Source organism: Dryocola sp. LX212, assembly GCA_041504365.1.
Taxonomy (GTDB): domain Bacteria; phylum Pseudomonadota; class Gammaproteobacteria; order Enterobacterales; family Enterobacteriaceae; genus Dryocola.
The window spans coordinates 1,036,704-1,498,076 of sequence record CP167917.1 but is presented as its reverse complement, the minus strand read 5'-3'; the positions used below and the strand labels follow the sequence as shown (position 1 = coordinate 1,498,076).

The 461,373-nt window shown below is 55.1% G+C and carries 418 protein-coding genes, 10 tRNA genes, 3 other RNA genes, 17 pseudogenes, 1 CRISPR repeat array, 1 riboswitch and 1 other annotated feature (2 of these 451 running past the window's edge); of the genes and pseudogenes, 214 read left to right on the top strand and 234 right to left on the bottom strand.

Annotated features, from left to right (window positions below; genetic code table 11):
* From ACA108_07170 to ACA108_07155, 4 genes are all read right to left on the bottom strand, one after another.
* Positions 1-1,859: the 5' portion of a replication endonuclease gene (locus ACA108_07170; GenBank protein ID XEX97278.1), read on the bottom strand. Its footprint begins 532 nt before the window's first position; 1,859 of the gene's 2,391 nt are visible here — the first part of the coding sequence; it begins with the start codon at positions 1,857-1,859; its stop codon lies off the left edge, out of view.
* Between the two features lie 22 nt (positions 1,860-1,881).
* Entirely contained in the window at positions 1,882-2,109 is a 228-nt protein-coding gene (locus ACA108_07165; GenBank protein ID XEX97277.1) for a TraR/DksA family transcriptional regulator, read from the bottom strand.
* Positions 2,109-2,345, bottom strand: coding sequence for a DUF2732 family protein (locus tag ACA108_07160; protein XEX97276.1), 237 nt, complete (start codon positions 2,343-2,345; stop codon positions 2,109-2,111). Before ACA108_07160 ends, ACA108_07165 begins: the two co-directional genes overlap by 1 nt.
* A gap of 67 nt (positions 2,346-2,412) precedes the next feature.
* Positions 2,413-2,754 (bottom strand): DUF5347 family protein, encoded by a 342-nt coding sequence (locus ACA108_07155; GenBank protein ID XEX97275.1) that lies wholly within the window; start codon positions 2,752-2,754, stop codon positions 2,413-2,415.
* A 258-nt stretch (positions 2,755-3,012) separates the two neighbouring features.
* On the opposite strand from ACA108_07155, the gene ACA108_07150 reads away from it, so the two are divergent.
* On the top strand, positions 3,013-3,471 hold the full coding sequence (locus tag ACA108_07150) for a hypothetical protein (GenBank protein ID XEX97274.1): 459 nt from the start codon (positions 3,013-3,015) through the stop codon (positions 3,469-3,471).
* A 13-nt stretch (positions 3,472-3,484) separates the two neighbouring features.
* Here ACA108_07150 and ACA108_07145 read toward each other — a convergent pair whose 3' ends face one another.
* The 3 genes from ACA108_07145 to ACA108_07135 all read right to left on the bottom strand — a co-directional run bounded on the left by ACA108_07145 (position 3,485) and on the right by ACA108_07135 (position 4,429).
* Entirely contained in the window at positions 3,485-3,649 is a 165-nt protein-coding gene (locus ACA108_07145; protein XEX97273.1) for a phage filamentation protein Fil family protein, read from the bottom strand.
* A 10-nt stretch (positions 3,650-3,659) separates the two neighbouring features.
* Positions 3,660-4,160 carry a phage regulatory CII family protein gene (locus ACA108_07140; GenBank protein XEX97272.1) on the bottom strand — a complete coding sequence of 167 codons (501 nt, stop codon included), beginning with the start codon at positions 4,158-4,160 and terminating at the stop codon, positions 3,660-3,662.
* Between the two features lie 65 nt (positions 4,161-4,225).
* Complete coding sequence (locus ACA108_07135; GenBank protein XEX97271.1) at positions 4,226-4,429, bottom strand: regulator; 204 nt, start codon at positions 4,427-4,429, stop codon at positions 4,226-4,228.
* A 146-nt stretch (positions 4,430-4,575) separates the two neighbouring features.
* Between ACA108_07135 and ACA108_07130 the strand changes: the two genes are divergently transcribed.
* The 5 genes from ACA108_07130 to ACA108_07110 all read left to right on the top strand — a co-directional run bounded on the left by ACA108_07130 (position 4,576) and on the right by ACA108_07110 (position 8,712).
* Positions 4,576-5,136: a phage repressor protein CI gene (locus tag ACA108_07130; GenBank protein ID XEX97270.1), complete on the top strand. Its 561-nt coding sequence runs from the start codon at positions 4,576-4,578 to the stop codon at positions 5,134-5,136.
* 11 nt (positions 5,137-5,147) lie between these two features.
* The gene (locus ACA108_07125; GenBank protein ID XEX97269.1) at positions 5,148-5,636 is read left to right on the top strand and encodes a BRCT domain-containing protein; all 489 of its coding nucleotides are present in this window, start codon (positions 5,148-5,150) and stop codon (positions 5,634-5,636) included.
* Between the two features lies 1 nt (position 5,637).
* A complete protein-coding gene (locus ACA108_07120; GenBank protein ID XEX97268.1) occupies positions 5,638-7,095 on the top strand; it encodes a P-loop NTPase fold protein in 1,458 nt (485 codons plus the stop codon).
* Positions 7,096-7,179: 84 nt separating this feature from the next.
* Positions 7,180-8,220: a tyrosine-type recombinase/integrase gene (locus ACA108_07115; protein XEX97267.1), complete on the top strand. Its 1,041-nt coding sequence runs from the start codon at positions 7,180-7,182 to the stop codon at positions 8,218-8,220.
* Positions 8,221-8,364: 144 nt separating this feature from the next.
* Positions 8,365-8,712 carry a hypothetical protein gene (locus ACA108_07110; protein ID XEX97266.1) on the top strand — a complete coding sequence of 116 codons (348 nt, stop codon included), beginning with the start codon at positions 8,365-8,367 and terminating at the stop codon, positions 8,710-8,712.
* Between the two features lie 567 nt (positions 8,713-9,279).
* Here the strand turns inward: ACA108_07110 and ACA108_07105 are convergent.
* A pseudogene (locus ACA108_07105) lies at positions 9,280-9,423 on the bottom strand (phage baseplate assembly protein V).
* 100 nt (positions 9,424-9,523) lie between these two features.
* Here ACA108_07105 and ACA108_07100 point away from each other — a divergent pair.
* Together ACA108_07100 and ACA108_07095 are read left to right on the top strand one after the other, a co-directional pair.
* A complete protein-coding gene (locus ACA108_07100; protein ID XEX97265.1) occupies positions 9,524-9,868 on the top strand; it encodes a hypothetical protein in 345 nt (114 codons plus the stop codon).
* Positions 9,841-10,317: a DUF6216 family protein gene (locus ACA108_07095; GenBank protein ID XEX98043.1), complete on the top strand. Its 477-nt coding sequence runs from the start codon at positions 9,841-9,843 to the stop codon at positions 10,315-10,317. The genes ACA108_07100 and ACA108_07095 overlap by 28 nt, the downstream gene beginning before the upstream one ends.
* 16 nt (positions 10,318-10,333) lie before the next feature.
* Here the strand turns inward: ACA108_07095 and ACA108_07090 are convergent.
* Together ACA108_07090 and ACA108_07085 are read right to left on the bottom strand one after the other, a co-directional pair.
* Positions 10,334-10,776 (bottom strand): annotated as a pseudogene (locus tag ACA108_07090) (phage virion morphogenesis protein).
* Positions 10,769-10,855 (bottom strand): annotated as a pseudogene (locus ACA108_07085) (phage tail protein). Before ACA108_07085 ends, ACA108_07090 begins: the two co-directional pseudogenes overlap by 8 nt.
* A gap of 244 nt (positions 10,856-11,099) precedes the next feature.
* Here ACA108_07085 and ACA108_07080 point away from each other — a divergent pair.
* A complete protein-coding gene (locus tag ACA108_07080; protein XEX97264.1) occupies positions 11,100-11,492 on the top strand; it encodes a polymorphic toxin type 44 domain-containing protein in 393 nt (130 codons plus the stop codon).
* Entirely contained in the window at positions 11,470-11,913 is a 444-nt protein-coding gene (locus ACA108_07075) for a hypothetical protein (GenBank protein ID XEX97263.1), read from the top strand. The genes ACA108_07080 and ACA108_07075 overlap by 23 nt, the downstream gene beginning before the upstream one ends.
* 71 nt (positions 11,914-11,984) lie before the next feature.
* On the opposite strand, the gene ACA108_07070 is transcribed toward ACA108_07075, so the two are convergent.
* A complete protein-coding gene (locus ACA108_07070; GenBank protein ID XEX97262.1) occupies positions 11,985-13,208 on the bottom strand; it encodes a hypothetical protein in 1,224 nt (407 codons plus the stop codon).
* Positions 13,209-13,363: 155 nt separating this feature from the next.
* A complete protein-coding gene (locus ACA108_07065) occupies positions 13,364-13,903 on the bottom strand; it encodes a TetR/AcrR family transcriptional regulator (protein XEX98042.1) in 540 nt (179 codons plus the stop codon).
* Between the two features lie 126 nt (positions 13,904-14,029).
* Between ACA108_07065 and ACA108_07060 the strand changes: the two genes are divergently transcribed.
* Complete coding sequence (locus ACA108_07060) at positions 14,030-15,244, top strand: MFS transporter (protein XEX97261.1); 1,215 nt, start codon at positions 14,030-14,032, stop codon at positions 15,242-15,244.
* Between the two features lie 19 nt (positions 15,245-15,263).
* Positions 15,264-16,079 carry a Cof-type HAD-IIB family hydrolase gene (locus tag ACA108_07055; GenBank protein XEX97260.1) on the top strand — a complete coding sequence of 272 codons (816 nt, stop codon included), beginning with the start codon at positions 15,264-15,266 and terminating at the stop codon, positions 16,077-16,079.
* 238 nt (positions 16,080-16,317) lie between these two features.
* Here the strand turns inward: ACA108_07055 and ACA108_07050 are convergent, their stop codons facing one another.
* From ACA108_07050 to mntR, 5 genes are all read right to left on the bottom strand, one after another.
* A complete protein-coding gene (locus ACA108_07050) occupies positions 16,318-17,847 on the bottom strand; it encodes an efflux transporter outer membrane subunit (protein ID XEX97259.1) in 1,530 nt (509 codons plus the stop codon).
* Position 17,848: 1 nt separating this feature from the next.
* Positions 17,849-19,429: a DHA2 family efflux MFS transporter permease subunit gene (locus ACA108_07045; protein ID XEX97258.1), complete on the bottom strand. Its 1,581-nt coding sequence runs from the start codon at positions 19,427-19,429 to the stop codon at positions 17,849-17,851.
* Positions 19,426-20,535, bottom strand: coding sequence for an HlyD family secretion protein (locus tag ACA108_07040; GenBank protein XEX97257.1), 1,110 nt, complete (start codon positions 20,533-20,535; stop codon positions 19,426-19,428). The genes ACA108_07045 and ACA108_07040 overlap by 4 nt, the downstream gene beginning before the upstream one ends.
* Before the next feature lie 101 nt (positions 20,536-20,636).
* Positions 20,637-21,749 carry an SLC13 family permease gene (locus tag ACA108_07035; GenBank protein XEX97256.1) on the bottom strand — a complete coding sequence of 371 codons (1,113 nt, stop codon included), beginning with the start codon at positions 21,747-21,749 and terminating at the stop codon, positions 20,637-20,639.
* Entirely contained in the window at positions 21,750-22,220 is a 471-nt protein-coding gene (gene mntR, locus ACA108_07030; GenBank protein XEX97255.1) for a manganese-binding transcriptional regulator MntR, read from the bottom strand.
* A gap of 191 nt (positions 22,221-22,411) precedes the next feature.
* On the opposite strand from mntR, the gene mntS reads away from it, so the two are divergent.
* Together mntS and ACA108_07020 are read left to right on the top strand one after the other, a co-directional pair.
* The gene (gene mntS / locus ACA108_07025; GenBank protein XEX97254.1) at positions 22,412-22,540 is read left to right on the top strand and encodes a manganase accumulation protein MntS; all 129 of its coding nucleotides are present in this window, start codon (positions 22,412-22,414) and stop codon (positions 22,538-22,540) included.
* Positions 22,541-22,862: 322 nt separating this feature from the next.
* Positions 22,863-24,446, top strand: a complete 1,584-nt coding sequence (locus ACA108_07020) for a phosphoethanolamine transferase (GenBank protein XEX97253.1) — start codon at positions 22,863-22,865, stop codon at positions 24,444-24,446.
* A 78-nt stretch (positions 24,447-24,524) separates the two neighbouring features.
* Here the strand turns inward: ACA108_07020 and ompX are convergent, their stop codons facing one another.
* On the bottom strand, positions 24,525-25,025 hold the full coding sequence (gene ompX / locus ACA108_07015) for an outer membrane protein OmpX (GenBank protein ID XEX97252.1): 501 nt from the start codon (positions 25,023-25,025) through the stop codon (positions 24,525-24,527).
* 368 nt (positions 25,026-25,393) lie between these two features.
* Between ompX and rhtA the strand changes: the two genes are divergently transcribed.
* The 6 genes from rhtA to ybiO all read left to right on the top strand — a co-directional run bounded on the left by rhtA (position 25,394) and on the right by ybiO (position 32,111).
* Positions 25,394-26,281: a threonine/homoserine exporter RhtA gene (rhtA, locus tag ACA108_07010; GenBank protein ID XEX97251.1), complete on the top strand. Its 888-nt coding sequence runs from the start codon at positions 25,394-25,396 to the stop codon at positions 26,279-26,281.
* Positions 26,282-26,590: 309 nt separating this feature from the next.
* Positions 26,591-27,094, top strand: coding sequence for a DNA starvation/stationary phase protection protein Dps (dps, locus tag ACA108_07005; GenBank protein XEX97250.1), 504 nt, complete (start codon positions 26,591-26,593; stop codon positions 27,092-27,094).
* 361 nt (positions 27,095-27,455) lie between these two features.
* On the top strand, positions 27,456-28,202 hold the full coding sequence (glnH, locus tag ACA108_07000) for a glutamine ABC transporter substrate-binding protein GlnH (protein ID XEX97249.1): 747 nt from the start codon (positions 27,456-27,458) through the stop codon (positions 28,200-28,202).
* A gap of 81 nt (positions 28,203-28,283) precedes the next feature.
* Positions 28,284-28,943 carry a glutamine ABC transporter permease GlnP gene (gene glnP, locus ACA108_06995; protein XEX97248.1) on the top strand — a complete coding sequence of 220 codons (660 nt, stop codon included), beginning with the start codon at positions 28,284-28,286 and terminating at the stop codon, positions 28,941-28,943.
* Positions 28,940-29,662, top strand: a complete 723-nt coding sequence (glnQ, locus tag ACA108_06990) for a glutamine ABC transporter ATP-binding protein GlnQ (protein ID XEX97247.1) — start codon at positions 28,940-28,942, stop codon at positions 29,660-29,662. Before glnP ends, glnQ begins: the two co-directional genes overlap by 4 nt.
* Positions 29,663-29,849: 187 nt before the next feature.
* Positions 29,850-32,111, top strand: a complete 2,262-nt coding sequence (gene ybiO, locus ACA108_06985; GenBank protein ID XEX97246.1) for a mechanosensitive channel protein — start codon at positions 29,850-29,852, stop codon at positions 32,109-32,111.
* Here the strand turns inward: ybiO and rlmF are convergent, their stop codons facing one another.
* Positions 32,112-33,050: a 23S rRNA (adenine(1618)-N(6))-methyltransferase RlmF gene (gene rlmF / locus ACA108_06980; GenBank protein ID XEX97245.1), complete on the bottom strand. Its 939-nt coding sequence runs from the start codon at positions 33,048-33,050 to the stop codon at positions 32,112-32,114. It abuts the gene before it with no gap.
* Between the two features lie 90 nt (positions 33,051-33,140).
* On the opposite strand from rlmF, the gene ACA108_06975 reads away from it, so the two are divergent.
* From ACA108_06975 to ybiJ, 3 genes are all read left to right on the top strand, one after another.
* Positions 33,141-33,767 carry a flavin reductase family protein gene (locus ACA108_06975; protein XEX97244.1) on the top strand — a complete coding sequence of 209 codons (627 nt, stop codon included), beginning with the start codon at positions 33,141-33,143 and terminating at the stop codon, positions 33,765-33,767.
* 180 nt (positions 33,768-33,947) lie between these two features.
* Entirely contained in the window at positions 33,948-34,208 is a 261-nt protein-coding gene (mcbA, locus tag ACA108_06970) for a DUF1471 family periplasmic protein McbA (protein XEX98041.1), read from the top strand.
* Between the two features lie 399 nt (positions 34,209-34,607).
* Positions 34,608-34,868: a DUF1471 family protein YbiJ gene (gene ybiJ, locus ACA108_06965; protein XEX97243.1), complete on the top strand. Its 261-nt coding sequence runs from the start codon at positions 34,608-34,610 to the stop codon at positions 34,866-34,868.
* A gap of 138 nt (positions 34,869-35,006) precedes the next feature.
* Here the strand turns inward: ybiJ and ybiB are convergent, their stop codons facing one another.
* Together ybiB and dinG are read right to left on the bottom strand one after the other, a co-directional pair.
* Positions 35,007-35,978, bottom strand: coding sequence for a DNA-binding protein YbiB (ybiB, locus tag ACA108_06960; protein ID XEX97242.1), 972 nt, complete (start codon positions 35,976-35,978; stop codon positions 35,007-35,009).
* Positions 35,979-35,993: 15 nt separating this feature from the next.
* Entirely contained in the window at positions 35,994-38,150 is a 2,157-nt protein-coding gene (dinG, locus tag ACA108_06955) for an ATP-dependent DNA helicase DinG (protein ID XEX98040.1), read from the bottom strand.
* 168 nt (positions 38,151-38,318) lie between these two features.
* Here dinG and ACA108_06950 point away from each other — a divergent pair, with 168 nt between their 5' ends.
* The 3 genes from ACA108_06950 (at position 38,319) to ACA108_06940 (ending at position 40,505) form a co-directional block, all read left to right on the top strand.
* A complete protein-coding gene (locus ACA108_06950) occupies positions 38,319-39,443 on the top strand; it encodes a JmjC domain-containing protein (GenBank protein XEX97241.1) in 1,125 nt (374 codons plus the stop codon).
* 127 nt (positions 39,444-39,570) lie between these two features.
* Positions 39,571-40,338: a MerR family transcriptional regulator gene (locus tag ACA108_06945; protein XEX97240.1), complete on the top strand. Its 768-nt coding sequence runs from the start codon at positions 39,571-39,573 to the stop codon at positions 40,336-40,338.
* Between the two features lie 59 nt (positions 40,339-40,397).
* Complete coding sequence (locus tag ACA108_06940; GenBank protein ID XEX97239.1) at positions 40,398-40,505, top strand: hypothetical protein; 108 nt, start codon at positions 40,398-40,400, stop codon at positions 40,503-40,505.
* Here the strand turns inward: ACA108_06940 and ACA108_06935 are convergent.
* The 5 genes from ACA108_06935 to bglX form a co-directional block, all read right to left on the bottom strand.
* Positions 40,486-41,217 (bottom strand): ABC transporter permease, encoded by a 732-nt coding sequence (locus tag ACA108_06935; GenBank protein XEX97238.1) that lies wholly within the window; start codon positions 41,215-41,217, stop codon positions 40,486-40,488. The two genes, ACA108_06940 and ACA108_06935, sit on opposite strands and share 20 nt — an antisense overlap.
* Positions 41,201-42,145, bottom strand: a complete 945-nt coding sequence (locus tag ACA108_06930; protein XEX97237.1) for an ABC transporter ATP-binding protein — start codon at positions 42,143-42,145, stop codon at positions 41,201-41,203. Before ACA108_06930 ends, ACA108_06935 begins: the two co-directional genes overlap by 17 nt.
* Complete coding sequence (locus ACA108_06925; GenBank protein ID XEX97236.1) at positions 42,142-43,299, bottom strand: ABC transporter permease; 1,158 nt, start codon at positions 43,297-43,299, stop codon at positions 42,142-42,144. Before ACA108_06925 ends, ACA108_06930 begins: the two co-directional genes overlap by 4 nt.
* Before the next feature lie 253 nt (positions 43,300-43,552).
* Positions 43,553-44,440 (bottom strand): ABC transporter substrate-binding protein, encoded by an 888-nt coding sequence (locus ACA108_06920; protein XEX98039.1) that lies wholly within the window; start codon positions 44,438-44,440, stop codon positions 43,553-43,555.
* Between the two features lie 198 nt (positions 44,441-44,638).
* Positions 44,639-46,936, bottom strand: coding sequence for a beta-glucosidase BglX (bglX, locus tag ACA108_06915; GenBank protein ID XEX97235.1), 2,298 nt, complete (start codon positions 46,934-46,936; stop codon positions 44,639-44,641).
* 200 nt (positions 46,937-47,136) lie between these two features.
* Between bglX and dld the strand changes: the two genes are divergently transcribed.
* Positions 47,137-48,882 (top strand): D-lactate dehydrogenase, encoded by a 1,746-nt coding sequence (dld, locus tag ACA108_06910; GenBank protein ID XEX97234.1) that lies wholly within the window; start codon positions 47,137-47,139, stop codon positions 48,880-48,882.
* 117 nt (positions 48,883-48,999) lie between these two features.
* Positions 49,000-49,563 (top strand): N-acetyltransferase family protein, encoded by a 564-nt coding sequence (locus ACA108_06905; protein ID XEX97233.1) that lies wholly within the window; start codon positions 49,000-49,002, stop codon positions 49,561-49,563.
* Between the two features lie 115 nt (positions 49,564-49,678).
* Here ACA108_06905 and pbpG read toward each other — a convergent pair whose 3' ends face one another.
* Entirely contained in the window at positions 49,679-50,623 is a 945-nt protein-coding gene (pbpG, locus tag ACA108_06900) for a D-alanyl-D-alanine endopeptidase (protein ID XEX97232.1), read from the bottom strand.
* Positions 50,624-50,772: 149 nt separating this feature from the next.
* On the bottom strand, positions 50,773-51,360 hold the full coding sequence (locus tag ACA108_06895) for a Yip1 family protein (protein ID XEX97231.1): 588 nt from the start codon (positions 51,358-51,360) through the stop codon (positions 50,773-50,775).
* A gap of 167 nt (positions 51,361-51,527) precedes the next feature.
* Here ACA108_06895 and ACA108_06890 point away from each other — a divergent pair, with 167 nt between their 5' ends.
* Positions 51,528-52,097 (top strand): DedA family protein, encoded by a 570-nt coding sequence (locus ACA108_06890; protein XEX97230.1) that lies wholly within the window; start codon positions 51,528-51,530, stop codon positions 52,095-52,097.
* Here the strand turns inward: ACA108_06890 and ACA108_06885 are convergent.
* Both ACA108_06885 and mdtQ read right to left on the bottom strand, forming a co-directional pair.
* Positions 52,094-52,867, bottom strand: a complete 774-nt coding sequence (locus ACA108_06885; protein ID XEX97229.1) for an SDR family oxidoreductase — start codon at positions 52,865-52,867, stop codon at positions 52,094-52,096. The genes ACA108_06890 and ACA108_06885 overlap by 4 nt on opposite strands.
* A gap of 71 nt (positions 52,868-52,938) precedes the next feature.
* On the bottom strand, positions 52,939-54,372 hold the full coding sequence (gene mdtQ / locus ACA108_06880) for a multidrug resistance outer membrane protein MdtQ (GenBank protein XEX97228.1): 1,434 nt from the start codon (positions 54,370-54,372) through the stop codon (positions 52,939-52,941).
* A gap of 305 nt (positions 54,373-54,677) precedes the next feature.
* On the opposite strand from mdtQ, the gene ACA108_06875 reads away from it, so the two are divergent.
* The 3 genes from ACA108_06875 to ACA108_06865 all read left to right on the top strand — a co-directional run bounded on the left by ACA108_06875 (position 54,678) and on the right by ACA108_06865 (position 56,617).
* Positions 54,678-55,415, top strand: coding sequence for a class I SAM-dependent methyltransferase (locus tag ACA108_06875; GenBank protein XEX97227.1), 738 nt, complete (start codon positions 54,678-54,680; stop codon positions 55,413-55,415).
* Between the two features lie 113 nt (positions 55,416-55,528).
* Positions 55,529-55,612: a small membrane protein YohP gene (gene yohP, locus ACA108_06870; GenBank protein ID XEX98038.1), complete on the top strand. Its 84-nt coding sequence runs from the start codon at positions 55,529-55,531 to the stop codon at positions 55,610-55,612.
* A gap of 108 nt (positions 55,613-55,720) precedes the next feature.
* Positions 55,721-56,617, top strand: coding sequence for a LysR family transcriptional regulator (locus ACA108_06865; GenBank protein ID XEX97226.1), 897 nt, complete (start codon positions 55,721-55,723; stop codon positions 56,615-56,617).
* Positions 56,618-56,676: 59 nt separating this feature from the next.
* On the opposite strand, the gene ACA108_06860 is transcribed toward ACA108_06865, so the two are convergent.
* The 6 genes from ACA108_06860 to rhlE form a co-directional block, all read right to left on the bottom strand.
* Positions 56,677-58,071: a glycoside hydrolase family 1 protein gene (locus ACA108_06860; protein XEX97225.1), complete on the bottom strand. Its 1,395-nt coding sequence runs from the start codon at positions 58,069-58,071 to the stop codon at positions 56,677-56,679.
* Between the two features lie 15 nt (positions 58,072-58,086).
* Positions 58,087-59,952, bottom strand: a complete 1,866-nt coding sequence (gene bglF / locus ACA108_06855) for a PTS beta-glucoside transporter subunit IIABC (GenBank protein XEX97224.1) — start codon at positions 59,950-59,952, stop codon at positions 58,087-58,089.
* 132 nt (positions 59,953-60,084) lie between these two features.
* A complete protein-coding gene (gene licT, locus ACA108_06850; GenBank protein ID XEX97223.1) occupies positions 60,085-60,924 on the bottom strand; it encodes a BglG family transcription antiterminator LicT in 840 nt (279 codons plus the stop codon).
* A gap of 157 nt (positions 60,925-61,081) precedes the next feature.
* Complete coding sequence (gene surE, locus ACA108_06845; protein XEX97222.1) at positions 61,082-61,972, bottom strand: 5'/3'-nucleotidase SurE; 891 nt, start codon at positions 61,970-61,972, stop codon at positions 61,082-61,084.
* A gap of 414 nt (positions 61,973-62,386) precedes the next feature.
* Entirely contained in the window at positions 62,387-63,319 is a 933-nt protein-coding gene (gene dusC, locus ACA108_06840; GenBank protein ID XEX97221.1) for a tRNA dihydrouridine(16) synthase DusC, read from the bottom strand.
* Between the two features lie 74 nt (positions 63,320-63,393).
* The gene (rhlE, locus tag ACA108_06835) at positions 63,394-64,764 is read right to left on the bottom strand and encodes an ATP-dependent RNA helicase RhlE (protein XEX97220.1); all 1,371 of its coding nucleotides are present in this window, start codon (positions 64,762-64,764) and stop codon (positions 63,394-63,396) included.
* Between the two features lie 305 nt (positions 64,765-65,069).
* On the opposite strand from rhlE, the gene hlyD reads away from it, so the two are divergent.
* The 4 genes from hlyD to ACA108_06815 are packed head-to-tail and all read left to right on the top strand — an operon-like array spanning position 65,070 to position 70,054.
* Complete coding sequence (gene hlyD, locus ACA108_06830; GenBank protein ID XEX97219.1) at positions 65,070-66,077, top strand: secretion protein HlyD; 1,008 nt, start codon at positions 65,070-65,072, stop codon at positions 66,075-66,077.
* A 4-nt stretch (positions 66,078-66,081) separates the two neighbouring features.
* Positions 66,082-67,812, top strand: coding sequence for an ATP-binding cassette domain-containing protein (locus ACA108_06825; GenBank protein ID XEX98037.1), 1,731 nt, complete (start codon positions 66,082-66,084; stop codon positions 67,810-67,812).
* On the top strand, positions 67,799-68,938 hold the full coding sequence (locus ACA108_06820) for an ABC transporter permease (GenBank protein ID XEX97218.1): 1,140 nt from the start codon (positions 67,799-67,801) through the stop codon (positions 68,936-68,938). Before ACA108_06825 ends, ACA108_06820 begins: the two co-directional genes overlap by 14 nt.
* A gap of 9 nt (positions 68,939-68,947) precedes the next feature.
* Positions 68,948-70,054 carry an ABC transporter permease gene (locus ACA108_06815; protein ID XEX97217.1) on the top strand — a complete coding sequence of 369 codons (1,107 nt, stop codon included), beginning with the start codon at positions 68,948-68,950 and terminating at the stop codon, positions 70,052-70,054.
* Here the strand turns inward: ACA108_06815 and ACA108_06810 are convergent.
* Positions 70,016-70,423, bottom strand: coding sequence for a YbhQ family protein (locus ACA108_06810; protein ID XEX97216.1), 408 nt, complete (start codon positions 70,421-70,423; stop codon positions 70,016-70,018). The two genes, ACA108_06815 and ACA108_06810, sit on opposite strands and share 39 nt — an antisense overlap.
* Positions 70,424-70,557: 134 nt before the next feature.
* Between ACA108_06810 and ACA108_06805 the strand changes: the two genes are divergently transcribed.
* From ACA108_06805 to ACA108_06795, 3 genes are read left to right on the top strand one after another with little or no spacing between them, the layout of a single operon-like run.
* On the top strand, positions 70,558-71,319 hold the full coding sequence (locus tag ACA108_06805) for an endonuclease/exonuclease/phosphatase family protein (GenBank protein XEX97215.1): 762 nt from the start codon (positions 70,558-70,560) through the stop codon (positions 71,317-71,319).
* Positions 71,316-72,560 carry a cardiolipin synthase ClsB gene (gene clsB / locus ACA108_06800; GenBank protein ID XEX97214.1) on the top strand — a complete coding sequence of 415 codons (1,245 nt, stop codon included), beginning with the start codon at positions 71,316-71,318 and terminating at the stop codon, positions 72,558-72,560. The genes ACA108_06805 and clsB overlap by 4 nt, the downstream gene beginning before the upstream one ends.
* Positions 72,560-73,528 (top strand): lysylphosphatidylglycerol synthase domain-containing protein, encoded by a 969-nt coding sequence (locus ACA108_06795; GenBank protein XEX97213.1) that lies wholly within the window; start codon positions 72,560-72,562, stop codon positions 73,526-73,528. The genes clsB and ACA108_06795 overlap by 1 nt, the downstream gene beginning before the upstream one ends.
* A gap of 59 nt (positions 73,529-73,587) precedes the next feature.
* On the opposite strand, the gene ACA108_06790 is transcribed toward ACA108_06795, so the two are convergent.
* The 6 genes from ACA108_06790 to moaA form a co-directional block, all read right to left on the bottom strand.
* Positions 73,588-74,298 (bottom strand): Bax inhibitor-1 family protein, encoded by a 711-nt coding sequence (locus ACA108_06790; protein ID XEX97212.1) that lies wholly within the window; start codon positions 74,296-74,298, stop codon positions 73,588-73,590.
* Between the two features lie 89 nt (positions 74,299-74,387).
* On the bottom strand, positions 74,388-74,843 hold the full coding sequence (gene moaE, locus ACA108_06785; protein XEX97211.1) for a molybdopterin synthase catalytic subunit MoaE: 456 nt from the start codon (positions 74,841-74,843) through the stop codon (positions 74,388-74,390).
* 1 nt (position 74,844) lies between these two features.
* Entirely contained in the window at positions 74,845-75,090 is a 246-nt protein-coding gene (moaD, locus tag ACA108_06780; GenBank protein ID XEX97210.1) for a molybdopterin synthase sulfur carrier subunit, read from the bottom strand.
* A complete protein-coding gene (moaC, locus tag ACA108_06775; GenBank protein ID XEX97209.1) occupies positions 75,083-75,568 on the bottom strand; it encodes a cyclic pyranopterin monophosphate synthase MoaC in 486 nt (161 codons plus the stop codon). Before moaC ends, moaD begins: the two co-directional genes overlap by 8 nt.
* Positions 75,569-75,571: 3 nt before the next feature.
* Entirely contained in the window at positions 75,572-76,084 is a 513-nt protein-coding gene (gene moaB, locus ACA108_06770) for a molybdenum cofactor biosynthesis protein B (GenBank protein XEX97208.1), read from the bottom strand.
* Between the two features lie 24 nt (positions 76,085-76,108).
* Positions 76,109-77,098 carry a GTP 3',8-cyclase MoaA gene (gene moaA, locus ACA108_06765; GenBank protein XEX97207.1) on the bottom strand — a complete coding sequence of 330 codons (990 nt, stop codon included), beginning with the start codon at positions 77,096-77,098 and terminating at the stop codon, positions 76,109-76,111.
* Positions 77,086-77,220, bottom strand: a riboswitch (molybdenum cofactor riboswitch). Its footprint overlaps the gene before it by 13 nt.
* Before the next feature lie 202 nt (positions 77,221-77,422).
* On the opposite strand from moaA, the gene yvcK reads away from it, so the two are divergent.
* A complete protein-coding gene (gene yvcK, locus ACA108_06760; protein XEX97206.1) occupies positions 77,423-78,331 on the top strand; it encodes a uridine diphosphate-N-acetylglucosamine-binding protein YvcK in 909 nt (302 codons plus the stop codon).
* A gap of 76 nt (positions 78,332-78,407) precedes the next feature.
* Here yvcK and uvrB read toward each other — a convergent pair whose 3' ends face one another.
* Positions 78,408-80,423, bottom strand: coding sequence for an excinuclease ABC subunit UvrB (uvrB, locus tag ACA108_06755; protein ID XEX97205.1), 2,016 nt, complete (start codon positions 80,421-80,423; stop codon positions 78,408-78,410).
* An 874-nt stretch (positions 80,424-81,297) separates the two neighbouring features.
* Here uvrB and ACA108_06750 point away from each other — a divergent pair.
* Positions 81,298-82,008, top strand: a complete 711-nt coding sequence (locus tag ACA108_06750) for an ABC transporter ATP-binding protein (protein XEX97204.1) — start codon at positions 81,298-81,300, stop codon at positions 82,006-82,008.
* Positions 82,009-82,014: 6 nt separating this feature from the next.
* Here ACA108_06750 and ACA108_06745 read toward each other — a convergent pair whose 3' ends face one another.
* The 6 genes from ACA108_06745 to bioB form a co-directional block, all read right to left on the bottom strand.
* Positions 82,015-82,536, bottom strand: coding sequence for a helix-turn-helix transcriptional regulator (locus tag ACA108_06745; GenBank protein ID XEX97203.1), 522 nt, complete (start codon positions 82,534-82,536; stop codon positions 82,015-82,017).
* Between the two features lie 16 nt (positions 82,537-82,552).
* On the bottom strand, positions 82,553-82,813 hold the full coding sequence (locus ACA108_06740) for a hypothetical protein (GenBank protein XEX97202.1): 261 nt from the start codon (positions 82,811-82,813) through the stop codon (positions 82,553-82,555).
* Positions 82,814-82,985: 172 nt separating this feature from the next.
* Entirely contained in the window at positions 82,986-83,669 is a 684-nt protein-coding gene (gene bioD / locus ACA108_06735; protein XEX97201.1) for a dethiobiotin synthase, read from the bottom strand.
* The gene (bioC, locus tag ACA108_06730; GenBank protein ID XEX97200.1) at positions 83,662-84,420 is read right to left on the bottom strand and encodes a malonyl-ACP O-methyltransferase BioC; all 759 of its coding nucleotides are present in this window, start codon (positions 84,418-84,420) and stop codon (positions 83,662-83,664) included. The genes bioD and bioC overlap by 8 nt, the downstream gene beginning before the upstream one ends.
* Positions 84,401-85,555 carry an 8-amino-7-oxononanoate synthase gene (gene bioF, locus ACA108_06725; protein ID XEX97199.1) on the bottom strand — a complete coding sequence of 385 codons (1,155 nt, stop codon included), beginning with the start codon at positions 85,553-85,555 and terminating at the stop codon, positions 84,401-84,403. The genes bioC and bioF overlap by 20 nt, the downstream gene beginning before the upstream one ends.
* Positions 85,552-86,592, bottom strand: a complete 1,041-nt coding sequence (bioB, locus tag ACA108_06720; GenBank protein XEX97198.1) for a biotin synthase BioB — start codon at positions 86,590-86,592, stop codon at positions 85,552-85,554. Before bioB ends, bioF begins: the two co-directional genes overlap by 4 nt.
* Positions 86,593-86,681: 89 nt before the next feature.
* Between bioB and bioA the strand changes: the two genes are divergently transcribed.
* From bioA to ACA108_06705, 3 genes are all read left to right on the top strand, one after another.
* Entirely contained in the window at positions 86,682-87,971 is a 1,290-nt protein-coding gene (gene bioA / locus ACA108_06715) for an adenosylmethionine--8-amino-7-oxononanoate transaminase (GenBank protein ID XEX97197.1), read from the top strand.
* A 64-nt stretch (positions 87,972-88,035) separates the two neighbouring features.
* Entirely contained in the window at positions 88,036-88,512 is a 477-nt protein-coding gene (locus tag ACA108_06710) for a kinase inhibitor (protein XEX97196.1), read from the top strand.
* A 112-nt stretch (positions 88,513-88,624) separates the two neighbouring features.
* Complete coding sequence (locus ACA108_06705; protein XEX97195.1) at positions 88,625-89,923, top strand: putative acyl-CoA thioester hydrolase; 1,299 nt, start codon at positions 88,625-88,627, stop codon at positions 89,921-89,923.
* Positions 89,924-89,988: 65 nt separating this feature from the next.
* On the opposite strand, the gene pgl is transcribed toward ACA108_06705, so the two are convergent.
* Positions 89,989-90,987 (bottom strand): 6-phosphogluconolactonase, encoded by a 999-nt coding sequence (gene pgl, locus ACA108_06700; GenBank protein ID XEX97194.1) that lies wholly within the window; start codon positions 90,985-90,987, stop codon positions 89,989-89,991.
* Positions 90,988-91,128: 141 nt separating this feature from the next.
* On the opposite strand from pgl, the gene ACA108_06695 reads away from it, so the two are divergent.
* Positions 91,129-91,947 (top strand): pyridoxal phosphatase, encoded by an 819-nt coding sequence (locus ACA108_06695; GenBank protein XEX97193.1) that lies wholly within the window; start codon positions 91,129-91,131, stop codon positions 91,945-91,947.
* Positions 91,948-92,003: 56 nt separating this feature from the next.
* On the opposite strand, the gene modC is transcribed toward ACA108_06695, so the two are convergent.
* The 4 genes from modC to ACA108_06675 form a co-directional block, all read right to left on the bottom strand.
* Positions 92,004-93,062 carry a molybdenum ABC transporter ATP-binding protein ModC gene (gene modC / locus ACA108_06690; GenBank protein XEX97192.1) on the bottom strand — a complete coding sequence of 353 codons (1,059 nt, stop codon included), beginning with the start codon at positions 93,060-93,062 and terminating at the stop codon, positions 92,004-92,006.
* A complete protein-coding gene (modB, locus tag ACA108_06685) occupies positions 93,062-93,754 on the bottom strand; it encodes a molybdate ABC transporter permease subunit (GenBank protein XEX97191.1) in 693 nt (230 codons plus the stop codon). Before modB ends, modC begins: the two co-directional genes overlap by 1 nt.
* Complete coding sequence (modA, locus tag ACA108_06680; protein ID XEX97190.1) at positions 93,751-94,527, bottom strand: molybdate ABC transporter substrate-binding protein; 777 nt, start codon at positions 94,525-94,527, stop codon at positions 93,751-93,753. The genes modB and modA overlap by 4 nt, the downstream gene beginning before the upstream one ends.
* Positions 94,528-94,821: 294 nt before the next feature.
* Positions 94,822-94,974 (bottom strand): AcrZ family multidrug efflux pump-associated protein, encoded by a 153-nt coding sequence (locus tag ACA108_06675; GenBank protein ID XEX97189.1) that lies wholly within the window; start codon positions 94,972-94,974, stop codon positions 94,822-94,824.
* A 129-nt stretch (positions 94,975-95,103) separates the two neighbouring features.
* Here ACA108_06675 and modE point away from each other — a divergent pair, with 129 nt between their 5' ends.
* The 7 genes from modE to gpmA all read left to right on the top strand — a co-directional run bounded on the left by modE (position 95,104) and on the right by gpmA (position 102,879).
* Positions 95,104-95,895: a molybdenum-dependent transcriptional regulator gene (gene modE, locus ACA108_06670; protein XEX97188.1), complete on the top strand. Its 792-nt coding sequence runs from the start codon at positions 95,104-95,106 to the stop codon at positions 95,893-95,895.
* A gap of 75 nt (positions 95,896-95,970) precedes the next feature.
* Positions 95,971-97,440: a molybdate ABC transporter ATP-binding protein ModF gene (gene modF / locus ACA108_06665; GenBank protein ID XEX97187.1), complete on the top strand. Its 1,470-nt coding sequence runs from the start codon at positions 95,971-95,973 to the stop codon at positions 97,438-97,440.
* A 220-nt stretch (positions 97,441-97,660) separates the two neighbouring features.
* Entirely contained in the window at positions 97,661-98,677 is a 1,017-nt protein-coding gene (galE, locus tag ACA108_06660; GenBank protein ID XEX97186.1) for a UDP-glucose 4-epimerase GalE, read from the top strand.
* A gap of 9 nt (positions 98,678-98,686) precedes the next feature.
* Positions 98,687-99,733 (top strand): galactose-1-phosphate uridylyltransferase, encoded by a 1,047-nt coding sequence (gene galT / locus ACA108_06655; GenBank protein ID XEX97185.1) that lies wholly within the window; start codon positions 98,687-98,689, stop codon positions 99,731-99,733.
* A gap of 2 nt (positions 99,734-99,735) precedes the next feature.
* Positions 99,736-100,884 (top strand): galactokinase, encoded by a 1,149-nt coding sequence (gene galK, locus ACA108_06650; protein ID XEX97184.1) that lies wholly within the window; start codon positions 99,736-99,738, stop codon positions 100,882-100,884.
* The gene (gene galM, locus ACA108_06645) at positions 100,878-101,918 is read left to right on the top strand and encodes a galactose-1-epimerase (protein ID XEX97183.1); all 1,041 of its coding nucleotides are present in this window, start codon (positions 100,878-100,880) and stop codon (positions 101,916-101,918) included. Before galK ends, galM begins: the two co-directional genes overlap by 7 nt.
* Before the next feature lie 208 nt (positions 101,919-102,126).
* Positions 102,127-102,879 carry a 2,3-diphosphoglycerate-dependent phosphoglycerate mutase gene (gene gpmA, locus ACA108_06640; protein ID XEX97182.1) on the top strand — a complete coding sequence of 251 codons (753 nt, stop codon included), beginning with the start codon at positions 102,127-102,129 and terminating at the stop codon, positions 102,877-102,879.
* Between the two features lie 60 nt (positions 102,880-102,939).
* Here the strand turns inward: gpmA and aroG are convergent, their stop codons facing one another.
* On the bottom strand, positions 102,940-103,992 hold the full coding sequence (gene aroG, locus ACA108_06635; protein ID XEX97181.1) for a 3-deoxy-7-phosphoheptulonate synthase AroG: 1,053 nt from the start codon (positions 103,990-103,992) through the stop codon (positions 102,940-102,942).
* Between the two features lie 323 nt (positions 103,993-104,315).
* On the opposite strand from aroG, the gene ACA108_06630 reads away from it, so the two are divergent.
* Together ACA108_06630 and zitB are read left to right on the top strand one after the other, a co-directional pair.
* A complete protein-coding gene (locus tag ACA108_06630; GenBank protein XEX97180.1) occupies positions 104,316-104,684 on the top strand; it encodes a YbgS-like family protein in 369 nt (122 codons plus the stop codon).
* A 282-nt stretch (positions 104,685-104,966) separates the two neighbouring features.
* A complete protein-coding gene (gene zitB / locus ACA108_06625; GenBank protein ID XEX97179.1) occupies positions 104,967-105,896 on the top strand; it encodes a CDF family zinc transporter ZitB in 930 nt (309 codons plus the stop codon).
* On the opposite strand, the gene pnuC is transcribed toward zitB, so the two are convergent.
* The 25 genes from pnuC to sdhC all read right to left on the bottom strand — a co-directional run bounded on the left by pnuC (position 105,897) and on the right by sdhC (position 127,843).
* On the bottom strand, positions 105,897-106,613 hold the full coding sequence (gene pnuC / locus ACA108_06620) for a nicotinamide riboside transporter PnuC (GenBank protein XEX97178.1): 717 nt from the start codon (positions 106,611-106,613) through the stop codon (positions 105,897-105,899). It abuts the gene before it with no gap.
* Between the two features lie 23 nt (positions 106,614-106,636).
* On the bottom strand, positions 106,637-107,698 hold the full coding sequence (nadA, locus tag ACA108_06615) for a quinolinate synthase NadA (protein XEX97177.1): 1,062 nt from the start codon (positions 107,696-107,698) through the stop codon (positions 106,637-106,639).
* A 175-nt stretch (positions 107,699-107,873) separates the two neighbouring features.
* Positions 107,874-107,997: non-coding RNA, RtT sRNA (locus ACA108_06610), on the bottom strand.
* A gap of 14 nt (positions 107,998-108,011) precedes the next feature.
* Positions 108,012-108,087: transfer RNA gene (locus ACA108_06605), tRNA-Lys, on the bottom strand.
* Between the two features lie 35 nt (positions 108,088-108,122).
* Positions 108,123-108,246: non-coding RNA, RtT sRNA (locus ACA108_06600), on the bottom strand.
* 15 nt (positions 108,247-108,261) lie between these two features.
* Positions 108,262-108,337: transfer RNA gene (locus ACA108_06595), tRNA-Lys, on the bottom strand.
* A gap of 163 nt (positions 108,338-108,500) precedes the next feature.
* Positions 108,501-109,292, bottom strand: a complete 792-nt coding sequence (gene cpoB, locus ACA108_06590) for a cell division protein CpoB (protein XEX97176.1) — start codon at positions 109,290-109,292, stop codon at positions 108,501-108,503.
* 9 nt (positions 109,293-109,301) lie between these two features.
* Positions 109,302-109,823 carry a peptidoglycan-associated lipoprotein Pal gene (pal, locus tag ACA108_06585; protein XEX97175.1) on the bottom strand — a complete coding sequence of 174 codons (522 nt, stop codon included), beginning with the start codon at positions 109,821-109,823 and terminating at the stop codon, positions 109,302-109,304.
* A 25-nt stretch (positions 109,824-109,848) separates the two neighbouring features.
* Complete coding sequence (gene tolB / locus ACA108_06580; protein XEX98036.1) at positions 109,849-111,141, bottom strand: Tol-Pal system beta propeller repeat protein TolB; 1,293 nt, start codon at positions 111,139-111,141, stop codon at positions 109,849-109,851.
* Positions 111,142-111,269: 128 nt separating this feature from the next.
* Positions 111,270-112,457: a cell envelope integrity protein TolA gene (gene tolA / locus ACA108_06575; GenBank protein XEX97174.1), complete on the bottom strand. Its 1,188-nt coding sequence runs from the start codon at positions 112,455-112,457 to the stop codon at positions 111,270-111,272.
* A gap of 34 nt (positions 112,458-112,491) precedes the next feature.
* The gene (gene tolR / locus ACA108_06570) at positions 112,492-112,917 is read right to left on the bottom strand and encodes a colicin uptake protein TolR (GenBank protein XEX97173.1); all 426 of its coding nucleotides are present in this window, start codon (positions 112,915-112,917) and stop codon (positions 112,492-112,494) included.
* A 10-nt stretch (positions 112,918-112,927) separates the two neighbouring features.
* A complete protein-coding gene (gene tolQ, locus ACA108_06565) occupies positions 112,928-113,614 on the bottom strand; it encodes a Tol-Pal system protein TolQ (protein ID XEX97172.1) in 687 nt (228 codons plus the stop codon).
* Positions 113,611-114,015, bottom strand: a complete 405-nt coding sequence (gene ybgC, locus ACA108_06560; protein ID XEX97171.1) for a tol-pal system-associated acyl-CoA thioesterase — start codon at positions 114,013-114,015, stop codon at positions 113,611-113,613. Before ybgC ends, tolQ begins: the two co-directional genes overlap by 4 nt.
* Positions 114,016-114,161: 146 nt before the next feature.
* The gene (gene ybgE, locus ACA108_06555; protein ID XEX97170.1) at positions 114,162-114,455 is read right to left on the bottom strand and encodes a cyd operon protein YbgE; all 294 of its coding nucleotides are present in this window, start codon (positions 114,453-114,455) and stop codon (positions 114,162-114,164) included.
* Positions 114,455-114,568, bottom strand: a complete 114-nt coding sequence (cydX, locus tag ACA108_06550; GenBank protein XEX97169.1) for a cytochrome bd-I oxidase subunit CydX — start codon at positions 114,566-114,568, stop codon at positions 114,455-114,457. Before cydX ends, ybgE begins: the two co-directional genes overlap by 1 nt.
* 14 nt (positions 114,569-114,582) lie before the next feature.
* Positions 114,583-115,722, bottom strand: coding sequence for a cytochrome d ubiquinol oxidase subunit II (gene cydB, locus ACA108_06545; protein ID XEX97168.1), 1,140 nt, complete (start codon positions 115,720-115,722; stop codon positions 114,583-114,585).
* Positions 115,723-115,737: 15 nt separating this feature from the next.
* Positions 115,738-117,306: a cytochrome ubiquinol oxidase subunit I gene (gene cydA / locus ACA108_06540; protein XEX97167.1), complete on the bottom strand. Its 1,569-nt coding sequence runs from the start codon at positions 117,304-117,306 to the stop codon at positions 115,738-115,740.
* Between the two features lie 809 nt (positions 117,307-118,115).
* Positions 118,116-118,988 (bottom strand): succinate--CoA ligase subunit alpha, encoded by an 873-nt coding sequence (sucD, locus tag ACA108_06535; protein XEX97166.1) that lies wholly within the window; start codon positions 118,986-118,988, stop codon positions 118,116-118,118.
* The gene (sucC, locus tag ACA108_06530; protein ID XEX97165.1) at positions 118,988-120,154 is read right to left on the bottom strand and encodes an ADP-forming succinate--CoA ligase subunit beta; all 1,167 of its coding nucleotides are present in this window, start codon (positions 120,152-120,154) and stop codon (positions 118,988-118,990) included. The genes sucD and sucC overlap by 1 nt, the downstream gene beginning before the upstream one ends.
* A 113-nt stretch (positions 120,155-120,267) precedes the next feature.
* Entirely contained in the window at positions 120,268-121,494 is a 1,227-nt protein-coding gene (gene odhB / locus ACA108_06525; protein XEX97164.1) for a 2-oxoglutarate dehydrogenase complex dihydrolipoyllysine-residue succinyltransferase, read from the bottom strand.
* A gap of 14 nt (positions 121,495-121,508) precedes the next feature.
* A complete protein-coding gene (gene sucA / locus ACA108_06520) occupies positions 121,509-124,316 on the bottom strand; it encodes a 2-oxoglutarate dehydrogenase E1 component (protein ID XEX97163.1) in 2,808 nt (935 codons plus the stop codon).
* A 283-nt stretch (positions 124,317-124,599) separates the two neighbouring features.
* The gene (locus ACA108_06515) at positions 124,600-125,316 is read right to left on the bottom strand and encodes a succinate dehydrogenase iron-sulfur subunit (protein ID XEX97162.1); all 717 of its coding nucleotides are present in this window, start codon (positions 125,314-125,316) and stop codon (positions 124,600-124,602) included.
* 15 nt (positions 125,317-125,331) lie between these two features.
* Positions 125,332-127,098 (bottom strand): succinate dehydrogenase flavoprotein subunit, encoded by a 1,767-nt coding sequence (gene sdhA / locus ACA108_06510; GenBank protein ID XEX97161.1) that lies wholly within the window; start codon positions 127,096-127,098, stop codon positions 125,332-125,334.
* Entirely contained in the window at positions 127,098-127,445 is a 348-nt protein-coding gene (gene sdhD, locus ACA108_06505; GenBank protein ID XEX97160.1) for a succinate dehydrogenase membrane anchor subunit, read from the bottom strand. Before sdhD ends, sdhA begins: the two co-directional genes overlap by 1 nt.
* Entirely contained in the window at positions 127,439-127,843 is a 405-nt protein-coding gene (gene sdhC / locus ACA108_06500) for a succinate dehydrogenase cytochrome b556 subunit (protein ID XEX97159.1), read from the bottom strand. Before sdhC ends, sdhD begins: the two co-directional genes overlap by 7 nt.
* Positions 127,844-128,485: 642 nt before the next feature.
* Between sdhC and gltA the strand changes: the two genes are divergently transcribed.
* Positions 128,486-129,772 (top strand): citrate synthase, encoded by a 1,287-nt coding sequence (gene gltA / locus ACA108_06495; protein ID XEX97158.1) that lies wholly within the window; start codon positions 128,486-128,488, stop codon positions 129,770-129,772.
* Between the two features lie 47 nt (positions 129,773-129,819).
* On the opposite strand, the gene nei is transcribed toward gltA, so the two are convergent.
* The 7 genes and pseudogenes from nei to ACA108_06460 form a co-directional block, all read right to left on the bottom strand.
* Positions 129,820-130,611 carry an endonuclease VIII gene (nei, locus tag ACA108_06490; GenBank protein XEX97157.1) on the bottom strand — a complete coding sequence of 264 codons (792 nt, stop codon included), beginning with the start codon at positions 130,609-130,611 and terminating at the stop codon, positions 129,820-129,822.
* A 17-nt stretch (positions 130,612-130,628) separates the two neighbouring features.
* Entirely contained in the window at positions 130,629-131,561 is a 933-nt protein-coding gene (gene pxpC, locus ACA108_06485) for a 5-oxoprolinase subunit PxpC (GenBank protein ID XEX97156.1), read from the bottom strand.
* On the bottom strand, positions 131,555-132,211 hold the full coding sequence (pxpB, locus tag ACA108_06480; GenBank protein XEX97155.1) for a 5-oxoprolinase subunit PxpB: 657 nt from the start codon (positions 132,209-132,211) through the stop codon (positions 131,555-131,557). The genes pxpC and pxpB overlap by 7 nt, the downstream gene beginning before the upstream one ends.
* Positions 132,212-132,231: 20 nt before the next feature.
* On the bottom strand, positions 132,232-132,975 hold the full coding sequence (locus ACA108_06475; GenBank protein ID XEX97154.1) for a type 2 GTP cyclohydrolase I: 744 nt from the start codon (positions 132,973-132,975) through the stop codon (positions 132,232-132,234).
* A complete protein-coding gene (gene phrB, locus ACA108_06470; protein ID XEX97153.1) occupies positions 132,965-134,401 on the bottom strand; it encodes a deoxyribodipyrimidine photo-lyase in 1,437 nt (478 codons plus the stop codon). Before phrB ends, ACA108_06475 begins: the two co-directional genes overlap by 11 nt.
* 13 nt (positions 134,402-134,414) lie before the next feature.
* Positions 134,415-134,516 (bottom strand): annotated as a pseudogene (locus ACA108_06465) (DUF1722 domain-containing protein).
* A gap of 279 nt (positions 134,517-134,795) precedes the next feature.
* Complete coding sequence (locus ACA108_06460; protein ID XEX97152.1) at positions 134,796-135,002, bottom strand: YbfA family protein; 207 nt, start codon at positions 135,000-135,002, stop codon at positions 134,796-134,798.
* Positions 135,003-135,312: 310 nt separating this feature from the next.
* On the opposite strand from ACA108_06460, the gene kdpF reads away from it, so the two are divergent.
* Genes kdpF through kdpE form a run of 6 tightly spaced genes read left to right on the top strand, consistent with a single transcriptional unit; the run spans position 135,313 to position 143,112 of the window.
* Positions 135,313-135,402 (top strand): K(+)-transporting ATPase subunit F, encoded by a 90-nt coding sequence (gene kdpF, locus ACA108_06455; protein XEX97151.1) that lies wholly within the window; start codon positions 135,313-135,315, stop codon positions 135,400-135,402.
* Positions 135,402-137,090, top strand: a complete 1,689-nt coding sequence (gene kdpA / locus ACA108_06450; protein XEX97150.1) for a potassium-transporting ATPase subunit KdpA — start codon at positions 135,402-135,404, stop codon at positions 137,088-137,090. Before kdpF ends, kdpA begins: the two co-directional genes overlap by 1 nt.
* A 13-nt stretch (positions 137,091-137,103) precedes the next feature.
* Positions 137,104-139,152 carry a potassium-transporting ATPase subunit KdpB gene (kdpB, locus tag ACA108_06445; GenBank protein ID XEX97149.1) on the top strand — a complete coding sequence of 683 codons (2,049 nt, stop codon included), beginning with the start codon at positions 137,104-137,106 and terminating at the stop codon, positions 139,150-139,152.
* A gap of 12 nt (positions 139,153-139,164) precedes the next feature.
* A complete protein-coding gene (gene kdpC, locus ACA108_06440; protein ID XEX97148.1) occupies positions 139,165-139,740 on the top strand; it encodes a potassium-transporting ATPase subunit KdpC in 576 nt (191 codons plus the stop codon).
* 10 nt (positions 139,741-139,750) lie between these two features.
* Positions 139,751-142,438 (top strand): two-component system sensor histidine kinase KdpD, encoded by a 2,688-nt coding sequence (kdpD, locus tag ACA108_06435; protein XEX97147.1) that lies wholly within the window; start codon positions 139,751-139,753, stop codon positions 142,436-142,438.
* Positions 142,435-143,112 carry a two-component system response regulator KdpE gene (gene kdpE, locus ACA108_06430; protein ID XEX97146.1) on the top strand — a complete coding sequence of 226 codons (678 nt, stop codon included), beginning with the start codon at positions 142,435-142,437 and terminating at the stop codon, positions 143,110-143,112. Before kdpD ends, kdpE begins: the two co-directional genes overlap by 4 nt.
* A 51-nt stretch (positions 143,113-143,163) precedes the next feature.
* Here kdpE and pgm read toward each other — a convergent pair whose 3' ends face one another.
* Positions 143,164-144,807: a phosphoglucomutase (alpha-D-glucose-1,6-bisphosphate-dependent) gene (pgm, locus tag ACA108_06425; GenBank protein XEX97145.1), complete on the bottom strand. Its 1,644-nt coding sequence runs from the start codon at positions 144,805-144,807 to the stop codon at positions 143,164-143,166.
* Between the two features lie 22 nt (positions 144,808-144,829).
* Positions 144,830-145,381, bottom strand: a complete 552-nt coding sequence (gene seqA, locus ACA108_06420) for a replication initiation negative regulator SeqA (GenBank protein ID XEX97144.1) — start codon at positions 145,379-145,381, stop codon at positions 144,830-144,832.
* Between the two features lie 184 nt (positions 145,382-145,565).
* Between seqA and ybfF the strand changes: the two genes are divergently transcribed.
* The 4 genes from ybfF to fur all read left to right on the top strand — a co-directional run bounded on the left by ybfF (position 145,566) and on the right by fur (position 148,212).
* A complete protein-coding gene (ybfF, locus tag ACA108_06415) occupies positions 145,566-146,336 on the top strand; it encodes an esterase (protein ID XEX97143.1) in 771 nt (256 codons plus the stop codon).
* A 131-nt stretch (positions 146,337-146,467) separates the two neighbouring features.
* The gene (gene ybfE / locus ACA108_06410) at positions 146,468-146,749 is read left to right on the top strand and encodes a LexA regulated protein (protein XEX97142.1); all 282 of its coding nucleotides are present in this window, start codon (positions 146,468-146,470) and stop codon (positions 146,747-146,749) included.
* A gap of 179 nt (positions 146,750-146,928) precedes the next feature.
* Positions 146,929-147,459, top strand: coding sequence for a flavodoxin FldA (gene fldA, locus ACA108_06405; protein XEX97141.1), 531 nt, complete (start codon positions 146,929-146,931; stop codon positions 147,457-147,459).
* A gap of 300 nt (positions 147,460-147,759) precedes the next feature.
* Positions 147,760-148,212 carry a ferric iron uptake transcriptional regulator gene (gene fur / locus ACA108_06400; protein XEX97140.1) on the top strand — a complete coding sequence of 151 codons (453 nt, stop codon included), beginning with the start codon at positions 147,760-147,762 and terminating at the stop codon, positions 148,210-148,212.
* 85 nt (positions 148,213-148,297) lie between these two features.
* Here the strand turns inward: fur and chiQ are convergent, their stop codons facing one another.
* From chiQ to nagE, 4 genes are all read right to left on the bottom strand, one after another.
* Positions 148,298-148,624 carry a ChiQ/YbfN family lipoprotein gene (gene chiQ, locus ACA108_06395; GenBank protein XEX97139.1) on the bottom strand — a complete coding sequence of 109 codons (327 nt, stop codon included), beginning with the start codon at positions 148,622-148,624 and terminating at the stop codon, positions 148,298-148,300.
* A 47-nt stretch (positions 148,625-148,671) separates the two neighbouring features.
* On the bottom strand, positions 148,672-150,069 hold the full coding sequence (gene chiP / locus ACA108_06390) for a chitoporin (protein XEX97138.1): 1,398 nt from the start codon (positions 150,067-150,069) through the stop codon (positions 148,672-148,674).
* 459 nt (positions 150,070-150,528) lie between these two features.
* The gene (gene glnS, locus ACA108_06385) at positions 150,529-152,196 is read right to left on the bottom strand and encodes a glutamine--tRNA ligase (protein ID XEX97137.1); all 1,668 of its coding nucleotides are present in this window, start codon (positions 152,194-152,196) and stop codon (positions 150,529-150,531) included.
* Between the two features lie 188 nt (positions 152,197-152,384).
* Positions 152,385-154,403 (bottom strand): N-acetylglucosamine-specific PTS transporter subunit IIBC, encoded by a 2,019-nt coding sequence (gene nagE / locus ACA108_06380; protein XEX97136.1) that lies wholly within the window; start codon positions 154,401-154,403, stop codon positions 152,385-152,387.
* Positions 154,404-154,735: 332 nt separating this feature from the next.
* On the opposite strand from nagE, the gene nagB reads away from it, so the two are divergent.
* The 12 genes from nagB to ACA108_06320 all read left to right on the top strand — a co-directional run bounded on the left by nagB (position 154,736) and on the right by ACA108_06320 (position 161,644).
* On the top strand, positions 154,736-155,536 hold the full coding sequence (gene nagB / locus ACA108_06375; protein XEX97135.1) for a glucosamine-6-phosphate deaminase: 801 nt from the start codon (positions 154,736-154,738) through the stop codon (positions 155,534-155,536).
* 26 nt (positions 155,537-155,562) lie between these two features.
* Positions 155,563-156,711: an N-acetylglucosamine-6-phosphate deacetylase gene (nagA, locus tag ACA108_06370; GenBank protein ID XEX97134.1), complete on the top strand. Its 1,149-nt coding sequence runs from the start codon at positions 155,563-155,565 to the stop codon at positions 156,709-156,711.
* 7 nt (positions 156,712-156,718) lie between these two features.
* Entirely contained in the window at positions 156,719-157,939 is a 1,221-nt protein-coding gene (locus ACA108_06365; GenBank protein ID XEX97133.1) for an N-acetylglucosamine repressor, read from the top strand.
* Positions 157,940-158,001: 62 nt separating this feature from the next.
* Positions 158,002-158,754 (top strand): HAD-IIA family hydrolase, encoded by a 753-nt coding sequence (locus ACA108_06360; protein ID XEX97132.1) that lies wholly within the window; start codon positions 158,002-158,004, stop codon positions 158,752-158,754.
* A 311-nt stretch (positions 158,755-159,065) separates the two neighbouring features.
* Complete coding sequence (asnB, locus tag ACA108_06355; GenBank protein XEX97131.1) at positions 159,066-160,730, top strand: asparagine synthase B; 1,665 nt, start codon at positions 159,066-159,068, stop codon at positions 160,728-160,730.
* A gap of 248 nt (positions 160,731-160,978) precedes the next feature.
* Positions 160,979-161,055 (top strand) — tRNA-Met (locus tag ACA108_06350).
* 13 nt (positions 161,056-161,068) lie between these two features.
* Positions 161,069-161,153: transfer RNA gene (locus ACA108_06345), tRNA-Leu, on the top strand.
* A gap of 18 nt (positions 161,154-161,171) precedes the next feature.
* Positions 161,172-161,246, top strand: a tRNA-Gln gene (locus ACA108_06340).
* A gap of 38 nt (positions 161,247-161,284) precedes the next feature.
* A tRNA-Gln gene (locus ACA108_06335) sits at positions 161,285-161,359 on the top strand.
* 16 nt (positions 161,360-161,375) lie between these two features.
* A tRNA-Met gene (locus ACA108_06330) sits at positions 161,376-161,452 on the top strand.
* Positions 161,453-161,458: 6 nt separating this feature from the next.
* Positions 161,459-161,533: transfer RNA gene (locus tag ACA108_06325), tRNA-Gln, on the top strand.
* 36 nt (positions 161,534-161,569) lie between these two features.
* Positions 161,570-161,644, top strand: a tRNA-Gln gene (locus ACA108_06320).
* A gap of 87 nt (positions 161,645-161,731) precedes the next feature.
* On the opposite strand, the gene ubiF is transcribed toward ACA108_06320, so the two are convergent.
* Positions 161,732-162,907, bottom strand: a complete 1,176-nt coding sequence (gene ubiF, locus ACA108_06315) for a 3-demethoxyubiquinol 3-hydroxylase (GenBank protein ID XEX97130.1) — start codon at positions 162,905-162,907, stop codon at positions 161,732-161,734.
* Positions 162,908-163,042: 135 nt separating this feature from the next.
* Here ubiF and miaB point away from each other — a divergent pair, with 135 nt between their 5' ends.
* The 9 genes from miaB to ACA108_06270 all read left to right on the top strand — a co-directional run bounded on the left by miaB (position 163,043) and on the right by ACA108_06270 (position 172,510).
* Positions 163,043-164,470, top strand: coding sequence for a tRNA (N6-isopentenyl adenosine(37)-C2)-methylthiotransferase MiaB (gene miaB / locus ACA108_06310; protein XEX97129.1), 1,428 nt, complete (start codon positions 163,043-163,045; stop codon positions 164,468-164,470).
* A gap of 225 nt (positions 164,471-164,695) precedes the next feature.
* Positions 164,696-165,757 (top strand): PhoH family protein, encoded by a 1,062-nt coding sequence (locus ACA108_06305; GenBank protein XEX97128.1) that lies wholly within the window; start codon positions 164,696-164,698, stop codon positions 165,755-165,757.
* Positions 165,754-166,221 carry an rRNA maturation RNase YbeY gene (ybeY, locus tag ACA108_06300; GenBank protein ID XEX97127.1) on the top strand — a complete coding sequence of 156 codons (468 nt, stop codon included), beginning with the start codon at positions 165,754-165,756 and terminating at the stop codon, positions 166,219-166,221. The genes ACA108_06305 and ybeY overlap by 4 nt, the downstream gene beginning before the upstream one ends.
* Positions 166,222-166,320: 99 nt before the next feature.
* Entirely contained in the window at positions 166,321-167,199 is an 879-nt protein-coding gene (gene corC / locus ACA108_06295) for a CNNM family magnesium/cobalt transport protein CorC (GenBank protein XEX97126.1), read from the top strand.
* A 7-nt stretch (positions 167,200-167,206) separates the two neighbouring features.
* A complete protein-coding gene (gene lnt, locus ACA108_06290; protein ID XEX97125.1) occupies positions 167,207-168,748 on the top strand; it encodes an apolipoprotein N-acyltransferase in 1,542 nt (513 codons plus the stop codon).
* A gap of 542 nt (positions 168,749-169,290) precedes the next feature.
* A complete protein-coding gene (locus tag ACA108_06285) occupies positions 169,291-170,205 on the top strand; it encodes an amino acid ABC transporter substrate-binding protein (protein XEX97124.1) in 915 nt (304 codons plus the stop codon).
* Positions 170,206-170,369: 164 nt separating this feature from the next.
* Complete coding sequence (locus ACA108_06280) at positions 170,370-171,110, top strand: amino acid ABC transporter permease (GenBank protein ID XEX97123.1); 741 nt, start codon at positions 170,370-170,372, stop codon at positions 171,108-171,110.
* The gene (gltK, locus tag ACA108_06275) at positions 171,111-171,788 is read left to right on the top strand and encodes a glutamate/aspartate ABC transporter permease GltK (protein XEX97122.1); all 678 of its coding nucleotides are present in this window, start codon (positions 171,111-171,113) and stop codon (positions 171,786-171,788) included.
* The gene (locus tag ACA108_06270; protein XEX97121.1) at positions 171,785-172,510 is read left to right on the top strand and encodes an amino acid ABC transporter ATP-binding protein; all 726 of its coding nucleotides are present in this window, start codon (positions 171,785-171,787) and stop codon (positions 172,508-172,510) included. The genes gltK and ACA108_06270 overlap by 4 nt, the downstream gene beginning before the upstream one ends.
* A 42-nt stretch (positions 172,511-172,552) precedes the next feature.
* Here ACA108_06270 and ACA108_06265 read toward each other — a convergent pair whose 3' ends face one another.
* A complete protein-coding gene (locus ACA108_06265) occupies positions 172,553-173,035 on the bottom strand; it encodes a zinc ribbon-containing protein (protein XEX97120.1) in 483 nt (160 codons plus the stop codon).
* Between the two features lie 254 nt (positions 173,036-173,289).
* Between ACA108_06265 and leuS the strand changes: the two genes are divergently transcribed.
* The 15 genes from leuS to lipA all read left to right on the top strand — a co-directional run bounded on the left by leuS (position 173,290) and on the right by lipA (position 189,007).
* Complete coding sequence (gene leuS / locus ACA108_06260; protein XEX97119.1) at positions 173,290-175,872, top strand: leucine--tRNA ligase; 2,583 nt, start codon at positions 173,290-173,292, stop codon at positions 175,870-175,872.
* Between the two features lie 14 nt (positions 175,873-175,886).
* Positions 175,887-176,504, top strand: coding sequence for an LPS assembly lipoprotein LptE (lptE, locus tag ACA108_06255; protein XEX97118.1), 618 nt, complete (start codon positions 175,887-175,889; stop codon positions 176,502-176,504).
* Positions 176,501-177,532, top strand: coding sequence for a DNA polymerase III subunit delta (gene holA, locus ACA108_06250; protein XEX97117.1), 1,032 nt, complete (start codon positions 176,501-176,503; stop codon positions 177,530-177,532). The genes lptE and holA overlap by 4 nt, the downstream gene beginning before the upstream one ends.
* On the top strand, positions 177,525-178,178 hold the full coding sequence (gene nadD / locus ACA108_06245; protein XEX97116.1) for a nicotinate-nucleotide adenylyltransferase: 654 nt from the start codon (positions 177,525-177,527) through the stop codon (positions 178,176-178,178). The genes holA and nadD overlap by 8 nt, the downstream gene beginning before the upstream one ends.
* Before the next feature lie 21 nt (positions 178,179-178,199).
* Positions 178,200-178,826 carry an adenosylcobalamin/alpha-ribazole phosphatase gene (locus ACA108_06240; protein XEX97115.1) on the top strand — a complete coding sequence of 209 codons (627 nt, stop codon included), beginning with the start codon at positions 178,200-178,202 and terminating at the stop codon, positions 178,824-178,826.
* A gap of 246 nt (positions 178,827-179,072) precedes the next feature.
* Positions 179,073-179,390, top strand: coding sequence for a ribosome silencing factor (gene rsfS, locus ACA108_06235; GenBank protein XEX97114.1), 318 nt, complete (start codon positions 179,073-179,075; stop codon positions 179,388-179,390).
* 3 nt (positions 179,391-179,393) lie between these two features.
* On the top strand, positions 179,394-179,864 hold the full coding sequence (gene rlmH / locus ACA108_06230) for a 23S rRNA (pseudouridine(1915)-N(3))-methyltransferase RlmH (GenBank protein XEX97113.1): 471 nt from the start codon (positions 179,394-179,396) through the stop codon (positions 179,862-179,864).
* A 29-nt stretch (positions 179,865-179,893) separates the two neighbouring features.
* A complete protein-coding gene (gene mrdA, locus ACA108_06225; GenBank protein ID XEX97112.1) occupies positions 179,894-181,795 on the top strand; it encodes a peptidoglycan DD-transpeptidase MrdA in 1,902 nt (633 codons plus the stop codon).
* 2 nt (positions 181,796-181,797) lie between these two features.
* Complete coding sequence (gene mrdB / locus ACA108_06220) at positions 181,798-182,910, top strand: peptidoglycan glycosyltransferase MrdB (protein XEX97111.1); 1,113 nt, start codon at positions 181,798-181,800, stop codon at positions 182,908-182,910.
* A gap of 11 nt (positions 182,911-182,921) precedes the next feature.
* The gene (rlpA, locus tag ACA108_06215) at positions 182,922-184,079 is read left to right on the top strand and encodes an endolytic peptidoglycan transglycosylase RlpA (protein ID XEX97110.1); all 1,158 of its coding nucleotides are present in this window, start codon (positions 182,922-182,924) and stop codon (positions 184,077-184,079) included.
* Positions 184,080-184,222: 143 nt separating this feature from the next.
* Positions 184,223-185,434: a D-alanyl-D-alanine carboxypeptidase DacA gene (gene dacA, locus ACA108_06210; protein ID XEX97109.1), complete on the top strand. Its 1,212-nt coding sequence runs from the start codon at positions 184,223-184,225 to the stop codon at positions 185,432-185,434.
* A 109-nt stretch (positions 185,435-185,543) separates the two neighbouring features.
* Positions 185,544-185,807, top strand: a complete 264-nt coding sequence (gene ybeD, locus ACA108_06205; protein XEX97108.1) for a DUF493 family protein YbeD — start codon at positions 185,544-185,546, stop codon at positions 185,805-185,807.
* Positions 185,808-185,891: 84 nt separating this feature from the next.
* Positions 185,892-186,533, top strand: coding sequence for a lipoyl(octanoyl) transferase LipB (gene lipB, locus ACA108_06200; protein XEX97107.1), 642 nt, complete (start codon positions 185,892-185,894; stop codon positions 186,531-186,533).
* A 310-nt stretch (positions 186,534-186,843) separates the two neighbouring features.
* Positions 186,844-187,806, top strand: coding sequence for a YbeF family transcriptional regulator (locus tag ACA108_06195; GenBank protein XEX97106.1), 963 nt, complete (start codon positions 186,844-186,846; stop codon positions 187,804-187,806).
* A gap of 235 nt (positions 187,807-188,041) precedes the next feature.
* Complete coding sequence (gene lipA, locus ACA108_06190) at positions 188,042-189,007, top strand: lipoyl synthase (GenBank protein XEX97105.1); 966 nt, start codon at positions 188,042-188,044, stop codon at positions 189,005-189,007.
* A gap of 96 nt (positions 189,008-189,103) precedes the next feature.
* On the opposite strand, the gene tatE is transcribed toward lipA, so the two are convergent.
* Positions 189,104-189,307 (bottom strand): twin-arginine translocase subunit TatE, encoded by a 204-nt coding sequence (gene tatE / locus ACA108_06185; protein XEX97104.1) that lies wholly within the window; start codon positions 189,305-189,307, stop codon positions 189,104-189,106.
* 128 nt (positions 189,308-189,435) lie between these two features.
* Entirely contained in the window at positions 189,436-190,224 is a 789-nt protein-coding gene (locus ACA108_06180; GenBank protein ID XEX97103.1) for a deaminated glutathione amidase, read from the bottom strand.
* Between the two features lie 105 nt (positions 190,225-190,329).
* Here ACA108_06180 and crcB point away from each other — a divergent pair, with 105 nt between their 5' ends.
* On the top strand, positions 190,330-190,713 hold the full coding sequence (gene crcB / locus ACA108_06175; protein XEX98035.1) for a fluoride efflux transporter CrcB: 384 nt from the start codon (positions 190,330-190,332) through the stop codon (positions 190,711-190,713).
* Positions 190,714-190,945: 232 nt separating this feature from the next.
* On the opposite strand, the gene cspE is transcribed toward crcB, so the two are convergent.
* Entirely contained in the window at positions 190,946-191,155 is a 210-nt protein-coding gene (gene cspE, locus ACA108_06170) for a transcription antiterminator/RNA stability regulator CspE (protein ID XEX97102.1), read from the bottom strand.
* 195 nt (positions 191,156-191,350) lie between these two features.
* Positions 191,351-191,545 (bottom strand): annotated as a pseudogene (gene pagP / locus ACA108_06165) (lipid IV(A) palmitoyltransferase PagP).
* Between the two features lie 357 nt (positions 191,546-191,902).
* Here pagP and dcuC point away from each other — a divergent pair.
* Positions 191,903-193,279, top strand: a complete 1,377-nt coding sequence (gene dcuC / locus ACA108_06160) for an anaerobic C4-dicarboxylate transporter DcuC (GenBank protein ID XEX97101.1) — start codon at positions 191,903-191,905, stop codon at positions 193,277-193,279.
* Between the two features lie 95 nt (positions 193,280-193,374).
* Positions 193,375-194,181 carry a ribonuclease I gene (gene rna / locus ACA108_06155; GenBank protein XEX97100.1) on the top strand — a complete coding sequence of 269 codons (807 nt, stop codon included), beginning with the start codon at positions 193,375-193,377 and terminating at the stop codon, positions 194,179-194,181.
* Between the two features lie 61 nt (positions 194,182-194,242).
* Here the strand turns inward: rna and ACA108_06150 are convergent, their stop codons facing one another.
* The 7 genes from ACA108_06150 to ACA108_06120 form a co-directional block, all read right to left on the bottom strand.
* A complete protein-coding gene (locus ACA108_06150) occupies positions 194,243-195,895 on the bottom strand; it encodes an alpha-glucosidase (GenBank protein ID XEX97099.1) in 1,653 nt (550 codons plus the stop codon).
* Positions 195,896-195,897: 2 nt separating this feature from the next.
* Positions 195,898-197,481, bottom strand: coding sequence for an alpha-glucosidase (locus ACA108_06145; GenBank protein XEX98034.1), 1,584 nt, complete (start codon positions 197,479-197,481; stop codon positions 195,898-195,900).
* Positions 197,482-197,608: 127 nt separating this feature from the next.
* A complete protein-coding gene (locus ACA108_06140) occupies positions 197,609-198,703 on the bottom strand; it encodes an ABC transporter ATP-binding protein (GenBank protein ID XEX97098.1) in 1,095 nt (364 codons plus the stop codon).
* Positions 198,704-198,705: 2 nt separating this feature from the next.
* The gene (locus tag ACA108_06135; protein XEX97097.1) at positions 198,706-199,551 is read right to left on the bottom strand and encodes a carbohydrate ABC transporter permease; all 846 of its coding nucleotides are present in this window, start codon (positions 199,549-199,551) and stop codon (positions 198,706-198,708) included.
* The gene (locus ACA108_06130) at positions 199,551-200,468 is read right to left on the bottom strand and encodes a carbohydrate ABC transporter permease (GenBank protein XEX97096.1); all 918 of its coding nucleotides are present in this window, start codon (positions 200,466-200,468) and stop codon (positions 199,551-199,553) included. Before ACA108_06130 ends, ACA108_06135 begins: the two co-directional genes overlap by 1 nt.
* Positions 200,469-201,734 (bottom strand): ABC transporter substrate-binding protein, encoded by a 1,266-nt coding sequence (locus ACA108_06125; protein XEX97095.1) that lies wholly within the window; start codon positions 201,732-201,734, stop codon positions 200,469-200,471. It abuts the gene before it with no gap.
* Between the two features lie 282 nt (positions 201,735-202,016).
* Complete coding sequence (locus tag ACA108_06120; protein XEX97094.1) at positions 202,017-202,283, bottom strand: hypothetical protein; 267 nt, start codon at positions 202,281-202,283, stop codon at positions 202,017-202,019.
* 139 nt (positions 202,284-202,422) lie between these two features.
* Here ACA108_06120 and ACA108_06115 point away from each other — a divergent pair, with 139 nt between their 5' ends.
* From ACA108_06115 to rnk, 3 genes are all read left to right on the top strand, one after another.
* Positions 202,423-203,307: a LysR family transcriptional regulator gene (locus tag ACA108_06115; protein ID XEX97093.1), complete on the top strand. Its 885-nt coding sequence runs from the start codon at positions 202,423-202,425 to the stop codon at positions 203,305-203,307.
* 360 nt (positions 203,308-203,667) lie between these two features.
* Positions 203,668-205,044: a GntP family permease gene (locus ACA108_06110; GenBank protein ID XEX97092.1), complete on the top strand. Its 1,377-nt coding sequence runs from the start codon at positions 203,668-203,670 to the stop codon at positions 205,042-205,044.
* A gap of 154 nt (positions 205,045-205,198) precedes the next feature.
* Positions 205,199-205,609, top strand: coding sequence for a nucleoside diphosphate kinase regulator (gene rnk / locus ACA108_06105; protein XEX97091.1), 411 nt, complete (start codon positions 205,199-205,201; stop codon positions 205,607-205,609).
* 372 nt (positions 205,610-205,981) lie between these two features.
* On the opposite strand, the pseudogene ACA108_06100 reads toward rnk, so the two are convergent.
* The 5 genes and pseudogenes from ACA108_06100 to folD all read right to left on the bottom strand — a co-directional run bounded on the left by ACA108_06100 (position 205,982) and on the right by folD (position 208,990).
* Positions 205,982-206,232 (bottom strand): annotated as a pseudogene (locus ACA108_06100) (substrate-binding domain-containing protein).
* A gap of 249 nt (positions 206,233-206,481) precedes the next feature.
* Complete coding sequence (gene msrB / locus ACA108_06095; protein ID XEX97090.1) at positions 206,482-206,928, bottom strand: peptide-methionine (R)-S-oxide reductase MsrB; 447 nt, start codon at positions 206,926-206,928, stop codon at positions 206,482-206,484.
* A 31-nt stretch (positions 206,929-206,959) separates the two neighbouring features.
* Positions 206,960-207,598, bottom strand: a complete 639-nt coding sequence (locus tag ACA108_06090) for a cytochrome P460 family protein (protein XEX97089.1) — start codon at positions 207,596-207,598, stop codon at positions 206,960-206,962.
* Between the two features lie 311 nt (positions 207,599-207,909).
* Positions 207,910-208,122 carry a ribosome-associated protein YbcJ gene (gene ybcJ, locus ACA108_06085; GenBank protein XEX97088.1) on the bottom strand — a complete coding sequence of 71 codons (213 nt, stop codon included), beginning with the start codon at positions 208,120-208,122 and terminating at the stop codon, positions 207,910-207,912.
* Between the two features lies 1 nt (position 208,123).
* Entirely contained in the window at positions 208,124-208,990 is an 867-nt protein-coding gene (gene folD / locus ACA108_06080; GenBank protein XEX97087.1) for a bifunctional methylenetetrahydrofolate dehydrogenase/methenyltetrahydrofolate cyclohydrolase FolD, read from the bottom strand.
* 199 nt (positions 208,991-209,189) lie between these two features.
* On the opposite strand from folD, the gene ACA108_06075 reads away from it, so the two are divergent.
* The 3 genes from ACA108_06075 to ACA108_06065 all read left to right on the top strand — a co-directional run bounded on the left by ACA108_06075 (position 209,190) and on the right by ACA108_06065 (position 211,424).
* Positions 209,190-209,266 (top strand) — tRNA-Arg (locus ACA108_06075).
* 418 nt (positions 209,267-209,684) lie between these two features.
* Complete coding sequence (locus ACA108_06070; protein ID XEX97086.1) at positions 209,685-210,185, top strand: AAA family ATPase; 501 nt, start codon at positions 209,685-209,687, stop codon at positions 210,183-210,185.
* 103 nt (positions 210,186-210,288) lie between these two features.
* Positions 210,289-211,424, top strand: a protein-coding gene (locus tag ACA108_06065; protein XEX97085.1) for an IS3 family transposase whose coding sequence is annotated in 2 segments (ribosomal slippage) — positions 210,289-210,535 and positions 210,535-211,424 — 1,137 coding nt in all. Because the reading frame shifts where the segments join, the coding sequence is not laid out codon by codon here.
* 631 nt (positions 211,425-212,055) lie between these two features.
* Here the strand turns inward: ACA108_06065 and ACA108_06060 are convergent.
* The 4 genes and pseudogenes from ACA108_06060 to ACA108_06045 form a co-directional block, all read right to left on the bottom strand.
* Positions 212,056-212,145 (bottom strand): annotated as a pseudogene (locus ACA108_06060) (hypothetical protein).
* Positions 212,146-213,345: 1,200 nt separating this feature from the next.
* Positions 213,346-213,525, bottom strand: coding sequence for a hypothetical protein (locus tag ACA108_06055; protein ID XEX97084.1), 180 nt, complete (start codon positions 213,523-213,525; stop codon positions 213,346-213,348).
* A gap of 275 nt (positions 213,526-213,800) precedes the next feature.
* Positions 213,801-214,300: pseudogene (locus ACA108_06050) on the bottom strand (ATP-dependent helicase).
* 1,869 nt (positions 214,301-216,169) lie between these two features.
* Entirely contained in the window at positions 216,170-216,517 is a 348-nt protein-coding gene (locus ACA108_06045) for a DUF1294 domain-containing protein (GenBank protein ID XEX97083.1), read from the bottom strand.
* 273 nt (positions 216,518-216,790) lie between these two features.
* Between ACA108_06045 and ACA108_06040 the strand changes: the two genes are divergently transcribed.
* The gene (locus ACA108_06040; protein ID XEX97082.1) at positions 216,791-217,585 is read left to right on the top strand and encodes a hypothetical protein; all 795 of its coding nucleotides are present in this window, start codon (positions 216,791-216,793) and stop codon (positions 217,583-217,585) included.
* Between the two features lie 139 nt (positions 217,586-217,724).
* Positions 217,725-217,910, top strand: a complete 186-nt coding sequence (locus ACA108_06035; GenBank protein XEX97081.1) for a helix-turn-helix domain-containing protein — start codon at positions 217,725-217,727, stop codon at positions 217,908-217,910.
* On the opposite strand, the gene ACA108_06030 is transcribed toward ACA108_06035, so the two are convergent.
* The 3 genes from ACA108_06030 to ACA108_06020 are packed head-to-tail and all read right to left on the bottom strand — an operon-like array spanning position 217,825 to position 219,769.
* Positions 217,825-218,937, bottom strand: a complete 1,113-nt coding sequence (locus tag ACA108_06030) for an EAL domain-containing protein (protein ID XEX97080.1) — start codon at positions 218,935-218,937, stop codon at positions 217,825-217,827. The two genes, ACA108_06035 and ACA108_06030, sit on opposite strands and share 86 nt — an antisense overlap.
* Positions 218,938-218,988: 51 nt before the next feature.
* Positions 218,989-219,159, bottom strand: coding sequence for a hypothetical protein (locus ACA108_06025; GenBank protein XEX97079.1), 171 nt, complete (start codon positions 219,157-219,159; stop codon positions 218,989-218,991).
* Positions 219,160-219,208: 49 nt separating this feature from the next.
* Positions 219,209-219,769: a diguanylate cyclase domain-containing protein gene (locus ACA108_06020; GenBank protein XEX97078.1), complete on the bottom strand. Its 561-nt coding sequence runs from the start codon at positions 219,767-219,769 to the stop codon at positions 219,209-219,211.
* 152 nt (positions 219,770-219,921) lie between these two features.
* On the opposite strand from ACA108_06020, the gene ACA108_06015 reads away from it, so the two are divergent.
* The 3 genes from ACA108_06015 to ACA108_06005 all read left to right on the top strand — a co-directional run bounded on the left by ACA108_06015 (position 219,922) and on the right by ACA108_06005 (position 222,407).
* Entirely contained in the window at positions 219,922-221,226 is a 1,305-nt protein-coding gene (locus ACA108_06015; protein ID XEX98033.1) for a serine hydrolase domain-containing protein, read from the top strand.
* 174 nt (positions 221,227-221,400) lie between these two features.
* Entirely contained in the window at positions 221,401-221,679 is a 279-nt protein-coding gene (gene yahO, locus ACA108_06010) for a DUF1471 family periplasmic protein YahO (GenBank protein XEX97077.1), read from the top strand.
* A gap of 443 nt (positions 221,680-222,122) precedes the next feature.
* On the top strand, positions 222,123-222,407 hold the full coding sequence (locus ACA108_06005; protein XEX97076.1) for a hypothetical protein: 285 nt from the start codon (positions 222,123-222,125) through the stop codon (positions 222,405-222,407).
* Positions 222,408-222,455: 48 nt separating this feature from the next.
* On the opposite strand, the gene ACA108_06000 is transcribed toward ACA108_06005, so the two are convergent.
* Entirely contained in the window at positions 222,456-223,022 is a 567-nt protein-coding gene (locus tag ACA108_06000; GenBank protein ID XEX97075.1) for a beta-galactosidase trimerization domain-containing protein, read from the bottom strand.
* A 479-nt stretch (positions 223,023-223,501) separates the two neighbouring features.
* On the opposite strand from ACA108_06000, the gene ACA108_05995 reads away from it, so the two are divergent.
* Both ACA108_05995 and ACA108_05990 read left to right on the top strand, forming a co-directional pair.
* The gene (locus ACA108_05995; protein ID XEX97074.1) at positions 223,502-223,951 is read left to right on the top strand and encodes a hypothetical protein; all 450 of its coding nucleotides are present in this window, start codon (positions 223,502-223,504) and stop codon (positions 223,949-223,951) included.
* A gap of 5 nt (positions 223,952-223,956) precedes the next feature.
* On the top strand, positions 223,957-224,841 hold the full coding sequence (locus tag ACA108_05990; protein ID XEX97073.1) for a colicin-like pore-forming protein: 885 nt from the start codon (positions 223,957-223,959) through the stop codon (positions 224,839-224,841).
* Between the two features lie 61 nt (positions 224,842-224,902).
* On the opposite strand, the pseudogene cui reads toward ACA108_05990, so the two are convergent.
* The 9 genes and pseudogenes from cui to ACA108_05945 all read right to left on the bottom strand — a co-directional run bounded on the left by cui (position 224,903) and on the right by ACA108_05945 (position 234,469).
* A pseudogene (gene cui, locus ACA108_05985) lies at positions 224,903-225,358 on the bottom strand (colicin immunity protein Cui).
* Positions 225,359-225,526: 168 nt separating this feature from the next.
* Positions 225,527-225,682 (bottom strand): annotated as a pseudogene (locus ACA108_05980) (IS256 family transposase).
* A 315-nt stretch (positions 225,683-225,997) separates the two neighbouring features.
* Positions 225,998-227,386: an amidohydrolase family protein gene (locus tag ACA108_05975; protein XEX97072.1), complete on the bottom strand. Its 1,389-nt coding sequence runs from the start codon at positions 227,384-227,386 to the stop codon at positions 225,998-226,000.
* A gap of 15 nt (positions 227,387-227,401) precedes the next feature.
* On the bottom strand, positions 227,402-228,349 hold the full coding sequence (locus tag ACA108_05970; protein ID XEX97071.1) for a carbamate kinase family protein: 948 nt from the start codon (positions 228,347-228,349) through the stop codon (positions 227,402-227,404).
* Positions 228,350-228,448: 99 nt separating this feature from the next.
* Complete coding sequence (locus ACA108_05965; protein ID XEX97070.1) at positions 228,449-229,987, bottom strand: xanthine permease; 1,539 nt, start codon at positions 229,985-229,987, stop codon at positions 228,449-228,451.
* A gap of 9 nt (positions 229,988-229,996) precedes the next feature.
* Positions 229,997-231,409 carry a DUF1116 domain-containing protein gene (locus ACA108_05960; GenBank protein ID XEX97069.1) on the bottom strand — a complete coding sequence of 471 codons (1,413 nt, stop codon included), beginning with the start codon at positions 231,407-231,409 and terminating at the stop codon, positions 229,997-229,999.
* On the bottom strand, positions 231,406-232,956 hold the full coding sequence (gene fdrA / locus ACA108_05955) for an acyl-CoA synthetase FdrA (GenBank protein ID XEX97068.1): 1,551 nt from the start codon (positions 232,954-232,956) through the stop codon (positions 231,406-231,408). The genes ACA108_05960 and fdrA overlap by 4 nt, the downstream gene beginning before the upstream one ends.
* On the bottom strand, positions 232,934-233,728 hold the full coding sequence (locus ACA108_05950) for a DUF2877 domain-containing protein (protein ID XEX97067.1): 795 nt from the start codon (positions 233,726-233,728) through the stop codon (positions 232,934-232,936). Before ACA108_05950 ends, fdrA begins: the two co-directional genes overlap by 23 nt.
* Before the next feature lie 135 nt (positions 233,729-233,863).
* A complete protein-coding gene (locus tag ACA108_05945) occupies positions 233,864-234,469 on the bottom strand; it encodes an ankyrin repeat domain-containing protein (GenBank protein ID XEX97066.1) in 606 nt (201 codons plus the stop codon).
* Between the two features lie 404 nt (positions 234,470-234,873).
* Between ACA108_05945 and ACA108_05940 the strand changes: the two genes are divergently transcribed.
* Positions 234,874-235,803: a LysR substrate-binding domain-containing protein gene (locus ACA108_05940; GenBank protein XEX97065.1), complete on the top strand. Its 930-nt coding sequence runs from the start codon at positions 234,874-234,876 to the stop codon at positions 235,801-235,803.
* 63 nt (positions 235,804-235,866) lie between these two features.
* Here ACA108_05940 and ACA108_05935 read toward each other — a convergent pair whose 3' ends face one another.
* The gene (locus tag ACA108_05935) at positions 235,867-245,511 is read right to left on the bottom strand and encodes an autotransporter outer membrane beta-barrel domain-containing protein (GenBank protein ID XEX97064.1); all 9,645 of its coding nucleotides are present in this window, start codon (positions 245,509-245,511) and stop codon (positions 235,867-235,869) included.
* Between the two features lie 312 nt (positions 245,512-245,823).
* Between ACA108_05935 and ACA108_05930 the strand changes: the two genes are divergently transcribed.
* From ACA108_05930 to ACA108_05905, 6 genes are all read left to right on the top strand, one after another.
* Entirely contained in the window at positions 245,824-246,075 is a 252-nt protein-coding gene (locus ACA108_05930) for a DUF1158 domain-containing protein (GenBank protein ID XEX97063.1), read from the top strand.
* A gap of 149 nt (positions 246,076-246,224) precedes the next feature.
* Positions 246,225-247,343, top strand: a complete 1,119-nt coding sequence (locus ACA108_05925; protein XEX97062.1) for a YbdK family carboxylate-amine ligase — start codon at positions 246,225-246,227, stop codon at positions 247,341-247,343.
* 209 nt (positions 247,344-247,552) lie between these two features.
* Positions 247,553-250,600 carry a formate dehydrogenase-N subunit alpha gene (gene fdnG / locus ACA108_05920; protein XEX97061.1) on the top strand — a complete coding sequence of 1,016 codons (3,048 nt, stop codon included), beginning with the start codon at positions 247,553-247,555 and terminating at the stop codon, positions 250,598-250,600.
* Positions 250,601-250,611: 11 nt separating this feature from the next.
* On the top strand, positions 250,612-251,496 hold the full coding sequence (gene fdxH, locus ACA108_05915; GenBank protein XEX97060.1) for a formate dehydrogenase subunit beta: 885 nt from the start codon (positions 250,612-250,614) through the stop codon (positions 251,494-251,496).
* Positions 251,489-252,145 (top strand): formate dehydrogenase-N subunit gamma, encoded by a 657-nt coding sequence (gene fdnI, locus ACA108_05910; protein XEX98032.1) that lies wholly within the window; start codon positions 251,489-251,491, stop codon positions 252,143-252,145. Before fdxH ends, fdnI begins: the two co-directional genes overlap by 8 nt.
* 242 nt (positions 252,146-252,387) lie before the next feature.
* On the top strand, positions 252,388-253,377 hold the full coding sequence (locus ACA108_05905) for an aldo/keto reductase (protein ID XEX97059.1): 990 nt from the start codon (positions 252,388-252,390) through the stop codon (positions 253,375-253,377).
* 77 nt (positions 253,378-253,454) lie between these two features.
* On the opposite strand, the gene cas6f is transcribed toward ACA108_05905, so the two are convergent.
* From cas6f to cas1f, 6 genes are read right to left on the bottom strand one after another with little or no spacing between them, the layout of a single operon-like run.
* Positions 253,455-254,009, bottom strand: a complete 555-nt coding sequence (cas6f, locus tag ACA108_05900) for a type I-F CRISPR-associated endoribonuclease Cas6/Csy4 (protein XEX97058.1) — start codon at positions 254,007-254,009, stop codon at positions 253,455-253,457.
* Positions 254,010-254,019: 10 nt separating this feature from the next.
* On the bottom strand, positions 254,020-255,018 hold the full coding sequence (gene csy3 / locus ACA108_05895; GenBank protein ID XEX97057.1) for a type I-F CRISPR-associated protein Csy3: 999 nt from the start codon (positions 255,016-255,018) through the stop codon (positions 254,020-254,022).
* Positions 255,019-255,029: 11 nt separating this feature from the next.
* Positions 255,030-255,962 (bottom strand): type I-F CRISPR-associated protein Csy2, encoded by a 933-nt coding sequence (gene csy2 / locus ACA108_05890; GenBank protein ID XEX97056.1) that lies wholly within the window; start codon positions 255,960-255,962, stop codon positions 255,030-255,032.
* Positions 255,955-257,277, bottom strand: coding sequence for a type I-F CRISPR-associated protein Csy1 (csy1, locus tag ACA108_05885; GenBank protein XEX97055.1), 1,323 nt, complete (start codon positions 257,275-257,277; stop codon positions 255,955-255,957). Before csy1 ends, csy2 begins: the two co-directional genes overlap by 8 nt.
* Positions 257,278-257,296: 19 nt before the next feature.
* The gene (gene cas3f / locus ACA108_05880; protein XEX97054.1) at positions 257,297-260,533 is read right to left on the bottom strand and encodes a type I-F CRISPR-associated helicase Cas3f; all 3,237 of its coding nucleotides are present in this window, start codon (positions 260,531-260,533) and stop codon (positions 257,297-257,299) included.
* Positions 260,530-261,501 carry a type I-F CRISPR-associated endonuclease Cas1f gene (cas1f, locus tag ACA108_05875; protein XEX97053.1) on the bottom strand — a complete coding sequence of 324 codons (972 nt, stop codon included), beginning with the start codon at positions 261,499-261,501 and terminating at the stop codon, positions 260,530-260,532. Before cas1f ends, cas3f begins: the two co-directional genes overlap by 4 nt.
* 588 nt (positions 261,502-262,089) lie before the next feature.
* Here cas1f and ACA108_05870 point away from each other — a divergent pair.
* Positions 262,090-262,308 (top strand): type II toxin-antitoxin system RelE/ParE family toxin, encoded by a 219-nt coding sequence (locus ACA108_05870; protein XEX97052.1) that lies wholly within the window; start codon positions 262,090-262,092, stop codon positions 262,306-262,308.
* Positions 262,309-262,423: 115 nt separating this feature from the next.
* Positions 262,424-262,798, top strand: a complete 375-nt coding sequence (locus tag ACA108_05865) for a helix-turn-helix domain-containing protein (protein XEX97051.1) — start codon at positions 262,424-262,426, stop codon at positions 262,796-262,798.
* A 79-nt stretch (positions 262,799-262,877) separates the two neighbouring features.
* Positions 262,878-265,776: a CRISPR direct-repeat array (repeat unit 28 nt; unit sequence TTTCTAAGCTGCCTGTACGGCAGTGAAC).
* A 619-nt stretch (positions 265,777-266,395) separates the two neighbouring features.
* Here the strand turns inward: ACA108_05865 and ACA108_05860 are convergent.
* Complete coding sequence (locus tag ACA108_05860) at positions 266,396-267,289, bottom strand: LysR family transcriptional regulator (GenBank protein ID XEX97050.1); 894 nt, start codon at positions 267,287-267,289, stop codon at positions 266,396-266,398.
* 229 nt (positions 267,290-267,518) lie between these two features.
* On the opposite strand from ACA108_05860, the gene ACA108_05855 reads away from it, so the two are divergent.
* The 6 genes and pseudogenes from ACA108_05855 (at position 267,519) to lldD (ending at position 273,384) form a co-directional block, all read left to right on the top strand.
* Positions 267,519-267,926, top strand: coding sequence for a cupin domain-containing protein (locus tag ACA108_05855; GenBank protein XEX97049.1), 408 nt, complete (start codon positions 267,519-267,521; stop codon positions 267,924-267,926).
* Positions 267,927-268,169: 243 nt separating this feature from the next.
* Positions 268,170-268,514: a DUF2946 domain-containing protein gene (locus ACA108_05850; GenBank protein ID XEX98031.1), complete on the top strand. Its 345-nt coding sequence runs from the start codon at positions 268,170-268,172 to the stop codon at positions 268,512-268,514.
* Positions 268,484-269,506 (top strand): annotated as a pseudogene (locus tag ACA108_05845) (PepSY-associated TM helix domain-containing protein). The gene ACA108_05850 and the pseudogene ACA108_05845 overlap by 31 nt, the downstream one beginning before the upstream one ends.
* Before the next feature lie 256 nt (positions 269,507-269,762).
* The gene (gene lldP / locus ACA108_05840; protein XEX97048.1) at positions 269,763-271,421 is read left to right on the top strand and encodes an L-lactate permease; all 1,659 of its coding nucleotides are present in this window, start codon (positions 269,763-269,765) and stop codon (positions 271,419-271,421) included.
* The gene (gene lldR, locus ACA108_05835; protein XEX97047.1) at positions 271,418-272,203 is read left to right on the top strand and encodes a transcriptional regulator LldR; all 786 of its coding nucleotides are present in this window, start codon (positions 271,418-271,420) and stop codon (positions 272,201-272,203) included. Before lldP ends, lldR begins: the two co-directional genes overlap by 4 nt.
* A complete protein-coding gene (gene lldD / locus ACA108_05830; GenBank protein ID XEX97046.1) occupies positions 272,200-273,384 on the top strand; it encodes an FMN-dependent L-lactate dehydrogenase LldD in 1,185 nt (394 codons plus the stop codon). Before lldR ends, lldD begins: the two co-directional genes overlap by 4 nt.
* Positions 273,385-273,516: 132 nt before the next feature.
* On the opposite strand, the gene ACA108_05825 is transcribed toward lldD, so the two are convergent.
* The 6 genes from ACA108_05825 to cstA form a co-directional block, all read right to left on the bottom strand.
* Complete coding sequence (locus tag ACA108_05825) at positions 273,517-273,945, bottom strand: OsmC family protein (protein XEX97045.1); 429 nt, start codon at positions 273,943-273,945, stop codon at positions 273,517-273,519.
* A gap of 105 nt (positions 273,946-274,050) precedes the next feature.
* Positions 274,051-274,332: an acetolactate synthase small subunit gene (ilvN, locus tag ACA108_05820; protein ID XEX97044.1), complete on the bottom strand. Its 282-nt coding sequence runs from the start codon at positions 274,330-274,332 to the stop codon at positions 274,051-274,053.
* Between the two features lie 3 nt (positions 274,333-274,335).
* Complete coding sequence (gene ilvB / locus ACA108_05815) at positions 274,336-276,021, bottom strand: acetolactate synthase large subunit (protein XEX97043.1); 1,686 nt, start codon at positions 276,019-276,021, stop codon at positions 274,336-274,338.
* A gap of 111 nt (positions 276,022-276,132) precedes the next feature.
* Complete coding sequence (ivbL, locus tag ACA108_05810; GenBank protein XEX98030.1) at positions 276,133-276,234, bottom strand: ilvB operon leader peptide IvbL; 102 nt, start codon at positions 276,232-276,234, stop codon at positions 276,133-276,135.
* A gap of 156 nt (positions 276,235-276,390) precedes the next feature.
* Positions 276,391-276,588, bottom strand: a complete 198-nt coding sequence (locus ACA108_05805) for a YbdD/YjiX family protein (GenBank protein XEX97042.1) — start codon at positions 276,586-276,588, stop codon at positions 276,391-276,393.
* Positions 276,589-276,676: 88 nt separating this feature from the next.
* Positions 276,677-278,782, bottom strand: a complete 2,106-nt coding sequence (gene cstA / locus ACA108_05800; protein ID XEX97041.1) for a pyruvate/proton symporter CstA — start codon at positions 278,780-278,782, stop codon at positions 276,677-276,679.
* A gap of 406 nt (positions 278,783-279,188) precedes the next feature.
* Between cstA and ACA108_05795 the strand changes: the two genes are divergently transcribed.
* From ACA108_05795 to ACA108_05785, 3 genes are all read left to right on the top strand, one after another.
* Positions 279,189-280,322, top strand: a complete 1,134-nt coding sequence (locus ACA108_05795; protein ID XEX97040.1) for a DUF6883 domain-containing protein — start codon at positions 279,189-279,191, stop codon at positions 280,320-280,322.
* A gap of 10 nt (positions 280,323-280,332) precedes the next feature.
* On the top strand, positions 280,333-280,539 hold the full coding sequence (locus ACA108_05790; protein XEX97039.1) for a DUF4926 domain-containing protein: 207 nt from the start codon (positions 280,333-280,335) through the stop codon (positions 280,537-280,539).
* 120 nt (positions 280,540-280,659) lie between these two features.
* Complete coding sequence (locus ACA108_05785; GenBank protein XEX98029.1) at positions 280,660-280,935, top strand: hypothetical protein; 276 nt, start codon at positions 280,660-280,662, stop codon at positions 280,933-280,935.
* 157 nt (positions 280,936-281,092) lie between these two features.
* Here the strand turns inward: ACA108_05785 and ACA108_05780 are convergent, their stop codons facing one another.
* From ACA108_05780 to entC, 5 genes are read right to left on the bottom strand one after another with little or no spacing between them, the layout of a single operon-like run.
* Complete coding sequence (locus tag ACA108_05780; protein XEX97038.1) at positions 281,093-281,509, bottom strand: hotdog fold thioesterase; 417 nt, start codon at positions 281,507-281,509, stop codon at positions 281,093-281,095.
* A gap of 1 nt (position 281,510) precedes the next feature.
* On the bottom strand, positions 281,511-282,257 hold the full coding sequence (gene dhbA / locus ACA108_05775) for a 2,3-dihydro-2,3-dihydroxybenzoate dehydrogenase (protein ID XEX98028.1): 747 nt from the start codon (positions 282,255-282,257) through the stop codon (positions 281,511-281,513).
* 2 nt (positions 282,258-282,259) lie between these two features.
* Complete coding sequence (locus ACA108_05770) at positions 282,260-283,120, bottom strand: isochorismatase family protein (protein XEX97037.1); 861 nt, start codon at positions 283,118-283,120, stop codon at positions 282,260-282,262.
* A 14-nt stretch (positions 283,121-283,134) separates the two neighbouring features.
* Positions 283,135-284,751, bottom strand: coding sequence for a (2,3-dihydroxybenzoyl)adenylate synthase (locus tag ACA108_05765; GenBank protein XEX97036.1), 1,617 nt, complete (start codon positions 284,749-284,751; stop codon positions 283,135-283,137).
* Positions 284,752-285,933, bottom strand: coding sequence for an isochorismate synthase EntC (gene entC, locus ACA108_05760; protein ID XEX97035.1), 1,182 nt, complete (start codon positions 285,931-285,933; stop codon positions 284,752-284,754). It abuts the gene before it with no gap.
* Between the two features lie 224 nt (positions 285,934-286,157).
* Here entC and fepB point away from each other — a divergent pair, with 224 nt between their 5' ends.
* Positions 286,158-287,102 (top strand): Fe2+-enterobactin ABC transporter substrate-binding protein, encoded by a 945-nt coding sequence (gene fepB / locus ACA108_05755; protein ID XEX97034.1) that lies wholly within the window; start codon positions 286,158-286,160, stop codon positions 287,100-287,102.
* A gap of 125 nt (positions 287,103-287,227) precedes the next feature.
* Here the strand turns inward: fepB and entS are convergent, their stop codons facing one another.
* On the bottom strand, positions 287,228-288,469 hold the full coding sequence (gene entS / locus ACA108_05750; protein XEX97033.1) for an enterobactin transporter EntS: 1,242 nt from the start codon (positions 288,467-288,469) through the stop codon (positions 287,228-287,230).
* A gap of 273 nt (positions 288,470-288,742) precedes the next feature.
* Between entS and fepD the strand changes: the two genes are divergently transcribed.
* From fepD to fepC, 3 genes are read left to right on the top strand one after another with little or no spacing between them, the layout of a single operon-like run.
* On the top strand, positions 288,743-289,750 hold the full coding sequence (gene fepD, locus ACA108_05745) for a Fe(3+)-siderophore ABC transporter permease (GenBank protein XEX97032.1): 1,008 nt from the start codon (positions 288,743-288,745) through the stop codon (positions 289,748-289,750).
* Positions 289,751-289,776: 26 nt separating this feature from the next.
* A complete protein-coding gene (gene fepG / locus ACA108_05740) occupies positions 289,777-290,739 on the top strand; it encodes an iron-enterobactin ABC transporter permease (GenBank protein XEX98027.1) in 963 nt (320 codons plus the stop codon).
* 5 nt (positions 290,740-290,744) lie between these two features.
* The gene (gene fepC, locus ACA108_05735; GenBank protein XEX98026.1) at positions 290,745-291,536 is read left to right on the top strand and encodes an iron-enterobactin ABC transporter ATP-binding protein; all 792 of its coding nucleotides are present in this window, start codon (positions 290,745-290,747) and stop codon (positions 291,534-291,536) included.
* A gap of 37 nt (positions 291,537-291,573) precedes the next feature.
* Here fepC and ACA108_05730 read toward each other — a convergent pair whose 3' ends face one another.
* Entirely contained in the window at positions 291,574-291,939 is a 366-nt protein-coding gene (locus ACA108_05730; protein ID XEX97031.1) for a hypothetical protein, read from the bottom strand.
* A 450-nt stretch (positions 291,940-292,389) separates the two neighbouring features.
* On the opposite strand from ACA108_05730, the gene ACA108_05725 reads away from it, so the two are divergent.
* Both ACA108_05725 and ACA108_05720 read left to right on the top strand, forming a co-directional pair.
* On the top strand, positions 292,390-292,602 hold the full coding sequence (locus ACA108_05725; GenBank protein XEX97030.1) for a hypothetical protein: 213 nt from the start codon (positions 292,390-292,392) through the stop codon (positions 292,600-292,602).
* A 102-nt stretch (positions 292,603-292,704) separates the two neighbouring features.
* Positions 292,705-294,345 (top strand): YadA-like family protein, encoded by a 1,641-nt coding sequence (locus tag ACA108_05720; GenBank protein XEX97029.1) that lies wholly within the window; start codon positions 292,705-292,707, stop codon positions 294,343-294,345.
* Positions 294,346-294,460: 115 nt separating this feature from the next.
* Here the strand turns inward: ACA108_05720 and ACA108_05715 are convergent, their stop codons facing one another.
* The 4 genes from ACA108_05715 to fes form a co-directional block, all read right to left on the bottom strand.
* Entirely contained in the window at positions 294,461-294,826 is a 366-nt protein-coding gene (locus ACA108_05715) for a DUF1870 family protein (GenBank protein XEX97028.1), read from the bottom strand.
* 276 nt (positions 294,827-295,102) lie between these two features.
* Complete coding sequence (locus ACA108_05710) at positions 295,103-299,011, bottom strand: enterobactin synthase subunit F (protein XEX98025.1); 3,909 nt, start codon at positions 299,009-299,011, stop codon at positions 295,103-295,105.
* Between the two features lie 11 nt (positions 299,012-299,022).
* The gene (locus ACA108_05705; protein XEX97027.1) at positions 299,023-299,241 is read right to left on the bottom strand and encodes an MbtH family protein; all 219 of its coding nucleotides are present in this window, start codon (positions 299,239-299,241) and stop codon (positions 299,023-299,025) included.
* Positions 299,242-299,256: 15 nt separating this feature from the next.
* A complete protein-coding gene (fes, locus tag ACA108_05700; GenBank protein ID XEX98024.1) occupies positions 299,257-300,471 on the bottom strand; it encodes an enterochelin esterase in 1,215 nt (404 codons plus the stop codon).
* 277 nt (positions 300,472-300,748) lie between these two features.
* Between fes and ACA108_05695 the strand changes: the two genes are divergently transcribed.
* The 5 genes from ACA108_05695 to ACA108_05675 all read left to right on the top strand — a co-directional run bounded on the left by ACA108_05695 (position 300,749) and on the right by ACA108_05675 (position 307,147).
* Entirely contained in the window at positions 300,749-303,007 is a 2,259-nt protein-coding gene (locus ACA108_05695; GenBank protein XEX97026.1) for a TonB-dependent siderophore receptor, read from the top strand.
* A 70-nt stretch (positions 303,008-303,077) separates the two neighbouring features.
* Positions 303,078-303,752 carry a 4'-phosphopantetheinyl transferase gene (locus ACA108_05690; protein XEX97025.1) on the top strand — a complete coding sequence of 225 codons (675 nt, stop codon included), beginning with the start codon at positions 303,078-303,080 and terminating at the stop codon, positions 303,750-303,752.
* A gap of 105 nt (positions 303,753-303,857) precedes the next feature.
* Positions 303,858-305,201 (top strand): NADP-specific glutamate dehydrogenase, encoded by a 1,344-nt coding sequence (gene gdhA, locus ACA108_05685; GenBank protein ID XEX97024.1) that lies wholly within the window; start codon positions 303,858-303,860, stop codon positions 305,199-305,201.
* 287 nt (positions 305,202-305,488) lie between these two features.
* The gene (locus ACA108_05680) at positions 305,489-305,851 is read left to right on the top strand and encodes a DUF4156 domain-containing protein (protein ID XEX97023.1); all 363 of its coding nucleotides are present in this window, start codon (positions 305,489-305,491) and stop codon (positions 305,849-305,851) included.
* Positions 305,852-305,986: 135 nt separating this feature from the next.
* On the top strand, positions 305,987-307,147 hold the full coding sequence (locus tag ACA108_05675; protein XEX97022.1) for a pyridoxal phosphate-dependent aminotransferase: 1,161 nt from the start codon (positions 305,987-305,989) through the stop codon (positions 307,145-307,147).
* Positions 307,148-307,227: 80 nt separating this feature from the next.
* On the opposite strand, the gene opgB is transcribed toward ACA108_05675, so the two are convergent.
* Complete coding sequence (opgB, locus tag ACA108_05670; protein XEX97021.1) at positions 307,228-309,516, bottom strand: phosphatidylglycerol--membrane-oligosaccharide glycerophosphotransferase; 2,289 nt, start codon at positions 309,514-309,516, stop codon at positions 307,228-307,230.
* A 422-nt stretch (positions 309,517-309,938) separates the two neighbouring features.
* On the opposite strand from opgB, the gene ahpC reads away from it, so the two are divergent.
* Together ahpC and ahpF are read left to right on the top strand one after the other, a co-directional pair.
* Positions 309,939-310,502, top strand: a complete 564-nt coding sequence (ahpC, locus tag ACA108_05665) for an alkyl hydroperoxide reductase subunit C (protein XEX97020.1) — start codon at positions 309,939-309,941, stop codon at positions 310,500-310,502.
* Positions 310,503-310,615: 113 nt separating this feature from the next.
* On the top strand, positions 310,616-312,181 hold the full coding sequence (gene ahpF, locus ACA108_05660) for an alkyl hydroperoxide reductase subunit F (GenBank protein ID XEX97019.1): 1,566 nt from the start codon (positions 310,616-310,618) through the stop codon (positions 312,179-312,181).
* Positions 312,182-312,323: 142 nt separating this feature from the next.
* Here ahpF and cysS read toward each other — a convergent pair whose 3' ends face one another.
* Positions 312,324-313,712, bottom strand: coding sequence for a cysteine--tRNA ligase (cysS, locus tag ACA108_05655; GenBank protein XEX97018.1), 1,389 nt, complete (start codon positions 313,710-313,712; stop codon positions 312,324-312,326).
* Between the two features lie 177 nt (positions 313,713-313,889).
* On the opposite strand from cysS, the gene ppiB reads away from it, so the two are divergent.
* The 5 genes from ppiB (at position 313,890) to mnmH (ending at position 318,044) form a co-directional block, all read left to right on the top strand.
* On the top strand, positions 313,890-314,384 hold the full coding sequence (ppiB, locus tag ACA108_05650) for a peptidylprolyl isomerase B (protein XEX97017.1): 495 nt from the start codon (positions 313,890-313,892) through the stop codon (positions 314,382-314,384).
* Between the two features lie 10 nt (positions 314,385-314,394).
* A complete protein-coding gene (gene lpxH, locus ACA108_05645) occupies positions 314,395-315,114 on the top strand; it encodes a UDP-2,3-diacylglucosamine diphosphatase (protein ID XEX97016.1) in 720 nt (239 codons plus the stop codon).
* Between the two features lie 140 nt (positions 315,115-315,254).
* Entirely contained in the window at positions 315,255-315,764 is a 510-nt protein-coding gene (purE, locus tag ACA108_05640) for a 5-(carboxyamino)imidazole ribonucleotide mutase (GenBank protein XEX97015.1), read from the top strand.
* A complete protein-coding gene (gene purK, locus ACA108_05635) occupies positions 315,761-316,831 on the top strand; it encodes a 5-(carboxyamino)imidazole ribonucleotide synthase (protein ID XEX97014.1) in 1,071 nt (356 codons plus the stop codon). The genes purE and purK overlap by 4 nt, the downstream gene beginning before the upstream one ends.
* Before the next feature lie 115 nt (positions 316,832-316,946).
* Positions 316,947-318,044 (top strand): tRNA 2-selenouridine(34) synthase MnmH, encoded by a 1,098-nt coding sequence (mnmH, locus tag ACA108_05630; protein ID XEX97013.1) that lies wholly within the window; start codon positions 316,947-316,949, stop codon positions 318,042-318,044.
* A gap of 78 nt (positions 318,045-318,122) precedes the next feature.
* Here the strand turns inward: mnmH and ACA108_05625 are convergent, their stop codons facing one another.
* A complete protein-coding gene (locus ACA108_05625; GenBank protein ID XEX97012.1) occupies positions 318,123-319,022 on the bottom strand; it encodes a LysR family transcriptional regulator in 900 nt (299 codons plus the stop codon).
* 140 nt (positions 319,023-319,162) lie between these two features.
* Here ACA108_05625 and ACA108_05620 point away from each other — a divergent pair, with 140 nt between their 5' ends.
* The 4 genes from ACA108_05620 (at position 319,163) to ACA108_05605 (ending at position 321,934) form a co-directional block, all read left to right on the top strand.
* On the top strand, positions 319,163-319,738 hold the full coding sequence (locus ACA108_05620; protein ID XEX97011.1) for an NAD(P)H-dependent oxidoreductase: 576 nt from the start codon (positions 319,163-319,165) through the stop codon (positions 319,736-319,738).
* Between the two features lie 13 nt (positions 319,739-319,751).
* Entirely contained in the window at positions 319,752-320,030 is a 279-nt protein-coding gene (locus tag ACA108_05615) for a YciI family protein (protein ID XEX97010.1), read from the top strand.
* A 42-nt stretch (positions 320,031-320,072) separates the two neighbouring features.
* Complete coding sequence (locus ACA108_05610) at positions 320,073-321,101, top strand: aldo/keto reductase (protein XEX97009.1); 1,029 nt, start codon at positions 320,073-320,075, stop codon at positions 321,099-321,101.
* A 104-nt stretch (positions 321,102-321,205) separates the two neighbouring features.
* Positions 321,206-321,934 (top strand): putative quinol monooxygenase, encoded by a 729-nt coding sequence (locus ACA108_05605; GenBank protein ID XEX97008.1) that lies wholly within the window; start codon positions 321,206-321,208, stop codon positions 321,932-321,934.
* 281 nt (positions 321,935-322,215) lie between these two features.
* Here the strand turns inward: ACA108_05605 and ACA108_05600 are convergent.
* From ACA108_05600 to ybbA, 3 genes and pseudogenes are all read right to left on the bottom strand, one after another.
* Positions 322,216-322,359: pseudogene (locus ACA108_05600) on the bottom strand (porin).
* 12 nt (positions 322,360-322,371) lie between these two features.
* Positions 322,372-324,786, bottom strand: a complete 2,415-nt coding sequence (gene ybbP / locus ACA108_05595) for a putative ABC transporter permease subunit YbbP (protein XEX97007.1) — start codon at positions 324,784-324,786, stop codon at positions 322,372-322,374.
* Positions 324,783-325,469, bottom strand: a complete 687-nt coding sequence (ybbA, locus tag ACA108_05590; protein XEX97006.1) for a putative ABC transporter ATP-binding protein YbbA — start codon at positions 325,467-325,469, stop codon at positions 324,783-324,785. The genes ybbP and ybbA overlap by 4 nt, the downstream gene beginning before the upstream one ends.
* Here ybbA and tesA point away from each other — a divergent pair.
* From tesA to ACA108_05565, 5 genes are all read left to right on the top strand, one after another.
* Positions 325,437-326,066 (top strand): multifunctional acyl-CoA thioesterase I/protease I/lysophospholipase L1, encoded by a 630-nt coding sequence (gene tesA, locus ACA108_05585; protein ID XEX97005.1) that lies wholly within the window; start codon positions 325,437-325,439, stop codon positions 326,064-326,066. The genes ybbA and tesA overlap by 33 nt on opposite strands.
* A gap of 28 nt (positions 326,067-326,094) precedes the next feature.
* Positions 326,095-326,865 (top strand): SDR family oxidoreductase, encoded by a 771-nt coding sequence (locus ACA108_05580; protein ID XEX97004.1) that lies wholly within the window; start codon positions 326,095-326,097, stop codon positions 326,863-326,865.
* Positions 326,866-326,922: 57 nt separating this feature from the next.
* Entirely contained in the window at positions 326,923-327,777 is an 855-nt protein-coding gene (locus ACA108_05575; protein XEX97003.1) for a co-chaperone YbbN, read from the top strand.
* Between the two features lie 301 nt (positions 327,778-328,078).
* Positions 328,079-328,993: an SPFH domain-containing protein gene (locus tag ACA108_05570; protein XEX97002.1), complete on the top strand. Its 915-nt coding sequence runs from the start codon at positions 328,079-328,081 to the stop codon at positions 328,991-328,993.
* The gene (locus tag ACA108_05565; GenBank protein XEX97001.1) at positions 328,990-329,436 is read left to right on the top strand and encodes an NfeD family protein; all 447 of its coding nucleotides are present in this window, start codon (positions 328,990-328,992) and stop codon (positions 329,434-329,436) included. Before ACA108_05570 ends, ACA108_05565 begins: the two co-directional genes overlap by 4 nt.
* On the opposite strand, the gene cueR is transcribed toward ACA108_05565, so the two are convergent.
* A complete protein-coding gene (cueR, locus tag ACA108_05560; protein XEX97000.1) occupies positions 329,433-329,843 on the bottom strand; it encodes a Cu(I)-responsive transcriptional regulator in 411 nt (136 codons plus the stop codon). The genes ACA108_05565 and cueR overlap by 4 nt on opposite strands.
* Before the next feature lie 71 nt (positions 329,844-329,914).
* On the opposite strand from cueR, the gene copA reads away from it, so the two are divergent.
* From copA to ybaK, 3 genes are all read left to right on the top strand, one after another.
* On the top strand, positions 329,915-332,419 hold the full coding sequence (copA, locus tag ACA108_05555; GenBank protein ID XEX98023.1) for a copper-exporting P-type ATPase CopA: 2,505 nt from the start codon (positions 329,915-329,917) through the stop codon (positions 332,417-332,419).
* A gap of 100 nt (positions 332,420-332,519) precedes the next feature.
* On the top strand, positions 332,520-333,320 hold the full coding sequence (locus tag ACA108_05550) for a TraB/GumN family protein (GenBank protein ID XEX96999.1): 801 nt from the start codon (positions 332,520-332,522) through the stop codon (positions 333,318-333,320).
* Positions 333,321-333,529: 209 nt separating this feature from the next.
* Positions 333,530-334,009, top strand: a complete 480-nt coding sequence (gene ybaK / locus ACA108_05545) for a Cys-tRNA(Pro)/Cys-tRNA(Cys) deacylase YbaK (GenBank protein XEX96998.1) — start codon at positions 333,530-333,532, stop codon at positions 334,007-334,009.
* Between the two features lie 24 nt (positions 334,010-334,033).
* Here ybaK and ushA read toward each other — a convergent pair whose 3' ends face one another.
* Positions 334,034-335,686, bottom strand: a complete 1,653-nt coding sequence (ushA, locus tag ACA108_05540; protein XEX96997.1) for a bifunctional UDP-sugar hydrolase/5'-nucleotidase UshA — start codon at positions 335,684-335,686, stop codon at positions 334,034-334,036.
* A gap of 181 nt (positions 335,687-335,867) precedes the next feature.
* Between ushA and ACA108_05535 the strand changes: the two genes are divergently transcribed.
* Together ACA108_05535 and ybaL are read left to right on the top strand one after the other, a co-directional pair.
* Entirely contained in the window at positions 335,868-337,076 is a 1,209-nt protein-coding gene (locus ACA108_05535) for an MFS transporter (GenBank protein ID XEX96996.1), read from the top strand.
* Positions 337,077-337,311: 235 nt separating this feature from the next.
* A complete protein-coding gene (ybaL, locus tag ACA108_05530; GenBank protein XEX96995.1) occupies positions 337,312-339,006 on the top strand; it encodes a YbaL family putative K(+) efflux transporter in 1,695 nt (564 codons plus the stop codon).
* Between the two features lie 168 nt (positions 339,007-339,174).
* Here the strand turns inward: ybaL and ACA108_05525 are convergent, their stop codons facing one another.
* The 7 genes from ACA108_05525 to ACA108_05495 all read right to left on the bottom strand — a co-directional run bounded on the left by ACA108_05525 (position 339,175) and on the right by ACA108_05495 (position 346,792).
* Complete coding sequence (locus tag ACA108_05525) at positions 339,175-340,479, bottom strand: inosine/guanosine kinase (protein XEX96994.1); 1,305 nt, start codon at positions 340,477-340,479, stop codon at positions 339,175-339,177.
* Positions 340,480-340,544: 65 nt separating this feature from the next.
* Positions 340,545-341,507 (bottom strand): ferrochelatase, encoded by a 963-nt coding sequence (gene hemH / locus ACA108_05520; protein ID XEX96993.1) that lies wholly within the window; start codon positions 341,505-341,507, stop codon positions 340,545-340,547.
* Positions 341,508-341,641: 134 nt separating this feature from the next.
* Complete coding sequence (adk, locus tag ACA108_05515; protein XEX96992.1) at positions 341,642-342,286, bottom strand: adenylate kinase; 645 nt, start codon at positions 342,284-342,286, stop codon at positions 341,642-341,644.
* A 207-nt stretch (positions 342,287-342,493) separates the two neighbouring features.
* Positions 342,494-344,368 (bottom strand): molecular chaperone HtpG, encoded by a 1,875-nt coding sequence (gene htpG, locus ACA108_05510; protein XEX96991.1) that lies wholly within the window; start codon positions 344,366-344,368, stop codon positions 342,494-342,496.
* A gap of 110 nt (positions 344,369-344,478) precedes the next feature.
* Complete coding sequence (gene recR, locus ACA108_05505) at positions 344,479-345,084, bottom strand: recombination mediator RecR (GenBank protein XEX96990.1); 606 nt, start codon at positions 345,082-345,084, stop codon at positions 344,479-344,481.
* Between the two features lie 107 nt (positions 345,085-345,191).
* Positions 345,192-345,869, bottom strand: coding sequence for a hydrolase (locus tag ACA108_05500; protein XEX96989.1), 678 nt, complete (start codon positions 345,867-345,869; stop codon positions 345,192-345,194).
* Positions 345,870-345,922: 53 nt separating this feature from the next.
* Positions 345,923-346,792, bottom strand: coding sequence for a pirin family protein (locus ACA108_05495; protein ID XEX96988.1), 870 nt, complete (start codon positions 346,790-346,792; stop codon positions 345,923-345,925).
* Positions 346,793-346,900: 108 nt separating this feature from the next.
* Between ACA108_05495 and ACA108_05490 the strand changes: the two genes are divergently transcribed.
* Positions 346,901-347,806: a LysR family transcriptional regulator gene (locus ACA108_05490; protein ID XEX96987.1), complete on the top strand. Its 906-nt coding sequence runs from the start codon at positions 346,901-346,903 to the stop codon at positions 347,804-347,806.
* Positions 347,807-347,893: 87 nt separating this feature from the next.
* Here the strand turns inward: ACA108_05490 and ACA108_05485 are convergent, their stop codons facing one another.
* The 4 genes from ACA108_05485 to ACA108_05470 form a co-directional block, all read right to left on the bottom strand.
* Positions 347,894-348,226, bottom strand: coding sequence for a YbaB/EbfC family nucleoid-associated protein (locus ACA108_05485; GenBank protein ID XEX96986.1), 333 nt, complete (start codon positions 348,224-348,226; stop codon positions 347,894-347,896).
* 88 nt (positions 348,227-348,314) lie between these two features.
* Positions 348,315-350,237 carry a DNA polymerase III subunit gamma/tau gene (gene dnaX / locus ACA108_05480; protein ID XEX96985.1) on the bottom strand — a complete coding sequence of 641 codons (1,923 nt, stop codon included), beginning with the start codon at positions 350,235-350,237 and terminating at the stop codon, positions 348,315-348,317.
* Positions 348,918-348,982 (bottom strand) — a sequence feature (DnaX frameshifting element). It overlaps the preceding gene by 65 nt.
* A gap of 149 nt (positions 350,238-350,386) precedes the next feature.
* The gene (gene apt, locus ACA108_05475) at positions 350,387-350,938 is read right to left on the bottom strand and encodes an adenine phosphoribosyltransferase (GenBank protein XEX96984.1); all 552 of its coding nucleotides are present in this window, start codon (positions 350,936-350,938) and stop codon (positions 350,387-350,389) included.
* A 149-nt stretch (positions 350,939-351,087) separates the two neighbouring features.
* Positions 351,088-351,465: a DUF454 family protein gene (locus tag ACA108_05470; protein XEX96983.1), complete on the bottom strand. Its 378-nt coding sequence runs from the start codon at positions 351,463-351,465 to the stop codon at positions 351,088-351,090.
* Between the two features lie 56 nt (positions 351,466-351,521).
* On the opposite strand from ACA108_05470, the gene priC reads away from it, so the two are divergent.
* Both priC and rsmS read left to right on the top strand, forming a co-directional pair.
* The gene (priC, locus tag ACA108_05465) at positions 351,522-352,061 is read left to right on the top strand and encodes a primosomal replication protein PriC (GenBank protein ID XEX96982.1); all 540 of its coding nucleotides are present in this window, start codon (positions 351,522-351,524) and stop codon (positions 352,059-352,061) included.
* A 43-nt stretch (positions 352,062-352,104) separates the two neighbouring features.
* A complete protein-coding gene (gene rsmS, locus ACA108_05460) occupies positions 352,105-352,263 on the top strand; it encodes a pleiotropic regulatory protein RsmS (GenBank protein XEX96981.1) in 159 nt (52 codons plus the stop codon).
* A gap of 8 nt (positions 352,264-352,271) precedes the next feature.
* On the opposite strand, the pseudogene ACA108_05455 reads toward rsmS, so the two are convergent.
* Together ACA108_05455 and acrR are read right to left on the bottom strand one after the other, a co-directional pair.
* Positions 352,272-354,936: pseudogene (locus tag ACA108_05455) on the bottom strand (mechanosensitive ion channel domain-containing protein).
* 118 nt (positions 354,937-355,054) lie between these two features.
* Positions 355,055-355,705 (bottom strand): multidrug efflux transporter transcriptional repressor AcrR, encoded by a 651-nt coding sequence (gene acrR, locus ACA108_05450; protein XEX96980.1) that lies wholly within the window; start codon positions 355,703-355,705, stop codon positions 355,055-355,057.
* Between the two features lie 143 nt (positions 355,706-355,848).
* Here acrR and acrA point away from each other — a divergent pair, with 143 nt between their 5' ends.
* The 6 genes from acrA to ACA108_05420 all read left to right on the top strand — a co-directional run bounded on the left by acrA (position 355,849) and on the right by ACA108_05420 (position 362,779).
* On the top strand, positions 355,849-357,048 hold the full coding sequence (acrA, locus tag ACA108_05445; GenBank protein XEX96979.1) for a multidrug efflux RND transporter periplasmic adaptor subunit AcrA: 1,200 nt from the start codon (positions 355,849-355,851) through the stop codon (positions 357,046-357,048).
* 22 nt (positions 357,049-357,070) lie between these two features.
* A complete protein-coding gene (acrB, locus tag ACA108_05440) occupies positions 357,071-360,220 on the top strand; it encodes a multidrug efflux RND transporter permease subunit AcrB (protein ID XEX96978.1) in 3,150 nt (1,049 codons plus the stop codon).
* A gap of 539 nt (positions 360,221-360,759) precedes the next feature.
* On the top strand, positions 360,760-361,134 hold the full coding sequence (gene tomB / locus ACA108_05435) for an Hha toxicity modulator TomB (GenBank protein XEX96977.1): 375 nt from the start codon (positions 360,760-360,762) through the stop codon (positions 361,132-361,134).
* 28 nt (positions 361,135-361,162) lie between these two features.
* Complete coding sequence (locus ACA108_05430; protein ID XEX96976.1) at positions 361,163-361,381, top strand: HHA domain-containing protein; 219 nt, start codon at positions 361,163-361,165, stop codon at positions 361,379-361,381.
* A 259-nt stretch (positions 361,382-361,640) separates the two neighbouring features.
* Positions 361,641-362,192 carry a maltose O-acetyltransferase gene (maa, locus tag ACA108_05425; protein XEX96975.1) on the top strand — a complete coding sequence of 184 codons (552 nt, stop codon included), beginning with the start codon at positions 361,641-361,643 and terminating at the stop codon, positions 362,190-362,192.
* 128 nt (positions 362,193-362,320) lie between these two features.
* Positions 362,321-362,779, top strand: coding sequence for a YlaC family protein (locus ACA108_05420; GenBank protein XEX96974.1), 459 nt, complete (start codon positions 362,321-362,323; stop codon positions 362,777-362,779).
* 82 nt (positions 362,780-362,861) lie between these two features.
* On the opposite strand, the gene ykgO is transcribed toward ACA108_05420, so the two are convergent.
* From ykgO to ACA108_05405, 3 genes and pseudogenes are all read right to left on the bottom strand, one after another.
* Positions 362,862-363,002, bottom strand: a complete 141-nt coding sequence (gene ykgO / locus ACA108_05415) for a type B 50S ribosomal protein L36 (GenBank protein XEX96973.1) — start codon at positions 363,000-363,002, stop codon at positions 362,862-362,864.
* 3 nt (positions 363,003-363,005) lie between these two features.
* Positions 363,006-363,263 carry a type B 50S ribosomal protein L31 gene (locus ACA108_05410; protein XEX96972.1) on the bottom strand — a complete coding sequence of 86 codons (258 nt, stop codon included), beginning with the start codon at positions 363,261-363,263 and terminating at the stop codon, positions 363,006-363,008.
* Between the two features lie 111 nt (positions 363,264-363,374).
* A pseudogene (locus ACA108_05405) lies at positions 363,375-364,295 on the bottom strand (methyl-accepting chemotaxis protein).
* An 18-nt stretch (positions 364,296-364,313) separates the two neighbouring features.
* On the opposite strand from ACA108_05405, the pseudogene ACA108_05400 reads away from it, so the two are divergent.
* Together ACA108_05400 and ACA108_05395 are read left to right on the top strand one after the other, a co-directional pair.
* A pseudogene (locus ACA108_05400) lies at positions 364,314-364,879 on the top strand (2OG-Fe(II) oxygenase family protein).
* 122 nt (positions 364,880-365,001) lie between these two features.
* Positions 365,002-365,606, top strand: a pseudogene (locus ACA108_05395) (methionine ABC transporter permease).
* Between the two features lie 44 nt (positions 365,607-365,650).
* Here the strand turns inward: ACA108_05395 and ACA108_05390 are convergent.
* Positions 365,651-365,791: pseudogene (locus ACA108_05390) on the bottom strand (GntR family transcriptional regulator).
* 133 nt (positions 365,792-365,924) lie between these two features.
* On the opposite strand from ACA108_05390, the gene ACA108_05385 reads away from it, so the two are divergent.
* The gene (locus tag ACA108_05385) at positions 365,925-367,484 is read left to right on the top strand and encodes an EAL domain-containing protein (protein XEX96971.1); all 1,560 of its coding nucleotides are present in this window, start codon (positions 365,925-365,927) and stop codon (positions 367,482-367,484) included.
* A gap of 6 nt (positions 367,485-367,490) precedes the next feature.
* On the opposite strand, the gene norR is transcribed toward ACA108_05385, so the two are convergent.
* On the bottom strand, positions 367,491-369,008 hold the full coding sequence (gene norR, locus ACA108_05380) for a nitric oxide reductase transcriptional regulator NorR (GenBank protein ID XEX96970.1): 1,518 nt from the start codon (positions 369,006-369,008) through the stop codon (positions 367,491-367,493).
* 226 nt (positions 369,009-369,234) lie between these two features.
* Here norR and norV point away from each other — a divergent pair, with 226 nt between their 5' ends.
* Entirely contained in the window at positions 369,235-370,674 is a 1,440-nt protein-coding gene (gene norV, locus ACA108_05375) for an anaerobic nitric oxide reductase flavorubredoxin (GenBank protein XEX96969.1), read from the top strand.
* Positions 370,671-371,804 carry an NADH:flavorubredoxin reductase NorW gene (gene norW, locus ACA108_05370; GenBank protein ID XEX96968.1) on the top strand — a complete coding sequence of 378 codons (1,134 nt, stop codon included), beginning with the start codon at positions 370,671-370,673 and terminating at the stop codon, positions 371,802-371,804. Before norV ends, norW begins: the two co-directional genes overlap by 4 nt.
* 769 nt (positions 371,805-372,573) lie before the next feature.
* Here norW and ACA108_05365 read toward each other — a convergent pair.
* The gene (locus ACA108_05365; protein XEX96967.1) at positions 372,574-372,927 is read right to left on the bottom strand and encodes a DUF1428 domain-containing protein; all 354 of its coding nucleotides are present in this window, start codon (positions 372,925-372,927) and stop codon (positions 372,574-372,576) included.
* A gap of 241 nt (positions 372,928-373,168) precedes the next feature.
* On the opposite strand from ACA108_05365, the gene ACA108_05360 reads away from it, so the two are divergent.
* Positions 373,169-373,810: a helix-turn-helix transcriptional regulator gene (locus ACA108_05360; protein XEX96966.1), complete on the top strand. Its 642-nt coding sequence runs from the start codon at positions 373,169-373,171 to the stop codon at positions 373,808-373,810.
* A gap of 24 nt (positions 373,811-373,834) precedes the next feature.
* Here ACA108_05360 and ACA108_05355 read toward each other — a convergent pair whose 3' ends face one another.
* Both ACA108_05355 and ACA108_05350 read right to left on the bottom strand, forming a co-directional pair.
* Complete coding sequence (locus tag ACA108_05355; protein XEX96965.1) at positions 373,835-374,659, bottom strand: GNAT family N-acetyltransferase; 825 nt, start codon at positions 374,657-374,659, stop codon at positions 373,835-373,837.
* Between the two features lie 89 nt (positions 374,660-374,748).
* Positions 374,749-375,363, bottom strand: a complete 615-nt coding sequence (locus ACA108_05350) for a YitT family protein (protein ID XEX98022.1) — start codon at positions 375,361-375,363, stop codon at positions 374,749-374,751.
* Between the two features lie 89 nt (positions 375,364-375,452).
* Between ACA108_05350 and ACA108_05345 the strand changes: the two genes are divergently transcribed.
* The gene (locus ACA108_05345) at positions 375,453-376,883 is read left to right on the top strand and encodes a PLP-dependent aminotransferase family protein (protein XEX96964.1); all 1,431 of its coding nucleotides are present in this window, start codon (positions 375,453-375,455) and stop codon (positions 376,881-376,883) included.
* 149 nt (positions 376,884-377,032) lie between these two features.
* Here the strand turns inward: ACA108_05345 and ACA108_05340 are convergent, their stop codons facing one another.
* Positions 377,033-377,746, bottom strand: coding sequence for a helix-turn-helix domain-containing protein (locus ACA108_05340; protein XEX96963.1), 714 nt, complete (start codon positions 377,744-377,746; stop codon positions 377,033-377,035).
* Between the two features lie 245 nt (positions 377,747-377,991).
* An RNA gene (gene ffs, locus ACA108_05335) (signal recognition particle sRNA small type) lies at positions 377,992-378,088 on the bottom strand.
* Positions 378,089-378,259: 171 nt separating this feature from the next.
* Between ffs and ACA108_05330 the strand changes: the two genes are divergently transcribed.
* Positions 378,260-378,571 (top strand): MGMT family protein, encoded by a 312-nt coding sequence (locus tag ACA108_05330; protein ID XEX96962.1) that lies wholly within the window; start codon positions 378,260-378,262, stop codon positions 378,569-378,571.
* Positions 378,572-378,600: 29 nt separating this feature from the next.
* Here the strand turns inward: ACA108_05330 and ACA108_05325 are convergent, their stop codons facing one another.
* Positions 378,601-379,176: a YbaY family lipoprotein gene (locus ACA108_05325; GenBank protein ID XEX96961.1), complete on the bottom strand. Its 576-nt coding sequence runs from the start codon at positions 379,174-379,176 to the stop codon at positions 378,601-378,603.
* 216 nt (positions 379,177-379,392) lie between these two features.
* On the opposite strand from ACA108_05325, the gene tesB reads away from it, so the two are divergent.
* Positions 379,393-380,253 carry an acyl-CoA thioesterase II gene (gene tesB, locus ACA108_05320; protein XEX96960.1) on the top strand — a complete coding sequence of 287 codons (861 nt, stop codon included), beginning with the start codon at positions 379,393-379,395 and terminating at the stop codon, positions 380,251-380,253.
* A gap of 89 nt (positions 380,254-380,342) precedes the next feature.
* Here the strand turns inward: tesB and amtB are convergent, their stop codons facing one another.
* From amtB to ACA108_05295, 5 genes are all read right to left on the bottom strand, one after another.
* On the bottom strand, positions 380,343-381,629 hold the full coding sequence (amtB, locus tag ACA108_05315; GenBank protein ID XEX96959.1) for an ammonium transporter AmtB: 1,287 nt from the start codon (positions 381,627-381,629) through the stop codon (positions 380,343-380,345).
* Positions 381,630-381,660: 31 nt separating this feature from the next.
* Positions 381,661-381,999, bottom strand: coding sequence for a P-II family nitrogen regulator (glnK, locus tag ACA108_05310; protein XEX96958.1), 339 nt, complete (start codon positions 381,997-381,999; stop codon positions 381,661-381,663).
* 256 nt (positions 382,000-382,255) lie between these two features.
* The gene (locus tag ACA108_05305) at positions 382,256-384,034 is read right to left on the bottom strand and encodes a SmdB family multidrug efflux ABC transporter permease/ATP-binding protein (protein XEX96957.1); all 1,779 of its coding nucleotides are present in this window, start codon (positions 384,032-384,034) and stop codon (positions 382,256-382,258) included.
* Positions 384,027-385,802 carry a SmdA family multidrug ABC transporter permease/ATP-binding protein gene (locus ACA108_05300; GenBank protein ID XEX96956.1) on the bottom strand — a complete coding sequence of 592 codons (1,776 nt, stop codon included), beginning with the start codon at positions 385,800-385,802 and terminating at the stop codon, positions 384,027-384,029. Before ACA108_05300 ends, ACA108_05305 begins: the two co-directional genes overlap by 8 nt.
* Positions 385,803-385,857: 55 nt before the next feature.
* Complete coding sequence (locus tag ACA108_05295) at positions 385,858-386,322, bottom strand: Lrp/AsnC family transcriptional regulator (protein ID XEX96955.1); 465 nt, start codon at positions 386,320-386,322, stop codon at positions 385,858-385,860.
* A 115-nt stretch (positions 386,323-386,437) separates the two neighbouring features.
* Between ACA108_05295 and ACA108_05290 the strand changes: the two genes are divergently transcribed.
* Entirely contained in the window at positions 386,438-387,484 is a 1,047-nt protein-coding gene (locus ACA108_05290) for a PLP-dependent cysteine synthase family protein (protein ID XEX96954.1), read from the top strand.
* A 41-nt stretch (positions 387,485-387,525) separates the two neighbouring features.
* Here the strand turns inward: ACA108_05290 and cof are convergent, their stop codons facing one another.
* Positions 387,526-388,347 carry an HMP-PP phosphatase gene (gene cof, locus ACA108_05285; protein ID XEX96953.1) on the bottom strand — a complete coding sequence of 274 codons (822 nt, stop codon included), beginning with the start codon at positions 388,345-388,347 and terminating at the stop codon, positions 387,526-387,528.
* A 101-nt stretch (positions 388,348-388,448) separates the two neighbouring features.
* On the opposite strand from cof, the gene ACA108_05280 reads away from it, so the two are divergent.
* Together ACA108_05280 and queC are read left to right on the top strand one after the other, a co-directional pair.
* Positions 388,449-390,152, top strand: a complete 1,704-nt coding sequence (locus ACA108_05280) for an SgrR family transcriptional regulator (GenBank protein XEX96952.1) — start codon at positions 388,449-388,451, stop codon at positions 390,150-390,152.
* A gap of 87 nt (positions 390,153-390,239) precedes the next feature.
* Positions 390,240-390,935, top strand: coding sequence for a 7-cyano-7-deazaguanine synthase QueC (gene queC, locus ACA108_05275; protein XEX96951.1), 696 nt, complete (start codon positions 390,240-390,242; stop codon positions 390,933-390,935).
* Positions 390,936-390,970: 35 nt separating this feature from the next.
* Here queC and ACA108_05270 read toward each other — a convergent pair whose 3' ends face one another.
* The 9 genes from ACA108_05270 to bolA all read right to left on the bottom strand — a co-directional run bounded on the left by ACA108_05270 (position 390,971) and on the right by bolA (position 401,463).
* Entirely contained in the window at positions 390,971-391,369 is a 399-nt protein-coding gene (locus ACA108_05270) for a YbgC/FadM family acyl-CoA thioesterase (protein ID XEX96950.1), read from the bottom strand.
* Positions 391,370-391,488: 119 nt separating this feature from the next.
* Positions 391,489-391,869, bottom strand: a complete 381-nt coding sequence (locus ACA108_05265) for a ComEA family DNA-binding protein (protein ID XEX96949.1) — start codon at positions 391,867-391,869, stop codon at positions 391,489-391,491.
* Between the two features lie 148 nt (positions 391,870-392,017).
* Positions 392,018-393,892 carry a peptidylprolyl isomerase gene (gene ppiD, locus ACA108_05260; GenBank protein ID XEX96948.1) on the bottom strand — a complete coding sequence of 625 codons (1,875 nt, stop codon included), beginning with the start codon at positions 393,890-393,892 and terminating at the stop codon, positions 392,018-392,020.
* A 227-nt stretch (positions 393,893-394,119) separates the two neighbouring features.
* Complete coding sequence (gene hupB / locus ACA108_05255; protein ID XEX96947.1) at positions 394,120-394,392, bottom strand: nucleoid-associated protein HU-beta; 273 nt, start codon at positions 394,390-394,392, stop codon at positions 394,120-394,122.
* 210 nt (positions 394,393-394,602) lie between these two features.
* A complete protein-coding gene (lon, locus tag ACA108_05250) occupies positions 394,603-396,957 on the bottom strand; it encodes an endopeptidase La (protein XEX96946.1) in 2,355 nt (784 codons plus the stop codon).
* Between the two features lie 185 nt (positions 396,958-397,142).
* Positions 397,143-398,417 carry an ATP-dependent protease ATP-binding subunit ClpX gene (clpX, locus tag ACA108_05245; protein XEX96945.1) on the bottom strand — a complete coding sequence of 425 codons (1,275 nt, stop codon included), beginning with the start codon at positions 398,415-398,417 and terminating at the stop codon, positions 397,143-397,145.
* 131 nt (positions 398,418-398,548) lie between these two features.
* On the bottom strand, positions 398,549-399,172 hold the full coding sequence (clpP, locus tag ACA108_05240; GenBank protein XEX96944.1) for an ATP-dependent Clp endopeptidase proteolytic subunit ClpP: 624 nt from the start codon (positions 399,170-399,172) through the stop codon (positions 398,549-398,551).
* 315 nt (positions 399,173-399,487) lie between these two features.
* Positions 399,488-400,786 carry a trigger factor gene (gene tig, locus ACA108_05235; GenBank protein ID XEX96943.1) on the bottom strand — a complete coding sequence of 433 codons (1,299 nt, stop codon included), beginning with the start codon at positions 400,784-400,786 and terminating at the stop codon, positions 399,488-399,490.
* 359 nt (positions 400,787-401,145) lie between these two features.
* On the bottom strand, positions 401,146-401,463 hold the full coding sequence (gene bolA, locus ACA108_05230) for a transcriptional regulator BolA (GenBank protein XEX96942.1): 318 nt from the start codon (positions 401,461-401,463) through the stop codon (positions 401,146-401,148).
* A gap of 303 nt (positions 401,464-401,766) precedes the next feature.
* Here bolA and ACA108_05225 point away from each other — a divergent pair, with 303 nt between their 5' ends.
* The 8 genes from ACA108_05225 (at position 401,767) to ACA108_05190 (ending at position 410,821) form a co-directional block, all read left to right on the top strand.
* Complete coding sequence (locus ACA108_05225) at positions 401,767-402,345, top strand: lipoprotein (protein ID XEX96941.1); 579 nt, start codon at positions 401,767-401,769, stop codon at positions 402,343-402,345.
* 48 nt (positions 402,346-402,393) lie between these two features.
* The gene (gene ampG / locus ACA108_05220; protein ID XEX96940.1) at positions 402,394-403,869 is read left to right on the top strand and encodes a muropeptide MFS transporter AmpG; all 1,476 of its coding nucleotides are present in this window, start codon (positions 402,394-402,396) and stop codon (positions 403,867-403,869) included.
* 488 nt (positions 403,870-404,357) lie between these two features.
* Entirely contained in the window at positions 404,358-405,305 is a 948-nt protein-coding gene (cyoA, locus tag ACA108_05215; GenBank protein ID XEX96939.1) for a cytochrome o ubiquinol oxidase subunit II, read from the top strand.
* A 16-nt stretch (positions 405,306-405,321) separates the two neighbouring features.
* A complete protein-coding gene (gene cyoB, locus ACA108_05210) occupies positions 405,322-407,313 on the top strand; it encodes a cytochrome o ubiquinol oxidase subunit I (protein XEX96938.1) in 1,992 nt (663 codons plus the stop codon).
* Positions 407,303-407,917 (top strand): cytochrome o ubiquinol oxidase subunit III, encoded by a 615-nt coding sequence (locus ACA108_05205; GenBank protein ID XEX96937.1) that lies wholly within the window; start codon positions 407,303-407,305, stop codon positions 407,915-407,917. The genes cyoB and ACA108_05205 overlap by 11 nt, the downstream gene beginning before the upstream one ends.
* Complete coding sequence (locus ACA108_05200; GenBank protein ID XEX96936.1) at positions 407,917-408,246, top strand: cytochrome o ubiquinol oxidase subunit IV; 330 nt, start codon at positions 407,917-407,919, stop codon at positions 408,244-408,246. The genes ACA108_05205 and ACA108_05200 overlap by 1 nt, the downstream gene beginning before the upstream one ends.
* 11 nt (positions 408,247-408,257) lie before the next feature.
* Positions 408,258-409,145 carry a heme o synthase gene (gene cyoE / locus ACA108_05195; protein ID XEX96935.1) on the top strand — a complete coding sequence of 296 codons (888 nt, stop codon included), beginning with the start codon at positions 408,258-408,260 and terminating at the stop codon, positions 409,143-409,145.
* 311 nt (positions 409,146-409,456) lie between these two features.
* Positions 409,457-410,821, top strand: coding sequence for an MFS transporter (locus tag ACA108_05190; protein ID XEX96934.1), 1,365 nt, complete (start codon positions 409,457-409,459; stop codon positions 410,819-410,821).
* A 16-nt stretch (positions 410,822-410,837) separates the two neighbouring features.
* Here ACA108_05190 and ACA108_05185 read toward each other — a convergent pair whose 3' ends face one another.
* Positions 410,838-411,329: a YajQ family cyclic di-GMP-binding protein gene (locus tag ACA108_05185; protein XEX96933.1), complete on the bottom strand. Its 492-nt coding sequence runs from the start codon at positions 411,327-411,329 to the stop codon at positions 410,838-410,840.
* 137 nt (positions 411,330-411,466) lie between these two features.
* On the opposite strand from ACA108_05185, the gene panE reads away from it, so the two are divergent.
* Both panE and yajL read left to right on the top strand, forming a co-directional pair.
* Positions 411,467-412,381 (top strand): 2-dehydropantoate 2-reductase, encoded by a 915-nt coding sequence (gene panE, locus ACA108_05180; GenBank protein ID XEX96932.1) that lies wholly within the window; start codon positions 411,467-411,469, stop codon positions 412,379-412,381.
* A complete protein-coding gene (yajL, locus tag ACA108_05175) occupies positions 412,341-412,934 on the top strand; it encodes a protein deglycase YajL (GenBank protein ID XEX96931.1) in 594 nt (197 codons plus the stop codon). The genes panE and yajL overlap by 41 nt, the downstream gene beginning before the upstream one ends.
* A gap of 87 nt (positions 412,935-413,021) precedes the next feature.
* Here yajL and thiI read toward each other — a convergent pair whose 3' ends face one another.
* On the bottom strand, positions 413,022-414,470 hold the full coding sequence (gene thiI, locus ACA108_05170; GenBank protein XEX96930.1) for a tRNA uracil 4-sulfurtransferase ThiI: 1,449 nt from the start codon (positions 414,468-414,470) through the stop codon (positions 413,022-413,024).
* A gap of 190 nt (positions 414,471-414,660) precedes the next feature.
* On the opposite strand from thiI, the gene xseB reads away from it, so the two are divergent.
* From xseB to ACA108_05150, 4 genes are all read left to right on the top strand, one after another.
* Positions 414,661-414,903: an exodeoxyribonuclease VII small subunit gene (xseB, locus tag ACA108_05165; protein ID XEX96929.1), complete on the top strand. Its 243-nt coding sequence runs from the start codon at positions 414,661-414,663 to the stop codon at positions 414,901-414,903.
* Positions 414,904-415,803 (top strand): (2E,6E)-farnesyl diphosphate synthase, encoded by a 900-nt coding sequence (gene ispA / locus ACA108_05160; GenBank protein XEX96928.1) that lies wholly within the window; start codon positions 414,904-414,906, stop codon positions 415,801-415,803.
* A 13-nt stretch (positions 415,804-415,816) separates the two neighbouring features.
* Positions 415,817-417,679, top strand: coding sequence for a 1-deoxy-D-xylulose-5-phosphate synthase (dxs, locus tag ACA108_05155; GenBank protein ID XEX96927.1), 1,863 nt, complete (start codon positions 415,817-415,819; stop codon positions 417,677-417,679).
* Between the two features lie 63 nt (positions 417,680-417,742).
* Positions 417,743-418,726 carry an aldo/keto reductase gene (locus tag ACA108_05150; protein ID XEX96926.1) on the top strand — a complete coding sequence of 328 codons (984 nt, stop codon included), beginning with the start codon at positions 417,743-417,745 and terminating at the stop codon, positions 418,724-418,726.
* 68 nt (positions 418,727-418,794) lie between these two features.
* Here the strand turns inward: ACA108_05150 and pgpA are convergent, their stop codons facing one another.
* The 6 genes from pgpA to nrdR form a co-directional block, all read right to left on the bottom strand.
* Complete coding sequence (gene pgpA, locus ACA108_05145; GenBank protein XEX96925.1) at positions 418,795-419,301, bottom strand: phosphatidylglycerophosphatase A; 507 nt, start codon at positions 419,299-419,301, stop codon at positions 418,795-418,797.
* On the bottom strand, positions 419,288-420,265 hold the full coding sequence (gene thiL, locus ACA108_05140; GenBank protein XEX96924.1) for a thiamine-phosphate kinase: 978 nt from the start codon (positions 420,263-420,265) through the stop codon (positions 419,288-419,290). The genes pgpA and thiL overlap by 14 nt, the downstream gene beginning before the upstream one ends.
* 50 nt (positions 420,266-420,315) lie before the next feature.
* Complete coding sequence (gene nusB, locus ACA108_05135; GenBank protein ID XEX96923.1) at positions 420,316-420,735, bottom strand: transcription antitermination factor NusB; 420 nt, start codon at positions 420,733-420,735, stop codon at positions 420,316-420,318.
* 20 nt (positions 420,736-420,755) lie between these two features.
* Positions 420,756-421,226 (bottom strand): 6,7-dimethyl-8-ribityllumazine synthase, encoded by a 471-nt coding sequence (ribE, locus tag ACA108_05130; protein XEX96922.1) that lies wholly within the window; start codon positions 421,224-421,226, stop codon positions 420,756-420,758.
* 83 nt (positions 421,227-421,309) lie between these two features.
* Entirely contained in the window at positions 421,310-422,419 is a 1,110-nt protein-coding gene (ribD, locus tag ACA108_05125; GenBank protein XEX96921.1) for a bifunctional diaminohydroxyphosphoribosylaminopyrimidine deaminase/5-amino-6-(5-phosphoribosylamino)uracil reductase RibD, read from the bottom strand.
* Positions 422,420-422,424: 5 nt separating this feature from the next.
* Positions 422,425-422,874 (bottom strand): transcriptional regulator NrdR, encoded by a 450-nt coding sequence (gene nrdR, locus ACA108_05120; GenBank protein XEX96920.1) that lies wholly within the window; start codon positions 422,872-422,874, stop codon positions 422,425-422,427.
* A gap of 151 nt (positions 422,875-423,025) precedes the next feature.
* Here nrdR and ACA108_05115 point away from each other — a divergent pair, with 151 nt between their 5' ends.
* On the top strand, positions 423,026-423,562 hold the full coding sequence (locus ACA108_05115; protein XEX96919.1) for a DUF3251 domain-containing protein: 537 nt from the start codon (positions 423,026-423,028) through the stop codon (positions 423,560-423,562).
* Between the two features lie 400 nt (positions 423,563-423,962).
* Positions 423,963-424,856, top strand: coding sequence for a nucleoside-specific channel-forming protein Tsx (locus ACA108_05110; protein XEX96918.1), 894 nt, complete (start codon positions 423,963-423,965; stop codon positions 424,854-424,856).
* A gap of 243 nt (positions 424,857-425,099) precedes the next feature.
* Here the strand turns inward: ACA108_05110 and secF are convergent, their stop codons facing one another.
* The 5 genes from secF to queA form a co-directional block, all read right to left on the bottom strand.
* On the bottom strand, positions 425,100-426,071 hold the full coding sequence (gene secF, locus ACA108_05105; protein XEX96917.1) for a protein translocase subunit SecF: 972 nt from the start codon (positions 426,069-426,071) through the stop codon (positions 425,100-425,102).
* A 10-nt stretch (positions 426,072-426,081) separates the two neighbouring features.
* The gene (gene secD, locus ACA108_05100; GenBank protein XEX96916.1) at positions 426,082-427,929 is read right to left on the bottom strand and encodes a protein translocase subunit SecD; all 1,848 of its coding nucleotides are present in this window, start codon (positions 427,927-427,929) and stop codon (positions 426,082-426,084) included.
* A gap of 26 nt (positions 427,930-427,955) precedes the next feature.
* The gene (gene yajC / locus ACA108_05095) at positions 427,956-428,288 is read right to left on the bottom strand and encodes a preprotein translocase subunit YajC (GenBank protein XEX96915.1); all 333 of its coding nucleotides are present in this window, start codon (positions 428,286-428,288) and stop codon (positions 427,956-427,958) included.
* Between the two features lie 22 nt (positions 428,289-428,310).
* Positions 428,311-429,438 carry a tRNA guanosine(34) transglycosylase Tgt gene (tgt, locus tag ACA108_05090; GenBank protein ID XEX96914.1) on the bottom strand — a complete coding sequence of 376 codons (1,128 nt, stop codon included), beginning with the start codon at positions 429,436-429,438 and terminating at the stop codon, positions 428,311-428,313.
* A gap of 81 nt (positions 429,439-429,519) precedes the next feature.
* Complete coding sequence (queA, locus tag ACA108_05085) at positions 429,520-430,590, bottom strand: tRNA preQ1(34) S-adenosylmethionine ribosyltransferase-isomerase QueA (GenBank protein XEX96913.1); 1,071 nt, start codon at positions 430,588-430,590, stop codon at positions 429,520-429,522.
* A 104-nt stretch (positions 430,591-430,694) separates the two neighbouring features.
* Between queA and acpH the strand changes: the two genes are divergently transcribed.
* Positions 430,695-431,276, top strand: a complete 582-nt coding sequence (gene acpH, locus ACA108_05080; protein ID XEX96912.1) for an ACP phosphodiesterase — start codon at positions 430,695-430,697, stop codon at positions 431,274-431,276.
* Between the two features lie 201 nt (positions 431,277-431,477).
* Positions 431,478-432,080 (top strand): peroxiredoxin C, encoded by a 603-nt coding sequence (locus ACA108_05075; GenBank protein ID XEX96911.1) that lies wholly within the window; start codon positions 431,478-431,480, stop codon positions 432,078-432,080.
* A 47-nt stretch (positions 432,081-432,127) separates the two neighbouring features.
* Here the strand turns inward: ACA108_05075 and ACA108_05070 are convergent, their stop codons facing one another.
* From ACA108_05070 to phoB, 6 genes are all read right to left on the bottom strand, one after another.
* A complete protein-coding gene (locus ACA108_05070; GenBank protein ID XEX96910.1) occupies positions 432,128-433,630 on the bottom strand; it encodes a TrkH family potassium uptake protein in 1,503 nt (500 codons plus the stop codon).
* A 224-nt stretch (positions 433,631-433,854) separates the two neighbouring features.
* On the bottom strand, positions 433,855-435,672 hold the full coding sequence (gene malZ, locus ACA108_05065) for a maltodextrin glucosidase (GenBank protein XEX96909.1): 1,818 nt from the start codon (positions 435,670-435,672) through the stop codon (positions 433,855-433,857).
* Positions 435,673-435,830: 158 nt separating this feature from the next.
* A complete protein-coding gene (gene proY / locus ACA108_05060) occupies positions 435,831-437,204 on the bottom strand; it encodes a proline-specific permease ProY (GenBank protein XEX96908.1) in 1,374 nt (457 codons plus the stop codon).
* A 70-nt stretch (positions 437,205-437,274) separates the two neighbouring features.
* Complete coding sequence (brnQ, locus tag ACA108_05055) at positions 437,275-438,597, bottom strand: branched-chain amino acid transporter carrier protein BrnQ (protein XEX96907.1); 1,323 nt, start codon at positions 438,595-438,597, stop codon at positions 437,275-437,277.
* 498 nt (positions 438,598-439,095) lie between these two features.
* The gene (gene phoR, locus ACA108_05050) at positions 439,096-440,385 is read right to left on the bottom strand and encodes a phosphate regulon sensor histidine kinase PhoR (GenBank protein XEX96906.1); all 1,290 of its coding nucleotides are present in this window, start codon (positions 440,383-440,385) and stop codon (positions 439,096-439,098) included.
* A 21-nt stretch (positions 440,386-440,406) separates the two neighbouring features.
* A complete protein-coding gene (gene phoB, locus ACA108_05045) occupies positions 440,407-441,096 on the bottom strand; it encodes a phosphate response regulator transcription factor PhoB (protein XEX96905.1) in 690 nt (229 codons plus the stop codon).
* A gap of 193 nt (positions 441,097-441,289) precedes the next feature.
* Between phoB and ACA108_05040 the strand changes: the two genes are divergently transcribed.
* The 3 genes from ACA108_05040 (at position 441,290) to sbcC (ending at position 446,371) form a co-directional block, all read left to right on the top strand.
* Positions 441,290-441,922, top strand: a complete 633-nt coding sequence (locus tag ACA108_05040) for a hypothetical protein (protein ID XEX96904.1) — start codon at positions 441,290-441,292, stop codon at positions 441,920-441,922.
* A 79-nt stretch (positions 441,923-442,001) separates the two neighbouring features.
* Positions 442,002-443,219: an exonuclease subunit SbcD gene (gene sbcD, locus ACA108_05035; protein XEX96903.1), complete on the top strand. Its 1,218-nt coding sequence runs from the start codon at positions 442,002-442,004 to the stop codon at positions 443,217-443,219.
* A complete protein-coding gene (gene sbcC / locus ACA108_05030; protein XEX96902.1) occupies positions 443,216-446,371 on the top strand; it encodes an exonuclease subunit SbcC in 3,156 nt (1,051 codons plus the stop codon). Before sbcD ends, sbcC begins: the two co-directional genes overlap by 4 nt.
* Before the next feature lie 107 nt (positions 446,372-446,478).
* Here sbcC and mak read toward each other — a convergent pair whose 3' ends face one another.
* On the bottom strand, positions 446,479-447,390 hold the full coding sequence (gene mak, locus ACA108_05025; GenBank protein ID XEX96901.1) for a fructokinase: 912 nt from the start codon (positions 447,388-447,390) through the stop codon (positions 446,479-446,481).
* Positions 447,391-447,516: 126 nt separating this feature from the next.
* Between mak and rdgC the strand changes: the two genes are divergently transcribed.
* A complete protein-coding gene (gene rdgC, locus ACA108_05020; protein XEX96900.1) occupies positions 447,517-448,428 on the top strand; it encodes a recombination-associated protein RdgC in 912 nt (303 codons plus the stop codon).
* Between the two features lie 43 nt (positions 448,429-448,471).
* On the opposite strand, the gene ppnP is transcribed toward rdgC, so the two are convergent.
* The 4 genes from ppnP to aroL all read right to left on the bottom strand — a co-directional run bounded on the left by ppnP (position 448,472) and on the right by aroL (position 450,560).
* Positions 448,472-448,765: a pyrimidine/purine nucleoside phosphorylase gene (ppnP, locus tag ACA108_05015; GenBank protein ID XEX96899.1), complete on the bottom strand. Its 294-nt coding sequence runs from the start codon at positions 448,763-448,765 to the stop codon at positions 448,472-448,474.
* 80 nt (positions 448,766-448,845) lie between these two features.
* Positions 448,846-449,523, bottom strand: a complete 678-nt coding sequence (locus ACA108_05010; GenBank protein ID XEX96898.1) for an AroM family protein — start codon at positions 449,521-449,523, stop codon at positions 448,846-448,848.
* Between the two features lie 279 nt (positions 449,524-449,802).
* A complete protein-coding gene (locus tag ACA108_05005) occupies positions 449,803-449,994 on the bottom strand; it encodes a YaiA family protein (protein ID XEX96897.1) in 192 nt (63 codons plus the stop codon).
* Positions 449,995-450,008: 14 nt separating this feature from the next.
* On the bottom strand, positions 450,009-450,560 hold the full coding sequence (gene aroL, locus ACA108_05000; GenBank protein ID XEX96896.1) for a shikimate kinase AroL: 552 nt from the start codon (positions 450,558-450,560) through the stop codon (positions 450,009-450,011).
* 351 nt (positions 450,561-450,911) lie between these two features.
* On the opposite strand from aroL, the gene ACA108_04995 reads away from it, so the two are divergent.
* Positions 450,912-451,628 (top strand): DUF2076 domain-containing protein, encoded by a 717-nt coding sequence (locus ACA108_04995; protein ID XEX96895.1) that lies wholly within the window; start codon positions 450,912-450,914, stop codon positions 451,626-451,628.
* Here ACA108_04995 and ACA108_04990 read toward each other — a convergent pair.
* The 3 genes from ACA108_04990 to ACA108_04980 are packed head-to-tail and all read right to left on the bottom strand — an operon-like array spanning position 451,625 to position 453,066.
* On the bottom strand, positions 451,625-452,086 hold the full coding sequence (locus ACA108_04990; protein ID XEX96894.1) for a YaiI/YqxD family protein: 462 nt from the start codon (positions 452,084-452,086) through the stop codon (positions 451,625-451,627). The two genes, ACA108_04995 and ACA108_04990, sit on opposite strands and share 4 nt — an antisense overlap.
* Complete coding sequence (locus tag ACA108_04985; protein ID XEX96893.1) at positions 452,086-452,541, bottom strand: DUF421 domain-containing protein; 456 nt, start codon at positions 452,539-452,541, stop codon at positions 452,086-452,088. The genes ACA108_04990 and ACA108_04985 overlap by 1 nt, the downstream gene beginning before the upstream one ends.
* A gap of 9 nt (positions 452,542-452,550) precedes the next feature.
* Positions 452,551-453,066 (bottom strand): hypothetical protein, encoded by a 516-nt coding sequence (locus ACA108_04980; protein XEX96892.1) that lies wholly within the window; start codon positions 453,064-453,066, stop codon positions 452,551-452,553.
* A gap of 104 nt (positions 453,067-453,170) precedes the next feature.
* Between ACA108_04980 and proC the strand changes: the two genes are divergently transcribed.
* On the top strand, positions 453,171-453,980 hold the full coding sequence (gene proC, locus ACA108_04975) for a pyrroline-5-carboxylate reductase (GenBank protein XEX96891.1): 810 nt from the start codon (positions 453,171-453,173) through the stop codon (positions 453,978-453,980).
* Between the two features lie 248 nt (positions 453,981-454,228).
* Positions 454,229-455,215, top strand: coding sequence for an IS110 family transposase (locus tag ACA108_04970; protein XEX96890.1), 987 nt, complete (start codon positions 454,229-454,231; stop codon positions 455,213-455,215).
* Positions 455,216-455,257: 42 nt separating this feature from the next.
* Here ACA108_04970 and adrA read toward each other — a convergent pair whose 3' ends face one another.
* From adrA to ACA108_04940, 6 genes are all read right to left on the bottom strand, one after another.
* Positions 455,258-456,376 carry a diguanylate cyclase AdrA gene (gene adrA, locus ACA108_04965; GenBank protein ID XEX98021.1) on the bottom strand — a complete coding sequence of 373 codons (1,119 nt, stop codon included), beginning with the start codon at positions 456,374-456,376 and terminating at the stop codon, positions 455,258-455,260.
* A 99-nt stretch (positions 456,377-456,475) separates the two neighbouring features.
* The gene (locus tag ACA108_04960) at positions 456,476-456,784 is read right to left on the bottom strand and encodes a PsiF family protein (protein XEX96889.1); all 309 of its coding nucleotides are present in this window, start codon (positions 456,782-456,784) and stop codon (positions 456,476-456,478) included.
* A 98-nt stretch (positions 456,785-456,882) separates the two neighbouring features.
* Positions 456,883-458,298 (bottom strand): alkaline phosphatase, encoded by a 1,416-nt coding sequence (gene phoA, locus ACA108_04955; protein XEX96888.1) that lies wholly within the window; start codon positions 458,296-458,298, stop codon positions 456,883-456,885.
* 91 nt (positions 458,299-458,389) lie between these two features.
* Complete coding sequence (gene iraP, locus ACA108_04950; protein ID XEX96887.1) at positions 458,390-458,650, bottom strand: anti-adapter protein IraP; 261 nt, start codon at positions 458,648-458,650, stop codon at positions 458,390-458,392.
* 200 nt (positions 458,651-458,850) lie between these two features.
* Entirely contained in the window at positions 458,851-460,077 is a 1,227-nt protein-coding gene (locus ACA108_04945) for a multidrug efflux MFS transporter (protein XEX96886.1), read from the bottom strand.
* A 68-nt stretch (positions 460,078-460,145) separates the two neighbouring features.
* Positions 460,146-460,850 (bottom strand): extensin family protein, encoded by a 705-nt coding sequence (locus ACA108_04940; GenBank protein ID XEX96885.1) that lies wholly within the window; start codon positions 460,848-460,850, stop codon positions 460,146-460,148.
* A 134-nt stretch (positions 460,851-460,984) separates the two neighbouring features.
* Here ACA108_04940 and ddlA point away from each other — a divergent pair, with 134 nt between their 5' ends.
* Positions 460,985-461,373: the 5' portion of a D-alanine--D-alanine ligase gene (ddlA, locus tag ACA108_04935; protein XEX96884.1), read on the top strand. It continues 712 nt past the right edge of the window; only the first 389 of its 1,101 coding nucleotides appear in the window; it begins with the start codon at positions 460,985-460,987; the stop codon falls past the right edge of the window.

Here is a 461,373-nt window from a genome sequence, read left to right as displayed (position 1 = left end):
TATGCCGTCCTGATAAGGTGGTATTTGCGGGGAACCAGCACGCCGCCCTGCTTTGTGATGTAGGTTGCGAAGCAGCCCGCATCGGCAGCAGCCAGTACGGCATCCAGACGCGCATCAGCCAGCACCGGCGCGCCAGCCTTTTTTTCGTTCTGCAGTCTTGCAGCTTGTCCTGCCAGTAAACGCAGCTCGCGGTAAGCCTGACGCCCCGGAATTCCGAAGAAGCGGAACTGTTGAACACGATGCAGGGACGCCCAGGCACTGACGTATTCGGCGCTATCGCGCAGGGTTCTGCCCGTTTCCTTGCTGACTTCTTTTGCAAGGCCGCGCCCGTCGATGTTCTTACTGATGTATTTGGCGATGTAGCTGGTTGGGGTGCCTTTGCGCGGGTTAATAAGCTCCGACTTGAAGCGCGGCCCCGTGTTGCTGCCCAGCTCCTCGCGGTCCTCACGAATGGCAAACTTACGCAGCAGCGCGGTGATGGATCGGCGCTCCTTTTTGCGCATGAAGCACAGCAGGTGCCAGTGTACGGTGCCGTCATGGTGCGGCTCTGCAACGCGGACGCCATACCAGCGCAGACCGGCCTTGTGCATTGCCTTGCGGAACGCGGCGAACGTATCAACCAGATAATCACTGCTCTGCCTGATCGTTTCACTGGCCCACTTTGGATTGGGCCTGCCGTTGCTGAGGGTTGCATGAAAGCGTGACGGGCAGGTGATGGTATAGAACACGGCGCAGTCTCCGCGCATTTCCGCGATAAGCTCCAGTCCCTTAACGCAGGCCATCATTTCATTGCGACGGTGCGCCGGATTACTGCTGCTGGCATTCACCACATCTTCCATATCCAGCGTGTCCCCGGCCTCATTGACCAGCTCATGCGAGCGGAAAAACTCAAGCGATTTTCGGCGCTGCTCGCGCTTGTGGATCACGGCTTCATAACTGACATACGGGGACGCTTTTTTGTTAACCAAACAGACGGCGCGCAGCTGCTCTTCCCGCCATTCACAACGCATCTGCCACAGCTTGCGATACCACCAGTCCGCGCAAAGCATGCGCGCCAGCGAACCCGGAATAAGGTCATAAGGTACGGGCTTGCGGCGGCGCTTCTTGCGGCGAAGCTGCTCGAAAGCGGGCGGGATGACGTCTAAGCGCATGGCTTCCGCTGCAACCCGTTCCCATGACTGGCGGATCTCTTCCGGCTTTACGTCATCCGTCACAAACAGCTCACCGCATGCAGCTTCAAGGCACATGCTCATATGAGCCGCAACCAGCGTGGACAACTGTTTAACCTGATTCTGATTCATTTCAGGCATAACCAGCAGACCATCCAGCCCGTCATGGCTTGCCATGAAACGAAATGAAGCTGACACCTGGCTGTCGCGCACGCGCTCAAGCCGTTCAAGGCAAGGCCTGATCGTTTCGCGCAGATAGCGGGAATAGGCTTTAGGCCTGCCCAGGCCCTTGAAGTATTTAATACGCTCCAGCAGAGGCTTGCTGATATGTGAAGGCTGGGCGCTGACGTCAGCCACAATAACCAGATCGGGATTAAACCGCTGCTGCTCGCGGGCCATTTTGGCGCGGCTAATCAGCCGGTCCTGCTCCATTTCACGCTGGACGGGATCGCGGGATTCATTAAAGAAATAGCGTTCCCAGACCTCATCACTCAGCGCCTCGCAGCGCAGCTGCTCCTGCTCGTTATCCGCAGCGTAGAGAGTGATCAGGTTTGAAAGCGCGGACACCGGCGCAACTTCCGCCGGGTCCAGATAGGGGTTAACCGCCTTTTTAGGCTTATTCCAGGAAAGGGCCGCGGCGGCCTCCTTTGAGCCGCCGGGTTTACTCTTTGCCGTTGCTAATGGCTTCACTGAAAGCCTCCACCCCAGGCAATCACAGTGCACCTCCGCTGTAGTGTTTCCCTTTTAGCTCTGCGATTTCCTGACAGGTGACGCAACACTGCACGCCCGGAATAGCCTGGCGGCGAGCACTCGGTATAGGTGTATCGCAATCAATGCAAAGCACACGGGAAACGCCCGGCGTTCTGTTGCGGGCGGTGTGGATATGGCGCTGGCGTTCTTCTTCAACACGCTGCTGTACGAGATCCATGGAGTCTGCCATTAGTGCCAGTCCCCTCTTGATTCGGCTTCGCAGCGCTCGGCTTCACGCCGCAGCAGTTCCGCCGCTTCTGTCCCACTCATACCTTTCTGCAAGATATGGATTGCCAGGGTCTCCATACGGATTGAGACGGCTAAAGCGCGGTCCTTCCGTTCATCCATGCGCGCCTCAGTCAGCAGCAAATTGATGCCCGCATCGTCTGGACCTGTTTTTAATTCTCGAGTCTGGATATTTCGCATAATCATTTCTCCTGAATTTGGGCAAAGGAATGCCCGGCGGGTTTACGCCATTAATTTCTGTTGTGGGTTAATTCGGCATGGTTAGCCGTTTTGGAAATAAGCTCACGACTGCGCGAAAGTGGTTCATTGCTTTAATCAATTCCCGCTTTTCGTCAGTAGTCAGATCATTAATATGGATGCCATGACGGTCTGCCGGAATCTTTGCCATAAAGAATATGGCCGCCAACGCGCGCTCATTCTGAATCTTGTTAACGTCGCGCGGATCACGCATTTCCTCAATAAACCGTTCAAGCTCTTGCTCAAAATTCAAGCCAAACACTTTCTCTCTTAACGTCGCAATATGGTTAAGCCCGTCCAGGCGTTTACACAGACTTAGTGGGACCCTTGCCGCATCACCTTCTATCGCCATCACTTAACCTCACTGGTAACCGAAAGGGAGAACGAGTAATTCCCCGGCTAACTCATTGAACAAATGCCCATTTAAAAATGTGCCGGGAATTTTTCAACACGCCCGGCGCGTGCCTTAGTGGTAGAATATTTGCGCGAACAATCATCTACCCCTCAAAGGAGAAACCTGATGTCAGACTCTGACAACTTCCACGTATTGCCTCGCCCTGCCCCTGCACCTCAACCAGCACCGGGGCAGGATAAAAAATAGGATCCCGGCATGACTAAACAAAGCTCCGAATACTTCCAGCTGTATTACTGCTATTACCTTGAAGTAATGACGGCAACGCTTCACGGCAGAGCTGACAAATTGATGACAGCTATCCAGCTTATTAGCGGTACTGCTGTGTTCGCTAACACCGGTCTGGAATGGTTGTTTGCTTTGCCTGTCGTCGTTATCGCGACAATTCAACTTGTGTGGCAACCAGCCATTATTTCCGAGCGTGCTAGCGTACAAAGCCGCCAGTACGGGGAGTTGCTTTACGCAGGGGATGAACTGACCCCGGAACTGATTGCTCAAAAGTTGAAAACGCTGCATCACTCTGATTCCGCACCTTTCGGTTCTTTGTTAAATCCAGCCTACAAAAGAACTGCTATTGCATGTGGACGCCCTGATGACACCAAACTCAGTTTCCAGGAGAAACTCTTCGCCTGGTTCGCGGGCTGCTTGCCACGTTAATCATTGTGGAGCCTTAGCTGGCTCCTCTACTTTTACCGCGAGTCGCTTGCTGCCTCGGGGCAATCTTTATAAATGGATGCCACTTTTCCCCGTCTGGTAATGCAATCCAGCCATGCCCGAAACTAGGTAGCTGCGGAGGTGGCGACTGTCGTTTTAAAAAGCGTACAAATGCCTGCATGATTACCCCCTTAAACAATCCCACTAACACCAGAAACAATATCCACAGCCGCCGCCATCACTGGCGTATTCTGTAACCTTGCTTCAATGGTCAGCATGATGAGTGAGAGATTACGGATTGCGTGATTGGCTCGTTCGCGGATGACATTCTTACGGTATTGCGTCATCGGTTCCGGTGAGATTGCTTCATGAGCAATCGAGCCAATTGCCGCCGTTGCGTTTAACGTGCAGACAGGCATATTGCTGGCCTTAGCTTCGTTATGCGGTACGGAAGGAAGGCAGTTTATCTGTGCCAACATTCCATCGAGCAGCGTCGCGTCCTCGGTGTAATCTGTGATCGCCAAAAGCTCATCAACCGTTAGCCGATGTGGTTGCTCTGGGTTTAGCTTGTTGCGCAGCACTTGCGGACGGCTGCCAATAGCTGCAGCTATATCCTCAATATTGTGCTTTAGCGCGAAGGCACGGCATGCAATGTCAAAATGACCGAGTTTGGAAACCTGGAAATCAAACATAGTTCTCATCTCCGAACTTATCGCAAAATCGAACCTCAAGATCGGCTGCGATAGGCAAACAATACTCACACTGACAGTGCGTCAACCGTCAACGCCGCGATGTTAATCATCACCTTTTCGCGTTTTTTATCTTTACGCAGACGATGACGTGGAAGACGACCATCAGCCAACATGTCATTAATCGTATCGACTGGGAGGCCCGTAAGTTCGCTATATCGCTCAATAGTGACGTGTGGTGTATTCAGAGTGATTGAAATGTTAGGAGTCATGGTGCAACATTCCTTCTTTAGTGTGGCTTGTGGCGAGCCGCTGTTATGTGTGTTTAGTTGTGAAGTCTCCAAAAGAACACTTCGAGGTCAACTTTAAGATCGCTTTTGGAATCTGTCAATGCATTTTGGATTGTTAGGGAGTTCTTGTGGATTTCAATAGCGGTGGTAAGAAAGTTATTGAACGGCTTGTGGAGGCATATGGGTACAGCACCCGCCAGGCTCTATGCGACCATTTAGGTGTGTCAAAAAGCACAATGGCTACCCGCTATATGCGCGATATTTTTCCTGCAGATTGGGTATTGCGATGTGCAATGGAAACTGGGGTATCTCTGGAGTGGCTATCTTTTGGCAAGGGGCTAAAACAAGACGTAACTAACGCAGAAACCCTTTCACTACCTAAAAAGAGACTTATTGACGGAAACTTGGAAGATGCTGGTTTCTATGTATTTGATAAGACATTTTTGCCCGCCAACCTAACAAAGCCTTTTGTTGTCTCGGAAGGTGAATCAGAGTTCATTTGCGATATGGAATTTGAAGATGTACGCGATGGAAAATGGGTGGTGAACATAGATGGAGAAGTTCTTATGAGGACTTTGACACGTCTTCCTGGTAGCCGACTCCACATTGACGGCGGCAATCGTGCATTTGAATGTGCAATAACCGATATAGAGATCATTGCGAAGGTATTAATTAGCTGCATCAAATAAAAGGAAATTATATGTCTGGAAAAATTTTTGTTTATGTCGATTCAAAAAAGAATGTGAGCATTCAACACATCCACGATATTGCAGAGAATGACATCTACATTCAAGGAATAAGCTTACTACCTCAAGATGAGGGGAAATTTAAAAGTTTTAGAAAAGATCGAGTTGTAACTGAGTTGAACTCTTTCCCTCCAGACCCTCCTAAGGCAATATCGACCGTAAACCCACATAATTATTCATCCAAAAGAATTAAAAGCGAAATTTTCGATATATGCTTTACTGGATTTAAAAAAGAAATACGCACTGAACTTGAAACTCTCGCTACCAATAACGACATGGTGGTGCGTAAGTCAGTTGCCAATAACTTGCAAGTATTATGCTGTGGTGAAAATGCTGGCCCAACCAAAATAAAAACAGCTAGAAACAATAACACCATTATTGTTAATGAAGAAGCTTTTATTAATTTGTTATTAACTGGTGAAATTGAAGATCAGGAAATTTAAAATGAAAATTGATGACATTGAATGGAACTGGAGTGAAGCCAATGAATTTCTTGGAGAATATCTTCCCGCAGATACTTTAGACAGAAAAAAATATGCAAAATTTCTGTATGAGATCTGTGCTGCCCGGGGAGAAAACTCCAATTTAGTTGTAAATATTAATGCCGAATGGGGGGCGGGAAAAACATATTTTACCAAGCGCCTTGCCCAATCAATATCAAATGCTCATCCAACCGTATACATTGATGCATGGAAAGAGGATTTCTCTGACGATCCTTTGTTAACAGTATTTAGTTCAATTAAAGAACAACTCACTGGCCAATCAGATAAATTCACTACTTTACTTAACAAGACTATTGAAAATATTGGTCCCCTGCTAAAAACTGCTACACCACTTTTACTCGAAGGTATTATAAAAAAAATCAGCGGCATAGAAAACATATCTAGCTTAACAAAAGATCTCTCTACTAAGCTTTTGGAACTCCATACTGAAAAAGCCACAAAGATAACAACAATTAAAAAAGGAATTAGCACTTGGGTTCGCTATATAAAACAAAAAGATGGAACGGATAAAAGCCTCCCTTTGTTCATTGTGATTGACGAGTTAGATAGATGTAGACCTGATTTTGCAATTAGCCTGTTGGAAATAACAAAACATATTTTTAACATTCCTGGAGTAGTGTTTATTATTGCAACGGACACAGAGCAATTACAACATTCTATAAAAGTTGTTTATGGCAGTAATTTTTCAGCAAGTCACTACCTTAGTAGATTTTTCGATAGACGATTCTTATTACCTACACCCAGCATGAGAGAATTTTTAAAAACTATAACAGCAGATAGTATCATTGATGATTTTGATAATTTACGAAAAAAAATCTCCCCATCGCCTCCTGATATTACATCTTTCATCGACAACTGCGCATCAATATTTGAGTCAATGAAAGTAAACTTACGTGATTCAATAAAATTATATGAAAGATTGCTTGATTTAATCTTAACATCCCCTAAAAATTTCGATTCGAATTTTTTACTGATTCTCTCTATAATAAATTCTCAATATAACGATAAATATTCTTTTATCAAAGCAGATAAATTCGATAAACAACAAATTATTGATTTTGATTCAAATATCTCACTAACTTTCGATCTTTCTAGGCTTGCTACCGGTGTGCATGTATTAATGCATAATGGAATGAGGCATCAAAATTCGTTTAAGAATAAAACCATTACTATTCATTTATATCAATATATTGAAAAGGCAAGAATAAACATCGAAATTGCATTGCCAGTTACAGATGCCGGAGGTTACATGGAAGACTGGTCTGATGGAGGTTTGGAACGAAACGATTCGTTGGACACAATGTTAAAAATAGGCTGGGCTAAAAACAAAACATATGATAAGTCATTATTATTGCCACAGTACTTTGAGCTGATCGAACTTAGCACAACTTTCGAGTAGGTATGTTTAAAAAGCTTATTTTAAACATTGACCACTGTTTATATATACAGTTAAATTTAGCCCTCAGACATGAGGGCTTTTATTATGGCAGTACGAAAACTTGATACCGGGAAATGGATTTGTGAATGCTACCCTGCCGGGCGCGGTGGGCGCCGTGTGCGTAAACAGTTTGCTACCAAAGGCGAAGCGTTGGCTTTTGAGCGGCACACTATGGAAGAGGCCACCAACAAGCCCTGGCTGGGTGAAGTCGCAGATCGCCGCAGACTAAGCGAGGTGGTCACGCTTTGGTATAACCTGCACGGCAAATCCCTTACTGCCGGGGAACGTGTTTATAACAAGCTAAAATTAGTTGTCGCTGCCCTGCAAGATCCCCTGGCTGCCGACTTCACCGCTAAGCAGTTCGCTCACTACCGCGACAAACGTCTTTCCGGCGAGATTTATTTTAACGAGAAATGGAAGAATGGCGCGGACCCGGTAACTATCAACCTTGAGCAAAGCTATCTTAGCAGCGTGTTCAGTGAGCTTTCACGGCTGGGAGAATGGACGCAGCCGAACCCATTAGAAACCATGCGCAAGTTCACCACCGCCGAGAAAGAAATGGCCTGGCTGACGCATGAGCAAATCACAGAACTGCTGGCTGCCTGTAACCGGCTTGGAGAAGATTTAACACTAATAGTGAAGGTTTGCCTCAGTACCGGCGCACGCTGGCGTGAGGCTGAAAATCTGGGGCGCTCACAGATATCAAAACACAAAATTACCTTTGTGCGGACGAAGGGGAAGAAGAACCGCAGCATTCCGATCAGCAAAGGGCTTTATGAAGAACTGACAGCCCGCAAGACTGATAAGCTTTTCAAGGAATGCTACTTCCAGTTTATGGGCGCCATAGACTCCACGTCTATCAAACTTCCTCGCGGTCAGCTCACCCACGTTCTGCGCCACACCTTCGCGGCTCATTTCATGATGTCAGGCGGCAACATTCTGGCTCTGCAGCGCATACTCGGCCACCACGATATCAAGATGACGATGCGCTATGCGCACCTTGCACCGGAACACCTTGATACCGCCCTCCACTACAATCCATTAGCAACAATGCCCGCTCCGACTAATATGTGCCTTGTTGGTTAGGGTAACAAATGTGCGGTTAGTGGGTTTTGCAATTGGCTTAGCCGTCTCCAAAATCTTAGGCAGCTTTGAGCGAAAAGCAGACAGAGGCCGTTGAGTGTTGTATAACGATTTCATTTGAGCTGATAGTGTGATGAGAAAGGGAAAATGGGCACAGAAAATAGAAATAATTTCTCCTCCAAGACTAAAAATCAAAGGACAAATAACATGACACCAGAGTTACTAAATACAATAGGGCTGACTTCTAATATTTTTGGTGTAATTCTAATTTTCTTCTTTGGGCTGCCTCAGCCATCACATGATGAAGGTGTGTCTTTAGGGTTGGAGGACGGTACGCCTTTGGGAGATGGAACAACGGTCGGGGAGAGGAATGTTAAAATCCGTAAGCGAAAAGCTCGTTATAAATTTTTCGCCTACGTTGCGCTCAGTTTAATGCTTTTTGGTTTCGTACTTCAATTTTTAGCTTTGCATATTGATCTAATTCCATTTCATTAACCCTCGGGACTCTTAGCAATGTCCGCTTCTGGCACATAGCGGCTGTTCTACCCTCTTCACACATGCGTCGAAATCCCTGGGGATTGCCCAAATTTCATGGAGCACAGTAGCAAGCATCACTGTGCTCTCAGACTTAGAAGGGGTAGAAGCAGGAAGCTATAGTAGATCGGGCAGAAGAGAAAAAGCCTGACGCATCAAGTAAGGCCCATCTGAAATACAGTGGCGACAAAATGGCGGCAGAGGTTGGTAATCCCCCTATTTCCTCCCCACTCACCGCCAAGTTAAGTGATTGATAAACAAGTAACTCATTGTTTTTACTAACCAGTTTATATAAATGGGTTTTTTGTTGCTTGCAATTTATAACCTCTCATATCAGTAAGTTACCCTACACCTAGACCAACATTTCCGTATAGAGATCTACCCGCCCTTTTACCCGTTGCTAAGTGAAGGAAGACATGCCCCACTGCGGGCATTTGTAATGCTTTTTGCTGCACGCTATGCATTGCTATAGTTGGCATAGAATGGGAAACAGAGCCAGTTTCTGGGACAGGTCAATTAGCATGGACACAGTGTCAGCCAGTTAATCCAGTTGATTTCCAGATCGCCCGTTTTCACCCGGCACAGCCAGTTCTCCCGGTCCACTTCGGTCACGGTGCCGGTGCGGATCAGATTGGTGATAAGGCGCATGATTTCTGCGAGTTGTGTATTCATGGTGTCAGATTGCCCGTAATTTCCTATTTAAAGAACGGGGCTTCATTGTCTGGTCTTTGATACATATACTCACTGGTAGTTAACAAAGAGGGATACCCAGATGGAATTTGATAAAATAAACGCTTTCTTAGCCACCGCGATTGGAGGCCTAATATTTAAGTGGCTAGCGGGTGGAGTGTCTACATTTTGGTCATGGTTAAATAAATCCTATCCTGAAGAAGATTTTTTAGTGTCCGAAATTGGCATTGCGAACCCCTTAATCAGGCTTAGTTTTTGTAAGCACAAAATAAGCACAAAACCAAACACCAAACACCAAACACCAAACACCAAACACCAAACACCAAACACCAAACACCAAACACCAAACACCAAACACCAAACACCAAACACCAAACACCAAACACCAAACATAATAAAATATTCCTTTCAATATTCGGTTCTATAGTTATCGCACTATCTATCTTAGGATTTTATCAATTCACGAACATAGTTATTCAAGGACCAATACAATGGATTGATTTCAAATACAAAGAAACCAACGATTCATTTTGGATAAGACAGGATGAGGCAAGAAACAAGCCAAACACTCCAGAATGGAGTATATCTCCTGATACTTGCACAAACAAAAATGCATTAGATAAAATCACATCAATAAAGCCAAAAACCATAGAGTTCATTTGCGGTTACATGCTAGATCCGAAAGGGCGAGATGAACTAGGAAAAGCGGCTAATAAAAACTCACTCGGCCTAATGGTCGTAATCCCCATAGCTTATTTATCATTACTATTTTTCTTCATGCTAGGCATGGCCATGTTCATTGACTTATATATAAATAAAAAAATCACCGTGTTTAATAAATCAGAACCAGAGAGAAGTTATCAATACCTAACATGAACCAGGGCCTAACCAGTCAACGTATTAAAATATCGCGCGTCATTGTCTCCACTTCATCGTTAACACCCAACAGCCGCCGCTCTGCATAACGCACCTGCGGCCCCCTGCAGCTTACATGATCACGTAAGCCGTAATGATGCACCCTAGCAATATGCTGAATCTTTCCATCAAACTGCACGCTGGCAGAGTCTGCGCTGGCGGCAGCTTTCATGTACTATGCGGTGCGCTGCTTAAAAAACATTTGCCATTTAATACGCCCTTTCTTACTTCGAGCCATTATTTTTCGCGCCTCGTAAGCCGTCCCATCAGAATTGCACTTCAATCTGATATTATTCTGCTGGATGCAGGGCAACTGTTGAGCTAAAACCCTCATCATTCGCTTGCGGGCTTGCAGGCTGGCGGCTTAAGGTTTGCCAGTAATGCCGCCAGCCATTCATCAACCTTCTGCAGCTCAAACATGCTTCACCGTCCACATTTCTTCCGGTTCGTATGGCTCCATTACGGCCTCAACGCTGGATACACTTCTGTCAGTGCTGACCTCTTCAAGATTATTCTTGCCTGCAATTTGTATAACTTCACATCAGGAAGTTGCCACCCCGCTTCGTGCATCAACTACGGCGTAGTCGCTCTGCACTCCAATTACTAATAAAGCTAAACAATCTTTTCTGACGGATAAAAAACAGGTAGTTTAGTAACCGCATTAAGAGGCATTAATATCAAGCATATCCTGTAGTTATGTTGTCTTTTCTTTCATTATTATCGTGAATACAAGGATGATATTTATGGCAGTGATCCCACAATTACCCAGGTCAGGAATTCAGGAAGTAGAAAAAAACATGCGCGAAGCGCGTCGTAGAGGGATGCCCGCAAATATGGCTCTCCCACAGACCTACTATTGGTTTTATCAAAAAGTCAGAAATAACGGAGAATGGGACTACAAGCAAAAGGAACGAGGTCTGGCTAATTTTGGCAATTTTAACTATGGTGCGGCAGGTTATGCGGCGGGCATACCCGAGGGGACGCTTTATGCGGGGGCGGGATTTGCGCAAAATCGCGCGGGCACTTCTCACCCATCATGGGGCGCTTGGTACGGTAAATTCCCCTATGGGGACGATCCGCGTGACCAGTTCTGGATTAAACAGGGAATAGATTATGCCAGGCAACACGGTTATTAAATGGGGACACAGGATACTGACGGCACTTCTTTTGCTGTTGGTGCTGGGTTATGTGGGCTTTCAGATCTTTTTCAACGGACCACCCGATGACGGACTGGTAACAAGTCAAAAGGTGAATGAAAGCACCTGGCTTTATGTCACGAAGTATAACGGCGGCGGGGCGACGGTCTCCGACGTTTACCGGTATTACCTTGACGGCAGGCTTGCTGCGAACCCGCTGAAACACCTCGGCGAAAGCACTCCTTTTCTGGTGAGCGATGCAGGTAATGCTAAAGTCTCCGGGTATGGCAACCGCATTAACGTTACCGTGACGGGTCGGATTTATTCCTTTACCAATAGCATTGTGTTTTATTCCGATGGCGCAGCCTTCATGCCAGTCATCAGTATTATCGCTAACGGTGTGCCACAGGTCGCCCACTAATTTTCGTTACAGGCTCTGAATGGCACCGCACGAACGGTGCCTTTCATTTTATTTACCCTTTGACGGCCAGATTAGCTGAGCTCTCTGCTCAGCGGCTTTTTCCTGTTCCATTTAACTATCCAGCCCCCAAACCCTACCAGAATCAGCCCTCCGCCTGAAAAGAGATATAACACCAAAGCAGGATCGTATCTGTCCGCGGCCAGGCCCGCTAACACCGGCAAAATCAGCGTGATAATAAGCTGGATGCGCCAGGATTTTGCCATTGCCATGCCCGTCTGCGCGGTGGGGAATGTTCGCATGATGGTTAGCGTTGCCAGCACGTAGACGATGTTAGTAAAGATATGGGCCAGGATTATCAGCAGCATGGCCAGCCACTGTTTATCGGTAAGCGCCACCAGCATATAGCAGCTGATGAAGAGTGCGAGGAAGAGGAATGGCAGGCTGAATTTGCCGCTCTGCCGCTCAAGCTGCGCTTCGGTAAGCAGGAGCGGGCCAATGAGCTGGCCCAGGCTGCGGGCCAGCAGCAGCATCAATCCGGCACTGGTTGTTTCACCCCCAAACTGCGGGGCCAGCGCGGGCAATAGCGCCATTGCCGGTGCGCCTACCAGCGCCAGAGCGGGCAGCATCAATAAGCTACGTTTGCACTGCAGCGGTAGCGTCCGCCAGCGGATCCTCCCGGTGGAAGCCTCCACCCTATGCTTCGCCACTCCCCGAAATACCCGATGTGCAGCAATAAGCAGCCCGATGGATAAAACAAAACTTATTGCATCCAAAGCAAGAAGGCCTGACGGCGGCACATGCCCGTAAAGCACGGTGCCAATCCCTATGCCCAGTATGACGTTCGCGGCAAAAATTAGCGTTTCCAGGCCGGAAGCCGCTGGCAGATCGCCGTGCCTCAGGCCGTTTTTAAGGATCTGGCTGAGTACTGGAACCATCATGCCCCCCGCGAAGGCTGACACGGCCTGGCTGGTCAGCAGCAGGAGCCGACTATCGCTGGAAAGCGACCCTAACGGAAACGCCAGACCGGCAAGGCCGATGCCCTCACTCAGCACCAGAATTGCCATCAGCGGCATTCTGATCAGGAGTTTTTCCGCAAGCAGGCTGCCCGGGATACCCGGAGCAAGAGCAACAATATAGGCAAGCGTCAGCGCGGAGGGCCTCGCCTCTGAGCCGAGGAGCTTGCCAAACACAATGACATACGTGAGACCGTTACCGACGGATGAAAGCAGCAGCGCACCGCCAAGTAACGCGAACCAGCGATACCGGCGCAGGCAGCGCAGTAAAAGATAGAACATGGGGTATCCCTTATTAACAAGCACAGGTTGATGCCGACAAAAAGTCGGGTTGGTTATGTGTTTATCGATAAGAGAAAAACTACATTGGCAGGCTGCTCGTCAGATAAAGTGCTACAAACTGTAGCTAACAAATCCAGAAATTTCACCTGCCAGATTTAGCGGACTATTTTCGCCACCATGCGGGTGAGATCTTCCCGGCTCAGCGGCTGGCGATCGGTGACGTAATGCAGGGTCATGCCTTCAATAAAGGCGTCCAGCGTGCGGGCGGTAATGGGATCAAAGAAGGTTTCCAGCGCCTGCTGGCTGCGGCTCATCCAGTCCTGCATGATGATTTTTAGCGCCGGGGTGCGGTTGGCGTAGGCGTACAGCTGATACATCACCTGTAAATTCCAGGACGTGGCGATCTTCTCGCCGCAAATCATATCAACCACGGCCTCGCAGGCTTCATCGGCATTGCGTGCCTGCTCCAGTCGGCTGCGATAGCTGTTGGACATTTCCACCGCGAACCGGGTGAACGCTTCGCTGAGCAGCGATTCGATACCGTCGAAATAGTAGGTCATCGACCCCAGCGAAACGCCCGCCGCTTCGGCGATTTTACGGTGGGTAATATGGCTGACGCCGTGCTCAACGAGCATATCCAGCGTAGCCTGCAATATACGCACGCGGCGATCGGGGTCGTTACGACGTGGGGAGATGGTCATGCTTCGCCCGGGCATTAGCCGTTTAAAAGAGAATGCAAAGAGTCTACCCCTGAATGTGTACATATGTACACATCCCTGATAGGGTGATTCTCATTGTTCTTCATCGCTACGGTCCTCTCCATGCCTGCCGCAAAATCATCAAGAAAAGCTCTGCTACACCGTACATGGGCACTGTTCGCCTTCTTCTTTCTCCCCGGCCTGGTCATGGCCTCCTGGGCAACCCGCACGCCAGCCATCCGCGATACGCTCAGCGTCTCCACGGCGGGCATGGGCATCGTGCTGTTCGGCCTGTCCGTCGGCTCGATGAGCGGCATTCTCTGCTCCGGCTGGCTGGTTAAGCGCTTCGGCACCCATAGCATCATTCGCAGCGGCATGACGCTGATGGTCACCGGCATGCTGATCATGAGCATGGCGCTGTACTTATCGTCCCCTGTCTTTTTTGCTCTTGGACTTGCCGTGCTCGGCATGGGGCTGGGCTCCGCTGAAGTGGCGATGAACGTCGAAGGCGCTATAGTCGAAGGATTGATGAAAAAGACCGTGCTGCCGATGATGCACGGTTTCTACAGCCTGGGAACGCTGGCGGGCGCGGGCGTCGGCATGGGCCTGACCGCGATTGAGTTTGGTGCTTACGGGCATCTTGGCCTGATTGGGCTGCTGGTGATCGTGCCGATTGCCATTGCCATTCGGGCGATACCTCACGGCGTGGGTAAGGATAATGCGGACGATGCCGCAAATCCTCACGAGCCGCACCCGCCGTTTTATAAAGATATTCAGCTGTTATTGATTGGCACCATCGTGCTGGCGATGGCCTTTGCCGAAGGCTCCGCCAACGACTGGCTACCGCTGCTGATGGTCGACGGGCACGGCTTCAGCCCGACCTCCGGCTCGCTGATTTACGTAGGCTTCACGCTGGGCATGACCGTGGGGCGCTTCACCGGCGGCTGGTTTATCGACCGCTACAGCCGAGTCACCGTCGTGCGCGCGTGCGCCCTGATGGGTATTCTGGGCATCGGGATGATTATCTTTGTCGACAGCCCGTTCATGGCTGGCGTCTCCGTCATTTTATGGGGGCTTGGCACGTCGCTGGGCTTCCCGCTGACCATTTCTGCCGCGGGCGATACCGGACCGGATCCGGCGACGCGCGTCAGCGTGGTTGCCGCTTCGGGCTACGTCGCGTTTCTCGTCGGGCCGCCGCTGCTTGGCTTCCTGGGCGAACACTACGGCCTGCGGCTTGCCATGCTGGTCGTGCTGGCGCTGATGGTTGTTGCCGCGCTGATAGCCAAAGCCGTCGCGAAACGCTCACAAAGCTCGCGGCTCGTTGGCGAAACCGAATAACCAGTTCAAGGAGTATTTAATGGGTATCAAACTGATTGCCGTAGACATGGACGGCACTTTTCTCGACGACAGCAAAAACTACAACCGGGCGCGCTTCGCAAAACAGTACGAGCAGATGAAGGCGCAGGGCATTCGCTTCGTTGTCGCCAGCGGCAACCAGTATTTTCAGCTGAAGTCCTTCTTCCCGGATATCGACCGCGAAATCTCATTCGTGGCGGATAACGGCGGCTGGGTGGTGAGCGAAGATAAAGATATCTTCAACGCGGAGCTGTCCCGCCAGGAGTACAACACGGTTATCGATCATCTGCTGAGCCTGCCCCACGTCGATATCATCACCTGCGGCAAGCGCAACGGCTACACGCTAAAAAGCTACAGCGAAAACTTTAAGCAGATGGCGGCCATGTACTATCACCGCCTTGAGCTGGTGGAACATTTCGACCACCCGGACGACGTGATTTTCAAAATCGCCCTGAATCTGCCGGACGACATGGTTGAGGATCTGCTGGATTCGCTGGCGGTGGTGCTGAACGGTGTGATGGTGCCGGTCTCCAGCGGCCATGGATCCGTGGATTTAATTATTCCGGGCGTTCATAAAGCCAACGGGCTGCGGATTTTGCAGGAAAAATGGGGCATCGAAGACAGCGAAGTGGTGACCTTCGGCGATGGCGGCAACGACGCTGAAATGCTGCGCCAGGCGGGTTACAGTTTCGCGATGGAGAACGCCCCGGAAAAGATCAAAAAGATTGCACGCTTCCAGGCCGGGCACAACAACCGGGAAGGCGTGCTGGACGTTATTGATAAGGTGCTCAACGGGGAAGATCCTTTTAAGGCGTGACCTGCAATCTTCGATTGACCTTCACCCTACCCCTCGTCCTCGCCGCAGAACGTTCTGTTGCCAAGGCAAAGTTCTGAGACACACAGGCCGGTGTTACCTGGTATTTTATAACGCATCGTGATGACCTCGTGTTCAGGGTTTCAGAAGGTTTTTCTTAAACAGCCTGTCAGTTATACGCGCAGTTATCAGGCAATTAATGGGGGATTTCTACTCATTTTCTTCCTGATTCTGTAATCCGTTAACCGCGCGGTGCATCGCCAAAAACGTCGTAGTCCGGCAGGTTAACCTGCTGATACGGCTCCCACCCGCCGCCTAGCGCCTTATACAGCGCGACCAAATCAATGCTGCTCTGAACCCGGGCCTGCGCCCGCTGCTGTTCAGCCTGCGCAAGCTGCCGCTGGGCATCCAGCACATCGATAAAGGTCGCAATACCCTGGCGGTAGCTGTCGGTGGCGAGATTAAAAGCGGTTTGTAATGACTCCGTCGTCTGCGCAAGCCCGGCTTCACGCAGCTGGTCCGTGCGGTAGCTCACCAGCGCGTTTTCAACGTCCTGCAATGCGGTCAGCACGGTCTGGCGATACTGCAATACCGAAGCCCCCTGCTGCGCCCGGGCGACTTTTACGCTCGACACCAGCCTGCCCCCCTGGAAGATGGGGATCGAAACCTGCGGGCCGATGCTGTAAAAGTGGCTCGCCCAGTCGAGAAGATACCCCGACTCATCGTTACGCAGGCCGAGCTGGCCGGTCAGCGAAAGGCTCGGGAACAGCTGTGCGACGGACACGCCAATTTGCGCCGTGGCGGCATGAAGATTAGCTTCGGCTTCTCGCACGTCCGGGCGGCGGCGAGCAAGATTTGACGGAATGCCTACGGAGACAATATCCGGCAGCTTCGGCAGCGCTTGTTTGCTCGCCAGCTCGCCGTCCAGCGCGCCCGGTGGTTTACCCAGCAGCACGGCCAGGCCGTTCATTGCCTGGCGCTCCTGCGCCATATACTGCGGCAGCTGGGCCTGGAGGCTGCCGAGCTGGGCGCGGGCATTCTCTACATCCATTTGCGGTGCCAACCCGCTTTTCTGGCGGCTCTCCGTCAGCTCCAGCGTTTGCTGAGCGGTGTCGATTTGCGTTTGCAGGGTTTGCATCACGCTCTGCGCCCCGCGCAGCTGCAGCCAGGCGCGGGCCACCTCTGCCTCCAGGGAAACCAGCGCGTCGTTACGCTGTTCAATGGCCGCATCCTGTTGGGCCTTCGCCGCCTCAACCTGACGGCGCACCTTGCCCCACAGATCCAGCTCCCAGCTGGCGTCGAAGCTGCCCTGATAAAGCGTGATTGGCTTGGTCAGCGGGTCGAGCGCGCCGCCGAGCGACGGGTCAACTTCGTTTAGCTGGTCATATACGCCGTGGGATTTAAGCTCGCCATCCAGCCCAAGCTGCTGGCGAGTTGCGCTGGCGCTGCCGTTGACGCTCGGGTAGAACGCCCCGCCCGCCTGAGTTATCTGCTCGCGTGCCCCGGCGATGCGCAGCACGGTCTGTTGCAGCGTCAGGTTCCCGGCGATTGCCCGCTCGATAAGGCTGTCGAGCTGCGGCGAGTTAAAGCTTCGCCACCAGCGCGGATCCGTTGCCGTGGCTTGCGCTCGCGAAGTGACGCCCGGCTGATTCTGGTTTGCCGTATCGTTGAAGCCTGCCGGCATCTGGGGTTTTGCCGGCTGATAATCTGGCCCAACGGCGCAGCCCGCCACCAGCAGCGCAAGCGATGACAACCACATTCTCCCGTTCATTTTAGTGTGCTCCTGCAGCGCCTTCGCTCTTCACCGGCGAAAGCAATAAACAAAATGGAATCAGAACCAGGGCGAGGACGCTCAGCATCGTAAAGACGTCGATGTAGGCCAGGAAACGGGACTGTTCGATCATCGTTTTGTACATGTTGCCCGTGGCGATGCTCAGCGGATCGCCAACCTGCGTCGTAAAGTTGCGGATGGCTTCTGCGCCGCTGCGTATCGCCTGCTGGAACTGTTCGTCAAACTGGTTCATATGCGTGCTGAGATGGGCGCTGTGCGCCTGGGAGCGCTCGGTTATCGCCGCCGTTGACAGCGAAATCCCAATAGAGCCCGCCACGTTGCGGAACATGGTAAACAGCGCCGCCGAATCGGCGTTGAGCCTTCGCGGAATGGTAATAAACGCGATGGTGGTGAGCGGCACAAACAGGAAGCCCAGCCCGAACGACTGCGCGCTGCGGAACAGCACCAGCGTCTCAAAATCGATATTCGGCGTGAGGTTCCTCGTCCAGAAGAACGAAGCCGCAAGGCAGGTGAAGCCAAAGGCGATAATCCACCTCGTCTGTACCAGCGGCATGAGTTTTATCACCAGCGGGATGGTCAGCACGATCAGGATGGCGCCGGGGGAGAGCACCAGCCCGGACCAGGTGGCGGTGTAGCCCAGGTCCTGCTGGGCGAGCTGTGGGATCACCACCGAGCTGCCGTAAAGAATCAGCGCCATTCCGGCCATCAGCAGGCTGGACACGGCGAAATTTTTATCTTTCATGCAGCGCAGATCCACCACCGGTTTTTTGGCGTACAGCAGCCAGAAAATCGCCCCGATGATGCCGATGAGCGTTAGCACTGCAAAGGTACGAATAAAGTTGGAGTAGAACCAGTCGTCGTCCTCACCCCGGTCAAGCATGACCTGAAGGCAGCCGAGGCCAAGGGCGATGAGGCCGATGCCCGTCCAGTCCACGGAAAGCTTTTCTTCTGACTTACGCTCCCACGGCGGGTCTTCCAGCAGCTGATAAATCGCCAGCACGGTGACAATCCCCACCGGAATATTGATAAAGAACACCCAACGCCAGGAGTAGTTATCGGTGATCCAGCCGCCCAGCGTCGGGCCGAGCACGGGCGCGACGATGATCGCAATCGACGACAGGCCGAACGCCTTGCCGCGATCTTCCGGCTTAAAGTAGTCCAGCAGCACCGACTGCTGCGTGGGCTGCAGCCCGCCGCCGAAAAAGCCCTGCATGATGCGGAACAGAATAATCTCCCACAGCTCGGTGGCGATGCCGCACAGGAACGAGCAGATGGTAAACATCACGATGCAGATTAAGAAGAACTGCTTGCGTCCGAACAGGCGGCTCAGGAACGCCGAGATAGGCAGAACGATACCGTTGGCAACCAGATAGGAAGTGAGCACCCACGTCGATTCGTCGTAGCTCGCGGAGAGCGAACCGGCAACGTGCGGCAGCGCGACGTTGACGATGGTTGTGTCGAGGATCTCCATAAACACCGCGAGTGTGACGACGATTGCCACGGCCCACGGGTTGCTGGCGGGCTTCCAGTTCTCGTGATGTTCAGCGGCCTGGTCGCTCATTCTACCGTCACCTTCGGCTCCACGGAGAGGCCCAACGGCAGCGGGTGATTCGCATCCAGCCCTTTATCAATCACGATCTTAACCGGCACGCGCTGGACGATTTTCACGAAGTTGCCGGTGGCGTTTTCCGCCGGGAAGGCCGAGAAGCGCGAGCCGCTGCCCTGCTGGATACTGTCGATGTGCCCTTCCAGCTCCATATCCGGGTAAGCATCCACGCCGAGCGTGACTTTGTTGCCGGGGCGCATGCGTTCGAGCTGCGATTCTTTAAAGTTGGCCGTCACCCAGATGTCCGGGGAAACAACGGAGAAAAGCGCCGTACCGGCCTGCACCAGCGTGCCAAGCTGCACGTTACGCAAGGTGACAAAACCATCAAACGGCGCGCGCACTTCGGTGTAAGAGAGGTTCAGCTCCGCCGTCTCAAGCTGGGCTTTGGCCTGATCGACCTGGCGGGCGCGGGCCTCCACGTTCGTCTCCTGCTGGCGAATCTGGAGCTTGACCTGATTTGCCACTTCCAGCTGCGCGCGGGCGTTGGCAGCCCCGGCTTCGGCGGAGCGCAGTTGGGCGTTAGACGTGTCGATGTTTTGCTGCGAAGTGGCTCGCGGATCGACGCCGCGCTGACGTTTATAGTCCGCACGAGCGTTGGCTAAGTCCGCTTCGGCTTTAGCAACCTGGGCCAGCGCCTGGTCACGCTGGGCGGGATACTGCACTTTCGCAAGATCAAGCTGCGCCTGCGCCTGATGGAGCTGGGAAACGGCAAGGCCAACCTGGGCCAGGGCCCGATCGCGCTGCGCCTTTGCATCGCGCGGGTCGATAACCACCAGCAAATCGCCTTTATGGACGCGCTGGTTATCGCTGATGTGCAGTTCCGTCACGTAGCCCGCCACCTTCGGCGCGATGGTGACGGCGTTACCCTCGGTAAAGGCATCGTCGGTGGTTTCTTCATTGCGGGTCATGAACCACCACACGGCGGCGACAATCACCATGATCACCACGACGATCCCAAGGATTATCAGCGGCTTCTTACCGGGCTTCTTGCGCTCCTGATTCTGCTCTTTATTACTCTGCCGTTCTTCGCCGCTCTCCGGCGTGTTGTTTTGCTCTGTCATAAGTCCAGTTTCGCGCTGTGCGTCACAAAAAAATTTACCGTTTAGTAAACTTAGGACCTTGCTATACATTTGCCAGGAAAAACTGACAATTGATACTTTTCTTAACGGAGCAGCAGCGCCAGGGCGTAGCCGACAAGCGCCGCCCACAGCAGCATAGGCAGGGAATAATAGTGGAAACGAACCCAGATGCGGCGGTCGTTCGCCATGCGCAGGGCGATAAGATTAGCCAGCGAGCCAGGCAGCAGCCCAAAGCCGCCGATATTCACCGCAAACGCGAGCAGCAGCGAGGCGGGCACGTAATTCAGCAAAAGGATGGTGGCAGGCACGTTGCTGATGACCTGCGAAAGGCCAACGCCCAGCGCGAACAATCCCCCCTGGGAGAGCTGGCTCACGCCCTGCAGCGCATGCTCCAGCACCGGCAGCCGGGTTATCAGATGCACGTCTATGAACATCAACACGAACACCAGCAGCAGGCTCCAGTCGATCATCAGCAAAATACGTCGCGCCAGAATCGCAAAGCCCAGGGCAACCAGGCCCAGGCCCCACAGCTCCTGCTTCAGCTCAAGAGAGACGATAAATACCAAATAAAGCGCCACGCTTGCCCACACCAGCCGCGGCTGCCAGTCATGGATTTTATTGTGACCGTGGTACTGCAGCGTTTTTCGTGGGAAGCAGAACCAGCACAGCACCAGCAGGCTTGCCAGCATGGCTAGCGCCAGCGGCGCCATTTGCCAGGTGAAGGCCGCGAAGGAGAGCCCCGAGCGCCCCCACAGCAAAATGTTTTGCGGGTTGCCAATCGGCGTCATCAGCGACCCGGCGTTCACCGCCAGCGCCTCAAAGATGATGAGCCGCGTCACCGGTATCGAACAGAGTTTTTTCAGCGTGATGGTCAGCGGAACGATAATAAACAGCGCGACGTCGTTGGTGAGAAAGGTCGACAGCAGCGCCGCCGCTGCCACCATAAACATCGCCAACTGGCGTTCGCTTGCAAAGCGTTTAACCATGCGGCGGCCCAGCACGTCGAAATAGCCGCTCAGCTCCACGCCTTTGGTCAGCATCATTAATCCGGCAAGCGTAATAATGGTGTGCCAGTCTATGGCGCCAGGCCACTCACGGGGTCGAAAAGGTACGGCCAGACAAAGCGCCGCCCCGACGATAAGAAGAAGATGCAGAAAGCGATCGCGTAGAAAGGGGCGGAGCAGCGCCGTCAGCATTTATGACAGCATCCCGCGCTGTTCGCTGAACAAACGGAACGCTTCCAGCGTCTCTTCACTGACGTGGTGCTCTACCCCCTCCGCGTCAATGCGGGCGGTTTCCGGGCTGATGCCTAAGGCGAGGAAAAAGTTTTCAACAATCTGATGACGCTCACGGCTGAACTGCGCCAGCTTTTCCCCTTCGGGGGTCAGGAATACGCCGCGCCAGGGGATCTGCTCAATCAGGCCCAGCGTTGCCAGCCGTTTGAGCATCTTTGCTACCGTAGGCTGGGAGACGCCGAGGCGCGCGGCCATGTCCACCTGGCGCACCTCGCCCACTTCACGAATCAAATCGGAGATAAGCTCTATATAGTCATCAATCAACTCGCGACGGTGCGCTTCCCGCACCTGACGAAAACCTTCAACATGCTCTTCAACGTTAAGTAATTGCGTCACTTTTTCGCTGTTTTTTTTATCGGCCTGACGGCTCATGGAGCTTCCTCATAACAGTGGCGCTGTGCCGTTCTGCGACGGCGAGAGCGCCCATTGTAAACCACCCTCGTGCATCCACAAAAAATTAACGAAATAGCAATGGCTATACAATATAGCCTGTGCTATATCTGGTTGTAATGCAATCAGCTCTACAGGGAACCGGAGCCGCAGAATTAACGAGGAGGACCGCCATGAAAGAATTTAAGAGGTGCATGAACGTGTTTACACATTCCCCCTTCCAGGTACGCCTGATGTTGTTAAATATGTTATGCGATTGGGTCAATGGGAAACCGCAGCAGGGCGAACAGACGAAGCCGTAGGCAGCCGCCCTGCCTTTTCCGCAGCCAGACGTTTAGGCTATGCCTGCGCCATCTTTTTGTAACAACATTTTTCCATCATTCCCGCTGATGCGCTGCTCATCCGTTATAAACCCACACTATCTGTCAGAATTGCAGCCATGCTCGCAAAATGCGGCTTTCTTATCGGTTGATCTTCAATTCGTTGCGCTCTATCTTCTTGCAGCCCTGCACAGGAAGCGGCTCGCCAGTGCGCTCCAGCCCTCCTTCACTTAGTCTGTCAGGCCGGTTTTTTTCACCCTTCTCGCCAGGGTTATCGCATGGCGTTTTGTAGATCTCGGTAAACATGAATTTAACGGCTAAAGATACCCTGACGGCACGCGGCATTGCCCTCAATCCGTGGACGGGGTTTTACTTCCTGCAATCACTTCTGATTAACTTTGCCTTAGGCTACGAATTCAGCTTGCTTTACGCGGTGGCTTTCAGCTGTGTATTGCTCATTCTTTGGCGAAGCGCCCCACGCGTACAGAAAACATTGATAGGAATTTGTAGCCTTGTCGCAGCCATGTATTTCCCCTTCGGCCAGGCCTACGGCGCACCAAACTTTAATACCCTGCTGGCCCTGCACTCCACTAATTTCGAAGAGTCCACGGAGATCATGACCATCTTCCCGTGGTACAACTACATCGTCTCGGTGTTTATCTTCGCGCTTGGTGCGATCGCCGTTCGCCGCAAAGCCACGCCGAAGCGGGGATGGAATCATTTTGACAGCTGCTGCCTGGCAGTCAGCGTGGTCTGTTTCTTCGTCGCACCGGCGCAAAATCTGGCCTACGGCGGCGTGTTTAAATTTAAGGATACCGGCTACCCGGTGTTTCGCTTCGTGAAAGACGTGGTGGTCAACAATCAGGAAGTGCTTGATGAGCAGGCCCGCATGCAGGCGTTTGCGAAGATGAAGGACACCTGGAACGTGCTGGCGGTAAAGCCGAAATATCACACTTATGTCGTGGTGATCGGCGAAAGCGCGCGGCGCGACGCGCTTGGCGCTTTTGGCGGCCACTGGAACAACACGCCTTTTGCCAGCTCGGTAAACGGTAATCTGTTTATGGATTACGTGGCGGCGAGCGGCTCCACGCAAAAATCCCTTGGGCTGACGCTCAACCGCGTTATCGACGGCAAGCCGCAGTATCAGGATAATTTTGTGACGCTCGCCAACCGCGCGGGCTTCCAGACCTGGTGGTTCTCCAACCAGGGGCAGATAGGCGAATACGATACCGCCATCGCCAGCATCGCGAAGCGGGCCGATGAGGTGCATTTCTTAAAGAACGGGGATTTTGAAGCGGATAAGAATACCCGTGATGACGCGCTGCTGAAGATGACAGCGCAGGTGTTTGCCACCCACCGCACTACGCCACAGCTGATCGTTCTACACCTGATGGGCTCGCATCCACAGGCTTGCGACCGCACCCAGGGAAAATATACCGAGTTCGTGCAGTCGAAAGAGACGTCCTGCTACATCTTCAGCATGACCCAGACGGACGATCTATTAAAGCAGCTTTACGGTCAGCTGCGGAATACCGGCGAAACTTTCTCGATGGTCTATTTCTCTGACCATGGCCTTGCCTTTAAAGAGCGCGGCACCAAAGTGCAGTATCTTGCCCATGACGACGAGTTTCAGCAGAATTTCCAGGTGCCGTTTATGGTGCTCTCAAGCGACGATAAAAAGCATCGCCTGATTAAAGCGCGCCGCTCCGCCAACGATTTCCTGAACTTTTTCGCCGACTGGACGGGGATCAAAACCAAAGAGCTGGCGTCGAAATATAAATTTATTTCGGAGCAGAAGGCAGGCACCACCTGGGTGACCAACTTCAAACTGAAGAAGGTGGACTATACTCATCTGCAGACGGATATTTTTGAAACGAAATCCCGTTAGCTCGCGGGATGGGTGAACAGCAGACATAAAAAAATCCGCCTGAAGAGGCGGATTTTTATTTCACCCGAGGACGGGGAATTAGAAGCGGTAACCCACGCCTGCGATCCAGGTGCCTACATCAACATTACGGATGCGGCTCTGCTCGTAGGAAACGTCCAGAGCAACGTTTTCGATTGGGTTAAACTGCATACCTGCGCCGTAGGAGAAGCCGTAGTCGCTGGTGTTAGTATCGGTAGCGCCAGTAGTCTGGAATTTACCGTAGCCTACACCGACAACACCGTAGATGCTTGCCCAGTCGTTCAGACGGTAAGCAGGACCTGCGGTGATACCGTAGTATTGGCCTTTATTATAAACGCCATCTTCGGTGCGGTTTTTAGCGGTGTAGGTAAAGGAACCGATGTAACCCAGTGGGGTGTCGTTTTCGTAACGGTATTTCAGGTTGAAACCGTTAGCTTTATTCATAAAGCCCTGCATATCGCTCTGGGCATAACCACCGGTAACGGTGCTAGTTGCAGATGCGGTACCTACGGAAACGGCCAGAACACAAGCCAGTGCTGAAAGACATGCAATTTTTTTCATAATATCCACCTCAAATGTGCTTCAAGTAAGTCCTAAGATTTAAATATAACAAAATTAATTCAGAAACTCTTCGACATTTGTGTTGTCTAACGATTTTTTTCATGTAACACAACATTTCCACTACATGCTATGTCGCTAAAATCTCGACGATTTATCATAAAAAACGCGCAAATATTAACGGTTTTAACAAAACGTTCATTCAGATAATTCCGGATCTTTTATGACACTTACTTACAAAACCGGGTCAGATGTTACCTCAGGCGATGCAGAATAATCTCAATGAAAGCTCAACCGCCCTAACTTATTCCATTACACTAGGGAACTTTTCATAAGTTGACCAACCCCGACATTAACTGACAGGACGCAGGATGCCGTTATCTTCCCGTAAATTGCCCGTATGGCTGCCCATCGTAATACTGCTTATCGCCATGACCTCGATTCAAAGTGGTGCATCCCTTGCGAAATCTCTTTTCCCGCTGGTCGGCGCGCCGGGCGTGACCGCAATCCGTCTGGCGTTAGGCACGCTGATTCTGGTGGCGGTATTTAAACCCTGGCGTTTGCGCTTTAAGGCCGAGCAGCGCTTCCCTTTGCTGATGTACGGCTTATCGCTCGGCGCGATGAACTATCTCTTTTATCTTTCTATCCAGACGATACCGCTGGGCATTGCGGTAGCGCTCGAGTTCACCGGCCCGCTGGCGGTGGCGCTTTTTGCTTCCCGCCGGGCCGTGGATTTTGTCTGGGTAGTGCTTGCGGTGCTGGGGCTGTGGTTTCTGCTGCCGCTGGGCCAGGGCATGTCCCACGTCGATTTAACCGGGGCCGCATGCGCTCTGGGCGCCGGTGCCTGCTGGGCGGTTTATATTTTGTTTGGACAAAAGGCCGGGGTCGACCACGGACCGGCAACGGTCGCCATGGGGTCGCTGATTGCCGCTATCGTATTTGTGCCGATTGGTGCCTTTGAGGCTGGTAGCGCGCTGTGGCACTGGTCGCTGCTGCCGCTGGGCCTGGCAGTAGCGATTTTGTCCACCGCTCTGCCCTACTCGCTGGAGATGATTGCCCTGACGCGCATCCCGACGCGAACATTCGGCACGCTGATGAGCATGGAGCCAGGCCTTGCGGCCCTGTCGGGCATGTTGTTTCTTGGTGAGCACCTTACGCTGGTTCAGTGGATAGCGCTGCTTTCGATCATCGCGGCATCCGTGGGCTCCACCATGACACTCAAGCGCGAAACGCAAATTACCAGTATCGATGTGAATTGATGTGCATCAATTTATTTCCCGTGGAACAATTCTCGCACGGGAAATAAAAATTGCGATCAAATGCTTATATTACTGATTATTTCCTGAACCAAATAAGAACTGTTTCTCTTTAACTTCCCAGCCTTGTTACGCTTTCCGATATATCTCAATTTTTCTTTGCAACTCTCTGATATCAAAAGAATGTCATATTACCAGTCAGCCTTCGCTATCGGTTTAATAGGTACTGCCCATTCCGGCAGGATTAAAAAGCGGTGCTATACTTATTCCCGGTAACAAATCAGGAAACACACATCAAGAGGATGAAAGATTATGAGTACCGCTAAACTGGTAAAAACCAAATCTACAAACCTGCTGTATACCCGTAACGATGTTGCAGACAGTGAGAAAAAAGCCACCATCGAGCTGCTGAATCGTCAGGTAATCCAGTTTATTGATCTGTCACTGATTACCAAACAGGCCCACTGGAATATGCGCGGTGCTAACTTTATTGGTGTTCACGAAATGCTTGACGGCTTCCGCACGGCGCTCACCGACCACCTGGATACCATGGCTGAGCGCGCTGTACAGCTTGGGGGCGTGGCGCTGGGGACCACTCAGGTCATCAACAGCAAAACCCCGCTGAAGAGCTACCCGCTGGATATTCATACCGTTCAGGATCACCTGAAAGAGCTGGCGGATCGCTATGGCATCGTAGCAAATGACGTGCGTAAAGCGATAAACGAAGCAAAAGATGAAGACACGGCGGATATCCTGACGGCGGCATCCCGCGACCTGGACAAGTTCCTGTGGTTCATCGAATCCAATATTGATTAATCCATAGTCAATACTTATGTTTCCTTCCCCGCCAGGGGAGGGAAACCGCACCAAAATAGTGCGCAAAATTGCCTGCCCACCCTGCAAAAGTTCCATAACTGTAATGATTACATCACACAATCGTTAATGATTGGTTGTTTCGACGCCATAATTCGCGCTAATAATACCCTCCGACCTGTAAGCCCGCTTTTTGCACCATAATGAGGCACCGTAAGGGTGCATTATGACTGACTTGCAACTGATGTTGCGCAATGTTACAAATCCTCATCCTTGCAAAACAATATGTTGTAAATCTGGCACGATTCTTCCATGTTGCGCTGGCATGCAGGGGATAGCCCCATGGATTAACAAAGGAAATGCTATGAAGTCGATTTTGAAAGTTTCACTGGCTGCACTCACCCTGGCTTTGGCGGTCACTTCCCACGCCGCTGAGAAGAAACTGGTCGTTGCGACCGATACCGCATTCGTTCCTTTTGAATTTAAGCAGGGCGATAAATACGTCGGCTTCGACGTTGACTTATGGGCCGCCATTGCGAAAGAGCTGAAGCTGGACTACACCCTGAAGCCAATGGATTTCAGCGGTATCATCCCGGCGCTGCAAACCAAAAACATTGACCTGGCGCTGGCGGGGATCACCATTACCCCTGAGCGTCAGAAAGCGATCGACTTCTCCGACGGCTACTACAAAAGCGGCCTGCTGGTGATGGTGAAAGCGAACAACGACAGCATTAAAAGCGTGAAAGACCTCGACGGCAAAGTCGTTGCGGTTAAGGGCGGTACCGGGTCTGTTGATTACGCGAAAGCGAACATTAAAACCAAAGACCTGCGCCAGTTCCCGAATATCGACAACGCCTATATGGAACTGGGGACTAACCGTGCCGACGCTGTGCTGCACGATACGCCAAACATTCTTTATTTCATCAAAACCGCCGGTAACGGTCAGTTTAAAGCGGTAGGTGACTCTCTGGAAGCTCAGCAGTATGGCATCGCGTTCCCAAAAGGCAGCGACGATCTGCGCAGCAAAGTTAACGGCGCGCTAAAAACCCTGAAAGAGAACGGCACCTATAACGAAATCTATAAAAAATGGTTCGGCACCGAACCAAAATAATAAGATTCAGCAAGCTTAAGTAAGACCTGAGGGGCGGCATTCGCCCCTCTATTTTTGAACCACGGTATACAGGAACACATTATGCAGTTTGACTGGAGCGCCATCTGGCCAGCAATTCCGCTGTTATTTGAAGGCGCCAAAATGACCCTATGGATTTCGGTCCTTGGTCTTTGCGGCGGTCTGGTGATTGGTCTGGTAGCGGGTTTTGCCCGTTCTTACGGCGGCTGGATCGCCAACCACATCGCCCTCGTTTTTATTGAAGTGATCCGCGGTACGCCAATCGTCGTGCAGGTCATGTTTATTTACTTCGCGCTGCCGATGGCCTTTAACGATCTGCGTATCGACCCGTTCAGCGCGGCCGTCGTCACCATTATGATCAACTCCGGCGCCTACATCGCGGAGATCACCCGCGGTGCGGTGCTGTCGATTCATAAAGGCTTCCAGGAAGCCGGCCTGGCGCTGGGCCTGTCCAAACGCGAAACTATTCGCCACGTGATTATGCCGTTGGCGCTGCGCCGCATGCTGCCGCCACTGGGCAACCAGTGGATCATCAGCATCAAAGATACCTCGCTGTTCATCGTTATCGGCGTCGCCGAGCTGACCCGTCAGGGCCAGGAGATTATCGCCGGTAACTTCCGCGCGCTGGAGATCTGGAGCGCCGTTGCGGTCTTCTATCTGATTATTACTTTGGTGCTGAGCTTTGTTCTGCGTCGCCTTGAAAGAAGGATGAAAATCCTGTGATTGAATTTAAAAACGTCTCCAAGCACTTCGGTAAAACCCAGGTGCTGCACAATATCGACCTGAATATTAAACAGGGTGAAGTGGTGGTGATCATCGGGCCTTCCGGCTCCGGGAAATCCACCCTGCTGCGCTGCATCAACAAGCTGGAAGATATCACCAGCGGCGATCTGATTGTTGATGGCCTGAAGGTTAACGATCCAAAGGTAGACGAACGTCTGATTCGTCAGGAAGCGGGCATGGTGTTCCAGCAGTTCTATCTCTTCCCGCATCTTACCGCGCTGGAAAACGTGGCCTTTGGCCCGATCCGCGTCCGCGGCATGAAAAAAGAAGACGCCGACAAGCTGGCAAAAGAGCTGCTGGCAAAAGTGGGTCTGGCAGAACGTGCGCACCATTATCCTTCCGAACTTTCCGGTGGCCAGCAGCAGCGCGTGGCGATTGCCCGTGCGCTGGCGGTGAAGCCTAAAATGATGCTGTTCGATGAGCCAACCTCGGCGCTGGATCCGGAACTTCGCCATGAAGTGCTGAAGGTTATGCAGGATCTGGCCGAAGAAGGCATGACGATGGTTATCGTGACGCACGAGGTGGGCTTCGCTGCGAAGGTCGCTTCCCGCCTGATCTTTATTGATAAAGGTCGCGTGGCGGAAGACGGCAACCCGCAGGAGCTTATCGACAACCCGCCAAGCCAGCGCCTGCAGGAATTTTTACAGCACGTCTCGTAAAATCATTAAATACCCAGGGCGGGCAAGCGGATGAATGCGCCCCCGCCGCTTTTACAGTGGTGGATGACGCTCTCGCTTATCCACCCTACTTTCAGCCTCACCCCAGATTAATCCCCATTTCTAACCCGTTGATATCCGCCGACTATACTTACTCCTTTGTCTGACTTTCTCAGCCTGGAGGAGTGCCGTGCCGTGGATACTTTTGCTGCTATGCAGCCTGTTTAGCTTTCAGGCCACGGCGGTTACGCTGCCCGCCGCCGCCGTTGCCGCCAGTGCTACCCAAAACAGCAGCACCGCTCCTCCCGCAGAACCCGACGTTGAAGAAAAAAAGAAAGCCTATTCGGCTCTGGCGGACGTGCTGGATAACGACAAATCGCGCACCGAGCTGATTGAGCAGCTGCGCAAAGTTGCCGCCACGCCGCCGCCGGAGCCAGTTCCGGCCATTGCGCCACCGGAGCAGCTCAGCGAAGACAAAACGGTGCTGGAGAACGTCACCGACGTCAGCCGCCACTACGGTGGCGAGCTGGCCGACCGCTTTGCCCAACTGCACCGCAATATCACCAACGCGCCGCACAAGGCATTTAACCAGCAGACTTTTATTAACGCCCTGACCCATTTTGCGATGCTCGTTGCCGCCGTTTTCGCCTTCTACCTGTTGATTCGACTGTGCATGACGCCGGTCTGGCGGCGCATGGGGAAATGGGGCCGCAGGAAGAATCGCGACCGCTCAAGCTGGTTCCACCTGCCGCTGATGATCGTCGCGGCCTTTGTTATTGATATGCTGCTTCTGGCGCTTACGCTTTTCGTCGGGCAGATCTTCAGCGATATGATGAATGCGGGCAGCCGCACCATTGCCCGCCAGCAGGGATTATTTCTCAACGCCTTTGCGCTGATTGAATTCTTTAAGGCTATTCTGCGGCTGATTTTCTGCCCGCGCATACCGGATCTGCGCCCCTTCCCCATCAGCGACCAGAGCGCAAACTACTGGAGCGTTCGTCTGTCGGGCTTAAGCAGCCTGATAGGCTACGGGATCCTGGTCGCGGTGCCTATAATTTCCAACCAGATCAACGTGCAGATTGGGGCGATGGCCAACGTTGCCATCATGCTGTGTATCACCCTGTGGGCGCTGTATTTAATCTTTCGCAACAAACGTCACATCCAGCAAAGCCTGATTCACCTGGCGGACCGCTCAATGGCTTTTTTCAGCCTGTTCATCCGGGCCTTTGCGCTGGTGTGGCACTGGCTGGCGAGCGCCTACTTCGTGGTGCTGTTTTTCTTCTCGCTGTTCGACCCGGGCAACAGCCTGAAGTGGATGATGGGAGCCTCGCTGCGCAGCCTGGCAATCATCGGCATCGCGGCGTTTCTCTCCGGCATGCTGTCGCGCTGGATTGCCAAAACCATCACGCTGTCGCCTCAGGTTCAGCGCAGCTACCCCGAGCTGCAAAAACGCATTAACAGCTGGATATCCGCTTCACTGAAACTGGCGCGTATTCTCACCGTCTGTGTGGCGGTGATGCTGCTGCTCAACGCCTGGAGCCTGTTTGACATGTGGGCATGGCTGACCAACGGCGCCGGAGAGAAAACCGTCGATATACTGATCCGCATCGTGCTGATCCTGTTCTTCTCGGCGGTTGGCTGGACGCTGCTGGCAAGCCTGATAGAAAACCGCCTGGCGTCGGATATTCATGGCCGCCCGATGCCCAGCGCGCGTACCCGCACGCTACTGACCCTGTTTCGTAACGCCCTCGCCGTTGTGATAAGCACCATCACAATCATGATCCTGCTTTCTGAAATCGGCGTGAACATTGCGCCGCTGCTGGCGGGGGCCGGTGCCCTGGGGCTGGCAGTGAGCTTCGGGTCGCAAACGCTGGTGAAGGATATTATTACCGGGGTATTCATCCAGTTTGAAAACGGCATGAATACGGGCGACCTGGTCACCATAGGGCCGATCACGGGTACCGTTGAGCGCATGTCGATACGTTCGGTGGGCGTGCGCCAGGATACCGGGGCCTATCACATTATTCCGTGGTCATCGATCACCACCTTCGCCAACTTCGTGCGCGGCATAGGTTCGTTTGTGGCGAACTATGATGTGGACAGGCAGGAGGACGTGGACAAGGCGAACCGCATTCTGAAAGAGGCGGTAGCCGAGCTGATGGAACAGCAGGATATCCGCATGCTGGTCATCGGTGAGCCTTCGTTTGCGGGCATCGTCGGGCTGACCAACCAGGCATTTACGGTACGCGTGTCGTTCACCACCCAGCCGCTGAAGCAGTGGACGGTGCGCTTTGCGCTGGACGGGATGGTGAAAAAGCACTTCGACTCAGCGGGCATCCGTCCGCCGGTGCAGACCGTGCAGGTGATGCAGCCGGGCCCGGACGCCGCTCAGGCGCTCCAGGCCTCCGAGGCAGCAGCCGGAACGCTGCCGCCAGCAAACCCTACGGTATAGCTATTTAAAGCGCGTGGCGGCCCAGCGTGCGCGTTGGGCATCGTTCATAAAGGACCAGGCGATGAAACGGCTCTGCTTCTGACCCTGGGCCATCTCTTTCTTCACCACTTTCTCCACGCCAGCCTCCTGCATGACGCGGTACAGCGCAGGCAGGTTTTCGCCGCGGGAAACCAGCGAAGTGAACCACATCACCTGCTTCGCAAACGCTTTGCTCTCGTTGATCATCTGGCTAACGAACGCCACTTCTCCGCCTTCGCACCACAGCTCATGTTCGTGGCCGCCAAAGTTCAGCGCGCCCTTCTCGTCCTGGCCCAGATTACGACGTTTACGCTCGCTGCCGCTGCGGGCGGCGGCCTCTGAATCATGGAACGGCGGGTTGCACAGCGTGGCGTCGAAGGTTTCATTTTTATGGATGATGCCCGGGAAAATCGCATCCTTCATTTTCTGGCGGCGCAGACGGATCATGCGCGTTAAGCCCGGGTTCGCATCTATAATCATCGTTGCGCTGCGCAGCGCGTCGGCATCGATTTCGGAACCGGTAAAGCGCCAGCCATATTCATGCTGGCCGATGAGCGGATATATGCAGTTTGCTCCGACGCCCACGTCCAGAATCGTGGCCTGCGTTGGCACATTGCCGCCGTTGCCTTCGGCCAATAAATCCGCCAGATGGTGAATGTAGTCCGCGCGCCCCGGCACCGGCGGGCAGAGAAAACCATCCGGAATATCCCAGCCCTGGACGCCATAAAAATGCGCCAACAGCGCCTGGTTCAGAGCTTTTACCGCCAGCGGATCGGCGAAATCAACCGTTGGCTCACCGTGCGGGCCAGTTTTCACGAATGCCGTTAACGCCGGGCTGCTCTGCTGCAGGGCAGCAAAATCATAGCGTTCACGGTGGCGGTTACGCGGGTGCAGGCCCGGTTTGGTGGCAGGGGTTTTCATCGCGGCTTCTCCTTGTGTGGGCGCGTAAGATACTCTGTGCGGACCACGGGGTAAATACGCCGCGCCGTTTTCATCAACGAAAGAGGTTATATGTCCGCGAAAAGATATTACTACGAGCCTGCAAACGGGCATGGTCTGCCGCACGATCCGCTGAATGCGATTGTCGGCCCACGGCCAATTGGCTGGATCGCCTCCTGCAACGATCAGGGCCAGCGCAACCTTGCCCCCTACAGTTTCTTTAACTGTTTTAACTACCGCCCGCCAATAATCGGTTTTGCCAGCAGCGGCTGGAAAGACAGCGTGCAGAACATCCACGATACCAAAGAGTTCGTCTGGAACCTCACCACCCGTGAGTTGGCAGAACAAATGAATGAAACTTCCGCAATGCTGCCTCGCGGTGAGGATGAGTTTGCACGGGCGGGCTTAACGCCGGTGCCGGGCCGTAAAGTAAAGGCGAGCCTGGTGGCGGAAAGCCCGGTCAACTTCGAATGCCGCCTTACCCAGTGCATTCAGCTGACCTCCGCCGACGGCGTGGAGATCGATACCTGGCTGGTGCTAGGGGAAGTGGTGGCCGTTCATATTGAAGAAACGTTGCTCGTTGACGGCATATATCAGACCGCACTGGCGAAGCCGGTCCTGCGGGCCGGAGGTCCCTCTACCTATTACACCATCGAAGAATCTCACCGTTTCGACCTTATCCGCCCGGATGCACGATAACCTAAACAAAATCAGCCACCTGTATGTGGCTGATTTGTCAGCTTTTCGTCAGCTTTTGTTGTTCAAAAAACACGCACAACTCAATCAATTTTTTGCGTTCTTTTATTATCACAGACCGCCTACACTTTGAGTGTTGATGAAATTTTAACCAACCCTCCCTAAACTCATGAGGATGTGATGATGAAAAAGCTGCTGTATTTTTCTGCTGTAGTCACCCTTGCAGCACTACCCTATGCCAGCATGGCTGCCCAGGAATTGATGAGTGACCAGACCGGCCAGCTGCGTGAAGCGGGCACCGTATCTGCCAACAATGCCCGCAACCTGGATGACCTGGAAGACAAACTGGCCGCCAAAGCTAAAGAGCAGGGCGCAACGGGCTATGTGATTAACTCCGCCGGCGGCGATAACCATATGTACGGCACCGCCACCATTTATAAATAACCGCGAACAATAGCCAATGCTGACTATCAACCCCTGACGGTTTCCAGTTCTGGAAACCGTTTTTGCTTTGCCTGCTCCACTTCAAAGCATGATTGACTCTTTTGCTCCTTCCCTTTTCTGAAGGCTAAACCTCAGTGCAAGCGATTGCCCACCCGCCCTGCCAGCGATGCAAAAAAGATTAGCAAAAGGTGCTGTAAACGAGGCGGAGACAGGGTGATAGTATCCATGCTGATAATTCGCATGCTAACAATCAACATTTTCAATGGCTTAGCTGGTGTTCAATTTATTTGAACAACGCCATCAATTCTCTTCGATTTTATCTGCTGCCCAAAAGTGTGACCATAATCACATCGACGGAACAACGTCATCTTAAACAGAATAACCTGCGAGAAATTAACTATGAAAACCATCAAATATGCTGTAGCCGCTATCGCCCTTTCTACTCTCTCTTTCGGTGCTTTTGCCGCACAATCCGTCAGCGCAAGCGAAGCTCAGAACCTGAATAAAGTCGGCGTGGTTTCTGCCCAGGGCGCAACCACGCTGGACGGTCTGGAAGCGCAGCTGGCTTCTAAAGCAGAACAGGCGGGTGCAAAAGCGTACTCCATCACTTCTGCTAACACTAACGGCAAAATGAGCGGTACCGCTGTTATCTACAACTAATCTGTAGACAAAGCTTTTCGTTTGACCCTGTGAGATGTATTGCCACAACCCTCATTGAAGCGCTGCTTCGACACTGATTTACCCTTGATATACCCTTGCTGCCTGCGGACTCTACCGCAGGCTTTTTTTTGCCTGCCGTCAGGCCGGGAACGCTTGTTCTACCCGCGCCATCCCCTCTTCGTACGTCAGGGCATCGCCCGTTGCCACAAGACAACAGGCCATCTGAATTTTTAACGCCCCGGGAACAGGCTCAACGCCCGCCGCGCAGCGTTCTATCCATCGTGCGGTAACGTCAGGATCTTTAGAATCTGGCAGAACGACATTTTCAACTACCTCTGCCTGCCGCTCCACGACCACCCGCGTTCCCTTATCGTCAATCAGCGTGATTTGCGGGCAGCGCTGCGGATTGGCATAAACCTCTCCCTCCGTGCCGTGCATCAGCAGACCGCGTCCGCCGATATCGCCGAAGAATTTCGCCACTTTGGTCACATATTCCGGGTGGGACACACTCGCCAGACGCAGCGCGGCTGATTCTTCAAACGGCGTGGCAAGCTTGGCAAGCGTATGCGCGCTGTTTCGCACGCCCATACGCCAGCGCATCGCCAGCTGATCTTCCATCGGCGGGCAGAGCGCGCTAATTGGTATATAAAGCGGACGGTGGGCTTCCAGTTTCGCCTGGGCCTGGCCCGCATGGAGGGTTGGCTCAATGCCGATCAGCTTGAAAATCGTTTCGGTGAGGATGCGGGTGGGATCGTGGCTGACGCCATGCACCACCACCGGGTAGCCCAGCCGGTTGAGCAATATCGCCAGCAGCGGCGTCAGGTTCGCCTGCTTTCGCGCGCCGTTGTAGGAGGGGATCACGATCGGCATCGGCTTGTTCACCGGCGGGCTTAGCGTGAGAAGATGCTGCTTCATCGCCTCGTAGAAACCGAGCATCTCCGCCTCGCCTTCGCCTTTAATGCGCAGGGCAATCAGCACCCCGCCCAGCTCCAGCTCCGGCACCTCGCCTTTCAGCATATGGCTGTACAGCCCGCGTGCCGTGTCGAAATCCAGATCCCTGGCGTGATTCTTACCGCGCCCTACCTCTTTGATTATTTTGCGATAGTCCATCTCTGCTCCCCTGAATTATTTTCTCACCCGCTTTCGCCGCACGGTTTTCTTCGGCTCTGACGCGAGCGCTTTTGCCGCCGGTGCTGGCGGCTGGCTTATCGGAAACACCGGCAGCGCGCCCAGCAGCCGCTGACCATAGTTTTTCGTCAGCAGGCGGCGATCGTAAATCACCACTTCACCATAGCAGGCGTGGCTGCGAATTAAACGCCCGACCTGCTGGATCAGGTTAAATGATGCGGCAGGCAGGCTCTGTACTTCAAACGGATAGCGCTTCAGGCTTTTCAGCCATTCGCCTTCGGTCACCACCACCGGGCTGTCCACCGGCGGGAAGGCAATTTTATGAATATGCACCTGGCTTAGCAGGTCGCCTTTTAAATCTAACCCTTCCGCGAAAGATTGCAGCCCGACCAGCACGCTGGTGCCGCCGTCCTCAACCCGTTTTCGGTGCAGTTCGACCAGCTTATAACGAGGCTGGTCACCCTGAACCAGCAGGGTCAAACGCAGATCCGTTACGTGAGAGAGGAACAGCTGCATGGCGCGGTTGCTGGCAAAGAGCACCAGCATCCCTTTATGTTCGCCTTTTGCCAGCTCGGCACGGAAAAACGCCGCCATTTCAGCAAGATGTTGCGGTTCGTTTTCCATAGTAGGTTCAACGCTCAGCTGGGGAATGATGATTTTCCCCTGCTCAACGTGGTTAAACGGCGAGTCCAGGGCAATAAACCTGTCCCCCGCTTTTTCGCGCAGGCCGCTCATCTCCTGCAGGCGTTCAAACTTATTCAGCGAGCGCAGCGTAGCGGAGGTAATAATCACGTGTGGCACGTTGCGCCAGACAAGCTTTTCAAGCTGATCGCTGACGCGGATCCCTACGCAGTGGAAGTAGAGGTGCGGCTGGCCTTCGCGGACGTCCTGGGTTACCCATTTGGAGACCGGCGCGCCTGAGGCCTGCTCCATGGCCGACAGCCGCCACAGTTTGCTCTGGGATTCGAAATAGCCCAGCGCGCGGTTCATCTGCAGTAAAGCACGATGCACGCGCACCACGTCATGGGTACCGGTCTTTTCGCTTAAATCATTAACCAGCGCTTCCGCCAGACCGCGCAGCCCTTCGGTCAATTTTGCCAGACGCTGGCAGATAACCATGATCTCTTCGGGCAAAACGCCCATCTCAAAGCGGTGTTCGCTCTCGTACTCACCCGGCATCCACAGCTTTACAATGCTGCAAAACGAGCTGAGCAGTTCGTGAACTTCGTCGCAGTGGTTGGTGAGGCGTTCCGGCGAGGTGAGCGGCGGCGGGCTTTTCGGGCGGAGCTGCGCCATGATCCCTTCAACCAGTTTCCCGAACAGGTCGAGCTGAAGGCGGCTGTAGCCAGGGGTAATTTCCGCGCTCATCTCCAGCGCATCGCGCGCCACGTCTGGCAGGTGATGGCCTTCGTCGAGCACCAGCAGCAGGTTTTTGGCTTCTGGCAGCACCGCATCGCTTTCCATGGCCGCCATCACCAGCGCGTGGTTGGCGACGACCACCTCCGCATCGTCGATTTCGCGGCGCGCCACGAAGAACGGACACTCTTTATACCAGTGGCAGTTACGCCCCAGGCAGCTGGCTTTATCGGTGCTCATGCGCCGCCAGAGATCGTCGTCTATCGCCTGGGCATTGTGGTCGCGGATGCCGTCCCACTTATAGCCGTCCAGTTCAACCTTAAGCTTTGCGCAGCGCTGCTGCTCGTCTTTGCTGGCCGGGGCCATTTCGTCATCCAGAAATGCAAGCAGATCCCCCTGCGCGAGGTTATCCGTTGCCAATGCGGCAAGGTTGCGGGGACAGACGTAGCGCCCGCGACCGAAGGCGGCGGTAAATTTCAGATCGGGGATAATTTTGCGCAGCAGCGGCAGGTCTTTGCTGTAGATTTGATCCTGAAGCGCGACGTTGGCGGTGCTGACCACCAGCGTTTTTTGTTCGCCCCGGGCGATAGCGATGCCGGGGATCAGATAGGAGAGGGTTTTCCCCACGCCGGTGGGGGCCTCGATCGCCAGGTGCCGCCCTTCGTCCCCCGCCAGGGTTTTTGCCACTTCGGCAATCATCTGCCGTTGCGGCGCGCGGGGAATAAAGTCCGGTATCTGCTGCTGGAGCGCCTTATACCAGGCGGCGATTTGCGCTTTTTGCGCCGGGGAAAGGGCCATGACTCTCACTTCTACTGTATAAACAGCCACTATTCTCCCACTTTTCGCCCCCGGACGGCATTCTTTTTTGTTTTTAAGTCATCCCCTCCACCTTGACCAATGACAAGGCGGCCACGCCCCGCCGCTCTTTATAATTACCCCCGTTTGTCCTCCCACTGGTGCGAAAATATGGCTTATCAACTGACCTTTGACTGGCAAGAATTCATGGAAAAATACTGGCAGAAGCAGCCGGTGGTCCTGAAAAATGCTATCCCGAATTTTATCGACCCGATTACGCCGGACGAACTGGCAGGGCTTGCGATGGAGCCAGAAGTGGACAGTCGCCTGGTCAGCCATACCGCAGACGGTCAGTGGCACGCCAGCAACGGTCCGTTCGAGGATTTTGACGGCCTGGGTGAAACCGGCTGGTCCCTGCTGGCGCAGGCCGTGAACCACTGGCATGAACCTTCCGCCGAGCTGGTTCGCCCGTTTCGCGTGCTGCCGGACTGGCGTCTCGACGATCTGATGATCTCGTTTTCCGTGCCGGGCGGCGGCGTTGGCCCGCACATCGATCAGTACGATGTCTTTATCATTCAGGGCATGGGCAGCCGCCGCTGGCGCGTAGGGGACAAGCTGCCGATGCGTCAGTTCTGCCCGCATCCTGCCCTGCTGCACGTCGATCCGTTTACGCCAATCATCGATGAGGATCTCGAGCCTGGCGATATTCTCTATATCCCACCGGGTTTCCCACACGATGGCTTCACGCACGAAACCGCTCTCAACTATTCAGTTGGTTTCCGTGGGCCGAACGGCCGCGATCTGGTGAGCAGCTTTGCGGACTACGCGCTGGAAAACGATCTGGGCGGCGAGCACTACAGCGACCCGGATCTGACCCTGCGCGAGCATCCCGGTAAGGTTGAAGAGTACGAGCTGGATCGCTTGCGCGGTATGATGATCGAGATGCTCAACCAGCCGGAAGACTTCCGACAGTGGTTTGGGGGCTTTGCCACAACGCCGCGTCACGAGCTGGACATTGCCCCGGCAGAGCCTGCCTATGAGCAAAGTGAAATTCTGGATGCCCTGATGCAGGGAGATTCCCTGACACGCCTGAGCGGCCTGCGCGTGCTCAACGTCGGCGAGCGTTTCTTCGTGAACAGCGAACCGCTGAATACAAAAAATGCCAAAGCCGCGGATGTTCTGTGCCGCTACACCACGTTAGGGAAAAGTGAGCTGGGCAAGGCGTTGCAGGACGAAGAGTTTATTGAGGTGCTGACCGGGCTGGTGAACCAGGGCTACTGGTACTTCGAAGATTAATTCCTCTTTCACCTTCACCTTCTTCTGGGGGAGAAGGGAACTGCAAAATAAATCAGTAAAATTTCCCAGAGTCGACCGCACTGTCTACAGTTATACGGGGACCTCCCGGGCTGGCTTTGGGGACAATATGGCGCTTTATACCATTGGTGAAGTGGCCGCGCTTTGCGATATCAATCCCGTGACGTTACGCGCCTGGCAAAGGCGCTACGGACTTCTGAAACCACAGCGCACCGACGGTGGGCATCGGCTGTTCGACGAAGCCGACATCGACCGCATTCGTGAGATCAAACGCTGGATAGAAAACGGCGTCCAGGTCAGCAAGGTTAAAGCGCTGCTCTGCGGCGAAGAGCTGGATCTGGAAACCGGCTGGCGAGAGCGCCAGGAGACGCTGCTGCACTATTTGCAGTGCGGGAACCCTAACCGGCTGCGGGCCTGGATGGCCGACGTCGGACGTGACTACCCCGCCGAAACCCTCGTCATGCAGCTTTATACCCCGCTTCGCCGCCGCCTGCAGTGCCAGCAGGTCACCCTCAGCACGCTCCTGAGCCTGCTCGATGGCGCGCTGATTAACTATATTGCGCTTTGCCTGGCCTCCGCCCGCAAACACAGCGGGAAAGATGCGCTGCTGATCGGCTGGAATATACAGGACACGACACGCCTGTGGATGGCGGCATGGATGGCGATTCAGCAGGGCTGGCGCGTTGACGTGCTGGCGCAGCCGCTGACAAGCGTGCGGCCGGAACTCTTTCCCCAGCAGACTATTCTGGTGTGGTGCGGCGACTCGCCCAGCCATCAGCAACTCGCGCAGCTGGAACAGTGGCGCTGCGAAGGGCTGCCTGTTTTCCCGCTAAACGGCAGCGGCCGTGACCCCACCCGCATCATTCAGGACATTTAAAGGTTCATTAACAAGCCGGCTTCGACTTATAATCCCTTCCGTAACATAGGGAGCGAAAAATGAAATTGTCTAAAATTGCCCTCGTCAGCGGCATGCTGATCATGGCCATCGGCGGAATTGGCGGCGTTATGCTGATGGGCTACATCGTTATTTTGCATAACGGGTAATGTAGCCCTGCAGGCGTTCAAAGAGGCGGTCGGTAACGATCGCCGTCAGCGCCACCAGGATGGCCCCCTGAATCACGTAAGCGGTGTTAAAGCCGCTAAGTCCGATGATAATCGGCGAGCCGAGGGTGTTGGCCCCCACCGTTGAGGCAATGGTTGCCGTACCGATATTAATAATGACCGAAGTACGAATCCCCGCCAGAATTACCGGCGCGGCCAGCGGTAACTCAACCTTACGCAACACCTGCCAGCGGCTCATGCCCGCGCCAAAAGCAACTTCCCGCGTGGTTTCCGGTACCGCACCAATTCCCGCAAGCGTACCCTGCACAATAGGCAACAGGCCGTAAAGCACCAGCGCAATAATCGCGGGCTGCTGTCCAAACCCCATCACCGGCACGGCAATCGCCAGCACCGCTACCGGCGGAAACGTCTGCCCGGCAGCGGTAATTGTCTCTACCAGCGAGCGAAACTCCAGGCCCCACGGGCGCGTCACCGCAATCCCCAGCCCCATGCCAATCACAATCGCCACCACGCTGGAAATGCCTACCAGTATCAGGTGCGCCAGCGCCAGCGCGCTGAAGCTCTCCTGCTGATACATCGGCCTCGCCAGCTCGGGAAACAGCCAGCTGAACAGCCCGGCAGTATGCGGCATCGCATAAAGCAGCCCGATGAACAGGGCGATCAGCCACAGCAACGGATCACGAACCAGACGCATGGTCACCTCGCACCAGATCGCTGAAATGGAGCACCCCGCAGTGCGCGCCCCCTGCATCGACTACCGGCAGCCGCTCACACTGCCTGTCCACAAATAAAGACAGCGCTTCGCGCAGGCTCAGCTCCGCCGGAATCGCCTCGCCGACCATATGTTCGTCGGCCCGCACGCTGTTTGCCACCTGGCGCAGCGACAGCAGGCGTAAGCCAAGCTCGCTGCGGCCGAAGAAGTCGCGGGCGAAATCATTCACCGGGTTAGTCAGCAGCTCTATCGGCGCGCCCTGCTGCACCACCTGGCCCGCGTCCATCAGCACTATTTTATCCGCCAGGCGCAGCGCCTCTTCAATGTCATGGGTCACCAGCACGATGGTGCGCCCGAGCAGATTATGGATGCGGATAATCTCCTGCTGGAGCGCCGCACGCGTCACCGGATCCAGCGCGCCAAAGGGCTCATCCATCAGCAGCACTTCCGGGTCGGCGGCCAGCGCCCTCGCCACACCAACTCTCTGCTGCTGCCCACCGGAAAGCTGATGCGGATAGCGATCCCGGAACTGGCAGGCCTCCAGCTCCAGCAGCTCCAGCAGCTCGTCAACGCGGGCGTTGATTTTCGCCTTCGGCCATTTCAGAAGCTGCGGCACGGTGGCGATGTTCTGCGCCACCGTCCAGTGGGGAAACAGGCCGATAGACTGAATCGCATAGCCCATACGGCGACGCAACGCTTGAGTATCAAAATTGCGGATCTCTTCCCCGGCAAAGCGAATGCATCCCTCGTCGTGCTCCACCAGCCGGTTTATCATCTTCAGCGTGGTGGATTTACCTGAGCCGGAGGTGCCAATCAGCACCGTGAACTGCCCTTCCTGGATGTTCAGCGACAGATCTTTAACCGCCGCTTCCCCCTGGAAGTATTTACTGACATGGTCAAATTCGATCATGGCTGTCTTGCCTCCAGCAATGAAATTAAAAGTTTAAACAGCGCGTCCAGCAGCACAGCGAGCGCTATCACCGGAATGACGCCGAGCAGCACAAGATCCAGCGCACTGCTGAGCAGCCCCTGGAAGATGATCGCCCCGAAGCCGCCCGCGCCTATCAGCGCCGCGATAACCGCCATGCCGATGGTCTGCACGCACACGACTCGCAGGCTGCGCAGCAAAACCGGCATCGCCAGCGGCACTTCCGCACGCCAGAAGATTTGTCGCCTGGACATGCCCATGCCTTCGGCGCTCTCAATGACGTTACGCGGAACATGATGCAGCCCCGCCACCACGCCGCGCACCAGCGGCAGCAGCGCGTATAGCACCAGCGCGATCAGCGCAGGCGTTACGCCAATGCCGCTTACGCCGATAGCCGCAAGCCAGGGAAAGCTTTTTACCAACCCGGCAAGCGGCGCAATCAGCAGGCCGAAAAGCGCCACCGATGGCACAGTCTGGATAACGTTCAGCACCGAGAAGACGGACGGCTGCCATTCAGGGCGCTGATAGCACAGCACGCCCAGCGGGACGCCAATCAGCAGCGCGGGAACCAGCGTCCCCAGAAGCAGGGCAAGGTGGCGGGTCAGCGCATCATCAAAAACGTCCTGCCTGTTGGCATACTCTTTTAACAAGGAGAGATCGGCAAAGTAGCCGCTCAGCAGCAGGGCAACGGGGACAATCCAGATTTGCAGATTCAGCAGCAGCCGCCAGAACACTTTCGGCGTGAGCCGGTTAATGGCATCCGCGCAGAGCAACAGGCAGAGGGCCAGCGACAGCCACAGGCCACTGCCCGGCGACGTTCGTGCCAGGCTACTCCCCTCTTCCGCAAAGTGCGTCGCGGTTTTGCCCATGACTAAAAGCGCGCCGATGAACATCGCTTCGCCAACGAGTAGCGTCAGTACGAGCGGGAGTTTGCGCGTGGGCAGCAAAGTGAGTGTAGCCAGAATAATCGTGGGGATCAGCAGCAGGAGAAATGCATGCCCGGGAAGCTGGCGCAGGGCCATAGGCTCCCCTGAAACCAAACGGTTTGCAGCATAGTTGATAAAGGGTAAAGCAGCGCCCGCCGCCACCAGCAAAATCACCAGCAGCAGGAGGACGCGATTATGGATTTTCGGCAAACTTACATCCTGTTAGTTTTGTCGGACGAGGCCATGCTTATCCGATCTGGATTTTTGTCGGATGACGCTGCGCTTATCCGACCTACGTATTGGCTGACGACGCTGTGTTTATCCGACCGTTTTTTGTCGGATGACGCTGCGCTTATCCGACCTACGTATGGCTGACGGCGCTGGGTTTATCCGACCTACGTATTGGATATGTGTTGTAGGGTGGATAAGCGTATGCGTCATCCACCGCTATTTCGTCGATGGCCTACTTCACAAAACCTTTTTGCTTCAGATAGTCCGCCGCCACTTTTTTCGCATCCAGCCCTTCTACGGCAATGCTGGCGTTCAGCTGCTGGAGGGTTTTCTCATCAAGCGATGCAAAGACAGGCTTCAGCCACTCGTCAAGCTGCGGGTAGGCTTTCAGCACCGCTTCACGCACCACCGGCGCAGGCGCGTAAATCGGCTGTACGCCTTTCGGATCGCTTAAGGTTTGCAGGCCAAGTGCCGCCACCGGACCGTCTGTGCCGTAGGCCATTGCTGCGTTCACACCGGAGGTTTTCTGCGCGGCAGCCTTGATGGTCACGGCTGTGTCGCCACCGGCCAGCGACAGCAGCTGATTCTGGTCCAGGTTAAAGCCATAGGCTTTTTCAAACGCAGGAAGCGCATCCGGCCGTTCGATAAACTCCGCCGAGGCCGCAAGCTTAAATTCGCCGCCTTTTTTCAGCCAGGCGCTTAGATCGTCCAGAGAAGTGAGTTTGTTCTTCTCGGCCAAATCTTTACGCACCGCAATCGTCCAGGTGTTGTTAGCTGGCGCAGGCGTAAGCCAGACGAGATGATTTTTCTCGGCGTCGAGCTGCTTAACCTTTTCGTAGCCCTTGTGCGCATTCTTCCACACCGGATCGTTGTCAGCTTTAAAGAAGAACGCCCCGTTGCCGGTGTATTCCGGGTAGATATCCAGCTCGCCCGAGGTTATCGCCCCGCGCACCACCGGCGTGGTGCCCAGCTGAACTTTGTTGACGGTTTTCACACCGTGGCTTTCAAGCACCTGCAGAATGATGTTACCCAGCAGGGAACCTTCGGTATCGATTTTAGAGCCGACCTTTACCGGCTCGGCCGCCTGAGCGCCCGCTGCCAGCATCAGTAATCCCGCCATGCCAAAACGCGCTTTTAAATTCATGGTGATTCCTCGTTGTTGTTCTTTACTTGAAAATCAGGGAGTCACAACAAGAATAGCCGAGATTGAACCGGCCGGGGAAAGCATAAAGGGTAATAAATTATGGATGATGCTATTTCGGATTATGCTAGTTGGCCCTCCCCCCGGGCGGGGGAAAAGGCCAGCAGAGTGACGGAATTACTGCAGTTCAAACTCGCCGCGCTTCACGCGGACGGAGTCCAGCCCAACGAAGACGTTGAACTTACCGGGTTCAGCATCGTACTTCATCTGCGCATTCCAGAACTTCAGCCCCTCGATATCAACAGGGAAGCTGACCGTCTGGGTTTCGCCAGGCTTGAGGGTAACTTTCTTAAAGCCCTTAAGCTCCTTAACCGGACGGCTCATGGAGGCGGTGACATCCTGCAGGTACATCTGTACTACCGTTGCGCCCTCGCGGTCGCCGGTGTTTTGTACCGTTACGCTCGCTTCGACTTTGCCGTCGCGCGTCATGGTCGGCGCGGACATTTTCACGTCGGACACGCTGAACGTGGTGTAGCTCAGGCCGTAACCAAACGGATAGAGCGGGCCGTTCGCTTCGTCGAAGTAGCGGGAGGTGTACTTGTTCGGCTTTTCAGGATTATACGGACGCCCGGTGTTCAGGTGGCTGTAATAGGTCGGGATCTGGCCCACGGAACGCGGGAAGGACATCGGCAGTTTGCCCGACGGGTTGTAGTCGCCAAAAAGCACGTCGGCGATGGCGTTGCCGCCCTCGGTGCCGCTATACCAGGCTTCAAGCATCGCGTCCGCCTGCTGATCTTCTTTCACCAGCGCCAGCGGACGGCCGTTCATCACTACCAGCACCAGCGGTTTTCCGGTCGTCTTCAGCGCGGCAATTAACTCACGCTGGCTTTGCGGCAGCACCAGATCGGTACGGCTTGACGCTTCGTGCGCCATGCCCTGTGCTTCACCCACAACCGCAACAACCACGTCAGCATTTTTGGCAGTCGCAACCGCCTCATCGATCATCTCTTTCGGAGTACGCGGGTCGACCCTGACGGCTTTCTCGTATTCGTTGAGGAAGTCGACGATGCCTTTATCATCGGTGACGTTCGCGCCCTGTACATGGACAACTTTCGCTTTGTCGACCACCGCGCTCTGGATGCCCTGCAGCACGGTAACGGTTTGATCCGCTACGCCCGCCGCCGACCAGCTGCCCATCATGTCACGCTTGCTGTCCGCCAGCGGGCCCACCACCGCAATGGTGCCGGACTTTTTCAGCGGCAGGGTTTGTTGACGGTTTTTTAGCAGCACCAGGCTTTCGCGGGCCACTTCGCGCGCTTCTTTGCGGTGCAGGCGGTTTTCGGCATTGGTGTCCGCCGGGTCAGATTCTTTCGGCCCTAAGTGGCTGTATGGGTCATTAAACAGGCCCATATCGTACTTCACGTTCAGCACGTGGCGCGCGGCATCGTCCAGCTCGGCCTGGGGTACTGCGCCGCTCTTCACCAGCTCCGGCAGATATTTGCTGTAATACTCGTCGCTCATGCTCATGTTGATGCCAGAATTGAGCGCCACGCGCACCGCGTCTTTTGGGTCACTGGCCACGCCGTGTTTGATCAGCTCTTTGATGGCGCCGTGATCGGAGATGGTAATGCCTTTGAATTTCCATTCGTCGCGCAGCAGGTCTTTCAACAGCCAACTGTTGGAGGTGGCCGGCGTACCGTTGATGGAGTTTAGCGCCACCATTACGCCACCGCTGCCCGCGTCGAGCGCGGCTTTGTACGGCGGCATATAGTCGTTGAACAGGCGCTGCGGGCTCATGTCGACGGTGTTGTACTCTTTGCCGCCTTCCACGGCGCCGTATGCCGCGAAGTGCTTGACGCTGGTCATGACGGAGTAGCGGTCGGCCGGGCTTTTGCCCTGCATGGCTTCAACCATGGCGCGTCCCATGATGGAGGTCAGGTAAGTATCCTCCCCAAAGCCTTCAGAAACGCGTCCCCAGCGCGGATCGCGGGACACGTCCACCATCGGTGCCCAGGTCATATTCAGTCCGTCGTCCGCTGCCTCATAGGCAGAGATGCGTCCGACGGTTTTCACCGCGTCCAGGTTAAACGAAGAGGCCAGCCCCAGGCTGATAGGGAAAACGGTACGCTGACCGTGCAGCACGTCATAGGCGAAAAATAAGGGAATTTTCAGACGGCTGAGTGACATCACCTGATCCTGCATAGTGCGGATGTCGTGGCGGGTAACGGTGTTGAAAATGGCCCCTACCTGCCCGTCTTTGATCATCTCACGAATGGCTTCTTTCGGGTTATCCGGCCCGACGCTTATCAGACGCAGCTGACCAATTTTCTCGTCGTTGGTCATTTTTGTCAGTAGATCGGTAACGAAGGCGTCGCGTGCCTCCGGCGTCAGGGGATGCGGGCCGAACATCTCGTCGGCCAGCGCGGGCTGCAGCGCAAGGCTGACCGCAATACCTACAGAACAGAGCCATTTCATGGGCGTCACTCTCATACTCAGGCCGCCCGGCGGGGGCAGCGCTTGATAATAAAGCCAGCAGTGTGCCACAAGGTTACCTCGGTAAGAAGATCTGCAAAGATGTTAAATGCTGATTTTTCGAACATTTCAGAGTAATACATGGCGTTTTGCGAGCTATGCTAGAAAGCAAGAATTTTTGTGCCATCACAAGGAGTGGGACCATGTCCGTAACTGCACATTCAACAACGAAAAATTTTATCAATGAACTGAATCGCCTGGTGGGTAACACCCATGTGCTGACCGACGCTGCCAAAACAGCACGCTACCGTAAAGGCTTTCGCTCCGGGCAGGGCGAGGCGCTGGCCGTGGTTTTCCCCGGCTCGCTGCTTGAGCTGTGGCGGGTGTTAAGCCTCTGCGTGAGCGCAGACAAAATCATCCTTATGCAGGCGGCGAATACCGGCCTGACGGAAGGCTCAACGCCAAACGGCAGCGACTACGATCGCGAAATCGTGATTATCAGCACCCTGCGCCTGGACAAACTCCAGCTGCTGGATGGCGGTAAGCAGGTGCTGGCCTTCCCTGGCAGCACGCTTTATCAGCTTGAAAAAGCCCTTAAGCCGCTGGGCCGTGAGCCGCACTCGGTAATTGGCTCCTCGTGCATTGGCGCCTCGGTAATTGGTGGGATCTGCAACAACTCCGGCGGTTCGCTGGTGCAGCGCGGCCCGGCCTATACCGAAATGGCCCTGTACGCCCGCATCGACGAGCAGGGTAAACTGACGCTGGTTAACCACCTGGGTATCGATCTGGGCGTCACGCCGGAGCAAATTCTCGGCAAGCTTGACGATGAACGCATTAAGCCAGAGGAGATCCTCCACGATAACCGCCAGGCCTCAGACCATGACTATGCGCAGCGGGTTCGTGACGTGGAGGCGGATACCCCGTCGCGCTTTAATGCCGACCCGAGCCGTTTGTTTGAAGCCTCCGGTTGCGCCGGGAAGCTGGCCGTGTTCGCGGTGCGCCTCGATACCTTCGTCGCTGAAAAGCAAAATCAGGTGTTTTACATTGGCACCAACCAACCTGAAGTGCTGACCGAAATTCGCCGCCATATGCTGGCGAATTTCAAAAATCTGCCCGTGGCAGGCGAGTATATGCACCGGGATATTTACGATATCGCTGAAGCTTACGGCAAAGATACTTTCATGATGATCGACAAGCTTGGCACCGACAAAATGCCGTTCTTCTTCACCATGAAGGGCCGTACGGACGCCATGCTCGAGAAAGTACCGTTCATCAAGCCGCACTTCACCGACCGCCTCCTACAGTGTTGTAGCGCCCTGTTCCCCCGCCATTTACCGGCGCGCATGAAAGAGTGGCGCGATAAGTACGAACATCACCTGCTGCTGAAAATGTCAGGCGAAGGCATAGAGGAGGCGCGGGCCTGGCTGGAAAGCTATTTTCAGCAGGCGGCAGGGGCGTATTTCTCCTGCACCCCGGAAGAAGGGGCAAAAGCCTTCCTTCATCGCTTTGCCGCCGCTGGGGCAGCCATACGCTATCAGGCTGTTCACAGCGAGGAGGTTGAGGATATCCTGGCGCTGGATATCGCCCTGCGGCGTAATGATCAGGAGTGGTTTGAACGACTGCCGCCGGAAATCAGCAGCCAGGTCAGCCACAGCCTCTACTACGGACACTTTATGTGCCACGTCTTCCATCAGGACTATATCGTGAAGAAAGGCGTGGATGTCCACGCGCTGAAAGAGCAAATGCTTGAATTGCTGCGCGTTCGTGGCGCTCAATATCCTGCAGAGCATAACGTCGGCCATTTGTATGAGGCCCCAGAGACGTTAAAACAATTTTATAAGGCGAACGACCCGACAAACAGCATGAATCCGGGCATTGGCAAAACCACCAAGCACAAGTGGTGGGATGAGAGCGCTTGCAGCCATACAAATACGCATGCCCCCCATTAAGATCCCCTGTCAACTGCCGATTTTAGGACTGTTTTTCGGCTATTTTTCGTACTAGATTAGCGGGATCCCGGGCGGAGAATATATGGTCCGCCCGCCTCCCAGCGCAGAGGTGCGAAAATGTCAGTGGTTGAAACGTTACCGTTCGCGAAGCTGAACGTTCGGGAAGCTACCCTCGACGATATTCCTGCTATCACCGCCATTTATGAATGGCATGTCCTGCACGGCCGCGGTTCATTTGAAGAAACGCCCCCTTCTGTTCAGCAGATGGGGGAGCGTTTACGCCTTGTTCAAGAACAAGGCCTGCCGTGGCTGGTGGCCCGCTACGGGGAAATTGTCGTCGGCTACAGCTACGTCACGGTTTATCGCCCTCGCCCGGCTTACCGTTTTACCCTCGAAGATTCCGTGTATATCGACGCCAGCATGACCGGGCGTGGTATCGGCAGGGAGCTGCTGGGCGCGCTGATTGAGCGTTGCGAGCAAGGCCCGTGGCGGCAGATGATTGCGGTAATTGGCGACGGCGAGAACAACACGGGCTCGTGTCGGCTTCACAAACAGTTCGGATTCGAAAGCGTGGGCAGCCTGAGAAGCGTGGGGTTCAAGCTGGGCGGCTGGCGCGACACGCTGATTATGCAGCGCCCGCTTAATGACGGCGACTGGAGCGTGCCTAAATCATTGCTTTAAATGGATAGCTGAGATTTGATGTCGGATGGGAGATGTCGGATGACGCTAGCGCTTATCCGACCTACAGCAACCACGGTGTTGTAGGGTGGAAAAACGAAGCGTCTTCCGCAAAAAGTCAGTCTGCCTGCGAACCATTCACCACGGAATTACTCGCCATCTGCGCCGCTTTTTGCTTTTTATATGCCAAAGCCGATCCCGGGACCGGGGTTATCTTGCCCGTTTCCAGGAAGGATCGCAGACGGTTAGCATCTGCGAAATGGGTGTACTTGCCGAACGCATCCAGTACCACCAGCGAAACTGGACGATTGTTAATCACGGTGCGCATGACCAGGCAGTGGCCGGCGTTGTTGGTGAAGCCCGTTTTGGTCAGCTGAATATTCCAGTTGTTACGATACACCAGGTGGTTAGTGTTGCGGAACGGCAGCGTGTACGGTGGGTTACTGAAGGTTGCCATATCTTCCTTCGTGGTACTGAGCTGGCCCAGCAGCGGATACTGCTTCGTGGCGATCAGCATTTTACTGAGGTCACGCGCCGTCGAGACGTTATCAATCGACAGCCCTGTTGGCTCCACGTAGCGGGTATGGGTCATGCCAAGAGATTTGGCCTTCGCGTTCATTGCGCGGATAAACGCATCGTAACCGCCAGGGTAGTGGTGCGCGAGGCTTGCCGCCGCCCTGTTCTCCGAGGACATCAGCGCCAGCAGCATCATGTCTTTGCGGCTGATTTTACTGTTCAGGCGCACCCGAGAATATACCCCTTTCATTTCCGGCGTGTGGCTGATATCCACGCTGAGCAGTTCATCCATTGGCAAATGCGCGTCCAGCACCACCATCACCGTCATAAGCTTGGTGATGGAGGCGATCGGCCGCACGAGATCGGGATGGCTGGAATACAAAACTTTATTGCTCTGCAGATCGACAATCATTGCGCTGCCGGAAGCAATTTCTTGCCCGGCGCTGGACGCCTGACTCACGGTTTTGCTCGCCTGGGCAAGCGGTGCCAGCGGCACGGTTATCATCAGCACAAGGCTGAACAACGATAGACGGATTTTAGTCGGCATGATGGCGCTTCTGTGATTATTCATTTATGTGATGTTGCCGCTGCACGGGTTCATGAGCTGAATGAAACGAACGGGGCGCCAGCATAATACTCTGGCGCCCCGGAAAACCGCTACTGGAGAATCGTAATCATGGAGATAACCTTGCAGACTCAGAACAGTCTGTAGCCGTATCCCCACAGGATAACCGCCAGCGCGAGCAGAACTTCCAGCACCAGCACGCCGATGGCAAGCGTCGACCCGGAGAAGCTCATCCCTTCATCTTTGTTGATGTTCAGGAAGTCAGGCACGCCAACATAGAGCAGATAACCAGTGTAGATCAGTGCCGCAGCGCCCACCAGCACGCACAGCCAGACCAACGGATAGAGCGCAACGACGCCGCTCAGAAATAGCGGAGTGGCAACGTAGCCCGCAAAGACCATACAGCGTGCAAGTGAGGGCCGCCTCGGGTAATTCCTCGCCATCCACCAGATGACGCGCCCCATGACGGCCACCCCCGCCAGCATCAGCGCATAGAACAGCACGCCGAGCCCGAAGCCGGTAAATAATGAGAGCTGAACGAAAGTGCCATCGCCAAAATTCCAGCCGATTTGCGTGGTGCCGATAAAGGCGCAAATCACCGGGATGGCCGCCAAAATCAAAACGTGGTGGGTGTAATGATGCGAGACGGTTTCGTTCTCGCGCTTAATTTCCTGCATTTCACGATTGGGATGGGAAAGCAGTCCCCAGACATGGTTCATAAGGCCTCCTGTCATGTAAATCCGCGGTGTGAGCAGTGACTTAATTATAAGCTACAGCGGCAGATAGTTTTTTAATCAACTAAAAATATCTGCCCCGTTGAGGCGCGCACCAGACTCAGGCATGTATGCTTAAAGGGTGTTTATAAAAAGGAAACCGACTGAGTCTGATGGATATCAACAGTTTAATTGAGCATTACGGTTATGCCGCGCTGTTACTGGGCAGCATGGCTGAAGGAGAAACAATTACGTTACTCGGCGGAGTGGCTGCCCATCAGGGGCTGCTGAAATTTCCGCTGGTGGTGGTGTCCGTCGCCCTTGGCGGCATGATTGGCGATCAGCTGCTCTATCTGCTGGGACGGCGCTACGGGGACAGAATTCTTTCCCGCTTTAAAAAGCATCAGAAGAAAATCACCAGGGCCCAAAAACTCATCAACCGCCACCCTTACCTGTTTGTCATCGGCACGCGTTTTATGTATGGCTTTCGCATCATTGGCCCGATACTTATTGGCGCCAGCCGCCTGCCGCCGAAAATCTTTCTGCCGCTGAACATTGTCGGCGCATTGATTTGGGCGCTCCTGTTCACCTCGCTGGGCTATGTGGGCGGCGAGGTGATTGCTCCGTGGCTGCATAAGTTAAACGAGCATGCAAAACACTGGATCTGGTTAGTGGCCGTGGTTGCTCTTGTATGGCTTGCCCGCTACTGGTTTAAGCGCCGCGAAAGCAAAGAGGATGATTAGCCTTTCGGTTTGAAATGAGGGTTAGCGATCATAAAGCCCCCGTCAACGATAAACGACTGTCCGGTGGTGTAGCTGGCGTGCTCCGAGCACAGCCAGGCCACCAGGCTCGCAATCTCTTCCGTCTCGCCAAAGCGCCCCAGCGGGACGGACGGCAGCGCGGCACCCTTGCCCTCACCTTCTTTCATATCATTCATCGGCGTGGCGATAGCGCCGGGCGCCACGGCGTTCACCAGAATATTGTGATGCACCAGCTCCATCGCCATCGATTTTGTCAGCCCGCCCAGCGCGTGCTTGGCGGCGGTATAGGCGCAGGCATCTGGCAGAGGAGAATGCTCATGGACGGAAGTGATATTGACGATTCGCCCGCCGCTTCCCTGGCTGACCATGGCCCTTGCGGCTTTCTGCGAGCATAAAAAAGCCCCGTCCACGTCAACGGTAAACAGCTTTCGCCATTCATCAAGGGTCACATCAAGAAAGGGATTTTTGCTCATCGCCCCCGCATTGTTGACCAGCGCGTCGATGCGCCCGAACCGGCCAATCAGCTCGTCGATGCCTTTTGCTCCATCGGGAAGATTGCTGAGATCCAGCTGGACCGTTTCGGCCCGTCGCCCCACCTCCCGCACTGCACGGGCGGTTTCCAGCGCACCCTGCTCGTCAGAATGCCAGGTAATGCCAACGTCGTAACCTTGTTCCGCCAGCATCAGCGCGCATTTTTTGCCGATGCCAGAGTCCGCTGCCGTCACAATGACGACTTTATTCGCTGCGCTCATCACCACCTCCCGTTACCTTTATTCACGAAAAGTAAGTATAGAAGGTGATGAATGTTTCGCCGTTACCGTACTCAGGCCTTGTAGCCACCGCCCAGCGCGCTGATCAGCTGCACGTCGGCATTAAGCCACTGGCCGTGAAGCCGTAGGGCTTTCGCCTGCTCTGACAGGTCCGGCAGCGTCGCGGCGCTGAGGCGAGCGCCAGAAATCAGCCCGGCGTTGTAGCGGGCACTGGCGAGCGTTTTGAGCTTTTGCGTGCCTTTCAGTATGGCCTGTTGATGCTGATTTTCTGCGGCCAGCGCCGTCATCTGGCTGGCTGCTTTCTCAACGTCATCTACCGCGCCGACCACCGCTTTGTTGTAGCTGGCAATCGACAGGTTGCTCTGGGCGCGCACGATATCCAGATTTGAATTCAGACGACCACTGTCGAAGATAGGTAGCGTCAGGCCACCCACCACGCCCATCTGCTGGGCCGATCCACGGAACAGATCGCTCAGATGCAGGGCATCGTTTTGCAGGAAGGCGGTCAGATTCACGTCCGGGTAGAACGCCGCTTTGGCCGCATCGACGCTGCTCAGTGAGGATTCGATATACCAGTGTGCTTCCTGCAAATCAGGACGGCGGGCCAGCAGCTCGTAGCCCAGCGAGTCAGGCAGCTGGGCTTTTACTTCCGGCAGCGGTTTACGCTGGATTTTCGGCACCGGCTGGTCACCTACAATCGCCTTGAGCTGGGCAGTGACAATGTTCATGCGTCCGCTCAGGTCATCCAGCTGCTGCTGGGTTTTGACGAAATCAATGTGGGGTTCCACGCCTTCCACCGACGAGTTGATCCCCTGTTGATAAAGCTGGGTATCCACGTTAACAATGTTCTGCTCGGCCTTCAGGGTTTGCTGGAGCACATCCTGCAGCGCGAGAAGCGTTTGCATATCCCAGTAAAGGCGCACAACGCTCGACGAAATAACCTGCTGCGCCTGTGCCAGCTCGGCCTGTTTGGCTTTCACCGCGCCAATTCTGGATTCCACTTCCGCACGATCTTTACCCCACAGGTCAAGATCCCAGCCTGCCGTCACCCCGAATGTACCGTTAGTGTAGTAGGGACCTGTGGTGCCCGAAGCTGGATCGGTATAGGCAAACGGCCCCATTAATCCTTCCGCCGACAGTTTCTGGCGTTCAACATCGGCAGAGAAATCCATGCGCGGCCCACCGTTGGATTCGGCCATCTGCGCCTGGGCCTGCGCAAGCTTGATGCGCTGCTGCACAACGGCCAAATCCGGGGAGCCGTTCAATGCCTGGCTGACCAGCTGGTCAAGCTGCGGATCGTGATAGTTTCGCCACCAGCCCGACCCCGGCCAGCCGTGAACCAGGGCAGGCGGCAAACCTGTCTCGACCTGTCGGGCAGGAACTTTTTGCGCCAGTTCAGCATCGTCTTTATGCATTAAAGCGCAGCCAGAAAGAGCAAACGACAGCGCTACGCCGAGCGCCGCCAGTGGGAAACGTGAGGAAGTCATAGTCAGCCAGAAATAAGAATGGAGAGACACAGGTTACGCATATCGACACGTTAATTTTTAGGAAACCGTGGCAATCCACTCCTGAAAATGAAGGGAAACGCATGGAAATTATTTAGATATAAATTAGAGAGTTACAAATAATAAACCTGAGAAATAACATGATCAATGTGATAACAAATCAAAGCTAATATTTAACTTAATTTCATCCTCGCATTACACGACGTTACAAACCCGCCGGCTTTCCACTCTCCCCACACTCCTCTAAACTGGCAGGGCCAAATAAGGCCATGCAAACAGGAGTGGCAATGACACAGAACATCTACGACAACCCGGCGTTTTTTGAAGGTTACGCTACGCTTGATCGCTCGGTAAAGGGGCTGGACGGCGCGCCGGAATGGGCAGCCATGCAAACCCTATTGCCTGAGTTAGCCGGTAAAAAAGTGGTGGATTTGGGCTGCGGCTACGGCTGGTTTTGCCGCTATGCCCGCGACCAGGGCGCCGCAGAAGTGCTGGGGCTGGACGTCTCGGTCAAAATGATGGAGAAAGCACGGGAGATGACCTCAGGCGAAGGGATTACCTACCGCCGCGAAGATCTGGAACAGCTACGGCTGCCCTGTAAAAGCGTCGATCTGGTTTACAGCTCGCTGGCTCTTCACTATCTGGAAAATATCCCGGCGCTGTTCAGCACGGTATTTGAGGCGCTGACGCCAGGCGGCAGGCTGGTCTTTTCCGCCGAACACCCCATTTACACCGCTGCGCTGCGTCAGGGCTGGCTGGCGGACCAGACCGGGCAAAAATCCTGGCCGGTGAACCATTACCAGCAGGAGGGCGTGCGCATCAGCAACTGGTTTGCCGACGGCGTGAAGAAGCAGCATCGCAAACTTGCCACCTGGATTAACGCGCTTATCGCCAGCGGCTTCGCCATCGAAAAGCTGGACGAATGGGGTCCAGACGCCGATCAAATCGCCGCCAATCATGCGCTGGATGAAGAAAAAGAGCGCCCGATGATTTTCCTGCTTGCCGCCCGTAAGCCTGCCGTCTGATTACCAGCCCAACTTTTTTTCAACTTTTTCCATTCACGGGGAGGCAACTCCCCCCGCTTCGCGCATCCTTGCCTATACTCAATAAACACAAGCCGTTAGATAAGGGAGCACCAATGAAAATTCTGCTATGGGCCATTCTCATCATCTTTATTATTGGCTTACTGGTCGTCACCGGCGTATTCAAAATGATTTTCTAATGTTTGAAAGGGGGTGCCGAAAGCTGGCACCCAACCCCCAGTCACACATCCTGACCTTGTCCCCTCTCTCTTCAGGCAGTATTATCACTCCAATTGATTGGAGAAATAATGACTATCAAAGAGAATGATTTTCGCAAAATCGACCTCAATCTGCTGATTGCATTTGCGGTGCTGTTTCGCGAACAAAGCGTTTCGCTGGCGGCAGATAAGCTGCATCTGGGACAACCGGCGGTGAGCGGCTCCCTGGCCCGCCTGCGCGAAATGTTCGACGACCCGCTGTTTATCCGCAGCGGCCATCGCATGCAGCCCACCGCCCGCGCCACAGAATTACATACCGAACTGATGCCGCTGCTTGAACAGCTGCAAAGCGCCCTGTTCCAGCAGGCTGAGTTTACTCCTGCCAGCGCGACGGTGACCATCACCCTCGGCATGACCGACTGGGTGGAGATGTGGCTGATGCCGCGCCTCGTGCCAGCCCTGCGTTCAGCCGCACCGGGCGTACAACTGAACGTGGTAGCAAGCGACCCGTTCACCGACGCGCAGCGTCTGGAAGGCGGCGATCTGGATATGGCGATAAGCGTAGCCAACCAGTCTGCCCGCTGGATGGAGCGCGAGATCCTCACGCAGATGGAGTTTGTTACGCTGTGGCATCCTTCGCAGCTATCTCTGGCCTGCCCCCTGAAGATCCAAACCTGGACTGAACAGGAACATATCGCCACCGACAGCCACATCGATACGCTACTGGCGAAGCAGGGCCAGAAAAGAGAGGTTTGCTATACCACGCCGCATTTCGCCGCCCTGCCGGGCCTGATGATGCAGATGCCCGCGCTGGCAACCGTGCCGCAGGGGTTAAGCGAGAGCTGGCAGCAAACCTGGGGGCTGAAATCCAGCCCGCTACCGCTGCCGGTCGCCCCGTTAGAAGTGGCATTGTTATGGCATCAGCGCCACAACAGCGACGCCGCGCTGATGTGGGTTCGGGGGTTTATTAAGCGGCTGGTTTACTAGCCGCATCCAGTAAACGTAGCGCTATCCAACAAAATGCGGATGGTGTGGGCTAATCAGATTTACGGCTTCAGGCTTGCACCACGAGTAGCGATCACCTCTTTATACCAGTGGAAACTACTCTTACGGCTTCGCGCCAGCGTACCGTTACCCTGGTCGTCACGGTCGACATAGATAAAGCCATAGCGTTTGGACAGCTCGGCCTTAGAAGCACTCACCAGATCGATGGGACCCCAACTGGTATAGCCAAGCACATTCACGCCGTCCTCAATCGCTTCTCCTACCTGCACCAGATGATCGTTTAGATAGCGGATACGGTAATCATCCTGCACTCTACCGTCTGCCTCCGGCTTATCTTTCGCGCCGAGCCCGTTCTCAACGATAAACAGCGGTTTTTGATAGCGATCCCATAGCTCGTTAAGCAGGATGCGCAGACCAACAGGGTCAATTTGCCAGCCCCATTCGGAACTGGCCAGATGAGGGTTTGGCACCATACTGAGAATATTGCCGCGCGCCTTCTCGTTAACATCTTTATCTGCGGTCACACAGCCGGTCATATAGTAGCTGAACGAAATAAAATCGACGGTGGTCTGCAACGCTTTACGATCGGCATTCGTGATATCCAGTCTTATGTCATTATCACGGAAATAACGCAGCATGTAGCCCGGATATTCACCGCGACACTGTACGTCGCCAAAAAACAGCCAGCTGTGATTTTCCCGCAACGTTTCCAGCATATCCTCAGGTTTACAGGTCAGCGGATACATCAGGCCGCCCAGCAGCATATTGCCGATTCGCGCATCCGGTATTATCTCGTGACAAGCTTTCACCACCAGCGCACTGGCGACCAGCTGATGATGAATCGCCTGATATATTTCCTTTTTCCCCGGCTTCCCTTCCAGGCCAACGCCGGTGAGCGGCGCATGCAGCGACATATTAATTTCATTGAAGGTCAGCCACAGTTTCACTTTGCTTTTGAAACGCGTAAACACCGAACAAGCATAGCGCTCGAAGAAAGTGATAGTTTCACGACTGCCCCAGCCGCCATATTTCTTTACCAACCCCAGCGGCATTTCATAATGGGACAGCGTCACCATTGGCGCGATATTGTGCTTTGCCAGTTCATCAAACAGGCGGTCGTAATAGGCCAGGCCCTCTTCGTTTGGCGTGGTCTCGTCACCCTGAGGAAAGATACGGGTCCAGGCAATGGAGAGGCGCAGGCAGCTAAAACCCATTTCAGCAAACAACGAAATATCCTGGGGATAGCGATGATAAAAGTCGATGGCGATATCCTTGATGCAATTATCTCCAGGCCTGCGGTCAACGACCTCGCCAAAAATACCCTTTGGCTGGATGTCGGATGTTGAGATGCCTTTTCCCCCCTCAAGCCATGCACCTTCAACCTGATTTGCGGCAATCGCTCCGCCCCACAGAAACGTCTCAGGAAATGCTTTCATGTCGTTCTCCTTTATTTAGCGGCGCACCGTAAGAAACGGCAGGCCTGACTCAATGGTGTGGTTATCCGTGGTGCGTTCTACCGCCACGAAGTCATCGCTATTGCTGACGATAACTGCCGTGGTCAGGTCGTATCCCGCGTCCAGAATCGCCTGGCGATCGAAATTGAGTAGCGCATCGCCCGGCTGAATGCTGTCGCCCGGTTTTACATGGGCCGTGAAGTATTTGCCCTCCAGCTTCACCGTATCGATGCCCACATGGATAAGCACTTCGATACCGCTGTCGCTTAACAGTCCGATAGCATGGTTCGTTTGAAACAACGAGGCCACCTCACCTGAAAAGGGGGCGGTGACCCGATCGCTAAGGGGTATAATGGCGGCTCCTTTGCCCAACAGACCGCTGGCAAAAGTGGCATCAGGCACCTGTTCCATCTCCAGTACGGTTCCGCTCATTGGGGCGAGTATTTCGTCCTTGCCCGCGCTTACCTGCAGATTCGCGTTGACATGCGGTGATCCGTCTGTTGGTAGCCCCCATGCCCACGTTAATGCGCATGACAGCACAAGCGCCAGTGCAGCGCCGAGAGCAGCCCCCCACACGCTGACATCTAAACCGACAGGGGGAATCATTTGCGCCAGGCTGAAAATACTGGCCAGTCCGAAGGAAAATACACGGGTCTGGCAGTAGCCGATGACCATGCCGCCTAGTGCGCCCGCAATACATCCAAAAATGAAAGGGCGACGATTGGGCAACGTCACGCCATATACCGCAGGTTCGGTAATACCAAAGATCCCCGCTGTAAATGCCGAACCAGCCAGCACCTTGAGTTTTTTATCACGCGTTCGCAGCAGTACGCCCAAGGTTGCTCCGACCTGCCCCATTACGGCGGCCAGCAAAAGAGGCAGCATCGTGTCGTAACCCAGAACGCTCAGGTTATTGATCATCAACGGCACCAGCCCCCAGTGCAGGCCAAAGATGACGCATATTTGCCACACTGCGCCCATAAATCCACCCGCAAGCCACGGCGCAAGCGCATAGACAGCCTGGTAACCATGCGCCAACATCTGGCTAAGCCAGGTCGCCGTCGGGCCGATAAGGAGAAAAGTGAGCGGGACCACTACGGCGAGACATATAAGTGGGGTAAAGAAATTTCTCACCGCCGAGTGCAGAATTTTATTGCACTGTTTTTCCAGCCAGCAGCTTACCCATGCCGCTAAAATGATTGGAATAACCGATGAACTGTAGTTAATGAAGGTGACAGGAATCCCCAAAAAATGTTCGGTCAGCGCGCCCGGCTGGCCGCTGGTTTCGAACGCCTGCATCACAATTGGATGCGTCAGCGCGCCACCAATCGACATGGTAATGAATGGGTTACCGGCAAATTTTTTACCCGCCGTATAGCCGAGTACCAGCGGAAAGAAGTAGAACAACGCGTCGCTTGAGGCAAACCAGAGTTTGTATGTTCCGCTCTCCGGAGCCAGCCAACCGCAAATGACGACAAGCGCCAGCATTCCCTTCAGAATACCCGAGGCGGCCATTACACCAAGAAACGGCGTAAAAATCGCCGAAACGATGTCTATCAGGCGGTTAAAGATATTTACTCTTTCACCGGGCAGGATTTGTGAAACCGTTTCATCATTGATGCCGGCTTCAGCACATACTGCGTTATAAACTTCATGTACATGGTTGCCAATGACGACCTGAAACTGTCCACCGCTCTCCACTACCATAATAATTCCGGGATGGCTCTTTAGCGCCTTTGCATCGGCAAGCGTACGATCCTTTAGTTTAAAACGCAGTCGGGTGGCACAATGCACCAGGCTCGCGATATTCCCGCGCCCGCCAACGTGGGCCAGAATAACCTTCGCAATTTCTTGATACGTCATAATTCATTCCTTTCACTTATCGCTTATAGCGATATACGGCTGAGTAAAAGCAAAAAACCTGAGGTTGTCCTCCCCCTCAGGAGAAGCCAACGTTCAGGTTTTGCCTGCCGAAGCAGTAACAATCCGTTTTGATTATGCCTGGCGGCTTTCTTTGCGTACTCGCTCGATATGAATAGCGAGAAACATTATTTCTTCTGTCGTCAGCTCGCGCTGATATTCAGCGGCTAAATATCGGTTAATCTTTTCTGCACAGCGCCAGGCGTGCTGATAATTATCTTTCACCGCCGCGTGCAGCGTCGTATCATCATCAGCCACTGCGTTTCGGCTCAGCATCCGCTGGGTAAAAAACTTCAAATGAGTGACAAACCGCTGATAGCTGAGGCTCTCTTCGTCATATTCAAGCGTCAGCTGGTACTTAACGATATGAAGAATTTCCTGCATCATGCGCGTGACATGTATGACTTCGGGCATTTCACTATTAAGCTGGGCGGTGACAAGATGAAGCGCGATAAAGCCAGCTTCGTCCTCCGCAAGCCGAACGCCAAGGCGCTTTTCAAGAATCTCCAGCGCCGCCTGTCCCAGTAAAAATTCTTTCGGATAAAGACGCTTTATATCCCACAGCAACACATTGCGAATAACCATGCCCTTTTTTTGCCGCTCAATGGCAAAATGGCAATGGTCGGTTAAAGTGATGTACAGGCTCTCTTGTAGCGATCCTAAGCGCTCGCGCGATAGGGCAATAATACGATCGCAGGCTGCTAAAACCTCCAATGGAATCTGGCTGAGCAGCTCGCTTAAGCGCGACACCAATACATCACTTTGCAAGGCAAAAACCTTCTCAACCTTATCTTTGTCCAGTATATCGCCAATATGTTTCTGAAAACCCAGCCCGCGCCCCATAACAACCTGTTCGCGCTGATGTTCGTCAAGAATTACCACCACGTTATTGTTTATAATCCTGGCGATCTTCATGGCCACCTCTGAAAACAAAAAAACCCGATCTCCGACTCACGCCAGAAATCAGGTTTTGCCTGCTAAATGCAGTAACAATCCAACTAAACGAACCTATCACATAGCTTTAAAGGCTCAAGCGGCAAAGGTGAAAATCGTGATAAAGATCGTCCACGAGCTACTTTCTCGCTGACTCAGCGCCAAAAAGCTGGCGATAACGTTCTTCGAACTGCGGGGCGTTCCATTCGCCGTCAAATATCGTCCAGGTGATATACCCCCTGTTAAGCCAGCCGGTATCGGTGTCCGTATCCACCGGTCTTAGAACTTTCTCGCTCATCATTTGCTGCGCTTTGCCGTCCGACAGAATTTTGTAAGTATGCTGCGGTACAGGGTTGCGTTCATTTTCGACGAACCTGGTGCCCTGGATATCGCCTTTTGCCAGCGCAGGATAGTTGATGCTAAGCCCTGATCCACGCGGTAATACCGGCTCCCCCGGGCGCCTGTTTTTCACCAGGGTATCTACAAGGTCCGTCACGTAGTCCACCGAGTCAGGCCAGTATTTACGGGTCGATGGCCAACCAGCCATCATCTCTTTTTCGCTGAGGATATAGCCAATGCTGGCGGCAATTGCCGGATATCCATACCGTACCGCTCGCGCCGCCGCGCCAATGGTGCCGGAGTTTAGCTGCGCCACGCCGGTATTGGGGCCATCGTTTACACCAGAAATAACAAGGTCTACAGGCTGGTCCTTCAGAATGCCAAGCAGGCCGAAATCAACGGCATCCGCAGGCGTACCCGGGAAGCAGTAGCGTTTATCCGCGACCTTTCTGACATCAAAAATCTTATTCGGCTTAAACGTTATCGCTGAACCGATACCGCTTTGGTTGGTTGACGGCGCAACCATCCAGACGTCGTAGCCTTTGGCGTTTAGCTTATCTTGTAAAGATGTCGTGCCTACGGATTCACAGCCATCATCATTAACCAGTAGAATACGCATTGGGCGCTCGGTCGCCTGAGCGCCTCCCGTGATTAACAGTGCGATGAGTGCTGTACTAAAGCGTTTTTTCATTGATGTGCCTCCCTGTTATTAATACCTTCCAAAAAAATCACATTGGCTAGTTAGTTTTACCGTGGAATCATACTGTCAGCCCGATTGAAATCATTATTTTTGAAGTTTGGGTACGTTTCATTAATCATACTTATTTTTAGCTTTTCCAGCCGCAGAAATAAAAAAAACCTAAGTCTCTAAACGTCACATTGACGCGAGAGATGTAGGTTTTGCCTGTAAACACAGTAACAATCCTAATTTTTACTTCCAGGGAACATTAGCATCTTACTCTTTTAGTATCCAGCAGCGGGCGGCTTGAGACTTTTAAAAACGTGAGCAATTTAACATTTGGCAGTACTATTCCTGCCATGCATCATTAATAAAACCACTCACCGATAGCGTTACGCAGCTGGTTATTATTATCTGTTGTCGTAATTATATTGCACATATCGCCCGTGCTATATCAGAGGAATTTTTATACGTGCGGATTTCGGCAAATAAGTCCGTCGCTTCCGCGTACTCTTTACGTAAATAACCCAGCCACTGCTTGATGCGCGCAACGTGATACAGCCCGGTATCGCCCTGCTTCTCCAGCCTGCTGTATTTTTGCAGCAGCTTAATGACTTCCGGCCAGGGCATTCGCGGCTCATTGTACTTAATTACACGGCTGAGGTTTGGCACGTTCAGCGCGCCGCGGCCAATCATAACTGAATCACAGCCCGTTGCCGCCAGACAATCCTGCGCGCTTTGCCAGTCCCAGATTTCGCCGTTGGCGATGACCGGAATCGACAGGCGCTGGCGAATTTCGCCGATTGCCGCCCAGTTGATCAGCTCCGCTTTGTAGCCGTCTTCTTTCGTCCGTCCGTGAACCACCAGCTCGGTGGCCCCCGCCTGCTCTACCGCATCGGCAATTTCAAACTGGCGCGCGCCGCTGTCCCAGCCAAGTCGAATTTTCACCGTGACCGGCAGTTCAGCAGGTACGGCTTCACGCATGGCTTTTGCACCACGATAAATCAGCTCAGGGTCTTTTAAAAGCGTCGCGCCACCGCCGCTGCCGTTGACCAGCTTCGACGGGCATCCACAGTTGAGATCTACCCCCCAGGAGCCCAGTTCCACGGCGCGGGCGGCGTTTTCCGCCAGCCACTGAGGATACTGGCCAAGCAGCTGGACGCGCACCAGCGTGCCGGACGGCGTACGGCTGTTGTGCAGCAGTTCAGGGCAGAGCCTATGGAAGGATTTTACCGGCAAAAGCTGGTCGACGACGCGCAGAAACTCGGTGATGCACAGGTCGTAATCATTCACCTCGGTTAAGAGTTCACGGACCAGCGAGTCGAGAACCCCTTCCATCGGCGCGAGCAGTACACGCATGATATTTTCCGATAAAAAAAGAGGCGCTATGTTAGCGCCTCTTAATGAGTTGGCAAAGCCGAACCAAAAACTTATTAGTTAGAGGCCGACGGCTTGCGCGGTGGACGACGACGGCCGTTCGCACCGGCAGGTTTCGCCGCGCCGTCGCCCTGAGGACGGGACTGGCGACGCGGTGCGCCGCTGCGGTCGGACGGTGCGCTGCTGCTACCGTTGCCAGCGCGACGTTGGCCCTGGCCCTGACCACCGCGTCCGCCACCGCCACGCTGCTGCTGGCGGCCGTTGACGATAGGTTCGGCTGGAATGGACGGGTCCACTTCATAGCCAGGAATTGCCATGCGCGGCACTTCACGCTTCAGCACGCGTTCGATATCGCGTAGCAGTTTGTGTTCATCGACACAAACCAGAGACAGCGCCTGTCCCGTTGCCGCAGCGCGACCGGTACGGCCGATACGGTGGACGTAATCTTCCGGCACGTTCGGCAGCTCGTAGTTCACCACGTGCGGCAGTTCTTCGATATCCAGGCCGCGAGCGGCGATATCGGTCGCCACCAGCACGCGAATGCCGCCACTTTTGAAGTCGGCCAGCGCGCGGGTACGGGCGCCCTGACTTTTGTTACCGTGGATAGCAGCGGCAGTAATGCCGTCTTTACCCAGCTGTTCCGCCAGGTGGTTCGCTCCGTGCTTGGTGCGGGTGAAGACCAGCACCTGCTGCCAGTTGCCTTCGCCAATCATCTGCGACAGCAGCTCTCTTTTGCGTTTTTTATCCACAAAGTGAACGTACTGGGTCACCTGCTCTGAAGCGGTGTTGCGGCGTGCCACGGACACTTCTTCCGGGTTATGCAGCAATTTTTCTGCCAGGCCTTTAATTTCATCAGAGAACGTTGCGGAGAACAGCAGGTTCTGACGACGGGCAGGCAGTTTTGCCAGCACGCGGCGGATATCGTGGATGAAGCCCATGTCCAGCATGCGGTCAGCTTCGTCCAGCACCAGGATTTCGACCTGGTCGAGCTTCACGGCGTTCTGGTGCTCCAGATCCAGCAGGCGGCCAGGTGTAGCCACCAGCACGTCCACGCCGCTGCGCAGCTTCATCATCTGAGGGTTGATGCTCACGCCGCCGAAAACCACCAGCGAGCGGATATCTAAATATTTGCTGTAATCACGGACGTTTTCACCAATCTGCGCTGCCAGCTCGCGGGTGGGGGTCAGGATCAGGGCGCGCACGGGACGGCGGCCTTTGGCATGCGGCTGGTTGTCCACCAGACGCTGCAGCAGCGGCAGGGTAAAGCCTGCGGTTTTGCCGGTGCCGGTCTGGGCACTGGCCATCAGGTCACGGCCTGCTAAGACTACCGGGATCGCCTGGCGCTGGATTGGGGTAGGCTCACGATAGCCCTGCTCTTCCACCGCACGCAGAATATCGGCATTCAGGCCGAGAGAATCAAAAGACATAGGTACTCCAGAATCGCCCTGACCGCGCTTCGCGGTGTAGTTTCCAGGGGTTCATATGACGCCAGTCTCCTGGCGAGTAGAGGGGCACAAACCACGGTGCCGTAAGGGGCGCAGTGTAGCAGCTTTTGTGATACTCCGCACAAATTCTCTTAAATATGCCCGGCCAGTGAGTCAATCCCCGCCCGCGGGGCGCTCGCTCAGGCTTATCCTCTGCGTCATGCCCATGCATGAGTGAAGGTTAAGCGTATACTGTTCTATTCACGGAATAAATATTACCCGCTGACCCGTCATGAGGATGAGCAAGGATGAAAGGTAAAAAGCCCGCCGTTGTTGTGATTGTAATTATTGCGCTGCTGGCCGCCTGCGTGAGTGGCTGGATGTGGTACCGAAGCCAGCAGGACAGACCGCTGACGCTGTACGGTAACGTTGATATCCGCACCGTCAATATGAGCTTCCGCGTCGGCGGACGTCTGGCGGCGCTCAACGTCGATGAGGGCGACACTATTAAGGCCGGCGAGCCGCTGGGCGTGCTGGATCAGGGCCCGTATGACAACGCGCTGCTGCAAGCACAGGCCAATGTAGCAGCTGCCCAGGCGAAGTACGATCTGGTGATCGCGGGCTACCGCGATGAAGAGATAGCCCAGGCCGCCGCCCAGGTTAACCAGGCGCAGGCCGCCTTTGACTACGCCCAGAACTTCTATCAGCGCCAGCAGGGGCTGTGGGCCACCCGGGTTATTTCCGCAAACGATCTCGAAAACGCCCGTTCTTCGAGCGAGCAGGCAAAAGCCACCCTCAAGGCCGCAAAAGATAAGCTCAGCCAGTACCGCACCGGTAATCGACCGCAGGAAATTGCCCAGGCGCAGGCCAGCCTGCAGCAGGCCAAGGCGCAGCTTGCCCAGGCCCAGCTTGATTTGCAGGACACCACCCTCATCGCCCCTTCCAACGGCACCCTGCTCACCCGCGCCGTGGAGCCGGGCAGCATGCTGAACGCAGGCAGTACGGTACTCACTCTTTCCCTCACTCGCCCCGTCTGGGTTCGCGCCTACGTCAACGAAGCCAGCCTGAATCAGGCGAAGCCCGGCACCGACGTGCAGATTTATAGCGATGGGCAGCCCGATAAGCCTTACCGGGGCAAAATCGGCTTCGTCTCCCCTACCGCTGAGTTCACCCCGAAAACCGTCGAAACGCCCGACCTGCGCACCGATCTGGTCTACCGCCTGCGCATCATCGTCACGGATGCCGACGATTCGCTGCGCCAGGGCATGCCGGTGACCGTGAGCTTCGAAGGCGGGCAGCAGCATGAGCAGCAATGACGGGATGGTCCGCCTTCAGCAGCTGATGAAAAGCTTTCCCGGTATGGATAAGCCCGCCGTCGCGAGTCTGGACTGCGACATTCACGCCGGGGAGGTCACCGGGCTGGTTGGCCCGGACGGCGCGGGGAAAACCACGCTGATGCGCATGCTAGCCGGGCTGCTGAAGCCCACTGAGGGCAGCGCTCAGGTTATCGGTCTCGATCCCATTAAAGACGATCGCGCTCTGCACGCCGTGCTGGGCTATATGCCGCAGAAGTTTGGGCTGTATGAAGATCTGACGGTAATGGAAAACTTAAACCTCTATGCCGACCTGCGCGGCGTGACGGGAGAAAATCGCGAAGCAACCTTCAAAAGGCTGCTGGAATTTACCTCCCTCGGGCCGTTTACCGCACGCCTGGCCGGTAAGCTTTCCGGCGGCATGAAGCAGAAGCTTGGCCTGGCCTGTACGCTGGTCGGTCAGCCAAAAGTGCTGCTGCTCGATGAGCCGGGCGTGGGCGTTGACCCCATCTCCCGCCGTGAGCTGTGGCAGATGGTGCACGAGCTGGCTGGCGAAGGCATGCTGATCCTGTGGAGCACGTCCTATCTCGACGAAGCCGAGCAGTGCCGGGATGTGCTGCTGATGAACGAGGGTGAGCTGCTGTATCACGGCGCGCCGAAAGCGTTGACGCAGAAAATGGCCGGACGGTCACTGTTGGTCAGCCACGGCGCAGAAAACAACCGCAGGCTTCTGCAGCGGGCGCTCAAGCTACCGCAGGTGAGCGATGGCGTGATTCAGGGCCGCTCGGTGCGGCTTATCCTCGCTAAAGACGCAACCGTGGACGAACTAGCCAGGGCGCTCAATCTGCCCCCAGAGCATATTGCCCAGACGGAACCGCGCTTTGAAGATGCGTTTATCGATCTGCTGGGCGGCGCGGGCGAACAGGAGTCGCCGCTCGGTGAAATCCTGCATACCGTGGAAGGCAGCCACGACGAAACGGTCATAGAAGCAAAACAGCTGACCAAAAAGTTCGGTGATTTCGCGGCTACCGACCATGTTGACTTTACCGTGCAGCGCGGTGAAATTTTCGGCCTGCTCGGGCCAAACGGCGCGGGCAAGTCCACCACGTTTAAAATGATGTGCGGGCTGCTGGTGCCGACGTCGGGCAAGGCGCTGGTGCTGAATATGGATCTGAAAACCAGCTCCGGCAAGGCGCGCCAGCACCTGGGCTATATGGCGCAGAAATTTTCCCTGTACGGCAACCTGACGGTGGCGCAAAACCTGCGCTTTTTCTCGGGCGTTTACGGTCTGCGCGGTAAGGCGCAGGAGGAAAAGATCGGGCGCATGAGCGAGGCGTTTAACCTCCAGCCGATTTTTAACAGCCAGACGGACGCCCTGCCGCTCGGCTTCAAGCAGCGCCTGGCGCTGGCCTGCTCGCTGATGCACGAGCCGGACATTCTGTTTCTGGACGAGCCAACCTCGGGCGTTGACCCCCTCACCCGCCGCGAATTCTGGCTGCACATCAACAGCATGGTGGAAAAAGGCGTCACGGTGATGGTCACCACGCACTTTATGGACGAGGCGGAATACTGCGACCGCATCGGGCTGGTGTACCGCGGCAAGCTTATCGCCAGCGGTACGCCGGACGATCTCAAGCAGCAGGCCGCGAACGACGAGCAGGCCGATCCAACCATGGAGCAGGCATTTATTACGCTTATCCACCGCTGGGATGAGGAGCATGACGATGAGCGAGCATAGCCAGTTTGTCTCGTGGCGGCGCGTCCGCGCCCTGTGCGTGAAGGAAACCCGTCAGATTGTGCGCGACCCGAGCAGCTGGCTGATTGCGGTGGTCATCCCCCTGCTGCTGCTGTTTATCTTTGGCTACGGGATAAACCTCGATTCCAGCCGCCTGCACGTCGGCGTGCTGATTGAGCAGCAGAGCGAGGAGGCGCTGGACTTCACCCATACCATCAGCGCCTCGCCTTACATTCAGCCCACCATCAGCGATAACCGCCAGCAGCTGATCCAGCTGATGCAGGCCGGCAAGATCCGCGGCCTGGTGGTCATCCCCACCGACTTCGCTCAGAACATGGCCCGGGCCGGGGCGACGGCGCCGATCCAGGTGATCACCGATGGCAGCGAGCCGAACACCGCCAACTTTGTGCAGGGCTACATGGAGGGGATCTGGCAGATCTGGCAGCAGCAGCGGGCGGAAGACAGGGGCGAAGCGTTCCAGCCGCTGATCGACGTCCAGCTGCGCTACTGGTTTAACCCCGCCGCCATCAGCCAGCACTTTATTATTCCAGGCGCGATAACCATCATCATGACGGTGATTGGCGCGATCCTGACGTCGCTAGTTGTGGCCCGCGAATGGGAGCGAGGCACCATGGAGGCGCTGCTTTCAACGCAGGTGACGCGCACCGAACTTCTGCTGTGCAAGCTGCTGCCCTACTACGTGCTGGGTATGCTGGCGATGCTGCTGTGTATGCTGGTGTCCGTATTTATCCTCGGCGTACCGTATCACGGATCGCTACTGCTACTTTTTCTTATCACCAGCCTGTTTCTGCTCAGCACGCTGGGCATGGGTTTGCTTATCTCCACCATTACGCGCAACCAGTTTAACGCCGCACAGGTGGCGCTGAACGCCGCGTTTTTGCCGTCGATCATGCTGTCCGGATTTATTTTCCAGATAGACAGCATGCCCGCGATTATCCGCGCCGTGACCTACGTTATCCCCGCGCGCTATTTCGTCAGCACGCTGCAAAGCCTGTTTCTGGCGGGCAACATTGCTACCGTGCTGGTGGTGAACGTGCTGTTTTTGATCGCTTCGGCGGTGATGTTTATTGGCCTGACGGCGCTGAAAACGAAGCGCCGCCTGGATTAAGGAAAAGCCATGTTTCATCGGTTATGGACATTGATTCGTAAAGAGCTGCAGTCGCTGCTGCGCGAGCCGCAGACTCGCGCCATTCTGATCCTGCCGGTAGTGCTGCAGGTGGTGTTGTTCCCGTTCGCCGCCACGCTTGAAGTCACGAACGCGACGATTGCGATTTACAACGAGGATAACGGCAGCCACTCCGTAGAGCTGACCCAGCGTTTTGCCCGCGCCAAAGCGTTTAACCACGTGCTGCTGCTGAAAAGCCCGCAGGATATCCAGCCGACCATAGATAACCAGAAGGCGCTGCTTTTGATCCGCTTCCCGGCGGACTTTTCGCGCAATCTGGCAGGCCAGCAGCCCGCGAAGCTGCAGATTATCCTCGACGGGCGTAACTCCAACAGCGCCCAGATTGCGGCCAACTATCTCCAGCAGATCGTCAAAAACTACCAGCTGGAGCTGATGAGCGGCCAGCCAAAGCCGAACAACAGCGAGCTGGTGGTGCGCAACTGGTATAACCCAAATCTGGACTATAAGTGGTTCGTGGTGCCGTCGCTGATTGCGATGATCACCACGATTGGCGTGATGATCGTGACTTCGCTGTCTGTCGCCCGCGAGCGCGAACAGGGCACGCTCGACCAGCTGCTGGTTTCACCGCTCGCCACCTGGCAGATCTTCGTTGGCAAAGCGGTACCTGCGCAGATTGTTGCCATTGCCCAGGCGACCATCGTGTTGGGCGTGGGGATCTGGGGCTATCAAATACCCTTTTCCGGCTCGCTGCTGCTGTTCTATTTCACGATGCTGATTTACGGACTGTCGCTGGTGGGGTTTGGCCTGCTCATCTCGTCGCTGTGCGCCACGCAGCAGCAGGCGTTCATCGGCGTGTTCGTGTTTATGATGCCCGCGATCCTGCTTTCGGGCTACGTCTCGCCGGTGGAGAACATGCCGGTCTGGCTGCAAAACCTGACGTGGGTAAATCCCATCCGGCATTTCACCGACATAACCAAGCAGATTTATTTGAAGGATGCGAGCTTAGATATTGTCTGGGGGAGCGTCTGGCCGCTGCTGGTGATAGCGGCCACCACGGGTTCAGCGGCGTACTGGATGTTTCGTCGCAAAATCGCCTGATTTGTCTTTGGCGAGCAGCGAGTAGATGGCGGGTCCGGCTATCATCGCCAGGCCAGCTGCCAGCAATAGCCATTTGTTCTCTACCACGCGGGAGAGCAGCCACAGGGCGATCATCGCCGTACCGAAGTACCAGGTGGTGGTCAGCTCTTCCAGAAAATCGCCGATGTCGCGCAGCTTGCCGCTATGGAAACGCTGGAAGGTGAACATCAGGATAACCGTTGCCAGATACAGGCCGCACAGGCCGATGCCGACCGGGATCAGGGTTTTGGTTTTCCAGCCAATCAGCACCACGCATACAACCATCAAATGCAGCATAATCTGCCAACAAGTCAGGCCGGTTGCCACCTGTATCCGCTGTTGCCACTTCATGTATTCACTCCTGGCGTATATTTTCCTGTCTTTGAGAGTACGCAAGTGTACGGAAAATTCCGCATCCCGCCCTCTTTTTGTGACAAAGACTACACTTTATTTTCATCAGGATAACGAATAAGACCGGGAGCGGCATGGCACATCATACTCCGCGCTTTTCTTTTAAAGTGCTCACGATAAATACACACAAAGGCTTTACCACCTTCAACCGGCGCTTTATTTTGCCGGAGCTGCGAGATGCGATACGCACGGTATCTGCGGATATTGTCTGTCTTCAGGAGGTGATGGGGGCGCATGAGGCCCATTCGGTGCGCTTTGAACACTGGCCGGAGACCAGCCATTATGAGTTTCTGGCGGATACCGTCTGGGAAGATTTTGCCTACGGGCGGAATGCTGTTTATCCCGAAGGCCACCATGGCAACGCGATCCTCTCCCGCTTCCCTATCATTCATTACGATAACCGGGATATCTCCGTTGAGGGCCACGAGAAGCGCGGCATGCTTCACTGCCAGATGACCGTGCCGGACAGCAACCTGCGTGTGCACGTTATCTGCGTGCACCTTGGCCTGCGCGAGGAGCACCGCCAGGCGCAGCTCACCATGCTCTGTAAGCTGGTCAATGAGCTGCCAGAAGGCGAACCGGTTGTGGTGGCCGGAGACTTTAACGACTGGCGTCAGAAAGCGAGCCATATGCTGAAAAAAGAAGCCAGCCTGGACGAGGTGTTTACCCGCGCCTGGGGCCGACCCGTGCGTACCTTCCCGGCTGGTTTCCCGCTGCTTCGCCTTGACCGTATTTACGTAAGGCATGCCTCTGTCAGCGCGCCCGCCGCGCTTAATTTACGTCAGTGGCGACACCTGTCAGACCATGCCCCCCTCGCCGTGGAGATCCATGTATGAAAAATAACTGGCGTGACGGCAACCGCATTGAGCTGCTGGAGAATGGCGATGCTTTTTTCCCGGCGGTCTTCGAGGCCATCCGACAAGCAAACAGCAAAGTGATCCTGGAAACGTTTATCTGGTTTGAAGACGACGTGGGTAAGCAGCTCCATGAGGTGATTCTGGACGCTGCGCGTCGCGGCGTGAGCGTGGAAGTGCTGCTGGACGGCTACGGCTCGCCCGATCTGAGCGACAGTTTCGTCAGCGAGTTAACCACCGCGGGCGTGATGTTTCGCTATTACGATCCCCGCCCGCTGATTTTTGGCATGCGCACCAATCTGTTCCGCCGCATGCACCGCAAAATCGTTGTGGTGGACGGTGAACTGGCGTTTGTCGGCGGGATCAACTATTCCGCTGAACATATGATTGATTACGGGCCGGAAGCCAAACAGGATTACGCCGTAAAGGTGGAAGGCCCTGTGGTGCAGGATATTTACCAGTATGTGATTTCAAACCTGCCGGGCGAGGAAAATCCTCGCCGCTGGTGGGGGCGTCGCCATAACAGCGCCCATGAAAACCTGACGCCAGGTGAGGCGCAGGCGCTGTTTGTCTGGCGTGATAACAACGAGCATCGGGACGATATCGAACGTTACTATCTGAAGATGCTCAGCAACGCGAAGCAGGAAGTGATTATTGCCAACGCCTATTTCTTCCCGGGTTACCGTCTGCTTCATGCGATGCGCAATGCCTCACGCCGTGGCGTAAAAGTGAAGCTGGTCGTTCAGGGCGAACCGGATATGCCGATCGTGAAAGTAGGCGCCCGCCTGCTTTATAACTATCTGGTGAAGTCCAACGTTGAAATTTACGAGTACACGCGTCGTCCGCTGCATGGCAAGGTGGCCATTATGGACGATCACTGGGCAACAGTGGGATCCAGCAATCTTGATCCCCTTAGCCTGTCGCTGAACCTGGAAGCGAATCTGATTATCTACGATAAAGCGTTCAACGCGGAGCTGCGTGAAAACCTCAACGGGCTGATCGCCAACGACAGCAAACGGGTGGATGAAACTATGGTGCCCAAACGCACCTGGTGGAACCTGGGGAAAAGCGTGCTGGCGTTCCACTTCCTGCGCCACTTCCCGGCGATGGTTGGGTGGCTGCCCGCGCATACTCCGCGTCTTTCACTAGTAAAGCCTCCGGTGCAGCCCGAGATCGAGACACAGGATCGGGTGGAGACGGATAATCAGGGGGTGAAATTCTGATGTCTCACTCGCACCCAAAATGGCGAAAAGCAAAAAAGATCCTCACGTGGCTGTTTTTTATCGCCGTGATTGTGCTGCTCGTGGTGTACGCCACCAAAGTGGACTGGGAGGAAGTATGGAAGGTCATCCGCAACTATAACCGCATGGTGCTGGCAAGCGCGGTCGGGCTGGTGATCCTCAGCTACCTGATTTACGGCTGTTACGATCTGCTCGCGCGCGCCTACTGCGGGCATAAGCTGGCGAAACGGCAGGTCATGCTGGTGTCGTTTATCTGCTACGCCTTCAACCTGACGCTGAGCACCTGGGTGGGCGGCATCGGTATGCGCTACCGGCTCTATTCCCGCCTGGGCCTGCCGAGCGCCACCATTACGCGAATATTCTCGCTGAGTATTTCAACTAACTGGCTTGGCTATATCGTGCTGGCAGGCTTCATTTTCACCGTCGGCGTGGTGCAGCTTCCGGACCACTGGTATATCGACGAAGGAACGCTGCGTATTCTGGGTGTCATCCTGCTGGCGTTTATCGCGGTCTATCTATGGTTCTGCGCATTTGCTAAGCATCGTCACGCGACAATCAAGGGCCAGCGACTCGTCCTGCCGTCCTTCAAATTTGCCCTCGCACAGCTGGTTATCTCCAGCGCCAACTGGATGGTGATGGGGGCGATTATCTGGCTGCTGCTGGGTCAGGAGGTGAACTACTTCTTCGTACTGGGCGTGCTGCTGGTGAGCAGTATCGCGGGCGTTATCGTGCATATCCCGGCGGGTATCGGCGTACTGGAAGCGGTATTTATTGCGCTGCTGGCGGGTGAACACGTGAGCCACGGCACGATTATCGCCGCGCTGCTGGCCTACCGCCTGCTCTATTTCATCGCCCCGCTGCTGCTGGCGATTGTCTGCTATTTAGGGCTGGAGAGCCGGGCGAAAAAGCTGCGGGCGAAGAACGAAAGGAAGCTCGGAGAGAATAGCTAGCGGTGAATGACGCTAATGCTTATCCGCCCTACAGCTCCGTAGAGCGGATAAACCTGCGATCAGCGACGGTTGCCGAAAATACGCAGCAGCATCAGGAACAGGTTGATGAAGTCCAGATACAGCGTCAGCGCGCCAAGAATGGAATACTTGCGCATATTCTGCGTGTCGCGCACGTCAATCTGCTCGCCGATGTTTTTCAGCTTCTGCGTGTCGTACGCCGTCAGGCCCACAAACACAATCACACCGATGTAGGTCACCGCCCACATCAGCGCCGTGCTTTTCAGCCAGATGTTTACCAGCGACGCCAGCACGATACCGATCAGCGCCATAAACAGCATATTGCCGAAGCCGCTCAGGTCACGCTTGGTGGTATAGCCGTAAAGGCTCATGGCGCCAAACATGCCGCCCGCCACCACGAAGGTGCTGGCAATGGACGAATAGGTGTAGACGATAAAGATGCTGGAGAGCGTCAGGCCCGTCAGCGCGGAATAGAGCATGAACAGCGTGGTCGCCATACCGGCGCTCAGCTTATGCACCATACCGGACAGCACGAACACCAGGCCCAGCTGGACAATAATCAAACCAAAGAAGGTGATTTTGCTGGAGAAGACGAATTCCATCACCGCCGGGGTGTTGGCGGCATACCAGGCAACAAACGCTGTAAGCAGCAGCCCGCAGGTCATCCAGCCATAGACCTGCGCCATATAAGCCTGCAAGCCAGTTCGCGCTTGCTGAACAATAGTGTCATTGGAGCGGGGGAATCGATCCATGATGCTTCCTCAAGTGAATTACGTTGACCTAATTTCAGGCTTAAAAGCCTACCCTATATAAGATTAACACAACTGCACGTGGGTGCATGTTACCAGCGTTTCGCCGCCTGCTTGTCCGTGTCCCGGGCTTCTACCCAACGATCCCCTTCCGGCGTGGCTTCCCGCTTCCAAAACGGCGCGCGAGTTTTCAGGTAATCCATCATAAATTGGGCAGCTTCAAACGCCGAGCTGCGGTGCGCGCCGGTTACGCCAACAAAAACAATTTCCTCGCCGGGCCATAATTCCCCGATACGGTGGATAACCGAAACGCGCTGTAGCGGCCAGCGCCCGCGCGCCTCTTCCACGATTTCTGCCAGCGCTTTTTCCGTCATGCCTGGATAGTGCTCCAGGGTTAACGCTTTCACGCTGTCGCCCAGATTGTGGTTGCGCACTTTGCCTGTGAAGGTGACAACCGCGCCGTCTTCGTCGCACTGCGACAGCCACTGGTACTCATCGCCAACGCTGAAATTTTCATGGCCGACGCGGATACGGGTGTTTTCGTTCATCTCAGCCTCCGGTGACCGGTGGGAAGAAGGCCACTTCGTCGCCGTCTTTAAGCGCATGGTCAAAGCTCACCAACGTCTGGTTTACCGCTGCCAGCAGCTTGCCGGATTCCAGCGCCAGCGCCCAGCGGTCGTTTTTGGCTGCCAGATGATCACGCAGCTGTTCAACGTCGGCAAAAGCTGATTCAACCTGAAGATTGTCGCAGTCCACCAGCTCGCGAACCTGGGCAAAGAACAAAACGTTAATCATGATCTGCCGCCTTGAAGTCGCCGGATTTGCCGCCGCTTTTGGTCAGCAGACGAACCGGGCCGATGACCATATCTTTCTGCACGGCCTTGCACATGTCGTAGATGGTTAACGCGGCTACGGAGGCTGCGGTTAGCGCTTCCATCTCAACGCCTGTTTTTCCCGTCAGGCGGCAAACGGCTTCGATGCGCACACGGTTGTGCTCAGTTTCGGCTTCCAGGTTAACTTCCACTTTGCTCAGCAGCAGTGGATGGCACAGCGGGATCAGCTCCCACGTACGCTTAGCGGCCTGAATACCGGCGATACGGGCGGTGGCAAAGACGTCACCTTTGTGGTGGCTACCGTCGACAATCATTGCAAGCGTAGCGGCCTGCATGGTGACAAAGGCTTCGGCGCGGGCTTCGCGCACGGTCTCGTTTTTAGTGGAAACGTCCACCATGTGCGCTTCGCCAGCGGCGTTAATATGGGTCAGTTGCGACATAATCTATTTCTTGATGTGGGGATGGAAGTTGCAGGGACGCTGGGTGGCATCCAGCTGCTGAAGAATAATGTTTTCCCAAGCGGTGCGGCAGGCTTTCGTTGAGCCCGGCATGGCGAATATCAGCGTACGGTTGGCCATACCCGCTACGGCACGGGACTGCAACGTGGAGGTGCCGATCTCTTCGTAGGAAAGCATGCGAAACAGCTCGCCAAAACCTTCGATCTCACGGTCAAAAAGCGGTAAAAGCGCTTCAGGCACCTGGTCGCCATCGGTAAATCCTGTACCGCCGGTGATCAGTACAACCTGCACGTTTTCACTGGCTATCCACTGGGATACCTGAGCGCGGATCGCATAACGGTTCTCTTTCACAATGGCTTTGTCGACCACCTCGTGCCCCGCTTCGGTCGCGGACTCACGCAGATAATGCCCTGAGGTGTCATCCTCTTCGGTACGGCGGCCGGAGACCGTCAAAATGGCAATACGCGCCGGGATAAACGCTTCGCTTACCTGACTCATACTTATTCTCCTTAATTTTTGACGCTATCCACCAATATAGGACAGGTTTTGTGTGATGCCGGTATGACCGTCATGCAGGAAATGGGTTTGCTTTTTCTGAACCAGCGCCGACGAGATACGCGCTTCGAGCGCCTCGCCCTGCGCATCGTCCGCTAACAGGTCACGCAAGGAGATGCCCCCCTCGCCGAACAGGCAGAGGTGCAGGTTGCCGACGGAAGAGACGCGCAGACGGTTGCAGGTGGCACAGAAGTCTTTTTCATAGGGCATGATCAGGCCAATTTCGCCTTCATAGTCTGGATGGCAGAAGACCTGCGCCGGGCCGTCGCTGCGCCCGCTGAGCTGGCGTACCCAGCCACGCTGCAGCAGCTGGTCGCGAATAGTGGTGCCGGAGATATGATATTTACGGAACAGCTCGCCGCCGTCGCCCGTCTCCATCAGCTCGATAAAACGCAGCTGGATGGGACGCGGTTTGATCCACGCAAGGAAGGTGTCCAGATCATGGCTGTTCACGCCGCGCATCAGCACCGTGTTCACTTTGACCTTTTTGAATCCGGCGGCAAAAGTGGCGTCGATGCCATCCATCACCTGGCGGAATTTGTCCTGCCCGGTGATGGCGTGAAACTGGCGGGCGTCGAGGCTGTCGACGCTGACGTTCACGGCTGTTAACCCCGCGTCGCGCCACTGCTGCACGTCACGAGCCAGGCGATAGCCATTGGTGGTTACCGCCAGCTGACGAATAGCCGCGTTTTCACGCACCGCAGCAATAATTTCGGGGAAATCTCGACGTAAAGAGGGTTCGCCCCCGGTCAGACGCACTTTTTCCGTCCCCAGCGCGGCAAAGGCGCGGGTAACGCGGCGAATCTCATCGACATTCAGGAAGCTTTTGTTCGCCACGCCGTGCGGCTTGTAGCCGTCGGGCAGGCAGTAGTTGCAACGGAAGTTGCAGACGTCCGTAATGGACAGACGCAGATAGAAGAACTTGCGCGCAAACGCATCAGTCAGTTGTGGGGACATAAACACCTTTCCAAATACGGGAGATGCAGGCATTTCTTTCTGCACCCTGGTGACCGGGAGGGCCACGGCCAAAGCACCGTATCTTGCGAGTTAGGTCCAGAGGCTTAGTGTGTGTTTAACGATAGTAGCGCGTCGGTGACAGGTTCGCCATAGCAGCTTTCGTTATATAAATTAATGCATAACGAACTAATCGTTTAATTTAGCCACAGAGTACGTGAAAAGCTAACTTTTACCTTGATATACATCATTAACCTCTGGGCCTGCATCGTCTTTTTAACGCTTTTACGCTACCTTAAGCCGGAGAGTTAGACATAAGGAATAGCTATGCGCAGTCGCACATTTGCGGATCTTGATCGGGTGGTTGCACTCGGCGGGGGACACGGCCTTGGCCGGGTAATGTCCTCCCTATCTTCCATGGGTTCGCGCCTGACGGGTATCGTCACCACCACCGATAACGGCGGCTCCACGGGGCGCATCCGACGCTCCGAAGGGGGAATTGCCTGGGGCGATATGCGTAACTGTTTAAATCAGTTAATTACCGAGCCCAGCGTCGCATCGGCGATGTTTGAATATCGTTTTGGCGGTAACGGCGAGCTTTCGGGCCATAACCTCGGAAATCTGATGTTAAAGGCGCTGGATCACCTGAGCGTGAGGCCTCTAGAAGCCATCAATCTCATTCGCAACCTGCTTAAAGTGGATGCATTGTTGATTCCGATGTCCGAACAGCCGGTTGATTTGATGGCCACCGACGCGGACGGGCATTTTGTCTATGGTGAGGTGAATATCGACAACCTGGCTTCTCCCCCTCAGGAGCTGATGCTTTATCCAACAGCCCATGCGACGCGCGAAGCTGTGGAAGCCATTGCCGAAGCGGATCTGATTCTGATTGGCCCAGGGAGTTTTTACACCAGCCTGATGCCGCTGCTGCTGCTGGAGGATATGGACCAGGCGCTGCGCCGGACGCCTGCCCCGGTGGTATATATCGGTAACCTCGGGCGCGAGCTGAGCGTGGCGGCGGCCAGCCTGGGCCTGAAAGAGAAGCTGGAGATTATGGAGCAGCGGATCGGCAAACGGATTATTGACGCTGTGGTTGTTGGCCCGCACGTGGATGTGTCAGACGTGCAGGACCGCGTTGTCATTCAGGAGCCGCTGGAGGCCAGCGATATCCCCTATCGTCATGATCGGCTGCTGCTGCGCCAGGCGCTGGAGAAGGCGATTCAGCAGCTGGGATAATTTTTGGGACGCTGGCGCTTATCCTCCCAGGCTTTTATAGTCGTGGCCGGGTAAGCGTAGCGCCACCCACACCGTCTCAGGATGCAGCGATGAACAGATCCCGCAGCTGGTGCAGCTGATCGCGAAGCTGTGCCGCCTCTTCAAACTCCAGGTTCTGGGCATGCTCCAGCATTTTCGCTTCCAGCTGATGGATTTTCTGCTGCAGCGCTTTCGGCGTGAGGATGATTTCATCGTCTTCAATCACGCTGCGCGCTTTGCTCTTCATGCGGCCTTTGGTTTTCGCCATCCCTTCGCCAAGCTGCAGGATATCCACCACCTTCTTGTTCAGGCCCTGCGGCGTGATGCCATTTTCTTCGTTATAGCGCTGCTGCTTCTCGCGACGACGTTCCGTTTCGCCAATCGCCTTCGCCATGGACGGGGTAATTTTATCACCGTAGAGAATGGCTTTACCGTTAACGTTACGCGCCGCACGACCGATGGTCTGGATTAGCGATCGCTCCGAACGCAGGAAGCCCTCTTTATCCGCGTCCAGAATCGCCACCAGCGAAACTTCTGGCATATCCAGCCCCTCACGCAGCAGGTTGATGCCGACGAGCACGTCGAACTCCCCAAGGCGCAAATCGCGGATAATTTCCATGCGCTCTACCGTGTCGATATCTGAGTGCAGATAGCGCACCTTCTCGCCGTGCTCTTCCAGATACTCGGTGAGGTCTTCCGCCATGCGTTTGGTGAGCGTGGTCACCAGCACGCGCTCGTTAATTTCAACGCGTTTACGGATCTCCGAGAGCAGATCGTCCACCTGAGTCGCCACCGGACGCACTTCAATGATCGGATCCAGCAGCCCGGTTGGGCGAACAACCTGATCGACGATTTCATCGCCGGATTTCTCCAGCTCGTAGTTGCCGGGCGTTGCGGACACGTAGATCGTCTGCGGCGCCAGCGCCTCAAACTCTTCAAACTTGAGCGGACGGTTATCCAACGCCGACGGCAGGCGGAAGCCGTACTCCACAAGCGTCTCTTTACGCGCCCGGTCGCCGCGATACATACCGCCAATCTGCGGGATGGTAACGTGCGATTCGTCTACTACCAGCAGACCGTCGGCTGGCAGATAGTCAAACAGCGTTGGCGGCGCTTCCCCTGGCCCACGCCCGGAGAGGAAGCGCGAGTAGTTTTCCACGCCCGAGCAGTAGCCCAGCTCGTTCATCATCTCTAAGTCAAACTGCGTACGCTGGGTTAAACGCTGCTCTTCCAGTAGTTTATTGTTGGCCAGCAGCACCTTACGCCTGTCCGCCAGCTCGACCTTGATCTCTTCCATGGCCTGCAGAATGCGTTCACGCGGCGTGACGTAGTGGGTTTTCGGGTAGACCGTGAAACGCTGAATAGCCTGATCGACCTGGCCCGTAAGTGGGTCAAACAGCGAAAGGCGTTCGACCTCTTCATCGAACAGTTCCACGCGCAGTGCCAGATCGTCAGATTCCGCCGGGAAGATATCGATTACCTCACCGCGCACGCGGAAAGTGCCGCGCTGGAATGCCTGGTCGTTGCGGGCATACTGCAGCTCCGTGAGACGGCGCAGAATCGAACGCTGATCGATGATCATTCCTTTGGTGAGGTGCAGCATCATCTTCAGATAGAGATCCGGATCGCCCAGACCGTAGATCGCCGAAACAGACGCCACCACGATAACATCGCGGCGTTCCAGCAGCGCTTTGGTCGCCGACAGGCGCATCTGCTCGATGTGTTCGTTAACGGAGGAGTCTTTTTCAATGAAGGTGTCGGAGCTGGGGACGTAGGCTTCCGGCTGATAGTAGTCATAGTAGGAGACGAAAAACTCGACCGCATTGTCCGGGAAGAACTCTTTCATCTCGCCATAAAGCTGTGCCGCGAGGGTTTTGTTAGGTGCCAGCACCATGGTGGGGCGTTGCAAATCCGCAATCACGTTTGCCACGGTGAAGGTTTTCCCTGAGCCGGTTACCCCCAGCAGCGTCTGGTGGGCAAGGCCATCTTCCAGCCCCTCTTCCAGACGACGAATGGCCTCAGGCTGATCGCCTGAAGGTTTGAATGCGGAATTTAATTTGAACGCTTTACTCATGCGGGGCTACCTGGTGAAGAACTCGCGGGCCGGAGGATAATTTTACTCGCCCCGGAAAATTTTGCCAGTAAAAAATACTGGATGAAAAACCAGTTACGCATCGACATAAGTCGATTAGCGGCGCAAATAACGGCGCAGTTTGCGCGCAATTTCTACAATGGCGGAATTTATCACTGTCAGCAGACGTTTATCCCCAGATTTTTTTGGTATTTAACATTTGTCAAGCTGCGTCATGACGGCGGGGGCGGGATATTTGACACTTTTCTTACATGGATTGCTTTTATCTAACAGATTGATTTAAAAGGATTAAATGTAAAAGACCGGTTTCGCGCCAATTTGCGCGCAGGCCGCGCCCGCTCTCGTTCACCGTTAGTTTTCTAACTCTAATGCACAAGGTTATCCACAGGAATAGTGGATAACTGCATCCAGGCCTTTTGGGTAGCCGCTCGCAAAAAACCTCACAAACTGTGTTTTCTGACTTAAAAAAAATTTTCCCGATTTTTTTTACCGTTTAACGCCAGGTTTTTGACCGTTGGCACGGTATGAGATCGCTCACAAATTCGGGATATATCACCGCCGTTTCGCATTGTTCTTCTGCACCAAAATCGATGACCCATCAGCACTGCTAAAGTGCAGCGAAACGGCCAGGTGTTAGTCTGCGCACGCACGCTCACCCGAATTTATGAGGCTTTTCTCAAACTTGCTCCGTTCCTGGCTTACCTGCAGAAGATGGCAAGGGAATTGCACAGCTTAGCGACTGAACCTAACCCCTCCTTCGGGGGAGATGCTGGAAGCCAGGGTTTGATGAGTTCAGAGCAGGTCAGAAGCGCTAAGCGGCTTAATGAAGTTTAACCCTGTGTTGAGGAGCTGACGCATGTTGAGTTTACGCGCCGTTAACCAATTCTATGGCGAGAACCACATTCTGTGGAATTTTGACCTGGAACTGAGCAAAGGAGAATGCACCTGCGTGCTGGGTGCGCCGGGCATGGGTAAGACCACGCTGGTAAATTGCATTACCGGCTACCTGCCGGTCGAAAGCGGCAGCATTTTCTGGAATGAGGCGGGCCAGCCGCCCCAGAATCTGCTGACCAGGCCCGTTGAGGACCGTGCCGCGCTGGGGATGAGCTATGTGGCACAGGAACGGCGAATTTTTTCGCAGCTGAGCGTTGAGGAGAACCTGCAAATTGCCCTGCTGGCGGGCAACGAGCACGCCCGCGCCATCCCCGATATGGTTTACCAGCTCTTTCCCGAGCTGTATTCCCTGCGCCACATCAGAGGGGGGGAGCTGCAAAACGATCTGCAGCAGCGCCTCGCCCTGGCAAGAGCGCTGGTTACGGAACCAAAGCTGCTGATTATGGATGAACCGACGCTGGGAAGCGGACAGCGTTTCATCCAGGAGCTGGGCGGTATTATCCGCCGCCTGAACCGTGACTTTGGCTTGACGATACTGCTTGTCGAGCAGCGGTTATCGTTCATCCGCCGCGTCGCCGACCGGTTTTGCCTGCTGCACCGTGGCCGCAACGTGGCGCAGGGCAAAGTTGAGCTGCTTGACGATAAGCTTGTCGCCAGCTGGATGGTGCCGTAGCCCCGGCTAGTGTAGTTTACCCAGCTGGTTTTGCAGCGCGACATCTAACGCGGCGAGCTCACGCTGAAGATTGCACTGCCGGGTCACGGCTGACAGCTCAAGCAAGGGCAAAGGCACCTGCGTGACTTTGTTTTCGCGCAGCCAGCGCAGGACGCTTTCCAGATGCCACAGCGCGGTCTTTCCGTCATGCACCGGGGCCGGAAACGCCGCCCGGTTGACCATGACCTTGCGCATGTACTGCCGGGAATAGCCCAGCAGCTCGGCGACGTCCGTTAACCCCACCAGATCTGGCGTGACCTCAACAAGCGCTGCGCCACGGACAGTACGTTTGACGTCCTCGATAGCGGATACCACGGCCGCCGTTGCCGTTGGGGCTTCGCGGATAAAATCCAGTGCAATGCGCCCGGTGACGCCGATGCCAATCAGCGCGTCGTCACAGCCGTTTGCTCCCAGAGCTTCCAACCAGACGGCGGGATCCTGCTGGCCTTCGGGCAGCGTAAAAATCAGCGTAAAACTGAATTCTGACATCTCTCTCTCCTTGTCATTAATGCTTAATCGCCTCAGCCGCAGTCTGGCTGCACTTGTCGACCACCCGTCTGATCAACCGGGCATGATTTCCCGCGTTTCGCGGCGTGCTCCAGATGCAGCTGATACAAAACTCCCCGCAGCGACAGGTTTTATCATTCCAGGGGAAGAACATTTTCCCCCAGCAGTGTGAGCCGCCCGGCAGTATCCGCCAGCCCTGGCTTTCCGCGTAGGTTAATGCTGCTTCGATATCCTTTTGCGGATGTATGCGACGCGCCATAAAATTTCCTTATAAATATCCCACACCAGTTGTCATATGACAACCTCGATGCACAGATAATTTATACGTTATTGTTCACGTCGGGAAGCGTGTTTTTTGAGCTGGGAAGATTTCTGGAACAGCGCCCGAATTTATTTTCGGGCATTGCAAAGGGAATGCTCAGAATTGCGAATCAGCTCGCAAGCGGGGTTAAATCAAGGTAGTGACCGAGGGGGCAATTTTCATCCAGCGCAGGCAGGTAAGGAATCTCTCCCAGCAGCGGCGCAGGCAGCACGCGTATCAGGGTTGCCATATATTCCGCGTGGCGCTTGCCTGCTGGCTGCACGTCGTTGGCAATCCAGCCTGCCAGCGGCAGACCCGCGCTTTGCACGGCCCGCGCCGTTAACATGGCATGGTTAATACAGCCGAGCTTAACGCCAACAACCAGAATGACGGGAAGCTGCTCTTCGATAGCCCAGTCAGCAAATGTGGTGCTTTCAGAAAGAGGCGTAAACCAACCTCCTGCCCCTTCGACCTGCACCCAATCAGCTACCCGGCACAGTTCGTTCAGACCAGCAGATAGCGCAGAAAATTTAATTGGCCTGCCCTCCTCCGCGCTGATGATATGCGGAGAAGTCGGCTCCAGAAATGCCAGAGGGTTAACCTGTTCATAGCGAAGAACCTGATTGCTGTTGCGCTGCAGGGACAGCGCGTCGCCGTTACGGATCCCCTGCGGCGTCATTTCGCTGCCTGAGGCCACCGGCTTATAGCCCGCCGTCCTATAGCCAGCCATTCCCGCTGCCTGCAATAAGGCGCAGCTGGCCACCGTTTTACCAACTTCGGTATCCGTGCCGGTCACAAACCATTTTTTAATCACGTTCAATTACTCCAGAAACCAGCCGCCAGGTTAACGGAAACTCGCCGTTTTGCTTCGGCCAGGCAAGGCTCAGGCGCTGTAGCTGCTGACGGGTCATCAGCGCGTTTTTACGCCCGTCGTGAAGATGCGTAGCGCCTATGCCTTTCAGCGTACGCATGGCGCTCATCACATCTGGAAAAGACTGGGTTATTTCTTCTAAATGGACTGTTGCTCGCCAGCCTGCGCAGGCAGTTTCGATTTCGCTTTGCGATAAAAAAGCGTTGGCGTGCGGACGGTCGTCCACCGCCTGCCATGCGGCATGCAGTTCGGGCAGCGAGCCTTCTGCTACCGTGGTAAAAGCAACTCGTCCCCCGGGGCGGGTCACCCGGTAAAGCTCGCTCAGCCCCCTGCGTAGGTCACTGCACCACTGCACGGCCAGGTTGCTCCAGGCAAGATCCACCTGCTCGTCAGCCAGCGGCAGCGACTCAATGTCGCCCTCAAGATAGACCTGCGCGGCCTGATTTTCACGGGCCTGAGTGAGCATAGTTGCGGAGAGATCCAGCGCCGTCACGCTGCTGCCCTGCGCCTGCCAGTAACGACTGAACCAGCCGGTGCCACAGCCTGCATCCAGTACTTTTGCGGCCGTTACGCCAGCCAGACGTCTGATAAGATAGTTACCGCTAAGGCGCTGGAGTTCGGCAAAGTTATCGTAGTTGGCGGCGGCGCGCCCGAACGCCTTTGCAACGGCGAGTTTATCCACGGGTTTCGTCATAAAGCGCCTCCAGTAACGTTTCGATATCACGGCTTGTATGGCTGGCAGTGAGCGTAACGCGCAGGCGCGCGCTGCCATTCGGTACTGTCGGTGGCCGAATAGCAGTCAGCCAGAAACCCCGCTCGCGCATTCCCGCTGCAAGCTCCAGCGTGCGGGCATTTTCCCCAACTATCAGCGGCTGAATGGCGGTCTGGGAATCTATCAGCGTGAGCGGCAGCCGCGCCGCCCCTTCCCGAAATTGCGCGATGTTTTCCCGCAGACGTGAACGCTGTTCATCCCCATTGCGAATGACGGCTAACGCTGCTGAAAGCGCCGTGGCCTGGGGAGGCGGCATAGCGGTGCTGTAGATGAGATGGCGGGCAAATTGCAGCAGATAATCAGCGACATCGTCATTGCACAAGACCGCCGCCCCGCTCATGCCAAAGGCCTTGCCGAACGTGATGACCAGCAGGTCAGGCTTGATCTGCCGGTGGTGACAGCTCCCCCGCCCTTCATCACCCAACACGCCGATTCCGTGCGCGTCATCCACCATCAGCCAGCCGCCAACGCTATGCGTAGTTGAAGCGATAGCTTCCAGCGGAGCCTGGTCGCCGTCCATGCTGAAAACACCCTCGGTGACCACCAGCTTTTGGCCTTCACAAGGCAGGGTGAGAAGCTGAGAGAGAGACTGAACGTCGTTATGGGCAAACCGGCGCAGCTGCGCCGGGCTGAGCATCGCCGCTTCCAGCAGCGAGGCGTGGCTGAGCCTGTCCGCAAGGATTCGGTCCTGCTTTTGCACCAGCGCGGTGATAACGGCCTGGTTTGCGGCAAAGCCAGAGATAAACAGCAGCGCGCGAGAAAAGCCAAGCCAGTCGGCAAGCTCCTGCTCAAGCTGGTAATGCGGAGTGCTGTAACCCGTTACGTGCCCGGAGCCGCCGCTGCCTACCCCGTATTTCTCCGCGCCCGTTTGCCAGGCGCGGATAATTTCCGGATGCTGGCTGAGGCCCAGATAATCATTGCTGGAAAAGTTGAGATGCCGCATCCCATTCGCGACTAAAAAGCGTCCGATTCCACGCTCGTTAACCTGTCTGGTGCGGAAACTGTCGCTGGCCCGCCGGTCGGCAAGCGCCTGCTCAACTCTGACCTGCCAGCTCATATCGCCGCCGCGTTGTAATACTTGTCGGTGTCGGCGTTGAGCAGCTGAGCGGCCAGCTGCTGCTGCTGTTCGTTATCCCCTGCTTCCGTGGTCGTCTGCTGCGGATTCAGTCCCAGCTTGCGGAACAGCTGAACGTCTTTGTCCTCTTCCGGATTAGGCGTGGTGAGCAGCTTGCAGCCGTAGAAGATGGAATTTGCGCCCGCCATAAAGCACATCGCCTGAGTCTGCTCGCTCATCTGCTCGCGCCCTGCCGAAAGGCGCACAAAGGAAGCTGGCATCATGATGCGCGCAATCGCAATGGTACGAATAAAATCAAAGGCATCCACGTCGTCGTTATCCGCAAGCGGCGTGCCCTTCACTTTCACCAGCATGTTGATCGGCACGCTTTCCGGCGGCGTAGGCAGGTTCGCCAGCTGGAGCAGCAGACCCGCCCGGTCTTTGACCGTTTCACCCAGGCCGACAATCCCGCCGGAGCACACTTTGATACCCGCATCGCGTACTTTACCCAGCGTATCCAGACGCTCCTGGTAGGTGCGCGTGGTAATGATGTTGCCGTAAAATTCCGGCGAGGTGTCCAGGTTATGGTTGTAGTAATCCAGCCCTGCCGCCGCCAGCCGCTGCGCCTGGGCATCGGTTAACGTGCCCAGCGTCATGCAGGTTTCCATCCCCATTTCACGGACGCCCTGCACCATCTGCTCCAGATAGGGCATGTCCCGATCGTTCGGGTTCTTCCATGCCGCGCCCATACAAAAGCGGGTGGAGCCAGCGTTGCGGGCTTTGCGAGCGGCGTCCAGAACCTGTTCAACCTCCATCAGGCGCTCCGACTCCAGCCCGGTTTTATAGCGCGCGCTCTGCGGGCAATATTTGCAGTCTTCCGGGCAGGCGCCGGTTTTAATCGACAGTAGCGTGCTGACCTGCACGTGCCGGGGATCGAAGTGCTGACGGTGGATTTGCTGCGCTTCGAAAAGCAGATCCAGCAAAGGTTTTTCAAATAAAGCAGTGACCTGCGACATTGACCAGCGAGCGTGGTGAGCCATGGGGCGTCTCCAAAAGGGGTGTTGTTAGCCGTTGATTGACGTTATACTTGTAAACCTAAATGTTTTTAAAATGGTTTACAAGTCACCCTATGACGCCTGCTGATTTAACATTCGACCAACAACATATCTGGCATCCCTACACGTCCATGACGCGCCCGCTACCGGTCTACCCGGTAGTTTCAGCTGCTGGCTGTGAGCTGCAGCTTGCAGATGGCAGGCAGCTGGTGGACGGTATGTCATCGTGGTGGGCTGCGATTCACGGCTATAACCATCCGCGCCTGAACCAGGCGATGAAAACGCAGATTGACCAGATGTCCCACGTCATGTTTGGCGGCATCACCCATCCCCCTGCGGTGGCGCTGTGCCAGAAGCTTGTCGCCATAACGCCGGAGCCGCTTGAATGCGTATTCCTGGCCGACTCGGGTTCGGTGGCCGTTGAGGTGGCGATGAAAATGGCGCTGCAGTACTGGCATGCCAAAGGCGAACCTCGTCAACGTTTTCTGACCTTCCGCCACGGCTACCACGGCGATACCTTCGGCGCAATGTCCGTCTGCGATCCGGATAACTCCATGCACCGCCTCTGGCAGGGATATTTACCCGAGCACCTGTTCGCCCCGGCTCCGCAGTGCGGCTTTGAAGATGACTGGGATGAGATGGATATCGTGCCGTTTGCGCGCCTGATGGCCGCCCACCGTCAGGAAATCGCCGCCGTGATCCTTGAACCTATCGTGCAGGGGGCTGGCGGCATGCGTTTCTATCATCCGGAATGGCTGCGTCGCATCCGCAAAATGTGTGACCGTGAGGGCATCCTGCTGATTGCCGATGAAATCGCAACCGGCTTTGGCCGCACCGGCAAACTTTTCGCCTGCGATCATGCTGGTATTTCGCCGGATATTATGTGCCTGGGCAAAGCGCTGACGGGCGGTACAATGACGCTGTCGGCTACTCTCGCAACCCGCGAAGTTGCGGAAACCATCAGTGACGGCGAGGCGGGCTGTTTCATGCACGGCCCGACTTTTATGGGCAATCCGTTGGCGTGCGCTGTCGCTGCGGAAAGTCTCGCCCTGTTAGACGAGAGCTGCTGGCAGGACCATGTCCAGGTCATCGAGGAGCAGTTAAATTCCGGGTTAAAACCTTTGCAGGAGTGCGGGCTGGTTGCAGATGTTCGCGTGTTGGGAGCCATTGGCGTTGTGGAGATGCATCATCCTGTGGATATGGCCGCACTCCAGGCGTTCTTCGTCGAACAGGGCGTGTGGATCCGCCCGTTCGGCAAGCTGATTTATCTGATGCCGCCTTACGTTATCGCGTCTGAACAGCTTGCTAAGCTCATAGCGGCGGTGTCCGCTGCCGTGAAAAACCCGGATTTTTTCAGACGCTAACCGCCTGCATCCCCCGCCCGGATACACTACACTTGGTGGATCTTTAACTTGCAAGGAGCGGTTTATGAAACTGATCAGTCAGGACATCAAAGAGGGCGAAAAACTCCCTGCCCGCCATGTGTTCAACGGCATGGGCTACGAGGGGGATAATATTTCCCCCCATCTGGCTTGGGATGATGTACCAGCGGGAACCAAAAGCTTTGTGGTTACCTGCTATGACCCGGATGCGCCTACCGGCTCAGGCTGGTGGCACTGGGTAGTTGCGAACCTGCCTGCCGATACTCGCGTGCTGCCACAGGGGTCAGGTTCGGATCTTGTCGAGTTACCGGAGCCCGCCGTTCAGACCCGTACCGACTTTGGCAAAGCGGGTTACGGCGGCGCCGCGCCGCCAAAAGGCGAGACCCACCGCTATATTTTCACCGTTCACGCTCTGGAGGTTGAAAAGCTTGAGGTGGATGAAAATGCATCAGGCGCAATGGTGGGCTTTAACGTCCATTTCCACGCGTTAGCCAGCGCCTCCATCACCGCCATGTTCAGCTAACCCCGTCTTTATGAGGCCGATTGTATAAATCGGCTTCCCGTATCGCTCAACTTAGTATAAAAATGCAGGCCTTTGGCATCCCCTTTTTACCCTTTCACAGCAAGGAGCAACCTTGAACACACTATCGGTTACTCGTCGGGCCGCCGCGCTCGCATTTGCCGTTGCATTGAGCGCCTGTAGCTCAACGCCACCGGAAGACCGTCCGTCCACCCAGGAAGCTCCGGGCACCCAGTCCCGTCCGATCCTGTCCGCGGATGAAGCGCAGAACTTTGTACCGGCACGCTATTTCTCTTCGATGAATAAAGACGAAGCGCCGTGGGCACCTTCTTCTATCCGTCTTCCTCAGCAGCCTGATTTCGTGGTCGGCGCTGCGGGCGGCGAGGGCGTGACCCATACCTCAATTCAGGCAGCGGTTGACGCGGCGATTGCGAAACACAGCAGCTCGCGTCAGTACATCGCCATTCAGCCGGGCGAGTATGCGGGTACCGTTTATATCCCGGCTTCTTCCGGTAGCGTGACGCTGTATGGCACCACCGACGACGCTGCAGACGTAAAAATCGTCCAGCCTCTGGATTCTGAAATTGATGTTGCAACCTGGCGCCGCACCGTGAACCCTTCGGGCAAATATATGCCGGGTAAACCAGCCTGGTATATGTTTGATAACTGCCTGAGCCGCCGTGCCGCGACCGTTGGCGTGATGTGTTCCGCCGTCGTCTGGTCCCAGAACAGCGGTTTGCAACTGCAGAACCTGACCATCGCAAACACCCTGGGCGATAGCGTTGACGCAACAAACCATCAGGCCGTTGCGCTGCGTACGGACGGCGACAAAGTTCAGCTGAACAATGTGCACCTGCTGGGCCGCCAGAATACCTTCTTCGTGACCAACAGCGACGTGCAGAACCGCATGTTAGCGAACCGCCAGACCCGCACTCAGGTCACTAACAGCTACATCGAAGGCGATGTGGATGTGGTTGCCGGTCGCGGCGCCGTGGTGTTCGATAACACTGAATTCCGCCTGGTCGATACCCGCACGAAAGAAGGCTCCGTTTTTGCCCCGGCTACCCTGCCGAACATGTTCTACGGCTTCCTTGCTATCAATAGCCGCTTTACCGCTGCTGGCGATAACACCGCACAGCTGGGTCGCGCCTGGGATCTGGAAGCGTCTGAAAACGGCTATACCGCCGGGCAGACTTCTAACGGCCAGGTTGTCATCCGTGACAGCGCGCTCAACGAAGGCTTCAACTCGGCTAAGCCGTGGGGCGATGCGCTGGGATCGAAGCGTCCGTTTGCTGGCAACGTTGGTACCAAAGGCGAGAAAGGCGAGATGCAGCGCGATCTGAATGATACTGCTGCTAACCGCCTGTGGGAGTACAACAACCGCGGCGCGGGCAGCAAGGTTGTCAGTGAATAATTTCACCGCTTCCTGAAAAATAAAAACCTCGCAGACGCGAGGTTTTTTTATACTCTTTCCCGCGGTTAGTGGGCGTTAACCACAACCCACATCGGGCCCTGGCCAACCGCATAGCGCCCCTTCTCTTCCAGCAGCCCCTGCACGCCTTTAATCTCGTACACCGCGATATGGTGGGATTTCTGGCCTGCGGCAATCAGGTATTTCCCACTGTGATCGACGTTGAAGCCGCGCGGCTGGGTTTCCGTCGGCTGGTAGCCTTCGATAGCCAGTACGCTGCCGTCCTCGGAAACGCTGAATACGGTGATGACGCTGGCGGTACGGTCACAGGTATAGAGGTGACGCCCGTCCGGGGTAATATGGATATCGGCCGCCCAGCGTGTGTCCGCAAAGTCCGGCGGCATGATGTCCAGCGTCTGCACGCATTCGATTTTGCCGTTAGGATCTTTCAGTTCCCACACGTCTACCGAGCTGTTCAGCTCATTCACGCAGTACGCATATTGCTGGTTAGGATGGAACGCCATATGGCGCGGTCCGGCCCCTTCAACGGTAGTCACTTCTGCCGGGGTTTGCGCCCTCAGCGCGCCGTCGTCAGACAGCGTAAACAGGCAGATACGATCCTGTTTCAGCGCGGGCACCCATAGCGTGCGGTTGTCCGGCGAGATGTTCGCCGAGTGGCAGCCTTCCAGCCCTTCAGCCTGATACACGACATTACCCGGCAGGCCATCCTCACCCAGCGGGGTCACGCTGACGCTGCCTGCGTTGTAAGAAGCGCTGAACAGGAATTTACCCTGACGATCGGTTGAGATGTGCGTTGGGCTACCCGGCAGCGCTGAGGCACCAGCTTCGCTCAGGCGGCCATCGTCCGGCGCGATACGATAGGCAATCACCCGGAAGTCAGGGCGTACGCCAACATACAGGAAGCGCTTATCGGGGCTGATTACCATCGGCTGGACCTGGCCTGGGGCATCCACCACCTGAACAAGCGTCAGCTCGCCCTGTGAATTCAAAGACCAGACATGGATTTGCTGGCTTTCGGGGCTGGCGGTATAGACTGTTTGTTTCATGAAATCTCGTTCCTCCCAACGTCTTGAGTAATAGTCACAAGGGTAGTCCGTTTTGCCGCTCTGGGTCACAATTTTGCACAATGCGCCAGGCGGTGTACCATCGGCTTAGACCTTACGGCTTGAATTTGACTGGAATAACAAATGACTTATCGAGTAATCGCCCTGGATCTGGACGGCACCCTCCTGACGCCGCAAAAAACCATTCTGCCGGAGTCGCTGGCGGCGCTCGAGCGCGCCCGCGAATCGGGCTACAAAGTGGTCATCGTGACCGGTCGCCATCACGTTGCCATCCATCCTTTTTATCAGGCACTGGCTTTAGATACACCTGCAATTTGCTGTAATGGCACCTATTTGTATGATTATCATGCAAAAAAGGTGCTGACTGCCGATCCGTTGCAGCCAGCGCAGGCGACGCAGCTCATTGATTTACTCGATGCGCATGACGTTCACGGGCTGATGTACGTCGATAACGCGATGCTCTATCAGCGCCCGACGGGCCACGTTACTCGTACCGAAAACTGGGCCCGGTCTCTGCCGGAAGCCCAGCGCCCGGTGTTCCGCCATGTGAATTCCCTGCGTGAAGCCGCACATGAAGTGGACGCCATCTGGAAATTTGCGCTGACCGATGAAGCTATTCCGAAGCTGCAAAATTTCGCCCGCTCGGTCGAAGAGCAGCTGGGATTAGCGTGTGAATGGTCGTGGCACGATCAGGTCGACGTGGCGCAGCGCGGGAACAGCAAAGGCAAACGCCTGGCGCAGTGGGTGGAGTCCGAAGGGCTGTCTATGGAGCAGGTCATCGCGTTTGGCGATAACTTTAACGATTTGAGCATGCTCGAGGCCGCAGGTCTGGGCGTCGCGATGGGCAACGCCGACGAGGCCATTAAGGCCCGCGCTGACCTGGTAATTGGTACAAACCTTGAAGCGGGCATCGCCGGGACGATTTATAAGCATTTAATTTAGCTGCAATAAACGGTGGATGACGCTGCACTTATCCACCCAGCTAATGCCCGAATCTGTCAGGTCGTTATCGACACGCTTTTGACCTGTGCGTAGAGCCACTGTCCGGGTTTAATGGCCAGCTCATCCCGCGCCCAGGGACTGATGCGCGCCCACAGCGTTCTGCCACCCACTTCAAGCTGCACCTCAACCTGCCCTTCATCGTCGTAACACTGCGCGACCTTCGCGCGCAGCACGTTACGGATGCTGCTGTTAACCGGGGGCTGAAGGATCAGCGAAACGTCTGATGCCTGAATGCGGATACGCAGCGGGGCCTGCAGCGGCTTATCCAGCCTGTTGACCCAGAGGTGCTGATCGCCCAGCGCCAGCGCGGTCATCGCGTAGTGCGGGTGATGCTCAAGCACCGTTACCTTCAGCACGCTACTTTGCTGTTCTTTTGGCAGCCAGGGGTGCATCACGCTGCTGCCCCACACCTCTTCCAGATTGCCGAAGGCTTTCACCTCGCCGCCGTCCAGCACCAGCACCTTGTCCGCCAGATGGAGGATCTCTTCCAGCGAGTGGCTGACATAAAGCATCGGAATATTTATTTCCCGGGCAAGCCGCTGCAGGTACGGCAGCAGTTCGCGCTTGCGGGGGATGTCCAGCGAGGCCAGCGGTTCGTCCAGCAGCAGCAGCTCCGGCGAGGTCAACAGCGCCCGCCCGATAGCCACGCGCTGCTTCTCGCCCCCGGACAGGCTCCACGGGAGGCGGTCTAACAACTCTTCAATGCCGAGCAGCGCCACCAGCTTATCGAACTGGTCTGACGCGCTTTTCACCATGCCATATTTCAGATTGCCGCGAACTTTGTAGTGCGGGAACAGGCGCGCATCCTGGAAAACATAGCCAATGCGGCGCTTTTCAGGGGCGAGAAAACGTTTATTCTCCGCGTCGCTAAGCACCCGGTCGTTGAGCACAATCTTTCCCTGCTCCGGCCGCGTCAGTCCGCTTATCGCGTTGATCAACGACGTTTTTCCCGCGCCCGATACCCCGAACACAGCCGTAATGCCCTGCCCCGGCAGCGTTTCGTTGATTGCCAGCCGGTGGTCGCCCAGCGTCTGCACAAAATTAAGCTCCAGCATTACTCAGTCCCTATCCGTTTGCGACTCTGGCGCGCCAGCCATTCGGCCACCAGCAGGGAAACCATTGCCAGCACAATGGAGATAACGCACAGCCTTGCGGCCGCACTCTCGCCGCCCGGCGTCTGAATCAGGGTGTACATCGCCGAAGGAAGGGTGCGCGTTTCCCCCGGAATGTTGGAAACGAAGGTAATAGTGGCACCGAACTCGCCCAGCGAGCGGGCAAAGGCCAACACCGTCCCGGCGATAATGCCCGGTAAGGTGAGCGGCAGGGTAATTGTGCAGAATACGCGCCAGCGCCCGGCCCCCAGCGTACGGGCGGCCTGTTCTAGTTTGATATCCACCCCTTCCAGCGCCAGGCGGATCGCCCGCACCATCAGCGGAAAGGACATCACGGCGGCGGCCAGCACGGCCCCCCGCCAGCTGAACGCGAAGATAATGCCAAACACGTCGTAAATCCATGCCCCAAGAAAGCCGCGGCGACCCATGGCAACCAGCAGCAGATAGCCCACCACGACGGGGGGCAGCACAAGGGGAAGATGAATAATACTGTCGAGCAGGGCCTTGCCCGGGAAGCGACATCGCACCAGCACCCAGGCAAAGAAGATCCCAAAAGGAAGGCTAAACAGCACCGCCAGGGTGGAGACTTTCAGGCTCAGCAGCAGCGCCTGCCATTCGGGATCGGTCAATATCATTGTTTAGTCGTGAATCCGTAACGTTGGAAGATTGCAGCCGCTTCCGGTCCTTTCAGGTAGCCATAGAACGCGGTAACGGTTGGGTTATCGTGGCCTTTAACAATGGCGATAGGGTATTCCACTTTCTTATGGGAGTCTTCCGGGAAGGTTCCTGTGACCTTCACGCCTTTGCTGGCAACGGCATCCGAGCCGTAGACAATACCCAGCGGCGCCTCATCGCGCTCCACCAGCGCCAGCGCGCCGCGCACGTCTTCAGCAGGAGCGAGTTTCGTTGATAGCGTATCCCAGGCCCCCAGTTTTTGCAGCGCTTCTTTAGCGTAAATCCCGGCAGGAACGTGGTCAGGATCGCCCACCGCCAGTCTCCCCCCCTTCAGCAGTGCGGCCCAGTCAGTTTTGGCGTTGATGTCTACATCGCCCACCTTGCTGTCTTTCGGTGCGACAACAACCAGGCTATTGCCAAGCAGCGTTTCACGGCTGTCGGTTTTAATGGCGTCTTTGCTGACCGCGTAGTCCATCCATTTCTGATCGGCAGAGATAAAAAGATCCGCAGGCGCGCCCGCTTCTATCTGGCGCGCAAGGGTGGAAGAAGAGGCGAAGGAAGAGGCCACCTTAACATTCTTGCCTTTCTGATACTGGGTGGCAATATCCTGCATCGCGTTTGTCAGCGATGCGGCGGCGAAAACGGTAATTTTGCTGTTATCAGCAGCTGCCTGACCGGCAAGACTGACGCTCAATGCTGCGCCCAAAGCGAGACGTACCCACTGCTTAGCCATGTTATTACTCCACTGAGTTTCGTTATGTAGTCATTAATATAACGATACTGAACAGGAATATACAGAACTTATCGGCAGAAAAAGAAAGGGCTTTAATAAGAAACGCCCGCGAATGCGGGCGTCTCAGACGAATGAAATACTCTTAACGGTAACGAAGCGATTAGATCGCATCAGGAAAATAACAAGGAAAATCTATTTATCGATTTTCGGCTGATAAACACAAAAAAGGAAAAACCACGCTTTTTCCTTTTTTGTCAGCAATAAAAAACGCCCGCGAATGCGGGCGTCTGGAAATCAAGGGTGTTGCTTTGGCTGCTGGTCGCGGTGACCAGCTTTCGAGAAGACGTTGAAGACTTCACCCAATCCGTAGATTAGACCGAGGATCACTGCCATCACAACAGGCACCATGACCACGGCAAATAGCAGACTTTTCAATAACTCTAACATAATTGCCTCAAGTGAAAAGTGAGAGGGTCTATTCTACCGACCCTGCAGAAAAACGCATCCTCCTTTTGTGCCATTTGCCCGCGGCGGCGCAATAGAGGAAAATGGCGTTTTTCTTTTACCGGAGAGGTTATGCAGGCTGAAATTTTACTCACGCTGAAGCTCCAGCAGCGGCTGTTCGCCGATCCTCGTCGCATCGCGCTGCTGAAACAGATTCAGCATACCGGCTCCATCAGCCAGGGGGCAAAGCTTGCGGGCATCAGCTATAAAAGCGCCTGGGATGCCATCAACGAAATGAACCAGCTCACCGAAGAGACGCTGGTAGAGCGCGCCACCGGCGGCAAAGGCGGCGGCGGTGCCGTCGTCACCCGCTACGGTGAGCGTCTCATTCAGCTTTATGAACTGCTCGCGCAAATCCAGCAGAAAGCTTTCGACGTGCTGCGCGATGACGCCCTGCCGCTGGACAGCCTGCTGGCGGCGATCTCCCGTTTCTCCCTGCAAACCAGCGCCCGCAACCAGCTTTTTGGCACCGTGCTGCACCGCGACAGCGAACAGGTTCAGCAGCATATCGACATCCTGCTTGCCGATGGCACAACACAGCTGAAAGCCGCCGTTACACGACAGAGCGCCGAGCGTCTGAGCCTTAGCGAGGGCAAAGAGGTGCTGGTGCTGATCAAAGCGCCGTGGGTGGAAATCACTACTGATGAAAAGCGTGCAGGCCATGCGGATAACCGCCTGCCGGGCAAAGTACAAAGTATTCAGCAAGGGGCAGAACAGAGCGAAGTGCTGGTTCATCTTCCGGACGGCCAAACGCTTTGCGCTACGGTGCCCAATAGCGTCGTGGAGCATCAGCATCTGGCGGAAGGCTCTGAGGTCATAGCATTTTTTAATGCCGACCGGGTTATTATCGCCACGCTGTGCTAAATCCGTCGGGCGAATTGACAAGCGCGCGGACATTCCGTAATTCTGGGGTCATCACTGCAAAAAATGGGATGACACATGTCTGCGTTGCAAATCTCGCAAGGTACTTTTCGCCTAAGCGACACTAAAACTCTACTTCTCAACGACCTGATTATTCGCTCCGGTGAAAGCTGGGCCTTTGTCGGCGCAAACGGCAGCGGTAAATCAGCCCTGGCCCGTGCACTGGCGGGAACCTTGCCGCAGCTTTTGGGCGAGCGCACCTGCGGCTTCCCCCGCATCGCCCATCTCTCTTTTGAACAGCTTCAGAAGCTGGTCAGCGACGAGTGGCAGCGCAACAACACCGATATGCTCAGCCCGGACGAAGACGACACCGGACGCACGACCGCCGAAATCATCCAGGAAGAGGTGAAAGATGCCGAACGTTGTGAAAAGCTGGCCGCGCTGTTCGGGATAACTCACCTGCTCTCCCGCCGCTTCAAATACCTTTCAACCGGTGAAACGCGCAAAACCCTGCTGTGTCAGGCGCTGATGCCAAAGCCGGAGTTACTGATTCTGGACGAGCCTTTTGACGGGCTGGACGTAAAGTCCCGCGAGCAGCTGGCCGCATTGCTGGGCGAGCTAAGCGGTCACGGCTACACGCTGGTGCTGGTGCTAAACCGCTTTGATGAAATCCCTGGTTTTGTGCAGCATGCGGGCGTGCTGGCCGACTGCACGCTTATCGAGACGGGGGAAAAGGAAAAGCTGCTGGAACAGGCGTTAATCGCCCAGCTTGCGCACAGCGAAAAGCTGGCTGGCGTGGCGCTTCCGGAAGCAGACGATCCCAGCGCGCGGCACACCCTGCCGGAAGGCGAGCCGCGGATTATTCTGCGCGATGGCGTAGTGACCTATAATGACAGGCCAATCCTGCATAAACTTTCGTGGACCGTTAACCCCGGCGAGCACTGGCAAATAGTCGGGCCGAACGGGGCGGGTAAATCTACGCTGCTGAGCCTTGTAACGGGGGACCATCCGCAGGGTTACAGCAACGATTTAACGCTTTTTGGCCGCCGCCGCGGCAGCGGTGAAACAATATGGGATATTAAAAAGCACATCGGCTACGTCAGCAGCAGCCTGCACCTTGAATATCGTGTCAGCACGTCAGTGCGTAACGTGATTCTTTCCGGCTTCTTTGATTCTATCGGTATTTATCAGCCCGTGTCGGACCGCCAGCAGAAACTCACCCGCGAGTGGCTGAATATGCTGGGCATGGACAACGCTATCGCCGACGCGCCTTTCCAAAGCCTCTCCTGGGGACAGCAACGCCTGGCGCTTATCGCCCGAGCGCTGGTCAAACACCCGACCGTGCTGATTCTGGATGAGCCGTTGCAGGGGCTCGATCCGCTTAACCGCCAGCTTGTTCGCCGTTTTGTCGACATCCTGATCGACGAAGGCGAAACCCAATTGCTGTTTGTTTCTCACCATGCCGAAGACGCGCCTGAATGCATCACCAGGCGGTTAAGTTTTGTGGCGGAAGGTGAAAACTATCGCTATGAGTTCGAGGACTTATAAATCTTCCTTCTGAGCAGGCGGCCTTCACGGCCTGCCTGCATGACTTTCAGACTCCCCTCATCGCTACATCGCCGCCGGTTTGTTTTATACTACTTCTGCCGATCAGATTCCCCTGAGAAACTGGCAGTGTAAACGATTCCACTAATTTATCCCGTGTCACACTTTTTGCTTCTCTGTTATGCTAAGGTTAATACATACCATAGCCGTAATGGAGCGAAAAATGAGAGTTCTGGTAACAGGTGGTAGCGGTTACATTGGCAGTCATACCTGCGTACAGCTGCTGCAAAACGGCCACGACGTCGTCATTCTGGATAATCTGTGTAACAGCAAGCGCAGCGTGCTGCCGGTCATTGAGCGCCTCGGTGGGAAAAAGCCGCTGTTTATCGACGGTGATATCCGCGACGAAGGCCTGCTGGCGGAAATTTTTCATGACCATCGCATTGACGCCGTTATTCATTTCGCCGGCCTTAAGGCGGTGGGTGAATCGGTAAACAAGCCGCTGGAATACTACGATAACAACGTTACCGGCACGCTGCGCCTGATTTCCGCCATGCGGGCGGCCAACGTCACCAACTTCATTTTCAGCTCCTCAGCTACCGTCTATGGCGACCAGCCGCAAATCCCTTACGCTGAAAGCTTCCCGACCGGCACGCCTGCCAGCCCGTATGGCCGCAGCAAGCTGATGGTGGAACAGATTCTGGCGGACCTGCAAAAGGCCCAGCCGAACTGGAGCGTGGCGCTACTCCGCTACTTCAACCCGGTTGGCGCGCATCCATCGGGTGACATGGGTGAAGATCCGCAGGGCATTCCAAATAACCTGATGCCTTATATCGCCCAGGTTGCCGTTGGACGTCGTGACTCGCTGGCGGTGTTTGGCAACGACTATCCGACAGAAGATGGCACAGGCGTACGCGATTACATTCACGTCATGGATCTGGCCGACGGCCACGTTGCCGCGATGCAGACGCTGCAGGGCAAACCGGGCGTGCATATTTACAATCTGGGCGCAGGTATCGGCAGCAGCGTGCTGGACGTTATTAACGCATTCAGCAAAGCCTGCGGTAAGCCTGTGAATTATCACTTCGCCCCTCGTCGCGATGGCGACCTGCCCGCATATTGGGCCGATGCCAATAAGGCCGCAAAAGAACTTAACTGGCGTGTCAGCCGTACCCTGCAAGAAATGGCAGATGATACCTGGCGCTGGCAGTCCCGCCACCCACAAGGCTATCCGGACTAAGGAAATCTGATGGAGCAGTTTAACCCGGTGGATCATCCACATCGTCGCTATAACCCTTTAACGGGTCAATGGATTCTGGTTTCTCCGCATCGCGCCAAACGTCCATGGCAGGGCGCGCAGGAGACGCCCTCTCAGGAGGTGCTTCCGGTACACGATCCGGACTGTTTCCTGTGCCCGGGTAATACCCGCGTCACCGGCGACAAAAACCCGCAGTACACCGGCACTTTCGTCTTTACCAACGATTTTGCTGCGCTGATGACCGACACGCCGGATGCACCGGCTAGCGCCGACCCGCTGATGCGCTGTGAAAGCGCTCGCGGAACCAGCCGGGTTATCTGCTTCTCTCCTGACCACAGCAAGACGCTGCCGCAGCTTTCGCTGCCTGCGCTCGAAGAAGTGGTTAAAACCTGGCAGGAACAGACGGCGGACCTCGGTAAAACCTACCCGTGGGTTCAGGTGTTCGAGAACAAAGGCGCAGCGATGGGCTGTTCGAATCCCCATCCACACGGTCAGATCTGGGCTAACAGCTTCCTGCCAAACGAAGTGGCTCGTGAAGATGTTCTTCAGCGCGACTATTTTGCGGAACAGAAATCGCCGATGCTGGTGGATTACGTTCAGCGCGAGATGAAAGACGGCAGCCGCACCGTAGTGGAAACCGAGCACTGGCTTGCCGTGGTGCCCTACTGGGCAGCCTGGCCGTTTGAAACGCTGCTGCTGCCGAAGGCCCACGTTCTGCGCATAACCGACTTGAGCGCCGGGCAAAGTGGCGACCTGGCGCTGGCGCTGAAAAAGCTGACCAGCCGCTATGACAACCTTTTCCAGACTTCCTTCCCGTATTCAATGGGCTGGCACGGCGCGCCGTTCAACGGCGAGGAAAATGCTCACTGGCAGCTGCACGCCCATTTCTATCCGCCGCTGCTGCGCAGCGCGACGGTGCGTAAATTTATGGTCGGCTACGAAATGCTTGCCGAGACCCAGCGCGATCTAACCGCAGAGCAAGCCGCAGAACGCTTGCGTGCCGTGTCCGACGTTCACTTTCGCCAGTCAGGAGAATAAACATGAGTCTGAAAGATAAAACCCAGCAGATCTTCGCCGATACTTTTGGCTACCCTGCCCCATTGTCCATTCAGGCTCCGGGTCGCGTGAACCTCATTGGCGAACATACCGACTACAATGATGGCTTCGTGCTGCCCTGTGCTATCGATTACCAGACCGTGATCAGCTGCGGCAAGCGTGACGACCGCATAGTGCGCGTCATCGCCGCCGACTACGATAACCAGATTGATGAGTTCTCCCTCGATAAGCCCATTCTCAGCCATGACACCCAGCAGTGGTCCAACTATGTGCGTGGCGTCGTTAAACACTTGCAGAAGCGCGACAAAAATTTTGGCGGGGCGGACCTGGTGATCAGCGGCAACGTGCCGCAGGGCGCGGGCCTTAGCTCATCAGCCTCTCTGGAAGTGGCCGTCGGTAAGGTGTTCCAGCAGCTTTATCATCTGTCGCTGGACGGCGCGCAGCTGGCGCTTAACGGCCAGGAAGCAGAGAACCAGTTTGTTGGCTGCAACTGCGGCATCATGGACCAGCTGATCTCCGCGCTGGGCAAGAAAGATCACGCTCTGCTGATTGACTGCCGTTCGCTTGGGACTAAAGCCGTTTCTATGCCGAAAGGCGTGGCGGTAGTGATCATCAACAGCAACTTCAAACGTACGCTGGTGGGCAGCGAGTACAACACTCGTCGCCAGCAGTGTGAGACCGGCGCCCGCTTCTTTTCTCAGAAAGCGCTGCGTGACGTTGAACTGGCTAAATTCAATGAGGTTGCTCACGAACTTGATCCGGTGGTCGCGAAACGTGTGCGCCACGTGCTGACTGAAAACATCCGCACCGTGGAAGCCGCTGACGCGCTGGCTAAAGGCGATCTGCTGCGTATGGGTCAGCTGATGGCGGACTCCCACGCGTCAATGCGTGATGACTTCGAGATCACCGTTCCGCAGATCGATACGCTGGTGGAGATCGTGAAAGAGACGATTGGCGACAAAGGCGGCGTGCGCATGACCGGCGGCGGTTTTGGCGGCTGCATCGTGGCGCTTATTCCTGAAGACCTGGTACCAGCGGTTCAAAAGGCCGTGGCAGAGCAGTACGAAGCGAAAACCGGGATCAAAGAGACCTTTTACGTCTGCAAAGCATCGGAGGGAGCAGGACAATGCTAAAAGAAACACCTCAGCTCGCGCCGGACGGGCTGCCGTTCCGTATCTCCACCCTGCGCAACAGCTCGGGGATGGTGGTGACCATGATGGACTGGGGCGCAACGCTGCTTTCATGTCGCGTCCCGATGAAAGACGGCACCGTACGCGAAACGCTGCTCGGCTGTGAAACGCCGGAAGACTATCTCAATCAGACTGCCTATCTTGGCGCAACGGTGGGCCGCTATGCGAACCGCATAGCCAACAGCAGGCTGAAGCACGACGGGAAAACAATCGCCCTTACCCCAAACCAGGGTGAGCATCAGCTGCACGGCGGGCCGGATGGCTTTGACACGCGCCGCTGGCGCATTGTTCGCCAGAACGAGCAGGAAGTTCTGTATACGCTGGACTCACAAGATGGCGACCAGGGCTTCCCGGGTGAGTTTCGCGCCACGGCCCGTTATTCACTGACGGAAGATAACCGAATCGCCATTGAGTTCCGCGCTAAGGTTGATAAGCCGTGCCCGGTGAACCTCACCAATCATGCTTACTTCAACCTCGATGGTTCGCAAAACGATGTTCGTCAGCATCGCCTTCAGCTGTTTGCCGACAGCTATCTGCCGGTGGATGAGAACGGCATTCCGCAGGCCGGCCTGAAGAGCGTGGATGGCAACAGCTTTGATTTCCGTACTCCGAAAACCATCGCGGATGATTTCCTGGCCGACAACGATCAGGCGCTGGTTAAGGGTTACGATCATGCCTTCCTGCTGCGGGCAAAAGGTGATGTCAACCAGCCTGCTGCCCACGTCTGGTCGAGCGATAATCAGCTTCAGATGACCGTCTATACCTCCGCTCCGGCGTTGCAGTTTTATAGCGGGAATTACCTGGATGGCACCCCGGCTCGCGAGCAGGGTAACTACAGGGCTTACCAGGGCCTGGCGCTGGAAAGCGAATTTTTGCCGGACAGCCCAAATCACGCCGAATGGCCGCAGCCGGACTGCTGGCTACAGCCGGGTGATGAATACCTCAGCGTAACTGAATATCAGTTTATTCCTGCCTGATCCCCTCGCCCTCTCTCCAGAGAGGGCTTTTTCAGCGTCGACTGCTGAATATCTCGTCAAAAAAACATAAAAAATAACGACCGCATCACATCTGCCTTACACTTAACGTTCTTTTTCGCTATGTTAAACGTTTAGATTGCCGCTGGTCATCTGTCGGCAATATAATGATAATCGTTATCATTAATCGCAGGCTATTAAGGAGTTAACTATGGCTGTTACTAAGCTGGTACTGGTTCGCCACGGCGAAAGCCAGTGGAACAACGAAAACCGCTTTACAGGTTGGTATGACGTTGATCTGTCTGAGAAAGGTAAAACTGAAGCGAAAGCGGCGGGCAAGCTGCTTAAAGACGAAGGCTACTCCTTCGATTTTGCTTATACCTCCGTGCTGAAACGTGCCATCCACACGCTGTGGAACGTCCTTGACGAACTGGACCAGGCCTGGCTGCCGGTTGAGAAATCCTGGAAGCTAAACGAGCGTCACTACGGCGCGCTGCAGGGTCTGAACAAAGCCGAAACCGCTGAAAAATACGGTGACGAGCAGGTTAAACAATGGCGTCGTGGCTTTGCCGTGACCCCACCAGAGCTGACCCGTGACGACGAGCGTTTCCCGGGCCATGACCCGCGTTATGCAAACCTGACCGATAAAGAGCTGCCTACTACCGAAAGCCTGGCGCTGACTATCGATCGCGTTATCCCTTACTGGAACGAAACCATTCTGCCACGCATGAAGAGCGGCGAACGCGTCATCGTTGCCGCGCACGGTAACTCCCTGCGCGCGCTGGTTAAATTCCTGGATAACCTGAGCGAAGAAGAAATTCTTGAGTTGAATATCCCAACCGGCGTGCCGTTGGTGTATGAATTCGACGAAAACTTCAAGCCGCTGAAACGCTACTATCTTGGCAACGCTGACGAAATCGCAGCAAAAGCCGCGGCCGTGGCGAACCAGGGTAAAGCGAAGTAATTCGCCAGATGTAAAAAAGGCGTGGAGCAATCCACGCCTTTTTTATTGCCGCTGACCTTCTTAACCGCGACGGGCTTTTACCGCCGCAGCCAGTTGACGCAGAATAACTTCCGTATCTTCCCAGCCGATGCAGGCATCGGTAACGCTTTTGCCGTAGACCAGCGGCTCGCCGCTCTCCAGGCTCTGATTCCCTTCCACCAGATGGCTCTCAATCATCACGCCGGTAATGGCCTTATCGCCACCGGAAATCTGCTGGCAAACGTCCTCGCCCACTTCCATCTGCTTTTTAAACTGCTTGCTGCTGTTGGCGTGGCTGAAATCAATCATCACCTGAGCTGGCAGACCCGCTTTGGTTAAATCTTGCTTCACCTGAGCAACGTGTGCCGCGCTGTAGTTTGGCTCTTTGCCACCGCGCAGAATGATATGGCAATCGCCGTTACCGCTGGTGTTAACAATAGCGGAATGGCCCCATTTGGTAACGGACAGGAAACAGTGCGGCGCGCCCGCGGCGTTAATGGCGTCGATAGCGACCTTCATAGTACCGTCGGTGCCGTTTTTAAAACCGACCGGGCAGGACAGACCTGACGCCAGCTCACGATGAACCTGCGATTCAGTGGTACGTGCGCCGATTGCCCCCCAGCTCATCAAATCCGCAAGGTACTGCGGCGTGATCATATCCAGGAATTCTCCCGCCGCCGGCAGGCCAGAGTCGTTAATATCCAGCAGCAGCTTACGGGCAATGCGCAGTCCTTCGTTAATCTGGTAGCTGCTGTCCATGTGCGGATCGTTAATCAGCCCTTTCCAGCCCACGGTCGTGCGCGGCTTTTCGAAGTAGACGCGCATCACTACTTCCAGTTCACCCTTAAGCTCGTCACGCAGCGTCAGCAGCCGTGCGCCATACTCTTTTGCCGCATTAATGTCGTGAATCGAGCAAGGTCCAATCACTACCAGCAGGCGATCGTCGTTGCCCTTAAGGATTTTATGGATTGCGCTGCGCGCGTGGGAGACGGTCTGAGCTGCTTTTTCTGTAGCCGGGAATTTTTCTAACAGCGCTACGGGTGGCAGGAGCTCGTTGATTTCTTTGATTCGTAAGTCATCGTTCTGATAATTCATGATAATTCCGCGGGATTAGACAATTTATTTGATTAGCAATGCCTTCAATCTATCTCGTTGGGCCGGAAGTGTAAACGGGCTTTTACACTTCTGGCGGATTATTCCTGGAATCGTTGTTTTAAGCGGCAAAACATGGCTAAAAGCGAGATCGAGGCTACAATTTTTAATGTTAACGCTGAAAATAGTCAGTTTCTCAAAATTGTATTCTGATCACACATTCGTTACCGATATTAATTTCTGTCTTAACGGATAAAATCAGCATATTTTTTGCACTGTTGGAAGAAGTTATCCAGCACTATAACGACCAGAACAGGAGCACAAAGATGAATAAATTAGCTACTCTTTTCTTTACAGCAACTCTCTCTGTCGCAAGCGGTGCAGCTCTGGCTGCTGACTCTGGGTCTGCGAGTAACAACAACGGCCAGGCTAACTCAAGCGCTGAGGCCGGTCAGGTTGCCCCGGACGCGCATCAGAATGTCGCCCCAAAAGGGGTGGATGGTAATGACGTGAATAATTCCGGCACCATGCTGCACCCCGATAACAGCGGCGCGACGACCGGCGACAATATGTCGAAAGAGGACATCCATAAAAACACCATGTGTAAAGACGGTCGTTGTCCGGATATGAACAAAAAAGTTGAAACCGGCAGCGGGAACAACGTAGACACCAAAACTGACGGTACTACCCAGTAACCTGTATCGGTACTGTAATCAACAGGAGAGCTGAGGCTCTCCTTAGTTTGCTCACAAAGAAGGAAAAAGGGTGATATTTCCTTCTTTGTGTTAAGCAGGCGAAAATCAATGAATTGATTTTCTTGTCATTTATTCGGTGAAATCTTTGCGAAATTCATTCGCTTTAAGGTTGTCATCAATCTGAGGAGAGCTGAGGCTCTCCTTTTTTATAAGATTATATTCAAGAGGTTGAATAAGAAAGGGTTATAATTACCGCATTGCTAACTTTGCTTGCGGGAAGACATGGCTCACTCTCATTCACATACTCCTCAGGATTCTAACGTCAGACGCCTTTTCTGGGCATTCGTGATTACCGCGCTTTTTATGGTCGCGGAAGTTATTGGTGGGTTAGTTTCCGGCTCCCTGGCGCTGCTGGCCGACGCCGGGCATATGCTCACTGATGCCGCCGCTTTGCTGGTGGCCCTTGTCGCCGTTCAGTTTGCTCAGCGCCCGCCTAATGCGCGCCACACTTTTGGCTGGCTCCGCCTGACTACGCTCGCTGCCTTTGTGAACGCCATTGCGCTTGTGGTGATTACTGTCTTAATAGTCTGGGAGGCGATACAGCGCTTCTATCAGCCCCAGCCGGTCGCGGGCGGCATGATGCTAATCGTGGCGTTTGCCGGGCTTGCGGCAAATATTGCCTCTTTCTGGATCCTGCATCGGGGAAGTGAAGAGAAAAACCTGAACGTTCGCGCTGCCGCACTGCATGTGATGGGGGATTTACTGGGTTCCGTAGGGGCGATAATCGCCGCCCTGGTGATTCTATGGACCGGCTGGACGCCCATCGATCCGATTCTTTCCGTACTGGTTTCCTGCCTGGTCTTACGCAGCGCCTGGCGCCTGTTGAAAGAGAGCGTGAACGAACTGCTTGAAGGCGCACCGGTAGCTATCGATATTGAAGCCCTGAAGAGAAAACTTTCGCGGAGTATTCCAGAAGTTCGCAACGTCCACCATGTTCACGTCTGGCTAGTGGGTGAAAAACCGCTGATGACGCTGCACGTCCAGGTGATCCCACCGCACGACCATGACGGGCTTCTGGGTCGCATACACCATTTCCTGGCTCATGAATACCAGATTGAACATGCCACGGTGCAGATGGAATATCAGCCCTGCGAAGGGCCGAACTGCGATTTAAATGAGCACGGCCACAGCGGCCATGCTCATCATCACTGATCAGGAAAGCGCGCGGGAACCTCTTTCTCGTGCGCTTTTGATCCACATCCTGCTGCCATTCAGAGCGATAAACGTCAGCAGCAAGTACTCCAGCGACATGGCGTAAACGCCCTGCCTTGCAAAGATCACCACGCTTATTACGTTAATCACCACCCAAAGGATCCAGTTCTCAACGTATTTCCGCGTCATCAGAATCATCGCAACGATGGACAGTACCATCATGCACGAATCCCAAAACGGGAAAGCATCCGGCTGCAGAACTGGCATTGTGACGCTCATGCCAAGCCCATTCATGGCGTTAACGGCGATACGGGTCAGGAACGCGAAAACAGGATCGATGAATACCGTCATCAGGCCAATCGCACCCACGCATACCGCAAGCCATGCGATAGCCTTCGGCAAAGGGAGCCAGCGTATGCGCAGGGCCGTTTCGTTATCGTTGGTCTGCCTTGACCATGCGTACCAGCCATAAATATTCGCCGCAAAGAAGAACAGCTGCAGAAGCAGGCTGGCATAGAGCTGTATCTGGAAGAAGATAATGGCAAACAGCGTGACGTTGACCAGGCCAAACGCGTAGTTGCTGATTTTCTCGAGGCTGGCCAGCCAGATGCACAACAGCCCTGCCAGCGTGCCAATCGCCTCAATCCATGATAAATCGTAACCACCGGCCCCGATCGGGATGTGGACCAGAATGTTCTGCGTGCTAAAAAAATCCATATTCTCCCCTGAGCGTAATGTCCTTACGCATTGCCTTTAATCGAACGTCTTATTTCCGCAGCAAAGTCGAGCATCCGGTTAAGCGGCACCAGAGCCCCCTCACGCAACGCGGCGTCCACATGAATCTCGTGAGCCGCTCCGCCTTGCTCCAGCCCCTCAGCGATGGCTTTAAGGCCGTTCATTGCCATCCAGGGACAATGAGCACAGGTGCGGCACGTTGCGCCTTCGCCCGCCGTCGGCGCTTCCAGTAACTCTTTATCCGGGCACGCCTGCTGCATTTTATAGAAAATCCCACGGTCGGTCGCCACTATCAGCTGCCGGTTAGGCAAAGTCTGCGCCGCCGCAATCAGCTGGCTGGTGGACCCCACCGCGTCCGCCATATCGACTATCGCCTGGGGGGATTCCGGATGCACCAGCACGGCAGCATCAGGATGGAGTGCCTTCATGCGCGCCAGCGCCTGTGTTTTAAACTCGTCATGTACGATGCACGCGCCCTGCCAGCACAGGACATCAGCACCGGTCTGTTTTTGCACGTAGTTGCCAAGATGGCGATCCGGCGCCCAGATAATTTTTTCGCCAAGGCTGTCCAGGTGTTCAATCAGCTCAACGGCAATGCTTGAGGTTACCACCCAGTCTGCACGGGCTTTAACCGCAGCCGAAGTATTAGCATAGACCACCACGGTACGGTCAGGGTGCTGGTCGCAGAAGGCGCTGAACTCGTCAATTGGGCAGCCAAGATCGAGCGAGCACTCGGCGTTAAGCGTCGGCATCAGTATGGTTTTTTCCGGGCTGAGTATTTTCGCGGTCTCACCCATAAAGCGTACGCCTGCAACCAAAAGCGTCGTGGCGGGGTGATTTGCCCCGAAGCACGCCATCTCCAGCGAATCGGATATACAGCCGCCTGTTTCTTCGGCAAGAGACTGGATTTCAGGATCCGTGTAGTAATGAGCAACCATCACCGCATTGCGCTCTTTAAGCAGACGCTTGATTTTTTCGCGATAGTACTGCTTTTCGTCGACGCTAAGTGGCTTCGGCTTTGGAGGGAAGGGATATATCGCTGCTTGTGGATCGAACATCACGCTCATCAGGCAATCTCGTTTTACAGGCTTAACAAAATCAGCGCATTTATGCCATCAACAGGCTACACGAAGCGCAGATTGTTTTATATGCTAAACAAGATAGCCAATTATGGATGATTTGTCGTGGGGAATTTAGAGAAGAAAACAACAAAGGCGCCATTGAGGCGCCTTTGTCTAAATTTGGTAGGTCGTGCAGGATGACTTGGCTCTGGCCTCACCCTTCGGGTCGTTGCTACGCAACGCTCTATCGCTTCGCGACATTCATACCTGCTGCAGGTTCAAACCCTTCACGCTTCACATATGCATTTCATCTAAAGGATGGTGGGGCGTGCAGGATTCGAACCTGCGACCAATTGATTAAAAGTCAACTGCTCTACCAACTGAGCTAACGCCCCCGCTATGCGGTTACTGCTTACTACAACATCGAAAATGGTGGGTCGTGCAGGATGACTCGGCTTTGGCCTCACCCTTCGGGTCGTTGCTATGCAACGCTGTGTCGCTTCGCTCCACTCGAACCTGCTGCTGGTTCAAACCCTTCACGATTCACTAATCGTATTTCAATTTGAAAATGGTGGGTCGTGCAGGATTCGAACCTGCGACCAATTGATTAAAAGTCAACTGCTCTACCAACTGAGCTAACGACCCATTTTCGTGTCATTTCCGGTTTGTTTCTTATCCCCCGGCAACGGCGGCATATATTACTGATTTAAGATTTTGACGCAACAACAATTTTGAACAATTTTCTCAACTGCTTAGTAATCGCGCGGCAAGACCAGAAAAACAACGAAATCTGGCCAGGCCGCAAGCATTACATCGCATCCAGACGCTTTTGCGCCTGCTTTGCCCCATCGGTATTTGGGAACTGTTTGATCACCTGCTGGTACACGGCTTTTGCTTTCGCGGTGTCGCCTTTGTCCTGCATGATCAGACCGACCTTGTACATTGCGTCCGGAGCTTTAGGAGATTTCGGATAATTTTTTACCACAAAGGCAAAATAATAGGCCGCATCATCCTTTTTCCCTTTGTTGTAGTTCAACTGACCCAGCCAGTAATTCGCATTAGGCTGGTAAGTTGAATCCGGATACTTTTTCACAAAGTTCTGGAAAGCAACCATAGCTTCATCCTGGCGAGATTTATCCTGCACCAGGGCGATAGCCGCATTGTAGTCGCTGTTTGCGTCTCCACCCTGCACAGGAGCAGCAGCAGGGGCGCCAGTGGACGCACTCGCATCGGGCGTTGCCGGAGCAGCACCTTGTTCGCCGCCGCTAGCCTGACCCGCTGCGGTACCGCCGTTGCTGAGGCCCTCTATCTGCAGCAGAATCTGCTTCTGTCGCTCAACAACCTGATTAAGCTGATACTGGTTTTCCTGAATCTGACCGCGCAGGGAATCAATATCACGTTGATTATCGGAGAGCTGTTGCTGGAGTTGGGTTAAAAGCTGACTGTGAGCGTTAGAAATACGCTCGAGTTGAGTGACACGGTCTTCGACCGAGCCTGAGCCGACACTACTGATTGGCGCCTGAGCAAAAGCGGCCCAGGGGGCCGCTATGCCAACCAGTAACGACAGACTCAACAAGTGATGTCTGAAGTTACTGCTCATGCAATTCTCTTAGTAAACCAGTACGGCACGACGGTTTTTGGCATACGCCGAATCGTCATGGCCCAGTACTGCAGGTTTTTCTTTACCGTAAGAAACGATGGAGATCTGATCTGCAGAAACGCCTTTACCCTGCAGATACATCTTAACGGCAGTAGCACGACGCTCGCCCAGGGAGATGTTGTATTCCGGGGTACCACGTTCGTCCGCATGACCTTCTACGGTCACTTTGTAAGATGGGTTGCTACGCAGGAAGTTAGCGTGTGCATCCAGCATTGCAGCGAATTCAGAGCTCACATCGTACTTGTCCAGACCGAAGTAAACGATGTTGTTCTGCTGCAGCTGTTGCATTTGCAGACGTGCCTGCTCTTCGGAAGACATGTTACCGCCTTGACCGTTAGCGTCCATACCAGTGCCGGCACCCAGCATGCCCTCACCGCTCTCGTTGCTCGCGTTCTTGTTAGAAGAACATGCCGCGACAGCCATAACAGGCAGAGCAATCATCAGCCCTTTCAGCACTTTGTTCAGTTGCATTTCTTTGATCCTTTAGATTTTATTATCACAGATACGGCGACCAGGCAGGTGATTTCACCTGACCATCAGTTGCCGGAAGACGCGCTTTGAAACGCCCATCTGTTGAGACCAGATTCAGCACGGATCCCATCCCCTGAGAAGAGCTGTAGATTACCATAGTGCCGTTAGGTGCCAGACTTGGCGTTTCATCCAGCAACGTTGACGATAAAGTTTGTACGCCACCCGCTACCAGATCCTGTTTGGCAATGTGCTGCTGCCCGCTTGCGGAGCTCACCATTACCATAAACTTCCCGTCGGTACTTACATCAGCATTCTGGTTCTGGCCACCTTCCCAGGACAGACGCTGCGGGGCACCGCCGTTGATATTAATTTTGTAAATCTGCGGACGTCCAGCCTGATCGGAGGTATAGGCCAGGTTCTGGCTATCCGGGAACCAGCTTGGTTCAGTGTTGTTGCTGCGTCCGTCGGTAACCTGACGAATCTGGCCGGAGCCAATATCCATCACGTACAAGTTCAGACTACCGGTCTTGGACAGCGCAAAGGCCAGTTTAGTCCCGTCTGGAGAGAACGACGGCGCACCGTTGTGGCGAGGGAACGAAGCCACCTGGCGCACGGCGCCGTTTGCCAGCGTCTGAATGACCAACGCCGAACGACCGCTTTCAAACGTTACGTAAGCCAGCTTGCTGCCGTCTGGAGACCAGGACGGAGACATCAGCGGCTGCGGAGAACGGTGAACCACAAACTGGTTGTAGCCATCGTAATCAGAAACACGCAGTTCGTAAGGGAACTGACCGCCGTTAGTCTGCACTACGTAAGCGATACGAGTACGGAATGCGCCTTTGATACCCGTCAGTTTTTCAAATACTTCATCACTGGCGGTGTGACCGGCGTAGCGCAGCCACTGCTTATTAACCTTGTAGGAGTTCTGAGCCAGCACCGTGCCCGGCGCGCCAGACGTATCAACCAGCTGGTAAGCCACGGTATAACTACCGTCACCGTTTGGCGTAACCTGGCCGACAACGACGGCATCAATCCCCAGAGCGGTCCAGGCGGCCGGCTGCACTTCCTGAGCGGAACCAGGCTGCTGCGGGAGACGGGAGCGATCCAGCGGATTGAACTTGCCGCTGTTGCGTAAGTCAGCGGCAACAATGCCGCCAACGTCTTCAGGCGCCGCACCAGGGCCTGCCCATTTAAAGGGTGCAACACCAATAGGTCGTGCTGAGTCCACACCTTGTGTGATTTCAATACGAACTTCTGCGTGCAGCACGGCTGCCCACAGCATCAAAAAACTTAATGCTACTCGAAATGCCTGCTTCATCATATCTCCCTTATCCGGACCCAAAGCCCACGATAATTTAGCAGAATTTTAACAAACTCAAATACACAAAACTATCAAAACCCTTTTATATAGCACTTCATCATTTCTGTCCGCTTCCGGGAAGGCTATTAAGGTTTGAAGTCAATCGGCGCGTTTTTGAATACTTCATACACGTCCTGGCTCGGTGGCTTCGGTATCTTTGCCAGCCGCGCGGCTGCTATAGCCGCCTGACAAAGCGCCGGGTCCCCCCCCTCTGATTTGATATCCAGCAGTAAGCCATCAGGAGCCAGTTTGATGCGTAATGAACAGATCTTACCGGCAAACGAAGGATCATTATAAAACTTACTTTCGATCGCTGCCTTTATCTGACCTGCATAACCACTGATCTCGGCACCAGATGCGCCATTATTCTTAGTATTCCCTTTTCCGGCAGCGGCTGCGGCATTACCTTTCGCCCCACCCCCCGTTTTCGGTGCATTCTTACCTGAGCTGAGGTCACCAAAAAGATCGTCTACGCCTTCAGTCGCTGCTTTATCGGCAGCAGCTTTCTCTGCAGCAGCCTTTTTCTTCGCATCCGCAGCCGCTTTTTTATCTGCGGCAGCTTTTGCCGCGGCAGCCTTTTCGGCAGCTGCTTTTTCTGAAGCTGCTTTTTCTGAAGCTGCTTTTTCAGCAGCGGCCTCTTTTTTCGCGGCTTCAGCAGCCGCTTTCTTCTCAGCATCCTGCTGGGCCTTTTTGGCCGCAGCGGCTGCTTCGGCGGCGGCTACTTTTTTCTCTGCGGCAGCGGCTTTCTTTGCAGCTTCCTCCGCAGCTTTTTTCTGCGCATCTGCGGCAGCTTTTGCCTGAGCATCAGCCTGGGCTTTAGCCTCTGCTTTGGCTTTTGCCGCTGCGGCTTCCGCTTGCTTCTGCTGTTCCTGAGCTTCTTTTGCTGCTTCCTGAGCCTGTTTCTGCTGGTCGGCCTGCTGTTTCGCTTGTTCCTGCGCTTCGAGGCGTTCTTTCTCCAGGGCTTTCAGACGCTGCTGCTCAGCGGCCTGTTTCTCCTGCAGCTCTTCAGCCTGCTGCTGCGCCTGCTTTTCACGCTGCTCTGCCGCACGTTTACTGCTCGCCTGCTGCTGCTGCTGGCGATTGTATTGCTGCACTACGGCGCCAGGGTCGACCATGACAGCGTCAATAGCCGAACCACCACCGCCACCAGCACTGGCGTCAATGTGTTCGTCAAACGAGCTCCATATCAGGATCGCAATCAGGATGATATGCAGAATCACTGAGACGATTATTGCGCGTTTAAGCTTATCGTTTTCTGCGGTTGCCTTTGACACTCTCGGTTCCCAAATATAGCTATCGCGAGGTAGATCAGATTGGCTGCGTCATCAGGCCGACGGATTTCACGCCCGCGCTATGCAGCAGGTTCAATGCTTTGATGATCTCTTCATAAGGAACATCTTTTGCACCACCGATCAAAAAGACCGTTTTTGGATTCGCCTGCAGGCGACGCTGGGCTTCAGCAACAACCTGTTCGGACGGCAACTGATCCATACGATCTTTTTCAACCACCACGCTGTATTGCCCTACCCCGGACACTTCAATAATGACCGGCGGCTCATCGTTACTGCTTACCGTTTGCGAGTCGGTCGCATCAGGCAGGTCCACCTCTACGCTCTGGGTGATGATGGGTGCCGTTGCCATGAAGATCAGCAGCAGCACCAGCAGCACGTCCAGCAAAGGTACGATGTTGATTTCTGACTTTAATTCACGACGACCACGTACACGTCTGGCCATGACTTACCCCTTACTGCTTATCGCTGCTGGTAAAAGCCTGACGGTGCAGGATAGCCGTGAACTCTTCCATGAAGTTGTCGTAATTCAATTCCAGTTTGTTCACACGCTGGTTCAGGCGGTTATAGGCCATAACAGCTGGAATGGCGGCAAACAGACCAATCGCGGTGGCGATCAGTGCTTCTGCAATGCCAGGTGCAACCATCTGCAACGTCGCCTGTTTCACCGCACCCAGTGCGATAAAGGCGTGCATGATCCCCCAGACCGTACCAAACAGGCCGATGTAAGGACTGATGGAGCCTACGGTGCCAAGGAATGGAATATGTGTTTCGAGCGTTTCGAGTTCACGGCTCATTGAAATACGCATTGCTCGCGCGGCCCCGTCTACCACCGCTTCCGGGGCATGGGTATTCGCACGATGCAGGCGGGCAAACTCTTTAAATCCGGAATAAAAAATCTGCTCGGAGCCGGCAAGGTTGTCGCGGCGCCCCTGGCTTTCCTGATACAGGCGGGACAATTCGATGCCCGACCAGAACTTATCTTCAAACGCTTCCGCTTCGCGGGTGGCGGTATTGAGGATGCGCGTACGCTGAATGATGATTGCCCATGATGCAATGGAAAAACCAATCAAAATCAACATGATAAATTTGACCAGAAGGCTAGCCTTCAGGAACAAATCAAGGATATTCATGTCAGTCACTGCTTGAACTCCGCGACAATAGACTTGGGAAGCGCACGAGGCTTCATTGAGAGAAGGTCAACACAGACGACCAGGACCTCAGCTTTATTGAGTACCCGACCTTCGGCATTGACTATTCGCTGCGTAAACACCAAAGAGGTGCCGCGCATCGATGTAATTTCACTGTGGATTTCGAGTAAATCGTCAAGTCGGGCAGGCGCAAGATAATCAACGGTCATCCTGCGAACGACAAAGGCGATGCGCTCCGCCAGCAAATCCTGCTGGTGAAAGTGGTGCTGGCGCAGCATCTCAGTGCGAGCTCTTTCATAAAAAGCAACATAGCTGGCGTGGTAAACCACACCGCCGGCATCTGTATCTTCGTAGTAGACACGAACCGGCCATCGAAACGGCGTTGTACTCACTTTACATCCCGGTAGTGCTTTAAACGTTGCTACTATACGCAAGAGGATGGGGGTTGGGAATGGGTTGTCTTAAACGATAGGTAAATATTTATAGGCTTGTTAAAGCCTATAAATATTGGGTAAATAAACTTGTCTTAGCGCGGGCTTCAGGCGAAGAAGAAGAGGAGTCCTGCCAGCAGCGTCAACTGGGCAATGAGCGGGCAAAAAAGCCCCTGCCAGAGGGTCTTACGGGGTCGAAAGCCTACGCCATGAATCACGCCTGCACAGACGCCCCACATCAACAAAAAACCATGCCAGATTGCCAGCTCACTGGTCTTCGCCGCAAAGCGAGAGGGGTCCCAGAAGATGCAGCCCGCAAGCGCCAGGGCCATGATCAAGGAAAGAGCCCTTAAAGGGCTCTTATCCATTATCGCGTAAAGCTTTGCGATAATTGCTTCCATCAGTGTTCTTCTTTACCGGCTTTTGCCGCTTCCACATGTTCAAGCGCGAGGGCGGTAATGATGCCAAAAGCACAGGCCAGAAGCGTCCCCAGAATCCATGCAAAGTACCACATAATCAGCTCCTTACTTAGTACAGAGAGTGGGTGTTGCTTTCGATATGCTCTTTAGTGATTCGACCGAACATCTTCCAGTAACACCAGGTGGTGTAGATAAGAATGATCGGAACAAATACCGCAGCGGCATAAACCATCACGTTCAGCGTCAGCTGGCTTGATGTTGCATCCCACATGGTGAGGCTAGCGTTCATCATCGTGCTGGAAGGCATCACGAACGGGAACATCGCAATACCGGCAGTCAGGATAACGCAGGCCACGGTCAGTGAAGAGAACACGAACGCCATGGCACCTTTCTCAAGACGCGACATCAGAATCGTAAGCAGAGGCAGAACCACACCCAATGCAGGGATGAGCCACAGAATCGGCATGTTATTGAAGTTCACCATCCAGGCACCAGCCTGACGGGCAACCTCTTTAGTCAGCGGATTCGATGCGGCGTGATGGTTCAGCTCGGAGGTCACCACGTAACCATCAATGCCGTACATCACCCAGACACCAGCAAGTGCGAAGCAGACCATCATGACCAGCGCGGCGATTTGCGCTGCAGTGCGTGAACGCAGGTGAAGTTCACCCACCGTACGCATCTGCAGATAAGTCGCACCCTGAGTCAGGATCATGGTCACGCTCACGATACCGGCCAGCAGACCAAACGGATTCAGCAGCTGGAAGAAGTTGCCGGTGTAGTACAGGCGAAGATACTCATCCAAATGGAACGGCACGCCCTGCAGCAGGTTACCGAACGCCACGCCGATGACCAGCGGCGGCACGAAGCTGCCGATGAAGATGCCCCAGTCCCACATGCCACGCCAGCGCACGTCTTCGATCTTCGAACGGTAGTCAAAACCAACCGGGCGGAAGAACAAAGAAGCCAGTACCAGAATCATTGCTATGTAGAAACCGGAGAACGCCGCAGCGTAAACCATTGGCCAGGCGGCAAACAGTGCGCCAGCTCCGGTGATGAGCCAGACCTGATTACCGTCCCAGTGCGGGGCAATAGAGTTAACCATAATGCGGCGTTCGACATCGGTGCGGCCGATGATGCGTGACAGCATCCCGACGCCCATGTCGAAGCCATCGGTCACTGCAAAACCGATCAGCAGTACGCCAATCAGCAGCCACCAGACAAAACGTAATACTTCATAATCGAACATTTGACGACTCCTGTCTTAGCGTGCCGGCTGAGAAGCCACGGTAGACTGTTCATAGTGATAGCGACCTGTTTTCAGGCTGCTCGGCCCAAGGCGAGCAAACTTGAACATCAGGAACAGTTCGGCCACCAGGAACAGCGTATACAAACCGCAAATCAGCAACATTGAGAAAATGAGATCGCCCGCCGTCAGCGACGAGTTCGCCACCGCGGTCGGCAGCACTTCACCAATCGCCCACGGCTGACGACCATATTCAGCAACGAACCAGCCGGTTTCAACCGCAATCCATGGCAGTGGTAAGCCATACAGCGCGGCGCGGAGCAGCCATTTCTTCTCGCCAATACGGTTACGACACACCGTCCAGAAGGAGACGCCAATGATCAACAGCATCAGGATGCCGCATGCCACCATGATACGGAACGCGAAGTACAGCGGCGCAACGCGTGGGATTGAGTCTTTGGTGGCTTGCTGAATCTGCTCTTCCGTCGCGTCGGTGACGTTCGGGGTATAGCGTTTCAGCAGCAGGCCATAGCCAAGATCTTTCTTAATTGCGTTGAAATCGTCACGAACGGACTGGTCAGCAGAGCCGGAACGCAGTTGTTCAAGCAGGCTGTATGCCTTCATACCATTACGAATACGTTCTTCATGCTGAACCAGAAGGTCTTTCAGACCGGTCACCGGCTTATCAACAGAACGTGTCGCGATGATACCCAGCGCGTAAGGGATCTGGATGGACAGGTGGTTTTCCTGCTTATCCTGATCGGGAATGCCGAACAGCGTAAAGGATGCAGGAGCGGGTTGGGTTTCCCACTCTGCTTCAATGGCAGCCAGTTTGGTTTTCTGCACGTCACCCATTTCGTAACCGGACTCGTCGCCCAGAACGATAACGGAAAGCACAGCCGCCATACCGAAGCTTGCAGCGATGGCGAAGGAGCGTTTTGCAAACGCGGTGTCGCGACCCTTGAGCAGGTAGTAAGAGCTGATGCCGAGGATAAACATTGCACCAGTACAGTAACCAGCCGCCACGGTGTGAACAAATTTCACCTGGGCTACCGGGTTAAGCACCAGTTCGGAGAAGCTGACCATCTCCATGCGCATGGTTTCGAAGTTGAAGTCGGAAGCAATGGGGTTTTGCATCCAGCCATTCGCTACCAGAATCCACAGTGCGGAAAGGTTGGAACCTAATGCCACCAGCCAGGTCACCGCCATGTGCTGAACTTTACCCAGGCGATCCCAACCGAAGAAGAAGAGGCCGACAAAAGTGGATTCAAGCATGAACGCCATCAGGCCTTCTATAGCCAGAGGCGCACCAAAAATGTCACCCACGTAATGTGAATAGTAAGACCAGTTCGTCCCGAACTGGAACTCCATGGTTAAACCAGTAGCAACACCCAGCGCAAAGTTGATACCAAACAACTTGCCCCAGAACTTGGTCATATCTTTATAAATTTGCTTACCCGACAGGACGTAAACCGTTTCCATGATGGCCAGCAGGAACGCCATACCCAGCGTCAGTGGCACAAACAGGAAGTGGTACATCGCGGTCAAGGCAAACTGTAAGCGCGACAGCTCGACAATATCAAACATCTTGACTCCTTGCTCTTCGCATGAAGACTCCGACCGTGGTTCGCCGCCAGGCTCCCCACAACGCATGCCCTAATACAAAAACATTCGCTTCCAGACGACGCTTTGCCCTCACATTTCATTCAAATGTGACGACAAAAGGTGAAAGGTTACAAATACGTTAATAAAAACCTAAAATAATCCGCAAATATATTACCCTGCAATGCCCTTACGATAAATAGGTATTTGCTAAGGGTTTTTTACGTTTCTCGACAGTGATCAATTTATAGCGAAAATGTCGTGATTCCGCTACTTTGATCCGCGACAATTTACCCCTTTTGTAGCCATAGATGCCAGCCTTAGATATTGATCTGGCGCAATTTAATTTCACTTTGTTAATTGCGTTTATTTTAAGAAAGATTGGTAAACACATTGTTAATAATGTGTTTTTAAACATGCGCTAAAGTTAAGCGTATCCGGCCTTGTATAATTAAAAACGCTTCGCTTCAACTATGGTTTACATTCCGCTTTTCGCCACAAACTTATTCACTCCTGTTAATCGCCTCACGCAATGAACGGCCCCTTCCGCTTACCCTGCCCATTAATTCACAAACAATTCACTTTATAGGTCAAACATATTAACAAAGCATTATTTTTTATGCGGTTAAGCCTTGGCGATATTTATTCTCCTCGCGTAAAAACGGTACCGTTTCGGCACCATCATGAGGTTAAACAGAGATGAGCGGCTGTGTTTGCTCCGACTCTGCTGTTAGCCATAAAAAAGGCCACCCAAAGGGTGGCCAACCATGTCGAACATTTATTATTAGTTAGCTTTACTGTGGCAAAATCGCTTTCAACGCATCGCCGATGTCAGCAAGGCTGCGAACAGTTTTCACGCCAGCAGCTTCCAGAGCGGCGAACTTCTCATCCGCTGTACCTTTACCGCCCGCGATAATGGCGCCCGCATGGCCCATACGCTTGCCTTTCGGCGCGGTAACACCCGCAATGTAGCCAACAACAGGCTTCGTTACATGCTCTTTGATATAAGCTGCCGCTTCTTCTTCCGCACTGCCGCCTATTTCACCGATCATCACGATAGCTTCAGTTTTCGGATCTTCCTCGAACATTTTCAGGATATCGATGAAGTTAGCCCCTGGGATCGGGTCACCGCCGATGCCCACGCAGGTGGACTGGCCCAGACCGATATCTGTGGTCTGTTTAACCGCTTCATAAGTCAGCGTACCGGAGCGGGAAACGATGCCCACTTTGCCCGGCAGGTGAATGTGGCCCGGCATGATGCCGATTTTGCATTCACCAGGGGTGATAACGCCCGGGCAGTTTGGCCCGATCATGCGTACGCCAGCTTCATCCAGCTTCACCTTCACGGTCAGCATATCTAGTGTAGGGATGCCTTCGGTAATCGTGATAACCAGCTTAATACCTGCGTCGATAGCTTCCAGAATGGAGTCTTTGCAGAACGGAGCCGGGACGTAAATTACAGAGGCAGTAGCACCCGTAGCGTCTACGGCTTCACGCACGGTGTTAAAGACTGGCAAACCCAAATGTTCGGTGCCGCCTTTGCCCGGCGTTACACCGCCAACCATCTGCGTACCGTAGGCAATTGCCTGCTCGGAGTGGAAGGTCCCCTGGCTGCCGGTGAAGCCCTGGCAAATTACCTTGGTGTTTTTATCGATCAAAATGGACATTATTTCCCCTCCACGGCAGCAACTACCTGCTGTGCTGCATCGGTCAGACTTTTCGCTGCAATGATATTCAGGCCGCTGTCAGCCAGTTTCTTCGCGCCCAGTTCGGCGTTGTTACCTTCCAGACGAACAACGACCGGAACGTTTACGCCCACTTCGGCAACCGCACCGATGATGCCGTCTGCGATCAGGTCGCAGCGCACGATGCCGCCGAAGATGTTAACCAGAACGGCTTTCACCTTGTCGTCTGACAGAATGATTTTGAATGCTTCGGTCACGCGCTCTTTGGTTGCGCCACCACCAACGTCAAGGAAGTTAGCCGGTTCGCCGCCGTGCAGTTTAACGATGTCCATGGTGCCCATTGCCAGGCCCGCACCGTTAACCATGCAGCCGATGTTGCCATCAAGCGCAACGTAGTTCAGCTCCCACTGTGCAGCCTGAGACTCACGAGCATCTTCCTGGCTTGGGTCACGCATTTCGCGCAGCTCTGGCTGGCGGAACAGTGCGTTGCCATCTGCGCCCAGCTTGCCGTCGAGGCAGATCAGATCGCCCTGCTTAGTGATAACCAGCGGGTTAATTTCGATAAGCGCAAGATCACGGTCCAGGAAGATAGTGGCCAGGCCCATGAAGATTTTAGTGAACTGCTGAACCTGCTTACCTTCCAGACCCAGTTTGAAAGCCAGTTCTCGTCCCTGGTACGGCATTGGGCCAGCCAGCGGATCAAGAGCAACTTTATGAATCAGGTGCGGAGTTTCTTCCGCGACTTTCTCGATTTCCACGCCGCCTTCGGTAGAAGCCATGAAGACTACGCGACGGGAACTGCGGTCGACTACCGCGCCCAGATACAGTTCTTTATCAATGTCGGTCGCCGCTTCAACCAGGATCTGGTGTACCGGCTGGCCGTTAGCGTCTGTCTGGTAGGTCACCAGACGTTTACCCAGCCAGTGCTCAGCAAAAGCACGAATGTCTTCTTTGCTGTTGACCACTTTCACGCCGCCCGCTTTACCACGGCCACCGGCATGAACCTGACATTTTACCACCCACGGACCTGCGCCAATTTTAGAGGCAGCTTCTTCGGCTTCACGCGGTGTGGTGCAGGCGTAACCGACTGGTGCCGGTAAACCATACCGAGCAAACAATTGTTTCGCCTGATATTCGTGTAAGTTCATGAGTTCTATCCATCCTTCAGGGTAATCGTTATCTTCAAACCTGTAGACCGGTGCGCTTTAATGCCGGATGGCGCTACGCTTATCCGGCCTACAGGGCAGGTGATGCTTTACAACTACACGTCCAGCAGCAGACGAGTTGGGTCTTCCAGCAGCTCTTTAATTGCAACCAGATAGCCCACGGACTCACGCCCGTCGATCAAACGGTGATCGTAGGAGAGCGCCAGGTACATCATCGGCAGGATCTCTACTTTGCCGTCGACCGCCATTGGGCGATCTTTGATGGCGTGCATCCCGAGGATCGCGCTCTGCGGTGGGTTGATGATCGGGGTAGACATCAGAGATCCGAATACGCCACCGTTGGTAATTGTGAAGTTACCGCCGGTCAGATCTTCCACAGTCAGCTTACCGTCACGGCCTTTTACGGCCAGTTCTTTAATGCGCTTTTCGATATCGGCCATGCCGAGGGTATCAACGTCGCGCAGTACTGGCGTAACCAGACCACGTGGAGTAGATACCGCGATGCTGACATCAAAATAATTGTGGTAAACCACATCATCGCCATCGATGGAAGCATTCACTTCCGGGTAGCGTTTCAGGGCCTCAACAACCGCTTTAATGTAGAAGGACATGAAGCCCAGACGCACGCCGTGACGCTTCTCGAAGGACTCACCGTACTGCTTGCGCAGCGCCATGATTGGCTGCATGTTCACTTCGTTGAAGGTAGTGAGCATGGCGGTGGAATTTTTCGCTTCCAGCAGGCGTTCAGCAACGCGCTTGCGCAGACGAGTCATCGGCACGCGTTTTTCGCTGCGGCCAGCCAACGGTGCAACCGGTGCTTTAGTTTCTGTCGCTGCTTTGGCCGGAGCTGGCTGTGCCGCTTTCGCCTGGGTCAGATGTTTATCCACATCTTCACGGGTGATACGACCGCCTACGCCGCTGCCTTTAATAGCGCTGGCGTCCAGAGAGTGCTCCGCAATCAGGCGGCGAATCGCCGGACTGAGCGCGTCATTGTTTTGTTCTTCCAGAGAGGCCTGCTGGCGCTGCGCCGGGGTCGACTCTTTAGCGTCCGCTTTCGCAGAGGTCTCTTTCCCGGCGCTGTTGCCTTCGCGCAGGCGGCCCAGAATCTGGCGAGAAGTCACGGTGGTGCCTTCATCTTCCAGTACCGCATCCAGAATACCATCTGCCGACGCCGGTACTTCCAGTACCACTTTGTCAGTTTCGATTTCTACCAGCACTTCGTCACGGGTAACGGCATCACCCGGTTTTTTATGCCAGGTTGCAACGGTCGCATCGGCAACGGACTCAGGCAGGTCAGGAACAAGAATATCTACGCTACTCATTTTTTATCCTTTAATTAATCGACGTTCAGCGCGTCATTAACCAGATCTTGCTGCTGTTTCTGGTGAACGGACATATACCCTACCGCCGGAGAGGCGGAGGCCGGACGACCTGCATAACGCAGGGCAGATCCGAATGGAATCACTTCGCGGAAGTGGTGTTGGCTGCAGTACCATGCGCCCTGGTTAAGCGGCTCTTCCTGGCACCAGACAAAATCATGCACGTGAGCGAACGGTTTCAACGCTTCCTGCACCGCCTGGTGCGGGAACGGATAGAGCTGCTCGATGCGCACAATCGCGACATCTTTCTGATCTTTCTTACGGCGCTGCTCAAGCAGGTCGTAGTAAACCTTACCGGAACACAGAACCACGCGCTTCACGCCTGCCGGATCCAGCTCGTCAACTTCACCAATTGCCGGCAGGAAGGTGCCGTTAGCCAGCTCATCCAGCGTGGAGACCGCCAGCGGGTGGCGCAGCAGAGATTTAGGCGACATGACAACCAGCGGACGACGCATACCGCGCAGCGCCTGGCGACGCAGCATGTGGTAAACCTGTGCCGGCGTAGAAGGTACGCAAACCTGCATGTTCTGCTCGGCGCACAGCTGAAGATAACGCTCCAGACGTGCCGAGGAGTGTTCTGGCCCCTGCCCTTCGTAACCGTGCGGCAGCAGCATGACCAGGCCACACATACGGCCCCACTTCTGCTCGCCGGAACTGATGAACTGGTCGATGACAACCTGTGCACCGTTGGCGAAGTCGCCGAACTGCGCTTCCCAGATGGTCAGGGTGCGGGGTTCAGCGGTGGCATAACCGTATTCGAAGGCCAGCACCGCTTCTTCAGACAGCACGGAGTCCCAGACTTTGAACTCGCCCTGGCTGTTGTGAACGTGCTGCAGCGGCGTGTAGGTCGAACCATTAGTCTGGTTGTGAATCACAGCGTGACGGTGGAAGAACGTGCCGCGACCAGCATCTTCGCCGGACAGACGGACGGAGACGCCTTCGTCAACCAGCGTGGCATACGCCAGGTTCTCCGCCGCACCCCAGTCAAATTTCTTATCGCCGTTCGCCATATCCTGGCGGTCGCTGTAAATTTTCGCGACGCGGGACTGCAGTTCTACGGTTTCAGGCGCGGAGCTGATACGTTTCGCCAGCTCCTGCAGGCGCTTCATCTCAACCTTGTTGGGGTAGCTTTCATCCCAGTCGTGGTTAAGGTACGGCGACCAGGTGAACGAATGCATGTTCATCGGACGGTATTCTTTCACCACGCATTCACCGGCATCCAGCGCGTCACGGTAGAGGTTCACCATTTCGGTGGCATCTTCCAGCGTGGCCAGCTTTTCCTGCTCCAGACGGTCAGCGTAGATTTTACGCGGCGTCGGGTGCTTCTTGATTTTCTGGTACATCACCGGCTGGGTTGCGCTTGGCTCATCGGCTTCGTTATGACCATGGCGACGGTAGCAAACCAGGTCGATAAATACGTCGCGTTTGAAGGTATTACGGAAGTCCAGTGCCAGACGGGTCACAAACGCGACCGCTTCCGGATCATCAGCATTAACGTGGAAGATCGGCGCCATCACCATCTTACCGATATCGGTACAGTATGGTGTGGAACGAGCGTCCAGCGGGTTAGACGTGGTAAAGCCAATCTGGTTGTTGATAACGATGCGAACGGTACCGCCCACTTCGTATCCACGCGCCTTGGACATGTTCAGCGTTTCCTGAACGACGCCCTGACCCGCAACCGCTGCATCACCATGGATGGTGATAGGCAGAACCTGATTGATACCTGGCTTTTCCAGACGATCCAGGCGCGCGCGCACTGAACCAATAACCACCGGGCTGACGATTTCCAGGTGCGACGGGTTAAACGCCAGCGCCAGGTGAACCAGTCCGCCTTCGGTTTCGACATCCGATGAGAAGCCCATGTGGTACTTCACGTCGCCGGTGCCGAGATGCTCTTTATGTTTGCCCGCGAACTCGTCGAACAGATCCTGCGGTTTTTTGCCCAGCACGTTGATCAGCACGTTCAGACGGCCACGGTGTGCCATCCCCAGAACAACTTCGCGCGTACCGCTCTTGCCCGCATGGCGAATCATTTCTTTGAGCATGGGCACCAGCGCATCGCCGCCTTCCAGCGAGAAGCGCTTCGCACCCGGGAATTTCGCACCGAGATAGCGCTCCAGGCCTTCCGCTGCGGTCAGCTCGCTCAGGAAACGTTTTTTCTCTTCCACGCTGAAGGTGGAATGACCGACAACCGATTCGATACGCTGCTGGATCCAGCGTTTTTCCTCGGTGCTGGTGATGTGCATATATTCCGCACCGATAGAGCCGCCGTAGGTTTGCTTCAGGGCAGCGATCAGATCCGCAAGTTTCATCGTCTCTTTGCCGCTGGCAAAAGAACCGACGTTGAAGGTTTCCTGCAGGTCTGCTTCCGTCAAGTTGTGGAACGCAGGGTCAAGATCGGGAACCGCATCCTGCTTCCAGAGGCCAAGCGGATCGAGATTTGCCGCCTGATGCCCACGGAAACGCCAGGCGTTAATCAGCTGCAGGACTTTAACCTGCTTAACGTCGGTGTCAGGGTCGGTAATTGCGGTGGAGTAACGTGAGGCATCCTTCGCCAGACGACGAAAATAATCACGTGTTTTGGAATGGAATTGATCCGGTCTGGCTCCGGTTCCAGGTAACTGCTGGAACATTGAGCGCCAGTGCGCATCAACAGAGTCAGGATCGGTTAAGAAGTCTTCATAGAGCTGCTCTATCCAGGACTGGTTCGCACCCGCCAGGTAAGAGGAATCCAGCCAGGCTTTCATTTCGCCGTTCTGCATCGTGATCCCTTAAGCATTTATCTGCTTATTCGCCGTGGATAACTATAGCGTACACGTTTGGTACACATTCCAGGGTTCACATTCAGCGGGCCAGTGCCGTGGAAATTTGGCCCGCGAAGGAACCTTTAAAAACTGTCGCTGTACGAGGTTACGTAGGGCAGTTTTTAAAGATTTCCTGCATGGCTCCCTTCCCGGGAGCCGAATGGTGAATGGCTCATCGTTTACCCACCCTACCTGTTTCGTAGGGCGGATAAGCCCGCGCCATCCGCCAACGTTTTTCTGACTAAGCGCTTCTTTGCAGCAGCATCGACTTAATGTGACCGATGGCTTTCGTCGGGTTCAGCCCCTTAGGGCATACACTGACGCAGTTCATGATGCTATGGCAGCGGAATACGCTGAAAGCGTCGCTCATGCCGTCCAGACGATTTGCCGTTTCGGTATCGCGGCTGTCAATCAGGAAGCGGTATGCCGCCAGCAGACCTGCAGGTCCGATAAACTTATCCGGGTTCCACCAGAACGACGGGCAGGACGTTGAGCAGCAGGCGCAAAGAATGCACTCGTACAGACCATCCAGTTTTTCACGCTGCTCCGGCGACTGTAAATGCTCGCGGGCCGGTGGATTTTGCCCATTATTCAACAGGTAAGGCTTAATCTTCTCATATTGGGCATAGAATTGCCCCATGTCTACCACCAGATCGCGCACGACGGGTAAACCCGGCAGCGGACGGATCACAATCTTCTGCTTGCCGTTGCCCAGTGCGGAGATGGGGGTAATACAGGCCAGGCCGTTTTTACCGTTCATGTTCACGCCGTCCGAGCCACAAACTCCTTCACGGCACGAGCGGCGAAACGCAAGCGTAGGATCTTTTTCTTTCAGCTGAATGAGCGCATCGAGCAACATCATGTCGCGCCCTTCTTCCCCTTCCAGCGTGTACTCCTGCATGCGCGGAGCATCATCAACGTCCGGGTTGTAGCGATAAATAGAGAATTCGAGTTTCATCACTTTGCTCCGCTATTAGTAAGTACGCACTTTTGGTGGGAATGCCGGACGCAGTTTCGGCTGCATGTTCACCTCACGGCGGGTCATGCTTTCCGACTCTGGCAGGTACAGGCTGTGGCACAGCCAGTTTGCATCGTCACGGTCCGGGTAGTCGAAGCGGCTATGGGCGCCCCGGCTTTCAGTGCGGAAGTTAGCGGAGACGGCGGTGGCAAAGGCGGTTTCCATCAGGTTATCCAGCTCCAGGCATTCGACGCGCTGGGTGTTGAATTCGCTGGAGGTATCGTCCAGACGGGCGTTTTTCAGGCGCTCGCGGATCTGCTTCAGCTGCTCAAGCCCTTTGGCCATTGCGTCACCTTCACGGAAGACCGAGAAGTTGTGCTGCATGCATTCCTGCAGGGCTTTACGAATTTGTACCGGATCTTCACCGTCACGGTTGCCGTTCCAGCGGTTCAGACGTTCCAGCGCGGCGTCGATTTGCTCGGTCGTTGCATCGCGCAGTTCGCCCTGCTCGGCAATGCATTCCAGCAAATGGAGACCTGCAGCACGGCCAAAGACTACCAGGTCCAGCAGCGAGTTACCGCCAAGGCGGTTCGCACCGTGTACCGATACGCAGGCGATTTCCCCCACTGCAAACAGACCAGGGATGACAACGTCTTCACCCTGTTCGTTGACGGTCAGCGCCTGTCCGGTCACTTTGGTTGGAATACCGCCCATCATATAGTGGCAGGTAGGGATAACCGGGATTGGCTCTTTGATTGGGTCGACGTGTGCGAAGGTGCGGGACAGTTCCAGGATACCCGGCAGGCGAGATTCCAGCACTTCCTTACCAAGGTGATCCAGCTTAAGTTTTGCGTGTGGCCCCCATGGACCTTCGCAGCCACGGCCTTCACGGATTTCGATCATGATGGAACGCGCCACCACGTCACGACCCGCCAGGTCTTTGGCGTTCGGCGCATAACGCTCCATGAAGCGTTCACCGTGTTTGTTCAGCAGATAGCCACCTTCACCGCGGCAGCCTTCGGTAACCAGAACACCCGCCCCGGCGATACCGGTTGGGTGGAACTGCCACATCTCCATGTCCTGCACGGGCACGCCTGCACGCAGGGCCATGCCGACACCGTCGCCGGTATTAATGTGGGCGTTGGTAGTGGACTGATAAATACGGCCTGCACCGCCGGTTGCCAGCACGGTAGCTTTGGCTTTGAAGTAGACAACTTCCCCGGTTTCAATGCATAGCGCAGTACAGCCGACGACTGCGCCATCATCATTCTTAACCAGATCCAGCGCGTACCACTCGGAGAATATAGTGGTTTTATTTTTCAGGTTCTGCTGATAAAGCGTGTGCAGCAGAGCGTGACCGGTACGGTCCGCGGCTGCTGCTGTACGTGCCGCCTGTTCGCCGCCGAAATTTTTCGACTGGCCGCCAAACGGACGCTGATAAATTGTGCCATCGTCAAGACGGGAAAACGGCAGACCCATATGTTCCAGTTCCAGAATCGCTTCCGGGCCGGTTTTACACATATATTCAATGGCGTCCTGGTCACCGATGTAATCGGAGCCTTTAACCGTGTCGTACATATGCCATTCCCAGTTGTCTTCATGGGTGTTACCCAGCGCTACGGTGATACCGCCCTGCGCAGACACGGTATGGGAACGGGTCGGGAATACTTTGGACAGTAAGGCACAGGTCTGGCCTGACTGAGAAATTTGCAGCGCGGCACGCATACCTGCACCACCCGCACCGATAACAACTGCATCGAACTCTCTAACTGGTAAATTCATTACACACCCCACACCACAACAAATCCATAAATGACGTACACCAGCAGCGCGACAACAATCAACAGTTGCAGTCCAAGACGCATCGCTACCGGTTTAACGTAGTCGGTCAGTACCTGCCACATGCCAATCCAGGCATGGATCAAAATAGAGAACAGCGTCAGCAGGGTGAAGACTTTGGTGAAGGCGGAGGCGAAGAAACCACGCCAGACCTCGTAGGTTAACTCGCCGGTGAAGGCGAAGAACCCGATCATATAGATGATGTACAGGGTGATAACGATGGCGGTGGCACGAACCAGCAAAAAGTCATGCACGCCATTGCGACCTAATGCAGAGGCATTGCTTACCATACGAGGACTCCTGCGAGAATTGAAAGCACGACAGTTATTACAAAGGAAATCATTGCGGATCGTTTGCCCGCTAAGAAGGTTTCTTCCAGATAGCCCACGTCCATCAGCATGTGGCGAATACCGCCGACAACGTGATAGGCGAGAGCGGTCAGAATGCCCCACATAATGAATTTAACGAAGAAGCCGCTCATCATAGATGACGCAACGAGGAAGCCTTCCGGGGAGGAGAGTGACAGACCGAGTAACCAAAGCAGGATGCCGACAGCCACAAAAGTGATCACGCCGGATGCACGATGGAGGATGGAAGCGATTGCAGTCACGGGAAATCGGATCGTTGAGAGATCCAGATTTACAGGTCTTTGTTTTTTCGAATTTTTTATCATGAATAGCGCCCACATGCTGTTCTTATTGTTTCCTTCCTCCGGGTCTGCAAGCGGGGTCAGACAGCGCGAACTTTCTATAACTGTGCGTCATGCAAAAACAGCTACGTCCAGATGCCAAAATGCTGGCTACAACGCTGGGTGGCGCCCGGTGGCAGGGTATTCCGGAGACCTGGCGGCAGTATAGGCTCTTCACAAAATCATTACAATTAACCTACATATTGTTTGAAGGGTTTTGCTCGGAACAGTGACATGCATCACGATAACAACATTGTTTTAAAATTTAATTATCTGATTTGACAAAAGTTAAACATTCTTGTTACAAACAAAGCCGGAAAAGCCGTATAATTCGCAAAAGTTATAGGGTCAGCCTTACACTTGTGAATAAGTTATGTAACAGTGTGTCGGTATTGACCCAAGTATTCAGGACAGTTAATAGTGGTAAACAGGTTTGACTGATACGGACTGCTAACATCCTGATTTGTTGTTTTTCGCCTGCGTGGCTAAGTTACCTGCAAGCGCCCATCGCTCTGTACCCTGGTAGTACTCCTCTAAAGCAGAGCTGCGAGCCAACTAAAAAAACGGGTAACGACCACAGTAAGTTTGAATGCAAATCAGGCCCCCGGCAGTCTTATAAAATAGGCGCTAAGGAGACCGTAAATGGCTGACAAAAAAGCAACCCTCACCAGCACCGGTGAAGATGCTATCGAACTGGATGTGCTACAGGGCACGCTCGGTCAGGATGTAATTGATATCCGTAGTCTTGGTTCTAAAGGTGTGTTTACTTTTGACCCAGGTTTTACCTCCACCGCATCATGTGAATCTAAAATCACCTTTATCGACGGTGATGAAGGCATCCTGCTCCATCGTGGTTTCCCGATCGACCAGCTGGCAACCCACTCCAACTATCTTGAAGTCTGCTACATCCTGCTGAACGGCGAAAAGCCGACCCAGGAACAATACGAAGAGTTCAAAACCACCGTTACCCGTCACACCATGATCCACGAACAAATTACCCGTTTGTTCCACGGCTTCCGTCGCGACTCCCACCCGATGGCGGTAATGTGTGGCGTGACCGGCGCGCTGGCGGCGTTCTACCATGACTCAATGGACGTGAATAACCCGCGCCACCGCGAGATTGCCGCGTTCCGCCTGCTGTCCAAAATGCCGACCATGGCAGCGATGTGCTACAAGTACTCTATCGGTCAGCCGTTTGTTTACCCGCGTAACGACCTCTCCTACGCCGGCAACTTCCTGAATATGATGTTCTCCACGCCGTGCGAAGAGTACGTGGTTAACCCAATTCTGGAACGCGCAATGGACCGTATTCTGATCCTGCACGCCGACCACGAGCAAAACGCCTCCACCTCTACCGTGCGTACCGCAGGCTCAAGCGGCGCTAACCCGTTCGCCTGTATCGCCGCCGGTATCGCCTCCCTGTGGGGACCTGCGCACGGTGGCGCTAACGAAGCCGCGCTGAAAATGCTTGAAGAGATCAGCAGCGTTGAGCACATTCCGGAATTCATCCGCCGCGCGAAAGACAAGAACGACTCTTTCCGCCTGATGGGCTTTGGTCACCGTGTCTACAAAAACTACGACCCGCGTGCCACCGTAATGCGTGAAACCTGCCATGAAGTGCTGAAAGAGCTGAATCTGAAAGATAACAGCCTGCTGGAAGTGGCGATGGAGCTTGAGCACATTGCGTTGAACGACCCGTACTTCATCGAGAAGAAACTCTATCCGAACGTGGACTTCTACTCCGGCATCATCCTGAAAGCGATGGGCATTCCGTCTTCTATGTTTACCGTTATCTTCGCCATGGCACGTACCGTTGGCTGGATTGCACACTGGAACGAAATGCACGACGACGGGATCAAAATTGCCCGTCCTCGCCAGCTTTATACCGGCTACGACAAGCGTGATTTCAAATCTGATTTGAAAAACTAACGTCTCGCAGATAAGGAAAACGCGCTCAAGGGCGCGTTTTTTTATGGCTATTTCTGACAGTGCGGACACCAGTAAAAAGGCCGGGACGAAAGCATAGTTCTGTCTATCACCCCGCCGCAACGCTCGCACAATTCCCCGGCCCGATGAAAAACCTTAAAGCTGAAAATTGAGCCATGATGCTTGTTTACATCCACATTGCCCCGCGTGTTGTACGAGAGACGCGGTATATCCAGCAGCGCTTTGGCCAGCCTTTCCAGCTGCTCCGGGGTTAAATCCTGTGCCCGATGGCTCGCACTCAGCCCGGCATGCCAGAGTATTTCCACGCGCAGGTAGTTTCCCAGCCCCGCAAGAAATGCCTGATCGAGCAGCAGGCCGCTGAACTGCCGCCTGCGAAATCTCGTCGACAGCAGCCGTTTTTTAACTTCCTCCATCGTCAGCGTCAGATCCAGCACGTCCGGCCCCACGCGCAGTAAAAACGGGTGCTTTGCCAGTTCATCATCATCCAGCATAAGGATTTCAGACGCGCTGTAGAGCAAAATCGCCTTGTCCGCCGTCTGCAATTTAACGCGCAGAACACGAGTGGTTTTCGGAGTTTCATCCGCGCTGACGACGCGCCATACACCATATAACTGGTTATGGCTATAAAGCGTTTTACCATTTGAAAAGCGTGTTAGCAGCGCTTTGCCTCGCGTGTCGATACGCTCGATTTTTTCGCCAATCAGCTGGTGCTCGAACGCTTTTAACGTGGGAAAAGCAAACCAGACGTCGGTAAGAGGTTTATTGAGGACGGCGGCCTCAAGCGCATCCGCCGCACGTCTTATTTCCGGGCCTTCCGGCATGCCGTCTCCTTGATGAGTTAATCGCCGTCGTTAAGCCGCCAAGCCAGCTGCTCGAGATAGAGCAGCTCGTCGCGCCGCGCCTTCAGCGCCTCTTCAATCGTGCACTGCACAAAATGGATAGGTTCGCCCAGGCGGATTTGCGCCAGGTGGAACATATCGGCCTCGATAACGCAGGCAATGCGCGGGTAGCCGCCGGTGGTCTGGGCATCGTTGAGTAACACGATTGGCTGGCCGTTGTGAGGGACTTGCACCACGCCCGGCAAAAGCCCGTGGGATAACAGCTCCCGGTCGGTGTTTCGCTCCAGCCTCTGCCCCATGAAGCGGTAACCCATGCGGTTACTCTGCGGGCTTAGCTGCCAGGGAAGGCGCCAGAAACTGTCCTGCGCCGTCTGGCTGAACTCATGGTATTCCGGCCCAGGGAGCGCACGTATGCGGTTGCCCCACTGCAGCTGTTTAATCCCGCGAGCCTCGCGAAAATGGCGCTTTGAAGGATGAGCGGGAATAACATCGCCATCCTTCAGCAAACGCCCCTCAAATCCCCCCACCTGCGCTTTCAAATCCGTGCTTGCCGAGCCCATCAGCAAAGGTACATTCAGCCCGCCCGCTACCGCCAGATAGCTGCGCATACCACGCTCCGGGGATTTCAGATGCAGCTGCTGCCCGGCTTTTACCGGCAGACGCCAGCCGGTCCATACGGCTTTGCCATCCAGCTCGGCGTGGCAGCCCGCGCCGGTTAACGCAAACCAGCCGTCTTCGGTGAATTCCACCGCAAACTGCCCGAGGGTGATTTCCAGCGCGGCGCTGCCCGGTTCGTTGCCAACCAGTAAATTAGCAATACGCAGCGCGGGGCCATCCAGCGCACCGCAGCGGCTGACGCCGAGCTGGCGATAGCCAAAACGCCCGCTGTCCTGCACGGTGGTGTGCATCCCGGCACGAATAATTTTTAGCACACGCCCTCCTTCTGGGGAACAAAACGCACGGTATCGCCCGGCGCTAACAGCGTTGGTGGTTCAGTTGTCGGGTTAAATAATTTCACTGACGTCTGGCCGATAATCTGCCAGCCGCCTGGCGTTGCCAGCGGATAAATCCCCGTCTGACCGCCGCCGATGCCGACCGAGCCGGCAGGCACCAGCAGACGAGGCTCGGCGCGACGTGGGGTATACAACGCTGGCGCAAGCCCGCCAAGATAGGCAAAGCCAGGCTGGAATCCAAGAAAATAGACGATGTATTCCGCGCTGGCGTGCTGCTCGACCACCTGACTAATCGTCAGGTCGTTATGCTCCGCAACCACGCTAAGATCCGGCCCAAAATCCCCGCCATATATTACCGGGATGTCGACCCGGCGCGATTCCGGGATTATCGCTTCACTCTCTTCCCACCAGCGCTGGATCCGTTCTATGCCGTCGATGGCAAGGCTTTGCGGATCGCGCAGGATCACCGTGATGTTATTCATCCCTGGGATAACTTCCCGTATCGCATCCGACTCTTCGAGCCTGCGGGTCAACCCCCAGATGCGCTGCTGACTTTCAAGGGAAACCGGCGGCTCCAGCTCCAGAACAACCGCACTTTCACCTAATAAATAACACCGAGCTCTTTGCACTTATCCTCCTGAATACCGTCTTATGCCGGGTTCGGAATATCAATAAAGGTGACGTCCAGATCCGTTTCGCTGTTTAACCAGTCGCTCAGCGCCTGAATGCCGCCGCGTTCAGTGGCGTGATGGCCCGCCGCAAAGAAATGCAGGCCCTGCTCACGTGCGGAATGGATGGTTTGCTCGGAAACCTCGCCGGTAATAAAAGCATCCACGCCGAAACGAGCGGCGCTGTCTATGAAGCTTTGTCCGCCACCGGTGCACCAGGCTACGCGGCGAATGTGTTCCGGACCGGTATCGCCACACCACAACGGCGTGCGGCCAAGACGAAGCTCTATCCAGGAAGCCAGCTCAACACCCGTCAGCGAAGAGGGAAACTCACCCCACGGCACAAGCGGCTCAATTTCACCTTTGGTTTCAATGCCCAAAAGTGAACCCAGCTGCGCGTTATTCCCCAGCTGCGGATGGGCGTCCAGCGGCAAATGCCAGCCATACAGATTGATGTCATTAGCAAGCAGCGTTTTCAGACGATTGCGCTTCATGCCGCGAATCACCGGGGATTCCCCCTTCCAGAAATAGCCATGATGCACAACCACCGCATCCGCACTCTGACGGACGGCCTCATCTAACAACGCCTGGCTTGCCGTTACGCCGGTCACAATTTTGCGGATCTCTTCGCGCCCCTCAACCTGCAGGCCGTTTGGCGCATAGTCGCTGAAGGCCGCGCTGTTAAGCTTTTCGTTAATCAGGCGTTCAAGTTCGCTATTTTTCATCTTGTTTATCTTCCGGTTTTCGGGCCGCCTCATAGGCGGCAAGGGTCGCGATTCGTGCCTGCTTATGGTCAACAATCGGACGCGGATAGTCCAGCGTATGTTGCTGTTTATCCGCGAAAACCCATGGGGTATGGATAAACTTATCCGGGACCTTCGCAAGCTCCGGCAGCCAACGGCGAATGAATTCGCCTGTGGCATCGAAGCGTTCCCCCTGGGTTGTTGGGTTGAAAATGCGAAAATACGGTGCTGCATCGGTGCCCGTCGAGGCGGCCCACTGCCAGCCGCCGTTGTTGGCGGCGAGATCGCCATCAATCAGCTGCGACATGAAATAGCGCTCGCCTTCCCGCCAGTCGACAAGCAGATCCTTAACCAGGAAGCTGGCGACAACCATACGCAGGCGGTTATGCATCCAGCCCGTAGTATTCAGCTGACGCATTGCTGCATCCACTATCGGGAAGCCTGTTTTTCCCTGCTGCCAGTCGGTCAGCCTCTGCCTGTCCTGAGCCCAGCGCACGCCATCCGCCCATGGGATAAACGGCTGAAAGCGGCAGAGCTTCGGCCAGGCTACCAGCAGGTGCCGGTAGAACTCACGCCAGATAAGTTCGTTGAGCCACGTAGCCCCTGCCCCACCATCAAGCGCCTGGGGGTGCTCTTTCAGCAGGCGATGCAGGCACTGCCGAGGAGAAATAATGCCAGCTGCAAGATAGGGCGACAATCTGCTGGTGCCCTCTACTGCGGGAAAATCACGCTTTTCAGGATACTCTGCGACCGGGGTCTGGCTAAATTTTCGTAGCTGGGAAATGGCCGCTTTTTCTCCTGTCGGGAATAAAGCAGCGTCGACTGTTTCGCGTGGGTAATTAAAAGGCGTGAGATTTGAAACCGACAATGGTTCACCGCGCGATTGCGGCGCGGTAACACATTCAGGAAGTCCTTCGTGGAGCCGACGGATAAATGCCTTACTGAACGGCGTGAACACTTTGTACATTTCATGATTGCCGGTGGTCACGCTGCCCGGCGCCAGAAGCACGCTGTCGTCAAAACCCTGGCAGATAACTTCACGCCCGAGAATTTTTTCAACCGAAGCATCGCGCTCCCGCTCGTTTAGCTCGTACTGATAGTTGTAAAACAGCGCGTCGACGCTCACATCGTCGCAAAACTGTTTAACGCAGTCGATGGAGGCGGCGAAATCATCCACTTCCTTAACATGCAGGGCTATGCCCCGCTCAGCCAGCGAACGCTGAAGTGCAGCAAGATGAAGCCAGATAAATTCAGCCTGCCGCGGGGACATGCCGTGCTGTCGCCACTGCTGCGGCGTGGCGACAAACAAACCAATCACTCTTGCATCAGGATCGCGACATGCCGCCGCCAGCGCAAGGTTATCCGTAATACGTAAATCATTGCGAAACCAGACCAGATGGGTGGTCATACAACTCCCTGAATTAATTGCCGTAGCGCAGATGCAGTGCTTCCGGATACGGTTCAAAATAGCGTTGTTCCGCCAGATAGTTATCAGGATATTCTGGCAGAGAATGTTTTAACAGCTTGCGCAGGTGCCCTCACCTTCAATCAGTAAGTGTAGCAAGTCGCCATAACAAAAAAGGCTACCCCGAAAGGTAGCCTTCTGGCGGCAACAAAGGCGGAAACAATAGTGACCCTTCGTCACGAAACTTTAAAAAGCAGTTATTTGACAGCCCACTCAAAGAGTATGAAAATCACTCTGCTTGACAGCGCCTGCGTAATGCAGCAAAGGTCGCGAGGACCGCGAATCCAACCGACATAAAAAAACCGCCTTCACGGCGGTTTTTTTATGTCTTCAGCACTCAGTAGAAATCGCCAGAGGCGGCTTCGGCCTGGGCCATCCATACCGGCTTATCGCTGGTTTTAGACCAGACGCGGTGCAGATAGCTGTAAAAACGCGCGCGATCTTTCCAGAACAGCATGACCGGCAGGGCCAGTACGCCGACCACAACCGCGAAGGTGCGACGCAGGATGACCTGATGCGCAGGATATTCTTTATATAAAGACATAGGCTTCTCCCTTTATTTTGTGACCGACAGCTTAAGTCGGGAATTCAGAACTTGTTATCTGGCTAAAATAGTATCGCATTGCCTGAAAGTTTACTACTCATCCGACCACTAAATTTGCATCGTTTAGCTGAAATTTACATTTAGCCCGTAATTTAGTTACGCAATAGTTAAATAAATACTAATCATTAGTTAAATTATGGTCTTTGCCATTTTTATACTTTTTTTACACCCTGCCCCGTGACTTTTACGACATCTTTGCACCCGAATTCTTACTCTGCCTGCACATCGTTAACACCTCTGGAGGTGGATTGTGAGTGCAGGACTGATTGCTGGCGTGGTGCTGGTGTTTGTACTGTTGGGCTACCTGATTTACGCCCTGATTAATGCGGAGGCGTTCTGATGGCCGCCTCGGGATTTTTACTGATCGCCAGTTATTTACTGATCCTTTTTATTCTGGCCAAACCGCTGGGGACGCTGCTGGCGCGCCTGATCGAAGGGGGGCCAATACCCTTTGCCGGGCGGATAGAACCCCTCCTGTGGGGAGCGCTGGGCAAAAGCAATACCGAAGAGATGGGCTGGAAACGCTACTTGCTGGCTATTCTCGCGTTCAATGCCTTCGGGGCCGTGCTCCTGTTCGCTATTCTTCTGATGCAGGGGCATTTACCGCTTAACCCTCAGCGGCTGCCGGGCCTCTCCTGGCACCTGGCGCTGAACACCGCCGTGAGCTTTGTCTCTAATACCAACTGGCAATCCTACAGCGGTGAAACGACGCTGAGCTACTTCAGCCAGATGGTCGGGCTGACGGTACAGAACTTCCTGTCTGCCGCCACCGGCATCGCGGTGGTTTTTGCCCTGATCCGAGCTTTTGCCCGCCATTCAATGACAACGCTGGGTAACGCCTGGGTCGACTTAACACGCATCACTCTTTATGTCCTGCTGCCGATCTCGTTACTCATTGCTCTGTTCTTCATCAGCCAGGGGACGCTGCAAAATCTGTCGGCCTGGCTGCCCTTTACCACCGTTGAAGGCGTGCACCAGGTTCTGCCAATGGGGCCGGTCGCCTCTCAGGAAGCGATCAAAATGCTCGGCACCAACGGCGGCGGCTTCTTTAACGCCAACTCCTCCCACCCGTTTGAAAACCCGACCGCGCTGACCAACTTTGTGCAGATGCTGGCGATCTTCCTGATCCCGACCGCCCTGTGCTTCGCGTTTGGTGAGGCCGTGGGGGATAAGCGCCAGGGTCGCGCTATTTTGTGGGCGATGGGGATCATCTTTGTTATCTGCGTTGCCGTCGTGATGTGGGCGGAAACCAGCGGCAATCCGCACTTCACCGCGCTGGGCGCAAACAGCAACTTCAATATGGAAGGCAAAGAGAGCCGCTTCGGCGTTCTGGTCAGCAGCCTGTTCTCGGTGATTACTACCGCCGCTTCCTGCGGAGCGGTCAACGCCATGCATGACTCCTTCACCGCACTCGGCGGCATGATCCCCATGTGGCTGATGCAGATTGGCGAAGTGGTGTTCGGCGGCGTGGGTTCTGGCCTGTACGGCATGTTGCTGTTCGTTCTGCTGACGGTCTTTATTGCCGGTTTGATGATTGGGCGCACGCCTGAGTATCTCGGTAAAAAAATCGACGTTGCGGAGATGAAAATGACCGCGCTGGCCATTCTGGTCACCCCTGCCCTGGTGCTGCTCGGCACGGCCTTAGCGATGATGACCGATGCGGGACGTGCGGGCATGCTGAATCCCGGCATTCACGGCTTCAGCGAAGTGCTTTATGCCGTCTCGTCCGCCGCCAACAACAACGGCAGCGCCTTTGCAGGCCTGAGCGCAAACACCCCGTTCTGGAACGTATTGCTGGCCGTCTGCATGTGGTTTGGGCGTTTTGCGGTGATCGTTCCGGTGATGGCTATTGCCGGCACGCTGGTGACGAAAAAAGCCCAGTCCGCAGGCGTCGGCACGCTGCCCACGCACGGCCCGCTGTTTATCGGTTTACTGATTGGCACCGTGCTGCTGGTTGGCGCGCTGACCTTTATTCCCGCCCTCGCCTTAGGCCCGGTCGCGGAACACCTTTCTTTAGTGCATTTGTGATTAAGAGGCTTCCATGAGTCGCAAGCAACAGGCGCTGTTTGAACCTGCGCTTATTCGTCAGGCGCTGATTGATTCTTTCAAAAAGCTCTCCCCGGCCACCCAGTGGCGCAATCCAGTGATGTTTATCGTCTGGATTGGCAGCGTTATCACCACCGCGCTGGCCATCGCAATGTATGCGGGTTCACTGCCGGGCAATGCACTTTTTACCGCAGCTATCAGCCTTTGGCTGTGGTTTACCGTGCTGTTCGCAAACTTTGCCGAAGCGCTGGCCGAGGGGCGCAGTAAAGCCCAGGCCAACAGCCTGAAGGGGGTCAAAAAAGAGAGCTGGGCACGTAAACTTCGTGCGCCTAAGCATGACGCCCAGATGGACCGCGTTCCGGCCGCCGACCTGCGCAAAGGCGATATCGTGCTGGTCGAAGCGGGCGATATTATCCCCTGCGACGGCGAAGTGCTGGAAGGCGGCGCGTCGGTGGATGAAAGCGCGATTACCGGCGAGTCCGCTCCCGTGATTCGTGAATCCGGCGGTGACTTCGCCTCGGTCACGGGCGGTACGCGCATTCTGTCTGACTGGCTGGTTATTCAGTGCAGCGTTAACCCGGGCGAAACCTTCCTCGACCGCATGATTGCGATGGTAGAAAGCGCCCAGCGCCGGAAAACGCCAAACGAAATCGCACTGACGATTCTGCTGGTCGCGCTGACTATCGTCTTCCTGCTGGCAACCGCAACGCTTTATCCTTTCTCGCAGTACGGCGGGACGGCGGTGAGCGCCACCGTGCTGGTAGCGCTGCTGGTTTGCCTGATCCCAACAACCATCGGCGGCCTGCTTTCCGCCATTGGCGTGGCGGGGATGAGCCGCATGCTCGGCGCGAATGTTATCGCCACCAGCGGACGCGCCGTGGAAGCAGCAGGCGATGTGGACGTTCTGCTGCTGGACAAAACGGGGACGATTACGCTGGGCAACCGACAGGCGACTGATTTCCTCCCCTCCCCTGGCGTGGAGGAACAGGCGCTGGCCGATGTGGCACAGCTCTCCTCTCTGGCCGATGAAACGCCGGAAGGCCGCAGCATCGTAATTCTGGCGAAGCAGCGCTTTAACCTGCGCGAGCGCGACGTACAGAACCTTCACGCGGCGTTCGTCCCCTTTACGGCGCAAACCCGGATGAGCGGCATCAATATTCAGGATCGAATGATCCGTAAGGGTTCGGTTGACGCGATCCGCCGCCATGTCGAGGCCAATGGCGGCCACTTCCCGCCGCTGGTTGATAAGCTGGTGGAAGACGTAGCCCGCGTGGGCGGGACACCGCTTGTTGTCGCTGAAGGTGCGAACGTAATGGGCGTTATAGCCCTGAAAGATATCGTTAAAGGCGGTATTAAAGAACGTTTTGCACAGCTGCGTCAGATGGGGATCAAAACGGTGATGATCACCGGTGACAACCGGCTGACCGCCGCCGCCATTGCAGCCGAAGCGGGCGTGGATGACTTTCTGGCAGAAGCGACGCCGGAAGCCAAGCTGGCGCTGATCCGTCAGTACCAGGGCGAAGGCCGCCTGGTGGCAATGACCGGCGACGGCACCAACGATGCGCCAGCGCTGGCGCAGGCTGACGTGGCGGTTGCAATGAACTCCGGAACCCAGGCCGCAAAAGAGGCGGGCAACATGGTGGATCTGGACTCCAACCCCACCAAGCTTATTGAGGTCGTGCACATCGGCAAACAGATGCTGATGACACGAGGCTCGCTCACCACTTTTAGCATCGCCAACGACGTGGCGAAGTACTTTGCCATTATCCCGGCGGCGTTTGCGGCGACCTATCCGCAGCTCAACGCGCTGAACATCATGCACCTGCACTCTCCGGCCTCCGCCATTTTGAGTGCGGTGATTTTCAACGCCCTGATCATTATCTGCCTCATCCCGCTGGCCCTGAAAGGTATCGGCTACAAGCCGCTGAGCGCCGCCGCCATGCTGCGCCGCAATCTGCTGATCTACGGCCTGGGGGGGTTAGTTGTGCCCTTCATCGGCATCAAAGTTATCGACCTGCTGCTCACCGCCTGCGGTCTGGTTTAAGAGGAAAAACAAATGGCTATCTTTCGCCCCGCTATACTGTTATTGCTTTTATTGACGCTCATCACCGGCGGACTGTATCCCCTTCTGACCACGCTGCTGGGCCAGTGGTGGTTCCCGGCGCAGGCAAACGGCTCGCTGATTATCGACACGGGCGTGGTCCGCGGTTCAGGCCTGATTGGGCAGAACTTTACCGGGGATAAATATTTTCAGGGCCGTCCTTCTGCCACCGCAGAAAGCCCTTATAATCCAATGGCCTCCGGCGGCAGCAACCTGGCGGGCAGTAATCTCGAGCTGGATAAGCAGATCGCCGGACGCGTCGCTGCGTTACGCGCCGCCAATCCGCAGGCTAATCCAGCGGTGCCGGTAGAGCTGGTAACGTCATCCGCCAGCGGTCTGGACGGCCAGCTCTCTCCGCAGGCTGCGGCATGGCAAATCCAGCGCGTGGCGAAAGCCCGAAATCTTCCGGCTGAGCAGGTCACAAGGCTGGTTGAAGAAAATACCACCGCCCCGCTGGTCAGTTTTATCGGCCAGCCGGTGGTGGGGGTGCTACAGCTAAACCTGGCGCTGGACGCTCTCCAGGCACCATAAAGGAAAAGTCATGACTGAGGAGCCGTTGCGCCCCGACCCGGACAAACTACTGGAGCAGGCAAGCCGCCACCCGCGCGGCAAGCTGAAAGTGTTTTTCGGCGCCTGTGCGGGCGTCGGAAAAACCTACGCCATGCTTCAGGAGGCGCAGCGCCTGCGCGGACAGGGTCTGGATATCTTGATTGGCGTGGTGGAAACCCATGGCCGTAAAGAGACCGCTGCGCTGTTAACCGGGCTGAGCATTTTACCCGCGAAACGCATTCGCCACCGCGACCGCGTGGTACAGGAATTCGATCTTGATGCCGCCCTCGCCCGTAATCCAGCCCTTATCCTGATGGACGAGCTGGCGCACAGCAACGCGCCGGGCTCCCGCCACCCGAAGCGCTGGCAGGACGTTGAGGAGTTGCTGGATGCGGGTATCGACGTCTTTACCACCGTTAACGTGCAGCATCTTGAAAGCCTCAACGATATCGTCGGCGGCGTTACCGGTATTCAGGTCCGTGAAACGGTGCCCGATCCGATTTTTGATTCTGCCGATGAAATCGTGCTGGTCGACCTGCCCCCGGACGACCTGCGCCAGCGCCTGAACGAAGGCAAGGTGTATATCGCCGGACAGGCTGAACGCGCCATCGAACATTTCTTCCGCAAAGGGAATCTGATTGCCCTGCGAGAACTTGCTCTGCGCCGCACGGCTGACCGCGTAGACGATCAGATGCGCGCCTGGCGGGATAATCAAGGCGAGGAAAAAGTCTGGCACACCAGGGACGCAATTTTGCTATGTATCGGCCATAGCTCCGGCAATGAAAAGCTGGTGCGAACGGCAGCGCGTCTGGCGGCGAAGCTGGGTAGCGTATGGCACGCCGTCTATGTGGAAACGCCGCAGCTTCACCAGCTACCGGAGCATCAACGCCGGGCGATTCTCAGCGCATTACGTCTGGCTCAGGAGCTGGGGGCTGAAACCGCCACGCTGGCCGATCCGTCAGAAGAGAAAGCCGTGCTGCGCTACGCCCGCGAGCATAACCTGGGAAAAATAGTGATTGGCCGCCGGGCCAATCGCCGGGGATGGGGCCGTAAATCCTTTGCCGATAAGCTCGCGAACCGCGCCCCGGATCTCGATCTGGTGATTGTTGCTCTGGATGAAAAACCCGCAGCAGTTTCTCCGCGCGCGCCTGATACACGCAGCATGTCCGAAAAATGGCGTGTCCAGCTTCGCGGCTGTGCGCTCGCGGTTCTGCTCTGCACAGTAATAACCTTTATAGCAAACCAGTGGCTTGTAGCCTTCGATGCGGCAAACCTTGTGATGATTTACCTGCTGGGCGTTGTGGTTGTGGCCCTGTTTTACGGGCGCTGGCCCTCGGTGCTGGCTACAGTGATTAACGTCGTCAGCTTTGATCTGTTCTTTATTAACCCACGCGGTACGCTCGCTGTCTCCGATGTGCAGTACGTTCTGACGTTCGCCGTCATGCTCAGCGTCGGGCTGATCATCGGCAATCTGACCGCAGGGGTTCGCTACCAGGCGCGCATCGCCCGCTACCGCGAGCAGCGCACCCGCCACCTGTACGAAATGTCCAAAGCCCTGGCGACGGAAAGAACGCCGCAGGCCGTAGCCGCCACCAGCGAGCTCTTTATCAATAACAGCTTCCACGCCCGCAGCCAGCTGCTGCTGCCGGACGGCCAGGGCATGCTGCATCTCGTCAGCCCGCAGGGGGAGCCTGCCAACTGGGACGAGGCCATCGCCCGCTGGAGCTTTGATAAAGGCCTGCCGGCCGGAGCCGGGACGGATACGCTGCCCGGCGTGCCTTATCAAATCCTGCCGTTGCGCACGCCGGAAAAAACGCTGGGGCTGCTGGTGGTTGAGCCAAACAACCTCCGCCAGCTGATGATCCCGGAACAGCAGCGCCTGCTGGAAACCTTCACGCTGCTGGTGGCGACCGCGCTGGAGCGGCTACAGCTTACCGCAAGCGAAGAGCAGGCCCGCTTATCCAGCGAACGCGAACAGCTGCGCAACTCGCTTCTGGCGGCGCTTTCCCACGACCTGCGTACCCCGCTCACCGTGCTGTTTGGGCAGGCCGAAATTTTAACGCTCGATCTGGCATCGGAAGGTTCAAAGCATGCGCCCCAGGCCAATGAGATCCGCCAGCACGTCCTGAACACGACCCGGCTGGTTAATAACCTGCTGGATATGGCCCGCATCCAGTCCGGCGGCTTCAGCCTGCGCAAAGAGTGGCTGACGCTGGAGGAAGTTGTCGGCAGCGCGCTGAAGATGCTTGAGCCGGGTTTGGGAGGACAGCAAATCAGGCTGTCGTTGCCGGATCCGCTGATGCTGATCCACGTAGACGGACCGCTGTTCGAGCGCGTACTGATTAATCTGCTGGAGAATGCGGTGAAGTATGCCGGTCATAAAGCCAACATTGGCATCCGCGTGCGGGAAATCAGGGGCCGGCTGGATCTGGAAGTCTGGGACAACGGCCCAGGTATTCCGGCTGGTCAGGAGCAGTCTATCTTTGCTAAATTCGCCCGGGGTACTAAAGAATCGGCGATCCCCGGCGTAGGGCTGGGGCTGGCTATCTGCCAGGCGATTGTCGAGGTCCACGGCGGTGAAATCTACGCCGTAAACCGCCCTGAAGGCGGAGCCAGTTTCCACGTGCTGCTCCCTCTTCCTCCGCCACCCGAGCTGGAAGAATTTAACGAGGCGCTGTGATAACCGTACTGATTGTTGAAGATGAAAAAGAGATCCGCCGCTTTCTGCGCACCGCGCTGGAGGGCGAGTCGCTACGGGTGTACGACGCAGAGACGCTACAGCGCGGGCTAATGGAAGCCGCGACCCGCAAGCCCGACCTGGTGATCCTCGACCTTGGGCTGCCGGACGGCGACGGCATTGACTTTATCCGCGATTTTCGTCAGTGGAGCCAGACGCCGGTCATCGTGCTTTCTGCCCGCAGCGACGAGGCGGATAAAATTGCCGCCCTGGACGCAGGCGCCGATGATTTCCTGAGTAAACCTTTCGGTATCGGCGAGCTTCAGGCTCGCCTGCGCGTGGCGCTGCGTCGTCATGCAAGCCTCGCCCAGCCCGATCCGGTTTATCAGTTTTCGACCATTACCGTGGACCTGGCCTCCCGGCGCATTACCCGTGGCGACCAGGAGATTCACCTCACTCCTATCGAATTTCGTTTACTGGCGGTGCTGCTGAATAATCACGGCAAAGTGCTGACCCAGCGCCAGCTGCTTAACCAGGTATGGGGGCCGAACGCGGTTGAGCACAGCCACTACCTGCGTATCTATATGGGCCACCTGCGTCAGAAGCTGGAAAACGATCCCGCTCGCCCTGCCCATCTGTTAACCGAAACGGGCATCGGCTACCGCTTCATGCTTTGACGGCAATGAAAAAGGCGCCCTAAGGCGCCTTTTTCATTGGATGGCAGAGACTTACTTCGCGTTCTTCAGCACTTCGCTGACGATCTCTACCGCTTCCTTCTCAATTTGCTGACGATGCTCAGCGCCTAAGAAGCTTTCGCAATAGATTTTATACGCGTCTTCCGTGCCGGACGGACGTGCCGCAAACCAGCCGTTTTTGGTCATCACCTTCAGACCGCCGATGGACGCGCCATTACCCGGCGCTGCCGTTAAGCGCGCGGTGATCGGGTCACCTGCCAGCGTGTCGGCGCTGACCATTTCCGGGGAAAGCTTAGACAACGCCGCTTTCTGTGCGGAGGTGGCAGAAGCCTGTAGACGGTTGTAGCTCGGTGCGCCAAAGCGCTCGGCCAGCTCGTCGTAGTGCTGTTGCGGGTTCTTGCCGGTTACCGCGGTGATTTCTGCGGCCAACAGGCACATAATGATGCCGTCTTTGTCGGTGGACCACGGCGTGCCGTCGAAGCGCAGGAAAGAGGCCCCGGCACTCTCTTCACCGCCGAAGCCAAAGCTGCCGTCATACAGGCCGTCAACGAACCATTTGAAGCCAACCGGCACTTCCACCAGCTTGCGGCCCAGGTCTTCCACCACGCGATCAATCATTGCAGAAGAGACCAGCGTCTTGCCTACTGCCACATCTTTGCCCCACTGCGGGCGATGCTGGAAAAGATAGTTAATGGCAACGGCCAGGTAATGGTTCGGGTTCATCAGGCCCGCCGGGGTCACGATGCCGTGGCGGTCGTAATCCGGGTCGTTGGCAAACGCCAGGTCGAACTTGTCACGCAGGGCCAGCAGGCCCGCCATGGCACACTCGGAGGAGCAGTCCATGCGGATTGCGCCGTCTTTGTCCAGGTGCATGAAGCGGAACGTCTGATCGACATGATCGTTAACAATGGTCAGGTTCAGATTGTAGTGCTTCGCGATACGCTGCCAGTATTCGATACCGGAGCCGCCTAGCGGATCCACGCCAAGCGTCAGCCCCGACTTTTGGATGGCGGCCATATCGATAATGTCCACCAGCCCTTCGATAAAAGGCTGGACCAGATCCAGCTCTTTCAAGCGACCACTTGCCCAAGCCTGGTCCAGAGAGATGCGCTTAACGCCCTTAAGCCCTTCGCCCAGCAGCGCGTTGGCACGCTCTTCAATCACTTTAGTGACGTTTGTATCAGCCGGGCCGCCATTTGGCGGGTTGTACTTGATGCCGCCATCTTCCGGTGGGTTATGGGAAGGAGTAATGACGATACCGTCCGCCTGAACGCCACCCTTTTTATTGTGTACAAGGATAGCGTTAGAGACCGCAGGAGTCGGCGTGTAGCCGTTTGCTTCCTGGACGATAACATCCACACCGTTGGCCGCCAGCACTTCCAGCACGGAGATAAACGCAGGCTCGGACAGGGCATGTGTGTCTTTGCCGACATAACACGGCCCGGTGATGCCATTTTTAGCACGGTCTTCGGCAATCGCCTGGGCAATCGCCAGAATGTGAGGTTCGTTAAAGCTATGACGCGCCGCACTGCCACGGTGGCCGGAGGTTCCGAACTTCACCGCATGTTCGCTATTTCCCACTTCTGGCTTCAGCACATAATACTGGGCCGTCAGCTGGGCTACGTTAATCAAATCGCTCTGTTGCGCAGGTTGACCCGCACGGTTGTGGTTAGCCATTGGCCCTTCCTTTTGAAACAGGTTAAATAGTGCCGCAAACCTTCTCAATCAGCTCCGCAGGGAACTGCATTGACTGCATGATGTGTTCGATCATGCTGCATTTACGGCCTGTATTAGTATTGGTTATCACCCAGTATGGCGTACCCGGCACGTGTTTTGGCTTAGTCTGGTTGCCGTTGGCCAGCAGCGTTTGCTCGTTGCCGGCAAAGTAGATACGGGTACGTCCATGCAGAGACTCGGTGGCTTCGCCAAAGGTTTTTGCGTCCAGCTGATAAAGCGTAGAAAGCACCATCATGAAACGGTTAACGGCTTTCTTTTGCTCCGCGTACTCATCTGAGAGTAGCAACTCACGGACCGCACGCACGCGATCGCGGGCGCGGTTTACAGGTTTCTCTTCGGTGACAGGAGCGGCGGCAGGCGCTGCATTCACGGTAGAGGGAGTTGTCGCTGCGGAAGTCTGACCGGCGGTAAATTTCAGCATACGCCGTAAAATGTCGGACGCGCTCTCGCCTATGTGTTGCGTGTGGCTGGCAATATAGCGATATAGCTCGTCATCAACTTCAATTGTTTTCATCTTCATCCAGTGCGATATCTTTTCTGAATACAAGTCGTTGGGATTATAGGGGCAAATCCCAACAGCGGGTAGCGCCAAACAGGTGTCGCCATATAAAGCCAGATTAAACTGAATGTTTGCGGCACTGCGGCAGGAATAGCTTCATGATACCCTAACCCTACGAATCAAAAAAAAGAACTTTGCCATGAAATTAAACGCTCGCCTGCAAACTGCGCAACAATCGACTAGCAATTCCCCTGTCGTCCTTATCCACGGCCTGTTTGGCAGCCTTGATAATCTTGGCGTGCTGGCCCGGGATCTCGGCCAGGATCGCACGCTGCTGCAACTGGATCTGCGCAATCACGGTTTGTCAGGGCGCAGCGATGAGATGAGCTACCTTGCAATGGCGCAGGATGTTTTGGAAACGCTGGACGAATACGGCATTGAAAAAGCGATCGTCATCGGCCATTCGATGGGCGGCAAAGTCGCGATGACGCTGACCTCCATAGCCCCGGAACGTATCGATAAACTGGTGCTGATAGATATTGCGCCCGTCGATTATCACGTCCGCCGCCACGACGAAATTTTTGCGGCCATCAATACCGTTAGCGAAGCCGGAATCAAAACTCGTACTCAGGCCGCGGCCTTGATGCGCGAACATATAAAGGAAGAAGGCGTGATTCAGTTCCTGCTGAAGTCCTTTGCCGACGGCGTCTGGAAGTTCAACGTCCCGGTACTCTGGAATCAGTACGAGCAGATTGTTGGCTGGCAGACCCTACCTGCCTGTGATCTGCCTGCGCTCTTTATTCGCGGCGGCGACTCTCCATACGTGGATGAATCCCATCGGGAGGCGCTGCTTTCCCAGTTCCCTAAAGCGCGGGCACACGTGGTTGCTGGTGCAGGTCATTGGGTGCACGCTGAGAAACCTGAGGCCGTTTTACGCGCCATTCACCGTTTTATCGACGAAACTGTTTAAAAACAGACCGACTGGCCGCAACTTGCGGCGAACGCGTTGGCGCGCCGTGGCTGCTGATGTATGATGGCGCGCTTAAATGCGCCGGAGCATTCTGCTCGCAGCATCCTGAATTTCCTGTCAGTACTCTAATCATGGCAAAAGAACAAACGGACCGTACTACCTTAGATCTGTTCGCGGACGAACGTCGCCCGGGGCGACCAAAGACCAATCCGCTAACGCGAGATGAGCAGCTGCGCATCAACAAGCGCAACCAGCTCAAGCGCGACAAAGTACGCGGCCTGAAACGAGTAGAGCTAAAACTCAACCACGGTGCGGTGGATGCGTTGAACCAGCTTGCCGATGCGCGCAACATCAGCCGCAGCGAGCTGATCGAAGAGATGCTGCTGGCCCAGCTTAAGCAGCACCTCAGCTAAAACCTGCCGTCCAGCCGTACCATCAAGCAAAAAATGAACGCTTATTGCGCGGCATGTTGCAGACTGTGCACAGCGAAGGGTTAGCAGTTTCCGCACCGTCGCGTGTTCTGCTATCATTGCCGTATCTGTGGGCAATAAGCCACCACCATATCATTAAGTTTCAAGAGGTTATTTAACTCATGGCAATCGTAGGCATTTTTTTCGGCAGCGACACCGGTAACACCGAAAATATCGCGAAGATGATCCAAAAACAGCTCGGTAAAGACGTTGCTGAGGTGCGTGACATTGCGAAAAGCAGCAAAGAAGATTTAGAAGGCTTTGATATCCTGCTGTTTGGCATCCCGACCTGGTACTACGGCGAAGCGCAGTGCGACTGGGACGACTTCTTTCCGACGCTGGAAGAGGTAGATTTCAACGACAAGCTGGTTGCACTGTTTGGCTGCGGCGATCAGGAAGACTACGCTGAATACTTCTGTGATGCGCTGGGCACCATCCGCGACATTATCGAGCCTAACGGTGCAACCATCGTGGGTCACTGGCCAACCGCTGGCTACCATTTTGAAGCGTCTAAAGGTCTGGCGGACGACGATCACTTCGTTGGCCTTGCTATTGATGAAGACCGCCAGCCGGAGCTGACAGCAGAACGTGTGCAGAAATGGACCAAGCAGATCGCTGACGAACTGCACCTGGCTGACATCATCAACGCCTGATGAACAGAGGCGCAGGTCCCCCGCCTGCGCCTGATTGATAGTTATTACCAATGAAAATAATTGCTACAATTTTGTAACTTTTCCTGGTATCCCTGTACAATATCCCTCGGGTTACATTTGCTAAAACATCTGCAAATAGCGATTCGGCCACGATTTTTTAGCTGTGTTATGCTTCATACTTACAGTTTCTATTTAGACGTGGTGGTTATATGCATCCTGCGTAAGGGTGTATAATGAGACGCATTAATCTTAACGCTCAACTAGTCCGAGCAAAACGTTAAGCAACAGGACAAATTCCGCATGACTGACAACAATACCGCATTAAAGAAGGCCGGCCTGAAAGTCACGCTTCCTCGTTTGAAAATTCTGGAAGTGTTACAGGGACCGGTAAACCACCATGTCAGTGCGGAAGACTTATACAAACGTCTGATTGATATGGGTGAAGAGATTGGTCTGGCCACGGTGTACCGCGTGCTGAACCAGTTTGATGACGCAGGTATCGTTACCCGTCATAACTTCGAAGGTGGCAAGTCAGTGTTCGAACTGACCCAGCAGCACCATCACGATCATTTGATTTGCCTGGACTGCGGCAAAGTTATCGAATTCAGCGATGACTCTATCGAAGCCCGCCAGCGTGAAATCGCCGCTCGTCACGGCATCCGTCTGACCAACCACAGCCTCTACCTGTATGGCCACTGCGCCGAAGGTGACTGTCGCACTGACGAAACTTATCACGAGTCCCGCGACCAGTAATCTGTTCTGACTGGCTCCCCTCGGGGAAACCCAGAGACAAAAAACCGGTGAGAAAACTCACCGGTTTTTTTTTGCCCCAACAACGCTATTTATTGTTGCTGCGGATCTCCTGCCAGATTTTGTCGCACTTCGCTTTCACTGCCTGGTCATTGCCAGTGTGAGCTGCCTGAATACAGTCCTGATAATCCAGGGTCCGCACAGTCTCTTTCTTCGCGAAGTCCTGATGCTCTTTCTCCTGGCCCAGCACGTTCAGCACGCTCTGACAGGCCTGAATCTTATCCGGGCTCCCTTCTGCGCTATTTATACAGGCGCTGTAAGCCTGCTTCAGCTTTGAATCTTCCGGCGCGGTATTTGGCTGCGCGCAGGCCATTAGTCCCAGAACGATCGCGGACAGCATAATTATTTTTTTCATCGTCGATATCCTTAAGAAAGCCGGACGCTCGCACGCCCGGAATCACATCAGAAGATAGTGAAAGGTGCGATAACAATGAATTTCACGTCACGCTCATCCTGGAAGATGTTGCCGTAACCACCGCCCCAGCTCGGGATATCAGAATGGTTGTCATACTGGGTGAAGTGCAGCTTGAACAGCGTTCCCTTCGCACGCCCGTCCTGTACGGTATACAGGGCATCCAGGCTGTATGAAGACTCTTTCAGACGGCGGTCGGCGTCGTAATGGCCGTCCGTGGTTGGCGTTGAGCTTGGTTTTGCATCCCAGGCATAAACATAAGAAGCGCCGACGGCCCAGCCCGCCAGGTTCCAGTTGCTCAGGTCATACATCGCCCCTGCGAACACCGCTTTTTCGCCGTTGGCGTTGAAGTCTGAGCGGTTATCCCACCACACATCAAGACGGCCGTTGGACGAGGCATAGGTTGGCGTCATGCGCTGCAGGAAGTAGCCCTGCTGACCGTCCGCCTTGACCATGGTGCCTTCCAGACGCAGGTCCACCTGGCCAACCTTGTACCCGAAGGTCAGCGCCTGCATCCATGCAGTACCGTCGTAAATATCGTTCACGCCACCGTTAGAAACTTTGTCACGAGTACCGTAGAACTGGTAGCTGGTGGTCAACGGGCTGCCTGCAACGTCAAACTTGTAGCTGGCTTTCGTAAAATACTGATCGATGTACCCTTCCGCCTGGCCAAATGCAGCTTCGAGTACCAGATCGTTTTTGAAATCATACCTGGCCCCGAGAGAATGCAGGTATTCAACTTTGGTGTTCTTGTCATTCTGATAGAAGTGGTCCATTTCCAGATGCCATGGGGATTTATATTCGTTCGTCCACATGTAGGAGAAGCTCAGCGCACCGGCATCCGCATAGTCAAAGTTTGCGCCCGCCTCAGCCCCCTGATACGTACCCGGCATAAAGCTCCAGTGCGGCGCTAACAGAGTCTGACCGGTCGGCTGAATGTAGCCGGCGCGCGCCCAGACCGGGCCATATTTAAACTTGGCGGCGGCTTTATAAAGGCTGATCCCGCTTTTATCACCGGAATAGTCTTCATCGTAAGCATGGTTTGAAGAAGAGAACGCAATTTCGTTCGGGTGGCCGCTGTCGCCGTTTTCGGCCATTTCAATGGCGGTAAAGGCTGCAATATCCAGACCAAACATATCTGCTGCATAGCCGGACTGGAAATCCAGGTTGGCGTTCCAGGTGGAGTGTGAAAGGTTAGTTTTGTATTTATTGTCGGTAACATCTTTACGGTCACGCTCACGCTGCCAGTAATAGATACCGCCGGTCAGCGTTGAATCATCAATAAAACCCTCCGCTGCCGCCTGCGGAACGACAACGATACTTGAAAGTGCTGTCACACCGGCGATAGCAAGCGCCAGCGCACTACGTTTGCCACTAAACGTACGCATGTTGAAATCCTCTTTGACGTATAAATATTCACCCGGTGGGAAAGCACCTGACGGCGAAAAAAATTAAAATGCCTTGCGGCTAAAAAAGCGGTTATGAAAATTAACCGCGTTACTGCTACGCATTAGACTATTTTTCGCGACGCGAATTATCAACGACTTTGTAAGAGGTAATTGCGATATTATGACGAAGAGCACACATTTTGTGTGAATATGTAACAAATTACACCAATGCCGTTTTACGCCTGATAATTATGCTTTTAGGGTATTTTTGACTTAATGAGAGCGCTCTCACCCATTTGAATGAGAATAATTACAGTAAGAGGTCAAGGAGGGATTATTAATAATTGATATTCGATCGCCAATTAATTCGCAGCGCGAAAAGTGTTTATTTTTATCTTCCTAATCTATAAGCAAAAAAAACGCCGCAAAATGCGGCGCGTTTAAAAGGTGCGGTACGGCTTAATCGCCGATTTTTGCCCAGGTATCACGCAGACCAACGGTTCGGTTGAAGACCAGTTTGGTAGCGGTTGCATAGCGGCTGTCGAGGCAGAAATACCCCTCTCGTTCAAACTGGTACGCTTTGCCCGTTTCTGCATTTTGCAGGCTTGGCTCGACGAAACCTTGTTTGATAACCAGCGATTCCGGGTTGATGGTGGCGAGGAAATCTTCCGCGGTGCCGGGGTTTGCCACACTGAACAAACGATCGTAGAGGCGGATTTCAACCGGCAGGGCGTGCGCGGCGCTAACCCAGTGAATCACGCCTTTCACCTTACGACCATCCGCAGGATCTTTGCTGAGGGTTTCAGGGTCATAGGTGCAATGCAGCGTGGTGATATTGCCTTCCGCGTCTTTCTCTACGCGCTCAGCTTTGATCACGTACGCGTTACGCAGACGCACTTCTTTGCCCATAACCAGACGCTTGTATTGCTTGTTCGCTTCTTCGCGGAAATCAGCGCGATCGATATAAATCTCACCGCTGAACGGCACTTGACGGCTGCCCATTTCCGGCTTATTCGGATGGTTTGGCATCGTCACCGTCTCTTCTCCACCCTGCGGGTAGTTTTCGATGATCACTTTCACCGGATCCAGCACGGCCATCGCTCGCGGCGCGTTCTCGTTCAGATCGTCACGAATGCAGGATTCCAGTGCGGCCATCTCCACCGTGTTGTCCTGTTTGGTCACGCCAATGCGCTTGCAGAACTCACGAATGGAACCCGCGGTGTAGCCACGGCGACGCAGACCTGAAATGGTCGGCATACGTGGGTCATCCCAGCCTTCAACGATATTTTCGGTCACCAGCAGGTTCAGCTTGCGCTTGGACATGATGGCGTATTCGAGATTCAGGCGGGAAAATTCATATTGCCGCGGATGGGCCGGGATAGTGATGTTGTCTAATACCCAGTCGTACAGGCGACGGTTATCCTGGAACTCCAGCGTACACAGCGAGTGGGTGATCCCTTCCAGCGCATCGGAAATGCAGTGGGTGAAGTCGTACATCGGATAGATGCACCACTTGCTGCCGGTCTGGTGGTGGTCAGCAAACTTGATGCGGTAAATCACCGGATCGCGCATTACGATAAACGGTGATGCCATATCGATTTTCGCGCGCAGGCAGGCGGTGCCTTCGGCAAAATCGCCGTTACGCATTTTTTCAAACAGCGCGAGGTTTTCCTCAACGGTGCGGTCGCGGTACGGGCTGTTTTTACCCGGTGCGGTCAACGATCCGCGGTATTCGCGAATTTGCTCAGGCGTCAGCTCATCGACATACGCCAGGCCTTTGTTGATCAGCTCAACGGCATAATTAAACAGCTGATCGAAGTAGTCTGAGGAGTAACGCACGTTGCCAGACCAGTGGAAGCCCAGCCACTCAACGTCGCGCTTAATAGACTCAACGTATTCGATGTCTTCTTTAACCGGGTTAGTGTCATCGAAACGCAGATTGCATTGCCCCTGGTAATCTTGTGCGATACCAAAGTTCAGGCAGATAGATTTCGCGTGGCCGATGTGCAGATAGCCATTCGGCTCCGGCGGAAAACGAGTGCAGATACGGTCGTGCTTACCATTAGCCAGATCTTCATCGATAATCTGGCGAATAAAGTTAGTTGGGCGGGCTTCAGCCTCACTCATCGCGGATTCCTCAAGACAATACTTTCGTTAACGGTACATGATCTTATAAGCAGGCGTTTGAAACAACCCTTAGTTGAATAAATTGGGGCGCAGGAGAAGGAAAGCAAAGGGAGGCTATTTGAAGGCTGAAAAAAGCGGCTGGAGAAATCCCCCCAGCCGCTTAAGGCACAATGCTAACTCAGGAGCAACTATTTGCCTTTAATTTCGTAGAGAGGCGTCTGGCCAGCAACGACGGAACCCTGCGCCTGAATAACCAGACCGCTGAAGTCATCGATGTTGCTGCAAACAACCGGGCTTATCATGGAGCGCGCATTAGCGTTCAGGAAATCAAGATCCATTTCCAGAACCGGCTGACCGGCAACCACTTCAGCACCTTCCTCCACCAGGCGAGTAAAGCCCTGACCGTTCAGCGCGACGGTATCAATGCCCATGTGGACAACGATTTCCGCGCCTTTTTCGGTTTCCAGACAGAACGCATGGTTAGTGTTAAAGATTTTAACGATGGTCCCGGCAGCAGGAGCAACGACCATTTTGTCCGTTGGTTTCACCGCAACGCCATCGCCGACCGCTTTGCTGGCAAAGGCTTCATCAGGAACCTGCTCCAGCGCCACAACGTCCCCGGTCACCGGGGAAAACAGCGCCGCTATGGTTACTGCGTTAGGCACTGCCTGAGGTTTAACAGCCGCAGCAGCCACCGGAGCGGTACTGACTTCTGCTGCTGGCACGTCACCGGTCGTTTTCATTGCGTTGGCAATTTTCTCAGCAACAAAGCCAACAATTATCTGCACGCTGGTTTTATTCAGACGAATCACGCCGCTTGCCCCCAGACGTTTCGCCAGCGCTTCGTTAACCAGCGAGGAGTCTTTCACATTCAGGCGCAGACGAGTAATGCAAGCATCAATACCGGTCAGGTTAGCTGAGCCACCAACCGCCGCGATGTACTGACGAGCCAGAGCAGAAGTATCCTGATTTGCACTCTCGCTCACATTCACGTCCTGCCCATCAGTTTCGTCACCCGAAACATTCAGTTCACGACCCGGTGTTAACAGGTTGAACTTAGTGATAGTGAAACGGAACACCACGTAGTAAATCACGAAGAACACGATGCCTTGCGGGATAAGCATCCACCAGTGCGTCGCCAGCGGGTTACGGGAAGCAAGCACCATATCCACCAGACCCGCGCTGAAACCAAACCCAGCGATCCAATGCATACTTGCCGCGATAAATACCGAGATACCGGTCAGCACCGCGTGGATCAAGTACAGCACAGGTGCCACGAACATAAAGGAGAATTCCAACGGTTCGGTGATACCAGTGAAGAAGGCAGCAAACGCACCTGCCATCATAATACCCATCACTTTCGCTTTATTTTCAGGACGCGCACACTGGTAAATCGCCAGCGCTGCACCCGGCAAGCCAAACATCATGATAGGGAAGAAGCCCGCCTGATAGCGGCCGGTGATCCCAACGATACCGGTACCTTCGGCGATAGATTTTGCCCCGCCCAGGAACTTAGGAATATCGTTAATACCTGCTACGTCAAACCAGAACACGGAGTTCAGAGCATGGTGCAGACCAACTGGAATAAGTAAACGGTTAAACAACGCGTAAACGCCCGCGCCGATAGAGCCCATTTTCTGAATATGCTCACCAAAGTTCACCAGACCGCTAAACACGATAGGCCAGATAAACATCATGATGAAAGCAACAGCGATCATCACGAAAGAAGTGAGGATTGGCACCAGACGACGTCCGCTGAAGAAGGACAGCGCTCTTGGCAGCTCAACGCCGCTAAAGCGGTTGTACAGCTCCGCGGAGATAATCCCGACCATGATGCCCACGAACTGGTTTTCAATTTTCGTGAACGCCAAAGGCACATCCGCCAGTGGGATATGTTTAATCATCGACACAGCGGCCGGTGAACACAACGTAGTTAAGACCAGGAAACCGACGAATCCGGTCAGTGCAGCAGCACCATCTTTATCTTTAGACATACCGTAAGCCACACCAATGGCAAACAGCACACCCATATGATCGATAATTGCGGCACCAGATTTAATGAACAACGCAGCCAGCGCGCTATCCCCACCCCAGCTAACTGGGTCAATCCAGTAACCAACACCCATTAATATGGCTGCGGCGGGTAGCGTAGCTACCGGTACCATCAGCGCACGACCAACCTTTTGCATGTAACCAAGAATACTCACGTTAATTCCCCCTATGAGACCCCGTTTAGGCTCGTTCAAAGTAGTTTTATTATTGTTTAACGACCTTGAAGGCATGGCGAAGATTCACCAATCTTTAGAGTGTGAAAAAAATTAATTCGTATCGCAAATTAAACACACGTTTTTTGTGACTTTAGTCACCAAATATCGCTAAAACCCTCCCCTCAGACTGGCTATCCCGCAAAACTTATTTTATCATCCAAAAAATCGAAGTGGATTGAACCCTCAGGCATCGCAAACAAACTGGGTTACCCTTAGAGGGAGTGATTCATTCCGCCAAACCCATTTTCAATTAACTCTTTTTGAGGTGAACAATGAGACTGATTCCCCTGGCTACCCCAGCAGAAGTAGGCAAATGGGCAGCACGCCATATCGTGAACCGTATTAATGCTTTTAAACCAACTGCTGATCGTCCTTTCGTACTGGGTCTGCCTACCGGCAGTACGCCAATGGAAGCTTATAAAGCACTTGTTGAGATGCATAAAGCGGGCCAGATTAGTTTCCAGAACGTTGTGACATTCAATATGGATGAATATGTTGGCCTGCCGAAAGAGCATCCGGAAAGCTATCACACTTTCATGCACAAAAACTTCTTTGACCACGTTGATATCCCGGCAGAAAATATTAACCTGCTGAATGGCAATGCGGACGATGTTGACGCAGAATGCCGCCGCTACGAAGAAAAAATTCGCTCTTATGGCAAAATTCACCTCTTTATGGGTGGCGTGGGTAACGACGGGCACATCGCGTTCAACGAACCAGCTTCTTCTCTGGCTTCCCGTACCCGTATCAAAACGCTGACTCACGACACCCGTGTAGCAAACTCCCGTTTCTTCGACGGCGACGTGAATCAAGTGCCAAAATACGCGCTGACCGTGGGCGTTGGCACCCTGCTGGATGCCGAAGAGGTGATGATTCTGGTTCTGGGCCATGTAAAAGCACAGGCTCTGCAGGCGGCCGTTGAAGGCAACGTCAACCACATGTGGACTATCAGCTGCCTGCAGCTGCATCCGAAAGCCATCATGGTCTGCGACGAACCGTCCACCATGGAGCTGAAAGTGAAGACGCTCAAGTATTTTAACGAGCTCGAAGCAGAAAATATTAAAGGTCTTTAAGCACTACTTTTTAACCGGGGGTAATTATGTTTGCACTAACCCACGGTCGGATTTATACCGGCCATGAAATTCTGGATGACCACGCGATTATTATCGCTGACGGCCTGATTGAGCGCCTTTGTCCGCTCGCCGAACTCCCTGCGGGCGTCGAAACTCGCGACATGGGCGGAGCAGTCATCGCCCCCGGTTTTATTGATGTGCAGCTTAACGGCTGCGGCGGCGTACAGTTTAACGACACCGTCGAAGCAGTAACCGTAGAAACGCTGGAAATTATGCAGAAGGCGAACGAACGTTCGGGCTGCACCAGCTATCTGCCGACGCTCATCACCGCCAGCGACGAGCTGATGATGCAGGGCGTGAAAGTGATGCGCGAGTACCTGGCTAAGTATGACAACCAGGCGCTTGGTCTTCACCTGGAAGGCCCATGGCTGAACATGGTGAAAAAGGGAACGCACAATCCAGGCTTCGTACGTAAACCAGACGCAAAATTAGTGGATTTCCTCTGCGCTAACGCGGATGTCATCACCAAAGTGACGCTGGCACCGGAAATGGTTGAGCCAGAAGTGATCAAAAAGCTGGTCACTGCCGGAATCATTGTTTCCGCCGGTCACTCCAATGCCACCGCCAAAGAAGCCAAAATTGGTTTCCGTGCGGGCATCACCTTCGCCACTCACCTGTTCAACGCGATGCCTTATATCACAGGCCGTGAACCAGGGCTTGCAGGGGCAATCTTCGATGAACCCGACGTTTACTGCGGCATCATTGCCGATGGCCTGCACGTAGACTATGCCAATATCCGCACCGCCAAACGCGTGAAGGGCGACAAGCTCTGCCTGGTCACCGATGCGACGGCTCCGGCAGGCGCTAATATTGAACAGTTCATTTTTGCTGGCAAAACAATATACTACCGGGAAGGTTTGTGTGTTGATGAGAATGGCACACTGAGCGGCTCCGCCCTGACGATGATCGAAGGGGTTCGCAACCTGGTTGAGCATGCCAATATTGCGCTGGATGAAGTCCTGCGCATGGCGACGCTCTACCCTGCCCGTGCGATGGGCGTGGAAAAGCAGTTGGGCACCATTGAGGCTGGCAAAGTCGCCAACCTGACGGCCTTCAACCGCGATTATAAAATCATCAAGACTTTCGTTAATGGTAACGAGGTCGTAACTGAGTAAATAAGGCATGACGACTGGCGGACAGGCTCAAATAGGTAACGTCGATCTGGTAAAACAGCTGAACGGTGCGGCGGTCTACCGCCTGATTGACCAACAGGGTCCCATTTCGCGCATTCAAATCGCCGAACAGAGCCAGCTTGCTCCCGCCAGCGTCACCAAAATTACCCGCCAGCTTATTGAGCGTGGCCTGATCAAAGAAGTCGATCAGCAGGCCTCCACCGGTGGCCGCCGCGCTATCTCCATTATTACCGAAACCCGCAATTTTCAGGCTATCGGCGTGCGCCTTGGCCGTCATGACGCCACCATCACGCTGTTCGACCTCAGCGCCAAACCCCTTGCAGAAGAGCACTATCCCCTGCCGGAGCGCACCCAGGAAACACTGGAACACGCGCTGCTCAATGCCATTGCCGGGTTTATCGAACAGTCGCAGCGTAAAATTCGTGAGTTGATTGCTATCTCGGTGATCCTGCCAGGCCTTGTAGAGCCGGATACCGGCGTTATTCGCTATATGCCGCATATTCAGGTTAACAATTGGGCGCTGGTCGAAAGCCTTGAAAAACGCTTCAGGCTCACCTGTTTTGTTGGTCACGATATCCGCAGCCTGGCCCTTGCCGAGCACTATTTCGGTGCAACTCAAGACTGCGAAGACTCCATTTTAGTGCGCGTACACCGGGGGACCGGGGCGGGCATTCTCTCCAACGGTAGAATTTTTATCGGCCGTAACGGCAACGTCGGCGAGATAGGCCATATTCAGGTCGATCCTCTAGGTGAACGCTGCCACTGCGGTAACTTCGGCTGCCTTGAAACCATCGCTGCCAATGCCGCCATTGAAGGCCGCGTTCGCCATCTGCTGGAAAACGGCTACAACAGCCGCCTGACCCTTGAAGAATGCGACATCGTAGCGATTTGCAAAGCTGCCAACAAAGGTGATTCGCTGGCCTGTGAAGTCGTCGAACACGTTGGCCGCCATCTCGGTAAAGCCATCTCTATTGCAATTAACCTCTTCAATCCCCAGAAAGTTGTGATCGCCGGGGAGATTATCGAAGCCGAAAAAGTCCTGCTACCGGCCATTGAAGGCTGCATCAATACCCAGGTGCTTAAGGCATTTCGTAAAAACCTCCCCGTTGTACGTTCACAGCTTGATGACCGCTCCGCCATCGGCGCGTTTGCGCTGGTGAAACGCTCCATGCTCAACGGTATGCTGCTGCAGCGCCTGCTGGAAAGTTAACGGGATTCGTCGGTGAATTACGCTATAGTTACGCCTTCTTTAAATATGGGCCAGAGTAGTCAATGACCATCCAGAATGTAATTTGTGATATCGACGGTGTGCTGATGCACGACAACGTCGCCGTGCCGGGTGCCAATGCGTTTCTGGCTGGCATCCTTGAGAAAGGTTTACCGCTGGTTCTGCTGACCAACTACCCTTCACAAACGGGTCAGGATCTGGCAAACCGCTTTGCCTCGGCGGGCGTCGACGTGCCGGACAGCGTGTTTTATACCTCCGCTATGGCAACCGCAGATTTCCTGCGTCGTCAGGAAGGCAAAAAGGCCTACGTTGTTGGTGAAGGCGCGTTAATCCACGAGTTATATAAAGCCGGATTCACCATCACCGACATCAACCCTGATTTCGTCATTGTGGGGGAGACCCGCTCCTTTAACTGGGAGATGATGCATAAGGCCGCCTACTTCGTAGCAAATGGCGCGCGCTTCATTGCGACTAATCCTGATACGCACGGTCGCGGCTTTTACCCGGCCTGTGGCGCGCTTTGCGCAGGCATCGAAAAAATATCCGGCCGCAAGCCTTTTTACGTCGGCAAGCCAAGTCCGTGGATCATCCGCGCGGCGCTTAATAAAATGCAGGCGCATTCCGAGCAGACAGTTATCGTTGGCGATAACCTGCGCACCGACATCCTGGCTGGTTTCCAGGCCGGGCTTGAGACTATCCTGGTACTGTCCGGCGTCTCTACGCTGAACGATATCGACGCTATGCCGTTCCGCCCCTCTTATATTTACCCGTCGGTTGCGGAAATCGACATTATCTAATCTGCCAGCGCCCGGCACCGCCGGGCGTTTGTTATCGCTTCTGTATATATCCTTTCCAACATCCAGCCCTCTTCAATAAAAAGCGAATATAATTGTTGATTCGTTAATTATCCTCCCAAATACCCACTCTTTTTTTAGCAATCAACAACGACCATTGCAGTATTTAGTATTGATAAGCTAAATGGCTTGCTTTCCCGCGGCTGATTGAGCAAATTCGATGTATGCAACGCAACAGCGCCGTTAAAAACGACTACACGGTAGCTGCGACAACACGAATAAGCCGCACAGGCAGGCATGACGGAGAAAGTACTATGTGTTCTATTTTTGGTGTTCTGGATATTAAAACCGACGCGGTCGAACTGCGTAAAAAAGCGCTGGAGCTGTCCCGTCTGATGCGCCACCGTGGCCCGGACTGGTCAGGCGTCTATGCCAGCGACAAAGCGATCCTCTCCCACGAACGCCTTTCCATTGTCGATGTGAATGCCGGTGCCCAGCCGCTCTATAACAAAGAGAAAACCCACGCGCTCGCGGTGAACGGTGAAATCTACAACCATCAGGCCCTGCGTGCCGAATATGGCGATCGCTACGCATTCCAGACTGGCTCTGACTGCGAAGTCATCCTTGCGCTATATCAGGAAAAGGGCCCTGAATTCCTGGACGACCTACAGGGCATGTTCGCCTTCGTGCTGTACGACAGCGAAAAAGACGCGTACCTGATTGGCCGTGACCATATTGGCATCATCCCTCTTTATATGGGTCATGATGAACACGGCAATATGTATGTTGCCTCTGAAATGAAAGCGCTGGTTCCGGTATGCCGCACCATTAAAGAGTTCCCGGCGGGCAGCTACCTGTGGAGCCAGGACGGCGAGATCCGCAGCTACTACCAGCGCGACTGGTTCAGCTACGACGCGGTGAAAGACAACGTCACCGACAAGAACGAACTGCGCCAGGCGCTGGAAGATGCGGTTAAGAGCCACCTGATGTCCGACGTGCCGTATGGCGTGCTGCTGTCCGGCGGCCTGGATTCCTCAGTGATTTCGGCAATTACCAAGAAATTTGCCGCACGTCGCGTAGAGGATGAAGAGCGTAGCGAAGCCTGGTGGCCGCAGCTGCACTCGTTCGCGGTTGGCCTGGTCGGCTCACCTGACCTGAAAGCTGCACAGGAAGTGGCAAACCACCTGGGCACTGTCCACCACGAAATCCACTTCACCGTACAGGAAGGGCTGGATGCGATTCGTGACGTCATCTACCACATTGAAACCTACGATGTGACTACCATCCGCGCCTCTACGCCGATGTACCTGATGTCCCGTAAGATCAAAGCGATGGGCATCAAAATGGTGCTGTCCGGTGAAGGTTCAGACGAAGTGTTCGGCGGCTACCTCTACTTCCACAAAGCGCCAAACGACAAAGAGCTGCATGAAGAGACCGTGCGTAAACTGCAGGCTCTGCACATGTTCGACTGTGCCCGCGCCAACAAAGCAATGTCCGCATGGGGCGTGGAAGCACGCGTGCCATTCCTGGACAAAAAGTTTCTCGACGTGGCGATGCGCATCAACCCTAAAGACAAGATGTGCGGCAACGGCAAAATGGAAAAACACGTCCTGCGCGAATGCTTTGAATCCTATTTGCCGGCAAGCGTTGCATGGCGCCAGAAAGAGCAGTTTTCTGACGGCGTAGGCTACAGCTGGATCGACACCTTAAAAGAGGTGGCGGCAGGCCAGGTCACAGACCAGCAGCTGGCAACGGCCGCTTACCGCTTCCCATACAACACGCCGGGTTCGAAAGAAGGCTATTTGTACCGTGAAATCTTCGAAGAGCTTTTCCCGCTGCCGAGCGCGGCCGAGTGCGTCCCCGGTGGCCCATCAGTAGCCTGTTCATCCGCTAAAGCGATTGAATGGGACGAAGCGTTCAAAACCATGAACGATCCATCAGGACGCGCGGTAGGCGTTCACCAGTCAGCCTACAAATAGACGAACCTGACTCAAAAACGGGCCTGCGGGCCCGTTGTCATTTCTGCAGAATAACGTTTAGTTTCATCCTGCCTTTTGTCGGTTAAATCTTCGCAATAACCGATTGTTGCTGATATTTCCAGCAAGCTGTTCGCAAGCTGGTCAAACAGACAATTTCAGCCACTTTTCGGGAAAAAATTTGTTGACGCTGTACGGTCAACTACGCATAATGCGCCCCGCAACGCCGATAAGGTGACGCATAAAAAGAAGGCTACTTAGCTCAGCTGGTTAGAGCACATCACTCATAATGATGGGGTCACAGGTTCAAATCCCGTAGTAGCCACCATTCTTTTTACGCCGCGGGAGTGGCGAAATTGGTAGACGCACCAGATTTAGGTTCTGGCGCCGCAAGGTGTGCGAGTTCAAGTCTCGCCTCCCGCACCATTTTAAGCGTTGCACGGATGGGGTATCGCCAAGCGGTAAGGCACCGGTTTTTGATACCGGCATTCCCTGGTTCGAATCCAGGTACCCCAGCCAATTTTTTCTTCGATATATTGTGCTTAGCGCAAGGTTATTGGGGTATCGCCAAGCGGTAAGGCACCGGTTTTTGATACCGGCATTCCCTGGTTCGAATCCAGGTACCCCAGCCATCGAAGAACGCAGTACGGCTACGTAGCTCAGCTGGTTAGAGCACATCACTCATAATGATGGGGTCACAGGTTCGAATCCCGTCGTAGCCACCATATTATTGGGGTATCGCCAAGCGGTAAGGCTCTGGTTTCTGATACCAGCATTCCGAGGTTCGAATCCTCGTACCCCAGCCAAAAAAAAAGACGTTTGCTTTTGTGAACGCACCCCGTTGGGGTATCGCCAAGCGGTAAGGCTCTGGTTTCTGATACCAGCATTCCGAGGTTCGAATCCTCGTACCCCAGCCAACATTCAAAAAGCTCGCTTATGCGGGCTTTTTGCTTTCCTGCGTCAGGCTAAAAGCAGGCGGTTTCCCGCCCAACTCTCATCGCCGGTTATAAACCTAACGCATACCTCAGCGCCTTGCGCTTCAGCACGCCGCCGCGCTCGGCCGCCATCAGCCCCAGATTACGGATCACCCGCAGGGGGCCCAGGTTATTGCTGAAACCTGCGTAGAACAGATCCATCCCGCTCTGCATCAGGAAATTATCCGCCTGGCGGCGCGTCTGGTAACGTTTCAGTATTGCGGCATCAGCCCAGCCTTCGCCGTAGCAGCGCGCGTTAATCATGACCTCAAGCAACGCATCCACATCACGATAGCCCAGGTTAACTCCCTGCCCTGCCAGCGGATGAATGGTATGCGCCGCATCGCCAATAAGCGCCAGCCCCTGCTGGGTGTATTTCAAAGCGTGGCGACGGGTTAGCGGGAAAGCCCCGCTTGCCACAGGCATTACCGTACCCAGGCGCTGCGGGAAAGTGGCCGCTATCGCTTTTTGCAGCTGCGGCATCGTCATTGCCTTTAGCTGACGAATTCGCGCCGGGGAGTCGTACCAGACCAGAGACGCCCAGTTATCGAACAGAGGCAGGAAAGCGTGCGGGCCCGTCGGCGTGAAGTGCTGCCAGGTGCTGTAACCTGGCGCTTCCTCGCACTTAACGGTTATTAGCATGCAGGACTGGCGATAGTCCCAGGCATGGATGCCAATGCCAGCCCACTGGCGGACCTGTGAGTTTGCCCCGTCGGCGCCAATGACCATCGGCACGGTCAGCGTTTCACCGTCTGCAAAGTCCAGCGTCCAGCGCCCCTCTTTACTCGCCATATGCGTTAGCTGCGCCGGGCAAAGCAGCTTGACGTTGGCATTCGCCTCCAGCGCCTTCCACAGCGCTATTTGCAGGACGTTGTTCTCAACCATGTAACCCAGCTCGGGCAAGCCCAGCTCCTGCGCATCAAACGCAACGTGGGCGGTTTCCCACTCCCAGGTTTCTAACTTGCGGTACGGATGGCTGCGCATGGCGCGAATCACATCCCAGACACCGAGCGACTTCAGCAAAGCGACGGAGGCGCTGCTGATGGCAGAAATACGCACATCCGGCTGGCTGCCTGGGTCAAACTCCGTCGGTGGCTGGTGCTCAACAACTGCCACCTGAAAACCGTTTTGCGCAAGCCCCAGCGCGGCGGCAGCGCCGACCATGCCCCCACCCACTACTGCGACGTCGATTGGTTGAATTGCCATAGTGAACATTTCCTTAATTTGTCTAAGCTAATTCTACCGGATTTTCGCCCATGTTTCGTAGGCTGGTCACATCCCCGTCAAAGCATTACAATACGCGGCCTCGAATACGGGCTAATACTGAGCAATGGCAAGTCGATGACAAAAAAACTCCATATCAAAACTTGGGGCTGTCAGATGAACGAATACGATTCATCGAAGATGGCCGATCTGCTGAACAGCACGCATGGCTATACGCTCACGGATAATCCGAAAGAAGCAGACGTACTGCTGCTTAACACCTGCTCTATCCGTGAAAAAGCGCAGGAAAAAGTCTTCCATCTGCTGGGCCGCTGGAAGCTTCTGAAGCGTAAAAATCCCGATTTGATTATCGGCGTCGGCGGCTGCGTGGCTTCCCAGGAAGGAAAGCTCATCCGTCAACGCGCCCATTATGTGGATATCGTCTTTGGCCCGCAGACCCTGCATCGCCTGCCGGAGATGATCAATAAAGTCAGCGGCAACCGTAGCCCGATAGTCGACGTCAGCTTCCCGGAAATCGAAAAATTTGACCGTCTGCCGGAACCAAAAGCGGAAGGCCCGACGGCGTTCGTTTCTATTATGGAAGGCTGCAATAAATATTGTACTTACTGCGTGGTGCCGTATACCCGTGGGGAAGAAGTCAGCCGTCCATGCGATGATATCCTGTTTGAATGTGCCCAGCTTGCGGCCCAGGGCGTGCGCGAAATTCACCTGCTCGGCCAGAACGTGAATGCCTGGCGTGGAGCCTCGTACGACGGTGGGATCTGCACCTTCGCCGAACTGCTGCGCCTGGTTGCCGCCATTGACGGCGTTGACCGTATTCGTTTCACCACCAGCCACCCTATCGAGTTCACCGACGATATTATCGACGTTTATCGCGACACGCCGGAGCTGGTGAGCTTCCTGCACCTGCCGATTCAGTGTGGCTCTGACCGTGTGCTGAACCTGATGGGCCGAAGCCATACCGCGCTGGAGTACAAAGCGATTATTCGCAAGCTGCGCGCGGCACGCCCTGATATTCAGATCAGCTCCGACTTTATCGTTGGCTTCCCCGGCGAAACCCAGCAGGACTTCGAGCAGACAATGAAGGTCATTGCCGACGTGAACTTTGATGTCAGCTACAGCTTTATTTTCTCTGCCCGCCCTGGCACCCCGGCGGCTGACATGGTCGATGACGTGCCGGAAGAAGAGAAAAAGCAGCGTCTGTATATTCTGCAGGACCGCATCAACCAGCAGGCAATGGAGTGGAGCCGTAAGATGGTCGGCACCGTTCAGCGCGTCCTGGTAGAAGGCACGTCGCGCAGAAGCATTATGGAGCTGACAGGACGTTCCGAAAATAATCGTGGGGTAAACTTTGAAGGTACCCCGGAGATGATCGGTAAATTTGTCGACGTCGAAATCACTGAAGTGGCCACTAACAACTCCCTGCGCGGCAAAGTCGTGCGCACCGAGGATGAAATGGGGCTGCGCGTTATCGAAGCGCCTGCGTCAGTGATTGCCCGCACACGCAAAGAGAACGAGATCGGCGTCGGTCTCTATCAGCCGTAATCCCGCACCGTTTTGCTCGTCGGTTCGCTAACGTGGTGAACCGATGAGCAATTTCATCGTTTGCACTTGCATTCTGAAGCCGCCACCCAAATATCCACACCGAGGCTTGCGCCAATATCACTCGCCGTAAATAATCAGTTTATGGCCTGACGATAGCAGGCACGGCATAACCGTTTACCACTCCTGTTTTATGACAACCGGCCCTGAGTGACCCAGAGGATAAGTTTGAATATCGAAACACGTGAAATTACGCTGGAACCGGCAGACAATGCCCGTTTGCTGAGCCTGTGCGGCCCGTTTGATGACAACATCAAGCAGCTCGAACGTCGGCTGGGTATCGAAATCAACCGTCGTGACAATCAATTCAAGCTCACCGGGCGCGCCATACTGGTGAACGCCGCCGCAGACATCCTGCGCAACCTGTATGTGGACACCGCCCCGATGCGCGGTGAAACCCAGGACATTGATCCGGAACAAATCCATCTTGCCATCAAAGAGATCCGCGTGCTGGAGCAGTCTGTAGAACACGTTCCTGAGTACGGCAAGGCGGTGAATATCAAAACCAAACGCGGCGTTATCAAGCCGCGCACGCCAAACCAGGCCCAGTACATCGCCAACGTACTCGACCATGACATTACTTTCGGCGTGGGTCCAGCAGGTACGGGTAAAACCTATCTGGCCGTTGCCGCCGCGGTAGACGCGCTGGAGCGCCAGGACGTCAGACGCATTCTGCTCACCCGTCCGGCGGTAGAGGCGGGTGAAAAACTCGGCTTCCTGCCGGGCGATTTAAGCCAGAAGGTCGATCCTTATCTGCGCCCGCTGTACGACGCCCTGTTCGAAATGCTCGGCTTTGAGCGCGTCGAAAAGCTGATGGAGCGCAATGTCATTGAAGTTGCACCGCTGGCCTATATGCGCGGCCGTACGCTCAACGACGCCTTCATCATTCTGGACGAAAGCCAGAACACCACCATCGAACAGATGAAGATGTTCCTGACCCGTATCGGCTTTAACTCGAAGGCGGTTATCACCGGCGACGTGACGCAGATTGACCTGCCGCGCAACATGAAGTCCGGCCTGCGCCATGCCATTGAGGTGCTGTCCGAAGTCGATGAAATCAGCTTTAACTTCCTCAACAGCGAAGACGTTGTGCGCCACCCCGTCGTTGCCCGCATCGTTAACGCCTATGAAGCATGGGAAAGCGCCGAACAGATCCGTAAGGATGAGCTGGCCGCAGAGCGCAAGCGTGAAGCGATGGCCATTAACCACGCCGCTCAGGAGAGCAAATGAGTCAGGTCATTCTGGATTTACAACTTGCCTGTGAACAGACCGCAGGCCTGCCGACAGAAGCGCAGTTTCAGGCCTGGCTTGATGCGGTGATCCCGCAGTTTCAGGAAGAATCAGAAGTTACGATTCGCCTGGTGGACGATGCAGAGAGCCACGAGCTGAATCTGACCTACCGCGGTAAAGATAAATCCACCAACGTGCTCTCTTTCCCGTTCGAAGCGCCGCCAGGCATTGAGCTTCCGCTGCTCGGAGACCTGATCATCTGCCGTCAGGTCGTTGAAAAAGAAGCCAAAGAGCAGGAAAAGCCGCTGGAGGCGCACTGGGCGCATATGGTCATTCACGGCAGCCTGCATCTGCTAGGTTATGACCATATAGAGGACGAAGAGGCCGAAGAGATGGAATCTCTTGAAACAGAGATAATGCTTGCTCTTGGCTACCTCGATCCGTACATTGCCGAGAAAGAATAACCGCTAACGTCATGATGACGGCAGCGTAAAAGGTGCAGGTAGCGCAATATCAGGCTGCCTGTTATCTATCCATAACCGAGGGGCCACAAACCTAACGCCATGAGCGACGACAACTCACAAAACAGTGACACGCCTGCCAGTAAAAAGGGATTTTTCTCCCTTATTCTCAACCAGCTATTTCACGGTGAGCCAAAAAACCGTGACGATCTGCTGACGCTGATCCGCGATTCTGAGCAAAACGATCTTATCGATCAGGACACCCGCGACATGCTCGAAGGGGTCATGGATATCGCCGACCAGCGCGTCCGCGACATCATGATCCCACGTTCGCAAATGGTGACGCTCAAACATAACCAGACGCTGGACGAGTGCCTCGATGTGATCATCGAATCGGCCCACTCCCGCTTCCCGGTGATCAGCGAAGACAAAGATCATATTGAAGGGATTCTGATGGCCAAGGATCTGCTGCCGTTTATGCGCAGCGATACCGAGCCGTTTAGCATGGAAAAAGTATTACGTCAGGCGGTTGTAGTCCCTGAAAGTAAGCGTGTTGACCGCATGCTGAAAGAGTTCCGTCAGCAGCGCTACCATATGGCGATTGTGATTGACGAGTTCGGCGGCGTCTCGGGTCTGGTGACCATCGAAGATATCCTCGAGCTTATCGTCGGTGAAATCGAAGATGAGTACGACGACGAAGAAGACAGCGATTTCCGCCAGCTAAGCCGCCATACCTGGACGGTGCGCGCCCTGGCCTCTATCGAAGATTTTAACGATACCTTCGACACCCATTTTAATGATGACGAAGTGGATACGATTGGTGGCCTGGTAATGCAGGCGTTTGGTCATCTGCCGGCGCGCGGCGAAACCATCGACATAGATGGTTACCAGTTCAAGGTCGCGATGGCCGACAGCCGCCGTATTATTCAGGTTCACGTCAGAATGCCGGACGATTCGCCGCAACCGAAACTGGAAGATTAATTTAAAGATGGCTATCGCTTTACAACTTCAACGCCAGCGCATTCGCCTGCTGCTGGCGCTGCTTTTTGGTGCCTGCGGGACGCTGGCCTTTTCGCCCTATGATTTCTGGCCTGCGGCCATTGTTTCGCTGGCTGGTCTGCAAGGATTAACGCTTAACCGCCGCGCCATACAAAGCGCATGGATAGGTTTCTTCTGGGGGCTGGGGCTGTTTGGCAGCGGGATCAACTGGGTTTACGTCAGCATCGCGCAGTTTGGCGGTATGCCAGGCTTCGTTAACGTCTTCCTCGTCGTGCTGCTGGCCGCCTACCTTTCCCTTTATACCGGACTGTTTGGCGGTCTCCTCAGCAAGCTGTGGCCAAAAACAACCTGGTGGCGCGTGGCGATTGCGGCCCCTATGCTCTGGCAGGCGACAGAGTTCCTGCGCGGCTGGGTGCTGACCGGCTTCCCGTGGCTGCAGTTCGGCTACAGCCAGATTGACGGCCCGCTGAAAGGCGTGGCGCCCATTTTCGGCGTTGAGGCCATCACCTTCCTGCTGATGATCATCAGCGGCCTGCTTGTTTATGCCCTGCATGAGCGCAAATGGCGTCCGGCCATTATTGCCGCCGCCCTGCTGCTGCTGCCGTGGCCGCTGCGCAGTATCCAGTGGTTCCAGCCGGTAAAAGATCGTACCGTGGACGTAGCCATGGTGCAGGGGGATATCCCTCAGTCCCTGAAATGGGATGAGAACCAGCTGCTGAACACGTTAAAAATCTATCTGGACAAAACCCAGCCGCAGATGGGAAAAGCCCAGCTGATCATCTGGCCGGAATCCGCCATACCCGATCTCGAAATCAACCAGCAGCAGTTCCTGACCACGATGGATGATTTGCTGCGCTCAAAGCACAGCTCGCTTATCACCGGTATCGTGGACGCACGCCTGAACAAGCAGAACCGCTACGACACCTACAACACCATTATCACGCTGGGTGAAGGTAATAAATACGGCTACGGCAGCACCGACCGCTATAACAAGAACCACCTGGTTCCGTTCGGCGAGTTTGTCCCGCTGGAGTCTATTCTGCGCCCGCTGGCCCCGTTCTTCGATCTGCCCATGTCATCCTTCAGCCGCGGGCCTTATCTCCAGCCTCAGCTTCAGGCTAACGGCATCAAGCTGACGCCTGCCATCTGCTACGAAATCATTCTGGGTGAACAGGTGCGCGATAACTTCCGCCCGGACACCGATTTCCTGCTGACCATTTCTAACGATGCCTGGTTCGGTAAATCAATCGGCCCGTGGCAGCACTTCCAGATGGCGCGCATGCGCTCCCTGGAGCTGGGACGTCCGCTACTGCGCAGCACCAACAACGGCGTGACGGCGGTGATTAACGCCAGCGGCGACGTTGACGCGATGATCCCACAGTTTAAGCGTGAAGTGCTGGAAGCGAAGGTCACGCCAACGACGGGGCTGACGCCTTACGCCCGGTTTGGCAACTGGCCGCTGTGGATCCTCACGCTGGTCTTCGCCTTCAGTGCCTTGTTCGTCAGCCTGCGCTGTCGCAAAAAGAATTAACCATTCCCCCCTCCAGCCAGAAGGCCAGCTAACCCGCTGGCCTTTAGATTGCTGACAAAGAGGGAAAAAGCGTGGTTTTTCCTTCTTTGTAGTAAGCAGGCGAAAATCAAGCAACTGATTTTCCTTATTATTTATTCGGTGAGATCTTTTCGAATTCCATTCGTTTTAGGTTTGTCATCAGTCTGAAGGCCAGCTAACCCGCTGGCCTTTTTCATTTCTGGCACATCAATTGCTAAGTTAAAACAACGACTAGCCTGATTAAAACGCCATAGCGCGGCGTGACGGTTAACCGTCCCGTACGGCTGCACCATCGGAAGACATCGTCAGCACCAGCATGGTGCAACGACGGATTTTTGCCTCTAAACGGTGCGGCGCGCCTCGCAAAAATAAACATTTACATAGCAAATTCTTTACATTCAGCTAGGTTAAATGTTAACAAAAGGCGACATTTCGCCCGTTTTTATTCGGCTTGATACAAAAACAATACACAACACACATCGGGTATCGGTGCCGTTTCCGGCACTCATATTAAGGAGTTGGAAATGCAATTGAGAAAACTAGCACCGGCTTTGCTGGTCATGGGGATTAGCGCCGGTCTTGTACATGCTGAAGACGCTAAACCTGCCTCGGGCGCGCAGAGCACGCTGGACAAAATTAAAGCTAACGGCGTGATTGTTGTCGGCCACCGCGAGTCTTCCGTTCCGTTCTCTTATTACGACAATCAGCAAAAGGTTGTCGGCTACTCACAGGACTACTCAAACGCCATTGTTGAAGCCGTGAAAAAGCAGCTCAACAAGCCAGACTTAAAGGTTAAGCTGATCCCCATCACCTCACAAAACCGTATCCCGCTGCTGCAAAACGGCACCTTCGATTTTGAGTGTGGCTCAACCACCAATAACCTCGAACGCCAGAAGCAGGCTGCCTTCTCCGACACCATCTTCGTAGTAGGGACTCGCTTACTGGTGAAGAAAGGCGGCGCGATTAAAGACTTCGCTGACCTGAAAGGGAAAGCGGTGGTCGTGACCTCCGGGACCACCTCTGAAGTGCTGCTGCATAAGCTGAACGAAGAGAAGAAAATGGACATGCGCATCATCAGCGCCAAAGACCACGGCGACTCCTTCCGGACGCTGGAGAGCGGCCGCGCGGTGGCGTTTATGATGGATGATGCCCTGCTGGCGGGCGAGCGCGCTAAAGCGAAGAAACAGGATAACTGGGACATCGTTGGTACGCCGCAGTCTCACGAAGCCTACGGCTGTATGCTGCGTAAAGACGATCCGGAATTCAAAAAGCTGGTGGATGCAACCATCGCCAAAGCCCAGACCTCAGGCGAAGCGGCCAAATGGTTTGATAAATGGTTTATGAATCCGATCCCGCCAAAAAACATCAACATGAACTTCGCCCTGTCTGACGACATGAAAGCGCTGTTCAAAGAGCCGAACGACAAAGCACTGAACTAATTAGAACTAAGGGGCCGGGATAACCCGCCCTCCCGATTGACGAACTGAAGCCCGGACAGACTAAGCGCCGGATGGCCGTTCCCCATCCGGCGTGAAAAATAAGCTTCTCATCAATCTTCGAGGGTAGCGCTGCTTGCTACCCTCAATTTTTCTCGGAGTACGTTATGTCTATAAACTGGAACTGGGGAATCTTTCTACAGCCCGCCCCGTTCGGCAACACCACCTATCTGGGCTGGATCTGGAATGGTTTCCAGGTCACCGTCGCCCTTTCCGTCACCGCCTGGATCATCGCCTTCTTCGTCGGCTCGCTGTTTGGCATTCTTCGCACCGTTCCTAACCGCTGGCTTTCCGGCATCGGTACGCTGTACGTCGAACTCTTCCGCAACGTGCCGCTTATCGTGCAGTTCTTTACCTGGTATTTAGTGATGCCGGAGCTGCTGCCCGAAAACCTCGGCATGTGGTTTAAATCCGAACTCGATCCCAACGTGCAGTTCTTCTTGTCATCAATGATATGCCTTGGGCTGTTCACCGCCGCCCGCGTCTGCGAGCAGGTGCGCGCAGCCATTCAGTCTCTGCCGCGCGGTCAGAAAAATGCCGCACTGGCAATGGGGTTGACGCTCCCGCAGGCTTACCGCTACGTTCTGCTGCCTAACGCCTACCGGGTGATCGTGCCGCCAATGACCTCCGAGATGATGAACCTGGTGAAAAACTCCGCCATCGCCTCGACCATCGGACTGGTGGATATGGCCGCGCAGGCGGGCAAACTACTGGATTACTCCGCGCACGCCTATGAATCCTTCACCGCGATAACCCTCGCCTACGTCCTGATCAACGCCGTCATTATGCTGATCATGTACGTGGTTGAGCGTAAGGTTCGCCTGCCTGGCAATATGGGAGGCAAATAAATGTACGAATTTGACTGGACTTCAATACTTCCCGCCATGCCGTACCTGATGCAGGGCCTGGTCATTACCCTGAAAATCACCGTTACGGCGGTGGTATTCGGCATCATCTGGGGAACCCTACTTGCCGTTATGCGTCTGTCCCCCTTCAAGCCTGTCGCCTGGTTTGCAAGCGCTTACGTTAACGTCTTCCGCTCCGTGCCCCTGGTCATGGTGCTGCTGTGGTTCTATCTCGTGGTGCCGGGCTTCCTGCAAAAAGTGCTGGGCCTGTCGCCGCAAACTGATATTCGCTTAATTTCCGCCATGGTCGCCTTTTCGATGTTCGAAGCCGCCTACTATTCGGAAATTATTCGCGCCGGTATTCAGAGCGTTTCACGCGGGCAGTCAAACGCCGCCCTGGCGCTGGGGATGACCCACTGGCAGTCCATGAAGCTCATTATTTTGCCCCAGGCCTTCCGGGCCATGGTGCCCCTGCTGTTAACTCAGGGCATCGTGCTGTTCCAGGATACCTCGCTGGTTTACGTATTAAGCCTCGCCGACTTCTTCCGCACCGCTTCGACCATTGGCGAACGTGACGGAACCCAGGTCGAAATGATCCTGTTTGCCGGTCTGGTCTATTTTGTTATCAGTCTTAGCGCCTCGCTGTTGGTCAGCTACTTGAAGAAAAGGACAGTGTCATGATTTCCCTGAAAAATGTTTCTAAATGGTATGGTCACTTTCAGGTGCTAACCGACTGCTCAACTGAAGTAAAAAAGGGGGAAGTGGTAGTAGTGTGCGGGCCTTCAGGCTCCGGCAAATCCACGCTGATTAAAACAGTTAACGGCCTGGAGCCGGTACAGAAAGGCGAAATTGTCGTCAATGGCACCAGGGTGAACAGCAAAAAGACTAATCTTGCCGAGCTGCGCTCGCATGTGGGCATGGTGTTCCAGCACTTTGAGCTGTTCCCGCACCTGTCGATCATCGAAAACCTGACGCTGGCGCAGGTTAAAGTCCTCAGGCGCAACAAAGAGGAGTCGCGTAAAAAAGGGCTTAAACTCCTCGAACGCGTAGGCCTCACCGCCCACGCAGATAAATACCCAGCCCAGCTATCGGGCGGCCAGCAGCAGCGCGTGGCTATCGCACGTGCGCTCTGCATGGATCCGGTTGCCATGCTCTTCGATGAACCGACTTCGGCACTGGATCCGGAAATGATTAACGAAGTTCTGGACGTCATGGTCGAGCTTGCTCATGAAGGGATGACCATGATGGTAGTGACGCACGAAATGGGCTTCGCCCGCAAAGTGGCCAACCGCGTGATCTTTATGGATGAAGGGAAAATCGTTGAGGATTCTAATAAAGAAGACTTCTTTAATAATCCTCAGTCTGAACGCGCGAAAGACTTCCTCGCCAAAATACTGCACTAACCTCTAAAAACTGAGAGCCTTCCACAAGGAAGGCTCGTTTTATCAGGGTTCAAACGGCCGACGGTGAAACTGGTTATGCCCACACTTCGGGCAGACCGGCAGAATATCCGGCGTATAGACCGCCAGGTGGAAACGACAGTTTTCGCAGACTAAATTGCCGAGACCCACTACCTCGCCGCTGTGGTAGACGCCATGATGGTTAAGATCCTGGAAAACTTCCCGCCATTCGAGCTGCGTTTTATCTGTGATATCAGCCAGCTCCTGCCACAGACTCTCCTTTATCACCCGCATAAACACGCTATCGGTGAATTCATCCTGGCTTTCACTGTAGCTGCGGGCAAACTCTTCGAGATCGCGACGCACCGCGCGCGTGACCTCGTCGACTTCGGTGCGGGTCAGCTCCCCGGTTTCGTTCATGCGTTGACGCGCGCTGGCGACCAGCTCGTCGATATCGCGCTCTCCGTTGCGTAACCGTTCGGTGAGCGAAGCCACCAGTTCACGGTAATATTGCGCCACCTTATTCATCGTCTGCCTGCCTCCTTGAAGAGAATCCTGCATTCTTAGGTCATGTAACCTACTCTAATAGTAGACCTTAATCGGGCATCGCTTTGTTAGATTGCCCACAGGCAAGGTAAAAAACTGCAAAGGAGAAATGGGCGACCGGGGTGTCGAAAGGCTGTTTTGCCGCTGTCATATCAGCTATGCTATGCGGATCTGAAACCTAACACGTTACAGGCTACAACTTGTAGCTGTCTTTCATTACAGGACCACTGGCTGCCATGCAAGAGCAATACCGCCCGGAAGAGATAGAATCCACCGTCCAGCAACACTGGCAAGAGAAGCGTACCTTTGAGGTCACTGAAGACGAAGGTAAAGAGAAGTACTACTGCCTGTCCATGCTTCCCTATCCTTCTGGCCGACTACATATGGGCCACGTCCGCAACTACACCATCGGCGACGTCATCGCACGTTACCAGCGCATGCTGGGCAAAAACGTCATGCAGCCTATCGGCTGGGATGCATTCGGCCTGCCTGCTGAAGGTGCGGCGGTAAAAAACAATACTGCCCCTGCGCCGTGGACGTACGACAACATTAACTACATGAAGAACCAGCTGAAAACGCTGGGCTTTGGCTATGACTGGAGCCGCGAGCTGGCGACCTGTACCCCGGAATACTACCGTTGGGAACAGCAATTCTTCACCCAACTGTACAACAAAGGGCTGGTTTATAAGAAGACCTCCGCCGTTAACTGGTGCCCGAACGATCAGACCGTGCTGGCCAACGAGCAGGTTATCGACGGCTGCTGCTGGCGCTGCGACACCAAAGTTGAGCGCAAAGAGATCCCACAGTGGTTCATCAAAATCACCGCCTACGCAGACGAACTGCTTAACGACCTGGACACGCTGGACCAGTGGCCGGAGCAGGTTAAGACCATGCAGCGTAACTGGATTGGCCGTTCTGAAGGCGTGGAAATCACCTTCGACGTTGAGAACAGCGCGGAAAAACTGACTGTCTATACCACCCGTCCGGACACCTTTATGGGTGTGACCTATCTGGCGGTCGCCGCGGGCCACCCGCTGGCGCAGCAGGCTGCGGTTAATAACCCTGCGCTTGCCGAATTTATCGACGAATGCCGTAATACCAAAGTTGCCGAAGCAGAAATGGCAACTATGGAGAAAAAAGGCGTCGCCACCGGCATTAACGCAATTCACCCGCTGACCGGCGAAGCCGTTCCTGTCTGGGTTGCGAACTTCGTGCTGATGGAATATGGCACGGGCGCCGTAATGGCCGTTCCGGGCCACGACCAGCGCGACTGGGAGTTTGCCACTAAATACAGCCTGCAGATCAAGCCGGTTATTCTGAATGCCGATGGCAGCGAGCCGGATCTTTCCGCCTCTGCAATGACCGAAAAAGGCACCCTGTTTAACTCTGGCGAATTCGACGGTCTGGACTTCGAGAATGGCTTTAACGCCATCGCGGACAAACTGGCCGCTAAAGGCGTAGGCGTTCGTAAAGTTAACTACCGTCTGCGCGACTGGGGTGTATCTCGCCAGCGCTACTGGGGCGCGCCGATTCCAATGGTGACCCTGGAAGACGGCACCGTTATGCCAACCCCGGAAGACCAGCTGCCGGTTATTCTACCTGAAGACGTTGTGATGGACGGCATCACCAGCCCGATTAAGGCCGATCCTGATTGGGCAAAAACCACCGTTGACGGCAAGCCTGCGCTGCGCGAAACCGACACCTTCGACACCTTTATGGAGTCCTCCTGGTACTACGCGCGCTACACCAGCCCGCAGTACGATAAAGGTATGCTCGATTCCAAAGCAGCAAACTACTGGCTGCCGGTTGATATTTATATCGGCGGTATCGAACACGCCATCATGCACCTGCTCTACTTCCGCTTCTTCCACAAGCTGATGCGTGATGCAGGCATGGTGACCTCTAACGAACCGGCGAAACAGCTGCTTTGTCAGGGTATGGTGCTGGCAGATGCATTCTACTACACCGGCGTGAACGGCGAGCGCAACTGGGTTTCCCCGACCGACGCCATTGTTGAGCGCGACGAGAAAGGCCGCATCATCAAAGCCTCTGACGCACAGGGCAACGAACTGGTCTATGCTGGCATGAGCAAAATGTCGAAGTCGAAGAACAACGGCATCGACCCGCAGGTGATGGTTGAGCGCTACGGCGCGGATACCGTTCGTCTGTTTATGATGTTTGCAGCACCTGCGGACATGACGCTGGAATGGCAGGAATCCGGCGTGGAAGGGGCGAACCGCTTCCTGAAACGCGTCTGGAAACTGGCCTACGAACATACCAGCCGTGGCGCTACGCCAGCGCTGGATGTTGCCGTATTAAATGAAGATCAAAAAGCCCTGCGCCGCGACGTTCATAAAACTATCGCTAAAGTCACCGATGATATCGGTCGTCGTCAGACCTTTAACACGGCCATCGCCGCGATTATGGAACTGATGAACAAGCTGGCGAGAGCGCCGCAGGAAAGCGAGCAGGATCGTGCATTATTGGGCGAAGCGCTGCTGGCCGTGGTGCGTATGCTTTATCCGTTTACCCCGCACGTCTGCTTCGACATGTGGCAGTCACTGGGCGGCGAAGGCGAAATCGACAACGCGCCGTGGCCGCAGGCTGACGAAAAGGCGATGGTGGAAGACTCTCTGCTGGTGGTGGTTCAGGTTAACGGTAAAGTCCGTGGCAAAATCACCGTCCCGGCGGACGCCACAGAAGCACAGGTTCGTGAACGTGCAGGCCAGGAACATCTGGTCGCGAAATATCTTGAAGGCGTCACCGTGCGTAAAGTGATTTACGTTCCGGGTAAGCTGCTCAACCTGGTAGTGGGCTAAGCGCAGGAGGAACCGTGCGACATCCCTTTGTGACCTTGTTAGTTACTGTGGCGGTGCTGGTCACCGCCGGGTGTGGTTTTCATCTGCGTGGCCACACGCAGGTACCCAGTGAAATGAAAACTTTGATCCTGAACTCCAGCGACCCTAACGGGCCGCTAACGCGTGAAATTCGCTCTCAGCTGCGTCTGAACGGCGTAACTATTGTGGAAGACACAGGGACTGGCGTACGCAAAGATATTCCATCCCTGCGTATCATAAGTAGTACCAACCACCAGGATACCGCCTCGATCTTCCAGGATGGCCGTACCGCGGAGTATCAAATGGTGATGACGGTCAACGCCCAGGTGCTGATCCCGAACCACGATATCTACCCAATCAGCACGAAAGTGTACAAATCGTTCTTTGATAACCCGCTGACGGCGCTGGCAAAAGATGCCGAGCAGGATCTGCTTATCAAAGAGATGTACGCCACATCGGCCCAGCAGCTGATACGCAAACTGATGGCGGTCCACACGGCTGACGTTGCCCAAACCAAAGAGGCTGAAGACGCCTCTGTTAAAAAGGCACCGGCTGCGGATGCGACCTCTGGCCGCGTCACCACAACGTTGCCATCAACAACCAGTAGCCAATGATCCGTTTATACCCGGAACAACTCCGCTCGCAGCTCAGTGAAGGGCTGCGCGCGGCGTATCTGCTGCTCGGTAACGATCCGCTGCTGCTGCAGGAAAGCCAGGATGCGGTCCGTCAGACGGCAATTTCCCACGGCTTCGAAGAGCACCACTCGGTACAAATAGATGCCGCTACGGACTGGCAGGCGGTTTTCGCCATTTGCCAGGCGCTGAGTCTTTTTGCCACCCGGCAAACGCTTGCGCTCCAGCTTCCTGAAAACGGCCCAAATGCGGCAATCAACAGCCAGCTGGAAACGCTGGCTGGCCTGCTGCATGACGACCTGCTGCTAATCGTGCGCGGTAACAAGCTCACCAAAGCGCAGGAAAACGCCTCATGGTACACCAGCCTTGCGGACAAAAGCGTCGTGGTGACCTGCCAGACGCCGGATCATGCACAGCTGCCACGCTGGGTTGCGCAGCGGGCTAAGCAGCTTAATCTGTCGCTTGATGATGCGGCTAACCAGCTGCTTTGTTACTGCTACGAGGGGAATTTGCTGGCGCTGGCTCAGGCGCTGGAACGGCTGTCGCTTATCTGGCCGGACGGCAAGCTGACGCTGCCCCGAGTCGAGCAGGCGGTAAGCGATGCGGCCCATTTCACCCCGTTCCACTGGGTGGATGCCATTCTGGGCGGCAAGAGCAAGCGCGCGATACACATTCTCCAGCAGCTTCGCCTCGAGGCAAGCGAGCCGGTTATTTTGCTGCGCACCATCCAGCGCGAGCTGATGCAGCTGGTCAATCTCAAGCGCCGGTCGGCGATCACGCCACTGCGTACGCTGTTCGATCAGCAGCGGGTCTGGCAAAACCGCCGCGCGCTGGTAACCGAAGCGCTGAACAGGCTTTCTGAAGAGCAGCTCTACCAGGCTGTACGCCTGCTAAGCCAGATTGAACTGACGTTAAAACAGGATTACGGCCAGTCGGTCTGGGCGGATCTGGAAGGGCTTTCGCTGCTGCTTTGCCATAAAGCGCTGCCGGAAATTTTTATCGATGGCTGAACTTCGCCTACCGCTGTGCGCCATTTACGGTGGCACCTTCGACCCTATCCACTATGGGCATCTGAAACCCGTTGAGGCGCTGGCAAAACAGGTCGCGCTTCATCAGGTGACGATTATGCCGAACAACGTTCCTCCGCATCGCCCACAGCCCAAAGCAAGCAGCCAGCAGCGTAAAGAAATGGTGAAACTTGCCGTTGCCGGCCTGCCTTTATTCAACCTGGACGATCGCGAGCTTCAGTGTTCAACACCCTCTTACACCGTTAAAACGCTTGAACAGGTTCGCACCGAACAGGGCGATCGGCAGCCGCTGGCGTTTATTATTGGTCAGGACTCGCTGCTTAGCCTGCACCGCTGGCACCGCTGGGAAGCGCTGCTTGATTTATGCCACCTGCTGGTATGCCAGCGTCCGGGGTATCCGATCGCGATGGATAATGCTGAGCAGCAATACTGGCTGGACAGCCACATCACCACCTGTCCGGAAGCGCTGCACAGCGCGCCCGCCGGAAAGATTTTCCTGGCACAAACTCCGCTGTTCGACATCTCCGCCACGTCGATTCGGCAGCGGCTGGCGCAAGGTTTATCATGCGATGATCTCGTCCCCCTTTCCGTCCTCGAGTACATTAACCAGCACCATCTCTACCGCTAATTGCAGCTTGCCGGAGGCAACATGACATTATGGCTGGTTCGTCACGGACAAACGCACGCCAATCTGGCTGGCCTCTATAGTGGCATATCGGAAACCGAACTCACGGCTCTGGGCGTAAGCCAGGCCCAGGCCGTCGGAAAAATGCTCCGGGCCGTTTCCTTCGATAAAATTCTCTGCAGCGAGCTTGGCCGCGCACAGCACACCACAAAGCTGATAATGCAGCAGCTCACTACACCAGCGGCAGTCGACCCTCGTCTGAATGAGATGAACTTTGGCGATTGGGAAATGCGCCATCATAGTGAACTCCAGCTTGCCGATGCAGAAAACTACGCTGCCTGGTGCGCAGACTGGCAGAACGTGATTCCCGGCAACGGAGAAGGTTTTCAGGCTTTTGCAAAAAGAGTGTCGGGATTTTGTGAGGAGATAAAGTCACAGGCCAGCAACGAAAATATCCTGATAGTCAGCCATCAGGGCGTGCTGAGCCTGATGCTGGCGACGCTGCTTAATATGCCCGCCGCATCGCTGTGGCACTTTTTCATTGAGCAGGGTGCATGGAGCACCGTCGATATTCATGAAGGCTTCGCCACGCTGAAAACCCTCAACAATCGTGCAGAATGCCCGGCGTTGACTAAACCCCGCATGAGTTAAAGTTGTCAGCCATTGACTCTTCTCCTCAGGCTGTTATGCTCCGCTGCCATAATTTCCTGCCCGAATGCATGACTTACCAAAAATAGTTTTACAAAAATGGCGATGCAAAGCAGGCCACTCGGTGGGATGATAGCCCACCTTGAGCGCCCCATGACCGTTTTTGGAAACTAACGCCACACCTGACAGGTATACTGGCTTTAGCTACGGGCGACATCGAACACTTTAATTCTCCCAGGGGGAACACACTTGCAGGGTAAAGCACTCCAGGATTTCATCGTCGACAAGATCGACGACCTCAAAGGCCAGGACATCATCAAAATTGACGTTCAGGGCAAATCAAGCATCACCGACTGCATGATCGTCTGCACCGGTACCTCTAACCGCCACGTGATGTCCATTGCTGAACACGTTGTGGAAGCCTCCCGTAAAGAAGGCATTGATGCGCTGAGCGTAAAAGGCATCACCGCAACTGACTGGATCGTCGTCGATTTGGGCGAAGTGATCGTTCACGTCATGCAGGAAGAGAGCCGCCAGCTGTACGAACTGGAAAAACTCTGGGGTTAATGCGTGAAGCTTCAACTGGTGGCAGTCGGAACCAAAATGCCGGACTGGGTACAAACCGGTTTTACCGAGTACCTGCGTCGTTTTCCAAAAGATATGCCTTTTGAACTCGTTGAGATCCCGGCAGGAAAACGCAGCAAAAACGCCGATATCAAACGCATTCTTGATAAAGAGGGTGAAATGATGCTGGCCGCTGCGGGTAAAGGCAACCGCATCGTCACACTGGATATCCCCGGTCAGCCGTGGGATACCTCGCTTCTCGCCACGCAGCTTGAACGCTGGAAGCAAGACGGTCGTGATGTCAGTTTGTTGATTGGTGGGCCAGAGGGCCTCGCTCCCGCGTGTAAAGCCGCAGCGGAACAGAGCTGGTCGCTTTCTACGTTAACGCTTCCCCATCCGCTGGTGCGGGTGCTGGTCGCCGAGAGCCTCTATCGCGCATGGAGCATCACGACCAATCACCCCTATCACCGTGAGTAAACAACGACCTTGGTAGAACAGACCTGCGGATGAAACTACAGAACTCCTTTCGCGACTATACGGCAGAGTCTGCGCTCTTTGTGCGCCGGGCGCTGGTCGCTTTTGTCGGCATTTTATTGCTAACCGGCGTCCTTATCGCCAACCTTTATAATCTGCAAATCGTCCGTTTTACCGACTACCAGACGCGTTCGAACGAAAACCGCATTAAGCTGGTCCCGATAGCCCCAAGCCGGGGGATCATCTATGACCGCAACGGCACGCCCCTTGCGCTCAACCGCACCATTTACCAGATTGAAATGATGCCGGAGAAAGTCGACAACGTGCAGGCCACGCTTGAGGCCCTGCGTCCAGTAGTTGACCTTACCGATGAAGACATCGCCAACTTCAAAAAAGAGCGCGCCCGGTCGCACCGCTTCACCTCGATCCCCGTTAAAACTAACCTGACGGAAGTACAGGTGGCGCGCTTTGCCGTTAACCAGTACCGTTTTGCGGGCGTCGAAGTTAAAGGCTACAAACGCCGCTATTATCCTTATGGTTCCGCCCTGACCCACGTCATCGGCTACGTATCAAAAATTAACGATAAAGACGTAGAGCGCCTGGATAAAGACGGCAAAACCGCCAACTATGCCGCCACGCACGACATCGGCAAGCTGGGCATCGAGCGCTATTACGAAGAGGAGCTGCACGGACAGACCGGTTATGAAGAGGTTGAAGTTAACAACCGGGGCCGCGTTATCCGCCAGTTGAAAGAGGTGTCACCCCAGGCAGGGCACGATATCACCCTGACTATCGATCTTAAGCTACAGAATTACATCGAAACGCTTCTTGCGGGCAGCCGTGCTGCCGTGGTGGTGACAGATCCCCGTACGGGCGGGATTATGGCGCTGGTGTCGATGCCGAGCTACAACCCTAACCTGTTTGTAGATGGCATCTCCTCAAAAGATTATTCCGGTCTGCTGAACGACCCCAATACGCCGCTCATCAACCGTGCGACCCAGGGCATCTACCCACCGGCATCCACGGTTAAGCCATATATGGCCGTGTCGGCCCTGAGCGCGGGCGTCATCAACCGCAACACCTCTCTGTTTGACCCGGGCTGGTGGCAGTTGCCAGGCTCCGAAAAACGCTACCGCGACTGGAAACGCTGGGGCCACGGTCGCCTTAACGTCACCAAAGCGCTGGAAGAGTCAGCGGATACCTTCTTCTATCAGGTCGCCTACGACATGGGCATCGACCGCATCGGCGAGTGGATGAGCAAGTTCGGTTACGGCCACTACACGGGCATCGACCTCTCCGAAGAGCGCTCGGGCAACATGCCAACCCGCGACTGGAAGCTTAAACGCTTCAAAAAACCGTGGTATCAGGGCGACACCATCCCGGTGGGCATCGGTCAGGGTTACTGGACGGCCACGCCAATTCAGATGAGCAAGGCGATGATGATCCTGATTAACGACGGTATCGTTCGCGTCCCTCACCTGCTGATGAGCACCACGGAAAATGGCAAGCAGGTACCATGGAAGCAGCCGATAGAAGCGCCTGTGGGCGACATCCACTCCGGCTTCTGGGAAATAGCGAAGGACGGAATGTACGGCGTTGCCAACCGCCCGAACGGTACCGCACATAAGTATTTCGCCAGCGCACCTTACAAAGCCGCGGCTAAGTCAGGTACTGCGCAGGTCTACGGCCTTAAGGCCAACGAAACCTATAACGCACATAGAATTGCCGAGCGCCTGCGCGACCACAAGCTAATGACCGCATTTGCCCCTTATGATAAACCGCAGTACGCCGTGACCATCATCCTGGAAAACGGCGGTGTCGGACCGGGAGTGGGTACAATAATGCGTCAAATCCTCGACCACCTGATGTTAGGGGATAACAATACGGAGTTGCCGGCTGAGGCGCCCGCGGCACCTGGCACTGAGGATCAATAACCATGACTGATAATCCAAATAAAAGGTCGATTTGGGACAAAATCCACATCGACCCAATTTTCCTGGTTACCGTGCTCGCCCTGCTGGTGTTCAGCGCGCTGGTTGTCTGGAGTGCCAGCGGTCAGGACATGGGGATGATGGAACGTAAAATCGGTCAGATCCTGATGGGTCTGGTGGTTATGGTCATCATGGCGCAAATCCCGCCTCGCGTGTACGAAGGCTGGGCTCCCTATCTGTATATTATTTGTATCATTCTGCTTATCGCGGTGGATGCCTTTGGCGCCATCTCGAAGGGGGCACAGCGCTGGCTCGATCTCGGTATCGTGCGTTTCCAGCCTTCAGAAATTGCCAAAATTGCCGTACCGCTGATGGTGGCACGCTTTATTAACCGCGACGTCTGCCCGCCAACGCTTAAGAATACCGGTATCGCGCTGGTGCTGATCTTCATGCCAACTTTGCTGGTTGCCGCTCAGCCTGACCTGGGCACATCCATCCTGGTGGCCGCATCCGGCCTGTTTGTCCTCTTCCTGTCGGGCATGAGCTGGCGCCTGATTGGCGTTGCGGTGCTGCTGGTTGCCGCCTTCATCCCGATCCTGTGGTTCTTCCTGATGCATGACTATCAGCGGGCCCGCGTGATGATGCTGCTTGACCCGGAAACCGATCCTCTGGGCGCGGGTTACCACATTATTCAGTCTAAGATTGCGATAGGCTCAGGGGGGCTGCGCGGTAAAGGCTGGCTACACGGAACCCAGTCGCAGCTTGAGTTTCTTCCTGAACGCCATACCGACTTTATCTTTGCGGTACTCGCCGAAGAGCTGGGGCTGGTCGGCGTACTGGTGCTGCTGGCGCTTTATCTGCTGCTCATCATGCGCGGGTTATATATTGCCGCCCGGGCGCAGACGACATTTGGCCGGGTTATGGCCGGCGGCCTGATGCTAATTTTATTCGTATATGTATTTGTAAATATTGGCATGGTTAGTGGTATCTTACCGGTGGTCGGCGTGCCGCTGCCGCTGGTCAGCTACGGGGGCTCAGCCCTGATCGTTCTGATGGCCGGGTTTGGTATCGTGATGTCGATCCACACCCACAGGAAGATGTTGTCGAAAAGCGTGTAACGAGGTGCACAATGGTTAAGTACTGGCCAGGGATTTTTGTAGCAGCCGCCATTCTGGCTGGCTGTTCGTCAAGCGATGACGAGCAACAGCAGGTGCCCCAGCAGCCGCAGCCGGCAGTCTGTAACGGCCCAAGCGTTGAGATTAGCGGTGCCGAGCCGCGCTATGAAGTGCCAAATCCTTCTGTAAATCAGGATTATGAAAATAACGGTGAAAGCTACAAGATCGTGCAAAACCCGGCAAATTTCAGCCAGACCGGTCTTGCCGCTATCTATGACGCAGAGCCGGGCAGCAATCTGACCGCCTCAGGTGAACCCTTTGACGCGATGGCGATAACTGCCGCGCATCCGACGCTGCCTGTCCCGAGCTATGCCCGCATCACGAACCTCGCTAACGGCCGCATGATTGTCGTACGCATTAACGACCGTGGTCCTTACGGCAACGATCGCGTGATTTCACTTTCCCGCGCTTCGGCTGACCGTCTGAATACGTCGAACAATACGAAAGTCCGTATCGACCCAATTATCGTCGCGCAGGACGGCACACTGTCGGGTCCCGGTACGGCCTGTACTACCATCGCTAAACAGACCTACGCCCTGCCCGCTCGCCCCGACTTAAACACCGGCATGGGTAGCGTTTCCTCAGCCCCTGCCGATGCTCCTCAGGGCGACGTTCGGGCTATCAGCAACTCGACGCTGCAGCCAGCGGATGCCACCGGCACACCGGACAGCGGCAGCGGACTGATTGGGGCGGCAACGCCACTGGCTGCTGGCGTCGTGGAAACCAACGAACCTGAAGCGACGCCAGCCGCGGCGGCGGCCACACAGGCTACCACGCAGACCGCGGCTCCCGTAGCAGCAGGTACACAGGCGGCACCCGTTACTGCGCCAGGCTCAGTGCAAGGCAGCACGCAGCCAGCCGCTCCCGCAGTAGCAGCCACTGGCCGCTATGTCGTGCAGGTTGGCGCGGTCAGTGATAAAGCTCGGGCAACGCAGTGGCAGCAAAAATTAAGCCAGCAGTTTGGCGTTCCCGGCGCGGTTTCCAGCAATGGTGCCGTGTACCGTGTACAGCTGGGGCCGTTTGGCAGCCGTAGCGAGGCAGCCGCCCTGCAACAGCGCCTGATGAGCGAAGCCCAGCAGCAGTCATTTATTACAAACGCACCTGCTATGTAAGCTAAGTTAACCGGCATCCTCCACGCGTAAGTTTGTGTAAACACTATTAACAAATCATGCGCAAAGACAGATGCCAGTAAAAAACGCTTTTGCTATAGTTAGGCACTTTTTTTATTTCCATCACGGATGTCGTTGTTCTTATCATGAATACAGCCCTATCTGTACGTTTTGTTAAGCGCCTGGCGCTCTCCACGGCCTTCGCCCTTACGGCTCTGGCTTCCGCTCATGCTGACGACCTGAATATTAAAACGATGATCCCAGGCGTCCCGCAGATTGATGCGGAAGCGTACATCCTGATCGACTACAATTCAGGAAAAGTGCTGGCAGAATCCAACGCCGACGCGCGCCGCGATCCGGCAAGCCTCACCAAAATGATGACCAGCTACGTCATCGGCCAGGCAATGAAAGCCGGCAAGTTTGATGAAAACGCCGTAGTCACCGTCGGCAACGACGCGTGGGCAACCGGCAACCCGGTCTTTAAAGGCTCATCCCTGATGTTTCTTAAGCCCGGCATGCAGGTCCCTGTTTCGCAGTTGATTCGCGGGATTAACCTACAATCCGGTAACGACGCCTGCGTGGCAATGGCCGATTTTGTGGCCGGTAGCCAGGACGCATTTGTTGGCCTGATGAACAGCTACGTCTCTGCGCTGGGCCTGAAAAATACCCACTTCCAGACCGTCCACGGTCTCGACGCTGACGGACAGTACAGCTCTGCGCGCGATATGGCGCTGATTGGCCAGGCGCTGATCCGCGACGTGCCAAACGAATACAAGATTTATCAGGAAAAAGAGTTCACCTTTAACAATATCCGCCAGGTGAACCGTAACGGTCTGCTGTGGGATAAAAGCCTGAACGTTGACGGTATCAAAACCGGCCACACGGATGCCGCAGGCTATAACCTTGTCGCCTCCGCAACCGAAGGCCAGATGCGTCTTATCTCTGCGGTCATGGGCGGTCACACCTACAAGGGTCGTGAAACGGAAAGCAAAAAACTGCTGACCTGGGGCTTCCGCTTCTTCGAAACGGTTTCCCCGCTGAAGGCAGGTAAAGAGTTCGCTTCTGAGCCGGCCTGGTTTGGTGATAACGACCACGCGTCGCTGGGTGTAGACAAAGATGTCTATCTGACCATTCCACGTGGTCGTATGAAAGACCTGAAAGCCAGCTACGTGCTGAACACCCCTGAGCTGCATGCCCCGCTGCAGAAAAATCAGGTTGTTGGTACCATTAACTTCCAGCTGGATGGCAAAACCATCGAACAGCGTCCGTTAGTGGTGCTTCAGGAGATGCCGGAAGGGAATTTCTTTAGCCGAATCATCGACTACATCAAACTGATGTTCCATCACTGGTTCGGTTAATAATTGAACACTTGAAAGTGTGAAGAACGTCCCCATATACTGTTCATCACTGTAACTCCCGCACACCGTTGCGGGAGTTTATTTTTAATGCCGTCACGCTGGAGCTACCATGAAAACCAACCTTAAAGAGCTGCTCGAATTTCCGACTCCGTTTACTTACAAAGTGATGGGTCTCGCGAAGCCGGAGCTGGTTGATCTGGTCGTTGAGGTGGTGCAGCGCCACGCCCCTGGTGACTACACGCCGCAGGTCAAACCAAGCAGCAAAGGGAACTACCACTCGGTTTCCATCACCATCACTGCGACCCATATTGAACAGGTTGAAACGCTGTACGAAGAGCTGGGCAATATCGAAATCGTCCGTATGGTGCTGTAACGCCGTTACCCGGCCCCGGCCGGGTAAATTTTTTACGCTGTGATATACTTCCCCTCTCTTTTACCTTCAGCCGGAGACAGTACTTTGTCTCAAGATACCATTCTGATTCGCCAGCTTGGCCGACAACCTTACGAGCCCGTCTCTCAGGCCATGCATGACTTTACCGATACCCGCGACGAAACCACTGCCGATGAAATCTGGCTTGTCGAGCACGACCCGGTTTTCACCCAGGGCCAGGCGGGAAAGGCCGAACATGTTCTGGTGCCGGGCGATATTCCGGTGATTCAAAGCGATCGCGGCGGTCAGGTGACATACCACGGGCCCGGCCAGCAGGTGGTGTACGTATTGCTGAATCTGCGCCGCAGGAAGCTTGGCGTACGCGAGCTGGTGACCGTTCTTGAGCAAACGGTAGTGAATACCCTGGCAGAGGTGGATATCGACGCTTATCCCCGTGCCGATGCGCCCGGAGTCTATGTAGACGGTCGAAAAATCTGCTCGCTGGGGCTGCGCATCCGTAAAGGCTGCTCATTCCACGGCCTGGCGCTGAATGTGGATATGGATCTCAGCCCATTTTTGCGCATCAATCCCTGTGGCTATGCCGGGCTTGAGATGACGCAGGTGAAAACGCTGCGCGAAGAGATTTCACTTAAGGATATTCAGCCGCTGCTTATTAAACAGTTAATGACACTGTTGAAAAATCCTCCTTTTGATTATATTAATATTTAATCACTCCCCCGTGAATATGGGGAGTTTCATGACAAAATAAGCCCTTCCTCAGATCTTCCCACTATCACTTTAGGAATTTGCGCATTCCATTTTGACCGCTAAATAATTATCATCCACTGCTTAATTATTTGTTTAGCAACACTACCACAAAGCGATTACACCTGTTCAAGGCCCCCAGTCGTTTAATGGACCCCTCTCATTTCGACATTATCATCCTTCAAAGAGGAAGAGTTGCTATACTTGCAGCAAGGCATTAAGAACTTCAAACATGAGAAAGCATTCTTCTGGCGAATAAATCTGGAGACTGAACATGGGCCCCCCCCCAACATCAGAGCATAAAGTCATGGATCGAGACGAGAATAATAATCATCCAATTTTTAAGACATTACGAAATGTAGATCTCAATTTACTGACAATATTCGAAGCCGTTTATATACATAAAGGCATTGTCAACGCGGCAAAAGTGCTGAACTTAACACCGTCTGCGATCAGTCAGTCTATCCAGAAGCTTCGGCTTATTTTTCCTGATCCTCTCTTTATTCGGAAAGGGCAAGGCGTTGCCCCTACTGCCTATGCAGCACATCTGCACGAATATATTAGTCAGGGACTGGAATCCATTCTCAGCGCGCTGGATATTAGTAATTCTTTTGGCAAACAGCGTACGATAACTATTGCTACTCAGCCCACAGTGGGCGCTTTACTGATTCCGAAAATATATTCTGTTATTCAGCGCGTGAATTCTAAACTGCTCATACGCAATATTCCTGTGATCGAGGGCGAAACACAGCTCGCACAGTTTCAGACGGATATGCTGATTGATGTTAACCATCACACCGGACGCAGCATCGCCACGCAGAAGCTCTTTGAAGACAGAATCATCGCGGTCTGTCGTAATGATCATCCCGTGCTGCAGTCTTACCAGACGCTGGAAGAGATGCGCGATGCAGGCCACACCTTCCTGATCCTGCAAGATGACCTGCTGCGCGATATCCGTCAGATTGTCAGCGATTACTTCCCGCAGCGGCAAATTACCTTTGGCAGCTATAATTTCGTGACCGTGGCTTCACTACTGGGCTCAAGCGATCTGATCGGCTTTATGCCGTTCAGTCTGTTTGAGATGTTCAGGGAGACCTTCGGGCTACGCGAAATTCAGAGCGCTATCTTTACGACAACCAGCATCGATTACAACCTACACTTCAATAAGCTCAGCATGCGCGATACGGTGCTTCAGGAAGTGATCGATGCGGTGCGAAACGAGTTTCAGTCCAGCTAGACAGCAGCCCCTTGCAGAACCTGCAAGGGGCTGCCAGGTTCGTTGTTAACCTTCATGGCACAGAAAACAACAACTCATTTACAATTCTTTCCCCGTTTCATGCACGGCATGGCTGATTTCGCCCCGGGAGTGGTGCTATACTCGTGTGCGAAAATTCAAAAATAGTTGATAAATATAACACTAACTTGAATTCAGTCAGCCTGACTTCGTTATCCGCAACTGGAACACGCACGATATGAGTAAACCCATCGTAATGGAACGCGGCGTTAAGTACCGCGACGCCGACAAAATGGCTCTGATCCCGGTTAAAAACGTGGTCACCGAGCGCCAGGAGCTGTTAAGAAAGCCAGAATGGATGAAAATCAAACTCCCTTCTGACTCTACCCGCATTCAGGGTATCAAAGCCGCCATGCGTAAAAATGGTCTGCACTCCGTCTGCGAAGAGGCTTCCTGCCCTAACCTTGCAGAATGCTTCAACCACGGAACCGCGACCTTTATGATCCTGGGTGCAATTTGTACCCGCCGCTGCCCGTTCTGTGACGTGGCCCATGGGCGCCCTGTTTCACCGGATGCTAACGAGCCGGTCAAGCTGGCGCAGACGATTGCCGATATGGCGCTGCGTTATGTTGTTATCACCTCCGTAGACCGTGATGACCTTCGTGACGGCGGTGCGCAACACTTCGCAGACTGCATTTCGGCTATTCGTGAAAAGAACCCAACGATTAAAATTGAAACGCTGGTACCGGACTTCCGTGGTCGTATGGATCGCGCCTTAGAAATCCTCACCGCCACGCCGCCGGACGTATTTAACCACAACCTGGAAAACGTGCCGCGTATCTATCGCAAAGTGCGCCCGGGTGCGGACTATAACTGGTCGCTGAAGCTGCTTGAGCGCTTCAAAGAAGCCCATCCGGATATTCCGACCAAATCAGGTCTGATGGTCGGGCTGGGTGAAACCAACGAAGAGATCGTCGACGTGATGCGCGACCTGCGCCGCCACGGCGTGACCATGCTGACGCTGGGCCAGTACCTGCAGCCAAGCCGCCATCACCTGCCGGTGCAGCGCTACGTCAGCCCGGATGAGTTCGAAGAGATGAAAGCGGAAGCGCTGGCGATGGGCTTTACCCACGCGGCCTGCGGCCCGTTCGTTCGCTCTTCCTATCATGCTGACCTGCAGGCAAAAGGTATGGAAGTGAAGTAATCACGTTACAAATGGTTACACATGGCCGTTGAGACAAAAAAAACCGGCCATTGTGTGCCGGTTTTTTTATTCCCTCGACAAAATATCGTCGCGGAATCAGTCTTTATGCGAAATGCGCTCCGCAGGAACTTCAGTGCCGGTGGCAGGCTTCGCAGGGGTTTCGTCGTCATTCATGGCCTTTTTAAAGCCCTTGATTGCCGTACCCAGATCGCCGCCCAGTGAGCGCAACTTCTTGGTGCCAAATAACAATACAATCAGTGCGCCGATTACCAGCAGCTTAGTAATGCTAATCTCTCCCATACCTACCTTCTTAAGTCAATTTGCCGCGGGGACGGCGAAAAAATAATCTGAGCTAATTAACGAACAAAAGCATGCGCAACACAATAGCAATCTGTAACAAGGTGAATCAAGCGCTGTTTAAAAAAACATCAGACCAGCACGGGATTTGTGAAGCGACGATTTTTGAGCACGGGCAACATCGCGCGAACGTCCGCGACGCGCTGACTGTCAAGCTCCGCAAAAAACAGGGCGGGTGCCTCCGCAGCGCCGGCAATCGTCACCCCCAGCGGGTCAATAATCCTGCTCTGACCAATATTCCTGTTGCCGCATTCGCCGGATGCTACCACATAACAGGTGGTATCAAGCGCGCGCGCGATCAATAACGTGGTCCAATGTAACTCTTTATGCGCGCCCCGTAGCCAGGCGGCGGGAAGAACAAGCACCTCAGCACCCGCAAGGGCAAGACTCAACGCCATTTCAGGAAAACGCAGATCGTAGCAGGTGAGCAGGCCGACCTGCATGCCCGCAACCTCAATCAGCGAGGGTATCTGCGCGCCCGCATCCACCAGCCGCGACTCCTGCATGCTAAACGCGTCATACAGATGGATTTTTTGATAGCTGACAATCACTTCACCGCCGCGCACAGCAAATAATGTATTTGCTGCTCTGCCCTCAGTAGTCCGCACATGAAGCGTCAGAACTGTCGTCAGCGCATTCTTTTTGGCCTCGGCAAGCAGCTGGCTGAGAAATGCGCCGTCCGCCGCCTGGGCTGATTTGACCGACAGGTCAGGATCGTTATCGTCACGAGCCAGCAGCGATTCGGGCAGCACCAGCATATCTGCTCCCGCCGACGCAGCCTGCGCCATCAGCGCCACGCACGTTTTCGCGTTTGCCTGCCAGTCCTTGCCAACTGCAAATTGCCCTACCGCAACTTTCATATCCGCTTCCCAAAAGGTGATGATTAATTTCAGTATATAGGGTGTAAAACAGATTGGGTGAGCGCTAAACTCCCGGACTCTGAGAAAAAAAGAGTGAGAAGAACCGTGCTACAGATCTTCCTGGCTGTGTTTATTGGCGGTGGAACCGGCAGCGTGCTGCGCTGGTTTCTAAGTATGAAACTCAATCCGGTGCACGGAGCTCTGCCCCTGGGTACGCTGACGGCGAACCTGATCGGCGCTTTTATCATTGGCCTGGGCCTGGCAACCTTCAGCCGCCTTACCCATCTTGATCCCGTCTGGAAACTACTTATCACGACGGGCTTCTGCGGCGGGCTGACCACCTTTTCGACTTTTTCTGCGGAGGTCGTTTACCTGCTTCAGGATGGACGCCTGGCCTGGGCGGGCCTCAACGTGCTGGTGAACATGCTGGGCTCATTTATGATGACCGCGATCGCATTCTGGTTAGTTTCCCTGGCGGCCAACCACTAAACGTTGCCGGGTTAATGTTCGCTTAATCTTTGTCTGCCACTATCCGTAGCATCTTACTGGAGGATATGGGCATGGCGATAAAAGAACGGGTTATGGGTGGGAGTGCATTATTGTTAAGCGCGCTCGTGGTGCTGTGTTTTCTGAAGGCATATCTCTTCGTTTAGGCAACTGGCTAACCGGCAGACGAAAAAAAACCCGCCTCAGCGGGTTTTTATATTCTGCCAGTAGCGCCTTAGACAGGCATTACGTTTGCAGCAGAAGGGCCTTTGGCACCGTTAGTGATTTCAAACTCAACGCGCTGGCCTTCAGCCAGGGTTTTGAAACCGTTGCTCTGGATTGCAGAGAAGTGTACGAACACGTCTTTGCTGCCATCTTCCGGAGTAATGAAACCAAAGCCTTTGGACTCATTAAACCACTTAACGTTACCTTTAATCTTAGACATCAAAATTACCTTTACATGAAAAATAGACACAAATGCTGTGTCGGGCATCAGTACAACAATTGCGGTGCATTTTGTCCAGTCCGGAAATGCGAAAAAGTGACAAAAGTCGCGAATTTTTCCTTCCACCAGACGTCGCTGCTTACCTATAACGGGGCAGGCAAAATCTCTGGCTACGCCACCTCATTTTCAACATATTTAAAACTGACAACGCAGCCAGGCGAAGTAGACATTCCCGTTGTTAAAGGTACCCGGAATATAGGTCATCTGGGAGGTAGCCGGACCGTAGCCTACCGACGCCAGCGGCAGTAAAACCAGCACAGGAATATACTTCCAGTTATCGCACGCGGTGTAACCAAACCCAGGATGGAAATTGTCGTCGGCAAGCGGCCTGCCGCCTTACGCTGGGCGATAGCAGTATCAATATGACCCCTTACCTTTACCTTTACCTTTACCTGAACAAATCAGCAACATAAACCCAATCTTGTCGCTACTTTTATCGCCAAAAAGTAATAATTCCAGCTTGTAATAAATAACTACTATCAATCATTAAATGTCATAATTGCCGGGTCGCCTGCAAAAATATCACCTCTGATCGGGAGAGTCAGTGAAAGTTGACCCCCATCAGGTAAACGTCCTTTTCACTCAGGCACATTGCCACCGCTTTGCCGAAGGCTGCAAAGGTCACTATTGTTTATTTTTCAGGCATGCGGTTGCGTTCAGGCACGGCTTAGCGCAACGGGGGATATTATGCTTACTTTTCTGGAACTACTTATTGGGGTTGTCGTGATCGTTGGTGTAGCCCGCTACATCATCAAAGGCTACTCCGCGACCGGCGTGCTATTCGTCGGTGGCCTGCTGTTACTGATCGTCAGCGCCTTAATGGGCCACAAGGTGTTACCGGCCAGCGCCGAAAGTACCGGCTATACCGCGACGGACATCGTCGAATACGTAAAAATCCTGCTGATGAGCCGCGGCGGCGACCTCGGTATGATGATCATGATGCTCTGTGGCTTCGCCGCTTACATGACGCATATTGGCGCCAACGACATGGTGGTTAAGCTTGCCTCCAGGCCGCTAAAATTCATCAACTCACCGTATATGTTGATGATTGCCGCCTATTTTGTGGCCTGCCTGATGTCACTTGCGGTCTCCTCCGCAACCGGCCTCGGCGTGCTGCTGATGGCAACGCTGTTCCCGGTCATGGTGAACGTGGGTATCAGCCGCGGTGCGGCGGCGGCCATCTGCGCCTCCCCGGCGGCCATTATCCTTTCGCCAACATCCGGCGACGTAGTGCTGGCAGCGAAAGCGGCAGAAATGTCGCTGGTCGATTTTGCCTTTAAAACCACGGTGCCGATTTCCGTGGCGGCGATTATCGCGATGGCCATTGCGCACTTCTTCTGGCAGCGCTACCTGGATAAAAAAGAGCACATCAGCCACGAGATGCTCAACGTCAGCGAAATCCAGACCACCGCGCCCTCTTTCTACGCGATTCTGCCGTTTACTCCGATTATCGGCGTGCTGATTTTCGACGGCAAATGGGGCCCGCAACTGCACATTATCGCCATTCTGGTTGTCTGCATCCTGCTGGCAGCTGTCATTGAGTTCTGCCGCAGCTTCAGCGCCCAGCACGTCTTCTCCGGGCTTGAAGTCTGCTACCGCGGCATGGCGGACGCCTTTGCCAATGTGGTGATGCTGCTGGTTGCCGCGGGCGTGTTTGCCCAGGGCCTCAGCACCATCGGCTTTATCCAAAGCCTGATTACCCTCGCCACCTCCTTCGGTTCGGCAAGCATCATTCTGATGCTGGTCCTTGTCGTGCTGACCATGCTGGCGGCCATGACGACCGGCTCCGGGAACGCACCTTTTTACGCCTTCGTCGAGATGATCCCGAAACTGGCCCACTCTTCCGGCATTAACCCGGCGTACCTCGCTATTCCAATGCTCCAGGCATCCAACCTTGGCCGCACCATCTCTCCGGTGTCCGGCGTAGTGGTTGCCGTGGCGGGCATGGCGAAAGTATCGCCGTTTGAAGTAGTCAAGCGCACCTCCGTGCCGATTGGGGTTGGCCTGCTGGTGGTGATTATCGCTACTGAAATCCTGGTGCCTTCCGCAGCCCTGGTGCCCTAAATTAAATATGTACAACAAGCGCCTCTCTGAGGCGTTTTTTTATGCTTAAATAGCACACTTATTGGAAATTTTTGCCCAACGGAACGAGAACCTGCATGAAACCAACGTGGCGTAACGCCCTGCTTCTGACCACTACGCTCACCACCAGCCTGCTCGCTCAGGCAGACCCGTTACAGCCAACCCAGTACGGTGATTTTGACACCTATGTGCTGGCGCTATCCTGGCAGACAGGTTTTTGCCAGAATATGCACGAACGCCACAGTAACGAGCCCGATGAGTGTAAAGTTCAGCATGAACAGGCGGACAAGCGAGCATTTCTGACAGTTCACGGTTTGTGGGCCGGGCTGCCGAAATCCGTAGCGTCCCGAGGTGTGGATGCAAAACGCTGGATGCGCTACGGCTGCGCTACTCGCCCTGTCCCGAACATGGCGGAAGTGCGCGGCTCCCGAAAATGCAGCGCGCCGGAAACCGGCATGTCCGTTGAAATAGCCTCTAAGCTGTCCGCCGTCATGCCCGGCGCGGGCGGTAAGTCCTGTTTGGAACGTTATGAATATGCCAAACACGGTGCCTGCTTTGGCTTCGACCCGAACGCCTATTTTGGCACCATGGTGCGTCTGAATACCGAGTTCAAAGACAGCAAATTTGGGGAGTTTTTGGCGCAGAACTACGGCAAAGTGGTGAGCCGCAAAGCCTTTAATAAAGCGCTGGAGAACAGCTGGGGCAGCGATGCGGTAAAAGCCGTGAAGCTCACCTGTAACGGTAACCCGACTTACCTGACGGAGATGCAAATTTCGCTCGGGGCAAAAACCATTAACGACCCGCTGGGCAGCCGCTCTTTCAGCACACAAAAAAATCCGGGCAGCTGTGCGAAGCAGTTCCGCCTGGATGCCATGGGTTATTAACGGCGCAAATTATTTATTAGCGGATGGCGCTAATGCGCATCCGCCTGACCAAATCCAGCCTTCAGCCGCCGTACTTATAAACCCTTGCCTCCCAGGGGTGCAGCCGGTAAGCCTCGTCTGACTGAGGATAATTTCCCAGCAGGCAGCGCGCCTCGTTTAGCGGCAGCTCTTCTTCCGGCCAGCGCGCCGACTTCGACGACATGTTGCACAAAACCAGGAACTGCTCGCCCGCCAGCACGCGGCGATAAGCATAGATTTGCGAATGTTCCGCCAGCGCCAGTTCGTAGCGTCCGTAAATCAGCGCCCGCTCCTGCCTGCGCAGCTGGATCAGCGCCCGGTAGAAATTGAGCACCGAGTCGGGATCCTGCTGCTGGCTGGCTACGTTGATCATTTCGTAGTTAGGATTCACCGGGAACCACGGCTCGCCGTCGCTGAAGCCTGCGTTCGGCCAGCTGCTCCACTGCATTGGCGTGCGGGAGTTATCGCGCCCGGTGTTGGTCAGGAAGGCGATAATCTCTTCTTCGCTTCGCCCCTGCACCGCCAGCTCCCGCCACATATTTTTCGCTGACACGTCATCAAAATCTTCTATTCCGCCGAAGCGGGTGTTGGTCATGCCGATCTCCTGTCCCTGATAGATAAACGGCGTGCCCTGCATCAGGAAGTAAAGTGCGGCAATGCAGGTGGCGCTTTCCCGCCAGTGGTGCTCGGTGTCGCCCCAGCGCGAGGTAATGCGCGTCAGGTCGTGGTTTTCAACGTACAGCGCGTTCCAGCCCTTGCCTTCCAGCGCCTCCTGCCAGGCGGTAAAAATCTTCTTCAGCACGCCCGGCTCCGGGCGCAGCCCCTCATCAGGCTCCCACAGCCGCACATGTTCAAACTGGAAGACCATGCTCAGCCGGTTACGGTGTTCACCCACCCACTCCTCGGCACGATCGGCATACAGGCCGTTCATTTCGCCAACCGTAACAATGTCATAGTGCGAGAGTACGTTGCGGCTCATGTCGTCCACGTAGTCGAGCAGCCCGTCATAATTCAGATGGCTTTGCATCGATGGGGCGTAGCGCAGGCCGTCCGGATTAGGCACGTCGGCAAACTGCGGCTCTTTTTTCAGGTGTGCGATAGCGTCGATTCGGAAACCATCGATGCCCTTATCCAGCCACCAGCGCATCATTTCGTATACCGCGGTGCGCATCTCTTTGTTTTCCCAGTTCAGATCCGGCTGGCGGCGGGTAAAGAGATGCAGGAAATACTGTTCGGTTTTCGGATCGAACTCCCAGGTGGAACCTTTGAAAATCCCCTCCCAGTTATTCGGCTCCATCTCGTTTTTTCCGTCGCGCCAGACGTACCAGTCGCGTTTCGGGTTATCGCGGGACGATCGGGATTCCAGGAACCAGGGATGCTCGTCAGAGGTATGGTTGACCACCAGATCGATAATCAGCCGCATACCCCGGGCGTGAACTTCGTCCAGCAGGCGATCAAAATCGGCCATTGTGCCAAATTCAGCCATGATCTGTTGATAGTCGCTGATATCGTAGCCGTTGTCGTCGTTGGGGGATTTGTACATCGGGCAGATCCAGATCAGATCGATGCCCAGATCCTTCAGGTAGTCGAGTTTTTCGGTAATGCCGTTCAGATCGCCAATGCCGTCGCCGTTGCTGTCTTTAAAGCTGCGCGGGTAAATCTGGTAGGCCACCGCCTCTTTCCACCAGTTCGCCATCGTTACCTCCCAAGTAGTAAAGCAAAGGATTCATAAGGTTGCAGTTCAATACTCACCGCCAGCTGATCCCGCGGCGCGTAGTTGCTGATCAGACATTCGCCGTGCCAGGCCTGCATGGCCTCCGGGATTTCCAGCGTCAGGCGATCGGCGGAGAAGTTATTGATGACCAGCAGGCGTTCGTCGCCCAGCATTCGCAGCCACGCAAACACCTGAGGATGCTCTGACAGCAGCTGCTGGAAATCGCCGTAGACCAGCACCGGATACTGTTTCCTCAGCGCCACCAGCTTCTGGTAATGCCAGAGAATGGAGTCCGGCTCGCTAAGCGCTGCGGCTACGTTAATCTCACGGTAGTTAGGGTTGACGACAATCCACGGTGTACCGGTACTAAACCCCGCGTTCGGGCCGCTGTCCCACTGCATCGGAGTGCGCGCATTGTCGCGCCCGTTAGCGTGAATGCCGAGCATCATTTCCTCATGGCTCATTCCCCCCGCAAGCCGCTCCTGGTAAAGATTCAGGCTTTCTATGTCGCGATATTCTTCGATGGTGGCGAAGCGCACGTTGGTCATGCCGATCTCTTCGCCCTGGTAGATATAGGGCGTGCCCTTCAGGCAGTGCAGCGCGGTGCCGAGCATTTTGGCGGAAGCTTCACGGTATTCTCCTTCGTCGCCAAATTTCGACACCGCCCGGGGGAGATCGTGATTGCTCCAGAACAGCGAGTTCCAGCCTTTATCAGCAAGGGCCGTTTGCCACTTATCGATAACGGCTTTGAAACGGCCCAGCTCAAACGGCCTGCTGCGCCACTTTCCGGCCTCGTCGTCCCAGAAGGATTTGATGTGGTCGAACTGGAAAACCATCGACAGTTCTTCACGGTCTTCAGCGCTGTACAGCAGGGCGTCCTGCGGCGAGGCGCTCCACGCTTCACCAACCGTGACGTAATCGCCTTTCCCGAAGGTGGCACGGTTCATCTGGCGGATCAGCGCGTGCAGGTTTTTGCCGTTCGCCATGATCTGCCTGTCGACCTCTTTGCCGATGAGATCGATAACGTCCATGCGGAACCCGCCGATGCCCTTAGCCAGCCAGCGGTTCATCATCGCGTGAACCTCTTCCTGCACGCGCGGGTTGTCCCAGTTAAGATCCGGCTGCCGCTTAGAAAACTGGTGCAGGTAATATTCGCCGCTGGCTTCGTCCAGCGTCCAGCCGCTGCCACCAAAGTAAGAGTGGAAATCGTTTGGTGGCCCGCCGTCCGCCGCCGGTTTGCGCCAGATGTAAAAGTCTCGATAAGGATTATCCGGGGATTTAAGCGCCTCGAGGAACCAGGGGTGTTCATCAGAAGTGTGGTTGACGACAAGATCCATCAGGAGATGAATATCGCGCCGTTTCGCCTCCCGGATCAGGCTTTCCATCTCCACCATGGTGCCGAATTCTGCGGCAATATCTTCATAGTCAGAGATGTCGTAGCCGTTGTCGTCCATCGGCGAGCGGTAGACCGGCGAAAGCCAGATCAGGTTGATGCCAAGCTGCTGCAGGTAGTCGAGCTTGCTGATAATGCCGGCCAGATCCCCTATGCCGTCTCCGTTGCTGTCCATAAAGCTGCGCGGATAGATCTGGTACACCACCGCGCTGTGCCACCATTTTTTTTCCACTGCGATCTCCTTTTTTGTCGGATGACGCTTCGCTTATCCGACCTGCATTCAGCGAAGTGTCATCCGCCAGTCAGATCCTCACAAACGCGCGCCCGTCGCTGTTAAAAAGATAGCAGCTCTCCGGGGGCAGCCGCAGGCCGATACGCCGGTCGGGCTGGACGGCAAGCCTGGTGGTCTGGCGCATCACCAGAGGTTCGTCACCGTAACCGCTGTTAACGTAGAGCAACGTTTCGTTGCCCATCTGCTCGACGAACAGAATTTCCCCTTCGATATCCGCCTGCGCCAGCTCCGTTAGCTGGATATGTTCCGGACGAATCCCAAGCCTGACTGCCTGCCCCTCCGTCACGCCAGCGCCGTTTATCGGCAGCGTGATTTGCTGGCGATTTTCCAGCAGCACGTCGGTGCGCTGGGCGTTACCCAGGGTTAGCACACCGGGGATAAGGTTCATTTTTGGTGAGCCGATAAACTGCGCCACAAAGATGTTTGCCGGGCGGTCGTACAGCTCCAGAGGCGTGCCCACCTGCTCTATCTGGCCCTGATTGAGTACCACAATCCGGTCGGCCAGCGTCATCGCTTCCACCTGATCGTGAGTCACATACAGGATAGTCGCGTTGATGCGTTTGTGCAGAGCGGCGATCTCCATGCGCATCTGCACGCGCAGAGAAGCGTCGAGGTTAGACAGAGGTTCATCAAACAGAAACAGGCTCGGCTCGCGCACAATTGCCCGGCCAATCGCCACCCGCTGCCGCTGGCCGCCGGAGAGATCTTTCGGGCGGCGATCCAGCAGTTTCTCCAGCTGCAAAATCCTTGCGCTCTCCCGCACCTTCTCGTCGATCTCCTTCACCGGCACTTTCGCCATCTCCAGCGCGAAGGCCATATTCTGATAAACCGTCATGTGCGGATAAAGCGCGTAGGACTGGAATACCATGCCGATGCCGCGCTCCGACGGAGAGTCGTCGTTCACGCAAACCCCGTCGATACGCATTTCGCCGCCGCTTATCTCCTCAAACCCCGCCACCATCCGCAGCAGGGTAGATTTGCCGCAGCCGGACGGGCCAACCACCACCACAAATTCGCCGCTGTTAATCTCAAGATCGAGGGGCTTAATCACCTCGGCTGCGCTGCCATATCGTTTCTGGATTTTATCGAGTACAAGTTGCGCCATGGTTATCCCTTAATTGCCCCGCTGGTCAGCCCGCTGACAATGCGTTTCTGGAAGATCAGGACCAGCACGATAATCGGCAGCGTCACCACCACCGAAGCCGCCATTATGCTGCCCCACGGCAGCTCAAAGGTGGACGCGCCGCTGAACATGCTGATCGCCACCGGTACCGTGCGCTTGTCGCCGGAAATAATAAACGTCAGCGCGAACATAAATTCGTTCCACGCGCCGATAAACGCCAGCAGCCCGGTGGTCACCAGCGCGGGTGCCAGAATCGGCGCAAACACGCGGCGGATAATCGTCCAGGTGTTCGCCCCGTCGACGATCGCCGCCTCCTCCAGCTCCACCGGGATCGACTTCATAAATGTGGTCAGCACCCAGACGGTAAACGGCAGGGAGAACGTGGTGTAGGAAAGGATCAGCGCGCCGAGGGAGTCATACAGCCCCAAAAAGCGCACCAGTTCGAACATACCGCTAAGCACCGCCACCTGCGGGAACATCGAGACGCAGAGAATGGTGAACAGCAGGAACTTACGCCCACGAAACCGCACGCGCGCCAGCGCAAAAGAAGCGGTGACCGACACCAGCAGACAAATGCCCACGGTTATCGTCGCCACCAGCACCGAGTTCAGCAGGCTGCGGGCAATGCCGTTATCCGCCAGCGCCACCACATAGTTACGCCAGTGATAGCCGCTGGGTAAATACGAAGGTAAAAACAGTTCCTGACCCGTGCGCAAGGAAGTGAGAATGGCGTAATAAAACGGGAACACGCAGAACAGCACGGCGAATGTGGCTCCCAGAAAGATAACCAGCTTATGCCCGAACCTGCGCTGCCGACGGGATATTTTCATCACCGCTTCTCCTTTTCGTTTAAACGTGAGACGCGGATAAAGCAGGCGGCAATGCCCGCCACCATCATAAACACCAGCACCGAGGCCGCCGAACCGACGCCCATGTCCTGATAAGAGATGATTTGCTCTCGTGCATAGCCGGATACGGACATCGTGGCTTCGCTGTTGGAGGTGAGCACGAAGATCAGATCGAAGATGCGCATCGCGTCCATCACACGGAAGATAAGTGCGACGATCATCGCGGGCATGATCAGCGGCAGCGTGATGCGTTTAAATCGCTGCCACGGACTGGCGCCATCCACCCGCGCGGCTTCGTAGAGATCTTTAGGTATAAGCTGCAGCGCCGCCAGCAGCATCAGCGCCATAAACGGCGTGGTCTTCCAGACGTCGGCAATCACCACCGCCCACATTGACAAAGATGGCTCGGCAATCCACGCCAGGTGTGCCTGATAACCAAAAATCTTATCCAGCAGATCGTTCACCACCCCGTACTGGTCGTGGAACATCCAGCCCCACATTTTGGCGCTGACGATGGTCGGGATAGCCCACGGCACCAGAATGGCGGTGCGCACCAGCCCCTGGCCGCGAAACTTCTGGTTCATCAGCAGCGCCAGCAGCATGCCGAGCAGCAGTTCCAGCCCGACCGACACCACGGTGAACCACAGCGTGTTGCCCACGGCCTGCCACCAGAGTGGGTCAACCAGCACCCCCGTGCTTTCCCCATCGTGGGTGGCGTAATAGTTTGCCAGCCCCACCATCTCGTACCCGGCAGGGTTGTCGAGCATCGCATTGGTAAAGCTGAAGAAGAAGGTGCGCACCAGCGGCCAGCCCGCCGCCAGTGCAAGGAGTAAAAGCGCGGGCGCCACCAGTATCCATGCGATACGGCGGCGCCGCTGTTGGTAGCCGAGGTGCGCCAATTAACGCCAGTCCTTACCCTTCACGCGCTCAAGACGTTTTTGCAGATCCGCCACGGCCGTTTTGCCGTCACTGCCGCCGTTGAGCACTTTAAAGGTCACGTTGTAAATAGCGTTGGAGACGCGCGGATACTGGCTTTTGGTTACCGTTGCCGGGCGCGGTACCGCATTGGCGAAGATCTCTTTAAACATCGTTAAATGCGGGGCAGTTTCCAGTACAGCCTTATCTTCATACAGGGCAGAACGCGTTGGCGCGAAGCCCAGATATTTAAGCTGCATCTTCTGCGAGTCTGCGTCAGTGAGGATTTTCAGCAGCGCAATCGCCGCGTCTTTGTTTTTGGTATTGGCGTTAACCGACCACTGCCAGCCGCCCAGCGCGTTGGCAGATTTGCCGTCCGGGCCGGCAGGAAGAGGCGCTACGCCAACCTTACCTTTCAGCGGGCTCTCCTCTCCCTGCGAGAGCAGATAAGCATACGGCCAGTTGCGCATAAACAGGGCATCGCCGTTCTGGAACACGGCTCGGGATTCCTCTTCTTTGTAGCCCAGCGCGCCCTTCGGTGTGATTTTACCGATCCAGCCCGCGACCGTATCCAGCGCAGCCGCGGCCTTAGGATTGTTTACGGTCACGTTTCCTTTTTCGTCGATAAAGGTCCCGCCGCCCCAGGAGTCAATCCACTCCAGCGCGTTGCAGGTCAGCCCTTCGTACGATTTTCCCTGGAAGATCATCCCCCAGAAATTTTTATGCCCGGCCTTGCGCTCTTCGGCCTGAATTTTGGTGGCGATGCGCGTCAGCTCATCCCAGGTTTTTGGCGGCTGCTCTTTGTATTTCTCCAGCAGGTCTTTGCGGTAATAGAGCACGCCGGTGTCCAGATAGGCAGGCACCGCTTTCACCTTGTCGTTTACCGTGTCGTTAGCCCACGGGCCGGGGAAGAAGTCCCCTTTCATGTCGCCCACGGCATCGGTCAGGTCGAGCGTTTGCTTATCGAGCAGGCCGACCCAGATGGTGTCAGACTGGAACAGATCCACCGCTTTCTCATCTTTGGCGGCAAACAGCTGCTGCAGGAGCGCAAGCTTTTCATCAGATGCCGCCGGGAACTCGATGAACTCCAGCTTGTTATTGGTTTGCTTTTCAAAACGCTCTTTGACGTAGCCGCAGTATTCCTTACCGCCGGGGAAAATCGGACATTCCATACGCAGGGTATCGGCCAGCGCGGCGTTGGAGACGCCCGCCAGCGCTAAGGTAATCAGACTTAACGTCAGCTTTTTCATTATTTCCTCTTATGTTCAGACCTGACAGGAGGGAGGGCGTAATATATCCGCACCATCAAAGACGGTAGTTAACGATCGGACCCGGCAGCAAATTAGCTGACTACTCTTTGTGCAAAATCTCGAGCTACAGCACGGTATTGGCTTTTTTATTGGTCTTTTAGTGGGGAAAAACTATGCGGCTGGCGCAGGGGCAGCGCCGAGAAAGTATGGTGTGGGGATGTGGGAATGCAAAATATGCGCGGCGTCAGAAAATGATTAATAACGTGCTAGAGCGGCCGGCACTCAGGCGCTCAAATCACAATTTTGCAGCAACTCCTGGATTAGCCTTAACTCGTTCTTATAGACGTAACGCAGGTTAGTCCCACCAAAAACAGGATTGTGCCGATCGAAAAAGGCCAGGCAAGGAAAGGTACACGGCGCTGATTCTGCGACGACAGATTTCAGCTCTTCGTAAGTGAAAAGTGAGGTTGAAAGAGATTTGTGGCTAACCTTAAGATACTCTTTCAGAAACCATTGTTCATAAGCATGCATATCGGTTAGAAGTTTCATAAAATCTCTTTTTAAATGGAAAATCAATGCCAGTATTAAACTGTCATATGATTTGATACTCAATCGAAGTTTTTAAAAGTCGCTTTTTAAATTATTTATGGCATTTGGTTAAGTGACTGATAAGCATGGAGTTGATTATATGAACAATAAATTTGACTACAACCTCATCAAAACGTTGGTGCTTATTTTTGAAACAAAAAGTATGAGTAAAGCCGCATTGGCTTTAGGTGTCTCTGCGCCAACTTTAACCTATTCATTAAACAAGCTTCGCACTTATTACAACGACCCAATTTTTACTAAGTCTACCAGAGGGTTAAAGCCTACGCATGTAGCAAATGAACTCTACCCCGCCTTTAAGAAAATTGATGAAGATATTTCACAGTCAGTCCTGGTTAGTCAGGATACCTCTGCAGGCCTTCACAAGATCGCTATCAGAACCAACACTATGATGGAATGCTTTTTGCTGGACAGGCTAGTTAATAATCACCAGCTTCCGAAAGGCCTCTGTATCGACTTTAATACCCAGACCATGCAGGAGGAGGACCGCATTACCGCGCTGGTATCAAGAGAGGTGGACATCGATATCGGAATGGCAATCAAAACAAATAATTCATTGTTTTCTATAAGAATTACCCAATCGAGGATCGTAGCACTTTGCCGTAAGGATCATCCAAGAATCGACGCGGACCTGAGCTTTGAACAGTGGATGCGCGAAGAACACGCCGCGCTGAAATCTGCCGAGCTCAACAGCTATCTGCCGGAAACGCTTTATTCAAACGCTTATAAAAGAAATATCCGATATCGCTCACAGTCGATGCTAAATATGCTGAACTGCATTGAAAAAACGGATTACATTATGTTCCTGCCTGAAATCCTCCTGAAATATACCCTCCGACTTTTTAACGTTCGTGCCGTAAATATCCCATGGATGGAGAAAGACAATATCGATATACATGCTTATGTCCACAGCAAAGCTAAAAATGACCAGAAGCTGATGCAAATAATTAATCTGGTCAAATTCTGAAAACTACTGCCAGTGCAAAGAAAATCTTTAAGGCGGGGAGCGACATATCAGCCAACTATTAGCGCTTACGTTTACCCACCTGCAAAACATAGCTATGTTCATCGTTGGCCGGATAAGCGCTGCGCCCTCCGGCACATCATCCCTTGCCCCTGGCAGGTTTGTTTATGAACAGCAATTCGCCCGATCCCATTTCGTCTGTTTTATTTCCATAGTTTGAACCCGCTCTCAAAAGGTTAACAAATATGACAGGACAGGTTCCCGACGGCGCAATGTTACCGATATCATGTTACCGGTATCAGCACATCGGTGTACTAAGCTAACCCGCTTGTCACCTGTAAAGTCGGCCCGAGGATAATAATTATGACCGAACTAACAACAAGTTATGGCGCAGGCACGCTGCTGGGGATCGCAGCCTGTGCAGTCCTGCTTCTGCTTATATTAATCATGCGCTATAAAGTGCATGCCTTTTTAGCCTTAACCCTGGTGAGCGTTGCCACCGCGCTTGTGACCGGCGTGCCTTTCGATAAAATCGTTCCGACGATCCTGACCGGCTTTGGCAGCACCCTTGCGGGCGTAGCGCTGCTCGTTGGCCTTGGAGCAATGATTGGCCGTCTGCTGGAGATCTCCGGCGGCGCGAAGGTGCTGGCAGATACGCTAATTGGTACCTTTGGTTCCCACCGTGCGCCTTTTGCGCTGGGCGTGGCATCGCTACTCTTCGGTTTCCCGATCTTTTTCGATGCGGGCCTGGTGGTGATGCTGCCAATCATCTTTAGCGTTGCCAAACAGTTTGGCGGCTCCACGCTGAAGTACGCTTTCCCGGCGGCGGGTGCTTTTGCCGTAATGCACGCCTTGGTGCCACCGCATCCAGGTCCGGTTGCCGCTAGTGAATTATTAGGCGCAAACATTGGCCTGCTGGTGATAACCGGCCTGATCATTGCTATCCCAACCTGGTATCTTGGTGCCTATCTTTACGGGCAGTACGCCGGTAAGAAATTTAACGTGCCGCTGCCCACCTCTTTCCTGGGAAAAATCGAGGCCGATCCTGGTCACCAGCCGCCGGCATTTGGTACGGTACTGAGCATCCTGCTGATGCCGTTAGTGCTGATCTTCCTGGATACCGGCTTGAATACCGCGACTGTGCTGGGCTGGGTAAGCGCCGACAACACCATCGTGCAGTTCCTGCGCATGCTGGGTAAAACCCCTATCGCCCTGCTGATCACCGTGTTCTTTGCATTGATGGTCTTCAGCGGCAAACACAGCCGCGAGCACCTGGAGAAAGTGTGTGACGGTGCGCTTGGCCCAATCTGCGGCATTATTCTGGTGACCGGTGCGGGCGGGATGTTCGGTGGCGTACTGCGCGCCAGCGGCATTGGCGACGCGCTGGCGGGCGTACTGTCCGATACCGGGATGCCGGTTATCGTGGCCGCGTTTGTAATCGCGACCGCGCTGCGTGTGGCGCAGGGTTCCGCCACCGTCGCGCTGACCACCACCGCCGCACTGGTTTCTCCAATGGTGGCGTCCACCACGGGCCTGAGCCAGTTCGACCTGTGCTTTATCGTTATCGCGATTGCCGGCGGAGCGACCGTGCTTTCCCACGTGAACGACTCCGGCTTCTGGCTGGTGGGCCGCTTCCTGGAGATGGATGAGAAGACCACGCTGAAAACCTGGACGGTAATGGAAACGCTGATTGGCACAATCGCCTTCCTCTTTGCCCTCGTGGGCAGTATCATCCTCTAATCGCCTGAGAGACGGGTTTGTGACCTAAGTCGCTTTTAACCCTGAGTTAAGCCCAGTATTATCAGGAAAGACCAGACCCTCATCGTTTACGGTGGGGGTTTTTCTTTGTACGGTTTCCCGCACATGCGTGCATGTTTTTTACACGGAGTAAATTATGTCCAGACCTGCCATCATCATTAACGAACTCGATGCCGAGCGCCTCGACCGCCTGCTGGAGCAGCCACAGTATGCCAACCTGCCGGTTGCGCAGTTGCTGAACGCAGAGCTGGACCGTGCAGAGATGTGCAGCCCGGAAAATATCCCGGCGGATGTGGTGACGATGAACAGCCGCGTGAAGTTCCGTGATCTGTCTTCCGGCGAAGAGCACCTGCGCACACTGGTCTATCCGGCGAACCTGACTGACAGCACAAACCAGCTTTCAGTGATGGCGCCCGTTGGCGCAGCGCTGCTGGGCGTTCGGGTAGGGAACAGCATTGAGTGGACGCTGCCGAACGGGAACCAGACGAGGTTAGAAGTGCTGGATATTGAGTTCCAGCCCGAAGCAGCCGGGGAATATCACCGCTAATCGCAAGCTAATGCACCCAGCCAGTAAGCAAACTGGCTGGTTGAATTATCAGGTAAGAATGACCATACAAAGAAAGAACCCCGCCCCTCATAAGAAACGGTATAGAAGTAAAATTGTCTCTGTAATTCCTCGCCATGAACAAATTAAGAAAAAATAAAACAACAGCCGATACAGTTACGGTATTGCTGCGCAGATAAAATCATACTTATCTATCATTACGGCTTCATAGTTACTCGGCAACACTTGCACGATGCCTGTCGTTCAACGGGACATAACATGGGTGATGCCCTTGCCATATCCCTGGGATTTTTGCTGATCGTGGTGATTCTGATCGCTGCGGTACTGATACTTGAGAAGTTGTGGTAGCGGGCGTTACGCGGAACCCCGCAGCACCAGCTCACCGGAAATAATGATTTTATGTGCGGGCAGGGTCGGCGCCTTTATCTTATCCACGATAGCGTCGCCGCCTGGCGACCCGTTTCGTCGCTTGACGCCGAGACGTAGGTGAACAGCGGCGAGGTCAGATTAATATGCATCATATCCTCGAAGCCCATCTGCGAGACTTCCTGCGTTAAAAACACATCTTTACCCACGGTACGCCCGACCTGATGAATGCCACTCAGGCCGCCGAACACGCCCATTTGCAGCTTATGAATAACGATTGATAAGCCATTGCGCATCACGTTCTGAAATGCCAGGTTTTGCTGCTACATCGCGACGGCGTATACGTTTTTCACAAGCAACTAAAATCAGAGATGTAGCCATACTGTTATCGAAAATTTGAAGTTGCGCATGGATTGACCTGGAATTTGCCGGGGCACCATGTAGTGAAAACGGGTGGACCTTGCCGGCGTGTATCCACCCGATGATTTTTATGCCTTATCAAATAATGAGAGATAGCTTTCGTATCCCTTATCTTCAAGCTCTTCTACAGGAATAAAGCGCAGCGACGCAGAATTGATGCAGTATCTCAGGCCTCCCTCCTCCTTCGGACCATCATTGAAAACATGACCCAGGTGGCTGTCGCCGTGTACCGATCTAACCTCGGTGCGGATCATGCCGTGGCTTGTATCACGAAGTTCGTTAACGTTTTCTTCAACAGGTCTGGTGAATGCTGGCCAGCCGCAGCCAGAGTCATACTTATCCCGAGAGGAAAACAGCGGCTCGCCGGAGACGATATCTACGTATAGGCCTTCTTCGAAAAATTTATCGTACTTACCGGTGTAGGCTCGTTCAGTCCCCCCGTTTTGCGTGATGTGAAATTCTTCTTCGCTGAGCTCCGCGATCGCCTGAGAATTCTTATGATACTTCGCGTTCATCGATTTACCTCATGAGGTTAATTAAGTTCTGCTATTGGTTATTGGGGTTAGATCGCTCAAGCCCAATCTTTTGTGCGGCAAAAACATAATCCTGATCGGCTGCGTGAGCGATGTGGCATGCGGCACAGTCGGCGATCGCTTTAATTTTCGCTGTTTCTGGATACGGGGGCTTTACGTGACCCGTAGTGAAGTAAGCCCAGTTACCGGCCGCTTGCGGAAATCGCTGTTTATCTTTTACCATATAGCCGTATCCAGCGTAATTATTCTGAAAGATAGCCGAACCAAAGGCAGATTTACAAACATGCGTCCCCTTAATGTCACATTTTTTATCTGCCTCTACTTCGGTAAACTCTTTAATAATCTGTGTACCATCAGCCCATTCACCGGTAGCCATATAGTGCGTCCATGCACTCGGTTCGACATAGGTATTACCTACTATCGGAATGATAATTTTGGTACCGTCAAAGATATTTATGCCGTCTTCCTTCACAAAAGTACCGACATGCACCCAGTGGTGAAAATCTACAGGAAGCGTTACCTTTCCATCCTCTGAAAATGTCGCGCGAGAAACTTGAAGACTATCTATATTAGACGTTAGTTCGACTGCATACACGGTAGAAAAGAAACCGCTCAACAGGACAGAAAATGCTATCGACTTTATTGCTCTCATAAAAAAACCTCATTATTTATTTGTAGCATCTGCTTTCTGGGAGGAATTCAATCGTGGACGAAGGTTAATGTCACCACGGATCTGGCTATGGGTATAAAATCATTATGCTAGACCAGACTTTTCATCTCCTTCTTTTAGTAGTATCAATCACTACAACTGAATATACATCAACAAAAAATTAAACATTCAATAACGAAAAGTTTAATTCCCTCATTGGATAAGAAGCACTTTTTGACAATTATTTTATTATAAAAAAGGGCCAGGCTTAGCCTGACCCTCTTTTTTACCCAATTTCCCCAAAAAAGAGAAAACTACGCCTGAACGGTGATGCTCAGGGTTTCGAAGCTGACCGTCTGACCGGCGACGATCTTACAGCGCTTGCGGGTTTCCACTTCGCCGTCTACGGTCACCAGACCTTCGGCAATCACCGCTTTCGCCTGCGCGCCGCTTTCGCACCAGCCTTCCAGCTTCAGCAGATCGCACAGCTCAACGTGGGGGTGTTTTCCTAATGAGAAGGTCGTCATATTACTCTCCATCGACATCATGATATTCCTCGCAGGCCTGCAAGGTATTCTGAATAAGAGTGGCGACGGTCATAGGGCCAACGCCACCCGGAACCGGCGTAATATACGAGGCTTTGACGGCGGCTTCATCATAATTTACGTCGCCGACCACTTTGCCGCTCTCCAGCCGGTTGATACCGACATCCACGACAATCGCCCCTTCCTTGATCCACTCGCCGGGAATAAAGCCCGGTTTGCCCACGGCAACAATTACCAGATCGGCATTCTCGACGTGATGACGCAGATTTTTGGTGAAGCGGTGAGTCACGGTGGTGGTGCAGCCCGCCAGCAGAAGCTCCATGCTCATCGGACGACCCACGATGTTGGATGCGCCAATCACCACGGCGTTCAGCCCGTAAGTATCAATACCGTAACGCTCAAGCAGCGTCACGATACCGCGCGGCGTACAGGGGCGCAGGCGCGGAGAACGCTGGCACAGGCGGCCAACGTTGTAGGGATGGAAGCCATCCACGTCTTTGTCTGGGTCGATGCGTTCCAGCACCTTCACGTTATCGATGCCCGCAGGCAGCGGCAGCTGCACCAGAATGCCGTCGATATCGCTGTCCGCGTTGAGTGTATCAATCAGCTCCAGCAGCTCAGCTTCCGTGGTGCTGTCCGGCAAATCGTAAGAGCGTGAGAGGAAGCCGACCTCTTCGCAGGCCTTGCGCTTGCTGCCAACATAAATCTGCGAAGCAGGGTTCTCGCCAACCAGCACAACGGCCAGTCCCGGAGCGCGTTTTCCCGCTGCAACACGCGCACGCACTTTTTCAGCAACTTCAAGCCGTACCTGCTGCGCAATCGTTTTACCGTCAATAATCTTTGCTGCCATCAGTCGAATAATTCCGCTGTAATCAAAAAGGAGGGGATTGTTTCTATTTTGTCAGAAGCCGCGCGTCCTGTCAGGCAAAGATCTGCCAGAATGGTCAATTGTCGCGCAGGTAGTTGAAAAGCCATTGACTAGAAAGGTGTTGACCGTATAATCCGGGCATTCCGAATAATACGTACAGTCCGGAAAGCACTTCCCCAGTGCGCCCTTAGCTCAGTTGGATAGAGCAACGGCCTTCTAAGCCGTAGGTCACAGGTTCGAGCCCTGTAGGGCGTACCATATAAATCAAAGAGTTACACGAAGACTCGCAGTTACTTACACCAATAATTTTTCCCATGTAACAGCTGATGTAAGTGATTTACATCAACGCTCATCAACACTCCATTTCATTTTTCGATAGTAAGAGTCGCGTTGGCTCAGCCCACCAGAGTGAACCGTGCTCAGTCGGAGTAGATGAGTGAATGGGGGTTTATTTACTACCTTCGGTGTATTAGCTCAGACTTGACATGACAGCTTTCTCGTATTGTGCACAATAAAATCTGACAGTCAGCTATGAGCGAGGAGCGGACACGCCAAGTATTAACACTAGCAGTAGCAGTAATACTCTTCAGTTGTCATATCGCTGCGGCATGAATTCCCACAATTCATGGCCCAGTGTGTTTTAATACTGTTGGATTTCATCGTTCTAGGACAAGTTATGCTAATCATCTTCAGTGGTTTGCCTGGAAGCGGGAAAAGCACTATCGCTCAGGCTTTGACAAAGCAGTTAAATGCTCTTTACTTGCGAATCGACACGATTGAGCAGGCCATACTTAAAGCCGAAGAAGATGGTCGTGAAATGGGGCCTACTGGTTATTTTGTCGCTTACTCACTCGCCAGAGAAAACCTGCTATTAGGAGCAACAGTAATCACTGACTCAGTGAACCCACTGGCGTTAACCCGTGATGCCTATCGAGAAATAGCTTTATCGGCAAGAACCGATTTTTTAGAAATTGAGATCGTATGTTCCGATATGATTGAGCATCGTAAACGAGTGGAAATAAGGGTGTCACAAGTCGAGGGGTTAACCCTGCCAGATTGGAAATATGTTACCGATTTGACTTATGAACCATGGAACAGAGAACACCTCATTTTAGACTCGTACAGTTTATCCAGCGATGAATGTGTATCAAGGATCATCAAACTTCTTTCGCGATGACTTGTGAATCGCCACGGGTTTAACAGACACCTCAGAGTCATTTATGGACTGACCCCGCCCCGGTAGACGATCCTGCCCTATAGTTTGAGCATAGGAGGAGCGTATGGGCACACCACGATTTACACCTGAATTTAAGGAAGAGGCTGTCCGTCAGATAACGGAACGCGGTTATTCCGTCGCCGAAGTATCTGACCGTCTGGGCGTTTCTGCACACAGCCTCTACAAGTGGCTACGGGCGATTAAACCCGATAACAGCGAGCAGCATGCCCGGGATTTACTGGAGGCCAAAAGCGAGATCCTGAAACTACGGGCGCAGCTAAAACGTACCGAAGAGGAACGGGATATTTTGAAAAAGGCCGCGCGGTACTTTGCAAGGGAGCCCGACTGAAGTACCGCTTTATCAATGAGCACCGCACTGTATGGGGTGTGATGACGATGTGTCGGGTACTCAATGTCGCCCGGGCCGGGTTCTATGCGTGGCTGCACAACCCGGTCTCGGCACGTGATAAAGATAACCAGCGCCTGCTGACGCTTATCCGTGACTCATATTCACTGAGCGGAGGCGTATACGGTTACCGGCGGGTTCATGGCGACCTGAACGAAATCGGGGAAACCTGCGGCAAAAACCGGGTGGGTCGTATTATGCAACTGAACCGGATCAAAGCCGTACGCGGCTATAAAGCGCCGCGTCGTATCGCTGGTCGACCTTCAGTGGTTGCCCCGAATCGCGTGCAGCGGCAGTTTACTGTTGTCCGGGCCAATCAGGTCTGGGTCACCGACATCACTTACATCCGCACCTGGCAGGGCTGGTTGTATCTGGCGGTGGTTATCGATCTCTTCGCCCGTAACGTGGTCGGCTGGTCGATGAAACCCACTCTCTCACGCGAACTGGCGCTGGATGCGCTGATGATGGCGGTCTGGCGACGTAAACCCGACGGCGAGGTTATCGTGCACTCAGACCAGGGCAGCCAGTACGGCAGTGACGACTGGCAGCGCTTCTGCCGGGCCAATAACCTGGCTCCGAGCATGAGCCGGCGTGGCAACTGCTGGGATAATGCGGTGGCCGAATCGTTCTTCAGTTCACTGAAAAAAGAGCGCATCAGGAAGAGAATATACAAAACCCGGGATCTGGCCCGGGCGGATATCTTCGATTACATTGAAGTATTCTATAACCGGTCCCGGCGCCACAGTCATCTCGGCGGCGTCAGTCCGGAGGCCTTTGAACAGGCCTCATCGTGAGGACAGAATTTGTCTACTGTCGTGGGGTCAGTCCAATTCCTGTCTCATATAGCTTTTTATTTTCATAGTCCCTTTTCATACCGTGATTATAACCACCGATTACAACCCGTACATTTTGATATGGATAATTACCAAATAAGGTAGTTAAGTGGTAACCACAGCGAATGGCACGCTTTATTATTTGTCTTGAAATAACATGCGTGAAACCATCCATTGCCATACTGGCAGCGCCCACTGTCCGATGGGCGTTTTTTTTGGAATTATGGCCGGGGGGCAGACCAGCTCTCCTGATAAAGACTGGAAGGTTACAGCCTTATGTCTCCCGGCCGCCAATAATGGCAGAATGCAGGAAAGGAACCTGTCAAATTTCCGCTTAAATGGTCTGCGTTCTGTCGCCAGATATGGCAGAGATGGCTTCAGTTGGGTTAACGTCTGGAAGCTGGTCAAAACTCCCCCCCTGCCATTTCCTATGCTGCGTATATCTCTACCACTCCATACTGTCCGGCTACTGCATTCGCATAAATCGCAAGGCCCCATGTGGTGCTGTCATTCGGTGACGCGGTAAACGGATACCACTCCTCCTTCACCAGCACTTCACAATCTATCATCGAGTTATCAGGTGCAGAGTAACGGCAGTTGCGGATATCGTGCTCTCAGCAACACCATATTGTGCGGCTATTTCACGGAGCGAAAGGACACCAGCCCGGTACGCCGCCTTGATGGCCTACCAATCCGGCTTTGACATAATGGTTACTTCTTACTCTCAATAAACATTGTCGAGCGTTATTGCGATGGCGCTCTGGAGTGGTTACTTCAACGGGATCCAGTCCTCAGCAAAGAGATCGCCTTGTGATGGCACCCAACCCGGCTGCATACGGGTGCTGTTTTAGCCAGGCGATAGAAGCGCCAAAACAACCCAGCAGGCTGGGGGCTTTTCGAATATGGTGATTCCTGGCTGCTGCCGGGAAAATCACTGTCACAGCCACATGTAAGCTCCGAAACACTCCCAGTATTCCAATTCGCTGCGGAATCAAAAATCACACCAGGAGCATTTTGTGCTGGATCGATTATGTTTATATTCCCGAGATTTCCATTTGACACGGCTGGAGTGCCAGAAAGTGCGCAAGAACTGTCCCCCGCCCAAACCGAAGAAAAAACACATAGATAACTAAGCATTAATGCAAATAGCATTTTACGTACTTTTATTTATTTATTTTTCCTAAAGTACCTGCCGCATAAACGCTGCGAAACTGCACTTAGGCGGATAGTTTTTCGGAGCCAAATAATCAACTATCGCATCTAATTTTTTCACCTCGACAGTCAAATAAAGAGTGTTTTTTCTTTAGGTTCTCTGTTCATCTCATCAATTGCTCGATTAATTCTATTAATTCTATTAATTCTATTAATTCTATTAATTCTATTAATTCAATGCATACACCCTATCATTTATATCAAATAAAAACCATATTACAGGATAGCAGACTCGAAGGATTGGTTCAAAAGTAGTAATAAAGCCAACCTTCGAGGGCAACACCAAGGCTGACTAATGTTGCATGTGATAACCATGGTGAGCGCGATACCCTGCTTTAGGGTCCACGTGGAAAGCATAGTCACCAGATATATATTTAGGTAAAAGAAAACCCGCTCAGAGGCGGGTTGATTTTCCACATTCCACTGAGCGCTGGAGGCTGTGGCCGTTAAGGGTCGATAGTGCGTATCCACTATTAATCAGCGCGCATGCGCTATCCAGCCGCTCCGGGCAATCCCTTCCTCGCAGGCTGAAAAGCGTTAACTGGAGCAGTCAGCAGGAGTCGAAGCCTTATTACAAGTGTATAAGTTCATGATAGTAGGCATTTTAGGATGACCTTAACTAGTGGTTCTAGTTAAACATGAACTGGTACTCAAGGGAATGTATTTATTTTTATTCAGCATTCTCTACACCGGCTTCATTAACAGATGTTGGCTGCGCATGAACAGAGTCCGGCTGCGCAATTTTTTGAACCAAGGATATCAATTCGTCAAACACCGCTTTCATTTCTGCTGGGTAGGTTAAGGACAACCAAGTTGCTAATAGAGCACCTGCCAAAAAACCCAATTTCATACCTTCTCCCGCCTGTTCTGTCGCACTATCAATACATTGACTTATATAATTTTTTAGAAAATTTTAATCTGGAAATTTTGATGCAACTATTAAACCGGATATTTTCCGGCAAAACCCACATTATGAGGGGGAACCGACCTTACAAGTATTTTTTCACACTTCCCAGTAAAAAAACTTACAACTATCCCTCACTGCCCAAGTAGGCACCTTTTAATAAAATACTATGCCAAAGCAAATCATAGGGGATTATTTTATTTAAAAATGGATTTTTGAAGGGCAAGGGGGCGCGGCCATTCGTCGAAGCGATCCCGGAAGGTGTTTGCACACCAGCCGTCGCTTAAAGGCTTTTACCCTGTGATACGCACTGACGCTGATAGAACTTAATCTGGCTCCACCAGGCCTGCTTCTCTGCCTGCGTCGGTTTTTGTTTCCCTGCGCCAAGCTTTTTGAGTTTGCGCCCTGTGTCGGTATCAATATCTTCTCCGGCCAGCGGCTTATGCCCGCATTTGGGGCAGACATAGAAGCCTGCAGGTTTCATGTAATGGCACCGTGAGCATTCTTGAGGCAGCTTCTCAGCGCGTTTTTCAGTAGTACGGCGTGCAGCATCTTCCATCCCGTCTGATTTTCCCGGTAACTCGCTGTATTCAATAGAATCGGGATAACCAAGACGGTGAACTGTTCCGCTGTAATCGACGATGAGACAGGATGCTTTGCCCGGTGCGGTGCGCAGACCACGCCCCAGCGCCTGCAGCCAGCGAATTTCGCTTTTGGTCGGTCAGATACTAACATCGCGGTGTATTAATCAACGGGGAGCAGGTCACCAGCTGAGCTGGCCGTTAACAATCCGTATATCCTGTTCCATGTTGATTTTTATTTTCACAGTCCCTTTTCATACCATGATTATAATTAACGATTACCATCGGTACATTTTGATATGGATAATTACTAAATATGGCAGTTAAGTGATAACCACAGCGAAAGGCTATGCTTTAGTATTTGTCTTGAAAGTACACTGCGTAAAATCCTCATTTGCCGCACTGGCAACGCCCATTGTCCGATGGGCGTTTTTTTTAGAATTATGGCCGAGGAGCAGCCATCTCTCCTGATAAAGGCTGGAAGGTTACAGCCTTCTGCTTCTTGGCCGCCAGATATGGCGGGGTGTTATCCCCCAGGATTACTTTGCATGGTAATCTGACATCAAAACCTCGCCATTCTTTTCTTTTAACCCCGCGATGCCGTGCGAATTTTAAGCGATGTTAATGTAGTGAACAGCGACTGTACGAAAATGGAGAAGGAAAAGCTAAACCGGCTGATTGAGGTGATCTTTGACGAAGCAGAGTTTTGGCGTGTTGGTGAGTAGCTTACTGATATCAAAATCATATCAAATGAGAGGATTTTTCCGGTCACACAAGGCCACCTGGAAGTTTATAAATAAACAAAACCCCTCTATGGCATTCCATCTGGTTGACAAATAGCATGGTTAAACCTCAATCGATCGGATGTGATACGCGCAATGTTTATCTGGCGATTCTATTATTCACTGTACTCATATTTCTGCTTATCGTCGAATGTCTTAAAGATGTCTGGACGGGCAAGTAGAAGAAAAATCCAATCTGCGACACAGATATTTATTTTACTGTTATCACAGAGAATGAAATTGGACATATTTTGATAATGATTATTACCTTGCAAAACAATCATCTACGCGCTTACCCGTTATAAACAGCTTATGATTAATTGGATTGAGCAAGCACATTACGTTGTTCTACTTCCCTTTACAGACCAGTACCCGCCCTTACCCGTAGGTAGCTTTTTCGAATAATGGCCGGGGGGTGATCAAATTCCTGAATAAGTCGGAAACTAGATCACAAAGCCCTCTGGCCGCCAGATAAGGCAGAGGTGGCTTCAGTTGGGTTAGCCGCCGATATCCGGGGAATAACACATTGCGCACCACGTACCGTGCTGTCGTCGGCGTTGAGCAAACTGATGGGGCCGCAGCAAGTTTTAAGGCGTTGTTAATTAACATTAAATCTAATAATTATTGTCTCATAATTTACTGCTTCACATTTACGCGGGTTCAGATTAGCTCTTGCCAGCAGCTGGCGGCATGCACAACTTATCGCTGTTTAGCTTATACCCCAGTGTATTCTCATGATCCGCCTGAGCATATCTCTTGTAACATGCAGTATTGAACAGCTGCCGTCTGCAAGGAGTTCAAAAACATTCATCGCTTCGGCCTTTCTTACCCGCCACCAGCCCCCCATATAAAACAGCCAGTTCATTCTCTCCCTCCATCTGAAAATGATTTACTTCCCTGGAAATTTTATAACAGCAAGTCCAAATCAAATCCATTGAATAACCGCAAGAAAAGTCCGCAAATGGACTATTCTGATCTGTAATTATCTTTATGTGTAAAGCTTAAAATCAGCTCGACTGTCGGGGTAAATAATTATTATTGCTGGTATACAAGATAATTATTACCACGACTGAAAAGCCCCTTTCAGTCCGCTGACCTGAGGACAGTTTACGGTAGCAATCCCCCCTTCTGGATTCGATTCTGTCGCAGTGTCGGGTGTTCCCAAAGGAGCCGACTTTCTGTCTCCAAAATGCCGACATGGAAAATGCAGAAGGGATAAACCAAGCTTCATCCGGCACATCCTGAAGAGTACCAGTGATACAACGCCACCAGCCCCCCTACGTTCAATAACACGCTGAAATAAAAATAGGTCCTGAACGGCTGCTTTTGCGTTTTATGTCGGAAGATCCGCTGGCCGCAGATAGCGCCGGGCCAGCCTCCTACCAAACCGAAGAGCAGCAGCGTGGCCTCGGGAAATCGTCTTCTTTCTCGTTGAGCCGCACGCTTATCCAGGCGATAAAAAACCAGCGTCATCACGTTGATGGCAAGCAACCATGTCGCAACGGGGTAAGGCGCAGCGATACTGGCCGCCGCCGTTAATAACAAGCTCAAATAGCAAAATCGATTAATATTCATGCATCCTCGCAGTTTCATCCAGAACAACTGCAACTATAATCGACAGGCACCGACCGTTCCGATGGAATTCGCCCAATATAATTTAATCAACGTCCAAAAAGCTGACTTGAATAAAATAAATAATTAATGTAAATCACCTATTAAATATTATTTTTAAACGTTCTTTATTAATTATCTTTAAATTAAAATCATTCTGGCGCCTATAATTCCGGCCTTTCTCAGTTGCCTGGTCTGCTGAGGAAATCCCTACTTCAGAAGACACAAGGTCGCACCATGAAAATCCCTCTGCTCGTCTCCTCCGCTTTCCTGCTTGCCGTGGTATCCACTCAAGCGCTGGCAAAAACGGATAATGTAAACCCTAATCAGGCAAAGCAGGACGACGATCCGACCAAGGTTACCACTAAGGTTGGTATTTCCTGGGCGGATAACTATGAAATGAACGACAGCAATGTCACCCTCTCTGCATCTCTGGCGCTGGATGAAGCGCGCAAGCTGAATTTCCGCGTGAACACCGATGCAAGCGAGTGGCGCGTTGGCGGCTCGTGGCTGTTCCCCATTGGCATCATGAATTTTAATTTCGGTAAAAATGATTACCCGAACGGTGCCTCACAAACCAACTATTCCGTTGGGACGTTCCTGCCGTTAAGCTATTTCGGCATTGAGCCTGCAGGCTTCCAGATATTCCCGATGGCGGGCTATACCTACAATACGGGCGATCATCCGGGCTGTAAGAATGACGGCAAATGCGCGCAGCCTGACTTTAGCGGCGATCTGTCGCCGGAGAATGGTTTTGTTGAAATGGATACATCAGGCAGCAGCGGCTATCTCGGTGCGTTTGTTTTAAAACCCTTTACGCCGAAGCTGCGCATGCTGGCCTTCCTTGCCGGTTCCTACGGCTCTAAAAACGAAGATGGGGATAACTATAAAGGGTATTTTGGCGGCGTTGGCTTAGGGTATTCCTTTACGAAACATCAGTCGGTAAAGGGCTATACGTATGTGATGGATAATAATACTTATCTCGACGAAGCGGATAAGCGGGTGTTATTTACCTACACCTACCAGTTTTAATATTAAACCAGGTCGGATACGCCGAACGCTGATAAACAACGGTGGATAGCGCTTAGGGTACAAACCGGGCACATAGGTAACACTTTAAGACCGGCCACATGGGTAACAGTTATAAACGGTATAGCAGAGGAGACTCACTATGCCCTGGACTGAGACCCAACCCATGCAACGTCTTGATTTCATCCGTGCCTGCCAGACGGGCACGGAACCTTTCTCGGCCCTGTGCCGTCGTTTTGGTATCAGCCGCAAAACCGGCTACACGTGGCTGCAGCGATTTGACCCCGATGACCCGCCTCGCTCTTTTTATCATCCATCAGGCCGTTGACGAAGCCACGGTCGATTTTCAGACAGTCGAAAGGAAGCTGGTGCAGGTAAGAGAGGCTGGAATACCCGGAGCCGAAATCATCGATGGCTACAGAAATGCCCAGACGGCGCAGGTAATTAAGCGTCTCAATGACCCGGTTGCTGTCCTGAAGCAGGACGCTTTCGGTGGTCTCCAGGCAGATATTTTTGTTCATCAACCCGTTTTGCAGCACGCAGTTGAGCAGGTGGTCAGAGAAGTCAGACTGCTGGAACTGCACCGCGGAAACAATGATATGCAGTTTGAAGTCCTCCGGCGCGGCGCGCGCAATAAAAGCCGCAAGCTGGCGGCAGGCTTCTTCAATATTCCAGCGCCCCAGGTCGGTTATCATCCCAGTCCGCTCGGCAAGGCCGATGAATTTATCCGGAGGCACAAAGCCCAGCGAGGGTGAGTGCCAGCGGACCAGACACTCCCCTTCGGTGAAGGTGCGCGGGTTGTCGAGGCTGACAATTGGCTGCATCACCAGATGGAAACCATCGTTGTACAAATCCTCACGTAGCCCCTGGTGCATTTTGATGTTGTTAAGCTCGGTTTCGCGCATCTCCGGGGTGAAGAGCATGCACTCCCCGTTGGCCCCTGACCGCCCCTGCTGCAACGCCAGGCCAGCATTCATCATGCCGTTGGCGATCGTCACTTCGCTCAGCGTCGCTAATACCGCTCCGGCCTGGCCGGTATAGATATAGGTGCGGCCTTCGGCATCCTTGCGTTCACGGCTGTCCGGTGTTCCCAGGAAGAGCGAAGAGAGCTGGTCCCAGTAAGTATCGAGATCCTTGTGTTCGTTACACTCCGGAAAGACGACGATAATTAAGTCTTCTGAATAGCGGCAGAAAATGCTGCCGTCCGGAGAGAGCCGGACGATTTGATCGGCGAAGAACTTAATAAACTTCTGGGAGTGCGTGTGTCCCAGCGTGCTGCGCGTATCCCGGAAGTTGGTCACGCGTATCATCAGCATCAGGTTGCGATTGTGATAAAGCGTCGGCTCATTAAACAAGCTTGCCCGGGTTAACAGCCCCGTGGTGTTATCATATTCAATCCGCTTTTTCTATTCGCCAATTATCCAGAGCGTTTTTTCCGTGGTCTGCATAAACCAGGACTGCATCCCCTGCAGCTGCAAAACAAACACTACGCCAATCAGCACGGCGGCACAAATCGACACACTAAAAATAAGCATGTTGGCGAATGTGATGGGATATCTTTTTTGACTACCTTGCATTAAGGCACCTCCGGAAGACCTGTCGCATCGTCATCCTTCGTCGTGCCCGTCATCCCTTTATAATAAAACCTGTCGTTTTCGCAGCGCCAGTCGGCAAACATTCGCCCGCCATGCAGGACTGCCGCTCGTTTTTGCCGACGATAGGCTGCAGCACGAGATAAAGCTCGTTGCTGGCAATGGCCCCGCTCAGCGATTCATGCATATGAATATTGGCTAATTCCTTCTCCAGCATGTCGTCGCTGTAAAGCCGCGTTGTCGCGTTCCCAACTTTTTCGGCGTGGCGCAGGGCGATCCAGGCGTGCATCAGAATATCCGTGACCGTTTCGGGTTTAATATCCTGAAGCACCATGCCCGTGTTGCCGGTGAACAGGAAGTTACATTTTCCCGAGGTCTGTTCGGTAGTCACCGAAGAGAAAAGAGAATTCATTAGTTCCTGATACTTCAGGTAATCTCTGTCCTGGTTGATGCCCGGGAAAACAATAATAAATTTATCGAGGTTGTCGCGGGCAACAATAATATTGGTAGGCAGAATTTTTTCAGCCTTCAACAAAAACTCATTAATAAACGCATCGGCATACTTATGGCCGAGGGTGTTGATGATGGACTTCATATTAGGTTAGGTCGCCGTTTTCCGATACATCAACTTTAGCTTTTTTGCCGCTTTGAACGAGGGGATTTCCCCCGCTAAGCGACCCTGCGAATCTGCAAAAGCCTTTTACAGTAGGCAAACCATCAACCGTAAAGGATTAAACCGTGCTGAATATGAAAACCAAAATCTGTATTACGGCATTAGCTATGGGCGTCACAATGCAGGCCGCCGCGGCGCGCACCTTCAGCGACTGCACCACGTTGAAACTGGCGACCTGTCCTGCCCCACTCGATAAAAACCTGCCCGACGTGAAAGATATGCTGACCTGGGATCAGCAGCAGCGCGTGATTGGCTTCCGTAACGATTACCGCTCTTACCAAGGGGACGTTTTTAAAGCCGCGACGCCGTCGCCGATCCCCGTCGCGAAGCGCAACCTCTCCGCCGCGAGCTATCAGTATGAAGGTAAAACGTTCAGCCTTGAGGATTACCTCAGGCGCAATAACGTCACCGGCATGATGGTCATCAAAGATGGCAAAATTGCCTGGGATTACTACGGCCACGGCAATACCAGCACAACGCTGTGGACCTCCCGCTCCGTGGGCAAAGCCGTGGTCTCAACGCTGGTAGGCGCTGCGGTAAAAGACGGGAAAATTACCTCGCTGGATGACGAAATAGTGAAGTACAACCCGGATACCAGAGGCACCGCCTGGGAGCACGTCACGATTCGCCAGCTGATGCAGCACACTTCCGGCGTCAACTGGAATGAGGATTACACCAATCCGCAGTCAGATTTTGCGAAGCTGACCCAGTGCGAAGCAGGCGACGACGCCTACAGCTGCGTCAATAAGCTGGTCAACGATCCGCAGCGTCAAACCTGGGCCAAACCGGGCGAAGGCTGGTCGTACTCATCCGGCGGCGCATGGCTGCTGGGCGATACGCTGGAAAAAGCCACCGGCAAGTCCCTGGCGCAAAACCTGCAGGAGAAGATCTGGCAGCCGTACGGCATGGTGCATGACGGCGTCTGGCACAGCTATCAGCTGGGCAAACACAACGTAGGAGCCCACGGCTTCAACGCCACTCTCGAAGATTGGGGCAAGTTTGGTCTGTTCGTGATGAACAACGGCGTGCTGCCGGACGGCACCAAAACGCTGCCGGATAACTGGGTCAAAGACGCCCGCACCTGGAATAAGGCGAAAAATTCGGTCAGCGATGCCCATCCTGAAGGAATTTACGGCTATCAGTGGTGGAATAACAGCGTGGCAGCTAATGCCGGAGACGTGAGTCCGAAGCAGGGTCTGGACAGCCTTAACACCATGTGGGCGCTGGGAATTTTCGGCCAGATTATTGTGGTGAACCCAAAGCAGAAACTGGTCATCGTGCAGTGGTCTGCCTGGCCGAAGGCTGAGCCGTCATTCAGCGCACAGCCGCTGGAGGCGTCGCTGATGTTCAACGCCATCGCTAACACGCTGGCCAAATAACGAGCAACAGTGAAAAATACCAGTTTGCTCATTCGCAAGCTGGTATTTGAGCATTTTATACTTCAACTAAATATATCTTCGCCCGTTAGCTCTGTGGCAATAATCACGTTCCTGTACCATATTGTTTAGGTGGGAAAGATTCTGTTACTTATAACTAAAAACCTGAGGTTCATTATGAAGATAGCAAAAATGATTATTACAGCCCTGGCATTAACCACCGTTTCTTTCGGCGCAATTTCCGCCGAACTGCTGACCAAGGAAGCGCTGAAAGAGCATCCTGAGATGTACACTAAAGTAGGCACCATCGTGACCGACGGTGAAATGGCCCCAAGCGACGCTAAAGAAGAATTAGCGAAAAAAGCAGATGAAAAAGGCGGCGACTTCTTCGTTGTGACCTCTGCCGACACCGATCGTAAAATTCACGCGACCGCTGACGTTTATAAGAAAAAGTAAGACCTCATCCATCCAGATAGCAACGGGCAGCCTGCAAGCTGCCCGTTTTTTTATAGCTATTGCTGTAGATCCTCCCCCTCTGTCGTGCTGATTAAGCGGTGGATGGCGCAGGCTTATCCACTCTACGCTCAATTTTTGTAGGGCGGGTAAGCGCTTAATGACACCCGCCGGAAGTTGATTCAGAGAAAATGATTTCACTCCCCGGCAATTCATTGCAAAAACATTCAAACATCATTATTAGCCTGTAAATCATTTCCATTTCATTAAGCATTAAACGCAGGCCATTAAAATAAAAGCATTTTATCTGGCAAAGATGTCACAAAGTCACGTTCCTTTACCGTTAGAAGGACCTTTGCCGTTTTCATTACGTTAACCTTAATAAGCCACAGCGAGATCAATCCCTTATTGATCCTGAAACTTGTTATGCAATGCAGGTAAACAAAATGAAAACATTAATCATAGTTCTGTTAGCCGGTGCAATTTGCACGCCTTTATTCGCTACCGCAGCCGACGCCTCCGTTCCATGGGCGGACAACAGCGGCGGGACTGAAACGCAGCACATTGCCGCTATGGGTGAAAACCTGAACTATCAGCACCAGGCCATCACCAAAACCCCCGAAGGCGTCTGGGCAGATAACAGCGGATCGATCAAAGCCGACGAACAGTCTTTATTGAGCCACAAACCTGAGGTTGTCGGCACTCCGGGCCTGATGCCTCATCAGGGATAATTCCCGTGTAGTCTGCCCTCTTCCCACGGGGAGAGGGCAGACTACGGGTTATCCTTTCGCTAAAAACACTTCCACTCCAAATGCCGGAAGCGAATACTGATGCCCCTTCAACCCGCCGACGTTCAGCAGCGGTTCAAGAGCACGGTTCTCTTCTGCCAGCTCGAGCGTCATCGCGCTATCGCTATAGTTCCGCATGAAAATAAATGTATTTCCGTCATTCTGTCTTACCGTAGCGACCGCGCCTTTCGGGATCCTCATTGAGGCACAGCCAGCAATTCCATGCTTATCCCCAATCTGTCGGTAGAAATCCTGCTGATAGACGCCAAGCACCAGTGCGGTTTCAGCATGAATCAGATCGCAAAGCTCAAGGCAGGCATATTCACGGCCCGACTGCTCCCAGCCTTCCCCCGTAAGGGCGATTTGATTTGTTTCACCGTCGTACAGGCTGTCGATCTCTTCGGACCAGATACCCAGCACTTCACGCAGTGGGCCGGGAAAGCCGCCGGTGTAACAGAGGTCATCTTCGTTCACGATCCCCGACCAGTAGGTGGCAATAAAGATGCCGCCCGCGGCAACAAACTCGTTCCCTCGTGCGGCAAACTCTTCGTTCACCATGGAAATCAACTGGACGCTTAAAGCGTCAGGATGACCTGAATAGAACCAAGCTGATCAATAAAAGTTTTTTCAATGTAATCATGACATGTTTTTTAGTGCTATGAGATGTCAACTAACTCACCCAGGCCTGGTGGGGGTGAAGCTGCAAAATGCGACATATTACAAAACGAGCGGTTAGTAGTCCTAATCATCAAAATCAAAACATAGTTGCGGCCAGCATGTTGCTGAAGGGGTTTAATGTGAGTAGACCCGACTTCCGCCGCACTGATCCGAAAAGATGCTTAAAGATTCATGGTTTTATCGATTTTGTGAGGTCTGACCGTTGATTTCTAATAAATTGGGGCAACATTTTACATTTTACTGTATATAAACACAGTGCGCACATGTAAGAACGACTATTAACAGTCAGGCCGTACCTCAGGAAGGATCTGAGTTGTGAACCTCAGATTTTAAGGACCAAAGAACACAAGGAGCAATATATGCCTGGATTTAATTATGGTGGTTATGGTGATGGAACTAACTGGAGCTCTGAAAGGGGTAGCGTGCCACCTGGGGGAGGGGCATCCGGAAACTCTGGTAATCGTGGCGGCAGCAGCAACTCGAGTACAGGAAGTAATGCTATGCAGAGACAGATTAATACTATAAAAAAAACGCTGGCAATCCGTCAGAAGCTTGCGGATATGATTCAAGCCGCACGTAAGATTAATCCCTATGCGAAATTGACAATCCAGGACGTGTCGAAAAAAGGGGTTATGTCAATATCAGTAACTGAACTGAATGCGGACCAGGCAAAAGCTATTGGCCTGAGCGGATTGATTATGGGTCTTGATGCTTCGGGTGTGAAACTGGCGATAGGAGATTTTGCAACCGGAGTCTATCGCAGCACTACAGATCCATCTGGCCATCATTCTACCCCCCTGCTCCGGTAGAAATTGTGACTAAAGACAGCACCGATTTATTTACCTATGATCCAAAATCCGGAACATATAGATCAATGAAAAATTTTGCTAATGCAGGCACAATTCAAAGCCTCAAAATCACGGGGCCTTATACATACAGACTGTATCTTGATTTGTTCAACAATAAGGCTATTGATATCACCATAAATAATGGTGACCCCAATAACATTGCGGTGAAATTAAACAACTGGAAGGGGCCCAAAGATAATACCACAGGCGGCATAAAGAAATTAATAAAAGAATTTATTGATTTTAAACAAACAGAAGAAAAGAACTTCTTATCTCAAGCTAGTGATGCTATTATTTCGGTCGGAGGCGAGGTCAGTAAAGTGCTTGGTGATAAATACAAAAACTTGGCAAATGAAATTACTGCTGATATTAAAAATTTCCAGGGAAAGAAAATCAGGGATATTAATTCTGCAATGGTTACCTTAAATAAGGTATTGTCTAATCCGAAAATGAAAACAACTGCCGGTGATAAGACCGCACTGAAGAATGCCTGGGTTCACCTGAATGCTAAGGATATGGCTTACAAGTACGGTTTTCTCGGTAAAGCCTTTTCCTCAGTTGATATCATAATGAAGGTAGAGAAAATCAGACAAAAGTCCCGGGTGGCTATTGATACAGGTGACTGGAATCCTGTATTGCTCGAAGTGGAGTCTTGGGTACTGAGTGGTATAGCCACAGGGCTAGCATTGAGCATTCTTGTATCACTTTCCATGTTCCTCGCCACAACACTTGGCCTGTCTGCAATGGCGGTCACTGTCCTGGGGATAATTGGGATTGCGCTGGCGGTATCGTTTATTGATGACAAACTTGCTGACAAGATTAACAAATGGCTCATTGCTCCCGCTTATTAATTGAAAAGCAGGTGGTTATCCACCTGCTTCTTAAATGTTTTAATCAAAGTAAGCATTGTAATTAAAATAACCCTCTACTCTTTTGAATAAATAATTTAAAAGCAGCCACAACAATAACCAAATAATAAACAGTGGAAATATAGCAGATAGAATATACTGTTGCAAATAAAGTGAAAAGTAAGCGGTCATTTTTTGACATTAATTTGTACAGTTTTCCGGACTCAGTAATTTCTGCCGAATTAAGCAATAACATGTACATTATCGGCAGATACAATATTGAGAACAGCACAAGCCCCTTAATCATCTTAACGATTGTCTGCTCTCCATTTATTTCGATATATTTATAAGAAAATATAAATGATACTCCTCCCCATCACGGAGCTGTTTTACACCAGGCATTCATAACCGTACTAAGCAGTGGGTTATTTGCAGAATGAAGTACGGGCAAACTATTTGTCGCTTCAGACAGGTAATTCAGTAACGGAGAATCCGGGTTGCTTGAGTAAATCACAAACATAATAATTAATGGTATTACGGTTATAATCCATATAACAAACATTATTTTTGCCATGACGCTATTGTTGGGCTTTTTATTGTTTTCAGTAGTTCGCATAGCTTTCTCCTGACTCAAAGGGACTCCTTGCTTTCGAGAGCGTTCATAATTCTATGTCACGTTAAAAGATCATTACAACGTATTCACTTTATCCAAACGGCCTTCAAAATAAATCGCCAGCTGTGACAACGTCAAATTCCAGCTTTGTAATGGCATTGTCCATTTTTCCTGCGCATTCATTAACCCCAGATAAAGTAGCTTCAACTGACTGTATTCATTAAGGAATGCTTGCGTTGGCCACGAAGTGGTTCGGCACCAAGTGCCGAATAAACGAATCGCGAACGACCCTGCATGTTGGGTAAAAACAGGAGTTTACCGCTTCAGCGGCGATTTATTTGCCGGGCGCCGGGGTCGTCAGGGGGATGGCGTAATCCCCATGACACGTTCACCGTTAACAACGGCTACAGAGATACACAGACGTTAAGGTGAACGGAATGGCAACGGAGATATCAGAGTTCACTCTGACTGATTGCCAGAGTGAGTTGTGCCTAAGAGACAGCTTTATGGGAGAGGGAAAAACCACGGCGTCATCCGACATAACAGTTAAACGCCCACGCTTCCCCAGACCATCTCACCCTTATGGAAAGTGGCGGTACGCGGTGAAATGCGCGCGACGGCTTCTGCGGAGCAGGATGCGTCCACCAGCACGAAGCTTGCGTCGTCCTCAGCCTTCGGCCACACCCGCTCGCCGCTGTCGTTAAGCGGCAGGATGTTACCGGTGGCAATCGCCAGCGATCGCGACAACGACAGCTCGCTCGGGCGGACGTAGAGCTGGGCGTAGAGGTTCGCCTTCTCCAGCATGTCCCCCAGACCGTACGGCGACCAGTGGTCGATCACGCTGTCGGTGCCCGTCATCACAAACACGCCTTTCTCCTGAAGCTGCTTTAAGGGCATATGCATCGTGCCGATAGGAACGGTTGAGGCGAGGGTTATCTGCTGGGCCGCCATGCGCGTGCCGATGGCTTCAACTTCCTGCTCGTTCATCATCGCCAGCGCAAAACCGTGGCTGATGGTCAGCTTGCCCTTAAGCTGCGGGGTTTTCTCTACCGTTTCAACCATATACTTCACCGCTGCGATGCCCGCCGGGCTGGTTTCATGCAGGTGGATGTCCATGCCTTTATTGTAATCCAGCGCTATCTGGAACATGGCGTCGAGGGATTTTTCCATCGCGCCGTCAACGTTCGTCGGATCAAGGCCGCCCACGTAGTGCGCTCCGGCCTGCATCGCGTCGCGCATCAGCGCCACGGAGCTGGAGTGCAGCAGACCGTGCTGCGGGAAGGCGACGATTTCACAGCTGAAGCCGGAGTTACGCTGCTCCAGCACCGCCTGTAGGTCTTCCAGATTCTTAAGCCCTGACACTGGCTCCACGTTGCAGTGGCTGCGGGCGATGGTCGAGCCTTTCGACTGAATCAGGTCGATGAGCTTCCCGGCGCGCTCCCGGGTATAGGGCTGCAGCTCCGGCAGCAGCTTTTGCTCCAGGGCAATCATGTCCATGATGGTCGTACCCTGCGGGCGGTTGTGGACGCGCCACGGGCCGCCGTAGAAGGTTTTATCCAGATGGATATGCATATCGCGCATAGCGGGCAGCAGCAGCTTGCTTCCGGCATCGTAATGGGCAAGCGTGGCGTCCGGGTGCTGCCTGTTTGCGAGCAGCGCCGCAATTTTGCCGTCTTTAATTTCCAGCGTTTTCAGCTCGGTTTTGGTTGCCACCACGGTTTCCCCGTCGCGCGCAAAGCCCGCCTCCAGCAGTACGTTGTCCAGATAGTAATGCTTCTCTTTGATGGCGCTCATGGCGTTGGCTGGCTCACAGGCTGCTGATGCAGGTTTAGCAGCATATGCCATCGACCCCGTTGCGCCCAGAATCGCGCAGGCCGCCGCCATCTTGCCGCCGCCGCTTAAAAAGTCACGGCGGCTTTTGTCTGTTATGTTCATTGAGTTCTCCCACTCTTAATTAACAATATGCGTGCCGGTCTCGCCGCGCAGGGCTTCCGGTAATTTTTCTGGCGTGGTGATAATCACGCGCCTGCCGCCGTGGCGCAGGAACGCGAGGCTGGCGGTAATTTTCGGCAGCATGCTGCCCGGCGGGAAGTGGCCTTCGGCGCTGTAGCGCGCCATTTCCGCTACCGTGACCTCATTCAGTTCGCGCTGCTCCGGCTTGCCGAAGTGGACGCATACTTTCTCCACGCCGGTGGTGATAATCAGAATGTCCGCGCTGACTTCGCGGGCCAACAGCGCGGTGGAGAGATCTTTGTCGATAACCGCGTCAACGCTCCGGTAGTCGCCCTGCACGCTGCGGATCACCGGGATGCCGCCGCCGCCCGCGCCGATCACCACAAAGCCCTGTTTGATTAAGGCGCTAATAGCATCGGCTTCGACAATCCGCTGGGGTTCAGGGGAAGCCACAACGCGGCGATAGCCGCGCCCGGAGTCCTCCACAAAATGCCAGTCCGGGTGGACAACTTTTAGCGCTTCGCACTGATCTGCACTGAAAAATGCGCCGATTGGCTTGCTGGGGTTAGCAAAGTTCGGGTCGTTTGCATCCACCTCAACCTGGGTGATCACGGTTACCGCTTTTTTCCCGCCGCTGCGCCCCAGCCGGTTGTTGAGCGCCTGCTGGATGAGATAGCCAATGCCGCCCTGGGTATCCGCCACGCAGTTTGCCAGCGGCGTCAGCGGCAGCCCCTCCCGTTCATGGGCGATTTCCGCTCGCCTGAGATCCAGCCCCACCTGCGGACCGTTGCCGTGGGTCAGCACGATGTCGTAGTCCGAGGCGAGCATCGCCAGCACGGACTCCGCCACCTCACTCACCGCTGCCTGCTGATGCTCTACCGACTGGCTGGCGTTATCCTTGATGATGCTGTTACCGCCGATTGCTACCACCACGAGTTGTTTCATTATTTTATCCTTGTAGGGCAAGGTCGGTGGATGGTGCTAACGCTTATCCACCCTACAAAACCGTAGGGCGGATAAGCACAGCGTCATCCGCCATTTTATTTAAACGGGAGCCACAACCTCATCCGCCGCTTCGCGGCGATCCAGCACGTGCTTAACCACAAACATGCCGCCCATCATCAGGTACGCGGTGACGAACATCAGCGAGCCTGGCGGAGCGAAACCGACCGCCGGGGAATGGATCACGCCGAACAGAGCAAGCAGCGCACCTACTGCGGCAGCGATGGCCCCCCTTAGCGGCTTGTTGATAATCGCGAAGATCGCCACGCAGCCCCACAACATACTCGCCAGCGGCGCGCCGTTGCCCAGATGCACCAGCCCCTGGTAAAACACGCCTTTGGCCGCCAGCGCTTCCGGGCCGATTTTGGCCGCAGAGGTACCCGCCGCCGCCATCACGCTGTTGACCATGGTCAGCGCCCAGTTGGCTATCCACGGGAACAGGCAGATGAAGATCACCGGCACCTCAACTTTTGGCGTTTCCCGCACCACCTGGTTGGCGGTCACTACGCCGATAAACACCAGAATCGGCACGATGGCGGTCATCGGAATAATGGCGAGCATGAACGCCCCCAGCCCGAACAGCGGCACGATAAACATCGTTACCCCGGAGGCGAGCGTGTAGCCAATGCTCGCACCCATCGCCTTCCAGCCCGCGTGGCCGACGTAGACCGTCACCGGGAACGGGTTGCCCATCAGGCAGCCCAGCGTGGAGGCCAGCCCGTTGGTGAGCATCACCTTGCGGGTGTTGTACTCGTCCCCCGCCGCGTGGGCGCTTTCGATATTTTCCAGGTCGAAGATGTAGTTAGCCAGCCCCAGCGGCACCGCCGAAGCCAGGTAAGGCAGCGCGTGCGGCAGCCCCTGCAGGAAGCTGTCGACGTGGATTTTTGGCGGGTTAAAGCCGAACGAAGACATCGATGCTTTGATAGCCTCCGGGCTTTGCAGGCCGGAGATCCACGCCAGCACCGTGCCCGTAACTAGCAGCAACAGGCCGGTCGGGATGCGGGCGAAGATTGGCTTCTTGCCGAACCAGTTAATGAAAATGAGCAGCAGCACGATAAACGACACGGTCGGCGCTTCGAACGCCTGCAGCATCGGGTTCATCGCCAGCAGCAGCAGGCCCAGACCCGACAGGCAGGAGAGCAGCACGGTGCGCGGGATCATCCTGCGGATGGTTTCCCCCAGGAACGAGCCGCCCACCAGAATCATCGCCTCAACGAAGCACCACACCAGGCCAATCTGGATGGCAAATTCGGCGTCGCCGGTCTGCTGATAGACCGGCATCAGCACCAGGAAAGTCACGGTAAAAATGGAGGGAGCGCTTGGCCCGGAAGGCAGCGCGGTCACGTCCGATCGCCCCGTCTCCTTCGCCATTTGCAGCCCAAACCAGGCATAACACACGCTTGCAACTAATACCGCCAGTCCGAAAGCTGGCGCAATACGTCCGTACACTATCTCGGTCGGGATACCCACCACGAAGATGAGCAGCCCCATCATGGTTAGCAGGTTGGTCAGGTTGTTGGTCATCAGCCCGAAGTAGGCCGCCCAGTCACCTCTTTTCCACTCCAGTTTTACGCTTTTCATGGCTGTTCCTTACAGGGAGTAACGTTCGCTGAACGCGAGCAGCGCCTTTTCAAAACACTCGAACGGCGGGTTGACGATCCCGGCACCTATCATGCCGACGCCCGCGTCTTTGTGGGCAATAGCGGTGTTGATAACGGGCAGAATGCCGGTATCCCCCACGCGGGTAATATCAATGGCGGTGGGCACACCCATAAACGACAGCAGCGGAATAGTGACGTTCGGGTTTTCACCGAGCGTGATTTCGCGCATCTGGCGGGAGAAGTCAACCGCTTCATCTACCGTACCGCCCACCAGTGCAACAATCGCCGGGGCGGTTGCCATAGCAAAGCCACCGATGCCGTAGGTTTCAGTGATGGCGCTGTCGCCAATGTCCAGACCGGAGTCCTCGGGCTTATAGCCCGCAAACATCGGGCCGATAACCTGCTGCGCCGGGCCGGTGAACCACTGCCCCGGCAGGCCGCTGACGCGCAGGCCGAACTCCACGCCGTTGCGCGCCATGGTGGTCACCACGGTGCTGTATTCGATGCCGTGGGCGGCGTCCATGGCGGCTTTGCACATCGCCATCCACGTCGGGCCGGAGAAGTAGTCGCTGCTCGCCACGAAGTCGAAGACCTCTTTTTGCTGCGCGACCGGGAAGTTCGTCTGGATTATCCACGGCGTCAGCGCCTGGATCAGCAGCGTGGTTCCCGCGTTGTTGCGGTTGTGGCACTCGTCGCCCATGTGCAGCGCCTGGGCCAGCATAAGACGCAGGTCGATTTCGCCTGCGAGCTTCATGGCATCCCGCAGCATCGGGCCGAGCACGTCGCGCATCCAGTTCAGGCGGTCAATAACGCTCTGGTCGTTGGCCCCCATGCGCAGGATCTTCGCCATCTGCTCGCTCATGTTGGTGTAGGCGCGGTTGCCGTAGGTTTTGTTTTCGACGATGTGCATGAACATCGAGGCGGAGGTCACCCCCGCCATCGACCCCACGCAGTCATGTTCGTGGCAAGGCGAGAAGTTAATTTCCCCGGAAGCAGCGAGCGCGGCGGCATCGTCCAGATTTTTCGCCAGCCCTTCAAAGACCAGCGCGCCCGTCACCGCCCCCTGCATCGCGCCGCACATGTTCTCCCAGCGCACCGGCGGCCCGGCGTGCAGGATGGTGTTGCGGGTCATGCCCGGCACCACGTCGATCGCCTGCTCATAGCCCACCAGCACCGGGTGCGACTGGATAATCCGCTCCAGCGCCAGCTTGTTGGCCGCCTCTACTTTGCGGGCCAGCTCCGGGGCAGCGATACGGTCAAGACACGCAACGACGGCCAGGTTGCCCAGCCCCGGCGGCGTCCAGTCCAGCTGGCTGACGGGGACGTGCTGCTTTTTCAGGTCGTCGCTGAACATCGCGATGCCGACGTTAATCACGTTCAGCGGTTGGGTAAACAGGCTCATTTCGCTTTCTCCTTGCAGACAAATTCTCGCGCCAGCAGGCCGGTGTTGGTACTGCTGCTCGCCCAGATAACGCCCGCGTCCGTCAGCATCTGGCACTGCCCGCGGAGGGACGGCGTGTCCAGCTCTGTGCCGAGCACGTAGCCCAGAATTTCCAGATGGCGGCCTTCACGGGCGGCAATCGCTTTCGCCTCTTTGATGGCGTCGAGCGTTACGCCCACCGGATCCTCGTGCGAGCCGTAGCCCAGCACAAAGTCCATGGCGATAACGCCGACCTGCGGATCCCGCGCTTCCTGCAGCAGGCGCTGGATGCGGTTCGTCGGGTCGATCATCGGGTGCGGCTTACCGTTGGTAAAATCGTCGTCGCCAAAGTCGAGGAAGGTATGCGCCTGGCTGACGTTCAGATCCTTGAGGCGATAAGCCGGATCGGGCTGAATATTGCTGTAGACGTCCGGGTATTTTTCAAGCGCGGCGAACATCGCTTCGTCGCAGAGCGTGCCGCCACAGAATAAGCCGCGAATGTATTTCTGCCCGGGCTTAAGACGCGCGCGCACTTCTTCAATCAGCGGCCAATTGAGGGGATGCAGATCCAGCGACTCTTTTTTAACGCCGGTCAGCAATACGGCTTTGAGCGCCGCCTCTTTGGTCCCCCCTGCAAACTGCAGCCCGTCTTCATCCGCCGGGTTGCCGTCGCGCCCCAGGAAGCAGACTACAACCGGTTTGCGGCATGCCCTGGCGCGCGCCAGCACTTTGCGGGCGACCGCAGGCGCTGGCGGTTTGGAAATCAGCGCAATGACCTCGGTCTGCTCGTCGTCTTCCAGCATCTGAATCGCGTCGAGCATCATAATGCCGCCGATTTTCTCGCTGAGATCGCGCCCGCCGGTGCCAATCAGCTGGGAAATACCGCCGCCGAAATCGTGGATGCGCACGCTCAGCTCCTGGCTGCCCGTACCGGACGCACCGACGATGCCGATGCTGCCGCGACGCACTTCGTTCGCAAAGCAAAGCCCCGCGCCGTTGATGATGGCGGTACCGCAGTCCGGTCCCATCATCAGCAGCCCTTTGCCGTGGGCGAGCTGTTTCAGCGCCAGCTCGTCCTCAAGAGAAACGTTGTCGGAAAACAGCATCACGTTGAGATCGTTGTCCAGCGCCTGGCGGGCTTCGCGGGCGGCAAACGCGCCGTTGACGGAGATAATCGCCAGGTTGCTTTCCGGGATATGCTGGTGCGCACTGGAGAGCGTGGCATAGCGCGCTTCGTGGTGGGAGCCGCCTTTGTCCTTGCGGGTGAACAGCCCCTCGATGGCGGCAAGCGTGGCGTCGTTGGCCTCGTCGCTTGTGCCCCTGATGACGATCAGCAGATCGCCGCTTTTCGCCTGCTCCAGCTCATCGCTGAGCAGGCCGAGGTTTTTCAGTACGCCCTTGTTCATCTCCGTAGCCATCGCCACAAACGCCTGCTCAACGCCGTCGAGCTGGTTGGCTTTGGTGGAGATGGACATCAGCGATACCGAGTCAAAATAAGTATTCTTTTTAATCACAATCCGGTCTGACATCTCTTCCTCCAGAGTTCGCGGTCAAAGCGAGGGCGTCCGCCATGCCGTAAAGCATGTCGCTGCCCGAGCTGGACCCGATTTGTTGAATGTCGTTAATAGCCTGCTGAATAGCGTTGAGCTCGTTGCGGCACAGTTTTGCCACAAGCCGGTAAATGACTTCCCGATAGCGCCCGGCTAGCGCCTCCCGCAGCGTTATCGCGCTCAGCAGCGTGGTTTGCTCTTTTCCGGCTTCCAGCGCGGCGCGAAAAGTCGCGCGATATTTCAGCGCCGGGCTGCCGGTAATAAATAAAATAATGCTCAGGCCGGTAAGATAATCATCACCGGTTGGCGTCAGCCCTGTCCCTAAGCCCATTAAGTTAACTGCGGCATTTTTTATGACAGCCCTGTCGTCCCGTTTTAGCGCGGCTAATAATCTGGCGCGCTGCAGTTGCAGCAGCCGGTTAATTTCCTGATAAAAAAGATTGTCGCCGTGATAATTAAATAACGAGGGGCCATTATTAATACTTTCAAGGATTAACTCAGCAACATTGATCCACTCTTTCTGCTCGCCGGATAACGAAAGCTTTTCAGGCTGCCAGCGCTGGCAGCGGCTGAAATCAATAAACTTGTCGTGCCCGGCCATAATGCCGTATTTGTTAAAGGTCACCCGTTCGCCGGGATGAAAGATATTAGCGCAGTGCTCAAGCGCTATGCGGCAGCTATTTGGCGCGTTGTCGCAGGCGGGGCCGAGCAGCGTATAAAGGGCGTTCCGTTCGGGAATAAACAGATTCACCGCCCGTTCAAACACCTGCTCAACAACGCCCGTCAGCTCCCCCTGTAGGCCCGGACGGGAAACCGCGCCGGCTGCCGTAAGCGCGAGGATGCACTGCCGCTCAGCGTGTGATGCGATAGTGCGCCTCCGGTTTTATCAGGCTCCGGCCTGGATCAGCAGCTCAGCGATTTCGTCGTAGCCCTTCTCGCGGGCCAGCTCCAGCGGCTTCTTGCCATATTTATCGGTCATGTGCGGGTTAGCGCCGTGGTCGAGCAGCAGCTTAACTATCTCCTGCTGTTTCGCGCCGCCGTCGTTAAGCACAATGGCTTCCAGCAGGGGCGTCCAGCCAACGAAATTGGTGTGGTTGACGTTAATCCCCGTGCGGGTGACTAGCTCGCGCACGATTTCAACGTGGCCTTTTTCACTGGCGGGCGTAATGCCCACGCCGCCAAAGCGGGTTAAGCAGTTCAGGTCGGGATTTGCCGGTAACACCAGGCGTAATAAAGTTAAGTCGTTATTCAGGCAGCTAATCAGGAAAGGGTTAAAACAGGTTTCATCCTGCTTATTAATGTCCGCGCCCGCGGAAATCAAATACTCCACGCAGTCATATTTTTTATTCAGGCTGGCGAGAGTAATTGCCGTTCTTTGTTGGCGGTTAGTGGAATTAATATCCGCGCCCTTCGCAAGGCAACTTTTTAGCCCGTCGAGATTACCCTGTTCAGCGGCGTTGAAAAATTCCGTGGTTAATTCGTTATCGGTCATTTATTTGCTCTCCCGGCTTGAAACGATGAACTGAGAATAGCAACAGCGCGTGGGGAATAACATCCGTTTAAAAATCATTCATCGTTAAGGGTGGGATTGTTGATCTATACTCAACAATCCCAGCGTAACGTGCTGTAGCGCAATCTTTTTCCTATGAAAAGTGGCTTTTCGTGGCGCAACAGCGTCTGCTGGTCGTCAGCGCGCATGCCTTGCCGTCAGCGGCCTGATATGGGATCGCAGAAGTGTGATAGCCTTCAAATGAGATGTGAATCCAGTGTTAAATTCTGTTCAAGACCTGGCGGCCTGGCATAAGGCTTTTAAATAGATTCAACAATGCGGTGCCGGATGATCCGGCCTACGTTTCTGACTTTGTTAGTCGGATCATCCGACAAAAGGACATGACGATGAACTCCATCTTTACCGAAGAAAATCTCCAGGCCTTTACCACCGCAGCGCGCCTTTCCAGCTTCAGCAAGGCGGCGGAAGAGCTGGGCGTGACCACCTCCGCCATCAGCTACACCATAAAACGAATCGAAACCTGGCTCGACGTGGTGCTCTTCGTGCGCAACACGCGCAGTATTGAGCTGACGGAATCCGGCTACTACTTCTACCGCAAGGCCACGGACCTGCTGAACGATTTCCACGCCATCAAGCGCGGCATCGACACAATTTCGCAGGGGATTGAGGTGAAGGTGCGCATCTGCATCAATCACTTGCTTTACACGCCGCGCCACACGGCCCGCCTGCTGCAAATCCTTAAAAAGCAGTTTCCAACCTGCCAGATAAGTATCACCACCGAAGTCTATAACGGCGTGTGGGATTCGATTATTAACAACCAGGCTAATATCGCCATCGGCGCGCCGGACACGCTGCTGGACGGCGGCGGCATCGACTACACGGAAATCGGCGCCATCCGCTGGCAGTTCGCCATCGCCCCCGACCACCCGCTGGCGTTTGTGCAGGAACCCATACCTGAAAGCCAGCTGCGCCTGTATCCGAACATTATGGTTGAGGACACGGCGCTGACGCTGAACAAGAAGGTCGGTTGGCTGCTGCACGGCCAGGAGGCGATCCGCGTGCCGGATTTCAACACCAAATGCCAGTGCCAAATCCTCGGCGAAGGGATTGGTTTTCTGCCGGACTATATGGTGCGCGAGGCGCAGGAAAAAGGGCTGCTGGTGACCAGACGAATCAATAACCCGCGCCAGGACTCCCGCATGCTGTTAGCCACCCAGCACGCCGCCACCGGGCAGGTGACGAGGTGGATTAAAAAGCAGTTTGGCGCAGGAGGATTGTTAACGGAGATTTATGCGGATTTGCTGTACCGGGAATGATTCATTTTTGTCGGATGACGCTGCGCTTATCCGACCAGGGATCGCAGCGTCATCCTCCCTTTTCTAGAAGCGGATCTTCATCCCCAGCGATCCGTTAAAATCGTTCTCGATTTTGCTGTTCGAGCCGCCGTTCTGGAAGCTCCTGCCCACCTCGGTATAGGCCTGCACGTCTTTGGTGACCGCCCAGGTTGTCCCCACCGCCACTTCCGTTGTGCTGTACTGCTGGTCCGCCGTGATGGTCGTTGCGCCCGCATTGCTGGCGGTGTTCTCGAAACTCGCCGTATCGCTGCCGTCGGAAAGCTCCTGCCACAGGTTGACCCGCACGTATGGCTTCAGCTTGCCCTGGCTGGTGTCGTAGTCCGCTGAAAGCCTCAGGCCCAGGCGGCCAATAATCGCATCGTCAGCGTCGATAGAGGCACGGGTTTTGGCATCGCCTTTTAAAGTGACGCTGTCAAAATCGCTGTGCTGCCAGATGAGCTGCGCCTGCGGTTCGATGGACCAGTTGCTGTCGCCCAGCGCCCACGGCTTGCCCACTTCGACCGACGCCAGATAGCTGTTGCCGTCCGGGCTGTAAGTGTCGTTCTGCTGCTGATTTTTCAGATCGACGCTGTGGTTGCCGTACTGCAGCACGTTGTCGACGTAGAAGCCATTTTCATGGGTCCAGGTCGCGTAGCCGCCCAGATAAACCGACAGCGTGGAGTTATAGCCCGCCACGCCGTAACCGCCGCTGTTTTCGCCCTTAATGCTGCTGTCGACGTCCAGCACGGTGGTATAAAGCCCGGCGCGCCAGTTCTGGTCGTAGTACAGGTCGAAGCCCATCTGCATCCCGTTGATGCTGGTATCAGACTCGCTGCGGGTCTGGTCGTTAAGCTTTTGATTGCTCGACTGGGCGATATAGCGCGCCCAGAAGCGCGGCTCGTTGTCCTCCGGTACGTTAACATTGTACGGCTCCTCGTCCCCCACGCGCAGATGCAGCGTGCCGAGCACGGCCAGATCGGCCTGACGAAGGGTTGAGGCCACGCTGGTAAAGACCGGCACTTCAGGACGATAGGCCGTGCGCAGGAACCAGTCCTCGCCCTGCCCCTGTGCGTTACCGGCAAACAGGCGATACTCCCACGCGCCCGCTTCCAGATGGTCGGCCCCCAGGGTGAACGCATCTTTGGTGGTCTGCGCGGTGGTGGTCGCGCCGTTGGTGGCCTGCACCACCGCAATACCGTCGCCGTCCGTCTGCTCGCCGAGCTGGCTGACGTCGATATCCAGCAGGGTTCTGCCGCTCGCCGTACCGCCGTTAATCACCAGCCTGTCCGCTACGCCCGGGCTGTGCTGCTGGGCAGCAATTTGCAGCGTGCCATCCAGGCCAACATAATCGCCATTGACGGTCAGCGTCGAACCAACTTCTCTGCCGCGCAGGCTAACCGTGCCCTGGTTGACGAGTGCGCCAACGGTCTGATTCTGTCCGCCGGTATCCAGCAGCGCGCCCCGGCTGACAACGTGAGCAGAGTCCGCGCTGAACTTGTTCGCACCAAGCGCCCGCAGCGTTCCGCTCTCTACCAGCGTCGTGCCGCTGTAGCTGTTATTGCCGCTGAGTATCGTGCTGCCTTTGCCCTGCTGCCAGAGCTGCCCGCTGCCGGTGATATCGCCGTTAAGCAGCAGCGAATTGCTGCGGTTTATCTGCAGCACGCCGTTGTTGAGGATATTCCCCGTCACGCCGCCGGTTTCCCCGCCCGTACCCAATTGAAGGTTACCCTCGCTGATGGTGGTGCTGCGGAGATAAGTACTGTCCTGGGTCAGGGTTAACTTACCCGCGCCGACTTTGGTGAGCGCGCCCAGGCCGCTGACGGCAGAGAGCAGGGAAACGTTATTGCCGTTGGTATCTATCGTGCCGCCGGTAAGCCCAAGGATGACGGCGCGTGCCGTGTCGAAGGCTGCGCCGTAGCGCAGCGTGCCGCCGTTCAGCGCAACATTTGTTCCGGCCTGGCCGAGGCTGGCGTCGCGCGCGACCTGCAGCACCCCGCCGCTGACGGTAGTGCCGCCCGCATAGCTATTTTCGCCGTTCAGTAGCAGCGTACCGAGGTCGGTTTTGTTGATGCCGCCGCTGCCCGCAATCACCGAGTTGATGGTGGTGGTGTACCTCGCGCCCCGCAGGCTACCGTCCCCAACGCGCAGCTTTGTGTCAGCTGTATTGGTGGTGATCGTCCCGTCGTTAATCACGTAGCCGTCGGTAGTGAACTGCGCACCGCTGATGCGCACTTCGCCCAGGCTATTATCCACCGTGACGTTGCCCGCCTCGCCGCCGAAGATGGCAAACGAACCGTCGCTGAACGGGGCGTTGATGCGGCCTGCGGGTTTAACCGCATCCGTCGACCAGTTATCGTTCCCGGCGCTGTTCTGCCACACGCCGTCGCCCCCTTCAATTTCACGGTTGTTTTTCGTCGAACCGTCTGCCGGGCCGTTGCCATCCCAGAAGTTCAGGACCACGCCGGTGCGGTTAATCAGGTTGACCTGGCCCGCCACGGAGGTCTGCACATACAGATCGTCCGCCGCCGGAGGCGCGGTGCCAATGTCCAGAATATTGTTGGTGAGGCTGCCCGTATAGTTGAAGACCCGGTAGACGCCGACGTCAAACGAGCCGCCAGGCGTCTGGGTGATGTTCAGCTTGCCGTCGAGGTTCAGATCGCCGTTGACGTTAATCAGATCGTTGAGCGCCCCACCGGCGGTAAACGCCCGGCCAAACTGGAAATCGAGCTGGGAATTCTGGTTAAGGATCATGGCCCCGGTTGTCAGTTCTCCGACGCTGTTCAGCTCTGCCCCGGCGGCAAGATGGGCGTTATCCGCCACGTTTACCGCCCCGCCAATCACCCCGGCACCGCCAAGCGTGGCTCCGCTGTTCACCGTTACGTTCCCCGTCGCGGCCCGCTGGTTGCCGTTAACCAGCAGCACGCCCTGCTGCACGGAGGTTGCCCCGGTCCAGGTGTTTTCCCCGGTCAGGGTCAGCGTGCCGCTGCCGACTTTACCCAGGCTGCCGCTGCCGCTGATAACACCGCTGATGGTGTCATTCAGGTTCAGGCTGCCTTCGTTGAGCGTTGCCGCGCCCAGCTCGATGTTACCCGCCCCGCTCAGCGAGCCGACGGTCGTCGTGCCGCTGACGCCAGACGCGTTGACCACGCCGCCGGCGTTATTGGCAACGGTTGCGCTTTCAGCCTGTGCGGCATCGGCCATGTTTACCGTACCTGTGTTGGTGATGCGGGCAAGCCCCGCGCTGGCCTCGCCGATCAGGTTCAGGGTGCTGTTTGCCAGAATCGTAAACAGCCCCTGACCGCCGGTTGCGTTATCGGCAACGGTCACCACGCCACCGTTTTGCGCGGTGACCGTGCTGTTTGCCGCGCTCGCGGTGTCGTTAAAGTTCAGCGTGCCGTTATCCAGCGTGAAAGCGTGACTTTCAGCCTGCGCTTCGTTGTTAAAGGCCAGCGTGCCCTGCTGATTTACGGTGACGACGCTGTTGGCTTTGCCCAGCGCACCCGTCGCGTTGGCGTTAACCGTCACCGCCGCGCTGCCATTTTTGCCGGTGATGGTGGTATCGCCCTGGTAAGTATTGGCGCGGTCGAGGTTAAGCACGCTGCTGTCCGTACCGGCAGACGTATCTTTTACCGTCAGCTGTCCCGCGCCGCCGATCAAGCCGGTTGGGGTAAAGGTGTTGCCGTAGAGATCGAACTGCCCGCCCCCTGCTTCGCTCAGGAAGATGGGGCGTGGAGTAGTAAAGTCAGCGCCGATTTGCAGCGTTGAATTGTTGTTGATCAGTATCGAAGTGCCCGCCAGGCCAAGATTCTCATCGGCAGAGACCTGAAGCGTGCCGCCGTAGATTTCCGTGCCGCCGCGCCAGCCGTTGCTGCCGGTCAGAATGAGCCTGCCCGGATCGTACTTGAGGAATTTAAGCACGTCCGTCGAACCGCTGTCCTCGACCAGGTTTACCCCCAGGTTCGCGGTGGTTGTCTCACCCGCCCCGCCCGCCCCCACCCGAACAATGTAATAGGCGCTGGCTGCCGTTTCGCCCTCAGCGGCATAATTGATTGACGGTACCAGACCCAGGGAACGAACCATATTCAGCGGCACCGTGCCGCCCGCGCCGCCGCTCAGGTTGTAGCCATCCACGGTGAACTGCATTCCGGCATTATAAATCGAACCGTCGATGTCGCTCAGCACTACATTGCCGCCGGTGCCAGAGAACACGGCGTACTGGCGCTGCTGCCAGGGCGCGTTACCCTGGCCGCTTTCGGTTGTCCAGTTGTTGGTCGCCTCCAGCGATCCCGCGTACCAGACGCCGTCGCCGCCCTGGATAGTGCCGTCCCCCTCGATGCCGGTTGGCCCCTGACTGTTGCTCACCCGTGAACCATCCCAGTACTGGAGGTTGGTTCCGTCATTGGCAAACCCAACCACGAGGTTAACCTGACCGGGTAGCGCCGTCTGCACGCTGTAGACGGAAGTATTGCCGACCGGCAGGGTGCCGATATCCAGCCCCTGATTGGTCAGCGCTCCGCCATAGTTGAACAGGCGGTAGATCCCAGGCGCAAAAAGACCACCCGGCGTTAGCGAAACGTTGACCACGCCGTCCAGCAGCAGGTTTTGGCCGACGGTCACCAGATCGTTCAGCGCTCCGCCGGGGGTAAAGACCTGGCCCAAATCGAACTGGCTGTTGGTGGTTGAAGAGAGGTTAAGGCTGCCATTCACTGTCAGCCCGCCCGCACCGCCGTCACCGGGCGTCAGGACGGTATCCGCACCGAAGGTGGTGTTACCACCAATGGTGCCCGTTCCGCCAAGCGCTGCGCCAGCTGCCACGGTCGTGTCGCCAGTCGCTGCCTGTTGATTGCCGTTCACCAGCAGCATCCCCTGGTTAACCTGCGTTACGCCGCCATAGCTGTTTATGCCGCCAAGTCGCGTGACGCCCACGCCGTCCTGGTGGAATTCACCGCTGCCGGTGATAGCGCCGTTGAGCGCCACGGCATCAGAGCGGTTGACCGTAAGCACGCCGTTGTCGGTTATCGCGGTTTGCGTCGACAGTCCGCCCGTCGTGCCGCCGTTGCCAAGCTGAAGCGCGGCCCCCGAATCAATCAGCGTGCTGCCGGTATACGTATTGTTACCCAGCAAAGTCGTGCTGCCGCCGGTACGTTCAAGGCCGCCGTTGCCGCTGATAACGCCGCTATAGGTTTGCGACTGCGAACCGTCGAACACCAGCAGGCTGGCCGGATCGCTGGTCACCACGCTGAAATCGTTGATCGAACTTTTGCCGGCATTAACCGCGTTGTTGCCGCTGCGTAATGTGGCCCCGCCATTGACGCTAATGCCCTGAGCACCGCTTAGCGCCAGGTCATTGGTCACGCGAACATCCGCATCCGCACCGTTCAGCGTCAGCTGGCTCCAGCCGCTACCGATATTGGTGCCGATGGAGATATTGTCGCCCCCAAGTGAGCCAACCACCGCGCTGGTGCTGTTAAACGTCAGCGTATTATTGCTGCCGCCCTCGCTAAGCAGATGCAGCGTGCTGTCGGTGTTGACGTTGCCAAGCGTAGCGTTGTCGTTACCGTCCGCGCCGCTAAAGGTGACGCCGCCCGCAAGCGTACCGCTGTTCCAGGTAAAACTGTCGCTGCCGCCGCCGGCGATAATCTCGCCCTGCGTCGACCCACCTGCCAGAGTAATAGCGTCGCTGCCGCTGCCGGACAGGATTGCCGTCGCCCCTGCATCTCCCGCGGACAGCGTGCCCTGGTTGGTTATCGTGTTATTACCCGCACCGCTGGCGTCGACGATCGTTTGCGTCGGGCTGCTGCTGGACAGGGTACCGGTGTTGAGGATAGTGCGGTTTGCCGCCGCGCCGTTAATCTGCACCAGCGCCGAGCCGTTGAGTATACCCGTTGCGGTTACCGAACCGCTGTTGGTAAAGGACGAGGCGTTATTGGCCAGAATGGTACTGTTTACGTTGCTGCTGGTCTGAATGGTGCCGCTGTTGGTGACCGAACTGGCATCGGCTGCGGATATCGCCGCCCCCGCCGTGCCGCCCATGGTGATATTGGCCCCGGAATTCACGCTGCCGTTAGTGCGTGCGAGAATCCCCACGCTGTTAAGCCCGGTACCGTTGATGGTATAGCCCGTTCCGATGGTCAGATCGCCCGTCGTGTTGAGGCCGCCGGGCCGTTCGAAAGCAAAGCCGGAGCCGCTGCCCGCAACGTTAAGGATGTTACCCGACCCCTCCGCGTCAAAGGTGACCGCCGTGCGGATCGCCGGGCCGTCACCCGCATTGATTGTCACGCCGTTGAGCGAAATGTTGCTGCTATCGGCGTTGTTGTTGATGCCCGCGCCGCTGCCGGAAATGTTGATGGTTGTGCCGCTGGCAGTCAGGGAGCTTGCCCCGGCATCCAGACGGATGCCGTCCGCCCCGCCGCTGGCGGTAATGAGGTTATTCGTCCCGCCCAGCGTCAGCGTTGCGCCATTATTAATCAGCTGCACGGCCGCAAGACCGCCGTTGGCCGTCACAGAGCCAAGCTGAGTCACCTGCGCTCCCGCGCCCTGAACTTTTACCCCAACGTTGCCGCTGTTGGCCGCACCGCTCACGACGATGTCCCGGCTGTTGGTGAGCGTGCCCCGATCCTGAATGTAGACACCGATATTATTGGTGCCTGAAACCTCTATCGGCGCATTGTTAACGCCCACCCCGCCGTCATGCAGATACAGGCCGATATTATTATTACCTGCAAGCCTCATGCCGTCGCCGTTAATCGTCACCTGGCCGTCGTGGGAAACATCGTAGCCTTTGATGCCGCTCTGGCTTGCCGTGGTTTCCGTATCGGCAAAGGAGGTCACGGCGGTTGGCAGCGCCTGATCCGCCTGCCCGATATCGCCGTTGATGGAATAGTTGCGCCCGTCCACCACCACGGCGGTGGTGTTGTTCGCACCGAGAATGATGCCACCGTTGTTGATAGTGCCAGAAGCACCGCCGGTGACCTTCACACCGACGCCATTTTCACCGTTCACGCGAATAGTTGCCGGACCGGTATTCAGCGTGGTTGCCACGTCATCTCCGGTGCCAATAGTGCCGTCCGGGCCATCGTCCCGCCCGTTGGCAAAGACGCCCGTAGAGCCCACGCCCGCCACGGTTAGATCAAACGGCAGCGCCGACGCGCCGGTAGTCCCATCGAAGATCGCCCCATGATCGACCACGAAGAGAATCGAGCCGCTCTGCAGGTTGTCGTTTAGCGTCGCGTTGCTCAGGTTTATCTTTGCGTCCTGGCCGTAGGCGTAGTAACCAATCTGATTCGTGTTGTTAAAGGTCAGCGTGGCCGCTGGGGTAACATTGACGGTTGCAGTGCCCCGGGCGTGAACGCCAATGGCCCCCGCCGCAAGCAGGCGAATGGTCGAGGAGATATTAGCTGTTGCCGCCGCGTTTACCCCTTCGGCATACACGGCGTAGTTACGATAGGTAAACGGGTTGCCGTCGCTGTTGCCTGTGTCCCCCGTGCCGCCAACGGTAATCGTCCCGCTCGCCGTAGAGTTCACGCTGGCCGTAGCCTGTTCCGCCAGCACGTTGATGGCCACGTTGTTGTCGCCGAGGACGTTAATCTGCCCGTTGTTGGTCACGTTGCTGGTGTCGATAACCGACAGCCCGTAGTTCGGCGCGGCCGCACCGTTTACCAGGTTCCCCAGAACGTTAATGATGCCGTTATTGGTCACTGCTCCCGCAGCGCCGTCAACCAGCATCCCCACCGCATTGCGCGTGCTCAGCCCGAGAGTAACAGTCCCTTCGTTCGTCACCGCCCCGCTGCTGCTGGTGCTGATCCCTGCTGACTGTACGCTGCTGCCGATCATAGCCGACGGCGTACCGATGAGCGTGCCGGTGATCGGCGTAGTGCCAACGGTAATTCGGCCAGTGCCGGTGTTAATAAATGTCGAAGCCCCGGAGATATCCGCACCGATCCCCGGCGAGCGCCCTTCTGCATTGTACGGATTACCGACAATCGCTATGGAGCCGCTGTTGGTTGCGGTGGTATTAACCTGCGCGCGCATCCCGGCAACGCTCGCAGAGGTGGTGTCCGGAAGCGCGACGTTGATGTAGCCCGTGTTATTCAGCGTGCTGGTGTCGCTGCCCTGCATCGCGCTGGTTCCCTGGTTGTGCTGGGCGACGACAGAACCATTTTTTTCAATCAGCAGACCGGCGTTGAGCGTACCGATATTCGTTGCCGTTGCGTTAGTGGCCTGCATGCCAATGCCCGCAGGGCTGAGTGAGCTGCTGCGCCAAAGGTTGATATTGCCGTTGTTAGTCAGCGTCGCATTGTTGTCGGCACGCATTACCGCACTCGCCCCGTCAACGGCCAGGCTCCCGGTCTCCGTTACATTGCCAGCGGCGCTAAACCCGGTGGCATAAATGATATTCAGATCGCCGGTGGCAAGCGTCGCGTTATTGGTATGCGCCAGGCCGTCTTCCCACACGTGCCAGGAGAGGTTGACCCTGTTTTGTTCTTCTTTCTGAAGAAGGCTGGTGATGATACCGTCGTAGGTGTTCTGCGCCACGGTCACCGAATCAATCGTATTACTGCCAAACTGCACGGGCAGCGTTACCCCACCGCTAAGCCACAGCTGAATCTGGCTGTTGCCGCTGTACGCTCCCTGTCCAAGGAGAAAGTCGTTTACCTTAGCGATATCTGCCTTGGTCAGGACGGGGAAAGTGAGAGAAGGGTTTATCGGGCTAAGCCCTATCCGTTCCCCCACCTTGACGTAATTGGGCAGCGTGATGGTGTCGTTGTACTGTGAACTTACTGCCTGATAGTTTTGCTGGTCGCCAGAGATAACCGGCGCGGGAGCAAAATGGATGTAATTATCAGACTGCCAGTTAACGGTGCTGGTCGGGACGTCCGTTGCGGAGGCACGGGCAAGAATGCTGTTTTTTGCCAGCAGCTCGATACTGTTCGTTGGGGCTAAAATGGGCGTGGCTGAAGCGGTATCCGAGCCGACATTAATGTTCGCCGTACCGCCAACGGATTCAATGCTGGCAATGCTGAAGTTGTTGTAAATCTGGAATGAGTTTGGATCGTAAACCGGCAGCGTCAGGTTGCCGACCTGCGAAGCCCCAGGCGCTGAGAAGGTGGTGGAATCATAGACGCTGACCACGGAGTAGCTGCCCTCAAGCCCCGGAACCTCGACGTTCAGCTCCTGATTTTGCAGCGGCGTAACGGGGTTGGTTGAATAGCTGAACTGGTCGATATTAGCTGAGGTGATTGGCACGCTTGCGCCGCCGGAGCTGGTGGATGTTATGGTAGTTATGCGCCCCTGATCGGCGCCGGTGCTGTCGGAAAGGGCATTGCGTACCAGCACTGGTCTTGCCGCGCCGCTGGAACCCGCAGCAAAAGACGGAATCGGCCCAAGGATATTCAGCGTGGTGCCCGAGGCAAAGTGGTTTGCCGTACCGGTGTCGTTATCAATAGTAAAAGCTGTGCCTGTATTCACGACCGCATCATAGTTTACGCCGGTCGGGAAGAGATAGGAGGGATACACACTCGCCCATTGCACATCGTCAGCATACGCCGAGGCGCTAGCCAGCGTCAGCGCGATAGCCGTTGCGGCTTGCAGCGTACTGCGGGATTTCTTCTTTTGGCTTTTGGTAATTTCAGCCGCTGCAACGTAGCCTTGTTTTGTCTCGCTCCAGACCAGGCGGTAAATTTTATTCATCGTTCGGTTCCATTTTAAGCATGGTTTTCAGGGATCAACAGGAATGCGGCAACATTAAAAATGTTTATCGAAGAAGACTTTCTGTTTCGAAAAATGAATGAAAAACCAGGTTGTTTAGCTTATTGAATTGATGATAAATACACTGTAGTGCACAGTCGGGGGGCTGACAAACGGAGGAACTCTGTGGAGCAATTAATAAATTTTTATTTATTATCACGCCCTGAAACTGGCTTTTTTTGGCAGAAAGGCTACGCGGTTTGCGCTGGCGAAGGATTTCGCAGACAATACGGTTTTTAACGTGAAATTAACAAGATGAAGCATCCCCTTGAAACCCTGATGAGCGCAGGCGGCATCCTGCTGCTGGCCTTTTTCTCCTGCCTGCTGCTGCCCGCCCCGATGCTCACCCTGACGCTCGCGCATCGCCTGATGGCGACCTTCCATCTGCTGGATTTGAACCAGCTCTACACCATTATTTTCTGCATCTGGTTTCTGGCGCTGGGCGCGGTGGAGTATTTCGTGATTCGCTTCGTGTGGAAGCGGTGGTTTTCGGTCGAGCGGGAATAGCGTGGATTTGGTCTTACGTGTTAATCAGCATTCTTACCTTATCTGTTAAATCAATATATTTCCGAACTCTTACAGAGTTCTTCCAGAATGCCCCATCACCCCCGACTATACTTATCCCATTAATCCAACACGTTTAATGGGATAGCCTTATGCCTCTTACCTCTTATGCGCATTCCGATCCTTTCACGCTGGGCATCGAGCTGGAGATGCAGATTGTCAGCCCGCCAACCTTTGACCTTAGCCAGGACTCGTCGCGGCTTATCAAAGAGGTGAAGGATCGGGTCAGCGTCGGGGAGGTGAAGCACGATATCACCGAGAGCATGCTGGAGATTGCCACCGGCGTTTGCAAAGACGTGGAGGAGGCGCATGCCCAGCTCAGAGATTTACGCCACCGGGTAATGCAGGCGGCAGACGCTCACCATCTGGCCATCTGCGGTGGCGGCACGCATCCCTGGCAGAAATGGCAGCGGCAGGAGGTTTGCCAGAACGAACGCTACAACCATAACCTGGAGCTGTTCGGCTACCTGATGAAGCAGGCGACGGTGTTCGGCCAGCACGTTCACGTCGGCTGCGATAATGAAGAGGATGCCATTTACCTGCTGCACGGGCTGTCCAGATTCGTGCCGCATTTTATCGCCCTCTCCGCCTCCTCTCCCTACATTCAGGGCCACGACACCACCTACGCCTCGTCTCGCCTGAATATTTTCTCTGCCTTCCCGGATAACGGCCACGCGCCCTTCGTCAGCAGCTGGCAGGAGTTCCTGTGGATGTATCAAAAGCTGGAAACCAGCAGCATCGTGCAGTCCATTAAAGACCTGCACTGGGATATCCGACCCAGCCCCAAATTTGGCACGGTGGAGGTGCGGGTCATGGACACGCCACTGACCCTCAGCCGGGCGGCGAACATCGCCGGGTTTATTCAGGCCATCGCCCACTGGCTGCTGGCGGAACGCCCGTTCGTGCCGCGCTCAGAGGATTATCTGCTGTACCGCTTTAACCGTTTTCAGGCCTGCCGCTTTGGGCTGGACGGTACGCTGACGGATGTCCGCACCGGGGAACAGCGCACGATTGCTGAAGATCTGCTTTCCCTGCTCGACACCCTTGTCCCCTACGCCGCAGAGCTGAATGGGGCGCAAACGATAGAAGAGATTGCAGGGTATGTCCGCCAGAACGACAGCGACACCGGTCAAATCCGCCAGTTTATCGCCGAAGGCGGTCTCCTGACGGAGCTGGTGCGTAAAAACTGCGCAATCTGGAGCACTGATTAACAACACTGGGGCGGATGGCGCTTTCGCCTGTCCGCCCTACCCAGCCTTTTGATACCCACACGCCCAAAATGGTTACCGGGTCTGGTGCTGAGACACCACTTAAGGAGTATTTCTCTACCCATTCGTTAGTGATTTGATTTTACTCAATATCCCCCCACGCCTGGCTGCTATTTTCACCGTCGTTAATTCGTCATACCAATGAGGTTAAGATGGACGTCAGTCGCAGAAGATTTTTTAAAATCTGCGCCGGCGGAATGGCAGGCACAACGGCCGCGATGTTGGGACTTGTTCCAACTGCGGCACTTGCGGAAGTGCGCAACTACAAGCTGCTGCGCGCAAAAGAGACCCGCAATACCTGTACCTACTGTTCCGTAGGCTGTGGATTGTTGATGTACAGCCTGGGTGATGGCGCGAAGAACGCCAAATCCAGCATTTTTCATATCGAAGGGGACCCGGACCATCCGGTGAGCCGCGGGGCGCTTTGCCCGAAAGGCGCGGGCCTGCTGGACTATGTCCACAGTGAGAACCGCCTGCGCTACCCTGAATACCGCGCACCGGGCTCCGATAAGTGGCAGCGTATCAGCTGGGACGACGCCTTCGCACGCATTGCCCGCCTGATGAAAGAAGACCGCGACGCCAACTTCATCGAGAAGAACGAGCAGAACGTCACGGTGAACCGCTGGCTCTCCACCGGCATGCTGTGCGCCTCGGCCTCCAGCAATGAAAGCGGCATGTTAACGCAGAAGTTTGCCCGCTCGCTGGGCATGTTAGCGGTAGATAACCAGGCGCGCGTCTGACACGGACCAACGGTAGCAAGTCTTGCTCCAACATTTGGTCGCGGTGCGATGACCAACCACTGGGTTGATATCAAAAACGCCAACGTGGTGATGGTAATGGGCGGCAACGCCGCGGAAGCCCACCCGGTCGGCTTCCGCTGGGCGATGGAAGCCAAAAACAACAACGACGCGACGCTTATCGTCGTCGATCCGCGATTTACCCGCACCGCTTCGGTGGCGGATATCTATGCGCCGATCCGCTCCGGCACCGATATAACCTTCCTGTCGGGCGTGATTCTGTACCTGATCGAAAACGGCAAAATCAACGCCGAATACGTCAAAAACTACACCAACGCCGCGCTGCTGGTGCGTGAAGATTTCAGCTTTGATGACGGCCTGTTCAGCGGCTACGACGCCGAAAAACGCCAGTACGACAAAACCAGCTGGAACTACCAGTTCGATGAGAACGGCTTTGCAAAACGCGACGATACGCTGACCGAGCCGCGCTGCGTGTGGAATCTCCTCAAAGAACACGTATCCCGCTACACGCCGGACGTAGTTGAGCATATCTGCGGCACGCCGAAGGAAGATTTCCTCAAGGTATGCGAAGTGCTGGCCTCCACCAGCGCAGCCGACCGCACCACTACTTTCCTTTACGCATTAGGCTGGACGCAGCACTCCGTTGGCTCGCAGAACATCCGCACCATGGCGATGATCCAGCTGCTGCTCGGCAATATGGGCATGGCGGGCGGCGGCGTGAACGCCCTGCGCGGCCACTCCAATATCCAGGGGCTGACGGATTTAGGCCTGCTGTCCACCAGCCTGCCGGGCTATCTGACCCTGCCGAAAGAGCAGCATGACTCCCTCGAGGCTTATCTGGCCGCCAACACGCCAACGGCCACGCAGCCGGGTCAGGTTAACTACTGGGGCAACTACCCGAAATTCTTCGTCAGCCTGATGAAGACCTTCTGGGGCGATGCCGCCTCCGCGGAAAACCAGTGGGGCTACGACTGGCTGCCGAAGTGGGATCAGTCCTACGACGTCCTGAACTATTTCAATATGATGGACAAAGGTGAGGTCAACGGCTACATCTGCCAGGGCTTCAACCCTGTCGCCTCGTTCCCGGATAAAAATAAGGTTGTCGCCAGCCTCAGCAAGCTGAAATATCTGGTAATTATCGATCCGTTGGTGACCGAAACGTCTAACTTCTGGCAGAACCACGGCGAGTCTAACGACGTGGATCCAACGCAGATCCAGACCGAAGTGTTCCGCCTGCCTTCCACCTGTTTTGCGGAAGAAGATGGCTCCATCGTCAACTCCGGGCGCTGGATGCAGTGGCACTGGAAAGGGGCCGACGCGCCGGGTGAAGCCCGCAACGACGGCGAGATCCTGGCCGGTCTGTTCCACAGCCTGCGCACGCTTTACCGTGAACAGGGCGGCGTTGCTCAGGATCCGGTGCTCAACATGACCTGGAACTACAAGCTGCCGGACGGGCCGGAGTCTGAAGAAGTCGCCAAAGAGAGCAACGGCTATGCCCTTGCCGATCTCTTTGACGCCAGCGGCAAGCTGCTGGTGAAAAAAGGCGATCTGCTGGACTCCTTCGCCCAGCTGCGTGATGACGGCACGACCTCCGCTGGCTGCTGGATCTGGACCGGAAGCTGGACGCGCCAGGGTAACCAGATGGCGAACCGCGACAACAGCGATCCGTCCGGCCTCGGCAATACGCTGGGCTGGGCCTGGGCGTGGCCGCTCAACCGCCGCATCATCTACAACCGTGCTTCCGCAGATCCACAGGGTAAAGCGTGGGATGCAAAACGCATGCTTATCGAGTGGAACGGCACGAAGTGGGTCGGCAACGATATCCCGGACTACAACACTGCCGCACCGGGCAGCGGCGTTGGGCCGTTTATCATGCAGCCGGAAGGGGTGGGCCGCCTGTTTGCCCTCGACAAAATGGCCGAAGGACCGTTCCCGGAGCACTATGAGCCGTTTGAGACGCCGCTGGGCACCAACCCGCTGCATCCGAACGTCATCTCTAACCCGGCTGCGCGCCTGTATGAAGCAGATGCAAAACGCATGGGCAAGCGCGAGGAGTTCCCTTACGTGGGCACAACCTACCGCCTGACCGAACATTTCCATACCTGGACCAAGCATGCGCGGCTTAACGCCATCATGCAGCCTGAACAGTTTGTGGAGATAAGCGAGAAGCTGGCTAACGCTAAAGGCATTGCCAACGGCGATAGGGTGAAAGTCAGCAGCAAGCGTGGCTTTATCCGTGCCAAAGCGGTGGTCACCCAGCGCGTGCGCACGTTGAATGCTGGCGGACAGGAAGTGGAAACCGTGGGTATTCCGCTGCACTGGGGCTTTGAGGGCGTGGCGCGCAAGGGCTACCTCGCAAATACCCTGACGCCGTCGGTTGGCGACGCCAACTCGCAGACGCCGGAGTACAAGGCGTTTCTGGTCAACATTGAGAAGGCGTAAGGAGCGAACTCATGTCCATGCAATCTCAGGATATTCTCAAGCGTTCGGCCACTAACGCCATGACGCCACCGCCCCAGGCGCGTGACTACAAGGAAGAAGTCGCCAAGCTGATCGACGTCTCCAGCTGTATCGGCTGTAAGGCATGCCAGGTCGCCTGCTCGGAGTGGAACGATATCCGCGACGAAGTGGGTCACTGCGTCGGGGTGTACGATAACCCCGCGGACCTGAGCGCCAAATCCTGGACGCTGATGCGGTTTAGCGAAACGACGCAGAACGGCAAGCTGGAGTGGCTGATCCGCAAGGACGGCTGCATGCACTGCGCGGATCCGGGCTGCCTGAAGGCCTGCCCGTCCGCCGGGGCGATCATTCAGTACGCCAACGGCATCGTCGATTTTCAGTCGGAACACTGTATTGGCTGCGGCTACTGTATCGCCGGCTGCCCGTTCAATATTCCGCGCCTGAATAAAGACGATAATCGGGTCTACAAATGCACGCTCTGCGTCGATCGCGTCAGCGTCGGCCAGGAGCCTGCCTGCGTGAAAACCTGCCCGACGGGCGCTATCCATTTCGGCAGCAAGAAAGAGATGCTGGAAGTGGCGGACGAGCGCGTCGCAAAGCTGCAAAAACGTGGCTACGAGCACGCTGGCGTCTATAACCCACAGGGCGTGGGCGGCACGCACGTTATGTATGTGCTGCACCATGCGGACGAGCCGGAGCTGTACCACAACCTGCCAAAGGATCCGCAAATTGATACGCCAATCAACCTGTGGAAAGGGTTGCTCAAACCGCTGGCGGCGGCAGGCTTTATTGCGACCTTCGCCGGGCTGATTTTCCACTATGTGGGGATTGGGCCAAACGAAGAGGTGGATGAAGACGAGGTAGAGCATGATGACTAAGAAGAGCAAGATGATTGTCAGGACGAAATTTGTCGACCGGGCCTGTCACTGGACGGTGGTGATCTGTTTCTTCCTCGTGTCGCTCTCCGGCATCGCGCTGTTCTTCCCGACGCTGCAGTGGCTGACGGAAACCTTCGGCACGCCGCAAATGGGCCGTATTCTGCACCCGTTCTTTGGGGTGCTGATTTTCGCAGCGCTGATGTTTATGTTCACCCGCTTCGTGAAGCACAACATTCCTGATAAGCACGATATTCCGTGGGTAAAAGGCATTGTTGAAGTGCTGAAGGGCAACGAGCATAAAGTGGCGAAGGTCGGCAAATATAACGCCGGGCAGAAGATGATGTTCTGGTCAATTATGAGCCTGATCTTCGTGCTGCTGGTGACCGGGGTGATTATCTGGCGCCCTTATTTCGCCGACTTCTTCCCGATGAAAGTCGTGCGCTATAGCCTGCTGATCCACGCCACGGTGGCCATTATTCTGATCCACGCCATCCTGATCCATATGTATATGGCGTTCTGGGTGAAGGGATCGATTAAAGGCATGGTCGTCGGTAAAGTCAGCCGCCGCTGGGCGCAGAAGCACCATCCGCGCTGGTATCGTGAAGTAGAAGCGAAGGAAGCGAAAAAAGAAAGCACCGAAGGGCTTTAAATCCCGGGTGATAATTACGAGAGCCGGTTTCCACCGGCTCTTTTTTTATGGCAGCTGAAGCTGTTTTAGCTCTGCTTTTAAGCCAGAAGACGGATCTCTTTGGGTACAGGTTAATGTCTGGCAGATGCCAGTATTCTCCATTCATGAATCCTTCTCATAAGCTCAAGCGGATTCAACGCATAGTCACCCGGCCCCCCGGCGGCTAAAGTTACCGCCACCCTGAGTACTTTCCGGAGATTACAATGCAACAACGTCAGTTAGGTAAAAGTGGTTTAGAAGTATCCGCACTGGGTCTTGGCTGCATGGGGCTAAGCTTTGGCTACGGTCCTGCGACCGAAAAAAAACAGGCGATTAACCTGATTCACGCAGCGGTAGACCAGGGCGTAACCTTCTTTGATACCGCAGAAGTTTATGGTCCGTTTACCAACGAATCTCTGCTTGGCGAGGCGCTGGCCTCGGTACGTGACAAAGTCGTCATCGCCACTAAGTTTGGTTTTGATCTACCGCAGCCGGACGGTGCACAAATCCTCAACAGCCGCCCGGAGCATATCCGCAAAGCGGTGGAAGGCTCACTCAGGCGCCTGAACATTGAGACTATCGACCTGCTTTACCAGCACCGCGTTGACCCAAACGTGCCGATTGAAGACGTTGCAGGAACGGTTAAACAGCTGATTGCGGAAGGTAAGGTCAAACATTTCGGCCTGTCAGAAGCTGGCGCGCAGACCCTCCGCCGTGCTCATGCGGTTCAGCCTGTTACCGCCCTGCAAAGCGAATATTCATTATGGTGGCGCGAGCCGGAAGCAGAAATCATTCCGACGCTGGAAGAGTTGGGTATCGGCTTCGTGCCTTTCAGCCCGTTAGGTAAAGGCTTCCTGACCGGCGCAATCAACGAAAGCACAACGTTCGACAGCTCGGATTTCCGCAATAAAGTCCCGCGCTTTAGCCCGGAAGCCCGCCGGGCAAACCAGACGCTGGTCGACGTGCTGGGCAATATTGCGAAAGAGAAAGGCAACACCCCGGCCCAAATCGCCCTGGCCTGGCTGCTGGCTCAGAAACCGTGGATCGTGCCTATTCCCGGCACAACCAAACTGCATCGCCTGGAAGAAAACCTGGGCGGCGCAGCGGTGCAGTTAACCGCGACGGAGCTGAAAAACATCGAGGCGGCGCTGGCAAATATTGAAGTTCAGGGTGCTCGTTATCCTGCTGAGCTACAGAGCCGCGTGGGGAAATAAACTTCTGAGAAAGTAGCAGGAAACTCTCCTGCTACTTGACCGGAGATGAGCAACGATAAGCCGTGTTATGAACAAACTTAAAACCAGGGAATCGTCGTACTGGCACTTAGCCCATAGCTGCTGAACAGCCCATGAACCGGCTCCGGCTGCAGTTCGCTGTGCTGGATAAACAGGCGGAAGTGCTGCCCGGTTGACAGACTTTTCATCTGCAAATAGGGCAACCCGGTAACCTGAGCCTGCGTCTGAAGCGCCCGAAGCTCCGCTTCTTCTTCTGTTAGCCAGCCCTTGCGAACTGAACGGCGTAACAGGCGTTCTACGTTGCTTTTCACCTGGACGCGGCTCACCGTGCGCCAGCCAGTTACCGCTGGCACGGGCTTTACCCCCGCAACCTGACAATAATCCTGCAACCCGTTATGCCAGCGCGTGGCGTCCAGTTCGGTCAGTGCCGCTTTTGTTCCATGCAGGCGAACCACCGAACCCGGCGTTTTTCCGGACTCGGGAAAACTGATGCCAATATCCCCCGCCTTGCGCGCCGCCAGCGCCAGATGCAGCTTCGAAAAAATTACGCCCATCAGCATCGGCTCCTTAAATTCCGGATGCGACAATAATCGAATCTCCAGATAGCTCTCCATCCCCAGCTCCCTACTCTGATTTTTCGCCAAAGACGCCGCCGCGAATCAAAACTGCCATCACATAATGCTGCTGTTCCGGTACAGGTTTATCGCCTTTCGTGACCCAGTTATCCAATAGGGTGTAGAAATCCATTTTCTCTTTGGGCTGGCGACAGGCGATGCCACGGCTGGTCACGGAACCGTATGGCTCTACGGCAATCGCACCCAGTGAATCCACCTGAGGGTGCCAGGTATCAATGGTGCGCAGCGCATTGCCAACCTTTTGCGAGTGCAGCGCCGCAACGTCGTTAACCTGATAAAGCACCTTACTTTTGCTGCTATTGCTGTCCAGCACCAGCTCCTGAGAAGGGAAGACCTCCTGTCCTTCGCCAAGACGGACATACGCTTCTACGTTCAGCAGGACAAAGGTGTCGCCCTTCAGCCCGTTTTCGATGACCGCTGCCAGCGCCTTTACTTCCTCCGCCTGCCCGTCGAAATCACGCAGTGGGTAATCATGAGCATTAAATTCCCAGGCTTTCTTATCGTGGGAAACGACCACCCTGATATGTTCAGCCCCGACGCGATTGCGCCACAGGAAGCGCCCGTTTGCCAGATTGGTGGCATAACGCCGTGCCAGCTCGTTAAATCCATATTCCTGAATGTATCCCTCAATAACACCATGCAAAGTGTCCTGATAAAGCTTGTCGTTGCAGACCGATGGCGTAGCCAGATTCCCGAGTACCCGCAGGGTAAACGTCATTTTTAATGTGTCGGCATCCGCAGGCAGCGCCGCAACGTCAACGCGTTGCAGGTTGGCTTTCTGGATCTCAGCATCCAGCTTTGCCGGATCGCTCACCAGCGCGTTCTTCAGACGGTTAGAGATAGTTCCGCGCACCGCTTTTTCCTGGATGCGAACAGGTGCCCACTCAGTTCCATCCCAGTTTCCAGCGAACATGACCGCATCTGAATTCGCCAGCTTGCGTTCAAAAGCGAGTACAGAGGCGGTTTTAATACCAGTCGTTTTAGCCATGATGTGATCCCTCAAAATGTATCGAAATAATCTACTTCTTCGTTTTCGTCTTCAGGCGTAGCCTGTCCACGGCAGTAGTAGCCGGTATCGGTGGTGCGATAACGCCAGAACAATTCGTCAGCCTGTTTAATGCGATGCGCGCCAACCCACTCGCCTACCCCGTAAACAGCTTCAGCAAAGCAGAACGGCGTCTCGCTATCGCGCGTGTTGATGACCTTCCCTGGGGCATAAAGCGGAGAAATACGCTGCCAGCCGATCATCAGCGGCACCAGATAACCCGGCCTTGGCTTTTTCTGCCAGGACCAGTCCACCTGCCCCGTGGAATGTTCACCCTCGGCTGCCGCCGCGAACTTCAGCGCCGCAAAGTCGAGCCAGGCATCCATCATTTCCGTTTGAGGGCTGTGCGCTTTAAGCGACTGATAATGCTCAGCAAGCCAGTCAGAACGATCCAGCAGCGCATAGCCGGGCATCAGGCCAAAGAGATGGGCTTTGAATTTATCGGGGCTACACACCCGAACCTTACGCAAGCGGGTAATGGATCCCCCGGCCAGCTTCTGTGTCTGACAAAGCATTTGCAGATGCGCCTGCAAATCACCAATGCCAATATCGCCGTTGGCGATTTCACCGTGGCACTCCATGACCAGAGAAACGGTCAGGTGCATTCGTCCTTCTTCATTAAACGACGCCGTTTTTCCTTCTCTGGTGAGGGGATTTCGGGTTAACGCAAACTGGTAATCTCGCCCGGAAGAGTAGGCATGAGCCTGATGGCGGTGGCAGATTACTCCGCAGCCTTCCAACCGCAGCCCATGGCTAAGCTGAAGTTTGCGCGACAGGGCGTGCGTATAGCCAAGGAAATGAGTGATTGAGGGAAAGCCCCACGTTAGCCCCGCGACGGCGTTAGCGTTTTCCACCTCCAGCCAGGGTAAGACAATGATATTACGCATGGCGATAGCTCCTGATGGCCTGTTCCATTTCGCGTAAGCGACGGCGGAACAAGGGTTTGCTTTGCCACTCCCGAAGCTCTGCTTTACCAACGTTTAATTCACCGCGTCGGAGATGACCGTTTAGCCACAGCGCAAAGTCTTCCGCTAATGCGGCCTGCCAGTCGTCTTTCTCACGCTCAAGACGAAACGCTTCATCGCTCTGCGCACGCCATGGGTCCAGCCATAATTGCTGCAAAGGTTTAAGCTGGCATTCGTCATCCTGTGTCCAGCAGGACCATTCATGGCGCTGAATTTCAGCCGCCTGGCTAAACAGCACATCGATGATTTCATCAACTAAGCGATCGCAGACGCGACGGATAGTATGGTTATTAGCTTCTTCAGATTTGCTAAGCAGGCTGATAAGGCGGCGGCGGATATCCCGCGTGGCAGATTCGAAGGGGCCCGGCCCAAAAAATGTTTTCCTGGCGTAAGGAGGGTTGTGCTGTGTTTTCCATGTCGGCGGCATCGACGACAGCAACCATGTGCGCCCGCCGCGCGTACTGTTTAAAGCAGAAATATTCTGGGGCTTGGTGCCACCGAAATTCATTGCCGCAGTTTTAGGGAAAATGACCAGCGGCTGCGGATACCATTGGCTTTCTTTACGTGCTTTCCAGGCCGCTTTACTCTCATCGCTAAAGCGCAGGGCCACCAGACGCTGATGCAGCGCATGGGCTAACGATGAGGAAAAAAGTGGATTCAGCAGGTGATAGCCGTCGGCAACGGGAAAATAGACCTGTTTGGCGAGCTTGTGGGAAGCCAGCTCTTTGGATTTGAGCGCTTCTGAAAAACCCGCGATCCAGTCGTTTAGCTGCCGGTCATTTTCGGCAAGCGGCACAAAAGGTTTGCGATCCTGCCGCTGTAAACAGGCCAGCAGAGAATCTCCCTCAACTTCGCTTTGCAGCAGTTTGGCAACGTCCAGGGCAGCCGCATTGCCAACCGCGTCGACGGCGGGTTTGCTAAGCGATGAGGTAGACAGGTAGCCTTCTGATACCGTCGCTTCGCTGAAAAAACTGCTGTTTTTGGCATCGCCATGCGTGAATTTCGCGGCATGCGTCACCAGATTAATTTGCCCGGCGCGACGTGCCGCATCCGTTAGCCAGGCCCGCGTTTCATATCGTTGCTCCAGCACCCGACGTTCCTGAAAAATTTCACTTTGCAGCGTAGCATCTGCGCCCTTAAGACGTTTTTCAGCCTCTTTATCGAATGCATCAAGCTTCGTTTGCCGTCGCCCTGCAATATAACTAACGATAAACTCCGTTAGTGCTTTGTGTGACATCCCTTCTCCTTAACTCTACTTAAAGTTCTCTGAATACTCCCAATAGCGGGTGCCATAGCCAGGATTCAGAGACGTTTTTATCCACCCGTAAATTCATTTCGCCGTACCTTTCACTAACCTGTGCCAGCGTTAACTCGCGCGCCTCTGCCAGAGCCGTCAGTACCGTTGCGTAATCCGTTTCTATCCATGCCTCCACACCTTCGGCCAGCGTCAGTTCCTGACGTTTAAAAATGCCGGGATCTTTCCAGCCTGCGAAACCCTCATCGCGCACCATAAAAGCTGGCTCATCGAACTCTTCCTCCATCCGCAGAAAATACTGGGTTTCCTGCTGTGAACGGCGAAACGGCGTACGCCTTTGCAGTTCGCCGCTCCAGTTAAGCGGCAGCCTCCACCAGTGCGCCGCCACCGGATCTTTGGTACTTTTCCCCAACAGCGCCTCCCACATTCGCCCATGCTCAAGGGCAATAAGGCTGTCGAACTTTGTGATAGCGGATTTTGGCGGCTGGTTGAGGATGCGGGGTATAGCGTTAATAAAGCGGTACTGCTCCTGCGGCAGCAAATCACGAAGATCATGGCTGTTTAAGGTGAACGCTGCGGTTTCAAAGCCCGGCTTACAGTAGGCGGGGTTTTGTTGCTTCAGGGCCCGGACGTTGCGCCCTAAAATGATCAGGTTGTCCTGCTGCGGCGGGCGCTGCCGGTGACGCTGAATACGCCCGGCAAACTGGATGATCGAACGCATTGAACTCGGCTCAACGATGCCCCAGTCCGCGTCCCAGTCCCGCCCCACTTCAATGACCGAGGTGCCCAGCACAACAAAGATATGATGCTGTGCCGCACTTTGCTCAACGGCATGGTGTATTTCCGGCTGCTGCCAGAGCTGGTCCTCGTGATGCCGGGTAAACGCACTATCAAGACGTTTTTCAATATAGGAACGCACCGCCAGAGGGTGCTGGCTGTGGTAAACGCAGTAGTGAATACAATAATCTTGCGGTGACGGCATACGCATTAACGCCTGCGCGGTCATAACCAACGGATCGATGTTTGCCATTCTCACCAGGCCCAGCGAGACGGTTTTGCCGTTTTCATGCTGCTGATGATGAGCAGTATGCAGTTTGATTATTGCGTCATGCAGGGTATCGGCAAGGGCATGGGTGACATCATCCGCCCGCGCGGAGGAAGGATTAATATCGACGAGGTCTGCCCGGCGCAGAACCGTCTTCTTCGCCAGCCGTTTTGCACGGCGCTCGGCAAATTCCGTATGGGCCCTGAGAAATTCAGCAGGTTGACCGTGACATCCGCTAACAGATTCATCTTCGTCGAACCAGGCGCAGCAGACATTCAGCCGCTCTCCCGGTTCGCTGCACGCCTGCTGCCATGCCTGACGTCCAGCGCAGTAAGCCGTAAAAAGCGCCAGCACAAGAGCGGGAGGAAGCGTGGCGGAAGAAAGCAGGACCCTGCCCCCCAACATACCCGCCCAGTTCACCAGACGGCAAAGCGCGTACTGGTCAGCAATATCAAAATCGTCCGGCTCATCCAGCACCAGATCGCTGGTCAGCAGGCGCAGCATGGGGGCGATCTGTTTCCCGCCACGTACGCCTTCGCAGGCCGGCATCAGATGATCAATCGTCGCGACCAGGACTGGTGCATTGATGAGGTTGCTTAATTTGCCATCGCTTTCAAAAAGGTGCCGCAAAGGTCCGTGGTTCGCCACGCCGTCATAATGAACGTACTGGTGCTGTTCAAACAGGCTCTCCGCCGACTTGCTGCTTTCATCATGTCCGTCCTCATACAGCTCGCGGACCGCGGATGAGCCAATCAACACCGCTAGATCGTCTTCCCCCAGCCCAAGCCGGGAGCGCAATGCTTCGCCCGTTTGCAGCGTAAGGGTGCGCAGCCCCAGCGCAACCGTAAAACGGCAGCCCTTCTCCTCCTGTGACAGTGCATACATAATGCGGGCGTTGGCAAACGTTTTACCGCAGCCCGTCGACGCCATATTAATGCCAAAAAAGCCCTGCTTACGGGATTCATCCCGCATGCTTTCTGCCACATCCCATGCCCGGTTCTGCCAGCTAAAACGCCCCTTTTCCGCACGCTGCCGAAACCCTTTATGCCGGGTGATGGCCGGCAAATGGTCCCGCAACGCAGGGAGCATTCGCCCCAGCAGTAACGCATGGTGGCTGACGCCAACGTTGTGTTCGTCCAGCTTCTGCTTCAGCTGCTTTGTCTGACGATCGGTGTTCGCCCAGGCGCGGTAAGCCTCATCCTGCCAGGCCGTCGTTGGGCTCTGGGTCGAGTAATGATGATCGGCAAGCATCAGCGACAGCCTTGCCAGGTGCGCGGTAAAACTATTCTCCAGCGAACCAAACTCCTGCAATGACGTCGCCCGCAATGCCCGCTTTGCTATCTGCTGAGCTTTGCCGCGCCAGGTATGGCTGCGCAAAGGTGTGCCGTGTGGAAATGACCAGACGCTCTGAAAATCCCCGGCCTGCCAGGCGTCGTGCAGATGGTTAAGAGAGTTCCAGTACGCGTTGAGCTGGCGGGTTAACCACTGACTGTCAGGCGAGAGCGATGGGGGATTATCGCCATTATAGTGTGGCAGCCGGTGATGGGAGACAATGAGCCAGGCAACAACCAGTGCCAGCGGCGGCAAAGACTCGAAAGGGCTGCTGCTCCAGGTGGCTGAGTCTTTCTTAATTGCAAGACTGATAGTCTGTTCATCTTCGGCCGTCAGCGTCCCGAGCCGGGCTAACCACTGCGCGTCAGTTTGTGAGCCAACAAATGCCTGAAACCACCGTACCGAAATCCATTCGTGGCGAAAGGGCTGGAAGCGCATCTTACTTTTGCCCTTAAGTCCCGCCTGGAACAGCCCGCCAGCTTTGCCAAAATCGTGAAACAGTCCGGCAATCGCCGCCAGCAGCGCAATACTTTCTGAGCTACGCCAGCTGGATTCATGCTGATTACGCAGGATGTCGCGGGTGGTTCGGTTTGTCGGCACGGACCCCGTAACGCTGAACTTTCTGGCGTTGCCAACAATCCACAGTAAATCCGTTTGGCCGCTTTTTTTAATCCAGTGGCACGCTATTGCCGTATTGCGCCGTGCTGTTTTTCTGAGCAACCTGCGTAGCGTGTCCAGACCTTCCAGCGTGATGGCGGTTTGCCAGGCAGCATCGCCCGTACGTTCTGCAAACTGATCGAGTATCTGGCAGCTTTGCTGCCTGGCTTTTTTACTGCACTGGGAGATGAGTAAAATGTTCATATGCCAGGCCGCCCGAGGCTTTCAGCCGTGGTCTGGAGGGAAGTAATTAATAAATCGAGCGCTTCCGACTGTTGAAAACCAGTAATGCACCGCTGGCGAAAAGCCTGCTCATCTTCCCCCTCCATGGCGGCAATAAACGCCTGTGGCAGCACCAGCGCGTCCTTTATCAGGTCTGCCAGATCAAAGACCAGGCCGCCCCGCCTCGTTTTACCGTGCAGCACCGCAAGTCCCTGCGGGATGCCCGTTACCCATGTGGCGACCGCAGCCAGGCCATAAGCCAGATAATTACCGTGATCTAAAAAACGATTTGCACAGTCCGTTCCGCCACCTCGTTTGGCACGAGTAAAATCGCCATACTGAACGGCATTGCTGGCAAATTTATAAAGCGTTTTGGTTAAGTGCGCTTCCTGAAGCATAAGTTCATTCTGTGAAGCCGCTGAAGAGACGCCTGAGCGAAACCGATGAAGAGTGTCCAGAAGATGCTCTGTATTAATTTGAAATCTTTTCTCGCGCTTCATGCGGCTATTAAGCCAGCTTCCTTCAATTTGTGCGATACGAATAATTTGAAATTGTTTTGCGGCTGCGAGACGTTTTTCTTCATCAAACCAAAAGGAAACCCAATTTTGCAGATACTGGGTTGGGCGATATTCGCTTTGCGGGTTTAGCCAGGAAACGGCAATTTCAGCTTCATTACCAGCATATAAAGGTGTCCCGCCACCACCACAAAAGCCGACCATAACACCCGCCCGGGCAAATTCACGCATTGCGGCCTGGGTGACCGACGTTCCCGTGCCGAGCATGACCACGGTGGTATTCGCGATGGGAATATTCCAGTAAAGCGATTCTTTCCCTTCGTCGGTGACATATTCAACTCGTCCCCCGTTAACCAGCACCCGACAATATTGCAAATAGTAAATATTTGCTCTTTTTGAGTGCAAAATTGTTTTGAGATCGGAAGGTGCAAGCATGATTGAATATTCCTAACAGTCATTACCGCAAGTAAAAATATATTAACCAACGGCTGGTCATTTATGACCAACAAATTAATATCCCTATCAATTAAATTACAATTAAAAAAATGTATTGTTTTAATTCAGGTCAATAAAAACTTTGTTCAGAAACCAGTATCAGCGTTCGGTATGGGAATCGCTGTTTCAGAGCTGCCTGTACGGGAGATGGAAACTACATTGTATGAGATCGTTGAATCGCGGCAGAAATGAAGCGGCGATCTGATCTAATGCTCGCTAAAATTCTATGATGTAGCGCTCAATACATATTCATAGTATTTATATACAGAATGGTTATCGGGTCATCCGCTCAGATCCCCCGGTGCGCTTGTGCTGACCAAACCCATCGTTTGAACTGCAAAGCTCATTATCAATAAACGCATTACACGCTGTGTAAATATTCCTCGGCATGGCCCACCAACTCCCGAAACCGCGCTTGAGGTTCCGGATAACCACATATCACTGATTTGAATTGAATATCACCAAATACCTTGTTGAATCACCAAATATAGTTATAATTATTGCAAGATTCGACGAGAGGGAGGCAAAGTGCCGAAAGTTGAATGGAGTAACAAGGCAAGAAAACAGCTCTCCCGCATAGACAGCCGCTACCGTGAAGTGATTTACGACAAGACTAGCGCGTTAGAAGACTTCCCCGATGTGCAGCTTGACGTAAAGAAGCTACAAGCCAGTAAAGGAAAAGAGTATCGGGTGAGGGTGGGAGTTTATCGGGTGCTATTTACGGTGATAGATGGCAAGCAACCATAATCCAGATTGATGAGATAGCGCGCAGACAGTCAAACACGTACTAAGGGCGGCGGGGAAACCAGCCCGAACCAGTGAGAAAGCCCGACTTTCTCCAATATTTACGAGACCCGAGAGAATGAGAAATATACAATTTTTGACCGATGAAAACGGCACGCGACAATCCGCCGTTATCCCTATCGAGCTGTTTAATAAGTTGGTAGACGCCGCAGGCCTGGACGAATTTTACGAGCCTGTTCCATACGCTCCAGGCGCTAATGATGACGAGACGCTCCCGCATGAGGTTGTTGGTATTCAAATTAAAAAGGGCGTGACTTTACAGGCCGCCTGGCGACTGTATCGCGGTCTATCTCAAGAGGCCGTAGCGGAGGCGCTCGGCATAACTCAAGCGGGCGTAGCAAACATGGAGAAGCGTGCGAAGCCACAACGCGCCACTCTGGACAAGCTCGCAAAACTGTATGATTGTCGCGCTACCCAACTTATTGACGACTGATACAACAAAGCCCACGAAGCGGGCTTTTGTGCAACTACAGGTTAAGCGTGCGTGTCTGTAGCCACCAGCATGCTGAGATTTTCTAAGCTGCCTGTACGGCAGTGAACAAATTCAGTCGGATGTGAACAAGGCGGCAAACTTTCTAAGCTGCCTGTACGGCAGTGAACTACGAGAGTGAAAGCATTGGGCTTAAATCCGATTTCTAAGCTGCCTGTACGGCAGTGAACGCCAGCAAATACTGGCCCCGCGCTGAACGTCTTTTCTAAGCTGCCTGTACGGCAGTGAACGAACTAATGCGGAGGGAGGCGAACTATAGAATTTTCTAAGCTGCCTGTACGGCAGTGAACGTCACATTTACTGGTAGCGATAATTACTGGCTTTTCTAAGCTGCCTGTACGGCAGTGAACTTAGTTCCGGGCTGGGTGTTAGCGCCATCGTGATTTCTAAGCTGCCTGTACGGCAGTGAACGTACATCTGACCGCCAAGATAGTATTTATTACTTTCTAAGCTGCCTGTACGGCAGTGAACGCCCCGTCTGCTGACATGCTGACCCCGCTCTGCCTGTACGGCAGTGAACGCCGTGTACCGCGCCAGCGGTATCTGATTACATTTCTAAGCTGCCTGTACGGCAGTGAACCGGCGTAGCTGCCACCAACGTCCTCGCTTGAATTTCTAAGCTGCCTGTACGGCAGTGAACACGTGGTTAAGGCTACTCTGAACGGCATTGCATTTCTAAGCTGCCTGTACGGCAGTGAACGGGCTCGTCGTTGTGTTGAGGCTGCAGTTTATTTTCTAAGCTGCCTGTACGGCAGTGAACCTGGGCAAGATTTCCATAGCCGATTTACTCGCTTTCTAAGCTGCCTGTACGGCAGTGAACTTGTGACAGCTCACCATTAAATTGCGGGGTGACTTTCTAAGCTGCCTGTACGGCAGTGAACGAAGCGATGACCGATACCTACAACCGTATCGATTTCTAAGCTGCCTGTACGGCAGTGAACGAGGGGCTGGGCGTTGACGGTGTGCCAACACATTTCTAAGCTGCCTGTACGGCAGTGAACAATCAACGGCACTACTGACGCCCAGGCAAACTTTTCTAAGCTGCCTGTACGGCAGTGAACACCGTCAATCATTAACCCCACAGCACCAAGCTTTTCTAAGCTGCCTGTACGGCAGTGAACTACCCTACGGAAAAGAAAAAATAGTTGAATCTTTTCTAAGCTGCCTGTACGGCAGTGAACATGATCATTATTGGCCCACTCTTGCTCATCTCTTTCTAAGCTGCCTGTACGGCAGTGAACATGATCATTATTGGCCCACTCTTGCTCATCTCTTTCTAAGCTGCCTGTACGGCAGTGAACGGAATGATATTGCTCATCGTATTTCCTTTTGGTTTCTAAGCTGCCTGTACGGCAGTGAACACGGGAGCGGGCTTACTGTTTGTACCGTTGTCTTTCTAAGCTGCCTGTACGGCAGTGAACTGGATAAGTTAGTCGATATTCTTCGTCAGGAGTTTCTAAGCTGCCTGTACGGCAGTGAACCTGGATTCCTCCATGTATCCAATTTCACCAATTTTCTAAGCTGCCTGTACGGCAGTGAACCCCGCCTCGATAAACTCCAGCTGCTTGCCGTATTTCTAAGCTGCCTGTACGGCAGTGAACCCGACTATCGCTGCTTATGCGGAGGAGGCTCATTTCTAAGCTGCCTGTACGGCAGTGAACGACAGTACATATAATCAGATGTTAGATAACGATTTCTAAGCTGCCTGTACGGCAGTGAACGGTTCCCGTTTTCAGCGTCCTCATTACCACTTTTTCTAAGCTGCCTGTACGGCAGTGAACCTAACTTTAAATTATCAAAAATAGGGACAATATTTCTAAGCTGCCTGTACGGCAGTGAACGTTATTCGCAGGATGCCTATACAAGACTTGGTTTTCTAAGCTGCCTGTACGGCAGTGAACTCAAAGAACTTCGGGCTAAAGTTACCGTCGATTTTCTAAGCTGCCTGTACGGCAGTGAACTGATAGAAAGAATCGACGTTATCGTCGGATAGTTTCTAAGCTGCCTGTACGGCAGTGAACACAACATGAGCGAAAATCTCAGTAGCCTTCAATTTCTAAGCTGCCTGTACGGCAGTGAACGTTTATTGACTGTAGTGTCTATGATGGTTATCTTTCTAAGCTGCCTGTACGGCAGTGAACTTTTTAAGCTCTATTGGTGAAATTGGATATATTTTCTAAGCTGCCTGTACGGCAGTGAACGCGCGATAACTACTTACACCCAAATCTCTGTCTTTCTAAGCTGCCTGTACGGCAGTGAACTCTAGTAAAGGTCTTATTGATAGTCAGGCTCATTTCTAAGCTGCCTGTACGGCAGTGAACTGGTTGGTAAAGCGGGCTCTGATATTCTCAAATTTCTAAGCTGCCTGTACGGCAGTGAACTGTAGACCACCGCCCCCTGGGCGATGCCCAATTTTCTAAGCTGCCTGTACGGCAGTGAACACGCAACAGCGTGATAACTATTAGATTTAAGCTTTCTAAGCTGCCTGTACGGCAGTGAACCGATGGCTCTGCCGCAAGTTATTTCTACAATTTTTCTAAGCTGCCTGTACGGCAGTGAACATCTTCATAACTCCTTATCATTTGTTTAAACTTTTCTAAGCTGCCTGTACGGCAGTGAACATGTCCGGCGTTTGCGTCTGGGGCGTCTGTGCTTTCTAAGCTGCCTGTACGGCAGTGAACATTTCGGCGTCAGAGTATCGATAAAACTCAGCTTTCTAAGCTGCCTGTACGGCAGTGAACAAGATTCAGTTAATTGAACAAGCTTATAATCTTTTCTAAGCTGCCTGTACGGCAGTGAACTTGGGCAAGATTTCCATCGCAGATTTACTGGCTTTCTAAGCTGCCTGTACGGCAGTGAACGTGAGGTCTCGTCGTCAGCTAAATACCCTATTTTTCTAAGCTGCCTGTACGGCAGTGAACAGGAAAGATAGCGTGATAAGGTGTTGATGAGAAGTCCAAAAGCTGCTTTTTCCTGCCATTCACCCTTTTTTTTCATGAATTAATAAAATCCTTTAAAAACAGGTCACTAAAAAATTACTTAAAAAAAAGGTTTTCAGCAGGGTTATGCAATTTTGAAAAATATTCTGCGAGGCGCTTTCCTGATTTTTTAAACGTGGATTGTCGGTGAATAATCAAAGGTTCTATGACGCTCACGCTCCTGCAAAATCAGGTGCCAGGATTGGCGTCCTGTAACTCAAACCGTGACTCTGGTCCATCTCTTATTTCCAGAAGATCACTGCTTTGCCTGACCACTCATGGCTTAATAGAATAGACGGCCTTGCCTGAGATGAATAATGGTGGCTCGGGCAGAGGAACCCATAAGGGCTCGGCGAATTGCTGACAGGCGTTATGCAGGAAAGCCAGAACCCGACGGAATACCGGGCCGCATGGTAATGTCTGAACATCTTTATAAGTTCGCTGATAAATACCTTTACCCAGCCGCTGTCGGCAACGCGAATTGCACAGCTGTCCTCAATGCCCCAAGGGCCGCTAATTCTTGCAGATAATATTCATTCTCCGCCGGAATATATAAGAATGGCTATCGCTTAAACCTCAGTGCCTCAACAAACAGCGCAAACGCGGTGGTGTGCTGCTTTCGGCTTGGGTAATACAGGTAATAGCCCGGGAACGGTTCGCACCATTCGGTGAGGACCCGGATCAGGCGGCCATCCGCCAGCTCTTCGCTGACGGAATCATCCGGGACATAGGCCAGGCCATATCCCGTTACGGCGGCATCCACGCGCTGGCGCAGGCTGTTAAACGTAAGCTGCCCGTCAACCCGAACTCTCAGTTCACGTCCATCGCGTTCAAACTCCCACGCGTACAGGCCGCCCATGGTCGGCAGGCGCATATTGATACACTTATGGTTTTGCAGATCCTGCGGCGTTTGCGGAATGCCATATTTTTCGAAATAGGCCGGCGCGCCGACGACGGCCATGCTGAAGTCCGGGCCGATACGCACCGCTATCATATCTTTCGCCACCTGCTCACCAAGGCGGATCCCGGCGTCAAACCGCTCGCTGACGATATCCGTCAGCGTGTTATCGACGGTGATCTCCACTTTGATATCGTCATAATCGCTTAAAAAAGACTTGAGGACCGGCCAGAGTACGGAGTCCACTGCATGCTCACCCGCCGTGATACGGATATTCCCCGCCGGACGTTCACGCATTTCGCTCAGGGCGACCAGCTCACTTTCAATCTCGGCAAAACGGGGCCCGAGGCTCTCCACCAGCTTTTCACCGGCTTCGGTTGGCGCGACGCTACGCGTTGTGCGGGTCAACAGACGCAGTTCAAGACGCTCCTCAAGCCCACGTATGGCGTGGCTTAACGCCGACTGCGAGACGCCAAGCTTAGCGGCCGCCTTGGTGAAGCTACGCTCGCGAGCGACAACCAGAAAGGAAATCAGATCGTTGAAGTTCTCTTTTAACATGCGGGTTCTCTGTGGGTTTAGCTGCCAGGATAAGTATACCGCCATTTATGAGTTCAGCTCATAGCTCCTTTCGTTTTTAACGGTCTAATCGCGGCGGCGGAATGTCGGTAAAGTCTTTGTTCATTCAACGCCGGAACTTGTTTCCTATACTTCAGACTTAACGCTCGTCGCTTCTGCCGTTGTGTTGTCCCTGTTAATCCCGGCAGCAAATGCCGAAATGGAGGAAAAAATGGAAGAGAAACTCAAAATTACCCACGCTGGCTCGCAGCCTTCTCAGACCGGCCCGGAAAACTATTTCACAGGTAAAGTTCGCATCGATGCTCCTTTCCACACCACTCCCCCTGCCCGCACCGGTGGGGCTACCGTTACCTTTGAACCCGGCGCACGTACGGCCTGGCACTCTCATCCGCTGGGGCAAACCTTAATTGTGACCCAGGGAAGAGGATGGCTGAAAGAGTGGGGCTGCCCGACCCGCGAAATTAACCAGGGCGACATCGTCTGGATCCCGGAAGGCGTCAAGCACTGGCACGGCGCAACGCCGGACACCGCCATGACCCACATTGCCATCGCCGAATCGCTCGACGGTAGTCCGGTTGAATGGATGGAGCAGGTCACCGACGACCATTACACAAAATAATTACCTGCAGCAGTTCGGCGACCCGCTGCGGCGGGTTGACTGCTGCCGCCCCATTGTCCTCCCCCCTGCGGGCCAGGCACCTGTCGACAAAATCGCTTGTCACCGGCACGCCCGGAAAGTTTTAACAAAAAACCAGCAGCCGGGTACAATCCAGCAACAAATATCTCTGCGCGGGTAGCCCGGTTGCCTTCTCTGTTCTCTTTTTCTCGCTGTAAATGGCTATCGGCCCTCGCCCTGCTGGCGATGCTGATGCTGTTTATCGCCCCGTTGATTTCAAAATCACTGGAGCATCAGCCTGCGGGAACGAAACATCAGGGCATGGAACATCATATGATGATGATGCCGCCTATGGAGATGCCAGCGACGCCCCCTCTGCTTCCCGGCGTGGGCGCATCGCTAATGGATGATATCGCCTGCGGCTACTGTCAGCTTCTGCTACACGTGCCGGTGATTATCTGGCTGTTTATCCCTCTGCTCTGGCAGGCCTCGCGGGTCACCCGAGCGCCACCTCCTCCCGTTATCGCCCCGCTTCTGCCTCAGCATGATGACGCCGAAGCCCTTTCACGCTTGCCGTTACGGGCGATATGACGGTTTACGGCACCAGCGGCGTGCTGCCGCTGCGGACCTGGATCGATCGGTTTCATCGTGGCCTGCTGCTGGGCGATGCGGGCAGGCTTTACAGCGAGCTGGCCGCATCCTGGCTCTGGCTGGCAGCGCTCGGCGGAATAGTGCTCTGGCTAACCTCTCGCCCGAAAAGAAAGGTAAAAGTGCGGGATACCCCGAAGGTTAAAGCCCGGCGCTGGCACATTGCTTTGGGCGCGGCGTTATTGCTCGGTCTGCTATTTTTCTCAGCGACCGGGCTGACCTGGTCCCAGTGGGCGGGCGGCAACATCGACAGGCTGCGTAGCGAGCTGGGCTGGCTGACGCCGCAGGTGAATACCGCGCTTTCAGCTCACGTTGGCATGCAGCACAGCGAGCCCCATGCCGAGCACCACGGCATGATGCACGGCATGGCGGTGCCGATGACAACGGATGAAAGCTGGGATCGCGTGTTGCATGCGGGACGTATGACAGGCCTTACCTCCGACAAACTGGAGATCCGCCCGCCGCGTGCGGCTGATAAAGCCTGGACGGTGACGGAAATAGACAGATCCTGGCCGACTCACGTGGATAGCGTGGCGGTCCACCCGCTGAACTACAGCGTCATCGACACCGTGCATTTTGCTGATTTCCCGCTTGTAGCCAAACTGACCCGCTGGGGCATCGATGCCCATATGGGCGTGCTGTTTGGGCTGCCGAACCAGCTTCTGCTGGCCGCCTTCGGCCTTGGGCTATGCGCCATGATTATGCTGGGCTACCGGATGTGGTGGCTGCGCCGCCCGGTCGCCCCGGCGAATAACCCCGCTCAAACGGTTAGCCAGGCATGGCTCGCGCTGCCCACAGCCTGGCGCATCGCCGTCCTGCTCGTCGCCATACTGCTCGGTTATGCGCTGCCGGTGATGGGCGTTAGCCTGCTGCTGTTTATGGCGGTGGATGTTGGGCGCTGGCGGCGGAAGTCTTTGAGGATGCAAACCGCTTAACCCGAAAACTCATCTGCGTCATCTGCCAGAGCAATCCGGTGGGTGACGCTTCGCTTAGCTCCTGCGCTTGCCAATTGGTCCTACCAATCCCATTCAAAACGTGACCCCTTTGTGGATTACGGCAAAAAACCCAACAACAATATTGCCACTGATTAACATAAAGTTAACCATAAGCCATCAACTACCTTACAAAACCAGATTGGTCCTACCAATCTGGCAAATAATTATAAGCACGTCACGTTCCGGAGATCCCTGCATGCAAGTCTGGCAACAAGTTTACGATCCGGCAGACAATATCTGGCTGTCCAGCCTGGTCGCCGCGCTGCCCATCCTGTTCTTCTTTTTTGCGCTGATTAAACTGCGTATGAAAGGCTACCTGGCGGCAACGTTCACCGTTGGCCTGGCGCTGCTGGTGGCGCTGTTCTTCTACCGGATGCCAGCGGATCGGGCGCTGGCATCGGTGATTTACGGCTTCTTCTACGGCCTGTGGCCGATTGCGTGGATTATTATCGCCGCGGTGTTCGTCTATAAAATCTCGGTGAAAACCGGGCAGTTCGACATCATCCGCTCGTCGATTCTGTCCATAACGCCGGACCAGCGCCTGCAGATGCTGATTGTCGGCTTCTCGTTTGGCGCATTCCTTGAAGGTGCCGCAGGGTTTGGCGCTCCCGTCGCCATCACCGCCGCACTGCTGGTTGGCCTGGGCTTCAACCCTCTCTACGCGGCCGGTTTATGCCTGATTGTGAATACTGCCCCCGTGGCGTTCGGCGCCATGGGCATCCCGATTATCGTCGCGGGTCAGGTCACCGGGCTGGACAGCTTTCAGATCGGCCAGATGGTAGGCCGCCAGCTGCCCTTCCTGACGATTATCGTGCTGTTCTGGATCATGGCGATCATGGACGGCTGGCGCGGAATTAAAGAGACGTGGACTGCGGTGATGGTGGCCGGCGGCTCGTTTGCCGTTGCCCAGTACCTTAGCTCTAACTTCCTCGGCCCCGAGCTTCCGGACATCATTTCCTCGCTGGTGTCGCTGGTGTGCCTGACCGCTTTCCTGCGGGTCTGGAAGCCCGTGCGCATTTTCCGCTTTGGCGACGTCGGCGCGTCGGTGACCGACCAGACGCTGGCCCGCAAAAATTACACTCTGGGCCAGGTGGTACGCGCCTGGATGCCGTTTATCTTCCTGACCGCCACCGTCACTATCTGGAGCGTGCCGCCCTTCAAAGCCCTCTTCGCACCGGGCGGCGCGCTGGCCGACTGGGTGATCAACGTATCGGTTCCGCTGCTTGATAAGCTTGTCGCCAAAATGCCGCCGGTAGTGGCCGAAAGCATGGCCTACGCGGCGGTTTATAAATTTGACTGGTTCTCAGCAACCGGTACGGCGATTCTGGTGGCGGCGCTGATTTCCATTGCCTATCTGCGCATGAAGCCAAAAGCCGCGGTCGAAACCTTTGGCGAGACGCTAAAAGAGCTGGCGCTGCCCATTTACTCGATCGGTATGGTGCTGGCCTTCGCGTTTATCTCCAACTACTCCGGCCTCTCCGCCACGCTTGCTCTGGCGCTGGCCCATACCGGCCATGCCTTTACTTTCTTCTCACCGTTCCTCGGCTGGCTTGGTGTTTTCCTCACCGGCTCGGATACCTCATCAAACGCCCTGTTTGCCGCCCTTCAGGCCACCACAGCCCAGCAAATTGGGGTTTCCGATCTGCTGCTGGTCGCCGCGAACACAACGGGCGGGGTTACCGGCAAGATGATATCTCCGCAGTCCATCGCCATTGCCTGCGCCGCGGTAGGCCTGGTGGGGAAAGAGTCCGACCTGTTCCGCTTTACCGTTAAGCACAGCCTGATATTCACCTGCATGGTTGGGGTAATCACAACGCTGCAGGCCTATGTACTGACCTGGATGATCCCATCATGACGGCGCAGCCTCGCCTGGCGGATCGGCTTGCAGAACGCCTTAAGTCACTGATTAGCGAGCGTAATCTCGAATCGGGCATGAGGTTGCCCGCCGAGCGGCAGCTAGCCGCAGAAATGGGGGTTTCCCGTTCATCCGTGCGGGAGGCCATCCAAAAGCTCATCAGCGAAGGTGTGTTGATCAGCCGAAGGGGCGGCGGCACCTTTGTACGATATGAAGTTCAGGCGTGGTCCGAACAGCGGATCGTACAGCCGCTGAAAACGCTGGTGGAAGACGACCCCAATTACCGCTACGACATTTTAGAAGCGCGCCACTCGATAGAGGCCAGTACCGCGTGGTATGCCGCCATTCGCGCCACGCCAGCCGACAAAGAGAAGCTGATTGCCTGCTTCGACGCGACGGTAGCGTTTAAAGAAAGCGACGATCCGGACCTGGCCGCCCAGGCCGACGTGCGGTTTCATCTCGCCATTGCCGAAGCCTCACACAATATTGTGCTGCTGCAGACCATGCGTGGTTTCTTCGACCTGCTGCAGTCCTCCGTAATGCACAGCCGCCAGCGCATGTATACCGTCCCGGCTATTTTTACCGGGCTGACAGAACAACATAACGAACTGTTACAGGCGATTCTGGCAGGCGATCCCGAGCGCGCACGTCTGGCCGCCAGGACGCACCTGGGTTTCGTGCACCGCACGATTAAAACCCTGCACGAAGACGAAGCCCGGCAGGCTCGCATCACCCGCCTGCCGGATGAAGATACCGACGCTACAAGGGAAAAGAACTCATGATTATTTCAGCCTCATCCGACTACCGCGCCGCAGCGCAGCGCATCCTGCCGCCGTTCCTGTTCCACTACATCGACGGGGGCGCCTATGCCGAACATACCCTTCGTCGCAACGTGGAAGATCTTGCAGAAGTGGCGCTAAAGCAGCGGGTGCTCAAGAACATGTCCGCGCTGAGTCTGGAAACAAAGCTGTTTAACGAAACGCTTTCCATGCCCGTTGCACTCGCCCCGGTTGGGCTGTGCGGCATGTACGCCCGGCGCGGTGAGGTTCAGGCCGCAAAGGCTGCTGCGGCGAAAGGTATTCCCTTTACGCTTTCCACCGTTTCGGTCTGCCCAATAGAAGAAGTGGCCCCCGCAATTGACCGCCCAATGTGGTTCCAGCTTTACGTTCTGAAAGACCGTGGCTTTATGCGCAACGCGCTGGAGCGGGCCAAAGCGGCCGGTTGCTCAACGCTGGTCTTTACCGTCGATATGCCAACGCCCGGCGCGCGTTACCGGGATGCGCACTCGGGCATGAGCGGACAGCATGCGGCGCTGCGCCGCTACTGGCAGGCCGTGACGCATCCGCAGTGGGCGTGGGACGTAGGGGTGAACGGCCGTCCGCACGATCTTGGCAATATCTCCACCTATCTGGGCAAACCCACCGGGCTGGAAGATTATATCGGCTGGCTGGCCAACAACTTTGACCCGTCTATTTCATGGAGCGACCTGGAGTGGATCCGCGAGTTCTGGGACGGCCCGATGATCATCAAGGGCATTCTCGACCCGGAAGACGCTAAAGACGCGGTGCGTTTCGGCGCTGATGGCATCGTGGTATCGAATCACGGTGGCCGCCAGCTGGACGGCGTGCTTTCATCCTGCCGCGCCCTGCCTGCTATTGCCGACGCGGTGAAAGGTGACATTGCTATTCTGGCCGACAGCGGCATCCGCAACGGGCTGGACGTGGTGCGTATGATCGCGCTGGGCGCGGATACGGTGCTGTTGGGCCGCGCTTATCTGTACGCGCTGGCAACCCACGGCCAGGCGGGCGTCGCCAATCTGCTTAACCTGATAGAGAAAGAGATGAAGGTGGCGATGACGTTGACGGGGGCAAAAACCATCGCGGATATTAGCCCCGACCTGCTGGTGCGCGGAGGCCTGAAGGAGATTCTATCCCCGGAGTCATCTATGGCGGTTGGGTTTTAGCGTTGCTGAATACTTATTCCTGGCTCGCCGCAAGGCGGGTTACTGACAACACAAAAAATTTAACCTCTCTTGTTAGCTCAAGCAATCAAGATTAGTTGCCCCCTGAAAACTCAGGAGGCAATGGGGAGAGAGTTAGTTAAGCTTATAATCCAGCGTAATTTCAGCTTTGATCAGCTGGGATACCGGGCAGCCAGCTTTCGCTTTCTGGATGATTTTATCGAATGCCGCGCTGTCCACGCCGGGCACTTTGACGTTGCTGGTCAGGGCGATTTTAGTGATGGCAAATCCGCCGTCCGTTTTATCCAGCGAGACGTCGGCAGTCGTATCAATACTTTCTGCCGTATGACCTTCCTCACCCAGCATCAACGACAGAGCCATTGAGAAACAGGCCGCGTGAGCAGCACCGATCAGCTCTTCCGGATTGGTGCCCGCGGCACCTTCAAAGCGAGTGTTGAAACCATAAGGTTGCTGTTTTAGCGCACCGCTCTCGGTAGAAACCGTACCTTTGCCGCGCTTAATATCACCTTCCCAGTGGGCCTGCCCTTTCTTATGAATGGTCATGCTTTCGCTCCTCTTTGATTAACATAGACATCAAGTATAGGAGCTAAGAACAGGCTTGCCCGGGAACCAGGAACATTCCTTATATTACAGCGAAATAGCGTTGCACTACTGCACCAACGCCGTCAGCTTGTTGAACACCTGCTGGCCGTCAGCATCACGCCTAATCTGCACCACGTCCTCCAGCTTATCCACCTGGCTTATCATCTGCTCAAGGCGCTCGTCGTCGGCCACCTCAAGCCAGATGCGGCTCTGGTCGCCGTCGGGTAGCGGCAGACAGAGAATGCCTTCTACGTTGAAGGCGCGGCGGGCAAACAGGCCGCAAATGTGAGACATCACGCCCGGATGGTTGCGCACCGTAAGTTCCAGAATAACGGTTTGTTGCTGCATGGCTTACTCTCCAATCATCTCAATGTTGGCGGCGCCTGGCGGCACCATCGGGAATACTTTTTCATCGGCGTCGGTGCGCACGTGGATCAGGCACGGCCCAGGGCGAGAGATCGCTTCCTGTAAGGCTGCCCGGGGATCGGCTGCCGCGTTTAAATCGCAGGTCGCCAGGCCAAAGCCCTCGGCAATTTTCAGGAAGTTCGTCTGACCCGGATAGGTGGAGGCATAGACATTCTGCTGATAGAACAGCGTTTGCTGCTGGTGCACCAGCCCCAGCGCCTGGTTGTTCATGAGGATGATCTTCACATCCAGATTATGTTCGGCCGCGGTAGCCATTTCCTGAATATTCATCATGATGCTGCCGTCGCCGGTAAAGCACAGCACTTTGCGGTTGGGTTCGGCTAGCGCAGCCCCTACGGCAGCAGGCAGGCCAAAGCCCATCGTGCCCAGCCCGCCGGAAGTCAGCCACTGGCGCGGCCGGTTCAACGGATAAGCCTGGGCCACCCACATCTGATGCTGACCAACGTCGGTGGTGATAATCGCTTCGTCGTCAACGCAGGCGGCGGCCGCGTTAATCAGGCCGTACGGCATTAACGGATTATTGGCGCCCGGCTGGCTGAACGGGAACTCCTGCTGCAGGCCAGCAACCTGCTGCAGCCATTGTTTACGGGGCTGCGCATCGATTTTTGGCAGCAGTTGCTCCAGCACGTCGCCCACGTCGGCACGAATAGCAATATGGGCCTGTTTGATTTTGCCAAGCTCGGCGCGGTCGATATCCACATGGATGATTTTTGCATTCGGGCAGAACTGCTCTGTTTTACCGATGGCGCGGTCATCGAAGCGAGCGCCCATAACAATCAGTAAATCAGCTTCCTGCAGGAGGTAGTTGGTGCTGCGCGCACCGTGCATGCCCAGCATCCCCAGCGATAACGGATGTTTTGCCGGGATCGTCCCCAGCGCCATCAGCGTCATTGTCGTTGGCAGACTGGCTTTTTCAGCCAGCGCGCGAGCCTGCGCATGAGAATTGATGATACCGCCGCCGAGATACAGCACCGGGCGCTGCGCCTGGTTGATCATCGCCGCGGCATCCATGATTTGCTGAATATCAAAGCTCGGAGACGGAGTCGGTTCGGAAACCACAGGCAAGGCGCTGATATCAATTTCCGCGGTTTGAACGTCTTTCGGAATGTCGATCCACACCGGGCCAGGACGGCCTGACTCGGCAATGCGAAACGCGTCGCAGATGACCTGCGGCAGCTCGTTGATATCGCGAACCAGATAGTTATGTTTGGTAATCGGGATGGAGATGCCGTAGGTGTCGACTTCCTGGAAGGCGTCGGTGCCAATCATGGATTTCGGCACCTGGCCGGTGATACAAACCAGTGGGATGGAGTCAAGTCGCGCATCGGCAATCGCGGTGACCAGGTTGGTTGCGCCGGGGCCGCTACAGGCGATGCATACCGCCGCTTTGCCCTGCGTTCGCGCCATGCCCTGTGCCATGAAACCCGCGCCCTGCTCGTGACGAGCAAGAATATGGCGGATTTTCGTGCTCTGGCTTAAGGCGTGGTAGAGCGGCAGGACGGTGCCGCCGGGAATGCCGCTTACGGTAGTGATACCGTGGTGCTCCAGCATTTGCACAATCAGCTGTGCGCCAGTGATACGACCTTGCGGTGGGTTTTCCGAAATTGCCATGCTCCAGTCCTTCTTTTTATGCCGTTTCGCTTACTGGCCGGGGGACTAAAACAAGAAACCCCGCCCGGTTTGCGCCGGCGGGGTTTTGGAATCGATGCGTTGATTCAGACCCTACGGCGCATTGCCGACGACGACCACCACCACACGCACGACGACCACCGCGGCTGGTAGCGCGGTTAGTAGTAGGCCTGAGTTACGGGTGAATGGAGTCATTTGGGTCCTGAATAGTTGTTGTGTCTGGATAACGTCGAATTTCATACAAACACACTGCTTCGTTTCGCACAACAGGTTTATGCGTGATGGCGAAAAACCGTGCGTGAAATCACATAAGCAAGATTGTCGTTACAATAAATTCGGACTCTCGCTGGATCAGCAGCAGCGAGCGCCGCCTTTGCCGCCGTAGCGCGCGTCCTGACGCTCGCGGAAAAACTCTTCGTAGGTCATCGGCGTCTGCTCCGGGTGGGTCAGGCGCATATGCTGGACGTAGTTGTCGTAGTCCGGCACGCCGACCATCATTTTGGCGGCCTGCCCGAGGTATTTTCCTGCTTTTGCCAGGTTATCGAACATATCTTTCTCCAGAGATCCCTGTGGATGGCGCTAACGCTTATCCACCCTACCTCTTCGCAGGGTGGATACCGCCAATTCTTTCAGATAGTTAGTGTGCGCTCTTAGCCTCGGCCACGATCGTATCCAGATCCTCAGGCATCTTTTCGTACGGGGTTTCGCTGGCGGTCGGCCTGTCTGACTTCAGCGCCCTGAGAGCGGTTTTAATCGAGAACAGGGCGATAACGACGACCACGACCATAAAGAAGATGGTCAGCCCGGCGTCCAGGCGGTTGTTGAAGACAAGCTGAGAAAGCTGCGACTGGGTGTATTGCGGCGGGATATTGCCACTGTCGATCATCGCCTGGAACTTGTTGGCTATCGCCAGGAAGCCCACCTTTGCATCCGGGCTGAACGCTTTCTGCCAGCCCGCCGTCAGAGTACAAATCAGCAGCCAGGCCGTGGGCACCAGCGCCACCCAGGCGTATTTCTGCCGCTTCATTTTGAACAACACCACCGCGCAGAGCATCAGCGCCATCCCCGCCAGCATCTGGTTGGCGATACCAAACAGCGGCCAAAGGGTGTTGATGCCGCCGAGCGGATCGACCACGCCCTGGTGCAGGAAATAGCCCCACGCCAGCACGCACAGCGCCGTCGCCAGTAGGTTCGCCGGTAGCGAATCCGTTCTTTTCAGGCCCGGAGAGATCACCCCCAGCAGATCCTGGAGCATGAAGCGCGCCGCACGGGTGCCAGCATCCACCGCTGTCAGAATAAACAGCGCTTCAAACAGGATGGCAAAGTGGTACCAGAACGAGACGTCCATCAGGCCACCCAACGCGCCGTGAAGGATATAGGCCATGCCTACCGCGAGGGTTGGCGCGCCACCGGCGCGGGAGATAATGCTCTGCTCGCCGACTTCGTTGGCAATGTTAGTCAGGGTATCCGGCGTGATGTGGAAGCCCCAGCCGCTGACGACGCTCGCCGCAGACGCCACAACGTCCGCCGTGCCCGCCGGAGCCAGCACCGCCATCGGGCTGTTCATCGCAAAGTAGACGCCCGGGTCGATAACGCAGGCCGCCACCAGCGCCATAATCGCCACGAACGACTCCATCAGCATGCCGCCGTAGCCGATGAAGCAGGCCTGGTTTTCATTCGCCAGCATCTTCGGCGTGGTGCCGGAGGCAATAAGCGCGTGGAAGCCAGAGACCGCGCCGCAGGCGATGGTGATAAACAGGAACGGGAACAGGTCGCCGGTCCACACCGGGCCGGTGCCGTCGATGAATTTGGTCAGGGAAGGCATTTGCAGCGTCGGCCGCATAATCAGAATCCCGATGGCCAGCCCGATAATAGTGCCGATTTTCAGGAAGGTGGAGAGGTAGTCACGCGGGGCCAGCAGCAGCCACACCGGCAGCACCGCCGCCACGAAGCCGTAGCCCACCAGCATCCACGTCAGCTGCACGCCGGTATAGTCGAAGTACGGCGCCCAGCTCGGGCTTTCGGCCACCCAGCCGCCGGAAATAATCGCGAAGATCAGGCACACCAGGCCGATAACGGAAACTTCACCGATGCGCCCGGGGCGCAAATAGCGAATGTAGACGCCCATAAACAGCGCCAGAGGAATGGTGAACGCGACGGTGTAGGTGCCCCACGGGCTGTGGGTCAGGGCTTTCACCACGATCATCGCCAGCACCGCCAGAATGATCACCATGATCATAAAGCAGGCCACCAGCGCAATCACGCCGGCGGTGTTGCCCATCTCCTCTTTCACCAGCTCGCCCAGCGAACGCCCGTCGCGGCGGGTGGAGACAAACAGCACCATAAAGTCCTGCACCGCACCGGCCAGCACCACGCCCGCCAGCAGCCAGAGCATACCCGGCAGATAGCCCATCTGCGCGGCAAGCACCGGCCCGACCAGCGGCCCAGCCCCGGCAATAGCGGCAAAATGGTGACCGAACAGCACTTTCTTGTCCGTCGGCACGTAGTCCAGCCCGTCGTTATGGCGTACGGCTGGCGTCATGCGGGTCGCATCAACCGTCAGCACGCGTTTAGCGATAAACAGACCGTAATAACGATAGGCAATGAGATAAACGCAGACTGAGGCGACGACAATCCACAATGCGTTGATCTGTTCGCCCCGGTTCAGTGCGATATAGCCGAGCGCGAAGGCCCCGATAATCGCCAGCACTGCCCATATCAGGTGTTTCCCTGGAGTATTCATGTTTGTTTTCCGTTGTCAGCCCAGAAACGTGGTGATGTTACATTTTGTTTCTAGAACAAAGTCCGGAATTTAACAATATTGAAACATGAGAAGGGTGTGGTTTGACCAGGTATTTACACCAGCTTGCTATGGCGATCACTTTCTGAGGATGTTGGATGACGCTGGCGCTTATCCGACCTACAGATGAGGATGTTGGGAAGGATGTGGGTATCGTTGGCGGTGAAGTGAGATTTACAAGGTCTAACGCAACACTCATAAATTCTGAACCCAAACCGAATGGCCTGACACTGTTCGCTCCGCTCCCCGTTTTCTGGTGTACCCTCCACGGGAGCATGCCTGAATAGTTGATTTATCACCCTATCCGCCGGAAAATACATACAATTCACATGGAAAAGGTCAGCACAGGATGTTTACGCTCTACATGAAATGGGAAGCCCAGCGGAAGCTGGCGCCGGATGATATTCAGTTCATCCTCACGCCGCGTGAAGCGCTGGAGATGGCTGGCATATTTTATGAACTGGATTACCTGGAATACGACTACCAGCGTAACCCTCTTCGCCGTAACAGCGTTCCGAAACGGCGGCAAGGTGTTCACCATCGCCTCGCTGCGCAGCCCTACAAACGTAAACACAGGCAGGAATACGACGGACTCTATGACGAAGTAAAATGGAATCTGGAGCACGGTTGGATGATCGGCGTGAACACGCAGGAAAAGTGGGAAAGATTTCGCAATCCGTTCTTCTTCGACGGCGACAATAATCTGGTTTACGGCTGCTTCATGGACACCTACGGCGAGAGCTTCCCGCAGGCAGTGCGTCAAATCTACGAGTACGCTCTCAACGTACACCAGGGCAAAAAACCCGCGCCGGCCGTTAAGCAGCACTATGCCGATGCCCCGGTACAGCACGCTCAGGCGGCAAAAACCATTAACAGCAAGGCAGCCGGACGGCTTCTGGCGGCGGGTGGTATTTATAACGGCAACATAGAGGGATTCCGGCAGACCGCACAGCAGCTCGGCGGCGATGCGCCAGCGGGTTACGATCAGGTCATGGATAACAAGGGATTGCTGATTACCGCCGCATCAGTAGCCGCCGGGCTGACGATGGGACGAGTTAACGTTACTGGAGAACTAGAAGAATTATCGTCATTAAGCAAAATCCCAACGTTTGAATCTCCTGCTTTAAAGGGGTTTACCTCAGAATCAGGAGTATTACTGAATGCCGAACACGCCGTTGTAGATTACAGAAAATTATCTACTTACTCTTTAGATGTTACCCACCCAATCGGAGGGCATAAGGCCAGAGTATTCCAGTCGGCGCTGGGTTATAATCCGACAAATTTAGACGTGTTAGCGGGTAGAGTCCGAGAGGGCATATTAACCGCCCCAGCTAAAGTTTTGGACGCAAACCGGTACGGGCAGCTAATGGCCGTAGACATGCCGATATTAGGCGTTAATGGTGAGACTGTGATAGTGCGCAGCGGTTGGATATATGAACCTGATGCCGTCGTTCCACGCATGACGACGATTTTTGTTAAGTGAGATACAGGCTATGAGAAGAGAAGAGTTTGAAGTGGTTGTATTAGCGGAAGATTTGCCGGATGAAGGGTTAACTAAAGGCATGGTGGGCGCCATAGTATTCATACATGAAAAACCAAATCTGGCTTACATGGTTGAATTTGTTGATAATAAAGGGCGAACTGTTGCGATGCCTTCTCTTTTACCTGAGCAGATAACGGATTATATCCCGCCAGAATAATTGCGGGAGATCCGATTTACCATAACGTCCGTTATGTAGTGCCTGGACCGTGGAAAATACCGGGCGTTAATATACCTGGAAATGGAGGTTTGAAATGAAAAATGAAATAAAAAAACTGTAATCGATATTGCTAACGTACTGTCATCAAACGACGAAGATTCATGGGCAAAAACATTCGAAAAATTAGGTTCTGAACTGGACTTTGATTACGAATCGTCAATTTTTTCACTGAGAAAGCTTTACGGCGGGATGGGATCATTTAACGACATTGTTCTCCATAAAGACGGAATACCGTTAATTAGAGAAAACGACGAATTAGATGAATTGAGACATACACTCTACAAGCAACTCGATCGAGCTATCGACTTACTAAAAACAGGCAAGAATTTACCATAGCATCCGTTAGCAGTATCGCGATAAAGCCCTCACCACAGGGCTTTTTTTGCTTATATGACCCGTCCTGAATAGCGTTGACACGTTCCCGACTTAAATGCGAAGAACGTGATAATGACCGAGTTCAAACGTAAGCGCCAACGCTATCCACCGAAAATACTTACCCCAGAGTCGCCGTGGTTAAACGGCTGGTGCAGCAGCGTTTGCCGCGCGCATCAAAAATGGCAATCTCCCAGACCTGGGACGTTTTGCCCAGATGCAGCGGTTTACAGACGCCCCGAACATTGCCGGAGGCCACCGCTCGGTGATGGCTGGCGCTGATTTCCGTTCCCACCACGCACTGCCCTTCCGCGGTGGTCAAATACCCTGCCATCGACCCCAGCGTTTCCGCCAGCGCTACCGATGCACCGCCGTGCAGCAGGCCAAACGGCTGATGCGTGCGTTCGTCTACGGGCATCTCCGCTTCCAGACACGCTTCGTCGATGCGCGTGAAGGTAATGCCGAGCAGCGCCACCATGGACTTTTCACCCATCGCGTTAAGCTCAGTCAGGCTCAGCTGGCGTTTCCAGATGCTCATATCAGGCTCCCAGCGTCGAGCCGCCGTCAATCACGATATCCTGCATCGTGATATGGCTGGCGTAGTCGGAGGCAAGGAACAGGACCGTGCTGGCAATCTCCTGCGGGCGGGCGATTTTGCCCAGCGGAATGCCCATTTTGAACTGCTCCGCAAAGCCCTTAATGCGCCGCTGCTCCGCGTCCGGCGTTTTCCAAAGCAGGCGCTGCATGTCGGTATCCGTTGAGCCAGGCGAAACAAGGTTACAGCGCACGCCGAAGGGGGCAAGCTCCAGCCCGACTGTCTTCGCCAGGCTTTTCAGCGCGGCCTTCGATGCGCCATAGGCGGACATGCCGGTTCGTGGCGTATGGGCCGCGTCCGAAGCAACGGTGACCACCGCCCCGCTCCGCTGTTCGCGCAACAGGGGCATGACGGCGCGGAACAGATTAAACGCGCCGCCAACGTTGACCGCGAAGGTATCCTTCCAGTCCTGAAGCGACAGCTCATCCGTTGCGCCCATGCGCAAAATCCCCGCCGCGTTGACCAGCACATCCAGCCGGGATTCATCGCTAAGTAAGCGCCGGGTCAGCACGCTAACCTGGTCTGCATCAGCAACGTTAAGGGTTTCAGTGGCGAACGGGTAAACGTCCAGCGGGAAAGCCAGATCGAAACCAACCACCGTCGCCCCGGCCTCGCTGAAGGCCAGCGCCGTATGGTAGCCAATGCCTTTGCCCGCGCCGGTTACCCAGACGCGTTTGCCGCTAAAGTCGATGTTCACGCCTGCGGCTCCCTGGACAGCAGCGCCCACCAGGCGTCGATGCTCGGGTTCTTCGCCAGCATCACGAAGTCGATGTCGCCGTGAATTTTGCGCCAGCTTGCCGCCAGCGCCATCATGCGCACGGAGTCCAGGCCGTAATCAATCAGGTTTTCGTCATCTTCCGGGCTGTCGGACTCGTCGAGCAGCGGCAGGATCAGGGTACGAAGCTGCTCTTTATTTTGCGGGGCAGCTTCCGGCAGCAGATCGCGGGTCATCACCACGCGGCCTGAACGGCCCGCCGTGTATTTCAGCGCCATCATGTGCTCTTCGCGGCTGAAATCCGCCAGCGCGTCGGCCACCATAAACGGCTTGATATCACGCATGAAGGCGTCGGTGGCAGTGGTCATGCAGCCGATATGAGCGTACACGCCGCAGATAATCAGCTGGTTGCGACCGGTCTCTTTCAGGGACTGCTCCAGCGGCGAGCGGATAAACGCGCTGTAGCGCCACTTGGTCAGCACAGTGTCCCGCTCGTCCGGGGCAAGGGCGGCGACGACCTGCTGGCGATCCGGATGCTTGTTCAGGCCCGGCCCCCACATATCGTTGAGCAGCGCGCGGTCTTCATCGCTCTGATTATTCGGCTGCGCGGTGTAATAAACCGGAATGCCATTCTTTTTGCAGTAGGCGCGTAGCGCGGCGATGTTGTCGATTACCTGCTGGATCATCGGACAGCTGTCGCCCCAGAAATCGATAAAGTAGTCCTGCATATCGTGGATCAGCAGCGCGGCGCGGCCAGGCTCGAAGGCCCACTGTACTTTGCTTTCCGGGATCTCCGCTGCGGTCGGTAAGGCGTATGCGTTCAGTTTTGGGATAGCCATAATCTCTCCGTCAATCAGGAAGCCAGCGCCTTTTGGGCAATCAGCTGGCGTAAACGTTTTTTATCCACTTTGCCGACCGGGGTCAGGGGCAAAGCCTCAACAATTTCGATGCGGTCCGGCAGCTTGAAGTCCGCAATGCCGAGTTCCCGCAGGTAGCGGCGGATTTCCACGGCGCGGAACGGGCGGCTGCCGACGATAAACGCGCAGCTTTTCTCGCCCAGCAGACTGTCTTCCATCGACACCAGCGCGGCGTGGATAATGTCTTCATGACGCAGCAGCAGATTTTCAATCTCTTCGGCGGCGATCTTCTCTCCGCCGCGGTTGATCTGATCTTTTTCGCGGCCCTGTACGGTGATGTAGCCATCTTCGGCAATGGCGATCAGATCGCCAGAACAGTAGAAACCGTTGGCATCGAAGGCGCTGGCGTTGTGCTCCGGGCTGCGGTAATAGCCGCGGAAGGTGTACGGTCCGCGCGTCATCAGGCGGCCCACTTCGCCGTGCGGCAGCGGGTTGCCGTTTTCGTCGGCTACCCAGACCTCATCGTCCGGGCACATCGGCTTGCCCTGGGTGGTGAAGATATGTTCGCTGTCGTCGTCCAGACGGGTGTAGTTCACCAGCCCTTCCGCCATGCCAAACACCTGCTGAAGCTGGCAGCCGATTTCCGCAGGAATACGCGCCGCCAGCGCTTCGCTGAGCCGTGCCCCACCCACCTGCAGCAGCTTCAGCGATGCCAGCGCCTGGTTACTGCCCCACTCGCCAATGGCCTGTAGCCACAGGCTGACCGCAGGCGGCACCAGCGCGGTGACGTTGATCTGATGGCGTTCAATGAGCGGGAAGCAAAGCGTGGCGCTCGGATCGTTTGCGAGCACCACGCGCCCACCGCCGTAAAACACACCCAGCGAGCCAGGCGAACTTAGCGCGTAGTTGTGCGCGGCGGGAATGGCGCATAAAAAGCGGGTATCTGCATCGAAACGGCAGATTTCGACGCTGCGACGGATGCTGTAGTAATAATCGTTATGCGTGCGTGGAATCAGCTTCGGCGTACCGGTGCTGCCGCCCGAAAGCTGGAAGAAAGCGACTTCATCGGCGGCGCTTGAGGTGACAACAAAATTATCTTCCGGCTCGCTGATAAACGCCGTCAGGGAACGGTCGCGGTCATTTTCGTTAAGCAGCACCGCCATGCGCAGCGAAGGGTTCTGGCTGCACAATCCCTCAAGGAAATCATCGTGGGCAAACAGGCTATGCTTGCGGTCGGCAATCAGCAGCGCCGGTTCGATTTGCTTTGCGTAGGCCTCAAGCTCGGTTCGCTGATGGCTGAAAAGCGCATTAACTGGCGCAACGCCGATTTTCAGCAGCGCAAACAGCGTGATATACAGCTCCGCCACGTTGCCCAGCTGCACCAGCGCCGTTTCGCCCGTTTGCAGGCCCCGCCTTTGCAGCGCGCAGGCCAGGCGGGTTGCCGCCTGCTCCAGTTCGCGGTAGCTGTAACGACGTTCGCCGTCGATAAGCGCAATCGTGTCATTCTTTGCATGGCGGCTCAGGATGTCGGTCAGCGGCAGATCGGCCCAGTAGCCCTTTTCGCGATAGCGTGCGGCCAGATCCGCTGGCCAGCGGGTAAATTCAATCGCCATTTAATTAAGTCCAAATACGTTGAGCATGGTGGAAAGTTTGACGCCGGTTTCGCGCCATTCCGATTCCGGTGAGGAGGCAGGCACGATGCCCGCACCGGCAAACAGGCGAATTTGTTTCTTCGCCACCCGCGCGCAGCGGATTGTCACTACCCACTCGCCGTTGCCTTCGGCGTCGCACCAGCCAACGATGCCGCCAAACAGCTCGCGGTCGAACGGCTCCAGCTCGGCAATCAGCTTCTGCGCCACGTCGTGCGGGAAGCCGCTCAGGGCGGGAGTTGGGTGCAGCAGGCAGGCCAGCGACAGCGCGTTTTCCCGCTCGTCTTTCACCTGGCCATAAATCGGTGAGGCAAGGTGCCACAGCGTTGGGGTGGTGATCAGCTCCGGCGTTTCCGGCACCGACAAAGAGAGGCTGCGCGGCTGCAGCACGGTTCGCATGGCGTCCGTCACCAGACCGTGCTCGTGGCGGTCTTTGCCGGATTTCATCAGCGTTTCGCCAGTCTCGCGATCCCGCTCGAGGTTTGCGGTGCTGCGGCGTGCGGAACCAGCCAGCGGCAGCGTGCTGAAGTTTTTACCGCTTTTACGCAGCAGCAGCTCCGGGCTTGCACCGATCAGCGAACCGCCGTCCGGCAGGGGAACGTGGAAGTTGAAGCTGGCGGGATTCTGGGCAATCAGCCGTTCTAATAGCGCATCGATATCAACTGGCGCATCGGTTTCAATATCGATCAGGCGGGAAAGCACCACTTTGTCGATATGGGGCTGGCTGGTTGCCTCGGCGGCGTGCGCCACCATCGCCATAAACTTGTCCTGTTCAGGAATAGCTTTACGTGTGGTCACGCCGGGTTGTCCTGCGGGCTGGCTCTGTGCCGCCGACTGCTGCCGCTGGGCGCGGGAGAAGGTCTGCCAGCTCTGTGGAATGAACAGCGCGGAGGGCTGACGTGGGTCAAACGGGATCGCACCCACCGCTATCGGTTTATCGATACCCTGCTCTTTGGCCTTCGCAAAGGCTTCGCGCAGCTGCGTTTGCAGGACACCGTGCAGATCCGCTCCCTCTTCGGCGGGACATTCCAGACGCATAAAACGGCCCTGCGTTTGAAAACTTCGATAAGGAGACATAAAGAAAAAGCTATCCGCACAAGGGGTTAGCTGCTTGTTCTGTGGCTCCTCGGCCAGTAACGTATCCATGCGTCCTCCGTTAGAAAAATGATAAATGTCATTAATAATAATTATCATTTGTATTTCGGGCTGGTAACCTAAAGAGAAACGATCGTACTGTCAACAGTTGCGCCATTACTGAGCATTTTTGTCGGATGCCGCTGCGCTTATCTGACCTACGGTTCTTGACTTGTAGGGTGGATAAGCGCAGCGCCATCCACCGCCAGCCTTTAATTTCAACAGGATGCCCCCGAGTGAAAATCAGATTTACCGCACTGCTTCTTCTGTCCCTCAGCCATTTCGTTCACGCCGCCGACTGGCCGCGCCAGATCGCCGACAGCCGGGGAACGCATACCCTGGAGCAGGCGCCACAGCGCATCGTCTCCACAAGCGTAACGCTAACCGGTTCGCTGCTGGCGATAGATGCGCCCGTGATTGCCAGCGGCGCGACAACCCCAGGCAACCGCGTGGCGGATGACCAGGGCTACATGCGCCAGTGGGGCAAAATAGCGAAGCAGCGCAACGTGCAGCGCCTGTATATCGGCGAACCGAGCGCCGAAGCCGTCGCCGCGCAGATGCCCGACCTGATTCTTATCAGCGCTACCGGGGGCGATTCCGCGGTCGCGCTTTACGACCAGTTTTCTGCCATCGCCCCGACGCTGGTAATCAACTACGACGACAAGAGCTGGCAGCAGGTGCTCACCGACCTGGGCAAAATAACCGGTCACGAAAAGCAGGCCGCCGCGCGCATCGCAAACTTTGATAAACAGCTCAGCGAGGCCAAAACGAAAATTAATCTGCCGCCGCAGCCGGTCAGCGCGCTGGTTTACACCCCAGCCTCACGCTCCGCGAACCTGTGGACGCCGGAATCCGCTCAGGGCAAGCTTCTGGAGCAGCTCGGCTTTACGCTCGCCACGCTGCCCGCGGCGCTGCACACCAGCCAGAGCATGGGCAAGCGCCACGATATCATTCAGCTTGGCGGTGAAAACCTTGCCACGGGGCTGAACGGCGAGAGCCTGTTCCTGTTTGCCGGTAACGAGAAAGACGCCGCCGCTCTGGAAGCTAACCCGCTGCTGTCGCATCTGCCCGCGGTGCAGAACAAACATGTTTACCCGCTTGGCACCGAAACCTTCCGCCTGGATTACTACAGCGCGACCCAGGTGCTGGAGCACATGACCGCGCTATTTTCAAAAAATTAACGGTGGATGACGCTGGCGCTTATCCACCCTACCGGTCCGTAGGTCGGATAAGCGCAGCGTCATCCGACAAAACCATCCCATCCCAACCCGTAGGTCGGATAAGCGCCAGCGTCATCCGACAAAATCTACACCGCTTCCACCGGTGCGGCCTGCTGGTAACGGCGCAGCTGAACAAGCACCAGCGCCAGCACCACGCCAATCAAAGCCAGCACCAGGCCACCGGAGCTGGCTGCCGCAACGGGCGTCATCGCCACCGTCATCCCACCCAGGATCGCCGCACCTATCGCATCGCCCGTTACGTTCTGGGCCGTCCATAGACCGTTAATGCGCCCCAGCATGCCGTCCGGCGTCAGCGTCTGGATCAGGGTGTACTGCAGCAGGGAGCTGATGGCGCTCAGGTAGCCAAACAGGGCCAGACAGGCCAGCCCCAGCCCCCAGACCGGCATCAGGCTGAACACGCCCACGGCGATAAACGACACGATGCCGCTCGCCAGCATGATTGCGCCAGGGCGGGCATGGTGGGCAATCCGCCCGCTGGTCAGCGCACCAATCGCCGCCCCCAGCGGCACGGCGGCATACATCAGGCCAATCTGTCCGGCGCTCATCTGCCAGTGCCCGGCCAGCGCCGGATAGAGCACGCGCACCGCGCTTGCCATCGTCAGCAGCGCCCCGACCAACGCGATACCGCCGATAATCGGATGGCTAATCAGAAAGCGCAGCCCGTTGAGCAGAGACAAAAAAGGATTCTCCCGCGCCTGCGGCGGAGGCGGCAGCTGCGGCAGGCTAAGAAGCGGAATTAGCGTAACAAATGTGCCGATGGAGGCCAGCCCGTAGTTCCACACCACGCCGCCGGAAGCAAGCAGCAGCCCGCCGATCATCGGTGAAATCACCGATCCCAGGCGCACGGTCAACATGGTAATCGCCCCCGCCTGCATCAGGTTTTCACGCCCCACCAGCGCAGGGGTGGCGGCCAGCAGCGCGGTAACGCCAATCGCGCCGAAGAACCCGTCCCACACGCCGAGCAGATAAATTGCCGCAAGCGACGGCTCCGGCAGCGAGGCGTTGAGGGTCAGGCCGATAAAACCTATCCCGCAGGTAGAGCGGGCCAGCAGGATCAGGCGGCGGCGCTCGTGCCTGTCGGCCAGCACGCCCCCCATCATTAAACCAATAAACATCGCGCTGCCGGTCAGCGTCACGGCAAGGCCGACCTGCAGCGAGGAGTGGGTCAGCGTCTGGATTTGTACCGGTACGGCAACGCCGAGCAGGCCTAAAGAAACAATGGAGATAAAGCGGGCGAGGAACACCGCGCGAAACGCCGGGTGGGTCTTCAATAGGCTGAGGTTTAACAACAGAGAATTGCGGTTCATTACATGGCCTTAAAGCGATTTTTTATTTTCGGGGGGGAGGCGGCTCATGCTACCATAAAGAAATAAGAGTGATAATGATAATAACTATCATTAATATTGACGCGCGATCTGTTTTGTCTTAAGACGTGCAGATGTCACTAAATAAAAGATAAGGAAAATCAATTAATTGATTTTCGGCTGCTAACCACGAAGAGGGAAAAACCACGCTTTTACCCTCTTTGTAAGCAATCTCTATCATTTAATTTCACATAAGGTGATTTGCCAGGCGGGCTTATGTCGGTTTCAAGGTTATCAGCGCGGATCTCCGTCCTGCTGATTATCACATTTTTACTGTTGTTGATGGCGACGCTCAGCCTGCTGCTGGGCGCAAAATCGTTGCCGGTTGGGGTTGTGCTGGACGCCCTGGGCGGCCAGTGTCGAAGCGCGGACTGCACGATCGTGCTCGACGCACGCCTCCCCCGCACGCTGGCGGGCATTCTGGCCGGCGGCGCGCTTGGCCTTGCCGGGGCGCTGATGCAAACCCTCACCCGCAACCCCCTTGCCGACCCCGGCCTGCTTGGCGTCAACGCCGGAGCCAGCTTTGCTATCGTGCTGGGCGCGGCGGTCTGGGGCCTGTCGTCTCCCGTTGCCCTGCTCGGGCTGGCATTTTTTGGCGCGCTCTCTGCCGCGCTGGTAGTCGCGTTTACCGGCAGCGCCGGCGGCGGGCAGCTCAGCCCGGTTCGCCTGACGCTTGCGGGCGTGGCGCTTGCCGCGGTGCTGGAAGGCCTGAGCAGCGGCATCGCCCTGCTTAACCCCGAAGTATTTGACCAGCTGCGCTACTGGCAGGCTGGCTCACTCGACATCCGCACTTTAGAAACGCTGAAAATTATCTCTGGCCCGCTGCTGGTTGGCTGTGTCATCGCCCTGCTGATAAGCCGCTCGCTGAACAGCCTGAGCATGGGGCACGACACCGCTACGGCGCTGGGCAGCAAGGTTGCGCGTACCCAGCTGCTGGGTTTGCTCACCATTACTCTGCTGTGCGGGAGCGCCACCGCCGCGGTTGGCCCCATAGTTTTTATCGGCCTGATGATGCCGCATCTGGCGCGCTGGCTGGTGGGCGCCGATCACCGCTGGTCGCTTCCCGTTACGCTGCTTGCTACCCCTGCCCTGCTGCTGCTGGCCGATATTATTGGCCGCCTGCTGGTGCCGGGGGAACTGCGCGTTTCGGTGGTCAGCGCGTTTATCGGCGCGCCGATGCTGATCTACCTGGTGCGACGCCAGCGTAAGGGGGTGAGCCTGTGAACCGTTTGTCCCCTCGGCTGATAGCAATGTGCCTGCTGCTGGCTGCGCTGAGCGTGGGCCTGGGCATCTGGAGCCTGGGGAGCGGCGTGCTGCCACTCTCTGCGCAGCAGGTCGTCGAGGCGCTGCTGGGTTCTGCTCCGCGTAATATTTCGCTGGTGGTCGTAGAGTGGCGTCTGCCCCGCGTGCTGATGGCGCTGCTTATCGGCGGCGCGCTTGGCGTGAGCGGGGCTATTTTCCAGTCGCTGATGCGCAACCCGCTCGGCAGCCCGGACGTCATGGGCTTTAACGCCGGGGCGTGGAGCGGCGTGCTGATTGCAATGGTGCTGTTCGGCCAGCATCAGGCGGCCATTGCCGCCGCGGCGATGGCGGGCGGTATTATCACCGCGCTGGTGGTCTGGCTGTTTGCCTGGCGTAACGGCATTGAAACCTTCCGGCTGATTATCATCGGCATTGGCGTGCGCGCCATGCTGATGGCCTTTAACACCTGGCTTCTGCTCCACGCCTCTCTGGAAACCGCGCTTTCCGCCGGTCTGTGGAACGCCGGGTCGCTCAACGGGCTGACCTGGGCGAGGCTCTTCCCCGCCGTGCCGATCATTTTGCTGGCGCTGCTCGCGGGCGCATTGCTGGTCAGGCGTATGCGTCTGCTGGAGATGGGTGATGACAGCGCCTGCGCGCTGGGCGTCTCCGTCGAACGCTCCCGCCTGATGCTAATGCTGGCCGCCGTGATCCTCACCGCCGCCGCAACCGCCCTTGCCGGGCCCATTTCGTTTATCGCGCTGATCGCGCCGCACATTGCCCGCCGTCTGAGCGGCACGACCCGCTGGGGATTACTCCAGTCGGCGCTGTGCGGCGGCGCGCTGCTGCTTGCCGCCGATCTCTGCGCCCAACGGCTGTTTATGCCGTATCAGCTGCCGGTGGGCGTAGTGACGGTAAGCCTGGGCGGCATCTACCTTATTGCGCTGTTGATTCAGGAGTCCCGTAAGAAATGAGCCAGATGTCACTTCCGCCGCGCCTGCACGGCGACGAACTTACTCTCGGATACGGTACGCACGTGGTGGCCGAAGGGCTGACCGTCGCCATCCCCGACGGGAAGTTCACCGCCATTATCGGCCCCAACGGCTGTGGTAAGTCGACGCTGCTACGCACGCTAAGCCGCCTGATGAAACCCACGGCGGGCAACGTCTGGCTGGACGGTCAGGAGATCCACCGCTTCGCCACCAAAGAAGTGGCCAGACGCATCGGCCTGCTGGCGCAGAATGCCAGCGCGCCGGGGGATATCAGCGTGGCAGAGCTTGTTGCACGTGGCCGCTATCCTCATCAGCCAATGTTTACCCGCTGGCGCGAAGAGGATCAGCTTGCGGTGACCAGCGCCATGCGGGCCACCAATATTCAGGATCTGGCCGATCAGCCCGTGGACACGCTTTCCGGCGGGCAGCGCCAGCGGGCGTGGATAGCCATGGTGCTGGCGCAGGAAACGTCGATCATGCTGCTGGACGAGCCAACGACCTGGCTGGATATCAGCCACCAGATTGATTTGCTCGAGCTGCTGAGCGATCTGAATCGTGAGAAGGGGTATACGCTGGCGGCGGTGCTGCACGATTTGAATCAGGCCTGCCGCTACGCCACGCATTTAATTGCGCTGCGCGACGGGAAGATTGTCGCCGAAGGCGCGCCGAAAGAGATCGTCACGCCAGAATTGATCGAAGCGATATACGGCCTGCGCTGCATGATTATTGAAGATCCGGTGGCGCACACGCCGCTGGTAGTGCCGCTGGGAAAGAAGTGAACTGACTTCCCGCCGGGCAATGGCCGGCGGGTAACAGCTATTGAGCGTTTTTACTCTTCTGCCGGCTTAAGCGCCGCTGCTCGTTACGCCGTTCCCTGCGCTGACGCTCCTCTTCCAGCTTCCGCTCCTCTTCTTCAGCCAGCAGCCGCTGCCGCTCGCGGGACGGCAGCTCCTGAAAGGCTTTTTCCTGAGCTTCAATAGCGCGTTCAATCTCTACAAGCGCCGCCATCATCTGGTCGATAATCGCGATTGATTTCGGCACGCGCTTTTCCCAGCGTTCAGGCGTCGTCCTGCTTACGCCCGCCACGCGGCACAGGTGGGTAATATTCGTATCCGCCTTCTTCGCCCGCGCTTTGATCGCATCTACCCGGCGATAAAACTCTTCTGCAAATGTGTTTTCCATCGTTCTGCTCTCCGTACTGTCCCCCGGTTATTTCACCATATTTGCAGCATCGGCGTCATCCCACAATCTCTTATCGTCGCCGCATTATATGTCGCACTCATTATGCAGCAAAAAAGACGCATTGTATCAAATAGTTTACAATGGGTATTATCACATTTCGAATATTGACCAGCATCAATAAACCATAAATAATCTGAATATTTCATGTTCATCTTTCGTATGAAACAGAAAATGACAAATGTTAAATATGTTGATATACGCTAACTTACGCACCTTCTTGTGTATTGGCGCTGCTTTTGTGTGATCTATTTTATATGCACGCTCAACGACTTAATTCGTAACGCAAAGAAATGCAAAAAAATGTCTTGCTGCAAATATTACCTTACGAGTAATATTTGCTCGTTCCCACCAAGGAACAAGTGAGAATCATTTGAAATAAGGTTTCAAATTATGTCAGCACAAAAAAAGCTGGCGACCGAGACGGCAGGCGCCCCAACGCAGTGGGTGGTGTTTACCGGGAAGCTCCCGGCCCAGATGAAAAAGCAGCTTAAGATTGTGGCTGCGCAAACAGGGATCAAACAGCAGGAGATCGTAGCCGACGCTGTTAAGAGTTGGATGAAGCTGAAAGGATTCGATGTAGAAGATTTGAATTGTGCGCCCTGACTGCCAGGTCAGAGCACACGATGATGACCAAACCCACGACATATGCTCTGCCAGGAGCGTCATGAGTTAAAAACTAGCCTTGATCACCGAGATCCAAAATATATGAATCGCCGTAAAATTGCATTTGCTATCTTTGCTATTGTTGCCGCTAGTACCTCTGCGCACGCATCCTTAAACACCAGGGATAAGGCTGCTTTTGACGCTTATCTTTCTGCCCATCCTGGTATTCAACAGTACGATCACTGGAAAATTGATCAGTTAAATCAACTGAATTCGCTTACTGAAGTAAATAATCAATTATCCAGTTATACCTATTATGATCAGCACCTGGGGATAAACGTTAAGCCCGGTCAGGTACCAGCATATCAGCCGCCAACAACGTCTATTCCAATGACAACGATTACTCAGCCAGTGGGTACCACGACGCCTGTCGCTCCTGCGAATAATAGTGTTGTGACAATGACGACAATGACAGCTGCAAGCAAAGCTAATAATGTTGTCGATACAAATACGGGCAGCCACCCCCCGGCAGCAACTTCTGCTTTTGGCGCTCAATATCTGAATGCTAAAAATGGTACCGATGATGCTGGCCAGCAGGCTGCACAAAAAGCGCTGACAGCACAAAAATATACCGCTGCAAACAGCGCCAGCCAGACATCGACAACACCATCTACCTTTGGCGCTCAATATCTGAATGCTAAAAATGGCACCGATGATACTGGCCAACAGGCTGCTCAAAGGGCGTTAACCACGCAGAAATATGCTGCGGCAAACAGCGGTAGTCAGACTTCGACAACGCCATCCACCTATGGCAATCAATATCTGAATGCAAAAAATGAAGCCGATAATGGTATTCAGCAAGCCGCCCAAAGAACGTTAACCACGCAGAAATATGCTGCGGCAAACAGCGGCAGTCAGACTTCGACAACGCCATCCACCTATGGCAATCAATATCTGAATGCAAAAAATGAAGCCGATAATGGTATTCAGCAAGCCGCCCAAAGAGCGCTAACCACGCAGAAATATGCTGCTACTACGGCCGTCAGCCCACTGGTTGCCTCTACTCCAACCACCTCGGAGACAGCCCTTGATACCGCTAATCACGTCAATAGCAGGCTCAATGCCGAAACTGCTGCCAGAACGGACTCTGATAAAAAGCTTGAAAAAGATATAGATCGCGCCAAATCCACTGGTGAACAAGCCCAGCATCGAGCCGATGATGCCTTTGCTTCAGCGCGGAAAGCCGAAGCCACAGGCGAGCACGCTCAGCATCGAGCCGATGAAGCTTTTACCACAGCACAGAAAGCCGAAACCACTGGTGAATACGCCCAGTCCCGCGCGGATACGGCCTTTGCTCACGCTGAAGCTAACAAGCAGGCGCTGGCGGCAACCAACCATCGCTTAGCGGCGGACGATGCAGAGCTGGCTAACCACGAACAGCGTATTGGCACGCTTGAAAGCCAGACCACCAGCAACTTTGCGAAGCTGAAATCTCAGATGGATGACAACCGTAAACGTGCTTCTGCGGGGATTTCCGGCGTGGCGGCGATGGCGAATATTCCTCAGGTCACCAACACCCAGGACTTCTCCGTCGGTGCTGGCGTGGGTACCGCTGACAGCGAATCTGCGCTGGCGGTGGGCTTCTCTGCCCGTGCGACAGAAAACGTTGTGGTGAAAGCTTCCGTCTCCGACGACTCACAGCACAACTTCGTGGCTGGTGCAGGCGTAGCCTACGGCTGGTAAAACACAGGCCTGCCCCGGCGGGCCTGATAACAATAAAAACTCGAAATAGATCCTTTAGCCCCTCCCGTGGGGCTTTTTTATTGTCGGATGCTGTTCCTGATGGGAACGATAAATATCAGTAGAAGACGAGCAGGTCTTCTATGTAGAGCGCGCTTTTTACCGACATATCCAGCCGCCATTCCACCACGTCATCGTGCCCCGTCTCCTCGCGAAACTGTTCGAAAGTGACGTAAAACGGCACCACCTGCCTGCCCTGCCCCAGTTTCCTGTGCTCCTGAGCCTGAACGCGCATGTCGTTTAACAGGATTTCACGGCGGTGCAGCAGCGAGTGCATTTTTTTCATGATGGGTTCGGGCAGGGAGCTGCGCCCTGACTCATAGTAGCGCCAGGTGCGGGGCTCAACGTTTCCGATGTGTCTGGCCGCCTCGACAACGTCCAGAAAGAGCAGTTTTCTGCAGGCCAGGAGGGCAAAGTTATTCATGTTTTCCCGTTGATTCAGAAAGGTTACTTAAACCATGCGGCCAAAAGTAAGCGAGGAGTCGAATTATCAGGCCTGAAATTGTAACACCGCCTATACCCACACCCATTGCATTACTAGTAATAAAATTTTACGGCTAGTCGCACGATTGATGCTTCTTTTTCGGGGAGCACATAATAATTTTGCGGAACAAGTTTGGGCACGATTGCGGATGACGCTTCGCATTGCCGCCCTACGCTCAACCCGTAGGGCGTATAAGCCTGCGTCATCCGTCGCACATCACGACATAGCCAGCACCCGCTGCAATACCGGCCCTATATCAACGAACGCGTCCGGGGAAATGATATCCACATGCGCGCAGTCCAGGCGCTGGATATCCAGTTCAGCAATCCACGGCGACCAGGTTGTCTGCGGATCCATCCCTTCCGGCAACGTTCGTTCGGCAACAAACAGCGTTGCCTTACCGCTAAACGGCACGCTCTGCGCCGTGGTTAACAGCCGGACGGCATCGCCGTAGTTGCCTTCGATAGCCTCAAAGAGCGCGTCTGACGCCTGCCCCTGCTGGGCTGCGACAAAAGCTTCCCGTTCGCGGTTTATCTCGTCCAGCACGGCCGGATCGAGGTTATTCGCCCCTTTTTCGGCCCAGTTTTGTGTTTCCGGCGGCCAGGTATCCAGCAGGCCCAGGAATGCCACTACCTCCCCCGCCTCCGCAAGCCTTGCGGCAATTCCCTGCGCAAGCGTGCCGCCCAGCGAATAGCCCATCAGATAATACGGCCCGTGGGGCTGTAGCTCTCTGAGGGTTTGCAGGTGAGCTTCGCAAACTTCTGCCAGGTTTTGTGCCTGCTGCATGGGACCCGATGGCCGCGGAGACTGGATGCCCGTAATCGACCAGCGCGGATCCAGATAGCGTTGCAGCACGCTGAACTGCCAGGCAAAGCCCGACGCCGGGTGGAAACAGTAAAGCGTCGGCCCGCTGGATTTTCGCAATGGCAGTACGGGCTCAAACCCGGCGCGGTTCGCCTGCTCTTCGCTCTGTTCTTCAGCAAGCGTTTCGGCGAGCTGGCGCACCGTGGAAGCAACCATGATTTGCCCCACCGTCAGCGGCCTGTCGAGGGAACGACGAAGCTGCGCCGCCAGGCGCATCGCCAGCAGCGAATGGCCGCCCAGCGCAAAGAAGTCATCGTCGACGGAGTGAACGTCAGCGCCAAGCAGCCCGGCAAAGGCTTCGGCGACAGTTTTTTCCAGAGCCGTATCAGGCGCACGTCCAGCAGCGCGTTTTGCCAGCTCCGGCAGCGGCAGCGCCCTGCGATCCAGCTTGCCGTTGGCGCTGAGCGGGAAATCATCAAGCTGCACAAGCGCAACCGGCACCATATGCGCCGGAAGCGCGGCCGAAAGCTGTTCCCTTAGCCCCTCAAGCGGCAGCGGCCTCCCGGAAGCTGAAACCAGATAACCAATCAGCTGGCGGGCATCGCCGCCGCTAGCCGCCGCCTGATTGAGAACGCAGGCGTGCGTGACAGCCTGCGCCACATCTTCCAGCGCCTGCATTGCCCGGTCGATATCCCCCAGCTCAATGCGCTGGCCGCGAATTTTGAGCTGATCGTCGCTGCGTCCCAGATACTCCACCGCGCCGTTGTCCAGCCAGCGGGCAACGTCCCCCGTGCGGTACATGCGCTCGCCGGGCTCAAAAGGATCGGCGATAAAGCGGCTGGCGGTGAGATCCGGGCGGCCAAGGTAGCCCTGGGCCAGCTGGATACCGGTAAGATAAAGATCGCCAGCAATGCCCGGCGGCACAGGCCGCATTGCCCCATCGAGGATCCGCAGCCCGGTATTCCACACGGGCCAGCCAATCGGCACGCTGCTGCCGGTCACGCGGGCAAGATCTTCGCCATAAGCCGGGTACCAGCTCACGTCTACGGCGGCTTCCGTCGGGCCATAGAGGTTGTGCAAAGGCGCGTGGGTGAGCTGCTCCCATTCCCGGCACAGATCCGCTGGCAGCGCTTCACCGCTGCAGAACACGCGCCGCAGCGTGGCGCAGCTGACAATCGCTGCATCGCCGTCCAGGGCGGAGACAAAGGCCGCCAGCATTGAAGGCACAAAGTGCGTGGTCGTTACGCGATAGCGGGCAAAGAGCTGCTGCAGCGCCTGCGGATCGCGATGTGCTTCGGGCGGTGCCATGACGAGCTGCGCGCCGACAATGTACGGCCAGAAAAACTCCCAGACTGAAACATCGAAGCTGCACGGCGTTTTTTGCAGCACCACGTCTTCACCGTTCAGCGGATAGTGGTTCTGCATCCACAGCAGGCGGTTGACGATGGCCTGCTGCCCGACCATGACGCCTTTCGGGCGGCCGGTAGAACCGGAGGTGAAAATGACGTAGGCGGTGTGATCCGGTCGGGATAAATTCAGCTGCTGGGGCCGATGTGCAGCCGGAAACGTTCTTTCGTAGCAGTAAGTTTTCAGTCCTTCGATGGTGCTGAAGCGGGCCAGCTGCTCCGTGGAGGTGATAAGCAGGCGCGGCCCGGCGTCTTCGAGCATCATTTGCAGGCGGTCGTCAGGGTAGCCGGTATCCAGCGGCAGCCAGGCCGCCCCAACCTCAACAATCGCCTGTAGAGACAGCGACAAAAAGACCGAGCGAGGCAGCGCCACGGCAACCACATCCCCAGGCTTCACGCCCAGGGCGATTAATTCCCCCGCCAGCGCCAGCACCTGGCCACGCATTTCGCGATAGGTAAACTGACGCTGCGCGTCGGCCAGCGCCGGGGCGTCCGGTGTGCGCTGTGCCTGCTCCGCAATCAAAGCGCCGAGCGTGGTGGATGGAACCTCCGTTTGCGTGGCGTTAACGCTGTTCAGCAGCTGCGTTTCTGAATCGTGCAGCAGTTCCGCATCGGAACAGCGTAGCGCGGGATTAGCCGCAAACTGGCGCAAAAGCAGCGGCAGGCGCGCCAGATGCTGCTCCAGCGTCCGGGCCTCGTAGCGTTCAGCGTTCGCCAGCAGCTCAAGGGTAAACTCCCCCTGTTCACCGATGTAGAGCGCAATTTCCAGGTCGCGCACCGGGCCGGAGGCCAGCTGGTGCGTCACGCCTTCGGTGCCGTTGAAATCCAGGCGGTAGTCGAACATCTTCAGGTTCAGCACCGGGCCGTAAAGCGGCTCGCCGCTGGAGACCTGGCCCAGGTCGCGCTGGATTTGTTCGGCGTCGTAGCGCTGATGGCGGCGCAGGGTTTTCAGCTCTCTGGCAATCTCCTGCGCCAGCTCTGGCAAAGTTGCCGTCGGAACAATACGCACGCCAAACGGCAGCACGTTAAGCACCGGGCCGGTGGCGCACAGGGCGGCGGAACCAATGCGGCGCATAAAAATAAAGCCTGCGGAGTAGTCCATGCGCCCGCTCAGGCGGCCCAGCCAGAGTGCGACCAGCGCGAGCGCCATGTCGGCAGGGGTTAAACCGGCGCTGTTGACCAGCGCGTCAAAATCCGTCCGGTTAAAATCAAGCCTCTGGCGGATCAGATGCGTGGTCGACCCCTGCCCGGTCAGCGGCTGGGTAGAGAGTGTGGCAGGAGGCGGCAGCTGGCGGGCTTTTTCGCCCCAGAACGCCGCGTCACGCTGCCGGGTGCCCGATTGCTGGTAGCGCTGATACTCCTCAACAACATCGCTGAACGGAGTGAACGGGCCCGGCTCAGGCTGCTCGCCCCGGCAGTAAGCGGTGTAAATGTTGGCGATGCGGCGGGTAATTGCGGTGAAGCTGAAGCCATCGACCACCAGGTGATGGAAACGCTGATACCAGAACCAGCGCGTTTCGCTCAGGCGCAGCAGCGCATGGAAATATAACGGCTTACCGCTGGCGAGGCGTAAATCCCGATCCAGATCGTCACGCATAATAGCCAGCGCGGCAGCCTGCGGATCGGCTTCCTGACGCAGATCGCGGCAAAGCGGCGGCGTAAAGGTCGCCTCGGGATCAATCCACTGGCGGACCTCGCCGTCTTTTTCAGCAAAGCACATGCGCAGCGTATCCGCTTCCGCCATTCCCGCCACCACGGCTTTGCACAGCAGCGCTTCGTTTAGATAGCCTACCAGCTCCACATAGTGCGCCACGCTCCAGGCGTTAGGCTGCGGCGAAAGCTGATCCGCCATCCAGATGCCCGGCTGGGCGGCGACAAGCGGCAGCATTTCAGCCTGCTGTTCTACTGGGTTCATCAGGACTTCACTCACTTCCTGCCCCCCGCATCAGCAAAAGAGACGGGCTGCAGTTCACGCCAGTTTTCTTTAAGCCAGCGGGAGCACTCTTCCTGCCCCGCCGCCTCGCACACCATCTGCCATCCCGCAGGCAGCGCGCAGGTTTCCGGCCAGAGGCTGTACTGACTGGCGGCGTTCTGAAGGATAAAAAACCGCCCCTGCGGGGCGTCGAAAGGGTTACTGTACTCCATGCCTTACTCCTGTCTTTAAGCGCTCTGCCAGAGCCAGCTAAGCCCGTCAGGCAGGCCGCCGCGCCAGCAAAGCGCATCATGTCCGCCGTCAACCTGACGCCAGAAAACAGCCTGCTGTGTTTGTTGTAGTAAGGGATACAGGTTCTGATTGACCTGATAAATCAGCGGCTCGCGGAAGCCCGCCTCAAGATAAATGCGCAGCGGCTTAGGTTTTATCGTGCCGTCTGCCAGCTGCCTGATGAGCAGCCCGTCCTGCGCCTGCGGATCGCGTTTCGGCCACCAGTAAGAGCCGGACTGGCTGAGGACGCAGCCAAAGGTTTCGGGCCAGTTTAGCCCGGCATACATAGCCGACAGCCCCCCGAAACTCTGCCCCGCCACGACGGTGGTTTTCGGATCCTGGCACCAGAGGGTAGTTTCCCGCAGCTGCGGCAGAAGCTCTTCCTGCACGGCAAGCCAGAAATCAGGGTTGCAGGGCAGCTCTTTGCTGCGGTGTTGGATATCGATGACGTCAATAAGCACGTAGACGGCTTCTGGCAGCTCGCCCGCGTTGGTTTGCGCCTGTAGCGCGGGCCAGACCGGCAGGCTTTCCGCCCAAAATTGTCCATCAAGAAGAATTGCCAGCGGGCGCTGTTCAGGTTTGCTTTCACCCGTTGTGAATACCCAAACGCGACGCTGATTGCCCAGCCGTTTACTGTGCCAGGTGATGCATTGTGGGGTATGCCAAACCTTTGCCGGGTTGTCCCAGCCTGCCTGCACCGGTGAATCCGGCAGGTGGAGAGCGGAGACCGGGTGACCACGCCCGCCCTTCCAGCTGTCCGGGTTCAGCGGGTCGGCAATCGCCAGCGGCAGCAGCTTGCGCCAGCCTTCGCGCAGCGCGGTGCGGTCGGCGCGAATGCCCTCGAAGGCCGCCGCCGGGAAATCCTCTTCGCTAGCTGAGGGAATAAGGCAGTAGGTGCCGCGCCACTGCGAGCTGAGCTGCGTTTGCCACTGCCAGACGTCGGTGCCGGGCAGGCGCGCGAGGGACTGTGGCTGCGAGCGCTGGTGGTGGTCCGTTACGCCGGTGATGTAGATCCACACGCGTTTAATGTCAGAGGCATTTTCATCTCCGGCGGGATCGCGCCACCAGAAGGTGACCGAGCAGCTTCCCACCTCCTCGCGGGTCACGGTTGGTCCTCCCTCCCGCGATTTTTCCTGCCACCACGCTTCACTTCCGGGCTCTATTCTCGACACCATTTCATAACCCCATGTTATCAATGGAATATTACTCATAACACTGAAATATTCCGATAATAATATTGATAATTATTTGCATTTGCAATAGCGTATTCGCGCTCTGTGAGCTACGGCTTCTGAGCTAAAACAATAAGTTGCCGAATTGCAGGGATAATGCTGCTTTTTTGTTTCAGCATTAGCACGCGGTATCGGTTTCACTCACGGACATCCATGCTGCACTCCGGCCCTCTGGGCAAGGAAAACGCGGAGCTCAGCGGAAAAGCAGGCCACCATAATGAATAAGAAGATCCAGTATTCCCTTGCGATGCTCATCAACATGGGAATTTACAGCGCCGCGCTCCCCGCGCTTGCTGAAGAAAACACAGCCGACAATAAAGAAACTACAGAAACGCCCGTTCAGGAGGACACCGTCGTGGTGACCGCCGCCCAGCAAAACCTGCAGGCCCCGGGCGTGTCGACCATCACCGCTGACGAACTGAAAAAGCGTCCGCCCGCACGCGACATTTCTGAACTTGTCCGCACCATGCCGGGCGTGAACCTCACCGGCAACTCCACTAGCGGCCAGCGCGGCAACGGCCGCCAGATCGATATTCGCGGCATGGGCCCTGAAAACACCCTGATTTTGATCGACGGTAAGCCGGTGACCAGCCGTAACTCCGTGCGTCTTGGCTGGCGTGGCGAACGTGATACCCGTGGCGATGCGAGCTGGGTCCCGCCGGAAATGGTCGAGCGCATCGAAGTGATCCGTGGCCCGGCAGCAGCCCGCTATGGCAACGGCGCGGCGGGCGGCGTGGTGAATATCATCACCAAAAAAGGCGGTAACGAGTGGCACGGCACCTGGAACACCTATCTCAACGCCCCCGAGCACAAAGACGAAGGCTCCACCAAGCGCACCAACTTCAGCCTCAACGGCCCGCTGGGCGGGGATTTCAGCTTCCGCCTGTACGGTAACCTGGATAAAACTCAGGCCGACGCCTGGGACATCAACCAGGGGCACCAGTCCGAACGCACGGGGATTTATGCCGATACGCTGCCCGCCGGTCGTGAAGGCGTAATTAACAAGGACATTAACGGCGTGGTGCGCTGGGACTTCGCGCCGATGCAGTCCCTTGAGCTGGAGGCGGGATACAGCCGCCAGGGCAACCTCTATTCCGGCGACACCCAGAACACCAATACCAACCAAATAGTCAAAGACAACTACGGTAACGAGACCAACCGCCTCTACCGCCAGACCTACTCCCTGACCTGGAACGGCGGCTGGGATAACGGCCTGACCACCAGCAACTGGGTGCAGTACGAGCACACCCGCAACTCGCGCATGCAGGAAGGATTGGCGGGCGGCACCGAAGGGATTTTCGCCAGCGACAAGTTTAAGGATATCGACCTGAGCGACGTGCTGCTGCACAGCGAGGTGAATATCCCGATCGATTTCGTGGTGAACCAAAACCTGACGCTGGGCACCGAGTGGAACCAGCAGCGCATGAAGGATCAGACCTCCAACGGCCAGACCTTTATGGGCGGGACCATTCCGGGTTACGACAGCACCGGCCGCAGCCCGTACAGCCAGGCGGAGATCTTCTCTCTGTTTGCCGAAGACAACATGGAGCTGACCGACAGCACCATGCTGACGCCGGGCCTGCGCTTCGATCATCACAGCATCGTGGGTGACAACTGGAGCCCGTCCCTGAACCTTTCTCAGGGCCTTGGCGACGACTTCACCCTGAAAATGGGCATCGCCCGCGCCTATAAAGCGCCGAGCCTGTACCAGACCAACCCAAACTACATTCTCTACAGCAAGGGCCAGGGCTGCTACGCCAGCGGTACGGGTGTGGGTTGCTACATGATGGGTAACGAAGATCTGAAGGCGGAGACCAGCGTCAACAAAGAGATCGGCCTTGATTTCAAGCATGAAGGCTGGCTGGCCGGGGTGACCTGGTTCCGCAACGACTACAAAGACAAGATTGAAGCGGGCTACTCGCCGGTAGGTCAGACCTCCTCCGGCGCAACCAGAACGGATATCTATAAGTGGGACAACATCCCGAAGGCCGTTGTTGAAGGCCTTGAGGGTACACTGAACGTCCCGGTAAGCGACGCCGTTAGCTGGTCGAACAACCTGACATACATGCTGCAAAGTAAAAACAAGGAGACCGGAGAGCGCCTTTCCGTCATTCCTGAGTACACGCTGAACTCCACGCTGAGCTGGCAGATCCGTCAGGATATCTCCGTTCAGTCGACCTTTACCTGGTACGGCAAACAGCAGCCGAAGAAGTTCAACTACAAGGGCCAGCCGGCAACCGGTTCGGAAACCAACGAGGTTAGCCCATATAGCATCGTCGGCCTGAGCGGCACCTGGGACGCCACCAAAAACGTCAGCGTAACGACGGGCATCGACAACCTGTTCGATAAGCGCCACTGGCGCGCGGGTAATGCCCAGACCACCGGCGGCAACACGGGTTATATGTACGGCGCGGGTGCCGAAACCTATAACGAATCCGGCCGGACTTACTATGTGAGCCTGAACACGCACTTCTGAGTGCGTAACGCTGGCGCTTTTCCGTAGGGTGGAAAATCGCCAGCGTCTTCCACCGTTATAAGCGACCAACATGCTCTATCAGCTAACCCATTTCGACTTTCCTACTACCTCGCAGCGCGTCTACCGCGTGGATTTTGACGCCTCCACTTTTCATCCTGACGATCTGCTTTGCTTACCGCACCGCGAGAGGCTTTCCGGAGCCGTCACCAGTCGCCGGGCGGAACATCTGGCGGGAAGAATTGCCGCCTGCGAAGCGCTTAGTCTTCAAGGAATTAAAGGCTTCGTGCCCGGCATCGGGCTGCACCGCGCGCCATGCTGGCCACCGGGTTTTACCGGCAGCATCACCCACGCGGGTAACGTTGCGCTGGCAACGGTAATTCAAGAGCGCCAGGGGGAACTTTGCGGGGTGGGCATTGATACTGAGGTCATAATGAATGCTTATGACGCGCAGAATATAGCCGAGGGAGTGGCTAGCCCCGCCGAGCGGGAATTGCTGCACGTTTGCAGCCTCCCCTTCCCTGTGGCGCTGACATTATCGTTTTCCGCTAAAGAGAGTTTATTCAAAGCGCTGTACCGCCACGTCGGCCGCTATTTTGATTTTTTCGCTGCGGAAGTGATTAAGATTAATGAGCTACATGTTGTCCTGAAGCTTGTTTCTCCGCTTGGCCCCTTCTGCAAAGGGGACACCTTCCACGTGGCAGCGGATAGTGACGGGAAGCAATTAACCACGCTAATACGCCTCTAAAGAGAATAAAAATAAATCGCTTGCCGCCACGTCATAAGTGAATGTTATAGTCAAAAAACAACCACAAACACAATATAACAACCTTTGACGACAAGGAGTTCCCCTATGGCGAACACGGTTTCCCTCGAACAGTTTTTATCTTCCGTCCAGCAGCGTGACCCGCATCAACCCGAGTTTTCCCAGGCCGTACGCGAAGTGATGACAACGCTGTGGCCCTTCCTGGAACAAAATCCACAGTATCGACGCTCAGCCCTGCTGGAGCGTCTTGTCGAGCCGGAACGCGTGATTCAGTTTCGCGTTGCCTGGGTGGACGACAGCAATCAGGTACAGGTCAACCGTGCCTGGCGCGTGCAGTTCAGCTCGGCCATCGGGCCATTTAAGGGCGGCATGCGCTTCCACCCGTCGGTTAACCTCTCCATCCTCAAGTTCCTGGGCTTCGAGCAGACCTTCAAAAATGCCCTCACCACCCTGCCGATGGGCGGCGGCAAAGGCGGCAGCGACTTTAATCCGAAGGGGAAAAGCGAAGGCGAAATCATGCGTTTCTGCCAGGCGCTGATGACCGAGCTGTATCGTCACCTGGGGCCGGACACCGACGTTCCGGCAGGGGATATTGGCGTGGGCGGCCGCGAAGTGGGCTTTATGGCGGGGATGATGAAAAAGCTCTCCAACAATACCGCCTGCGTGTTTACCGGCAAAGGGCTGTCGTTTGGCGGCAGCCTGATCCGCCCGGAAGCCACCGGCTACGGCCTGATCTACTTTACGGATGCGATGCTGCAGCGCCACGGGCTGGGCTTTGAAGGCATGCGCGTGGCGGTGTCCGGCTCCGGTAACGTCGCGCAGTACGCCATTGAAAAAGCGATGTCGCTTGGCGCGCGGGTGATTACCGCCTCTGATTCAAACGGTACCGTCGTGGACGAAGCGGGCTTCACCCCAGAAAAACTTGCCCGCCTGTGCGAAATCAAAGCCAGCCGCGACGGCCGCGTAACGGACTATGCGCGTGAATTTGGCCTGACTTATCTGGAAGGCCAGCAGCCGTGGAGCGTACCGGTAGATATTGCCCTACCGTGCGCCACCCAGAATGAGCTGGATGCAGAAGCCGCCCGCGTGCTGATTGCCAACGGCGTGAAGGCGGTGGCGGAAGGGGCCAATATGCCAACGACCATCGAAGCGACGGACCTGTTCCTGGAGGCCGGGGTGCTGTTCGCGCCGGGTAAAGCAGCAAACGCCGGTGGCGTGGCGACGTCGGGCCTGGAGATGGCGCAGAACGCCGCGCGCTACGGCTGGAAAGCAGAGAAAGTGGATATTCGCCTGCATCATATCATGCTGGATATTCATGAAGCCTGCGTAAACTACGGCGGCGAAGGCAGGCAAACGCATTACGTGCGCGGGGCTAATATCGCCGGTTTCGTCAAAGTCGCCGATGCAATGCTTGGCCAGGGCGTTCTTTAATATTTAATGGCGCGCTGCTAATACAGCGCGCCGTAATAATTATTGTGCGAATGAATTTATTCACCAATAAATAACAACCCGACTTTAATTCCTTCATTAAATATGCGAGATAAATATACGATTAAAAGCTTTTTCTAAACGTAGCATCAACGCCAATCGGGAAACTCTTTTTTTGTTCGCTTGATAACCTTATTTTATGATTTCTCTCGTAGGGTAAATATCATACACCGACATACTCATTCACGGTCATTGTGTATTTAACCTGAATTATATTATCCGGAAAAATCATGAAAAAGCTCACCCTAATTACGCTGGCAGTTCTTTTGGCCGGCTGCAGTGCCCATAATTTAAATCCGCAGGCGCAGCGCGTCCGCGTCACGAATAATGAGCCGGGCAAAGAATGTAAATTTTTAGGCGATATTACCGGCAGTCAGGGTAACTTCTTCACCGGCGGCTGGACGTCGAACAGCAACCTCGAAACGGGTGCGCGCAACGACCTGAAAAACCAGGCCGCAAATATGGGCGGCAACGTAGTGTCCATCATCACCCAGCGCGCAGGCCAGACGGGCAGCATGTACGACGGTACGGGCAGCAGCGAGCAGACCAACGTGACGCTGACCGGCAACGTTTATCGCTGCCCGGAGGCATAAGGGTTTCTGCCCTCTCCCTGGGAGGGTAAACCTCGCTATAACCTTATAGTTTAGCCGTCTAAGCGTCTTGATTGCCAAATCTTAACGTCATGCTATAGTCCCAGGCATTACCTGCATCACGTTAAGGTCGCTTAAATGACTCAGAAGGCTTTGATTCCCAAGAGCAAACTCCCCGCTCTTGGTACCACCATTTTCACGCAAATGACCGCGCTGGCCGCTCAGCACCAGGCGATAAACCTCTCACAAGGCTTTCCTGACTTTGATGGCCCGGCGCTATTGCAGGAGCGCCTCGCCTTGCACGTTGCGAACGGTGCCAACCAGTACGCTCCGATGACGGGAGTACAAGCGCTGCGGGAGGCTATTGCGGATAAAACCGCTGAGCTGTACGACTACCGTCCTGACGCGAACACGGATATTACCGTCACCGCCGGAGCGACGGAGGCGCTGTACGCGGCCATTACCGCCCTCGTCCGCCCCGGCGATGAGGTGATCTGCTTTGACCCAAGCTATGACAGCTATGCCCCGGCGGTGGCGCTGTCCGGCGGGGTGCTGAAACGAATTGCCCTGCAACCGCCACAGTTTCGCGTTGACTGGCAGGCGTTTACCGCCCTGCTTAGTCCACGTACCCGCCTGGTTATCCTGAATACGCCCCACAATCCTTCCGCGACGGTCTGGCAGAAAAGCGATTTTGCCTCGCTCTGGCAGGCTATTGCACCACATGAAATCTATGTGCTGAGCGATGAAGTTTATGAGCACATCTGTTTTGCCGACGAGGGGCACGCCAGCGTGCTTGCTCATCCGCAGCTGCGCGAGCGGGCGGTAGCCGTCTCATCGTTTGGCAAAACGTTCCATATGACGGGCTGGAAAATAGGTTACGGCGTAGCCCCGGCGGCGCTGAGCGCGGAAATCCGCAAGGTGCATCAGTATCTGACCTTCGCCGTGAATACCCCCGCACAGCTCGCCATTGCAGATATGCTGCGCACTCAGCCGGAACACTATCGGGAACTCCCAGATTTTTACCGCACGCGGCGTGATCGGTTTATCCAGGCGCTGGCAAGCAGCCGCTTTGAGATCCTGCCGTGCGAAGGAACCTACTTCCTGCTGGCGGACTACAGCGCGATATCCGATCTGGACGATGTGAGTTTCTGTCAGTGGCTGACGAAAGAGGTGGGCGTAGCTGCGATTCCGCTGTCGGTGTTCTGCGCCGCCCCGTTCCCGCATAAATTGATCCGGCTCTGTTTCGCGAAGCAGGAAGCGACGCTGGATGCAGCGGCGGAGCGGTTGTGCCGTCTTTGATTGTGCGCCCTGACTTTCGCCTACGGGAGCCGTTTGCTCCCTCTCCCCTTTGAGGAGAGGGCTGGAGTGAGGGGTAATGATTAAGCAGCAGGCACGACTTTAATATCCTTCATGCCGATCCCCAGTTTACGCGGTTCATGGCCGAGAATATTGCCCTCGTTAGAGAGCTGCGGCTCCGGCGGGACGATTTCCAGCGTCGTGCTGCGTTCCGGGTTATCAAAGTGCAGCGTGGTGGTACTCAGCTCCGCGCCGAGCGTTATCGTTTGTTGCTGGCTACCCACTTTTACCGGCACCGGCTTGCCCACGTTCTGGCCGAAGGCTTTGGCGGTGATCACCAGATCGAACTTCTCCGGTAGCGGTTCGGCGTATTCAATTTTTACCTCCGGCGCCAGGTTGGCGTTCGACCAGCGTCCCCACGCCTCCGGCCTTGATATGCCAGTGAACTGCTTCACGTTTGACGGCGCACCCGGCACGCTGAAGATAAAGCTGTCGGCCTGATAGCGGATGGCGTTTTCATCCATTTTCAGCGTCGTCACGCTCTGGTTGAAGCGGTCTTTATCAAGCTTTTCATCCACAAATTTCACCGGCTGGGTATCCTGTTCCCCCGCCACCAGATGCACCGTTGGCCTGCCGCCCAGCTGCCCTTGCGAAACACATAGCCCGGTAGACAGCGCCAGCTTTGGCTCCCACAGGCGGGCCATCTTGAAGCAGCGGTCAACCCAGATAAACTTATCTTTCACCGAGAAGTCAGCCAGCTGATAGCGCAGCGGCGCGGAGTATTCGCTTTCCGGCAGCGGCTCGATTTTGCTGTCCGTAATGCGCAGCAGCAGCGGCATCTTGAAATGCGCGCCGGAGTAGCTGAAGGTGTTTTTCTTCTGGTCGATGGCGTATTCGGTGATAGTTTTCGGGAAGTTCCACAGGTCGATGACGTCCGGCTTCCAGGCAATGATTTTCTCTTTGATATTCAGGAACACCGACGAGAGCGACTCGCCGGACAGGCTGCTGCGCCCGAGGCCGAGATAGTTATCGCCGCCCAAAATATCCAGCACCGTTGCGCCGTTATCCATGGTGCTGCGTTTTACCGGGATCAGTTTCTGCTGTGGTTTATCGCCACGGATCACGAAGAACAGGTTATCCCGCTCGTGCTGGTTAAGATACTTCCAGGCGGTGTTGTTCATCGCCAGATGATCGGAGGAAACCACAATCACCGTGTTTTTAAAGTACGGCGAGGCCTTAATTTTCTCTATCAGCGCCGCAATATGCTCCTGGCTACAGGCCACCGCGCTGAAGGACTGGTTGACCTTGCCGTCGAACTCATAGCTACGGCGTTTGCAGGTTTTAGAGATAAACCCGTCCGGATGATGGGTATCTACCGTCAGCGTAAACAGCGAGAAGCGCTTGTTGGCTTTAGAAAGCTCGACGTATTTCTCAAAAACCTCATCCAGCACGGTATCGTCATAGTAGCCCCAGTTATTTTTATAGCTCGGGTCCGCCACCAGGCTCTTCAGCTCCTGCGCGCCGTACATGTTGTCGAAGCCGTGGGACTGTAAGAAGACGTCTTTGCCCGCAAAGCGCAGATCCGCCCCCTGCATGAAGTAGTTCTCGTATCCCGAGGCTTTGAGGATGTCACCCAGGCAGACGTTCTTCGGGAAGAAGCTCGACATAGATGCCGATGAGTTGCCTTCAAACGGCGCAAACAGCGGGATACCGCACTGGGAAGCGACCATCCCGGCGATGGTGTAGTCCGTGCCCGGCAGCTGCATGGTATGGCTGAAATCCAGCCCCGAATCTTTCAGGCTGGTTAACTCCGGGGCAAGATCGGGATAGAGCTCCGGCTGGAAATAGGTGCGTTCGAGGCTTTCGCCGTAGATATAAACCAGGTTCAGCTTAGGATTGTTAATAACGCCGTGAGGCACCTTGTAGTATGCGTCAAAGTCGGAGTCGCCCGTGCGGGTCTGGGATTTCACCAGCTCAACCACCTGGCGAAACGCCGATGAGGCATCCACCGAGGCCAGCGCCAGCACCATGGCCAGCAGGCTGTAGCCAAAATGGTGCGGATGATTTTTACGGCGGCGCAGTATCCAGGTCAGCATGCCAAAAATAAGCACCAGCCCGAGCGCAACGCCGACGCCGGGAAGAATATACTTGCCGATGCCCGCGCCCGTCAGGCTGCTGGTCAGGGTATAAAGCACCGCGTCGTTGATACCGTCGCCGGTGAAATAGTTACTGGCGACCAGCGTCACGTTAAGAATGATATAAAGAGTCAGAATCAGCAGAATAGAGCTAAACCACCAGATGTTTCTTCCGGCTTTTACGGCATACACAGCGATGGCTGCCATAAATAACGTAATTGAGAGCAATTCCGACAACGCCTGTTCCTCGATAAATTAGCTGCGCACGCGGCGCCCCGCCTGCCGCAGAGAGATTCTGCGCGCACAATCTAGCCCTGAACGATGAGCGTTGCAATTTATCTGTCACAAAACTGTGCTGTATTTCGGAATTGTGCGCACTGGCCTGATAATAGGAAAAATCTATTGCAACCATCGTTACTACAATTGCCGGTGAGATTGACCTTGTTAGCGCTTCGGTGCTGTAATCGCGCCGCTGCTATAATTTTTTAAAGTGAAATTGTAACGCGCAACTTGAAGAGGCCACCCGGCAACCGGGTGGCCTTTTTTCATACCTGAGTTTCGCTGTAAGGAAATGCTTATTGATTCGATAAAACCTACCCATTAGAGACAATCGTCTCTCTTCGGTATCTTTCTCCCATCGCAAAACGGAGGAAGTACAGATGTCTTTAATTAATACAAAAATCAAACCATTTAAAAACAGCGCGTTTAAAAACGGTGAGTTCATCGAAGTAACCGAGCAGGACGTAGAAGGCCGCTGGAGCGTTTTCTTCTTCTATCCGGCTGACTTTACCTTTGTCTGCCCAACCGAACTGGGCGACGTGGCGGACCATTACGAAGAGTTCCAGAAGCTGGGCGTGGATATCTACTCCGTGTCTACTGACACCCACTTCACCCACAAAGCGTGGCACGGCAGCTCTGACACTATCGCCAAAATCAAATACGCGATGATCGGCGACCCGACCGGGCTGCTTACCCGCAACTTTGAAAACATGCGTGAAGACGAAGGCCTGGCGGACCGCGGTACCTTTATCGTTGACCCACAGGGCATCATTCAGGCTATCGAAGTCACCGCCGAAGGCATTGGCCGCGACGCATCTGACCTGCTGCGTAAGGTGAAGGCTGCTCAGTACGTGGCTTCTCACCCAGGCGAAGTTTGCCCGGCTAAGTGGAAAGAAGGCGAAGCGACGCTGGCTCCATCCCTGGACCTGGTCGGTAAAATCTAACGGCTTCATATTTTCCCCGGCGGGTTAGCTCCCGCCTTTTTACCGGAAGGTAGTTAGCGTTTTCGCTTATCCACCCAACGGGTTTCGCTTTTTGCCACCAGGGAGATTACCCCATGCTCGACAACAATATGAAAACCCAGCTCAAGGCCTACCTTGAGAGATTAACCAAACCTGTTGAGTTAATTGCCACGCTGGATGACAGCGCAAAATCATCCGAAGTAAAGGAACTGCTGGCAGAGATCGCGGAATTATCTGACAAAGTCACCTTCAGCATTAATAACGATCTGCCGGTACGTAAACCGTCGTTTTTAATTACCAACCCAGGCTCCGACAAAGGTCCGCGCTTCGCCGGCTCCCCGCTCGGCCACGAATTTACCTCTCTGGTTCTTGCGCTGCTGCAGACCGGGGGACACCCGTCGAAAGAGTCTCAGGATCTGCTCGATCAGATCCGCGACATCGACGGCGATTTCCATTTTGAAACTTATTACTCGCTCTCCTGCCACAACTGCCCGGACGTGGTGCAGGCGCTGAACCTGATGAGCGTGCTTAACCCGCGTATCACCCATACGGCGATTGACGGCGGCGTTTACCAGCATGAAATCCAGGAGCGCAACGTGATGGGCGTGCCTGCGGTTTACCTGAACGGCAAGGAGTTCGGCCAGGGCCGCATGACGCTTGCTGAAATCGTCGGCAAAATTGACACCGGCGCTGAAAAACGCGCGGCAGAAGCGCTGAACAAGCGCGAAGCTTACGACGTGCTGATTGTCGGCAGCGGCCCTGCGGGCGCGGCGGCGGCGGTTTACTCTGCGCGTAAAGGCATTCGTACCGGGCTGATGGGCGAGCGCTTCGGCGGCCAGGTGCTGGATACGGTCGACATCGAAAACTATATTTCCGTGCCGAAAACGGAAGGCCAGAAGCTGGCGGGCGCCCTGAAGGCGCACGTGGACGACTACGATGTGGACGTCATCGACACCCAAAGCGCCAGCAGGCTGATCCCTGCGCAGGTCGAAGGTGGTTTACACCAGATCCAGACAGCTTCCGGCGCAACCCTCAGCGCGCGCAGCATCATCATTGCCACCGGTGCCAAATGGCGCAACATGAACGTGCCGGGAGAAGACCAGTACCGCACCAAAGGCGTGACCTACTGCCCGCACTGCGACGGCCCGCTGTTTAAAGGCAAGCGCGTTGCGGTGATCGGCGGCGGTAACTCAGGTGTGGAAGCGGCCATCGATCTGGCGGGCATTGTCGAGCACGTGACGCTGCTGGAATTTGCCCCAGAGATGAAGGCCGACCAGGTGTTGCAGAATAAAGTCCGCAGCCTGACCAACGTCGACATCATCCTTAATGCGCAAACGCTGGAAGTAAAAGGTGACGGCTCAAAGGTGACCGGTTTGCAGTATAAAGATCGCGTTTCAGACGGCGTTCACGATATCGCGCTGTCCGGCATTTTCGTGCAGATCGGCCTGCTGCCAAATACCAGCTGGCTGGAAGGCAGCGTTGAGCGCAACCGCATGGGTGAAATCATCATTGATGCGAAATGCGAAACCACCGTGAAAGGCGTGTTTGCGGCGGGCGACTGTACGACAGTGCCTTATAAGCAGATTATTATCGCGACCGGCGAAGGGGCAAAAGCATCGTTGAGCGCGTTTGATTATCTGATTCGTACGCCGATTTTGTAGGATAGCTGCGTCGGATGACGCTTCGCTTATCCGACCTACGGAACTGCGCTCTGATTCTGGGGATTTTGTAGGGTGGATAAGCGCCAGCGCCATCCACCATTGGAGACTGAACCACCGGCTGTGCAGGTGGTTTTTTATTGCCTTACTTTCTGCGCCAGGTCGTGCCCTGTGCACCGTCTTCCAGCACGATACCCATCTCGTTGAGACGGTCGCGCGCCTGGTCCGCCAGCGCCCAGTCTTTTGATTTACGGGCATCGTTACGCTGTTTGATCAGCGCTTCGATTTCGGCCACTTCCCCGTCATCGGCCTGCGCGCCGCTTTGCAGGAAGGCTTCCGGCTCCTGCTCCAGCAGGCCGAGAACCGCAGAGAGCTTGCGCAGCGCCGCGGCCAGGCCGTTCGCCGCCGCCATATCTTCCGTTTTCAGGCGGTTCACTTCGCGGGCCATATCGAACAGCGCCGAGTAGGCTTCCGGCGTGTTGAAGTCGTCGTCCATTGCTTCACGGAAACGGGCTTCAAACGCTTCGCCACCGGCTGGCTGCGCCGTGCTGTCCGTTCCGCGCAGGGCGGTATAGAGGCGCTCCAGTGAAGTACGAGCCTGTTTCAGGTTCTCTTCGCTGTAGTTGAGCTGGCTGCGGTAGTGGCCGGACATCAGGAAGTAGCGGATGGTTTCGGCATCGTAATACTTCAGCACGTCGCGCACGGTGAAGAAGTTGCCCAGCGATTTGGACATTTTCTCGCGGTCGACCATCACCATCCCGGAGTGCATCCAGGTGTTAACGTACTCGCCGCCGTGGGCGCAGGTGGACTGGGCGATTTCATTTTCATGGTGCGGGAACATCAGATCCGAGCCGCCGCCGTGAATATCGAAATGACTCCCCAGCTCTTTGCAGTTCATCGCCGAACATTCGATGTGCCAGCCCGGACGGCCTTCGCCCCACGGGGACGGCCAGCTCGGCTCGCCCGGCTTGGACATTTTCCACAGCACGAAGTCCATCGGGTTACGCTTCACGTTCGCTTCAACCTCAACGCGTGCGCCCGCCTGGAGCTGGTCCAGATCCTGACGGGAGAGTTTGCCGTAATCCGCATCGGTGGTGACAGAGAACATTACGTCGCCGTTGGCCGCCACATAGGCATGATTGCGCGCGATAAGCTGCTCAACGATTTCGATAATTTCAGGAATGTGTTTAGTGGCGCGCGGCTCGCTGTCCGGACGCAGGATGTTCAGCACGTCGAAATCAGCGTGCATTTCGGTGACCATGCGGTCGACCAGCGCCACGAAATCTTCGCCGTTTTCATGGGCGCGCTTGATAATTTTGTCATCGATATCGGTGATATTGCGTACATACTTCAGCTTATAGCCGAGGAAACGCAGGTAGCGCGCCACCACGTCGAATGCCACAAAGGTGCGGCCGTGGCCAATATGACAGAGGTCGTAAACGGTGATACCACACACGTACATGCCGACTTCCCCGGCATGAATGGGTTTGAATTCCTCTTTCTGGCGACTCAGGGTATTAAATATTTTTAACATCAGGGGATTCCATATCTGCGTGTGTAGTCGAAATTTGACTATATGTTACCTCAAAATTCCACCGGTAAGCAGCACGCTTTGCAAGGTGATGATCATGTTGAGTTATGCTATAACAACCACCTTGTGTGGCGGCACCGTCTGCCGGAACACTGTCTGACAAAATATAGGATGCACAGCATGGTTACTTTTCACACTAATCACGGTGATATCGTCATCAAAACCTTCGACGATAAGGCACCGATCACCGTTAAAAACTTCATGGATTACTGTCGCGAAGGCTACTACGACAACACCATTTTCCACCGTGTGATCAACGGCTTTATGATCCAGGGCGGCGGTTTTGAGCCTGGCATGAAGCAGAAAGAAACCAAAGACACCATTCAGAACGAAGCGAACAACGGCCTGAAAAACACCCGTGGTACGCTGGCAATGGCCCGTACCCAGGCGCCACACTCCGCAAGCTCTCAGTTCTTTATCAACGTGGCTGATAACGACTTCCTGAACTTCAGCAGCGAAAGCATGCAGGGTTGGGGTTACTGCGTATTTGCAGAAGTGGTAGAAGGCATGGACGTGGTTGATAAAATCAAAGGCGTTTCCACCGGCCGCAGCGGCATGCACCAGGACGTTCCTAAAGAAGACGTTATCGTAACCAGCGTCACCGTCAGCGAGTAATTCGCTCACGATGATTCTGTTTATTGCAGATTTACATCTCTGCTCAGAAGAACCGGCGATAACCGCCGGTTTTCTGCGTTTTCTGGCCGGTACGGCGCGGGAAGCCCAGGCGCTGTACATCCTCGGTGACCTCTTCGAAGCCTGGATTGGCGACGACGATCCGGAGCCGCTTCATCAGGAAATTGCCTTAGCTATCAAAGCATTGATTGACTCCGGCGTGCCCTGCTACTTCATTCATGGCAACAGAGATTTTCTTCTGGGCAGGCGCTTCGCCCGCCAAAGCGGCATGACGCTGTTACCTGAAGAAAAAGTTCTGGACCTGTATGGCCGCAAAATGCTGATCCTGCACGGTGACACGCTTTGTACGGACGACCACGGCTATCAGGCGTTTCGCAAAAAAGTACATCAGCCCTGGCTGCAATGGCTGTTCCTGGCCCTGCCGCTGTTTATCCGAAAACGCGTTGCCGCCCGGATGCGCGCCGGGAGCAAATCCGCCAACAGCACTAAGTCCATGGCCATCATGGATGTGAACCAGCATGCCGTTGTTGACGCCCTCACCCGCCACCGCGTGCAGTGGATGATCCACGGCCATACCCATCGCCCCGAAATCCACACGCTTCAGGCAAACGGGGAAGCCGCGTTTCGCTGCGTGCTGGGTGCCTGGCATACGCATGGCTCGATGATCAAAGTTACCGCCGAAGACGTCGAACTGATCCCTTTCGATTTTTAAGCAAAACCCCCGCTTTTCGCCGTTTTGTTAACCACGCAACCGTTTTCCTGGCCTTGTGTTCATGATATTCTCTCAATCCTTCTGACCGACCGTACGAGCCGTTCGGTGATGTTTGCACACCCACAGGAGTTTTGAGACGCATGTCCTCCAACCAGACCCCGGCGCGTGTCGCCATTGTCATGGGTTCCAAAAGTGACTGGGCCACCATGCAGTTTGCCGCAGAAATCCTCACCGCCCTGGATGTTCCACACCATTTAGAAGTCGTCTCCGCGCACCGCACGCCGGACAAGCTGTTCAGCTTTGCCGAGCAGGCTGAAAGCAACGGCTTTGAGGTGATCATTGCGGGCGCGGGCGGGGCTGCGCATCTTCCCGGCATGCTGGCGGCAAAAACGCTGGTGCCGGTGCTGGGCGTACCGGTGCAAAGCGCGGCGTTGAGCGGCGTCGACAGTCTCTACTCCATCGTACAGATGCCTCGCGGCATTCCGGTTGGCACCCTCGCCATTGGCAAAGCGGGCGCGGCTAATGCGGCCCTGCTGGCGGCGCAGATTCTGGCGCTGCACGACAAGGCCCTGCACCAGCGCCTGACCGACTGGCGCAGCGCGCAGACTGACGAAGTGCTGGAAAACCCGGATCCACGGAGCGACGCATGAAACGTGTCTGCGTATTAGGCAACGGCCAGCTGGGCAGAATGCTGCGCCAGGCGGGCGAGCCGCTGGGCATTGCGGTTTATCCGGTTGGTCTGGACGCCGAGCCGGAAGCGGTGCCTTTCGCCCAGAGCGTGATCACCGCAGAGATCGAACGCTGGCCCGAGACGGCGCTAACCCGTGAACTGGCGCGGCATAACGCTTTTGTTAACCGCGATGTGTTTCCGGTAATCGCCGACCGCCTCACGCAAAAGCAGCTGTTCGATAAGCTGGAGCTGGCAACCGCGCCGTGGCAGCTTCTTTCCAGCCGCGACCAGTGGTCTGGCGTATTCAAAGATCTGGGCGAGCTGGCGATTGTAAAGCGTCGCGTGGGCGGCTACGACGGGCGCGGCCAGTGGCGTTTACGCGACTTTGAAACGGATCAGCTGCCGGACGACTGCTACGGCGAATGCATTGTTGAGCAGGGCATTAATTTCTCCGGTGAGGTTTCGCTGGTCGGCGCGCGCGGCCACGACGGCAGCACGGTGTTTTATCCGCTGACTCACAACCTGCATCAGGACGGCATTCTGCGTACCAGCGTGGCCTTCCCTCACGCCAATGCGGAGCAGCAGAGCCAGGCCGAAGCCATGCTCAGCGCCATCATGCACGAACTGAAGTATGTCGGCGTGATGGCGATGGAGTGCTTTATTACGCCTGCCGGGCTGCTCATCAACGAGCTGGCCCCGCGCGTGCACAATAGCGGCCACTGGACGCAGAACGGCGCGTCCATCAGCCAGTTTGAGCTGCACCTGCGCGCCATTGTCGATCTGCCGCTGCCGCTGCCCGTGGTCAACGCACCGTCGGTGATGATTAACCTCATCGGCACGGATCTGAACTACGCCTGGCTGAAGCTGCCGCTGGTGCATCTGCACTGGTACGACAAAGACGTGCGCGCCGGTCGCAAAGTGGGCCACCTCAACCTGAACGACAGCGATACCGACAGGCTCAGCGCCTCGCTGGAAGCGCTTGTGCCGCTGCTTCCGGCGGATTACGCAAGCGGCATTGCCTGGGCACAGAACAAGCTGAGCAGGTAAATTTACACTTTTACAGGGCGCCACAGCCGCCCTGTCGCATTTTCCCCTCTTTCTTTTCTATGCTCACAGGCGCACAATCCCCGACGTTTCGCCCCATTCGCTTTAAGGTCAATGCATGCACAACGCCCGTCCCAATACCCAACATTACGAACATCTGCTGCGCAGCGATACTCCGCTTATCGACGTGCGCGCGCCGGTTGAATTTGCCCAGGGGGCGATGCCCGCCGCGCTGAATTTACCGCTGATGTCTGATGATGAGCGTGTTGCCGTGGGCACCTGCTACAAACAGCGCGGCCAGCAGGCAGCGGTCGAGCTGGGCCACAGCCTGGTGAAAGGTGAAATCCGCGAAGCCCGCCTGCAAATGTGGCTGGAGCAGTGCCGACAAAACCCGGACGGTTATCTTTGCTGTGCCAGAGGCGGCATGCGTTCCCATCTGGTTCAGCAGTGGCTTAAAGAAGCAGGCGTTGATTATCCGCTGGTAGAAGGCGGCTACAAGGCGCTGCGCCACTTTGCCATGCAGGCCATTGAAGAGCGCTCCCGCTGGCCGATGGTGCTGGTAAGCGGAAACACAGGCTGCGGCAAGACGATCCTGATCCGTTCTTTGCCCGCCGGGGTCGATCTTGAAGGGCTTGCCCACCACCGCGGCTCGTCGTTTGGCCGCACCATTGTCGAACAGCCTTCGCAGACCTGCTTTGAAAACAACCTCGCCGTTACCCTTATCAAGAAAAGCAACGCTGAGCCTGTGCCGCTGGTGATTGAGGATGAAGGGCGCATGATTGGCTCCCGCCACATCCCCGAAGCCTTCAGGGAGCAGATGACCCAGGCGAAGATTGTAGTGATAGAAGATCCGTTTGAGGTCCGTCTGGAAAGGCTGAAAAACGAGTATTTCCAGCAGATGAGCGAAGCGTTTTTATCGGTCAACGATGAGGAGACCGCGTGGAAAGAGTACGGAGAATATCTGCACCACGGGCTGTTCGCCATCCGCCGCCGTCTGGGACTTGAGCGCTATTCCCAGTTCACGGGATACCTTGATACCGCGCTGGAAGCGCAGCGGAAAACAGGTTCCTGCGACGGGCATCTGGCCTGGCTGTCTCCGCTGCTGGAAGAGTATTACGACCCGATGTACCGCTACCAGCTAAGCAAAAAAGCCGGACAGATCGTCTTCCGCGGGGATTACCAGCAGGTCGAGGGCTGGCTGAGGGAGAGAACCTGATTCGGCTTGTTTCCTGGGCATGAAAGCTTCATTCTTAAGTTCGGATAAACAGCCACGATCGCCAGGTAATGGCGACGACTATCGCTCTGTTTTCTTAATCAAAAAGTCAATCAGCGCTTTAACTCGCTTTGCCCTGCCAGTGCTTTTTAAATAGTAGAGATAGACCGGTGGATAGGTTTTCCAGTAAGGCATCATGACCGGAATAAACTGCTCTTTGTCGGGCTGCAAGTCATACACCGGCTCGAACATCCTTCCTATTCCCAGCCCGCTGCGTATGGCATCGGCCATAACATCAATATCATTACTGATGAGCTGTCCGGGCATTTCAACGGTCAGTTGCTCACCTTGATTTTCCAGCATTAGTGGGAGGATGCGGTTATTGGTGATAAAGCGATAACCGATGAGCTGATGCTGGTGCAGGTCCGTTGGCAGTTCGGGCGTACCATGTTCTGCAAGATAACCTGCCGATGCATACAAACCTTCACGAAACGGTTTCATCAGCTGGCGAGCAACAACGCTTTCTTCCAGGATATCGCCAAAACGAATGCCCAAATCAAAACGTTCATCAATCATGTTCACGGTGCCGTCATAAACGGAAATCTCAAGCTGTATTTTGGGATAGCTTTGGCAAAACTCCGCCATAAAGGGCTTCAGTATAAGCAGGTAGGCAAAGCGAGAAAGCGTAATCCTCACAAGTCCTGACGGTTCCTGATTCAGATCTTTTATGCTTTCTACCGCACTTTCCAGCGACTCAACGGCCAGAGACGTCTGTTGCAACAGCTGTTCCCCGGCATCTGTCAGTTCAATACGCCTCGTGGTGCGCACAAAAAGCGGGTGGCCAATGTGCTGCTCCAGAAGTTTTAATGCTTTGCTCACGGAAGGTGGCGTTATCTCAAGCTGCCTCGCCGCCGAGGTAATACTGCCTTCACGGGCGATGCTCTGGAAAATACGAATTTGGTTGTAAATGACATTGTTCATGGTGTCACCCCAGGAGGAAAAGAGCGCTAGATTATTAGCTATTAGCTAAGAGTGCATGTTCCATTGCTGCCCTAAAAAACAGAATCAGGGTTGTTTATACTCATATCCAGTTGAACAAGCCACTGTTAAGGAAGTCAAAAATGCAAAATGTGCTGATTATTTCAGGTCATCCTAATCTTAATGAGTCCATTGGCAATGCCACGATCCTGGGCGAAGTCGCAAAAGCGCTACCCGAGGCCGAAATTCGCTTTCTTGATGCGCTGTACCCGAACTTCGAAATCAACGTGGCGCAGGAGCAGGAAGCCTTACTCAACGCCGATGTGATCGTCTGGCAGTTCCCTTTCTCCTGGTATTCAGTACCTGGGTTGATGAAGTTATGGATTGATAAGGTCTTTGTCCATGGCTTTGCACATGGCTCAACCGCAAAGTTAGGTGGCAAAAAGCTGATTATTTCCTTTACTGCCGGAGCACCCGAGAGCCTGTATACCCCTGAGGGGTTGTTCGGTCACGACATACAGCATTACATGGCGCAGTTTGCAACCACAGCAGCGCTGTGCAATCTGGAATTGCAGCCCCCCGTTCATACCTTTGGTATCAGCTATGCGGGGCGCGATGAAGCGATAATTCGTGAACAAAAAATCATGGCAAAAGATCATGCTGAACGCCTGATTACCACAATTAAAAAAAATGCTGCGGCTTTGAAAATTGCCGTGTAGAAAAGGGGAAAAAATGTATCTCATAAATATATCGGTAAATGACGACATTGCTCCTGAGCAACATGAAGCGCTTTTCTCGCGTCATTCCAGCTGGTTTCAGCACTATTTCAACACCGGTAAGTTTATACTTATCGGCCCCTATACGGACCGTGAAAGAGCAGGCGTAGTTATTGCTCAGGTTGAAAGCCGTGAAGAACTGGAGGCGATCCTGAGAGAAGATGCTTATTATCCAAGCCTTGCTCAATATGAGATTCGTGAATTTATCCCGAAAATGATAGGGAACTGGCAATAAAAGTCACCGCTATTTCTATCAAAAGGGGGTCTGGAGATGAGTATGCAATATATAAACCTGGGGCGAAGCGGCCTGAAAGTCTCGCGACTGTGTCTGGGATGCATGAGTTACGGCGAACCGGAACGCCTTCCTCAGGCCTGGTCGCTTGATGAAAATGCTTCGCGACCGCTGATTCGTCAGGCACTAGAGGTCGGGATTAATTTTTTTGATACGGCAAATATTTATTCTGGTGGAAGCTCTGAAGAAATTGTTGGCCGTGCGCTGCGTGATATGGCGTATCGGGATGAAATCGTCGTCGCCACTAAGGCCTTTTTCCCATGGCGTAATTCGCCAAATACTGGTTTTTTATCGCGTAAATCATTATTTCAGGCTATCGATGACAGCCTGATCCGGCTCGGTATGGATTATGTGGATCTGTATCAAATTCACCGTTTCGATCACGGTACGCCCGTTGAGGAAACGATGGAAGCACTTCACGATCTCGTGAAAGCCGGTAAAGTTCGTTATATCGGTGCATCCTCAATGGAAGCCTGGCGTTTTGCGAAAATGCAGCATGTTGCCGAGCGAAACGGCTGGACGCGCTTCGTCTCTATGCAACCGCAATACAATTTATTGTACCGCGAAGAAGAGCGGGAAATGCTGCCGCTATGTGAGGATCAGGGTGTGGGTGTAATTCCCTGGAGCCCGATGGCGCGCGGTCGGCTGACGCGAGACTGGAATGAAACCACCCCCCGAACGCAGAACGACGCTTTTGCGCTGAAAATGTACGAAAATGCTGCGCAGCAGGACCAGAAAGTGGTTGAGGTTGTGGCGCAGATTGCCGCCGGGCGAGGCGTTCCACGTGCGCATGTAGCGCTTGCATGGCTCCTGTCTAAATCTGCGATTACTGCCCCGATAATCGGTGCAACAAAATCGGAGCATCTCTCCACCGCAGTGGATGCGCTTAGCCTGACATTATCCAAGGAAGAAATTGCAGCGCTGGAGGCTCCGTACGTCCCTCATGTTGTTGATGGCATCGTACCGCCACTGCCCGAAAACCCTCCGGGGCTTTCCCCCCTGCGAGTAAAGTAGAGTGGTCGAATGCGACGAATAGAGTCGATGGAGATGGCGCGGTTGACGCGCCTTTTCAGGACTATTCACTCAACATCTTATCCTGATGAAAAGAGAGGTCGTCTGTGAAAACCGGAATTTCTTTATCAGTTTCATTAGCTTTAAGCTGTTCTGCCGTTGCGCAGGCGCAGAAAGTCTCAGGCCCACCCGTATTCAATATTTTCGAACTAACCATTAAGCACGATAAAAAAATTGCCTACGAAAGCCTGGCTGAGAAGACTATTAGTACTTCGGTAACGGGTGAGTCCGGAACCCTGGCAATGTATTCAGCTAAAAATAAAATGAACCCATCAGCAGTTTATATGTTTGAAATTTATGCTGACAGTAGCGCTTACGACAAACATCTCGGCTCTATGAGCTATAAAGAATTTTTGCGCAATTCACCTGATATTCTGCAAACGAGTCTGAAACGTAAAATTCTTGTCGTGCCGCAACTATTAGTCGATAAAAAAATAGTTCAAAGCAGCAAGACGATAAATAACCTCGTCATTGTTGATGTTAAACCAGCGTATGGGCAGGCTTTTCGCCAAATTGTTTTACCTGAAATGGCACAGTCGATAAAAAAAGAGGTGGGTGTGCTGGCAATGTATGCCGCTACCGATAAAACCAACCCAGACCGCTGGTATTTCTATGAAATATACGCCAGCGCAGAGGCTTATCAGGCCCACCGTTTGACTCCCCATTTTAAAGAATATATTGAGCAGACGGCAGAAATGACGACGTATAAAGAAGCCGTTGCTATAGAGCCCGGCATACTCATGAATAAAGGCGGCCTGGATTATGGAATTGAGTGAGTTTCGACCCGCCCGGCAAGGGGGGGCGAACTCAGTGAACGCCAGGCAAAGCTTCGCCCTCAATCTTTTTTAGCTCGCCCGCCGTGCGAATAAAGCGCGGGCTTTTAAATCTTCGCTGACCAACGCGATCATCTCGTAGAGGATCCCATTCATCCGTTCTTTTTGTTCCGGGTGCTCCTGATGATTCAGCAGGACGAGGATTAACGCCTCGCTGTATTCGCAGAGGGTTTCGGGAATTGCAGTTTCTGGCGGGTAAATCTGCTTTACCCGCCCTGGCTTGATTAGAAGTCGTAGCGCAGACGCACCAGGTTCATGTCGCCCAGATCGTCGGTGCTGGAGGTGAACTCGTGTTCGTAATCCACGCGGAAGCCGTAGTCCAGCTGGAAGCTGACGCCCAGGCCTTTATCGATACGCTGCTTCCCCCTTTTCTGGATAAATCAGGCTACAAACTGCCGGAACAATGCTTTGCCTTTGAGCAGGCGGATGCCCAACCAGCCGCCGCACAGGGAAAGTAACACCGCGCCGGTAACGGGGAGGATAGCCCACAGCCGCCAGTCCGGCTCCCACGGGAAGTCGAACACCTTCGTTTGCAGCATGCCCAGCGCCGTCTCGGCACCGATGGCCGCCACCAGCCCGGAAACAAACCCCAGCACAGCAAACTCGCACCACAGCGTGGTTCGCAGCAGGCGCTTGCCGGCGCCCAGCGTGCGGTAGACCACCAGCTCCTGATGACGCTGGCGCATCCCCACCTGCACCTGGGCCAGCAGCAGCAGGACGCCGCAGGCGGTAACCAGCACAACCATGACCTCCAGCGCGCGGCTCACCTGCTCCAGCACCTGCCCAACCTGGCGCAGAATAGCCCCGATATCCAGCAGGCTGACCGTCGGGAATTCGCGGTTGAGCTGCGTTAACAGTGTGTTATTCCCCTCCCAGCGGAAGCTGGTGAGCCAGCTTTGCGGCTGGTTGTCCAGCGCGCCCGGCGGGAAGATAAAGTAGAAGTTAGGCCGCAGGCTTTCCCAGTCCACTTTGCGCAGGCTGGAGACTCTGGCCGAGAAGTCCTGGGTGTCGCCCATAAAGGTGACCGTATCCCCCAGTTTGATATTCAGGCGTTTTGCCACGCCCTCGTCCATTGAAACCTCGCCCGCTTTCGGCGGCCACTGCCCCGCCAGAATCGGATTGTGCTCCGGCTTCTGGCTTTGCCACGTCAGGTTAAGCTCGCGGTTCAGCGCTTCGTCCGGGTTGCCTTCGGTAGATTTGCCGTTAATAGCCGACAAGCGCACTCGCACAATAGGGTAGAAGGTTTCCGGGATCACCTGATGCTCGGCGAGGAAGGTTTTCACCGGCTGCACCTGATCGGTGGCGATGTTCAGCAGGAAGTAGTTCGGGCTTTCCGGCGGCATCTGCTGCTGCCAGCGGTCGAGCAGGTCGCCGCGCAGGACCAGCAGCAGGGCCAGCAGCATGAACGACAGCGAGAACGCGGCAAGCTGGCTTAACGTCGCCCACGGCTGGCGCAGCAGACGGTTCACCGCCAGGCGCAGCGCGAGGTTTTTCACCGTCAGCTTTTTGAGGATTTTCAGCACGCCCCAGCCGACGATGCCGCACAGCGCCGCCAGCACGACCGTTCCCGCCAGCACCGCCCATAGCAGGGTGCTTCCGCCCATCAGCAGCGCTAACAGCAGCACCACGACGACAGTAATGATCGGCAGATACACCCTGAGCGGCCAGACGCTGGCAACCGCGTCACGACGCAGCACGCGCAGGGGCTGGGTAGCCAGCAGCAGGCGATAAGGCCGCAGGCCGACCAGCAGTGAAATCACCACCATCGACCCCACGGCCCAGACCCACGGCCACAGGCTGGCAGGAGGAAGCGCCGCTGGCAGAACGGGCTTTAACAGCCTGATCAGCACCGCCTCAAACACCATTCCCGCCGCGCCGCCGGTGACTGCCGAAAGCAGAAGCACCATCAGCCACTGGCCGATGATTAACTTGCGCAGCGCCGCGCGCCCGGCCCCCAGCGTTTTCAGAATGGCAACCAGATCGTAGCGGCTGCGGCAGTAGTGGTTCATGGCCACCGCCACGGCGGCCACGGCTAACAGCAGGGTCAGCAGGGCAGAAAGCAGCAGGAACTGTTGAGAACGCTCAAGGGATTTACCCAGCGCCCCCTCGTCCTGCTCCAGCCCGTACCAGCGCTGCTCCGGTGTCAGCTTTGGTAGCAGGAAGTTTTCAAAGGATTCGATTTGCTGCGGCGTACCGCCAAACTTATAGCGCCAGGTGATGCGGCTGCCGGGCTGCACCGCGCCGGTTTTTGCTACGTCCGCCAGGTTCATCATCAGGCGTGGGGCCATCTGGAACGGATTAAAACCAGAATCCGGCTCCTGCACCACTTCCCCCGCAATGCGCAGCGTGGCATCCCCCACGTCAATATTGTCGCCCACCTTCAGGTTCAGCAGGGCCATCAGGCGCGGGGCCAGCAGCACGCTGCCCGGCTCGGGTTTCAGGCCGACAGGTTTCGTTTCCAGCTCGCCGTACATCGGGTAAACGCCGTCCACCGCTTTCACGCTTGCCAGCTGCGGCGTATCCCCCGCGAAGGTCATGGTGGCGAAAGTGAGTTGCTTACCCACTATCAGGCCGTCCTGCTTCGCCTGGTTCAGCCATGCTTCCGGCACCTCGCGAGCGCTGCGCAGCGCCCGGTCCCCCGCCATGAAGTCGCGGCTTTGCTGGTTAAGCCCCTGCTCCATGCGATCGCTGATGTTGCCCAGCGCCAGCACGCAGGCCACCGCAAGGCTCAGCGCCAGCCAGACGATAAGCAGCGAGGGCGAGCGCCACTCGCGCCAGAACCAGCGGGCTATCATGCTTCCTCCCACAGCTGCCCTTCACGCAGGCGCAGGCGGCGGTCGCAGCGGGCCGCCAGCTGTTCATCGTGGGTGACAAGAATAAGCGTGGTGGCGAAATCGCGGTTCAGAGAGAAAAGAAGATCGGCGATGCGGTCGCCGGTCTGGCGGTCCAGGTTGCCGGTTGGCTCGTCGGCAAACAGCACGCCGGGCCTGCCGTTAAACGCGCGGGCCAGCGCTACACGCTGCTGCTCGCCGCCGGAAAGCTGCGCCGGAAGGTGATCCAGGCGTTTGCCCAGGCCGAGCTGTTCGAGCAGGGCTTTGGCCTGGCTGCGGCTTGCGGAGTCGTTTTCCCCGCGCAGCAGCGCAGGCAGCTCAACGTTCTCCAGCGCGTTTAGCGTCGGGACCAGCATAAAAGACTGGAACACGAAGCCGACGTTTTTGGCCCGCAGCGCTGCCCTCGCCTCTTCGTCCATGGTATGCAGCGGCTGGCCGCAGAGATGCACTTCGCCCTCGCTGCCGTCGTCAAGACCTGCCAGAATCGCAAGCAATGTAGACTTGCCCGAGCCGGATTCACCGATCAGCGCGATGGTCTGCGCCGGTTTGACAACCAGCTCAACTCCGGTAAGGATGGAAAGCTGGTGATCCCCCTGACCTACGGACTTACTAAGATGATGAACTTCAACAATGTTTTCCGCTGGCATTTGCCCTTCCTGTTTCTGGCTTTGATGACCTTCCGCGCCGCTTATGCGGACACGTTGTTGATTCTGGGTGACAGCCTGAGCGCCGGATACCGCATGTCGGCAACCGCCGCCTGGCCTGCCCTGCTGGATTCGAAATGGCACCAGCAGGATACAAAAGTAGTTAACGCCAGCATCAGCGGTGACACCGCGCCGCAGGGGCTGGCACGCCTGCCTGCGTTGCTGAAACAGCACCAGCCGCGCTGGGTCTTAATTGAACTTGGTGGTAACGACGGCCTGCGCGGTTTTCAGCCTCAGGCCATCGAGAAAAGTTTGCGGCAGATTATCACCGACGTGAAGGCCGCTGACGCACAGCCTCTGCTGATGCAAATTCGCCTGCCCGCTAACTATGGCCGCCGGTATAATGAAGCCTTCGGCGCGATTTATCCGCAGCTTGCCAAAGAGTTTACTATTCCTCTGCTGCCGTTTTTTATGGAGGAAATCTACCTGAAACCGCAATGGATGCAGGATGACGGCATTCACCCTAACCGTGATGCCCAGCCGTTTATCGCCGACTGGATGGCGACCCGTCTGGCTCCTTTAGTTAACCACGACTCATGAATGTACGGGGCACCTCTCGGGTAAAGTTATGCAAAAATCTATTTTAATTACAGGTTGTTCCAGCGGGATTGGTCTCGCTTCCGCTAAAGCATTGCAGGCGGAGGGTTTCCGCATCCTGGCCGCCTGCCGGAAACCGGAAGACGTGGAGCGCATGAACCAGGCCGGATTTACCGGCGTGCTGCTCGATCTGGACGACCCGGAAAGCGTGACGCGCGCGGCAGCAGAGGTTATTGCCCTGACGGGCAATCGCCTGTACGGCCTGTTTAACAACGGCGGCTACGGCGTATACGGGCCGCTGCCGACGCTCTCCCGCGAGCAGCTTGAAGCGCAGTTCTCCACCAACTTTTTTGGCGCGCACCAGCTCACCATGCTGCTGCTGCCGGCCATGCTGCCGCACCGTGAAGGGCGCATCGTAATGACCAGCTCGGTGATGGGGCTGATTGCTACGCCGGGGCGTGGTGCTTACGCCGCCAGTAAATATGCGCTGGAGGCCTGGTCCGACACGCTGCGCATGGAGCTACACCACAGCGGCATTAAGGTCAGTTTGATCGAACCCGGCCCGATTCGCACACAATTTACCGAGAACGTTAACCAGACGCTGGCCGATAAACCCGTGGAAAACCCAGGCATCGCCGCGCGTTTTACCCTTGGCCCGGAAGCGGTAGTGGAAAAAGTGCGCCATGCTTTTGAGAGCAATAAACCGAAGTTACGCTACCCGGTGACGCTGGTCGCCCACGCGATGTCATGGCTACGCCGCCTGCTGCCGGGCCGCGCGCTGGATAAAATTTTACGTGGTTGAGTTGAAGCGCCGCTCCTCGCCCCCATGTAAAAACAAATCGTTATAAGGAATTGATTCATGTCAGCCGAATACATTATCGACATTACCGAAGCGAACCTGCACCAGACCCTGGAGCAATCCGTCGCCACGCCAGTGCTGTTCTACTTCTGGTCCGCCCGCAGCCAGCATTGTGAAGAGCTGACGCCGGTGCTGGACAGGCTGGCCGCGCAGTATCAGGGCCAGTTTATTCTCGCCAAAGTAGACTGCGACGCAGAGCAGATGGTGGCGTCCCAGTTCGGGCTACGCAGCATTCCAACCGTTTATCTGTTCCAGAACGGTCAGCCGGTAGACGGCTTCCAGGGGCCGCAGCCGGAAGAGGCTATTCGCGCCCTGCTGGAAAAAGTGCTGCCGCGTGAAGAAGAGTTAAAGGCCCAGGAGGCCATGCTGCTGGTGCAGGAAGGCAAGCACGCCGAAGCGCTGCCGCTGCTGAAGGATGCGTGGCAGATCTCAAATCAGAACAGTGAGATTGGCCTGCTGCTGGCGGAAGTGCAGATTGCCCTGAACCGCAGCGACGACGCCGAAGCCGTGCTGAAAACCATTCCGCTGCAGGATCAGGATACCCGCTACCAGGGGCTGGTCGCGCAGATCGACTTGCTTAAGCAGGCGGCGGATACGCCGGAGATCCAGCAGCTTCAGCAGCAGGTCGATGGGGACCCTGAAAACGCACTGCTCGCAAGCCAGCTGGCGCTGCAGTTGCATCAGGTCGGCCGTAATGAGGAAGCTCTGGAGCTGCTGTACACCCATCTGAAGAAAGATTTGGGTGCCGCCGACGGTAACGTGCGCAAAATGCTGATGGAAATTCTGGCCGCACTCGGCACCGGCGACGCGCTGGCCTCTAAGTACCGCCGCCAGATGTACTCACTGCTTTACTGATAACGAAAAACAAAAGGCCGACGTTAATTTCGTCGGCCTTTTTTTATTCTTAATGATACACCCGTATTCTGCCGTCCACCCCGTGCGGGCTTAACAACGCCTGCCACAGCTGAATATTGCGCGCCCGGAAAGTCCCGCCCCATCCGCAGCCGATAGCCAGCAGCTTCATTCCTGAGCCTGATTGACAGATTACCCTGCAACTCTCCTGCCGCCTGAAACTATTCCACATACCGGGGTGGAAGTCGCTGAATGTTTATCCGTCTGCGAGTAAACTAGAGTGAAAACAACCAGGAGGTTTTTAATGTTAATCGTCATTCCAGTACTTATTCTCGTCGCGCTGATTATCGTGGGTGCCGGGGTAAAAATCGTGCCTCAGGGCTACCAGTGGACGGTCGAGCGCTTTGGCCGCTATACGAAAACGCTGATGCCGGGCCTGAGCCTCGTGGTGCCGTTTATGGACCGCGTTGGCCGCAAAATCAATATGATGGAGCAGGTGTTAGATATCCCATCTCAGGAGGTCATCTCCAAAGATAACGCCAACGTGGCTATCGACGCCGTCTGCTTTATTCAGGTCGTGGACGCGCCGCGCGCGGCCTACGAGGTGAGCAATCTAGAGCTGGCGATTATCAACCTGACCATGACCAACATCCGTACCGTGCTGGGTTCGATGGAGCTGGATGAAATGCTCTCCCAGCGCGACAACATCAACACCCGCCTGCTGCACATCGTCGATGAAGCGACCAACCCGTGGGGTATTAAGATCACCCGCGTTGAGATCCGCGACGTACGTCCGCCGACTGAGCTTATCGATGCGATGAATGCGCAGATGAAGGCCGAGCGAACCAAGCGCGCCTATATTCTGGAAGCAGAAGGGATCCGCCAGGCGCAGATCGTCAAGGCGGAGGGTGAGAAGCAGTCGAAGATCCTGAAGGCCGAAGGCGAGCGCCAGTCCGCCTTCTTACAGGCAGAGGCCCGTGAGCGTAGCGCCGAAGCGGAAGCCCGCGCCACGCAAATGGTGTCAGAGGCCATCGCCAAAGGGGATATCCAGGCGGTGAACTACTTCGTCGCACAGAAATATACCGACGCGCTGCAGCAGATCGGTTCGGCGAACAACAGCAAAGTGGTGCTGATGCCGCTGGATGCCACCAGCCTGATGGGCTCCATTGCCGGGATCAGCGAACTTATCGCGCAAAGCGGTAACGAGCGTAAAAAATGATCGCCCTGCTGTTTGCCCACGCGCATATCTTCTGGCTGACGCTGGGGGGGCTGCTGTTGGCAGCCGAAATGCTGGGTGCCAGCGGTTATCTGCTGTGGAGCGGCGTGGCGGCAGTGGTCACTGGCCTGCTGGTGTGGGTCTTGCCGTTAGGCTGGGAGTGGCAGGGCGTGTGCTTTGCCGTGCTGACGCTGGTCGCCGCCTTCCTCTGGTGGCGCTGGCTCGCTACGCGCAAGCAGCAGGAGCCGGGTGAAGTGCTGAACCAGCGCGGACACCAGCTGATTGGCCATCATCTGCGCCTGGAGACGGCGCTGGTAAATGGCCGGGGGCACATCCGCGTCGCCGACAGCTCCTGGCCCGTGATGGCAGACAGCGATCTGCCTGCGGGCAGCGAGGTGGTGGTGGTCGCCGTCGAGGGGATTACCCTTAAGGTACAGCCGCGTTAATCCGCCTTCTGGCGATGGCAGCAGCCGGACAGGTTGTCGATAATCGGGCAGTCGGCGCCGTCATCGCCGGGGCAGGCCTCAGCCAGCGTCAGGAGCTGCTGGCGCATCGCCTGCAGTTCATCGATGTGATTTTCAATCTCCGCCACCTTTTGCAGCGTTCTGGCCTTCACATCGGAACTGTGCCGCGCAGGATCGTTAAACAGATTCACCAGCTCGCGGCACTCTTCGAGGTTAAACCCCACCTGGCGGGACTGGCGTAACAGCGTCAGCTCATCAACATGCTTCTGCGTGTAGGTCCGGTAGCCATTTTCGGCGCGAAACGGCGGCGTCACCAGCCCTTTCTCCTCGTAAAAACGAATCGCCTTGCTGGTCAAACCGGTCTTTTTCGCCACGTCGCTGATATTCATGATTCCTCCTTGACCTTCCCCTGACTGGAAGGTTTAAGCTTACCATACTCGCAAAAATAAGGAGTCTGATGATGTCTCAAGTTATCGATCTAACCCTGGATGGCCTGTCCTGCGGCCACTGTGTCAAACGCGTCAAAGCGAGCCTCGAGCAGCGTCCCGATGTGGAACAGGCGGAAGTCACGCAAACCCACGCCCGCGTGACCGGCAGTGCAAAACCGGAAGCTCTGGTTGAAACCGTGAAGCAGGCGGGATACGAAGCCGAGGTTGCAAGCCACCCAAAGGCTGAGCCGCTGACAGAAGAGTCATCAACCCCGTCGGAAGCACTGACAGCGGTCTCCCCTACGCTTCCGGCAGCCAGCGATGATGACAGCCAGCAGCTGTTGATCAACGGCATGAGCTGCGCCAGCTGCGTCTCCCGCGTTCAGACTGCTTTGCAGAAAGTTCCGGGGGTCAGCCAGGCACGGGTAAACCTTGCCGAGCGCAGCGCCCTGATTATGGGCACTGCCTCTGCAGAATCCTTAATTAAGGCAGTGGAGAGCGCCGGTTACGGTGCCGAAGCGATTGAAGACGACGCCGAGCGCCGCGAACGGCAGCAGGAAACAGCCAATGCCGCCACGAAGCGCTTCCGCTGGCAGGCTATTCTTGCGCTGGCGGTGGGCGTCCCCGTGATGATCTGGGGAATGCTCGGCGACAATATGATGCTCACCGAGGATAACCGCTCCATCTGGATGACCATTGGTGTCATTACCCTGGTGGTGATGATTGTTGCCGGGGGCCACTTCTACCGCAGTGCCTGGCGCAGCCTGATGAACCGTACTGCCACCATGGATACTCTCGTGGCACTGGGTACCGGGGCTGCATGGCTTTACTCGATAACCGTCAACATCTGGCCGCAGCACTTCCCGATGGAGGCGCGCCATCTCTATTACGAAGCCAGCTCGATGATCATCGGCCTGATAAACCTCGGCCATATGCTTGAACAGCGCGCCCGCCAGCGCTCTTCGAAGGCGCTGGAACGTCTGCTGGATTTAACGCCGCCAACCGCCCGAGTGGTGACGGAAGAAGGCGAGAAATCTCTGCCTCTTGCTGAAGTTACGGCGGGAATGACGCTGCGCCTGACCACCGGCGACCGTGTTCCCGTTGACGGCGAAATCAGCCAGGGCGAAGCCTGGTTTGATGAAGCGATGCTGACCGGCGAGCCGGTTCCGCAGCAGAAAACGGACGGTGACAGCATTCATGCCGGGACGGTCGTGCAGGACGGCAGCGTGCTGTTCCGCGCCACGGCAACCGGCAGCCACACCACGCTGTCCCGTATTATCCGCATGGTGCGCCAGGCGCAAAGCAGCAAGCCGGAAATTGGCCAGTTGGCGGATAAAATCTCCGCCGTATTTGTACCCGTAGTGGTGCTGATTGCCCTGTTCAGCGCCGCTGTCTGGTATTTCGTCGGTCCCGCTCCGCAGATTGTTTATACGCTGGTAATCGCCACTACCGTGCTGATTATCGCCTGTCCTTGTGCGCTGGGGCTGGCAACGCCAATGTCGATTATTTCCGGCGTAGGCCGCGCCGCCGAATTTGGCGTGCTGGTGCGCGATGCCGATGCGCTTCAGCGGGCCAGCACCCTGGACACCATCGTCTTTGATAAGACGGGTACGCTAACTGAGGGCAAGCCACAGGTTGTGGCGGTGCTGACCGGCGACGAAATGTCCGAAAGCGAAGCCGTTCGCCTGGCCGCCGCGCTGGAGCAAGGTTCGAGCCACCCGCTGGCCCGTGCGATCCTGGACAAGGCAGAATCGGCAGCGTTACCGCAGGTTAACGGCTTCCGCACCCTGCGCGGGCTGGGCGTCAGCGGCGAAGCGGAAGGCCATAGTCTGCTGCTGGGCAACAAGGCGCTGCTTGACGAACAGAAGATTGACACCGCAGCCTGGGAGGAAGAAATAGAAGCGCAGGCCAGCAAAGGGGCTACGCCGGTTCTGCTGGCCGTCGATGGAAAATTTGCCGCCCTGTTTACCATTCGCGATCCGCTGCGCGCTGACAGCGTGAGCGCCCTTCAGCGCCTGCACCGCAACGGCTACCGCCTGGTGATGCTGACCGGGGATAACCAGACCACGGCTAACGCCATCGCCAAAGAAGCGGGCATCGACGAAGTCATTGCGGGAGTCCTGCCGGATGGTAAAGCCGAAGCGATTAAAAAGCTCCAGCAGGAGGGTCGTCAGGTGGCGATGGTGGGCGACGGTATTAACGACGCTCCGGCCCTGGCCCAGGCGGAAGTGGGCATTGCCATGGGCGGCGGCAGCGATGTGGCTATCGAAACCGCAGCCATTACGCTGATGCGCCACAGCCTGGTTGGGGTGGCCGACGCGCTGGCGATTTCCAAAGCAACTCTGCGCAACATGAAGCAGAACCTGATGGGGGCCTTCGTCTATAACACGCTGGGTATTCCGATTGCCGCTGGCGTGCTTTACCCGCTGACCGGCACGCTGCTTAACCCGGTGGTGGCTGGCGCGGCAATGGCGCTCTCGTCCATTACCGTGGTGAGCAACGCGAATCGGTTATTGCGGTTTAAGCCGAAGGATTAATTGCCGGATGACGCTTCGCTTATCCGGCCTACGGGCCGGGTAAATTTGCACCTTTCCCCCCGCAGCGGTAGCATGACTTTTTAGCCAGGGAATCTGCTCTATGGGTCTGCTATCGCGAATTAGCGCATTCTTTTCAAGCCTTTCTGCCACACGCTATCCCTGGCCCGCACTTGATATCGTTCTGCCTGGCAATCGTCATCTTCATCTTGTGGGCAGTATTCATATGGGCACAAGCGATATGGCACCGCTGTCTGAACGCCTGATCGCTAAGCTCCGTGATGCTGACGCGCTGATTGTCGAAGCCGACATTACCGAAGGCGCATCGCCTTTCTCCCATGATATCGAAGAAATCCCGCTTGAAGAGCGCCTGTCGCCCGCTGACTGGCAGCAGGTCGTCAGCCTGGCAAACGAGATGGGGGTTTCTCTTGGCGCGATTGACACTCAGCCCGCCTGGCAGATTGCTCTGGTGCTTCAGGCCCATCAGGCCCAGCGCCTGGGGCTTCGCCCGGATTTTGGCATTGATTTTCAACTGCTCGAAGCCGCAAAAGCAATGTCGGTGCCGGTGGTGGAACTGGAGGGCGCACAAAGCCAGATGGACATCCTCATGCAGCTACCGGACGGCGGTATGCCGCTGCTGAGCGACACGCTGACCCACTGGCACACCAACGCGCGCCTGCTGCAGATGATGATCGGCTGGTGGCTGGAATCCCCTCCGCAGCAGGAAAACATTCACCTACCAAATACCTTTAGCGATGAACTATACGATGTTCTGATGCATCGACGTAACCGGCAGTGGCTGGATTTTCTGCAGAAGCTGCCCGCCGGGCATTACGTGGTGGCGGTGGGCGCACTGCATTTATACGGGGAAGGTAATTTACCTGAGCTCTTGAAAAACAAGTAAAAAAATGGCCAATATTGCTATTGGCCCGTCAAAGAGGAATAAGTTTATTATTGTTGTTATTTCAGCCGATTTAACGACCGAAGCCTGAATTGTCGCTCAATGTGGCGATGAACGCTATCACTATTAAGCAGCAATAGACTATCAATAAAAGATATCATCTGTATTACAACTCTGTGCGATTTTGAGACAACTTTTGCAGGAAACATGACATGACTCCCGCCGTTAAGCTCCTCGAGAAGAATAAAATCCCCTTCCGTCTCCACACCTACGATCACGATCCCAGTGAAACGAACTTTGGCGACGAGGTGGTCCGCAAGCTGGGCCTGAACGCCGAGCAGGTCTATAAAACGCTGCTGGTGGCCATTAATGGCGACATGAAACAGCTGGCGGTAGCGGTGACGCCGGTTTCCGGGCAGCTGGATCTGAAAAAGGTTGCCAAAGCGCTGGGCGCGAAGAAGGTTGATATGGCCGACCCAATGGTTGCCCAACGCGTGACCGGCTACCTGGTCGGTGGGATCAGTCCTTTAGGACAAAAAAAGCACCTGCAGACGGTGATCGACGCTCCCGCCCAGGCATTTGCGACAATCTATATTTCCGGCGGCAGGCGCGGGCTGGATATCGAACTGGCCGCCAGCGATCTGGCCACGACGCTGGGCGCGACCTTTGCGGATATCGCCCGTCGGGATTAAAAACCTGGCGGGCGATGGCGCTTATTACTGCCAGCTCACCTCACCTTTCGGTTCGTAAGTATTCACATCCAGCGGTGAGCTTTGTTCGATGTACTGCTTCAGCACCTCCGCATCCACAAAGCCGGTATTCACGTAGCCGGGCTTTTTGTCGATGGCCGGGTAGCCGTCGCCGCCGGTGGCGTTAAAGCTCAGCGTTGCCATGCGGTAGGTTTTGGCCGGGTCAACGGGTGCGCCTTTGATTTTTAAATCCTGCAGCCCGTTAGCCGTGGCCACAAAGCTAACGTTGGCAAACTGCGGATAGGCGCCTGAATCTGGGGTTTTCTTCGCCACTTCCGTCAGGTAATCCGTCACTTCCTTGCCCGACATATCCACGTACGCCACGGTGTTACCGAACGGCTGCACCTTAAGCACGTCTTTATAGGTGATATCGCCCGCTTCGATAGAGTCACGAATGCCGCCGCCGCTCATCACTGCAAAATCTGCGCCGGTGCGCGCCATTTGCGCGCCGAGGATCACGCGCGCCAGGTTAGTCTGCACGAAGCGGACTTTGCTGCGGTCCCCTTCCAGATGCCCGTTAACGCTGCCGACCTTCACTTTTAACTGCGACTGCCCTTTACGCTGGAACGGCGTCAGCAGCGAAAGCATTCTCTGATTCTCAGAAATTTGCGGCGTGTAAAGTACGCGCTCACTTTCGCCGTTGTCGTAGGTGATCTTCTTCTTCAGGTTGATGGGAATCAGCTGATAACGCACCAGCTTCATCTCGCCGTTGCGGAACTCAAAATCAGCACGGCCAACGTACTTGCCCCATTCATGGGCCTGCACAATCCAGGTGCCGTTCTGCTTGTCCGGCGCGCAGGGCGTACCCGGCACGTAATCCGCATCTTTTTTGTTCTCCGACGCCATGCAGACCGGATTTTGTGAGTGACCACCCACAATCATGGTCAACGCGCCCGTGGGCAGGCTGCGCGCCATCTCCACATCGCCCGGCGCGTTTGAGCCGTGATTGCCGTTATCGTAGTGGCCCATGTGGGTCGTCGCGATAATCACATCCGGCTTTTCGTTGGCCTGCAGATCCTGAATCACCAGTTTGGCTTCATCCGCAGGCTTGCGGAATTCGATATCAGTGAAGAATTCAGGATTCCCTATTTTCGCCGTATCATCGGTGGTCAGGCCGATAACGGCAATTTTGATCCCCTGCGGCTGGAAGATGGCCCAGGGTTTGAAGAGTCGCTCCCCGGTGCTTTTCTGATAGATATTCGCGGACAGGAAGGGGAATTTAGCCCATTTCTCCTGCTGGCGCAGAACGGTAAGAGGGTTATCAAATTCATGATTACCGACTGCCATCGCATCGTAACCAATGAGATTCATGCCGCGAAAATCAGGCTCGGCGTCCTGCAGATCGGATTCAGGCACGCCGGTATTGATGTCGCCGCCGGAAAGCAGCAGTACGCTGCCGCCCTCTTCAGCAACTTCCTTCCGCACGCTGTCCACCAGCGTTTTCTGCGCGGCCAGGCCGTATTCCCCGTGCTCGTTGCGCCAGAAGTGACCGTGATGATCGTTGGTATGCAGGATGGTTATTTTGTAGGTCTTATCTTTTTCCCACGCCAGCGCAGATGCGCTCGTCAGACTTAATGCCACCAGTAACGCCGTGGCTACCCCTTTAATTGCGAAACGCATTGAAATTCTCCATTTTCTTAAACCTGAACCATTATCAGAATGTTAGCAGGATAGACAAATAAGTTTTATTAATTGCGACTTTCCTCAAATCTCGCCTGCAGGTATGTTAGCAGGGTAACAATAACCTACGGATACGCCCGCTATCCGTTTAAAAATAATAATCAGATTCTCACAGGTATTTATGGCAACCTCCGAACAGACGCTCACGCCGTCGGATGCGAAAAAGGCGCGCACTTCCTTTGGTATTTTAGGGGCTATCAGCCTCTCGCATCTGCTTAACGATATGATTCAGTCGCTGATTCTCGCGCTCTACCCCCTGCTGCAGGCTGAATTCTCGCTAAGCTTCGTGCAGATCGGCATGATCACCCTCACCTTCCAGCTTGCTTCATCGCTTCTGCAGCCCGTGGTGGGCTACTACACCGATAAATACCCGATGCCGTGGTCGCTGCCGATTGGCATGTGCTTCACGTTATGCGGCCTGATCCTGCTGGCGCTGGCAGGCAGCTTCCCTATGGTGCTGCTGGCGGCGGCGCTGGTGGGTACAGGTTCTTCTATTTTCCACCCAGAGTCCTCACGCGTAGCGCGTATGGCTTCCGGCGGTCGCCACGGCCTGGCGCAGTCCCTGTTCCAGGTGGGCGGCAACTTCGGCAGTTCGCTGGGGCCACTGCTGGCCGCGCTAATTATCGCGCCATACGGCAAAGGTAACGTTGCCTGGTTCGTGCTGGCCGCGCTGCTGGCGATTGTGGTGCTGCTGCAGATTAGTCGCTGGTACGCCGCGCAGCATCTGATGTCCAAAGGTAAAGCAAAAGTCCCGGTGGTCAACCCGCTGCCGCGTAATAAAGTGATTCTGGCCGTCTCGATTCTACTGATGCTGATCTTTTCGAAATACTTCTATATGGCAAGCATCAGCAGCTACTACACCTTCTATCTGATGCATAAGTTTGGTCTGTCCATCCAGAGCGCCCAGTTCCACCTGTTTGCATTTCTGTTTGCCGTTGCCGCAGGGACGGTGATCGGCGGGCCGCTGGGCGACAAAATTGGCCGTAAATACGTGATTTGGGGTTCCATCCTCGGCGTCGCGCCCTTTACCCTGATTTTGCCTTACGCCACGCTTTACTGGACCGGCATTCTGACGGTAATTATTGGGTTTATTCTCGCCTCGGCTTTCTCGGCGATTCTGGTCTACGCCCAGGAGCTGATGCCTGGCCGTATCGGTATGGTTTCCGGGCTGTTTTTCGGCTTCGCCTTCGGGATGGGCGGCCTTGGCGCCGCCGTATTAGGCCTGGTGGCAGACCATACGAGCATCGAGCTGGTCTACAAAATCTGCGCCTTCCTACCATTGCTGGGCATTTTGACCGTATTCCTGCCTGATAACCGCCACAAAGCTTAGCTTTTCCCGGCCAAAGCCTTGCTTTGGCCGGCCCTCCTTTCCAGACATTCAAAGACATTCCTCACCATAAGTGGCTGAAATAGTGCTCAGCCTGCTTTATTTGTCGAAATGCGCCTTTTAGGTAACCTTCATTAATTATTCATCCACGCCGATAATGAATTTGTCATAAACTGTTACAGTGACCAATGGATCTTCAGCCTGATTTTTGGACCTTACGCTAACGAAAGGAGACGGAATGCATCACGCGACACCGCTTATCACCACCATTGTCGGCGGCCTTGTGCTCGCTTTTTTACTGGGGATGCTCGCCAACAAGCTGCGTATCTCCCCCCTGGTGGGCTATCTATTAGCTGGGGTGTTAGCGGGTCCGTTTACCCCGGGCTTTGTGGCAGATACCAAGCTTGCTCCTGAACTGGCGGAGCTAGGCGTTATTCTGCTGATGTTTGGCGTGGGGCTGCACTTTTCCCTGAAGGATTTAATGGCGGTAAAGAATATCGCCATTCCCGGCGCGATAGCACAGATTGCCGTCGCTACGCTGCTGGGCATGGCGCTTTCGTCGCTGATGGGCTGGTCGCTGATGACCGGCATCGTCTTTGGGCTGTGCCTCTCCACCGCCAGCACCGTAGTACTGCTGCGGGCGCTTGAGGAGCGGCAGCTTATCGACAGCCAGCGCGGGCAAATCGCCATCGGCTGGCTGATCGTTGAAGATTTAGTGATGGTGTTAACCCTGGTGCTGCTGCCAGCGGTCGCGGGCATGATGGAGAAAGGCGACGTCGGGCTGGCTACGCTCTCCCTGGATATGGGGATCACCATCGGCAAGGTCGTGGCGTTTATCGCCATCATGCTGGTTGTGGGCCGCCGCCTGGTACCGTGGATTCTGGCTCGCAGTGCCGCCACCGGCTCCCGCGAACTGTTTACGCTTTCCGTGCTGGCCCTGGCGCTGGGCATCGCGTTTGGCGCGGTCGAACTGTTTGACGTTTCCTTTGCGCTTGGCGCCTTTTTCGCCGGTATGGTGCTGAACGAATCTGAGCTAAGCCACCGCGCGGCGCACGATACTCTGCCCTTGCGCGACGCCTTCGCCGTGCTGTTCTTCGTCTCCGTCGGCATGCTGTTTGACCCACTGATCCTGATTCAGGAGCCGCTGGCCGTGCTCGGCACGCTGGCCATTATCATCTTTGGTAAGTCTGTGGCGGCCTTCGGCCTGGTGCGCATGTTTGGTCATTCCCAGCGTACGGCCCTGACCATCGCCACCAGTCTGGCGCAAATCGGTGAGTTTGCGTTTATCCTGGCGGGCCTGGGCATGGCGCTGAACCTGCTGCCGCAAAACGGCCAGAATCTGGTGCTGGCCGGGGCGATTCTGTCGATTATGCTCAATCCGATTCTGTTTGCCGTGCTTGAGCGCTATCTCGAAAAAACCGAGACCCTCGACGAGCAGACGCTGGAAGAAGTTGTAGAAGACGAAAAGCAGATCCCAGTGGATATCTGCCATCATGCCCTGCTGGTTGGCTTTGGCCGTGTGGGAAGCCTGCTGGGCGAGAAGCTGATGGCACAGGGCATCCCGCTGGTGGTGGTCGAAACTTCCCGCAGCCGCGTGGACGAGCTGCGTGAACGCGGCATTCGTGCCGTGCTGGGCAACGCCGCTAACGAAGAGATAATGAATCTGGCGCATCTGGACTGCGCCCGCTGGCTGCTGCTGACCATCCCGAACGGCTACGAAGCCGGAGAGATTGTGGCGGCCGCCAGGGCAAAATGCCCGGACATTGAGATTATTGCCCGCGCGCATTACGACGATGAGGTGGATTACATCACCGAGCGCGGCGCAAATGAGGTCGTGATGGGCGAGCGGGAGATTGCTAATACGATGATGGGGCTGCTGGATAAACCTGCGGAGGTGCCGGATGGCGCTGACGTTTATCCGGCCTACAAATAATCTGCTGAACTGCCGGATGGCGCTGACGTTTATCCGGCCTACAAATAACCTACTGTACTGCCGGATGGCGCTGAACGCTTATCCGGCCTACAAATAAACCATTGAACGCTCATCCGGCCTGCGCCCTTGTAGGGTGGATAAGCGCCAGCGCCATCCACCCTTCGAGTATCAGCGATCCCAGTACGACTCTTCCAGGCTGTCCTCTCGTTCCGGCAGGCCGCGCGTCAGGCGCGGCGAGTGCTGGTTAAGCACCTGATAGCTTACGCGGTTGGCATATTTGCACACCTGAGCGAGCGACGAATAGGTCAGCCAGGTGAACTGGTGCTTACTGGAGTTTGGCACGTTGGATCGGTGGTAGTTATTGGCGGTGATGTCATGCAGCAGCGCCGCCAGCGCACCGTCACCCGCGCCGTTGGTGTTCATGATTTTCTCAGGCCCGCCCATGTATGGGGCAATGTGCGAGAAGATCCGCAGCGGATTTTCACAGTCTTTATGACGCATGGCGCGGCTGAATTCGTACTGGTTGAATTCGGCGATCGCGCCCGGCAGCAGCGGATGCTGGGTAATGCGTTTGGCGGATTCTTCGGTGAAACCAGCCATATACAGCCCGACCGGCCCTGCGGTACAGAGCACTAAGTCCACCCAGTCCAGCGCCTTATCTGCCGCCAGCAGCGGATCGCTTTCCCCCGTCAGCGCCTGCCCCTCTTCTTCGTTCATGGCCAGAATCGAGACGTGTTCTTTGAGGAACGCCTGCCACCACTCCGGGTTTTCGGCAATCACGTATTTGGTGCCCAGCGTCAGAACCACCGGCACGTTGTGTTTTTTGGCGAAGCTAATCGCCTGCATGGTGGCATCCGGCATGGGCTCGCCCGGCTGGCAGCGCACGAGGTACGAGGTCAGCACCAGCGCGGACGCTCCGGCAATCACTTCTTCCGGAATGCTCTCTGCGCGCAGCTGGTTCATGTGGCCGGGGCTGATGGCGAACGTCCGCTCGCCCTGCTCGTTAATCAGCGTAAAGCAGCGGCCAATGGCGCCGTCAACGCCCTGCAGGTAGTTCAGATCGGTACGGCTGGAGGTGTTGCATAGATAACGGTAGGCGTAACTGCCGATTTCAATATTGCTGCACATCACGCCCAGCAGGACCGAGCGGTCATCCGCGAGTACGGAATAATTATGCATGGTGTTACCGATGGTGCCACCGGCAAACTGATGGGTGATGAGTTTTTTTTGTACCAGCTCCTGATACAGCGCTTCCGCGACGTCGTCGGCAATCACCAAAGAATGGCCGAAGCTCAGGCCGTAGCGGTGAACAAACTCATCGTCCACTTTGGCTTCGATATCCACCAGCGTCTGGTCGATGCCGACAATCCAGGAGGTCCCGGTTTCGTTTTCAGGCTGGACCTGCTGCAGCAGCGGGTCGCGGTGGCTGACGGGGAAATAGTGTTTGGATTTACGCTTGCCGGGAAATTTCATGGGCTGTCACAGGAGGGTAGCTAATCAGGCCGTGAATGGTAGCACATTCACGGCCCGCGGCGCGATTAGCGATAGCGTTCGATAAGGCTCAGCATCATGGCGATATGGGCCGGATCGTCATTAAGCGCCGGGATGTATTCATACTTGCTGCCGCCCGCTTCGATAAAGATCTCACGGTTCTGCACCGCCATCTCCTCGAGCGTTTCAAGACAGTCCGCCGAGAAGCCCGGACACATCACCTGGATATGCTTAACGCCCTTCTCGGCCAGCATTTTCAGCGTTTCGTCGGTGTAAGGCATCAGCCACGGCTCGCGACCAAAGCGCGACTGGAAGGTCATCATCACTTTTTCCGGCGGCAGCTCCAGTGCGCTGAGCAGCTCGCGGGTGGTGTCCCTGCAGCGCTGGGGATAGTCGTCACCTTCGTTGGCGTACCGCTGCGGAATGCCATGATAGGAAAGCAGCAGGATCTCCGGCTCGCCGTGTTCTGCGAACGAACGTTTTACCGAGGCGGCAAGCGCGTTGATGTAGGACTCATCTTCCGCGTAATCGCGAATCAGCGAGATGGACGGCATGGAACGATAGCTTGCAAAAATACGCCCCAGTTCGTCCCAGACGGCAGCAACCGTTGAGCAGGAGAACTGCGGATAAAGCGGCAGCACGACGATATGCTCCACATGATGGGAGAGCAGCTCGTCAACGGCACTTTTCAAAGAAGGGTTACCGTAGCTCATACCCAGCGCAACCGGAATATCCGGCAGCTGTGCGGCAAGTGCCTGCTGCTGACGGCGGCTGTAGACCATCAGCGGGGAGCCTTCCTCCATCCACACGGACTGATAAAGTTTGGCTACTCGCGGGGCGCGTATGGGCAGGATCACGCCGCGCAGCAGCGGCCACCACAGCAGACGCGGGGTATCGACCACTCGCGTATCGCTTAAAAACTGGCGCAGGTAGCGTTTCACCGCCGCTGGAGTTGGGGCATCAGGCGTACCGAGGTTTGCCAATAAAACGCCAATTTTTTCCTGACTCATGAACGCTCCTTATCAACACAGTGCCGATAATTGTAACGTAAAAGAGAGGAGGAGAAACCGATAACAGCGAAAGGGTAAATTTAAGGTAAAAAAATACCAGGGCAGGCCCTGGTATTGAGTGCTCAGGCTTAAGCTTAGCCGAGGATTTTAGCCAGCTCTGCGCTGACTTCGGTCACTTTACGGGTGCCGTCGATTTTCGCGTATTTGGTGTTACCCGCCGCCGCTTCTTTGCTGTAGTAGGAAATCAACGGAGCCGTCATCTGATGGTATTCCACCAGGCGCTTGCGCACGGTTTCTTCCTGATCGTCTTTACGTGTGGTCAGCTCTTCGCCGGTCACGTCGTCTTTGCCTTCCACTTTCGGTGGATTGAAGGTGACGTGGTAAACGCGGCCGGACGGCGCGTGTACGCGACGACCAACGATACGCTCAACGATCAGCTCGTCAGGGACTGCGAACTCCAGAACCACGTCCACGTTGATGCCCGCTTCTTTCATGGCGTCAGCCTGTGGAATGGTGCGCGGGAAGCCGTCAAGCAGGAATCCGTTGCGGCAATCTTCCTGGGTAATACGCTCTTTCACCAGCGCGATAACCAGCTCATCGGTCACCAGCTTGCCGGCGTCCATGATGTCTTTCGCTTGTTTACCCAGCTCTGAACCAGATTTTACCGCGGCACGTAACATATCACCGGTGGAGATTTGCGGAATACCGTATTTCTCCATGATGAACTGTGCCTGAGTCCCTTTACCTGCGCCCGGAGCGCCGAGCAGAATGATACGCATTGCGTAATTCCCCATACGTTTGGATTTTGTCTACTTAGATCTGAGGCGATGACCTTACCATTAAAGGCGGCTTAAGCTCAAGAAAGCCAGGCGGTGGCGAAGGTCAAAGAAAAGAAAGGTGGATGGCGCTAAACGCTTATCCACCCTACAACACCGGTTCATTCGTCGGTCGGGTAAGCGCAGCGCCACCCGACAATTACCCCGCTGTTACGACACCAGCAGCTGGTTCATACGACGGATGAACTGGTTTGGATCTTCCAGCGTGCCGCGTTCCGCCAGCAGCGCCTGGTCAAGCAGCAGCTCTACCCATTCGCCAAACTGCGCTTCGTCCTGGGTGTCCGCCGCGCGTTTCACCAGACCGTGATCCGGGTTCAGCTCGAAGATGTATTTCACCTCCGGCACTTCCTGACCGGCAGCGGCAAACAGTTTCGCCATCTGAGTGCTCATGTCGTTACTGTCGGTGGTGACGATGGCCGGAGTGTCAGTCAGACGGTGTGTCAGACGGACTTCTTTCACGCGGTCGCCCAGCAGGGTTTTGACGCGGTCCACAAACGGCTCCAGCGCTTTTTCAGCTTCTTTCGCTTCCGGCGTCTCTTCTTCGGCCAGCTTTTCCAGAGACTCGTCAGTTTTGCTGGCGGACTGGAATACCTTGCCGTCGAACTCGGTCAGGTAGCTCATCATCCACTCGTCGATGCGGTCGGAAAGCAGCAGCACTTCGATGCCTTTCTTACGCAGCAGCTCCAGATGCGGGCTGCTCTTCGCCGCTGCATAGCTGTCGGCAGTGATGTAGTAAATCTTCTCCTGCCCTTCTTTCATGCGGGCCACATACTCTTCCAGCGACACGGTTTGTGCGGAGGAGTCGGTATGGGTTGTCGCAAAGCGCAGCAGCTTCGCAATCGCTTCCTGGTTGGCGTTATCTTCCGCCGGGCCTTCTTTCAGCACGAGGCCGAAGTTCTTCCAGAAGGTCTGGTATTTTTCGCTGTCGTCTTTCGCCAGCTTGTCCAGCATCTGCAATGCACGTTTGGTCAGCGCGCTGCGCAGGTTCTGGGTGACGCGGCTGTCCTGCAGGATTTCGCGGGAGACGTTAAGCGGCAGATCGTTTGAGTCGATCAGGCCACGGATGAAACGCAGGTAGTTCGGCATGAACTGCTCGGCGTCGTCCATGATGAACACGCGCTGCACGTAAAGCTTCAGGCCGTGCTTATGATCGCGGTTCCACATGTCCCACGGCGCCTGCGACGGGATATACAGCAGGCTGGTGTATTCCTGTTTACCTTCCACGCGGTTGTGGCTCCAAGCCAGCGGGTCGGTAAAGTCGTGGGCGATGTGTTTGTAGAACTCGTTGTACTCTTCGTCTTTCACTTCAGACTTGCTGCGGGTCCACAGGGCCTGCGCCTTGTTGATTTTTTCCCAGCCGAGGATGGTTTCGCCCTCTTTCTCTTCGCGGGTTTCAATCTCTACCGGCAGCGCGATGTGGTCGGAGTATTTGCTGATGATAGAGCGTACGCGCCAGTCGTCGAGGAATTCATCTTCGCCTTCACGCAGGTGCAGAGTGATTTCGGTGCCACGGTCGGCTTTGGTAATATCCGCAACGGTATATTCGCCCGCGCCCTCAGATTCCCAGAACACACCTGCATCAGCAGGCGCGCCCGCCGCACGGGTACGCACGGTGACTTTGTCCGCCACGATGAACGCGGAGTAGAAGCCCACGCCGAACTGGCCGATCAGCTGGCTGTCTTTCGCCTGGTCGGAGCCCATTGAGTCGAGGAAGGCTTTAGTCCCGGATTTAGCAATGGTACCGAGGTGGTCGATAGCTTCATCGCGGGTCATACCGATACCGTTATCGGCGATGGTCAGCGTGCGTTTTTCTTTATCAAAAGAGACGCGGACGCGGAGTTCACCGTCACCCTCGTAGAGATCGGCCTGGGACAATGCGCGGAAGCGCAGCTTGTCTGCCGCATCAGAGGCGTTGGAGATCAGCTCACGCAGGAAGATTTCTTTATTTGAATACAGAGAATGGATCATCAGGTGCAGAAGCTGCTTCACTTCAGACTGGAAGCCACGGGTCTCTTGTCCTTTCATGGTCATTGATACCTCAACAAAATCAAACAGGGTGATGAAAACGTTGATTGTGAAATGGGGATAGCGGAGGAGATTTTCAAGCGGGAAGAAGAGGATCCTCCCGCGTTTGCTCAGAAAGTAATCTTGTGGCGACCGGCCAAAGAGTGGGACAGCGTGGTGCCGTCTACCATTTCCAGCTCGCCGCCGACCGGCACGCCGTGGGCAATGCGGCTGGCATCCACGCCGTACTGACCGCACAGTTCGCCGATATAGTTCGCCGTGGCTTCGCCTTCCACCGTCGGGTTAGTGGCGAGGATAATCTCTTTGATACTTTCGTTGGCTAAGCGCTCTTCCAGACGCTCCAGGCCAATGTCAGCCGGGCCGATACCGTCGAGCGGCGAAAGGTGCCCCATCAGGACGAAATAGCGGCCGGAGAACTGCCCGGTAGCTTCGATGGCGTGGATATCCGCCGGGGTTTCCACCACGCAAATCTGACCGTTTTCCTGCCGACGAGGATTGTTGCAGATGGCGCAAACTTCCTGTTCGGTGAAAGTACGGCAATCCGCACAGTGGCCAATTTCAGACATGGCGCGGGTCAGCGCCTGGGCAAGACGCATGCCGCCGCTGCGGTCGCGCTGCAGCAGGGCAAAAGCCATGCGCTGGGCGGACTTAGGGCCAACGCCCGGCAGGCAGCGCAGGGATTCCATAAGGGCAGTGAGTAAAGGACTGGTTTGCATCGCTCAGGCTTCTAAAAAAACAGTGGGGCATAGCCTAACATTAGCGCCGCGGGCGGGTATAGAAAAAGATATTCCCCCTGCGCGACGGCTCGCACAGGGGGATAAAATCAGCCGCGCTGTGAATCGAGCTGCTCCTGATTGGTCACCACGTCCTGCGCTTTCTGGTAGCTTTCCATCAACAGGCCGTACTCGATAAAGACGCCGCCCCACAGGTTTGCCCACTCCATCGCATCGTCACGGTTCCAGGTGTGCTGAATCTCCGCTACGACGGCTGCGGTATCCATTGGCACTACGCCTGCCTGGACTATACGCGCAAGGGTAACTTCCTGAGCCATTTTCGAGTAAGTGCCGGAGGCGTCAATCACGGCGAAGACTTTAAAACCTTCCGCCACCGCGCTTATCGCCGGGAAGGCCATGCAGACGCTGGTCACCGTACCCGCGATGATTAACGTTTTGCGCCCGGTTGCTTTCACCGCCGCGACGAAATCCGGGTTGTCCCAGGCGTTGATTTCGCCTTTGCGGGGAACGTACTGGGCGTGAGGGGCATACTGATGAATTTCCGGGATCAGCGGGCCGTTCGGGCCCTGTGGCACGGAGGCCGTCGTGATAACCGGAATGTTGGCAAGCGTCGCAATTTTTGCGAGGACGGTTGCGTGGGTGCGTAACGTTGGCATCGGCATATCGTGCACCAGCTGGAACAACCCGCTCTGGTGGTCAATAAGCAGCATTACCGCATCGTTAGCGTCGATAGTAGGGATCTGACCGTTAAAGTTTGCAGGCATCATAGTATTTATCCTTTCGTAAAAAGAAACGGCTATCGGGCGATAGCCGTTATGGGTTAAGCAATGGACTGGCCGAAGCGGCCCTGGTTGAAGTCATCAATAGCCTGGTTAATTTCTTCACGGCTGTTCATCACGAACGGACCGTGACCCACCACCGGCTCGTTGAGCGGCTCGCCGCTCAGCACCAGAACCACGGCATCATTGTTGGCTTCAATTGTTACGCCTTCGCCTTTGGCATCCAGCACCACCAGCTGTGCTTCACGCACCACTTCCTGGCCGTTAACCTGTACGGTGCCTTTCAGCACCACCAGCGCCGTGTTCCAGCCATCCGGCAGGGTTAGCTGCGTAACGCCGTGGGCGCTCAGATGCAGGTCGAGAATACGCATCGGCGAGAAGGTTCTTGCCGGGCCTTTCTGCCCGTCCATTTCACCGGCGATGATCCGTGCCACACCGGCACCGTCGGGCAACGTCACCACTGGAATATCCGCATCCGTAATGGACTGATAGCCAGCGGGCGCGTTTTTGTCCTTCGCAGGCAGGTTCACCCAAAGCTGCACCATTTCCAGGGTTCCGCCCTTCTCGCTGAACGCCGGAGAGTGGAACTCTTCGTGCAGAATGCCGCTGCCGGCGGTCATCCACTGTACATCGCCCGGACCGATGACCCCGCCGCTGCCGGTTGAATCCCGGTGTGCCACTTCGCCTTTATAGACGATGGTTACCGTCTCGAAGCCGCGATGCGGGTGCTGATCCACGCCGCGCTGCCCTTTGTTGCTCGGCTTGAAATCTGCCGGGCCTGCGTAATCCAGCAGCAGGAACGGGCTGAGCTGCTTCTCGAATTTGGCATAAGAGAACAGCGAACGAACCGGGAAGCCGTCGCCAACCCAATGGGAAGCCGGGGCGGAATAGACGCCAAGAATCGATTTCATTTTTTCTCTCCAGTGAATGCTGTATCTGATGGATAAAGCTTACTCACAAGACACCAGGTCCGGTAGACTGGAAAAATGGAATCAGCGTTCTATAAACAGGACAATAAGATGCAGGATTTAAACGATCTTTGGTATTTCGTGCAGGTGGTTGATCACGGTGGCTTTTCGCCCGCCAGCCGGGCCATTGGCATTCCGAAATCGCGCCTTAGCCGGCGCATTGCGCTGCTGGAAGAGAGGCTGGAAACGCGTTTAATCCAGCGATCGACCCGCAGCTTTACGGTCACCGAAGCGGGGCAGATTTTTTATCGCCACTGTAAAGCGATGATGATCGAGGCGGAGGCGGCTCAGGAGGCGATTGACACGCTGCGGTCGGAGCCACGCGGCCTGATTCGTCTGGCGTGCCCCATCACCCTGCTTCACGTCCACGTGGGCGAGATGCTGGCGCGCTTTATGGCGCGCTACCCGCAGGTGACCGTGCAGCTGGAAGAGACGAATCGTCAGGTGGATGTGCTGAATGAAAACGTGGATTTGGCCATTCGCGTACGCCCCCTGCCGCTCGAAGACAGCGAGCTGGTGATGCGCAAGCTTGCTGACAGAGGGATGTGCCTGGTGGCAAGCCCGGAGCTGCTGGCGCGACTCGGACAGCCTGATTCCCCGGCAGATTTGCAACACTGGCCGAGCCTCGCCTTAAGCAAGCCCCAGCAGGTTTACCGCTGGTGCCTGTATGGCCCAAATCAGCAGGAAGTCATTCTTCATCACACGCCAAGGTTTATTACCACAGATATGATCGCGCTGCGCAGCGCGGCGGTCGCCGGTGTGGGAATAGTGCAGCTGCCAAAGCTGATGTTAAACGAGCATATAGCGGCGGGTAAGCTGGTGCACCTGCTGCCGGACTGGCGGGCAAGGCGGGAGATTATTCACGTGGTGTTTCCTTCCCGGCGCGGTCAGTTACCGGCGGTCAGGGCGCTAATTGATTTTCTGGTGGAGAGCTACGCGGGGTTTGAAGAGGAGTAATTCAGGACGTTTTTTCGGATGACGCTGCGCTTATCCGACCTACGTAACCAACCGTAGGGCGGAAAGCAGTGCGTCATCCACTGGTCATCAGAACGGCATTTTGAAGCCTGGCGGCAACTGCATACCGCTGGAGACGCCGGCCATTTTCTCTTTCTGCGCTTCGCCGATACGACGGGCCGCATCGTTGAAGGCCGCAGCAACCAGGTCTTCAACCATCTCTTTGTCGTCTTCCATCAGGCTTGGGTCGATTTCCACGCGGCGGCAGTTGTGCGCACCGTTGATGGTCACCTTAACCAGACCCGCGCCGGATTCACCGGTGACTTCCATCTGAGCGATCTCTTCCTGAGCCTGGGCCATTTTTTCCTGCATCTGCTGGGCCTGTTTCATCAGGTTACCCAGACCACCGCCTTTTCCAAACATAATCTTCTCTCTTTCGCTCGGGCCGCCGACGCGCACAACGCGGTTAGCGGCTATCAGGGTTTACAACAGGCCGGACGCGCCGGACCTGTCAAATTGGACGAATGCTGTCTTCATCAAGCTCCGCGTCGAAGAAACGACGCAGCGTCTGGATGTTGTTATCCGCACTCATAGACTCTTTCGCCTGCGCCAGCTTCTCTTCGTAGATGGCCTGACGCCATTCCAGCGGCGTTCGCTGCGCCTGATTATCATCTTCAATAATAGTCAGTTCAACAGTTTCGCCAGCGTGGGCGCTCAGCGCGTCCGTCAGCGCCTTCTGCGCGGACGGGGAATTAAGATGACGCTGGCTGGCCCGCAGATGCAAGCACACCCGCGGGCCATCCTGCTCTTTCCAGGCGTTCAGCGCCAGCTGCTGCACCAGTTTCGGCAGCACCAGCTGGTTGATTTCAGCTGCCCAGGCGTCACGTTCAATGGCCTCCTGGGCGAGCTTTGCAGCAAGCTCAGGGGTCTTTTCATGTTCCAACGCTCGCTTGAGCGCCTTCGGCGTCGCTACGGGCTCAACAACTTCATCAGCGACGTTTTGCGACTTCCAGCGATACGCTTCAGGTTTAGCTTCCGGCTTCTCTTCAACTATAGCCGTGGCGCGGGATTGTACCCGCTCGGTAACCGATGCAAGGCGCTCCAGCGCGGTGTTTTTTGCCGGCCGCGCTGAATTTGGCGCCGCCGGCTCATTCTTTTTTGCTTTTTGGGCTCCCTGCTGGCGCATTAACTGTGTTCGCGCCTGCAGTATCTGGCTGGTGGCATCCGGCAGCGGGGCATCGCTTTGCACCGGTGGCGGCGCGGCCTGCTGTCTCGGAGGTGGAGACCCCGGATTAACAACCGGTATGCTCGCTACTGTACGAGGCTGTTCAGGCTCCGGCATCGGTTTGCGCGGATGGAACGCCAGCGCACGCAGCAGCGTCATTTCGATGCCCATGCGGCGGTCCGGCGCCCACGGCAGCTCTTTGCGGCCCATCAGCAGCGTCTGGTAATAGAGCTGAACTTCCGCAGGCGGAATAGTACGGGCCAGCTCACGCATGCGCTGTTCAATGGCCGCCATGTCGCTGCCCAGGGCCGTTGGCGAGAGTTGCACCATTGCCACGCGGTGCAGCAGACCGAGCATTTCAACTAATAAGGCTTCCCACTCCACGCCGCGGGCGGCGGCGTCATTGAGTAGCGCCATCACGCGTTCGCCGTCGGCACCCACCATCGCCTCAATCAGCGACAGCGCCTGGTCGTCGTCGAGCGTGCCCAGCATGGTGCTTACCGCAGTGGTGGTCACCTGCCCGTCACCGCTGGCAATCGCCTGATCGGTGAGGCTTAGCGCGTCTCGCAGGCTGCCGTCTGCGGCGCGTGCCAGCAGCTGCAGCGCTCGCGGTTCGCTGGTGATTTTCTCTTCCCCGAGCACATGCTCAAGCTGATGGCGGATCTGTTCGACGTCCAGCGCTTTGAGGTGGAACTGCAGGCAGCGGGAAAGAATGGTGACTGGGAGCTTCTGTGGATCCGTCGTCGCCAGCAGGAATTTGACGTGTGCAGGCGGCTCTTCCAGCGTTTTCAACAGCGCGTTAAAGCTGTGTCGGGAGAGCATGTGCACTTCATCGATAAGATAGACCTTGAAGCGGCCGCGCGCCGGTGCGTACTGAACGTTGTCCAGCAGGTCACGGGTATCTTCTACCTTGGTGCGTGAGGCGGCATCGATTTCTATCAGATCGACAAAGCGCCCCTGTTCGATTTCGCGGCAGTTATCACACACGCCGCAGGGCGTGGCGGTAATACCGGTTTCACAGTTCAGTCCTTTCGCCAGCAGTCGGGCAATGGAGGTTTTCCCCACGCCGCGCGTTCCGGAGAAAAGGTAAGCATGGTGGATACGGCCCAGCGACAAACCATTAGCCAGCGCGGTCAGCACGTGTTGCTGGCCGACAACATCAGCAAAAGTTTGTGGGCGCCATTTGCGGGCTAAGACCTGGTAGCTCATTCTCAGATTGGCTTCTTTGATCGCGGGAAAGGTGAATGTGAGGGGGTAATGCTAACATAAGCCCCACCCGGTGGGCGAGGCCTGTATGCTGCGGGATGCGGAGCCGTGAGATGGATAAGCGAAGGCACCATCCTCCGTTTTTTCAGGACTCAGTGACCCGGGAAAGGGACGAGGCAGTAGCTGTTAACGCCCATTTTCTCAAGGCGCTGCTCGCCGCCGATATCAAACAGGTTGATGATAAAGGCCGCGTCGGTCACGTCGCCACCCAGGCGGCGGATAAGCTTAACCGTTGCTTCGATGGTGCCGCCGGTTGCCAGCAGATCGTCCACCACCAGCACTTTATCGCCCGGCTGGATCGCATCGACGTGGATCTCGAGCTGATCGGCGCCGTATTCCAGCTCGTAGCTCTCAGCAATGGTTTCGCGTGGCAGTTTCCGCGGTTTGCGCACCGGTACAAAACCAACGCCAAGTGCTAACGCAACAGGTGCGCCAAACAAGAAACCACGTGCTTCGGTACCCACCACTTTAGTGATGCCGGCGTCTTTAAAGCGCGCTACCAGCAGTTCAATGCTGAGGGCGTATGCTTTCGGATCTTCCAGCAAGCTGGTAACGTCACGGAACAGGATCCCCGGCTTTGGGTAATCAGGGATACTTTTGATGCTATTTTTCAGATACTCAAGCTGCTGCGCGGTCGCGGTCATAATTAATGCCTGCTAAAAACATGAAACTCACCGAGCGCGTTGTAGGTTAAGATTGAACCGCAGCCCAAAATTTAACCAGCCGCACCCGTGCTCGAAAACGGTCGAATTTACTGGCTGGCGCGCACATTTGCAACTCCCGCAAGCGCGGTTCAGGGTTTTTGTTGCTTTTCGTCAACTACCGGCATGCGCCACATGAAGATGAGCAGCGCGCACAGCATCAGCAGCAAGAATAGCCGCACCCAAAGAATGTTGACCAGATAAAGAGAGACGCCAAAGGTTATCACGATAAATATCATGGCCTTGGGTTTTGCCCCCGGCGGCATAGCCCGATGCTTATGCCAGTGGCGCAGATAGCCGCCGAACCATGAGCGATAAAGCAGCCAGTGGTGAAACCTGGGCGACGAGCGGGCAAAGCACCAGGCCGCCAGCAGCAAAAACGGCGTGGTCGGCAGTAGGGGCAGCACCACGCCAAACGTCGCGAGGACTACCGCCAGCCAACCGATGATGATTAAAATAGTCCGTTGCATACCCATTCCTGGAATAAACTGGCGCGAACACCGCGCTGCCACTGGAGAGTCATTTTGTGAAAACCGCTTCGCTCTTACAAGCTCTTGATGCACGCGTCGCGGAACTGGCGGCAGCCATCGAGCCACTTTCTTTGCAGCGCGCCTCGCAGGCCCGCTTCGATAAACAGCTGTTCAATACTCACAGTACCCAGCTGAAAGATTATCTCGCGGAAGCTCAGGCCAACCTCGCTCAACTACAGCTTAGCGTGAAAACAGGCCGCACGGAGCAGGTTGCTTTCCTGGCAGAGAAGCTGGTCGCACAGCTTGCTGCGCTGCAGCGGGAGCTGGCAACGTGGAAATTACGCACCAGCGAACCGCAGAAGCCTGCGCCAGAGAATCTGTATGAAAAGCTGTCGACCCACCAGGATTATGAGCGTCGCCTGCAGGCGATGATCGGCGACCGAGAGAGCCAGCTGGGGATCCAGACGACGCTTGCCGGTCAGCAGCAGCTCCAGCGGGAGATTGCCGCTCAGGAAGGGCGTTTACAGCGCTGCCGACAGGCGATCGCGCGAATAGAGCGCGCCATTGAACGCCGCGAGCGCGGCCTCGCCAACTAAACTCTTTATCAGTTCGTCAATTTGGTCACTAAGGAAAAAGACTATGTCCCTGGATAACGCACCGGATGATGTGAAACTTGCCGTGGATTTGATCATGCTGCTTGAACAGCATGAGATCCCGGCGGCCACCGTGCTGAGCGCGCTGGAGATGGTCCGCCAGGACTTTCTGCGCAAGCAGCAGGAAGAGCCCTCTTCCCGCTGACGCATCTTTTACGCGGGGGTGATATCCCCGCCCGCAGGCTTAAGCGTATCGCGCTTTACTTCCGTAAACTCATCGCCCTTTTCATTACGCAAATGCACTTCCAGCTGGTTGAAGGCAATGTTGATGTTGTTTTCACGGCACAGCCTGTCGATATTGCGGTTTAGCTCATCCACGGTGTAGCTGCGATCGCGGATCTCACGCACGTACAGGCGCAGCTCGTGATCCAGGGTGCTCGCCCCGAAGGTGGTAAAGAAGACTGACGGTTCCGGATCGTGCATCACCTTCGGGTGATCGTGGGCGGCTTTGAGTAGGATCTCTTTTACCTTATCCAGATCGGAGCCGTAGGCCACGCCCAGGCGGATCACCACGCGGGTGATCGTATCGCTGAGCGACCAGTTGATCAGCCTTTCCGTAACGAAAGCTTTGTTCGGGATGATCACTTCCTTACGGTCAAAATCGGTAATCGTCGTCGCACGAATACGAATTTTGCTGACGCTGCCGGAGAAGGTTCCGATGGTGACCGTATCGCCGATACGCACCGGACGTTCGAAGAGGATGATCAGGCCAGAGACGAAGTTTCCGAAGATCTCCTGCAGGCCAAATCCAAGGCCGACTGATAACGCTGCCGCCAGCCACTGGAGTTTATCCCAGGAGACGCCCAGCGAGCCAAAGACGGTCATCGCACCAATCACGATGATGGTGTAATTCATGATCGTGGTAATGGCGTAGGAGGCCCCCTGACGCATTTTGAGCCGTGAAAGCACCAGCACTTCCAGCAGGCCAGAGCGCTATCGGTACGATGGACAGCACGGTCATGGTCACCAGGCGCATCGTATGCGACTCTTTGTCACGCCAGTTGTCGCGACACATCGGGATGACCAGCGCGGTAATCAGCAGCAGGTTCAGGAAAATCATGAACTGGCCGAGCACGTCGTCCATCAGGTGCAGCGGTGAGTGCTCACCCACGACTGACCAGTAGAGCAGGGGCAGCAGCGCCAGACTGATGCGCACAATCTGACGGCGATAATGACGCGTCAGCTGCTCCGGCATGTTGAAATGGGTAACGGCCATGCAGTTTGTCCCCAGCACCTGCCAGGTGAGGCCAAAGACCAGCCAGAACAGCGCCAGCTCTTTGGCAAAGCTCCACAGCAGATCGCTGTTGCTGGTCTGCATAAACAGCACAACCAGCCCCACGGCCAGAATGGCAAGCGTCGCAGGCAGGACTTTAAGCAGGTTAAACGCTATGGCTTTTGGGGCGTTGAGCTGGCTGTCGCTGCGCAGCTGGCCGACGTCCGCCGCCAGCTTCTCCAGCTTTTTGTCAATCCACCGGAAGCGCCAGCGGATAAGCCCGGCTATCAGCAGGAGCGGCAGCGCTGTAAATAGCGAAACGAAGAGCCCGTCGAGCACCTTCTTGAGGCTGAAATCAATTTTTATGCCTTTGAGCTGCGCGTGCAGCGCGCCGGGGAAGGCTTTGACCCACTCACAGTTCATCGGCTTGTTGCTGTTTACCCAGAAGATTTGCTGGGTAAGCTTGGCCTGCAGCGACGTGCTCACGCTGACCAGCTGCTGCTGGTAGATTTGCAGGTTGATGGCCATCATCAGCTGGTTGCCGAGCTGTTTGTTCAGCTGGTCCAGCAGTTCGCGACGCATGTCTACAACCTGCAGCAGCGCGTCGTGCACATCGTCGTTCACTTCGGCTTTATGTCCTTCTTCTATCTTGTCGACGAAAACATCGCTCTGGAAGAGCGCGTCGCGCTGCTGGTTAACGTCAAACTGCTCCAGGCGCAGGTCGGCGATGCGGTTGGTCATATCTTCGAGCTCATCCGCCGACGGTAGGGTCTGCTGCTGCTGATAGAGAATGCGCGACAGGAGCAGGCTCCCCTTCAGAACGGAGATTTGTTCGTTAATATTGCGTTCGGATTGCAGAGCGCGGTCGAGCCAGTTTTTCACGCGAATATTGCGCTGCACCAGATTATTGCCGTTCTCGGTTGCGGTGATTAAGCGCTGGCTGAGCTGATGATTGATTTCGAGTTCCTGACGCACCAGCGGGTTGTTCTGGATGCTCGTAGCCTCGTCTGGCGTTACCGCTTCCTGCACGTTTTTTTCGGTCAGTGTTAAACGCTTGCTATTAACCGCCTCCTGCAAAAGCTGCAAAGAGTGCTCGAGCTGGTTGATATGGGCAGTGGTGTAGTCCCGCTGCTTTTGCAGCGACACCAGTTGGCTGTTGTAAGCCGACAAATCGTTCTGCGCGGCCTGCAGATCGTCCAGCACGCTGGAGACGCGAGATTCCAGCTGCCGTAAAGAGAGCGAAGCCAGCATCGCACGCGTCTGAACATCGTCATTCTCGGTGCTGATCGAGTTAAGCGCATCCGTAGCCTGGCGCAGTTTTTCCGGCGCCTGTGCCACCTGCGTTTTCAGGGCCACGGTTTCCTGTTTGATACGCGTGATTTTATCGAGCGTCTCCAGGGTTTCGGTCAGATCTTTTTGCTGGAGCTTTTCATCCGGCGTCAGGTCTTTCTGCTTGTTGATAGCGTAGAGCTGGCTTTGAACGTCGGCACGAGTAGGTGGATCGCCATTGTTTTGCGCCAGTGCGGAATAAACCGGGAAAAGTGTGCCGCAAAGCAGGATCAGGACGACGAAAAGTCGCGATAAGAAAGTTTGCTGCTTAGTCATGGGTGTGTTGTTCGGGGAGGTGGTCGAAACAAGCCATCATAAGGAGTGGGGAGAACATCACGCCTTGCCTGTGCCGAATAGCGAACCTTAAGTTGGCAAGCCGGGCATACTCTAAAAATTAGCCGACGGAGCAGGCCGTCGCGCGCAGCGTGGGCGACATCTGGAACATTTCCAGCAGAATAGCGATATAATCCCTGGCCTGGCCATGCAGATCGAAGCTGTCCGGGGCGACAAGCCAGTTTTCAATCAGCCCTGTAATGTAGCTGCGCAGCAGGATCACAGCCGGGGTCAGGCGCAGGTCTTCGGGGAGCGATCCGGCATCAATACAGCGCTGCAGGCTCATTTCAATCCGCTCATTCGCTTCCATGTAAAGGGCGCGTCTTGCCTGCTGTAAAACCGCCATTTCGCCAACAAATTCGCATTTATGGAAGATAATCTCCGTCATCAGCCGACGTCTCTCTTCCTTTACCGTTGCCTGTAATATGTAAATTAGCAGCTCTCTGATAACGGAGAGTGGATCGTCAGGAAATTTTGCCCGATACTCAGTCTCAAGATCCCCAATACTGGACTCTGTTAGCGCCCAGATTTCATTAAATAAATCAGACTTATTTTTGAAATGCCAATAGATAGCTCCACGGGTTACCCCTGCCGCTTTGGCGATGTCCGCGAGTGATGTAGCAGAAACGCCCTGCTGCGAGAACAAGCGAATGGCTACATCGAGGATGTGTTGGCGGGTTTCCAGTGCCTGTTGTTTGGTTTTTCGTGCCATATGTCGCGGAATTTACTGGAGTCAGATTTACATACATTTGTGAATGTATGTACCATAGCACGACGATAATATAAACGCAGCAATGGGTTTGTGGACACTTGATCCATTGAACAACTTTGAAATCGGACACTCGAGGTTTACTTATGAACAAAAACAGAGGGTTTACGCCTCTGGCGGCCGTTCTGATGCTATCAGGCAGCTTAGCGCTTACAGGATGTAACGAAAAAGAGGCCCAACAGAGTGCGCCGCAGGCCCCTGAAGTGGGTGTGGTTACTCTGAAGAGCGCGCCATTACAGATAACGACAGAGCTTCCAGGCCGTACCAGTGCCTACCGTATTGCAGAAGTTCGCCCGCAGGTAAGCGGCATAATCCTAAAGCGTAACTTTGAGGAAGGTAGTGAAATCAAAGCGGGTGTCTCGCTTTATCAAATTGACCCTGCCACGTATCAGGCAGCCTACGACAGCGCTAAAGGCGACCTGGCAAAAGCCCAGGCTAGCGCCAATATCTCAAAAATTACGCTGGCTCGTTATCAGAAACTTTTGGGAACTAAATACATCAGTCAACAAGATTACGATACCGCTCTTGCCGATTCTCAACAGGCAAACGCTGCTGTCGTCGCTGCGAAGGCCGCTGTAGAAACAGCTCGCATCAACCTGGCTTACACCAAAGTCACCTCCCCTATCAGCGGCCGGATTGGTAAATCTTCCGTCACTGAAGGTGCGTTAGTCACCAGCGGGCAAACCACCGCGCTGTCTACCGTTCAACAGCTGGACCCGATTTATGTGGACGTTACCCAGTCCAGCAACGATTTCCTGCGCCTTAAGCAGGAGCTGGCCTCCGGCAAACTGAAACAGGAAAACGGCAAAGCCAAGGTTCAGTTAGTGACCAGCGACGGCTCAACCTACTCTCAGGAAGGCTCTCTGGAATTCTCCGACGTGACGGTTGACCAGACCACTGGCTCTATCACCCTGCGAGCCATCTTCCCTAACCCGGATAAAACTCTGCTGCCAGGCATGTTCGTACGAGCAAAACTGGAAGAAGGAACTAACCCGGACGCGCTGCTGGTTCCTCAGCAAGGCGTAACGCGTACCCCGCGTGGTGAAGCTTCAGCCATGGTTGTGGGCAAAGATAACAAAGTCGAAATGCGTCAGCTAACGGCCTCTCAGGCTATTGGTGACAAGTGGCTGGTAACAGATGGTTTGCATAATGGCGATCGCGTTATCATAACCGGTTTGCAGAAAATTAAACCCGGTGTTCAGGTGAAAGCGCAGGAAGTCGCAGCTGAAAATAACGCTCAACAGCAGCCAGCCGCAGGCGCTCAGTCCGAACAAACGAAGTCTTAACTTAAACAGGAGCCGTTAAGACATGGCTAAGTTTTTTATCGATCGCCCCATATTTGCCTGGGTTATCGCCATCATTATTATGTTGGCGGGTGGGCTTGCGATCATGAAATTGCCCATCGCGCAATATCCAACCATTGCGCCACCGGCCATTTCGATCACAGCCACCTACCCTGGTGCTGATGCGAAAACGGTACAGGATACTGTTACCCAGGTTATCGAACAGAACATGAACGGTATCGATAACCTGCTGTATATGTCCTCTACCAGTGATTCCTCTGGTACCGTCCAGATAACCATTACCTTCGATTCTGGTACCGATGCAGACATCGCGCAGGTTCAGGTGCAGAACAAACTGCAGCTGGCAATGCCGCTGTTACCGCAGGAAGTCCAGCAGCAAGGCGTTAGCGTTGAGAAATCCTCCAGTAGCTTCCTGATGGTTCTCGGTATGATCAATACCGATGGTTCCATGACCCAGGAAGATATCTCGGATTATGTTGGCGCAACCATTAAAGACCCGGTTAGCCGTACGTCTGGCGTGGGTGACGTTCAGCTGTTTGGTGCGCAGTACGCGATGCGTATCTGGATGGATCCGAACAAACTAAATAACTTCCAGCTGACGCCGGTAGACGTTATTACGGCTATTAAAGCGCAGAACGCCCAGGTTGCAGCCGGCCAGTTAGGGGGGACGCCACCGGTCAAGGGTCAGCAGCTTAACGCCTCTATCATTGCGCAGACCCGTCTGAAATCTGCCGATGAGTTCAGCAAAATTCTGCTAAAGGTGAACCAGGACGGCTCTCGCGTACTGTTGAAAGACGTGGCAAAAGTTGAGCTGGGCGGTGAGAACTACGACGTTATCGCTCGCTTTAACGGCAAGCCTGCGTCTGGTCTGGGTATTAAACTGGCAACAGGTGCTAACGCCCTGGATACCGCTAACGCGGTTCGTGCCACCGTTGAAAAACTTAAACCGTTCTTCCCGGCTGGTCTGGAAGTTGTTTATCCATACGACACCACGCCGTTCATTAAAATCTCCATCAAAGAGGTAGTGAAAACCCTCGTTGAAGCCATCGTGCTCGTATTTATCGTAATGTATCTGTTCCTGCAGAACTTCCGGGCCACGCTGATTCCAACGATTGCGGTACCGGTGGTACTGCTGGGGACCTTCGCCATCCTTGCCGCCTTTGGCTATTCGATAAACACCCTGACGATGTTCGGCATGGTGCTGGCGATAGGCCTGTTGGTAGATGACGCCATCGTGGTAGTAGAAAACGTTGAACGCGTGATGGTGGAAGAAGGATTGCCGCCAAAAGAAGCGACGCGTAAATCGATGGAGCAGATCCAGGGCGCCTTGGTGGGTATCGCCATGGTGCTGTCGGCGGTATTTATCCCGATGGCCTTCTTCGGCGGTTCAACGGGTGCCATCTATCGTCAGTTCTCTATTACCATCGTGTCGGCAATGGTGCTCTCCGTGCTGGTAGCAATGATCCTGACACCAGCCCTGTGCGCCACCATGCTCAAGCCGGTTGCGAAAGGTGAACACCACGAGAAGAAAGGCTTCTTCGGCTGGTTTAACAACATGTTCGACAAGAGCACGCATCACTATACCGACAGCGTCGGTAACATCCTGCGTAGCACCGGTCGTTATCTGTTGCTGTACCTGCTGATCGTCGTGGGCATGGCCTTCCTGTTCGTACGTCTGCCAAGCTCCTTCCTGCCAGATGAAGACCAGGGCGTATTCCTGACGATGGCCCAGCTTCCAGCTGGTGCGACTCAGGAACGTACGCAGAAGGTGCTCGACGAGGTAACGGATTACTATCTCAAGAATGAGAAAGACAACGTTAACTCGGTGTTTACCGTAAACGGCTTCGGCTTTGCGGGCCGTGGACAGAACACCGGTCTGGCGTTCGTTTCTCTGAAAGACTGGGATGAGCGTCCGGGTGAAGAGAACAAGGTTCCGGCAATTGCTGCCAGAGCCAGTGCGGCCTTCTCAAAAATCAAAGATGGTATGGTATTGGCATTTAACCTGCCGGCCATCGTTGAATTGGGTACCGCTACCGGCTTCGACTTCCAGCTGATTGACCAGGCGAACCTTGGTCATGAAAAACTGACCCAGGCGCGTAACCAGCTGTTTGGTGAGATAGCCCAACACCCCGATCTGTTAGTCGGCGTGCGTCCTAACGGCCTGGAAAATACTCCGCAGTTCAAAGTGGATATCGACCAGGAGAAAGCGCAGGCGCTGGGTGTCTCAATCAGCGATATCAACACCACGCTGGGTGCAGCATGGGGCGGCTCGTATGTGAACGACTTCATCGACCGTGGTCGCGTGAAGAAAGTGTATCTGATGGCCGATGCGCCATTCCGTATGCTGCCAAATGATATCAACAACTGGTACGTTCGCGGCTCTACCGGTCAGATGGTGCCATTCTCCGCGTTCTCTACCGCGCACTGGGAATACGGTTCACCGCGTCTGGAACGTTACAATGGTCTGCCATCCATGGAAATCCTGGGTCAGGCGGCTCCGGGTAAGAGTACCGGTGAAGCGATGAACCTGATGGAAGAGCTGGCGGGCAAACTGCCTACCGGGATCGGTTATGACTGGACGGGTATGTCCTATCAGGAACGTCTGTCTGGTAACCAGGCCCCTGCCCTGTATGCCATCTCGTTAATCGTCGTATTCCTGTGTCTGGCCGCACTGTACGAGAGCTGGTCAATTCCGTTCTCGGTCATGCTGGTTGTTCCGCTTGGGGTATTCGGCGCGCTGTTAGCCGCGACCTTCCGTGGGCTGACCAACGACGTTTACTTCCAGGTGGGCCTGCTGACAACCATTGGCCTGTCGGCGAAGAATGCGATACTTATCGTGGAATTCGCCAAGGACCTGATGGAGAAAGAAGGCAAAGGGCTGATCGAGGCAACGCTGGAAGCGGTACGTATGCGTTTGCGTCCTATTTTGATGACCTCACTGGCGTTTATCCTCGGCGTAATGCCGCTGGTCATCAGCTCCGGCGCGGGTAGTGGTGCACAGAACGCCGTTGGTACCGGAGTCATGGGCGGTATGATTACCGCAACTGTCCTCGCGATCTTCTTCGTGCCTGTGTTCTTCGTGGTGGTACGCCGCCGCTTCAGCCGCAAGTCTGAAGACCTGGAGCACACGCATCCGGTCGAGCATCATCACTAACCCTAGCTATACGTTATTCAAAGGCCGCGAAAGCGGCCTTTTTCTTTCCATTAGCCCTACAAGTAATGTGTTATATAAGACTTCCCTGACTCTTTCAGTGGCCTTTCCTAATTGCCTGATGAATGCTTTCAGTGCAAAAAAACTGTAGGCTCTTATTTAAAATTAGATTTTTCGCACCAGGACAACGACAGCAGACTTATAATAAGAAAATTCTCATCGCTTCGCTGTGCAGTAATAGTTTTAACATTTGCCCTTTTTTAATCAGCTAACGTACTGATATCAGGGTTAGTTCAGGACCATTAACAATTAAGACATTGCTTAGTGCAGCTAATTTCAGCGCCTTCGCCTGCCACCTGCAGCCGGACTCGCTGGTATTAAAGTCTGAATTGTAATTTTTAGTAATAGGCCGAGGAAATCTTCCACGAATTGATTTATAGTAATGGCTATGGATTAGTCGTTGTAATTGCTCCCACCTCTTCAAGGTGTGTCCCCCCAGTGCGTTTTGTTTATCAAATTTCATCGATAAAAGGGGCTGAATTATGGACGAATACTCACCAAAACGGCATGATATCGCACAGCTTAAATTCTTGTGCGAAAACCTGTATCATGATTGCCTTGCCAACCTTGGAGAGAGTAATCACGGTTGGGTCAATGATCCTACATCGGCCATTAACTTACAGCTTAATGAATTGATTGAGCACATTGCTGCCTTCGCGCTTAATTACAAGATTAAGTATGCTGACGACAGCAAATTGATTGAGCAAATTGACGAATACCTCGATGACACCTTCATGCTTTTTAGCAACTACGGCATCAACGCACAGGAACTGCAAAAATGGCGTAAGTCTGGTAATCGATTGTTCCGCTGTTTCGTCAGCGAGAGTCGCGCTAACCCCGTAAGCCTCTCCTTTTAAAAATATTACAAATACTTAAGGTGAATTCATGACAACAAAACCCTTAACGAAAACTGATTATTTGATGCGTCTGCGACGTTGTCAGACAATTGATACGTTAGAAAGAGTGATTGAAAAGAATAAATACGAATTATCAGATAACGAACTGGCGGTCTTTTATTCAGCAGCCGATCATCGTCTTGCTGAACTTACCATGAATAAACTTTACGATAAGATACCGCCTTCCGTATGGAAATTTATCCGTTAATACCTCGCAACACCTTTGTTCATTTTTAGTACACTGGCCGATAATTAGTCAGCCATGTTTATGTTGAGTAATACTCATCCTGATACTCGCTCCATTAACATGGTTTGTCCCCTTCCCCGTGAACTAACCCAGATGCTCGCTGCCAGTTGAGACAGTCAGGAGAATATGTGATCGCTCGCACGATATGGGAACGTTCCCTCTGCTGAGCTTGCATTTTCGTTTACGGTAGAGGTTTCCATCCCGACGAGACGAAACCGCAATGAGTGAAGAAAAGCGTAAAATGATTGCAGGCGAATACTACTCCCCTGCCGATGACCAGCTCAGAACTGACAGGCTAAAAGCCCGCCATCTCATCCACCGCTATAACCATACCGAACCCGATGAAACAGCGGTCCGTAAAGCGCTGCTGAAGGATCTGCTCGGCAGCGGCAACGATGCCTATATTGAACCGTCTTTCCGCTGCGACTACGGCTACAATATTTTTCTGGGCAACAACTTCTACGCTAATTTCGATTGCGTAATCCTGGACGTTTGCCCGGTGCATATCGGCGACAACTGCATGCTCGCCCCCGGTGTGCATATCTATACGGCCACCCACCCCCTGGATGCCGAAACGCGTAACAGCGGTGTCGAACTGGGAAAACCGGTTACCATTGGCCATAACGTCTGGATTGGTGGCCGGGCGGTAATTAACCCCGGCGTGACGCTTGGCGATAACGTGGTGGTGGGTTCCGGTGCGGTGGTGACTAAAGACGTCCCGGCAAACTGCGTAGTGGCCGGTAATCCGGCCCGGGTAATCAAAACGCTCTAAGGGAACATAGCCGCTAACTGTTATGGTTAATTTTGAGCAATCTGTTACTTTTTTGCAGACGGGCGGCTTCTTAAAATAGAGTCGTCACATTGGTGGCAGCGGACCTAACAGCAATAAGAAGGCTTCCCATGACCGAAATCCAGCGCCTGCTAAACGATACGATTGAACAGCTCAACGTCGTCGAGAAACGCGACAACCGCCCGCGCTTTAGCATCAGCTTTATTCGTAAGCATCCGGGATTGTTTATCGGCATGTGGATTGGCTGGCTGGCCACGCTTATCGTAATGATGCAGTCGGACACCCTTGCCGGGTCGGTCTGGCTGCTAAACGTGCTCTTTATCCTGCTGAACGGCTTTTTCTTCTTCGACGTAAACCCGCGCTACCACTACAGCGATATCGACGTGCTTGACCTGCGGGTCTGTTATAACGGCGAGTGGTACAACACGCGTAACGTGCCGCCGCAGTTAATAGAAAAGATCCTGCAATCTCCGAAGGTAGAAGATCAGAAGAAATCAGTGCTGCACACGATGTTGACCCGCAAAGGGGAACTGTCGTTCTACGATATCTTTTCTCTTTCTCGCGCCTGATAGCCCCGGCACAATTTAAGAGGAAACCTGGGGTGAGGTTCCCAGAGGGCGCCTCACCCCAGGTCGCCCCGGGTTTCTCAAACTACTTTCTTTTCTTCCTGCCCTGCACCGCTTTAAAACGCGGGTTACTTTTGCAAATCACGTACAGTCTGCCTTTACGCTTCACAATCTGGCAGTCCGGGTGGCGCTGCTTCGCGCTGCGCAGTGAGTTCAACACCTTCATGCCTTAAGCCTCCTTGCCGAAGAATCGTCCAAAACGCTGCTGGAAGCGTGCCGGGCTGCCCTCTTTGTCCAGGCTTCTCTGCTTGCCCGTGTAATGTGGGTGGGAAGCAGATGAAACCTCAACAGTGATATAGGGGAAGGTCTGCCCGTCGAGCTCTATTTCCCGGTCCGTCTTAATGGTTGAGCCAACTTTAAAGTACTCGTTGGCGCTGGTGTCATGGAACACCACGGTGCGGTAGAAAGGATGAATATCGCGTCTCATTTCGCTAACTCCGATACGTTATAACATAACAATAAAGTAAGGGCACGATGCCTGAAAAGCAAGAGGATTCGATGAAGGAAAAACGGGCACATGGCTATGTGCCCGAAAAGATTAGAGTTTAAAGCTGGCGACAACGAGTTCGAGCTGGCGGGTCTGTTCGGACATAGAGAGCGAAGCGGAAGAGACCTCCTGCACCAGCGCCGCGTTTTGCTGGGTGGTGCTGTCAAGCTGGTTGATGGCCTGGTTCACCTGCTGGATGCCGGTACTCTGCTCGCGGCTGGAAGACATGATCTCCCCCATTAGGGTAGCGACGTTGCGCACGCCCCCCATCAGCTCATCCATGGTGCTTCCCGCCTGGGTCACCAGATCGGTTCCATAATTTATATTGCTCACCGATGCCTCGATCAGCGTTTTAATCTCTCTTGCTGACTGTGCGGAACGCTGGGCCAGGTTACGCACCTCGGCAGCCACCACGGCAAAGCCCCGGCCCTGCTCTCCGGCTCTCGCCGCCTCTACCGCCGCATTCAACGCGAGGATATTGGTCTGGAAAGCAATGCTGTCAATCACGCTGATAATATCCACCACTTTGCCGGACGAATGCTGGATGGTATTCATAGTGCTGACGACCTGTTTTACCACTTCTCCGCCCTTCTCCGCCACGCTGGAAGCCTCATGAGCCAGTTTGTTGGCATGGGCTGCGTTGTCCGCATTCAGGCGTACCGTACTGGTCAGCTCTTCCATGGAAGCCGCGGTTTGCTCAATGGAGCTCGCCTGTTCTTCTGTACGGGCAGACAGATCCTAGTTGCCGGTGGCAATCTGGTGCGAAGCGGAAGTTATCGCATGCGCGCTCTCCCCGACCTGACGCAGCATATCTTGCAGGTAGCCGATCACCCCGTTGAAGCTGTTGATAATGGCGTTGAATTCCGGGCTGCTCGTTGGCTCAAGGCGTTGAGTCAGATCGGCGCCCCCCGCAGAAAGCCGGCTGATATTGTGATTTAAATCGGCAAGGCGATGCATAAAGCTGCGGATAAACAGTTCGCGGCTGCGGGCTGGCGAGAACAGTTCGATTTGGGCGCTGAACGCCCGGCAGTAGAACACGCTGAGGGTCAGCCAGCCTGGAAGCGCCTGCAGGGCTCGAATTTATGGCCGGAAGCGCTCCCGGAGCTTAAGCTTACGCTGCTGCAGGCCTTCGTCGAAGCGCTGGCCCTGCCCACGACAGCTTTGATGCGCTGTACGGCAGCAAACCGAATGAGCACATCAAGTTAATCCGCTATCCCGGCCAGCACGCCACCCACTGCGACCAGGGGGTAGGCGCGCATAAAGATTCCGATTTCCTGAGCTTCCTGCTTCAGGATCGGCAAAAAGGTTTACAGGTTGAGGTTACGCCCGGCAGCTGGGTGGACGCTCTGCCGCTCCCCCGCAGCTTTGTGGTCAATATTGGCGAACTGCTGGAACTTGCAGCCAACGGGTATTTGCGCGCCACCGTGCACCGCGTCGTTTCGCCACCGCCGGACGAAGAGCGCCTGCCCATCGCGTTCTTCCGCGACGCGCAGCTGGACGCCGTGGTGCCGGTGTACGCGCTCCCGCCGGTGCTGGCCCGTGAGACGCCCGGCCCGCTGGCTAATTTGCTGGTCGATCCTTATTCCCGCCTGCGCAGAGCCCTTCTGCCGGACCGCCAGGCAGAGCAGGCATTTTTACAACGTCACAGCGTGGAAGGCAGACTGTTATGCGAAGTAGCCTGAGCTGGGAAGATTTATGGACACTGCTGCTGGAAGGTTCGCTGGACACGCTATATATGTGATTGGCCTGCCGCTCGGCGTCCTGCTGTTTATCACGCGGCGGGATGGCGTTTTGCCCGCCCCGCGCACGAACGAGATTTTGGGCAGCGTGATTAACGTTGGCCGCTCGCTGCCGTTCATTGTATTGCTGATAGCGTTAATTCCCCTGACGCGCATCATCGTTGGCACCACCCTCGGCAGCACCGCCGCCGTGGTGCCGATAACCATCGGCGCGTTCCCGTTTTTTGCGCGCGTGGTTGAAAGCTCGCTGGACGAAGTGGACAAAGGCCGCATCGAAGCGATCTTATCGATGGGTGGTAACGCGTGGCACGTGATTGGCAAAGTCCTGCTTCCGGAAGCTCTTCCGGCGGTCATTGCGGGCATCACCTTAACGGTGGTTATGCTGATAGGTTTTTCGTCGATGGCGGGCGTAATTGGCGGCGGCCTGGGCGATTTAGCCATTCGCTACGGCTATCAGCGCTTTAGTAATCAGGTGACGGCAGGCACCATTATTAGCCTGGTAGTGCTGGTGCAGCTTGTGCAAAGCACCGCCGATAGCCGTTAGGATTTTTCGCGAACCAGCAGCGTGGTCAGAACAAACGACAGCACCAGCGCCTGGCGAATGGTGAAGCGAGAAACGCCATAAATCTCAGCAAGCTGCCTTTCAGACGGCAGCTTATTTAACGTCTTACCGCTGCGCTGGTAAACTTTGCTGAGCAGATCCTGGGTCACAAACTCACTTTTTTTCATGGCCTTCTCAATTCACGCTTTTCACGACTTTCCTTTGCGGTGGAACATATCATCCCCCCCTGGCTGGGCTAGACTTAGCCTGAATATTAAACACCATTAAAAACCAAGCCTTTTTGTTCGGACTACATAATCGATGGCAAACAGAAAACTGGTTGGCCTTGTCAATGGCGTGCTGATCCTGGCGGTGATGCTCCCTATTCTGCTGAGTATTTATCTCGCCCATTATAAGGCAAACCAGGTCTTTCATGCGGAGCTGGACGATTTCGCCGCCCGCGCGCTGGTTCGCACCAGCCGGGTTATCGCTCAGTCTACCGCCGCCGTCGAAGAGATAAACCAGGGCAACGATTCAACCTGCTCTCGTGCCCACGTGCAGGCTATGCGTCGCGTGGCGCTGAACTATCGTTATATTCAGGAAATCCTTTTCGAAAAAGACGGTCATATCCAGTGCTCCTCATTTCAGGAGTACAGCGACGGCGAGTATATTGGCGACCCGGATAAGGTCGGCAGAGAAGGATTCAGCGCCTGGTATACCAACAATACCGATTTGGGCTTCAGGCGCACGATGATCTACATCGGCAAGCCGCCGCACATAGCAGCCATCGATCCTGGTTCTTTTATCGACGTGATCCCCTACGGCGGCCAGACGATGAATATCGCCATGATCGGCCTGAACAGCAATCAGGTGATTGCCAGCAGCCTCCCCATTCTCCCGAACGCGTGGGCGACGCAGATAAAGAAGGGCGGACGGAGCTATGAATATCAGGGCTCAGCCTATTTTATTCGCCGCGAGGAGAATCTGGGCCTGGCTATGATTACCTGGGCGCCCCTGCGCCAGGGCTGGTATGAACAGCTGCTGGTCTGGCTGCCCATTGGCGTAGGGTTTAGCCTTGCTGCGGGACTGTTTATTACCCGCCTCTTGCGGCGGCTGCAGTCACCCCAGGCGCGTATTGCAGATGCCATTAAAAACGATGAATTTTCCGTGGAGTACCAGCCGATTGTGGCGCTACAGACCGGTGAATGCGTGGGGGCAGAAATTCTGCTGCGCTGGCAGATGCCCGACGGCAGCTCGCTGAGCCCTGACGTTTTCATCCCGCTGGCCGAAGAGACCGGCCTGATAACCACCATCACCGAACAGGTGATTGATAAGCTGTTTTCCGAAATGGGGAACTGGCTTCACACCCATCCGGGCCACCACATCTCCCTTAATCTTGCGCCCTGCGACGTGCGCAGCAACCGCGTTCTGACCATCATCCACCCCTATCTGGCCAGATATTTCATCAAGCCGCAGCAAATTGCCTTTGAGATAACCGAGCGTGGCTTCTCCGATCCTAAGCTCACGGCGCCCGTTATCGAGCAGTTCCGCCAGGCCGGTCACCCAATTTATATCGATGATTTCGGCACGGGTTACTCCAGCCTCAGCTATGTTCAGGACCTGAACGTCGACGTGCTGAAAATCGACAAGTCCTTCGTTGACGCGCTGGAGTACAAAAAAGTAACGCCGTACATTATCGAGATGGCAAAAATGCTCAGTATCGCGATGGTGGCCGAAGGCATTGAGACGGCGGGCCAGGCCGCGTGGCTGCGCCAGCAGGGCGTGCAGTTCGGCCAGGGGTGGCTCTACAGCAAGGCGCTGCCGAGAGAAGAGTTTATCGAGTGGGTAAGCCGCAATCACGCCCCTGCCGACGAGGCGTAAACGGCTTCACTTCACGCCCAGCCGCTTCGCCAGCCGGTGAAGGTTCGCAACGTCAAGACGAAGCTGGCGGGCAGTTGCCGCCCAGCTGCTGCCGTTAGCCTCCAGCGCCTGAACAATTACCCGGCGCTGAAATTCATCCGTTGCCTGGCGTAAGTTATCCACGACAGGGGTTAGATCTACCGCTGCGGCAGGCAACGCTTGCGGCATCACTTCCGCCAGTTGAAAATGCTGTGGTTCCAGCAGCAGTTCGCCTGCCGGACGCCCTGCCCGCGCAAGCACAATGGCGCGGTAAATAGCATGTTCCAGCTCTCGGATATTGCCCGGCCAGTCATAGCGATGAAGCAGCTCACGTGCGCCAGCGCTTAGTACAACCTGTTTCAGCCCCATTTTCGCCCGGCTTTGCTCACAGAAAAATCCCGCCAGCAGCGTGATGTCGTCGCCCCGCTCGCGCAGAGCAGGCACATGCAGCGGAAAAACGCTCAGGCGATGAAAGAGATCGGCACGAAACTCCCCGGCGAGCACCTGCTGCTTAAGATCCCGGTTGGTTGCCGCCAGCACTCGCACGTTCACCCGCTGGCTGCTGTCATCGCCCACGCGCTGGATATCACCGTACTGTAAAACCCGCAGCAGCTTCGCCTGCAGCGTCAGCGGCAGCTCGCCAATCTCATCCAGAAAGAGCGTACCGTTATCCGCCATCTCAAACTTACCGGTACGATGGTGGATGGCACCGGTAAACGCGCCTTTAACGTGCCCGAACAGCTCGCTTTCCGCCACGCTCTCCGGCAGGGCCGCACAGTTCAGATAAACCAGCGGGTTTGCCGCCCGCGCCGAGCCGCTGTGGATAGCCCGCGCCACCAGCTCCTTCCCGACGCCCGTCTCCCCGGTGATCAGCACGTTCAGATCCGATCCTGCCACAATCTCGATCTCTTTTTTAAGCTGCTCAATGCCAGTCGATAAGCCGACCATCTCGCCGCCGTCGTTTTTTCTGGCCGCTGGCACGACGGCCGCCGCTGGCGTCTGGTTTTCCAGCTGTTCCATCAGCAAGGCGGTGTTCAGCGCCCCGGCGACCAGCGCCCCCACCAGCCGCAGCTCTTCATCACTAAAGCTGTCGAACTGCAGCGGGTTCATGCCGTCCACGGTGAGCGCGCCAATAAGATTCTGATCGGCAAACAGCGGCAGCCCGAGGCAGGCATGAACCTTCAGGTCGCTGTGCTGGGGGATTAGCCCGTCATACGGATCGGGCAGCTCGCTGTCCGCGGGGAAACGCACCACGTCCCCGGCTCGGGCAATGGCTTCAAGCCGCGGATGCGCGTCGAGGGCAAAGCGCCGCCCCAGAACATCCTGCGCCAGGCCGTCAATCGCCAGCGGGCGAAACTGCCGATCCTCATAGCGCAGCAGCGCCGTGGCGTCGCTCCCCAGCAGCTGACGCAGCGTGCGAATCAGGCGGGCGAAGCGATCGGGGTGGGCAATCCCGCTTTGCAGGTCAATGGCGATGCTGGCAAGAGAGGTGATGGACAGGCTCATAGGCGGCTCCTTTAGCAAGAGCGTTTACCCTACGCCTGGACAGTCAAAATGACAACAGCATTGTCATTTTGACTATTAATTGCAGGGTCATAATGACCATTACATTAAACTAAACTTAAAAAATCATTTAATTATCAAAAAGATAAAAACTGGCACGCAACTTGTAATAAGAACCTCACGCAGCCCGCTTTCGGGTGATGAAAATTAATCAAACTACGAGGTTCCTATGGCCATTCAGGTTAAAAACAACATTCATTGGGTTGGGCAACGTGACTGGGAAGTACGCGATTTTCACGGTACCGAATATAAAACGCTGAAGGGCAGCAGCTACAACAGCTACCTGATCCGTGAAGAAGAAACCGTGCTTATCGATACCGTCGATCACAAATTTAGCCGTGAATTTGTGCAAAACCTGGCAGGCGAAATTGATTTGAATACGCTCGACTACATCATTATCAACCACGCCGAAGAGGATCACGCGGGCGCGCTGACGGAACTGATGTCCCGCATTCCGAATACGCCAATTTACTGTACCGCTAACGGCGTGGACTCCATCAACGGCCACCACCACCATCCGGAATGGAATTTTCATATCGTCAAAACCGGCGACAGCCTGGACATCGGCAACGGCAAGCAGCTGATCTTTGTGGAAACGCCGATGCTCCACTGGCCCGACAGCATGATGACCTATATGACCGGCGACGCGGTCCTGTTCAGCAACGACGCCTTCGGCCAGCACTACTGCGACGAGCATCTGTTTAACGATGAGGTCGATCAAACAGAGCTGTTCGAGCAGTGCCAGCGCTACTACGCCAACATCCTCACGCCGTTCAGCCGCCTGGTGACGCCGAAAATCACCGAGATCCTCGGCTTCAACCTGCCGGTGGAGATGATTGCCACCTCCCACGGCGTGGTATGGCGCGATAACCCAACGCAGATCGTCGAGCTTTATCTGAAATGGGCCGCCGACTATCAGGAAGATCGCATCACGATTTTCTACGACACCATGTCCAACAACACGCGCATGATGGCTGACGCCATCGCGCAGGGGATCGCTGAAGCCGATCCGCGCGTGGCGGTGAAGATCTTTAACGTCGCCCGCCATGACAAAAATGAAATCCTGACCAACGTGTTCCGCTCCAAAGGGGTGCTGGCCGGGACGTCCACCATGAATAACGTGATGATGCCGAAAATTGCGGGCCTGGTTGAAGAGCTGACGGGCCTGCGCTTTCGCAATAAGCGCGCCAGCGCCTTCGGCTCCCACGGCTGGAGCGGCGGCGCGGTAGACCGTCTTTCCACGCGCTTACAGGACGCCGGGTTTGAAATGTCGCTGAGCCTGAAGGCGAAATGGCGTCCGGATATCGACGCGCTGGCGCTGTGCCGTGAACACGGGCGTGAAATTGCCCGTCAGTGGGCTACCACTCCCCTGCCTGCCCAGGCTGCTGTCGCTGAGCAGAACACCGTCGAAGAAGCCAAAACCTGCGCCAATCTCGGCCCGCGCATGCAGTGCAGCGTTTGCCAGTGGATCTATGACCCAGCGACCGGTGAACCGATGCAGGACGTCCAGCCCGGCACGGCCTGGCGCGACGTGCCGGACACCTTCCTCTGCCCGGAATGCTCGCTGGGGAAAGACGTTTTTGACGAACTGGCAACGGAGGCAAAATGAGCGCGGGCATCGTCATTATCGGCTCGGGCTTTGCGGCCCGCCAGCTGGTCAAGAACATCCGTAAGTACGACGGGGAAATCCCCATCCGCATGATTGCGGCGGACAGCATGGACGAATACAACAAGCCCGACCTGAGCCACGTTATCAGCCTTGGCCAGCGGGCCGGGGAGATGAGCAGGCAGCGCGCCGGGGAGTTTGCCGAACAGTACAATCTCAGGCTCCATCCCCACAGCTGGGTTTCGCAGATTGATACTTCTACCCGCACGGTAACCTGCGGCGAACAGGCGTGGCCGTACGACAGGCTGGTGCTGGCGACAGGGGCCAGCGCCCTGCTCCCGCCTGTTCCGGGCCGCGAACTGCTGCTGACGCTAAACAGCCAGCAGGAATATCGGGCGAACGAATCCGTGCTGCGCGACGCCCGGCGGGTGATAATTCTGGGCGGCGGACTGATCGGCAGCGAACTGGCAATGGATTTTTGCCGGGCGGGCAAGCAGGTCACGGTGGTGGACAATGCCGCCAGCCTGCTGGCTTCGCTTATCCCGGCAGAGGTGGCCGGTCGACTGCAACAGCGGCTGAATCAGATGGGCGTTGAGCTGCTGCTGAATCAGCGCCTGGCCTCACTGTCCAGAACCGAAGAGGGAATGGAGGCGGAGCTGGAGAGCGGACGAACCGTAAAAGCTGATGCCGTTATCGCGGCCATTGGCCTGCGTCCAGATCTGGGCCTGGCACAGCGTGCCGGGTTGAAGGTAAATCGCGGTATACAGGTCGATCGGCAGTTAAGGACGTCAGATGCGCATATCTATGCAATAGGCGATTGCGCGGAGATTGACGGTAAAGTTCTGCCCTTCCTGCAGCCAATCCAGTTCAGCGCGATGACGCTGGCGAAAAATTTGCTGGGTGCCGCGGAAGCTGTGAAGCTACCGGCTATGCTGGTCAAGGTCAAAACGCCAGAGATGCCCTTGCATCTGGCAGGAGAAACGCAGCGCGCCGATCTGTGCTGGCAGCTGAACGTCGAGCCGCAGGGGCTCATCGCGAAAGGCTTCGATGAAGACAGCCGGCTGCGGGCATTTATTGTCAGCGAAGCCCATATGAAACAGGCGTTTGGGCTGCTGCGGGAGCTTGAAATTTAGTTCCGGGACCCTCTCCCTGAAAGGGATGTCGCTTATTCAGATATTTGAAACAGTTACTGGCGAGATCGAGAAGGTTCCGTTCACTTTGCGTCAGGTGGTATATGTTGCTGCCGAACCGGTGAACGACCAGAGGGTGTTAGCCGTCACACCCTCTGGGCTCCCGACTCCCGGCAATAAATCGCCACCTGCGGCGGTAAACCTCCATTTTTGGCTCCCTGTCCGGGTCGGTTGCGATTCGTTCCCGACGATCACAACCTCCAGCCGTTCCCGACGGCTGGACCCGGCCATGAAGCCAAAAATGGAGGCGATTTAAGCCGGACCCAACACCCTCGCTTTAACTTTCATGAATGACTTATCTCCGGTGTCGCTGTAGGTTTCAAAGCGATGCTATTTCTGATGTTATTTCTGGCTTAAAGCGACACCCTGTTCCCGGCTTAAATCGCTCCGGTTTTTGCCCTTCAGGCAGGGTCACGTTGTCGGGAACAATGTGAGAGAGCGATCGTCGGGAACGAATCGCGAACGACCCTGCATGTTGGGTAAAAACCAGAGTTTACCGCTTCAGCGGCGATTTATTTGCCGGGCGCCGGGGTCGCCAGGGGATTGGCGTAAATCCCCTGGCACGTTCACCGTTCGCAACGGTAGCAGGGATAGCAAGACGTACGGGGGAACGGAATACCCGCAGGTTATCAGATCCCCCCTGACGTATGACCGGGGTAGGTTGTGACTAAGAGACAACTCCCCCATGGCGAGAGGGTTTGAGTGCGGGAAATCACTCATCCAGCAGCGGCATAAAGCCGCCGTAGATCATTCGCTTGCCATCAAAGGGCATCGATTCGCCAAACTCCTTCATGCGCGGATCGGACATCATTTTCGCGTTGGCCGCGTCGCGAACCTCTTTTGAGGGATATTCAATCCAGCTGAAGACCACCTCTTCGTCATCCGTGGCCTTCACCGCCATGCGAAAATCGGTAAGCTTGCCGTCGGGCACGTCATCTGCCCAACACTCAACGATGCGCAGCGCACCAAACTCCTTAAACAACGGTGCCGCCCTGGACGCCAGCTCTCGATAGGCGTCCTTATTGGCGGCGGGAACCGCTACGACAAAACCATCAACATAATGCATTGTGACCTCCACTGAGTGGGGAATACGGGCAGATAATTTCCATCCGTTATGATTACGCCAGATAAGTGTAGTAGCTGAAGGAGGCGACGGCTAACAGGCTGGCGATAATAATTACTTAATGAATATCTACTCTTTTATTGGACTCGCCTAAAAATTGACAGAATTTGCCTGCTGGGGGAGAATATTTTCCCATTGTTTATTTCTTACTCATTCAGTTTCGACAATACCAGGTGCTAAGACCATGAAAATATTATTCTACGATGACAATGAATTCTATAAGCATGGATTGCAATTATACCTCAATGAAGTCGTTTCAAAAGAATATAATTTAGACTTAAATATTACAACAATGCGCCCTGAAGAGGTTTCTGACGTTAACCAGGATGTGGCGCACGCGTTCGCCGATGCCGATATCATCTTTAATGCGACTGACATTTACAGCCCTTTGTATCCCAGGCTGATTGTCAAAAAATTGAAAGTCCAACCCCTATTGATAAACATAGCAAAAAATCGCAGAACCACGCGCACCAGGACGATACTTGACTGCGTTAAAAATACTATTTCAATAGACCGAAAAATAAAATTTAATACAATCGGTTCCCTGATTGTCTCTGCGCCATTAATCAGCAGCCGATCCATGTGCAATAAAGAACATCAGGATTGTAAAAAATGTTTTTCTGAAAGACTTTCTGCGCCGCAAAAATTCATAGCGTCTTCTTTGCATCTTGGTCATAGCATTCAAAAAATTTCAGCCACGATGAATATTAAATACAGCTCAGTGAATGCTCATAAAAGAGCGATTATGCATAATTTCGATCTCCTGACGAACCGCGAACTCTCTCTGTTTTTGAAATATTATCATGAGATGACGACAGCCGAATAAGTAAAACAACGCCTTAGCGCCGGTTCAAAGTCTTAACAACATTTCATATTGCGTGACGGGATCATGCTGATAGCCGCAGCTAAGATACAGTGGGGCGAATTGCTCAGGCACAGAACAGGCCGTGGACAGCCCCGGAAAACGCTCCTGCAGCAGCGTCAGTATTTTTTTCGCTTTACCCTGGCCGCGCGCAGCGGGGGCAACGTACAGCATACGTAGTTTAGGCTGCTTCGCATGAGGTATGACCATCGCATAGGCCGCCTCGTCCAGCCCCCACGCTTTACCCGGCAATTTATAGAGGGTTTCCGCAGCGCTAAGCCAGGGCAAACGCAATCGGCTGTCTGCAAGCATTTTCTTTGCCATCAGCAGCGGGTCGATTTCCACCAGATCGCCCGTCGCCTGGAATGTTCCCGACCCCGTCCCGTGAAAGCCAACCAGCGTCTGCTGCCGCACAAAGCCCATGCGTTCGTAAAGCGCGATGCCGCTGTCGTTACCGACGATCACTTCCAGCCAGAAATTTTTGTCACCGCGCTGGCGCGCGGCATCGATGAGCTGTCCGATAAACTGCTTGCCGTAACCCTGCCCCCGAAGCTCAGGGCGAATAGCAAAAGCCGCAAGGCGGCAAGTCTGACCGCGCCGGGTAATCAGCGCGAGAGCCTTTGGATCGCCGTCCTGCAGCCAGACAACGCTGTCGTTGAGGATGATATCTTCTGAAGCAAAACGCGTGGTGAAGGTTTCCCCATCAATTGTGAACGGCACCAGATAGCCTTTAAAGCAGTGGGAAAGGATTTCTGCCAGCTGATAGCTGTTCCAGTTCGCTGCCGCTTTACTCATCACCGGGCTGTGCATCATGCACCTCTTAAAATAGACAGAATTGCTTTTAGAGATAAACATAGCCCGAGAAACCCGCAGCGAGAATCTTTTTCAGTCAGAGCTGCGAGTTATGAGACGCCCTCAGGCTCCACCCGCGGATCCTTTCCTCCAGGGATAATACGAAACCACGGCAGGCACAGCTGTATCAGCGGGCCGATGGCAAGCGCATAAAGTACGGTGCCCACGCCTAGCGTGCCGCCCATCATCCAGCCGGAAATTAGCACGGTCACTTCTATTGCCGTGCGCACGCTGCGCACCGACCAGCCGGTGCGGGCATTAATACCGGTCATCAGGCCATCTCGCGGGCCGGAACCAAATCCTGCTCCGATGTACATTCCCGTAGCAATGGCGTTTACGGCTACTGCAGACAACAACAGTATGCTCCGGGCAAAGAGCGACTCCAGCGGCGACATCATTGCCAGCGCGACATCTGCCGCCAGGCCAAGCACAATGACATTGCTTATAGTGCCCAGCCCTGGCCGTTGACGAAGGGGGATCCACAGCAGCAGTACCAGCGCGCCAACCAAAATCATCACCATGCCGATATTAAGAGAGAAAATTTTCGCCACGCCGAGGTGGAATACATTCCACGGATCCGCGCCCAAATCGGCCCGCACGAACATAGCCGTTGAAACACCGTAAAGCACCAGCCCGATATACAGCTGTAATAGCCGACGCATCATCATCTTATCCACTCCGCCTGAACCTGTGGCTTTACTTTCCGGCAAAGCGGACTGAATATTAAGGTCCAGTTATCATAAAGTGGACTGCTATGGCACAGCGCAGAACCGGCACGACGTCACTCATCAAATTATTGGGCCACTGGCATCAGCCCCTGCCCCGCATGCCCGTATACCGCCAGCTGGCAGATGGCTTACGCCTGCTGATCCTCGACGGCAGGCTGCCGCTGGAATGCCGCCTGCCCGGCGAACGTGAGCTGGCAACCAGCCTTGGCGTCAGCCGAACAACGGTGGCGACGGCTCTGGCCCAGCTGCGCGACGAGGGCTACTTAGCCAGCCGCCAGGGATCCGGCTCGGTGACCATGCTCCCGGAAAGCGGGAACAGCGTTTCTCCATTGCCGGGGTTAGCACCGATACTCGACCTTTCCGTCGCCGCGCTCCCCGCAGGCCCGGAGATCCATCATGCCTATTCAAATGCGCTTATCGCCCTGCCCGAACATATGGGCTCCAGCGGCTACGATCAGCAGGGTTTAGTCGAGCTGCGTGAAGTGATTGCCCGTGGTTATGCCGCCAGAGGCTTAGCTACCTCCGCGGATCAGATCATGCTGGTGAACGGTGCCTTAAGTGGCTTTGGCCTGATTCTGCGTCTGTTAACAGGACCGGGTGACCGTGTTGTTATCGATCATCCTACCTACCCGATGGCGCTGGAAGCGATCAAAGGCGCCTCCTGCCGCCCGGTATCAGTCAGCCTGCCGGATCGGGGGTGGGATACGGACGGCCTTGCCGCCACCCTCGCACAGACTTCTCCCCGCCTGGCCTATCTAATCCCAGATTTTCATAACCCTACCGGGCGCTGTATGGATACCGCTACGCGGGCAGCGGTGGCAGAGATTGCCGCCCGCACCCGTACGACGATCGTGGTAGACGAAACGATGGTTGATTTATGGTTCGATGCGCCACCGCCCCCGCCCCTGGCCGCATTCGATTCTTCGGACAATGTCATCACGCTTGGCTCGGCAGGAAAAAGCTTTTGGGGCGGATTACGCCTGGGCTGGATCCGCGCGTCAGCCAGAACCCTCGCCTCGCTTGCCCAGGTCAGAAACTCCCTGGATCTGGGCACGCCCGTTCTGGAACAGCTGGCCGCCATCCATCTGTTCAACGAGGCCGAAAGTTTTTTACCCCAGCGCAGGGCGATGCTGCGTCGCAATCAGCAAAACTGTAGCGAAGTGATAAGCGACCTGTTCCCCGACTGGCGTATACCCACCCCCCCTCAAGGCGGTCTCTCGCTGTGGATCGAGCTTCCCCGACCGCTGGCGACGCTGTTCGCAGCCAGCTGCGAATCCGTCGGTATACGCATTGGAGCAGGCCCGCGCTTTGGCACCGAGGGCGCGTTCGAAAGATTTTTGAGGATGCCGTATACGCTTGAACCCACGCTGATGCGCAACGCCCTGGAACGGCTGCAACCCGGCTGGCAATATCTGAGTCGGGAACGAGCAAATAGTTCGCGTGGGATGCTGGTGTAAGATTTGAATCCTGATATTAATAGCCGCGGAATACTAATTTATTCCGCAGCCAAAGATAATAATGTGAAAAGAGCAGCTCTTTGCGCAAACAAAGATTCTGTTTGCGCAATATTTCCAGCGTTCTTCGACAGAACCGAGCGGTAAAGAAATCAGTCGGGCAAATTGTTAATCTTCAGCTGATAGCCGCCGCGCTCATATTCAATATAATTGTTACGTTTCAGGGTGGTGATAACGTTAAGAATACTGCTGCGTGATAAACCGGTGCGCTCCTGGATGTAGTTCAAAATATTCACCTTATATTTTCTTTCCGCGGGCAGCTGGTCTAATTCGAGAAGATAATTATGCACCACCGGAGGCGTACGCTGATTGACTATCTGCAGGTCTCGATGGAGCATACCGGCGGTGTGCCAGGAACACAGTTTTGCAACTTCCTGCCAGAGCTGCAGCCGGTCTATCTCAGGCACAACCTGCGCCACGTCTACGCATATCAGCGTGCAGTCCGTTTCGGCACGCAGCAGATTGCACTGCATGGGGGTAAACATTTCCGTGAAACCAAATATGTGTGGCTGATTAGTCGTACCCAGCAGTAAGCCGTCCGCAATCCGCATGACGGACATCTCACCGCGTAGCAGCAGATACAAATAAGACGTTTCTTTTGTCCGCCAACCTATTCTTCTGCGCGCGCTGACGGTTACTTTCTCTCCCAATGGCCTCAGCGCGTCGATAAGTTTAATAATTTCCTCATGGGGGCGTGCCGGTGAAGTTAACACCATCTTCAATTCCTCTTTAACGCTAAAAATAATGCCAAATAAAAAACCACCCTGAGTATATATTGAAGACCTGTTAATTTCAGCCAGTGACATTTACCATCCGATGATCATTAATGATAATTTTGCATAAAGCAGCGTATTTTTCATACAATCAGCAAGAATAGTCTGAAGAGTCATTTATCGAGTAATAATCACATGGGGAATTTAATTAATATGCAGGAGTGAAAAAAAATAATTAAGAATATTTTCAAGAGAGGTATAAAAATTTAAACGCAGACGTTATTTTTGTGCGAAGAAAGGGTAACAACGGAGCCAGCACGAGCAGAATTGGGTGGGGGCCCTGCCAGCTACATCCCGGCACACACGTCACCTGCTGCGGCTGCTTCCTTCCGGATCTGACCGAGTTCACAAGTTAGTGTTGCGGGAGAACCAACAGGGCCCCCATTGAGAGCGTCAGTTCCCTGACGCGCAGGCGCATTATCCATGTTGACCCCGGCAATTGCAAGCCGCCCGCGGTCAGGTGTTGGTTTCTTGCGCAATCGACGTTTTACTTTGCCCGTGGCCCGTCAATGATTATGCTAGCGATGCCGTAATAAGGAGTTAGCGATGGATAATCACGATTCTTTCCCGCAGCGGGTTTACCAGATCATAGCCGCCATTCCCGAAGGCCGTGTCACCACCTACGGAGACGTTGCTCTGCTCGCGGGCTCTCCCCGTGCGGCACGTCAGGTGGGAGGTGTACTGAAGCGTTTACCGGAGGGAAGCAGGCTCCCCTGGCATCGGGTGGTTAATCGCCATGGCATCATTTCCCTGACCGGGCCGGATTTACAGCGTCAGCGTCAGGCCCTGCTCTCTGAGCGGGTTATGGTTTCCGGGGATGGGCATATCGATATGCAGCGTTACCGCTGGAACTATTAAGTAAAACGCCCCTTGCGGGGCGCTTAATGTCAGTACGTGGTTGGGGCTGGAACCGCTGAAGATGGGGTTACCTGCGTCGGCGACGTTGATGGCACGGTTGTTACCGCCCCGCCCCCAGTCTGCACAGGGACCGCCGTTTGCTGTACGGGAACCAGCGTCAGATCCGCTTTTGTCCCGCCCTGATTAATCACCGGCTGAATGGTATCGGTGATAAATACCAGCTTATCGTTCACGGTAATGGCCGCGCTCAGGATGATGCGCGCGTTCGGCTGAATGTCCGCCGGGTTAAACGGCAGCACAAAGCTAAACGGTGCCTGCTTCCCTTCGGTACGGGTGACTTTTTGCGCCAGAACCTTGGACGGTGCATCCGCAAGGGATGCGTCAGACAGCGTCACCGTCAGCACCGCATCCGGTGGCAGCGCAACTTTTTGGCGGATCCAGGCTGTACCGGTCACGCTTGGCTGTGCAATCGTCGATTGAGCATTAGCTCCCGCTGACGTTGTCGAGGCGGCAGGTGCCGGGGTTGGAATATCCGCAGACTTCTGCGCACATCCTGCCAGTGCAACCGCAACGGCTAAACCACTTAACATTGGCACAAGTTTCATTGATTTGTTCTCCTTATTATCAATGCGTTTGCGGGCGCGGTGTCCCACAAGTAATGAGCGGTGAAAACATGCTTATCAGGCTAAGTGTGGCACATATAACTGAATTTTGCCTGGAACGGCGGATCTCATCAGGTCGGGCCACTACGGGATTAATGTCGCTGACCTGTTATAATCAGGCTAGTTACCGGCCCGTTATCACTATTTCGAGGAAGTTCTATGAGTCAGGCGCTCAGCAATTTATTGGCATTACTCAATCTGGAAAAGATTGAAGAAGGGTTATTTCGCGGCCAGAGCGAGGACTTAGGTTTACGCCAGGTGTTCGGCGGCCAGGTGGTCGGTCAGGCGCTGTATGCTGCCAAAGAGACCGTGCCGGCAGAACGGCTGGTACACTCATTTCACAGCTACTTCCTGCGCCCCGGCGATAGCCAGAAGCCTATCGTTTATGACGTAGAAACCCTACGCGACGGCAACAGCTTCAGCGCCCGCCGCGTGGCGGCCGTCCAAAACGGCAAGCCGATTTTCTATATGACAGCCTCTTTCCAGGCACCCGAGCCGGGCTTTGAGCATCAGAAAGCCATGCCTCAGGCCCCTTTGCCTGACGCCCTGAAAACGGAAACGGATATTGCCCGCTCGCTGGAAAAATTCCTCCCGCCGCAGGTCAGAGAGAAATTCCTCTGTGAGAAACCGCTGGAGATCCGCCCGGTAGAGTTCCACAACCCGCTGAAGGGACATCAGGCTGAACCTGGCCGTCAGGTCTGGCTGCGCGCCAACGGCAGGATGCCGGACGATTTACGCGTCCACCAGTATCTGCTGGGCTACGCCTCAGATTTTAATTTCCTGCCAACCGCGCTTCAGCCCCACGGCATCGGTTTCCTCGAGCCGGGCATGCAGGTTGCCACCATCGACCATTCCATGTGGTTCCACCGCCCGTTTGATATGAACGAATGGCTGCTGTACAGCGTGGAGAGCACGTCCGCATCCAGCGCCCGCGGTTTTGTGCGCGGTGAGTTCTATACCCAGGATGGAGTGCTGGTTGCATCGACGGTGCAGGAAGGGGTGATGCGCAAGCGGAGTTAAGAACGTGTCGGATGACGCTGCGCTTATCCGACCTACGATTTTAAATGCAAAAAGGCGGAACATATGTTCCGCCTTTTTTATTCTGACCATTACGCGTTGTAAGCGTTCTCGCCGTGGCTGTTGACGTCCAGGCCTTCGCGCTCCTGCTCTTCCGGTACGCGCAGTCCGACGGTCAGGTCGGCCACCTTGAAGCCGATGAAAGCAACAACGGCGGACCAGACGATGGTCAGACCGATGCTCTCCAGCTGCACCAGCACCTGATGGCCCATGCTTACGCCTTCCGCGTAGCCTACGCCGCCCAAAGTCGTTGAGGCGAAGATGCCGGTCATGATGCAGCCTACGATGCCGCAGACGCCGTGGACGCCGAACACGTCGCAGGGGTCATCTACTCGCAGCCATTTTTTCAGCAGCGTTACGCCCCACAGACCAGCCAGACCCGCCACGATACCCACAATCAGCGCACCGCCGACGCCTACATAACCACACGCCGGCGTGATACCAACCAGGCCAGCGATAGCACCGGAACAGGCACCCAGCAGAGAAGGTTTACCACGCAGCGCCCACTCGCCGAACACCCAGCCGAGGACTGCCGCAGCCGTCGCCACAACCGTGTTAACGAATGCCAGAGCGGCGATTTCGTTAGCCGCGCTTGCGGAGCCTGCGTTAAAGCCAAACCAGCCGAAGTAGAGGATCGCGGTGCCGGTAAAGACCATCGGCAGGTTGTGAGGCTTGAATGCCTCTTTGCCGTAGCCTACGCGCTTGCCAACCAGGTAAGCGCCTACAAGGCCCGCCACCGCTGCGTTGATGTGAACAACCGTACCGCCCGCAAAGTCCATCGCGCCGTGGGATGCCAGCAGACCGCCGCCCCATACCATATGTGCGATCGGCACGTAGGAGAGCGTCAGCCAGACCAGCACAAAGATCAGCACCGCAGAGAACTTAATACGTTCGGCCAGCGCGCCGACAATCAGCCCGACGGTAATACAGGCAAAAGAGCCCTGGAACGCGACGTGAATGTACTGATAGAACGATCCCATCAGCGCTTTCAGCTCGATATTCTTGAGCATCACCCAGTCTAAGTTACCAAAGAAGCTGCCGCCGGTTCCGAAGGCCAGCGAATAGCCGTAAACCACCCACAGCACGCAGACCATCGCAAAAGTCACCGTCACCTGCGTCAGCATGGAAAGCACGTTTTTAGAGCGAATCAGGCCGCCGTAAAACAGCGCCAGCCCCGGTACGGTCATAAACAGCACCAGCGCGGTGCAAATCATCATAAAGGCGTTGTCTGCTTTATCAGCAACGGCCGGAGCGGCGAAAGCCAGGGATGGCGCAAGCGCCAGGGCTACGACGCCTAACGCAGAGGCAAATTTCTTCATTTTTTCTGTCCCTTTCACGATTGGGGAGGCGTTACAGCGCAGCTTCGTCGGCTTCGCCGGTACGAATACGGATCACGCGTTGCAGCTCGGCAACGAAAATTTTGCCATCACCGATTTTCCCGGTGTAGGCGGCTTTGCTGATGACATCGATCACTTCGTCGAGCTGGTCATCGGCAATGGCGACATCAATTTTCACTTTTGGCAGAAAGTTAACGCTGTACTCCGCACCGCGGTAAAGCTCGGCATGCCCCTTCTGACGCCCGAACCCTTTTACTTCGGTTACGGTCAGCCCCTGGATGCCGATTACAGACAGCGCCTCGCGAACGTCTTCGAGTTTAAATGGTTTGATTACCACGGTAACCAGCTTCATAGATTCCCCTCCAGTCAGACAATGGGTTGATGCTCAGCAGCACTGGAAGAGGTAAAGCAAGCCCCGTGCCAGAAATGAAATTCGGGCGCGATTCACAGGGCCAGGCAGGCGCTTTGCGGGGTGTTTCTGCGGTCGGAAGGCAGGAGGCAGATTCAGAATGTTCCTGGCAAGAAAAAACGCACCATGCTGGTGCAGGGTGCGTTTCATTTTTGCACCAGCGGCGATAGCCACTGGATTTATGCGTGATTGTGGTGCATCAGGCGGTGAGCGACTCCTCGCGGGTAGCCGCCGCAAGTTCTTCACCGACAAGCTGGAGCTGATACATCTGCCAGTAGCGCCCTTCCGCCGCCAGAAGTTCGCTGTGGGTGCCCCGCTCCACCGCCTGCCCGCGATGCAGAACCAGAATGGTATCCGCGTCGGTAATGGTCGACAGACGGTGGGCAATCACCACAAGCGTAGTGTGCTCGCGGATGGCGGCTAACGCCTGCTGAATAGCCTGCTCGGTACCGGAGTCGATATTCGCCGTTGCCTCATCCAGAATCAGGATCTGCGGAGCCTCCACCAGCACGCGGGCCATGGCCAGCAGCTGCTTCTGCCCCACCGAGAGATTGTTGCCCTGCTCCCCCAGACGCGTGTGTATACCGTCAACCATCGTGCGGGCCAGATCCGCAAGCTGCACGGTTTCTAGCGCCTGCCATACGGCCTCTTCGCTGATGTCGCGCCCGAGCGTGACGTTAACAAAGAACGAATCCGCCATCACCACCGGATCCTGCTGTACCATCGCCACGCCGCGACGAAGCGTGCCGTGGCTCAGCGTATCGAGCGGGCGACCATCCAGACGAATTTCACCGCGTGTCAGCGGGTAATAGCCCATCAGCAGGTTCGCGAGGGTGCTTTTGCCGCTGCCGGTATGCCCCACCAGCGCCACGAAGCTGCGCGACGGCACGTCCAGATTGATATCCTGAAGCACCAGCCGATCGCCACGGTAGGCAAAGGAGACGTTATCCACCTCGATGCGGCCGCTTTGCAGCGGCTGCTCGTCATGGCCGTAATCCTGGCGCTTGCCGTCCATCAGCTCAAACACCCGCTCACCGGCCACCACCGCCTGCTGCAGCATCGACTGCTGGGTAGTCAGTTCGATCAGCGGCTCGTTAAGACGGCCTAAATAGTTGATGAAGGCGTAAAGCACGCCGACTTCGATGGTGCCCACCGAGGTGAAGCCGAACAGCATCAGCAGCCCGCACAGCACCAGCGCAGAGAACAGGCTCAGAAGCGGCCTCAGCAGGAAGCCGTCCAGACGCAGGGTCTGCATGCGCGCCAGATAATGCGAGCGGCTCGCCTCCCCCATGCGTTCGCCAAAACGCGCCTGCTGGCGGAACTGCTGGATCACGCTCATGCCGTTGATGACTTCGTTGAAGCCGTCGTTGATGTCCGCCAGGTAGCTGCGCACGCGGCGGACAATAGGCGTGCTGTAGCGCTGGTAAATCACCATCACAATCAGCACCGCCGGGAAGATAGTCACCGCTACCAGCGCCATGCGCCAGTCGAGGCTGAACATCGCCACCAGCATCGCGCCAATCAGCGCCGCGCTGCGCAGTACCGTTGCGACAACCGTGACGTAAAGGTCGCGAATCACTTCCGTATCGTTAGTAACGCGTGAAATCAGCTGCCCGACCGGCTGGGTATCAAACGCGCTCAGCGGCTGGCGCAGCGCCGCGTCCATGACGTCCATCCGCAGCTGCTGCACCACGCCGACCGCGGCTTGGTTAAACAGCAGCGCCTGCCAGTAGTGCAGGCCCGCAGCGGTAACAGAAAGCAGCAGATAAGCCGTTGCCAGCCCGGCCACCAGTGCAACCGGCAGCCTGTTTTCGGAAACGATGTTGTCGATAAAGTAGCTGACCAGAATCGGCCCGGTCACTTCCGCCGCAGCGGCAATCCACAGCATCACCACCGCGCCCGCCAGCGGCTTGCGCCACGGAGAGCCGTACGCCAGCAGGCGTTTAATGGTCGGCCACTGCTTCGTTAATTTACGCACGGGCGACCTCCTCATCGGCCTGTACCGGCGCATCGTCCAGCGCCGCCTCAAGCTGCTGATAACGATACATATCGCGATACCAGCCGGGCTGCGACGCCAGCGCATCGTGGCTACCGCGCTGGGCGATATGCCCGTGCTGCATCACCAGGATCTCGCTCGCTTCGGTCAACGCGGATAAACGGTGCGCGCTGATAATCACCGTGCGGTTCTCGCCCCACTGGCGCAGGTTGTGAAGAATGTCATGCTCCGTGCGCCCGTCCACCGCCGAAAGCGCATCGTCCAGAATCAGGATTTCCGCATCCAGCAGCAGCGCGCGGGCAATGGAGATACGCTGTTTCTGCCCGCCGGAGAGCATCACGCCGCGCTCGCCGACTTCGGTTTCGTAACCCTGCGGCAGGCGCAGGATATCCTCATGAACGCTCGCAAGCCTTGCAACGTGCTCAATCTCTTCCTGAGTTGCGTTTGGCTTGCCGAGGGCAATATTGCTGGCCACCGTGTCGGAGAAGAGGAACGGCGTCTGGTTCACCACCGCAAGGCGGCTGCGCCAGGCGTCGAGCTTCATTTGCACGAGGGGAACGTCGTGGAAGCGAATGTCCCCCTGGTCGATATCAAAGTGGCGCTGAATCAGCGACAGGATGGTGCTTTTACCCGCCCCGGTTGGGCCACACAGGCCCAGCATGCCGCCCGGCTTAAGGGTAAACGAGACGTTCTCAAGCGTAGGCTTAGCGGTTTGCGGATAGTGGAACGCACGAATATTAACCTGCACCGTGCCGCGGCCTTCCGGCGCCAGTTTCTCACCGTCCGTCACAGATGGCGCCTCCGCCAGCATGCTGCGGATACGGCTGTACGCCGCGCTGCCGCGCTCGACGATATTAAACATCCACGCCAGCGCCAGCATGGGCCAGATCATCAGCCCCAGATACATCACGAAGCTGGTGAGCTGCCCGAGCGTCAGCGTGCCCTGCATCACCATCCAGCTGCCGCCGCCCACCGCCAGCAGGTTAGCCGTGCCGATGGCGATATAAATCGTCGGATCAAAGCGGGCATCCACCCGCGCTACCCGCATGTTCTTCTTGCCCGCATCCTGCGCTTCGGCGGCAAACAGCGCCGACTGCCGGTCTTCCAGGCCAAAAGCTTTGATCATGCGGATACTGGTCAGGCTCTCCTGGGTGCGGTCGTTAAGCGTTGAGAACGCCGCCTGCGCCAGCTTGAAGCGCTGGTGAAGCTGATCGCCGTAGCGTTTGATGACAATAGCCATCACCGGCATAGGTAATAAGGAAAGCAGAGTCAGCTCCCAGCTGATTTGCGTGGACATCACAATCAGCACCGCGAGGCCCATGACCAGCGAATCGACCAGCGTGAGCACGCCCTCGCCCGCCGCGAAGACCACGCGATCGACATCGTTCGTTGCGCGCGCCATAAGATCGCCCGTGCGGTGGCGCAGGTAAAATTCCGGATGCTGGCGGCTGAGCTGGCGGTAATAATCCTCGCGCAGTTCCACGGCAAGCTGATAGGACGCCCCGAACAGCAGCACGCGCCACACATAGCGCAGCATGTAGACGACGATGGCAATGGCAATCATCACCCCAAGCCACATCAGCACCTGCTGGCCCGAAAGGCTTTGCGAGGTCACGCCGTCCACAATCACCCCTACCAGCTTCGGCGGCACGAGCTGCAGAACAGCAATGATGATAAGCAGGGCCACCGCCCCGAGATAGCGTCGCCACTCCCGGGTGAAGTACCAGCTTAATTGAGCAAATAATCGCACGCGATATTCCTGAGTAACTGGATAATTAACTAATAAGAAGCGCCTTAAAGCAGGGTTATATGCTGCTTATCGGCAAAGCTGTCGTGTATTTTATCTGTTCCATGGCGAAACTCGAAGTCACATCAGTTAAACCGGGGATACCGTTGACCAGCCGCTTGTAAAAGTCGTCGTAACGTTTCATGTCCGCTACCTGGACACGCATCAGGTAGTCATACTCCCCGGCCATGCGCCAGAAGCCAAGCACCTCGGGCATATCAGCTACCACGGCGACAAACTTGCAGTACCAGTCACTGCTGTGCTGCTGGGTTTTGATCAGAACGAAAGCGGTCAGGCCAAGGCCGAGCTTTTCGGGGTCCAGCAGCGCGACTTTTCCCCGCACGATGCCGTCGTCCTCAAGTTTTTTCAGGCGCTTCCAGCAGGGCGTGGTGGTCAGATTAACGGCATCCGCCAGCGCCTGCAAAGAGAGGGTGCAGTCTTCCTGCAGCAAGGAAAGCAGCTTACGGTCAATTTTATCTAACATGGGGGTCTTCAGGAGAAAGGTTTTCTCTAATGAAAGCGCTGAACAGGTTAAATGGCAACTTTTTTATCCCGATTTTGCTTTACGCTAGGCACAAAAAGACAAACGGATCCTAACCATGACCAGTAGCTGGGTAAACCACGCCATCAGTGAAATTAACGCCGATTATCAGCGCTCGGCAGACACGCATCTCATCCGCCTGGCTTCGCCTGCTTTTCCGGGTATTCAGCTGTATCTGAAAGATGAAAGTACTCATCCGACGGGCAGCCTTAAGCATCGTCTGGCGCGCTCGCTGTTTCTGTACGGCTTGTGTAACGGCTGGATCAACAAAGGCACGACCATCATTGAAGCATCCTCGGGATCGACCGCCGTCTCTGAGGCCTATTTCGCGCGCCTGCTTGGCCTGCCGTTTATCGCCGTCATGCCCGCCTGCACCGCAAAACGTAAAATCGAACAGATCGAGTTTTACGGCGGCCGCTGCCACTTCGTGGAGAGCGCCTGCGAAATCTATGCTGCCTCTGAAATGCTGGCCCGCGAGCTGAACGGCCACTATATGGACCAGTTCACTTTCGCCGAGCGCGCAACAGACTGGCGCGGCAACAACAATATTGCCGACAGCATTTTCCGCCAGATGGACCATGAGCCGCACCCGGTACCAGATTACATTGTCATGAGTGCGGGTACGGGCGGCACTTCCGCGACAATTGGTCGCTATCTTCGCTATCAGGGCCACCCGACAAAACTGCTGGTGGTTGACCCGTTAAACTCCGTTTTTCTGGACTACTGGCACCAGCGCGACTGCAGCCTGAGCAGTAAAATCGGTAGCAAAATCGAAGGCATTGGCCGCCCGCGCTGCGAACCGTCGTTTATTCCGGACGTTATCGATGAAATGATGCGCGTGCCGGACGCAGCCAGCGTTGCTACCATGCAGTGGCTGGAAACAGTTCTGGGCCGCAAAGTAGGCGCTTCGACCGGTACGAATATGTGGGGCGCATTGCATATGGCCGCACGTATGCGCACGGAAGGCCGGACGGGTTCGATTGTGACGCTGTTGTGCGACAGCGGCGAGCGCTACCTGGAAACCTATTACAACGAAGGGTGGGTTAAGGCGAACATCGGGGATTTACAGCCGTGGCGAGCTGAGCTACAGAATCTTATGAAGTAAAAAAGTGGCCGGGTACTCGCCCGGCCTGCTGAAATACCTTGTCATTCGGGGGAATAAGTCAGGTTTGGTGTATCCAGCCAATGCGTCAAATAGTGCGAAACCGCCTGGTTACTGCAGTGTCCAATAACCGGCAGATGAGGTAATTCATTTTTCAGCTGCGTCATCGCGTTGCCCATGACCAGACCTTGTCCTACTAAAGAAAGCATTTCCCGGTCATTCATCGCGTCGCCAAACGCCATACACTCCTCAAGCGTCATGCCAAGATGCTCGCTTAGTTTGCCCAGCGCCGAGCCTTTGTTGCAACCAACAGGCAGCACTTCCAGACAATCTGTCGCCGAGAAGCAGAGAAACGCTTTGTCGCCTAGCGCCTCGCTAAGCTGAATTTTCAGGCGGCTGAGGTCTTCGTGATCGCCGCAGAAGCAAATTTTGGTGACCTCGTCCATTGACAGGCGCTTAAAGTCGGTGAGCCTGTATCTGAAGCCGCTGTAGACATGGGCGTGAAGCAGTTCCGGGATTTCGTGTTCCGTCAGCCAGCCGGTGTCGTTGAACACGTGCATGCTGGCTTTTGTATCCCAGGGCTGATGAATGACGATCCCGGCGGCGTCCGGCGTCAGATCCTGCCGGTGCAGAAGCTCGCCTTCTATGCTGTGAATACGCGTTCCGTTGCCGGTAATTAAAAAGGCATCAAGATCGATAGAGCCAAGGACATGACGCATCTCCAGTACGTGGCGGCCAGTGGCAAAGGCCAGCGTCATCTGCCTTTCATTACGCAGCCGCCTCAGCGTGCGCAGGGTCTGTTCACCAAGGTGATGGTCCGGCATCAGTAGTGTGCCATCCATATCAAATGCCGCCAGACGTGCCATACAAACTCCTGAGACTTGCCTTACAAACATGGCTGCCAGTATTGCCTGGCATATACGGAACTAATAGTGAATACTTTAAAAAAATTGTTCCGGGTTTAACAATGCGCCTGCTTAATCGACTTAATCAGTACCAACGGCTGTGGCAGCCCACGGCGGGTGAGCCCGTGCAGGCGACCGTAGCCGAGCTGGCGGGACGCTGCTTTTGCAGCGAGCGCCACGTTCGTACGCTGCTTAACCAGCTGGAGGCAGCAGGCTGGCTTACGTGGCGGGCGCGGTCCGGGCGCGGCAAGCGGGGAGAGCTGACTTTCCTGGTTACGCCAGAAAGCCTGCGATCCAGCATGATGGAAGAAGTGCTGCATAAAGGGCAGCACCAGAACGCGCTCGATCTGGCGCAGATCGCCCCAGAACAGCTTCGCCACCTGCTTCAGCCGTTTCTGGGCGGCCAGTGGCAAAACGACACCCCTACATTGCGTATTCCGTACTATCGTCCCCTCGAATCCCTGCAGCCGGGCTTTATGCCAGGGCGCGCAGAACAGCACCTGGCCGGGCAGGTTTTTTCCGGTCTCACCCGCTTTGTTACCCACAGCACCCTGCCCCAGCCCGATCTTGCTCATCACTGGCAGGTTTCCGACGACGGCCTGAGCTGGCATTTCTTTATTCGGTCGACGCTGCACTGGCACAGCGGCGAGGCGGTACAAACCTCGCAGCTGCAGCAGCGCCTGCTGATGCTGTTAACACTGCCCGCCATGCGCCGCCTGTTTATCAGCGTTAAGACGATCGAGCAGCCCCACGCGCAGTGTCTGCAGTTTGTGCTGCATCGTCCGGATTACTGGCTGCCGTGGCGGCTGGCGAGCTACTGCAGCCGCCTCTCCCATCCCGACGACGCCCTGCTGGGCTGCGGCGCGTTCCGCATTGCGAGCTTTCAGGAGAATCTCGTACGCATTGAAAGCCACGAGAGTTATCACCTGAACCACCCGCTGCTGAAGGCGATTGAATACTGGATCACGCCCGCGCTTTTTGACACGGCGCTGGGAACAAGCTGTCGCCATCCGGTGCAGATCGCCATTGGCCAGCAGGACGATCTGGTTCACCTGCGCCCGGTCAGCAACAGCATCAGCCTGGGGTTTTGCTATCTGGCCATCAAGCAGAACGGCAGCCTGACCCCGCAGCAGGCGAGAATGCTGATGCAGATTGTGCGCAAGCACGAGGTGATTGCCACGCTGCCGGTGGAAGAGTCCTTGATCACCCCAAGCACCGAGATGATCCCCGGCTGGACCATCCCGGAATGGCAAACCCTCGAAAACGTAGCGCTGCCGCCGAAGCTGACGCTGATCTACCATCTGCCGGTGGAGCTGCACGCCATGGCACGGCAGATAAAACAGCATCTGGCGGCGCTGGGCTGCGAACTGACGCTGATTTTCCACGATGCCAAAAACTGGGCGGACTGTGCGGCGCTGGATGATGCGGATATTCTGATGGGCGACAGGCTGATTGGCGAAGCGCCGGAATACACCCTCGAACAGTGGCTACGCAGCGATATTCTCTGGCCGCGCCTGCTGACCGGGGCGCAGTATGCGCGACTTCAGGCTACGCTTGACGGGGTGCAAATCCATCCCGATAACGCAACGCGCTATGCCGGCCTGAAAGATGTCTTTAGCTCGCTGATGAAAGAGGCGATTGTGACGCCGCTGTTTAACTACCGCTACCAGATAAGCGCCCCGCCCGGGGTCAACGGCATTGAACTCAACGCATGGGGTTGGTTCGATTTTACTCAGGCCTGGCTCCCTCCGCCTTCGATGAACTGACGCATCAGCAAAGAAACTGGTTAGCCACGTTTCAGGGCGTTACCATAGGCGAAACGTAACATTCATTTGGTCATTACAGGATTAGTCATGAAACGTGCAGTTGTCGTTTTCAGCGGTGGACAAGACTCCACAACCTGCCTGATTCAGGCGCTACAGCAGTATGATGAAGTTCACTGCGTGACGTTCGACTACGGTCAGCGCCACCGCGCGGAGATCGACGTCGCCCGTGAACTGGCGCTGAAACTGGGCGCCCGCGCGCATAAGGTGCTGGACGTGACGCTACTGAATGAACTGGCCGTCAGCAGCCTGACGCGCGACAGCATTCCCGTCCCCAATTACGACCCGTCGGAAAACGGCATTCCCAGCACCTTCGTGCCGGGCCGTAATATTCTGTTTCTGACCCTGACGGCAATTTATGCGTATCAGGTAGAAGCAGAGGCAGTGATTACCGGCGTATGCGAGACCGATTTCTCCGGCTACCCTGACTGCCGGGATGAATTTGTTAAAGCGTTGAATCATGCGGTCAGCCTGGGTATGGCACGCGATATCCGTTTTGAAACGCCGTTGATGTGGCTGGATAAAGCGGAGACCTGGGCGCTGGCGGACTACTGGCAGCAGCTGGATCTGGTTCGCAAGGAAACCCTGACCTGCTACAACGGTATCAAGGGCGACGGCTGCGGAGAATGCGCCGCCTGCCACCTACGCGCCAACGGCCTGAATCATTACCTGGCAGATAAGCCGATGGTGATGGCCGCCATGAAAAAGAAAACCGGTTTGCAATAATCTCCCCGGGCGTGGTGCTCGCCACGCCCTGCCGGTCACTCCATCATCTGCTCAAGCTTTTCGCGTAGTTCACCTTCAATGGGCAGCGACTTCTGCGTTTTCAGATCGATGCAGACAAAGGTCAGCAGCGCGTCGGCCACGGCTTGGCCTTCTGGCTCCAGAGTGACGAGTTGGCTCAGCACGCCGCTTTTGCCGTTTAGCTGCTGCAGGCTGCTGGTAATGGTCAGCACGTCCCCCAGCACTGCCGGACGGCGGTAGCTGATATTGATATTCACCACGATAAAGGCGATGTTGCGTTCGTTCATCCACTGAAAGCCCGCCGTGCTCTCCAGCCCTTCCCAGCGGGCCTCCTCAAGAAACTCCAGATAGCGGGCGTTATTCACGTGCTGGTAGACATCCATGTGGTAACCACGAACTTTAATTTGTGTTTGCATAGCGCGATAACCTTTTCATTTTATTAGGCAGGCAAGATGATCAGGTCACACAAACTGGTATGACCTGTCATTCAGCGTAGCAAATTTTTACGACTACGCTAGCCTGTACGCACTAACCGTTAAAGTTTTATACGCCCACGGTTACGCTCCACCAGCGCGCTGCCGATCCCCGGCACCTCCTGCAGCTGATCGGCCTCTTTAAAAGGACCGTACTCTTCCCGGTAGCTGACAATCGCCTGCGCCTTTTTCAGCCCCACGCCGTTCAGCGCCTGGGCGAGCTGTTCCGCGCTGGCGGTATTAATACTTACTACTCCGTCGTCCGGATCGGCTGCTTTAGCTTCGCTCGCTTTGTCTTGGTGTGGTTTCGGGCTGCTCTTCTCCGCCACGGCGGTAGTTTGCACAACCGCGTTACTCTTGGCTGGTGCCGCATGGGCAGGGGTAGAGGCTCCGGCACAGGCCAGAACCAGGGTAAAACACAACGCTTTCACTGCTGATTTCATGCTATTTCCTCCATGTGTTTGATAGCGAAGCCACCATAGCGGGAGAAAAAAGCCTGAACAATTGACGGTTTTAAAATGTGGAAAAGGCCGCGAAAGCGGCCTTTGATTTTTGCATTCTGTTGCAGTTATCTGCGAGAGACGCCGAAGATTATTGCTGCTGGACGACCACGTCGCCCATTTTGATCTTCGCTTCTTTGCGCAGGTTGGTCATCAGCGCTTCAAACGCAATTTGGGCATTATTCTGCGTGATGCCCTGAACCATGGCTTTTTTCTGATCGGCTGGCATGGTGCCTGCTTTCACTTCATCCAGCGCCAGCAGCACCACATTGCCCTGCATGTCGTTAGCCACACCGTAGCTCGGCTTGCCCTTTGCCGGCAGAGGTAAGGTAAAGGCAGCCTGGCTAACAGGATCCTGGCCGGTACGAGTCAGCGTTTTCGCTTCGCCAAAGCTCAGACCTGCGGCTTTCAGCGCGTCCTGACCTTTCCCCTGCTTCAGTTCGTTCAGCAGTTTGTCGGCGTCAAGCTTCGCCTGCTGCTCAGCTTTCTGGCGTTTAACCTGGGCGATAACCTGGTCACGCACTTCTGCCAGCGGCTTAATCGCTTCAGGCTTGTGCTCCGTCACACGCAGAACAAAAGCACGGTCGCCGTCCACGGTGATGATGTCGGAGTTGCTACCCGGCGTACCATTCTGACCGACCAAAGTACCGTTGAAAATGGCTTCTGATACAGGTTTGAAGTTCAGCTCAGCAGGAATGTTGTCGTGACCGAACCAGCCTGTTTCAACTGCTTTAACGCCTGCAACCTGCTCTGCACCTGCCAGAGATTCGTTATCGTTGCTTGCCGCATCGCTCACTTTCTGCTGCAGCGCATAGTAGGCATCGAGCGCTTTTTCCTGCTTCACTTTGTCAGCAATCGCGTCATGGACTTCAGAAAGCGGCTTGGTTTTCGCGGGTTGAGCATCATCCAGACGCACGACCAGGAAGCCTACGGATGATTTGATCACGCCAGACAGCTGGCCTTTCTCTTTTAGAGCGGCATTTTTCAGCTCGTCAGGCGTGGTGCCCGGCTCAAGCCAGCCCATATCGCCGCCGTTACGGGCAGAGATAATGTCAGCTGACTTCGCTTTTGCCAGAGCGGCGAAATCGCCACCTTTGTTCAGCTCGTCCAGAACCGCTTTCGCTTCCGCTTCTGTCTTGGTCTGAATCACGCTGTAGCGGCTACGCTGCGGCTGGGTGTACTCATCCAGATGCTGGTCATAATAGGACTTCACCTCGGCATCCGTTGCGGTTTCCGGCATTGATGCAGCATCCAGCTTGATATAGCTGACCTTGAACTGCTCAGGCGCCATAAAGCGGTTTTTGTTTTGCTCGTAGCTGGCGTTGACTTCCTGCTCGGAAGCCGTCTGCTTCGCAGCCAGCGCAGTCACATCAATGGTTGCTTCACGGACCAGACGCTCCTGAGACACCAGGGTCGCCAGTTCGTCGGTTTCACCATTGAGCATAAAGTCGGTGCCTACCAGCGCGCTAATGAGCTGCTGGGTGGTCAGTTGGTTACGCAGCGCCTGCGCATACTGATCGGCTGACATCCCCATATTGCCGATGATGGCGATATAACGGGCGTTATCGAATTTACCGTTATTCTGGAAGGCAGGCTCTTTGAAGATCGCCTGTTTGACTTGTTCGTCGCTGATGCCCAGTCCCAAATGTTTGGCATACTGGTCCATCAACGCTTCGTCGATCATGCGGGAGAGCACCTGTTGGCGCATCTGGTTCATGTAACCTTCGCTGGCAGCGAGCTCGGAGAACCGATCGCCCAATTGTTGCTGCTGGCGGTTACGCTCGCTGGCTACCGCATTTTCGAACTGCCCACGACCAATCTCCTGGCCATTAACTTTTGCGGCATAATTAGCGTTACCGCCAATCAGGTAGTTACCCACGCCAGTCAAAATGAATGACACGATAATCAGACCCAGAATGATCTTGAGCACGACGTGATTTGCCGCCGCGCGTAAATTGTCCATCATGGTGATACAACACTCCGCTGTAGTGTAATTGGTAAACCCTGCGCAGATGCCCGTGCATCCTTGCGAACGCGCTAAGCTCCGCCGCTGCGCATAAGAGGGCTATTGTGACAAGAATCCCGCCCCAAATCATCAAGCAAGCGTAAAATTAAGCCTGATTAAACAAAAAAGGCACATCGGATGATGCGCCCCTGACAAAGCTTTACGGTTCAGTTAACAGATAGTCGAACTTAATTGACCGCGTCTTTCAGCGCTTTACCCGCACGGAACCCTGGGACTTTCGCTGCAGCAATGGTGATCTCTTTACCGGTCTGAGGATTACGGCCTGTACGGGCTGCACGCTCTTTAACCGCGAAAGTACCAAAGCCAACCAGTGCTACGTCTTCTCCGGATTGCAGAGTTTCAGTAACAGAGGCGATAACAGCATCCAACGCACGTCCAGCAGCAGCTTTAGAAATATCAGCACCTGCGGCAATTTTGTCTATCAGTTGAGATTTATTCACTCTTCTCTTCCTCTCGTTATTATTTATATCGTACCCATACCCATCAAAGCACGACCGCGCAGCAGTTATATCAGGCCTGCCATGCCCGCACAACACTCGTTATACGAGGCAGACTTAGCCAGCTGTCTAACTTAGCGAGACAAAAAAAAGCTGGCAAGTGAGAATTCACTTACCAGCCCGGTTTTTCTTAACTGTATTTGCGTCAGGTCACTATTTTGCAGTTACAACCTGCATTCCGTAAGGTTCATTCTGCAAGGCAAGAGCCAGAACTTCCTCAATACGCTTCACAGGGTGAATATCCAGATCGGCAATCACGTTGTCCGGAATCTCTTCCAGATCGCGTTTGTTTTCATCCGGAATCAGCACCGTTTTAATGCCGCCACGGTGAGCCGCAAGCAGTTTTTCTTTCAGGCCACCAATAGGCAGAACCTGGCCACGAAGGGTGATTTCCCCCGTCATAGCGACATCTGCGCGTACCGGGTTACCTGTCAGACAAGAAACCAACGCCGTACACATAGCGATACCCGCGCTCGGGCCGTCTTTAGGCGTTGCGCCTTCCGGAACGTGAACGTGAATATCACGCTTCTCGTAGAAGTCGCCGTTGATGCCCAGTTTTTCTGCCCGCGCACGCACAACGGTCAGCGCTGCCTGGATAGACTCCTGCATAACCTCACCGAGTGACCCGGTATAAGTCAGCTTGCCTTTACCCGGCACGCAGGCGGTTTCGATGGTCAGCAGATCGCCGCCAACTTCCGTCCACGCAAGGCCTGTGACCTGTCCAACGCGGTTTTCGCTGTCTGCACGACCATAGTCAAAGCGCTGTACCCCAAGGAAGTCCTTCAGGTTATCGCCGTCAATGGTGATGTGCTTCAGCGTTTTATCCAGCAGCAGCTGTTTCACAGCTTTGCGGCACAGCTTGGAGATTTCACGCTCCAGGCTACGCACGCCCGCTTCACGGGTGTAGTAACGGATGATGCCGGAAATCGCGCTGTCTTCTACCGTAAGCTCGCCTTTTTTCAGGGCGTTACGCTCAATCTGCTTCGGCAGCAGGTGCTGTTTGGCGATGTTCAGCTTTTCGTCTTCGGTATAGCCGGACAGACGAATCACTTCCATACGGTCCAGCAGCGGCGCCGGAATGTTCATAGAGTTCGAGGTTGCAACAAACATCACGTCGCTGAGATCGTAATCCACTTCCAGGTAGTGATCGTTAAATGCCACGTTCTGTTCTGGATCAAGCACTTCCAGCAGCGCCGATGCCGGATCGCCACGCATGTCGGAAGACATTTTGTCGATCTCATCCAGCAGGAACAGCGGGTTTTTAACACCCACTTTTGCCATTTTCTGAATAAGCTTGCCCGGCATCGAACCAATATAGGTACGACGGTGGCCGCGAATTTCCGCTTCATCGCGTACGCCACCCAGCGCCATACGGATATATTTACGCCCTGTCGCTCTCGCGATGGACTGGCCGAGGGAGGTTTTACCCACGCCCGGAGGCCCGACCAGGCACAGAATTGGCCCTTTGAGCTTGTTTACACGGCTCTGCACGGCGAGGTATTCAAGGATACGATCCTTGACTCGCTCCAGACCGTAATGGTCGGTGTCCAGCACTTCCTGAGCCTGACGCAGGTCTTTTTTAACCTTGCTACGCGCGTTCCACGGTACCTGCACCATCCAATCAATATAGCCACGGACTACGGTTGCTTCCGCAGACATTGGCGACATCATTTTTAGCTTTTGCAGCTCCGCTTCGGTCTTTTCACGCGCTTCTTTCGGCATTTTAGCCGCGTCGATTTTTCGCTTCAGCGCTTCGTTTTCGTCCGGCGCGTCGTCCATTTCGCCGAGCTCTTTCTGAATGGCTTTCATTTGCTCGTTCAGGTAGTACTCGCGCTGGCTCTTTTCCATCTGCTTTTTAACGCGGTTGCGAATGCGTTTCTCAACCTGCAGCAGATCGATTTCGGACTCCATCATCGCCATCAGGTATTCAAGACGTTCGTTAATATCGGACATCTCGAGCACGGATTGCTTGTCCATTAGTTTCAATGGCATATGCGCGGCAATGGTGTCTGCCAGACGTGCTGGATCATCGATACTGTTGAGCGATGTCAGCACTTCCGGGGGGATTTTTTTGTTCAGTTTGATGTAGCCTTCAAACTGATTGATTGCTGTGCGTACCAGGACTTCCTGCTCGCGCTCTTCAATAGCCGGCGAGTCGAGGTATTCCGCCTGGGCGGCAAAGTGGTCGCCGTTGTCGGAAAGCGTGGTGATACGCGCGCGCTGTAAACCTTCGACCAGCACTTTTACCGTGCCGTCCGGCAGCTTCAGCATCTGCAAAATAGACGCAACGGTACCTACTGAGAACAGGTCGTTAACACCCGGCTCATCCGTCGAGGCCTCTTTTTGCGCCACCAGCATGATTTTTTTATCGTTGTCCATGGCCGCTTCCAGGCAGCGAATAGACTTTTCACGCCCAACAAACAGTGGAATGACCATGTGCGGATAAACCACCACATCGCGCAAAGGCAATACGGGGATTTCAATGCGTTCAGAACGCTCAGGATTCATAGAGCTCTCTCTTAGTTTAATTTCCGCCAGGTGATGGGGCGATGCCTCCGCTCTTATGGCATCGACCTGCAAGTAAGTCAGTATATGGGGATGTTTCCCGGGCATTCAATGCCGGAATCGCAGGAAAAATAAAAGGGGGATAAAAATCCCCCTTTTTATACTAACTGACTGGTTATTTTGGCGAATTATTCACCAGATGCCTGTTGCGCTTCCGGCTTACCGTAAATCAACAGCGGCTTGGTCTGGCCGTCGATAACGGACTCGTCGATCACCACTTTTTCGACGTCTTCCATAGAAGGAAGATCGTACATGGTATCGAGCAGCGCGCCTTCAACGATAGAGCGCAGACCACGAGCACCGGTTTTACGGGCCATCGCTTTCTTGGCGATAGCGTCCAGCGCTTCGTCGCGGAATTCCAGATCCACACCTTCCAGATTAAACAGCGCCTGGTACTGCTTGGTCAGGGCGTTCTTCGGCTCTTTCAGGATTTGGATCAGGGCTTCTTCGCTCAGTTCGCTTAGGGTGGCAACCACCGGCAGACGACCGATGAACTCAGGGATCAGACCAAATTTGATCAGATCTTCTGGCTCCACCTGGCCCAGCAGCTGGCCTTCGCTGGCTTTTTCAGACTTGCCTTTCACCGTTGCGCCAAAGCCAATGCCAGAACCGGTTTCAACGCGGTTCGCGATAACTTTGTCGAGGCCGGCGAATGCGCCACCGCAGATGAAGAGGATCTTGGAGGTATCCACCTGCAGGAACTCTTGCTGCGGATGTTTACGTCCGCCCTGTGGTGGAACCGCCGCGACGGTGCCTTCGATCAGTTTCAGCAACGCCTGCTGCACGCCTTCACCGGACACATCACGGGTGATGGACGGGTTGTCAGACTTGCGGGAGATTTTGTCGATCTCATCGATATAAACGATACCGCGCTGTGCTTTCTGCACGTCGTAGTCGCATTTCTGCAGCAGTTTCTGAATGATGTTTTCTACGTCTTCACCTACATAGCCCGCTTCGGTAAGCGTTGTGGCATCAGCCATGGTGAACGGAACATCCAGCAAACGCGCCAGGGTTTCAGCCAGCAGGGTTTTACCGCTACCGGTCGGCCCGATGAGCAGAATGTTACTTTTGCCCAGCTCAATGCCGTTGGTGCTGTCGCCGTTGCGCAGACGTTTGTAGTGGTTGTATACCGCCACCGCCAGGACTTTCTTAGCCTGTTCCTGACCGATGACGTAGTCATCGAGGTGGTGACGAATTTCGTGCGGCGTCGGCAACGCGCTACGTTCGCGATGCGGAGCCACTTCTTTGATCTCTTCGCGAATGATGTCGTTACACAGATCGACACACTCATCGCAGATATACACCGACGGCCCGGCAATAAGCTTGCGCACTTCATGCTGGCTTTTGCCGCAAAAAGAGCAGTACAGCAGTTTGCCTGAACCGTCTTTGCGCTTATCTGTCATAAAGCAAAACCTCTTTTCTGTTTCTTTGCATCGCTGGAAACGACGCAGGTGCCATTATTGCGGCACAGCCAATCGTAAGCGCCAGAGAGCCGCTACTTCAACTATAGTATACGGCCCGCTGTTTTCGGGCATTAGTTACGGTGAGTCAGAATCGAGTCAACTAAGCCATACTCTACCGCTTCGCTGGCAGCGAGGAAACGGTCACGCTCGGTGTCTCTCTCGATTTCTTCCAGAGATTTGCCGGTGTGTTGCGCCATAAGTTCGTTCATGCGGGCTTTAACTTTCAGAATTTCGCGGGCATGAATCTCGATGTCCGTCGCCTGTCCCTGATAGCCGCCCAGCGGTTGGTGGATCATAACGCGCGAATTCGGCAGGCAGAAACGCTTGCCTTTCGCACCGGCAGTCAGCAGGAATGCTCCCATGGAACAAGCCTGTCCCATACAGATCGTGCTGACGTCCGGCTTAATAAATTGCATTGTGTCGTAGATAGACATACCCGCCGTAATTACGCCACCCGGTGAGTTAATGTAGAGATAGATGTCTTTTTCCGGGTTTTCTGCTTCCAGAAACAGCATCTGCGCCACGATCAGGTTAGCCATATGATCTTCGACCTGTCCGGTCATAAAGATGACACGTTCCTTGAGCAGACGGGAATAGATATCGTATGAACGCTCACCACGCGATGTTTGTTCAACAACCATCGGCACCAGGGCCATATGGGGTGCTAATTGATCTCGTTCGCCACTGTATGACATTTCCGTCTCCTGGAGTAATTAAGCCTTCTAACCTACTGTACTGATTCTACTTCAGACGCGAAAAGAAGACTACGCTCCTCGCGCCCGTTACCTTTATGGACGGATTATCAGTCAGGGTCGTGTTATTGGAGCCATACCCAATTTATGGGGATGGTTTCGCCCTGTTTCAAGCATAACAACCTTTTCTTGTAACGCTAACCCTGAAACTTCGTTTATTCGTCCCAAAAATGCCATCCGACGGATAAAAAAAGCCCGCCACCTGGAGGTGACGGGCTTGACGCAGCAAATTTTTGGCGATGATACCGAAAATTGTGCTTACGCTTGCTGGTTCATCAGCTCGCTAAAGGAAGTCGCTTTCTCAGAAACTTTCGCTTTTGCCAGAACGGCTTCAACAGCCTGTTCTTCCAGAGCAACATTACGCATGTTGTCCATCAGCTCTTTGTTTTTGCCGTAGAATTCGATAACTTCTTTCGGATCTTCGTAGGCAGAAGCCATCTCTTCGATCAGGCCATTAACGCGAGCTTCGTCAGCTTTCAGTTCGTGGGTACGAATCACTTCGCCCAGCAGCAGGCCAACGACTACGCGGCGCTTAGCTTGCTCTTCGAACAGTTCACGAGGCAGTTCCAGCGCCTGCTGCTCGTTGCCACCGAAACGCTGAGCAGCCTGACGGCGCAGCACGTCGATTTCGCCGTCGATCAATGCCGCTGGCACGTCGATGTTGTTGGCGTTAACCAGACCGTCGATAGCCTGAGACTTGATGCGGTTACGCACCGCGCCTTTCAGCTCACGATCCATGTTTTTACGCACTTCTGTACGCAGGCCAGCAACGGAACCATCTTCAACGCCGAAACGTTTGATGAACTCTTCAGTAAATTCTGGCAGTTCGCGCTCTTCAACTTTCTTCAGAACGATGTCGAACTTCGCCGCTTTACCTTTCAGGTTTTCAGCGTGGTAATCTTCCGGGAAGGTCACTTCGATAGTGAACTCTTCGCCAGCTTTGTGGCCAACAACGCCATCTTCGAAGCCAGGGATCATACGACCCTGGCCCATTGCCAGTACGAAGTCAGACGCTTTGCCGCCTTCGAATACTTCGCCGTCAACGGAACCTGTGAAGTCGATGGTCACACGGTCTTCTGCAGTTGCCGCTGCATCAGAGTCTTTCCAGGTCGCCTGCTGCTTACGCAGGGTATCCAGCATGGTGTCAACGTCTTCGTCAGTCACTTCAACAACCGGTTTTTCAACTTCGATTGCTTCCAGACCCTGCAGCTCAACTTCCGGGTACACTTCGAACTCTACGGAGTAGGTGAAGTCTTCGCCCAGTTTGTATTCGCCTGGAATATAGTTAGGCGCGCCAGCTGGGTTGATTTTTTCTTTGATGATCGCGTCAACGAAGTTGCGGCTCATCAGCTCGCCCAGAACGTCCTGGCGAACAGACGCGCCGTAACGCTGAGCAACAACAGTCATCGGTACTTTGCCCTTGCGGAAGCCGTCAATACGAACTTTCTTTGCCACGTTGACCAGCTCGCTTTTTACAGCGTTTTCGATGCTGTCTGCAGCGATAGTAATCGTGAGACGGCGGCCAAGGCCCTGAGTGGTTTCAACTGAAACTTGCATCTTGTTACCTCAAAAAATCACAGTGCTCGGTCAACTCTGGAAGCCGTTTTATATTGCTTCACAGAACCGGGATGTCCTCTGTATCAGAATCACATTCCCTGTCGTCAGAATCGTCCCGAAGACATTCCGAAAAATAAGACGCAGCATTATAGCGGCATCGCTAAGGTGAGTCGAGAACGGCAACGCAACGTCGCTGCGGCCTTTTTCACATTTCACGGGAATTTATTGCCGGATCCCTGCAAAGACCAGGTGAAATCATGGGCAAAACAAAACGGCCCGCAGGCCGTTTTGGGAAACACGTTTAACAGATAGCAACATAAAGGAAAAGTTCCCTTAGTTGCAAACCTGAAAGCTTTTTTTCAGGCGATACTGCCAGCACCACGACACGGCGGGGAGGCAAAAATCGTATCCTGCAGCCCTTCCCACTCTTTAATGGTATAAGTGTGCAAGGCCAGAGCATGAACCGTGTGCGACAGCTCCTCGCTTAAGGTTCCGTAGATCAGGCGATGGCGATTTAAGAAACGCTCACCGACAAAACGATCGCTGACCAGCACAACTTTGAAATGGCTCTCTGAGCCAGCCGGGACATTGTGACGATAGCTTTCATCCACGACTTCCAGGAACACGGGTTCAAAGGCTGCCCTTAATTTTGTTTCTATTTGCTCGCGTACCATCATGAACTTTCTCCTCAACAACGCAGAGATGCCACTCATCCCTTTAGATCTTAGCCGCTTTTAACCGTTTTAATAACGTAACGCCAACATTAATTTAGCTTTCGTCCGATTTTATTACCCAACTTGCTGTAGCTTAATGCTATTGCGGTAAAGATTGGGGCCAAAACGGTTCAGTCGCAGCACTGGTGCTCACTAAAAGCGCAACGCGATGAATTTCCGTGCGTCAGGCACTTCCACTGGGCAAACGCGGTGTTATGATGACGTGTTTTTTCTGCCCGCCCTTTTAAGTACATTGAGATAGCGAACATGTTAAAAAAATTACTCTTCCCGCTGGTCGCCGTTTTTATGCTGGCCAGCTGTGCAACACCACCAACCACCATTGATGTGGCACCGACCATCAACCTGCCTCAGCAGGATCCAAGCCTGATGGGCGTCACCGTTAGCATCAACGGTGCAGACCAGCGCACCGACCAGGCACTGGCTAAAGTCACTCGCGACAACCAGCTGGTTACCCTGACTCCGTCCCGCGATCTGCGTTTTCTGTTACAGGAAGTGCTGGAAAAGCAAATGACCGCTCGTGGCTATATGATTGGGCCAAGCGCGCCGGTTGCGTTACAGATTATTGTCAACCAGCTGTACGCCGATGTCTCCCAGGGTAACGTGCGCTACAACATTGCCACTAAAGCAGACATCTCTATCGTTGCTACCGCACAGAACGGCAACAAGATGACCAAAAACTACCGTTCTAACTACAACGTCGAAGGGGCATTCCAGGCGACTAACAAGAATATCGCCAACGCGGTTAACTCCGTGCTGACCGATACCATTGCGGATATGGCCCAGGACACCAGCGTTCACGAATTTATCAAACAGAACGCGCGTTAATTTTTGCCTACAAGCCCGCATCTTGCGGGCTTAAGATCCGAGCCTCGCATGCCCAATCAGTATTTACGCAAACTTCTTGAGCCGAAATCAGCCATTCTTCTGATTCTTGGCTTTGCCTCCGGGCTTCCCCTCGCATTAACCTCCGGCACGCTGCAGGCCTGGATGACGGTCGAAAATATCGATCTGAAAACCATCGGCTTTTTCTCCCTTGTTGGCCAGGCCTATGTCTTTAAGTTTCTGTGGGCGCCGGTGATGGACAGGTATACGCCGCCGATGCTGGGGCGTCGTCGCGGCTGGCTATTAATTACGCAAATCCTGCTGCTCATTTCTATCGCGGCAATGGGCTTCCTTGAACCAGGGACGCAGCTTCGCTGGATGGCAGCGCTGGCGGTGATCATCGCTTTCTGCTCCGCCTCTCAGGACATCGTATTCGATGCCTGGAAGACGGATGTCCTGCCTGCCGAAGAACGTGGATCGGGCGCGGCAATCAGCGTACTTGGCTATCGTCTGGCGATGCTGGTTTCCGGTGGCCTTGCGCTCTGGCTGGCAGACCGCTTTCTTGGCTGGCAGGCGATGTACTGGCTGATGGCTGCACTTATGCTGCCGTGTATTGTCGCCACAATCCTGGCCCCAGAGCCTACCGACGCCATTCCTGTTCCCCGCAGCATCGAACAGGCAGTTGTAGCACCGCTGCGTGATTTCTTCGGGCGCAATAACGCCTGGCTGATCCTGCTGCTGATTGTGATGTACAAGCTGGGCGATGCGTTCGCCATGAGCCTCACTACCACGTTTCTGATTCGTGGGGTTGGTTTCGATGCGGGTCAAGTTGGCGTGGTGAATAAAACGCTGGGCCTGTTCGCCACGATTTTGGGCGCGCTGTACGGCGGCGTGTTAATGCAGCGCCTGAGCCTGTTCCGGGCGCTACTGATCTTTGGCATTTTACAGGGGCTGTCCAACGCTGGTTACTGGCTGCTGTCCATCTCCGATAAGCATATGTACAGCATGGCCACCGCCGTGTTCTTCGAAAACCTCTGCGGAGGCATGGGCACCGCTGCTTTCGTCGCGCTGCTAATGACTTTATGCAATAAGTCATTCTCTGCTACCCAGTTTGCGCTGCTTTCGGCTCTTTCCGCCGTAGGGCGCGTTTACGTTGGGCCAATCGCCGGCTGGTTTGTTGAGGCCCATGGCTGGCCTACGTTTTACCTTTTCTCCGTATTTGCCGCAGTCCCTGGTATTCTGCTGCTGCTGCTTTGTAAATCCACCCTCGAATACACTCAGCGCACCGAAAATTTTATGCCGCGCAGCGAGTTTGGTTCTGCCTATCGCCTGGCCTTGAAAGCGCTGACCTTCGGCTGCCTGCTGATTGGCGTCTGGCTGGTGATTCTTATCACTAACGCTCTGGGGCTGACTGACTGGGCAGTCAACCTTCAGCTCCTCGAATGGGGCGCGCTGTTTGCCATTGGCGGCGTGGTGATTGGCGCCGTGCTGGACTATCTGGCTTTACGTCGCACCGCCCTGCTCTGAAAAAGCAAAGGCGCAGCTAAATATAAAGCTGCGCCTTATTTATTTAGCACCGTTATTAATTTGCCGAAATAAGCAGCACTTAAATTTACAAATCATTTTTTCCTCGGCAGGTGGCAGATTTTTTATTATTCCGCAGCACGCTTATTTTAGCCTCTTGTACCTTAACGATTCAGCCCGGTGCGAAATTAATTTACTGATTTTACGCTTTAAAAATGATGCCAACTTGTTAATTTACTGTGTTTTGATTGGGGTGGTTATACCCATTACCCTGCTCCACAGCCGATTAGATAGGCTTTTGTTATAAATCAGGGTAATCCACACAAAGCATGCTACTTTAATAAATTGTTGCATTTCGTGTGACATTGACGGCAGAACCCGGTAACACCCACTGACACTACGCCATTCATGTTTACAGTAATGTAACCTTCCCGTAAAATGCCGGCACACTTTAAACGACAATAGAGCTCCCCCGGAATTGAGGTCGTTAAATGAGACTCAGGAAATACAATAAAAGTTTGGGATGGTTGTCATTAATCGCAGGCACTTTTTTACTCAGCGGCTGTGATTCTGCACTTCTCGATCCCAAAGGACAGATTGGACTGGAACAACGTTCCCTGATACTGACGGCCCTCGGCCTGATGTTGATCGTCGTTATCCCAGCTATCGCGATGGCTATCGGTTTTGCCTGGAAGTATCGGGCTTCAAACAAGGACGCCAAATACAGCCCAAACTGGTCGCACTCGAACAAGGTTGAAGCTGTAGTCTGGACGATTCCCATCCTTATCATCATCTTCCTTGCGGTACTGACCTGGAAAACTACGCACGCCCTTGAGCCCAGCAAACCGCTGGTTCATGAAGCGAAGCCGGTGACCATTGAAGTTATCGCCATGGACTGGAAATGGTTCTTCATCTATCCGGAGCAGGGTATCGCCACGGTTAATGAAATTGCCTTCCCGGCCAACACCCCAGTGGAATTCAAAATCACCTCTAACTCGGTGATGAACTCCTTCTTTATTCCGCGACTCGGTAGCCAGATCTACGCAATGGCAGGCATGCAGACCAAACTGCACCTGATTGCGGACGAAGCAGGCACCTACGACGGTATTTCGTCTAACTACAGCGGTAAAGGCTTCTCTGGCATGAAGTTCAAAGCAATTGCAACGCCAGACATGAACACCTTTAACCAATGGGTGGCTAAGGCCAAACAATCTCCGGAGGTCATGAACGATATGACGGCCTACGAGAAGCTGGCAACACCTAGCGAATACAACAAAGTCGAATACTTCTCCGCTGTTAAACCTGACTTGTTCAAAGATGTTATTGGCAAATTCATGGGACACGGGAAGAGCATGGACATGACCCTGCCTGAAGGTGAGCACGCAGCACATGAAGGCATGGAAGGCATGGACATGAGTCACGCGGAAACCTCTCACTAGGGGCCGAGGAATAAAAATGTTCGGAAAACTTACACTGGATGCAGTCCCATACCATGAACCCATTATCATGGTTACGGTTGCAGCAATTATCGTCGGGGGACTGGCGCTGGTTGCGGCTATCACTTACTTCGGTAAGTGGGAATATTTATGGAAAGAGTGGCTTACCTCGGTTGACCACAAACGCCTTGGCGTCATGTACGTTATCGTCGCCATCGTCATGCTGCTGCGTGGTTTTGCAGACGCAATCATGATGCGTAGCCAGCAGGTGCTGGCCTCAGCCGGGGAAGCAGGCTTCCTGCCGCCTCATCACTACGATCAGATCTTTACCGCCCACGGCGTAATCATGATCTTCTTCGTGGCGATGCCGTTTGTTATCGGCCTGATGAACATCGTCGTGCCGTTACAGATTGGTGCCCGTGACGTTGCCTTCCCCTTCCTGAACAACCTGAGCTTCTGGTTCACGGTTGTCGGTGTGGTGCTGGTTAACCTGTCTCTTGGGGTTGGCGAGTTCGCGCAGACCGGTTGGGTGGCCTATCCGCCGCTATCCGGTATTGAGTACAGTCCGGGGGTCGGCGTCGACTACTGGATATGGAGTCTCCAGCTCTCTGGTATCGGTACGACGCTGACGGGTATTAACTTCTTCGTTACTATCCTGAATATGCGTACCCCTGGCATGACCATGTTCAAAATGCCGGTCTTTACCTGGGCTTCGCTGTGTACCAACGTACTGATTATCGCTGCGTTCCCAATCTTTACCGTGACCGTCGCGCTGTTAACCCTTGACCGCTACCTTGGCACCCATTTCTTTACCAATGATATGGGTGGCAACATGATGATGTATATCAACCTCATCTGGGCATGGGGCCACCCGGAAGTGTATATCCTGGTGCTGCCGGTGTTTGGTGTGTTCTCGGAAGTGGTTGCTACGTTCTCCAAAAAACGCCTGTTCGGCTACACCTCTCTGGTGTGGGCGACTATCGCGATTACCGTTCTGTCGTTCATCGTCTGGCTGCACCACTTCTTCACCATGGGCAGCGGCGCGAACGTAAACGCCTTCTTTGGTATTGCCACCATGATTATCGCCATCCCTACCGGGGTGAAGATCTTCAACTGGCTGTTTACCATGTATCAGGGCCGCATCGTCTTTAACTCTGCGATGCTGTGGACCATCGGCTTCGTCGTCACCTTCTCCATCGGTGGCATGACCGGCGTTCTGCTGGCGGTACCAGGTGCGGACTTCGTGCTGCACAATAGCCTGTTCCTGATCGCTCACTTCCATAACGTTATTATCGGCGGTGTAGTGTTCGGTTGCTTCGCGGGTCTGACCTACTGGTGGCCGAAAGCGTTTGGCTTCACCCTGAACGAAAGCTGGGGCAAGCGCGCCTTCTGGTTCTGGATCATCGGCTTCTTCGTGGCGTTTATGCCGCTATACGTGCTGGGCTTCATGGGTATGACCCGCCGTCTGAGCCAGCAGATCGATCCACAGTTCCACACCCTGCTGGTTGTAGCAGCGGGCGGGGCGGCGCTGATTGCCTGCGGTATCCTGTGCCAGCTGATTCAGTTCTACGTCTCTATTCGCGACCGCGAGCAGAACCGTGACCTGACCGGGGATCCATGGGGTGGTCGTACGCTGGAGTGGGCAACCTCCTCCCCTCCTCCGTTCTACAACTTTGCCCATCTGCCACACGTTCACGAACGTGATGCATTCTGGGAAATGAAAGAGAAAGGCGAAGCGTACCAGCAGCCAACCAGCTATGAAGAGATTCATATGCCGCGTAACAGCGCTGCGGGCATTATTATTGCCGCATTCAGCGCCGTGTTCGGTTTCGCGATGATCTGGCACATCTGGTGGCTGGCGATTATCGGCTTTGCCGGCATGATCGTGACCTGGATTGCGAAAAGCTTCGACGAAGATGTGGATTACTACGTTCCGGTTGCGGAAGTCGAAAAACTGGAAAACCAGCATTTCGATGAAATTACCAAAGCAGGGCTGAAAAATGTCAACTGAGACTATCAATCACGCAAGCGCCCACGCCGCTGAGCATGGGCATCACGATGCAGGAACCAATAAGGTCTTTGGTTTCTGGATCTACCTGATGAGCGACTGCATTCTGTTCTGTTGCTTGTTTGCTACCTATGCCGTTCTGGTGAACGGCACCGCCGGTGGCCCGGCAGGGAAAGACATCTTCGAACTGCCGTTCGTACTGGTTGAGACGGCCCTGCTGTTATTCAGCTCCATCACCTATGGCATGGCGATTATCGCCATGAACAAAGGCAACAAGAGCCAGGTTATCTCCTGGCTGGCGCTGACCTTCCTGTTTGGTGCGGGCTTCGTCGGGATGGAAATCTATGAATTCCATCACCTGATCGTTGAGGGTTACGGCCCGGATCGTAGCGGCTTCCTGTCAGCGTTCTTCGCGCTGGTCGGCACCCACGGTCTGCACGTCACGTCCGGCCTGGTCTGGATGGCGTTCATGATGATTCATGTGGCGCGCCGCGGCCTGACCGGCACTAACCGTGCTCGTCTGATGTGTCTGAGCCTGTTCTGGCACTTCCTTGACGTTGTATGGATCTGTGTATTCTCAGTCGTTTATCTGATGGGGGCGATGTAATGAGTCATTCAACTGAACACGCGGGCGCCCACCACGGTAGCGTTAAGACCTATATGACCGGCTTTATCCTGTCTATCATTTTGACGGCAATCCCGTTCTGGATGGTCATGACGGGTACGGCTTCCCACGCCACGATTCTTGGCGTGATTCTGGTGACCGCAGTCGTACAGATTCTGGTTCACCTGGTTTGCTTCCTGCACTTGAATACCTCTTCAAGCGAGCGCTGGAACCTGGTTGCCTTTGTCTTTACCGCGCTGATTATTGCCATTCTGGTGATCGGCTCGATCTGGATTATGTGGAACCTCAACCAGAACATGATGGTTCACTAAGAGCGGCGTGTATGATTAAGCAATACCTGCAAGTAACGAAACCAGGAATTATTTTCGGTAATTTAATTTCTGTCATTGGAGGATTTTTACTGGCCTCAAAGGGCAGTATTGATTATCCCCTGTTTCTCTCCACCCTCGTTGGGGTGTCGCTGGTGGTGGCATCTGGTTGTGTTTATAACAACTACATCGACCGCGATATCGACCGTAAAATGGAGAGAACGAAGAATCGGGTGCTGGTCAAGGGCCTGATTTCACCGAAAATGTCGCTGGTGTACGCCACCTTGTTGGGTATTGCTGGCTTTATGATGCTGTGGTTTGGCGCGAATCCGTTAGCCATGTGGCTTGCCGTGATGGGCTTTGTGGTTTATGTCGGGGTCTATAGCCTCTATATGAAGCGTAAGTCCGTTTACGGCACGCTGATTGGCAGCCTGTCAGGTGCGGCACCGCCGGTGATTGGTTACTGTGCCGTCACCGGCCAGTTCGACACTGGCGCCCTGATCCTGCTGGCTATCTTTAGCCTGTGGCAGATGCCGCACTCCTATGCGATTGCCATCTTCCGCTTTAAAGATTATCAGGCCGCTAACATTCCGGTACTGCCGGTCGTGAAGGGCATTTCGGTTGCGAAGAACCATATCACGCTGTATATCATCGCTTTTGCCGTAGCCACGCTGATGCTGACCCTGGGTGGCTACGCCGGATACAAGTATCTGGTCGTTGCCGCTGCGGTAAGCGTGTGGTGGTTGGGCATGGCGCTGCGTGGATATAAAGTGGAAGACGATAAGGTCTGGGCGCGCAAACTGTTCGTCTTTTCTATCGTCGCCATTACATCTCTCAGCGTGATGATGTCGGTCGATTTTATGGCGGCAGACTCGCACAATCTGCTGACCTACGTCAGATAAGTTGTGAACCGCATAAAAGGGCACTTCGGTGCCCTTTATCATTGCTGACAAAGAAGGAAAAAGCGTGGTTTTTCCTTCTTTGTGTTAAGCAGGTGAAAATCAATACATTGATTTTCCTTGTTATTGATTCGGTGAGATCTTTGCGAAATTCATTCGTCTTTAGGTTTATCATCCGTCTGAAAGGGCACTTCGGTGCCCTTTTTTATTAGTATCATCAATAGTTCCACGCTGTAATATTTGTTACACAAGCAGATGTTTACCCTCCCCTCCCCACGCACTACACTAACACCGGTTTTTCATCTGAGGTGGTAATGAACGATTACAAAATGACGCCCGTCGAGCTACGAGCGACGTGGGGTTTAGGCACGGTGTTTTCACTGCGCATGCTCGGCATGTTTATGGTGCTGCCGGTTCTTACTACTTACGGGATGTCCCTGCAGGGCGCGAGCGAAGCGCTGATTGGCCTGGCAATTGGGATTTACGGCCTCGCCCAGGCGATATTCCAGATCCCCTTCGGCTTACTGTCGGACCGCATTGGCCGCAAGCCGCTGATTATCGGCGGCCTGATGATTTTCGTGCTCGGCAGCGTGATTGCCGCGCTGTCAGATTCAATCTGGGGCATTATCCTTGGCCGCGCGCTCCAGGGCTCGGGCGCGATTGCCGCCGCGGTTATGGCCCTGCTTTCTGACCTTACCCGCGAACAGAACCGCACCAAAGCGATGGCGTTTATTGGCGTCAGCTTCGGCGTCACCTTTGCCATTGCCATGGTGCTCGGCCCAATTATTACCCACAGCCTGGGTCTGAACGCGCTGTTCTGGATGATAGCCGTGCTGGCCACCGCCGGCATTCTCATCACGTTGTGGGCAGTGCCTAATACCGATACGCACGTGCTGAATCGTGAATCAGGCATGGTGAAAGGCTGCTTCAGTAAAGTCCTTGCCGAGCCTAAGCTGCTGAAGCTGAATTTTGGTATCATGTGCCTGCACATCATGCTGATGTCGACCTTCGTTGCCCTGCCCGGCCAGCTCGAACTGGCAGGCTTCCCCGCCGCGCAGCACTGGAAAATTTATCTCTGCACGATGCTGATCGCGTTTGCGTCCGTAGTACCGTTTATTATCTATGCCGAAGTTAAACGCCGCATGAAGCGCGTGTTTGTGGGCTGCGTGGTGGTACTCCTGATCGCTGAAATCGTGCTCTGGGGTTCCGGCCCGCATTTCTGGGAGCTGGTGATAGGCGTGCAGCTGTTCTTCCTTGCCTTTAACCTGATGGAAGCTATTTTGCCGTCGCTTATCAGTAAAGAGTCTCCCGCTGGCTTCAAAGGCACCGCAATGGGAATTTACTCCACCAGCCAGTTTATCGGCGTAGCCATTGGCGGCTCGCTGGGCGGCTGGCTGGACGGGATGTTTGATTCCCAGACGGTATTCCTGGCAGGCGCGCTGCTGGCCATGGTCTGGCTGCTGGTCAGCTCGACCATGTCAGAACCGCCGTATGTTGCCAGCCTGCGAATCGAGCTGCCGGAAGATGCGGCAAATGACGTTGAGCTTAAAGCAAGACTGCTGGCCCAGCCGGGCGTAAGCGACGCGAACATCATCCCGCAGGAGCGCAGCGCCTACGTGAAGATCGACAGTAAGATAACGAACAGATTTGAGATAGAACAGCTGGTGAAAGGGGCATAAAGCCCCTTTGAATGGGTCAGTCGCGGAAGTTTTTAAACTGGAACGGCTGTCCCAGATCGCCACCGCGGACCAGCGCCATTGCGCCCTGCAGGTCATCACGGGATTTCCCCGTAACGCGTAGCTCTTCGCCCTGAATCTGCACCTGAACTTTTGCTTTGCTGTCTTTTATCAGCTTCACAATTTTCTTGGCGATCGGCGCTTCGATGCCCTGCTTGAGCTTCGCTTCCACGCTCCAGGTTTTACCGCTGTGGGTAAACTCCTCCGGCACGTCAATTGACGCTCCTTCAATGCCGCGCTTGAGCAGCTTGGCACGCAGGATATCCAGCAGCTGATTAACCTGGAAGTCAGACTCGCTGGCGACCTTAATGGACTGATTTTTCTCATTCAGCTCAAAGGTTGCTGGCACGTTGCGGAAATCAAAACGGGTCGCGACTTCTCGCTCGGCGTTCTCAATCGCATTGCGAACTTCTTGCATATCAATTTCAGACACGATGTCAAAAGATGGCATGTTTTCTTCTCCCTCTCTTTTTGTTGCGTTGCATAATACCCGCTGGGCCGCGCAAAACAACCCGTTAAAACAGGAGAGAGCCCGATATAATATAGATTACGCAAAACATCCGCGCTGGCTGTGGATGGGGAGGCAACATGAAAATCACCGTACTGGGTTGCGGTGCGCTGGGCCAACTCTGGCTGGCGGCGCTGATAAAACAAGGAGATGAAGTGCAGGGATGGCTACGGGTTCCCCAACCTTTCTGCCCGGTCAATCTGGTGGATGTGGACGGCAGCACCTTTAACGAATCGCTGACCGCAAACGATCCGGATTTCCTTGCCAAGAGCGATCTGCTGCTGGTAACGCTTAAAGCCTGGCAGGTATCAGGTGCGGTAAAAACGCTGGCCGCGACGCTGCCAGAATCCAGCCCTGTCCTGCTGCTGCATAACGGTATGGGCACGCTGGAAGAACTTAAAACGCTTCGGCAGCCTGTTCTACTGGGGGTGACAACCCACGCGGCAAAACGTGATGGCAACGTCATCATTCACGTCGCTAAAGGCACCACGCACATCGGGCCGGGTAATGCTGCCGGGGGAGACTTCAGCCGTCTGGCCGAAACGTTGCATGCGGCCCTGCCTGACGTGGCCTGGCACGATAACATCCGGCCCGCCAGCTGGAAAAAGCTCACGGTCAACTGCGTGATAAACCCGCTAACGGCTTTGTACAACTGCCCCAACGGTGAATTAAAGCATCATCACGACGAGGTAGTGAGCATCTGCGATGAGGTGGCACAGGTTATGGCGCGCGAAGGCCATCACACCTCGGCTGAAAGCCTGCTCTACTACGTTGAACAGGTTATCGACAGCACCGCCGCGAATACCTCTTCGATGCTGCAGGACATCCGCGTGCAGCGGCACACTGAAATCGACTATATCACCGGGTATTTACTCCAGCGTGCGCGGGCCCACGGCCTGAGCCTGCCGGTAAATAGCCGACTCTACGAGCTGATAAAGCGTAAGGAGAACGAATATGAGCGCTCAAGCTCTGGTCTGCCTGGCACCTGGAACTGAAGAAACCGAAGCCGTCACCACCATCGACTTACTGGTCCGCGGCGGCATCAAAGTGACAACGGCAAGCGTTGCCAGCGACGGTAACCTCACCGTCACCTGTTCACGCGGCGTACAAATCGTCGCCGACGCACCGCTGGTGGAAATTGCCGATGGTGACTTCGACGTCATTGTTCTGCCCGGCGGCCTGAAAGGCGCGGAATGCTTCCGCGACAGCCCGCTGCTGGTGGAAACCGTGCGCCAGTTTCATCTCTCCGGCCGTATCGTCGCCGCCATCTGTGCAGCTGCCGGCACGGTGCTGGTGCCGCACGAGATCTTCCCGATTGGCAATATGACCGGCTTCCCCGGCCTGAAGGAGACGATCCCGGAAGAGCAGTGGCAGGACAAACGCGTGGTCTGGGATCCGCGGGTGAACCTGCTCACCAGCCAGGGGCCGGGTACGGCAATTGATTTTGCACTGAAGATTATCGACCTGCTGGTCGGGCGCGAGAAAGCGCATGAGGTGTCGCAGCAGCTGGTGATGGCTGCCGGGATCTATAGCTACCGGGATTATTAATTTTCAGGATGCGGTGGATGACGCTGGCGCTTATCCCCCTACCACCGATGTGGGGCAGGACGGAAAAGCGTAGCGTCATCCGCCAGGCTACGGGCGGTAAACCTTAACGTTGTTAAAGCCCTGTTCGCGCAGGTACAGCGCCTGCAGGCGGCTCATGACGCCGCGTTCGCACCACAGCAAATAGGTTTTGCTCTGGTCCAGATCGCCAAACTTCGAGCTCAGCTTGTAGAACGGCAGCGAAGCAACCTCGATCCCTTCCGGCTTAAACGGCTTCTCGTCCTGCTCGTCGATGGAGCGGATATCCAGCAGCACGTCGTTCGGCGCAAAAGCATCTACAGTTTCGACTTCCGTCACCACTTCTTTGCTCTGCGTGGCGATATCGCGGATGTCGATGTTAGTGGCTTCTTCCACTACGCGATCCAGAATCGAGAAGTCGAAGTTCTCTTCTTCCGCTTCAATCTTCGCCTTCACTGCCTTCACGGTCGGGCTTTTCGAGATCACGCCGCAGTATTCCGGCATGGTGCGGGCAAAATCAGCGGTGCCGATTTCACGGGCCAGATCGATGATGTGCTCTTTATCATGAGAGATAAGCGGGCGCAGGATCAGCGTGTCAGAAACGTTGTCGATAAGGCGCAGGTTGGTGAGAGTCTGGCTGGAAACCTGGCCCAGCGCTTCGCCTGTGACCAGCGCCTGCACGCCGTAGCGTTCTGCCACGCGGGAGGCCGCGCGCACAAACATACGCTTGAGCACCACGCCCATCTGACCATCCTCAACTTTCTCGAGGATTTCGCCAACTACCGGCTCAAAGTTAATCGCCACGAAGCGCACGCGATGGGAGCTGCCGAAGCGGTTCCACAGATAGTGAGCAACCTGCTTCACGCCGATTTCGTGAGCCGCACCGCCGAGGTTAAAGAAGCAGTAGTGCACGCGGCAGCCGCGACGCATCAGCATATAGCTGGACACGCCGGAGTCGAAACCGCCGGAAATCAGCGACAGCACGTCTTCCTGGGTACCAATAGGGAAACCACCGATGCCTTCATAGCGGCCTTTCACCAGCAGCAGGCGATCGTTTTCGATTTCCAGATTAACGGTGACGTCCGGGTGGGTCAGCTTCACGCGCGCGGATTCGATATGCTGGTTAAGACCGCCGCCAACATAGCGTTCCACTTCAATGGAGCTAAACTCATGCTTACCGCGACGCTTAACGCGCACGCAGAAGGATTTCCCTTCCAGCTTGTCGCGGTAGAGTTCCAGCGCCTGTTCAAAGATATTGTGCATATCGGTGAACGGCACATCCTCTACTTCAAGAATATGGTGGATGCCGGGAATGCGGGTCAGCGCTTCGCGAATGGCGATACGCTGGTTTTCATCTTTGGCGCGGACTTCGATATTGTCCCAGTGGCGGACGACCGCCAGATCTTCATCGTAGTGTTTTAGAACGTTACGAATGTTCCCCGTGAGCATCTTAATAAAGCGTATGCGCACAGATTGGCTCTTGATGGTGATTTCCGGGAACAATTTAATGATAAACTTCATGGCGCTCATGATTCGTTGGTGAGCCATACATGAGATGAATCATGCGGGCTGGAAGACTTAAAGACTTGCAAAGGCGCGATGCCCTGCATCCGAGGCGCGAAAGTATATCACTAACAGCTTGCCATAGCGTTACACAATTGAGTCCGCTACCATGGCGGGGTCGCACAATTATCAGAGTCAGACATTCACTATGCCGAAAAAAACTGAAGTCCCTGCCAGCTTTGAAACCGCGCTTGTGGAACTTGAGCAGATCGTCACCCGTCTTGAGGGCGGCGAGCTGCCGCTGGAAGAGGCGCTAAATGAATTCGAACGGGGTATTCAGCTTGCCCGTCAGGGCCAGGTGAAACTGCAGCAGGCTGAGCAGCGCGTGCAGATCCTGCTGAGCGACAGCGAAGATACGCCCCTCAAGCCTTTCACGCCGGACGCCGAGTAAATGGATTTCAATCATGACCTTCAGGCCCACGCCGAACGGGCCAACGCTGCGCTGCTGCGCTTTTTAGCCCCGCTGCCGTTTCAGAACAGTCCTCTGGTTAAAGCGATGCACTATGGTGCATTATTAGGGGGTAAACGCCTTCGTCCTTTCCTGGTTTATGCCACCGGGGAAATGTTCGGCGTAGCAGATGAAGCGCTGGATGCCCCTGCCGCGGCGGTGGAATGTATCCATGCCTATTCGTTGATGCACGACGACCTGCCCGCCATGGACGACGACGATCTGCGCCGTGGTCAGCCCACCTGCCATATCAAATTTGGCGAAGCGAGCGCAATTCTTGCCGGAGACGCCCTGCAAACGCTGGCGTTTTCTATACTCAGTGATGCCCCCATGCCCGGCGTCAATATCGCCGACCGTCTGGCGATGGTCAAAGAGCTGGCCGTTTCCAGCGGTGTGGCCGGGATGTGCGGTGGGCAGGCGCTGGACCTCGAAGCGGAAGGCAAACAGGCCACGCTTGAGGAGCTCGAACGTATTCACCGTCATAAAACCGGCGCGCTTATCCGCGCCGCCGTTCGCCTTGGTGCGTTAAGCGCAGGCGCTGCGGGCCATACCGCCCTGCCGCTGCTCGACCGCTACGCCGACTGTATTGGCCTTGCGTTCCAGGTGCAGGACGACATTCTTGATGTAATTGGCGATACCGCTACGCTGGGCAAGCGCCAGGGCGCTGATCAGCAGCTCGGTAAAAGCACCTACCCGGCGCTGCTGGGGCTGGAACACGCTAAAGCCAAAGCGTGGGACCTCTACCAGGAGTCGCTACGCGCGTTAGAAGGCCTGACCGCGCAGTCGTTAGACACAACGGCCCTGGAAGCGTTAGCGAGCTATATCATCCAACGTGATAAATAATAACGAGTTTCTGATGAGTTTTGATATTGCCAAATACCCGACCCTTGCGCTGGTTGATACCACACAGGAGCTTCGCACGCTGCCAAAAGAGAGCCTGCCGAAGCTGTGTGACGAGCTGCGCCGTTACCTGCTGGACAGCGTAAGCCGCTCCAGCGGGCACTTTGCCTCCGGGCTTGGCACGGTGGAGCTGACCGTTGCGCTGCACTATGTCTACAACACGCCGTTCGACCAGCTGATCTGGGACGTGGGTCACCAGGCTTATCCGCATAAGATCCTCACCGGACGTCGCGATAAAATTGGCACCATCCGCCAGAAAGGCGGCCTGCATCCATTCCCGTGGCGCGCCGAAAGTGAATACGACGTGCTGAGCGTCGGCCACTCCTCCACCTCCATCAGCGCCGGGATCGGTATCGCCGTCGCTGCGGGTAAAGAAGGAAAAGATCGCCGCACGGTCTGCGTGATCGGCGATGGTGCGATTACCGCAGGCATGGCATTTGAAGCCATGAACCATGCCGGGGATATCCGCCCGGACATGCTAGTGGTGCTCAACGATAACGAAATGTCGATTTCTGAAAACGTTGGCGCGCTGAATAACCATCTGGCCCAGCTGCTCTCCGGCAAGCTCTACTCCAGCCTGCGCGAAGGCGGCAAGAAAGTCTTCTCCGGCGTGCCGCCCATTAAAGAGCTGCTAAAGCGCACAGAAGAACATATCAAGGGCATGGTCGTGCCGGGCACGCTGTTTGAAGAGCTTGGCTTTAACTATATCGGGCCGGTAGACGGTCACGACGTGAATGGCCTGGTGAACACGCTGAAGAATATGCGCGGCCTGACCGGTCCGCAGTTCCTGCACGTGATGACCAAAAAAGGCCGGGGCTACGCGCCCGCGGAAAAAGACCCGATCAGCTTCCACGCCGTACCTAAATTTGACCATACCAGCGGCACCCTGCCGAAAAGCTCGGGCGGCCTGCCGAGCTACTCAAAAATCTTCGGCAACTGGCTGTGTGAAACCGCAGCAGCCGACGACAAGCTGATGGCCGTGACGCCTGCGATGCGCGAAGGCTCCGGCATGGTTGAGTTTTCCCGCCAGTACCCAGGCCAGTATTTCGATGTTGCCATTGCCGAGCAGCATGCGGTGACTTTCGCCGCTGGTCTTGCTATCGGCGGCTACAAGCCAGTTGTCGCCATTTACTCCACGTTCCTGCAGCGGGCTTATGACCAGGTCATTCACGACGTGGCTATCCAGAAGCTGCCGGTGCTGTTTGCCATCGACCGGGCAGGCATTGTGGGTGCCGATGGACAGACCCACCAGGGCGCGTTCGACCTCTCCTTCATGCGCTGCATCCCGGATATGGTCATCATGACCCCGAGCGATGAAAACGAATGCCGCCAGATGCTGCACACCGGATACCACTACAATGATGGCCCAAGCGCAGTGCGTTACCCGCGCGGTAACGGCACAGGAGCTGAGCTTCAGCCGCTGGAATGCCTGCCGATTGGCAAAGGCGTGAAGAAGCGTGCAGGCGAGAAGGTCGCCCTGCTGAACTTCGGTACGCTGCTGGAAGATGCGGCAAAGGTCGCGGAATCGCTTAACGCTACCCTTGTGGATATGCGCTTTGTGAAGCCGCTCGATGAATCACTGATTCTGGAACTGGCTGCCAGCCACGATTTGCTGGTGACCATCGAAGAGAACGCCATCCAGGGCGGCGCGGGCAGCGGCGTGAACGAAGTGCTGATGGCTAACCGTAAGCGGGTTCAGGTGCTGAACATCGGCCTGCCCGACTACTTTATCCCGCAGGGCACACAGGAAGAGGCCCGCGCGGCTATCGGCCTGGACGCCGAAGGTATCGAAGCGAAAATCCGCAGCTGGCTGCAGTAATCCCCTCCTCCGCTCCTGCTATGCTTTAGGTCATAACCTACAAACATAAGCAGGAGTGGAAGCATGCAATACAACACCTTAGGCAAAACCGACCTCCGGGTTTCCCGTCTTTGCCTCGGCTGCATGACCTTTGGCGAGCCGGACAGGGGAAATCACGCCTGGACGCTGCCGGAAGAGAGCAGCCGCCTTATCATCAAACACGCTATCGATAACGGCATTAATTTCTTTGATACCGCCAACAGCTATTCTGACGGTAGCAGCGAAGAGATTGTCGGGCGCGCGCTGAAAGATTTCGCCCGCCGGGAGGATGTCGTGCTGGCGACCAAGGTCTATTACCCGGTTGGCGATCTGCCGCAGGGGCTGTCCCGCAGTCAGATTCTGCGTTCCATTGACGACAGCCTTCAGCGCCTTGGCACCGACTATGTCGATCTGCTGCAAATCCACCGCTGGGACTACGACACGCCAATCGAAGAGACTCTCGAAGCCCTGAACGACGTGGTGAAAGCGGGCAAGGCGCGCTATATCGGTGCCTCTTCCATGCACAGCGCGCAGTTTGCCCAGGCGCTGGCCCTGCAGGATCGGCACGTCTGGGCGCGTTTCGTGACCATGCAGGATCACTACAACCTGATCTATCGCGAAGAAGAGCTGGATATGCTGCCGCTGTGCTACGAGCAAGGCGTGGCGGTTATACCCTGGAGCCCATTGGCGCGCGGCAAGTTGACCCGCCCGTGGGGCGATACCACCGCCCGATCCGTCTCCGATAAGGTCGGTAAAACGCTTTACGAGGAGAGCGAGGAAACAAGGCAGAACGACGCGGTGATTGCAGAGCGGCTGGCAAACGTAGCGGCGGAAAGAAATGCTTCCCGGGCGCAGATCGCGCTGGCGTGGCTACTGAGCAAACCGGGCATTGCCGCGCCGATTATTGGCGTGTCGCGTGAGCATCAGCTGGATGATTTACTGGGGGCGGTGGATATTACGCTAAAACCGGAAGAGATTGCCGAGCTGGAAACGCCTTATCAGCCTCATAAGGTCGCGGGATTTAAGTGATTTTAGTCGGATGACGCTGCGCTTATTCGACCTACGATCAGGTGAAAAAGCGCAGCGTCGTCCACCACTTAAATCAGCCCAATCGGCCAGTGGTGACCAATCACATAGATAATGCCCGCGGCGATCACCCCTGCGATGATATCGTCGACCATGATCCCCATCCCGCCGTGGACGTTGCGATCGAACCAGCGGATCGGCCACGGCTTCCAGATATCCAGAATACGGAAGATCACAAAGCCCGCAGCAACCCAGCGCCAGTCATTGATCGGCAGCGCCATCAGCGTTATCCACATGCCGAGGAACTCATCCCACACGATGCTGCCGTGGTCATGAACGCCCATATCGCGTGCGGTCTGGTGGCACAGGTAAACACCGATACAGATGCCGAGCATTATCACCATGGAGTAGAGCTGCCACGGCAAAAACGTCAACAGATACCAGAATGGGATCGCCGCAAGCGACCCCGCGGTACCCGGCATAATCGGACTCAAGCCACTGCCAAAACCGGTGGCTAACAGGTGCCACGGGTTGCGCAGGTTCAGACGGCTTTTCGCAACATCTTTAGAGCGAGGCAAAGTGGTCGTATCCTTTTAAATTCACGTCCGCAGACTTGCCGTCGACGAAGAACTGAAGCCCTTCTGACGCCGCGCCAATCTGACCGATGCAGGTAAACGGCACGCCTAAATTGCCGATAGCGACATCCAGCGCGCCGCGGTTAAGTTCCGGTACGGTGAAGCATAGCTCGTAATCTTCGCCGCCGGAGAGCGCCCAGCTCAGCGCCTGCTCTGCATCAACGTTTGCCAGCATAGCCTCTGAGTACGGGAAGGTATCCAGCGTGATGCGCGCACCGCAGTCGCTCGCTTTAAGGATATGACCGAGATCGGAAATCAGCCCATCGGAAAGATCGATGGCGCTGCTTGCCAGATCGCGCAGCGCCTGGCCGTGTAAGACACGAGGCTTAGGGCGTAAATGGCGCTTCACCAGATAGTCCGCCTGTTTTTCGTCTGCCACAGCAAGACGGTTTTGCAGAATCGCCAGCCCTGCCGCGCTGTCGCCCGGCGTGCCGGTGACGTAAATCCAGTCGCCAGGTCGGGCGCCGCTGCGCTTAAGTGCACGTCCGGTCGGCACCAGGCCGTGGATACCCAGCGTCATCGAGAGCGGTCCACGCGTCGTGTCGCCGCCGATCAGCTGCATATCGTAGTAATCGAGTTGTTCAAACAGGCTGTCGCTGAAGGCCTCGAGCCAGCTTTCATCGACTTCAGGAAGGGTAATAGCCAGCGTCAACCAGGCAGGATCGGCGCCCATAGCGGCCAGATCGCTTAAGTTAACAGCCAGTGCTTTGTAGCCCAGATCGCCAGGTTCGATATCCGCCAGGAAGTGAATCCCTGAGACGAGCGTATCGGTACTGATCGCCAGCTGCTGCTTTTCCGCAACGCTGAGAAGAGCACAATCGTCACCAATACCAGTGTCGACATCACGACGAGAACTTCTTACGCGATCAAAATAACGGGCAATCAGGGAAAACTCACCGCATGCCATGCGTTATGCCTCTAAAAGATGAAGGCCGGATTTACCGGCCTTAGTGGAGATTATTTTCTGTGGGGACGGATTTGCGGAGCGGCTTTATCGAGCACACCGTTGACGAACTTGTGGCTGTCTTCGGCACCGAAGGTTTTTGCCAGTTCGATGGCTTCGTTAATCGCCACCTTATAAGGCACGTCATCACGCTTAGACAGTTCAAACAGTGCGATACGCAGAACCGCTTTTTCTACCTGGCCCAGCTCTTCGAGCTGACGAGACAGGTAAGGCTTCATCAGCCCATCCAGATACGCGCTGTTAGTAGCCACCCCGCTCAGCAGTTCGCGGAAGTAGTTAACGTCAACGTCTTTGACGTCCTGTTCCGCCAGGAACTGGTATTCGACATCGGAGATGTCGTTGCGAGATAACTGCCAGGAGTAAAGCGCCTGAACGGCACACTCACGGGCACGGCGACGAGCAGCAGGTTTCACAGATTTCCCCTTACAAAAAATCAGGCCTTGATGGCTTTCAATACATTAATCATTTCAAGCGCGGTCAGCGCAGCTTCTGCACCTTTGTTACCGGCTTTGGTACCAGCACGTTCGATGGCTTGTTCAATACTTTCGGTGGTCAGCACGCCAAAGGCGACCGGAATACCGCTGTCCTGGGCTACGTGAGCCAGGCCGTTACTGGCACCGCCAGCAACATACTCAAAGTGGGCAGTCCCACCACGGATAACCGTACCCAGCGCAACCACGGCGTCGTAACGACCGGTTTTCGCCAGCGCGTCTGCGGCCAGCGGCAGTTCATAAGCACCCGGCACCCAGACTACGGTAATGTTGTCATCTTTAACCTGACCAATACGCTTCAGGGCGTCGATTGCGCCATCCAGCAGGCTGTCATTGATGAAGTTGTTAAAACGCGCGATGGTGATGGCGACGCGAGCGTCTGGAGTAGCAACGGCTGCTTCAATAATGTTCATATTCTTCCTTTACGGGTTCTGTTTGGCCCCGCAGGGGGGCGGATTTTATCATAATCTTTTGGCGTCTGCTTACGTTTCTGCCGCTAATAACGCGGGGTCAGATGCAAGCATAAATCCGGGCCAATCTGGCGGACTTTGCTGAACGCAAACTCAGGCACATCGGCTAATTTTTCGAGGCCCGGCAGCTGGCACAGACCGCGAGCATCGTTACCCAAAAGCTTAGGCGCAACGTAGACAATCAGTTCATCGACCAGGCCCGCCTGGAGGAGCGCGCCGCCTAGCGTAGCGCCCGCCTCTACCCACACGGAGTTTATCTGGCGCTTACCAAGCAGCATCATCATCACCACCAGATCCAGATGACCGTTGTGCTGAGGCACGATAAATTGCTCCACGCCGTCCGGCCAGGCTTGTTCGTCTGCCGCGCTGCGGGCAAGCCAGGTTTCACCCGGCTGGGCAATGATTTTGTGCTCTGGCGTCACGCGGTTCTCGCGGTCAAGGATAATTCGCGTCGGCTGACGAAGGTTCTCTTCGGTATAGACCGCCTGCGTCGCCTCATCAAGTTCCGGCCAGCGAACGGTCAAGGAAGGATTGTCTGCCAGCACGGTGGCGCTGCTGCTGAGAATCGCGGCGCTTTGCGCACGCAGGCGCTGCACATCACGGCGGGATTGCGGAGAAGTAATCCACTGGCTTTCGCCGCTGGCCATTGCGGTACGGCCATCCAGCGAGGCACCCAGCTTGAGCTGGATAAAGGGGAACCCCGTGCGCATGCGCTTAAGGAAGCCACGGTTTAACGCTTCGGCCTCGTTCATCATCAGACCATGGCTGACTTCAATTCCCGCCTGCTGCAGTCGGTATAAACCGCGCCCGGCAACCTGCGGATTAGGATCCTGCATCGCGGCCACGACTCGCGTTACGCCAGCAGTAATCAGGGCGTCGCAGCATGGCGGCGTGCGACCATGGTGGCTGCACGGTTCTAGCGTCACATAAGCCGTAGCGCCGCGAGCTTTGTCACCGGCCATGCGCAGCGCGTGAACCTCCGCGTGCGGTTCCCCGGCGCGAAAGTGAAAACCTTCGCCAACGATTACGCCATCTTTAGCAATCACGCAGCCAACATTCGGGTTGGGCATCGTGGTAAAGCGGCCACGTTTTGCCAGCTGCAACGCGCGCGCCATAAACTTTTCGTCAAGCGGCATCTTGCTCAGTCCTGTAAACGGGCGATTTCTTCGCCGAACTCTTTAATATCTTCAAAGCTGCGATAGACCGATGCAAAGCGGATATAGGCCACTTTATCGAGTTTCTTCAGCTGTTCCATCACCAGGTTGCCGATCATTTTGCTCGGCACTTCCCGCTCGCCGGTACCGCGCAGCTGCGATTTGATGTGGTTGACCGCCATTTCGACGTCGTCCGAGCTGACCGGACGTTTTTCCAGGGCCTTCAGGATTCCGCTGCGCAGTTTGTCTTCGTTAAACGGCTCGCGCACATCGTTACTCTTCACCACACGTGGCATCACCAGCTCCGCCACTTCAAAAGTGGTAAAGCGCTCATGGCAGACCAGGCACTGGCGACGGCGACGTACAGAGGAACCTTCGCCAACAAGACGGGAGTCGATCACTTTGGTGTCTACTGCGAAACAGAATGGGCAATGCATGGCGCGTCCTGAGGGATTAGTCAATTGGGCAATAGTTTACCGCGAAGTCGCAGGAGTACAAAGGTAACGACCCCGGCAGGCATGAAATATGACTTTTCATCCATGGAGAACTACGCTTAAATCGGGAATGATAAACAAGGAATTATTAATTATGACAAAGACTTACTTAAGAATTTTCCTGGTGGGCAGCCTGATGAGCCTGACCGCCTGCGCCCAGCAAACCGAAGTGCGCCAGATGAAACAGGAGGTCGGCTCGCTCACCCAGCTAATGAATAAGCTTGGCGATCAAACCGTAAAGCTGACGCAGCAGAACGCCCTGAACGCTAAATCCACCACCGGCGTCTATTTGCTGCCTGGCTCAAATACGCCTGCTCGCCTGAACAGCCAGCTGGGTAATCTGCGGATGTCTTTGAGCAACGTCGCGGCGGAGGCCAACGGAACGCGCGCCACGCTTAAAATTAAAGGCGAGTCCAACGATCCGCTGCCGGCGTTTAGCGGCAAAGTTGAATGGGGCCGGATTCAGGGCACCACGGATAACTATCAGGAAGTGAATGTACAGAACCAGCAGATTGAAGCACCTGCCAGCGTGCTGGCTCCGAGCGACGTGACGATCCCGCTGCTTCTGCCGGGCATCACGCCAGAGCAGCTGGGCTTTGTACGTATTCATGATATTCAGCCTCAGCAGTAGTGCAGATTTTGCCGGATGACGCTGCGCTTATCCGACCGGTGACACTCTTCAATTCGTAGGGTGGGTAAGCGCAGCGTCATCCAACAGAAAACGTCAAAACGCCAGATACTCTGTTACACCTTCCCCGCCGCACAACGTGATATTCATCACATTTAATTGTAACAATACGATGCCCAATAGCTTAATTTCCCGAGACAGGTACAATCGCGCCGTTTTTGATGTGTGCAAACGTGAACGCAATCGATTACGTATATGACGATAATGTGAAATTAAACATATTTTTGTGAGCATGGATTTCTATAATAGGCGCGCCAATTAAAAACCAGCTGAATGGTTGATGGCTTCGGGTGAATGAGTCACCTCTCCTCTCACGGGAACATATAAAACAGTGGCAAATAATATGAAAAAAATTATTCTGGCGGCCGGCACCGTTCTGGCACTTTCAAGCTCCTTCTCAGCAAGTGCGCAAGAGACGAAAAACAGCGAATATCTGTCTGACTGGTGGCACCAGAGCGTTAACGTGGTGGGCAGCTATCACACCCGTTTCGGACCACAGCTGACCAATGACGTGTATCTGGAATACGAAGCCTTTGCCAAGAAAGACTGGTTCGACTTCTACGGCTACATCGATATTCCAAAAACCTTTGGCTGGGGCAACGGCAACGACAAAGGTATCTGGGATGACGGTTCACGCATGTTCATGGAGATCGAACCGCGCTTCTCTATCGACAAACTGACCGGCACCAGCCTGGCGTTTGGCCCGTTTAAAGAGTGGTACATCGCCAACAACTATATCTACGATATGGGTGCTCACGGCGATGACGCCAGCAAGCAGAACACCTGGTACATGGGTCTGGGCACAGATATCGATACCGGTCTGCCGATGAGCCTGTCCCTGAACGTCTATGCCAAATATCAGTGGCAGAACTACGGCGCGTCCAACGAAAACCAGTGGGACGGCTATCGCTTCAAAGTGAAGTACTTCGTGCCGATTACTACCCTGTGGGGCGGTAACCTGAGCTACATCGGCTTCACCAACTTCGACTGGGGTTCCGATCTCGGCGATGACAACTTCATTGACAACAACGGGCATCACGCGCGTACCAGCAACTCCATCGCGTCCAGCCACATCCTTGCCCTGAACTACGATCACTGGCACTACTCCGTTGTCGCGCGTTACTGGCATAACGGCGGACAGTGGAACGATGACGCAAGCCTGAACTTCGGCAACGGTGATTTCAGCGTGCGCTCTACCGGCTGGGGTGGTTACCTGGTTGTGGGTTATAACTTCTAATCCGCTAAAAAGTGATAAGCCGGCTCATTTGAGCTGGCTTTTTTTATGCCTGACAACAAACGGTGGATGGCGCTTACGCTTATCCACCCTACAAAAAAACCTGTCGTAGGTCGGATAAGCGCAGCATCATCCGACACATCAACCGCCAACTGGGGAAAACGCTCGCGCTCATCCCCCTACGCTTTAACCTGGCGAAAAAAAACCGCAGCACAATGGCTGCGGTTTTTATCTGACTTAACAATCTTAAGGCAGAATGGACGGCTGGTCCGCGCCTTCTTTCTCGACTTTCTGCTGCAGCATGTGCTCACGCTTCATGCCCAGCTTCAGCGCCAGTGCGGACGCCACGTAGATTGAAGAGGCCGTACCGATAGCCACACCGATAAGCATGGTCAGGGAGAAGCCTTTCAGCATCGCGCCGCCGAAGAGATACAGCATCAGGATCACCACTAAGGTCGTCCCGGATGTAATCAACGTACGGTGCAGCGTCTGGGTCAACGACACGTTAAAGATTTCGTAAGGCGTGCCGCGGCGGATCTTGCGGAAGTTCTCACGAATACGGTCAGATACCACGATGCTGTCGTTAAGCGAGTAACCGATAACCGACATCAAAGAAGCAACGATGGTTAAGTCGACTTCGATGTGGAACAGCGACAGCACGCCCATGGTGATGATCACGTCGTGCGCCAGCGAGATAACCACACCGGCTGCCAGACGCCACTCGAAGCGGAACCCGACGTATACCAGAATGGAGATCAGCGCAACGAGCAGTGCCATTGCACCGTTCTGCGCCAGATCGGCACCCACGCTTGGCCCCACAAACTCGATACGCTTAACCGCAGCATCCTGACTGGTTGCCGCATTGATCACGCTAACGACCTTGCTGCCCAGCACCTGCCCGCCGGTTTCCCCTTGTGCAGGTGGCATGCGCACCATGATGTCACGGCTGCTGCCGAAGTTCTGGACCAGCGGCTCAGCAAAGCCCGCTTTCTCCAGCGCTTCGCGCATCTGGTCTAGATCCGCTGGTTTTTCCAGCGAGATTTCGATGACCGTACCACCGGTGAAATCCAGGCCCCAGTTGAAGCCCTTCACACCGATAATCACCACGGAGATGATCAGCAGGAATCCGGAGATGCCGAAAGCCCAGTAATCCCAGCGCATAAAGTCATAGACTCTACGACCGTGGTTTAATTGTTCAACAGTATATTCCTGTGCCACAACGCACTCCTCAGATAGACAGCTTGTTGATGCGTTTGCCGCCGTACAACAGGTTTACGATGGCACGGGTACCGACGATAGCGGTAAACATGGACGTCGCCACACCAATCCCGGTCGTGATCGCAAAGCCTTTAATTGCCCCGGTGCCAACGGCATACAGGATGATGACCTTGATTAGCGTCGTAACGTTGGCATCAAAGATGGAGCTGAACGCGCCCTGATAACCTTCGTTGATGGCCTGCTGTACCGACCGACCGTTACTAAGCTCTTCCTTAATACGTTCGTTTATCAGTACGTTAGCATCGACCGCTACCGCAAGGGTTAAGACAATACCCGCAATACCCGGCATGGTCAGCGTCGCCCCCGGCAGCAGGGACATGATGCCCACAATCAGCACGAGGTTAACCAGCAGCGCGGAGGTCGCAATCAGGCCAAACTTCTTGTAGAAGAAAAGCATGAAGATGATGGAGACCGCGAGGCCTGCCAGACACGCTTCCAGACCCTGCTTGATATTTTCCATACCCAGGGTCGGGCCAATGGTGCGTTCTTCAACAATCTGAATTGGCGCAATCAGTGCACCCGCACGCAGCAGCAGAGAGAGCTGGCGAGCTTCATTCGCGTTGCTTATCCCGGTGATACGGAAGCTGTTGCCCAGACGCGACTGAATGTTCGCCACGTTGATCACTTCTTCCTGTTTCACCAGCACCGCACGACCGGTGGCATCTTTCTTACCGCTGTCTTTGTACTCCACAAAAAGGGTCGCCATCGGCTTGCCGATGTTGTCCTTGGTGAAATTAGACATGATGTTACCGCCAGCGCCGTCCAGGGAGATATTAACCTGAGCCTGATTGTACTCATCGGTGCTTGAGGTGGAGTCGGTGATGTGGTCACCAGTGAGGATCACGCGCTTGTACATGACAATCGGCTGACCTTCACGGGTTTGTTTCACTTCCGAATCACCCGGCACGCGGCCAGACGCGGCGGCAGACTGGTCTACGTTGGTGTTAACCAGACGGAATTCCAGCGTCGCGGTAGCGCCAAGGATCTCTTTCGCACGCGCTGTATCCTGAATACCCGGCAGCTCTACGACGATGCGATCGGCACCCTGACGTTGAACCAGCGGTTCAGCTACACCCAGCTGGTTTACACGGTTACGCAGAATATTGATGTTCTGCTGAACGGCGTATTCACGCGCTTCGCTCAGACGAGCATCGGACATCACGGCGCGCAGCGAGTTATTGCCCTGGTTAGTGATAACCAGATCGCGGTGACGTGGGCCTAAGTAAGAGACGGCCGCATCACGAGCTGCGCTATCACGAAAGAGAATGTCGACACCATAGTTATCAGCTTTACGCACGTTGGTGTAGGCAATGCCTTTCTCACGCAGGTCGCTACGCAGACCTTCAGTGGTTTGTTCCTGCAGCTTGCTTAACGCGGTATCCATGTCGACTTCCATCAGGAAGTGCACGCCGCCGCGCAGGTCAAGACCGAGTTTCATCGGCTCTGCGGAGATCATGGTTAGCCAGCGAGGGGTCGCCGGTGCAAGGTTAAGCGCCACGACATATTTGTCGCCCAATACGCCCATCAGCGCTTCACGGGCGCGCAGCTGCGTATCGGTGGTGTCGAAGCGTGCAAGAATCGCCCCCTCTTCCAAAGCCACAGACTTAGGGGCGATTTTTTCTTCTTTTAAGGTGTTCTGGACCTGGATCAGCGTTTGCTCACTGGCGGCGATGCCGCGCGCGCCAGTGATCTGTACTGCCGGATCCTCACCATATAGGTTGGGAAGTGCGTATAGCAGGCCGACGACAATGACGACGACCAGCATGATGTACTTCCATAAAGGATAGCGGTTTAACACAGTAGTTCCCTTAGGGACATCGAATATTACAGCGCCTTCATGGTGCCTTTCGGCAGAACGGCAGCTACGAAATCACGCTTGATAACAACTTCAGTGGTGTCATTCAGTGCGATAGAAATATAGCCAGTGTCAGCTACTTTCGCTACGCGCCCAACCAGACCACCGGTCGTCAGCACTTCATCACCTTTGGCGATGGAGTCCATCAGTTTCTTGTGCTCTTTAGTACGCTTTTGCTGTGGACGCAGGATCATGAAATAGAAGATCAGGCCAAAGACCACCAGCATCAGAATCAAAGAGTACGGGCTACCCTGCGCTGGAGCACCGGTTGCAGCAACCGCATCAGAAATGAAAAAGCTCATGAAAATTCCCTCATTATTAAAATTAATCGACGTTCAAAGCTGGAACTGGCTTACCTGTCCGCTCGTAAAAATCAGTCACGAAGTGCTCTAATTTACCCTCTTCAATAGCCTTGCGTAAACCAGCCATCAGGCGCTGGTAGTAGCGAAGATTATGAATGGTATTGAGCCGCGCGCCGAGTATTTCGTTGCAACGGTCAAGATGATGCAAGTAGGCACGTGAATAATTGCGACACGTATAGCAATCACACTCAGCATCAAGCGGAGATGTATCGTCCTTGTGCTTCGCGTTACGGATTTTCACCACGCCATCTGTGACAAACAAATGACCGTTACGTGCGTTACGCGTTGGCATAACACAGTCAAACATATCGATACCGCGGCGGACGCCTTCGACCAGGTCTTCCGGTTTACCGACTCCCATAAGGTAACGTGGCTTGTCAGCAGGGATCTGTGGGCAAACATGTTCCAGAATGCGGTGCATGTCGTCCTTTGGTTCACCTACAGCCAGGCCGCCGACAGCGTAGCCATCAAAGCCTATCTCTACCAGACCTTTTACCGAGATATCTCGTAAATCTTCGTAAACACTACCCTGAATGATGCCAAAAAGCGCATTTTTATTGCCAAGGGAATCAAAGCGATCGCGGCTGCGCTGCGCCCAGCGCAGGGACATTTCCATAGAACGCTTCGCATAATCCCAGTCGGCCGGGTATGGCGTACACTCATCGAAAATCATCACGATATCGGAACCGAGATCGTACTGAATTTCCATGGATTTTTCTGGATCGAGGAAGATCGCGTCGCCGTTGATCGGGTTGCGGAAATGCACGCCCGCTTCGGTGATCTTACGGATATCCCCAAGGCTGAAGACCTGGAAGCCGCCGGAGTCAGTCAGAATCGGGCCTTTCCACTGCATAAAATCGTGCAGATCGCCGTGCAGCTTCATGATTTCCTGACCCGGGCGTAACCACAGGTGGAAAGTATTGCCGAGGATAATTTGCGCCCCGGTTTCCTGCACTTCTTCCGGCGTCATGCCCTTAACGGTGCCGTAGGTACCCACCGGCATAAACGCAGGGGTTTCTACCACGCCACGGTCAAACACCAGGCGACCACGGCGAGCGCGACCATCGGTAGTATCTAATTCAAATTTCACATTTCCTCCAGCATCAGAGAAACAGTCTGATGATTAAGACAAAAACGCCGCCCGGTTGACCGGACGGCGCGGAATTTCTTGCTAAGCGGCTGGGCGCTCATTAATAGCCTGAGGATTGTACGTGATATACATCGCATCACCGTAACTAAAAAAGCGATATTCGGAATTTACAGCCGCCTGATAGGCATTCATGGTGTGTTTATAGCCTGCAAAGGCGGACACCAGCATGATAAGCGTGGATTCAGGCAGGTGGAAGTTGGTCACCAGGGCATCGATGACGCTGTACTGGTAGCCTGGGTAGATAAAGATTTGAGTATCACCGAAGAACGGCTCAATCAGATCGTTTTTTGCGGCCTGCGCGGCGCTTTCCAGCGAACGAACGGACGTGGTGCCCACGGCGATCACCCGATTACCGCGTACTTTGCAGGCCAGCACGGCATCGACAACTTCCTGCGGCACTTCCGCATATTCGGAATGCATGATGTGGTCTTCAATGCTGTCCACGCGCACCGGCTGGAACGTGCCCGCACCAACGTGCAGCGTCACAAACGCCTGCTCGATGCCTTTATTACGCAGCGCTTCCAGCAGAGGCTCATCGAAATGCAGACCGGCTGTTGGGGCAGCAACCGCGCCCGGTTTCTGACTGTAAACGGTCTGATAAAGCTCGCGATCCGCATCTTCATCAGGACGATCGATATACGGCGGCAGCGGCATATGGCCAATACTGTTCAGAATATCCAGTACGCTGCGCTCGTCGTTAAATTCCACTTCGAACAGGGCATCGTGGCGCGCTACCATGGTGGCGTGTACGCTTTCATCATCGCCCAGCAGCAGTTCAGCGCCCGGCTTCGGGGCTTTAGAAGCGCGGATATGCGCGAGAATGCGCTTGTCGTCAAGCATGCGCTCGACCAGCACCTCAATCTTGCCGCCGCTGGCTTTACGACCAAACAGACGGGCGGGGATCACGCGGGTATTATTAAAGACCAGCAGATCGCCGGGGTTGAGCTTATCGAGCAGATCGGTGAAAGTGCCATGCGTTAACTCCCCTGTCGGCCCGTCGAGCGACAGCAAACGGCAGGCGCTGCGGCTTGCCTGCGGATAGTGGGCAATCAGGGACTCTGGCAGTTCGAAGGAGAAATCGGCAACACGCATGGCTTTAAAACTCAGACTTAAAAAGTGGCGGTACAGTCTAGTGCCAGGGGGCACTGCTGGCAACCAGTATGCCGCCATAAAGCTCAATACGGATAAAGAAAATTATGAATTTCCTCGCGCATCTACATCTGGCCAGCCTTGCGGAAAGTTCGCTGCTCGGCAACCTGCTGGCAGATTTTGTTCGCGGTAATCCCGATGACAGCTTTTCACCCGACATAGTGGCGGGCATTTATATGCATCGCCGGGTTGACGTGCTGACTGACCGGCTTCCTGAAGTGACGCTCGCCAAAGCGTGGTTTCGTCCTGAAACCCGTCGGGTAGCGCCGATTACCCTGGATGTCATGTGGGATCATTTCGTCTCGCGCCACTGGGCAAAGCTGACCCCAGACACCGAGCTGGTTGATTTTATCGCCCACGCTCGCTCGCATATCGTCCCGCACCTGGCCGACACCCCACCGCGCTTTATTAATCTTAATAACTATCTCTGGGATGAGCGCTGGATGGAGCGCTACAGCGACATGGCGTTTATCGCTAACGTTCTCAACGGCATGGCGTCGCGTAGACCAAGACTGGATGCTTTGCGAGCCTCCTGGCAGGACCTGGATGCCCACTATGAAGCGCTGGAAGCACTTTTCTGGCAGTTCTACCCGCGTATGATGGAACAGGCCGCACAAAAAAGTTTGTAAGCCGTCCCACGATGGCAATTAACTTCTTGCCCTTTTACAAAAAAGGGCTATTTTGGATGGCTGCTTTGGGAATTTTCGCTTTTTGATAGGCAAATCCTATCTGATTAATCGGCGCAGCGCGCTTGAGTTGCAGGGAGCGCAAACCCTATACTCCCCCCCGTTGCGTTAACACTCACTTTAACAAAATTAACAGGAGTACATATGGTCCTGGTTACTCGTCCAGCCCCTGACTTTACCGCAGCTGCCGTACTTGGCAGTGGCGAAATCGTTGAAAACTTCAACTTCAAAGCACACACCAACGGTAAACCAACCGTCGTGTTCTTCTGGCCAATGGACTTCACCTTCGTCTGCCCGTCTGAACTGATCGCGTTCGACAAGCGTTACGAAGAGTTCCAGAAGCGTGGCGTAGAAGTCGTTGGTGTTTCTTTTGACTCCGAATTCGTTCACAACGCATGGCGTAAAACCCCTGTTGAGAACGGCGGCATCGGTGAAGTGAAATACGCGATGGTTGCTGACGTTAAGCGTGAAATCCAGAAAGCTTACGGTATCGAACACCCGGAAGCGGGCGTTGCACTGCGTGGCTCCTTCCTGATCGACAAAGCCGGTATCGTGCGCCACCAGGTTGTTAACGACCTGCCGCTGGGCCGTAATATCGACGAAATGCTGCGCATGGTTGACGCGCTGCAGTTCCACGAAGAGCACGGCGAAGTGTGCCCGGCTCAGTGGGAGAAAGGCAAAGAAGGGATGAACGCGTCTCCGGACGGCGTTGCTAAATACCTGAGCGAAAACGTTGCTAAGCTGTAATCGTTAACGTTTTTGTACGAAAGGCCGCGAAAGCGGCCTTTTTTGTTTTACGCCCGCCAGAACACCCGTGACAGCAAAATCAGCACCGGATAGATTTCCAGTCGCCCCAGCAGCATCGCCGAGCAAAGCAGAAACTTCGCTCCGTCGCTTAGCGTGCCAAAACCCTGCGCAGTCTCGCCAAAACCCAGCCCCATATTGTTAATACAGGCCGCGACGGAAGCATAAGAGGTGAGCAGGTCATAGCCCATCAGATTCAGCGCCCAGATAAAGAAAAATGTACAGGCGGCGTAGAGGAAGAAGAAGCTGCCAACTGAACGCACAACGCGGTCATTAATTAGCGCCCCGCCCACTTTAATGCTGTACAGCGCTCTTGGATGTGCCAGCTGGTGCAGCTCATGGCGGCTTTGCTTAAAGAGGATCAGCACGCGCAGCGCCTTAATCCCCCCGCACGTGGAACCTACGCAGCCGCCGAAGAAGCTCGCGCTGAGCAGCAGCACGATGGTATGCGACGGCCAGCGGGCGTAATCCCCAGTAGAAAGGCCATTATCCGTAATCATCGAGCTGGTAAGGAAGAATGCGTGGACGAAAGAATCAGACAGGCTGTACATCCCCGCGCGGTAGACTTCAAGTGAAGCGATCAGCGCAATAATCGCCACAACCAGCAAAAAGAATTTCAGCTCGGCATTCTTACGAAATGGCTTCAGGCTCCACTTGCTCAGGGCAACGAAATAGAGGGTAAAATTTACCGCCGACAGCAGCGAGAAAATGCCAGCCACCATCTCTATTGCGTTGCTGTCGAAATAGCCAATGCTCTCGTTGCGGGTAGAAAAACCGCCCAAAGAAACCGTCGACAGCCCGTGGCAAAGCGCATCAAACCACTGCATTCCCGCCGCGCGGAAGCTCACGGTACACAGCAGGCCAAGCAGCAGATAGGTAAACCAGAGGCTTTTTGAGGTATCCGCCAGGCGCGGCGTTAAACGCTCTTCTTTGAACGGCCCGGGCATTTCCGACTGGTAAAGTTTCATGCCGCCAATGCCCAGCAGCGGCAGCACGGCCACCGCCAGAACGATAACGCCTAAACCGCCAATGAAGTTGAGCTGCGCCCGGTAGTAGAGCATGGAACGTGGAATATCGCTGACGTCATTAAGCACCGTAGCGCCGGTCGTAGTTATACCCGACACGCCTTCGAACAGCGCGTCCGCAAACGGCATATGTACATCAGCATTCAACCAGAAAGGCAGTGCGCTTATCAGGGAAAATAGCAGCCAGAACAGAACGATAATAACGAATCCGTCACGAGTTTTGAGCTGGATATTGCTGCACCGGGTCATCGCCCAGCTGGCACCGCCAAGGGAGGCGAACACCACAAAGGTGGTCAAAAACGCAAACATGCTGCGCTCTTTATTGACCAGCGCCACCAGCATCGGCGGCAGCATAGAGAGGCTGTACAAAAACACCAAAAATCCACACAGGTGGATAATGACAGTAAGCCGTGGCAAAACCTGTGTTTTCCGCCGATTCAATGCAAACCCCTTGACGCAACCGGTCATAACCCCCGGTTTTGCCGGGACAATGAGACAGACAGTAGAGTGAAGTGTACTTCACCCTATTTTTTATGGGGCGTAACTTTAACAAAACTACGAAACTGCGTCTTTTCTCATTCGGTCTGATAAAAGGCTAAAACTGTTAATAATAAATACAGTCGGGCCGGAGAATTTAATACCTCCGGCCCCGAAAAGGATAAACAGCGCCGAGCAGTGTCTTCCTTTCGATCTTACAAACTGCGCCACACGGCGAAAGAAACCGCTGGCAGCACCAGCGTCTTCAGGCTCAGTACCTCCTCGCCTTCCAGCTGAGTCCAGGCTTTCCCGCTGAGCAGCGGCGTCCAGGGCAGTGTCACCTCACGCTGCTCGCCACGGTTGATGGCTACCAGCACCCGTTCGTTCTGATAAACGCGCACGAAGACCACGACGTCACCTTCGGCGTAGACCACCTGGCACCCGCCCTGGCGCAGCGCCCGGCTCTGGCGGCGCAGCTTGCCTAATCGCTGATACAGCGCCAGCAGCTCAAGATCCTGATCGCCCTTGCGCCACGGGAAAGGCTTGCGGCAGAACGGATCGTTATGGCCGTCCAGCCCCACTTCATCGCCATAATAGACGCAGGGCACGCCCGGCCAGCAGTACAGCCAGACCACGGCCAGCGGCAGACGGGCAACGTCTTTGCCAAGGATCGACTTAAAGCGCGCCGTGTCGTGGCTGTCGAGCTGGTTAAACATGCGCAGCTGCTGCTGGTGCGAGAGGCTGGCACGATACTCGTCCATCCACGTCATGCAGGTTTGCGCATCGATATGCTGCGGATCGTAGGAGATATCCGTGTTGGCAAGGAAGCCCCAGACCGGGAACGTAAAGCCCCGGTAGTTCATCGCGGCGTCCTCCGCATCCACCTGAAGCCACTGGCGCGCATCGCCGAAATGTTCGCCGAGGATATAGGCGTCCGGCCTGGTTTCCTTCGCGGCTTTAGTGATGCCGGTGACGTGCAGCAGGTTGTTCTTCGCACCACCCTCCTCGCCCAGCATGTGCACCACGTCGAGCCGCCAGCCGTCCATGCCCCAGGGTTCCCGCAGCCAGTGGCGCACCACGCTGTCCTCGCCCTGATAAATTTCTTCGACCAGCGACTCCGAACGATAGTCGAGCTTCGGAAGGCTGGAATAGCCCAGCCAGTCCAGCGCACGCCCCTCCTCTGAGAAGCTATAGAAATCCCGCCACGGCGAGTGCGGGTTATTACACGCCCCGCTCTCGTCAGCCTGATGACGATCAAACCACGGATGCGTGTCACCGCTGTGGTTGAAAACGCCGTCCAGTACCAGGCGCATCCCCTGCTGCTGGGTGTTCTTGCGCAGCCGCAGTAAAGCACGATCGCCGCCGAACTGTGCGTCCACGTGGCGATAGTCCTGGGTGTCGTATTTATGCACGCTCGGCGCGGTGAACACCGGGTTGAGGTACAGCGCCGTGACGCCGAGCTTTTTCAGGTACGGCAGTTTTTCGCTGATGCCGTCCAGATCGCCGCCGTAGAACGTCGATCCCCCCGCCTCTCCCGTCAGCGGCTCATCCCAGTCGCGCAGGATGATCTCCCGCTTCGCTGCGTGGTGATAGTAAATCTGATCCTGCCCGGCCTGGCGCGGCTGGCTACGGGCAAAGCGGTCCGGAAAGATCTGGTAGAACACCTGATCCTGCACCCACTGCGGCCCCTCATCCGGCGCGTCAAAAGCAAATTGTTCAAGACGGGCAGGCGGGATAAGACTGAAGCCCTGCGGCGTGAACCAGCGCTGGTGGTCAAGCCACAGCAGCTTGAAGCTGTAGCGGCGGCGTGGCTGACCGCTGGTAAGTTCGATCGCGCCGTTCCAGGCAACGACCCCTTCACAGGGCGCGTTTTTCTGCCGCATCATGGTGACGGATGTCTCTTCGTTGTCTTTCTCACAGCGCAACACCACGCGCGACGGCTGCTCGTCTCCGGCAAGCCAGAGGGTGATATGCAGCTTGTCTATGCGTGTCCGAACAAATGGCGCAACCGGAAGGTGCCAGGCATTCAACATAGTAACTTCCCCGATTCGTAAAATTGACGCCACTTTGCCACAGCCGCAGGCCGGGTCACTCATCATTCTCATCTAATTCGGGGGAGGAAAGTGGGGGCGGAGAGGGTTAACGGTAGCCCGCAACAAAAACCCCGCCAGAGCGGCGGGGTTGGACGGGATTAGCTGTTTTCAGCAAGCGCAGCGGCCCGCCGCTGCTTAAAGATCCAGCCAATCAGCAGCAGCACAATCCAGCCGCAGCCTACGTATAGCGAAATGCGGGTATCCGGATGCCAGCCTATCAGCGCGATGATAAACACCAGGAACACCAGCCCGACAACCGTGGTCGCCACGCCGCCCGGCACCGGGAACTTCAGCTCTTTGGCTTCTTCTTTCGACAGCCTGCGGCGGAAGGCAATCTGCGAAAGCAGGATCATAATCCACACCCACACGGTGGCGAAGGTCGCCAGCGAAGCAATCACCAGGAAGACGTTCTCCGGCATGATGTAGTTGAGGTACACCGCCAGCAACATGGCCAGGCTCATCACCAGCACGGTGACGTAAGGAATGCCGTTGCGGGAGGTTTTAGCGAACACCTTCGGTGCGCTGCCCTGCTCCGCCATGCCGTGCAGCATGCGGCCTACGCCGAACACGTCGCTGTTAATCGCAGAAAGAGAAGCGGTGATAACTACAAAGTTCAGAATACCTGCCGCTATGGTAATGCCCATATGCTGGAAAGTGAGTACGAACGGACTGCCAGAGGTGCCAACCTGATCCCACGGGTAGATAGACATAATGACAAACAGCGTGCCCACATAGAACACCAGAATACGCAGCGGGACGGAGTTGATCGCGCGCGGAATCGACTTCTGCGGATCTTTCGCTTCGCCCGCGGTAATACCGATGATTTCGATGCCGCCGTAGGCGAACATCACCATCTGCAGCGACATGATCATACCAATCCAGCCGTTGCTGAAGAAACCGCCGTTGGTCCACAGGTTATGGATACCCGTCGCCTGGCCGCCGTTACCTATCCCCCACACGATAATACCAATACCGGCAGCAATCATGATGATGATGGTGGCAACTTTAAAGAACGAGAACCAGAATTCAAGCTCGCCGAACACTTTTACGCTCATCAGGTTGATGGAGCAGATGATCAGCACCACGCTGAGCACCCAGACCCAGTGCGGCACGGCGGGGAACCAGACGCCCATATAGATGCCGAACGCGGTGACGTCCGCGATGGCAACAATCAGAATTTCAAAGCAGTAGGTCCAGCCGGTTATATAGCCAGCCAGCGGCCCCAGGTTGTCCTGGGCGTAACGGGAAAAGGAACTTGCAGCGGGATTATGAACGGACATTTCGCCCAGCGCGCGCATAATGATATACGCCGCTACACCGCCGATAATATAGGCCAGCAGAACGCTCGGCCCCGCCATCTTGATCGCGTCAGCCGAACCATAAAACAGCCCCGTACCAATCGCCGACCCCAACGCCATAAAGCGTATGTGTCGGGTACTCAAGCCGCGCTTGAGCTTGTTCTTGTTTTCCATCGTCACAACCACTCTCAACAAATAAAAAACCACGGAGCGCAGCCCCGTGGTTAAACAACAAACAATGTTCTTAGTGGGCGCTGGAGGTCACTTGCCGTCCTGCTGCCCGGTCCCAGACCACCGCGATTATAACCATCGCCACGGTCGGCAATACCCACGCCAGACCCTGGTCCGACAGAGGCAGACGTGAGGTCCACGCCGGAAGTATATCACTGATGGCAGAAGCCTTGATGCCGTCAATGATACCAAACATTGTGCTGATGAGCATCGCCGGTGCGATAACGCGCGTCGAATTATGCCACCACGGACGGGTGAAGCTCAGCACAACAAGTGCGATACACGGTGGATAAATGGCGGTCAGCACCGGAATAGAAACCTGTATCAGGTGGCTCAGACCAAGATTAGACACCACCATCGAGAACAGGCCCAGGATAAATACCAGCGCACGGTAAGAGAGTGGCAGGTACTGGCTGAAGAACTCGGCGCAGGCGCAGGTCAGGCCCACAGCGGTAACCATACAGGCGAGGAAAATCAGCGCGGCCAGGAAAAGGCTGCCCGCACCACCGAAGGTGTGAGCCACGTAAGCGTGCAGAATAGCCGCGCCGTTGGCGTTCTGGTCAGCAACCAGCGTCGCGCTGTCGGAGCCCAGGCGGAACAGCGCCAGATAAATCAGCGTCAGGCCAACGCCGGCAATCAGGCCCGCCCAGATGGTGTAACGCGTCAGCAGACGGGATTCGGTCACGCCACGGGAACGCGCGGCGTTAACAATCACGATGCCGAACACCAGCGAGGCCAGGGTATCCATCGTCAGATAGCCGTTAACGAAACCGTTAGAGAACGCAGCATTCTGGTAGGCCGCAGTAGCGGTACTGATCCCGCCCGCAGGCCACAGAACGGCCCCCGCAGCCAGCACCAGCAGCGCAACGATTTTCACCGGTGCCAGCACGTGTCCGACCGTATCCAGTAGCTTGCCGGGATACAAAGAGATGCCGATAACCATCGCGAAATAAATCAAGCTGTAGATAAACAGCGGCAGCTCACCGGCCCCGGTCAGCGGCGCGATACCCACCTCAAAAGAGACGGTCGCGGTGCGCGGCGTGGCAAACAGTGGGCCAACGGCCAGATAGCAGATGGTTGCCAGTAGGACGCCAGCACGGCGGCCAATCGGCGAGCTCAGGCTATCGATGCCTCCGCCCACGCGGGCAATAGCCACAATGGTCAGCACCGGCAGGCCCACGGCGGTCACCAGGAAGCCAAACGACGCCATCCAGACGTGTTCACCAGCCTGTAAACCAACCATAGGAGGAAAGATAATGTTGCCCGCGCCAACGAACAGCGCAAAGGTCATAAAGCCCAGTGCGATGATGTCGCGAGATTTTAATTGATGGGTCATAAGATATTTGCAGCCTGTGGATGTGTGATGTTGAAAATATTCAAATTTCTTGCCTTCCATGATGGCAAAAAAGCGGTGTTAATCGGTATCGACAGCGGAAAATACTGATCCCGTACGTTGGCGAAGAATAGTTAATCGTATTACCACGCAATTTCAGTCGTACTGCTAACAGCGGGGCGCAATTAAATCGCTTATAGCGTTTGAAGACAAGAAGGGATCGGAAAAGTAGTTTGATATGCTTAAATTAAACATATAAGCAGTGAATAAATTCATTTAACAGAAAGTATCATGGCGCATCATGCGGTCAAATAATCGCCAAATGAGCGAGGGCGGTTAACGAAAGGCGTAAAAATAGCCTGTAAGCGGTAGATGGAAAGGCAAGTTGACGGATTTGGTTAATATTTGTGCGCTATCGGTGGGTGACGCTACCGCTTATCCACCCTACAACCCCCTGCGTAGGTCGGATAAGCATTAGCGCCATCCGACATTTCAACATTTCTACTCCGTCACAATCAGCCGTTCAGGCAGCACAAACGAAAAGCTCGTGCCGCGCCCTGGTTTACTTTCGATATCCAAACGCGTGTCGTGGTGGCTAAGCGCATGTTTCACAATCGCCAGCCCTAACCCGCTGCCGCCCGTTTGCCTTGAGCGGGCTTTATCCACCCGGTAGAAACGCTCGGTAAGACGCGGAATATGCTCCGCTGAAATCCCCGGTCCGTTGTCCATTACGCTGAACTTCGCGCCGAGCGGAGTTTTCTCCCAGCTGACGGTGATATGCGTGCCTTCCGGCGTATGGTTTACGGCGTTATAAACGAGGTTGGAAATCGCGCTGCGCAGCTGTTCCTCGTTGCCGAAGACCCGCAGCACCGGGTCGATATCAAACTGCAAAGTCTGCCTCTGCTGGCTCAGCGTCTGGGCTTCCCGTTCCACAACCCGCAGCATCAGCGGCACGTCAATTTTCTCGTTGAGCGCCATTGCCGGAGCGGCCTCGATACGTGAAAGCGTTAGCAGTTGCCTGACCAGACCTTCCATGCGCGACGTCTGCTCGCGCATTGTGCTCAGCGCCTTGTCCTTGAGCGGGCCTTCCAGCCCCTCGTCCTGCATCATTTCCAGATAGCCCTGCAGAACGGTCAGCGGCGTACGTAATTCATGGCTGACGTTGGCAAAGAAGTTGCGGCGAGCGCCTTCCAGCTGGTGCATCTGCGTGACGTCCCGCGCCACCATCAGCCACTGCTCGTCGCTGTAGGGCATAACCCGAAATTCAAGATGACGACCGTTATTAAGCACCAGCGTCAGCGGGCGGGAGAACTCTTTATTAGAGAGATAGCGGGTAAACTCCGGGTAGCGCAGCAGGTTAAGGATGTTCTGACCGTTATCGTCCGGCCAGCGCAGCCCCAGCAGCTGCTGTGCCAGGCCGTTACACCAGAAAATCGTCCCCTCTTCCGTGGTCAGCACCACCGCATCGGGCAGCGATTCCGCTCCGCTGCGAAAGCGCTTAATCAGGTTTCCCAGCTCTTTGCGGCGCTTTTTATTGCGCAGCTGCATCTGGTGCAAGCCATAGAGCAATGGCTCCCAGCTGCCGCGGCCCGGCGGGGGCGTCATGCTGCGGTCGACCCACAGCCACCACGACAGGCGAAGTAAATTCCAGAAATGCCAGGCCAGCAGCGCGGTCACCGCCGCCAGCAAAAACCAGGGGAGATGGCCGAAGATCAGCCCGAGAATCGCCGCCGGTATGCAGCAGAGCAGCAGCTCCAGCACCAGCCTTTTCCATGACAACCGTTCCAGCACGCGTCACACTCCTGAAGGAAACTAAAAACGGGTCGAAAAACGATAGCCCGTGCCGCGTACCGTTTGTACCATGCGGTCGTGTCCGGTCAATTCCAGCGCTTTACGTAAACGGCGGATATGCACATCAACCGTGCGATCTTCAACGTAAACGTTGGTGCCCCAGACGTGGTTCAGCAGCTGTTCACGGCTGTAAACGCGCTCCGGGTGCGTCATAAAGAAATGCAGCAGTTTGAATTCGGTCGGCCCCATATCCAGCGGGTTTTCGCCGGTCATCACGCGGTGTGAAGATGGGTCGAGGCTTAGTCCCTGCATTTCAATCACCTCTTCCACCGCCATGGGTGAAATACGGCGCATCACCGCTTTAATACGGGCGACCAGCTCTTTTGGGGAGAACGGCTTGGTGATGTAATCATCAGCGCCCACTTCAAGTCCGCGCACGCGATCTTCTTCTTCGCCGCGCGCGGTCAGCATCATCACAGGGATTTCGCGAGTTAAAGCCTCGCGTTTGAGGTGTTTGATAAACTGAATGCCCGACCCGCCGGGCAGCATCCAGTCTAATAAAATCAGGTCCGGGAACGGCTCGATAAGAAGATTCACCGCACTGTCATAATCTTCTGCTTCTACTGGCTGAAAACCGTTTTGTTCGAGCACGAAGCTCACCATCTCACGGATTGGAGCTTCATCTTCTACGACTAAAATACGCTTCGCCATGATTTGCCCTGTTTAAACAATGCCATTGCTAATTTGTGCGCCAGTATGCGTCAGATTTATGACAGATTTATGAAAAAAATGACCGCTGCATGACTCATTACGATGAATTATGACACGGGAAAATTACCGCCAAATAAACTATCGGCAGACTATGGTATAGTCAAAACATCTCAAATCGCTGCGAGAATAACCAATGCCACAGATGTTAATTGACCCGTCGGTCGTTCAGAAAACCTTTTCCATGCTAACTCTGGATGCCAGCAATCGAAATCTTCTTGTCAGTTTAACTCCTCAGGAAGAGATACATCTGCCAGGCCTTTCGCTCGCCCCGGGTTATCGGCTTATAAGAGTGAATAACCGCCTGCATCACGAAGTACCGCAGCAACACTTTGAGCTCGCGGTAGTGAACGATTTAACGCAAGAAGTGGTTTATTACAACCGCGTGATTTTCCAGCCGGACAGTTTTTTAAAGCATCGCCCTGTCACGCAGATCCTCGTCTGGCGAACCCAAAAACCTAAGCATCGTGGTGCGCTACGTGATGTGGCCGGGAAAATATTCACTCAGTATCTGCTGGAAAATTACGACGTTGTTGTTTCTGACCGTAGCCAGACAACTGACGGCATGTCCTTCTGGCACGCCCGTTTTTTTGATGCGCTTCACAGCGACATGTATTTGTACGGTTACGATATGCTGACCTGCGAATTACGGGAAATAGAAACTGAAATCGATGTTCAGACCCAGACTGACTGGCTGTGGTCAGATCAGGATAAACATCAGGATCGCCTTGCCATTGTCAGTAAATTTCCGCTCCCCGTTTCCCCGTAGCACACCCGTTCCTGAGGAATGTAAACAGACCAGCCCTCAGTTATAATCCCCCCACACTTTTTTTGCCACGGGACGGGTTATGCGCATTATCCACACATCGGACTGGCACCTCGGTCAGAATTTTTATACCAAAAGCCGCGGGCCGGAACATCAGGCTTTTCTCGACTGGCTGCTGAGCACCGCGGTTGAGCAGAGCGTGGATGCGATAATCGTCGCCGGAGATATTTTTGATACCGGCTCGCCGCCGAGCTACGCCCGTGAACTCTACAACCGTTTTGTCGTTCAGCTCCAGGCCACCGGCTGCCAGCTGGTGGTCCTTGCCGGTAACCACGACTCCGTTGCCACGCTCAATGAATCCCGGGAGCTGCTGGCCTGCCTGAACACTACCGTTATCGCCAGCGCCCGTCATGACAGCAGCGAACAAACGCTGATCCTTAAAAAGAAGGATGGCACGCCCGGCGCGATCCTCTGTCCGATCCCATTTTTGCGCCCGCGTGATATCCAGAGTAGCCAGGCGGGCATGAGCGGGCATGAAAAACAGCGCACGTTAATGGAAGCAATCACAGAACATTATCAGCAATGCCATTCCGCAGCCGTGATCGCCCGTGGCGACCAGAAGCTGCCGATTATCGCCACCGGGCACCTGACCACCGTCGGCGTCACCAAAACCGACGCGGTGCGCGACATCTACATTGGTACGCTGGACGCCTTCCCGGCGCAGAACTTCCCGCCCGCCGACTATATTGCCCTTGGCCACATACATCGCGCGCAGCTGATTGGCGGCACGGAGCACATTCGCTACAGCGGCTCGCCTATCCCGCTGAGTTTTGATGAAACCGGCAAAGCGAAAAGCGTTTATCTGGTGGAGTTTGCGGACGGTGCGCTGCATGAAGTCACCGCTCTGCCGGTCCCGGTCTGCCAGCCTCTGGCGGTAATCAAAGGCTCTCTTACCGAAATTGAACGGCAGCTGGAACAGTGGCGGGATGCGCCTGCCGAGCCGAAGGTCTGGCTGGATATCGAAATCGCCACCGATGAATACCTTCACGACTCCCAGCGCCATATCCAGCAGCTAACCGACCACCTGCCGGTAGAAGTTGTACTACTGCGCCGCAGCCGGGAACAGCGCGAGCGCGTGATTGCGAATCAGCATAAAGAAACCCTGAGCGAGCTGACCGTGGAAGAAGTTTTTGAACGCCGCCTGGCGCAGGAAGAGACGAGCGAAGAGCGAGGACAGCGCCTGCGAACGCTTTTTGCTCAGACAGTATCCAACCTGCATGACGCGGAGGAAACGGCATGAAAATCCTCAGCCTGCGCTTAAAAAACCTCAACTCCCTGAAAGGCGAGTGGAAAATCGATTTTACCCAGGAGCCGTTCGCCAGCAACGGGCTGTTTGCGATAACCGGCCCGACCGGCGCGGGAAAAACCACGCTGCTGGATGCGATCTGCCTCGCGCTTTACCACAAAACGCCGCGCCTCAGCACGGTTTCCCAGTCGCAGAACGACCTGATGACCCGGGATACCGCCGAGTGTCTGGCAGAAGTTGAATTCGAAGTTAAAGGCGTGGGCTACCGTGCGTTCTGGAGCCAGAACCGGGCGCGCAACTCGGCGGACGGCAATCTCCAGGTTCCGCGCGTGGAGCTGGCGGAAATCGAAACGGGCAAAATCGTTGCCGATAAAATCAAAGATAAACTCGATGCGATAGCAAAGCTCACCGGGCTGGATTACGACCGTTTTACCCGTTCGATGATGCTTTCGCAGGGGCAGTTTGCGGCGTTCCTGAACGCCGATGCGAACGACCGCGCCTCGCTGCTCGAAGAGCTGACCGGCACGGAGATTTACGGCACGGTCTCTGCCGCCGTGTTTGAAAACCATAAGCAAATCAAAAGCCGCCTGGAAAATCTCCACGCCCAGGCCGCGGGCGTGGCGCTGCTCAGCGAAGAACAGCAGCAGCAGCTCACAGAGAGTTTGCAGGCGCTCACTCTTGCCGAAAAAAACCTGCTGGATGAACAGCGTCAGCTCACGCAGTTCCAGCAGTGGCTGAGCCAGTTTGCGCAGCTGAACGGCGACCAGCAGCGGACTAAACAGGCGCTGGAGACGGCGAATAAAGCCTTACAGGAGGCAACGCCGCGCCTTGAAAAACTGACCCGCTCGCTGCCCGCTGAAAAACTCCGCCCGCACTGGCAGCGCCTGCAGGAGCGCCAGCAGGCGCAGCAGGTCGTCCTCGCACAGGCCGCGAATGTGAATGCTCGCTTACAGCACAGCACCACACGCCGCCAGCAAACCCGGCTGCTCGCCGCGCAAAACGCGCAAACGTTGCAGGCCGAAAGTCAGCAGGTGCAGGAGTGGCTGGCCGCGCACGATCGCTATCGCCTGTGGGGAGCAGAGATTGCAGGCTGGCGCATGGCCTTTGCGCAGCAGGCCAGAGATGAAAAGCAGATCGCACAGCTGCAGCAGGCGATGCAGGCCGGCCAGCAAAAACTCGCTGCCTTCCCTGAAGCTGGCTTAACCCTCAGTCGGGAAGAAGTGAGCGCTCATTTACAACAGCTCACCAGCCAGCGTGCGGACCGCCAGCAGCTTGCCGCGCTTCAGCCTCAGTTTGCCGCGCTGGAAAAGCGCCGCGCAGAGCAGAAGCGGGAGCTGGACGAGCTGGATAAGCAGATTGCCGAAAAAGACTCGGAGCTGACCAAAAAGCGTCAGCAGTACAAGGACAAACGCCAGCACGAAAGCGATCTGGAAAAACTGGTCGAGCAGGAAAGAATTATCCAGAGCCTGGAAGCAGAGCGCTCGCGTTTGCAGCCGGACTCGCCGTGCCCTTTATGTGGTTCCACTCAGCATCCCGCAGTTACCGCCTATCAGGCTATTCAGCCGGGTGAAAAGCAGCAGCGCCTCGCTGTTTTAAAACTCGAGGTTGAAAAGCTCAGGGAACAAGGTTTTGCCCTGAAGGGCCAGCTGGACAGCCAGCGGCAGCAGCGAGAAAAGCTGGTTGCAGCCCAGGCCACGCTGGCGGAAGAGAATACGGTGACTGCCGCCCGCTGGCAGCAGCGCTGCGCCGGGTTGCAAATATCCCTCACGCCGCAGGATGACATCGGTGGCTGGCTGGAAGAGCAGGAGCTGCGCGAACAGCAGCTTCGCCAGCTGCATGAACGTCTGGCGCTGGAAGAACAGCTGCAAAAAGACAGGCAGCATTACGATCGTGCGGCAGAGGAATTAGCCAGCCAGCGCGAGGGTTTGCGTGCGGCGCTGGAGCAGGTTGGCCTCACCCAGCCCGCAGCTGGCGAAGAGCAGGCCTGGCTGGCGGCGCGTCAACAGGAGTCGCAACTCTGGCAGCAGCACAGTGAGAAGCTTCCGCAGCTCCGGCTGCAGCTCGCCACGCTGGAAAACCTGCTGGCGACGGTAGCCGATGAGGGATCGGCGCCGCCCGAGCTGGCGGAAAGCGAACGGACCGAAGCGCTGAATAGCTGGCAGGCGCTGCACAATGAATGCAGTACCCTGGACGGGCAGCTCAGGCTGCTGCAGGAACAAAGTAAACGGGGCGAAGCCGATCTGCTCAGCGCCAGAGAGCAGTTTAACGCCGGGCTGGCCGCCAGCCCGTTCGGCGACGAAACAGATTTTCAGAACGCCCTGCTGGACGACACGCAGCGAACCGAACTGGAGCAGCTTAAATTGCAGCTTGAACGTCAGCAGCAGCAGCAGAGCGTTCTGTGCCAGCAGGCTGAAACCGCGCTGGCACAGCATCAGCTGGCCCGCCCGGAGCAGCTGGCAGCGGATGCGGAGTTGCCGCTGCTTCAACAGCAGATCGCGGAGCTGACTCAACGGCTGCGGGATAACACTACCCAGCAGGGGCAGATCCAGCAGCAGCTGCGTCATGATGCGGAAAACCGTGTTCGCCAGCAGGCGCTGATGACCGAGATAAAGGCGTGTGAAGAACAGGCCGAAGACTGGGGCTATCTCAACGCGCTGATCGGCTCTAAAGAAGGGGATAAATTCCGCAAGTTTGCCCAGGGGCTGACGCTGGATAACCTGGTATGGCTGGCGAATAACCAGCTCAACCGTCTTCACGGGCGCTATCTTTTACAGCGCAAAGACAGCGAGGCGCTGGAGCTGCAGGTTGTCGATACCTGGCAGGCGGACGCGGTGCGCGACACCCGCACCCTCTCCGGCGGTGAAAGCTTCCTGGTCAGCCTGGCCCTTGCGCTGGCGCTTTCGGATCTGGTCAGTCACAAAACCCGCATCGACTCGCTGTTCCTGGACGAAGGCTTCGGCACGCTGGATGCAGAGACGCTGGACACGGCACTGGACGCGCTGGATACGCTGAACGCCAGCGGCAAAACGATAGGCGTCATCAGCCACGTAGAGGCGATGAAAGAGCGTATCCCGGTGCAGATTCAAGTGAAGAAGATTAACGGCTTAGGGGTAAGCCGGTTAGCGAAGGCGTTTTCCGTAGGATGATCTGACAATGTCGGATGACGCTGCGCTCCCGACCTACGAACGCCTCGCATAGGGGCAGGAAGCTGTAGGGTGGATAAGCGGCAGCGTCATCCACCGCCGATCGCTTGTTACTTCTCTGTGGGCCACAGCCAGGCCGCGCCGCGTACGCCGCTGGAATCGCCGTGAACCGCTTTGCGGATCGGCGTTTCGAACTCGCCACCGAACACCCACGGCTTTACCAGCTGCGGCACCGTTTTATACAAGCGCTCCACGTTGCTCATCCCGCCGCCCAGCACGATAACGTCCGGGTCGAGGACATTCACAATATGCGCCAGCGATTTTGCCAGGCGCATTTCGTAGCGGCTGATAGCCAGCTCCGCCACCGGATCCTGCTGTTCAGCAAGATGCATAATCTCGTTGCCCTTAAGCTTTGTGCCGCTAAGACGCTGGTAATCGGTCGCGAAGCCGGTACCGGAAATAAAGGTTTCGATGCAGCCCTGCTTCCCGCAGTAGCACGGCACCTCTTCGCGATGGCGCAACTCATCTTCATCCATCCACGGCAGCGGGTTATGGCCCCACTCTCCCGCCGTACCGTTACCGCCGATCAGGCTGCGCCCGTTGATGGCAATGCCCGAGCCGCAGCCTGTGCCGATAATCACCGCAAACACAATGCCGGCCCCTGCCGCCGCGCCGTCTGTCGCTTCGGAAACGGCGAGACAGTTGGCGTCATTCGCCAGGCGGACTTCCCGCTTTAGAGCATCCGACAGGTCCTTATCGAACGGCTGGCCGTTAAGCCAGGTTGAGTTAGCGTTCTTCACCACGCGGGTATAAGGCGAGATCGATCCAGGGATCCCCAGGCCGACCGTACCGCGCTGCCCTGTGGCCTCCTCTGCCAGGCGCACCAGCTCAACAATGGTGGCGATGGTTTGCTGATAATCATCTTTTGGCGTCGGCAGGCGGTGGCGAAAAAGCTGCTCGCCCGCATCCCCCAGCGCAATCACTTCCGTTTTGGTGCCGCCTAAATCGATACCTATACGCACTGAAATTTCCTCATTTGATGAGCGTTATCAATAGAGTAGAAGTCGGGGGCCGTAAAGGCAATGAAACGTAGCGGCTGATTCGCTATCATGCCCGCTGCGTTTCACTGACCTGACCGGGAAAAAATCATGCTGTGGTTCAAAAATTTAATGGTTTACCGTTTAAGCCGCGACATCACGCTTAGCGCGGATGAGATGGAAAAACAGTTGGCCGCCTTCACGTTCAGCCCCTGCGGTAGCCAGGATATGGCAAAAACCGGCTGGGTGCCACCGATGGGCTCGCACAGTGATGCATTAACCCACGCCAATAACGGGCAGATTGTGATTTGCGCCCGTAAAGAAGAAAAAATTCTGCCGTCGCCGGTCATCAAGCAGGCGCTGGAAGCGAAAATCAGCAAGCTGGAAGCGGACCAGGGCCGCAAGCTGAAGAAAACAGAGAAAGATTCCCTGAAGGATGAAGTGCTGCACTCCCTGCTGCCGCGCGCGTTCAGCCGTTTCAGCCAGACCATGATGTGGATCGACACCGTCAACGGGCTGATCATGGTGGACTGCGCCAGCGCCAAGAAAGCGGAAGATACGCTCGCTCTGCTGCGTAAAAGCCTGGGTTCACTGCCCGTCGTGCCGCTGGCGCTGGAAACCCCTATCGAACTGACGCTGACCGAGTGGGTGCGTTCGGGCGATCTGCCAGCCGGTTTTGCGCTGATGGACGAAGCTGAGCTGAAAGCGATCCTCGAAGGCGGCGGCGTGATCCGCTGTAAGCAGCAGGATCTGGTGTGCGACGAAATCGCCACCCACATCGAAGCCGGGAAAGTGGTCACCAAACTGGCGCTGGACTGGCAGGAGCGTATCCAGCTGGTTGTCGCAGACGATGGTTCTATTAAGCGTCTTAAGTTCGCCGATACGCTGCGTGACCAGAATGAAGATATCGACCGCGAAGATTTTGGCGCTCGTTTTGACGCCGATTTTATTCTGATGACCGGCGAACTGGCCGCACTGATCAAAAATCTGGTAGAAGCGCTGGGCGGGGAAGCTCAGAAGTAAAACGAAGGTGGCGGGTAGCGCAATGCTGGCCCGCCATCATTATTTATTTATCAGCCAGATAACGGCACAGATAGGAAGTCGGCTCAGCAACCTGTAAATGGAATTCGCTGTGGCCCGGCACGTTAAACACCTCACCCGCCGCGAATGTTTTCCACTCAATTTCACCAGGCAGTAAAACGTGTAGCGCACCGCTGACGACGGTCATCTCTTCTGGCTCCGCAGTGCCGAAGGTGTATTCACCTTCCGCCATTACGCCCACGCTCGCGCGGCCCGTGCTGCTGCTGGTAAAACCAATGGATTTCACTTTGCCGGAGAAGTACTCATTACTTTGTAGCATAGACAGGCCCTTTTAAAATGATTCAAAAAAACAATATAGAGGGCAACCTGAGAGGCTGTCACGCAAATTGTTATTCCCCGTCAGGCAAGCAGCTCTGAGGCAAGTCGCGCTAACAGCACGTTCGATAATATTACCGGCACATCAAGAGCTTTTTGCAGCAGATCGCGATGCTTTTGATGGTAGCCCAGGCAGTCGAGTACCAGCACATCGGCACCTCCGGCCAGCAGCTTATTACCAGCTAAGATCAAATCATCCTCCGTACCGTGTACCGGATTCGCCAGCGAAAACAGCGGGGGTTTAGCCAGTAGCTGCCATTTTTTATGCTGAGAGGCCAGCAGCTCGGGAATGGGCAGAATAATCCCCACCTGATGCCCATCAACAATGGAATTAATCAGCGGTGGAATAATCCGTTCAGGCTCCAGCAGCATGCTGTTCTTCACATTCAGCCCGCTGAAGCGCTCCGAGCTCATCAGCAAAATAACATCGTAATCCTGCTTATCCAGCATCTTGAGAATACCCTGTAGCGCCAGCTCGATCTTCGGCTTGCTGATGTTAATAATTGTCTGATCGGCAAGCAGCGCGTGGAGTTCATCCTCCCCCGGATCGGTGCCATAATCGAGCAGCACTTCCTCACGGGACATCTTCCCCAACAGGGTGACATGTTTAATTTGATCGGCAGATATATGTTCGGTTAATAGCGGCAGAATTTCACTGACGGGAACTACACCGATGGTAAGAATGGCCAATGCTGGTTTCATGTTTCGTTCCGCCTTTCTCCTGTACCAGCCCCTTGTGCTGCGCTGATACCTTTCCCCTTTCAGATGCTGGCCGCAGGGTCGCTTAAGAAGTAATCACAAAGCGTAGCAGCATATCGCATGAGCATCGCCGGAATCCTTAACGAAACGTCAATGCTATTTCATATAACATTATCGTAATGTTTATTTAACTTATCGGGGGCGTAAAAAGTGTGATTAACCAGACGGGAGCAGACTTTTGGGAAATTTCTTGCGGGCACCCGGCATCCTTGCCTGGAATTGCTAGATTTTCTGCGGATCCTCATAGCGCCGTTTGGCATCCAGGGCTTCCTGCTCGGTTTCGTGCTCGCTGATTAGCGTGTCGGGATGGGGATGATCCGCCCGGAGCTGGTACCAGGTCACGGTTTCGGTCTGTGACCCTTTTTCAATTTCGACAATGCGCGCTTCGCGCGGATAGGGAGGTTGGCTCGCCATTGCTCTTCCTTATGTCATAGATGAGCACTAAGTATAGACGATTGGCTGACCCTGGAGAGTTGCAGCCCTGCCAGCACCGCATCCACCACCGCTTCAGGGGGGCGGGAAGCATCAATAACGTGGTGCGCTGCCTGACGGTAAAGCGCTTCACGGGCGGCCAGCACCTCGACGATTTCATCGGTAATTGGCTTGCCGGTAAGGGTTGGGCGCTGGCCCTCTTCCGGAAAAGCTTCAAGCCGGTCGGCCAGGATTTGCGCCGGAGCGCGAAGATAAATCACTACCCCATGCTCGCGCATAAACTGCCGGTTAGCCTCTGCCAGCACCATGCCGCCGCCGGTGGCGACAACGGTCTCCGGCGCGGTAACGCTTTTTAACGCCAGGCTTTCGCGCGCGCGGAAACCGTCCCAACCTTCCTGGGCTACGATGTCCGCCACGCTCATCTGCGTACTGGTGAGCAAATAGTTATCGGTATCGACAAAATTACGGCCCAACGCCTGCGCGAGTGCCGTGCCAACGGTAGTTTTACCGCAGCCGCGTGCGCCGACCAGAAAAATGGGTTGAGTCATCAAAGGAAAATCCTCAGCGGTTCGCCAGAGAGAGAAAAGAAAGTCGTCACGAATAGATCCAGCATACCAGCAAACTAGTACAAACGTTAAGTGTAAAATAATCGTTACGACAAAACATTAATATAACAAAAGGAACAGTGTGACTCCGCAGCCGGTTGCGCGCAAACCGTAAAGGAAAGCTACCAGCTTTTATGGGCGCCACCTTACTTGAAAGGCGACGTTAAAAACAACCCCAAAGAAGCTGGGATTCGGTTACACAATCGTGCACAGCTTTACCCGTCGTTTATTTTACAAGAGCAGATTCTGATCCAGACTGAATAGTGATAACTGATGATGACAGAGGGATGAACCATGCAATCTGCAGAGCAGCGTCTGATCGACGGGCTTTTTGAAAGGCTGAAAAAAGCAGACGACAAAAGCGCACCGCGCGAACCGGCGGCGGAGCAATTAATTCAGCAGCACCTGGCTCAGCAGCCCGGTGCCGCCTACTACATGGCACAGACCATCCTCATTCAGGAAGCGGCCATGAAGCAGCTCAACGCGCGTATTCATGGGCTTGAAGGACAAATCGCCCAGCTTCAACAGACGCCACGCCAGCAGCAGAGCAGCGGCGGTTTCCTGGCGGGGCTGTTCGGCGGCGGCGCAAACCGCGGTGCCGACCCTGTCCTCGGTTCACAGCAATACCAGCAGAACGCCATCCCCGGCACCTACAACGCTCCGCAGATGTCGGCTCCGGGCTATGCCGCACCGCGCGGCGGCACGGGCTTTATGGCCGGAGCGTTACAGACCGCAGCGGGTGTGGCAGGCGGGGTGATCATGGCAGATATGCTCACCAGCATGTTCCACCATACGCAGCCGGAGGAGCTGGTGAATATCATCAATGAGCCCACCCAGCCTGTGGACAACACGGCAGTGAATGCGGTCGAGGATTATAACAAGGCCGATGACAGCCAGTTTCTGAATCAGGACGCGGGCCTGCCGCAGGACGAGCGCAGCGACTTTGCCGACCCCGGCTTCGGCGGCTTTGGTAACGACGATTTTGGCAACGACGACGATAACCTGATTTAACCTTTGCCCGCGCGGCTTGCCGCCAGCAGCCACTTCTCCAGCTCGTTGGCGAACTGCTGGCGGTCGCGCTGGTTTAAGGTATCCGGCCCACCGGTCTGTACGCCGCTTGCGCGCAGGGTATCCATAAAATCGCGCATGGTCAGCCGCTCACGAATAGTGGCCGGGGTGTAGCGCTCACCTCGCGGGTTCAGCGCCACGGCGCCTTTTTCTATCACGTCTGCTGCCAGCGGAATATCTGCGGTGATCACCAGATCGCCGCTTTCGCAGCGGCGTACAATTTCGTTGTCCGCCACGTCAAAACCTGAGGCCACCTGCAGACTGCGAATAAAGCGGGACGGTGGCGTCTTCATCCCCTGATTGGCAACCAGCGTCACCATGATTTGCGCGCGATCCGCTGCGCGAAACAGCACTTCTTTTATGACTTTTGGACACGCGTCGGCGTCCACCCAAATCTGCATTACGAACTCTTCTCTTCGGCGGGAATAATGGCGATCTTGCCGTTCTTTTCCAGAATGGCAAACTTTATCTGTTCCATGCGCTCAAGCCCCTGGGTGATGCGGGCCGATGAGAGCACGTCGTCAAGAGTGATGCCTGCCTTGCGCATTCGCTTACTTAGCGGGCGGCCATGCTCCACCAGAATGATCGGCGATCCGTCGATAAACAGTTCCACCCTGGGAAACCACTCTTTGATTTTGCCAAACAGAATATCCATCGCGATCAGCGTGATAATGGTGATCGCCGCACCGGTAAAAGAAAAGTCGTTGCCCAGCAGCGCCTGCTGTGTTGCCTCGCTAATGATCAGCAGCAGGATAAAATCGAACGAGGTCATTTCAAGCAGCGTGCGCCGCCCGGCAATTTTCAGCACGATCATCAGCAGGATGTACATGCCGATCGCGCGCAATACGTTGTCCATTCCCAACTCCTATGGCAGTACCCACTGGCTGATGGTCACCGGCTCAGCCCCCTTCAGCCTGAAGGTTGATGTGAAGTATCCGGCAGACTGAGGCTGGGCCGTCAGCCACAGCGCCTGCTCTTTTCCTTCGTTAGCGGGCCACGTCAGCACCATTTCATGCTGGTTGGCATGGGTAATTAACGGCTGCGGCTGGAAGGTTTGAATCACGAAATTGTCCATAAAGTCCTGGCCGAGGGTCAGGATCGTGGGCTGGCCGGTAGACGAGCTTATGCGGATGGTAAAATTCTCGTCGCTCTGCGCCCGCATCACCCGTTGATGCTCTACCAGCAGGGTACCTGCCGGGTTACGGCTGGTGGTCTGGCTAAGCCAGCCATCTGAAAAGACACCCAGTAACGCAAGCAGGACCAACAGCATCAATCCGACACCGCCCCATTTTTCAATTTTCCACTCTTTAATCTGCCAACGCATATCCTCTTCCACCGGATATTTGCGGCTGCTGTACTCATCGGGTACCTGTTTTCCCATAGCCACCTCTCAACGTTTTCTTAAGCGTAGCCGAATCGCCTGAAAGCGCGTTAAGCTATAGACATCAGTTATCTATTCCCCACTTTGACCCCAGGAGCGACGCTTTGGATAAGAAAATTGGATTTATTGGCTGCGGCAACATGGGTAAAGCAATTCTCGGCGGCCTGATCGCCAGCGGGCAGGTTCTGCCGGGCAGCATCTGGGTATACACCCCGTCACCCGACAAGGTTGAGGCGCTGCGCCAGGAATTCGGTGTCAACGCCGCACAGAGTGCCCAGGAAGTCGCGCAGATTGCGGATATCGTCTTTGGCGCAGTAAAGCCAAATATGATGCTGAAGGTACTGGGCGAAGTGAACTCCAGCCTGAATAAAGAGACGGTAGTTATCTCGGTTGCCGCAGGCATCACCCTGGACTCGCTGGCAACCGCGCTGGGACACGATCGCAAAATTATCCGTGCTATGCCCAACACACCGGCGCTGGTGAACGCAGGCATGACCTCGATTACGCCAAACGCGCTGGTCAGCCCGGAAGATATCGCCGACGCGATAAATATTTTCCGCAGCTTCGGCCAGGCGGAAGTGGTCAGCGAAGCGATGATCCACCCGGTTGTCGGTGTGAGCGGCTCCTCACCGGCCTACGTATTTATGTTTATCGAAGCGATGGCGGATGCTGCCGTGCTGGGCGGGATGCCGCGCAAGCAGGCTTATCAATTTGCCGCGCAGGCGGTGATGGGCTCCGCGAAGATGGTACTGGAAACCGGCATGCATCCGGGCGAGCTGAAAGATATGGTTTGCTCGCCGGGCGGGACAACCATTGAAGCCGTGAAGGTGCTGGAAGAGAAAGGCTTCCGTTCCGCCGTCATGGAAGCGATGGCGAAATGTATGGCGAAATCCGAGCAGCTCGGTAAGTCGTAATTTTTGATTTGCGGTGGGTGGCGCTCGCGCTTATCCACCCTTGTATCTTGAACCGGTAGCTGGTTAGCTACCGGTTACACGAAACGGAGGAAGCTTGTATCCACCCTGAAGACGCCGATCTTTCTTTGTAGCTTAAGCCCTCCGTTTCACCTTTCACGTCACTCAAAATCCGAACGGTAACCAGAAGCTCTGACTTCGTATGTACAAGGCTGGAATGACGTGTTGGCTCAGGTGAAAGGAGACAAAATATGTTCACTCTCGGTGTTGATGTCAGTAAAAATAAAATCGATATCTGTCTGCTTGCTGCTGGTGTTAAAGGCAAGAAAAAGCACAAGGTTTTCACCAATGAACCCGGCGTGGCCCGTAGGGTCACGGACTGGCTCGACGCTCAGAAGTGCCCGTCTGATAGCGTCACCGTGGTACTGGAAGCGACCGGTATCTATCACGAGAACCTGGCATACGGTCTTCATGATGCCGGTGTTAAGGTCTGTATGGCCAATCCCCACCGCGTGCGCGAATTTGCCTGTGGGATGAATATCCTCACCAAAAACGACAGGGTTGATGCCTTCGTTCTGGCCTGTTACGGCGAGCTGAAACACCCGGAACCCTGGGTGCCTCCATCGCCTGAAGTTCGCAAGCTCAGGGCACTCCTGCGTCAGCGCGATGCGCTGAAAGAAGACGTTCAGCGGACGGCAAACCGGCTGGAAAAAGCCCACTCCACGGCCACGCCGCGGGAAGTTATCACCTCGCTCCAGCGGACTCACAGCTGGTTGAGCGACGAGCTGGAGCGGATAGAAAGGCTCATTACAGACCACACGGACAACGATCCGGGGCTGAAAGCAGATCTTGATCTGCTGAAATCGATTAAGGGTGTAAAGGATCAGGTAGGCCGGGAAATGCTGGCTATCCTGAAAGACGGCGCGTTCAGAAGTGCCTCGCAGGTGGCGGCGTATCTGGGCATCACACCGGTGGAAAAAACGTCGGGAAGCTCGGTGCGTGGGCGTCCTCACATGTCGAAAACAGGGCCGTCGGGGATAAGAGCGAAGCTGTATGTGGCGGCAATGAGCGCCAGCCGGTGGAATAAACCGGCGAAAGAGATATACGAAAGGCTGATAGCGAGAGGGAAGGCAAAGAAGGCGGCGCTGGGTGCAGTAATGCGCAAGCTGGTGCACATGTGCTTCGGGGTGCTGAAAACACGCCTGCCATGGGATGAAAATTATGCAGCTACCGCTTGACGTTCAAGACGGTAGCTACTACTCTCCGACAAATTAACACGCTTATGCGGCGGCTTCGATACGGCCCCGCCCGGCATTTTTTGCTTTATACAGTGCCACGTCTGCGGCCTTAAGCCAGCCACGGTAGTTGACCATTCGTTTGTCGAACTCCGCCACCCCCACGCTAATCTGCAGCACCACCAGAGGCGCACACGGCAACCGGAACTCATCCAGATGCTCACACACCCTCGTCATCGCCTGAACCGCATTTTCGAGCGGAGTACCTGACATGATGACCCCAAACTCGTCGCCGCCGAAGCGCCCAATCACATCGGTTGCGCGCAGAATGAGCTGCAGATGCTCGGTAATTGCCATGATGGCCTCGTCCCCCACGTCATGGCCGAAGGTATCGTTAATGCTCTTAAAGTGGTCGATGTCGATAAGTAATAGCGTGGCCTGCCGCTGGTAGCGCTGGCAGTTATCGTACTCGCCGTGCAGAAGATGCTCCCAGTGGCGACGGTTGTAAACGCCGGTCATCCCATCTCGCGTGCTAAGGTGCATCAGTCGGCGCTTGTGCTCCGCAAGTTTAATGGCCGTTTTGTAACTCACCAGGCCATAGTAAATGGGATAAATAATCAGCATCGGCAGGCAGATCCACACCTGGGAGGGCATGGTTTCCAGGTTTAGCGGCAACTGCGTTATCCCAAGCGTCAGCAGGCACGACAGCGCAATCATCGCCAACCCGCCGGCAAATAGCCTTAAGCCGCCGCAGCCGATGTTATTCATGCATATCATGGCAATAATCAGCGCGGCGGGCAGCGCATTCAGCCCCATCACCGCGATCCACATTCCCCCCATGCAGGAGTCCAGCATCAGGTTGCGCCTTTCTGCCCAGGCGGGATCGCGCGCCCGGTCGGCTATCTGCCAGGCAAGGTGCGGCCAGATAAAGCCGTTTGCCACCAGCAGCAGCCACCACCAGCCGGAAATCGGCTGTACCACCAGCACCGAAGCCACGCAGAAAAAACCGGTCGCCAGGCCTATTACTCTTGGAATATATACTCGTCGGGCAAATCGTCGCCCGGAGCGATGCCTGTCATCATCAAGCCAGGTCGGGCCGTCCATAATTCCCCCGGAAAACCATCTGCTGAAGCCACGTTCATTATTCATGATATTTAGGAATATTCTGAAACATTTGGCGTAATTATAGAGGGGGTATTCGGGAGGAAAGTATGATTTTTCGGGTGAGCCAGCGGAGTGGCTCACCCGTTGGAACTAAGCCGCCTATTTTTTAAGGCAGCTACTCATGAAGGTTTTTCTTGCGTCACCGGTCAGGGATTGCTTGCCCGCATCGGCGTTACAGGACTTCATTTTTTGCTGTTGCGGCGTAAGGCTTTTCTGCGCGGGAGCGGAATCTGCGTTCTTCAGGCAGCCGCTCATATAGCTCTTGCGCTCATCCCCCTTCAGGGTTTTCGCCGTCGCCTGCTGGTTACAGGTGGTCATTCGCTGCTGCTGCGGCGTCATGGCTTTATCTGCCGCCGTAGCCGACCCCACCACACCTGCCAGTAACACCATCACTAATGCAAATTTCATATGACATTCCTTTTTGTTTTATCGCGCTTTAATTCTGGCCCGCGCGGACGAAAAAGGCGAATGACTGACCAGAATTTAAGAAAACACCATGCGTTTTGTTACGGTAGTTCCAGCGCCGCCTTCATGGTATAAAACAGATCCGTCTGGTCAGTTAACCCAACAACGTTCGCCGCCCCCGGACCATAGGCCGCAATGCGCAGCTGGGTGCCCGTGTGCTCCTGGGACTCCCCTTCTGAGTTGCCATAGCTGATAACCATCACCGAGCCATCTTTGGTATTTAACGCCTGAGTCAGGCCCGGCGCTTTGGTATCCGGGGCAACAATCTGGCTTGAGTGCGCATGGTCTGCGGTCACAACGACCAGCGTATTGCCATCCCTGCGGGCAAAATCCAGCGCTTTTTGTACCGCTTCATCCAGATCCACCGTTTCACCAATCTGCCCGCAGGGGTTAGCGGCATGATCCTGTTTATCAATAGAGGCTCCCTCAACCTGCAGGAAGAAGCCTTTTTCATTGCCTTTGAGCAGCTCAATGGCTTTATCCGTCATCTGGGCAAGCGTTGGCACGCTGGCATCGCGCTGCGGATTGGGCGTGCAGGTAACGGCTGGTTTATCAATGTTGCCGTGATAGCTGGCCTTTGGCCCCTCCCAGCGCACCGGCATATTGCCCGGCGCAAACATGCCAATCAGCGGCTTTTGCTGGCTGGCTTCGCTGATGGCGGCAAGTCCGCTGGCATTATCAACCCACTGGTAGCCCCGCACCTGCGCCTGCTCACGAAGAGTTTTACCGCTCCACTCCCCTGCCTTCGCCGTCTCAGCGAATGTCTTCGCCCCGCCGCCTAATGTCACATCCGGGCGGGTATTAAGAAGCTGTTCGGTAATTGAACCTTTGCCACCCTTTTCCAGCGCGTTAGCCGCACATTTCTCGCTGGTTACCGTCGGGCCATAGCACTTACGTGAAGTGACATGAGACACGAGCGCGGCTGGCGTGGCGTCCTGAATTTCCGCAGTGGAGACGTTGCCGGTCGCCTTGCCGGCTGCTTTAGCAAGTTCAAGGATGGTCGAATGGTCTTTGCCGTTAACATCGACACCCAGCGCCCCGTTATAGGTTTTAACGCCAGTGCTCCATGCGGTGGCCGAGGCAGCAGAATCCGTGACGTAGTCAGGCTTATGGGTTTTCTTATCCAGCGAATAATGGGTGTACTGGCCAGTCAACGGCAGCGCATCAATGCCCTTAAAGAAGCCGCCCGCCCCTTCGGCATAATTACGCGCGGCGGTGATTTCCGAATCCCCCATGCCGTCACCGATAAGCAAAATGACATTTTTAGCAGGCTTATTAATTATTGACGCGCGCAGGGCTTCGGCCCGATCGCTATTAATACGTCGGGCGCCGCCAGGCTCGGTGATATCCCCGACTGCCGCGCGAGTTTCTAATGCAGGTGAAGCATTTTGTGCAAAAGCAAGCTGAGCGGTTAGCAGTAATGAGAATAACGTTATAATTTTTGTGCTCTGTTTCACTTTATTTTCTCCGTGTAAAAACTACAGGCATAAATAAAAAACAGAGCAACAATATAAATCTCTGATGACAGTTAAATGACAGCGGCGGGTTTCAGCTTCGTGGATGGGTGAGCAGCTTCTCTAAATATTGTTGCAGGAGCTGAGTATCACGGGTTGTAACAACCCCCTTTGGGCGAGCGTCATGCATAGCAGCCTCAATACTGGTAATTAAGGCGTTTTGCTCACTTTGTTCCATTCTGCGCAGCAGGGCCGTCACAACGATTTCCAGCGCTTCAATTTGTGCGACAAACTCCTTCGACTCTTCTTCTTTTTCAGCGAGTTTAACCAGTAGCTCAGCTATGAGATTTTTCATTGCCATTATCCCTAAAAGGTTGAAAGCAGACGGTAGCATTCCCTCTGGAAGTTGCCTAGTGGGCAGAAGTATTATTTTCATATGACACGTTAAGATTGTGCGAAAGCGCAAAAAAACATGCGAACAGTCGATATATAAAATATCGATGCGATCTCATTATCTCTGATCTCCTTTTCAGAAATAATGAAATGGCGGAGAAATTAATTAACTCTTCTCTTAATGTCTGATCGTTGGTCTCTCTGGCGTTTGCGGCGCAAAGCAAAGCCAAGCTGCACAATATTGATCAGTACCACCACGGCGGTGGCGGCAAATACCCAGCGGAAACCGGCCATGGCGGACACCCCCGCCCCCAGCAGCGGCCCTACCACGTTGCCAAGATACATAAACGACTGGTTATAACCAAATATGCGTCCTGTCACCTGGTCGCTGGAATACTTGACCAGCAGCGTCTGCACAGCGGGCAGCATTGCCCCGTCGGCAAAGCCCAGCAGGAAGCGCAGGACCGCAAGCTGAATTGGCGATGTCACAAAGGACATGGCAAAGAACAGCACCACGGCAATGATAAGCGTCGCCATCAGTACGCGAGCGGTACCAATCCGGTCGCCGAGCTTGCCTAATTTAGGGGCGGAAAAGAGCGCGGAGATCCCCGGCACCGCCGCTATAAAACCGCTGATAAAGGCGATATTGGTACTGTCCGGCGAGAGATGTTTAATAAACAGCGCCAGAATCGGGCCGATGGAGCCGTTGCAGAGCTGAATGACCAGCGTAGTAATAAACAGGCTCAGCATCAGCCAGGGATAGGGCAGCGTGGCAAAGACCGCTTTCCCGGACAGCCGCCCGGCCTTACTGATTTTCGGGCGCACGCCTTCTTTAATCAACAGCAGCGTCACGGTAAAACTGACCATCAGCAGCGCCGCCGTAACAAAAAATACCATCCGCAGGCCCAGCGTATCCGCCATATATCCACCCAGCAGCGGCCCCACTATGACGCCGCTGATTTGCGCGGTAGAGAGCGTACTGATTGCCCAGCCGCTGCGCTCACGAGGTACCTGCGAAGCGACCAGCGCCATAGCATTGGGAATGTAGCCAGAGGTCAGCCCCATCATCGCGCGTAGAATAAAGAGCTGCCAGACGTTGGTAGCAAAGGCCTGCAAAAGAATCGCCACGGCCATACCGAGGGAGGCACGCAGCAGCATCAGCTTACGGCCTTTGCGGTCTGCGAGGCTGCCCCACATCGGCGAAACGATGGCGGAAACCAGGAAGGTCACGCTGAACGTCAGCCCCGACCACATCGACAGCGCCTGGTGCGACGTGACCCCCAGCTGTTCTACGTAGAGCGGCAAAAACGGAAGAATTTGGCTGATGGCAAGGCCGGTAAAGAAGCAGCCGAACCAGACCGAGATAATGTTGACCTTCCAGGATTCCATACGATGCGCTTAATCAGTGGGGTGAATAAAGAAGCGAGATGCCGTTAAGTTTATCATACAAATTAATTTCATCGACACAGACCGTAGCCGCGCATGCCCAGATGGAAATGGTTGGCGTGCGCCGCGTTGTACTCCGGTCCCAGCGAGTTGCCGAAGAACGGGCAGGCAGCGTCAAAAGCCGTGTGCAAATACTCACTGCCCCTGCCCCTGCCGCTGGCCTGCCAGCCTTTCACCACGCTCACCTGCTGCTTATTGGCAAACCCGAAGCCGCTAATATCCAGCGCATCGGCCGTGGCATGCTCGCTGAGCCTTGCATCTTTACGATTGTAGATGTTACGGCAGGCATAGCTGCCAAGATGGTTCACGCGGGTTAGCGGACTGCCAAAAGTTGTTTTTGCGAGCGGGGCCGCACGCTGATGGATAAACATGGTGGCGCTGAGCGCCAGCGGGCAGCTCGCCAGAAAGCTGCTGCTCAATGAAATCTCCCCGAAGCTCTGCACCCTGACCACATCGGTAAGCGGGCAGGTGCCCTCGGTGTTCGGCACCGGTCGAAAGCGCAGCTGCTGCCGCTCCGCCGCCTGTTCCAGTAGCGCCAGGCAGGTTTGGGGATGATTCGCCATCTGGCGCAGCTTGTAGCGGGTGACCAGCGTCGGCGGGTCATCAATAGAAAGCGGAGCAAAAGGGTTGTACTGGGCGGGCAGTCGCTCATAAAGCCACAGCCCCGCCAGCGCCGTCACGGTGAAACCAATCAGCATTTTTACTCCTTTTGCCATTCCCCGGCCCTTTATTGATTACGGAATAATCAGTATAGAAGTCAGGACGTTTTCAGCCGCCACGAAGCACATGAATCCGCGTTATGAGCGTGGTATGTTGTCCCCCTTCGTAATGATTAAGGATGGGGTTGGGCATGGCTAAACTGCGGGTTGGTATCGTGTTTGGTGGCAGGTCGGCGGAACACGAGGTGTCGCTGCAGTCGGCAAAAAATATCGTCGACGCCATTGATAAGGCGAAGTTTGAGGTCGTGCTGCTCGGCATCGACAAACAGGGCCAGTGGCACGTTAACGACGCCTCCGGCTATCTGATCAACGCGCAGAACCCGGCGCTTATTGCCCTGAACCGCTCCGAGAAAAATGTTGCACTGGTTCCGGGCCAGAAGCGGGACCAGCTGATTGACTCCGGCTCCGCGCAGCAGCTCCCGCAGGTGGATGTGATTTTCCCTATCGTGCACGGCACGCTGGGCGAAGATGGCTCCCTGCAGGGCATGCTGCGCATGGCAAACCTGCCGTTTGTGGGCTC

Bases quoted from the DNA above. Each gene is read 5' to 3' on its own strand.
- ACA108_07165 (XEX97277.1), bottom strand. From the start codon at position 2,109: ATGGCAGACTCCATGGATCTCGTACAGCAGCGTGTTGAAGAAGAACGC.
- ACA108_07160 (XEX97276.1), bottom strand. From the start codon at position 2,345: ATGCGAAATATCCAGACTCGAGAATTAAAAACAGGTCCAGACGATGCG.
- ACA108_07155 (XEX97275.1), bottom strand. From the start codon at position 2,754: ATGGCGATAGAAGGTGATGCGGCAAGGGTCCCACTAAGTCTGTGTAAA.
- ACA108_07150 (XEX97274.1), top strand. From the start codon at position 3,013: ATGACTAAACAAAGCTCCGAATACTTCCAGCTGTATTACTGCTATTAC.
- ACA108_07145 (XEX97273.1), bottom strand. From the start codon at position 3,649: ATGCAGGCATTTGTACGCTTTTTAAAACGACAGTCGCCACCTCCGCAG.
- ACA108_07140 (XEX97272.1), bottom strand. From the start codon at position 4,160: ATGTTTGATTTCCAGGTTTCCAAACTCGGTCATTTTGACATTGCATGC.
- ACA108_07135 (XEX97271.1), bottom strand. From the start codon at position 4,429: ATGACTCCTAACATTTCAATCACTCTGAATACACCACACGTCACTATT.
- ACA108_07125 (XEX97269.1), top strand. From the start codon at position 5,148: ATGTCTGGAAAAATTTTTGTTTATGTCGATTCAAAAAAGAATGTGAGC.
- ACA108_07120 (XEX97268.1), top strand. From the start codon at position 5,638: ATGAAAATTGATGACATTGAATGGAACTGGAGTGAAGCCAATGAATTT.
- ACA108_07115 (XEX97267.1), top strand. From the start codon at position 7,180: ATGGCAGTACGAAAACTTGATACCGGGAAATGGATTTGTGAATGCTAC.
- ACA108_07110 (XEX97266.1), top strand. From the start codon at position 8,365: ATGGGCACAGAAAATAGAAATAATTTCTCCTCCAAGACTAAAAATCAA.
- ACA108_07100 (XEX97265.1), top strand. From the start codon at position 9,524: ATGGAATTTGATAAAATAAACGCTTTCTTAGCCACCGCGATTGGAGGC.
- ACA108_07080 (XEX97264.1), top strand. From the start codon at position 11,100: ATGGCAGTGATCCCACAATTACCCAGGTCAGGAATTCAGGAAGTAGAA.
- ACA108_07075 (XEX97263.1), top strand. From the start codon at position 11,470: ATGCCAGGCAACACGGTTATTAAATGGGGACACAGGATACTGACGGCA.
- ACA108_07070 (XEX97262.1), bottom strand. From the start codon at position 13,208: ATGTTCTATCTTTTACTGCGCTGCCTGCGCCGGTATCGCTGGTTCGCG.
- ACA108_07060 (XEX97261.1), top strand. From the start codon at position 14,030: ATGCCTGCCGCAAAATCATCAAGAAAAGCTCTGCTACACCGTACATGG.
- ACA108_07055 (XEX97260.1), top strand. From the start codon at position 15,264: ATGGGTATCAAACTGATTGCCGTAGACATGGACGGCACTTTTCTCGAC.
- ACA108_07050 (XEX97259.1), bottom strand. From the start codon at position 17,847: ATGAACGGGAGAATGTGGTTGTCATCGCTTGCGCTGCTGGTGGCGGGC.
- ACA108_07045 (XEX97258.1), bottom strand. From the start codon at position 19,429: ATGAGCGACCAGGCCGCTGAACATCACGAGAACTGGAAGCCCGCCAGC.
- ACA108_07040 (XEX97257.1), bottom strand. From the start codon at position 20,535: ATGACAGAGCAAAACAACACGCCGGAGAGCGGCGAAGAACGGCAGAGT.
- ACA108_07035 (XEX97256.1), bottom strand. From the start codon at position 21,749: ATGCTGACGGCGCTGCTCCGCCCCTTTCTACGCGATCGCTTTCTGCAT.
- mntR (XEX97255.1), bottom strand. From the start codon at position 22,220: ATGAGCCGTCAGGCCGATAAAAAAAACAGCGAAAAAGTGACGCAATTA.
- mntS (XEX97254.1), top strand. From the start codon at position 22,412: ATGAAAGAATTTAAGAGGTGCATGAACGTGTTTACACATTCCCCCTTC.
- ACA108_07020 (XEX97253.1), top strand. From the start codon at position 22,863: ATGAATTTAACGGCTAAAGATACCCTGACGGCACGCGGCATTGCCCTC.
- ompX (XEX97252.1), bottom strand. From the start codon at position 25,025: ATGAAAAAAATTGCATGTCTTTCAGCACTGGCTTGTGTTCTGGCCGTT.
- rhtA (XEX97251.1), top strand. From the start codon at position 25,394: ATGCCGTTATCTTCCCGTAAATTGCCCGTATGGCTGCCCATCGTAATA.
- dps (XEX97250.1), top strand. From the start codon at position 26,591: ATGAGTACCGCTAAACTGGTAAAAACCAAATCTACAAACCTGCTGTAT.
- glnH (XEX97249.1), top strand. From the start codon at position 27,456: ATGAAGTCGATTTTGAAAGTTTCACTGGCTGCACTCACCCTGGCTTTG.
- glnP (XEX97248.1), top strand. From the start codon at position 28,284: ATGCAGTTTGACTGGAGCGCCATCTGGCCAGCAATTCCGCTGTTATTT.
- rlmF (XEX97245.1), bottom strand. From the start codon at position 33,050: ATGAAAACCCCTGCCACCAAACCGGGCCTGCACCCGCGTAACCGCCAC.
- ACA108_06975 (XEX97244.1), top strand. From the start codon at position 33,141: ATGTCCGCGAAAAGATATTACTACGAGCCTGCAAACGGGCATGGTCTG.
- mcbA (XEX98041.1), top strand. From the start codon at position 33,948: ATGAAAAAGCTGCTGTATTTTTCTGCTGTAGTCACCCTTGCAGCACTA.
- ybiJ (XEX97243.1), top strand. From the start codon at position 34,608: ATGAAAACCATCAAATATGCTGTAGCCGCTATCGCCCTTTCTACTCTC.
- ybiB (XEX97242.1), bottom strand. From the start codon at position 35,978: ATGGACTATCGCAAAATAATCAAAGAGGTAGGGCGCGGTAAGAATCAC.
- dinG (XEX98040.1), bottom strand. From the start codon at position 38,150: ATGGCCCTTTCCCCGGCGCAAAAAGCGCAAATCGCCGCCTGGTATAAG.
- ACA108_06950 (XEX97241.1), top strand. From the start codon at position 38,319: ATGGCTTATCAACTGACCTTTGACTGGCAAGAATTCATGGAAAAATAC.
- ACA108_06945 (XEX97240.1), top strand. From the start codon at position 39,571: ATGGCGCTTTATACCATTGGTGAAGTGGCCGCGCTTTGCGATATCAAT.
- ACA108_06940 (XEX97239.1), top strand. From the start codon at position 40,398: ATGAAATTGTCTAAAATTGCCCTCGTCAGCGGCATGCTGATCATGGCC.
- ACA108_06935 (XEX97238.1), bottom strand. From the start codon at position 41,217: ATGCGTCTGGTTCGTGATCCGTTGCTGTGGCTGATCGCCCTGTTCATC.
- ACA108_06930 (XEX97237.1), bottom strand. From the start codon at position 42,145: ATGATCGAATTTGACCATGTCAGTAAATACTTCCAGGGGGAAGCGGCG.
- ACA108_06920 (XEX98039.1), bottom strand. From the start codon at position 44,440: ATGGCGGGATTACTGATGCTGGCAGCGGGCGCTCAGGCGGCCGAGCCG.
- bglX (XEX97235.1), bottom strand. From the start codon at position 46,936: ATGAAATGGCTCTGTTCTGTAGGTATTGCGGTCAGCCTTGCGCTGCAG.
- dld (XEX97234.1), top strand. From the start codon at position 47,137: ATGTCCGTAACTGCACATTCAACAACGAAAAATTTTATCAATGAACTG.
- ACA108_06905 (XEX97233.1), top strand. From the start codon at position 49,000: ATGTCAGTGGTTGAAACGTTACCGTTCGCGAAGCTGAACGTTCGGGAA.
- pbpG (XEX97232.1), bottom strand. From the start codon at position 50,623: ATGCCGACTAAAATCCGTCTATCGTTGTTCAGCCTTGTGCTGATGATA.
- ACA108_06895 (XEX97231.1), bottom strand. From the start codon at position 51,360: ATGAACCATGTCTGGGGACTGCTTTCCCATCCCAATCGTGAAATGCAG.
- ACA108_06890 (XEX97230.1), top strand. From the start codon at position 51,528: ATGGATATCAACAGTTTAATTGAGCATTACGGTTATGCCGCGCTGTTA.
- ACA108_06885 (XEX97229.1), bottom strand. From the start codon at position 52,867: ATGAGCGCAGCGAATAAAGTCGTCATTGTGACGGCAGCGGACTCTGGC.
- mdtQ (XEX97228.1), bottom strand. From the start codon at position 54,372: ATGACTTCCTCACGTTTCCCACTGGCGGCGCTCGGCGTAGCGCTGTCG.
- ACA108_06875 (XEX97227.1), top strand. From the start codon at position 54,678: ATGACACAGAACATCTACGACAACCCGGCGTTTTTTGAAGGTTACGCT.
- yohP (XEX98038.1), top strand. From the start codon at position 55,529: ATGAAAATTCTGCTATGGGCCATTCTCATCATCTTTATTATTGGCTTA.
- ACA108_06865 (XEX97226.1), top strand. From the start codon at position 55,721: ATGACTATCAAAGAGAATGATTTTCGCAAAATCGACCTCAATCTGCTG.
- ACA108_06860 (XEX97225.1), bottom strand. From the start codon at position 58,071: ATGAAAGCATTTCCTGAGACGTTTCTGTGGGGCGGAGCGATTGCCGCA.
- bglF (XEX97224.1), bottom strand. From the start codon at position 59,952: ATGACGTATCAAGAAATTGCGAAGGTTATTCTGGCCCACGTTGGCGGG.
- licT (XEX97223.1), bottom strand. From the start codon at position 60,924: ATGAAGATCGCCAGGATTATAAACAATAACGTGGTGGTAATTCTTGAC.
- surE (XEX97222.1), bottom strand. From the start codon at position 61,972: ATGAAAAAACGCTTTAGTACAGCACTCATCGCACTGTTAATCACGGGA.
- dusC (XEX97221.1), bottom strand. From the start codon at position 63,319: ATGCGTGTACTGCTCGCGCCGATGGAAGGGGTTCTCGACTCGCTGGTC.
- rhlE (XEX97220.1), bottom strand. From the start codon at position 64,764: ATGTCTTTTGATTCTCTCGGCCTGAATGCCGATATTCTGCGTGCGGTG.
- hlyD (XEX97219.1), top strand. From the start codon at position 65,070: ATGAAAGGTAAAAAGCCCGCCGTTGTTGTGATTGTAATTATTGCGCTG.
- ACA108_06825 (XEX98037.1), top strand. From the start codon at position 66,082: ATGGTCCGCCTTCAGCAGCTGATGAAAAGCTTTCCCGGTATGGATAAG.
- ACA108_06820 (XEX97218.1), top strand. From the start codon at position 67,799: ATGAGCGAGCATAGCCAGTTTGTCTCGTGGCGGCGCGTCCGCGCCCTG.
- ACA108_06815 (XEX97217.1), top strand. From the start codon at position 68,948: ATGTTTCATCGGTTATGGACATTGATTCGTAAAGAGCTGCAGTCGCTG.
- ACA108_06810 (XEX97216.1), bottom strand. From the start codon at position 70,423: ATGAAGTGGCAACAGCGGATACAGGTGGCAACCGGCCTGACTTGTTGG.
- ACA108_06805 (XEX97215.1), top strand. From the start codon at position 70,558: ATGGCACATCATACTCCGCGCTTTTCTTTTAAAGTGCTCACGATAAAT.
- clsB (XEX97214.1), top strand. From the start codon at position 71,316: ATGAAAAATAACTGGCGTGACGGCAACCGCATTGAGCTGCTGGAGAAT.
- ACA108_06795 (XEX97213.1), top strand. From the start codon at position 72,560: ATGTCTCACTCGCACCCAAAATGGCGAAAAGCAAAAAAGATCCTCACG.
- ACA108_06790 (XEX97212.1), bottom strand. From the start codon at position 74,298: ATGGATCGATTCCCCCGCTCCAATGACACTATTGTTCAGCAAGCGCGA.
- moaE (XEX97211.1), bottom strand. From the start codon at position 74,843: ATGAACGAAAACACCCGTATCCGCGTCGGCCATGAAAATTTCAGCGTT.
- moaD (XEX97210.1), bottom strand. From the start codon at position 75,090: ATGATTAACGTTTTGTTCTTTGCCCAGGTTCGCGAGCTGGTGGACTGC.
- moaC (XEX97209.1), bottom strand. From the start codon at position 75,568: ATGTCGCAACTGACCCATATTAACGCCGCTGGCGAAGCGCACATGGTG.
- moaB (XEX97208.1), bottom strand. From the start codon at position 76,084: ATGAGTCAGGTAAGCGAAGCGTTTATCCCGGCGCGTATTGCCATTTTG.
- moaA (XEX97207.1), bottom strand. From the start codon at position 77,098: ATGTCCCCACAACTGACTGATGCGTTTGCGCGCAAGTTCTTCTATCTG.
- yvcK (XEX97206.1), top strand. From the start codon at position 77,423: ATGCGCAGTCGCACATTTGCGGATCTTGATCGGGTGGTTGCACTCGGC.
- uvrB (XEX97205.1), bottom strand. From the start codon at position 80,423: ATGAGTAAAGCGTTCAAATTAAATTCCGCATTCAAACCTTCAGGCGAT.
- ACA108_06750 (XEX97204.1), top strand. From the start codon at position 81,298: ATGTTGAGTTTACGCGCCGTTAACCAATTCTATGGCGAGAACCACATT.
- ACA108_06745 (XEX97203.1), bottom strand. From the start codon at position 82,536: ATGTCAGAATTCAGTTTTACGCTGATTTTTACGCTGCCCGAAGGCCAG.
- ACA108_06740 (XEX97202.1), bottom strand. From the start codon at position 82,813: ATGGCGCGTCGCATACATCCGCAAAAGGATATCGAAGCAGCATTAACC.
- bioC (XEX97200.1), bottom strand. From the start codon at position 84,420: ATGACGAAACCCGTGGATAAACTCGCCGTTGCAAAGGCGTTCGGGCGC.
- bioF (XEX97199.1), bottom strand. From the start codon at position 85,555: ATGAGCTGGCAGGTCAGAGTTGAGCAGGCGCTTGCCGACCGGCGGGCC.
- bioB (XEX97198.1), bottom strand. From the start codon at position 86,592: ATGGCTCACCACGCTCGCTGGTCAATGTCGCAGGTCACTGCTTTATTT.
- bioA (XEX97197.1), top strand. From the start codon at position 86,682: ATGACGCCTGCTGATTTAACATTCGACCAACAACATATCTGGCATCCC.
- ACA108_06710 (XEX97196.1), top strand. From the start codon at position 88,036: ATGAAACTGATCAGTCAGGACATCAAAGAGGGCGAAAAACTCCCTGCC.
- pgl (XEX97194.1), bottom strand. From the start codon at position 90,987: ATGAAACAAACAGTCTATACCGCCAGCCCCGAAAGCCAGCAAATCCAT.
- ACA108_06695 (XEX97193.1), top strand. From the start codon at position 91,129: ATGACTTATCGAGTAATCGCCCTGGATCTGGACGGCACCCTCCTGACG.
- modC (XEX97192.1), bottom strand. From the start codon at position 93,062: ATGCTGGAGCTTAATTTTGTGCAGACGCTGGGCGACCACCGGCTGGCA.
- modB (XEX97191.1), bottom strand. From the start codon at position 93,754: ATGATATTGACCGATCCCGAATGGCAGGCGCTGCTGCTGAGCCTGAAA.
- modA (XEX97190.1), bottom strand. From the start codon at position 94,527: ATGGCTAAGCAGTGGGTACGTCTCGCTTTGGGCGCAGCATTGAGCGTC.
- ACA108_06675 (XEX97189.1), bottom strand. From the start codon at position 94,974: ATGTTAGAGTTATTGAAAAGTCTGCTATTTGCCGTGGTCATGGTGCCT.
- modE (XEX97188.1), top strand. From the start codon at position 95,104: ATGCAGGCTGAAATTTTACTCACGCTGAAGCTCCAGCAGCGGCTGTTC.
- modF (XEX97187.1), top strand. From the start codon at position 95,971: ATGTCTGCGTTGCAAATCTCGCAAGGTACTTTTCGCCTAAGCGACACT.
- galE (XEX97186.1), top strand. From the start codon at position 97,661: ATGAGAGTTCTGGTAACAGGTGGTAGCGGTTACATTGGCAGTCATACC.
- galT (XEX97185.1), top strand. From the start codon at position 98,687: ATGGAGCAGTTTAACCCGGTGGATCATCCACATCGTCGCTATAACCCT.
- galK (XEX97184.1), top strand. From the start codon at position 99,736: ATGAGTCTGAAAGATAAAACCCAGCAGATCTTCGCCGATACTTTTGGC.
- galM (XEX97183.1), top strand. From the start codon at position 100,878: ATGCTAAAAGAAACACCTCAGCTCGCGCCGGACGGGCTGCCGTTCCGT.
- gpmA (XEX97182.1), top strand. From the start codon at position 102,127: ATGGCTGTTACTAAGCTGGTACTGGTTCGCCACGGCGAAAGCCAGTGG.
- aroG (XEX97181.1), bottom strand. From the start codon at position 103,992: ATGAATTATCAGAACGATGACTTACGAATCAAAGAAATCAACGAGCTC.
- ACA108_06630 (XEX97180.1), top strand. From the start codon at position 104,316: ATGAATAAATTAGCTACTCTTTTCTTTACAGCAACTCTCTCTGTCGCA.
- zitB (XEX97179.1), top strand. From the start codon at position 104,967: ATGGCTCACTCTCATTCACATACTCCTCAGGATTCTAACGTCAGACGC.
- pnuC (XEX97178.1), bottom strand. From the start codon at position 106,613: ATGGATTTTTTTAGCACGCAGAACATTCTGGTCCACATCCCGATCGGG.
- nadA (XEX97177.1), bottom strand. From the start codon at position 107,698: ATGAGCGTGATGTTCGATCCACAAGCAGCGATATATCCCTTCCCTCCA.
- cpoB (XEX97176.1), bottom strand. From the start codon at position 109,292: ATGAGCAGTAACTTCAGACATCACTTGTTGAGTCTGTCGTTACTGGTT.
- pal (XEX97175.1), bottom strand. From the start codon at position 109,823: ATGCAACTGAACAAAGTGCTGAAAGGGCTGATGATTGCTCTGCCTGTT.
- tolB (XEX98036.1), bottom strand. From the start codon at position 111,141: ATGAAGCAGGCATTTCGAGTAGCATTAAGTTTTTTGATGCTGTGGGCA.
- tolR (XEX97173.1), bottom strand. From the start codon at position 112,917: ATGGCCAGACGTGTACGTGGTCGTCGTGAATTAAAGTCAGAAATCAAC.
- ybgE (XEX97170.1), bottom strand. From the start codon at position 114,455: ATGGAAGCAATTATCGCAAAGCTTTACGCGATAATGGATAAGAGCCCT.
- cydX (XEX97169.1), bottom strand. From the start codon at position 114,568: ATGTGGTACTTTGCATGGATTCTGGGGACGCTTCTGGCCTGTGCTTTT.
- cydB (XEX97168.1), bottom strand. From the start codon at position 115,722: ATGTTCGATTATGAAGTATTACGTTTTGTCTGGTGGCTGCTGATTGGC.
- cydA (XEX97167.1), bottom strand. From the start codon at position 117,306: ATGTTTGATATTGTCGAGCTGTCGCGCTTACAGTTTGCCTTGACCGCG.
- sucD (XEX97166.1), bottom strand. From the start codon at position 118,988: ATGTCCATTTTGATCGATAAAAACACCAAGGTAATTTGCCAGGGCTTC.
- sucC (XEX97165.1), bottom strand. From the start codon at position 120,154: ATGAACTTACACGAATATCAGGCGAAACAATTGTTTGCTCGGTATGGT.
- odhB (XEX97164.1), bottom strand. From the start codon at position 121,494: ATGAGTAGCGTAGATATTCTTGTTCCTGACCTGCCTGAGTCCGTTGCC.
- sucA (XEX97163.1), bottom strand. From the start codon at position 124,316: ATGCAGAACGGCGAAATGAAAGCCTGGCTGGATTCCTCTTACCTGGCG.
- ACA108_06515 (XEX97162.1), bottom strand. From the start codon at position 125,316: ATGAAACTCGAATTCTCTATTTATCGCTACAACCCGGACGTTGATGAT.
- sdhA (XEX97161.1), bottom strand. From the start codon at position 127,098: ATGAATTTACCAGTTAGAGAGTTCGATGCAGTTGTTATCGGTGCGGGT.
- sdhD (XEX97160.1), bottom strand. From the start codon at position 127,445: ATGGTAAGCAATGCCTCTGCATTAGGTCGCAATGGCGTGCATGACTTT.
- sdhC (XEX97159.1), bottom strand. From the start codon at position 127,843: ATGTGGGCGCTATTCATGATAAAAAATTCGAAAAAACAAAGACCTGTA.
- gltA (XEX97158.1), top strand. From the start codon at position 128,486: ATGGCTGACAAAAAAGCAACCCTCACCAGCACCGGTGAAGATGCTATC.
- nei (XEX97157.1), bottom strand. From the start codon at position 130,611: ATGCCGGAAGGCCCGGAAATAAGACGTGCGGCGGATGCGCTTGAGGCC.
- ACA108_06475 (XEX97154.1), bottom strand. From the start codon at position 132,975: ATGAAAAATAGCGAACTTGAACGCCTGATTAACGAAAAGCTTAACAGC.
- phrB (XEX97153.1), bottom strand. From the start codon at position 134,401: ATGACCACCCATCTGGTCTGGTTTCGCAATGATTTACGTATTACGGAT.
- ACA108_06460 (XEX97152.1), bottom strand. From the start codon at position 135,002: ATGTCTTTATATAAAGAATATCCTGCGCATCAGGTCATCCTGCGTCGC.
- kdpA (XEX97150.1), top strand. From the start codon at position 135,402: ATGGCCGCCTCGGGATTTTTACTGATCGCCAGTTATTTACTGATCCTT.
- kdpB (XEX97149.1), top strand. From the start codon at position 137,104: ATGAGTCGCAAGCAACAGGCGCTGTTTGAACCTGCGCTTATTCGTCAG.
- kdpC (XEX97148.1), top strand. From the start codon at position 139,165: ATGGCTATCTTTCGCCCCGCTATACTGTTATTGCTTTTATTGACGCTC.
- kdpD (XEX97147.1), top strand. From the start codon at position 139,751: ATGACTGAGGAGCCGTTGCGCCCCGACCCGGACAAACTACTGGAGCAG.
- pgm (XEX97145.1), bottom strand. From the start codon at position 144,807: ATGGCTAACCACAACCGTGCGGGTCAACCTGCGCAACAGAGCGATTTG.
- seqA (XEX97144.1), bottom strand. From the start codon at position 145,381: ATGAAAACAATTGAAGTTGATGACGAGCTATATCGCTATATTGCCAGC.
- ybfF (XEX97143.1), top strand. From the start codon at position 145,566: ATGAAATTAAACGCTCGCCTGCAAACTGCGCAACAATCGACTAGCAAT.
- ybfE (XEX97142.1), top strand. From the start codon at position 146,468: ATGGCAAAAGAACAAACGGACCGTACTACCTTAGATCTGTTCGCGGAC.
- fldA (XEX97141.1), top strand. From the start codon at position 146,929: ATGGCAATCGTAGGCATTTTTTTCGGCAGCGACACCGGTAACACCGAA.
- fur (XEX97140.1), top strand. From the start codon at position 147,760: ATGACTGACAACAATACCGCATTAAAGAAGGCCGGCCTGAAAGTCACG.
- chiQ (XEX97139.1), bottom strand. From the start codon at position 148,624: ATGAAAAAAATAATTATGCTGTCCGCGATCGTTCTGGGACTAATGGCC.
- chiP (XEX97138.1), bottom strand. From the start codon at position 150,069: ATGCGTACGTTTAGTGGCAAACGTAGTGCGCTGGCGCTTGCTATCGCC.
- glnS (XEX97137.1), bottom strand. From the start codon at position 152,196: ATGAGTGAGGCTGAAGCCCGCCCAACTAACTTTATTCGCCAGATTATC.
- nagB (XEX97135.1), top strand. From the start codon at position 154,736: ATGAGACTGATTCCCCTGGCTACCCCAGCAGAAGTAGGCAAATGGGCA.
- nagA (XEX97134.1), top strand. From the start codon at position 155,563: ATGTTTGCACTAACCCACGGTCGGATTTATACCGGCCATGAAATTCTG.
- ACA108_06365 (XEX97133.1), top strand. From the start codon at position 156,719: ATGACGACTGGCGGACAGGCTCAAATAGGTAACGTCGATCTGGTAAAA.
- ACA108_06360 (XEX97132.1), top strand. From the start codon at position 158,002: ATGACCATCCAGAATGTAATTTGTGATATCGACGGTGTGCTGATGCAC.
- asnB (XEX97131.1), top strand. From the start codon at position 159,066: ATGTGTTCTATTTTTGGTGTTCTGGATATTAAAACCGACGCGGTCGAA.
- ubiF (XEX97130.1), bottom strand. From the start codon at position 162,907: ATGGCAATTCAACCAATCGACGTCGCAGTAGTGGGTGGGGGCATGGTC.
- miaB (XEX97129.1), top strand. From the start codon at position 163,043: ATGACAAAAAAACTCCATATCAAAACTTGGGGCTGTCAGATGAACGAA.
- ybeY (XEX97127.1), top strand. From the start codon at position 165,754: ATGAGTCAGGTCATTCTGGATTTACAACTTGCCTGTGAACAGACCGCA.
- corC (XEX97126.1), top strand. From the start codon at position 166,321: ATGAGCGACGACAACTCACAAAACAGTGACACGCCTGCCAGTAAAAAG.
- lnt (XEX97125.1), top strand. From the start codon at position 167,207: ATGGCTATCGCTTTACAACTTCAACGCCAGCGCATTCGCCTGCTGCTG.
- ACA108_06285 (XEX97124.1), top strand. From the start codon at position 169,291: ATGCAATTGAGAAAACTAGCACCGGCTTTGCTGGTCATGGGGATTAGC.
- ACA108_06280 (XEX97123.1), top strand. From the start codon at position 170,370: ATGTCTATAAACTGGAACTGGGGAATCTTTCTACAGCCCGCCCCGTTC.
- gltK (XEX97122.1), top strand. From the start codon at position 171,111: ATGTACGAATTTGACTGGACTTCAATACTTCCCGCCATGCCGTACCTG.
- ACA108_06270 (XEX97121.1), top strand. From the start codon at position 171,785: ATGATTTCCCTGAAAAATGTTTCTAAATGGTATGGTCACTTTCAGGTG.
- ACA108_06265 (XEX97120.1), bottom strand. From the start codon at position 173,035: ATGAATAAGGTGGCGCAATATTACCGTGAACTGGTGGCTTCGCTCACC.
- leuS (XEX97119.1), top strand. From the start codon at position 173,290: ATGCAAGAGCAATACCGCCCGGAAGAGATAGAATCCACCGTCCAGCAA.
- holA (XEX97117.1), top strand. From the start codon at position 176,501: ATGATCCGTTTATACCCGGAACAACTCCGCTCGCAGCTCAGTGAAGGG.
- nadD (XEX97116.1), top strand. From the start codon at position 177,525: ATGGCTGAACTTCGCCTACCGCTGTGCGCCATTTACGGTGGCACCTTC.
- ACA108_06240 (XEX97115.1), top strand. From the start codon at position 178,200: ATGACATTATGGCTGGTTCGTCACGGACAAACGCACGCCAATCTGGCT.
- mrdA (XEX97112.1), top strand. From the start codon at position 179,894: ATGAAACTACAGAACTCCTTTCGCGACTATACGGCAGAGTCTGCGCTC.
- mrdB (XEX97111.1), top strand. From the start codon at position 181,798: ATGACTGATAATCCAAATAAAAGGTCGATTTGGGACAAAATCCACATC.
- rlpA (XEX97110.1), top strand. From the start codon at position 182,922: ATGGTTAAGTACTGGCCAGGGATTTTTGTAGCAGCCGCCATTCTGGCT.
- dacA (XEX97109.1), top strand. From the start codon at position 184,223: ATGAATACAGCCCTATCTGTACGTTTTGTTAAGCGCCTGGCGCTCTCC.
- ybeD (XEX97108.1), top strand. From the start codon at position 185,544: ATGAAAACCAACCTTAAAGAGCTGCTCGAATTTCCGACTCCGTTTACT.
- ACA108_06195 (XEX97106.1), top strand. From the start codon at position 186,844: ATGGGCCCCCCCCCAACATCAGAGCATAAAGTCATGGATCGAGACGAG.
- lipA (XEX97105.1), top strand. From the start codon at position 188,042: ATGAGTAAACCCATCGTAATGGAACGCGGCGTTAAGTACCGCGACGCC.
- tatE (XEX97104.1), bottom strand. From the start codon at position 189,307: ATGGGAGAGATTAGCATTACTAAGCTGCTGGTAATCGGCGCACTGATT.
- ACA108_06180 (XEX97103.1), bottom strand. From the start codon at position 190,224: ATGAAAGTTGCGGTAGGGCAATTTGCAGTTGGCAAGGACTGGCAGGCA.
- cspE (XEX97102.1), bottom strand. From the start codon at position 191,155: ATGTCTAAGATTAAAGGTAACGTTAAGTGGTTTAATGAGTCCAAAGGC.
- dcuC (XEX97101.1), top strand. From the start codon at position 191,903: ATGCTTACTTTTCTGGAACTACTTATTGGGGTTGTCGTGATCGTTGGT.
- rna (XEX97100.1), top strand. From the start codon at position 193,375: ATGAAACCAACGTGGCGTAACGCCCTGCTTCTGACCACTACGCTCACC.
- ACA108_06150 (XEX97099.1), bottom strand. From the start codon at position 195,895: ATGGCGAACTGGTGGAAAGAGGCGGTGGCCTACCAGATTTACCCGCGC.
- ACA108_06145 (XEX98034.1), bottom strand. From the start codon at position 197,481: ATGGACAGCAACGGAGACGGCATAGGGGATCTGGCCGGCATTATCAGC.
- ACA108_06140 (XEX97098.1), bottom strand. From the start codon at position 198,703: ATGGCGCAACTTGTACTCGATAAAATCCAGAAACGATATGGCAGCGCA.
- ACA108_06135 (XEX97097.1), bottom strand. From the start codon at position 199,551: ATGAAAATATCCCGTCGGCAGCGCAGGTTCGGGCATAAGCTGGTTATC.
- ACA108_06125 (XEX97095.1), bottom strand. From the start codon at position 201,734: ATGAAAAAGCTGACGTTAAGTCTGATTACCTTAGCGCTGGCGGGCGTC.
- ACA108_06120 (XEX97094.1), bottom strand. From the start codon at position 202,283: ATGAAACTTCTAACCGATATGCATGCTTATGAACAATGGTTTCTGAAA.
- ACA108_06115 (XEX97093.1), top strand. From the start codon at position 202,423: ATGAACAATAAATTTGACTACAACCTCATCAAAACGTTGGTGCTTATT.
- ACA108_06110 (XEX97092.1), top strand. From the start codon at position 203,668: ATGACCGAACTAACAACAAGTTATGGCGCAGGCACGCTGCTGGGGATC.
- rnk (XEX97091.1), top strand. From the start codon at position 205,199: ATGTCCAGACCTGCCATCATCATTAACGAACTCGATGCCGAGCGCCTC.
- msrB (XEX97090.1), bottom strand. From the start codon at position 206,928: ATGAACGCGAAGTATCATAAGAATTCTCAGGCGATCGCGGAGCTCAGC.
- ACA108_06090 (XEX97089.1), bottom strand. From the start codon at position 207,598: ATGAGAGCAATAAAGTCGATAGCATTTTCTGTCCTGTTGAGCGGTTTC.
- ybcJ (XEX97088.1), bottom strand. From the start codon at position 208,122: ATGACGACCTTCTCATTAGGAAAACACCCCCACGTTGAGCTGTGCGAT.
- folD (XEX97087.1), bottom strand. From the start codon at position 208,990: ATGGCAGCAAAGATTATTGACGGTAAAACGATTGCGCAGCAGGTACGG.
- ACA108_06070 (XEX97086.1), top strand. From the start codon at position 209,685: ATGCTAATCATCTTCAGTGGTTTGCCTGGAAGCGGGAAAAGCACTATC.
- ACA108_06055 (XEX97084.1), bottom strand. From the start codon at position 213,525: ATGAAATTGGGTTTTTTGGCAGGTGCTCTATTAGCAACTTGGTTGTCC.
- ACA108_06045 (XEX97083.1), bottom strand. From the start codon at position 216,517: ATGAATATTAATCGATTTTGCTATTTGAGCTTGTTATTAACGGCGGCG.
- ACA108_06040 (XEX97082.1), top strand. From the start codon at position 216,791: ATGAAAATCCCTCTGCTCGTCTCCTCCGCTTTCCTGCTTGCCGTGGTA.
- ACA108_06035 (XEX97081.1), top strand. From the start codon at position 217,725: ATGCCCTGGACTGAGACCCAACCCATGCAACGTCTTGATTTCATCCGT.
- ACA108_06025 (XEX97079.1), bottom strand. From the start codon at position 219,159: ATGCAAGGTAGTCAAAAAAGATATCCCATCACATTCGCCAACATGCTT.
- ACA108_06020 (XEX97078.1), bottom strand. From the start codon at position 219,769: ATGAAGTCCATCATCAACACCCTCGGCCATAAGTATGCCGATGCGTTT.
- ACA108_06015 (XEX98033.1), top strand. From the start codon at position 219,922: ATGAAAACCAAAATCTGTATTACGGCATTAGCTATGGGCGTCACAATG.
- yahO (XEX97077.1), top strand. From the start codon at position 221,401: ATGAAGATAGCAAAAATGATTATTACAGCCCTGGCATTAACCACCGTT.
- ACA108_06005 (XEX97076.1), top strand. From the start codon at position 222,123: ATGAAAACATTAATCATAGTTCTGTTAGCCGGTGCAATTTGCACGCCT.
- ACA108_06000 (XEX97075.1), bottom strand. From the start codon at position 223,022: ATGGTGAACGAAGAGTTTGCCGCACGAGGGAACGAGTTTGTTGCCGCG.
- ACA108_05995 (XEX97074.1), top strand. From the start codon at position 223,502: ATGCCTGGATTTAATTATGGTGGTTATGGTGATGGAACTAACTGGAGC.
- ACA108_05975 (XEX97072.1), bottom strand. From the start codon at position 227,386: ATGAACATAACAGACAAAAGCCGCCGTGACTTTTTAAGCGGCGGCGGC.
- ACA108_05970 (XEX97071.1), bottom strand. From the start codon at position 228,349: ATGAAACAACTCGTGGTGGTAGCAATCGGCGGTAACAGCATCATCAAG.
- ACA108_05965 (XEX97070.1), bottom strand. From the start codon at position 229,987: ATGAAAAGCGTAAAACTGGAGTGGAAAAGAGGTGACTGGGCGGCCTAC.
- ACA108_05960 (XEX97069.1), bottom strand. From the start codon at position 231,409: ATGAGCCTGTTTACCCAACCGCTGAACGTGATTAACGTCGGCATCGCG.
- fdrA (XEX97068.1), bottom strand. From the start codon at position 232,956: ATGTCAGACCGGATTGTGATTAAAAAGAATACTTATTTTGACTCGGTA.
- ACA108_05945 (XEX97066.1), bottom strand. From the start codon at position 234,469: ATGACCGATAACGAATTAACCACGGAATTTTTCAACGCCGCTGAACAG.
- ACA108_05940 (XEX97065.1), top strand. From the start codon at position 234,874: ATGAACTCCATCTTTACCGAAGAAAATCTCCAGGCCTTTACCACCGCA.
- ACA108_05935 (XEX97064.1), bottom strand. From the start codon at position 245,511: ATGAATAAAATTTACCGCCTGGTCTGGAGCGAGACAAAACAAGGCTAC.
- ACA108_05930 (XEX97063.1), top strand. From the start codon at position 245,824: ATGAAGCATCCCCTTGAAACCCTGATGAGCGCAGGCGGCATCCTGCTG.
- ACA108_05925 (XEX97062.1), top strand. From the start codon at position 246,225: ATGCCTCTTACCTCTTATGCGCATTCCGATCCTTTCACGCTGGGCATC.
- fdxH (XEX97060.1), top strand. From the start codon at position 250,612: ATGTCCATGCAATCTCAGGATATTCTCAAGCGTTCGGCCACTAACGCC.
- fdnI (XEX98032.1), top strand. From the start codon at position 251,489: ATGACTAAGAAGAGCAAGATGATTGTCAGGACGAAATTTGTCGACCGG.
- ACA108_05905 (XEX97059.1), top strand. From the start codon at position 252,388: ATGCAACAACGTCAGTTAGGTAAAAGTGGTTTAGAAGTATCCGCACTG.
- cas6f (XEX97058.1), bottom strand. From the start codon at position 254,009: ATGGAGAGCTATCTGGAGATTCGATTATTGTCGCATCCGGAATTTAAG.
- csy3 (XEX97057.1), bottom strand. From the start codon at position 255,018: ATGGCTAAAACGACTGGTATTAAAACCGCCTCTGTACTCGCTTTTGAA.
- csy2 (XEX97056.1), bottom strand. From the start codon at position 255,962: ATGCGTAATATCATTGTCTTACCCTGGCTGGAGGTGGAAAACGCTAAC.
- csy1 (XEX97055.1), bottom strand. From the start codon at position 257,277: ATGTCACACAAAGCACTAACGGAGTTTATCGTTAGTTATATTGCAGGG.
- cas3f (XEX97054.1), bottom strand. From the start codon at position 260,533: ATGAACATTTTACTCATCTCCCAGTGCAGTAAAAAAGCCAGGCAGCAA.
- cas1f (XEX97053.1), bottom strand. From the start codon at position 261,501: ATGCTTGCACCTTCCGATCTCAAAACAATTTTGCACTCAAAAAGAGCA.
- ACA108_05865 (XEX97051.1), top strand. From the start codon at position 262,424: ATGAGAAATATACAATTTTTGACCGATGAAAACGGCACGCGACAATCC.
- ACA108_05860 (XEX97050.1), bottom strand. From the start codon at position 267,289: ATGTTAAAAGAGAACTTCAACGATCTGATTTCCTTTCTGGTTGTCGCT.
- ACA108_05855 (XEX97049.1), top strand. From the start codon at position 267,519: ATGGAAGAGAAACTCAAAATTACCCACGCTGGCTCGCAGCCTTCTCAG.
- ACA108_05850 (XEX98031.1), top strand. From the start codon at position 268,170: ATGCTGATGCTGTTTATCGCCCCGTTGATTTCAAAATCACTGGAGCAT.
- lldP (XEX97048.1), top strand. From the start codon at position 269,763: ATGCAAGTCTGGCAACAAGTTTACGATCCGGCAGACAATATCTGGCTG.
- lldR (XEX97047.1), top strand. From the start codon at position 271,418: ATGACGGCGCAGCCTCGCCTGGCGGATCGGCTTGCAGAACGCCTTAAG.
- lldD (XEX97046.1), top strand. From the start codon at position 272,200: ATGATTATTTCAGCCTCATCCGACTACCGCGCCGCAGCGCAGCGCATC.
- ACA108_05825 (XEX97045.1), bottom strand. From the start codon at position 273,945: ATGACCATTCATAAGAAAGGGCAGGCCCACTGGGAAGGTGATATTAAG.
- ilvN (XEX97044.1), bottom strand. From the start codon at position 274,332: ATGCAGCAACAAACCGTTATTCTGGAACTTACGGTGCGCAACCATCCG.
- ilvB (XEX97043.1), bottom strand. From the start codon at position 276,021: ATGGCAATTTCGGAAAACCCACCGCAAGGTCGTATCACTGGCGCACAG.
- ivbL (XEX98030.1), bottom strand. From the start codon at position 276,234: ATGACTCCATTCACCCGTAACTCAGGCCTACTACTAACCGCGCTACCA.
- ACA108_05805 (XEX97042.1), bottom strand. From the start codon at position 276,588: ATGTTCGATAACCTGGCAAAAGCAGGAAAATACCTCGGGCAGGCCGCC.
- cstA (XEX97041.1), bottom strand. From the start codon at position 278,782: ATGAATACTCCAGGGAAACACCTGATATGGGCAGTGCTGGCGATTATC.
- ACA108_05795 (XEX97040.1), top strand. From the start codon at position 279,189: ATGTTTACGCTCTACATGAAATGGGAAGCCCAGCGGAAGCTGGCGCCG.
- ACA108_05790 (XEX97039.1), top strand. From the start codon at position 280,333: ATGAGAAGAGAAGAGTTTGAAGTGGTTGTATTAGCGGAAGATTTGCCG.
- ACA108_05780 (XEX97038.1), bottom strand. From the start codon at position 281,509: ATGAGCATCTGGAAACGCCAGCTGAGCCTGACTGAGCTTAACGCGATG.
- ACA108_05770 (XEX97037.1), bottom strand. From the start codon at position 283,120: ATGGCTATCCCAAAACTGAACGCATACGCCTTACCGACCGCAGCGGAG.
- ACA108_05765 (XEX97036.1), bottom strand. From the start codon at position 284,751: ATGGCGATTGAATTTACCCGCTGGCCAGCGGATCTGGCCGCACGCTAT.
- entC (XEX97035.1), bottom strand. From the start codon at position 285,933: ATGGATACGTTACTGGCCGAGGAGCCACAGAACAAGCAGCTAACCCCT.
- entS (XEX97033.1), bottom strand. From the start codon at position 288,469: ATGAACCGCAATTCTCTGTTGTTAAACCTCAGCCTATTGAAGACCCAC.
- fepD (XEX97032.1), top strand. From the start codon at position 288,743: ATGTCGGTTTCAAGGTTATCAGCGCGGATCTCCGTCCTGCTGATTATC.
- fepG (XEX98027.1), top strand. From the start codon at position 289,777: ATGTGCCTGCTGCTGGCTGCGCTGAGCGTGGGCCTGGGCATCTGGAGC.
- fepC (XEX98026.1), top strand. From the start codon at position 290,745: ATGTCACTTCCGCCGCGCCTGCACGGCGACGAACTTACTCTCGGATAC.
- ACA108_05730 (XEX97031.1), bottom strand. From the start codon at position 291,939: ATGGAAAACACATTTGCAGAAGAGTTTTATCGCCGGGTAGATGCGATC.
- ACA108_05725 (XEX97030.1), top strand. From the start codon at position 292,390: ATGTCAGCACAAAAAAAGCTGGCGACCGAGACGGCAGGCGCCCCAACG.
- ACA108_05720 (XEX97029.1), top strand. From the start codon at position 292,705: ATGAATCGCCGTAAAATTGCATTTGCTATCTTTGCTATTGTTGCCGCT.
- ACA108_05715 (XEX97028.1), bottom strand. From the start codon at position 294,826: ATGAATAACTTTGCCCTCCTGGCCTGCAGAAAACTGCTCTTTCTGGAC.
- ACA108_05710 (XEX98025.1), bottom strand. From the start codon at position 299,011: ATGAACCCAGTAGAACAGCAGGCTGAAATGCTGCCGCTTGTCGCCGCC.
- ACA108_05705 (XEX97027.1), bottom strand. From the start codon at position 299,241: ATGGAGTACAGTAACCCTTTCGACGCCCCGCAGGGGCGGTTTTTTATC.
- ACA108_05695 (XEX97026.1), top strand. From the start codon at position 300,749: ATGAATAAGAAGATCCAGTATTCCCTTGCGATGCTCATCAACATGGGA.
- ACA108_05690 (XEX97025.1), top strand. From the start codon at position 303,078: ATGCTCTATCAGCTAACCCATTTCGACTTTCCTACTACCTCGCAGCGC.
- gdhA (XEX97024.1), top strand. From the start codon at position 303,858: ATGGCGAACACGGTTTCCCTCGAACAGTTTTTATCTTCCGTCCAGCAG.
- ACA108_05680 (XEX97023.1), top strand. From the start codon at position 305,489: ATGAAAAAGCTCACCCTAATTACGCTGGCAGTTCTTTTGGCCGGCTGC.
- ACA108_05675 (XEX97022.1), top strand. From the start codon at position 305,987: ATGACTCAGAAGGCTTTGATTCCCAAGAGCAAACTCCCCGCTCTTGGT.
- ahpC (XEX97020.1), top strand. From the start codon at position 309,939: ATGTCTTTAATTAATACAAAAATCAAACCATTTAAAAACAGCGCGTTT.
- ahpF (XEX97019.1), top strand. From the start codon at position 310,616: ATGCTCGACAACAATATGAAAACCCAGCTCAAGGCCTACCTTGAGAGA.
- cysS (XEX97018.1), bottom strand. From the start codon at position 313,712: ATGTTAAAAATATTTAATACCCTGAGTCGCCAGAAAGAGGAATTCAAA.
- ppiB (XEX97017.1), top strand. From the start codon at position 313,890: ATGGTTACTTTTCACACTAATCACGGTGATATCGTCATCAAAACCTTC.
- lpxH (XEX97016.1), top strand. From the start codon at position 314,395: ATGATTCTGTTTATTGCAGATTTACATCTCTGCTCAGAAGAACCGGCG.
- purE (XEX97015.1), top strand. From the start codon at position 315,255: ATGTCCTCCAACCAGACCCCGGCGCGTGTCGCCATTGTCATGGGTTCC.
- purK (XEX97014.1), top strand. From the start codon at position 315,761: ATGAAACGTGTCTGCGTATTAGGCAACGGCCAGCTGGGCAGAATGCTG.
- mnmH (XEX97013.1), top strand. From the start codon at position 316,947: ATGCACAACGCCCGTCCCAATACCCAACATTACGAACATCTGCTGCGC.
- ACA108_05625 (XEX97012.1), bottom strand. From the start codon at position 319,022: ATGAACAATGTCATTTACAACCAAATTCGTATTTTCCAGAGCATCGCC.
- ACA108_05620 (XEX97011.1), top strand. From the start codon at position 319,163: ATGCAAAATGTGCTGATTATTTCAGGTCATCCTAATCTTAATGAGTCC.
- ACA108_05615 (XEX97010.1), top strand. From the start codon at position 319,752: ATGTATCTCATAAATATATCGGTAAATGACGACATTGCTCCTGAGCAA.
- ACA108_05610 (XEX97009.1), top strand. From the start codon at position 320,073: ATGCAATATATAAACCTGGGGCGAAGCGGCCTGAAAGTCTCGCGACTG.
- ybbP (XEX97007.1), bottom strand. From the start codon at position 324,786: ATGATAGCCCGCTGGTTCTGGCGCGAGTGGCGCTCGCCCTCGCTGCTT.
- tesA (XEX97005.1), top strand. From the start codon at position 325,437: ATGATGAACTTCAACAATGTTTTCCGCTGGCATTTGCCCTTCCTGTTT.
- ybbA (XEX97006.1), bottom strand. From the start codon at position 325,469: ATGCCAGCGGAAAACATTGTTGAAGTTCATCATCTTAGTAAGTCCGTA.
- ACA108_05580 (XEX97004.1), top strand. From the start codon at position 326,095: ATGCAAAAATCTATTTTAATTACAGGTTGTTCCAGCGGGATTGGTCTC.
- ACA108_05575 (XEX97003.1), top strand. From the start codon at position 326,923: ATGTCAGCCGAATACATTATCGACATTACCGAAGCGAACCTGCACCAG.
- ACA108_05570 (XEX97002.1), top strand. From the start codon at position 328,079: ATGTTAATCGTCATTCCAGTACTTATTCTCGTCGCGCTGATTATCGTG.
- ACA108_05565 (XEX97001.1), top strand. From the start codon at position 328,990: ATGATCGCCCTGCTGTTTGCCCACGCGCATATCTTCTGGCTGACGCTG.
- cueR (XEX97000.1), bottom strand. From the start codon at position 329,843: ATGAATATCAGCGACGTGGCGAAAAAGACCGGTTTGACCAGCAAGGCG.
- copA (XEX98023.1), top strand. From the start codon at position 329,915: ATGTCTCAAGTTATCGATCTAACCCTGGATGGCCTGTCCTGCGGCCAC.
- ACA108_05550 (XEX96999.1), top strand. From the start codon at position 332,520: ATGGGTCTGCTATCGCGAATTAGCGCATTCTTTTCAAGCCTTTCTGCC.
- ybaK (XEX96998.1), top strand. From the start codon at position 333,530: ATGACTCCCGCCGTTAAGCTCCTCGAGAAGAATAAAATCCCCTTCCGT.
- ushA (XEX96997.1), bottom strand. From the start codon at position 335,686: ATGCGTTTCGCAATTAAAGGGGTAGCCACGGCGTTACTGGTGGCATTA.
- ACA108_05535 (XEX96996.1), top strand. From the start codon at position 335,868: ATGGCAACCTCCGAACAGACGCTCACGCCGTCGGATGCGAAAAAGGCG.
- ybaL (XEX96995.1), top strand. From the start codon at position 337,312: ATGCATCACGCGACACCGCTTATCACCACCATTGTCGGCGGCCTTGTG.
- ACA108_05525 (XEX96994.1), bottom strand. From the start codon at position 340,479: ATGAAATTTCCCGGCAAGCGTAAATCCAAACACTATTTCCCCGTCAGC.
- hemH (XEX96993.1), bottom strand. From the start codon at position 341,507: ATGAGTCAGGAAAAAATTGGCGTTTTATTGGCAAACCTCGGTACGCCT.
- adk (XEX96992.1), bottom strand. From the start codon at position 342,286: ATGCGTATCATTCTGCTCGGCGCTCCGGGCGCAGGTAAAGGGACTCAG.
- htpG (XEX96991.1), bottom strand. From the start codon at position 344,368: ATGAAAGGACAAGAGACCCGTGGCTTCCAGTCTGAAGTGAAGCAGCTT.
- recR (XEX96990.1), bottom strand. From the start codon at position 345,084: ATGCAAACCAGTCCTTTACTCACTGCCCTTATGGAATCCCTGCGCTGC.
- ACA108_05500 (XEX96989.1), bottom strand. From the start codon at position 345,869: ATGATGCCTGCAAACTTTAACGGTCAGATCCCTACTATCGACGCTAAC.
- ACA108_05495 (XEX96988.1), bottom strand. From the start codon at position 346,792: ATGAAATCGATTCTTGGCGTCTATTCCGCCCCGGCTTCCCATTGGGTT.
- ACA108_05490 (XEX96987.1), top strand. From the start codon at position 346,901: ATGCAGGATTTAAACGATCTTTGGTATTTCGTGCAGGTGGTTGATCAC.
- ACA108_05485 (XEX96986.1), bottom strand. From the start codon at position 348,226: ATGTTTGGAAAAGGCGGTGGTCTGGGTAACCTGATGAAACAGGCCCAG.
- dnaX (XEX96985.1), bottom strand. From the start codon at position 350,237: ATGAGCTACCAGGTCTTAGCCCGCAAATGGCGCCCACAAACTTTTGCT.
- apt (XEX96984.1), bottom strand. From the start codon at position 350,938: ATGACCGCGACCGCGCAGCAGCTTGAGTATCTGAAAAATAGCATCAAA.
- ACA108_05470 (XEX96983.1), bottom strand. From the start codon at position 351,465: ATGCAACGGACTATTTTAATCATCATCGGTTGGCTGGCGGTAGTCCTC.
- rsmS (XEX96981.1), top strand. From the start codon at position 352,105: ATGTCCCTGGATAACGCACCGGATGATGTGAAACTTGCCGTGGATTTG.
- acrR (XEX96980.1), bottom strand. From the start codon at position 355,705: ATGGCACGAAAAACCAAACAACAGGCACTGGAAACCCGCCAACACATC.
- acrA (XEX96979.1), top strand. From the start codon at position 355,849: ATGAACAAAAACAGAGGGTTTACGCCTCTGGCGGCCGTTCTGATGCTA.
- acrB (XEX96978.1), top strand. From the start codon at position 357,071: ATGGCTAAGTTTTTTATCGATCGCCCCATATTTGCCTGGGTTATCGCC.
- tomB (XEX96977.1), top strand. From the start codon at position 360,760: ATGGACGAATACTCACCAAAACGGCATGATATCGCACAGCTTAAATTC.
- ACA108_05430 (XEX96976.1), top strand. From the start codon at position 361,163: ATGACAACAAAACCCTTAACGAAAACTGATTATTTGATGCGTCTGCGA.
- maa (XEX96975.1), top strand. From the start codon at position 361,641: ATGAGTGAAGAAAAGCGTAAAATGATTGCAGGCGAATACTACTCCCCT.
- ACA108_05420 (XEX96974.1), top strand. From the start codon at position 362,321: ATGACCGAAATCCAGCGCCTGCTAAACGATACGATTGAACAGCTCAAC.
- ykgO (XEX96973.1), bottom strand. From the start codon at position 363,002: ATGAAGGTGTTGAACTCACTGCGCAGCGCGAAGCAGCGCCACCCGGAC.
- ACA108_05410 (XEX96972.1), bottom strand. From the start codon at position 363,263: ATGAGACGCGATATTCATCCTTTCTACCGCACCGTGGTGTTCCATGAC.
- ACA108_05385 (XEX96971.1), top strand. From the start codon at position 365,925: ATGGCAAACAGAAAACTGGTTGGCCTTGTCAATGGCGTGCTGATCCTG.
- norR (XEX96970.1), bottom strand. From the start codon at position 369,008: ATGAGCCTGTCCATCACCTCTCTTGCCAGCATCGCCATTGACCTGCAA.
- norV (XEX96969.1), top strand. From the start codon at position 369,235: ATGGCCATTCAGGTTAAAAACAACATTCATTGGGTTGGGCAACGTGAC.
- norW (XEX96968.1), top strand. From the start codon at position 370,671: ATGAGCGCGGGCATCGTCATTATCGGCTCGGGCTTTGCGGCCCGCCAG.
- ACA108_05365 (XEX96967.1), bottom strand. From the start codon at position 372,927: ATGCATTATGTTGATGGTTTTGTCGTAGCGGTTCCCGCCGCCAATAAG.
- ACA108_05360 (XEX96966.1), top strand. From the start codon at position 373,169: ATGAAAATATTATTCTACGATGACAATGAATTCTATAAGCATGGATTG.
- ACA108_05355 (XEX96965.1), bottom strand. From the start codon at position 374,659: ATGATGCACAGCCCGGTGATGAGTAAAGCGGCAGCGAACTGGAACAGC.
- ACA108_05350 (XEX98022.1), bottom strand. From the start codon at position 375,363: ATGATGCGTCGGCTATTACAGCTGTATATCGGGCTGGTGCTTTACGGT.
- ACA108_05345 (XEX96964.1), top strand. From the start codon at position 375,453: ATGGCACAGCGCAGAACCGGCACGACGTCACTCATCAAATTATTGGGC.
- ACA108_05340 (XEX96963.1), bottom strand. From the start codon at position 377,746: ATGTCACTGGCTGAAATTAACAGGTCTTCAATATATACTCAGGGTGGT.
- ACA108_05330 (XEX96962.1), top strand. From the start codon at position 378,260: ATGGATAATCACGATTCTTTCCCGCAGCGGGTTTACCAGATCATAGCC.
- ACA108_05325 (XEX96961.1), bottom strand. From the start codon at position 379,176: ATGAAACTTGTGCCAATGTTAAGTGGTTTAGCCGTTGCGGTTGCACTG.
- tesB (XEX96960.1), top strand. From the start codon at position 379,393: ATGAGTCAGGCGCTCAGCAATTTATTGGCATTACTCAATCTGGAAAAG.
- amtB (XEX96959.1), bottom strand. From the start codon at position 381,629: ATGAAGAAATTTGCCTCTGCGTTAGGCGTCGTAGCCCTGGCGCTTGCG.
- glnK (XEX96958.1), bottom strand. From the start codon at position 381,999: ATGAAGCTGGTTACCGTGGTAATCAAACCATTTAAACTCGAAGACGTT.
- ACA108_05295 (XEX96955.1), bottom strand. From the start codon at position 386,322: ATGTTAGATAAAATTGACCGTAAGCTGCTTTCCTTGCTGCAGGAAGAC.
- ACA108_05290 (XEX96954.1), top strand. From the start codon at position 386,438: ATGACCAGTAGCTGGGTAAACCACGCCATCAGTGAAATTAACGCCGAT.
- cof (XEX96953.1), bottom strand. From the start codon at position 388,347: ATGGCACGTCTGGCGGCATTTGATATGGATGGCACACTACTGATGCCG.
- ACA108_05280 (XEX96952.1), top strand. From the start codon at position 388,449: ATGCGCCTGCTTAATCGACTTAATCAGTACCAACGGCTGTGGCAGCCC.
- queC (XEX96951.1), top strand. From the start codon at position 390,240: ATGAAACGTGCAGTTGTCGTTTTCAGCGGTGGACAAGACTCCACAACC.
- ACA108_05270 (XEX96950.1), bottom strand. From the start codon at position 391,369: ATGCAAACACAAATTAAAGTTCGTGGTTACCACATGGATGTCTACCAG.
- ACA108_05265 (XEX96949.1), bottom strand. From the start codon at position 391,869: ATGAAATCAGCAGTGAAAGCGTTGTGTTTTACCCTGGTTCTGGCCTGT.
- ppiD (XEX96948.1), bottom strand. From the start codon at position 393,892: ATGATGGACAATTTACGCGCGGCGGCAAATCACGTCGTGCTCAAGATC.
- lon (XEX96946.1), bottom strand. From the start codon at position 396,957: ATGAATCCTGAGCGTTCTGAACGCATTGAAATCCCCGTATTGCCTTTG.
- clpX (XEX96945.1), bottom strand. From the start codon at position 398,417: ATGACAGATAAGCGCAAAGACGGTTCAGGCAAACTGCTGTACTGCTCT.
- clpP (XEX96944.1), bottom strand. From the start codon at position 399,172: ATGTCATACAGTGGCGAACGAGATCAATTAGCACCCCATATGGCCCTG.
- tig (XEX96943.1), bottom strand. From the start codon at position 400,786: ATGCAAGTTTCAGTTGAAACCACTCAGGGCCTTGGCCGCCGTCTCACG.
- bolA (XEX96942.1), bottom strand. From the start codon at position 401,463: ATGATGGTACGCGAGCAAATAGAAACAAAATTAAGGGCAGCCTTTGAA.
- ACA108_05225 (XEX96941.1), top strand. From the start codon at position 401,767: ATGTTAAAAAAATTACTCTTCCCGCTGGTCGCCGTTTTTATGCTGGCC.
- ampG (XEX96940.1), top strand. From the start codon at position 402,394: ATGCCCAATCAGTATTTACGCAAACTTCTTGAGCCGAAATCAGCCATT.
- cyoA (XEX96939.1), top strand. From the start codon at position 404,358: ATGAGACTCAGGAAATACAATAAAAGTTTGGGATGGTTGTCATTAATC.
- cyoB (XEX96938.1), top strand. From the start codon at position 405,322: ATGTTCGGAAAACTTACACTGGATGCAGTCCCATACCATGAACCCATT.
- ACA108_05205 (XEX96937.1), top strand. From the start codon at position 407,303: ATGTCAACTGAGACTATCAATCACGCAAGCGCCCACGCCGCTGAGCAT.
- ACA108_05200 (XEX96936.1), top strand. From the start codon at position 407,917: ATGAGTCATTCAACTGAACACGCGGGCGCCCACCACGGTAGCGTTAAG.
- cyoE (XEX96935.1), top strand. From the start codon at position 408,258: ATGATTAAGCAATACCTGCAAGTAACGAAACCAGGAATTATTTTCGGT.
- ACA108_05190 (XEX96934.1), top strand. From the start codon at position 409,457: ATGAACGATTACAAAATGACGCCCGTCGAGCTACGAGCGACGTGGGGT.
- ACA108_05185 (XEX96933.1), bottom strand. From the start codon at position 411,329: ATGCCATCTTTTGACATCGTGTCTGAAATTGATATGCAAGAAGTTCGC.
- panE (XEX96932.1), top strand. From the start codon at position 411,467: ATGAAAATCACCGTACTGGGTTGCGGTGCGCTGGGCCAACTCTGGCTG.
- yajL (XEX96931.1), top strand. From the start codon at position 412,341: ATGAGCGCTCAAGCTCTGGTCTGCCTGGCACCTGGAACTGAAGAAACC.
- thiI (XEX96930.1), bottom strand. From the start codon at position 414,470: ATGAAGTTTATCATTAAATTGTTCCCGGAAATCACCATCAAGAGCCAA.
- xseB (XEX96929.1), top strand. From the start codon at position 414,661: ATGCCGAAAAAAACTGAAGTCCCTGCCAGCTTTGAAACCGCGCTTGTG.
- ispA (XEX96928.1), top strand. From the start codon at position 414,904: ATGGATTTCAATCATGACCTTCAGGCCCACGCCGAACGGGCCAACGCT.
- dxs (XEX96927.1), top strand. From the start codon at position 415,817: ATGAGTTTTGATATTGCCAAATACCCGACCCTTGCGCTGGTTGATACC.
- ACA108_05150 (XEX96926.1), top strand. From the start codon at position 417,743: ATGCAATACAACACCTTAGGCAAAACCGACCTCCGGGTTTCCCGTCTT.
- thiL (XEX96924.1), bottom strand. From the start codon at position 420,265: ATGGCATGCGGTGAGTTTTCCCTGATTGCCCGTTATTTTGATCGCGTA.
- ribE (XEX96922.1), bottom strand. From the start codon at position 421,226: ATGAACATTATTGAAGCAGCCGTTGCTACTCCAGACGCTCGCGTCGCC.
- ribD (XEX96921.1), bottom strand. From the start codon at position 422,419: ATGCCGCTTGACGAAAAGTTTATGGCGCGCGCGTTGCAGCTGGCAAAA.
- nrdR (XEX96920.1), bottom strand. From the start codon at position 422,874: ATGCATTGCCCATTCTGTTTCGCAGTAGACACCAAAGTGATCGACTCC.
- ACA108_05115 (XEX96919.1), top strand. From the start codon at position 423,026: ATGACAAAGACTTACTTAAGAATTTTCCTGGTGGGCAGCCTGATGAGC.
- ACA108_05110 (XEX96918.1), top strand. From the start codon at position 423,963: ATGAAAAAAATTATTCTGGCGGCCGGCACCGTTCTGGCACTTTCAAGC.
- yajC (XEX96915.1), bottom strand. From the start codon at position 428,288: ATGAGCTTTTTCATTTCTGATGCGGTTGCTGCAACCGGTGCTCCAGCG.
- queA (XEX96913.1), bottom strand. From the start codon at position 430,590: ATGCGTGTTGCCGATTTCTCCTTCGAACTGCCAGAGTCCCTGATTGCC.
- acpH (XEX96912.1), top strand. From the start codon at position 430,695: ATGAATTTCCTCGCGCATCTACATCTGGCCAGCCTTGCGGAAAGTTCG.
- ACA108_05075 (XEX96911.1), top strand. From the start codon at position 431,478: ATGGTCCTGGTTACTCGTCCAGCCCCTGACTTTACCGCAGCTGCCGTA.
- ACA108_05070 (XEX96910.1), bottom strand. From the start codon at position 433,630: ATGACCGGTTGCGTCAAGGGGTTTGCATTGAATCGGCGGAAAACACAG.
- malZ (XEX96909.1), bottom strand. From the start codon at position 435,672: ATGTTGAATGCCTGGCACCTTCCGGTTGCGCCATTTGTTCGGACACGC.
- proY (XEX96908.1), bottom strand. From the start codon at position 437,204: ATGGAAAACAAGAACAAGCTCAAGCGCGGCTTGAGTACCCGACACATA.
- brnQ (XEX96907.1), bottom strand. From the start codon at position 438,597: ATGACCCATCAATTAAAATCTCGCGACATCATCGCACTGGGCTTTATG.
- phoB (XEX96905.1), bottom strand. From the start codon at position 441,096: ATGGCGAAGCGTATTTTAGTCGTAGAAGATGAAGCTCCAATCCGTGAG.
- ACA108_05040 (XEX96904.1), top strand. From the start codon at position 441,290: ATGCCACAGATGTTAATTGACCCGTCGGTCGTTCAGAAAACCTTTTCC.
- sbcD (XEX96903.1), top strand. From the start codon at position 442,002: ATGCGCATTATCCACACATCGGACTGGCACCTCGGTCAGAATTTTTAT.
- sbcC (XEX96902.1), top strand. From the start codon at position 443,216: ATGAAAATCCTCAGCCTGCGCTTAAAAAACCTCAACTCCCTGAAAGGC.
- rdgC (XEX96900.1), top strand. From the start codon at position 447,517: ATGCTGTGGTTCAAAAATTTAATGGTTTACCGTTTAAGCCGCGACATC.
- ppnP (XEX96899.1), bottom strand. From the start codon at position 448,765: ATGCTACAAAGTAATGAGTACTTCTCCGGCAAAGTGAAATCCATTGGT.
- ACA108_05010 (XEX96898.1), bottom strand. From the start codon at position 449,523: ATGAAACCAGCATTGGCCATTCTTACCATCGGTGTAGTTCCCGTCAGT.
- ACA108_05005 (XEX96897.1), bottom strand. From the start codon at position 449,994: ATGGCGAGCCAACCTCCCTATCCGCGCGAAGCGCGCATTGTCGAAATT.
- aroL (XEX96896.1), bottom strand. From the start codon at position 450,560: ATGACTCAACCCATTTTTCTGGTCGGCGCACGCGGCTGCGGTAAAACT.
- ACA108_04995 (XEX96895.1), top strand. From the start codon at position 450,912: ATGCAATCTGCAGAGCAGCGTCTGATCGACGGGCTTTTTGAAAGGCTG.
- ACA108_04990 (XEX96894.1), bottom strand. From the start codon at position 452,086: ATGCAGATTTGGGTGGACGCCGACGCGTGTCCAAAAGTCATAAAAGAA.
- ACA108_04985 (XEX96893.1), bottom strand. From the start codon at position 452,541: ATGGACAACGTATTGCGCGCGATCGGCATGTACATCCTGCTGATGATC.
- ACA108_04980 (XEX96892.1), bottom strand. From the start codon at position 453,066: ATGGGAAAACAGGTACCCGATGAGTACAGCAGCCGCAAATATCCGGTG.
- ACA108_04970 (XEX96890.1), top strand. From the start codon at position 454,229: ATGTTCACTCTCGGTGTTGATGTCAGTAAAAATAAAATCGATATCTGT.
- ACA108_04960 (XEX96889.1), bottom strand. From the start codon at position 456,784: ATGAAATTTGCATTAGTGATGGTGTTACTGGCAGGTGTGGTGGGGTCG.
- iraP (XEX96887.1), bottom strand. From the start codon at position 458,650: ATGAAAAATCTCATAGCTGAGCTACTGGTTAAACTCGCTGAAAAAGAA.
- ACA108_04945 (XEX96886.1), bottom strand. From the start codon at position 460,077: ATGGAATCCTGGAAGGTCAACATTATCTCGGTCTGGTTCGGCTGCTTC.
- ACA108_04940 (XEX96885.1), bottom strand. From the start codon at position 460,850: ATGGCAAAAGGAGTAAAAATGCTGATTGGTTTCACCGTGACGGCGCTG.